Below are 461,373 nucleotides of genomic sequence, written 5' to 3'. Positions count from 1 at the left end.
TCCTAAAGTCTGACCGTGTAAGACGTCGCTTTGAGAAGAGATTGTTGTCAAATCTCTTGAGCGCTTTCAAGAAATATGGTGTGCAATGTACTAGTCCTAAAATAGAGTGGGCTAGGGTAATTGCGGCATGCAAGGAAGATAGAGACTATACTATGGCAATTTCCGCCGCAACACACACATTCGGGATTCATGGAGCGACCACCGCCTATGAAATAACGTACGAGAATCTTAGTGACTTAGCACTCAGGGTCCGTGATATCGCTGCTGATTGGGTTAAGGGGAAAAAGTTCGCGGTACGTGCCAGGCGCAGCGGAGTTGAGGGTTTCACTAGCCTTGATGTTGCCCGTGAGGTTGGTGCAGCGCTTTACAACTACTCGGCTGGAGTAGATCTAGACAATCCCGAGGTAGAAGTCTTCGTAGAGGTTCGTGGAAGAAAAGCATACGTTCATAGAGGCTTCGTGAAAGGGCCAGGTGGCTTACCAATAGGTGTAGAGGGCAGGGCCATTGCACTCTTCTCGGGTGGCTTAGACTCACCTGTCGCTGCATGGATGGCTGCTAAAAGAGGAATAGAGGTAGACCTTCTCCACTTTATACTAGCATCTACGGCGTCAGTTAGCGATGCTCTAAGGGTTGGGTCCAGACTCGCAAAAGACTGGCTTCATGGATATAGTCCAAAGCTCTATGTAGTTGATTTCAGACTTGTGACAGAAGCCATAAGGAGTAGTGTGAGAAGAGATTATGCTCAAGTTGTCCTTAGATTGGCGATGTTTGATGCATCGCAGCTCTTCGCGGAGAAACTAGGGTATCATGCAATCTATACCGGTGAGAGTGTAGGCCAAGTCTCTAGCCAAACGCTCAGAAACATCTATGCGATAGCTAAAGCCCTACCTCTTTATATGCCGCTCCTAAGGCCGCTCGCAGGCCTAGACAAAGAAGAGATAATGGATATTGGACGGCGTATAGGTATCTACGAAGAAGCAGCTAAGACAAAAGAATATTGCAGGCTAGGCGAAGGACCCGTAACCACTGCAGCTGACCCAGTTATTCTACATAACGAGTACAATAAGATAAGAGATATTGTTGCTAAGACCGTTGAAGACTACACAGAGTATAATCTGCTTGATTAGCCCCGCTTGATCCTTTCATATACTCTTACAAGTGGATGGGAAAGCTCAAGATGTGGGTTAAGGATAAGCTCGTATAGCATATCAGCTGGTTTAAATAAGACACCTTCTATGAGCCTAGGGGCACCATACTCAGCTACAAGTACCGGCACAATTAGCCTAACACTATTAACTTCTTTGACTTCTATGGATTCCTTGCCCTCGGCGATACGTCGTGCTTTTCGCGCGAGCCGTCTAGCGAGAGAGACGAGTCTATCTGGCGGCTCACGCTCAACGATCCTAATAAGGAACAATATGCCGTCACGCCTTAGAACAAGGTAGTCAACATAGCTAAGCATGCCGCTTACAGGCATAACAAGCTTAACCAAGTCTCTTCTGTTCGCAAGCTTGCTAAGAACTCTTCTCAGCCTAGGCCCAGCAACTTCTTGGCCAGCCGAGTGAGAGTCAAGAGCACCGCTATAGCATACGCGATCACCATAGACGGCTACAAGCCCCTTTTCTTCGAGTCTCCGGGCAGCCTCCTCAACCTCAGAAGGAGTAAGCCTTGCCTCGGCGGCAATCACCACTATACGCCTGCATGGTTTGCCGCGCTTCGCAGACTCCCGCAAAACTCTGAGCAGCCGGGTTTCCGCCATAACCTAGCCCCTCTACAATACCACATTCCAGTGCAATGGTCAGCAATGGGGCCTTCACGTCATCGCATTTTCTCGTCACGAAGGACGCGCTCATCATTCAAAGAGGCGCAGACCCCTTCATCCACACGCCGATAACGTCTCGGCGCTGTCAGGGGTCCGGCGGCACCCGAGAGGCCCCTACCCTTATCCATGTTTTTGAGGTAATCTACTACGGCTCTGGTGTAAATATTTTGCAAGAGGTTCTCTAATAATGTGGCCTCAGGGGCGAGAAGATTCTTCACAGATCTGTTTTCGGACTCGTCATCACCGGCTGGCTACGAGATTCTTTAACGTGTCAATTGTGCTCGGTTTATGTACTGTGCTTTAGCCTCACCAGGGGCTCTAGAAGCAACTTTATTTTTTAAAACCGTTCCCTACATTATTGAAGCCCGGGGGTTGCTACTACTATGTCATTCCCCGCACCACCTGCAATGATGGGATATGACCGTACTACTGCAATGTTTTCGCCAGACGGCAGGCTATTCCAAGTAGAATACGCGATGGAGGCCGCAAAGCGCGGCTGGACAATGGTTGGAGTAAGGGTTCCCGAAGGCGCAGTAATTGTTGCTGAGAAAAGAAAGACATCCCCGCTTATAGACTTAGAGCACTTGGAAAAAGTATACATGGTTGACGAGCACGTTGGAGCAGGATTTGTAGGCTTTGGCAGCGACGGTAGAGTGTTAATAGACTATGCTAGACAGCTCGCTGTTCAATACAAGTTCGTCTATGGCGAAAAAATACCCGTCGAGTATCTTACGCGGCAAATATGCGACCTTATGCAGATCTATACACAGCATGGCGGTGTAAGGCCTTTCGGCATTACACTCATGATAATAGGTGTTGATGAGGCTGGGCCCAAGCTATTCGTTGCTGAGCCAAGCGGCCAGTACATAAGCTACAAAGCATATGGCCTCGGCCAGGGCGGGTCACAAGCAATAGAAGTTCTTCAAAGAGAATACAGAGATGATATGAGCCTTGAAGAGGCAATGCTCCTAGGCATAAAGGCAGTTGCGTCCGCGATGGAGGGTAAGCCGAGCGTGGAGACGCTAGAAATAGGCTTAGTTGAGACATCGACCGGGAAGTTCCGGAAATTAACAAAAGAGGAGCTTCAGAAACTTCTAGAAAAACTCGGTGTCTAGCAAGTATGCCGCGCAAGAGTAAGGGTGAACATGAACCAGTTGTAGCGCGCTTAGAGATTGCTGGTAAACGTTTTGAAGTTCTCGTTAACCCCGACCTCGCTTTTGAGTATAAGAGGGGCAAAGAAGTAAACCTAGAGGACCTAGTCATAAGCGACGCGATTTATACTGATCTTCGCCGCGGCCTTCGTGCATCGCCCGAGCTTCTCCGCAAGGTCTTTGGTACTGACGACGTAGTAAAGATAGCCGCTATTATTGTAAAGCGTGGAGAGCTTCAGCTCACGGCGGAGCAGCGAAGGGCCCTTATAGAGGCTAAGAAGAAGCAGATAATCAACTATATAGCAAGGAATGCAATTGATCCGCGCACGAAGCTGCCTATACCTCCTGCGAGAATCGAGGCAGCAATGGAGCAGGCGCGAGTAGGTATAGATCTTTACAAGAGTGTTGAAGAGCAGGTGCCGCAGATAGTTCGCGCAATTAGCCGCATAATTCCGATAAAGATTGCAAGGGCTTTGTTGAAGATAACGGTTCCGCCAGAGCATGCAGGCAGGGTTTCTGCTCTTCTACCAAAGCTTGGTGAAGTAAAGCATATGGATTGGAAGACTGATGGCAGTCTTATTGCAGAGATAGAGGTTCCTGCTGGATTACAGCAAGAAGTTATAGACAAGCTGAGCAAGGCTACACAGGGTAGTGTGGAGGTAAAAGTAGTAGGCGTGGTGTAGCTAGGCCTTGGCAAAGATATATGTTAGTCCGCGATCAATAGTGGTTCCAGGAGACCTAATAGCTGAAGGCGATGACGTAGAGGCTGACTCGGTCTATATCGAGAGGAGAGGAAAGCGCTTTTATGCAACAATAACTGGGCTTGTTAGCGTAGAGCAAGTAGACGATAAGTACAAGATATCAATAATACCTCTCGAGGGAGCCTACATACCGAAAGCCGGTGACATAGTAATCGGGCTAGTGGAGGATATAGGTCTGACACACTGGGAAGTAGATATATCGTCACCGTATAAGGGAATATTGACTGTGCAAGAGGCGCTAGAGAAACCATTCAACCCGGTAACTGATAGTCTAAAACGTTATCTTGATGTAGGTGACTACATCGTAGCAAAAGTAATAGCCTTCGACCGGGCACGTGATCCTCTACTCACGATAAAGGGCAAGGGTCTTGGGCGAGTAACCGAGGGCTCAATCGTCGAGATAAAGCCAAGCAGAGTTGCAAGAGTTATTGGTAAGAAGGGCTCCATGGTAAACATGTTGATGCAAGAAACAGGGTGCAATATACTCGTCGGGCAAAACGGGAGAATACTGATAAATTGCCCGAATAAAGATATTGAGGAGATACTTGTCTTGTCGATTAAGAAAATAGAAGCAGAAGCACATACAACAGGCCTAACAGAGAGAGTAAGGGAGTTTATCCGCAAAGAGAGGGAGAAGAGAGGGGTCTAAAATGGGCGGTACGGGAGGCGAGAAGCCAGTACTCATAAGATGGGAAGAAAAAGATGGGCAAAAGCTGCCAATAAGGATTGATGGACGACTACCAGAGCAGCTTAGGCCTATAAGGATAGAGGTAGGCGTCCTCGGCAACGCTGATGGATCAGCTCTTGTAGAGTATGGTGCGACAAGAGTGCTGGCAGCGGTATATGGGCCTCGCGAGGCTCATCCAAGGCATATGGCGCTTCCTGATAGGGCCATAATACGGTGTCGCTACCACATGGCCCCGTTCTCGACCGAGGAGAGAAAGACACCTGCCCCAACTAGGAGAGAGGTAGAGCTTTCCAAGGTTATTCGGGAGGCTCTTGAATCAGTAGTTATTACGGAGATGTATCCGCGTACCTCGATAGACGTGTATATGGAGGTTCTTCAGTCAGATGGAGGGACGAGAACAGCGGCTATAACTGCTGCAAGCCTCGCATTAGCTGATGCAGGTATTGCTATGCGTGACTTAGTAGCCGGTGTAGCCGTTGGCAAAGTTGACGGCGTACTCGTACTAGACATAAACGAGATTGAGGACAACTATGCGGAGGCAGACATGCCGGTGGCTATGGCTCCGAGCCTCGACAAGGTACTCTTGCTCCAGCTTAACGGCGTCTTGAGCCACGAGGAGTTTATTAAAGCACTTGAGCTAGCACGTAAGGGAATACTCGAAATTTATAGGCTTCAGAAGGAAGCTCTTCGCAAAAAGTATGTAGAAGTTCAGTCCTCGGGTTGATGAGCCATGAGTGTTACTCCGTCATTTCAGCCCGTTATGCCTAAGCTTAAGAGGTATACACTTGAAACGCTGTTATCACGAGGGGTAAGACTAGACGGTAGGAGACTCGACGAGATAAGAAAGATAGAGATAGTCCCTGGCTACGTCGAGAAGGCTGAGGGCTCGGCGCTTGTCCGGCTAGGCCAGACAGTAGTACTTGCAGGAGTCAAGACCGATATCGTTGCACCTTTCCCGGATACGCCAAACGAGGGAGTCCTCGTAGTACATGCTGAGTTCGTCCCTCTAGCTTCGCCTACGTTTGAGCCGGGGCCGCCAGATGAGAACGCTATAGAGCTTGCAAGAGTTATTGATAGAAGTCTCCGAGAAATACGGGCAGTAGCTCTCGATAAGCTTGTTATCGAGCCCGGAAAACACGTATGGCGAATATATGTTGACATATATGTACTAAACCACGACGGGAACTTGTTTGACGCATCAATGTTGGCAACAATGGCCGCTCTCATGGCTACGAGGCTCCCAGCGCCCGTTAAGGTCGAAGACGGGTACCGAGTTGACCGCACAAAGTACACAATGCTCCTACCCATAAACCACAAGGTAGTTTCAGTTACCTTGGCGAAGATTTCTGGTAAACTACTAGTTGACCCGACTTACGAGGAAGAACAAGTCGCCGATACGAGGCTAGTAGTAGCCGTCTCCGATGATGGAAGGATAGCTGGTATGCAGAAGACAGGAATGGGTGACCTCACCTACAAGGAGGTCCTAACAGCAGTCTCGATAGCCCTTAACCGTGCGAATGTGTACCTAGAGGAGCTTAGCAGAGTTATGGAGCCGTATAGGGAGAAACTCGCAAAGGAGCTTGAGGAGGTAAAGGAAGAGAGTGCCGAGGCGAAAGAGCAACAAATTGTTGCGGAACCAGCTCCTCGAAAAGAACGTCTTGAGGAAGAAGTAATAGAGCAGGGAGAACTTGCAGAGGAGGAATCCGGTACAAGCACCGAGGAAGCCGAGAGAGAATAAATAGGTTTTGAAAGATAGTCAGCTTAAATAATTGCCTCTGCCTAGGAGTGCGGCGGGGGAAGGATATGGCTAGGCGAACAAAGGCTGTAGGCATAGCGGGGCGCTTCGGGCCGAGATATGGTGCTACGCTTAGAAAGCGATGGAAAGAGGTAATGGAGCGCAGATACGCTGACCACGAATGCCCATTCTGTGGTACAAAGGGCCGCGTGAAGAGAATAAGCACCGGTGTATGGATGTGTACGAAGTGCGGCGCAGTATGGGCTGGAGGAGCATATGTTCCTCGAACCGGGCTTAACAAGCACTTTCCGAGAATAATTGTTAGACGCGAATAATTTTCGCTTAGGTTCCTCTTTTAGCCAATATAGCTATTCTTTACCCTAGTCACGTTGCCGGTTTGTATCTGTTTTTATATTAGGCTTTAACCATAGTAGTCTTACCCATGCAGCATAACTTGGAGGAAGAAGCAGGTCATGGCTCAAAAAGCGGACATAGTGGTTACAACATCGCATCGGCCTTCTCAGCGCGTGAGAAGTTTCGTAAAGGACTTGGTTGCTGTTCTCCCCAATGCAGTGAAGATTTCGAGAGGTAAAGCCACAATACAAGAACTATACTATGAGGTTGTTGCTCGAGGCGCGAAACGCCTCGTCATAGTTACTACTTGGAAGGGGAACCCTGGTTCTTTGAAAATATATGAGCCGCTAGAGCCCCCGGAGGCGCGTCTTGAGCTAATAGTTAACATGGTGCTTGGGGGAGTACGCTTATCGAGAGAAACACCTGGAGCCCAGAGAAGCTTCGGCTCAAAGAGCCTAGGTGTTTATATTGAGCAAGGTGTTTCTAAGACGTTCTTTAGTCTCTCCGACACGCTTGCAAGGGCCTTCTTGGCGAGAATCGTGTTCTCAAGAGAAGACACCAGTGTTGATACTATAGCAGTTATTAGGCCGCATCAAGAGAGTATCGCAGAGATAGTCTTCATATGCCCGGCTAGCGGGAGAATATGTGGGCCCACATTGAGGCTCCTAGGTGTAAGAGACTATGTATCCGGTTTCAGCGCGCATAAGGCTAGAAGGCTTGAAGCCGCTAGAAGCAGAAGCACTGACTAGGGCACTAAAAACAGAGGCAGCTAATCCTCCAGACCCGCATAGGGGCAGCGTGGACGTTGAGAGGAGCGATGGCGTTATAGAGATTAAGATTGTTGCAAGGGACCTGGCTGCAGCAAGGACTCTGATAAACGCTTATCTTGGCCTAGCAGCTACAACCCTTGAAGCGGTTAGAGCAGTAGGTGGCGACAGTCATGGCTCAAAGACTCCCCCCAGAAATAGAGAATAAGCTTACACGCTTCCAGAGCCTGCAAGCCCAATACACTAGGCTCGTTCAAGAGCGCTCAGCTGTTGAGGCCGAAATAGCTGAGGTTCAGCGCGTACTGAAGCTCCTTGAAGAGGCCGGCGACGATGCACCGGTTTACAGGATGCAGGCAGGCATACTTGTCCGCGTTGATAAGTCAAAGCTGGTACAAGAGCTAAAGGATAGGCTTGAGATACTTGAGATAAGGCTCCAGAAGCTCAAGAAGCAGGAGGAGGAAGTAAAGAAACAGCTTGACCAGATTGCAAAGGAGATAAAGGAATTCCAGGCAAAAACAACGCTGGGTAAGCAGGGCGCAGGAAGCTAGGGGATTGGCTAAGGATTTCTTATCGCGCAGGCTCCCCTTTTTACGCTAAGTGTATTAGTCCAAAGGGCTTGCTTGTGTAAAATGTGCCGTGCGCTGGCTTCGCAAAGTATAGTGATAACCTACGTAATCGGCCCAATCATTATTTTCGCGGCGCAGTATGATGCCCGGATCTCGTAGGAGGCATGGGCTAAGCAATGCCGAAGACCATTAGTGTTGGTTTAGAGGAGAATCCTATCAATGAGGACGAGCTTGAAGAGATACTCGTAGAGCTCGAGAAAAGAATTAGGAGTGTGCTTGAGGATAAGCTTCGTAGGCGACTCGATGAACTAGAAATAATAATATCTGGGGAGCTTAGGAGGGGAGGACGTGAGCTTGACATAGTTGTTGACGTGAAGGCAACGGGGCGCGTTGTTGCACCGTTTTCTTACGACGAGGTAATAGCGGAGGCTATAGATGGAGCGGTGAAGTGGCTTGAAGAAAGGCTTAGAATGCGAGGAGCTAGAGGAGGATCTGAAGGCGTTTCTCAGCATACTCAGTGATATTGGTACACCTGTCGTAGTCACAGCGCATAGGAATGCCGACCCCGATGCAGTTGGCTCAGCCTATGTCATACGCAATGTTCTTAGAAGACGGGGTATTGATGCCCGCCTATTATTCCCTGAAGGCGTGAGCCAAGTATCTAAGAGAGTTATTAAGGAAGTTATCGGTGTTGAGCCGAGCGAGATAGAGGACGAAGCGCCCAAGGAATCGGCCGCCGTAGTTATACTTGACACTGCCTCTTACGAGCAGCTTGGAGGCTTAGCAGACTTCGCTAGGCAGGTCATAAAGATAGTTATAGACCATCACTCGGCCAGCAAGCTCGCTGAAGAAGCAGACATAGCGTTTTATGATCCAAATGCGCGTGCAACGTCTGAGATAGTCTACCTTCTTGTCCGCGATTGTATGGAGGAAAGCCTTGAAACAGCCGAGCTAGAGGCGCTGCTCGCAGGCATAGTATACGATACCAGGCACTTCATACTATCAACTCCGAGAGTGCTTAGAGTTGCTGCAAGAATACTGGAAGAGGGTGCAAGCCTTGAACGAGTACTAAGATCTCTCCAGTCTCCTCCCCCCGACATCTCGCAGCGAATAGCCCGCATCAAGGCCGCTAAGCGCATGCACGCTATCCGGGCAGGCGAGCTAATAGTCGTAGTCACCCATGTTGGCGCATACGAGTCAAGTGTTGCTAGAGCACTACTAGACCTAGGAGCCGACATAGCCCTCGTTGTCTCGGAGCACGGGGCCGAGACCAGGATAGTTGCACGCTCTCGCAGAGACGTTGAGGAGAAGTACGGTATACACCTCGGCCGCGACATCATGGAGCAGCTTGCAAAGCGGCTCGGCGGCGGAGGCGGGGGACACGCACAAGCAGCTGCGATGACTACCAGGGCCTCGCTCGAGAAGGCACTAAGCGAAGTGATAAAAATTGTTGAAGAGCTCCTACGAAGTAGAGGATTAGAGCCCCAAGTACTCGTATAACGACATATACGGGGTGTCGGAGGCAGTGGTGAGCAGCCTATCTGACCTAGAGTCGATGATACGAGCACTAGGCTTAACCTATAGGCGTGTTGAGGGAAGCCTAGTAGCAGAGTACGAGGACAAGCGATTCGGCCGACTAGGATTAGTATTCTCCTTTGACCACGACACGAGAACCGTGAGAATCGCCGTACCCCTAGACGTAGAGCCCTACGAGAAGGCCCTTGGCCAGCTTCTCCGAGAGAACTTTACGAGCACAACCTACAAGTATGCACTAGACTATGACGGCTTCATAACCGTCGTCTACGACGTGCCAGCAAACTGCGTAGATAATGCGCTGCAGCTCAGAGAACTCGTGCTCTACGTCCTAGACGGTGCGAGAAGAATACTTGAGCGCACAGAAGAGGAACAAAAGTAGCCAAAAACCGGCAAGACCGAGCAGTAGCACTACTACCTTATAGAAATTGAGAATAGGAGGCTAGCCTCTCTTCATGCCTATGAATGCCTTCTTCGGGCGAAGGTTCTTGCTCTTGCAGCGCCTACACTTCTTAGCGCCCGGAGGATTTAGCGCACCGCACTTTCTGCAAACGAGCTTATTGAGAACCCTATTATACACTATCTTCATTATCTCCGGGTCCCGCACGCCAGCCATTTGCCAACGCACCCCTAGTCAACACTACCCAGAAATCCAAGCTTAAAAATTATCAAGAGCTATGACGCTATACAGAATACGTGGGAGCATGCAAGTAAGTGAAGCGCCGTGCAGGCTGACATTTCTGGAATAGTATTATTCTTAGGCCTCCTATTCATAGCCGCTGCCTTCACATCATTCACAGCTATAGCCTCATATAATTATAGCCTAAATAACAACATATACATATATAATGATAGCATAAGCGCACTGTACGATTTTCTCAACACAACAAGTCCAGAGATAATCAAATTACGGCATTATGGATATACCCTTATAATTCTCGTATCTAGAAGCAAGATTGGTAACCCTGCTTGGGCAAACATTCTTCTCAAAGAAAATTGTTACCAAGATGTATGGCAAAACGATACTCTAGACAGAGTACTAGATGAAATCTATAGCCAGCTTGAGGATAATAATGTGAGTATGTGTTCACTCATTTATTGCCCTTTTAAGCATCTTTTATTCATAGGCATTAACTTGGCACACAATAACAATAGCATAAGCGCTATAGATGCGATCAAAAAGCTAGTAAAACTTGGCTACAAAGTAGTACTCTATCCATGTAATAGCGGTATCAAGAAGTATCGTGGGCGCGAGCTAGGAGATATTATCGTCTATATTAACAAAAAGTTGCCAGAGATAGATAAAGTGTTTCAAGAGCTATTTCCTGAAGCTAATCTTGTATATGTGAGAGAGCATGTACATATAGGGGATAGTAAAAATGAGTATATTAGAGAGGAATACATGTTCGCCATAGATAAGTTTACAGGGCATTTAATTTTATTTGTAAATACTTCGCTAGTCAGGGAAGATAGCATTGATAAAAGCACTGTTCTTGCTCTGGGGAGGAAGTTAGCAGAGGCTCTCAACAAGACTAACTTTAAATTCCATCACGTAGAGGTGGTTGTCGGGTACAGCTCGTCTATTGATGTTTGGGGAAGGCTTGACGTAAAGCAAGTGGCTATTCCAGTTAAAGTAGAAAACATCTCAACACCCTCCCTTAGCGAGAAATCATCAGCATTAAATAACACAGTACATGTGACTTCATCCTCAATGTCAGCTAGCTCTATCTCCGTCAATAAATGCAATACAAGTAAGAGTGTAGTAGTTTTTGCTACTGGTAAAGGTTATAGCAACATCAACAGCAGACTAATCCTCATTCTCGTTATCCCTTTACTAGTATTATCGCTCTCAATACTTCTGCTAAGGCATAGATAATAGCTCCTTTTTCATAGAGAAGTTACCTCTTTTTAGCACGAATATAGGGAAGTGATACAAAGTACTACCGGCCTCCTAACTTGTATCCGGGAAGCATTTCTATTCACGATTGATCGGAGAAGAGAGGCCATGGAGAGCGAGGAGGACGTTCTTAAGCGCTTCGGATTACTTGATGAAGACACTGAGATGGTTGAGTTTGCACCAGCTGTTCAAAAGATGCTGGAGAAGACTAGGAGGCTTGCGGAGCGCATAGCTGGGCGCATATTGTCGTTTAGAGACGATTTCGACAAGATAATGAGCATCCTCGATAGTCTTGAATGGGGTATCCTAGGCTATGAACGGCCTCTGCCTGGTGTGGCTGTTGATTCGACTTTTCCCATTGATGGAGGAGTTGACCTAGTAGGCGGGCATTTAGCAGCGGTTATCGCAGGTTACATCGGCTTTGGCGGCGTCTCCGGCGGCGAAGATAAGCCCGTAGAGTCGATAGTGGATATTCTCTTTGCCGATGACGAGAATATGAGAAGCCGTATACCTCTCTACGCGAAGATAGCAGAGAAAAAGATCACATTAAAAGTTCTAGAGAATAAAGAGAAGGGCCTACTAAAGCCAGTTATCATACTATTTGACGGCGAACTTGTCCCGTACAAGCTGTTGTTTAGGCCCTGGCGGAGTATTGTGAAAAGCAAGGTGCTTACCAGGCTGGACGAGGCAACAATGAGGGTATTAGAGAGGGCAAGAGAGCAAGGAGTCACGCTTATAGGAGTAGTTAAGAGGAGTTATTCGCGCCTCTTACGCGTGTTTAATAATGGTGAGAAGCTTCCGCTAAACGATAAAGCAATTATGAGTATGATTCTCCGGCCTGGGAGCTACGTTGTCCTTGGAAAGTTTTCCGACCTTGTTCCACGCTATGCAGAGATAATAGCTGAGGAGCGCAAGAAGGAAGGAAAGAACGTTAAGGGATATGTTGAAGGAGTTAAAGAGCTCCTAGAGAAGAGGCCCAGCTACGGAGAAGTAATTGTCGCCTTCTATAAGCCTCGCCAAGGACCTGGTCAAGCGGTTAGAGTGGAAATTCTCGACTATGGTAACCTGGGCTTAGAGCGCGTACTTTCAATACTGTCGGCGCTCACTAATCCTGCAACAGGGCTACCATATCCCATAGACTTGGTTGATAGCTACGTACGCTTGGAATCATATATGCTTGAACTTGTGCGTAGAAGAATCATTAAGCACTTAGTCGAGATGCTCAAAGAGGAAGGGCTGCGAGGCGAGCATGTAGTGGTTATGAGTCATACGAATCCGGAAAAGCGCTATCTATACGAGAAGAAAAAGTTTTAGCTATTCACGAGTTTTTCATATAGCTAATATCGTCTACCAGCAGGAGCATTGGTCTTCTCAACGGGTTCATCAGCCCTGCTACGTAGAATTCTCTCCTCGCGAGCATGGCGAGGTTGGCTTCACTGACCCTGCCAAGGTCGAGGTAGCCCGATAGTTCCTGTAGATCACCGCTTGCTTGTAGCCTTGAGAAGAACACCGTTCCGAGATTACTCCTTACGCCTGGCCGTATATCTCTGCTTACGCGCTGGCTCGCTACTATTATGAAGTACTTCCACTTTCTGCCCTCCCTAGCTATTGTCTCGAGAGCTTTGCCCGCCTCGCCACAGTATTCGCACGCATAGTTCTGGGCCTCATCGACAACTAAGCCTAGTCTTGCCTCGCTCCTCGTTGCCGCTATGTGGCTCCAGACGGCCGAGGCAACTGATGCAATAATGCCTCTTTTCACCTCTATGTCTTGCTCAGTGCTCATATCAATTACTACGGCTTTACCCTTTAAGGCCTTCAGTACTATGTCTTCCGGCTCCAATACCCTGTCTCTGAGCTTCTCGAAGACATAGTCTGGTATATTGAGGCGGGTCAGTAGCTTAAGCTTGACGGCTGCCGCGTCAGCTCCGCGGGTGTAGAGTAGTCTGATAGCCTTATCAAGTACTTGTATGAACTCCTCTTTCGGCGTCATGGACTGCTTTTCCTGCTTCTTTGAGTAAAGGTGATGAGACGTACTACTCTGCGCTATGAAACGGCCACACTCCTCTAAGCCGTACTTGTTGTACCGGTCATCCTTGTCACGATAAGTCTTCATAGCATAGCACAGGGCGGCGACCTCTACTACATCCCTCTGCGTACCCTGTACATCAACAAGCCTACCAACTATTGATGCAAAGATCTTTGGTTCAATCCTTATAGATGAGGCGTCAATAACTTCTGCTCCAATTTTCTCCGCGAACGGTGCATAATCAACGCCATTGTGATCAAAGACGATTAGCCCGTATCCGGTGCGCACTATCTCTGTGATCAGTCTCAGTATTAGCCTACTCTTTCCCGTGCCCGTCGCGCCGAATACTCCAATATGGTAGTTAAGCCAAGCAGAGTCAAGCGGCAGCCTCCAATCACTATACTTGTGCACACCAACGCTTATCGGCTCAGCAACTGTAAGGTATCTAGAAAGATCATCGGCCTTTACCAGTTTGTAGACCTTGCTTCCCGGTGTAGGAGGATAAACATTGCTAACGAATCCCCGGCGAGTGCACGGTTTCCCCCCGTCACATATGGCTCCGTAGATTTCGACGAAGGCGTTAGAGAAGGGCATCACTACCTCGGAGCTCAGGGCTTCCGGATGCTCTATGTAAACGTTGTGTACGCTCCTACGCAGGAAGGGTTCATAGCGTGTTATCCACCTTATCACACCAAGCATGTAGTAGCCATCGCCTAAGCCTTCATCCCGGATTATAACTAGGTCTTCTTCGCGGACATCTAGCTCCTTGTCGCGGCGAAGCGCTATGGGGGCAAGTGATGCAGTGGCGTTGCTCAGAACAATGCCAATTTCTTCACCAATCTCTTGTAGGTTAAGCGTCAACGAGGCATGCACCCTCTTATACTCCACTACAATATAGCTCACGTGATACTACATAAGTGGTCGGCACCGTTAGCTAAAGAAAAAGAACGCCTAGTAAACGATGGCGAAGAGGGCCTTAAGGTAAGCGAGGTGGGGGGCCGAGGGCCTCACAGGATGGTCAGGCGGCATACTCCTAATGTCCCCGATAGGCGTATAGTTCCTCTTAGCAGTCTGGAATGCAGCAGAGACAACATCTCTAAACCTATCCCTCGGTAAATGAGCGCTACAACTACTAAGCACTATGATGCCTTCGCTGCTCACTAGCCTAGCTGATAACGAATATAGCTTCTTGTATGCTTGTAGTCCTCGTTCATAAGCTTCGGGGTGCGGGATGAACGCCGGAGGATCCACCGACACTGAGTCAAAGGCTTCGTCTTTCTCTTGTAATCGCCGCAGCACTCTCCAAACATTATCATTAACTACTATAGCCTTGTTTGAGACCTTGTTGAGTTCGAGGTTCCTCCTTAGTATCTTAATGGCCTTCTCGTCCTCCTCTACGAAGATGGCCTTCTCAGCCCCGCCTAGTAGTGCATGTATCCCAAAGCCCCCGGTATAGCTAAACAGGTCGAGAACAACGCCGCCAGCCATTTTGCCGAATTCAATACGGTTGAGTCTCTGGTCTAGAAAGAAGCCGGTCTTTTGCCCTATCCGTGCATCAACGTAGAACCTTGCCTCGCCTTCACGTATATATGCGAAAGTATGGTTACCGTACAATAGTTTTTCATATGGTTTAAGCCCTATATCGAGTCTTGTCCTCTGTACACTCTTCTCGTAGACGTGTTTAACATCAACAATGTCTACGAGGGCCTCAACAATAATTTTCCTCAATGCGTCCCAGACTATGCTGCTAAGCTGTATTACAGCTAAGTCGCTGTATACATCAACTATGAGACCCGGCAAGTAGTCTCCATCACTGTGTACAAGGCGGTAGGCAGACTCAGCACCCACAAGTCCAAGCCGCTTACGTAAGACAAGGCTCCGCTCAATTAGCGCGTAGACCGCTTCGCGTGCATCGCTGAAACTGCACCCATTTAGTTCTATAAGTCGAAGCGCGACTGGGCCCACGTCGTCGTAGAACCCGCATCCTAGAACATCGCCTCTACTATCCTCAATGACTACGAGCTCTGCGCGTCTAACGTCTGCGGGTGCCTTAACCCATTTCCTGTAAACCATTAATGCTCCTTTCTGCGAAACAAGCCTAGCACCCTCACCAACAACCCGGGCCACTCTCAAGGGCTCAATTCTGCCCAATGAGTGTCGCCCCCAACGCGGTCAGTATAGCAATAATAAGTACCGATGCCACGCCTCCAGCTGCAAGCGCCATAGCAGTCCTAGGCCTGGGTATCCCGAGAAGAAATGCAACAACAGCCCCAGTGTATATACCGGTGACCGGCAACGGGACAGCGACAAAAACAGCTAAGCCTATGTCCCCATATTTTTCTACAAGCCGAGTAGCCTTGCGACGGGCCTCAATAACCCTCTTCTTAATGGTTAAGGCAAAGCCGTACCTTGTAGAAAGCTTCTCGAGAAGCACCCACGCCTCTTCGGAGAGATATGCCAAGAGAATTGACAAGAAGATGGCTTCCAGCACCGACGCTATGAGCGCGACTACGGGCTCTACGCTGCGCGAGAGCACGGGGTAAACATATCTAGGCTCATAGAGAGGTAGTAGTCCAAGTATGAGCACTAGCAGAAGCTTATCGTCCATTGGCGCAGCATCCCATACCTTCTCTTCTGGGATAAACATCTTTATCGAACGGGATGCTATAAATAAGACTCCGCAGAACTATTCATGGCGAAACACTATATAGTGACGGCCTTGGGGCAAAAACGCGGAGCCCTCTTTTATCGACGCTAGGGTTTGTTCACAATTAATTTCCGTTAACCATCTTTGCGGGAGTGGGCGTACCCGCCTTGGAAGCTATAAGGCTAGTTGGCCCCGTTTACGAAGCCTATCTCGAGGCAAGCAGTGATTTCGACTTCGATGCGACAGCCAGCACCTATAGCTTCGGATGGGTGTATGACGGCTTCTCGTTAAAGCTCGAACTATGTCCTGGCGCAGTGGCTGTGCTGGAGCGCCTCCGCGAAAACTGGCTAGCCATGAAGGTCTATGCAGGACCAAGTAGCTCTTGCTGGGAAGAAAGAGTAGGCTTTGTTGAAGAACTTATTGGCGCGTGGGAAGACCTCTCCGATTATATCCTACTAGGTCGCGGTGACCCCCTTGTAGGTGGAGTAATAGATGTGTTTCCTGGCCTCAGGCTCCGAGAAACAAGCCTATGGAGCGCTTTCCTTGTCGCTGTTTGTCAGCAGAATGCAAGCTTTAAGCAAGGCTGGGGTATGCTTTACCGGCTTTACCGTAATGCTTCAAGAAGGCTAATTATTCCAGGCATAGGTGTTTTCCTCGAGACTCCGCGCCCCGAGAAACTCAGCTATAGTGTCCTCCGCGGCTCTGGTTTCGGTTACCGAGCCCGCACAGTTATGGAGGCTATTCGGAAGAGGGTCTATGAGAAGAACTGTGCCGAGGTAGACGAGCTCCGCGACGTTAGGGGCGTAGGAGGCTATACCTTAGCCTTGGTGAGGCTCCTTGCGTGTAGAGACTACTCGGTTCTTCCTCTCGATAGATGGCTTAGGCGCCTCGCGAGCGAGGCATATGGCGTGGAAGAACACGCAGTTGCCTCAGAGCTTCGTAGACGCTTTGGAAGCTTTGTTGGGCTAGCTGCTTGGCACACAACGATAGCATTCGACGCAGAGCCCATAAGCAGGGCGCTGAAGAGGCTCCGGGAGGGGAAAAACAAGCCAGGCCTTGTTGAGCCCTCACCGATGAGCCTTTGGCGCCATACTCCTTCGGAATAACTCGGAACAGCCAAGGTTCTCAGCGATTACTCGAGATATACTTGCTTAGGAGCCTAGCAAGAGGAGGCAGTATTCTTGTCTGAACATACACGGTCGTAGGCCCTTCAACCTCTATAACCAGGCCCTCACCGCCAAAGAACAGCGTCTTAAGCCCACCTATCTTCCGTACATTATACCTCGTGTATGCCGGCATGGCCACGAAGTGATAATTATCAATAACAAGTCTCTCCCCCTCACCTACATTAACCTTCTCGATCGCGCCATAGCTCGATACCCAAAGCGTCCCAGAACCCTTCGCATTAAGCCAGAACAGCTCACCTTCAGCGATGAGACCCCTAAACCCAGTAAACTTAGCACCAATATCTATGTCGCCGCTATGAGCCAGATAGCTCGTATCCTGGATTATCCACTCGTCTCCTCTAAGATCTATAGCTTCTATATCGCCCGGAAGTGGCGGTACAAACCATATCTCGGCAGAGCTCTTAGCGCGGTATGTGTTTATGAAAAAGCTTTCTCCCCCGAGCAATCTCCGTGCAAGCGCTTTTGCAAGTCCACCACTACTAGTCTTTACTTCGACATCTCCTCGTAGAAGCATGAGGGCACCTGGTTCGGCATATACCTCTTCCCCGGGCTCTAGGAAAACTTTAAGCACAGTATAAGCAGGATCATGTTCTTTGACCCATCTCATAGTAAGACATCTCCGTAGAATTGATGCGACTTGTAAACCAATATGTATTAGGACGTTGTAACAATATATACCTCTCTGAACCCATAGTAGCTAAACGGTAAGCCTAGGATGCCTCATACCGACATGGTTAGTTTTGGAATCCCTCTTCTAGACAAGCTACTCCCCAAAGGCGTATGGCGTAGCAGCTTCATGCTTCTCGCCGGTGAGGGTGGAACAGGTAAATCATATATTCTCCACTTGCTCGCTGCCAGCACCCTTAAGAGAAATGAGCCCGTTGTATATATCGCTCTAGACGATGACCCTAAGGACATTGTCAGCTCGCTTGAAGCTAAGGGCGTAGATGTAGAAAACTACGTAGAGAATAAGATGTTATTGCTCGTAGACGGCTATGGAGGCAGGTATGGTTATGAAACGAATACCCACGTAGCTGAAAGACTGCGTAGCCTAGACATTCATGCAGCAGTGTCAACTATAACCCGCGTACTAGACTCGGCAAATATTAGTGGAAAAGGCATAGTGGTTATCGATAGTCTGAACCCATTCTTCCAGTGGCATGAAACTAACATGGTATACGACTTCGTCAACATGGTTAGGATATTGGTTTCTAAGAAGCGAAACATACTCGTCGCAGCGACTCTGCACACACCGACACAGCTGTACGCGGACATAGCTGCGACAATGGAGTACATGGTTGATGTCTTCATAGTGCTTCGTTACCACTCAGCAGCGACAGAAGCCGGGTACCCTGTTAAGGAAATATTGGTAAAGAAGGCAAGGGGTACGCCGGTCGCTTATGGCTGGGTTCCCTTTATGATAACAGACCAAGGCATTGAAGAAGTTAGGATAAGGTATAGATCGGCAGAAGAAGGCGAGAGGCAAGGAGCACAGCAATAGTTATGCCTATGTAGCTCTAAGCTTATTGACTTGAACTGTTTTGGACCCATTTGTACCTCGTCCTGGCTATCCAAATAGATATAACGCGAGGCTGGACTGGTAACAACAGTTAGTGGCATTGCTTCTTACACGGGTGTGTAAAGGACTATGGTTAGGAGAATAGCGGTAAGAAAGATACTAGTGGCCTCAAGGGCTGTGAGGACGACCTATGTGGTTGCAGCGGCCTCTCTAGTCTTCTCCATTATCGGCCTCATGCTCTATGCTATTACAAAATCCGATGTAGTATTGATGGAGGGTCTTGTATGGCTTGTTGAAGCCATGTCTTTCGGCGGGCTCGCAGTAGCGTTCAAAATAGCGGCTTCTCGCGCTCTAATGTATAGGTCAAGATACGAGGTCTTGAGGTTAGAATCACTAGCTGTTCTCTTAACATCTCTAGTCGCTCTTTTCGTCATAGCAATAGTAATAATACGGAACATGATGAGCCCGCACGAGCGTGTAACCCCCATAATATTCTCTATCTACTTGTTCGGAAGCGGTATTGCCAGCCTATTGCTTGAGCGCTATGCTCGCAGAGGTTTAAGGATCATAGGCCTTAGGATTGTAAGTATAAACGCCATCTCGGAGAAACTAAGCCTCGACTTCCTACTCGAAACCGGCGGCGGTGCAGCAATCGTTGCGTCAAACCTCCTTAAGGAGCCCATTATAGAGGCAGTTACATCGATAATAATGGGTCTCTATGTGGCCTACGGCGTTCTCGGTATTACTCGTGAAGCAGTATATCATCTTATCGGAATAACGCCTTACCATGTGTACCGCGAACTCAGAGCAAAGGTGCTTTCAACACTAAGACAAGCAACAAGGTATAGCAGAGTGCGGCGCCTAAAAATAGAGAGCTATGGAACATTCTACGAGGTTGAAATGTGGCTGGAGGCTCCTCCGGGCATAACACTTGGTACAGCACATCGCGAATCAATGAGAATAGCGCATAGGATAGTGCATGAGATCCCCGAGGTTCTCCGGGCACTCATAGTATTTGTACCATCAAGGGATGCGGCTCCACCGCCTCGTAGCCTCAAAAGATATACGAAGAAGAGAATAAGAGAAAAACAATCAACGGATAACGAGAAAAGACGGAAGACGGATAGCTAGGTCTTCGGTGCTAGCCGCTCATAATCTTTAGCCAAGCCGCCAGCCACTTCTCAAGATTCTCCGAAACCTTGCTCGGAGGCACTAACGTGTTGGCAAGCCTGTCAACATCTTTCTCCGTCAAGGCGTACTTGTAGAAAGCCGGTAGCGGTACATCCTGTCTCGCAGGCAGCATCCACTGGTTTTCGGGAATGAGGCTCTGAACCTCTATGCTTAGAAGCCAGTCAACAAACTTCTTGGCAGCCTCCACGTTTGCGCCCTTGATTATCGCAACGCCCTCGACCTGGACCCATCCATACTTCTTGTCGCCAAGAGCTAAGACAGTCGCATTAATACTTGGCGTCATCGGCTTACCATGCCTCATGTTCTCCCACGCACTATATGCCGGGTCCGTACCATAGCTAACGACTATGGCACGTTTGCTCCCCGTTCTCAGAAACTCGTTGAAGGCATCGCTCCACGATCCTAGTACGAGTATGTTGTTCTTCTTCATAGCGCTCCACAGCTCTTCCCAGTTCCTGCCCGCTTTCTCTGACAAAGCTATAGTATAGAGAAGGAAGTTGAGGCCCGGACTACTCTTAGTCGGATCCTCAGTAACTATCCTCGGTGCAAGCCTGACTAGTTCATCGAGGCTAACACCGTCCTTAAGCATTGTAATCTCTTCAGTGCTTAGCCTTGAAGGATCATATACCAGCGCAATGAGTCCATAATCTATGGGCGTCACACATTCATCAGGGTCAAGAGCCTTAACTAGCGCTTCATCCGCACTCGGCGATACGTAACACTCAAGCATATTGTTCTTCTTAAGCTCAACGACCAGCAAGCTATCAACGCCAATTATCACGTCGGCGGTCTTAACTCCTTTCTTGTACTCACCTATGGCGGTAGTAACCATTGTTCTAGCGTCGTCGAACTTTCTTACCTCAACCTTAATACCAGTAACGCGTTCAAAATCCTTAACAAGTTTGTCAAATAGCTTCGGATCCTCGCCCCACGCCATGAAGTCACTATAAACATATACAGTGATCTTGTGAGCTTTCCCTTGTCCCGCATTAGTAATGGTCTCCGTCTTGGTAACCGTAGTTGTTGAAACCTTGCTGCCTACGGACCCTGTTACGGTAATAGTTGTGGTTGTTGACTTGCCACTGACTCCCCCGATATAATAGCCTACAATGCCTGCAATAATTGCAACAATAACGACGACTGTAACAAAGGCCCCTCTACTCATAGCCTCACCTCTCTCCGTGTCCATAATATTTTGTACAAGGACCTCAATAAATAGGTTAGCAAAGCCAAGATAATCCGGTTATAAACAGCAGTGTTCTCTGTAACGTACTCTACTCGTAACCTAACGATGAAGCGTAAAGTAGTCATATTAGTACGCTACCTATTAAGTAAGCATAGAATCTGAGAACTAGAGAATACTGAATACTGCGAGCTAGGCACGGGTTGCTGCTACTAACATTGACTTATAGTAGTGTACCAGCTAGTGGAGAAACTCTTGTTATGCCTTCATGCCGTGTTTTCTCCGCTTCTAAACTTTGCTACTAGATTTTCAACAAGGCTTTCTTTTGCAGCCTTACATAGTATAGTTGAGATAGTTTTTGCCTTTAGTGATGCCTCTATGATTTCCTTCATGTTGCTTGGCTTATCCATTACCTCTACTAGGAGGAAGGTGTCTTTTGGCTCATTTATCTCTTCGACTATGCCGTTCTGGGGATCAATGACCATTGTGGGTATATCTATCACGTTCTCCACTGTCTCGAAAGCGCCTCCGACAGCGAGGATTGGTACCCGGTTCTCTATGCTTCTGGCGAGTAGGCTTAGCTTTACCTTGTTCACGTCTTCTCCGGGTCTAAGAGTCGCTATCATGGCTGTTGCTCCGGAGAGGAGGAGAGCGCGGGCTATCTCGGGGTAATAGATGTCGTCCTCTGCTAGTAGGCCCATCGCCCTGCCTGCGTCATTAAATACAACTATTTCCCTGCCGGGGCTGATCCCGATATCTTCGTCAACGATGTTGGGTGCGATTTTCCTATACTTTGCGAGGAGGGCGCCGTTCGGCATTATTATGAGAGTTGTGAGGAACATTTTTGGCCCTGCTCTCTCAACTATTGGGCCAGCCACAATGTATATGCCGTTCTCTATGGCCATCATGGATAAGTATTCATATGTGCTTCCCGGTATTCTCTCAGCTTGGTTCCTCGCTATTGACTGATTACGAGTACGTGGATAGTAGAGAAAGAAGGGGCCCGTGTTCACGAAGGATGGGAGCACGGCAAGATTTGCTCCTTTTAAGGCAGCATCTCTTACGAGCTTTCTTGCCTTCTCCAGATTGCTTTTCTTTGCCAGGGGTTTGAGCCTCATATGTATTAGTGCTACAGTTATGGTCACATTACCTACCTCCATGATGCGGGCTAGCCGTCATGGGTCCCGGCTATTAGAGCAAGCGGGGGTAACACTTCTGCACGATAAGTTAGTTTAGGCTCTGCGTTAAAACCTCTTGGCCGCTTGCCTCGAACCCATGTAGCAAAATGCTTAAATACTCTATAATAGGTCGGACCATGGTTCAGATCTAGCTTCAGCTCCAACCGGGATCACGTTATCAAGTACAGCCCTGATAAGCACGGCTACAACATGGCCACATACGCGGTTGCCACAGCACGAACAATAAGGTGTGCGCGAAGCAATATCGATTCTCACCTCGCAGCTCCTACCGTCATGGTAGATCACCTCACCATATATGACGCCCACCTCGTCGTTATAGCTCGCCCAAACGCTTTCCCGGACAATTAAGCGCAGTGCCTTGTCTACATCCTTGCTACCTACATCGAGCCCCGTTAGCTCCGCTAAGGCTTCTGCGAGGTCACGGTACTTCTCACCGGTGAGCGCCGATATCTTCTCTAACGCATCTTGCTTCATCTCTTCTAAAAGCTTCATATCGCTCCTAGACGCACCCCAAGCCTCCACAAGGCTTATGTCGCCCCCGCTATAGCTCAGCACGCGATCCCTTAACCTCATCATTATGGGTGCAGGCGACAACGGCCCTACTACTACCGCCTCTCCAGTGTTCAGGCCAGGAAGATTGTCGAGAAGATCTTGGCTTACCTGCTCACTCGAATCCCTTATTGCTTCCTGGTCCCGGGGATTAACTATACGAAGAATTATCTGGCCCTGGAGCTGGCTAAGCACGTCGGGGTCGATGCGGCTAGGCCTCTGAGTAATAGCCACAATGAATACACCAAACTTTCTACCCTCTGAGGCAATTGTTGCGACAATGTCGCGACTACGCGTCTGCTTCTGGGACTTCGGAGGAACGAATCGGTGGGCCTCCTCCAGCACGACGACGACCGGATATGGGTAGCTCTCCCCAGGTATCCTCCTAAGGTAGCGCAACCTAGCGGTGAAAATTCGGTAGAGAATATTGTATACAAGGTGGTCTTGGACCTCTGCCCTCAGTCCAGCCAGGTTAACAACCGTGACCGTGCCCGGTTCCAGGAGGACATCAAGCGGGATAGTCTTTACGCCGTAAACTCCTATGCGGAGGAGTTCATCAAGATACCGGATCGCGTCATAGCCCGGCGAAGTATCCCTACTGAGGCTTAGCCATAGCCTCCTAATGCCCTTACCTATCTCCTCGTCCGAAGCAATTAGTTCCTTAAGCCTCTTCTGTAACTCCTTAAGCCTCTCGTTCTCCCAGCCGGTTTTAAGGGCGAGCCTAGTCACCAAGTTCTGCGCAAAAACGTCAAGCCTCATATTGTTCTGCATTCGTGTTATCTCCATAGCGTCTATCGCAGACTGTATTATCTTTATTATCCCGCGCAGTCCCCTCCAACGAGGATCACCCGTAGCCTCCGACATCCATGCAGAGAGCCTCTTCGCGCCATAGATTACGCTCCTAATACGATTAGCCTTTGAAGGTATACCGGCTATAGTTGCAAGCTCTTCAGCAGACATGTCAGCAATGCTGACCCGATACTGTAGGTCGCCTTCCTGCTCCCGGTGCCCTTTTAGAACCCTTACGGCGTTTTCAAAGCCTTGGCCAAGACGGTACGCGGTTCTCTTCATAGCAGCGTACTCGCCATGCGGATCCAAAACAACTATTGTTGCTCCTTTCTTCAGAAGCTCCTCTATGAGAACAACACTTGCCCATGTCTTGCCCGCGCCGGTAGCAGCTATAATGGCTACGTGGCGCTTTATCCCCTCTAAGTCAAGAAATGCTGGCACACTCGGCCTAGAAATCAAGTATCCGACATGGAGCCTGCGTGGCTCCTCTACAGAGTAAAACTCCTTCAGCAGGTCATCAGGGGCTAGGTAAACCCATGAGCCTACGGGTGGTGCATGCCTTGGATAATATATGCCTCCGCGCCACTTGTACCCAAGAACCTTTGCGGAAGCGATGACTGTGTCGCTTCCGCGCGGCAGGGAAAGATTGCGGAGCACTGGCCAAGGATGCTCCGGGGAGACGCCTAGTGCGAGGCGCCGAATGCTACGAATCTGTGCGAGAACCTTGACCGTGACTGGCTCGTTTTCACCTGGTGGGACCTCTTTAGCCTCAATGTATACGTAGTCATAGAGTCGCGGAATATTGTCAGGGTCTGCTGTGAAAACAAAATAGTCCGGCCTGGCATCGCCTGTAACCATGCCTACAGGTCTCGCAACGTTTGTCTGTCTCGTCATCTCGTCATTCCTCTGTAGCGCGGCTTGTGTCTATTCCTGAAAAGAGTAGCAGGGTCTGACTCTGTGGCTGCAAACCATTATCATAATAATGATGGTATTACCTTATCTATTATCCTATCCTTAGTAGGAACAGCCCTAAGTACAATAACAAGACTATGAAGCAAGTAGTCAAAATGCCACGAGAACCCGTACCCCTGCGAGTCACCGAATAAATACACTTTGGGAATTTCACTCACAACATGGATTTTTGAGAAAAGCACGCTCTACTAGCTGTTAAGGCCGGCCAAGGGAGGCAGTAATAAATGGCATGTATTGCAGCTTGTGCCCAAGTTCAAAAAATAGGTCAAGAGACAAACGGTATACCTAAACACGTACAGCGCCTCGGAGCACTCCTAGGCAATATGGTAACAAGCTGCACCGAAGCATTTTTCAAAAAACTAATAGGCAGCGATGCTGATCGAAACGAGCACGCGAAAATTATCAGAAGTATTGAGAAAGGAGTGTATGCACTCTATATCCATATGCCGTTTTGCCATAAGCCCCTTTGCAAGTTCTGCTGCTTCGTAAAATACCCCTATGACCCAAATCGCTACACAATGTACATGTCTGCATTGAAGAAAGAAATAGCGTGGCTCGCATCGAGCGCAGAGGATGCGAAGATACGTGTAGTCTATATTGGAGGAGGAACGCCGTCTATAAACATCTATGAGCTAGCCGAAGTGGTAGATCTGCTAAGAAGCTACTTTGGCCACGGCCTCGATGTGTCTGCAGAGGCTAGTCCAATAGACATAGACGATGAGGCTGTCTCTGTACTGAGATCTGCAAAGGTTTCAAGGCTAAGTATAGGTGTCCAAGCACTTGATGATAAGCGCCTTGTAGAGCTAGGCCGCTTACACCACAAGGTAGAGCATTCCTTGAAAGCCATTGAAGCTGCGCGAGGAAAGTTCGATACAGTGAATATTGACATGATTTGGGGCGGGCGCAACGATACCGTGGAGAGAATACGAGAAGAAGCCGATAGGGCTCTCTCGCTTGGAGTGGACCAGGTAACGTTCTACCCTCTCATGCCCGCACCCGGCCTGCGCAAGCTCATGATGCTGCGCTCTGAGGGGCCCTGGCACCCGCTGGACACTGAGCTCTACGAGACAATCGTGCAGGAATCGCTCAGACATGGTTATGCACCGTCAACTGCTTGGTGCATGAATCGCGGCGCAAGGCTCATTGATGAGTACATAGTTGATTATGATAAGTTCTTCGCCCTAGGCGTGAGCGGAATAGGTAGGCTCGGTAACTATGCATATGCAAATACCTTTAGTATTGAGAAGTATGTTAAGCTTGTGGAAGAGAGGGGATTCTCGGCGACAAAGGCTCTCTACGTCTCGCCTCTAGAGGACATGCTCTACTATGCCTCTACACAGATCTTCGGCCTCCGCTTCTGCCCGTCAACGCTTCTCCAGCGCTACGGAGAACTAGGGGCAAGATTTGCCCGCCTACTTGTAACCATACTAAGAGCGCTAGGGGAGCACAGCGACGAAGAAGGCTGCTACAACATAAGGAGACTCCACACCCTCTACCTTGCACACGTAATGCAGCGCGGAATATACATGGGAGTCAACATGTTCCGGGAATGGGGGCTAAGGACCCAGGCCTAGACGCGCATATATATCCTCGGCAAGAAAGGAGCCTTGGCTCCTTTCCTCCGAAAGCTATGCAAACCTCCGCCTCCCGCCACATGCCAGCGAACCATGTTGCACATGCTGGGGTCTATATAGACTCCCCCGACAAGTGTCGCCCCTAGCTTCTTTCCGAGCAATGGATGGAAACTCGACGTGGGTCCCACGAGTACTCTTTCGCGTGCACTTAATGCGGCCTTAAGCTCCCACAGCGTCAGCTCTGGGTAGAGTAGTGCGCTCCCGCTAGCAACTACTATGGTTGCCTTCTCTAGATAATGCCTAGCCTCGTCGCGGCCTATAACGGTGAAGCCTTTGTTCTTAGCGTCTCTCGCCGCCTCTAGGTAGAGATCCTCACTGATCTCAGAGACATAGACGTCTGCACCGGACTCGAGGAACTCGTCAACAACGCCCCTCATGTATCCAAGTACGACTACCTTGTCGCCGTGCCCCGCTCCAACAATATCGGAAAGCCTTTTTTCAATAATCACCGGCGGGTCAAGGGACTCATAGATCCAAGCCATTGTCGCTGCATTAATGGCCGCCAATGCTAGTGACGCTGCACCACGCCCAAACCCCCTCTCAACAAGGCGTGCGAGAAGACGGGGAGTAGCCTCCTCTAACACGTCAACTCCTCTTCCTAGGTCGTACCCCGGGACATATGCTACTCCACACCAGCCTCCAACGAGCTCAACGTACGAGTAACGGGCCCCGAGAAACGCGTCAGCTACACGTAGCCCAGCCCACTTGCGGAGAGCCGAGTCAAGTACCTCCCTCATAGCCTTGCCTAGAATGCGCCAAGCGGTGGCAGCATTCAGTGCTTGCTCCAATGCATCACACCTATACGAGTATAGAGGAGGAATTGGTTTACGCCGCCCGAGTGGATCCCGCCATCATCCTGGATCGCGGGGGGCTGCCCCGCTGTCAGGCGGGTGAGCTGCCCGCTCATGCTTGGAGAGTAGCTGCGGGAGCCTATAACGTTACCACTTATAGGTGAAGCAGTACGCCAAGCGGTGAGGGGTCCAGAAGTGGCGGCGAAGCCTAGACGCTTAGGAGATAGGACGTGGGCTCTACCCGGGAGCCCTAACACGGTAATAGTAGGCCTTGGCAATGGCTCGGCGATGATCATTGACCCCGGTATAGGGGATGATCGCTCTTCCCTCATTTCTGCGAGTCTAGAGAAGCTAGGCTTACGGGCAACAGTGATCGCGCTAACCCATGGCCATACAGATCACTTGGCTGCTGCTCCTCCCCTGGTATCGGAATCAGTACAAGTCTTGGCTCACAAGTACTGTGTGCCTCTCGTTGAGAGCCTTGAGACACGGTTCAGCATAGTCTATGGCGGAGTTATTAGCAAGTCTCTCGCCTCAATGCCCCCCATAACGCTGAGAGTGTCCAGGGCCTATTGGTGGGGCGAGGAAATAGCATCCGGCGTGAAAACAATAGATCTTCGCGGCCATAGCCCCGGGCATAGCGGGATAGTAATTGAAGACGATAAGGTTATTGCAGCAGGTGACGCGATTCTCGGTGAGAAGGTTCTGGCCAGGTTTGGGATACCCTTTGCGCTGAATCTGCGCGAGTGGAAGGAAAGCCTGCAGGTATTAATGGAGCTAGCAGAGTCTGGGTACAAAATAGTCCCAGGCCATGGACCCATAGTAGAGGGTGGGAGAGCAAAGGCAATGATAGAGGCCAATATCGCCGCCGTAGACAAGGTAAGAAACTATGTACTAGAGACGATAAGGTCGCATCACCCGATAACTATTGACAAGCTAGCAGTAATCGCTACACGAGACCTCTCAGCGGCCGAGCCTACTCCGCGCCAAGTGCTCCTAAACCGTACAGCGCTAGTCTCTGTTGTGGCTTGGCTCGAAGAAGAAGGCCTAGTTGAGCCCGTTACAACCGATGAAGGAGTAGCATGGAAACCTAGAGGCTAGAACAGCAAAAACATGTCATTGCTCTCTTAAACCCCCTTTTGCCCCAAGCTTGTCCTCGAAGAAGTCAAGGATGATTTTTATACCCCTTTAAGCAGTGCTTGAGCTTTTTGCGTATATCGTTTTGCGGTCCTCATTTTGCAAACCCTGCAATGGGTCTGTTAGAATGATGTAAAGAATATATAACTATAGATATAAAGACTTTTATCTATATATTATATTTTTTACTTATTTCTCTAAGTTTTATAGGTATAGTGTAATACTGATTACTGTTGAAGTTACTTCAGAAAGCGTATTATTCGGGGATATTTTTGGGCAGTACATTGATAACGTAACAACTTCCTAGATAATAATGGTGAAAAAATGCCTAGCATATTAAAGTTCTTAAGAGAAGTTTCACGTAATGGTGGAAAGTTTACCCTTTACGACTTTATAGAAAAGACTAAGGTAGATGACGCATACACTATTTTAAAGCAGCTTGAGAGATGGGGGTACATAGAGAGGATAGGTGATAAAGAATATCGCATCGTGAATGAGGCGTTAAAGAATATAGCTTAAGTTATGTATTTTTGTTTATTATCTTGTTTATTCATTTGGTATCTGTTATTAGAACATCTTTGATGCAGCTTCTTGTACATTTTTCAATAACTCTTCTATTAAGGTCTTTGTAATAATATACATATAGCTGTACATGTGTTTTTTCCTCCTCGTCTTGTAGACGTCGAAGTTCAGATAATTCATCTATATGAACAATTCTTATAGAATCACCTCTATAGGTCCAAATCCTAAATTTCCCCTTAAGTTTGGGGAGTCGAAGAACAGGTGCTAGGGGCTGTATGAGTATCCCGAAAACTTCTTTACTATCGTAATTATTTTTCTTAACACAATTCTCTATGCATTGTTGAAGTTCTAAGCTCGTTTCTTTTGTATCTAGTAACTTTATTCTAAGCTTTCCATTTATATCCTTTATATTTATTTTATTATCATTATTAAATAAGCTTCTAATAAAGCTCCAGTACTCACTTCGGTGCTTCCATAATGGTCTAATTTCTTTTACATTTTCAAAAATTTCTCTAAGCATTATTTCTAACTCTTTTTCAATTTTTTCAAGTTTTTGATTTCGTATTTCTTTTGTTAGTATGTATACATATATATTTTTCAAAAATGAAAAAATCCAGGCATCATCTAGAGAAAAAAGCACAGCAATAGCTTCTCTAAATTTATGTTTGTTGCAAAAATCAAATAATCTTATTAATTTCTGAATATAGTTTTCTTTTATATAATTCCTTATATCATTATATTTATCAGGTAACGAATCATAATACTTATATAATCTTATCATTTTAGTTAATATTTCTGTTAATAATTTTTCTAATAACATTACTCTATGATGGCCTATTATATTTCGATAGAAACGAAATAAAGCTTTATGAAGTTCTTCAATTTCATGCAGCGATTTTGCGGCGGGTAAGATGTAGAGGTTAGGACTGCTAGAATCCTTTACGAGTCTGTATGTGGTGATAATTCTGTCCTCATTAAATGACATCTTTACGCCGCTATATAGTGATGCTCTTTTAACATAGTCTATTTTATCACTATCAACTTCATTATCTAAAATTTGGTGAAGCGTTTTTGAAAATATTCCTAAATCAACATTTATTTTATATTCATTGTTTTTATGTAAAAATTCAAGAATATTATTTACTGCAGTATCGCTTTTATCTCCTAAAATAATGAGCGCTGAGGATAGAGCTAACATAGCATGTACAATTGCGTCGTAAACATCTTCAAGCGGGGCTGGGCATTTTTCCTCGCTATCCATTTCTCTTAGAATTCTTTTATATTTATTACCTAGTAGTTGTAAAACAATAATAATGCTTAGCGTTTCATGAGGTTTCAGTTGCGTTGAAAATAGCTCTCGAAAATTCTTATATGATTCAAATAAATGTTTAATTTCATTTATATTATTATGCATGCTTTCTAATTCTTTATATATTTGGTCAAGTGCATATTCAAATACATGACTTAAGGGTAAATGACCCGCGTCATGTAATAAGCTTGCAATTCTAAGGCTTTGTAAGCTAAACAATAGGTAGGGTTTAAATTCATCACTTACATTTCCTGGTATAAAGTAATTGAGTACTACCTCGGGATTTAATATCCTCTTGAGGACTTCCTTCAGATCCTCTGATGTGTACTCTTTAGCACAGTAAACCTCTTGACCTGAAGGTGATATTACTTTTAAATCATCATTTATTATTCGGGCATATTCTTTGACAAACTCCCTTATCTTTTCATAAAATAAGTGAAGGGTCTGATCATCTGTATTAGCAAGAGAATAAAAGAATATTTTACTACTTATGTGCATTACACCTATTGAGTGTGAAAATCTAGAGATTCTGTCTCCAGGAAATACGCGAAAAACTAAGGAGTTTTGTAGTATATCGTGGAGTCTATTAAATATGTAATTTGAGATTATTTCATGTTCTATGCTAGTATACGGTATTGTTCCATGGATTGCATCATGTATTAGCTTTGGTTTAACAGTCTTAATAGTCACGCTACATATTCACCTGACATATTCTGCTTCTAGCGCCTAATATTATCTTTAATATGATGGACAGTTTAATATTTTATACTTGTAGACTCGTTATTTAAGGATAATCTAAAGTAATATGTTTATTATTAAAAATATTGAAACTAAATTTCTACTTTTAAGAAATTATAAAATAACGCGCTCTAGAAGGTGTTTAATTAATCTCAATAATAGACGTTCATTATGGTTAATTTATGAAATACGTATGTCTGCTCCTTAGAGCTGAGTATTTGTTTAGATTTTTATTTAAAGACAGTTTTACAGTAGGTTAACTTGTGCTTCGCCGCCAAGACGATAAGTATAGAGATTACTTCACCCTTATTCTTCCGTCAAGGCTCTACGTGACGCGAATACAATCTTTTCCTCGTCGTTGCTCCAGCGCGGCGACGAGTCGCTCTCGCTCTGTAGGACAGCCAAGGGCTTGGTGTCGCTAGCCCTATAGATCCAGATCTCTTTCAAATACTTGTTTTCCTTGAGCCGCGGCCTTATAGTTGAAACGGCGATGTACCTGCCTTTCGGCGAGACCTGGGGGTCACCAACGTGGGTTAGGAGCGAGAAGTCCTCGATGCGCAATGTTCTCTGCAAGGATGTTTACCGTGGTGAACAGTGTTGTGCTTTGACTTACTTTAACGTGTTGTTACTGCATAGTTCCATAGCGGTGGTTGCCGTAAGGAGTGGGGCGCATCACAGTAGTTAGGTAGTACGGTACTATCTGGAGAGCGCATATCAATTCTAATGATTACCTTTATATCTAGGCAAGGATGGCTATCACTATTAAACATGGGGCGTAGAGATATGGCCCTCGAAGCGGCCCGAATGGAGCTAGAAGAGGAGCTAGAGGAGCCGCTAATACCTTCGGAAGAGCTGGCTGAGGAACTGGAAGAGGAGAAGAGCGGTGTCCCCGGCGGCACAGCTGCAATAACAGTGTGGACTGCCAAGCGCGGCCGCGTATACGAGAAGAAGCAACAGCCCCCGTTCACGGTTGAAGTCCCCAAGATGCGGGCATGTGGAGAGAGAGCACGCCCCCTCATATCTAAGGCTTTTGAACTCGCAGTAGCTGAGACAGGGTATAGGATCCTCGTCTTATGGGTGCCAGAGGACCCGTTCACTGGCCAGGTCTACTACTTGGTGCCTCTCAAGATGAGGCTCCGCAAGCGCAGGACAACATGCGTTAGAGTCTTCAGAGACATAGATGACGCCATAGCTTATGCGATGAAGCCCCCGAGAGGCTCTGAGCCAGCTTAATCGCTACCTCGGCCTAGGTCCCTCAGTCAGCAGTTTTACCGCATGATTTAGTATTCTTCTCGCGACGAGCCTCTTATGCATCCTAGGTATCTCAGTCGCGCCTCCTCTCCAATCAACTATGTAGACGTGATTAGTCTCCGAGCCAAACCCAGCGCCTGGTTCACGTATATTGTTCGCCGCTACTGCGTCAAGCCTATACTTCTCGAGCTTCCTCCTCGCCTTTACGAGTAGTTCCTCCACACTGCTCGCAGCCTCCGCGGCAAAGCCTATGTGCACAGCATTAGGCTCAGCTGCAACAGCCTCCGCTATTACTTTAGGGGTCTTGACTAGCTTCAAGACAAGTTCCTTGTTGCTGCTTGAATCTATTTTTCCTTCGAGCTTCTCCGACGGCTTGTAATCACTTATGGCTGCAGCGTAGAGTCCTAGGTCTATACCTTTAGCGTGCTCGCGTACAAGTCTTAGCGCATCTTCTGCACTTACAAAATTGTATGCCTCTACATAGCTTCTCCACTGCGGTGGTAAAGCCGTGCAGAGGGGGCCGTGGAGGAGGACAACGTCTGCTCCTCGCCACCGCGCCTCGAGAGCAAGGTAGACCCCCATTTTTCCGCTCGACGGATTAGTTAGGACCCGGACTTCGTCTATATACTCCCTTGTAGGCCCAGCAGTTACTAGCACCTTCTTGCCTCGTAGGTCAACTCCGCGCATAAGGATAGACTCTATCCACCAAGCAGCTAATTCTACGGGAGGATACTTTGCTTGTTCACCCTCAATAACGGGCTCCATTACGTAGAAGCCTTGTCTCCCGAGCTCGTCTAGGAGCCTCTTAGATCTCCTCCACATACCTAGGTGCATGGCCGGAATGAGGAGTACTGGCTTCCCGAGGCCTGCTGCCTCCTGAACAGTTGCCGAGACAGGTGTTGAGGCCCGCAGCTCAGCTATCTCTGCCAACGTATCTAGGCTGGCAGGAGCAACAACGACTGCGTCGCAGAGACGCGAGAGCGTGACATGCTCTATTGCGCCCGTGAGCTTTGTTACAACAGGGTACCCGGTAGCCCACTCAAACAGTGTTGGTGAGACCAGCTCGGTGGCCGCAGGAGTCGTAACCACGCGTACCCTTGCTCCAAGCCTCATAAGCGTGCGAGCAAGGTCTATGCTACGATAAATCGCGGCACTCCCGGTTACTCCCAGCACAATACATTTGCCTCTTAGCTCGCCCTCGTGCTCGTCGATAATCGATAGGCTTGGGTGTGGTAGACTCACCCTCTACACCCTTGTAGAGAGGATTAAGGCTCATGAGCCGTGTATAGCTCTTTTGCCGCAGCACATGCGCAGATACCACTACGAATTATAGATGCTGTTATCGCTGAGCAAGTAACGGGATACTAGCATGAGTGATGAGAGCAGGAAGGTGGTACTGGAGATTCCCTTGCATGTTACCGGGTTCTGGGTTCCCGTGTGGCGTAGCGAGCCGCTGCTATCCGGTAGCCTTGGCGCAGGGCTTTTACTGGAGCCACGTGTTGTTGTAGAGGCAAGGCCATGCGATGCCTGGAACATCGAGATACGCCTAGGCGATGAGATGCTTAGAGCCCTGCCACCCGTTGTAAATGAGGTCACCAAGAACGAGGCATTGCATCCAGCATGTATCAGCATAAGCTCACCGGTGCCTCTTGGCTCGGGCTTCGCGGTCTCTGCGACGGTAGCTCTTGGCGTTTCTCTTGGCTCGGGGCTCTTAAGTGGCTTAGGCTTTGTCGAAGCAGCGGCACTAGCCCATAGAGCCGAAGTGGTTGCAGGGACAGGGCTCGGCGACGTAGTGGCAATGGTTTATGGGAGGTGGCTTGAGGCCCGCCTATCAGCTGGTGGGCCGGGGCTGGCCCGAGTTGAGAGCTATTCTGTGCCGGAGCGAGAGGTAGTGGCTGTAGTCATGGGCGAGATGAGTACTAGTGATATGCATCGATTGCTCGGCGAGAAGATTATTGATGAAGGGTCTCGCGCATTTGTGCGTTTCATTCAGTCACCGAGTCTTAGAAGCTTCTTTGAACAGTCACGGTGCTTTAGTAGACGCGTAGGAATGGCTAGTGATGAGGATGCAGAGTTCTTTGAAAGACTTAGGAGCAGGATGCTTGTCGAGAACTGGTATGTTAAGAAGAAGGTTGCAATAATCCTTCCAAGAAAGGGTAAAGAAGATGTAGTCTTCGCGGAGCTCCGTGATCACTATGAGGGTGTATACCGGTTGAGAATAACGGGCAGCGGTGTTGCGGCAAGGCTGCATGAGTAAAATATTGTGTTTATCTCGTTATCTTATACTGTCTTCGTAGAAACAAGTTTATCATCCCCAAAGCAGGAGGTGCTCCTAGTCAGCGGGGGTGGTGCACAAAGCCTTGTCATTAGGCGAGCAGCGGGCGATGCTTCTCAAGCGCCTTGAGGAGCTTCTCCGCCGCAGCGAGTATACGAGAAAAGTCGTTGAAAAGATACACCAATTGGCCCCAAAAGCTGTTGCCCGGGTAGGCCAGTCGCCGATCAAGATAATGGACTTCTGCGGCACACACGAGTACACAATAACTCATTTCGGACTACGGAGCCTCATGCCTCCGGATGTCGAGCTTATAGCTGGTCCTGGATGCCCTGTATGCATAACACCCGCTTACTACGTCGACGTGGCTATAAAGCTCAGCCTTGAAGGAATACGCGTCTTCACCTATGGTGACGCCTACAAACTCCCTGGCTCTGGAAGGCGTGGCAAGGACATACGCAGCCTCGAGGAGGCTAGAGCAGCTGGAGGAAACGTGGTAGTAGTCTATAGCACGTTAGACGCAATACGTATGGCCAAGAAGGACGGGAAGGAGAGCGTGTTCTTCGCAGTAGGGTTCGAGACCACGGCTCCCTCAACGGCAGCTCCCGTTGTGAAGGGCCACGTACCTAGCAATATGACGATCATCAATGTTCATCGCTTGACTCCGCCCATAATGAGGTATACGTTCGAAACCCACAAGGATAATCCGATACGAGGAGTCATAGCACCCGGCCACGTGTCAACAATCGTAGGCGCCAAGGCATGGAGATTCGTGGTGGATGAGTTCGGCATACCAACAGTGGTTGCAGGCTTTGAACCACTTGACGTACTACTAGCCGTCCTAGAGATATTACGGCAACACGTGGAAGGCAAGCCCAGGCTCGTCAACGAGTATACGAGAGTCGTAACATGGGAGGGCAATACAACCGCGCAGAAACAGATCAACGAATGCTGCGAGGTAGTTGACGCCGCATGGAGGGGAATAGGATTTGTGCCGAAAAGCGGGCTGGCCTTTAGGGAAAAATATCGCCATGTGGACGCGCTCCACCAGTACGGCATAAAGGACCTCTCACCCGATGAGTGGAGATACGACTTGCCACCGGGGTGTCGCTGCGCAGAAGTAACCCTAGGCCTTGCGAAGCCAACTGATTGCCCGCACTTCATGAAAACGTGTACGCCGGGAACACCCTATGGGCCATGCATGGTGAGCAGTGAAGGAACATGTGCCGTCTGGGCTCGCTTCGGCGGAGGAGGCCTTGCTGAAGACATAGCGAAAAGCCTAGGAATAATCTAGCCTCATTGGCAAGGTTACAGTTTTTCACCCTTGCTTCTCCAAAACTGAGTAGCGGGGTTCGGCCACTATGTGCCTAGGTATACCTGCAGAGGTAAAGGAAGTAAAAGGCGATATAGTGCTAGTTGATTTCGGTGACGGTGTTCTAAGAGAGGTATATGGCGGCACATATGAGGATCTCAGGCCAGGCGACCTCGTAGTAGTGCATGCAGGCGTTATAATTGAGAAGCTGAAGCCCGAGCGTGCGGAAGAACTCGTTAATGCTATAAATGAGTTCATAGAAGACCTCGAGTCTAAGGCACAACAGCTCTTCGAGTATCTTGAGAAAGGTGAAGAGAGTTGACATGGTATGTTAGGCTTTGGAAACTAATAACGCTTGCACACGGATCGGGAGGCAAGGAGACCGAGGACCTAATTAAGAACTTGATAGTGAATGCTGTTCCACCCGAGTACTGGAGGGTGGACAATGGGGCCGGGCTAGACGCCCTTGACGATGCTGCACTCATACCCCTTGATGGGGGCAAGTATATTGCGCTAACCATAGACTCTTACACTGTTAAGCCTATCTTCTTCCCCGGCGGCGACATAGGAGTCCTCGCAGCGAGCGGCACGATAAACGACCTACTAATGGTTGGGGCAAAACCAGTCGCAGCTCTTGACGCAGTTATTGTTGAGGAGGGCTTCGAGACGGAGAAGCTCAAGAAAATCATAGACAGCTATGTCAGTACTCTTGTTTCAAACAGTGTCGCCCTAATAGGCGGCGACTTCAAGGTTATGCCGAAAGGCCAAGTAGATGGAGTAGTGATAGCGTCTGCGGGTATAGGCATAGTAGAGGGAAAGCCCATTGATGACCGCGAGATAAAGCCCGGAGACAAGCTGATAGTAACAGGGTATGTAGGCGATCATGGAGCAGCAATTCTTGCCGCACAGCAAACCATAGGCGTAGAGTTCGACGTGAAAAGCGATGTGAAGCCACTAACAAGCCTAATGCTCCCACTCCTAGAGAAGTATCGCAACTACATTCACGGTGCTGGCGATCCTACGAGAGGAGGCATAGCAATGCTAGCCAACGACTGGGCGGAGAAAACTAGGACAGTAATAGTCATAGAGGAGGAAAAGGTGCCAATACGCCCCCAGGTAAAAGAATACGCGGAAATGCTTGGCGTAGACCCCTTAAGCCTTGCAAACGAGGGAGCAGCAGTCCTAGCAGTTGATGGGTCAAAGGCAGAGGAGATCCTAGACTTCATACACGGCCTTGGCTACAAGGAGGCAGCAATAATAGGCCAGGTCTACGAGCCGAAGGACCCGCATCATGCTGGCCGAGTGCTCCTCAAGAGCGTGACTGGCGGGGTAAGAATACTAGAGCCGCCGAGCGGCGAGATAGTGCCAAGAATATGCTAAAGATGGTTGAGCTTCTCGCCGCTTCTCGCAGTTAATTCCTTCTAGCCATATCCCCGTTTGTGTCAACACTTTATCATTGTTTTCCTCGCTTGTGGCGAGGCGTGTATAGGCATTGGATAGGAGAGCGCTGAAGATCAGAATTACGGGAATAGTTCAGGGCGTCGGCTTCCGCCCCTTCATATACAGGCTAGCAGTATCCCGCAGCCTCAAAGGCTACGTCCTAAACCTCGGTGGAAGCGAGGTAGAAGTATGGGTCGAGGGCAGCCCAGAGCAACTCAAGAGCTTCCTCATAGGCTTGTACGAGGAGAAACCCCCACCAGCAAGAATAGAGGAGCTAGAAGTAGAGCCCGTATCTCCGAAATGGTACCGAGGGTTCAGTATCAGGAAGAGTGAGCGAAGACGTAGCAAGCGGAGCATGATACCCCCGGACTTCGGCATATGCCCGCACTGTGTCGCAGAGATACATGATCCCGTGTCAAGGTACTACCGTTACCCTTGGAACAGCTGTGCTTGGTGCGGGCCCCGTTTCTCAATGATGTACGACATACCGTATGACCGCGAAAACACTGCCATGAGGGCATTCCCCCTCTGCATAGATTGTAGACGCGACTACAGCAATCCGGAGAACATCCGCAGGTTCCACGCCCAGGGAATTAGCTGTAAACAGTGCGGGCCAAGAACCATCGTGTACGATATGGAGGGCAACATTATCCCCGTAGACGATCCTGCCAAGTGGGCTGCAGAGCGGATAGAGGAGGGGCACATACTCGCAATAAAGGGTGTGGGCGGGTACCATCTCGCAGCGCTTGCGAGCGACGATAGTGTTGTTGCCGAGCTTCGTCGCAGGAAGAGAAGGCCGACGAAACCATTTGCCCTAATGGCGCGGGACTGTAGCATTGTTGAGAAAATAGCTATTCCCCCTTCCGATGCGTGTGCAGTGCTTAGGTCAGCTGAGCGCCCAATAATTTTGCTCCCAAGGCGAGAAGACTCCCCCGTCTCCGAGCTCGTCGCGCCTGGCCTAGACACTATTGGAGTTATGCTGCCATATACCGGGCTACAAGTCATGCTTCTAGAAGAGCTGAGGGATGGTTTCCTCATAATGACGAGTGGGAACGAGACCGGGTACCCCATGTGCACCTCTATAGAGTGTGTATTCACGCATCTAAGAGGAATAGCGGACTACGTTGTAACGCACGAGCGTGAGATAGTTCACAGAGTAGATGACAGCGTGTTGAGATATACCGATGGCGAGCTAGTGTTCTTGCGCCGTGCCCGCGGCTATGCACCTGCATGGATTCGTGTTAGGGCTTGGTTGCCGGAAGGCATAGCAGTCGGTGCGGAGCTGCAAGTAGCGGGAGCAGTCTCGTTCGAGGACAAGATAGTCCCGACGCAGTTCATAGGAGACCTTGATGAGCCCGGGCAGCTGGAGGACCTTGAGAAGGAGCTACGCTGGCTCATAAGAGTCTATGGACTGAGGCCTCGCTTCGTAGCACTAGACATGCATCCAGGCTACCATAATCGCGGCCTAGCTGCAAGGATGTCGGAGGAATATGGTGCAGAACTCGTAGAAGTACAACACCATCATGCTCACGCAGCCAGCGCTATGGCTGAGCACGGTGTAGAGCCTGGCGAGGAACACGTTGCTATAACTATTGATGGGACTGGCTATGGCTCCGACGGCACCATATGGGGCGGCGAAGTACTCGTAGCAAGCTACTCGAATTTCACTAGAGTCGCGAGCCTCTATCCCTTCCGCCTCCCTGGTGGAGAACGTGCAGTCGAATGGCCCGTTAGAGCACTAATAGGGCTGATGAAGGCCAGCGGGCTCGGGGAAGAAGAGGTAGTAGGGATTCTCGCTAAGAGAGGGCTCCTAGAGAGAGACAAACTTCCCTACGGGGAGACCGAGGCTAGGATAGCCTATAGGCAGGCTGGCCTGGATTCTCAACCTCTTACCACGAGCATGGGTAGAACGCTTGACGCGTTCTCTGCGTTGCTCCGCATAGGGTGGCACAGGGGCTATGAGGGTGAACCAGCTATGAGGCTTGAAGCAGCAGCGAGAAAGGGCAGAGACCTGGGCTTTACGCCGCCCCTCATTACTGCTTACGGGCGAGTAGTAGTTGATGTAAGGAAGCTGCTGAGCTGGGTTCTCGAAGCCATTGATAAGTATAGCGTTAGCGATGTCGCATTCACTATCCAGAAGGCTCTGGGGAGGGCACTTGGAGAAGCAGCTGCCCGTGCAGCCAAAGGCCTTGATGGTCCCATCTTTGTCTCCGGCGGCGCAGCTGTGAATACATACATAGTCCAGGGGGTAAGGGAGGCTTTGCGCGAGCACGGGCTAGAGGCTGTGCTTCAACACCGACTACCGCCAGGGGATGGAGGGGTCGCAGTCGGCCAAGTAATGGTTGCGGCCGCGAAGCTCGGGCTCCTGGAAAAGCCTAGAACAGTATAGAAACGTGTACTGTTCAATGCTCAGTAGCTTAGTCTAATAGTGGTCCATTGCACTTCTCGTCGAGAAAGCTCTTTACACACTCATAGTCTATGGTGAGTTCAAGTCCTAGATTGCCAAGTATCTCGGCTAGTTTCTTGATCGCCTTGATTCCTCTCTCTTTGACCTCTTTGCTCAAGGGCTTGTTGAAGTCAATTATCTCCGGCCTTATCCCTATGAGGAACCCCTTGCCGCTGAAAAGCGAAGCTCCCCTAGCCAGCACTAGTAGCTTCAAAGGATCGAGGCTATGTGGCTCGATACCCTCTATGGCTAATACTATATCCGCCTCGTCGAGAAGCGAAGGATCGAGCTCGTGCACAACTATGTCCGCGTCCTTTGGTGCCTCCGGGTCAATATAGGCGTCGAGGAATATCGCGTAATCGTACCCTTCTAGTAGCGTGGCGTGGCCAGGGTTAAGGGCCTGGATGGAGACCAGGTCTGTGCCTAACGATTTGACGCACTTCTCTAGGGCTTTTACAAGGCAATAGCCTATGCCGTCGTCGCCGTAGAAAGTATTTCCTGTGCCGAAAACCAATATCCTAGGCTTGGCCACAGTACTCTCTGAGCCACTGCTCGACGAGGTCTCTGCACTCATCTGTGTCACCTGGGTCGCACTCAGCGACATAGAATGGCTTATCGTATAGTATGCGCATGGCTGCAACATAGTCGTCTAGGCGTAGGCTGCCCGTAAGATTGCCCCAAAGCTCCTTGACAAGCTTGTTTGGACTAGAAGCCGCGCTCTTATTCGGCTCTACCCGCTCTAAGTAGATTCCACGCTGCCTATTATCGCGGTGTAGAGGACCAAGCAATACGATCTCGCTTGCACCAAGCCTCCTTGCCTCGTCTATTAGAGCTAGCGCGTCCATGTCAGCCTCTATTACTATGCAGTTGCCTATCCTCGTCTCGTCCCCCTTCTCCAGCATCATTGAGAGGAGGCTCTCTCCTCCCCTCTCCATCGTGTCCGGTACTACTGCTACCAGGCGAGCGGAGATACTCAAATACGTCTACCCCGCTATCCTCCAGCCCCATGTATCGGGCTATAAGCCTCTTAAGCTCCTCAGTGCTCTCGGGCTTCGCTGGCTTAAAGGTATACAATTTCCTAAGCAGCTGTTCCTCGGGCCCAGGTACGCCAAGGGCATCCCTAAGGCTCTTCTTCACCTCGCTATCAACTTCCTCGAAGAACCTATTGATGGTCCCAGCTACCCTTGCCACCTCTCTAAAAGCCTCGATAAGAGCCCTACGCCTAACTGGGTCACTACGCACGAAGAGACGCCTCCTACTTGTTCTCTACGCCTCTTGTTCCTTTATTGCTTGTATGTGCTGAGCAACTAGCTTTAAAGCCGCACCGGTTTGTCATACATGTTACTACGTTGCTGACATGATATTTACTCTTTTTTCTCCATGCTTTCCTTGTTGCTCGCTATCATCGATAGAGCGTTCTTGTAATTTTCCTCAAGTGTTCCTGTATCAAAGCTTTGACGAAGGAACCATAAGGCAGCAGTATATACTCTGCAAAGATCCTTCTTAGCCTCTTCCAGCGCCTCCTCGGGGCCACGTCCAAGCATCCTTGCGGCCGCGTAGAAGCTACTACCGACCTGTGCGAGGAAGAGTGCCGCCACGGCATCAGTCATTCGTCTCTCAGCGACACCGGTTAGTGCTGCAGCGAATGCTTGCATAGTCTCGTTTAGCCACTTGCTCCACTCCGGGCTCTCAAGGGCATTACTTATCTTTTCAATAATTTCTCGTGGATCACACTTCTCAAGAGAGAGGTCACTCATACCTTAATCGCCGCCCTTAGGGTTCACGGGGCAGCCTAATTTATTCCTCGGGACCGGTTCATCCATTACCGAGACATTTTAATCAAATATATTACTTTTAAAAAGATATAAATAAATTAATGTAGATATTTATTTGAAAAATAGTATACATTTTATGATATTGTTGTAGACTTTTTAGATATTTGGTGAACCCTTTACGGCGTTAAAGGTCACGATAAAACTTATTCAAAACTCTTTCTGTTCTGATAGATAACTTTTTAACTGGGGCCGAAAAGTAGAGATAATCTATACGTGAGAAGGCGTCGGAAAGGGAATACATAGACACTACTTATGTGCACCAGAACATAAAAGGAGGTGCACCTGGCATGACCTTAAAGCTCTCTAGGAGAGATTTCCTTAAGCTAGCAGGAACCACAGCGTTCTTCGCAAGCCTAGACTGGGGCAAAGTCGTCAAGGCAGCTGTCAACGCTGCCAAGCAGGGAGCAATTAACATAGTCTGGTTCGAGGCCCAGGACTGTGCTGGCAATACTACCGCGCTTATACAGGCTACAGAGCCCGACCTCATAACGATACTCGGCGGTGCCAGCCATGCCGTCGGCCCTGGCACGGTTAGACTCGTGTTTCACGAGACAGTGATGCTGAGCTGGGGCGAAAAGACACCAAGCTACGCAGAGGAGCTGGTAAAGAACCCTGAGAAAGCCAAGCAGCTCATAGACAGCCTACCAGCAAATGATCCTCTCAGAAAGACGCTCGAGACATTCGTAAAGCTGGGCTACAACCCCGGCATATTGCTAACAAGCCCGATAGATATCCTGAAGCTGGCTAGTGAGGGCAAGCTAAACCCGTTCGTCCTAGTAATAGAGGGCAGTATACCAGTTGACAAGAGGATACTACAAGAGCACGGGATAACCGATGTACCGGATGCTGTTGACTACTTCTGCTACATAGGCGAGGAGAACGGGCACCCGATAAGCTGTGCCGAGTGGATAAGGAGGCTGCTAAAGCACGCGGTCGCAGTGATAGCTGTCGGCAACTGTGCGTCCTACGGCGGTCTAATAGCAAACAAGGTACTAGAGAAGGACTTCATGAAAAAGATGGGCTACGATTTGTTCGAGAAATGGGGCTCCAAGGGCTGGAGCTATAGCCCCACCGGCGCCGTGGGCTTCTTCCCCGACAAGAGGAGAGGCTTCAAGGGCTTCGTAGACCTAGTACCCGAGGCAGAGCCGTTCCGCCGATTTGTTTATGGCCAGTGCAAGCTAGGCCCAGGAGAAATTAGGAGTGATTGCCGCCCAGCAGTAGCAGTACCAGGCTGCCCAGCCAACGGCAATGGACAGCTAAGGGTAATCGCCAACATGATCCTATGGGCTCTCGGCCAGCTACCACTACCGGAGCTAGACGAGCACTGGAGACCCAAGTACATATTCGGCAAAACAGTGCACCAGCAGTGTCCGAGAGCTGCATGGTACGCTTCAGGCGACTTTAGAAAGTTCCCGGGTGAAAACACCGCTCAGTGCCTCTACGCGGTCGGCTGCAAGGGCCCCATAAGCCACTGTCCATGGAACAAGGTCGGATGGGTAAACGGTGTAGGCGGCCCCACGAGAACTGGCGGCGTATGTATAGGATGCACGGAGCCAGGCTTCACTGACAGCTTCGAGCCATTCTACCAGAAGCTGCCCTACGTAGGCGCCAGCGTCGAGGAGCTAAAGAAGGACGTAGAAATCGGTGCAGCTACACTGATAGCAGCTGGCGTCGTGGCTGGCATCTGGGCACATCTACGCAGCAAGGCAAAAGAGTAAGGAGATTGCGACGGGGGTGAAGAGGAGACTTGGCGGCTTCTAGTCAGAAGCTCTGGACAGCCTATCTAGTAGCAGACCTAATACTCGTGGCGCTGCTGGTTGGCGGCAGCTGGGCCATAGTGTACTTCCTTGCCTGGATACCGCTACAAGAAGAGGGTGGCATAAGCCAGTTCTTCAAGCTGTTGTCCGAGATGAACCTTAAGAGTACGCTTTGGTGGAGAGACTTCCTTGCAGTAGCTTTCGACATACTAATCATATTGATAGGCATATTTGGCACTTGGTGGACCCTAGGCCACTTCGCGGCCTTTGCGCGAGAGCAAGGCAAGTGGCGCCGCTACTATAAGAGTGAAGAAGGCAAGCGCGACGTATGGGTGCTGAGATTCTCATTATGGCAGAGAATACAACACATATGGGTAATGATAACATTCATATTCTGCGCGTTCACTGGCTTCACGATGTATCTCGGCAATAATCCGTACTGGAAGATGCTCTATGTGAGCAGGGAATCCTATGTGGCAATACATGTTATATCTGGATGGCTGATGGGTGTAGTAGTGCTGCTACACTTCGGCTACTACACCACAAGGTTCCTGATTGACCTCTTCTCGAGATCCAGAAAGGAGAGCATTTTCGAGAAATGGCCGATAATGACTATATGGACGTGGACATTCTTCAAGAACATAATTAATAGGATGCTCTGGACAATATCGCCGCGCCTCGGCAAGATGCCGAAGGTGTTCAAGTATGACTGTGAGCAGCTCTTCGAGTACTGGGGCGTCTACTGGGGTATGGCTGTGCTTGGCATACCTGGCGCCATTATGAGCGTCTGGGGTCCCCAGGTGCTGAACGGTGTATTCTGGATAACTCATGTCAAAGAAGCTGTGCTAGCAGTAACATTCATACTGATGGTGCACATATCGTACGCACATCTGAACCCGACGATATTCCCGATGGATCCGACGTACATCCATGGCAAAATGCCTTTGCGCCGCATAAAGGAGGAGCATCCGCTCTGGTACGAGTACTTAGTGAAGAAGGGTATTGTGAAGGAGGAGGGGAAGGCTTGAGCGCTTTTGTTTTTTACGAACAACTCCACACGTCTATACTTAAATGCCCCCGTGTACAAGGTACCTCGCTCTTCGGGATATAGGTGATTAATAGTATAGGTGAGGGGTGAAATATCTATGGTAAAGCGCGAAATGATAATAGACCCTATAACGCGTATCGAGGGGCACTTGGGGCTTAGAGTAGTTGTTGATACGGATAAGAGGAGAGCAGACCCCGACAGTGTGCGCAGCTTCGTGACGATGTTCCGCGGCTTCGAGGTGTTCTCGCTGGGAAGGCCTCCAGAAGACCTGCCGCACATAACCAGCCGCATCTGTGGCGTCTGTGGCGCGAGCCACGCAAATGCAGACGTGATAGCAGCGGACATGGTGTATGGTGTCGCACCGACGCCGCTAGGCGTAGCGCTTAGGAATATGGCTTTCGCGATGACGGACCACATCTATGACCACACGATAATTCTGCTTATGCTAGAGGGCCCGGACTATAGCAGCCCCGTAGTAGGCCTCATGACTCCCAGCGTCTACGCTGAGGCAAGGAAGACGCTGGCGGAGCATAGAGACATCCACGGCTTCACAACTATAGCGGACATAATGGATGCACTAACCCCGATAACCGGCAAGATATGGCAGCTAGCGGTAAAGTTCCAGCGCCTAGCGAGAGAGGCGGGCGTACTCATCTACGGTAGGCACAGCCACCCATCAACACTCATACCCGGCGGCATTATGACGGACTTGACAAACCACGAATACTTGTTAATGGGCTACATGTTCCGCCTAGTAAAGCTAACAGCATGGGTAAAGTTCATGTACACTGTGCTCTGGGACCTCTTCGACTTCTACGCAAACAAGATGAACTATGCGGAGAACGGTACGAGCTACCACCCAGACCCAGCAAAGTCAACGGTTGGTGCGATTGGTAGTGGCGGCATCTTCGACGACCCAGAGGAGTATGCAAGCATAGGTGGCTGCGGCGCCTGGGACCGAGAATGCAGTGTCGAATGGGAAGAATTCTACAAGGGCATCGACAAGGCCGCTAGGAAGAGAATAGTCAAGCCAGGCGTAGTCCTAAGAGGCAAGCTCGTCACAGACAGTTACGCCGAGTACCAGGTCAGTATATTCGAGCACGTGCAGCACTCCTTCTACAAGGACTGGGCAGACAAGGTCCACGAGCTACCCTGGTACAAGGAGCTAGAGAAGACAGGGTTCAAGGACCCACTAGGCAACACGCTGAACTGGGGCAAGTGGGACAAGTATACTAGCGACATACTCGGAAAGACAGTGAACGCCCCCGTATTCCACCCATGGCTGAAAGTGACGATACCTAACCCAGAGGCAAGGGACTGGGACAAGAAGTACAGCTGGGCAACACACGTACGCCTCGTATGGAAGGACGGTACAATAGTCCCATTCGAAGTAGGTCCATACGCGAGAATGAGGGTGACGAGCCTACACTCGTTCAGCATCGGAAACGAGAAAGTAAGCTTCAAGAGCGGCAACGGAGTCCTCAAGGTAACGCTGCCACGCGCGTGCACGGATGAGCTACCAGCAGCCGTTTGCGAAGAGATGAGCTTCGAGTGGAAAGTACCGGAATACAGCTCTACAATATATCGCCTGTGGGCAAGAGCATTCAACATAATGGTTGACGTGGTTGCTGCCTGGACTAATCTGCTGAAGGCCCAGGAGTACATAGCGCAGGGCAAGACCTATGCAAGCAGGCCCTGGAAGAAACCCGACCGGATAACATTCGGAGTAGGCTTCACAGAAGCCCCCAGAGGAACAGTGAGACACTGGATGGTGCAGAAGAGCGGAAGAGTACTCAACATACAGATCCACGCACCAACAACTGGCAACGTAAGCCCATTCGATAAGTACGGCAGAAGCCCATTCGAGGAAAGCGCAGTCAACACAGTAGTGACCGAAGAAACCAAGCCTGAGGACTGGACCGGCCTCGACTACGTAAGAGCAATCAGAAGCTTCGATCCATGCCTTGCATGCGCGGCACACATAACATTCGTGAAGAACGGCAAACCCATAAAGACCGTGAAGAAGATGATAACTTCAACACACTACAGCTAGCAGCAAACCATCTTATTCAACAATAATTCACCCCTTTTCTGTCCCCAAGCAGTTTTTTAGAGCAAAGACTTACTACACATCCTTCATAGCCTCATTCTTCGACTTTCTCGCAAAGAATAAGGTAATAACCAGCACACAAAGTATGAGTCATGCCGGCATTGAGCTAGTAGCAGGGGGATGCGGCATTGGCTGGATCCGACCCAGCTGATATTGGTATGCAAGCAATTATTGAGGCGATAAAGAAGGGGCTCCCTATCACTGTGAAGAAGCTTGACAAGAGAGCGCTTCTAGTGATACGTGAGCGTAGCAAGGGAGTGCTTTATGCCTCTCTCGTGGAGTCTAGCGAGGGGGGCGATGAGTGTAGCTATGTCGTCTTAGACTCAGACTATGTCAGTGTATGGGGCGTTAAAGTAGCTCTAATATGCAGGGGAGAGATCAAGGAATATTACCCGTATATGGTTCCGATGGCTGTGAAGCAGCATCCTCATCTTCTTTCTCCTTTTGAGGCCGATATATGGTCTCGGAGAATTGCATTGTCCAGCAAGCTTAGGCCTATCGATAAGTACCCAGAGGTGCTTAGGCCTTTCCGAGTCCTAGGCGCTGATATAATGTATCTCGATGAGACAATGGACTATGCTGCTGTGAGAAATGATGGGGTCATCCTTGCATGGTATAACGAGTTTACGGGGAGGCTTGATGATGCAACAAAATATCTTGCAGCTATGGGGCTCCTGTAGGCAGCGGTAGGAGTGAGGGCTGGACTGCTAGTACGCCGTCAAGTCGTGTAAGCTCCTTATAGAGGTTCTTGACCTCTGAGCCCTCGCCTGCCACTAGTATTGCTAGCAGCGAGTATTCGCCGAGAGGAACGTGGATGCTTGCACGAATTATTTCTGAGAACCCACCTAGAAGCTCTATGACCTTTCTCTCCGTAGTGCTCGCTTCCTTCGGGTAAAGCACCATTATCGTCCCAGTAACTGAGCCCTTTGCGGACCACCACTTGTTAAAAGCAATAAATAGCTCAACAGCGTCCCTGACGGCTTTCGAGATACTTCCATACCCCATTTCCCTGGCTATGTTGCTAAGCTCCTCGTAGACCTTGTCGGGGAGAGCTATACCTGTTTTCACAACCACCTTGTATCATTCCTCCTTTACTACTCGTTCTCGGTTTCTATTTCAACGCTCTCTATTATTACCCCGCGCCCCTTCTCTATCTCTATGTCAGTCGAACCGCAGCGAGGGCACTTGAAGAACCTTGTAATTATGTCCGGGTGCAGATGCATAGCCGACTGTAGACCATATTTTTCCACAAGTCGTTGCAGCTCTTCCTCGCTTATGCTCCACGTGTGGCCACAGCGATTGCACCGAAACACTGGCGGATCTATAGTGTACTCTATCTCCGCATTCTCGGCAGGCGTTCCGCGTGAAGCAACCTTTAGGGCAAAGCTAAGGGCTTCGACATCGATTAGGCTGAGCATTCCTATCCTAAGCTTTATCTTTGAAACCCTCTTCGCGCCAGGCGTCTCGTTGAAGACCTCCTCTACCGCGGCAAGTATGCTGAGAGCAATACTTGTCTCGTGCAAGCCTCTGACCCGCTGCTACTTGTTTCTTGACACGTACTCTTTCATAACTCTGTATAGTTCTTCTATGCCTTCGCCCGTCCTAGCACTAGCAAGCACTATAGGTGCCTTAGGGTTTATCTCCCTAGCAGATCTGACCATATTCTCAATGTTTACTCCAACCGCTTTGGCGAGGTCAATCTTATTTATCACTATTATGTCGCTCACCTTAGTGCTTATAGGGTGCTTTACGAACTTGTCCTCGCCCTCCGCCACGCTCACAACCATTATCCTTGCGTGTGCGCCTAGGGGGAAATTGAACGGACATATCAGGTTGCCAACATTCTCTATAATCATTACATCGATTTCTTCAAGCGCTTTTTCTCCCCCAAGCTGCTTTATAGCAGCCTCTACATGTGGCACCTCGAGATGACACGTGCCTCCAGTATTTATCTGAATAGTTCTCACCCCGAGTCTCGCTATTCTCTCGGTATCAAGAGTTGTAGCGACGTCTCCCCCGACGTAAAGCATCCTCTCTGCGGGGTAGTCGCGCCTCATTACCGGTATCAAGCGCTCAATTATGCTTGTTTTTCCGCTCCCTGGTCCACCGAGGAACTCGTAAACAGTTACGCCGTACTTGTCGTAGAGTTCTCGCAGCTTCTGGGCTAGTCGCTCATTCTCAGCTATAACGTCTTTCCCCAGGAACACGACCTTCTTGACCATATTTGTACCACTCCTCCTGGAGAGGTGCACCTGGAGGACTCCCGATATATAGGGCTTTCCTCATAACCCTCCTTCCCGTGCGAGACTAGGCGGGTAGCAGCGATGCCGAGAGGAATATACAAGTACTTGGTCGAGCCCATGCCTTGTAGCCGGGCCGAGGTGCTCCGCTTCCTCGGAGAGGCATACCGGGAAGCAGACATAGCGGCAAGAATAACCAAGTGGACAACAATAAGCCTTGTCGTCGCCGCCTGGGTAGTGTTTGCCGGTCTGAGGGGCTACATGTTTTCGAGCAAACCCGTACTAGGCGTGGTTCTGGCAGCACTGGCATCCGTTATAGCTATATTCTTTGGTTATGGCTCGTACCGCAATTATCGCGACTTCGAAAGCTTCGTCAGCGAGCTAACCTCAATGGTAGAGGCAGGAGAAATACCGGTACAAGCTCTGTGTAAACAGCAGCTAGGCTTCATGAGTCCACAAGACCTAGACGACTTAAGGAGAATCGGCGCAGCGCTCAAGTAGCTTTGCTACCTTCGAGAGGTAGCGTGCTGTGCGTACAGCCTCCGCAGGCACTTCTACTAGCTCGTTGCCAGCGACTACGTAGTGTTTCCTCGGTATCTCGAGCCTCATTATCTTGAATATCTCCTCAACCATGAAGTGTAGTTGTACACAGTGCATACTGCCATCAGTTGTAACCACTGCGACCTCCTTGAAGGGTACACGAGCAAGTATGCCCGCAACCTTGAACCCGACGTGGTTCACGTGCTCTGCCTCAAGGCAGACGGTTATCTTCGCGTACTCGTCGCTCGGGAACCTCTCAAGAACCCAGGGCTTCTCTGCTTCAAGGCAGCGACCGACTATGAGTAGCTTGGGCTTGTCGCGGATGAGGCGTGACGCGGCATTAAGGTCTATAGCGCGTGGAAGCCTATAGACCATCCTACTTCCTCCCTCCTTCTCCGCGCTCAATGGCTAGCTCAACCATCCGCCTGGCCTCGGGGGGAAGACTCCGTATTCGATCCTCGCTCAGCTTCAGTATTCCTAGCTCTAGTTTGAGCTGACAAGCCCTACAGATAGGATGAGCTGATGGCTCCCCACATATTGCGCAGGTATAGAGCTGCTCGTTTTCACCATAGCCCTGCTTCCTTAGCAGCTCTATCGCGGTCTCAAGGCTACGGAGAAGCGAGTACTTGGCCCCAGGGCTTCTCTCCTCCAGCTGGTTGATCATCTTCCGTACAACCCACCGTATGCTTAGAGGCGCGTAAGGACACTCCTCGAACCCGTCGTAGAGCCCGTGGAGTATAGCGTAGATTGTCGTCTCCTTCTCCAGTATCTCGTAGAATGGCTTGACTTTGCGCACGAACTTGGGGTGGGTTGCTGGCCCCGAGACCGGGCCCAGGCGGACGATCTTGGCCCAATCATTCCCTATAATGTTCATGAGGTAGGTTTGCACTACGTCGTCCAAGTTGTGCCCCGTAGCAACAACAGTGCCCCCAAGCTCCCGTGCAGCCTTATTGATAAGATACCTTCTGAACACGCCGCAGTATGTGCACGGCAGGTAGGGGAGGCCGCGTTCTCTTCCAATGCGCACTATCTCGTCAAGAGTATAGCCTATCTCGTCTTTGAACCGGACTATCTTGTAATCGATATTGTTCTCCTCCACGAAGCGCAGGAAGCGCTTAATCGTGTACTCCCGATACCCCTTGATCCCCTCGTCTATGAGGAGGGCCGTCACCTTCCAGCCCGGCACACGCTTAGAGAGATTGTGGAGGAAGTGGAGAAGGGACATAGAGTCCTTGCCGCCCGATACGGCAACAACTATGTGCTCCTTCGGCCCAAACATCTTGTACTTCCGCATAGTCCTGCGAACTTTTCGGCCAAAGTACTCTATGAAGTGCTTCTCGCAGAACGCTAGCCCCGAGGCACGGGACACGTATATCGCTGGCCTACCGCACACCGAGCACTTAGCCACCCGACACCACCGGGTACAGTACTAGCTCGTCACCATCCTCCAGGACAGTGTCCTCTGCTACAACCTTTCCCCTACGCACAACAACGTACTCGTTCTCAAGCAGCCCGAGCTCTCTAAGAACATCAACAACCCTCACACCTTCACGATACTCTACTTGTTTCTCGCCATCCCCTAGTATCCTCACCTTTATAGCCATGGAGTTCTCTCCTCACCAATGCCTCACGTCTGGATAGGACTCTATAACATGCTTGCCCTCTTATATGGTTCTAAAAACGCAACAAGCACACTATTAACGCTCTTCTCCAAACCCAAATAATAAGAATATAATTGTGAATAGTCGCCACATAGTACGGGGTTAGCAGGTATTGGAAATACCCCTACTCCTCTTACTGCTCTCAGCAATACTATTCTATTCATTAACGCCCTTCTTCCTAGGCACACTCCTCAACTACAACTTGATAGCTGAATGGGTTAACGAGCTGCCTCCTCACCTAAGCTTTCCGGAGCCAGGAAAAGAGCTAGCAGTAAAAGCACAGCTTAACGGGAGCACCATGTTAGTACAACTCCGTGACAGAAGCGCGTGCAGGCTCTACGCCTACTCGTCTCCTCCCGCATGGGAAGCGCCAATATTCGGGAACGAAACCCCGACAATACTCATGGGGTTATTAGTTATAGCGGAAAACCCCCTTACAAAGGAATGCAAGGGCGCAAACCTCACCATAACGATACCGATCAAAGAGGAGCTTTTGGAGAAGTTCCAGGTACTCAAACTAATAGTCAATGGGGAAACAGCCGCCAACATAAGCCTTCCCGGCACAAAAGCCAAACCACCTACATACACATTGGGAGGGTCTTTCCCGTTCTTCGACCGAGATGTAAGGATCTCCATCAAATGGGCAAGCCTTTACAGAGGAAAACTGTTCGTCTGCTTAGCAGCTACACATGATGCCAGTGGAGACTATATATCACTGGTAGATACCCCGCCCGACGTCTACAAAATCCATACCACTAAGCCAAGCCCTGTCCACGTGTACAAGCTAGGAGAAATGACGATTGTTGAGATTCATATACTAGCACTCAGGGACATATTAGTTCAGCCAGCAGCAACTTGTACTCCTATACCATTAGCAATAGTTGTAGGTGATACTAGTGCACCAATTTACGTAAAGGTTTATGTTAACGGAGAGCTAGTTGCAACAAAACTCGTTGCAGCAGAGGAGCCACCCACTGGATGTGAATCATGTATGCCCCAGTAGTAGATCAGTAATGGAGCCCTGCTCCTGTTTAGAAGAATGCTTTTGCTGAGCGCCTAAAGCTTCTTAATTCCCATGTACTTGTTACGAGAATGCGAGAAGCAGGTCCGGCCTTCGGCCCTGCTGGGAGTGGTGGGTGATTATGGAGCTTATTGCTCTCAACATAGGGCAGCCAGTGATTAGTGTCGTAGCAACGTTGTTCGCAATACTTGTTGCTGTACTCGTTCTTCCCCTTGTTTCCAGAAAGGTTGAGGAGAATCTTGAGCCCTTCTTCCTCGTCATGGGTATTATAGCTGTAACAGCTATTTATCTCGCAGGAATATTGCCGGGAAGCGAGGTACCCAAGCTCACTAAAAGCGCCCTCTTAGCACCACTCATGATACATGGAATCCCAATAGGTATAGCTGAAGTAGTGCTTATCGCTGGGCTGGCTTTCTATTACTATTATCGCCCAATATACCGTGGCATAGGCAAGCTGCTGACAAGGCTGGGGCTACGCGGCTTCATATTCATAATAGTCCTTATCCTTGGCCTCACGAGCAGCATAATCTCGGTAATAGTTGCGGCAGTAATATACTCCGAGATAATGGCTGCCCTTCCTCTCCCTAGGTCGAAGAAGGTAGAGATCACAGTCCTAGCAGCGTTCGCGCTAGGTATGGGGGCTGCCCTTACTCCCCTCGGAGAGCCCTTGGCAACAATAGCTGTACACAAGCTCGCAGGCCCACCCTACCATGCTGGCTTCGACTTCCTCTTGAAAACCCTCGGCGACCTCATAATACCCGGCGTGGTAGTGGTATCACTCTATACGGCGATAAGGGCTGGGAAAGGGTTCTCAGAGAAGATAAGCACTGACTTATTCGATAAACTCGAGTATGGCGAGACGCTGAGAAGCGTCGTGATGAGGGCTGTAAGGGTCTACATCTTCGTAGCAGCACTCGAGCTCCTGGGAACAGGATTCACGCCTCTCGTCGAGTGGTACTTCTCGAAGATACCGGCCTACATACTATACTGGGTTAACATGATATCAGCAGTTGTTGATAACGCGACACTGACAGCAGCAGAGATAGGCCCATACCTAACAATAGACCAGATAAGAGCAGCACTAATAGGCCTCCTAATCTCAGGAGGTATGCTGATACCGGGCAATATTCCAAACATTGTTGCTGCTGCAAGGCTCCGCATAACATCAAAGGAGTGGGCTCGCATAGGTGTCCCATTTGGCTTAGCGCTCCTAATGGTATACTTCATAGCACTAGCTATCATGGGTGCCTTCTAACAGGGAGCGAATACAAACAGACAAGGTTAAAGAGAGGAAGAGACACCATCTTTTTAGAAAAGATCATCCCCACTAACTATTCTTCTAGGCTCGATAGCTATGTACGCTTGCCCCCTTTCCACGTGTATTGTTTCTGCGTGGAAGACAACCCAGTTCTCCTCGTCAACGTCTAGTGCGAAGTCGATTCCTCTGCGCTTCCTATAGATGTGTGCTCCGAGCTTGAAGAGGTATGAGGCCAAGTCGCGGAGCCCGTAACCCGTTGGAACACGGATAAGGATGAGCTCGTATTCGAGGCGGAGGATGACCTCGCCTCTACTCATGTACGCGTAGGCCTCTATGTCGTCGAATAAGAGCCTTATGGATTCGAAAACCTGCTCTATGCGAGGTATAGTCCTCCTATCTCGGGCATCCAGTACCTTGTTCACATGCGCTCACCCAAACGAATCACGCATAGGGGCTGTGACGCTTGGCCTCGTAGTAATGGTGGGAAGCCTGGCACAGATATTTCAGCTTTGTCCCTCATTTAGTACAGTTTTCCGCACTATTAGTAGCGGCTAGAAGGGGTCGCTTGCACCACTAATTCGTGGGGACGACCAGGTTCCGCATACCTGTAGCAGCCTCAAGCGCGCCTCCTAGGAGGAAAAGAATTTTCTCGCCAAGCGGTTTAGACACTAGCTGCACACCCACCGGTATGCCAGAGACGCGCGCAACAGGTGCTACGAGAGCAGGGAGCCCAGAAAGATTCGCGAGCACGTTTGCAAGGTCGAGTGCATACATTTTCTCCGGGTCGTCAACTACCTCTCCGAGCCTAGGAGGCATAGTCACGGCCGAGGGTAGGAGAAGCGCATCGACGCCTCGGAGCAATTCTAGGAGCCTATCCCTTACCAGCCTCCTCACCTTGAGCGCACGTATATAGTACTGGTCACGGTAGCCAGCGCTAAGCATCCACGAGCCAAGTATGATCCTCGTCTTTACTTCGAGGCCGAAGTACTTCGCCCTTATTCTCGAGTAGTACTCGTTCCAACTCTCCCACGGCTTCGGCTCCTCCTTGGGGCCGTACCTTATACCGTCGTATCTAGCCAAATTGCTGCTGGCCTCAGCCATTGCTATAACGTAGTAAGCGGGAAGCGCGTAATCTACAACCTCGTCTCCCAGCCTCTTCTCGGAAACCTCTACACCCATCGAGCCAAGCTTGTCCGCAGCCAGCTCCAGCAACCCTCTGATCTCCGGGTCGACTCCCGGATGCTCGAGGAAATCACTAATGAGTAATACCTGACGATCACCGGCCCCTTCCTCTAACCCCTTTTTAGCTATCTCAGCGAAGCCCCGGGCATCTGTGCGGAGACTAGTAGCGTCCAAAGGATCAAACCCAGCGATAACCTCCAGGAGGAGAGCCAGGTCAACTATATCTCGGGCCATGGGCCCAATCTGCTCAAGGCTATCAGCATAAGATACTAGCCCGTAGCGAGACACAAGCCCATAGGTCGGCTTAAGCCCGTAGAGCCCCGTCCAGGAAGCAGGCAACCGGATACTGCCACCAGTATCGCTACCAAGAGCAAGAGTAGCCATACCAGCAGCAACGGCGGCGGCAGAGCCGCTACTACTGCCCCCAGGAACCCGCTCCAACTCCCAAGGGTTACGCGTTGCACCATAAGCGCTCGTCTCACCTGTAGAACCCATCGCGAACTCATCCATATTGGTCTTCCCGATGACGACTGCCCCGCTCTCCCTCAGCCTCTTAATGACCGTAGCATCGTAGGGGGCAACGTAGTGCTCAAGCATCTTCGAGCCACAGGTAACCCTCAGCCCCTTCACATGGATATTGTCCTTGACAGCTACAAGCACGCCAGCCAGCTTGCCGCCACGGCTAACAGCCTCCCTAACCTCCTCCATGACCTCTTCGCGGCTCCTCAACGTGATGAACGCGTTGATACTGGGCTCAAGCCTCTCAATACGCTCATACACTGAGCCGACATAATCCTCCACGCTAATATTACCCTTGGCGAGCTCTTCGCGAACCAGCCACGCCGGCATCCTATAAGGCTCCAAACCCATAACCCAGATAACGACAGGCAAGAACACGGCATAAAATACCCTTTAATTTTCAACAATACTTAAATAATGCTATACCAAATACAAATATAGCGATACCTCATATAGGATTATAGCGACATAGCATTGAGGACGAGAAAGAAGTCTTTATGCTATACAACAACACAAGTTATAAATGTTATGCCGATTAATGTCTCTACTTGTGTTGTTGTATAGCATAAAGACTTGGTACCCAGCCATGGTATCTCTTCCTAAAAGGGGCTTTGTATTGAAGCTCTCAACACTCCTGCTAATAGCCATACTAATAACCAGCGTATCAGCGGCCGCACTCTACATCATACCTATTAGGCTCGGCCAGCCAGATAGGCTCACCATAACTATCAAGGATGTTGACAAGATCGTGCCGCATACCGGTAATCTCTATGGCTGGGTAGAGGTATACGGATCAGCGCCCGGCATCTTCGGCCTACACGTCTCAAAGAAAATAGCTCCAGGCGCACGTAGCGTAACTGTTGAGCTACCCTCGTCAAAGATAATAAAGATGTCAAAAACAGCCATGACGAAGATAGCTCAAAAACTCCCACCACGTATTAGCGAGTCGTCAGCCGTTACAGTAACACTATTCCTATACGACAGTAAAGGAAACCACTTCATAGCATCAGCAGTCATAGGGAGCTACGATATCGCCCTCAAAGACTTCCACGGCGACAGAATAAAGGCCTTCAATGCTGTAAAGAACGACCCTTACTACATATACACGCGTAGAAAAAGCCTTACACTAACACCCGCCATGTTCGCAGTGACGAATGCGACCCCCACATACCACTACATAGTACACAACATCTACAACATGAGCAGTGGAAAGACAAGTATCAAGACTTTCACGGCGCCCAGACAAATAAGTGTTGCAAGCTACTCGCTATCATGCTACGACGTCATAACTATTGATAACTATTGGTCCTACAACACAAACTACGGCTTCGACTTCGATGACGACGACTTCACAGCCATAAGCGAACTATATACCTCAACAGCATCGCAAGATTTCATGAACAGAGTTGTAGGAGCTAACCCGGTAACAGTCTACGACAAATTCCGCAAGGTGTTCAGCACATCAGTGTACGTCCCGACAACATGCGCATCACCGGTTGACGCAGCAATTAGCCACTGGTACCGCGTAAGCCCAGGCGTTAAGAAAATGAATGAATTCTTAACAGAACTAATGGGTTATAGCGTAGGATGGATAAGTGTTACACCAGAAAATGGTGTTGAAACATTGCATGATATGCCTATAGTAGTTCTAACAGGTAGTTGCGGGTATAACTGTATAAGTTTGCCGAAAATAGCGGCATCAATAGCCGTTGGAAAGTTTCATTACCATAAATCTGGTGTAACACTTCTTGGCATGCTTATACTTGGAAATGAGCATCAAGATTTCACTGTTGATCCGGGAAGTGCAACACTTTCTCCCGAAGATGCTTCTAATGGTTTTGTATCATATGTGGAAGCAGACATTACAAGGACATGGAAAGGCGATGGAGCAGTTGTTGACTACTATATGGAGAAAGTCTATATATACAGCTATAATGATGGAACTTATTATTCGTTCTGGCGTATAACGCCAATTATAACGTTTACGCCACTTTACGACGATGCTTTTACATCGGTAAGAAGTACTTCAACTTTTCCTCAAGACTATAAGTACAATGACTTCTATAACAAGTACTCTGAGTTAACGAGCACAATCAGTATCACGCCAGTAAAGATATATGATAAGGTTGTGACGTATTATGATAGTAGTAGTGAATTAATAGATAAGGTGGCTTCTAGCTCCTTTAACTCCGATGCAATGGCAGGTCTTGTCACGGGTGTTGCACCCATCATAAAGAAAGTAATAACCACTATAGCTCCGAAGGCTCTTAACAAGCTACTAAGTACTGCTAGTGTTGTACTGAGCTATGCATATACAAATATGAATGCCGAGGCAACAACGATTAAACTTGAAAGAACTAGCAAGACTTATCCCGGTGAACAAGTACACGTAGTTATTTACAAGTATGAGCAGTACTTAGGCTACGATAGTACTGCTGATGTTACATACTCTCATCCACCGTTTGTGATAACGTATGAAATTAAGTTTAACCCAACAAGTGGTGGGCCACCGCCTCAGCCACCATATTTGCCGACTGAGAAGGATCAGCAGGCAGGTTAGTAGAGGGGTTCTAGCGCCATCGGACTATTCCTCAACTTTTTTTTGTTTGTCTCTGTCCTGTCTCTCTATTGGGCTATGCTGCTATGTATGCTTCTGTTAGGGGTTCTCGGCGTTTTATTGCAGCGGTTATTGGTGCTGGTTTATTCTTGCTAGCTTTTCTGCTACACTTGTTGGCTTATCTTGGCCAGCACTAGGAGTATGGTGAGGGACGTTGTCGTCTCGTCTACTAAGGCTCCTACTCGTCTCTATGAAGGAGGACATGGATGTTCTTAGAGTGCTTGGCCGCCTTCTTTCAACCGTCTATGTGAACGCTGAAGTCATTCTAGCTGATGAGGTTCTGAGTCCCCCGCTGGAGGCTTATGACGCTGCTAGGGGCCAGTATAGGAGCGAGCACATTCTCTACCTTGCGGCCGGGCTGCGAGAGGCCGCCGAGGCTGATGCTGTGCTCGTTGTTGCTGGCATAGACGCCTACGCTGATGGGCTCAACTTTGTTTTCGGAGAGGCTCTTCTCGGCAGAGGTGCTGCGGTGGTCTATACTCCTCGTCTCCGCCCAGAGTTCTATGGTGCTCCACCGAGCAACGAGTTATTCATGGAGAGGTTGCTGAAGGAGAGTATGCATGAGCTCGGCCACGCCTTCGGCCTAGAGCACTGCTCTAACCCGTTATGCGTGATGAGCTTCAGTAACAGTATAGTAGAAGTTGACCGCAAGGAGGCAGCCTACTGCACTAGGTGCGCCTCAAGGCTCAGAGAGAAAGGAGTCGTTGTATCTCCGAGCCGCGTGCTGCCGGGCGATTAGGGGCGAGAGAGGGGTCTCGGCACCTTGCCCATTCTTCACGGCGCTTGAGCTAAGCCCTTGTCCCGGTGGAGATGCCTCCTCATAGACCCGGCTGTTTCTCCGAAAGATAGGAGCTTCCTAAGCGCTTTTACTATCTTTGCTCTCGTCTCCACGATGCTTGCGCCCAGTATATCGGCTACCTCGTTAAGCGGTTTCCCTTGGAGAAGGTAGGCGACGAGAGATACTAGTTCGTCAAGTCCTAGCATGGATGCTGCTCTCGGAAGCAGCGATACTAGTAAAGCATAGGCAGCATAAGCCGCGTGTTCAAGCTTCTCGGGGTCTCTGAGAACCTTCTGGAGCCTCGCCTCATCATCGCTGGTTATAGGTATTGATAGTATGGGTTCTTGTTCTTTTATCGATTCTAGTATGCTAGCTATTTTCTCGGCCGATACGTCTCGGTAGAGAATGTGTGCAGCAAGGAGAAGCTCCCTAGTAAATGCTTCAACGAGTTCTTTGACCACGTTGCTTGCTGTCCCGCTAAGCGGCTTCACCATAGCTATGTTCTTCTCGCCCGTGACCTTGTTATAGCGCGGACTAATGTAGAACACCTTGTAGCCGTTGCGAAGCCAGAAGCCGAGCACATCATGCCTACCATATATCGTTGTTACAATGGGGTATCCTCTCTCAGCGGCCCTGCTTTCTATGAATGCTAGGAGCCTTGAGCCTATTCCGCGGCGCTGAAGCACTGGGTGAACAGCTATCCTGACTATCCTCGCGGCCCGTAGGTTTTCCTCGCTCCTTGCCAGTTGCTGGTTGATGAGCTGCAGCGTTATTCTGCCCTTCTCGGGGAGCCCGGGCTCCTCGTAGGCTACATCAGCTACTGCTACCAGTTTGCCGTTGATCTTCGCGGCCACGATCTCGTGTGTCGACGACTCTAATAGTGTTAGCAAATAGTCGGGCTCGGTGCGGTAGTGTGCCTCCCATAGAAGCGATACTATGTTGCGAACAAGCACCTTGTTCTCCGAGAGCTTATTCGGGTCAACAACTTCTACGTGGATGTCAGAAGTGTTTGTGCCCCGAGGCGGCTCCGGGTACTGGGGCTTAAGCACGAAGACCTTGTTGACCCATTCCTCAAGGGGGTCTCCTGGCGCGTAGCGTACTGGGCTCTGTAGTTCTACTCGGAGAAGCGGCTTAGGGAGAATGTTCTCGGCATAGTGTGCAAGGTAACGCCCAGCTCCTTCGTAGCCGTGGAGTGTTGTGGCTGCATAGATGCGTGAAGCTGTTTTACTGTATCTTCGAAGCCTAGCAACACCTACAGCAGCTGCCTCGTCAACAAATACTATTGGTTGGCGAACACTCTCATCGGGTCTACGCAGGGCTATGGATAAGTTGCGCGTGCTGACACGTTCTACGAGCTGCTTTCTCCTCTCCGTGACAAGCCTTAGGCCTAAGGCCTTGGAGGCCGCTGTGAATCCGCGGAAGAAGCTTTGGGCGGAGTAGATGCTGGGAGCAACCAGTACAGCCTCGCCCGCAAGACCTCTATACGCCTCATAGGCGGCTATTGCTCCTAGTAGGAAGCTCTTCCCCCTACCACGGTCACCGACCACGAGCAGTGATCTAAGACTTCGCTGGGCCCCGAGGTACTGGGAGAAGGCTCTCAACTGGTCCTCTGTCAGGAGCGCGGCAAGCCTCTTAGGCACATTGCTAGTCCTGGGTGCTCCTCTTATCTGAGAACCCGTCGCCCTAGGCCTTGGCAAATGCTCTGCGACCACGCGGCACTCGTCTTCATCGCTTAGCCATAGCAGCGACTCTGCCTCGGGAAAAGAACCCAATAGGTATCTACGATAACCTCCTCTGCCCCCTCGCGGGCCTGGATTCCACTCACTGAGCACAGGAGCAACTATGGCTAGAACGCCGCTGGCCTTGACGAGGCCAGCCAGTGCGGCCGCAGTGTTCGGAGAAAGAAGCCCAGAGGTAACGATTATCGCGTTACCCGCCTCGAAGCCTAGAAGCTCCCCGACGCCGCTAAAGGGCCTAGCTATGCATCCTGCCCCTTTGAGATCCTTTACGAGAAAATGCTCAACAGCGGCCACGCAGCCGTCGCGGTGCAGGAAGCTCGCCAGGCTCTGTGCAGCGTCTTCAATGCTCCTAGTATTTAGGACGAAGAGGCCTCGTAGCCCAGTTCTCTCCAAGTGCTTCTTGAACGCCTTGAGGCGTTCCGTACAACTCCTCTTCAGCGTAGTGCCCCTCAGAGCACTTTTCGTAATAAGAGAACGGTGGCGCCCGACGGGCCCCGCCTCCTCCCACGAGGGCCGGTTTCTACGGCCCCGTCGGCGGGGTGGAGCCCCATTTGCCTGGGGGAGCCCCGTAGCTCCATTGTTATTTTCTTTTATCTGCGGGGCTGGATTAAGCCTTGCCCCGGGGCAATAGATACACGTGGTGGCACAAGCGGCCCATCGCTGTGAACGATGTGTATCTCTGTTTTTATTGAGCCTCGTGTTGATTACTATAGAATTTTAACAGGGAGGCTGGGGAGGGGCTGGCCATGGGTAAGCTGATAGTTGTTTTCGTCGGCCCGGCGGGTTCCGGTAAGTCTTCGCTTGTTGCTGCATATTCTAAGTGGCTCCGTGAGGGGGAGATTCCCGTCTATACGGTGAGCCTTGACCCCGCAGCCGAGACTCTTCCATACGAGCCTGACTTCGACGTACGCAGGATTGTCGATGCGCGCGAGGTTGCTAGAAAGTATGGCTTAGGACCTAACGGTGCCCTCGTGAAATCTATGGAGATTATGGCTGAGCGTTTGAGCGACATTGTGGGTGCGATAGCGGGCGCTGACGCCGACTACGTATTGGTCGATACGCCGGGACAGATGGAGGTCTTCTTGTTCAGGGACCTAGCGTGGCGACTCTCGGAGGCATTGCAGAAAATTAGTCCAGAGACATATGCTCTCTTCGTCCTAGACGCCTCGGTGATAAGGGATCCCGCCGATTACGCGTTCTTAGCCGTCCTTGCTACTGCGGTTCAGCTGCGCTTAGGCCTCATAACGGCTCCTGTGCTCAATAAGGCTGACTTGGCCCCTAATACCGAGCTGCTAGGCGATATTACTCGCGACTTTGGGAGGGTAGCTAGACAGCTACGTGAGGCTAGGAGCCTCTACGCAGAAATGCTTAGGGAGACGCTGAGGGTGCTCCTAAAGTATAACAGGAGCGTTGCTGTTCCAAAGGTCTCCGCAATAACCGGTGAAGGCATCGAGGATCTACATAGACTCGTATTGGAGATGGGCTGTGGGTGTGGGGATCTAAGCTGACACTCTTTGGAGAAAAGGTAAACGGTATGAGTCTAGCCGAAGACGTGGTTTGCGAAAAAGGATAGGTAGGCAAAGAAGCCTTAATGTGCGTGGGCTGCTTCTTCCTTTTTCTTTTGTCTTAGCCCTTCTATGGCTCTTTCAACATCCTCGGGCATCTCTTTTATGAGCCCGGCTCTTAGCAGGGCCTCGTACTTTTCGAGCGTGGACTTGATTATCTTCTCGGCGATCTCGAGCTCCTCCTCATATGTCCTCTTGAGCCTGGCGACGCCCTGCTCCACGGCCTTCGCGGCAGTGGCTGCAGCAACTCTTGGGAAGACGTCGAACTCCTCCATAGTTGGTAGTATGTAGTCTTCGTGGAGGCCCTTCTCTTCCGCGAATTTTGCCAGCTCTTCTGCAGCAGCAATAGCCATCTCATCGGTTATCGTCTTTGCCCTCACGTCTAGCACTCCGCGAAATATCGGTGGGAACGCTAGGCTATTGTTCACCTGGTTGGGGAAGTCGCTCCTACCCGTGCCGACTATCCTAACACCTGCCTCCTTTGCCTCCCAGGGCCATATCTCCGGCACCGGGTTGGCCTCTGCGAACAATATACCATCCTTAGCCATCTTGGCGACCCATTCCTTCTTTATGACACCAGGCCCTGGCCTCGACGCCGCGACCACTATCTCTGCACCGTCGAGCGCTTCGGGTATGCCTCCGTTAACTGGGCCCTTCCAGCCACCATTGGTCTCCACTGCTATCTGGTACTTCCATGGATGCTCTTTCTTCAGCTTCTCGATATCTGGGCGGCCTGAATGAATGATCCCCTTAGAGTCAACGACAGTTATGTTCTTGGGCGGTACTCCATAGGCTTTCAGAAGCCTATAGAGAGCGATGTTTGCTGCACCCGCGCCTATCAGCGTTATTCTCGCCTTTCTCAGATCCCTACCCGTTAGCTTGGCCGCGTTTATTAGTCCTGCAAGCGTTACTGTTGCTGTACCCTGCTGGTCATCGTGCCAAACGGCTATATTGAGGCGCTTTCTCGCCTCATCGAGTATGTAGAAGCACTTAGGGCTCTCAATGTCCTCGAGGTTTATGCCGCCAAAGCTCGGCTCAACGAGTTCGAGTAGCTCTAGGAACTTCTCGGGATCACGAGCACGGTGGACGAGTGGCACGGCATCTACGCCGCCGAGAGCCTTGAATAGGAGAGCCTTGCCCTCCATAACGGGAAGGGCTCCCTCGGGCCCAATCTTGCCAAGGCCTAGTACGCGCGTACCGTCGCTGACGACTGCTATTGCGTTCCATCTCCACGTGTTATGGAATGTTTCATCCGGGTTCTCAGCGTCGTCCTTGGCGGGTCCTGCTACTCCGGGCGTATACCAGATCGAGTAATACTCCTGCTTTCCTATGGGAACCTTGGGGAGGACTTCTATCTTGCCCTCATAGTACTTGTGTAGGCGGCGAGCAATCTCATACCAATCTAGAGTCTTGTGCTCTTCTGTCATGAATAAATAGACACCTCGGAACTCCGTGTATGAGATGTGCAAGGATTAGGTAAAACATGTTGTGCCAGGCATGTCCAGCCGCTATTTATTGCTTGTACTTGGAGGGCTGCACCTCTAGGATTTAGGGCTAGCTGTCTTTTTGCTATCCTTGTTGCTGACGCCGTTGCCGGTCTTCTCGATATCATGTTCTAGTGGGTGAAGTATTGCTGGCAGTTTCTCTTCAGGGACACCTTTTAGCTCTTCTATACCGTAATAGATGCTAAGGATTGTTGTAACGAGGTACGATATCCATGTCAGTATGTACAGGAACCAGGCATAGTATACGAGCCACTTGTCCTCGGTGTGATGAAGGTACAAGTGTATAGTAGATATGGTGTAGGCTGCAAGTGGGAATACGAATGCCCACCAGCTTTCAGCGAACTCTACTTGTCGCTTTGCTAGATAGTCAACTGTTATTACGATTATTACTGCTAGTAGTAGTCCCGCTACTCCCCAGAACGTGTAGTAGAAGAAGTCAAAGAAGCTGGTCAATAGCTTCAATACTACGGGGCTTTGTTGTACTTCCTTGCTTGTACCGATTAGTACTCTGTATATATCGGGTGTGAAGCCGAGGAGGGCCTCATAGGAGAGTGGTATGACGGCTGGTGGTGCAAGGTTAATCCATGTTGTCGCCATTAGTCTTGGAGGCGGCGGGGAGTAGAAGATCGCGCGGTAGAGCCATATCGTGAAGAGTGCTATCCACATGACTGTCCCGGTGCCTAGGTATATCCCCATAAGGCTCTTAGAGACGTGTATGCCGTGCACACTGAGGACAGCACCAACATATGGTACCAGCACGTTTCCTACTGCCGGCATATACCATCCTGGATTCATATAACGGACTTCTATCCCGGGGTGCCTTTCCAGCCTATAAGTTATGATGATGAAGAGCACTGTGTGGATTACAAGGCCGATATAGAAGAGTAGTGCCGCAACCATTATGTTATTTAAGACGAGGCTCCAGTCGAGTGAGAGCAGCATAGTAGCTATTGGTATTACTGACAAGAATGGTCCTTGGACGGGGTGTCGCAGCATTTTTGTAAACGATTCCCAGCCTATGGCTATGCGTATCGCGTAAAAAATCGATATTACAATGTATGTTGCCGTGTTGATATAGGCTAAGATCATTGCCAGGTCTTTTAGTAGCGCTATGTGCTCTAGATTAGCGAGCGCGAAGCTTGAGAGTATAATAGCTGATGTTGCTAGGTTAAATGAGAACCATGTTACACTCATATTCCTTATTCGGTTAACGAGTTCCTTCGTGTTCATAGTTACAGGACCCTAGTTTACTGGCCACTCAGTTTAGGGCGGGTGGTTTAAATAAATTAAAGCACATAAATCAAGTCAAACATGTATTGTACGTGTTTATCGGGGTTGTGAAGCACTGGTTTAGATAATGTGACGTAGAGACAGGAGCGCTTCACAATGCTTAAGTGGTGTGGCAGCAGTAGTGAACAAATATACGCTTCTTCCATGTTGTCCGGCATACCTAGGTAGACACATGTTGCTCCGCAAACCTGGGGCTAGTTGCGCCAAGTCGAGGGCATACTCTAGTAGTGCCAACCTTGGGCCCGGCTTCGACGTACTAGCAGTAGCGCATACGGCGTTCTACGACGAGGTTGTTGTCTGTTTTTCGGAGTCGCGAGACTCATCGGTAGAGGTCGTAGAGGTTGAGGGCCCATATAGTAGGGAAAGTGGAGGAGCTGAGACAGCTAAAAAGGCGATAGAAGCGCTCATGAGGAGGCTCGGTATTGGCGGACTTGTTGAGATCAGGGTTTACAAGGGTATTCCTCCTGGACGCGGACTCGGTAGTAGCGGTGCTAGCGCTGCAGCAGCTGTTGCAGCCTTCTCCGAGGTGCTAAATCAGCGTGTACACCTTGGAGAGCTCGTGGAGGCGGCTGGCGAAGGCGAAGCGGCAGCTGCTGGGTCTCCGCACTATGATAATGTCTCGGCTAGCCTCCTCGGAGGCTTCGTCATAGTGGGCCAGCTCGGCGAGAGGCTTGTGGCTAAGCGAATAGTGCCTGGCGCTGAGCCCGTGTTCGCCATACTCGTGCCCGAGGACGCTATGCCCCAGAAGCACAAGACGAAATTCATGCGATCCGTCGTCCCAAAAAGTGTTCCTACATCAAGTGCTGCAAGAAACTTTGGCGGGGGAACCGCGCTCCTCATAGCAGGGCTTATTGAGGGAGACCTAGGCCTCGTAGGAGAAGCCATGATGGGTGACAGTATAGTTGAGAAGGCCAGGGCTAGGCACGTGCCTTGCTACAGCCGTGTACGCGAAGCTGCCCTTGCATATGGAGCACTGGGAGTAGCGCTAAGTGGTGCTGGGCCAAGCATGATAGCGTTGGCAGAGAATGAGGCCAAGGCGCGCCGGATAGCGGAGGCTATGCGCCAAGCGTACTTGGGGTGTGGTAAAGCTGAAGCTGTAGTTGCATCACTTGCTCCCGGTGCTCTTGAGCTAGTTGAGGAAATTGGCGAAGGTGGTGCATAGTATTGTTTGAAGAGTGTATTCCCCGGCATTGGGATGATGTTGTACCGCCCATTCATATCTCGGTGATTTATGCCTATCGCGGCGAGAGGTGGGACCCTGTAGAGGAGATAAAGTATGGGCGTGAAAACAATCCGACAGCCAAATTGCTCGAAGAGACGCTGTCGTGCATGGAGGGGGCCGGCTATGGCCTTGTATTCAACACGGGTATGGCATCGCTTTCGGCCATTCTCCACGAGCTTCGTCGCCACGGCAAAAAGGTTGCCATGGCTCGCCTGGTTTATGGGTCTACACGCCAGCTAGCAGAGCGTCTCCTAGGCAATGCTCTCTTCCTTGCCGGGCCTCCCTGGGATGAACTCCTATCCTTAGCGGACAAGGTTGATGCAATACTAGTTGAAACCATTGCTAACCCTACTCTGCGTGTTCCCCCGCTAAGTGAGCTCGCTAAGACTTGTAGTGGCAGGGATTGCATCCTCATAGTTGACAATACGTTTGCTTCGCCTGTGATCTATCGTCCACTGGAACGAGGCGCTGATATAGTTGTTGAGAGCCTTACGAAATACATAGCAGGGCACAACGATGTCCTAGGAGGATTTATTGGGTTAAGCGACGAGAAGCTCTACAGAGAGCTCTGGGAGTGGCGCAAGCTCCTAGGCAGCATAATCCAGCCCCTTGATGCCTACCTTGTCCTAAGAGGGCTACGAACACTCGAGCTACGCGTCCGTCGATCCTCGGAGACAGCCCTAGAGATTGCCCGCCGGCTTGAGGAGAGTGGCCTCGTAGAAAGAGTATACTATCCCGGCCTAGAGAGCCACCCTGACCACGAGAACGCTAAAAGGCTCTTCGGCAGCATCTTTGGTGGCGTATTGGCATTCGACACTGGTAGCAGAGAGAAGGCGCTGAGCTTACTGAGGAAGATAAGGCTCATAGTTCCTGCGCCTAGCCTTGGAGCCGTCGACTCCATAGCCTCTTACCCTTACGAGAGCAGCCATCGCGGACTCAGCTCTGAGGAGAAGGAAAGCCTAGGGATAACGCCGGGGCTCATACGGTTGAGCGTTGGAGTTGATGATGTGGAGGCTTTATGGAGCGAGCTTGAGAGGGTGCTGAAAACGGAGGGCTAAGTAGGGGAACACTTTAATACCTTAGCAAGAGCCCTACGCCCTTTTCGGTGAAGTGCTTGGATACGAGAAACAAGTAAGCAAACCCCCCTATAGTATCGCGTTTAGCTATGCGGATGTAAAGCTGCGCTGTATACAGTGCGGCAGAACCTATGATCCCCACCCGCGCCTCCTTCTCTGCCCTATGTGTCAAGGCTTGCTCGAAGTCGAGGTAGAGCCATACGAGTATCCATCGTGGAGTAAGTGGGCTCTCCGAAGCCCCGGCGTGTGGAGATATCTTGAGCTACTGCCACTGCCTCGCGGAGTTGAGCCAGTAAGCCTTGGCGAGGGATGGACACCGTTAACGAGGATAACAAACATTGGTGACTTGCACGGTGTAAACGTCTATGCTAAAAACGAGGGAGTTAATCCCACTGGGAGCTTCAAGGACCGCGGCATGACGGTTGCTGTTACGGTGGCTAAGGCCAGTGGGGCTCATGCAGTCATAGTCGCTAGTACTGGTAATACTGCTTCGAGTGCGGCAGCGTATGCCGCAAAGGCCTCTATGAGGGCTATCATAGTTGTTCCTAGGGGTAAGATTGCTCTCGGCAAGCTGGCTCAGAGCATCCTATACGGTGCAGTAATAGTTGAGATCGAGGGCAGCTTTGACCAGGCCCTAGAGGCGGTTCTGGAAGCTGTTAGGCAAGATCCGAGGCTCTATCCTCTTAACAGCTTTAACCCGTGGAGGCTCGAAGGCCAGAAAACCATTGCTTTTGAGATCGTTGAGCAGCTTGGCGGTGTACCCGACTGGGTCGTGGTCCCAGTAGGTAATGCTGGCAACATATCTGCTATATGGAAGGGCTTCCTAGAGCTGAAGCGCTACGGGTTAATCAACAAGCTGCCTCGAATGGTGGGGGTACAGGCTAGGGGCGCCTCGCCGCTCGCATCTGCTTGGAGAAGAGGCCTTTCTGAGCCCGTGTTCTTCGACCACCCGGAGACCGTTGCCACGGCTATAAGGATTGGTAGGCCTATTAACTGGCCGAAAGCGATGAGGGCTGTGAGGGAGAGCAAGGGCCTATTCATCGATGTGGATGACGACGAGATACTCTCCGCCCAGAGGCTCTTAGCGAGGCACGAAGGCTTGGCAGTTGAGCCAGCTAGCGCTGCTAGCTTGGCTGGTTTACTAAAGCTGAGAAAAGACAGGATTATCGAGAAGGGCGAGAAGGCAGTAATAGTGCTCACCGGCCACGGCCTCAAAGACCCGGATTCGATGATGGCTGCTGGAGCTACAAGACTTATAGCTAGGAATCCGGGTGAGGCAGTCAGAATAGTGACGAGTCTGTTAACTCGATAAGTTCAGTGAGGTGGGCAATGCATTGGCCCGCTTGCTCCGAATAGGTGTAGCAGGCTTTGGTAATGTTGGGAGAACCTTTGTGAAACTAGTCCTGGAGCGAGGAGACGAGCTCGGCCTCTGGAGCCAGGCACGTATAGTCTTCGTTGCGGATAGCCGCGGAGCAGCTGTCAGCCCAGATGGCCTCAGCCGCAAGGATTTGGAGAAAATGCTGGGTCTCCCACGAGGAAAAGTTTCTTCCCTTCAGGGCATAGGCTTGCCCGGTGTAAGCATAGACGAGATTCTCGAGGAGCCAGGCGTAGATATCCTCGTAGATATTACTCCGAGCACGTATCGCGGCGATCCGCCTCAGCTCAAATGGTATCTCCGCGTACTAGGCGCTGGAGGAGCAGTAGTCACAGCCGATAAGGCACCCATAGCCCTAAGGGGCCCCGAGCTGCTCCGGAAGAATGGTTGCCGCTTATTCTACAAGGCCACCGTAATGGCTGGTACACCTCTCATAGACTTACTCCGAGTAGGCCTCGTTGCTAGGAGAATAACCCGAGTACGGGGTGCGCTTAACGGTACAAGCAACTACGTATTGAGCATGTTAGAGAAGGGGTACTCGCTCAGCGAAGCCATTAAGGACGCGCAGGAGAAGGGCTACGCAGAGCCAGACCCGTCAACGGATCTCAAGGGCTTCGACCTCGCGGCCAAGGCGGCCATAGTGGCGTGTACCATCGGGCTAGGCTATACCTTCGACGATGTAGTGATAGCTGATGAGATAAGCGCGGAGGCCGAGGACCTCGTCCGCAGGGCTTCCGAGAAGGGCAAGAAGATACGCTATGTGCTCGAAGTACAGCGGGGTCAACGACCCGTTGTCCGCCTAGCAGAGCTGGAGCCAAGCGACCCTATCGCAGCCACTAGCGGCGCGTTAAACGTGGCGCATGTCGAGACAGAGGAGGCTGAGCCCATCACAGTCTATGGGCCTGGTGCAGGCCCCTTGGCTACTGCGAGTAGTTTGCTCAGCGACCTAGTGCTCGCGATAAGGGCTCTCCGAGGTGACGCTGGGTGCGAGGAGTAGTCGTTGCTAAGTTCGGTGGCTCTCTGCTCAAGGGGAGTGAGGGCTTCCTAATAGTGGCCGATGAGGTTAAGAAGCTACTAGGATTAGGTAGGCGGGTCGTCGTCGTAGTGTCGGCGATGAAGGGTGTAACCGACTCGTTAATAAGGGTTGTGGAGGCCGAGTGGGGCTGGGAGCAGCGGCTCAAAGAAATCCTCGCAATGTACCTCTCCGCCGCCCGCGGAGCCATTAGGAACCCTGCTATACTGTCCCAGGCCCTTGGCGAGCTAACAAGGCTCTTCGACGAACTATTCAAGCTAGTCTGGGCGGTCAAGGTGATAGGCGAGGCAACGCCCCACGCCAAGGCCTCGATAATAGCTTTCGGCGAGAGGCTCTCAGCTGCCCTGGCCTCAGCCGTGCTAAGAGACCAAGGAATGGACTCAAAGTGGCTCAGCGGCGGCGAGGCCGGCCTCGTCTCTAGCGGGAACGACTACTTCGACGCAGTCATAGACTATGAGGAATCCGCCAAGAACGTTCCATCGGTTATCGGTGAGCTGCTTGAGAAAAACGTAGTCCCGGTCGTCATGGGGTTTACTGCTAGGAATAAGGAGGGTAGACTCGTTCTCCTAGGGAGGGGCGGTAGCGACTATACGGCGACGCTTCTGGCCCGCTTCCTAGGCGCGGAAGAAGCTAGGCTTTACACTGACGTGGATGGCGTCTATTCGGGGGATCCGCGTTATATCCGGGGAGCGAACCACATACCGAGGCTGAGCTATGAGGAGGCAATGGAGCTCGCCCTCCTCGGCGCAAAGAAGATGCATCCACGCACATTTGAGCCAGTCAACAATACTGGGATCAAGGTTGTGATCACTAGGCCTGGCGCGAGTAAGGCGACGATTGTTGCCGATAACCAGGAGCCTCCGCCCGTTAAGGGGGTTGCAGCTCTCGAAAACATGGCGGCTGTGAGTGTTAGTGGAGGCGGCCTTGTGGAGAAAGTCGGTATTGCGGCGCATATAGCCTCGGTTGCTGCTAAGCTTGGGGTAAACATTAAGGCGATAATGCAGCCTCCGACAGAGACCAGGATAACCCTAATAGTGCGACGAGATAAGGCTGAGGCCTTGTCTAAGGCACTTAAGGCGGAGTTGTCGAGCCTCGGTGTAAGAGTTGAGACAACAAACGTCTCAGTTATAGGGATAGTAGGCTACGGCGTAAAAGAGCCAGAGATAAGTGCATCATTTCTCTCCGAGGCCTCTAGGCTGAACGGGGTGCGTGGTGCAATATGGAGCCCTGGTAGCCCCCTCCTATCAATCCTCGTAGAACCCTCGTATACCTGGCCCATAGCTCGTAGGCTCCACGAGGAGGTGGTCCAAAAATGGTGGATAAGGTAAAAGTCGCAGTCTTCGGCGCAACCGGTCTCGTGGGTCAACGGTTTGTCTCCCTTCTCGCAAACCACCCGTGGTTCGAGGTAGTGGAGCTCGCTGCGAGCAAGCAGCGTGCAGGCCAGCGCTACGCTGATACTGTCAACTGGGTTCTTGGGAGCAGTGTACCGGAGCCAGTTGCCGATATCCGTCTCAAGCCGGTTGACCCGGACGCGGTTGAAGAGGCGGAAGTAGTGTTCATAGCGCTCCCGAAAGAGGTCGCGGCAGAGGTAGAGCCCCTGCTGGCCAAGAGGGGCAAGATAGTTGTCTCAAATGCTAGCAACTTCCGCTTAGAGCCGGATGTCCCGCTGCTCAACCCGGAGATAAACCATGACCACATATTCTTGCTGAGAGAGCAGAGGCGGAGAAGGGGGTGGAGCGGCGCGATACTCAAGGTCCCTAACTGCAGCACAGCAATACTGACACTGAGCTTGAAGCCGCTCGTAGACAGCTACGGTGTCGAGAAAGTATTCGTTACCACGATGCAGGCCATAAGCGGTGCAGGGTTCAAAGGCGTCCCAGGGTATATGATCACCGATAACATTGTGCCATATATAAGGGGCGAAGAGGAGAAAATGATTAACGAGACGAAAAAGATCCTAGGCAGGCTAGAAGACGGCAAAGTTAGGCCCCTGGACATAGAGGTTTACCCGACGACGACACGCGTACCAGTGCTCGACGGGCACCTAGAATCAGTGCACGCTGTCTTAGCAAGGGAGCCGGGAAGCGTAGAGGAGGTTGAGAAAGTGTTCTCCGAGTGGCACTCACTTCCACAGGAAGCGGGACTCCCCACAGCTCCCGAGCAACCCATAGTCGTCCGCAGGGAGCCAGATAGGCCCCAGCCACGACTCGACCGCGACAACGGCAGAGGCATGAGCATAACAGTAGGGAGGATTAAGCTCTACGATAAAGGGCTGCTGCGCTACCTAGTGCTAGGCCATAACACGGTTCGCGGAGCTGCTGGCACTGGCGTCCTCATAGCAGAGCTGTACCACTACTACGTGTCAAAAGGCTTGCTTTAGGCCCCTCCGCTACCCTGTATTATTTTAGCCTCCTCTATAGCCGTGTTTAGGAGCTGAAACGCCTTCAAAGCATCGTCCGGGGACACCACTATTATTGTATCCGTATACACTGACTCTATCTGCTCAATGTTTATCTTGTTCCTGGCAAAGAGCCCGGTTATGTAGGCGAGGAACCCAGGGGTAGTTATGACGTCCCTCGGGCTCGCTATCACTATCACGGCGCGGTCCCTGCTAACCTCTATAACGGTGTCCCCGAGCCCGCTGAGGACCTTGTCAGCGTACTCCTTGCTAACAATGATCACTATCCCCGCAACGCTCTGCATTATGAACAAGAGCCTCGCCTTCCCCAACAGCTCGCCAAGAATATTGATGAGCCTGCTGAGGGCAGCGTGGCTAGCAACTACAACTGTCACACCCATCCTCAGCTCTATGGAGCTCCTAGCAAGGATTTGCTGAGGTATAGCCGCGCCGAGGCCAGCCTGGCCGCGCAGGCGCTGAGCATAGCGGATAAGAGCAGTCTTTATAGCGTCAACCGAGGCGCTCATGCCAGCCTCTTTCTCTACGAGCGGCTTAATCCTCCTCGCGGTTTCGGAGTAATTGGCTATGCCCCTGGCAAGGCATTCCTGGAGAACCGGGTCGGTGTCAACGATCCTCCTAACAATTGTTGACAAGTTCTGCGCAGACATGGCCCCTATACCTTCTTGGCCCTTCTTCTCTGTTCTATCTGGGTCTGGAGGCACCGGATACGTCTCTGACTTAAGAGTCTTTAGTCCCAGACGGGTCGCGCGCTTTAACAATTAGAATTAGGCCGGTGCAGCCAGGGCATATAAGTTGAGAGTAGTGCTCGCCTACTCCGGCGGCCTCGATACTTCAGCTATTCTTTTACTCCTAAGGGAGCAGGGCCACGAGGTAATAACGGTCACAGTCAATGTTGGACAAGAAGACGACATGGAGGGCGTTGAGGAGAAGGCCTACAAGCTCGGCGCCTACAAACACTACACCATTAACGCGGTAAAGGAGTTCGCCGAGAACTATGTGAGCAAGGCGATTAAGGCAAACGCTCTCTACGAGGACAAGTACCCCCTCGGCACGGCGCTCGCGAGGCCCCTGATAGCCGAGAAGGTAGCCGAGATAGCTAAGAAGGAGGGCGCCGACGCCGTTGCGCATGGCTGCACGTCTAAGGGCAATGACCAGGTACGCTTCGACCTCGTCCTCAAATACTACCTCGGCGACGATTACAAGATAATCGCGCCAGTAAGAGAGCTTGGACTAACAAGGGCAAAGTCGGCCGAGATTCTGAGGAAACACGGCTTTGAACCGCCAGGAGCCCACAAGAAGTACAGTATTGACGAGAACCTTTGGAGTAGGAGCATTGAGGGCGGAGAGCTTGATGATCCTTCGGCCGAGCCCCCCGAAGACGCTTTTGCCTGGACCGTTCCCCCCGAGAAGGCCCCCGAGGAACCCTTGGTCCTAAAGGTCTCGTTTAGGAACGGCATACCTGTTGCAATAAACAATGAGAAGATGGATCTCGAGAAGATAGTGAAGCTCCTCAACCGCTTGCTGGGTCTACACGGCTACGGCAGGATAGACCACATAGAGAACCGAGTAGTAGGGCTCAAGAGCAGGGAGGTCTACGAGGCGCCAGCAGCGCTAGCCCTCATAGAGTCGCATAGGGACCTCGAGAAGCTCGTGTATACCCCTAAGGAGCTGAGATTCAAGAAGCTCCTTGACCAGTACTGGTCCGACCTAGTCTACCAAGGCCTCTGGGTAGAGCCGCTAAGGCTAGTCATAGAGAAAGCCATTGATGAGCTAAACAAGTGGGTCAGCGGCGACGTCGTGATGAAGGTGTACAAGGGCTCTCTCCGAATAATTGGCAGGAGTAGCGAGTACACCGGATACAGCGAGAAACTAATCGACTACGACACAGGGTGGTATCCTAGCGCCGAGGAGGCTGAGGGCTTCATAAAGATATGGGGGCTCCATAGCCTAGCAGCCGCCAAGGCCCGAGGCCTAAACAATCTCTAATCCATCCGGGGATCAGCGACAAGCCAATATTGTGGACGATGTGGACGCTATGCCGAAGTATAGGGCCTTAACAGGAATAGGCAGCGACAGCCTTGTATACGAATATACCTCCAGCCTCAGCCACGACAAGTTCATAGAAAAACACGTAGCCTTCGTAGTGGCGGCGCACTTCGCACACCTCTACGAAAAAGGCCTCGTGCCGCGTGAAGCAAGCTGCCGCGTAGCATCCGCCCTACTAAGACTCCTAGATTCGAAAACATCTATGCTTACAAGCGACGGGTTTGAAGACGTCTTTGAGGCCCTTGAGGACTTTCTCGAGAAGGAGACCGGAGGTGCTTCCAAGTACATCTGGCTGGGTAGGAGTAGAAATGACCACGTCTCGGCAGCTCTCCGCCTATATGCGTTGGAGAAGGGCATAGAGCTCGTAAGTCTCCTCCTCGAGGCAAGGAGGGGCTTGCTCACTATTGCGCAAAAGCAGGGACACGTACCCCTTGTTCTTCACACTCATCAGCAACCGAGCCAGATAGGCAATGTCGCGTGCCTAGTGCTTGGCTGGGAAGAAGCACTAGCCTCGGCCACGAGGCTCTTGGTTGCCAGCCTGGGCTTGGCAGCGAGGTCTCCTCTCGGAGCGAGTGCTGGGGCAGGCACGCTTGTACCAATAGACCCGGAGAGGCTCTCGGAGCTAGTAGGGCTGCAAGGCACCCTCAACAGCGTCTATGGCGCAGGGAGCAGGTTCGATATAGAAGCCGTGGCGGCAGCTGCTGCACTCTTCCTTGCAGAGGCATCCCGTATAGCTGCAGACCTTATAACCTACTCGTCCCCCTACATCAGGGTAGTGATCCTACCCTCGAGCCACGTGGCAACGAGTAGCGCAATGCCTCATAAGCGTAACCCTGTTACGCTCGAAGTCCTACGCGCACATGGTGCGCGGGCGGCCGGGTACCTAGCGGCAATGCTCTCGATAGGCCATGGGCTTCCCTACATCTATAACCTCGACTTGCAGGAAGCCAATCCACTCCTATACTCGATACTCAGCGACGCGGTAAGCGCTGCAAGGATCCTCGCGGATCTATTCAAGGGGCTTGTGTTCGACGAGGCGAGGGCAAGGGAGCTTGTGGATAGGTACGGGGCGGTTAGTGTTGAGGTTGCTGAGAAGATTACACTAGAGACTGGTAAGCCTTTTAGGGAGGCATACGCAGAGGCAGCCAAGCTTCTTAGAGAGAAGGGGCAGGTACAGCTCGCTACCGAGTTCTTTGGGGGCGATTGGGCCGAGAAGCTCCTGGAGGAGAGGAAGACTGGGTGCATGAAGAAGATGAGCCTGGGTAGGCTAGAGGCCCGGATAGCGATGGACAAGGAGGAGATCGGTAGGCTAGAGGCCGTGCTCGACTCAGCCAGGCAGAGAATTGAAAGCTTTCTCGAAGAGGTGGCGAACAGTTGCCCACCGCTCCAAAAATAATCCACAAGTACCCCTTCCTCCGATGCCCCCGAGGCCTTTGTTCCCGCCTCCTCCTCGCCAATGGTGTCGGCTTCGAAGGCTGCGGCTTCGGTTCTCCCCGCACGGTTGTCGGAGAAGCAGTATTCACGACCGCGATGACCGGATACCCTGAAAGCTTGACGGATCCGAGCTACCGGGGCCAAATACTCGTAGAGACGCATCCAATGATAGGCAACTATGGCGTCCCATCACGTAGCAGAAATGTGGCAGGCATACCGCTCGACTACGAGTCAGACAGTATCCAGGTGGAAGGCTTCGTCATAGCAGAGCTGCCCAAGCCCAGTCACTACGCCTCAGTAATGAGCCTAGACGAGTGGTTCAGGAGCGAAGACAAGCCAGGCATGTACCGCATAGACACAAGGCTCCTAGTGAGGATTCTCCGCGAACACGGAGTCGTAATGGCAGTCCTCGCCACGTTCCCCTGCGATAACCCCGTTTCCTGGGAGGAGCTAGCAGAGACCCTTAGGGAATCCAAAACGTACGACGAGAACCTCTACGCGCTAAGCGTTACACCGCAGAAGCCAATAACGCACCATCCAGGCAGGAAACCAGTCGCACGCATCGCGGTTCTCGACTGTGGAATAAAGTATGGGATTCTGCGCCAACTGCTCCTCCGCGGGATAGAGATCACACGCTATCCTTGCTGGGCACGGAGCGACGAGCTAGTTGAGAACTATGACGGCGTATTGCTGAGCAACGGGCCAGGTAATCCTGTCCTGCTAAAACAGCAAGCAGAGACTGCCGCCAGGGTCGCCACCAGCGGCAAGCCGGTACTCGCGATATGCCTTGGCATGCAGCTGCTGAGCATCGGCCTAGGCGCAGAGACGTATAAGCTCCCCTACGGCCATAGGGGCGTAAACAAGCCGGTCATAGACCTCGAGACCGGGAAGTGCTACATAACAACCCATAACCATGGCTACGCGGTGCGAGTCGAAAGCCTCGAAGGAACCGGGCTAGTCCCCTGGTTCCGCCAACCCGACGACGGGACGCTCGAGGGGGTAAAGACGAGAGACGGCCTCGTTCTCGCCACCCAGTTCCATCCAGAGGCGGGCCCCGGGCCATGGGACTCCACATGGGTCTTCGACCTCTTCTTGAAAAACGTTCTGAGAGTCAAGGAGAGGTGAACGCTTATTGCCAAGGAGAATAGATGTGAGAAAAGTCCTCGTGATAGGAAGCGGTGCGATAAAGATAGCAGAGGCGGCAGAGTTCGACTATAGCGGTAGCCAGGCGCTCCGAGCCCTGCGCGAGGAAGGCATCGAGACCGTTCTCGTAAACCCGAATATCGCAACAATACAGACCAGCTACAAGCTCGCAGACCACGTCTACTTGGGCCCCCTGCAGCCCTGGTTCCTCGAAAAAGTCATTGAGCGTGAGAGGCCGGACGGCGTCCTACTGGGCTTTGGCGGCCAAACAGCTCTCAGCCTAGGAGTAGAGCTTTACCGGCGAGGCGTCCTCCAGCGCTATGGAGTAAAAGTCCTAGGCACATCGGTCGAGGGTATCGAGAAGGCTCTTTCAAGGGCAAAGTTTAGAGCAACTATGGAGGGGGCTGGGCTCCCAATACCTCCAAGTGTTGCCGCGAAGAGCAGGGAGGAAGCGATAAGGGCTGCAAAGAAGATAGGATTTCCCGTAATAGTGCGTGTTAGCTTCAACCTTGGTGGTGGCGGCAGCTTCGTGGCCTGGAGCCTCGGGGAGCTCGAGGAGAGAATCGACCGCGCCTTCGCCTCGAGCGGGATACGGGAGGTGCTTGTTGAGCGGTATCTGCATCACTGGAAGGAGATAGAGTACGAGGTTGTGAGAGACCAGTACGGTAACTCTGTCGCAGTAGCCTGCCTCGAGAACCTCGACCCAATGGGCGTGCATACTGGCGACTCAGTCGTAATAGCTCCGTGTCAGACGCTCACGGATCAGGAGTACCAGTTGCTTCGCCAAGCCTCTCTACGCGTTGCAGAGGCAATAGGCCTTGTAGGCGAGTGTAACGTACAGCTAGCGCTTAATCCGAGAAACAGCTGGGACTACTATATAATTGAGACCAATCCGCGTATGAGCAGGAGCAGTGCACTAGCCAGCAAGGCCACGGGGTATCCACTTGCATATATCGCAGCGAAGCTCGCGCTAGGCTACAGCCTATACGAGCTCCTCAACAAGGTTACTGGTCGGACATGTGCCTGCTTCGAGCCAAGCCTAGACTACGTCGCGGTCAAGATGCCCCGCTGGGACCTAGAGAAATTCCTCGGCGCGGAGAAAAGCATTGGCAGCGAGATGAAGAGTATCGGAGAAGTAATGGCTATTGGCAGAAACGTTGCCGAGGCGTTGCAGAAAGCAGTAAGGATGCTCAATATAGGCGAGCCAGGCCTCGTCGCTGGCCCCATGTACGAGGAGGAAGAGAGTCTTGAATCAGTCCTAGACAGGCTCAAGAGGAGGGAGCCGTACTGGCCTATCCTCGTAGCCAAGGCTCTGAGGCTCGGTGCCCGGCCCGAGGAAATACACGAGGCAACTGGTGTTGATCCTTACTTCATCTACGAGATTGGGCGCGTAGTGAGACTAGCAGAGGAGCTGAGAAGACATAGGCCCGGGGAGCCGGGCATCGACGAACTCATAGCTGAGGCGAAGAGGCTTGGCTTCAGCGACGAGCAGATAGCCAGCCTAATGGGTGCCGGCGAGGACGAGGTAAGGGAGTTCAGGAAGAGGATTGTTGGCCGATCCCGGGTAAGGAAGATAGACACGTTGGCTGCAGAGTGGCCTGCTGAGACAAACTATCTCTACACGACCTACAACGCGTTTGACGACGAGGCGCTCGGCGACAAAGGAGACAAGATAATTGTCCTAGGTGCCGGTGTCTTCCGGATAGGCGTGTCCGTGGAGTTCGACTGGGCTGTCACAACCTTCTCCGAGGAGGCCCGGAAGCTGGGCTACCGAGTAGTGGTTGTCAACTATAACCCGGAGACGGTCTCTACTGATTGGGATGTGAACGATAAGCTCTACTTCGAGGAGATTAGTGCAGAGCGTGTACTAGATATCTATGAGGCTGAGAGGCCGCTGGGTGTTGTAGCGTTCCTGGGCGGGCAGCTGTCTAACAATATTGCTAAGCGGCTCGAGGAGCTAGGTGTAAGGCTCATCGGGACAAGCGGGGAGAGCGTGCACCGCGCAGAACACCGTGCATTGTTCTCGGAGCTGTTGGAGAAGCTTGGTATTAGGCAACCCGAGTGGACTAGTGCAACGAGTATCCGCGATGCTCTATTGTTTGCCGAGCAGGTGGGGTTCCCGGTACTGGTTAGGCCGAGCTATGTGCTTAGCGGCGCCGCGATGAGCATTGCCTATAACGAGGAGCAGCTAATAAGCTACCTGCGGCGCGCTGCCAAGGTGTCGCCGCGCTACCCTGTAGTAATTTCAAAGGTTATTGATGGAGCGATAGAGGCAGAGATCGATGCTGTCGGCGACGGAAAGGCGGCCGTGGGTGCCGTTATTGAGCACGTGGAGCCCGGCGGTGTCCATAGCGGCGACTCAACAATGGTGTTGCCGTGGTTTAGGCTAAGGGAGAGCCATGTTGGCGAGATGGTTAAGATAGCGGCGACGCTCAACGAGGTACTGGGGATAAGGGGGCCCTTCAACATACAGTTCCTTGTGAAGAATGGCGGCGTCTATGTTGTCGAGCTAAACCTTAGGGCCAGCAGATCGATGCCATTTACCAGTAAGGTTACCGGCTACAATCTCATGTCGGCAGCCGTTAGGGCGGCTCTAAGAGGGAGCATAGGCGTAAGGGAGGACTTCAAGCTGCTAAGGCCAAGAGGCTACTACGGTGTGAAGTCTCCACAGTTTAGCTGGAAGAGGCTCCGAGGCGCATACCCCGGCCTAGGCCCCGAGATGAGGAGTACAGGAGAGGTCGCATCGCTCGGAGACACCTTGGAAGAGGCTCTTCTCAAGAGCTGGCTGAGCGCAGAGGGAAACAAGTACCCAAAGAGGGGAGGCAAGATAATAGTCTATAATCCTACGGGGAGAAAGGAGCCTGCCCTAGAAAGGGCTGCCATGCACCTATTAGAGGCAGGGTACCAGGTCTACACCGTTGAGTCCATGAACACCGATACGTTGCCGGAAATACCCCTAGGAAAAGCCGTGGAAATGGTCAGAGAGGGTAGAGTGGAGCTAGTAGCGACGACTGGGTACGCGCCAGACCGGGACTACTGGCTCCGGAGGACGAGTATAGACTTCAACGTGCCAGTAGTTCTTGACGCGTGGCTTGCCGAGTACCTTGCGAAAGCAATAAGGCTCTATACCCCCGACAAGCTCAAAGCGCTAGAGCTGAAAGAGTATTATCAGCGAGTGGGCTAAGGCCGCTATTTTTCGCCCAACATTCCCGACAGTATAGAGGCAGTCCTCTCTACGCCGTTACAAAGGCCCGTAGGAGGCCTAGGCGGCGAGGAAATAGCCCTAAGCACTGCCCCGGCGAGTCTCTCCCCGTTGCACCGGTCTTCTCTCAACACTGGGTAGCCGAAGCGCCTCTCCATGTCGCGGGCGATTTCTTCCTGCTCAAAATGCCTCCTTATAGGTATGAGGACAGCTGGCTTGCCGAGGCAAAGGAGGTCAGCCGTAGTTGTCCTCCCAGCACGCGTCACGAACACGTCGCCAGCCGCGTAGTATGTGAGCAGTCGCGGAGCAGTCTCCTCTAGGACCTCTATGTAGCTGCTTCTCGGGCGCCACTTGGTGCGCGGCCCAGGCACGGCGACGAAGCGCACCTCTCTGCCTAGCCGCTCTCTAAGCATCTTTGCTGCGGTCTCTGCACCCTCATCTATGCAGTCTAGGAGTGGCTTACTCCTTGTAGATGTGCCTCCAACACTAATAACCACTACTAGTTCGTCGCCTGTTACGCCGAGTCTCCTCCTAGCCTCGTTCCGCGAAGGAATCTCTTCTGGTAGAAAGCTCGTCACGTACCCGGTGGGTATCGTGTTCTTCTCTATCCAGTCCGTAAGCCTCTCGCCGAACAGCCCGTACCAGCGCTTGCCCCGGAGAGTTTCCGGGTCGTTGAGGAAGAGCAGCTTTTTGAAGAGGGGGAGCGTCTTTTTGAAATAATTATTGAGTATCAAGCTCATGAAGGAGTCAACAGGGTTGAGGCTATACGGTTTGTATAGTATATCGGTCCCGAACACTATTCTCTTCTTAACCTCCAAGGGAGCAGAGTAGACGGCTTCCCAGAACTCGTCGGCGAACACTAGGTCATAGTCCTCGGCTAGGAGTTTTTCTACGACCTCATAGTTCCTCCGAAGAACCTGGAGCCTGGCCCCGAGTTCGCGGAGCCCACGTATAGCGCCGTTATACAGGTCCTCTATGGTCTTAGAGAAGCTCTCAAGCTCCAAGCACTCTTCGCGCACGCTTTCACCAAGCAGCTGGAGAAAGCTCCTCACAGGCTCAGCACTGCACCACTCTACCCGAATACTCGGCACCATGCGGCGCAGTGCAAGCGCTACGGCATAGTCGCGTGTGACGTGGCCCAGCCCTACATGGGATGGCAGGAAGAGGACGCGGGGCACCTCCTTACACCCGTGGACATGTGAGTGTTGTTCACGTATGGGGGCTGTGTGTCAGCCACACTAGGGCACATCACTGCGTAGTTGATCAGCATTGCTACCCTTCATCACTTTACACCTTGTCCGGCCTGTTTCCAGAGCCATGCTTGTCTCTCTGAATCCTTTTTAGGATAACCGAGCCACCCCCAATAATCCCTGCAAGCAGCCCTGTCACAGTGCCTATCACGTAGGATACTATTCTCTCTACAAGAGTTATCGCCAACGCCTTCTCCGGTGGTGCTCCAAGCGATATGAAGAGCGCCGTCAACGAGCCCTCAATAATCCCCACGCCTCCCGGCGTGATTGTCAGAATTGATATAACGGTATATGCTATGGTTACTAGGATGAAGCTGGCAAGGCTGCTGCTCCAGCCAACGCTTAGCGCGGTGAAATAGAGGCGTATTGCTATAACTATCCAAGTGAACAAGCTGATGAGTGTCGTAGCAGTAATGACTATTTTGTCGCTTGCTAGTATTTCGAGGGCCCTGAGCTCGCTATCCGAGACTTCTAGGTCGTGTCCCCGCTTGCGAGCATACTCAACAATATAGCTGATTACGCGGTCCCAGTACTTTATGGCGACAATTATCCCGGCAACGGTTAAGGCTATGGTGACGACAAGGTATGCTAATAGGCTCTTGGAGCCAGCTGCCTCCGGTATCATTAGCAACGCCATAGCCGCCAAGGGAGCTGCTTCAACGATCTTGTCGAAGATGATGCCCGCTACGACGCCTATGGCCCTCTCCCCTATCTTTAAGTAGATGTAGGCGGCGCGCGCAGCCTCGCCGACTATTCTGAAGCTCGTAGTTATGTTGTTAACTGCTACAGCGAACAGGTTCGCAACAAATATGTCTAGCAGCGATGCCCTAATATCAAGTCGTACAAGGATTATGTAAAGCCGTATAGCGTAGAGAAGGGAGACAAAGTAATAGAGCAAGATAGATATTGTAAGGTACACTGGGTCGGCGCTGCCCAGTACGGTAAACACTTCGCCGATGAACTCTGCTATGCTCACCAATCATCTACCAGGCATGCTAGCCAAAGAGTAGGCAGCACCAAGGGATACTTCACGGCTATATAGCCTCTATACAAGCCCGTGTTGTGTGCGGGAAAATAGCCGGGCGATACGGGCAGCTCTCCGCGGACAAGGCTATGGGTAGAGGCGGTCACGGAACCTTGGGAACGGTATAGCGTCCCTAATGTGGTCTAGGCCCGCAATCCACATTATGTACCGCTCTACTCCAAGTCCGAACCCGCTATGAGGCACACTCCCGTAGCGGCGTAGGTCTAGGTACCACTCGTAATCCCTCGGATCCAGGTTGTGCATCTTTATGTGCTGTACCAGCTTCTCGTAATCGTCTTCGCGTTCGCTCCCGCCAACTATCTCGCCGACGCCGGGCACGAGTAGGTCGAAGGCTAGCGCCTTCTCCGGGTCCTGGGGATCCTCCTTCATGTAGAACGCCTTTATGCGGAGCGGGAAGTGGGTTATGAAGAATGGTGTCTCGTAGTCCTCTCCGAGGGCGCGCTCCTCGTCAGCACCGAGGTCGTCGCCGTAGCTTATGTCGAAGCCCTTCTTCCTCAGCCTCTCAATAGCCTCCTCGTAGGTTATCCTAGGATAGGGCGTCTTCTTCGCTGGCTCCAGGCGCTCCGGCTTCTGGCGCAACTGCTCCAGCTCCTCGAGCCTCTCGTCCAGAACCCTCTTCGTAGCATAAGCTACTAGTTCCTCCACGGTCCTCATCTCGTCCTCCATGTGGGCCCACGCCTCCTCGGCTTCGAGGTGCCAGTACTCGTAGAGGTGCCTCCTCGTCCTGCTCCTCTCTGCGCGGAAGCTCGGGCTGAGCGCCCACACCCTCTCGAGGCTGAATATGAGTGCCTCAAGGTATAGCTGGGCGCTCTGGCTCAGATAGGCGACGTCGCCGAAGAAGTCGACCTTGAACAGCGTCGCCCCGCCCTCCACAGCTGCCTGGGTGAGTATCGGCGGGCTAACCTCCCAGAACCCTCGGCTCTCAAAGTACTCCCTGAACGCCCTGAGCACTGTGTGCCTTATCCTCCACACCTGTGTCAGCTTCCTACTCCTAATCCAGAGGTGCCTGTTGTCGAGAAGGTAGTCAATGCCCTCGCCACCCTTAATCGGGAAATCGCGAGACTCTCCAACAACCCTTAGCTTCTCCAAGCGGAGCTCAACGCCGCCCGGCGCACGAGGATCCCTAGCCACAACCCCCTCAGCCACAATGCTGGCCTCTATATCAGCCCTCCTAGCCTCCTCCAAGACCTCTCTCGGCGAATACTCGGCCGAGGCCACGAGCTGCAAAATACCCTCAGGGTCGCGGAGAACAATGAAAACCTTGCTACCCAGGTCACGGTAGCGATAAACCCAGCCACGAACCCTCGCCCTAGCACCGGGCTCCAGGCCGTGGACCTCCCTCGTGTAGAGATAGCCATCTCTAGGCATAAGCGCCACCCTTGACTAGACTCCTCTTCCTCGTAGAAACAAGGCAAGCATGTCCCCTAATATAGTCCAAGGAAGAAATCGTCAGACAAGCCCCCATGGCAAGGGCTCAGCGGGAATAACCGCCTCAGCACCCCCTCAAGGAACGACGACAGGGGCTAAGAGGCCTGAATACTCGTCACAGCCCTCCCGACTTGCTACGTTCTCCGCGGGCTACGCCAGTAAATCGGTTGCCCACAAACATCCCTAACATCGATTTCTCCGCTCTCTATCCCGCGGCGAAGCTCCTCAAGATACCGGATCCAGGGGGCAGCCTGCAAGTATGCGAGCACAGGTATGAGGAGAAAAACCACCAGGAACAATAGCACAGCGAAGCCAAACACGCCGGTCTCGAACAACGGGCCAACGGATGCAACCATGGCGAACGCGATGAACCCGAACAACACGACAGTAACCGTGGTGAGGAGGAGAGACCTCTTAGCAGACGCGATAGCAGCGTCAAGCGCAGCAAGAGCAGCCTCACGGTCACAGGGAAGCGTGATAACGAAGCCACCTGGATACATAAACGACAAGCCAGTCACACCCCCGGGCACGCCGGTCGCATATAGGCGTAGAATTCTTTTTGGCGCTCTGCGGTTTCGTTGCACTCATTGAGTTTATTGAGGTAATATTCGTGGTTTAGAGTACTGGTCTACGCGGGAGCTATGATAAGCGCCGCAACACATCTGTAGCTATTAGCTTAGACCGTATACATAGTTCTAGTCCTCTACCAAAAATTATGAAGCAAGCTACATGGAGCCAGCAATCCTTATACGTTAATATTCTACTATTTCTTTTCGGGGCCTTTGCTTTGGCCGAGGAAGCAGTATTGTCCAGTGTCTTGTCACAAGTTTCTAAGAAGATCTTGGAGAAGCTGGAGAAAGGCAAGAAACTCAGCACCGAGGACATACTGTTGCTATACCTAGACCTCACGTATAAGTCTATAAGAGATACTAGGCAGGAGCTTAAGGAAGAAATAAGCAACGTCAAAGAAGAACTAAGAGAAGAAATAAGCAGTACGAGGAAGGAGCTCAAAGAAGAGGTAAATAGTGTTAAACATGAGATTAAGGAAGATATTAGGAGATTAGACACAAGGATAGACGAAGCAAACAAGAGAATAGATGCGGCAAAGAACGAGCTGAGAGGTGAAATAGAGAAAACTAGTAACAGGGTAGATAATGTGAAGAACGAGCTGAAGGAAGAGATGAATAGTGTTAAGCAAGAGCTCGAGAAGAGCATCAATACAGTGAAGCAAGAGCTCAAGGAGGAAATTAGAAGGCTTGATTCAAGAATAGATGAGACCAATAAGAGGATAGACAAGCTATACGAAATAATAGCGGAGTGGAGGAAGGAAATGAAGGAATCTCTCAAATAACTAAAGCTAATGAAATATGTAGCCTAAGGCCATAATCCCTATATTATTAAGCACTCATATGCCCGGAGTACATAGCTTAGTTGCAACAAGGGTTCGTTTCCTGCTCTATGCCCCTGGTTCTTTTTGCGCACCCTCTATGTGTCCTAGCCTATATTAGTCCCACTCTTGTTCCACAGAGTGTCTGCGATAGCCTTGCGGGGGCTAAGAGTTAGGTTCTACACCACGGGTCTCCCGGTCTCCGTTACGAGGGCTCTAAGCATGGGAGCAGAGCTAGTGGACTCAGTGGCTCTTCGCCACGACGTGGCGCGTGTCGAGGTCGGGCCAAGCTGGTGGAGTAGGAGGATCTGCGCCCTCTTGGGCTACGCTGAGTGTGTCCAAGCCGTGGAAAAGTCCACAACCATGGCCGTGGTTGTTGACAGCGAGGTTCCCCGCGGTCTCCGTGCGGACCTCGTGTACCAGCTTGATTCGAGGAAAGGCTCCGTGCTCCACGTGGCAGGGGAGAAGGCTGTAGGACACTAGATAGCCCCGTCTACCCTGCCTTTATGGTGCCCTGTATCCTTGTTTCTTCATGCATTCTAGTAGCGCGTTTGTTACTTGGTCGTAGTATGCTCCGGGTGCGAGTACGTAGCGGAAGAGCTTTGCTCCTCCGCTGCGGTACGCGCTTCTAACCTTCTCTGCGAGGTCTGGCGGCGAGGGGTACTTGTTGATGCTTGCGAAGACCTCGGGGGGCTGTCTTGGCCTGGGCTGTGGTGATTCTGCGGGCTTGCCGAGCGCTAGGCCTACTAGTGGTATGACATGTTTTGGTAGGGAGAGTATCTCGGCTACGCGGCACGGGTTAGAGTACAGCGCTATGAAGACTATGCCGTAGCCCAGCGTCTCGGCGGCTAGTGCGGCCCAGCCAGAACTTATGCCAACGTCTATCGCCGCTGTGACTAGGTGTCCTAGCCCTGGCTCAGCGGCCTCTACGCCAGCGCTCCTGGAGGCCTCTAAGAGCTTGTGATAATCGGCGGCGAATACGAGGAAGACGGGAGCCTCTGCTACGTGCTCTTGCCCCCCGACAGCGTCTGCTAGTTGCTGCTTGAGCCCCTGGTCCGTCACGGCGATAATGGTTACTGGTTGGAGGTTCCAAGATGTTGGAGCGCGGCGAGCGGCCTCGAGGATTGTGCGGAGATCGTTCTCGGGTACCGGGTCGGGTTTGAACCTGCGTATGCTGACGTGCCTAGATATGGTGTCTATACATGTACTCACAGCTATCACCTTTTCTCGGTATATGCGGGAGAACCAATGCGGTGATATTATTCATTGCCGCAGACGCTACATGCGATGTGCGGAGACAGGTCTAGGGGGCCTCGGTATGGGGCTCGGCATCCCCGCTGCGCTCATAGCCCTTGGGGTGCTCTGGGCTCGCCCCTTCTAAGCCTCCTCACAGCCCTCCTATGGGGTGGAGAGGTGTTAGTCCAGGTGCGGCTTGTTCCTCTTAGCTGCCTCTATGAGGGCTCTCTGAGCATCCTCTATGAATTCCTCTAAGCCTAGCTTCCTAAGCGTATCGGGGCGTGGCACGCCGTATTCCTCGTCGTATCCGCGTATCCTGTAGAACTCGCGTATTGCTTCCCGGAGATCGTCCCAGTCGAGGGCGGCTCGTTCGCCCTTAGCTGGGCCCTCTGGTATTGGCTCCATCCACCTCTTTGGCACCGTGTCGCCTTCGGGTACTCTCCCGGCTAGCGTTGCGTGTATGCGTGCCAGGGCCTCTGTTCTCCAACCTACTAGTCTAAGCTCGCTTATCGTCTTCTTTCTACCCGTTACGGCTGCGTAGAGCTTCTCTATCTCCTCGTCGCTGTACGGGACGAAGGCGCACAGCCCTAGGCTGTCGAGGAGCGCCTTGTGGTCACGGTCCTCCACGAAGCTCTTCACCATCTCCTTTGCGGGGCCCTGGCTAGGCCTCTGGTGCGGTCTGGGCCAGCCGCGCAAGTGGCTTGCGCCGACGTCTGCTGTGGCGTAGCTTACTGCGAAGCCTCTGCGCCCGCGGGGGTCCCACGCTGCTGCTTCGAGGCCCTTGACGTGTACGGCGCGGTCTTCTCCTCTCCCGAGGATCCTAGAGGCCTTCTCTACGCCCTCGGCGAGTATGGATCCTATCCCTTTCCTAGCTGCTACTAGCTGGGCTAGCTGCTTCACCGCCTCAGGGTTGCCGAACCTGGGCTCTGCGGTGAGCCCGTCCAGTTCTTCGCGGGTGAGGAGCCCGTCCTCGTATAGCTCCATTAGCCACGAGACTGTTTCGCCGAAGCTGATACTGTCCATGCCGAGCCTATTCACGAGCCACTCTATGTATATGACCTCGTCGGGATCCAGTACCCCGGTGGCTACGCCGAGCATTGAGAGATTCTCGTACTCCGGCTTAACAATGATGTGCTCCAGCCCCTTCCTCTTAGAGGCTACGAGCTTGCTGCATTTTACCGGGCAGCCCCACCCCCAGAGAACGCCGGCATACTTCTTGTACACGTCTCTGCTAACCTGCCTCGCCAAGACCTCGTCTCCGCTGAGCTTCTTAGCCTCCTCCTCGGGCAGCCACGGCCTCCTCCAGTGCCACCCAGGGCACATGCTCAGCCTACTACACACGGAGACGCCGTCGTTGGTCCCGTAGCGCGCCCATGCCCTCGTGGGCTCGTCCTCCTCTATCCTGCGATAGGTTGAGAGATAGGCCTCCCTCCAGGCATCGTTGTCGAAGCGCCTCGGAGGCCTAATCCCCCAAGCAGCTATGGCCTTAAGCTTCTTAGCACCCATTACTGCTCCTAGGCCGCAGCGCCCAGCGGCACGGAACCCGTCAACAATTATGTTTGCGAAGCGGACCAGCCTCTCCCCCGCTGGGCCAATAGCGGCGACACTGGCCCCGAGCCTCGTCTCCTTCCGGATAGCCTCTGCCGTGTCCCACGTAGACGAGCCCCACAAGTGCTTAGCACTCCTTATCTCGACGCGGCCGTTCTCGAGATAAAGGTAGACGGGCTCCTCCGCCGCACCCGTCACCACGAGGGCGTCGAACCCGGCCATCTTCATCTTGGAGCCGAAGACTTGGCCGGCATAGGTGTCGCAAAGGATATTGGTGAGCGGGCTCTTCGCCAAGAACCCAACCTTCGAAGCCCCAGGCGCATGGGCTGCGAGCGCGCCCGGCGCAACAATCAGCACGTTCTCACGGGGGTTAAGCGGGTCAGCACTCGGCGCTATCATCTTGTAGCCAAGATAGTAGAGAAACCCCTTGCCACCGATAAACAAGTCCACGAGCCGCTCATCAAGCTGCTCTACACGCACCTCACCACTACTTAGGTCAACGAAGGCGATGCGACCAGCATAACCACTCAGCTCAGCCATGGCCGCCGCTTCCCCGAAGAAATAACTACGAGGCCGCCCTATATGCTCAGCGCAAAGGTTGTTATCAGAACATATGGTAAGAAGTAAAAGAGCCTTGATTAGCTTTCTAAAATGCTTCTGCAACCCCCGTAACAAGCCGTTATATACACCCCAACGGCGTATATACTACGGGAATGAAGAGAGTGTCCGAATACTTTGCGCATGGAGTCGCCGAGGCAGGCATCATCCTTGCGTTCTTGGTTGCGCTCTTCGTGCCAACACTGTTCAGCGCTATAGCCTTATCGGCTAGCAACCATAGCGATCCAGAAGTAGTGATTGACAACTGTACCAATGTGCTGAGGAACGAGTTCGGCATAATCTATGAATACGTTGTGAAAGTCCATGTACGCAACTATACTGTTTACGTGACGTTTCACGAAGGTGGCAACATTAGTGAAAAGGGGGCTGTACACTACTTTGTAAACGTTTTTGAAGCGCTCCACAAGCAGTGCGGCGACTTGGTTGAGATGAGGTTTCACCGCGACCTTGTCCCGTTAGACCTTCGAGGCATAATAGAGTATATCTTCATGTGTCAAGAAGGCGGCATACTGGTCATGATAATTAATGATCCCTCGAAAGTAGAGAAAGCCGAGATTTTCATCAAGGCTGTTTTGCCCCTTACAGGTAGAAATGCGGATAAAATAGCTATATGCGCTACGCCGGGAAGCGCCTCTGAGGCATTCTGGACATTAATAGAGCAAGACCGTAAGACCGGTTTGCTTACACGGCTCAACGAGACGCTTCGCGAGAAATACAGAAAACTCAACCTCAGCATTATCGGATGGGTAGGTGCTGACCCGTTTCTAGGCGCAGTCGTCATACCAGTAATGACCAGCGAGCATATCTACAACCGTGTAGCGAGCCTGGACAGAAACCTAGCAAAGGAGATAGCAGAGGCCGTGGCCGAGGCACTTGCCGAGACAGAGTTCCCTACGAGGATAGTCGAGGTAGAGATATGGCCTCCAACTTCCTTTGAACTAGTACCTCAAGAAACCCCGCTTATCTCCCTGCCTCTTGTCAAACTCCGGAAAGATAACGGGACAGCTAATCAAGCGACGCTTAATCAGAGCAACACAGCGTCTACGGAATCAATGAACGAGACAAAAACAACTACAGCCACTAGCTCAATATACAACAGCTTTACACATAGAAGTGAGCAAATAAGTAATGAAACTAAGAGCGTCAAGGAAGCCAGTACAATATATCCCTACAGTAGAGTGCCCGAGAAAAACGCTGAGCCAAATGCCTCCGCCACGACCAGCTCCGGAAGCAAAGGAGTTGGAATCGTGCTCCCAGTCTTGGTGCTGGTTCTATTAGCTATCGCCGTGTTTGCAGTATTGCTGGCGAGGCGGTGGCAAGGGGACTAGAAAGAGGCCTCTTTTTCTCTGCTGTTCTCCGCTTTACCGGTCTACCGCTTGTAGCACTTCTTTGTATGGGCTTAACGTTTGGCTCCACTGGCTCCAGTATTTCTCGCAGTACTCCTTGTCACGGGGGCTCGGCTTCGGCTCCTTGCTGGGCACGGGGTCTATGGCTGTGAGGCAGTAGATTGCTGGCGCTATTTTCTCCTGCCACTCCCAGTCGCCCTCGATGAGCCCTTTCCCGGTGAGGCGTAGCGCGGCCTCCTTGTAGCGCGGGTGTACCGGCTTGGGCCGCTCCCTGGCGAACGGCGTGCCTGGGAGAGGTATGAAGGCGTGGAGCCTCATCTTCGCCTGGATCCGTGCAAGCTCTCGCATGATCTCGACGGTCTTCTCTACGTCTTCCTCCTCCTCGCCGGGGAGCCCGAAGAGGAGGTCTACCACGGGCTGGAAGCCGTGTCTCGCCGCGAGCCTTATAGCCTCCATTGCCTCCTCAACGGTGTGGTCCCTCATGCTCCTCTCTAGTACACGGTTGCTCCCGCTCTGGAGGCCTATTGCTAGCCTCTTGTTCTCGGCGAACCGCCTCAGCACCTGGAGCACATCGGGGTTCACGTACTCTGGCCTAGTCTCGCTCGGAAATGTTCCCAGGAAGGGCTTCCCGCCGACACTCCTTACGCCCCTCAGCAGGGCCTCAATGGCCTCTACGTTGGGCTCCCCGGGCCTATGGGACATGTAGGCGAGCCCTATCGGGGCGACGAAGCGTATTAGCCTCTTACCGGCCTCCACGTAGCTCCTAGCAGCACTAACAGTCGAGTCTACGCTGCGGAACCGGACGCGGGCCTTGAAGAGCCACGGTACCTGGCAGAACTTGCACCGGTAGAAACACCCCCTCATAATCTCTATCGGCGGGTAGAGCCCATACTCCCTGCTAAACGGCTCATAGTCATCAAGCTCTACCAGCTCTATACGCGTGACGCGGAACCCATTGCCATACCTAAACGCGATATTGGGAACGTCCTCGAGCCCTCTTTCGCCGAGAAAGTGCTCCGCGATACCAATGACAGCGTTCTCCCCATCACCGACAACAGCGGCGTAAACCCCTAGGCGGAGAAGCTGCCAATAAGCCCCCTCGGCATGAGGCCCCCCAACAACCACGGGGAACTCGCGTGCAACACTAACAACCTCGTCCATGAGCTCGAGGAAGACAGGGCTACTAAGCCCATAAAGCACCACCGCCTCCCTACCGCGCTCACGCAACTCGCGCGCGACACCGAGAGGATTCTCGTCAACGAAAACCAGGCCAACACGCTTACCTAGTAACCCGCTACGACGAAGAGCAGAAGCAATAAACGCGAAAGCATTACGAGCACCATAAGCAGCACGCGCAACAAAAACGAGCTTACCTGCCGGCACGGCCTTATCCTCCCAGCTCCATTATTTTCTATGAAGTATCACGGAGCTTAGGCAGCACTGATACCTTCTTCTCGTTTGTCGCTTGAGATGTGCAGCATTACTTTTGATTTACTTTCCTAGGAGGTCTATAGCCACAAAGCTTTTTGAGTATCTTCCTTAAGTCGTCATCAAGCCAGTCATCCCATACGAGGGATAAATCATCTTTTTTCTCTCCCTCAATGATGCATGCCTTTACTAGCTCCTCTGCTAATTCATTAAGTCTTCTGGGTTCAAGTTTGTTATTTCTACGTAGTTCATATAGTGCTTCGTTATACTTCTCAGCGCATCTACTTTGTTTCGAATAGCTTATGGCCGGAAGATAATCTGTACATAATTCCTCGTGGCTTGTCTTCTCTACGCACTTCACATAGGCATCTAGTTGCAAAGCTAGGAGAGATAATCCCGGACCGTCTTTAGGATTTGTTTGGGCAGTAAGAAGCTTTGCAAAATATTGTTTCCACCTCTTTTTCAAAAAGGACTCCGCTATCAGCTCAGCTAAAAGGGCAAACCTACGCATAAACCAACGTTTATCCCTTAAATCCTCAGATGTATTGCGTAGGCATATCAGGAGTGGGCGCATACATGCGAACGCTCTTACAACTAGGCCCCCAAACTCTTCGGCCAAGTACCTGTGATCAAGAAATCCCCTATATATTAAATAACCAGTTTTATTTAGCTCTATACTAGGCCTACGGACGAGCGCTCTTGCACTTGATGTATCAGAGTTCTCGCTACCCCTAGCGTAGTACTCAAGACATTTTTGTAAAGCTTCAAATGAGTCTCTAGATTGAGAATATCGAGAATAAGAATTGCAAACCTTTTCTACACTTTCCTTAAACTCTTTTTTATCAAGAGCATCATAAGCCTTGTCAAGGGCTTCAAATCTCAATTGCTTAAGACCTATATCTATTTCCTTTATCATTATTGCGGCTGCAGCCGTTGCTGCTGCACTAATTGCTGCAAGAAACGTGTTTGCTAAGCTCTCAGATCTTATCCACGTAAGAATTCCAGCAATTATTATTGCCACGGCAATGCTGAGTGCCATTAGCTCCGGCTTGTCGCGCAACATTGAGGCAGAGCCCTCGCTTAATCCCTGGAACTAGTGCTGAGACGCTGCCAATATGTATGCATATTTGTACGAGAGTTGAAGCGTTTTCTCAGAGTATCCTAAGTAAACAAATCTATGCCATAGAGGCTCAGGACTTCCCGTGTATCTTTCTAGGTTTATCCCAAGGCTGCGCGCTGCTCTCCATAGCTGTCCTAGTCTCCCGCCCATGCTGGCCCACTCCCTGACCAGTGCTGGGATCGCATCGTCTCCTCGTGCTATTACTGCCTGGGCGTATGCGTAGCGGTAGCTGAGCGACTCTATGCTGAGCACCTTGCTTGACGCCCTCTTAAGGATCCTCACCCTTTCCTCGTACGTACTCCTGTCTATGAAGGAGTGGTACTGTAGGGGTGTCATCGGCTTCGGTATGAGCGGGTTCACTGAGACCCTTATCGCGTCTCTCAGCGGGGGGGCTTTCCTCGATAGTTCTCGGAGTTGCTCAGCATACTGCTCTACGTCCTCATCTCTCTCGCCGGGTAGGCCGAGCATCAGGTAGAGCTTGAGGTGCATCCTCCTCTTCCAGGCCCACGATGCTACCTCCTCTACCTTGTCGCCCAGTATGCATTTCCCGATAACCCTGCATAGCCGCGGGCTGAGAGTCTCAGGCGCCACCGTGACGACGCTCTGGCCTAGCCTACTAAGCACCTCTACCCGGTCCTCGGTCAACGTGTCTGCTCGCAGGCTACCAATACTCGCCTCTAAGCCCATCTCGTAGACCTTCTCGAGGAGCCTATCGGCGTCCGGGTGGTCGAAGAAGCTTAGCGCGTAGAACGCTACCCTCGAGACACCATTGGCCTCAACGCCCTTCTCTATGAGCTCGGTGAGTCTCCCTAGGCTGCGGTGACGCGTCGGTAGAAGGAAGTGCGCCTCCATGCAGAAGCGGCACATGTGGGGGCATCCGCGGCTTGCTTCAACCATGTATGCTTCCCCCCATGGCTGCCCGCTACCCGGTACACGGAACTGCATGGTACTGTGGAACGCCGAGTCAAGGTCAGCGACATAGTGCTTCCTAACGGGGCTTGTACACTCCTTTACAAGCACGCCACTAGTACACGCTAGGGCCTCGACCCCTCTACTGCCCTCCTCGTAGACCTTCTCCGCGATTTTTTCCACAAGGCCCTCGGCCTCGCCCACCAGCACAACGTCTCCTAGACCTAGGGCTGGCAGCGGATTAGTGCTCGGAACAGGGCCTCCAAGAACCAGCAGTGGTCCTTCTCCCCGTCTCTTCTCGGCCAGAGGCTCAATGCCCGCCGCCAGGAGCATACGCGCCAACGTGACGTAGTCTAGCTCGTAGCTCACCGGGACAAGCACTACGTCGAAGTCCCTCAGCGCTGAGCCCGTCTCCAAGCTCCTCGGAAGAGGCTCTTCCCCAGCCATCTTCGAGGCGACGAATCGCTCAGCATAGACGTACTCTAGGCTATTGAGCATGTAGTAGAGGTTCTGATAGGCAAGGCTAGCAACAGCAGCCTCATAGACAGCAGGGTAGAGCAAGGCGACGCGCAGGCAGCCTCTACACCGCTTGAGGACTACGCCGTGTTCTCGTAGCACAGCTCGTTCTCCCAGCCAACACGCTGCTATGGAGCATACTGTGTCCTGCTAGCCCCCTAATCAATATTGGTCTCGGCGGAAAGAGTCCCCCGCTTAACCCAAAAACTTATTTTGAGAGTGCTGGGCTGCTTCAGCGAAACCAAGTTAATAAGGAGACAAAACCCGATAAATATAGTGGAGGCTGTCCTTGTAATGTCGCACGGCTCTTCTAGCGAGCTTCTGCATCTCCGCGGGCTCCAAGAGACCACTGAGCTGCGCTTCCACGGCCGTGGCGGCCAGGGCGCAGTAACCGCCGCTACTATACTCGTACAGGCTGCCCTCTTCGAGGGGAAGTGGGGCCAGGCTATCCCGAGCTTCGGTGCTGAGCGTAGGGGCGCACACGTACTGGCTTTCGCGAGGGTTGCTCCAAGGCCAGTACCTATCCATAGTGGTGTGCGTCGCCCAGATGTTCTCGTCGTCCTTGATCCCGGCTTGATGCATGTTGAGCGAGATAGGGTACTGGCGGGCGCAAAGCCTGGCGTAAAGATTATCGCGAATCTCCCGCGCCCTATAAGTCTTAGAGGATTCCAGGCAGAACTCTACATAGTCGACGCGACTAGGATAGCTAAGGAGCTCGGCCTGGTCGTTGCTGGCTGGCCAGTAGTGAACACGGCTATGCTTGGGGCACTTGCCAGGGTAACGGGCCTGGTATCAATAGACAGCATTGTCAAGGCGATCAAGGAGTATTGGAGCGGTAGGCCCCGCGTGGCAGAGGCAAACGCTGAGTCTGCTAGAAGGGCCTACGAGGAGGTAAAGAAGGCTGTCCTTGAACCCGTGAAGGCACATGCGTGACAAGCCTCGCTTATCACGGCTCTTTTCCACGTCCTAGTTGATCGTTGAGGTGTAACTCTATGTCCGAGTCCAAGAAGGGTATTGTAGCCCGTATAGACCCGGGTGGGCACAAGCTTCCCTTATCAATGGCTGCTCCAGGCTCTATGGGTAGGACGGGCTACTGGAGAACTGAGAGACCAGTTGTTAACTACGACAAGTGTACTGGCTGCTACCTCTGTTGGCTCTACTGCCCGGAGAACGTGATAGAGATGGTTCCGAAGAAGGGGCCTAGGGGCCAGGACATCCCGGTAATAGATTATGATTACTGCAAGGGCTGCGGCATATGTGCAGCAGTTTGCCCCGTCAAGGCTATAGAAATGGTTGATGAGTCGAAGTTCATAGAGCAAGAGGAGAGTGAGGGGTGAGGCCTCGGTGCCGAAGCTCGTAGCTATGAGAGGTAATGAGGCAGTAGCATACGCGACAAAGTATGCACGAGTAGAGATTGTTGCTGCCTACCCAATCACGCCGCAGACGATAATCGTCGAGAAGATTGACGAGCTAATATCGAAGGGAGAAATGGATGCAGAGATGATACACGTTGAGAGCGAGCACAGCGCCCTAGCAGCAACGTATGGCGCGGCAAGCGGTGGCGTGAGGGCATTCACCGCTACTAGTAGCCACGGCCTCGCATACATGTACGAGATGCTCTGGTGGACGGCTGGCAGCAGGATACCCGTAGTAATGGCCGTGGTTACTAGGGCGATAGGCCCGCCGTGGAATATCCATGTAAGCCACGAAGACATATTAATGACGCGCGACACTGGCTGGCTAGTATCAATGGCTGAGAACAACCAGGAGGCCTTCGACTTAACCCTGCTGATGTTCCGCATAACGGAGGACCCAAGGGTCTACCTGCCCGGCATTGTTGGGCTTGACGGCTTCATACTGAGCCACACAGTCGAGCCAGTAGAACTGCCCGACCAGGAGACCGTTGATGAGTTCCTGCCGCCGCGCCGACAGCCATACGTGATGGAGCCCGGAGAGCCCAAGGCCATGGGTAACCTGGTGCCCGACGAGTTCTTCGAGGAGCTGAGAATGGATATGCAGCAGAGCATGGAGAACGCCGTCAAAGTGATCAAGGAGGTTGGCGCAGAATATGGCAAGTACTTCGGCAGGGACTACAGCAACATGATAGACTGCTATCGGTGCAGCGACGCAGACTACCTGATAGCAGGCATAGGGTCGTGGATGGGCGATGCAAAGATCGCTGCAGACAAGCTACGCGAGAAGGGTTACCGCGTAGGCGTGGCAAGGCTACGCTGGATAAGGCCCTTCCCCTGGCACGACCTAAGAGAAATAGCCATGGGCAAGAAGGGCGTAATAGTGATGGATAGGAGCCTTTCAACAGGCCACGCAGGACCACTATTCCTAGAGATAAGCAGCGCTCTGGAAGGAAAGCCGAGCATGGTCGGTGTACCGGCTGGCATCGGAGGCGTAGACATATCGCACGACGATGTAGCATTGTTCGCCGAGAAGGCTATACAGCTCATCGAGGAGAACGGAAGAGTCTACATACCAGTAATGTGGTACCACCTAGGCAAGATTTTCCCCACATATCCCTCGAGCGGCGTAAAACTAGACTAAGGATTATGCATGTGTGAGGTGAAACCCTCTTGGCTATAAACATCAAGCAGCTCCCCAAGAAGAAGTACGTAATGCCGGGCAACGCTGCGTGCCCCGGATGCCCAGAGTCAATGGGGTTCAAGTACCTCGGAATGGCTCTCGGCGATAAAGCAGTGGTAGTCATACCAGCAGGCTGTAGCTCCGTAATCCAGGGACTATGGCCTAAGCAGGGATTCGGGCTACCCATACTCAACATAGTCTTCGCCGCGAGCGCATCAGCTGCGAGCGGGCTAGCAAGAGCCCTGAAGAGAAGAGGCGTAGATGCACAAGTAGTAGTGTGGGCCGGCGATGGAGGCACGGCAGACATAGGCTTCCAAGCCCTAAGCGCAGCAGCTGAGAGAGGAGAAGACATCATATACATATGTGTTGACAACGAGGCCTACATGAACACCGGTATACAGAGAAGCGGCCTAACACCCTACGGCGCCTGGACAACCACCACGCACACCGGTAAGAGGCAGTTCAAGAAACCAATGCCACAGATAGTGGCTGCGCACCGCGTACCCTACGTAGCGACAGCGAGCGTTGGCTACCCCTGGGACTTCATAGCAAAGCTCAAGAAGGCTGCAAGCATAAGGGGCTTCAAGTACATACACCTCCACGCCCCCTGCCCGGTAGGCTGGAGATTCGACCCCTCCCTAACCGCCAAGATAGCCCAGCTAGCAGTCGAGACAGGGGCGTGGATACTCTACGAGTACGAGAACGGCAGGCTAAGGCTAAACCCGCCAAGCAACAGGCTCATAGACCCATCGAAGAGAAAACCAATAGAAGAGTACCTCAAGCTACAGGGAAGATTCCGCCACCTAAAACCAGAAGACATCAAGATGATACAGAAAGAGATAGAGACCAACTGGGAAGAAATCATACGCACACTCAAAGTACAGGGAGACCTTTAGGAGCAAGGAGGACTATAATCGCCCCCAGTTTTCTCTAAAAGCTTTTTATACAATCCCTACAAGCCCTCTAGCATCCTCTACAGCGTCTATCTATTCACGACTATGCTCGCTATGCTAGGAGACATGTAGCGGGTAGAACCAGTTAGCGAGGTTATTGACGTGCTGCAAGGGGGTCGAAAAAGGCATGAGATACGGGGAAGGGGTTACTCTTCGTAGCCATATTGTTTTCTAAGCTGCTTTGCCGCTATTGCTATTGAGCGCAGCTTCTGTCTAGCTATTTCTCTCGGCAGTCTTTTCAGCCCACAGTCTGGGTCTAGGTAGATTTTCTCTGGGCCTAGTATGTCTAGCTTCATGAGCCTCTCTACGGCCTCTATTATCTCCTCGGGGGTCTCTACCCGGAGGCTGTGCACGTCAACGACTCCGTAGCCTAGTTCCTTGTTGAACCCGTACTCCTTGAGGTATGGTAGTAGCTTGAACTCGGAGTTCTTGAACTCGAGGTCTATCTGGTCTACGGGGAATTCGAGGAAGTATGGTATGAGCTTCTCTATTCGGCCGAAGCATATGTGTACTATCTTCTTCGCATCGATCCCCTTGAGCATTATCTCTAGTGCTTCCTTCACTAGCTCTGCCTCCTCTTTGCGCGGCCTGGCTGGCAGGGCGGGCTCATCAACCTGTACGTACTTGGCGCCTCGCTTCACGAACTCCTCTATCTCGTTGCGGAGCACCTTCGCCATTTCGAGTACGAGTTCGCGACGATCGCCGTAGTATGTGTCGAAGCTCCAGTCAACCATAGTGTAGGGGCCGGTGATGATTGCCTTGACGGGTCTGCCCTGGGAGATACTCTGCGCGTACTCCCAGTCCATGACCGCCATGGGGCCCTTGTACTCGACCTTGGCGTAGACCACTGGTTTACGGAAGTACACGTTATCGAATATCCTTACCCAGTCGCCTATGCGGTAGCCTCCAAGCCTTTCAGCGAAATAGACGACCATATCTTCGCGGCTCTGCTCGCCATCGCTGAGAATATCGACGCCAGCCCACAAGTAGTCCTCAATAACCTTCTTTATGGCGGGCTTCACGCGCTCATGGAACTCCTCTTCGCTGATAACACCCTTTCTCCGAAGCTTGATAGCCTCCTCGGCTTCCGGCATCTTCGGGTAGCTACCGACCACTGTGACCGGGAACGCTCTCGGAACACGGTACTCCTGGGTCAAGTCTCCCTTACCCTCAGTTCTCACCACAACAACTACGAGGACTATTTAGACTATTGTCTCCGCGCTGGTTATGGTTCCTCCCCGCGCAGCAAGGGGAATTGAGCAAGGGCCGGAGGCTATGGCAGCGGGAATGTCTGTGCAATAGTATAGCCGGCTGGAAGCACCTCTACTCTATAATCCTCGTACTTGCCGTCAACATATACTACGCGCAGCTTGGCCCACACTGAGCGCATTACTTCAACCCTTATCTCTGAGCCCTTACAAGTAGCAGAGAGCTCGTCAAAACTGTGCTTATCCGTGCGCAGGGCTAAGGAGACGAGGTTCCAGTCACCTGTCTCCCCTCTAAGTATGGATTTTACGAGCCAGTCACCTTTGTCCGACCTAAGCCTTATCACTAGCTCTCTGCACTTAGGGACCGTTACCAGTGCGTAGAGATGGTCCTTCGTCCTCGGTATCTCTACGTCTACAGTGTCTTTGCCGCTCGCGTTGAGTACTTCGAAGCGAAGCACATGGGAGAGATCCATGTCTACACGGACGGCCTTGTTCTCGTAGAATATCTTCTGAGCCATTCTGCCACGAGTGTTGACGAGCCTCAATAAGGCGTTGACCCTGATTGTCTTCTCGAAAGGCCCGATCACGAGCAATATGGTGGCCTCGTCGGCACGTATACTTCCAAGACCGATAGCAGCTACGGGCTCTCCTAGATTACCAATGAATAGCTCTAGCTTGTCAATGGGCATTCGGTAGTGGAGCTTTATCCTAAAAGTACACGAGATAGCAACGTTGGAAGAACTGGCTCCTACTGAGCTTCCCGGAGGAACTGTGAGCGCTGTGCAGAAGCTCTTTGGCTCCGAGGCGGTGCTGTGGGTCTTCTCTGCAGAAATGTAGGAGGCAGCTATGAGGGCTGCGGATAGTATGGCGGCTGCGACTACTATGAGCAGTGCCTTGGCTAGCTCTGGGTCAGAGCCCATGCTAGCTGCACCGGCTGTCTAGCTAGCATAATCGAGCATATTTATAGCTGGGTGTTAGATGGCTTCTATCTCTCGTCTGCAAGAGGGCTGGAGAACGAGCTGAGCAGAGGGGAAAGGACGGCTAGAACGAGGGCTTAGTCCAGCGTCTTCTTGCCTATGATTAGTTCTTCGCGGGCCTCTTTCGCGGCTCTCAGTGCTTCTCGAAGAGTTTTCTCAGAGAGAGGAGCCGAGACAAGGATGCCGTCTACGAGCTTAGAGATTTCTGCTAGGAGCTTTGGGACGTCCTCTGGCTCGTAGACTGGCTGGTGGCCCTCCAGCATCTTGTAGAGCAGCTTCCTGTTATCCGCCTCCGCTACGACTATGTATGGTATGATCTTTTTGCCCTGGCGAAGCCTCGCCTCTTGCACCACGCCTCCTAGCTGGCTAGGCTTCCAGAGCCGGGTGGCTAGGAACACGTCTATCGGCTGGCTTAGGCGTACGGCCAGCATCTCTGGGGGCTTAGCTAGGCTGAGTATAGCCCCTATCTCGAGGTCAATGTTCTTCCCGCGGAGGAGCTTCGCGGCAGCCTCGGTCGTTAACTCGTTCACGGGCCTACCATACTTCGGCGGATCACCGCGAAGTAGTACGAGGCCGCGTAGCCCTAGGAGCTTAGCCGCACCAGCTAGGCTTAGCAATGCGTTCGCGTTGATGTCTAGGAGCCTCACGTTGGCCACTGCCTCGGCGTAGGCCTCCCGGGCAGCCAGGTATGCCACTGCTATGGCGTGAGCGCTGGGCTTCCCTAGGGGCGCCTCCGGCACGTTGACCACATCGGCGAGGCCTTGGATGCTCCTCGCAACACTCACTATCTTCGCGGGGTTCTTGCTGGGTGCTATCTCGGCCCAGACCTCTAGCACCCTGCGCTTCTCCACAGCTTGTCACCCTCGGCGGCTACGTCAAGGATTTCGAGCGCCTAGGTAATACTGTAGCCCCTTTCTCTGCTTGTGCAGAGGAGAAGCGGGAACCATATATAAAGTCTTTATCCCCTAATTGTTTCGAAATCCTCCCCGCTCCTCTCAATACCCGCGTGCAGCAAGGCAGCTGTAACAGCTACGAGGGCGAGCGCAACTAGTACCTGTATAAGCCCAGCCTCGGTGAGCAGCGCCCCGGGCGTCGAGAGCACAAGACCAATCATGAGGCCCCAGCTAGGCTCCGAGGGGTCCCCTAGCCCAAGCATGCTGAACCCCGCTTCGGAGTACACTGCTGCAGTAGCTGCTATGCTCGCGTAGCTGGCAGCAGAGGCCCAGGCATTAGGAGCTATGTGGCGGAGCACTATCCTTGCCCGCGAAGCGCCTATGGCCCTAGCGGCCTCCACGTACGGCATAGCGGCTACTTGCCTAGCCCTGGCAGCCACTGCCCTAGCGCCCTGCATCGAGACCAAGAACCCTACTAGTACACCGATGCCCCATGGAGGCAGCCTCGCGAAGAGGGCTAGTAAGAGTAGTAGGCTCATGCGCGGCAACCCCGCAACAAGGGCGGCAAGGGCATCGACTATTCCCGCGACCAGTGCATGGGCGGCGGCGAACATGGAGCCCACGAGCACCGCCACGGCGACTAGGAGTGCTGCGAGCCCGGCCTCAATGCTCGCCTCCGCGCCCTTGGCTACGAGGCAGAGGGCGTCACGCCCGACAGGGTCTGTGCCAAGGGGGTGGCTCCGGCTAGGCGGTTGAAGGGGGAGATTGCCGGCCTCGCAGCTGAGTGGAGCAAGGGCGGCGAGGGCAATGACTATTAGGGAGACGGCGATAACGATAGCTAAGGGCACTGGCTTCAAGTCCTCCTCACCATTCTCGGGTCGAGGATGTTTTCGAGGAACCTGCCGAGGAACACTATGGTGTACGATATCGCGCCTATCGTGGTAAACGCTGTTGCTGCTAGAATGGGGTCAGCAGAGACCACTGCCTCGTAGAGCAGACGACCCAGCCCAGTATACCCTATGAGCGGCTCGATGATCACGCTCCTCTCAAGAATCATTGCGAGGAGCATGAGCATGTAGGCGGTGAAGGGTGCTGCCACTGTGCGCAACAAGTGCTTGTTAACCCTGTGCTCCGACGCACCCATGGCGCGTAGGGCTGATACGTAGCCCTTCAGCTCGGCTCCAGGGTCGCTGAGAATGCCCGCGAGTGCGTGGAGGAGCCTAGGCCAGGAAGCCATGAACACTATGAGGGAGTAGGCAGACACCTTCTCGGCGTCGTGGCTTGGTAGTGGATGGGGCCAGCCAAGCCACCACGCGGAGAGGAGCAGTATTGCGGCGTAGAAGTAGCCGGGTATGAAGCTGAGAGAACGTATAGGCCTAGGCACCTTTGGGCCTATGACGATTATCCACGCGACTGTGGCGAGTAGTGCAATCACGAAGCCCGACGTTATCCCTAGGAGGGTCCAGGGGAGGTAGCCCAGCGCTATGTGTAGTGCGGGCTTACCGTAGACGAGGCTTGGCCCAGTAGAGCCCCTAGCCAGGCTCGAAAGGAAGTAGAGCAATCCCTCCAACGGGGGCTTGCCGAGCCCATATACGCGGCGGAGAACAGTCTCAGTGGCGGGGTCTAGGCCCTGGGAGGCTCCGAGGCCTGCAAAGGGGTTGCCTAGCCCTATTCTCGCGGACAGATAGGCTACTGAGGCGACCACGAGGACTCCTGCCGCGAGCTCAGCGAGCAGTCTCGGCAAGCTCTTCGCCGCTCCTTGCGCGGCGCATCACCTCCTGCGGCGAATCAAGGCCATGGCTGTACACCTTTATGTCTAGGACCGGCGTATTGTGGTACGCGTCAATACCCCTAACCACGAGGCTGCACTCCTCAACATCCTCGACGTAGACGAGGCTAAGGCCTAGGGGACAGGGTCTCGCAGGGCTACGAGTGAGGAATACCCCGGTAACCGGGAGAGCCTCGTCCATGAAAGGCCTAACAGTTATTGGTGCATCCTCGCCCCCTGGAGCACGATCAGCCACCCATATAACCCATAGGAGCATGCCCTTCCTCGCACCCCTCAAGCCCTCACAGTACTCTTTCTCCAATACTATCCTAGCCCGCCTCTTCATCAGCTCCTCTCCATAAGCTATTACGGCCTCCCTGCCGCGCGGCACCTGCTCTGGGACCGGCTCATCGCGCACAACACGCCCTATGGGTTTGCAGCATAGTTCTCCTAACCCACGTATACTAGTGCCCACTGTAGGCATGCTATCAGCTCTCTTTGGCCAAGGCCTATGCCTATTTTGTCCAAAAAGAGCCGGGTATGCAAGTCTGCGGTTGTTCCCTCCCTGCTTACTTAGTCTCTATTAGCAGGATCTTATTGTATGGTAGTGGTATGCCACCATCTATGCCTCTGGCCGTGAAGAACCAGCTAATGATTGCCTCGGGCCTCGTCACCACGAATATATTGGGGTAATAGAGTGCTATCTGTGGCAGCTGCTCAGCCACAACCCGTTGGGCCTCCCTGGCATACTCGTAAGCCTCCTCAATGCTCTTCGCCGACACGATCTTCCTCACTATCTCCCAATACGTCTGGTTGTCCCATCTAGCGCCGAAGCGTCCGCTAAAGAACCACACAAACGCTGTGGGGGTGTTCCCCGTAGCCCCGTGACCATTTATCTCTAGGTCGTATGCTCCCTGCTTTACGAGCTTGTCTAGCTGACCATACGACTTGACCGTCTTAATCTCTATGCATACTCCTATGTGCTTCAGCATCTCCTTCACAAGTATTGCTTCCTGAGTATACTGTGTAGTTGTTACTAGCAATGGGTGCCAGGATTTTCCTCCCGGCAGGTCTCGGCATCCATCACCATCCCGGTCTACTAGGCCTAGGCTGTCCAGCAGCTTCTCAGCCTTCTCGGGGCTATAGGGGTACCTTGGTATATCTGGGTTGTAGAAGCTACTATATGGCGGTATGTAGCCGGGTGAGCCCGGCACAGCTGCCTCTAGGCTACCAGTCGCCTTTATGATGAGTTCTGTGAGGTTGAGGGCATAGGCAACTGCCCTCCGGAACACTGTCTCATTGTAGGGCCACTTGTCTAGGTTGAAGCCTAGGAAGAGCACCCAGTACATGGGCCCGCTCTGCACCCTTATGTCCGGCATCCTCTGTTTGAGCATCTTTACGACGCGGTAAGCCTTGCCCATAAACACGGCTGTATCTACTTCTCCCCGTAGAAGAGCAGTGGCCTCGGCCTGTGGATTAGTAAACCCCGTTGCAACGACATCTATCTCGTCGAAGCGGGGCTCTCCTCCCCAGAAGTTCCGGTTGGCTATAAACACGTAGCCCTTGCCGGGCTCATACTCCTTAAGCATGTAGGGCCCCGTGCCTATGAACGCCTCCCTTGAGCGGAACACATAAGGGTTGTCAACGTTTCTCCAAACATGCTCTGGCAGTATGAAAATAGTCGCAGCATAGTCTTCTAGAAAGAACGCGTACGGCTTAGAGAGTTTTATCACGACTGTATAGTTATCCGGCGCGCTCACCTCCCTTATGAGCGAGGGATCTATGTTCTTCCACGCCCAATGCCTCTTAGCTAGATACTTGAACGTGAACACCACGTCCCCGGCAGTGAAGGGGGCGCCATCCTGCCAGCGCACGCCGCGGCGGAGATGGAATATCCAAGTATACGGGTCTGGGTGCTCCCAGCTCTCCGCGAGCCACGGGATCACTCCCTTCTCGTCCTTCCACACAAGGGTGTCGAAGATGAAGCTCGTTAAGACGTAGCCTGGGCCGCGGGGATAAAACAGGAACGGGCTCGGGGCACCCCAGTCGCCTAGAGCGATAACTAGGACCTGCTTGTGTCCCTTATAGCTACTTATCGCCGTACTTGTTGGAACAGATCTTGCAGTTGCAGAATTGAGGGCTCCCTGTACTGTTCTAGACTCCTTACTGGCACTCTCTGTTTTAGTGCTTGGGCTCCACGCGGAAGAGCCAACGGGCTTCTCGGGGCTCGTTTCATGCTTAGACTCTGAGGCATAATATACGGCGATGATTGCGAGAGCTATGAGGACTATTATGGCAATGACTAATCCTCTATTACCCAATACATGTGCACCTCTCTAAGTGTACTGTTGTACATCCAATAGTGCACAAGGATTGCGGGATTTTTTATTCCTACTTACCTTTCTATACCATGTAAGAACGAAACAAGCGATAATGGACTTTAAAGAAGGCCCTCGCTGAGGCAAATAAACGAGGTTTATCTAGTATAAAAGACGCTGAAGAACCGATGAACTACCCTGTCTTAACCACGGTTAAAGTTTTTCGCAATGCACTAAGCGTAACAGAACCAAGGCCCCTCTATAAGGTAAGCGGTGTAACTAGGTGGCACAGCAACCACAGCTATCTTTTCCCAGGCCACCGTTATCAAGGCTATCATTCCCTGTTGAACCCGCGAAGCCGAAAAACTATGTCGTCTTCTATGATCCTAACCGGTGCCTTGGTTGCTGGAACTGTTATCTAGCATGCGCAGTAGAGCATAGTCAGAGCAAAGACCTATTCCAAGCAATACATGAAGTGCCAAAGCCGATGCCGAGGCTACGCGTTCTCTCAATTCCGAGAGTTGGTCTCCCCTATGTAGTCCAGTGTATGCACTGCGAAGACCCTCCATGTATGAACGTGTGCCCGGTTGGCGCGATATACAAGGGCCCGGATGGGATCGTCCGCATAGACGAGGCTGCATGTATAGGGTGTAAGCAGTGTGTAAGGGTTTGCCCATTTGGAGCAATGCTGTTTGATTACGATCGCGGTGTTGCCATCAAGTGTGATATGTGCGAGGATAGGCTCCGTGAGGGCCTCCCACCGGCGTGTGTCGAGGCCTGCCCGACGGGTGCGCTAAGGTTCGGTGACCTAGGCGAAATTATTCGCGGCAAGGAGCAAGAGGTTGGCAAGAAGTTCCACGAGGCTCTACGCCAGCTTATAGAGCCGAAGCCGAAGGCAAAGAAGGCCACATACAAAGACGTTGTTCCAGCCCCAAGTTCGAGATGGTGGTAGTTTTCTTGACCCATTTCACCTCATGGTTTAGGTGAATATGTATGGGTGAAAAATCCTCCTGGATAGACGATAAGTGGCCCCCTCGTAACAAGAAGTTCCGTATGAAGGGCCCCGTGTACGAGAGACCTAGAACTATAGAAAACAAGGAGGAAGTATCTATAGACCCTACGGTTAGGCAGCTCTTAGAGAAGGCTGAGGCAGAGGGAATCGAGACTGCTTGGCACCGTCTACTCGCGCAGCAGCCCCAGTGTGGCTTCGGCCTTCTAGGAATCTGTTGCCGCAACTGCCTCATGGGCCCGTGCCGCATCGATCCCTTCGGCTATGGTCCGCAGAGAGGCGTTTGTGGTGCAACAGCTGACACAATAGTTGCAAGGAACTTCATTAGGATGATTGCTGGAGGTGCAGCAGCCCACATAGACCATGGCAGAGAGATAGCCCTCGTCCTCTACGAGGTAGCGACAGGTAAGAACAAGTACTACAAGATAGCTGACGAGAAGAAACTAATAGCGATAGCCCAGCGCCTCGGCGTGCCCACCGAAGGCAGGGATATAATGGAGATAGCAAAAGACGTTGCAGAGATAGCTCTGAGAGACTTCGGTAAACAAGACGACGAAGTACCAGCCTTTGTCAAGGCCTATGCTACCAAGCGCAGACTAGAGCTATGGAAGAAGCTAGGAGTCTTGCCGAGAGCATATGATAGGGAAGTAACAGAGGTCATGCACCGCACACACATGGGCGTAGACGCTGACCCGCTCAACTTGCTCCTCGGCGGCATCAAGCTAGCCATCGCCGATGGCTGGGGCGGCAGCATGGTCGCTACCGAGTTCAGCGACGTCCTCTTCGGCACACCGAAGCCGATAAAATCTGTCGTAAACCTAGGAGTACTCAAAGAAGACTATGTAAACATAATAGTGCACGGACACATACCGCTCCTTTCAGCCAAGGTAGTTGAGGCCGCAAGGGACCCAGAGCTCGTCAAGCTAGCCCAGGACCTAGGAGCCAAAGGCATCAATGTTGTCGGAATGTGCTGTACGGGTATAGAGGTGTTGCAGCGCCTCGGCGTGCCGATGGCAGGCAACATGTTGCAGCAGGAGCTAGCCATAGTCACCGGGGCTGTAGAGGCAACAGTTGTCGATGTACAATGCATCATGCCAGCGCTAGCTAACGTGGCGCGCTGCTACCACACCAAGCTGATCACAACCATACCGATAGCAAAGATACCGGGCTCCGTCTACATTGAGTTCACCCCTGAAAAGGCAGACGAAGTAGCCAGAGAAATAGTCAGAATAGCCGTAGAGAACTTCCCCAACCGCGCAAAAGAGAGGGTAATGATACCCAAGGAGAAGATGGAGCTATGGGCAGGTTTCAGCGTCGAGGCGCTCCTCGAGCATCTCGGAGGCACTCTCGACCCATTCCTCGAGGCCGTCAAGAGGGGCGACATAAGGGGAGTAGTGGGCATAGTTGGCTGCAACAACCCGAAGGTCAAGCACGACTATAGTCACGTGACAATAACCAAGGAGCTCATAAAGAACGATGTACTAGTTGTCGGTACCGGGTGCTGGGCTACAGCAGCTGGCAAGGCAGGACTACTCATCCCAGAGAAAGCGGCAGAAATGGCTGGGCCAGGCCTAAGAAAAGTCTACGAGGAACTCAAGCTCCCACCAGTAATACATATGGGTAGCTGTGTTGACAATAGCAGGATACTTGTACTCCTCGGGGCTGTAGCAGACGCATTAGGAGTAGATATCAACCAGCTCCCAGTAGTAGGCAGCGCCCCAGAGGCGTACAGCGAGAAAGCAGTAAGCATAGGCACCTACTTCCTCGCAGCAGGCGTGGATGTACACATCGGAGTAATTCCGCCGATATATGGAAGCGATGTTGTAACAAACATATTGACCAAAGAGGCGGAGAAATACGGGCTTGGAAGGCTAATAATAGAGACAGACCCCCACGCGGCCGCCAAGATAATGCTCGACATAATCGACGAGAAGAGGAAGAAGCTAGGAATTTAATCAATATTCTTTACCAGCGAGGTTGTAGTGGTTTGAGCCTTAACCCCCCATTTGTTTTTCTAACCTCTTTTACCATTGGCTTCGTGCTCGGACTCATATTTCTAGCTATAGGTAGGCTTGCCACTCCCCCCAGGCGGGTTGGCGATAAGACACTAGTCTATGAGTCTGGTGTTAAGCCTCTTCCCTCACGCTTACGCTACTTCGCGATGCAATACTTCCCGTTCATAGTCCTCTATGTTGCTTTCGATGTTTTCTCCGCTTATGTACTAGCCAGCCTATACTATGGGCTAGGTAACGAGGTACTCGTCGCCTTGCTTGCCTTCTCCCTCCCCATCGTCTTTGGGCTCTTTGTGGCACTATTAGCTAGGCTCGTAAGCTGATAATCAGCTCCGAGATAGGTGATGAATGCTTGGCTCAGAAGCCGCGTTACTTGCTCCCGATACCGCGTAAGAGGCTCCGCAGACCCGAAGACGAGGAGGCCTCTAGGCCCCAGGCCAACAAGGTGGTTAAGTGGGCAGTTAGCAGAAGCCTATGGGTACTCGTCTTCGGCACTGGCTGTTGCGCTCTTGAGCTAATGGAGGCCTTCACTACCCGTTTCGACCTCGAGCGCTTCGGCGCGATGATGGCTGAGTCGCCGAGGCGGGCTGATGTACTAGTAATAACTGGGCTTATCAACGCCAAGGTGGCCGAAGTTATTAGGAGAATCTATGAGCAGATGCCGGAGCCGAAATACGTCATAGCTGTTGGAGCGTGCTCAATGGGTGGCGGCCCATACCACGATTCCTATAGCTCTGTTAAGAGAGCTGACGAGATTGTCCCTGTCGACGTTTATGTGCCTGGTTGTCCTGTCCGTGCAGAAGCAGTCGTTGAAGCGATCCGGCTCCTACAGAAGAAGATCTACGGCAAAGAGGTGAAGTAGCATTGAGTGAGACGCCGAGGATTCTCGAGCAGGCGATTGTGGAACGAGGCTACGATGCCAGCGGTATACCTATGCTGCGCGTGCACCCAGACTATTATCATAAAGTGATTGAGATTCTCTCAGAGAATGGCTACATGTTCGTCTCGCTCTCAGCCATCCATTGGAGAGGATTATTCGAGGTCATTGTTTTACTCTATAGCCTCGAGCAAGGAGCATTAATGATATCTGTTATTTTTCCCGAAGACGAGGAGCTGGATAGCATTGTTGACCTCTATCCTGGAGCATACCTCTACGAGGCCGAAGCCTACGAGATGTTTGGCATAGTCTTCCGCGGCAACCCTAGGCTTCGCCGCCACTTCACACCAGAAGAACTCGGGCACCCACTCCGCAAAGAGTACGAGCTACAAGAGACACCGATTGGGGGCTGGGGGCGATGAGTGAGCCCAGGGTCACGCACGAGGCTCCACCGACACTATTCCTCTACGACGAGGAAGACGGAATCTACCTAAGCATGGGGCCCCAGCACCCCGCAATGCATGGGCCATGGGGGTTCAGAGTAAGGCTTCGGGGAGAAATCATCGTTGATGCTGAGCCTCTAACAGGGTATATTCATAGAGGCCTTGAGAAGCTCTTCGAGAAGAGAAATCCACAACAAGGCCTCATACTCGCAGAGCGTGTCTGCTTCATGGATAATGTTAACTGGCAATTATCCTATGTACTTGCTCTCGAGAACCTGCTCGGCGTCAGAGACCTTGTTCCCCGTAGAGCGGAGTGGCTTCGAGCAATAGCAGCTGAGCTAAACAGAATAGCTAGCCACTTCCTATTCCTAGCAACATACGGCCACGACCTCGGCCTAATGCTCGCACCGGTGCTAGCATTTCGTGAACGCGACCTTGCGATCAACCTCTTAGACAAACTGGCCGGGCACAGAATAACCTACAACTATGTAAGGGTTGGCGGAGTAGCAAGAGACGCAAAGCCTTCCTGGATAAACGAGGCAAAGAGAAATCTCCGCGAGCTAAGAAAGAGAATAAAGAGATACTATGACCTCTACTTGTCAAGCAGCATATTCGAGGAACGAACCAGAGGCAACGGGGTACTAGGCCCAGAAGAACTCATGAAATATGGGATAACGGGCCCAGTTCTCCGTGCAAGCGGCGTCCCCCTTGACCTCCGCGCTAGGGACCCGTATCTCGAGCCCTACGAAGCCGTGGGAGTCGATATAGCCCTTGGAAAGCACGGGGACAGCTATGACCGTGTACTTGTCCGCATAAAGGAGATCGAAGAATCGATAAGAATCGTTGAAGACCTTCTCGATACTCTCCCCTATGGGAGAATCCTTGGCATTGATCAGCCGGTGATAAGTCTGCGCCGGGGATACTCATACTCCATCGTTGAGGGCTCGAGAGGCTGGTTCCAGTTTCTCATAGTCTCTACCGGCGGCTTCAGCAAGAAAGGGAGCACTCCCTATAGGGTCAAGGTAAACAATCCGTGTATCCAAATGATATACCTAATAGCCGAGAAAATCAAAGGCATGACCATATCCGATGCGATCGCGTTCATAAACTCTATGGACATGTGCATAGGGGGGACTGAGAGATGAATATTACACCTTATCTTGAATTATCACAGCTAGGCCTAGCACTGTCAATACTCTTCATATACCTCTGTGTATACACGATGCGCAAGCTAATGGCACGCGTATCTTGGAGAATAGGCCCCAAATACGTAGGTCCATCGGGCTTCTTCCAGGTATTCGCAGACATACTCAAGTTTATGGTCAAAGAGGACATAGTTCCAGATATGGAGCCAAAATACATGAGAATACTCTATGGCATCTCACCTTTCCTGCTACTAGGGCTTAGCCTAGCAATAGTCACAGCTACCCCAATCCCGTACCTCGTTAAGGGGATCGAGGAGCTAAGCAACGCGCTCATATGGGTGCTCTTACTGCTATCACTCGACATAGTCGTACTCATAGTCTCCACGTGGTATGTTTCAAGCAAGTACGCCTTTCTGGGCTCATATAGAGCCCTTGCACAAATGCTTAGCTACGACATAGTCCTAGCCCTGAGCCTACTAGCGCCTGCAATCGCTTCACGCAGCAGCAACATCTCAGACATATCACGCGGCATACACGGCATATGGTACGCAATACTAATGCCAATAGGCTTTGTAACAGGACTCGTAGGAATACTCGCAGAGCTAGAAATAGTGCCATTCGATATCCCCGAAGCCCCTACCGAGGTAGTAGGTGGATGGGGGCTAGAGTACACCGGGCCCCGTTTCCTTGCACTATTCCTAGCCAAGCGCATGGAAGGCTTCGCACTCATGACCCTGCTTGCTAGCCTATACCTCGGCGGCGACTCGGGCTACCCCCCACTACCGCACGGGACATGGCTCTTCGTGAAGGCATTCCTCTTAGCCTTGCTCATAGTCTACATTGTCGCATCTTATCCGCGTTACAGCCTCCGAGGAGCCCTGCTCAGGGGCTGGAAACTGTGGGTTCCACTGGCTTATGCCAACTTTGTCCTAGCCCTCATCTACGCCTTGATTGGGTGATCTGCCGTGTTGAAGCCCTTGAGGAGAATGCTTAGAGACACACTTGGCCCTACGGAGACCCTACGCTACCCGGAGGAAGAGCTGCCACGGGACCATGTGGAGCAGCTGCGCGGCTTTGTCTACCTTGCTCACCCGGAGAGCTGTATAAGTTGTGGAGCATGTAGAGACATATGCCCGAACAAGGTTATAGAGCTTAGACCTTTCGAGATAAACGGCTCAGTCCGCGAGGTACCAGTATTCCATGCAAACATGTGCATGGCTTGCGGGCTCTGCGTAGAAGTCTGCCCAACCTCGGCACTGGACTTCTCCTCCATCATCGCCTTGGTCTCGGATAGCCCGGACATAGTTATCCTCCCTAACCATAGCAAGGAGTTGACTGAGAAGAAGGAGCGGGGTGAGACAAGGTGGCGGTACCAGGGGTAGCGGTCAGCATTGTCGCCGGCCTATTGTTGGCCGGCGTGCTTGGCATAGTCTATGTTAGGGAGATTGCTAAGGCTGTTCTCCTACTCGTCTACGTGCTCACGCTTGTAAGCGTGCTTCTCTACTGGGCATGGGGCTTAGGCCTAGCTGCAGCCTACTTCATGCTCTCTGTCGGAGGTCTCGCAATCCTAATACTACTGGCTGCCAGCATTGTCGAGCCAGCTGCAGAGCCAAAGGCGTCTCCTCGGGAATATCTTGCAGCCCTGCTTCCAGCAGGACTCATAGCCTGGGCCATATACTGTTCGCTTAGCGACGCCAAGCAGTTCTCCAAGCCCGTATTTTTCTCGGAAGAAGAAGCCCTTGTAGCAGGGCTCATCATGCTCGTCGCCCTACTGGCTGGACTCTATCTACTAGCACGAAGGTGGGCAGAATGATTCACGCGGTCTACGCGGTAACAGCGGGCATAATAATAGGGGTAGCAATATACGGCCTCCTCACAGTGAAGCATCTAGTCAAGCTAATAGTCTACTTCCTGTTAATGACCTCGGGGCTAATGCTTTACTCCACCCTCCTCCCTGGCGAGACAAAGTTGCCCTATATTGTGATGATTCTCTCAGCTATAGAGGAGATCATGGGCCTTGTCCTAGTCATTGTTTATCATGGTCATCGCAAGACTGGGCTAATAGCTCCAAGGAAAGGTGGTAGAAAATGAGCCCCATAGGCTTGGCGCTCGTAGGTGTACTAGCACTATACGCATCGATACCTATAGCCCTGCTAGGCAAGAGGGAGGAGCACTCATGGCTAGCACTCACGGCGTCCTCGCTCATAGCCCTCATCACTACGCTGGTTATTGCTGTGTCTAAGACACGTATCTCTGCTGACATGGGCTTGTTCGCGGTAGTAGGTGGGGAGGAGCTACGCTACTCCTTCATTGTTGACGAGTTCTCGGCTACAATGGCCTTGTTGACATCCGTGATAACGTTCCTGATAATATTGTTCTCGAAGGACTATATGAGGGGAGATAAGGGCTTTCGCAGATACTATGCAGCACTAGCCCTGTTCGAAGCAAGCATGATAGGAGTAGCGTTCTCTCACAACCTCTTCACGCTCATCTTCTTCTGGGTAGCCCTAGGATTCTCTTCGTTCATACTCATAGGCTACTGGTATGAGAAGCCGCGGGCCCGCAGAGCTGCCAGACTCGCTCTCCTCATAACCGGGGCGGGGGATCTTGGCCTAGTAGTTGCACTCGTCTATTCAATTATCCATGGGGCCCCAGCCGGTATTCCTGCCCAGAGCCTGCCAGCCATAGTGGTCGCGCTCATAGTGTTTGCAGCAGCCACTAAGTCCGCGCAGTTTCCTCTCCACATCTGGCTCCTAGAGGCAATGGAGGCTCCTACGACGGTTTCAGCGCTCCTCCACTCAGCGACAATGGTGGCTGCTGGAGCATACTTGTTGGAGAGAATCCATTCAGCCATAGTGGCGGAGGACTCGTTCCCTGAAGCACTGCTGTACCTGGGTGCTTTCACAGCCCTCTACGCCGCATTATTGGCGATAAGAGAGAGTGATTCAAAGCGAGTACTAGCGTATAGCACTATAAGCAATCTAGGCATAATGTTCTTGCTCGCAGCACTTCCTAGCCCTATCCCGAGTTTTGCGCACCTCTTCGTACACGCGTGGTTCAAGGCCGCGTTGTTCCTAGCTATAGCGCCAGCAATACACTACCTAGGGACAACGAGCCTCGAGGCTATGGGCGGGCTTCGGAGACGCATGCCACTAGCCTACGTTGTTGCCGTGATGGCTGCTCTCGCCCAGATAGGATTGCCCTACTATGGGTCGTGGCTTAGCCACACACTAGCCGTGGAAAGCGGGGCTGGCAAAGCCGTCGAGTACGTTTTGCTCGCCGATAGCCTGCTTGCAGGAATCTATATCGGTAGATGGCTTGGGCTAGCATTTCTCGGAGAGGAGAGGAGCCAGCTGGCGAAGCTTGTGAGAGAGGAGCCGTGGGAGAAAGCAGTCTATGCGGCCTTCATGGTGCTCATACCGGGCTCGGTACTCGTATACAGGTATACTATGGGCTTGGAGATCACCGGGCTCAGTAACATTGGTGTTATCGTTTCGTCAGCCCTGGGGCTACTGGGCTTCCTCTTTTCAGCACTGATATATGGTTCTAGGCCGGCCAGTGCCTCGGCAAAGGTATTGGAGGCAGCGGTTTCGCCGCTAGCTTATCTCGAGAAAGCAGCCTACTATACGTACATAAACCTGATAGCACTCCCTATCCTCGGCTCCTCATATAAGCTTAGCACGGCCGACGAGAAGCTGATACAATCTCACCTAGCTCTCTCGTCGGCCTCGCCAGTGCTTAGCAGATCCGACGAGATCCGTGAAGAAGGTATACAGTTCATGCTTCTCCTAGGTTTTAGCGTCTTCGCCCTCATAGTCATAGTCGCGTTCATGGTACCAATGGGTTAGGCATGAGAGGTGTAGGAAGATGAGCCTGGGGGCAGTCTATCTTGGAGCAGGACTAGCAATACTCCTTTCCGCCACAGCTATCGGCCTCAAACGCTACCATGAGATCGCCCTCGTACTGGGCTCTCTCTCCCTCATATCCGTTTGGCTGGCAACAATACTCTACGCCGTGCCTGTAGAGGGCTACAAGGCACTACTGCTCTACACGATACTCCTAGGCCCAACACTGGCAGCGATTCTCGGAGACCCAGCCACTACTAGTCTCGCTGGAGCAATAGCTGCTGGCGCACTTATTGCTCAGATAGGGCTAGGCCATAGCCTCGCTCTCTTTATTCTCGGGCTAGAGGCTAGCGTGGCTGCATCGTATGCTGCAATAGCGCTCGGGGAAAGCAGTAAGGGCTACGAGGCTGCACTAGAGTTCTTTGTTGCGAGCTCGGTTGCAGTGGTATTTATAGCACTTGGCCTCTTTGGAGGCAATAATCCATACTCGTACCTCCTGGTGGTTATTGGAGCGCTATTGGAGCTTGCCATAGCGCCCTTCCACCTATGGGGTGTTGATGTAGTATACAAGGCTTCGTTGCCCAGTATTCTAGCAGCTTTCACTGCGCCAAAGATACCCGTAGCATACGTGCTGGTCAGCGCAGTGCATGGCAATGGCCACTCGTATTCAGCTATATATGCCTCACTATACATTGTAGCTATTCTCGCCGCCATATGGGCTAGCCTTGTAGGCGCCTCATACCCGAGGCATCCGAGAAAGAGCCTAGCTTACGGCTCAATAGCTCACCTATCCCTACTCCTCTTCCTCGTACCACTCGCCGGGCTCGGGCCCAGTATTCTATCGTACTATTTGGCCTGCTACGTTCTAGGAGAGGCGGGCCTCATAGCCCTGATATACTCTGCCGAGGCTGCTCCAGGGAGTCAGCGACGGGGGCTTGGAGTAGACCTTGTGTTCGCAGCGCTCCTAATAGGCCTGGTGGGTATACCTCCGGCTGGCTCATTCCTGGCTAAGATCCTCGTACTTCTTGCGAGCAGCCATAGCATGCTAAGGATGATAGCAGCTCTTGGAGCCCTCCTTGTCTCTTCTCCACTGCTTTTCTACTTCTACTATGAGACCCTGCTTATGATCCGCTCGGCCGGGTATCCGTCTAGGCAGGCACTGTTCGTCTCGACAGTTGCCTCGATAATGCTCATCGCATTGTTCCCATTCGCGCCCATGGGGTGAAGAAGATGGGTGGGTACGTGTATGTGGCTCTATATGGCCTGGTCTACGCCGTGCTCTTGGCATCTGCTCTAATCAGTGCTGTTTACAGAAGGCATGCTAGAGCGGTATCAGTGATAGCGCTCTCCCTGGTAGCGCTACTCGTAGGAGTGCTCGGTGCCAAGGGGGCTGGGACCGGTATCAGTGTTTCACCCTTTATCCCGTTGCTGAGAGTTTCTTTCACCAAGCTTTCCTCAGTGTTTTCACTGGTAGCGGCGCTGGGTGCACTAGTAGCAGTATTGACGAGCAGTAGAGATGATGGGATAGACTATGCAGCATTAATGATAATCGTTGCAGGCCTAATAGGGTTCTTCTCGTCAGGGGACCTTGTATGGATGCTGATTTTCTGGGAAACCACAGTGCTCCCACTATACTACATGGCTAGGAGAAGGGGCCGTGTGGAACAAGCACTCCTATTCCTAGCCTATACGCAGGTTGCTGGCATACTCTTGGCAGCAGCCTCAATGCTCGCCCTGAGCCGCCTAGGAAGCGATGCTCTCTGCGACCTAGCACAGCTGGGGGGAGAAACGAGGCTCCTTGTACTAGCCCTTCTAGTGTTGGCTTTTATGATAAAGGGTGCGGTGTTTCCCTTCCACTCATGGGTCCCGCGACTATATGCTGAGAATCCACCGATTGTCGCAGCATCCTCGGTGATTATGACGAAGATGGGGCTTTACGGCCTGGCCTTGTTGAGCCTATACGGGCTACTAGGAGGCTCACAACTAGTCATCACTATAGCTCTTATCGGTGCACTCTACGCGCTCCTAGTAGCCCATCGCCACATAGCTGTAAACGATTTTCCCTCCGCCGTGGCATATCTAAGCGTAGCACATATGAGCCTCATCGCTGCAGCAATGTTTACCCCTACAGAGCCCTACAGGGTAGCCAACGCGGCAACACTATACGCTATTGCTCACACGTTTGCACTAATACCGGTGATAAGCACCTCTTGGGGAGCCAGCAGCCTCGATGGCAGGCTGGTAGCGTTCACCGCTATAGGGCTCCTACCCTTGCCAGGGCTAGTATTCTTCGGAGCAGAAGTGCTAGCGCTAAGCGTGCTCTTCGAGGCCGGTACGCTGAGCCTTGTACTCGCAGTGACTTCGAGCCTGCTGAATATAAGCGCAGCCTCGTGGATCCTCTACAAGGCTCTCGCGGAGCTAGGCACTAGTAGCAGGGTAGAGCTACGCGTGCTCGCCGGCATAGTAGCAGCGCTAGTCATACTAGTGGTTACAGGAGTTGCCCCGATTATGGTGGAGCCCTTCACCTAGAGCGCGAATGTGTTCCAGTGTTGACTGGGCCGCAGTCCAGCTTATTCTTTTCCACATAGTACCTTATGTCGCGGCAAAGCCTGCATAGAAGGAAAGAAGCCGCCCTCACACTATACCCCCGCTCCCTGAGCAGGTTTATCGCCTCTGCCGCCTCCTCGACCTCGCCTCGGAGCTCCGGTATGGTTAGTAGGAGGTGAAGGTAGGCTCCGCCGCGCTTACCATTAAGATAGTTCTGCGCAGCAGTCGGGGTCACGCCTAGTATCCGGGCTATTCGAGTAATACTGTAGCCATGCTTCTCTTTGAGTAGGACGGCTATGGCGGCCTTAATAGCGGGTATAATGTCGCGTACCGCCTGCTCACAGGGAGCCATAAGCTTGTCCTCGTGAAAGTCGTCTTCCCTGAAGCTCACTTCTCAAACACCTCTATACGGCATCCCCTGCTTCGACGAGTCTGCTGAATAACTATGGCCCCGGGAGGAATAGAGCTGAGCTCCTTGCGCGTCCTCACGAGGTAGACTGGGCGATTCTCTAGCAAGAACCTCGTCGAGCCAAGTATAACGCCGAGACACACCGCGCAGATAAGGGGGCGCCCCCTCTTCTCCTTCTCGAAGGGGCACCTCGAGGTACGGAAAACGATCTTGTTATTCTCCTTAGAGGCGTGGAACACTACTACAGGGTAGCCAAGTATCTCTGCCATCTTTGTATGACAGTGGTTATGTATAAGTAGCCTATCAAGGCCTTTCGCAGTGGAGTAGGGAATAGGTCTCCCATGCAACTCCTCCATTATATGGAGCAGTATTGGGAACGCCCTCTCCGTGGCACGGGCCATCATCTCGGCTATCATGTAGAATGCGGTCTCACGTGGCACTATCCTGTCAAAGAAGCTGGGAATCTCGTAATACGCTAGCGACTCGAAGAAGGCCCTAAAGGCCTCAATCATTTTCAGCGATGCATTAACCCTAGTAATACATGCAGGGTCACACCTTTCCCGAAGCTTATCGAATGGTACCAGTTTCTCGGTATCTTGCACACGACGCACCCTGGCCTAATCCTCTATAAAAACTAGGAGTATGGAGTGAAAAAGAGTGCGTACTCGTAAAGGTATCTATGCTATTGCGTTTACTTAAAGGTTCCCATACTTTTCAACGATATCGGCTAGCTCCTCGACCGCCTTAACTATAGGAGGCTTGGGGTTCATGTCGAGTAGTGGGCCCACATTAGGCTCGTACTCCAACACCGTCGGGTCATAGGGTATTAATACTACGCTTGTTGGCTCCGGTGCACCAAACTCCTTTGCAAGCTTCATTGCCTTTTCGACTTCCTTCTCGCTACGAACCTTGTTCAGAACCAGGTGTATGTAGGGTATACCCAGCTCGTGGGACAGCCTCATTGCGTGGGCAGCTACCTGCATACTGTTATGCGTCGGCTCACTTATCACTATGCTCTGCTTGAAGCCCTTTGCTATTGCTCTGCCGAAGTGCTCAAGGCCAGCCTGAGTATCCATGATAACTACTTCGCCTTTTCGGAGGACGAGGTAGTCCATAACCGCTGCTAGCAAGGCGTTCTCAGGGCAGAGGCACCCAGTGGCAGCCTGCACAACAGTACCCATGACCAGTATCGTTACGCCGTCGGGCCCCTTTACCCCAAATCGCTCAATCACATCGCTAACGTCCGGGTTAACTATTAGAAAGACACCCCACTCTTCGCCAGGCCGTGCACCAGTCTTCTCCTCTATGTAGTCCACGTTCCGGCTCAGCGGAACAATCTTGTCGGCTACCTCCTTTGGCAGGCCGAGCGCGTTGGGTAAGTTTATCTGCGGGTCCTCATCAATGGCTAAGACCTTGTAGCCTCGGCGTGCAAGAATCCGAGCAAGGAGGGCCGCAGTTGTCGTCTTTCCTGCTCCACCCTTACCGGTTACAACAACCTTGAAGCCCTCTTCGCGCAGGTACTTTCTTCTCTCCCGTGCAGCTTCTCGGAACTTGTCTGCGAGCTTGAAGAGGGCTTCTTTCTTCTTTTTCTCCTCCTTAGTTTCAGGCTTAATTATAGGCTCAGAATCAATCCTATTCAAGGAGTATGCTGCCCTCCAAGAGAATAGTAGTTGCTGGTCATTCCTATTCTCAGATATGTAGTTGAAAGTCAATAAACAGTGTTTATGGAGGCAGGCGGGAAGGGTGTAACACTGGTTATGTAGTTTAAGTTTTCAACCCATATCGCTCCAAGCAGGCCGTATGAATACTGTTGATGGGTTTTTCATGTAGCTTGCTTATTTGCTATAACTTGCTACTGTAGTGTATATGGTGCTAGTTTTGGAAGATAGAGACAAGTTGTCCATGATTCTAAGGGCATATCAGGTTTATTTTCGCAAGCTTGCCTTCGACCAGCTTCCAAGAATAGCTGAGAAGTATCTCGGAGAAGCTGGGTTCCGAGTAGTTGCAGACGCATTAGCCGAGGCTACTGTCGCTGCTCTCCCCGGCCTCATAGAGGCTACCAAGGACATAGTATCTATTCCTAAAGGCGATTTCCTAAAAGTACTCGAGGTTCACTATTCATGCCACTCGGCGGCGAGAAGCATAACGCTCGACGAGAGTATCGGATTGTTTACGCCAAAGAGGATCAGCGACAATAGGCTCGAACTCGTCAGCGAGCAATGCCCCTTCGGTGCCAAGGGGCTACAGCTTGCAGCATTTGTAGGAGTCGTTGTAGGCGTGTTGAGAGCGCTCGGCGCAAGAGCTGTAGCGACACGCGATCCAGAGTCAAGGAAGTATCTCAGCCCCGGAGACTACCTCGTCTACGCCGAAGACTACGGCGAGAAAGGCTGTAAAATAGTCGTGGAGAAAGTTGAGGCCTCCTAGCCACCGGCATAACAGAATATCAAGCCCCACGATATTTTATGGCGAGCCCGTTCCGGGTATTGGAGGCCACTGTGCTGCCGGCTTCCCTGTCTTTGCCAGCTCACACATAGCTGTAACGATGCCCAGTGCCCTCTTGGTTACTGGGTCCAGCTTGACCGCCTCCTTGTAGGGCTGCGTGTTAATCGGGACCGTTATGTCCTTGTACCCCACCTTGCCGAAGAGCATCAGCGTTATTATCGCGTAGCCCTTGACGCTCACCGTTACATTACCCTTCGAGAGCGCCTCCGCAACCGCGCATGGGAGGCGCAGAGTGTCTATAGTCACGCTCAGCCTTACCTTGTTGTGGCCAGGCTTGAGGTCGAGATAAGGCTTCAGCCCTTCCCCGACGTACTCGTTGTCGAGGTATATGCTGTACCAGACGAGCTTCGCCCGAACCTCGCTGTGCGACGGATTATAGATGTCCAAGACAAGGTTTATCCTTATGTTTGTCCCCTGCGGCTGTATCTCCGGCTTCTCTGCTAGGCTTGTGCTCCACCCGCTCCTAGTATAGTAGAGGTCCACGATGAAGAACGCTATACCCGCTATCACTACCAGGTAGAATATTGCCTTCAAAGCACTCATTGCCTTACCCATACCTTGTTCACCTACTCTATTCGAAACCCTTTCCAGTTAACAACTAGTCTTAAGACGAATCCCCAGGGCTTCTTAAACCTATGGGCGAGCCGAAGCTCCATATTCTCGCCCACGGTGCCGTGTTTTCGATAGTAAGGATAATTACGTCGCAAGCGACCCCTATTCCCTCGGAGGCTGCGCCAGCAATGAGTAAGGCCGGCAAAGAAGTGGCTAGGCCCGAAGAGCTTCTCCAGAGGCATCGGAGGCTCATTGAGGCCGTTAAGGGCGTCGAGGAGGAGGTCTGGGGGAGCAGCGGGCTCCTCGTCAACCACGCTGTCCTCGCGGCGCTCTATGCTTACCGGGTAGCCCTTGGAGAGGGCGCTGACGCTGAGGCCGTGTTTGTTGCTAGCCTGCTCAGTGACGCTGTGACTGCGCTCGAGAAGAAAGCCGGAGAGCTATGCCCCCGGCGGAGAGCCTTGCTGCTTGAGGAGGCTCTGGAGAAGTCTGGCTACCCCGAGGAGCTGGCTAAGCGCGTGCGCAGAGTACTGGAGGACGGAGAGTCGAAAAGGATACTCGGCGACGCCGACGCGCTGGCCAAGCTAATGCTCACCGGGCTCCTCGAGTCGGCTGCAACGAGGCTCAATAGGGGCAGGGACGTGTTGGCCGCGTTCCTAGAGGCTGCCTCTAGGCAGCTAACCGCTATAGCTAACCTGGACTGCCTCGTCTCGACACGTACGGCGAAGAGGATTGCAAGAACACTCTCCGAGAGACTCAGAGACACTATTCTTTCCGAGATAGGAGAGATGCGGAGACTGGGCCTCCTAGTAGACGTAGAGGAGAGGATTGAGGATGGGCACCAGCTAGTACTCGTGGTTCCGAGACGCTGCCCCATGTGCGGAGCGGTGCTCGAGGCAAAGGAGGAGAGAAACCCGGGATGCGGCGGGGTAAGGATAAGCACGGTGTGCGGGAGATGCGGCTGGACCTACAGCGTAACGGTTTGCCCCCCACCACCCTGCAGGAGTTGATAGGCAAGCTATGGGACGAGTATCGTTCTTATGCCTAGCTTCTCTGCGCCTTGCTCTTAAGTAGCCTCGTCCTCTAGCTTGATAACACTATCGCTTGGGTCTTTTTAGAAGCCCTGTACCCATAATCATGTGCTTCACCGAGTCAGATGTATTAGTGATTGTCACGGTCTTCCCTCACGAGCCGTGTTCCTAAGCCCTTTGGGCTCTCAGGGAGCTTTTCGAGCCCGTTGCTAATCTCTTCGAGCGCTTTCTGCTTCCTATACGCGCGTCTTCGCTTCCTCACGTATGCTCTTATTTCCTTAGTCAAGCCGATCCCCCATAGTTTATTCATTTCCTCTTTAAGTTCTCGGGACTCTTACTCGAGTACTAACGTTAATGTATACCTTTTGGGTACTACATAAGTAAATAGTGGTTATAGATAGCTGGTAAGGTATTACGGAACCCCTCCCGCACTCCACCGAATAATCACTGCTTCGCTCCTTGGCAGGACGTACGGAGAAGAACACAATTACGTCAAGGATTATCATACTCTTCTCATATTAGCTACCACTAGGGTGCGTTGCATAGTGTCCCTGGAGTGCAGCGTCTCCGTTATCGACGGCGTCTATTACTGTGAGGAGGCTTCTTGGCGTGCCCCGGTGTTCCGCGACCGCTGGGATGCCGGGGAGAAGCTGGCCGCGTTCCTTGAGACAGTTGATCAGTGAGAGACTTGTGCCTAGGCCTCGCATCGTCTACGCTATTCCTGCTGGAGGCGTCCCAGTCGGCATCGTGGTTGCCGAGAGGCTTGGCGCCGTGCTGGACGTGGTGCCGGTGAAGAAGGCGACCTTTCCCTGGACAACCGAGGCCGGGTTCGGCGCAGTTGCTCCCGGCGGAACAGTAGTGGTTGACAAGGCCGTGGCCGCGTTGCTCGGCGAGGAGGTTGCTGAGGAGCAGGTGGCTAGGGCGTCGGAGGCCGTGAAGAGGAGACTCGCCTTGCTGAGGGGCACGCCTAGGTACCCGAGACTAGACAATACACCGGTACTTGTCGTTGACGACGGCATTGCTGCTGGCTGGACAATGGTCGCAGCCACAAGGTTTCTCAACGGGCTGGGGGCACGGGTCTACGCCGCAGCACCCACTGGGAGCATCGACGGCTCCAAGAGGGTCGCAGAGGAGGCCAGGAGGGTGGCAGTGCTCAACCTTAGGGGTGGCCCCGTCTTCGCCGTAGCAGACGCCTATGTTGAGTGGCGCGACCTAGGCGACGACAAGGTACTAGAGATGCTAGAGGAGGCCAAGAAGAAGGGTATCTACAGGCCGGTGGAGGCAGCATAATCGGAGCCGCGCCGCTCTGTAGTGCTAAGAGGACTAGGGAGTATGAAGGATTATTGAAAAATTGCTGGACCGGGCCTTGGAGCGGTAGGCGAAAGAGTATTCCTGAAATATGTATTGAGCTACCGGTTTTATCTAAACGCCTTATTGCGGATAATAGCTCTCTACTAGAAATCCTTATGTAGTAGTAGTATACACTTCCTTACTAGGGAATTATTGTGGTTGAAGAGGTTGTTAAGGTTACTCGTCATTACCAGGTCACTATTCCTGCAGCGGTAAGGGCCAAGGCAGGGATAAAGGAGGGTGATCTCGTTAAAGTAGTTTATGATGAGGCTGAAGGTGTTATCAAAATAGTTCCGTTGCGAAAAAGGAGGTTGACGCTAAGGGCTGGTAAGAAGATAAGTGTTGAGGAAATGGAGGAAGCTGTTGAGGAGATGATGATTGAAGCTACTTCCTGACACGAATATCCTAGTATACGAGACCGTTGAGGATAGTGAGCACCACGAGGAGGCGATAGGGATTATTGATGGCGCCAAGGAAATCTATATTCCATCAATTGTTATCCACGAATATATATGGGTCATGCTCCGACTCGTGGGTGCGAGCCCGGACTTTGTTGCACAAAAACTACAAGAATACTTTGAAGACCCTAGGATAACATACGTATTAGAACCCAAAATAGTTATTCTTAACGCGCTCCATATGCTTGAAGTAGATGGGGAGAATGTAAAAGAGGTGAATGACTATATCATTCTTGCCATGGCTCTTCATCATGGCCTCGTATTGGCTACGTATGATAAAAAGCTTCGGAGAAGAGCTTCAAAGCTGGGACTAAAGGTTATTCCTTAGAAATACCGCAAGATGGTTAAGCCGTGTAGTAGGAATTTGGCTTTGCTATTTGTTTCTCGGTGTGATCCCGCTGCTACACCTCTACCGCTTTGCAAGGATCCAGCGAGCCAAGAGGATTCTCCCAATCTAGCTCCTGGGGGTGACGGATCCATGGGTAGCCCGGTCAACGAGGAGATCAAGAGGCTCCTGGAGGAGAAGGCCAAGAAGATGTGGAGAGAGTTGCGCGAGGAGAGCGGAGAAGTAGTGGAGAAGGTGGGCCCCGGAAGCAGGCACGGCATATACGTCTACGACCCCTCTACCCGGAAGTGGAGGCTGCTACGCACCGAGGGAGAGGCGTTCCGGCCGGGAGAACTAGGAGACGGCACCTACGTCGTCTACTTCGACAACACTAGATGCCCTGCTTGCAGAATCCATGACAAGTACTGGTACCCCTTCATAGAGGAGCATGGGGATAGGCAGGGCTACTTCTACGTAATAGTTCTTTGCGCCTGGTTCGAAAAGGACTGCGACTCAGAGGCAGCCGCCAAGACCTTCGAAGAATACCTGGTAAAGGCATCGCCGACGACGCTCGCAGCGCTAGCCGAAAACGGGAGGGTTATTTACAGGGAGAAGTACGAGGGAGTCCTCGACACCAATGAGCTACTACGTGAAATCGTGCTCGGGTTCCCAGAGCGCGTCGAGAAAGCCAAACGCGGGGAACCAGTAGAGCCCCCGTGCCCAGACAAGTACGTGAGCCCACGCGTAGAGGAGCTCCTACGCCAATTACTCCAAGGCAGGAAGAAGAGATAGCGTATGTAGCTCTAAGGCCGCTGCTTTGTGCTTGGGTTGGCCCTACTCGTAGCTGGCTATGTGCTTGACTATCTTCATGTCTGCTATCTTTGGGTTGGCTAATAGTTTCTCGTCGGCGGTGAAGAGTACTGCTCCGAGCTTCTTCGCCAATGCGAGGTAGGCTGCGTCATAGGGTGTTATGCCTAGCTCTAAGCTGAGGCTGAGCGCCTCGATTGCTTGCTGCGAGCCTATGTGCTCTATGACGGGTTCTGCTTTCCATATGAGTTTCATGGCTTCTCGCGCTTGTTGCTCGGACAGTATTCCGCGGAGCACGTATTTTCTCAGAGCGCTCGCGGCCTCGAAGACTACTAGGCATGGAGCGTGTGCCTCAATCTTGCCGTCAAGATGGTCGTTGAGCAGTCTCAGCGCCTGCTCAGAATACTCTTCCGGGATAACCCATTTCACTACCACGCTCGCATCCACAACGACGGGTCTAGCGCGCATCCCTATCCTCCCGGATGAACTCGGCAGCGAGATTACCCTCAACCCTGTCTACGCTTCTTCGAAACCTCTCAAGCTCCTCTCGTAGCCTGCGAGCCCTTTCCCGGCGAACAAGCTCCTCGAGAAACTTGCGGATCGCTGCAGAGTAGTTCACGCCGAGCTTCTCAAGCTCCTCCTTTAGCTTTCGGGGTATACGGACACTAATGACTACGCTCACTGTAAACACCCTCAAAACAGTATATGCTCGTAGACACGGTATAAAGTGTAGCCCCGGCTAGCAGTAAGGAACACGCATAGTCCCGTACAACTCCGTGCCAGGGTTCATCCTCCCAGAGACAACCATACCGTATGACGGGCAGGGCTAGCAGCTACTAATGATATACGTGCTCAGCTGTACAGCCCCTTCCCCGCAGGATAACTACTAGGCCCCGGAGAGGAACGTGGCGAACCGCTTCGTCGTAGAGAGTGGAGGGTGGTAGGGTTTTTGTATTGGCTTGTTTGTGGTGGTTGTCTTAGGACTCTGTGCTGTAGCAGCTCTTGGTGTGGGTGGTGGCTTGATGGTTGAGGCGTTTGTGCTAGGAGGGTTCCCCCGTAGTGATAACGCTAGGCACGCTATGAGGGACCTGGATAACGGCGCGGTGGGGTTCCTGGAGGCTTACCGAACAGTGTTCTTCGAGGAGCTATTGGTGGTCGGCGCGCAGGTGGGGCTCGGGTACCGCTTGGTTGCTGACCCTGTGCTGTCTTGGCACGACATGTTCCGGCCCTTCGCCGAGGCGTGGCGGAACGTCGCCGTGGACGGTTTGCAGAGGTTCTTCGACAACAACTTCTTCTACCGCGTCCCCGTGTTCCGCGACAAGCCTGACCCCGCGCGCTGGGTGCTTCCCTCCAGGGCCAAGCTGCTAGCACCCCGGCTGCCCAAGGGCCACGGGCTACGCGTATTGGTGCCGGGCCCGGTGACGTTTGCCAAGCTCTCCAAGAACGAGGCCGGGATCGGCGCAGAGGGGCTCGCGGAGGAGATAGCAAGGATACTAGCCGAGGAGGCAAGAAAAGCCCTAGAAGCAGGCGCAGCTGGCTTCGAGGTAGCCGAGCCCTGGCTAGGAGACCCCGACGCAACCAAGGAGGACGCCAAGCTCGTCGCAGAGCTCTTCAACAAATACTTCGCGCCACTAGCGGGCACAAAGATCCTCTCAGTCTACTACCACCCCCCAAGCCCCGAAGCCATGCAAGAACTAGCAGAGGCCAAGGCAGACTACGTGGCAATAAGCTACGCAGACGCACCCAGCAAAGCCCTAAAGGCACTAGCCAAGGCCTGCCCCCAGGGCCTAGCACTAGGAGTAATCAACGCCCGCAGCATCTACCCAGACCCCCTAGAGAAAACAAGGCAAGCAATACAAGAAGTGGAGAAGACCTGCAAGCCCGAGAAACTCGTACTGACCACGACGGCGCCACTAGATCTCATACCATTCACCGAGGCTCTAGAAAAGCTAAAAATACTAGCAAAACACAGTGATACATTACAATAGCCGCTAAGCCAGAGATGTAGGAAGCCTCACCTTGGTTCCAATATGGATAATTTCTGAATACAAAAATAATCTTTTAATGTACTTAAGTGTTTTAAATATCATAATGGAGTTATGCAAGAAACAGTAAGAGTGCATGCCAAGAACAATATAGCAATATGGATATAAGCCAGACGTATCAGAGGCTCTTTTCTCTGGAGGGTCAGCCTCTTGAACATAAACAATATCGTCGCAGCCATCCTTGCCGGAGGCGAGGGTTCAAGATTCCGCCCCTACACAGAGATAGTGCCTAAGCCCATGATTCCACTAGGCCCCGATGAGAGGCCGCTTCTAGAGTACATCATCCGGTGGCTCGCAAAACACGGCATAAAAGAGATCGTGCTCCTCGTAGGCTACAAATGGAAACAGATACGAAACTACTTCAACAACGGCGAGAGATGGGGAGTAAGAATACACTACAGCCTCGACACCGAGGAGTACCGTGACACTGGCGGCGCAGTCCTCAACGCCTACAAGCAAGGCCTCCTAAACTCAAACCCGATCCTAATATGGTACGGAGACATACTCGCCCCCCTAAACGTAAAAGAACTGCTAGAGTACCACGTCCGGGAAAAAGCTGACGCAGTACTAGCACTCGCAGACAGGTATCGAGTACCAGTAGGCGTAGCCAAGCTCGAGGGCAACAACATAGTAGAGTTACGAGAAAAACCCTGGCTAGAAATAAAAGCAACAATAGCCATACTCACCCTAAACCCAAACGTACTGCCACAAGCCGAGAAAGAACTCGGCAAAAGCTTCGACATAATGGGAGACCTAATCCCCTGGATGATAAGGAGCGAAATGCGCGTAAAAGCCTATATCTATAAAGGCCCCTGGTACGACGTAGGAAGCCTCGAAAGATATAAGAAACTTAATCACGAAGAAATAAAAGAATTCTTAGATGTCAATAATGAGAACTAGGAAGTATTGAAGTATTCAAGTTCTACGGCACAGCTTGCAGCAGAGTGCTAGGTAACTCTTATGAACCATTAATTTATCTTGACTTTATATTATAGTTGAAATTTACATTATATCATCCATATGGCTCTAATGATTATGTTTTAATTATTCTTGTTACTCTTTAAAAGATTTTGTCGAATAGCTTCTTAATCCATAACGAAAGAAGCATGTTTCGGTTAGACACTTGGCGTGAAGCACATATTATAGTGATATCTTCGCCTTCTCGGTTGATAGGCTTATATCCCCCTATAGGACAGTATGTTTTCTTTTTCGGACATTCGGTCTGCGGGGCCCTGGGGCCTTGACGTTATTAACAAGACTATCAATACTAGCTATGCAAAAATACGCTAAGGCTAGGGAAGCTGCTTGGAGGCTTACTGTTGAACTCCTTGCCCCAGGGCCCTACCCGGTTCCACGCGTTGCAGTGCAGCGGCTCCTTAGAAGAGCACTCCGCAATGGAGCATGGAGAACCTTAGCAAGCGAGCAACGAGCACTCCTCGTAGCAGCTGCACGGGCCCCTGTTACCGTTTACCAATCAGCTTTCTTAGTTGAGATATTGCGAAATATTTGGGTAATGGTCGAAATGGCTACTGTTCGAGGGAGGGCAGTCTACGCAGCTATCCTTCACTTGCTAGTCAGTGAGACGAAGAGGTTATTCACACAGCTACTGGAGAAGGGTTTGGACGTACTCCTCGCTATAGGTATACAGCTCTTAGACAATCCATGGCTAAGAACTTGGCCATAATTCTTGCGGAACCAGGAGAGATTTCAGACATGATCTAAACAAGAAATAAAGTCTATTAGGGCAACAAACGTTGAGAATTATAACTGATAACAAATCAGCTATAAATCAAATAAATCTAATTCATAATTTGTCTTGGGACCACCTTATCGTACTGGACGCTTGTCGTTATGATTATTTTGCTAAATTATGGAAATTAACACAATATACAGTATACAAAGCAAAAAGCCCTGCATCTTGGACTTTAGAATGGCTTTCATCTGTTTTTACGAAAAAGTTTCCCAATACAGTCGTTTTTTCTGCTAATCCCTATATAAATAATTCTAATAAAGAAACATGTGTTTCGGGTATATGTTGGAAGGCCAAAGATAAATTTGAGAGAGTTATTGAAGTATGGAAAATAGCTTGGAGCGACAAATTAATGACTGTACCGCCGTGGAGACTCTATAGGATAGTAAGAGTTAACACTGAAGTATGGAAAAGAACTCAAAAAATGAAAAGGTCAATAATATGGTTTATACAACCACATTATCCTTATTTAAGTGAAGAGTTCGTTAATATGCTTAAAAAAATTACTTATAAAAGTAGCGGTGAAGACTTCCTTAAGGGATCTCTTGACCATATGATAAGAAATACACTAAACAAAATAATATCTCATAATTGGAAATTATTAGCCCGTATGTATGAGGATAATGTCAAAATTGTACTTAATTATGTATATAAGCTTATAAAAAATCTTGACGGAACTATAGTAGTCACTTCTGACCACGGAGAGCTACTAGGGGAAAATCTGATTAAAGTAATCATATCATCATTAGTAAATATTATCCATGAATCATTATTAAATGATTTTAATATATTTACTAGAAAAAGTCTCATTTTAAAGGAAACTTTCCATAAACTACTTACAAAAAAAAGTACTGCAAGAGGTTATTTCTATGGTATAAGAGTATTTTTTCATCCGCCACTTTTGTATAGCAGTGAGCTAAGATACGTCCCTTTGGTGGTTATTGATTAACATTCGGTTTGATGCAAATTTTAAGCGAATTTTAGTTCTATGGTGACATTTATTTGAAGAGAGAGATTAGTGTTGCAATAGTAGCAGCAGATAAGAGAAAGGTTCTACCATATCTTTTAAGAACCTTAATGCTCAATCAAAATAGAAAATACATTAGAGAAATAATTATTAATAATCTAAATAATGACAATCCTCGATTAAAGAGCATTATAACTAATTTATCAAACAAATATAATATCGAGTTTAAAATTGTTCATGTATGTGGCTGGTCTGATCCTCTAGAAGCATGCAGACGGAGGCTAGCAAGAATAGCTTCTGGCAAGATAGTATCTTTTCTAGATGATGATGTTATTGTAAGTCCTAAATGGGGTTATGAGGTACATAAAGCCTTCCATAAATATCGATGTGATGTTGTAGCTGGTATTCTGTTGCCTCCTAGACCCTATAAAAATATTGTTAAAAAAAGCTTTTCAAGATATATTGCAAGGGGCCTGACGGTTTATAATACATGGTTTCTTTGCCGATGTGGCCTAAGGATTAAATCAGATGACATAATAGTGATAGAGCCTCCATCTTATTGCTACACATCATGCTCATCAGGACTATGGGGTGCAAATCTTTCTATTAAGAGACAATTATACTTGAATATGAAAAACGATGAGTTTCTAGGCTATATGTCTGGAAAGCCTATAGGAGGAGATGACAATAAAACTATTATATGGGCCTTTCGTAAGAAAATGCGAGTATGTTTATCATTAAACGCTGTAGCTTATCATTTCACAGAACCATATAAAGCATCTAGATTATACATATTTAAAAAATATTCCTATTTTTCAAAAATATATAATAATTTTTTGAAAACTGCGTTTGATAAGGATTTATATAGTATAAATTATGGTTACGTAAGAGAAGCCATAAATACAGTATTACAAGAACTTGCAAATGATTTTTCCATCAAGCCTATAAGTGTATTAGATACACTTACTATAATGATATTAATACTTTTAAAAAAGGTATTTAAAAATGACTCAAAATAAATATCTAAATATTCTATTTTTTAGAATAGCAAATATATTTAAAATCATAACTTTAATGTTAACTATCTATATTTCGTTAAATACGTTAATTAGTCATCTATTAATACTGACTATAGGATTAAGTCTTTATATTATAATAACTGTTATAGCGACATCATTATTTCTAGTATATCTTATATTAAGAGATTTAAAAAAGAGTATTTCCTTAAATTTTGTATATAAAGAAGTATTTCTAGCATTATCAATAGTTATGCTAATGGTTATAATTATAGGTATTAAATCCTATAAATTGTTACCTTATATATGGGATCAAAATAACATAATATCTCAAGCATTCTATATTATTGTCCAAGGAAAAATCCCCCGTTATCAGCCTGCAAGCATCGATCCCGCTTTTTATCCATTAGGATCTGCTATAATTATATCATTATATTCGACATTTTTCATTAAAACAATTCCTTTAATAAAACATTTTGATACAATAAATATTGTTGAGAATCTTCATAGCATACTTCACGTTTCTATACTAGTTAGCTCGTTTTTTATATCACTACTTATATTCGGTATATTTTTATCAATATTAGGAATAATTTTTAATATATTTTCTAATATTGATAAAATATTATATATTAAAAATAAAAGAGAGATATATGTATTAATAATTATCTTGACAATTTTAATAGTATCAGCGCTTGGCTACGTTCTTTCATATCCAATAAACAGTAATGCAATAGCAGGAGCGTTATATTTCATTACATTTATTACTGCCTATAATTTATCATTTAACAAGAAATATGTAAAAATAGCAATATTAATTCTAATTCTATATTCTTTGATAATGTTTCATTATACATTTTTAGCAACTGCCATAATCTATATAATATTATCGTTATTATTCAATATTATTAAAAAAGAATATAAAAGCAATATATATAAAAAACTAATTTTTCTTATAGTTTTTTTATTTATTTTTACATTAGCTCTAAGTAAATCAACACCCGTATTTAAAGCTTATACAGAAGGATGGGGAAAAAATGTCATTCCTACATGGAAATACTTGCAACCTAGGAAAAACATACCATATTTAGAAATAGAGCCTGGTGTACTTGGAAAGACCTTCGACCCAAGATTATATGTACGCTACAAATTTATACCATACACGAAGTTCTTAGTGAATGCCTATTTAAAGGCAACACAATATTTTGGAACTATCTTTTATATTCTTGCTATAATAGGTTTTTATCAATATATTAAAAATAATATAATAATTTATAAAAAAGTATTTATTTCAACATTGTTCTTTTCAATTGCTCTCATTACTGTTACACCATTCCTTTTATTTACAAGAATTTATATTCTAATAATGATTGTAACATCTATATTTTCATCGATTGGATTCTTATCTATTTATTTAAATAATAAAAAAACATTAAGATTAATTATTATATTAATCATAGTTATATTATTCTTTACTACAATTATACATATACTGAAAATAAATCCTCCAATTCAAAGAAAGCTAATAAATGTAGATTTAATAAGTAACTTATATTACTTAGTTAAAAATAGTAAAGGAAGAGTTCTTTTGCCAGCTACTCCAGAGGCAAATATTCTATGGGGTCTCTTCCCTCAAAAGGTTTTGGGATGTGACCCAAGGCATGTCATGATTAAGACCAGAGTATATACGTCTATCTTGTTTGATATATGTTATACCGCCGTAGGTAAGTACAATTTCTCGCAAATACCTTTTAGTATAAAGAAGTATATATTAGATAAATATGAAATAAAAATAATCTTTTCTAAGCCTAATATGATAATAACAAAAAGAACTGCTTCAGAACTCAAGCTTATCTCAATAGGCTCCATAGGAGAATATAAAGTGTGGATAAGAGTTAATGATCCATAATAAAAACTTATGAATTGTATTCGATATCTTAAGAAAGGATCCTCTATGTAAGGGGCTGATAAAGAAAAAACTATGACTACGAGTTATAATTAACTTATATGGTGTTTGGAGCAGATGCAATCGAGTGAAAAACTTTACAAGCTTAGCAGGCTTGTTACGGTTATTATACCTGTAAAGAACGAGGAGGATGCAATAGGGCTAGTTATAGATGAATTACTTAAAGTAGGAGTTCCCCGCGACAAAATAATAGTCATTGATGGACATAGTACCGACAATACTCGTGAGATCGCTTCTTCTAAGGGAGTTATGGTTGTAGAGCAAGACGGAAACGGAAAGGCAGATGCTGTCCGTAAAGGTATAAGCTTAACTAAAACCCAATATATATTAGTAATAGATGGAGACTATACCTATCCAGCTCACTATATCTGGGAAATGCTCAGGTTAGCGCTGGAAAAAGATTGCGGAGAAGTCATTGGCGCTAGACTGAGCGGTAGAAACAATATACCTTTACTTAACAGGTTTGGTAATTGGTTTTTGACAAAGACCTTCAATCTTCTATTTGGTACAAGACTCCAAGATGTATTATCAGGAATGTATCTCGTAAAAAGAGATTTGCTTGACTATGCACTGTTTGAGACAAAAGGATTTAGCATAGAAGCAGAAATTGCTGCCCATGTCGCAGGAAGTGGCGAAGAAATATGCGAGTACCCTATAACATATCGTAAAAGAATAGGAGAGAAAAAGCTAAAGGTCACACACGGGCTTCAAATATTTCTTGACATGATTCGTCTTTCTTGGAGCTATAATCCTATCTTTCTCATAGCCCTTATCGGTGCCCTCCTCCTCGTGCCAGGTATCGTACTTGGAGTATGGACTTCCTACGAATATTTTGCTAAAAGTATTAAGCATTACATAAAAGGGATAGTAGCTATTATTTTAACTGCTGTTGGCGCACAATCACTTCTTTTATCTATATTTGCTGTATATGCTAAACGAGCAGAACTACGCCTTCTTAGGGCTATTAGAAAGCTACAGCATAGGCTAGAGACTAGATAAGTTATAGTTAGCGACCTAAACGATATTAATTAATCGTAGGATACGGTGGTGCGCAAAAATAGTTAGAACCAATATACTTAATAGGAACATCATATATAATTTCTTTTCATAAGATATTTAAATCTATAATATCTTACGTATTTATACTAAAAAACAATATATTAAAATATAAACTAGCTTGGTGATAGTATTATATATGCTACTGTTTCGCTCACATGATATGTTTCAGAATCCTTTGAGGTTTCTTCTTGCATCATTAGCGTTGCTGATGCAGTTGTGAGCGACTTTATTCTCAGTATTACTGGGTCTGCACCCTTGAACGTCTCTATCGATGCTAGTACTATTGGTTTTTTCGTATAGGTGTTAGCGAAGTTTATCGTTGCTGATGGGTTGTTGCCTTCTGGCAATGCAACTGTACCTGCCTCTAGTACATCAGTAGCACCGGGTTCGACTGCTATCCATGATACCTTGGCGCTAAGGGATACCGAGTCTTTGAGGCTTTCCTGTGGTTCCAGCATGACGAAGAATCCGGTAGTGTTTACACCCTTTATTCTCACTGTTACTGTGTGTGGGGTATCGCTGGCTATGCTTGCTACTACTATTGGTGTCGCATCGAAAGACTCTGGGAATTGTACCCATCTCCAGCCGGTGGTTGATGCATTTGCATAGCCAGCTTCTATTTGTCTTCCGTCGCTTAGATGGTGTGTACCAGCTTCTACAACGATATAGCCAACGTCCTCACTAGTATGTTTCCCGTCGAGATAGTCCCATTCTTTGAGTGCTATAGTGAAGCCAGTGTTATTGATGCTAAGTATTGAGGGTATCACTGGGTCAGGGCCGTTGTAGGTTGCTGGCCCAGCTACGACTACTGGGTTTGTGTAGGTTTTCTGGAAGCTGACGAACTTTGGTACGTGCGTCACGCTGACGACGCCCCATTCCATGTTGTATGTTGGCTGTGGTGTTGGTTGTTGCACTAGTGGTACTGGGTTGAAGATTATTGATTTCTGCCGTATTACTCCGTCACTATCTGCGAGTGTGGAGATGTTGTAAACTGTTGACAGTATTCCTCCTAGGCTTATGAACGCTATTGGTGATGCTTTAAAGACCGTTGTGTTAAGACGGTCATAGCTCATTATTATTGAGCCGTTGTCTAGGGCTATTATCTCCAAATCTGTTCCTCTGCATTCAGCACCGTAGCTGCAGCCAAATTCGTGCATGATATATGCTTTCGCATTTACTCCGTCAATTGTTGTTGGTATCACTTGAAGCTTATAGGTATGTATATGCGTGTCTGGATCTGGGACTGCTACTGCTACTATTTCCGCGAATATACCATGTATATTCTCGGGGCCATAGAAGAGTGGGGGCGAACCTATCCACTGGCTCCACATTCTTCCTACTGCAAGGGAGCCAATGATTATTGATGGCTGTTTATATACTTTCCCTAGCGGCGGTATCATATCGCGTAATTCTCTACCATACTGCCACTGTGTCATTTGGGTCCAGTTGATGCCAAATATATTGGTTATCGCCTTGTATATCATTATGCTATGTACAGGGGTAAAGACTCCATTCATTATATCAAAGTAGTAAATGGGGTTCGTGTTAAGGTCTTCCCAGTTTACCCAAGTGAACTGTGTTGGTTTTGCCTCATAGGTTGCACCTATGTTCATTACCTTAAGGGTATAGGTTCTAGCATAGAGCATGTTGTCTGCGGAATCGTAGACCGCTATCGTTATGTTGCGCTCCTGCGCTAGTCCTAGTAACGACGTATTTATTGGTATGACAACGTTTCCTGTATAGACCGCATCGCCTGCCGCCTCGTCCGGGTAAGTACCGTCGTCGCGAAGAACGCCTATGACTCTGCCTGTCGCATGATCTATTACCTTGACTACCGTGTTGTCGAGGGAGCCGGTCACGGTTCCTGCAAGCACCTTGAAGGTTACATTTACTCCTGCTGGTACAAGGTCTGCTCTCATCGAGTCATCTGGATTCTGGCTGGCTCCCGGATATGGGAGAGGTGTTGGACTAATCAGTATTGCTCCTACCTTAGAGGGATTTGTTACTACTGTTTCGAGTGCTGTCGAGGCGTTTAGGTATCCTGCTTTGACCCATTTCATAGCGTTTTCATCGTGATATGATTGGTTGGCTGTGAGAAGCAATGCTAGTTTTATCGCTATGCTTAGGTTTGACGGTTTTATACCGTGATTCTTGAAGTAGCTTGCTAGCAGTGCTGCTACGCCGCTTACGTGCGGCGTTGCCATACTAGTACCGCTCATCCAGGTATAGTCCGTCCGTGTTCTGCCGCCACAACACGTATACCCGTATGTTGATAGAATCCAATCACCGGGGGCAAGCAAATCAACACTACCGTATCCGTAATTGCTGAACCAGGATAGATACCCATCAGAGTTTACCGAGCCGACACTGATAACATTAGGTAAGTTGTACTCGGCCGGAGTAATAGTCACGGCAGCATCATCAATAAATGTACCATAGTTTCCAGCGGCAACAACGAATAATATACCATGTTTCCCAAGCTCCTTTATCGCGTCGTAGAGTGGTTGCTCAAAGTACTTCAAGACAATGTCCGGTGGCAGCCCGATCCATGCTGAACCCCAGCTAGCTGATACGGCGACTATATTGACGCCGCGCTCCTTCATCGTTATCACATAGTCTATTGCAGCAAGTATTGCATCCCCGTCGAGAAACCTGCAGTAGTCGCAACTCGCCTTTAGAGCCATTACCTTGACATGGGGAGCGACGCCTGCAACCCCTATGCTATTATTGGCTTCTGCTGCAATGATGCCGGCAACATGTGTTCCATGCCCATCTGTATCCCATGGGTAGGGATCGTGATCTGCGAAGTCGTAGCCATAGAAGTCATCAACGTAGCCGTTGCCATCATCGTCTATATTGTTACCAGGGATTTCGCCCCGGTTAACCCATATATTGCCTACGAGGTCGGGGTGAAGCACTATACCCGTGTCAATGACTGCTACAACAACATCTGGCGAGCCTGTGGTATAGCTCCATGCTTTTTCGATGCCTATGAATTCGAGGTTCCATAGATCATGTGCATAGCCATCGTTTATATTGAGGCTTGCTGGCGCGGGTTGCGAGCTACTTGTTGACATTAGTGGCATAGATTCGAGATTTACTACCGTGCCGTTGAGAAACTTTATTGCGACCGCTGCTGGCTTGTACTTCACGTCAGGATATACGTTTTTGACAAAGGGTAAGTGCTTGTAGATTTCCTTGACGCGGAGGAAGTCCTTATAGCTTTTAATCTCCATGCTCTTTGGCAGCTTGACTACGTCTATTACAACTTTTCTAAACGCTTTAAGCCTAGCTAGGCTCTTGAACCCGAACTGGAAGTTAAGCTTTTCGAGCATCTGCTTATTCGCTGGTGACTCTATAGCCCTTTTATCATATACTACTATGATCTTGTCTGGTACAATGTTCTCGGCAAAAGCCTTGCGGATATTGTCGCCAATGTCGCTTGATTTTCCGGTTACACTCATTGTATGCAGCGAAGGTAGTGGAATATCCTTGAGGGTTTCTGGCCTAATAGGGCTATTTGTATAGCTTGTTGCTCCCACGATCGACACAATAGGCGATAGCATACTCATTAGAAATATTGCTAGCGTAACTGATAGAAGGACTTGTTTAAAGATTCGAGAACCCACCTTTAGCACCAATATACTGGGGATTAGCCGCGATGCCCATATAAATAAATTGTGGTTGAACAATTATATAACATAGACAGTTGAGCATGAGCTAGCTAGAATTGCTAGTGCGGTGCAGCCGGGTTTTATCGGAGCCGGCCAACTACTATTAGCTTATACCATAATTTCATGAATCTATATAATTATTAAGTATTTTATGTCTACAATGACACTAAAGAGGATAGAATTTAGAAAAACCGTGTCTACTGTGTGGCCCCCTAGGGGCTCCACTGCCCCTCCGGGGGCAGTTCCCCGGGGGGCTTTGGCGCCCCTCTTGGGGGCTGGGGTCCTCTCTCTGGCCCGCACCTCGAGACTTGCCGAGCCTTTTGGGAGAGGCTTCCCCTTTTCGCTGAGCTTTAAGTTAGTTGTTTGTTGTTGGTATTGTGTATGTGAAGTACATTGCCCAGTTTCCGTGGCAGCCGCATCCGCAGTGGCAGTGACTAAACGGTTCTCCTTTTGCCCATGCTGTTTCCTGTTTACTGCATATTGGCTTGGCTAGTGCTCCTACTGTCATATCGCCGTATCCTAGTTTGAATTCTTTTGGTAAGCCATAGTAGTATCCATAGTAGTATGGTGTATACTCTATGAATGTTGCCGCTGGCCCACCTACTGTCATTGAGAATACTTTGTTCTTTGTGTGAGAGATGTGTGCTGAGGTCATTATTGGGCCTAGTCCTCCATGCCTTATAGCCATTCCGGTCACGTAGTTCGGTCCATGTGGAGTGCCTATATACGTGGCAGTCATGGTTGCCACGTCTATTATGTACATTCCGCGTGGCTGTGCCTTACTATCATAATTGCTCCAGGCATATAATGTGCCACTTGCGGTGAACACTATGTCTGCACCTTGGAAGTTGAAGGGCTTGCCCAGGTAGGTTACTCCGCCCATGTCTTTTGCCTTCATTCTTCTCAAGTTTATTACGTAGAGGTGGTTGGTGTCTTGGCTTGCTACCCAGAGTTCGCCGCTGGGCGAGAATGCTGCTAGTACTACTCCGTTGGCTAGGTTTGTTACTTTGCCTAGGTCTTTCCACTTACCGGTTCGGGGGTCTATCTTTGCTATATGATGGCTGTAGCGATCAATCGCGTAGATATACTTACCGTCTGGAGTGGCTGCTAGGGCGTCTATCTGGTCAAAGACTGGGGCCGGCAAGTGGGTTATGAAGTCTAGGAGGACTCTCTTCGCGAAGTCGTCTACACTGTACCTGTATATGTTTGCGCCTTTACTATCATTTCCTGTTTGCCCTGTATCGCTTAGATACATTGTCTCCCTATATGGCTCTTTCCACACGGTCTTCATTACCACTGCATGTGCTGCTATGTAGACGGTGTCTCCTGGCTTAGCACCGATATCCTTTAGTGGTATTGTATAGGTTACTGCTGTTGTGGGTGGATTGTGTACTGCCTTATAGGGGAACTTGCCTGGCACTGGGTTACCTTTTTTCGTGTGTGGAATATCGTCGAGGCTCTTGGCAACTGCTAGATGGGTTTCAACCATGCTCCATTTAGGCGAAGCCGTGATAAGGTAGGTGACGTAGAGGTTCTCGCCATCACTCCAAACCCTTACCTCGCCAACCTTGGTGTGCTGGGCCGCAATGAGGTCAGTCACATAGACATTGTTGCTATTATTATCTGCAAAAACTATATGCGTGAGGGCCACAGCTCCTGCAAAGAGGAGAAGGGCCAGAGAGAGGACTCCTATACGGAAGAGACTATTTTCCACTTATACGGTCTCCTCGCACGTACTCACTTACTAGTAGAGGAATAGCAAGTATATAAGGCTTTTTATAAACTATATACATGACTAAAATAATAATAATTAGGAATTATTATTAGAAAGAAGAATTCTCTGAAAACTTACTATTATTAGATGAGCTTGAGGTTAGAATACTTTTCTAAAGTCCTCCGCGTATTTACCTGCTCTAGGAGGTGCTTATAGTTGCGAGCCATTGTTACTGGTGCCGCCGGGTTTATTGGTAGCCACCTTGTTGATCGGCTTCTAGAAGAGGGATACACAGTTATCGGTATAGATAACTTATCTGCAGGCCGTCTAGAGAACCTAGACAATGCTATAGGATCTCCTAGCTTTAGATTCATTAGAGGCGATCTACTGAGGCCAGACGAGTGGCTCGAAGCATTCAGAGATGTCGATATTGTTTTCCACTTAGCTGCGAACCCGGAGGTTCGGCACAGCGTCCGGGAGCCCCTAGACCACTACCACCAGAACGTTACCGTCACCATGCACGTATTAGAGGCCGCTCGTCAAAATAATGTAAAACTCGTTGTCTTCGCCTCTTCGAGCACCGTTTATGGTGATCCCGAGAAGATCCCAACACCCGAAACTCACCCCCTTAGACCGATAAGTATATATGGTGCTACAAAGGCTGCTGCAGAAACCATGTGTCTAACCTATGCAAGGCTCTACGGGATGAAGTGTCTTGTGCTGCGCTACGCTAATATCGTGGGGCCTCGGCTCCGCCACGGTGTAATCTACGACTTCATAATGAAGCTTAAGGAGAACCCGATGATGCTGGAGATTCTTGGCGACGGGTCGCAGAGGAAGAGCTACCTGTATGTTGATGACGCTGTGGAGGCGACGCTGAGGGCTGTGGAGCACGTGCTCGAGGCGGGGAAGCGGGAGGAGGTCTATAACGTGGGGAATACTGACTGGGTGACTGTCAGGGAGATAGCGGATATTGTTGTTGAGACTATGGGGCTCCGGTGCGTGGAGTACGTCTATAAGCCCGCGACGCCGGACGGCAGGGGCTGGCCGGGCGATGTCAAGCTCATGCTCCTAGACATAGTGAGGATAAGGAGGGACACTGGGTGGGAGCCGAGGATGAACAGCAGGGAGGCTGTGAGGAGGACTGCTGAGGCACTCCTAGGAGAGCTGGGCAGAGCACATGTTGGGGGGCATCATGGTAGACCCTCGAGGGTCCATGATAGGTTCTCTTCCTAACTACATATCTTAGCTGTAATCGATTTATGGGTTCTTGTTGGGCAGTGTTCCTCGGGCTGTGCCTGGGGGCCTGGTAAGGGTATCGGTGGTTCTGCCGGTATTTAGGCCTAGGCTGAGGTACTTTAGGATATCGATTGATAGCTTGTTGAACCAGTCTTTCGACGACTACGAGGTTATTATACTTTATGACGGTTATAGGTCGGATAGGAACTATAGGTTTGTATAGGTATCATTATTATATAATGCGATTTTACTCCATATAATCAACGCCTATTGAGACGCTAAACAAAGGGCTAATAAAACGCTATAGGTCACTCCATCTGAGTTCTAGTCTCAAAAGCATATTATGATGCCTTGTCTTAATATTGACTTTTTATGGATGCTGGTAAAAATAGAAGTTCTTGGAAGGGCTTTAACGATTACGCAGGAGAGATGCAATGAGGAACAGAATACGTATTGTAATGATTCATCTAAATCGGATTGATAAGCCGCGCACCGGAGGAGAATATGTGTACCGGGTCATTTATGAAGAGCTTGTACGCAGAGGCTATGAGGTCGTAAATATATCCAGTTCTATGATATCGAAGTGGCTGAGTAGATATGATACGCAGCTGCCCCGTTTTATTAAGGGAGCTTTAAGGATAGCTCTTGAACCATTTATTAAGGTTTTTTGCCTGGCTTCTTCTCTATACTATTTTGGCGGCTCAAGACATGTTGTTATTACTTCTGCTTCGCCTGATTTTCCGGTATTTGGTGACCTTACTTATCATCAGCCGCCAGCCGGTATAGAGTTCTGGAAGAAATCGCCTTCATCATTATATGAACATGTGTCTAATGCTATTAATGCTGTACTTAACCCGGTATGGAATCTCTCCAAGAAGATGATGATCCATATAAGCAATAGCTATTTCACTGTACAGCTCGTCAGGAAGCTATATGGAGTAAACTCTATCGTTATTTATCCGCCTGTTCCCCTTCGAAAGATACTTATATATAGGAATCGTAACAAGCCGCGAGAGAACTGTATACTTGTAAACAGACTTATCCTTGAAGGCGGCGCGTTGCTTCTTCCACTTATAGCTAAACATCTTCCAAGCAGTATGAGACTGGTAATAATAGGGCGTATGGATTATGCAGGCAAAAGAGTTCTAAAGGAACTTAAGAGGATCGGGGTAAAATTTACTCATCTCGGCTTCGTCGATGAAGAAACTAAGAACGAGCTATTGCACAGATGTATGTTCTTTCTCCATCTCGGGGTTAACGAGACTTTCGGGATAAGTGTCGTGGAGGCTATGGCGGCTGGGGCTATACCGGTGGCTCATCGAAGCGGCGCGGTGCCAGAATATCTCCCGGCTGAGCTCACGTATCTTTATCCGAGGGAGGCTGCTGACAGGATAAGGGACTTGTTGTCGCGTAGTAGGCGTGAGCTCGAGGAGCTGAGAGAACGGCTTCAGCGGAGGGCAGCCATGTTCCGGGAAGAGGTTTTCCGGGAAAAGATAGCGCGCCTCGTGGAGAAGATCGCGGAGGAGAAGACACGAGCCTAGGCATAAGAGGCGGGTTGGGTCAGGCATCGTTGTAGTTGCTAAAGGCTTTAGAGTAGATCCCTGGTGTAAATGTGTACCGTATTGGAGCCTTAGCGGTGACTAGATGGGATGCGTGAGCGTAGGGCGTGTATTGTTCATAACTCGCTGAACATTACTGGCGGCGGCGAGCGCTTAGCAATGGCCGTCCTCGAGGCGCTCAAGGAGCTCGGGTACCGGGTGCTGTTGATCACTACCGAGCCTACCAACTGGGCTAAGGTTGACCGCGTCTATGGTGGCCGGGCGCCCCGGCCCGACGAGGAGTACAGTGTCCTACCCTTCCCCGTGAGGACCTTCGGCATCTATATGAGGCTTCTCTCTGCTCTAGGGCTCCTAGTCAATAGGAAGAAGTGCAGCCTAACAATCAATACTCATGGCGATACTCTTCCTCTGTCAACAGACATAGTCTACATGCACTTCCCGACGTTCGCTATTCTCCGCGAGACGCCGAGCGCGGCGAAGTACTCTAAGTCGTTGTTCTGGAGGCTCTACTTCGCCCCCTACGAGACCATACAGGGCTATATGGCTAAGAGGATGCGGTGGCGTGTCCTGCTCACGAACTCGGAGTACTCGAGGGACGTGATTAGGCGCCATATCGGAGCGGAGGCTATAGTGGTGTATCCGCCGGTGAACATAGACGAGTTCTTGGAGGCTGGTAGGACGCCGCCGGAGGAGCGGGAGGATATTGTGGTTGCCTGTGGAAGGTTTACGCCGGAGAAGCGCCACGAGCTAGTGATCGAGGTCGCCAAGTACTTGACAGACGTGGAGTTCCATATTGTAGGTGCTACAAGCGGGAAAGTGTCACCGCCATACATTGCGAGGCTGCGGAAACTCATAGAGAAGTACAAGTTGCACAACGTGAGGCTCCACGTTGATTATCCGCGCAGAGACCAAGTCAAGCTATACTCTAGGGCAAAGGTCTACATACACGCGATGATAGGGGAGCACTTCGGCATAGCAGTTGTAGAGGCCATGGCAGCAGGCCTAGTGCCCGTGGTACACAGGAGCGGGGGGCCATGGAACGACATAACGTATCATGGAAGATACGGCCTAGGCTACAACACGGTAGAGGAAGCCGTAGAGGCAGTAGAGAAGGCCCTCAAAGACTACCCGAGGCTGAGCAAAAAGGCGCAAGCCAGGGCCATGGAGTTCTCCCACGAGAGGTTCAAGGAACGATTCAAACACATAGTACAACTCCTAGACCACGAGGCATAAACAAGGCGACGAAGAGCAAGGTAGGGCATGAGATCGCCTCCCGGATATGTCGCATTTAGGTTCAGCGCTGTTCTCGCTTCCTCACAGCCTAGCATGCCCGGCGTAAAACACGATTCTGCTAGACGTCCTTGTACCAGCAGCACGGCTTGTTTCAAAGCACTCCCTATCCTCCCTATAAGGCAGGGCTCGCACAATATAGGTAGGGATTTCTCTGGATTTGTCCCTTACAATTTCTCTTCCAAGGAGCCTTGCTGAGCACACGTTGAGCACGAGGCTAGGAAGCTGGGAGTACCAGTAACGGAGTACGTGGTTGAGGCGCTTCTGCAAGGGCTTGATCCCGAGGAGAGGGCATAGGAGTACTTGGAGGCTACTACGTGGTTCCCGGAGGAGGCGGGCCGCGGAGAAACTGTGGGGTGCTGTAGCATCGGCTGTGAAGGCTTACGCGTTGTGGAGGGAGGGTAGGAGACTGGCGAGCCACAGAGAGCTATGGGAGTACAAGGATTGCGTCGCGGAAGAGCTTGGGGCATGGGTTCGCTTCGTGTTCCAGCGTGCAGCCGGGCTCCACACCTGCTGCTTCTACGAGGAATAGGGCACGAGGAACGATGTTGAGGACGTGTACCCTGAGGTAAAGAAGCTAGTAGAAGCCATAAAGGAGAAGGTGCAAGCAAAGTGACGAAGTCGCCAGCACGCCCTATAGGTACCAGCATAAACCATTATTGCCTAGTTGCAAGGAGGCTGAAAGAGCCTCTGGTGAGAGTTTTAGGGACTATTTTAGCCCATACCTATGTGTTTAAGAATTGTGGCTAGCAATTTCTCTGTGTTCTCCTCCACGGTGTTATTTACTGTGTCTAGTTCTAGGTCCGGGTTCTCGGGTGGCTCGTAGGGGTCGCTTACCCCGGTGAAGTGCTTGATCTCTCCCCTCAAGGCCTTCTTGTACAGCCCCTTTGGGTCTCTGCGGATGCACTCCTCGAGGGGGCATTTGACGTAGACTTCTAGGAACGGTATACCCTCTTCTTCTACTATCCTCCGGACCTCTGCTCTGACTTCGCGATACGGTGAGACGAAGCTACAGAGCACTATTACGCCGTTCCTTGCCAGCAGCCTCGCTATCCACGCGACTCGGTGGAGGTGGCGCCTCCTCTCCTCCCTCGTGTAGCCCGCGTCGGGGTTGATTGTTTTCCTTACCCAGTCGCCGTCGAGAACCTCTACCCGGTACCCCATTCTGCGCAGCTTCTCCGCCGCCCTGGTTGCTAGCGTGGTTTTGCCGCTCCCCGGTAACCCGGTGAGCCAGACCACTACGCCCCTCTCAAGGCACCTTGTCTCAGCCATTCTTGGGGAACCCGGGGGTACGTGTGGGGATTGAGGTATCTTATAGGCTCCTGTACCTCAGGTGCTCATCTAGCACGGTGGGCGCTACAATACCCAGCTTAGCCGTAAATCTATTCCAGCATGGCGATAAGTGCCTTAGCCGCTATAGACGTTGTTCTTATATACATGGGGCCCGGATACTGGTAATTGGTGCATGGTGCTTGTCTACGGCGGTGTTGTCTGTAAGGGTTAGTCGTAGGCTTAAGGAGGAGGCTGAGAGGCTCGGCATAGATATCCGGCGTGTCGTGGAGAAGGCATTGGAGGAAGAGGTTCGGCGAGCCAAGATGGAGAGGTTTAGGAGGCTTATGAAAGAGGCTCTTGAATCCATGGATGTCTCTGAGGAGGAGTGGGTGAAGACTATTAGGGGGATACGTGAGGAGAGGTAATCCTCCTTGGCAAAGTACTTGTTAGACGCTTCAGCTATTTACCCCCTCGTTCTCAAGCTCAGGGAGAAACTACTTCTCTACACTAGCTCCTTTGCTGTTCTCGACTTAACGTTCTACGAGGTTGGCAACGCTATTTGGAAAGAGTATCGCAGGGGAAGGATAAAGAACCCTTTAAAGACCGCAATACTCTTCAAAGAGGTTCTTGGAGCCGTACAAGTAGTCAGCATCGAGGGAGCTATTGACAAGGTTGCTGAGCTAGCGATAAACGAGAACCTAACGTTTTATGATGCATCTTACCTATACGTTGCCCGTAGTCGCGGGTACCGCCTTGTAACTGAAGACAAGGAGCTAAAGAAGTACCCGGAGTCTATAAGCACGGAGCAACTTCTCGCAGAACTATCCTAGCCACGGAGAACTTTGAACTACTAATTTACCCTCTCCTCAGGCGTGACAGCGCGGCTCGTATCAATGGGTCTGCGAAGACGTAGTGGTCCCCGGTCTTTCTCTATGAAGCCGTAGTCTCTTAGCTCTCTGAGATATCTCGTGAACTGGCTATTGTTTAGCCTCCGTCCTATCCTTGTCTCCAGGCATGTCTTGAGCTGGCTCCACGTGTGAGCGGCGACTTCCCTACCCTGCAAATACCCTTGACAACTATCATCTTGTCATCTCGTCCCTCAAGCCCTTTACGAAGAGGCGGAGCACGTCCTCGTAGTCATAGAACTCGCTGGGATTCTCCCTGATCCCTAGCCTGAATAAAGCAAGTTACGCCCCTGTAACCAGGTTACACCCCCTGTAACTTATCTAGCCTCTGCAAACCACGAACCGATACACAGCTACAGCAACCAGCACTGCTACTAGTGCTCGCTTTGCAGCCTCGGGGCTTGTATTGTGCAGCGCCTTTGCAGCGAGGGGTGTTGAGGCCAGGGCGCCTAGCGATAACATGGTGGTGAGGCTCCAGTCTATGTGGCCGCTGGCCGCGTATGTCGCGGCTACTGCTAGGAAGCTTGGGAGCTTCGTGACCGGGGTCAGGGCGATGGCGGCGCGGGTTCCTAGGCCTAGCTTCTTCTTCGCGAGAACCATGAACGCGCTATAGCCGCCACCTATCACTGCCTTGTAGGCTCCTGCGGCGAAGCCGTAGAGAAGCGGCACGAGGCCGGGCTTCTCAGTGCCTCTGCCCTCCTCTTCGTCGCGGGTCGCTGCTAGGAGGGCTGCTAGGCCCAGGAGCCCGACCGGGTAGATGAGGAGAGCTGCTTCACGCCGAAGCTGTGAGAACAGTGAGCCTGCCACGACGGCGCCTAGGAGGGAGGAAAATGAGAGCCCAAGGATAATTCTCTGGGTCCCGGGATTGCGCCTAGCTTCCTCGGTGTTGCCGTGGCGCTGATGAGCACGGAGCGCCGGGGCAGCTGTCACGACCTGGGCTAGGGCTGCTGCTCCGGACACGGCTCTAGGATCCATGGCTAGGAGGCCTACGAGCACTAGGCTGGCGACAAGGCCAAAGCCTGCCGCGAACCCGTAGTCGAGTAGGCCTGCGAGGAACCCGGTCGCGGCATAGAGCACTAGTTGCCCTAGGGACGGCAAGAAGCTTCACGGCCTCCCCCGGCATTAATTAGATCTAATTACGACTCGCTACAGCACTCATTAATAAAATTTAATTAATGGAGCTATGACAAGACCCTCCCGGGAAACAGAGCCTTGGATGAACGGGCTGCTTCTAGGAGGACGAGGTACACGACGGTCTCTATCCCGGTCACGCTTTACGAGAGGATAAAGAAGCTCATAGAGGGGACGGGGTTCACTAGTGTCTCACAGTTCGTCACCTATGTCTTGAGAGAGGTCGTTGCTGAGATGGAGGAGGAGAAGCTGAGGAGCGAGGTCGTCTCCGAGGAGGAGAAGCAGGCTATTATTGAGAGGCTTCGGAGGCTGGGCTACATCTAGCCCCCCATGCTCTAGAACATGGTTGCTCGAGGTGATTGGTTGGATGGTTTCGCGCCCTCATGGAGGTAGGCTGGTTGACCGCACTGTTGCTGATAGGCGTAGGCAGCGCCTCCTAGAGGAGGCGAGGGAGCTTCCCCGGGTAGTGCTCGGGGCCGGCCTGGCGGCGGACGTAGCTAACATTGCCCACGGCGTCTATAGCCCCTTGGAAGGCTTCCTCGTGCAAGAGGACTATCTGAGCGTCCTCGACGATATGAGGCTGAGCAACGACATCCCCTGGACGATACCCATTGTGCTGGACGTATCTCCGGACGAGATAGCAGGGGTGAGGGAGGGGGACGACATCGCGCTGTATCATCAGGGGGAGCCGCTCGCCCTTATGAGGGTTGAGGAGATCTATGGCTGGGACAAGAAGGAATACGCCGCCAAAGTGTTCAAGACCACCGACGCCGAGCATCCCGGCGTACGGAAGACCATGGGGAGGAAGGAGCTCCTAGTCGGCGGCCCGGTAGACTTACTGCGAGACCTGCCGGAGCCATTTGAGAAGTATAGGCTGTGGCCCAAGGAGACGCGTGTACTCTTCGAGGCGAGGGGCTGGAAGACCATAGCTGCTTTCCAGACGCGTAACGTGCCCCACCTCGGCCACGAGTATGTCCAGAAAGCAGCGCTCACTTTCACCGACGGGCTCTTCATAAACCCGCTTGTGGGGTGGAAGAAGCCCGGCGACTACAGGGACGAGGTCATAGTAGCGGCGTACGAGGCGCTCATAAAGCACTATTATCCGAGAGAAAGCGTAGTGTTCAGCGTGCTGAGGATGGAGATGCGCTACGCCGGGCCCAGGGAAGCGATACACCACGCCATCGTGAGGAAGAACTTCGGGGCAACCCACTTCGTAGTAGGCAGGGACCACGCCGGCGTAGGAAACTACTACGGCCCGTACGAGGCGTGGGACTTGTTCAGAGAGTTCCCGGACCTGGGCATAACCCCGCTGTTCGTAAGGGAGGCGTTCTACTGCAAGAAGTGCGGCCAAATGGTTAACGAGAAGATATGCCCCCACGGTGAAGAGTACCGGGTACGGATAAGCGGCACAAAGCTACGAGAAATGATAAAGCGTGGAGAAAAGCCGCCAGAGTACATGATGCGCCCCGAGGTAGCAGAGGTGATCCTAAGCCACCCTAACCCATTCATAACCGAGGACGAGGCACAGCAATAACTTCCCTTCCTAATTGTTTTCCAATACCGTGTTTCCGAAAGGTGCGATTGTTTTTGAGCGACGAGCTAGTAGCAAAGCTTAAGCGCAGAGCCAAGGGCTTCCTCCGCGAAGCAATCTAGAGACCCATGTGGTTGAACACGAAGAGGCAGCTAGGTTCCTTGGACGGGGTAGAGCTATTCGGATAAGGTGAGCACCGTGATAATCCCGGAAAAATGTGAACAAGCAATAACTATTATCCTTGGAGCCAGGAAGGTGCTCGTTGTTCATCACTGGGATGCTGACGGCGTGGCCTCGGCAGCGCTTCTCGCGAGGAGGCTCGGAGGGAGGCTCGTCGGCACAGATGTACCAAGGATAGGCGTCTACACCGCCGAGGCAGTACCCGAGCCGCCTAGGGATGCTCTTCTAGCTGTGCTTGACTATGGGATCCCCGGGCAAGAGTACGACAAGCTCGTAGAGAGGACCAACACGCCTATAGCCGTGGTCGACCACCACGCTGTGGAGCCGCCTAGGAGGCTAAGCACTTACTGCAACCCTGTAGCGCTCAAGAAGGGCTCTGAGAGGGACTATCCGGGTAACAGCCTCCTCGTCTACAAGTTGCTAGGAGAACCCCGAGACACTGGAGACAGGTTCCTAGCAGCCCTAGGCGTTGTAGGTGATCTCGAAGCCTTCCTCAAAGCTGGGAGAGAGCACCCAGGCCTAGCCCTGGCCGAGGAGCTGCTAAAAGAGACTAATGTCTCGCTCGAGGAGGCTGGCCGTCTTGCTAGGAGTATTGATTCTTGCTACCGGCTGCTAGACTACAGTTGTCTTCGCTACGCTGTTAGAAGGCTTGCCGAGGATCCTCTTGGAGCGCTGAACGATAGGGTGCTCGGCGAGGCCCTTGCAAAGGCAGAGAAAATAGTAGAAAAGGCCCTCGGGTCTCTGGAGAAGCTCTACAAGGACGAAGCCATAGCTGTTTATTGGCTGAGCCTTGACGCTTATGTGACGAGCGCCATCGGGAGGAGGCTTGCAGCAGAGAACCCTGACAAGGTAATGGTCCTGGCACACTATATGCCGAGGGAAAAGAGAGGCTACGTCTACATTAGGAGTGTCTCCAAGGAGCTCGTTGGCCTGGCTAGGTTTCTCCGAGAAAGAGGGGTGAAGCCAGGCGGCAAGACCAACGTGGTTGTAGTAGAGTTCAGCAATAAGGACCAAGCAGAGGAAATAATCAATGCAATAACCAGTTATCTCCGAGGGGACACGAAAATAAATAGAGTAACTAGCTGATAAGCCCAATCCCATTATTTAGTCAAATGCACCAAGTATAGGAGCGTTATTGGCGTCTTTAGGCCTTTTATACCGGTGTTCAAGGATGGGGCTATGGGTTTTCCGGGTTGGCTAGAAGAGTGTTCATACTAGGCCTTGATTCTCTGCCGCCGAGGGTTTTGTACGAGGAGGGGCACAAGTGGTTCCCCTACATCAGCCAGCTCGTTGAGGACGGGCAACGATACCATATGCGTACATGTCACCCTCCGATAACCGTTCCCGCGTGGATGGTGATGTACACCGGGAAGACGCCGGGAGAGCTAGGGATCTACGGGTTCCGCCACCGCAGGCCGGGAGAGTTTAGCTACTATATTGTGAACAGCAAGTACATCCGCTACCCAACACTATGGGAGGATGCTGGCCGGAAGGGGCTGCGCGTCGGAGTATACGGTGTGCCCCCGACATATCCGCCGAAGCCAGTACACGGCTTCATGGTCACCGACTTCACTACACCGGGGCCGGATAAGCCCTACACCTTCCCGCCCTGGCTCCGCAAGGAGCTGGAGAACGCAACCGGGCCAACAGTATTCGACATTGTTTACCGGAGCCACGAGAAGAGCAAGGTGGCCAAGGAGCTCTTGCACATGCTCGACAACCACCTCCGACAAGTAGAGTACCTTGCTACGCGGAAGCAGTGGGACCTATTCGCATACGTAGAGATAAGCGTTGACAGGGCGCACCACGCCTTCTGGAAGTACTTCGACGAGACACACCCACGCTACGAGTATCACCCGGAGTACAGCAGGGTCATACCCGAGGTGTATAGGAGGATAGACGAGTGGTTCGAGAAGCTCCACGAGAAGCTGCCGAGAGACACCGTGGTAGTAGTCGTGAGCGACCACGGGATCAAGGCCATGAAGGGAGCGTTCGCTATTAATCAATGGCTGGTGGAGCAGGGCTACCTGAAGCTAAAAGCAGACCCAAGGGAGCTGAAGCCCGGAACCGATCTACGGGAAGACATGATTGACTGGGAGCACACAGTAGCATGGGCATGGGGAGGATACTATAGCCGCGTATTCATAAACCTCAAGGGAAGGGAGAAGAAGGGCGCCGTGGAGCCAAAATACTACGAGGAGACAGTCAAGCAACTGAGACAAGACATCGAGAAGATACGGGGCCCCAGCGGCGAGCAATGGAAGAACATGGCCTACAGACCCACAGAGCTCTACCCCGTGGTTAACGGCGACGCACCAGACCTAATGGTGTACCTAGACGACCTATGGTGGCGCCCAGCAGGAACCCTAGGATGGCCCACAAACTATCTCTCCGAGAATGACCGGGGTCCCGACGACGCAGTACATGACTGGATAGGAGTATATAGCGTCTATGACCCCGAGGGAACCCTTGACAAGGGCTTCAAAGGCGAGATGCAGATAATAAGCATAAGGAAGCACCTCGAGGAAATAATTTTTCAGAAAAGCTAGCGCAGAACCTAAAACGCCTACAAAAACCAGCTAGAGAAGGGAGGATCCAGGCCTTGGCGGAAAAGATACAGGTAGAGATAAGGAAAGATCTCTACGAGAAAGCACAGAAATTCATAGAGGAACAAGGCGGCTTCAACAGCGTAGAGGAACTAATAGAGTTCCTCCTAGAGGAAGCGCTTAGCACGGAGGAGCCAAGCGAGCAACTCAGCAAAGAAGATGAGGAGAAGGTCAAGGAGAGGCTAAGAGCCCTAGGTTATATCTAGAACTAGGGAACTAGTAAAGAGGCCCGGGGGCTCTCCCTCCCCTCCGGGGAACCATGTTTTAGCAAAGCACTATCAATGCAATCGATGCATTTCTATCTTCCCTAGCAAGAGCCTCAGCACCGATTATTCGGCTTATCAACGTCCACAAGATCGCTGTGCTTGCAATATCCTACGCTCCACAAGACCCCTTGATTTGATAAGCCTCGCTGAGCGGTTTCGCGGTAGCGTCTCTCTTGCAACCTCTTCATGGCCGTCAGCCGCTACTACACACATTCTCTTAGCCCATGCTCTAGCTTCGACGTCATCGCCTCCGGCAAGCTGCCGCTATCTAGCTATTTTTCGCGAGGCTTCTTCGTCGTTGCAGTCTTCATAGCCAATTGACGGCCCTCAGTACACCAGCGTGCTTCTCCTCACAGTCATCGGTACTTATTCCTTGTAATCGTTGAAGGTTCGTTGTTCTGCATACTTTCTAAGCATCGCTTGTAGATCAGTATCTGCTCGCCTATCCTCTGCCCTTACTCTCCGAATCCTTGCTCCTCCCTTTCATCGCCCTTTCTTGGCTCGGGGAGGCTTTTTGCGCCGAGGGAGACGGCAATGGCGCAGGCCGGTGACGTGGCTAGCAATGGCGTAGTTTTTGGGTAACCTATGTAATCATGAATGCTATGGCCGCTTTTGTTGCGTGAGGCAAGGTCACGTGCTACTAGAATTAGGCTATAATGTTATGTAAGTAGTTGTGCCTCATAGGTTTCGGAGAATGATGCGGACTTTGTGGCTTGTAAAAGATGACTGGTTTATGGAAAATTTATGGAATGATGTGTTTCTGATGCCTTATTCCCCGGAGGGGTTTAGGTGTCCCCGGGTTCCCACCCGTTTACTTTATAGGTCTCGGTGGCTGTATTTATGCTTAGTGGGTTTCGGGTAGGATTCATGTCGGGTTCGCTGCCTTGACTATGTAGGTGAGCTGGAGCCTCGTGCCCGCTAGGGCTGCTCTGGCTAGTCCGCTGCATAGCTGCGGGCGTAGGGGCTCAAGGATCTCTGCTAGTACTGCTTCTCTGCCCCCGGGTAGCTCCACGATGACGTCGTGTAGGGGGAGCTCTATCTCTGCCACTGCGTAGCCCGTGGGGAGGCACGGCGGCGGCTCCTTGCACGGCTCCTTTGGGAGGCAGGGGGTCTTCCTAGCGTACTGGGCTGTGTCAACCAGTAGCTGGTCGGTAAGGGTCTCGGGTGGTAGTTTTTCCAGGATGTCTCGTAGGGGGCTGGGTAGCTCGTAGTAGGCCCTTATCCTCTTGTCCTGGATGAGCCTCGTCGCGGCCCTCGCCAAGCAATAGTAGTGTTCGAGCACGCTTCCGCTCACCGCGCCGAGGAGGCATCGGTCCCGCCTCTCCGGGCACCCGGGTAGCCTCGTCTTCTCCTCTGCCCCCAGCCCTCTCAGCTCCTCCAAGACGTCCCCGTCCACCGCGTCAACTGGGAGCGAGACTGATGCCGCGTAGAGCAGGGTTGCTTCCTCGCTGTAAGGGGGAATAGTCTTCAGCAAGGCGTCTAGGAGGCTACCGAAAAGCTCTAGCGCCACGTGGTTCTCTCCGCTAGGCTCCTCGGTGGCGGGGCCGCTGCCCTCCTGTCTAGCCGCCTCGCCTTCTGCGCCGAGCCGCTTAGCTATCTCGGCGGCGTAGCCACGTATCGCACCTATTAGCTGGAGGGGCTCTGTCTCCTCCTCCACGACCCTTATGCCCCGGGTAGCCAGGGTCAAGGGGAGCCCGTCGCTCAGCCTTGCCAGGAGGAGCTTCAGGTTATCGACTCCTATCCCGAGGACCTCGTGGTAGAAGCCAGCGAGGCTACCCAGGGGGTAGCGGGGCCTCCTCCACTCCTCTGGCCGCAGCCCGCCCAGAAGCATCTCTGCGTAGTACTCGTTGCGGACGAGCTCGGAGAGGTCGCGGCCAACAAGGCTGGATACAAGGCTGCGCCTAAGCGAGAACAGCTCATCCACCGCCACGACTATCTCCGAGGCGCGCTCACGCAGGAAAGCAGTAAGCCTACCCAGGACGCGTACACCCCGAGAGACAAAGAAGTGCAACAAGGAGCCTCAATTAAGGCTACGGAGCCCCTGCGCCGCCGGGGGAAGAGGGCCTCGGTGGCGGCAGGCCCGTTCATCACCCACCAGGGGGCTCGCCGGCATGGGTCTCGTTGATCCCAGAATCTCACAGGCCCCAGTAACCAAGTAGTTTCTACACGCCCCTTATTCCCCTCCTTGTTGAGCCCCGGAGCCGAAGGGATCCCAGGCAAACACCACGCTATGTATCCAAAGCGTGGATACTTACTTAAACTGCGCATACTAAGAAATCATTCTGACACGGGGTGTTTATCCCACCATGCTCCACATAGTTGTTGAGACCCAGAGCACTAGTGGATTCCGCGTCGAGGCGAGGGCCCGGAACCACGTAATGATGCTTGACGAGCCGAGGGAGCTGGGTGGCACCGATGAGGGGCCCAGCCCGCTCGAGGCCTTGCTGGGCGCGCTCGCAGCCTGCATAACCATGGTTACGAGGCTCCACGCTACGCGCAGGGGCATAGAGGTGGGCCTCGTAGAGGCACGGGCAGAGGCTGACGTCGATCCTCGGGGCTTCGTTGGGAAGGCGAAGCCCGGGCTCCAGAACATCCGGCTAACCATACGCGTCCAGGGCAAGGCCCCGAAAGAGGTCCTTGAGAAACTGGTCCGGGAGGCGGAGAAGTGCTGCCCGGTAGCCGACACGCTTCGCTCAGAAACACCGATTAGCCTAGAGATAAGGGTCGAAGAAAGTAATCCCTAAACCCCAGAAACCGGTCCCTCAATACTTACGGTGTGTCTGAGAGAAAAACCCGCCAGGTAGGAATCACAACGCGCCCAGGCACAGAGGGCTGTGAAGAAGTGCTTTTCTGCCGACACGCCGGCCCTCCGTGGGGATCGCTTGCCGCACGGAGCCCGTGGAGAAGAGGGATTCTGCTCAGCAGTGATGACCCCACCCTTGCCCGACGCCCAGGGGCTTCGTGGGGTGGGGGTATTGTGCCGCGGTTTGCTGAGCTGCCTGCCTCCCCGCGGCTAGGGCTCTATGAATGCTCTTGACTCCTCTTCTATTTGTTTGAGCACCCGTCTCTTTATCCAGGGCGGCTCGACGGGGACTAGTGAGTCTATCTTCTCGGCTAGCTCTGGGCTAATCCTGATATCGCCTTCTACGAGCATCCTCGTGAAGGTCTTTGTGGCTAGGTAGGAGGCGTATACTCGGTCGTTGCCTGTACGGGACTGGCCTGCAGAGGCTAGCTCGTAGAGGGTCTTGTAGACGAGCTTGACGTGGCCACGGGTGTGGAGGCTGAGGTAGGCTCCCCGTGCACCCTTCCCAGCCAAGGAGTACAGAGTCTCCATTATCCTGGCAGGTATAGCTACGAACACGTTCTTCTCAAGCCGCGTCACGGCCGGCATGGCGTGCCAGGCGGCGCGGTGTATTAGCACTGCTAGGGCTCCCTGCACGCTCCCGCTCTCCTCTCCGCGCCTAGATGAAACCGGGGAGCCGCTGAGCTGTACTACTTGGAGCCCAGCGCCCTTCCTATAAGTATAGAATATTGATAGGCTGCCTATGCCGAGGAGCCGGGCAGCCTTGAGGAACCACTCTGCCACTAGGCCAGCCTCCTGGGGTTCGAGAACCCTAGTGGGGCTGAACACGGCTACTTCTCTCACGAAGAGGAACGCGGGGAGCACTATCACACCTATGATGCCCGCGACTATCGCCGCCGCCGCTACACTGATCCCCGCTGCAACGAGTACCGCGAACAGCCCAAGCGATACGAGGCCCGAACCTATATCCGGTCTTGGCGGCAGCCGCCTAGACCTGATAACTCATCACCTAGCGTATACCCGGGGGTACGAGTCCCCCAATATGTTGAGGGAACGGTTGCCTAGAATTAAGTGTTGTCATGAACAAGTGTACTAGAGGGAAACCAGTAGAACCGCTTACCCGCCGCGTATAGGGAAGGAGCTGCTTTGCTAGGGGAGACCAGCCCTAGGTGTAGCGGTGGGCGCAGCTCTTGTGGACGTATGCGTCGCCGACTCTGACGAAGTCCTCTGGGTTGCCGGGTGGGTGCTCGTAGAGGGTGCAGTCTGGTATCCCTGCTTCCAGGAATGCTTGGTGGCGGTTCCTGCAGCTCTCGCATCGGCCGCAGTGGTGGCGGTGGCTTAGGTAGCAGCTCCAGGTCTCATAGACAAGGTCTCCGACCAGCTCGTAGGTCCTGCGCAAGTTCTCCGCCTTTGTCAAGCCTTGGCGGCTCGGGCTCCAGATTTCTAGGCGGCGTGCGCCGCGGAAGTGGCAGATACGGAAAGCTGTCTGCAGCGTCTCGATGCACTCCGGGCTACAGTCGGGGTACAGTGGCTCCCAGGTGTCCTCCCTGGGCTTGATGTCGTTGTAGTGCGAGCCGTAGACAACGTATACGTGTTCGTCGGGGTGCTTGTCTAGGAGGCTGTAGGCGTAGGCGGTGGCTATTGAGAGCATTACGACGTTGCGTATGGGTACAACTACTGTTGGCTGGTACTCCTCTGTGACTTCTAGCTCGTCGCTAGTCAGCTGGCTACTGATCCACAGGCTCCTCATAAACCCTATGTCCACTACGCGGTGCTCGACTATCCTGCCCCAGCCCTTCTCCTCGGCGAGCCTATTTGCCTTCTCTATGAGCCGCTTGGCTACCTCTAGCTCCTTGCTACCCTTCTGCCCATAGTTGAAGCTAAGAGCGTGCACGGTGCAGCCTCTGGCAAGCCACTGGACCATGTAGCCGAAGCTGTCGGGGCCACCGCTGACAATCGCCACCACTCTACAAGGCTTCTCCACGCGTGGCTCGACGCCTCTCAGCTGAGCAACCTTGCTCAACCAGCCCAGCACCTCCCTACTGGGCCTCAATCCCTGCAACGCTATGGGCTCGAAGCCGCACTTATAGCTTCATCCCTTGCCCTCCTACGTGCTCTGGGCTGAGAATTGTTCCCTAATCATCCGCTTACAGAGCCCCGGGGAGGCGTCAAGAGCTACTATTCTCTTCCTCCTAGCCCTTCTCCCGTCGATTCGCTTGACTGCAGGCATTCTCGCCACACACGTCCCCATTAGGCGCCAAGGCTCCCAGGCCTCATCGCTGACGATGCGCTCCGCTAGCACCTTGAGCATTTCTCTGAGCCCTGGTGTCTGGCCCCTAGCCGAGCCTGGGAGCATGTGGTATAGGCTTGAGACGTAGTTGTTGAAGCCGACCCTCATACGGTACAATATATACGTCTCCGCGTCCCCGACACTATAGAGCTTGGCTATCCGCGCATCAGTGTAGAGCGTCTCTCCGAGAAGCCTCGACACTGTCGCAGAGACGAGGCCAGCCGACGTGCTCACGAGCTTCTCAACCCTCCCGCCATATGGCGGCTCCGAGACGAGGACAACACTCACCTCGTCGCTTATCACTAGGGCGCAGCAAGCATTGAGGAACCCTAGTAGCTCGGCAGCAGCATCCACGAGGGCGCGGTGAACACTTGGGTCGCGCGGCCACCGATATTTGCCGCGGAGCCGCCTCCCCCACCCAACGCCGTCTAGGCGGATAGCGAGGGGAGGCTCCACGACTAGGCTCTGGTATATCTCCCTCTCCTTGAACCTCTTCTCCAAGATGCCGGGGTTCAGCTCTAGGAGCTGCCCAGCCTCCCCTAGGACAAGGTCTACAAGGCTCCGCGGCGCCTGCCGGCCCTGCTGCACTCCTCCTAGACCCTTTTCCAGGGGGATAGTCCTTGCCTAGGCTAAGAAAATAGCGCTTAGAGGGAGGGGCTAGTGGCGCTACTTCTTCGACCCTGCTAGGAGTTCTTCGACGAACCCCCTGATCCGCTTCGCTCCCTCGCGTATATCGTCCCTGGAGACCGCGAAGCTTATCCGCAGGAATCCCTCGCCGGCCTTGTCTGGGAAATTGGTGCCGGGGAGAGCTACTACTGCCTTCTCTGCTGCCAGCTTCTCGGAGAACTCGTCGGTGCTTAGACCTGCCTCTTCCAGTATCTTTGCTATCCTTGGGAAGATGTAGAAGGCTCCGTGGGGCTTTGCTACCTCGAAGCCAGGTATCCTGGATAGTTCCTCGTAGACCAGGTTCCTCCTAGCACGATACTCTTCTATCATTTCTTTCACTGGTTCCCAGGGCCCGCGAAGAGCAGCTACCCCGGCTCGCTGGCTGATGCTTGGGGCACAGCTGTAGATGTTTACTGCCAGCCTGCGGAGAGCTGCTACAACCTCCTTCTTGGCGGCGAGGTAGCCTAGCCTGAACCCGGTCATCGCGAAGGTCTTGGAGTGCCCGTTAACATATATCACGTAGTCCTTCCACTCGCTGTGCTCGAGCAGGCTCTTGAACCTGCCCTCGTAGACGAAGTTATCGTATATCTCGTCGGCGAGTATAACTATTTTCTTCCTCCGCGCTATGTCGTAGAGCGCGTCCACCTCCTCCGGGGAGAACACCGTCCCCGTAGGGTTGTGAGGATTATTGAGAACCATGAGCTTCGTCCTAGGGGTTATTGCTTCCTCGACTGCCTCGACGCTTATCCGGAAGCCTTCGCTCGGCCCCCTCCACTCCAATGGGACGAAGACGGGGCGAGCCCCGGCTGCGCGCGCTGCCTCAGAGTAGGCGTAGTAGCTTGGCTCGAGAACCAGTATCTCGTCCCCGGGCTCAAGGAGCGCGAAGACGCTCATGAATATGGCTGTCTTCGCTCCCGTGGTTACGAGTATCTCGTCGGGAGATACACCTGCCCCGTACCTCTCGTTAAGGTAGTCGGCGATAGCCTCTCTCAGCTCCCTTATACCCTGGGACTCAGTGTACCCTGTGAACCCCTCGTCAAGGGCTCTCTTAGCCTCCTCTATTACGTGACGAGGAGGCTTGAAATCGGGCTGTCCGACACCGAAGTTTACAACCCTTATGCCCTTAGCTGCGAGCTCCCGGGCCTTAGCAATATAGATGAAGCCTTTTTCTCCTAGAAGCCGGGGTATAGCTGGCCGGACATAATTCTCCACAATCACTTCGTAGCACCCAGGGCGGTGGGGCACTGCACAAGTGAACATGCTAGGACTAGGAGTCTTAAAGGATTAGTTCGAAAAGGGTAAAGGATTCGGCAAGAACCGGTGAGGAGAGAACACACTTAACTCAACGAGAGCACCTAAATTAGGTCAAGGACGTGGCCGGGGCGAGCAAATATTGGAGAATCGGCGTGAGAAGCTCGTAAAGCTACTAGAGAACGCACTCAAGCCGATCATAGAGCCGCTGGGCGCCAGCATTGATAGCGTTGAGAGCTTCGAGATAGACCCCTATGGGCCACGCATAGTCGTACAGCTATCACCCGGGAACGGCGTAGTAAGCATATTCATAGATGCTAGCCCCGACGGCGTGGAAGCAGTCTACTCGCTCCGCGTTGACAAGGGCCTCGACAAGCAAGGCTTCGAGGAAGAACTCTCCACATTAATCGAGGAGTCAGAGGAGTTTAGAGGAGTAGAGGAATACGACGTCACGTACGCATCGGAAGAGGGAGAGGTAACAATAACGCTAAGAGCGCGAATGATAGCAGAGCTGCCAAGCATATCCGAGGTTAGAAAGGCCGTGGAAAGCGCATCAGCAAAGACAAGTACTCCAAGATAGAAGACAATATAACTGCCTCGTAGAGAAACCCATGCATACTACACGGAAACCCTGGGCAAAGAGGGTGGGCCGGTAGCTCAGCCTGGAAGAGCGCTCGGTTCGCACCCGAGAGGTCCCGGGTTCAAATCCCGGCCGGTCCACCACCCCCAATCTTTCCAACAAAGCAGTACTGCAAATCCTTCTATATTCTTTAATCGATTCATATATGTTCGTATGGCGAGTTTTAGTGAGATATATAATTTCAGTTGCAGAGATAGTGCATACGTGCATCAAGGTAGCAATGTTGGAACCCATTATTGCTTGAACAAGGCCGATTATTTCGCACAATAAAGCCGATAATTAAATAGGATAAGGTGTACGTAAATAATGCAATAGCGTAGTAGATTACCAAGGGTATAATAGGCTCTATGTCACTCTCATGGGCAGCAGCCAGGGCTACGGAGCTGGCAAGTATGGCCGGAAGTCCTACAAATAACGCAGCCGCGTACATATGCCAGCACTCATGGTTAAGAGTAGCGTAAGCCGCTACAAGAAGGCCATTAAGAGCAGGGTAAGTTAGGAACACTATAAGAGACTCGCCGACAAGGTGCTGTAGGGTGAGACTAATTATTGTTGCAAGCAAAAAAGCTACTAATCCTACTGCGAGGGCGTGGTAGGCGTCACAATTATGCATTGTCATAGTGGTGATCCCTTTGGCTGTAGCCGGACCCTGCTTGAGAGTCTTATGGAAGAGGAGCTAGGCTTCAGGCTCAACGACTATAACGTCATACTCTTTGAGCCTACTAATCTTGATAATTATTTTGTTGTTATTGATTCTTGTTTCAAGTTTTGTTCTCTTGTCCAGCGCTGAGTATGCCTTGATTCTTTTGTACCCGAATAAGCTTGGGTCGATTCTTATTTCGATGTCGTGTACTGGTATGATTTCTGTAACGGGGTGTATTGGAGGACCACTACTGTAGCTCGGTAGGGGTTGTTTTGCTCCTGTAAAGCCTGTTGCTAGTATTCTTTGGTTTGCTGTATAGTTGAGCAGATGTACTATGACTCTGTCCTTCTGTCTCCATGGCTCAGCGAGGACTGTTATTGGAGCACCTATATGGAGCGGTGGTTCCCCTCCTAGGGCTTCAAGTGTTCTTACTATAAGGTTTCTGTACACAGGGTTCCCCGTGGCCCAATAGTTTGCTCCGAGGCGCCAGGGGTAGTATGCAACTCTCTTCCCGAGTACTAGCGCTGGTAGCTCTGTACGCGGTCCAGGAGGAGGCGATGAGCGGCCAAGAGTGTATTCGTGGCCATATCGGTAGGCAGGAAGTCTTATCTGCAGCGGCACCTCTCTATCGTCAAGAGATGTTACTGGTACTAGGCTTGCCAAGTGTAGTGGTTTTCTCATATCTCTCGGGTTATCGCCTACGAGGAGCGGCTCCTCGATGCCAAAGAAGCCTGGTTTAGTGGGCTCGATATAAGCCCATTCTAGTGTCATGGGTTCACCGAGGAGTTCTACACCAAGTATGTTGCTTGCCAGCAACCCTCCTGCCGGCAAACATTCTCCATCATAGAGACTTGTTTGATGTGTGGCAATAATCGTCCCACCTTCTTCAAGATGACTACGTAGAGCATTTAACAACTCACTGTCCGTGCATGCAGTGTCAGCAAGTATTAACACTTTATAGTACTTACTCATGCTTGACACATCTTTGTCAAGCAAGTACTCTACTGGTATATGGCTTTGTAGCAGAGAATAGTAGAAGCCCCGTGTCTCGTCTACGTACTTACTTGGCTCTAGTCTACCATAGTGGTCCCTAACAGTGTTTGAGATAACTATCGCAGCGAATCGGAGGGGCTCAGCGCCAGCAAGGTATTCTTCCAGCTTCTCATGCTCCCTAAAAACCTGCTCGACGGGCTCGATAAAACTCTTCGTCGTAGCAAGCATGCTTGAGAATACTAGTACCCAGGGTTCACCTCCAGCAATTATTGCTTCGCGAAGACCTTGTCTTATTAGGGGAGGCGGAGCTGGCTGTGTCGGCTTCAGCGAGTGGAAAGCATTGCGGGATGCATACACTTTTACACCAGGCCCGGCCATAGCGCGGGTGAGCTTCACCATCTCCGCTATGAAGCCCGGCGGCTCGAAGTCAGCCTCACTACACTCCGCGAAGACCCCGTCAAGGATGCCCCGCGCCATTTCGACTACTCGGTTCGTGCGGCCAGCCCATCCACCTGGATGACTATTATACATAACGTGTATCTCCTTGCTCGTCTTCTTCGCTTCTTTTGCCAGTCTTTGGAGAGCCCTTACTACAACACTGTATCTCCAGTCCCAGAGGGTTCTCCACAAACGATTGTCCCAATCGGGCTTGGTTGGCATGTCATAGCCGTGTTCTTCTCTGAACTTTGCTTGGCACCATTCACAGTAGCAAGCCTTCTCAGGATCCGGCTGGTAACGAAAACTATCAAAGAATATCCCGTCAACTCCCAGGCCCACTACCTCACTCACCTCCTTGGCAGCGTGTTCTAAGAAGGGGCTATTGGGGCAGAGTAGAGGCCATTCTGGTTCCCAAGCCGTCTCCGCTGGTGCATGTTCGAGTAGCACTGGTTCTCCACGCAGGTTCTTCTGGGCCCACTCAGTATGCTTCATGTAGAGTAGCTTGTTCGTTGTATGAGCTACCATTGCTACTACTCGTATACCATGCCTATGTGCTTCTTCAAGGAGTTCGCGTAGAAAGTCACCGCGCAGACTAGGCCTCATGGGACCAATGCCTGATCCGCGGTAATACGTGTAGCCGAAGGCATCGCGAGCAAACACCACCACCATGTTGGCGTAGATTCTCTTGGCAAGCTCTGCTACATCGCGTCCCCGTATACGAGGGGTAAACAAGCCCAAGCTATCTTCAAAATTGAATTGAAGAACGCGTAAGGGCTTATTCCACCAAGCCTTCTCCTTACCCATGACGCTTCACTCATCATGCTTTTGCTAAGCCGCGGAAAAGAACTATATAGTGGAAGTGTGCTAGCTAAGCCTCGGCTTGATACGTTCTAGGAGCATGTCACGCAGCTCAATTATTGACTTCACATCCCTATCTACTCGGCGCAATGCTTCCTCATTACTAAGTTTTCTTGTCTCGTTGTAATACTTATAGAGCCTGCCTTGCCAAATGTGGAACATAGCATCAAGAATCTCTCTCACATTAGTTGTTCTTTTTATAATGCTGTAAGCGAGCAGCTCAATTAATACCTTGTTCCAAGTATCGCTGCTGAGGCCTAGCCCTCTTCTAATCTCTTCAAAAACGTTCTTCGAGAATATCGTCTCGTAGAGCTTGGCGTATTTTTGTAAGCCTTCCTTAAAGGCCTCTAAGGCTAGTTCCGGGTTTACCCTAACCTCCCACGGATACATATCAGGGACTTCGGGTTCACGTATAACCCTTGGCTCTCTAACCGAGTTAAGCTCCAGCCTACTCCAACTATCAAGGTAGTAACTAAGAGATATGAAGGTGCTCCCCGTTACCTCAATGAACATGCTTTTAAGATGCCTAGCCGGATCCTTGCTCTCATGTATCTTCGCTTTCAGAAGAGCCTCGCACACATCAAATCCTTCCGCGAGCGCTGTTATAGTCAAGAAGATGTCTATGCCGAAGTATAGTGCCCACGGATTCTTATTCCAGAGCGGGCTAGAGTTTAACACATCTACTAAGCGTCTTGAGAGACCAAAATCACCTCCAATAGGCTGTTTTATGTTTAACCCAAACGTTAGAGCCACTAATGGCCTTGCAACAAAATTTGTTATTGTTGCATCATATTTGTGCCTATGGTAGTTTGGCGCCCCGAAGCCACACATAGCAGCTTTCTGTAGAAGCGGTATCCACTCGGGAGTAATGCTTCGGAGATCGCTGTCGATCAAGAGGAGCGTTTTCGCGCTTGAGTATTCAGATACGAGTTCTATTATGCGTTTTATTGCGCCTCCCTTACCTTTAGACACGTTATTGGGTATAATGTATATAGGAATATCGGTGCTCTTCCGATAAGCCTTAACAATATCAACTGTAGGGTCATTAGAATAACCATCACATACTATTATTGATGCCGATGTGCCAGCCAAGTACTTCTTCAAGCCCTCAACAGTATTGTGCAACACATAGGCTATCGTGTGAGCAACGTTACGGGAAGGTATTCCAACAACTATCTCGCTCTCTCCTATAGACCTAAGCACCCTATCTATCGAGTCATATGCGCTACTAGTGCCCTGCACTTTTCAACACACCTTGATGATGAATGAATTAAGCACGTGAAAGGGCATTGCATGGCCGAGCTATTCAGAATACTGTCTCCCCGCTTTGGCGAAAGATATGCGTTTTCAGTATGTCTATGCATATCCTTATTCGTTGACCTAGCTTGAAACTACGGCTCCCGCTGAGCCTCACTACTAATATTTTACCGCCAACGTCTACGTGAAGTATTGTATCTGAGCCAAGCATTTCAACAAAGTCTACTATGCCTTCGAGCGGAAACGTTCCTTCACGACACCTTTCCTCGACATAGATGTGCTCCGGCCTTATACCAACAACGACCTTTTGCTCCCTTAGCGGCTTGACTAGCTCAGAGTATTCTTTAGGTATCGGTATCTTCGCGAAACCTATGTCTATTACTGGGCCTTTATCCTCTTCAACTATTTTTGCATCTATGAAATTCATTTGAGGGCTCCCAATGAATCCCGCCACGAAGAGGTTTGCAGGCTTGTTGTAAACCTCGTCGGGCGTCCCTATCTGCATTATCCTGCCCTTATTCATGACGGCTATACGATCCCCCATAGTCATTGCCTCAACCTGGTCATGCGTAACATAAATTGTCGTGACTCCTATCTTTCTTTGAAGCTTCTTGAGTTCGCTCCTCATCTTGACTCTTAGTAATGCATCAAGATTGCTTAGAGGCTCATCCATCAACAACACGTCAGGCTCAACAACTATTGCGCGAGCTACTGCAACCCTCTGTCTCTGGCCACCGCTGAGCTGGGCGGGGTAGCGGTCAAGGAGATCCTCTATTTGGAGGAGTTCAGCAGCCCATTTCACTCTCCGCCTTATCTCCTCCTCGGGGTATTTCTTTATGCGGAGCGGGAATGCTATGTTATCAAAGACCCTCATGTGCGGCCAAACAGCATAGCTCTGGAAGACCATCGAGACATTACGTTCTCTCGGAGGAAGCCTAGTTACGTCACGGTTCCCAAAGAGTATATGCCCCTCATCAGGTTTTTCGAGGCCTGCTATGAGGCGCAGTGTTGTTGTCTTACCGCAGCCGCTCGGCCCCAACAATACTATGAATTCACCGTCCTCAACATCAAGATCTATATGGTCTACTGCTACTACTTTGCCAAACCGCTTAGTTACACCAACTAAGTGTACATCCACCATAAGCTTCACCTTATCGTTATACCCCACATTGCTATAAGGTATCTCCTCGCTATGAAAACGAACACCATTGCGGGAAGAACTATGAGGAAAGATGCCGCGAACTTAATGAAGTCAGGAGCAGCCATAGCTGATACGAGTATGAATGCAGGCAGCGTTCTATTCAGAGTCGTCAGTATTGATGCTATAAATACCTCGTTCCAAGACATTATGAATGTGAATATGGCTGCAGCTGCTAGCCCGGGAAGAGCCAGAGGCAGTGTTATCCGGGCAAAGACCCCTAGCCTTGTAAGACCGAAAACAAGTCCTGCTTCCTCAAGGTCTCTAGGGACTCCGGCAAAGATGCTAGAGGTAACTAGGATTACGAAGGGGAGCGCCATAGCGGTGTGTGCCAGGGCTACACCAAGAGATGTATCGTAGATACCTATCCTTATGTAGAGCGTGGCAAGGGGTACTGCTATTACTATTACAGGGAACATCCTAAGGCCTACTATGAGCAGCTTTAGCGTGTCTTTGCCCGGGAAGAAGAACTTTGCGAAGGCATAGCCAGCGGGAAGTCCTAGTACGAAGCTTATAGCAATAGTTAAGAGTGCCACAACTATGCTATTAGTTGCTGCTCTGCTCGCACCTAATACTAGTAGTTCGTCTATGTGCTCAAGCGTGAATCTTGTTGGGATAATTTTGTGGGGATTATAGTAGTCGCCTGGAAGTGCAAAGGCATATAGTATTGATATGAGTATGGGTACAAGCACCCATGCCACAATTATTGCTACAGTAGCTGCCACCAATATGCCCTTAAGCGCATAAAGTGTTGGGCTTAGTTCACTCATAGCTTAACGCCCCGTCTCCAAGTATTTTGCACGGAAAACCTTGATGTAGAAAGCTCCAAGAGCTATAGATATAGCCGCTATGACTAGTGCATAAAGCGCTGCAACGCCCGCGTGGTGGAGTTCCACTTGTTCGTAGTAGGCCTCTCCTGCGAGGACAGGTATGTCGCGCCCAGCAAGTATCCATACATCGCCAAAAATCTGTAGAGCAAAGAGGGTTCTGATAATTAACGCTGCTTGTATGCTTGGGAGTAGCAACGGGAATACGATATAACGAAGCCTCTGGAAACTTGATGCACCAAAAACCTCAGCAGCCTCAAGGTACTCCGAGCTTATCATCTGTAGACCAGCTAGTAGGATTACGAACACTATTGCAGTACTTCTCCAAATCTCAGTAACCACTATGGCTAAGAGCTCCATGTCCCGGTGCGCGTATCCGAAGAACTGTACAGGTTGCGAAATGATTCCGAGATTAATAAGAAGCTTGTTTATAAATCCGTTACCAGTTAGCATAGAGTACCAGATAAGGCCTGCAGCTACATCGCTTATAGTTAAGGGAAGTATTGCAACATAAATGGCTGCGTTTTTTCCGCGGAAACGGAAACTGTTAAAAAAGAACGCCATCAATAGGGCTATCACGAACTCTGTCGGAACAACTATTCCAGTAATAACTATTGTATAGACGAGTGCGTCTTTAAATCTTGAAAGTGGGCTACTTAAGAGATAGTCTACATTCGCCGTAGTGAAGTGACCATGTTCATCCAAAAACGCGAGTCTGATACCCTGGAGGAGCGGGTAACCTATAAAGAAGAGCATGTAGATGAGCGCAGGCGTTACAAGCAAGTAGGGCATTATCCTATCTAGTTTTTCCGCCAACCTTGTATAACTGCTTGCTCCGTGCGTAATTGAAAAAACGTGTGAGGCAGATGCCATACGAGCCCCCTCTTGCGTCAATGAGCGTTACTATGTCGGTTATCCGCTGTCTGGCGGCGGTAGGGGCGCTCCTGCCTCTTCAAACAGCTTCAATAGTTGCGGCTTTAGTTCCTTTGTAACGCTTGCAGGGTCTTGGCCTTGTAGTACTATTCTCTGAAACGCTGTTATATAGATCTCTTTGAAGTCTCCTCCCTTAGCTCCTAGGCTAGGAATCATGGCTACTAATGCGTCCTTCGTGTTCAGGAGGCTGTTAACGCCTTTTGCGAGAACCTTTAGCGGGCCTTCAGGAACTGCTCCTGCTGCTTCTTGTACGCTTGGGAAGAAGCCTACATTCTTAAGGATCTTTACCTCTGTCTCGGGTCTCGTCAAGTAGTCGATAAGTTTCCATGCAGCATCTTCGTGTGGTGCATTCTTGGGTATGGCGAGCCCCACTATTACTAGTATGAAGCCACGTCCCTTGGGTCCTCTAGGGGTCGGTACGACAACGAAGTCTTCAGGTTTTGTCGTTATAGCATCTTTTATTCTGGCTGTGTGGTCCCAGGCGATCCAGACCTCTCCCCTTAGCAGTGGGTCAGCCATTGCATCCCATGTCGTACTTGCAGGGTTGACGTATTTCCAGAGCTCCTTTAGATAATTCCACATCTTTACTGCATCGGGGCTATCAAAGTTCTTTACTTGGGCACCGGTAAATGACGGGTATAGATATCCGTGCAAGAATCTTACGAATAGGCCGTGAGGTCCTGCCGGGAAGCCTAGAAGCTTCTTACCGGTTTTCTCGTAGAGGTTCTTTGCCCAAGCTAGCAGTGCATCATAGGTCCATTTCTCGGTGCCCATTATTACATCTTCTTTTGTTAAGCCGGGCGGGAGGTAGTCAAAGGCCTTCTTGTTCACCACCATTACATACGTTGCTGTGAGCCATGGGACATACGCTTTTATTCCGTGCAGGTGGCTATAATCCTCTAGGATCTTTGGGAATGTCCTTCCGCTAAGTGGAGGGAATTTGCTGAGATCCTCTAGCCACCCCTTGCTAGCAAAAAGGTCGAGCCCTCCATGGAGGTCAGCAATAACACTAATAGTAACCTTGCCAGCCTTCTCCTCGCTTTCTAGCTTCAATGAGAGATCACTATAGCTCATTCCGACAAACTCTACATCTATCCCCGTCTCCTGTTTAAAGGACGGCAAGAGTTCCTGCTTAACGAATGCCTGCTCTTTTGGTGGGACTAGCTGTGTTGAAGCCCATACAATCTTTACCTTACCGGTAGGAGTGCTTGTTGCCGGAGCTGCTGGAGAAGTAGCTGGCGACGAGGTAGACGAAGAGAGCGGTGGAGAAGTAGTTGGCGTTGTTTTGCCTCCACGCGAGCTATAGTACCAGGCTAGTCCACCAACTATTATGATGATTATTATTGTAGCTATTATAATAGAAGTAGTACGTGCTTGGCCACGCAAAACCAGACACCTATCTCTACATTATTATTAGCTAAAATCCTCCATATATAATTCTAACCCCTAGGCGGCAAAACTCTAGTATCATATGAGTCAAGTATCTTGATAGGACAACATTGCAAGCTTATACACGCGGCTTGCAAAGATGATTCTTAGTATACGGTCGGATCTAATGAGCATGTATAAGATTAATTACGGGAAGTCAAAGCAGATGTGGCTTATTTGTAGACAATAGCATTATTGTCGCTGTGGACGCACATATGAATAAGGTGAAATGATCCCCCGTGCTTTATGATAAAGCTCTAGTGCATCACATTCATAGAATGTCAGTGAGGCTAAGCTAACTATTTCCTCTATACATGGTTTCTTTCTAGCTCTGCCAACTACTCTTCTGTGCTCTGGGTGCTCGTCTAGGAGAAGCCTGACCATGATTTCGAATAAGCGTCTCCCGTCGCTGTTTAGGCAGTCGTTCTTGTCGAATAGGGTTGCTGCGTTGCGTAGTAGGGCTTCTAGTAGTTCGCATAGCTCGCCTCGGTAGCCCTTGCGGCAGCAGGGGTGTTGGCGCTGTTTGTGGCTTAGGCGCCGCAACCTAGCCTAACCCTACCAGGGTTCTCGTGATTATCGGCTCTCTTTCAGCATCTCGGCTATTATCTTGGCCGCGTTCTCGGCTCCGTTAGGGTGCTTCTTTGGCTTTATCTTCTCGGCCCTCTCTATTGCCTTCTCTATGTTCTTCGGCGTTACCTCGTCAACATATACTGCACCTATTTTTTCCGCGTAGAGTGGCGCATTTTTCTGCGAAGCTGATAGTATGAGGTGTCGTGATGCTACTAGGACTACGGGCTTCTGGTAGGCCAGTGCAGCGGTGGCCGAAGTCATTCCGGGGAAGTGGGTTATCACTATGCTTGCGCCCGCTATCCACTTGTCGAGGTCGGGGTCGTAGCGGAACACTATCCAGTTGGGGTGCTTCCTCCTGTAGGGCTCGGGGTCTACTCTGCCGGTCTGCAGGACTATGTTTCGTAGTCCGAGCTCCGAGACGGCGTCGAAGAGTTCTCGGTGCCCCATTGTGCCGGCTGTGACCAGTATGTATCCTTCGTCGCGGGGCTTGTAGCGGGGTGGCTCATAGATTGGGCCGACCACTCTCGCGCCTGGTAGTAGTTTTGCTTGCTCAGGCCAGTGGACCAGTGTCTCGTCGGCGAAGCGGTGGAGCAGCTTAGGGGTTCGTCCCGGCTCTACTAGCCTCACAATACTCTCAACATTTACTAGTCGCAAGCCCTTAGCCTTAGCCACTAGTGCTGGGGCGACGCTTAGGTTTGCACCACAGCTTACGAGGACCCGGTAATCCTTATCCACGATGCTGAGTGCGCGGAGAAACGCCCGGGGCCACCGGTGAAGAGTCTTGAAGAGCGGCTCGCCGGGGCGCCTAGGCATAGGCACCCTTATGGTTTGGCCTAGTCTTGAGAGCTTCTGGGGTGTCCACTCATCGTGCTCTGCCACGATGAAGACTGGTTCCACGCCGTGTTGCTCCCTAAGGTAGTGTGCTATGGCTGCTGCGTAGCCTGAGTGGCCTCCAGGCGCCGCTGTTAAGAGTACCCGGCTCCCAGCCTTGTCTCTCATTGAGATCTCTTCCCGCTTCATAGTTTCTCGAGATCGATAACCGGTTTATTTAGTGGGCGGTCCTTGTATCCCCATCTGACAACTATCTCTGCCCACTCCAGGGCCTCCGGCTCTGAGGCGAAGTCGCTGAGCCAGGGTATCTGTGGGTCGAATCTCTTTATCTCGAGGCCCGGGTCTAGGCTCCTAAGCTCCTCTATCACCCTTAGCACTGGGCTCTCAACGGGGTAAGGCGAGTTAGGCTTGAAGCCGAGCCCGTAGAAGAGTATCCTCTTCGCGCTGCTTCGGCGTATCCGTTTTAGTAGCAATGCGGCATAGTACAGAGGCTGTGACTCGTTAATGTAGCGGGCGATTCTTAGGAGCAACGAGCCCGTCTTTTCCTCGAGCATGAGCGAGTCCTTTGGCAGGCACGCGCCCCCAGCGTAGGGGCCGGGATAGAAAGGCATGTAGCCGAATGGCTTCGTTGAGGCAGCCTTTATGACTTCACGGATGTCTAGGCCTATTCTGTCGAAGAATCTTTTCAGCTCATTCACGTACGATATGTTGAGGAGGCGGAAGCTGTTCTCAAGTAGCTTCGAGGCCTCGGCCACGCGTATATCGTTGACCGGGTGCACGAGGGCCCCAAGGCAGTCGCGGTACAGCTTGAGAGCCTCCTCCAGGCTCCTAGGCCCTATGCCGCCCACGACACGGGGAATGTTCTCAGGAGTCCATTTCCTCGACCCAGCGCTGAGCCGCTCCGGCACATGGGCCACGAAGAGTTCTTCGTCAAGCCTTAGCCCGCTTAGCTCTGAGAGAGGCTTTGCTAGTAGCTCGTAGGTTCCACCAGGATAGATCGTCACCTCGGAGACGACGAGCGAGCCCGGGCCGAGGAATTGAGCAAGACTCTCCGCGACACTCCTCAGCGGAGTATAGTCTACCCTCTCCCCACGCCTCGGCGTCTGCACAGCTACTATGAAGTGTCTGGCGCCGCTGGCGTCGCTGTAGCTCGTCGAGGCGCGTATCTTGCGGTGCACAGTATCCCAGTTTTCTAGAACATATGGCTCGCGGACGTGTAGCTTGTCCTTGTCACTGCTATTGATGCGGTCAACTACGTCTTTGCTTATATCGATAACTATTACCTCCTTGACCCCAGCTTTAGCAGCATGTACGGCTGCGTGGAGGCCTACGAAGCCGCCACCTATGACGACAAGTCTTTCGGGGCACTTGTCTGCGCTCAAATCGCGCTACCACGGCGAATTATTGCTCTTTTCCACAGTATTAATGAATTAGCGCAATAATTTCTTGGCGAAAAGGTAAGATAATAATAGATTCTATACTATAATGTTTTTATCGTGAAACCGGTGTTAAGTGTTAGACAGTATAGCAGCCAATACACTTAATGAGGCCTACCATCCCCCTTTGATACTTGGAGCAAAGAGAGATTTCGTGCCCGATAGAGGCGTATAGTTTTGACAGACACACTCTACTACGACATAGTCGTTATCGGCTCGGGCATTGCTGGCCTCCGCGCCGCGTTGGAGGTAAAGAGGGTTGCCGGCGACAAGGTAAGCCTCGCACTCATAAGCAAGATCCAGCTCATGAGGAGCCACAGCGTCTCCGCAGAGGGAGGAACCGCCGCAGTCCTCTACCCCGAAGAGGGCGACAGCTTTGCCCTTCACGCATGGGACACTATCAAGGGTGCTGATTTCCTCGCAGACCAGGACGCAGTATGGATGATGGTTAAGCTTCTTCCCGAGGAGATTCGCCAGCTAGAGCGATGGGGCATGCCTTGGAGCAGGAGGCCGGACGGCAGGATAGCGCAGAGGCCCTTCGGAGGCCACAGCTTCCCGCGCGCATGCTTCGCGGCAGACAAGACTGGTTTCTACGAGATGCAGACCCTCTACAGCCGCCTAGTAGGCTATGAGAACTGGGACCGCTACGACGAGGTCTACGTCACTAGCTTCATAGTTGAGAACGGCGAGTTCAAGGGAGTAACAGCCATAGACATGAAGACCGGAGAGTTCCTCGTCTTCCGCGCAAGAGCAGGAATAATCGCCACCGGCGGCGCTGGGCGCATCTACAAGTTCACAACCTATGCGCACACTGTTACCGGCGACGGCCAGGCAATGGCTCTGAGGGCTGGGATACCGCTCAAAGACATGGAGTTCATACAGTTCCACCCGACCGGCCTAGTGCCAAGCGGCATACTGATAACCGAGGGCGCGAGAGGCGAAGGAGGCTACCTTATCAACAACAAGGGAGAACGATTCATGAAGCGATATGCTCCGCAGAAAATGGAGCTAGCACCGCGAGACGTGGTCTCGCGGGCAGAGATGACAGAGATCCTCGAGGGGCGCGGCTTCAAAGACCCAGTTAGCGGCCTCGAGTACGTCCTCCTAGACCTACGCCACCTCGGCGAAGAGAAGATCAACGAGCGCCTCCCAGCCGTCCGAGAGATCGCCATAAAGCACGCAGGCATAGACCCTGTCGAGGAACCCATACCTGTAAGACCGGTAGCCCACTACTCAATGGGAGGCATACACACGGACATATACTACCGGGTACTGAGCGTCGAGAATAAGTGGATAAAGGGGCTATGGGCTGCCGGCGAGGTATCATGTGCCAGCGTGCACGGGGCCAACAGGCTGGGCTCGAACAGCACCGCTGAGTGCCTCACAAGCGGCAGGATAGCTGGCAGACAAGCAGCACAATACGTCATGAAGATGAAGGAGCTACGAGCACCCGAGCCTAAGCCGAGCGAGGAGAGCATACAGAAGGAGGAGAAAAGGATCTTCGACATGCTCCTCAAACATGAATCAGGATCCGCAACGGTTTACGAGATTAGGGCTCAGCTGAGAGAAACAATGGACAAGTACGTCTACGTGTTCCGCGACGAGTCTGGGCTGAAGAAGGCACTCCAGACAATACTCAAGCTACGAGAAGCAATGAAGAACGTATACCCGAGCGACAAGAGCCGCATCTACAACACAGACTTCATAACCGTCCTCGAGACGCAGAACATGCTTGACGTAGCCTATAGCGTTGCCTACGGTGCGCTTCTACGAACAGAGAGCCGCGGAGCACACTTCCGAACAGACTACCCCAAGAGAGACGACGAGAACTGGCTCAAGCACACAATAACGTACATGAACGCTGACGGCAAGCTAGAGGTAACATACATACCTGTGACAATAACCACGTGGAAACCTATAGAGAGAAAGTACTAGTCCTTTTCAACGATGTTTTATAATGTGATTGAATCAAGGTTCTGGGTGAGAATCCGTGTCCGAGAAGTCGAAGAAGGAGCCCCCTAAGCTGCGCAATATGCCTGGATTCTGGGCTGCAAGCCTAAACCCTTGGCTCCTAAAAATTAAGAACAATCCTGAAAGAGTAGCCTTCGTACTTCACAGAGTCACTGGCGCAATAATAATCTTCTACCTCTTGGCGCACATCATTGTTACAAGTTATACGACGAACCCTGCTAAGTGGACAGAGATAATGAGCAGCTTTAGCACTAGCTGGGTCAACAAGATAGGCGAGTGGATTGTTGCTGGTGCAGTATTCTACCACGGGCTTAATGGCATACGGTTGCTCTGCGTAGAGTTCTGTGCCATAGGGATAGGTAGGCCGGAGAAGCCGAAGCCGCCATACATTCCGCCAAGCCTCCGGAGCGGACAGAGAACAGCCATATACGTAGTCTTCGTGCTAAGCTTCATCGCGTGGATACTCGCTGGCATACTGATTTTCACCGGAAAAATATTCTAAAAATTACATGATACATGATCGGGTGAAGGGGAAATGGGTCGTGCATCAAGTATACAGATATGGCAATACATAACGGCAATCATACTCATATTCGTATTGACCTTCCACCTAATAGAAAGAGTGCCCGGACTGAGCCCCCTAGGTGCCAAGAGCTACGAGGAAAGCGTCGAGGTGGAGCCAGTAAAGAAGGCGTACTCGAGCTATGGATGGATTCTAGGAACATTGCTCATCGTAGCACTGTTCCATGGACTTAATGGGCTACGCGGAATGCTACTCGAGCTACGCACCGGTAAAGGATGGAGAATCTTCGTTGAAACTGTCATATGGTTATTGTTCGTTATTTTTGGAGCCATAGGCTTACACACAGTACTAGCAATGACCTAGCCCGTGAATTGATTAGAGCTGACCAGGTTAGAGGTGCCCAAATATGGCTGAGGAACTAAAATCAATACCCGAGCCCCCTAAAGAGGTAATAGTTAGGGTCAAGAGATACGACCCAGACAAGAACAAGACATGGTGGCAAGAGTACAAGATACCGACCTATAGAGGCATGACCGTGCTCGACGCACTGCTATGGATCAAGGAGCACCTTGACCCCACACTATCCATGAGGTATAGCTGCCGCATGGGTGTATGCGGCAGCTGCGGCATGCTCATCAATGGTGTACCGAGGCTCGCTTGTCAGACCCAGGTAGGCGCAGTAGCAACTCCAGAGAACCCAGTGATAACTGTAGAGCCGCTGCCGAACTTCCCGGTAGTCAGAGACCTAATAACAGACTTCTCCGGGTTCTTCGAGAAGCACAAGAGCATTAAGCCGTACATTATAAGGAAGGATCCCAAGGAGGTTGATGAGGCGCCTAGAGAGTTCCTAATGAAGCCCGAGGAGCTCGAAGAGATATACCAGTATACATTGTGTATCATGTGTGGGCTCTGCTACGCCGCTTGTCCCGTCGCGGCGAGTGACCCCGAATATCTAGGCCCACAGGCGCTAACCCAGGCTTACCGCTTTATAGCAGATGTGCGCGACGAGGGCGCCGAGGAGAGAATAGTAGTAGTAGATACTGAGCATGGATGCCACCGCTGCCACTTCGCAGCAAGCTGTAGCGCAGTATGCCCCAAGGAGGTTGACCCGGCTGCTGCAATACAGCGCCTACGAAGAATAGTGTTCCTGCGAAGACTGGGGCTCTGGAAGAAAGAGAAGGGAAGCCCCGTAGCAGGGCCTCTAGAGAAGCCACTGAGAGAAGTGAAGGCAGAGTATCCTAAGCATAACCTATTGCCGGGTGTAGACCCGGAGCAACAAGCCAAGGAGCCAGTAACGATTGACTTCAGAGAAGAATGGCTAAAAGAGTAGCCAAGACGCAGCCCACTATGACCTCTTTATTTTCGCTGAACACGATTTTTCTCTAAGCCATCTTCTCTTTTAAGGTAGAAGTAGAAAGAGGTTAGGGAGATAGGGAAGAAAACTCTAGGGTTCTGCGAGTTTTATTGTAGCTTTGCGAGTATTTCTTGGGCTTTCTTCTTAGCGTTTTCTAGTATCTCGTCGTAGTAGTTTTTGCCCGTTGAGTCTATTGTTACTGTTAGTGGGCCGAAGTTCTCTACTTCGAAGAGCCATACTGCTTCTGGTATACCTAGTTCGTCTAGCCAGTAGACGTCTACGACTCTCTTTATTGCCTGGGCTGCTAGTACTGCTGCTCCTCCAGTGAACACTGCGTAGACTGCGCCGTACTTCTTACATGCCTCAGCTGTCTTCTTCCCCATTCCTCCTTTTCCTATGACCATGCGTACGCCCGTCTTGGCTATGAACTCGTGCTCGACTGGTTCAAGTCTCGCGCTCGTCGTGGGGCCAGCGGCGATTACTTCCCATTCACTGTTCTTCTTGCGCACAACGGGGCCCACGTGATAGACAGCTAAGCCTTTGGGGTCAAAGGGCAATGGTTCTCCGCGGTTAATGAGATCGAGGATCTTTCTATGCGCCGCGTCCCTGGCAGTGAAGATTATTCCCGACAAGTATACTGTGTCGCCTACTCTTAGCTGCCTTACATCTTCTTCGCTTAGGGGTGTACGTAGGTGATATATCCGGGCCATGGGTCCCACCTCTTGTCTTAACCTGTTATGTGCTTTGAGGTTATCTCCCACTTACCGCTGGAGGTTATGTAGCCTGTTGCGCGGCGTAGTGCCCAGCAGTTCGTCGCAACCGCTACAGCATAGGTCGCTGGGTGCCGGTGGGCGTACTCTACGTGGACGTCAAGGGCCGTGGTCTTGCCTCCGAAGCCGTGTGCGCCTATCCCTAGCTCGTTTATTGCTTCTAAGAGCTTGGTTTCTAGCTCTGCAATGTCTGGCTCGGGGTGTCGCTCGCCTAGTGGGCGGAGTAGGGCTGCTCTCTTAGCAAGCGCCATGGCTTGGTCACTTAGTGCTGCAACACCGACACCAACTACTACTGGTGGGCATGGCTTAGGGCCGGCCTCCACTATTGCTTCTAGTACTGTCTCCCATACGTTGCGCACACCGCGTATTGGTAGCCCCATTTTGAGCGTGGATGGCGCCTCGCTGCCGCCGCCCTTCGCCACGAAGGTGACTCGTAGCTCGTCGCCGGGGACTATCTCTACCTCGAACCATGGCACAAAGCGCCCAGTGTTGTCACCCGTATTCTTCTTGCGGAACGGGTCAACAGCGTTGGGGCGTAACGGGATTAGCTTAGTAGCTTCCCTTACAGCTTCCCTAGCAATGTCATAGAACTCGGCGCGTAGCGGGAATTCTGCCCCCATCTCAACGTAGAAGACCGGGGTGCCCGTGTCCTGGCATATCGGCTTACCTAGTTTTGCTGCAAGCTCGCTGTTCCTAAGTATTGCCTCCAGGTGCTGCTTCGCGATAGGGTTCTCCTCGGTCTCATAGGCCTTTTTGAGCGCCTCGTAAACGTCTACAGGAAGCCTCGTCTCAGCAACCTTTATCAGCTCTACGAGGAATTCTTTGAGCTGGGCTCTTAGATCGGATTGCTGCAAAACATGCACACCTTGACCGGTTGATTATCTCTAACTTACTTTATGAGCCGGGCCGTTATTCCATGTTCTTTCTGCAAGGGGGCATGTACTTAAGTGCTTGTACGTCTCCATACAGGCTAGGTTATGGGCGCTCGTAGCCGAGGTACACAAAGGGTGTAGGCGCGCCTTGAGGCTTGTCAGTAAGGTTCTCCGCCGTATCGATGGGAGAGGCTACAAGGCGTACAAGGAGCTCCTGGGCGCCGAGGAGGAGGTAAAGGGTGTTAGGATAAGAGTTGTAAAGGTCCAGGGTGACCCCTTTGCGCCGCCGAGCGTTGTTGAGGCAACGGTTAGGCTTACAAGTCTTGATTCCTGGATGCTTCGCTACCCGGTGGCGCTTGCTGACTGGCTGTTACGGAGGCTCTACACGGAGCTCCGACGCCGGAGTAGGAAGGTAGGAGAGGGGCACAGCGGCTACCTCGGCGTACCGAGGCCCGGGCCTATAATGATTAAGCGCTCCTCGCTGGTAGTGAGAAGAAACGTAGCTGTTGCAAGGCTTCACGTAGGCCTGCCTTCTAGGAGGAGGCGCGTCCTCGGCGAAGAGGCTGAGGAGCTACTGTTAAGGGATGTACCGGAAGCCGTTCGCGCGTCAATCAGTGGAGCGAGGCGCGATACTGCTAGCCTTAGAACACACCTGGACACGTGGAGGCTTCAGGAAGAGCTACGCGAGAAACTACAAGGACTCGGCTTAGTGGCCTTTGTGGGCGATGGCGCAGTACTGCCTAGGAAGTGCGGCGGCTGCGAAGAGCCTCTTCCAGGCGCCGTGCCCTTTGAGTCGCCTCCTAGCCTACGCGTAGAGATTGAGACCGATTGCTGCGGCACTGTCACGGGGATGGGGATAAGGAGGGGAGTCACGGTTATCGCTGGGAGTGCTTTCCACGGCAAAACTACGCTGCTAGAAGCAATTGCGGCAGGCGTGTGGAACCACATACCGGGCGATGGGAGAGAACGCGTAGTCACAGTACGTGAGGCTATGTATATCAGAGCAGAAGATGGCAGGTATATCAGCTGCGTAGACGTTGAGCCCTTTATCCATGACCTGCCGGGGAAGAAGCCCTCCAAGTGCTTCTCAACAAGCGATGCAAGCGGTGCAACTAGCGTTGCTGCAGCGATACAGGAAGCAGTAGAGGCTGGAGCAAAGCTACTACTACTCGACGAGGATACAGCTGCCACGAACATGCTCTACTTGGATGAGCGCGTCACGGGGATCATGGGGAGGCGTACCGTGACACCGCTTTCAGAGCTGGCTAGGAGCATGGTCGAACACGGCATCTCCATCATAGTTGTAAGTACTGGTTCTCTCCCATTACTAGGCGCCGCGGACACAGTGGTAGTTATGGAGGATTATCGACCTAGAGATGCTACTCAGAGTGCTAGAGAACTCGCCTCAAAACTACTCACATTGCGCAGCACTGCGAGGTACAAGCCTCCCCGGAAAAGGGTTATCGAGTCAGCTAAGGAGCTTCGCAAGCCCAGGGTTAGGGCGAAAATGCTTGACTCAAAGACCTTGGAGACGCCCATACCTATTATGCACAATATTCACTTGGAGGACGCCTACCAGTTCAATACCTACTCGGTGATAGCTGCTCTTTCGGCGAGAAACAGGGGGAGACCATTGCTAGAAGTCGTTAAGGAGCTTGAAGACGTGTTGCGAGACGATCCTGGCAGGCTTGCCAGGCATCCCGGTATTGGAGAGCTGAGGGCTCTTGATATCGCGTTCTTGCTGAACCGCTTGCCAAGCATAAGTATGAGGCCACTAGATACCGGGTAATCGCAGTGGTCTAACAGTACTGTGCTCTATTAGTGCTTGGAAGCATTTTTGTCCTCGCTGTGAACATGGTAAAGTGAGCGTATGTGAGACTAGGGCTTTGCGCACGGGAAGGGAAGAGGGTTGAACTCCGCCGACATCGTCTACGCTGTTACGAGCAGTATTGTAGCCTTCGCCATAGTCGTTGCTGTTGAGCCAGCCTGGATTAGGGCTGCACACGAGAGAGGCCTCGTCGGCAAAGATATGAACAAGCCTGGCGACGTAAAGGTTGCAGAAGCTGGAGGCGTCTGGGCTATCGTTGCTGCCGCTTTCGGCTTACTGGTTCTAGAGGCACTCTACACATACCTTTCCAACAGCATGTATTATCCTGCCGAGCTCTATGCCCTTGTCTCTCTGCTCTTGCTTGCAACCTTCATAGGATTTCTAGACGACATACTTGGCTGGAAGAAGGGGCTTCCGAGATGGGCCCGGATAGTCTTCATGGCTCCAGTCGCGCTGCCTCTCGTAGTCATCAAAGCCGGTAAATCGACTCTCGCGCTACCGCTCATAGGTGTCGTTGACCTAGGGCTGGCTTATCCGCTGCTAGCAGTCCCTATAGGAGTTCTTGGTGCAGCCAATGCCTTCAACATGCTTGCAGGGTATAATGGCCTCGAGGCAGGTATGGGAATTCTCCTCATGTTGTTCACGTCGATCTATGCCTATATGAAGGGCCTCGTGTTCATTGTGCAGGCGGCTCTAATAATGATGATGACTCTGTTGGGGTTCTTGCTCTATAATTGGTATCCTGCACGTGTCTTCCCAGGAAACGCTCTGACCTATGGTGTTGGGGCCTACTATGCAGCGCTCGTCGTGCTGGGCAACATGGAGAAGTTCGGGGTATCGCTGTTCACGCTCTACTTCATAGAGTTTATGCTCTTCTTGCGTGGGCTTAGGAACGGTGTATACAAGGAAAACTTCGGCATACCCCGAGAAGACGGAAGTCTCATAGAGCCGTATGACAAGGTGTATAGCCTGACTCATTTCGCAATAAGGGTTTTGAGAAGGCTACGTGGAAGAGCAAGAGAGCCCGAAGTTACTGTCATACTGCTTCTTCTCCAGACGACTATAGGAGTAATACTCATATGCTTGTCTGTGGCCGGGCTACTCTAAGACCAGTGCCTCCTTTAGGCCCTATGCGTTATAATCTTCTCCATTGCTCTACTTGAAGCATCTGAAACGGGGGCTTCTAGGACCTTGAGCGACGTGCTTGACGAGATATTTGAGCGCGTAGTAGCGTCAAGGATTTTCCGGAACCGTGACATCCTTAGCCCAGACTATATTCCGGATAGGCTTCCCCACCGGGAGGAGGAGATACGACGCGTTGGCAGCGTGTTAGCCCAGGCGCTTAAGGGGAGTAGGCCTAACAACTTGTTTATCTACGGTCTTACCGGCACCGGTAAGACCGCTGTGACTCTCTACGTTTTGCAAAGGTTGGAGGCTAAGGCGAAGCAGCTTGGAGTAAACGTTCGCTACGTCTACGTCAATACTAGGCAGCGCGACACACCGTACAAGGTCTTAGCAGACATTGCCTCCGCGATCGGGGTAAGAGTGCCATTCACGGGCCTCTCTACAGCTGAGATCTATACGAGGCTCGTACGCGCCCTCTCCAAGCAGCAAGGCGTACTCATAGTTGTCCTCGACGAGGTTGACTGGCTAGTCCGGCGACGCGGCGACGACCTCCTATACAAGCTCACAAGAATAGGATATGACCTCCCACCGGGCTCTACCAAGGTGTCCCTCGTGGGCATAACCAATGACGTCAAGTTTGTCGAGATGCTTGATGCCCGTGTCCGGAGCAGCCTAGGAGAGGAAGAAGTAGTGTTCCCGCCATACAATGCCGAGCAGCTGCGCGATATCTTGTGGGAGAGGGCTAGCCAGGCCTTCCAGCCAGGCGTAGTTGACGAGGCAGTCATATCATACTGTGCAGCACTAGCTGCAAGAGAGCACGGCGACGCCAGGCGAGCCCTTGACCTCCTCAGGGTAGCCGGCGAGATGGCTGAGCGCGAGAATAGCCCCAGAGTCACGGTCGAGCATGTGAAGAAGGCCTGGGTGCAGCTCGAGAGAGACCGGATATACGAGGTCGTCTCCACGCTTCCGCTCCACGCGAGGCTAGCCATACTGGCCGCGCTCCGGGCTCAACACATATCTGGGCGACCATACACAACAACAGGCGAGTTGTACTCACACTACCGCGAACTAACCCAGAGAGTAGGCGTTGAGGCTGTCACGCAGAGAAGGATAAGCGACATAATCAACGAGCTAGACATGCTAGGAGTCTTATCCGCTAGGGTTGTGAGTAGGGGACGCTATGGCAAGACGCGAATGATAACACTCGCAGCCGATGAAAAAACCGTGCTGTCAGCAATAGCACAGGATCCCCGGCTGAGGGAAATAATTAGGGAGCTAGAAGAGGCCGAGTAACCGAAGACCTAATTATCCCCACACATAGTGGTAGAAACTCTATCCACGGGCATGGGCCGGTAGCTCAGCCTGGAAGAGCGGCGGGCTTTTAACCCGTAGGTCCCGGGTTCAAATCCCGGCCGGCCCGCTACACGCCGCTGCGGGCCTTCCGGGTCCACCTTTTCTCCCTACTCATAACCCACGCGGATTACAAGGTACAAGTTACCAGGCCTCAATTTAGAATATTTCCTCTCTTGCTCATGTAGGGCCGTGATCAGCTATGGGAGCCGAGTTTGGCACAAGGAATGGAATATAATTTAAGATAAATGGTTGAGCAAAAACACTGTATAGGGAAAGGATTACTTCTGGGCTTTCGACCTTATGCATGCTCCTAGGTTCTTTGCGAGCAGTATGAGGAAGCCTAGTCCTGCCTGTACGTCCTTGTCTCCGAGGACTCGTAGGAGGCCAAGGGTTGACACAGGCCTTACCTCAGTCATTTTTGCCGCTGCAAGTGATTTAAAGAGGCACTCTGTCGCCTCCTCAACGTTGATCTTCATTTCTACTACTTCTTCGGGCTTTAGCTTGGCAGCCGCCGCTGTGGCTGCATCACCCAGTGCTAGGAGCCGGTGTATTGGCACCTCGGTGGAAATGTATGCGAATATATCCGTACTTTTCTCAGCTAGTATTTTGAGCATATCGAGTAGTCCGCTCTCTTTGAGGCGTACTGCTATCTCTACTAGGTCTTCGAGTACCTTGAGGCTCTCCTCGTCGAGGAGTACTTTTTCCTTCTCACTCATGGACTAACCACCCCATCTAACATGTACTCGAGCTTAGGTTATGCTACTTGAGCGAGGCTATCCATGCCTTGTAGAATGCCTCCTTCATGAGCCTTATGATCGGCGACCTCATCAATGTGTAGCACGTCAGCTTCCACTTCTCGGTGCTCTCGTCGAACACCGTCTCACATGTCCCTGCATAACCGCTGAGACCGAAGTAGCCCACACAATCCATCATCGTGTAATAGCCCATTATCGGGTAGCCGCCTAATAGTTCATTGAGCACTATTTCTGCTACGTAATCGGCTGCAAAGTGTATTGGCACACCTGCTGTTGGCAGACCTGCCGGAGGCATTGAGTGCTCGCCTATGAGGAAGACGTCATCGTAGTCGGGGTGGCGGAAGTCCCTAGCCCGGACCGGGGCCCATCTTGGGTCCTGCTTCCACTGGAAGCCTTCGCTCTCGGCTAGAGGATCTGGAAGCCTAGAGGGCGGCACCTTGATTAGTAGGTCGTAGCGCTCCTCTATGTTTCCGGCACGTATAATCTTTCTCGACGGGTCTACTTCCTGTAAGCCGTTGTGCCTAATATACTCGATGCCGAGTTCCTCGAACTTCTCTTTCCACGGCCTCGTCACGTCCTTGCCGAGAGGGAATATGTCCGGATAAGGCCCTACAAGTGTTACCTCGACTTTCCTGCCTATCTTCTTAAACGTCTCTGCGAGCTGAGTAGATACCTCAAATGGGTACATACCGCACCTGTGAGGCGATTCAGGTACCAACACTACGATTTTGCCCTCCTTGAAGGCCGCCATTGCTTTTGCCATTTCGAGTGCGCCGTCAAGTGTATAGTTATGGACGCCTGCCTCTGCTAGGCCAGGGTAGGCGTCCCATCCGTACTTGACACCTAGGCTCACTATGAGGTAGTCGTAGTTGTAGCTCCCTTTCTCACCCGTAACAGTTCGCTTAGCAGCGTCTATCTTCTTGACTGTATCTATTACGACTTTTACTCCGAACTTCTCCATGTTCTTTATGGGGGCACGCACTTCGTCTGGCACTGCTGCGCCAAGCGCTACGTCAAAGTAAAGGGGCTGGAACTCGTGCCATTCCGAGTTAGTTACCAGCGTTACCTCGATGTCAAGGTCCTTATGCTTCCTAGCCTCGAGCGCGAGTTTTCTAGCCGCAACAACGCCGCCAGAGCCACCGCCGAGGACTAGTATTTTCTTGGGCAAAACGCGCTACACCACTCACATTCTATGATTACCCAGGACTAAAAAACTATTGAGTAAGTGAAACCCAGCTAAACACAATACTGTTACGGATAACGATAACAACGATAATACGTTGCGATGATTATTGCTTGTTCTCTCCGAGGAAAATGCTAGAAAGCCTTGAGGCCATTACATGGGCTGTAAAGAGTGGTTCAGGTTGACGAGTATATATTTGCAGGCTACAGACGAGTTCCCACGCCTTATCAGTACTCAAGCCGTAGGGAGCTATTAGTAGGGAGCCCTTGCTGCACACGATCCTCGTCAGTCTCGACCATGTTTCTTCGAGGAGCTTGAGCCTTTGCTCCGCGTCGTCGAAGTGCTTGGTTATTGCTCTGCGTACTGCGTCTCGATCTGGCTCGTACCAGAAGACGGGGATAACAGGAACACTTGTTTCCTCGTTAAGCCTTCTTGCATCGAGTATGTTGAAGCCAGCAAATATGACTGTGTCAAGGAGTACTGCCTCGAGCCCGTCTAGCTCACGCAGAGCTCTCTTAACAAGGCTTATCGCCTTGTCCGTTGAATCCATACCATCGATTTCGACAAAGTCGCCAAGCACCAGGCACGGACATAGAGCATTGTTTCTCCAGCAATGCGCTGCAAGGACAAAGGTTGTTTTGCGCCAGCCGCGCTTAAAGTAGCCATCATCTATTCCGGCGACGCACCCCTTCATAGCCCCGGACCTTTTGCGGACATCTCATTGATTAGTTTCCCGCATTCATAGGTGTCGTTAAAACATGGAGTAGTTATTATAGTCTTTCGGGGATTATTGTGTGGCAGAGAGGCGGGAAGGTTGCCCCCTGGATACCTACTCCGCTGAGCATAGTCTATGCCGCGCTTGAGGCTGCATGGGCGTCGCCCTGCGACACCGTCTACGACCTGGGTGCGGGAGACGGGCGAGCCGTGATTATTGCTGCACGCGAGTTCTGTGTCCGCAGAGCTGTTGGCGTTGAGATTGACCCGGTGCTAGTTGAGGCTGCGAGGGCCAAGGCGCACATGGATGGCGTAGAGGACCGGGTAGAGATAATCGAGCAAGACTTCTTCAAGACTAGCCTACAAGGCGCCACACTGGTCTACATGTATCTTTACCGTAGCATAAACGAGGCGCTGAGATCCAAGCTTGAGGAGGAGCTAAGGCCTGGTGCACGAGTAGTTACTATTGATTTTCCTGTGCCCGGCTGGGTGCCAGTCTATACTCCTAGGCTGCGAGACGAGAACGATATACTGAGAACCATACATGTCTACGTCATCGGGCTGAGCGATACCCGTTACGCTAGGCGCGGAGAACAAATACGTGAATGGACTAGGGAGTTGCAAGCCCTTGCGGGATGCAATGAGCCCCCTCCACCGGGGTGTAGGCCCAGGGTAAGGAGAACCCAGGCTTGATAGCTTGATAAGAGGGTTCTAGGAGACACTTAGCGCTAATGGAGCAAGAGGTACCGTGCTCTGTGAGGGGAAGGCTGCTGATAGAGGAACAGATTGCTGAAGCGCTTGGCCTCAAGGTCTGGAGGCGTGCATGGGGCAGGCCCGTCTTCTACGTGGATAGGCCCTTTCCGCTCCTAGGCCACATTGCCTTCGGGGTTATAGATAGAGGCACTAACGTGCTCCAGGTGCGGCCGACGACTCTCTGCGTGCTTAGCTGCGTGTTCTGTAGCGTTGATGCGGGGCCCCGGAGCCGGTGGAGGCAGGCCGAATACATTGTTGACCCTGAGTGGCTTGCTGAGTGGGTTCACCGTGTCGCAGTAGAGAAGGGCGTGGCTGTCGAGGCCCTCATAGACGGTGTTGGAGACCCCTTTACTTATCCCTGGCTGCCTAGGCTTGTGAGGCTACTCAAGGAGACAGGCGTTGTGAGGAGCGTTGCCGCCGAGACCCACGGGGCGACACTCTCCAGGAAGATCGTGGACGCCTTGGAGGAGGCTGGACTGGATCGCATAAATCTCAGCATAGAGAGCCTTAACGAGGAGAAGGCAAGGAGGCTCACCGGCACTCCGTGGTATAGCGCCAAGAGGGTTAGAGAAGTAGCTGAGTACGTTGCCAGGGAGACTAGCATAGACCTGCACGTGACACCTGTCTGGCTTCCCGGGCTTAACGACGAAGATGTGGTCGAGATAGTTGAGTGGGCTTATCGCATCGGCGCAGGTAAGAAGTGGCCGCCCGTAACTATTCAGAAGTATATCCGCCACAGGTATGGTAGGCACCCTGAGGGCGTGAGGGAGGTTAGCTGGGAAAAGTACTGGGAGTGGCTGAGGAGGCTCGAGGAGAAGCTGGGGAAGCGGCTCTCCTGGAGCATGGAGGAGTGGGGCATGAGCTATGCTCCTAGGATTAAGCAGCCCTTCCGCCGAGGCTCCCGCGTCAAGCTCCAAGTAGCTGGGCCGGGATGGCTCCGGGGCGAGTACCTCGCAGTAACCCTTGACAAGCAGCGCGTAGTCACACTCGTAGGGTCCAGGGGCCTACGCGTAGGCAGCTTGACTGTTGCGAGGATTATTAGGGATAAGGACGGCATATTCATAGCAAAGGCTCTGTAGACGAAGCAATGCCACCTATCAATTAGGGCATCGAGGGCGCAAAGCCGGGGGAGCACGCGGCGCCCAGCTTCCTTCCGCGCCCATGATGGGCTACCCTATTAGGGGCTGCCGCGTTTTAGACTCCTTTTCCGAGGAGTGGTGACGAGTTATGGCTAGGGTTAGGGTGAAGCTGTTCGCAGAGTACTATGAGCTTGCTGGCCGCAAGCACCTCGTGGAGCTAGAGGTCCCCGATGGTACTACGGTCATAGAGCTTGCCAGGATGCTTGAGGAGAAGTTTCCGAAGCTCCAGGGGCGGCTCGTGCAAGGCGATAGTATAAACGAGGAGACAAAGGTACTGGTTAATGGCAGGCTTATTGATTGGCTTGAGGGCGAGAAGACAAGGCTTAGGGATGGCGACGCCGTAGCGTTCTTCCCGCCAGCGGCAGGCGGCTAAGACCTTGACACCTACTTGGGCAGCGCCTCTACTAGGTGCAGTATCTCTTTTATCCGTTCGCGCTTCTTTTGGCGAACTATGCGGCGTAGCTCGAACCCTTTCTGGAGGTCCTCTGGGACCTGTGGCTTCCTCCTCGGCTCGGCGGGGCGTCCGTCGGGGCCTATGGAGACGAGCACCATGTAGAGCTGTGCTACTGTGTTCTCGCGCTCCTCTATCGGGTTCTCAGCAACCACTTTTACTAGGACCTCTAGGCTGGTTCTGCCCACTCCCGTGACGCCTGCTTCTGCGCGCAAAACGTCGCCAACATAGGCGGGTGACGCGAAGACTGCTGCGTCGAAGCTAGCCGTTACCACGGGGGAGCCCGTGGCCTTCATCGCCGCGAGCGCGCCAAGGCTATCAATACTGTAGAAGAACTTCGTTGCATCTAAGACCCTTGGAAGCGAGAAAGTAGACTCCGGGTAAACTATCTCATAGCTCTCAACCCGGTAGGGAACGCTTAGCCTCGAGGTATCCCTGGCAACCTCGTGCCGCTTCTCCACTAGTTCGCGGCGCTCACGGAGCCACTCCTCGTGGATATTAAGGAGCGCTTCGCCCTCAAAACTACAAGCCCTAATACTTGCACCATGCTCACGAGACCTCACAGACTCATCAACAGCAACATATGTCTGTATGCTAAGGCTCACAAGCCTAGGCGATCCTCCTCCTGCAGAACTCGCGACACCATAGCTCAGGACGTCCACCGTGTGGCTCGTAGACCCTATGACCCAGGAATACGTCTCGAAAAGCTCCCCTACCCGTACCGGCTCAAGTATGAACAAGTAGTCAATAGCGCCGAGGACAACATATCCCCTCGTAGCCCTCATCGCAGCCATCGCTCCGGACTCTAGCAGCCACCAGGCAAGCCTACCACCATGGAGAGTGCCATAGCGGTTAGCATGCCTCGGATAAACAGGCCTAACGCTGCCCATGCGCGTAGACTCTAGACAAACACTTCTAGCCATATCACGTGGCCCGAGTACCCTTAAGCTCTAGTACAGGTAGAAAACAGCACCGAGACAAACAACGGGAATAGAAGAACACTCTTACGGGGCGCCCCCGCCGGGTACTCTCAGGCCGGAAAGCCTCATAGACTCAGCAATAATCTCGTCAACGAGGTCGGCCAACGGGTCAACGCTACCCGACCTAAGAATCTCCGGGTCTATACCTCTCTCCTCCAAGACACCAACTATCTTGTCAACACTTTGCCTCAGAACTATAGGCAAGTAAACAGGAACACCACCATACCTCCTAGCAACGCTCGTTACCCCCCTGCAAAGACCCTCCACATCAACATCGATAACCTTCTTACGCGCCTTGAATATGAGGGCAGCCTTGAACACCACGTGCCTACCTATCAACGGGTAAAGCGCGCGACAAACCAATAGCTCGTCAAGTGCAACAGGGTCACCATAAAGCCGCCTACAAGGCATCGGATCAATCACCTTAGGCTCAGCAATGTTCTTCCCCTCCATCCTATCGGTGTAAACATACACCGTTTTCATCCAGAGCAAGCTCCCAGGGAAATCCAGAGAATCAACCAACAAGTAGCGCGTATCGTGGAACAAGAAGCTCCTCTTCCGAATAGCCTCCTCAACCTCCCCGACACTCATATCTCTTCGAGCCACTGCCAACCCGCTGGCAACCGGCTCCTTGACGCCGAAGACCTCGTAAAGTATCTCGAACAACTCCCTAGGAACATAGATAGAGCCATAGGAGAGAGCCCTAGAAAACTCCAAAACCACTACCATCACCCAAATATAGCCTATTACAAGGCACCATAACTATCCCACACAGAGCCCAGCAATAATAAATAACCTAACCAGCATCAAACCAAACAAATAAACATATAAGGAAAAAGCACACCGTACCAAGAACCCGACAAATAAATACAATATACTCATATATTATAACAAAGCTAAAACCGTCATCTATACTCTAAGCGAATATTAAGCTTCAATATTGAAACTACACTATGCATTCTAACCAACGATAAAAAATAAAACTAAACAACGCTCTACAAGAAGAAACCAGTACACCGAGATACAAGCTCCACTAAGATACACGAGATACACAGACCAACAACATTCCCCTAGACTATAAAGCCGATACAGAAAACACTAAGAATTCCACAATGAACTCTCAGAAATACTTCACATGCCTTACAATACAAGCTATTCAACAAGGAAACCAAGTTAGGAATCGCATAGGATTTAGTTGTAGGAATTGGTGCCGCGGCCGGGATTTGAACCCGGGTCACGGGCTTGAAAGGCCCGCATACTTGGCCGGGCTATACTACCGCGGCAACCGCGCAGCCCCTTCCGCGGACTAGGCCGCGGCCAAGTATAGTGGTACATAGCTACTAGTGAAGCCTTATTAAGCTTAATCTCAGCTATGCGCTATCCTTATGAAATATCTATTACAATCACTTGAGCAGTTCCATCTCCTCTCACGAAATAAATCTTATCATTAATTATAGCGAGCCTGTCACCGGGAGAGAATGGATAAAAAGGTAAAGCGTAATTAAGCGAACCCCACTGTTTAGAGACCGTGTCATAGGTCATAATGCCGCCGCCGCGGATAGCAACATAGAGTTTCATGCTTGACGATCCATAGTCCATGCCTACGCTATAGAGAAGAGGAGTCTGTCCTAGATCCGTTACGGAGCCGGTTGCTAGATCTATAGCAATCAGCCGGTTGGTTTCGCCTGTATGGATATATAGTATTGATCCTACATACGCTACACTCGACCAACGAGTAATATTGCTAGGTAATGCTACTCGAGACACAAGACTATTCGTAGTAACGTCGTATATATCTATGTAGTTGTAGCCATCACCGGGGCAGTAGTATAGATGTGTTCCGTTAAACGCGATAAAGCCTCCTGGACCCAGCGGAGTTGATAGTGCTATTATTCTTTGCCATGTATTATTGGCAATTATGTACTCAGCTGCATTTTTACCTCTTGCAACCCACAAAATAGGTGAAGATCCCATGTAGGGTGAAATCGCTATATATCCTTGGCCCTGGAGCTGTGATGGAAGAGTTATTTTTGCTGTAGCATTAGTCAATGTATCGAGCTTCAAAATATAATCGGCTGTGCTGTTCGATGCTATATATATGCCTTTTTCCGTTAAAGTCGCAGGTGAGTAAGAGATAGTTAGTTTATCAAGAGAAAAAGAGATATTATTATCTGAGAACACAACTATTTCGATTTCTAACAAGCCATTTACTAATTTATTAAACTCTATCGTTTTTATGACTGGGTCCGAGGCCGCAGCTCTTTCTATATAGAGATTTATATTAGATATGCTGATCTTTATTTCATAGTGATAGCTTACACCGCTAGGAGATGCAGCCACAAGCGCTATATTTCTAAGGAAAGCATAGCCTAAATCCTTTGAGAATTTAATATCAATTATATACTTGTTGAAAGATTCTTCGGTACCGACATACGCCTGAAGTTCTTGCTGAGGTTTTTTACGAGGCCAGAACATCAAAGAGTTTGCATGATCTAAACTATTAAGATCCATCCGGTTATATGAAGCTATGGTATAATGCCTGCCATCGCCCAAAGATAAGCCTACGACAGGATTGACGAGGAAGACAGAAGGGAGAAGCGTTGTTACATCTCCATAATTAAATCGTATTAAACCATTGTCATACAATATTAACTCAAAGTTAGCTTCTCCTACCAGTATCTTTACCCTGGATATGCGTACGTATACTCCGGCATTCCATCTTATGACCGTACCATTTCCGTAGTTATCTTCATAATTATTCAGAACGTATATATCATGTGGACTTTGTGTTGTTAAGTCTGCCCAGAGAGGGGCAATTATTAAGTTTTGTTTTAGATTATTTTCGCTATATATCCAATCAAACTGAATTGTATGATTTGATACAAAACCATTACTATCAACATAAACTTGATTGATATATCTATCATAGTAAGGAAACTTAAAGGGCAAAGACAGTAGCCACGACCCATCATCGGCGTGCCAATTCATTGAATTTCCATCACCCACAAGACCATTTACCGGCATTATCCATTCCTGGTAGTAGATTGTGTACCCTGGACCATCGTTTGCAGGGAGCTCCGTCATGACTTTTGTGAGGCCTTCGTGCTCGGTGTCTGGTTGTGCTGATGGATTACCGTAAACGAGAAATACTGTCTGATTAGAATTAGCATCTATATGAGGTATTTTTACCCATATTACAGCGTGACCGTTTTGAGGGTCCCATTTCTCTATCCAGTAGTATAGGGGAGTGCAATCTGATGCAAGTATTCGTATATCGCTTCCATCGTTTTTCGCATGGCTAAACTCGAAATTTGTAGAATTGAGTTCGATTCTAATCTGGATATCGTCATAGCTATAACTGTTTGGATTACTTATAGTTATTTTTCTCATATAGTTCCAGCCACTAAGTCCTGGACATAAAGGCGCATATATGCTCCTTATATTAAGAGTTAAACCATCTACGCTTGCCAAGTTATTGAGTGAACCAGTGACTTGGCCTCCTCTTAGTACTTGATAGCTATCCGGGACTTGAGTATAATTTCCTAGAAGCTGAGTAGTAGCAGCCTTTTCGGCAACAACGTATCCACTTAGTGGTTCACTTAACAGTATTGTACTTACTAGGGGACACGTTACATTTGGATAGGTCACGTTAGCTGGGAATGCAGGCTTCTTCTTTATTGATATTACTGCTACGGCTGGGCTTGCAGAAATAGTTGCTGTTATTGATAATGGTTTAGCTGTAGCAGGGATAATTATTTCTAAAGTGTCTCCTGGAGCCAAAGCCACGGGCACTGAAGCAACTAGCGTCGTTGCTCCATTGAATGACTGAATTCTCATCTCAATGCCTTTAGCTTGAAGATTTGTGAAACGATCTATAACCAGCGATGTGTAATTATTCCATAGGACGTTTATATTGATTATATTGACGGCCCTAGGTGCACTCGAAGTTATTTCTATATAAAGCTCCGCTCCATCATAAGTATAGTAGCCGTTTATTGTTGATGCGAGGAGCTGTGTGTTTATTCTCTCCTCTGCTGCCTCGGATAGTGTTTGCTGTAGTTCTTGCTGTTGGTGTTGTAGGTAGAAGTAGAGGGCTAGGAGGGCGAGTAGGGCTATGGCTAGGAGTACTCCGCCTATTATGGTTGCTATTGCTCTAGGGCTTCTTCGCGGATGCATATGCCTCGCCTCCTTGGTAGACGAGTTTTACTTCTGCGAGGCTTGTCCCGGCTGGCAGTGTGCATTCTATGTCGGCTGCTGCGTAGTATGGGAGCCGGACATTATGCACCGGATGATACTCTGAGCCATTGTTGAGCCTCGCTGTACAGTTGTCGCTCCAGAGTGTATTGTTCACGTAGACGTCGTAGAGGAGTACTGGCGTGTTGTCTGTAACCACTACTACGTGGAGCACGTCGCTCTGATTAATGTATGCGAGTGCTATTGTTAGGTCCTGCATGGCCTCTACCTTTGCTCTGACTGATTGCTGCTCTGCTTGTTGTTGCGCCGTGTACGTGGTCTCGATTATCCTTGACACTACTAGGCCGCCGACGCCCAGGACTATTATTGCTAGGAGCGCGGCCGACACGTACTCGCTGATTCCTCGAAGCCTATAGCAATGTGTTCTCGGCATATTTTGTAGTGTCCCTCTTCGTCCTGTATGCTTCCCCGGGCTCAGATAAGGATAACGTGACTAGTCCATATATGGAGTCTGTTCTAGGAGGGCAAGTGTGTTTCGTAAGCTTCTTAACCCTCTCCTGGGCCCAGTTATTATCCTAACATGGATGCGGCGGTCGTCTAGCCTGGACTAGGACGCCGGCCTGCCAAGCCGGAGATCCCGGGTTCAAATCCCGGCCGCCGCACCAATCCTTCTCCCGGCTCCTCTCCGACATGCTGTGCACTATCTGTTTCGTTTACCATTATTGCCATAAACGCTTGTTAAATTGTTTATCAAAGTATCTATCTAATCCTTATAACCCTTGCCGAGAAGTAATATAACTATTTACTGGGAGCAGGCAAGGAGAGACCGGATAAGGATACAGGGCGGCTCTGTGGAATACTGGCCGCGATGAGCGAGCAGGGCTTTAGGTGCTTGGTGTGCGAGCGGCCGGCGGTGAATGAGTATATGCCCCGGTGACCGCTGCTAGGCGGGATGAGCCGGGGTTCGCGGGAGAAGTGCTTCCTGCATCACAGCTGTGCTGGTGATGTGCTTGTTGGTTTTGCCTTGCTGAGTATGAGTGCTGACACAAGTGCGAGGACGGATGCTGTGATACATGTTGCATCTGCTCCACCGTAGTGTACTAGGATGCTTGCAGCAGTGCTCCCGACTACTAAGCCTATGCTCATAAACGCGTTGGTTTTCCCTACGCCGGCTTCGCCTTCCAGAGTTAGAGCTATAAGTGGGAGTGACGTTGAGATTAGGGCCCATGTTGCGCCGACGAACACGTAGAGCATTGGCATGGTTATACCTGGGTCTAGTACTCTGCTGAACACGGGTATCGGTGTTGCGAAGATTATTGTCCTTAATGCGGCTGCCGAGACCAAGAGGAGATGCGCCTTTTCTAACGCCAGCTTTGATCTGCGGAGTACTTCATATACCAACGTCGAGGTTGCGAGAGAGAGCATTGATAATACATAGATCTCGGAGTCACTGAACCCGAGGTCTCTTAGATAAGCCGGCATTGGGGAGAAGAATACTGATATGGCTGTGAAGAGGAGGAGTACCCCTGCGAGAAAGCGCCAAGGAATCTGGGTTGCTCCCGCATCAGCGCCTCTGTTACGGGGTACATGTGTCGGTGGAGAGTAGCGCGCCCTGCCTGTCACGAGCGGCGTACTCGGAGCTAGCGGGGGCTTTGACCCCCCGACTACCCATGAGAGTTTCAGCGATGTCGCAGCCGATAAGAGCGCTATGAGAGCCGATAATGCGAGGAGTCCTTGTACGCCGAGAGCCTTTGCAAGGACTGCGGCAACCGTGTCGCCCGTGATTATGCCGATGCTTGACGCGATATTGATCTCTGGGACGGCTTCGCTTCCCTCCTCCAGCGCCGATGCTGCTGCGAGGACTATTGGCTGGACCAGTGCCGCTGCGGCACCATACACGGCATTAAGCAGCACTATTTCTAGTAGGCTCCTAGACAAGTACATGAGGGCCAGAGAGATGGATACAGTGACGAGCGCAACTGAGAGAAAGAGACCGCTTCGCCTGCTCTCGAGCCAAGGCACGACGACAAGACTCGAGAACGCGAACGCGGCGTTATATGCTGCAACTGCTAGGGTTAGCGAAACAGTCTTGCCACTAATATCGAGAGCGTAGAGCCCCGCAGCAATATTGGCTATAGCGGCGGACGCGCTGTAGAGAAACACGGTAGTCAGTAGAAAGGCCTTGGAGCTATCGTCCAAGAACCTCTCTACCCTGCTATGGAATTAGCTTTAAAAAGTAAATTAAATGAGTTGAGGCGAAGACAAAAGAGTCTTTGAGCTATCTGTATGCACTAAAATTTATTACTTGAGATGTCGTTATACGGGCTCTTAATCTTAAAGACCTTGACGATGAAGTATGGGTAAGTTGTCTGCATCACTATTCTATTGTTTTGACAATAGATCTTGGATCTTGTATGCTAATGACTCTTTAGTTGTTGCTTCGTTGACATAAAGGACTAAGGGTTTGCATGTTAATCCGGGATTGGATAGAAGCACTTCGCATATGTGGTGCTGTGATTCCCTGGTAATTATTATGTGCCCCGTATTTGTGTCTACACAGCTTAGCAGTATGTAGCCTAGATCATAGAGCAGCGACAGCGTATTATTTGAGTCGAGGAGCAAGTCTATCGCTATTTCCTTTCCTGATTTGGTTAAAAAGACTGCATCGTGTATATACATTGTTCCTGATTTTCCGCTTAGTGATTCATAGACCTTTGTACCACTATTGATAGATTCTAGTACCCCCGTTACTGCGGAACGAATGTTTCTGCACCATGGACAATTTTGCTCACTCGGCGTGTTCAGTTCTTTGTGGAGAAGGCGTATAATGCTTAGGTACATTAGGCCTTTCCGGGTGATAGTATAGAGCGGTGGGTGTACAGAATTCTTTGCAACATTAGTTACGAGTCTTTTCTCCAGCAACGTGGATAGGTGCTTCTCAAGGCTCTGTGGATTAAGATTTGCAAGATTCATAAGCCTGGTCTTACGAAGAGGGCCTTTATGGCTCAGAATTGACAATATGTCCCCAACTATGAGTAGCGCGTCTCGGCGCTTTGCACGCTTAGTTTGCATAAGGTATCAATCCTACACCTTATTCAATCATATACGTGTGCTACGTTATATGTAAGCTACGTACTTGTAAACCAGGTAATACTGCGAAACATGCACTATTTAAGAATTGTATACTAGAGATGCACAAAGCTTATATGAAGTCACCGAAGAGCGCTCAACTACCCCCTTAGCTCTCACCCTGCTTAACTGGCTCTCTGCCATAAGCTGCACACACTAAGTTATTATTGAGAAGAGTACAGAGTAGTTCCCCACCCCTGTCTCGTAGAAGAGGGTTGGCAGTCCTTTCGGCGAGAAGAATAATGTCGCGCGGATTGGCTACTTCTATATGGCTTTTCTCCCTAAGCCCATGGGCCTCTATAACTGGGGCACTAGTTGCTTTTAGTATTTCTTCTATGCTAGGCTCGCTTAGCCTTGAATACATTACGCCTCCTGCAAGTGACATGGCTATACCGATTGCTAGTAATGGTATGAGCAGGCCTCGTGGAACAAGTGATTCTTTCCTATTCCCGACCGGCGTGGGCAGGTTCTCCGAAAATGTTGTTGTTGAATTCTTGCTGGTTACGTGCACGCTGTATAGCTCTTTATTGTAGCCTAGGCTCATACTTATTGAGGGGCTAAGCTTAGCAACTCTTCCACCTACAGGGAGAACCGCATTCATTTCTGTTACTAGGAAGACGTCTGTAGCAATGCTAAGGCCCGTCTCATTTATAACTCGCATTGCGACACTCCTAGCCTTCGAGAGATTAATCAACATTACAGCCTCTTTGCCAACCAGGGTTTTTCCCTTAACCTCTTTGAGCTTTATTGCGAAGGGGCCTACTAGGAGTTTCTCGACAATAACGTAGTTGAAACTATTCAGAGGAACATCGCTTGTAATAGCACTTACTTTGAAACTTGCCACAAGCGTATTGTTTCTCAGTAGCTTAGACGCAATTACACCAGTATTTCTTATAATAGTTGAGCCGTTTGGATAGATCAAGCTCTTTTTCATAAATGCTTCGAGGCTCGCATCTGCCCTTAGCGCCACCGTCTTTGTTGTATTTGTATCGGTATCGGGCTTCGCTTTATGGCCAAAGATTAATCCAACAGCTGCAAAAGATGATAGTGTAACACCAAACAGAATTAGGATAAAAGATATCTTGAGCCAGTGGCCCTTTGAGCCACCGACTCCACGGCTAGTATTACTCATAGCTAAACACATACCGTATAATCAATGAATATGTAATGATCAAGAAAGACGTAAACTAGGTTATGCACAATCTGGTATTAGTGAAAATTGGTATATATTTCTTGCTCTTAAACACTGCGCTATATACCGTGTACTCTGCGCCTTGTCTATGTCAACTTCTTCCTCATCCTTACTAGGGGGGACGCCATTATAGCGACAATTATCATTAGCACTAAGAAGAGCTGAGCAGAGAAAATATTCCCTCCAAGGAGCCTTGCCAAAACAATCAGTGGCTTGCCTATCAAAGGAATCTTTACATTAACTACTCCTAGGACCTGGCTACGACTAATGGGCGGATCAGGGGCATTATTTGCATCACCCTTAGTTATTAACTTATCAATACTAATATTTATTACTCGGTGTACTACGATTCTATTGCTAGCCTTATAGGCGACTATACTGCCTATATTGATCCTGCTTACTGGTTTAACTACTACTATGTCTCCAACATCTATGCTTGGCTTCATGCTTCCACTCAATATAATGAGGGGCCAATAGCCCTTTGAAAGAACTATGAGCAGGCTAAGAGCAACAAATGTTGCCGCGACAACACTCTTGGCGTCAACTGTTAATCCTTTGGCCTCGTGGCGTGGAATCTCTATTCGGTTAAGAAGGGTCATTGACGCTACTAGTGAGGGTACGAGGCCCATAAATATAAGGAATATTGTAGGTACATTTGGAAGCAGGGGGCTCACATAGTATGGCAACATTACTGAGAGAACAAATACTGTACCATACAGTATTGTTCCGTAGCGGGCTAACAAGTATGTAGATGCGATCACACCTGTAGCGAGTATTATCTTGGAAGTGAAGACAATTGGGCTCATGGCTCCCCTTACGAGTAGAGTCAGCGAGGCATAATCCAGGGAGTCTAATAGTAATGCGAAAAACGCGCCAAGCACCAATACGGGTTGAAAACGGCGGGTTGGCACTGAGTTCTTGCCTAGGGCAAGCATAGAGATCAGTGACGAGGTGGCAAGGAGCTGTGGAAGTCTGTATACAAGGTTGACCAGGGAGTCAAACAGGGTTGGGGAAAGAGCGTTTATTGCAAAGCCATAGATAAGTGATAGAGCAGAATAGATACCTATCAATGATACAAGTGAAGAGATTAGCGCTATTTCTGCCTCGTCCTTGAAACCGCTTGTCCGCTTCCAGTAGGTTGAGCCTAGCATGCTTAAATAGAGCAGTACTCCTATGAGGAGTGAAGTTGTACGCGTAACAGCTATGTTAGTCCTCATAAACAAGATGACAACTATTACTACATATAATATCGCTAGTAATGTAGCCATTTTATCGCTAAACAACTGCTATGACACCAATACCTATAACAATGTAAATTAGCGTCTCTTTCCCACTATAAAAACTGTATTAATTTTGAAAAAATAATTAAATAATTTTATATCATTATTATCCACTTATAGAGGTATTTGTGTATTCGTTCCAGGCTATCGCGTCAAGCTTCACTATGAATGAAAGCGTACTGCCTTGCGGAGCTGTCTGGAGAACTGTGATATCGAGACTTATGTCTGCTGACTGGCAATAATGTAGTTGCGTGCCAAAGTTGTCGCCCCACCATACAGTAATGTCTGGCTGATTATCACCAGTAAGATCTAGTTCAACGCCTTGCTGTAGCTCTTGCTCATTTAGCTCATAGTATGTTTCGCTACTGTATGGCCCCTCTATTGTTACTCGCCATATTTTGAGCGGGATGTCGTCATTGTTGTGCGCCTTGAACGCTATATGTGTGTAGTACCACGGATATACATTGTGAAGCGTTATATTTAGTGCATCATAATCTCCGTCGCCGTCAGTGTCTAACAGTGTTACATTGGTGCATCCAGCATCCTTATCTAGTTGTATAGAGCCGGGTTCTGGATAGTAGGATGCGTTCCAATCGTTTCCAGCATAATTTCCATATCCAGGAACTAATCCGCATGCATCCATATATGCAAGTGATCCGCCAACAAATTCCCAGTCAAGTTCTCCGGTGTTTATAGTGCCCGTTACGCTGACTTGTTGGCTCCACATTGCGTAGGCTGCGAGCACTGATATTGCTAGTACTGCTATAGTTGAAGCTGTTAGAGCTATCGTCTTGTTCTTATACATATTCATTACCTCATAAAATTACGCAAATCACGCTTAATACGAGTATTTATTAAAAATATTTATATGCTTGTTTTTACGATTATTTAGCCCTTTTATTGCTCATTCATTACATGTGTTAGGGTGTTGAGACTTCGTTCCACTGAGCGAAGGTCAGTGTCACCTCGAAGCTGTATGAGCTGTTCTCTGCTGCGTCCTGGGGCACGCTTATTGTTAGGTAGTATGTGTGAGTATCATCTGGATGCATCTGTGTACTATCAGGTGTAGCTAGTTCAACTATTATTGGCGAGTCTACTTTCACGGAGGAGTTGTATAGTTTTACTGGGATTGTGCCAATGTTGGTTATGTTTAGTGCTATCACCGGCGTGTAGCCGGGGTATGCATTGTTTATTGTTACTCGCAAGACTATTGCATTGCCGTCGTCATCTACCTGTGTTACACTTATATCACAGTTAGCTACGTCTTTGCCTTCCTCGTTATGGAATGTAGAGTTCGGTAGCTGGGGGTCTGCCCCGGTGTCGCTGCAAGACCAGCCCGTGAATGCTACCTTGACTTCGCCCGTGTTGACTGTTCCGTTGACTGTTAGCGTTTCTGACCACATCGAGTATGCTCCTATTATTGATGCTAGCATTACTCCGATTAGGGCTAATCCAAAGACCATTCCTTTCATACTGTTTCGCCTTTTTGGTCAAGTATAGTAGGGCTTGTGTTTTGTATAAAAAGGTTGCATATTCTGAGAACCTATTCGCTCTATATATTACCGGTATATAGTCTGTGTACATAGGAGTAGTTTAGTATGCATCGCGGAGACAACAATGCAGCATGTACTACTAGCCACACTACTAGCCACTAGGCTTAATGATAATAGTCAAGTCGTTAACATTTATCCCAGTATATCCCCCGGTATCAACAACAGCTTCCACGCGGCCGAAGAACCCGTAGCTATCATTATTCTCAAGAAAGACTGCTGGGTCCAGCCCCAGGCTCCGAGCTTTCTCAGCAACACTTCTGTCTATGAGGGCGCCTGCCGCTGGGCTGTTCCCGTCAACGCCGTCTGTGCCCATGCATAGCGCTGCATAGTCTAGTTCCTCGCCTAGCGACAGCGTCGCGTCTAGCATTGCGAGGCATAGTTCCTGGTTTCTGCCACCCCTGCCTCGTCCGCGCACAGTGACAGTTGTTTCTCCTCCAAGCACCATAGTTGAGCCGGGTGAGAGGCTCTCGGCGAGGCCTGCTAAGGCTTTGCCTACCTCTCTTGCCTCTCCGCGAAGCCTGTCGGTGAGCAAGCGTACTTTGTAGCCGAGGGCTGTAAGCCTGGCTGCGGCTGCCCTGACGGCGTCAAGGTTCCTTGCAGCAATTATTGTGTCAACTTGTTTCTCTTTCGGCGGCGCCAGCCTAGCTACAAGGCTCTTGTTCACGAGTTCCTCGTATTGTTGAAGCCCATACCTTCTCAGCACCCTAATTGCCTCTTCCGCCGAGACCTTGCAGCCTGGTATTGTGGGGCCTGACGCTATGTAGCATGGGTTATCGCCTACTACGTCGCTCATCAAGATGTTTATCACTCTTCTAGGCTTAGCGTAGGAAAGCAGACCCCCCGCCTTTATGCATGAGAGGCTTGAGCGCACTGTGTTGAGCTCATAAATACTTGCACCTCTGTGCATGAGCCTTCTCGTAATATCGACTAGGGTCTCAATGTCCGCGATGCATGGCTTCTCTAAGAGGGCGCTGCCACCGCCCGAGACGAGCGAGACAAGGACTGAGTCCCTGGGCAGGCTCGACACGAACTCTATCAGGCTTTCTGCAGCCTCTATGCTGCGCCTTGATGGATAGGGATGATCTGATTCCAAGACCTTGATCCCGTTAAGCTGCCCAATCATTGTCCCCCTTGGGACAACGATTATGCCCTCATTCACGGCGACACCGGAGAGGCTTAGGAACGCGGCCGTCATCGTTCCAGCCGCTTTACCTACACCAACTACGTATACACTGTTCTCCTTGAGTACACGGAGAAGATGGGGCGGCACAACTGCTGGCAACGACTTGCAGGGATGAACTGCGGCAAGAGCTTCTTCTGCTGCATCTAGCAAAGTAGCACGGCTACTAGTAGCTGCTAGGGTATCTGTATTCCTTATGAGCCTTTGCGGCACCGTACAAGGGGCCGTGTTCAAGAGGCCAAGCAGCCTCACATGGACTCGTGTCTTCTCCGAGAAGTATGTTCACTTGTTTCTAGATATGTTATCTCTACCTCCTTGTACCTATCCGTTAAGACGACTATGGCAGTAACGGCTACAAAGAATAGAGACACAGCTCCCGCCAGAGCCGCGACTAGCGGCAAGCCAGCTAGGTTGTAGATTGCCGTGTAGGCGATTTCACAGTTGCAGGAGAAGCCGGGGACAGCTGCAGGAGGGGGTCCACTTAAAACTCGTCATATTATGGAGTACGTGTGTCTCGGTATGACAGAAGAACATGGACTCGCACACGCGTACCTTCTTTATGTAGATCGTGAAGTAGCCTCCGTGACTATGTAGTGCTAGTGCTAGGGAGTTTAGAAGTAATAGGGAGAAGAGAGCTGCTGTAATGACAATTGCAAGTCTTTCCGGCCTTCCAAGAGAATGCACGTGTAGCTCATAGGTGTCTGGCCGTAATCCGCTGTAGAGGCCCTTTGCAAGCATCTTTCTGATGTTGTTAACTCTATCCTTGTCTGCTAACAGGTAGGCTAGTGAGAGCCCTGTGAAGAATCCTCCTAGGTGGGCCCATACCGCTACATAGGGGGTGAGTAATGAGAGGAATAGTTGCAGGAGAGCCCATGAAGCAAGATAGTATGATGCCTTTATTTTGAAACAGTAGTAGCCGAATCCGACGCCGAGACATTTACACATGGCCGAGCCGGGGTAGAGAAGCACATATGCGCCGATTACACCGCTTATAGCCGCTGAGGCACCCAGCATTGGTAAGTACAAGCTGGAGGAATCTATGCTGTAGGTTATCAATGCCTGTGTATAGGCGCCGATAAGGCCGGATGAAATATAGAGGAATAGGTACCTTATCCTGCCAAGTGCTATTTCGATATTGTCTCCAACTATGTAGAGATATATCATATTGCCGATAAGGTGCAGGAACCCGGCATGCATGAACATTGAATAGAGTATCTTGGCGTCGCATCCGCCGCTCAGAATACAGGCCGATGTTGGCAAATACTTATAGATGAACACTGGGTCGGAGATATTGCGCAAAGTGAATAGGAACGTAAATATGTTTACTACTATTAGTGCTATAGTCGCCCAGAAGCTACCTTCGGGCGAGGTATCCGAGATTTCGCAAAGAAATGCCGAGATAGGATCCATAGGTTTTTCTAGATCTTCGTCTTCATCATAGTCCTGCCCATAATATAAGTATTCGATGTCGTCAGAGCTGTTTCCACTAGTACTATTGTCTTGGCCATTATCGTTGCATCTTTCCATATAGTACTGCTGCCACTCTTCCCCATCGCTGTCTCTTATCAAGGACTATCTCACAATATATCTAGATATTCAGTGGCTAAATATATTTCATACTACGGTACAAGCGACCGTGCCACGACCCGACAAAAGGCTGCTCACCTGCATCTACTATGTTGCCTCACTGCCATGCATAATTACCGCTGCACAGCTGGCTTAACAGAAGCTTTCGCTAAGAGAGTACCGTAAAAGTGCGTGTTTTAGTAATGCCTAGCATAGGAGATAATAGATCTAGGTATTAGTTATCCTCTAGTAAACGGTACCGAGGCCATGGAGTATACTGAGCTTGGCAGAACCGGAGTCAAGGTCTCAAGAATAGGGCTTGGTGCATGGCAGTTCAGCGAAGCATGGGGCCTCACCGACTATAGAGCAGCACGTGCTGTTGTAGAGCGGGCTCTGAGCCATGGAATAAACTTCTTCGACACAGCAATGGTTTATGGCCTTGGCATGAGTGAGACTTTTCTTGGCGGGGCGCTGCGCGAGGCAGGCGCTAAGCGTGACGAAATAGTCGTCTCGACAAAGATCCCCGGCGAGTTCCTTAATCCCGGTGATGTTTTCCGAGCTATAGAGAAGAGTTTGAAGAACCTCGGGTTCGATTATGTAGACGTGTTGCTTGCTCATTGGCCTCCATGCTGGCATAATTTCCCGACATGTGAGTACGCCAGGGCTATGGAGAAGCTCGTACACCTCGGCAAGGTTAACTATCTCGGGCTAAGCGACTACCCAGTTGAACTCGTCGAGAGCTTCCGCAGCTGTTTAGCGCGCGAAGACGTACAAGTTCTCCAGCTTCGTTACAATCTCGCAGAAAGATGGGCCGAGAAAGCCCACATACCATATGCCGAGAAGTACAAGATGACTGTACAAGCATGGAGCCCAATAGCAAAAGGAGCACTTACGGGAAAGTACGAGCCAGGCAAGCTCGAGTTTCAGGACGTGAGGAGTCGCGAACCAATATTTCACCCAGAAAACTATAGCAAGGTGTGGGAGCTTGTCAAGCTCCTACGCCAAGTAGGAGAAAAATACGGGAAGAAGCCGGTACAGGTTGCGCTAAACTGGCTAGTAGTCAGTAGCCCCGTGGTAATACCGATACCTGGTGCTAAGTCGCCCGAACAAGTAGATGATATTGTCGGCGCGGTTGGATGGAGACTGAGCTATAGCGACTGGAAGCTCCTAGAAGAAGCTTCACGGAGACTAGAGATAAGCTACTCCGTACTATATGTTGAAAAGGAGACAAAAATTAAGTAATATTGAGAACCGTGTCAACGATGTCTTTCTGTCTTATCTAGTATCTAGTAAGCGATTTCTACAGAGGCCTATGCTTTACTTTAACCTCAAGAAGCCCCCTTATTTTCGCCCCATAGTCCGGTGGAAGCACGTGGCCCATGTTGCGATACAATTTGAGAACGTATCCTTCATAGCTTCTGAACATGTTTAGAAGTTCCTTAAGCTCCCATGATTCGGGTGCTCTGTCCGCCATAATCATTTTCTGAACGGGGTGTTCTAATCCATAAGTTTCCGCGAAATATAGCTTGTCGATAGGGTCGAGAGCCCTTGCGAGAAAAGCTGCTTCCTCAATACCCGAGGCAAAGGAGGGGGAGCGGCCTGCATCTACAAGGGCTGCCCTATAGCATTGCCTATCTCCCCGATGATAGCCTCCAGGCGTTGCACATGATCCGTAAACTTCTATGAAGAATACTTGGCTGCCCCTGGGAGCATCTATGCCCAGGTCTCGAAACGCGTACTTCATCCAGCTGGGTGCCCGCCTGCCCGAGCCCGTGTAGAACCTGCCTTCGAACCCTATTGCTAGGTATCCGTCAAGCTTTGCCTCTAATACTAGCTCGCCTTGCACCCGGAGCCTTTTACGAGCCACTAGTTTCTCATAGACAGGAAGCGTTACAACGGGGTGCAGTCTAGCCATGAGGCGCTGCTCCCTTGGGAGGAATTGAGAACCAATATACCCCCTATTAAGGATTACATGGGTCCTCTAGAAAAGCAGAAGAACAGGGAAAGAAAAACTAAGAAAAACGTAAAGGAGTCAGTGTTTTTGCTTAGTAGTAGTACCAGATGGTCTCGTATTCCTTGGGGTCTTCGCCTTCTTCTTCTAGGCGCTTTAGATAGTCGTATATCGGTACGTCGACGTATGGCCATGGGCTTATTGGGGCTATTCCTTTCTCCCATGGGTGCCATAGGTATATTCTGTTCCCGTAGCGGGGCGTTACGGCAATGAGCTCTCTGTCCTGCCATGCGCGTAGGTGGTTCTTGCCAAGTGCTGGCACGTTGAATACTGGCTCGTCTGTACGGAAGATGCCTGGCAGGAGCCTTGCCTCTTCTTTTCTCTCCTGCACTATTCTCGCTATGGGTACAAGGTAGTCTTTTTGCTCGAACTTGCCCTTGGGGTAGAAGTTGTAGTACGGGTCTATACCTATCTGTTTGAGTGCTATCCTTGTTGCTACGTAGTAGAATCTCCTGCTGGTCTGGAACCTGTATACTTGCTGGTTGTACACATAGATGCCTTGCTTCCTCAGCTTCTTCACCGCCTCAGCCATCTCGGGTGTTACTTCCTCTACTCCCTCTACATGCGTTACGAAGGCTATGTTGCGGCGACCTGGCTCTATGTAGCTTCCAAGCATTTCGGCTGTCTCGTCGGTTATCCTCATTGGTACCGTTACCACGATTCTGCTGCCGATACGTATGTGCTTCACATGATCTATCTCTGCGAGCTTCTTTATTATTCTCTCAAGCCTCTTCTCTCCGAGTATCATCGGCTCGCCGCCGGTCAGCAATACGTCTATTATGGTGTCGTGCTCTGCTACCCATTCTATGGCCTTATCTATTCTCCATGGAAGAATTATTCCTTCGGGAAACATTGCAGACTCTATTTCCCAGTTCCTCTGACAGTAGACACATATCTGTGGACAAGTATCGGACACCTTTATGATAACAACGAGGGGGTATCTCCTCGTTATAAGGTCATGTGGAGAGGTATCAGCCTCTCTCATGAAGTCGAAGACGTAGCGTCTGTCCTGGCGGTGCTTAATCATTTGCTCAACATACCACTTTGGTGGAATTACTTGGCTACGGACGACGAAGTCGTACTTCCGGTCAGCACGCGTGAAGTCGAATAGGCTCAGATAGTAGGGGGTTATACCGAAGGGTATTCTGTTCTCAATTGCTAGCTTTATGTTATGTATATCCTCGGGGGTAAGCGGTACGAGTTCTTTTAGCATATCTACGTGCTTCATTGTTTTGAATATGTTTCGGAACTGCCAGTGATAATCATACCAATCGTCCAGCGTGGCGCCTAGGTAGTCGAGGATTTTCTGCCTATTCTTCTTGCGCTCCTCTATGACCTTAGGGTCTAGTCCGGAACGGTACCTCTTGACATAGTTTAGGACGAAGTGACCCAGCCTGTCGAGGTACTCCGAGCGGAGAAGCGCTGCCTGCCTTCCATGTGAGCGGAGGAACTTGAGTATGGGTTCTTCTCCTCCGAGCTTCTCACCAAGCCAGCCCATGGAGTACTTCGCTGTACCGTGTATGGCTTTGAATAAGTGTCTGAACTCCTCTATGAAGCCCATTCCCACCTCGTCGTAGACCGATTCATCGTTCTTAGCTAGGCGGTACAAGTACTCGAGAGTGCTAAAGGTTGCTATTTTCTCGTTCCTCTTAGACAATATATTGCGAAAGATGTTGATTGCTTGAAGGGCTAGCCATTGGTCCAGTGGGTGTAAGTCTATCTCGCCCTCGCGGACCTTGAGCTCCCACTCGGCTAGGTACTCGTAGAGTTTTTTGCGAGCTGTCTCTAGGTCGGGGGCTTCTCGGAGAATCTTATAGATCGCCGGCGCTTCAGCCCACATCTTTTCAACGTCTTCGGGAGAGACGGGGTAGTAGCGCCAGGGCACTTCTGCTAATATATCTACCTTCGCCTCATGGATGTCTTCAAGATAGTACCTAACGTGGACTGGTTGTGGATATATACCTTGTCGGATAAGTGTGTTTTGGAACTGAGAGGGGTCTTGCGAGCCCAAGGTTTAACCCCCTTTCTCCGTGATATTGGCGTGCCACCAATGATTATATTTAAGTGTTTCTAAAGATGTTCGGTCTACTATATTTAACGCTGAATAGGGGGAATACTGGGGGAAAATATCGCTTTGAGGAATTTATTTCTGATAATCAATCCGGTTAATACGATTCCTTATAAAATAGCGATAGGATAGAAAAGAGAAACACAGTATAGGAGCTTTAAAAAATCATATATATTGCATGTGCCATGTATTTATTTCTGCTGCGACTGAATCGCTTTCTGGAACTCTTCTAGTTTCTGCTTGGCCTTCTCAACTATTGGTGTCCTCAGCGGCTTCTCTGGGAGCAAGCCCTGCGGCCTATACAGTAGCACTAAGACTATTATCACGCCAAGCAACACGTATTTCATGTATGGTAGTGCTAGGGCAACATTGTCTGGCAGCGTGATTCCCATTGCTAGCAACGAGCTCGGGTTGAGGAACACCTCTATACCCGCTATTATTGCCGCACCTATGAGGGCGCCAACGTTGTTTGCTGCGCCGCCTAGGAGGGTTGCAACTATTACCATGAACGTCATGTCCGGCTTATACGTGTTAGCATTAACGTTTCCGGAGTAGAATACGAGGAGTGCTCCAGCCATTGCTGCGAGCGCCGAGCCAACGGCTAATGCCTGCATTCTCACGCGGGGCACGTTATACCCGTATACCTCTGCCGCTATCTCGTCGTCTCGCATTGCTTTGAGGGCTCTGCCCCACGGGCTATTTGTTGCTAGCTCAACGTAGATGTAGACTAGTATCAGCATTACTATTAGGAGTGCTGCATATGCATAGTCTTTTATTCTGCCAAGCCAGTCAAAGGGGCCAGGTATTCCCGATATACCGTTGAAGCTGCATGCTGGCCACTGGCTGTTATATGCCCATATTCGGACTATTTCTCCGAGAGCAAGTAGGCTTATTGCTAGGAAGTCTCCTCCTAAGCGAAGCGCTGGGTAGCTAGCCACGATGCCAGTTACCATACCTACTATTGCCGCAAGTATTAGCGATGCTATAAACAACGCTATCAGTGTTGCGGGTGATATAACACCCTTGTGGACCGCCATTGTCATGACTGTTTTTCCGGTACCCGTACAGTATGCTGGCATACCGCTTGCCTCTACCGGGATGCCGAGCCCTGCTGAGCCAGCTTTCACCACAAAGTCTGCTACCAACCAGCCAGCAGAGTAAGCGCCGAGGCTCACAAAGAGTACTTTACCGAAGTTGGGTATACCGCCGAAGCCATACTCTATGTTAAAGCTAAGGGCCAATATGGCGTAAACCGCGTAAAGGACTATATATTGCACTAATATACCCGTTATAGCCGCCATGGCTCACGCCCTCCTCACAGCAAATGCCTCCATTCTTATCACGCCTTGAGGCTTGAACAAGAGGACTAGGAAGAGCGTTATCAATGCAATTATTGGTGAGTATTGGGAAACACCACCAATAAAATAGTCTCCAATGAAACTCGTATAGTACTCAGCTAGTCCGAGTATTATGCCAGAGATCATTGTGCCAAGGAATGTAAATCCGCCCATTGTCGCTGCAGCGAAGATATAGAGGAGCATCAGCCACCCGCTCTCAGGGTTAACTACATTGTAGTATGCATAAACGAACCCTGAGAACCCTGCAAGAGCGCCAGCTATTAGCCAAGTTATTCTCCTCACCAGGAATATGTTTATGCCCGAAATTCTAGCGAGTATGGGGTTACTCGCAGTAGCTCTCATAGCCTTACCGGTCCTCGTCCTAGTGAACATTAGCCACAATAATATTGCGAAGACTATTGTTGATGCAATTGCAAGTATATGCGCCGTAGTCAGTGACGCTATTCCTCCGATTGATATGAGTGTTGTACTACGCTGAGGAGTAGCGACCTCAAGGTACTTTGTACCGAAGAACAGCACAACTATGCCGAGAAGGCCGTATCTTAGTACAAGACCTATACCGATAGAGGCTACTAGCAAGTGCAACGAGGAGGCGCCGCGCTTCCATAGAGGCTTAAATCCTAGCTCGTCGCTAACAAGTGCAATAACCGCTGCCAGAGCTATTGCAGCAAGCCCAGCAAGCATGACGCCAAGACTTCCAGTAGCAAGTGATGCTGCAAAGGCTGCAGCATATCCTCCGTAAGTTATGTACTCTGCATAGGCAAAGTTAGGTATTCGCGTAACTCTATATATCAGTGCTAATCCCAGCCCCATGAGCCCGTAGAGACTGCCAACAAGTAAACCGTTAAGAGTTGCGCCTATTGAGCCATAGAGGAACACGCCCATTTCGGACACCCCTCTCTGCCTAGTCTACTTCACTGCGACGACCACCAAGGAAGAGTTTTTGTAGATCAGGGCGGGAAAGGATCTCTTTTCCAAGGCCCTCTGCAGCTATCTTTCCATAGACAAGGACATAGCCCCTATCGGATAGCTCGAGGGCCCTGCGAGCATGCTGCTCAACAATAAGTATGGACACATTTGCTTCCTCACGTATAGTCTTAAGCGTGTTAAGTAACTCAATGGCTATCTTTGGAGCCAGGCCTGCAGTTGGCTCGTCAAGGAGCAATATTTTGGGCCTAGTCATGAGGGCGCGGCCAACAGCAACCATCCTCTGCTGGCCACCGCTAAGAGACCCTGCTAATACGTGGCGTAGCTCACGGAGTGCCGGAAATATGTTAAATATAGTCTCCATTGCATCCCTAATTTTGTTCTCATCACGTACTAGGTAAGCACCCATCTCAAGATTCTCTTCAACGGTTAAATCAGGAAAAACATTATCCGTTTGAGGAACAAAGCCCATTCCTAACATTGTTTTCTTTTCCGGGGGAAGGGCTGTCACATCCTTCGAGTCAAAGACTACTTTCCCTCCAAAAACCTTCGCTATCCCATAGATAGTCTTGAGGAGCGTACTCTTGCCTGCACCGTTGGGACCAACAAGTGCCACTATTTCACCTTTCTCGACGTATACATCAACGTCCTGCACTATAGGAACATCGGCGTATCCACCACTTAGTTTCCGTGTTTCAAGAATACGCGTGTTCATCTGACACCACCTTAAGCTTCACCTAGATAAGCATCAAGTACACGTGGATCGTTTACTACCTCGTCGGGGGTACCCTCCGTGAGAACACGGCCTTCATGCATAACAATTACCCTCTCAACATAGTCAAATAGGACTTCAAGACGATGTTCTATAACGAAAATTGTCAGACCCTCCCGGTTTAATGCCTCAAGTGTGCGGAAAATATCCCTTGAAAGCTTAGGTGCCACGCCAGCTGTAGGCTCATCAAGAAGTAAGAGCTTTGCCTCTCCTACGAGGGCGCGGGATATGTCTGTCAGCTTCATCTGGCCACCGCTAACACTGTGAGCAGGGTTGAGGAGAACACGAATAAGTGAGAGCTTTTCAAGTGTGCTGAAGACCTTTCCAGCAAGACCTCTCTCGCTCTCATCGCGTTCCCAATTAACCCATAGTCGGCGCTTGAGTACAGAAGAAACCGGGTTGGCCCCATACCTTTCGCGGGCAGCTGTCGCAGCATTCTCTGTTACCGTCATGTTCATCCAGAGGCGCGGGATCTGGAAACTCCTTACAAGGCCAAGCTTGTAGAGATCGTGAGGAGGAAGACCCGTTACATCCTTATCGTAGAAGTAAACTTTACCGCTATCGGGCTTGTAAACGCCAGAAATAACGTTGAAGAGCGTCGTCTTACCACTACCGTTGGGCCCTATTAACCCTACGAACTCGCCTTCCCGGATCTCAATACTTACACCGTCTAACGCACGTATACCTCCGAAATATTTTTTCAAATCAACTGTTCGTAGAGCAACCGTATGAGGCATACTACGATCACCTTCTAAATCTTAGTCGAGTTGATTTCTAGCACTATAGCTGAGTCATCGCAACATTATCGCCCAGAGAGGAGGCTCAAAGACTAAGCAGATAATAAACAGAGCTTGGAATGACACCTGATAGGAAGAAATACGTGGCTAATTGACAAAAAACCATATTTTCCAAAAACGTTCACCCCTTAGCCTACTTTGTTAGTTATGTTTAGCTCTTGTACCATTCAACAGCGCCAGTAGCTCCATGCAGTATACCTATGTCCTTGAACGCGTATCCTCCGTCAGTCTTTACCACAGTTGATATTGTATAGTCGGCTATCGCAGCGTCACCATTCTTATCGAGCACCTTGTGGCCAGTTGCTCCCATGAAGTGGAACGCTACTGTTGGTAGAACAGCCTTAATGGCTTCACCATCGTACTTGCCAGCCGTTAGTACGCTTAGCATCGCTATCCAAGCAGCATCGTATGCATAGTATGCATATGGTGTTGGTTTCTCGCCGTACTTTTGCTCATATAGTTTCTCGAAGTGCTCAGTTACCGGGTTACGGGCTATTGCTGGCTTTGTTATTAGTATGTGTACTTTTTCGAGGAATGCAGCTATTTCGGGTACTTGTACGAAGGTCTTTCGCGCCATTGAGTCTGGTCCGAACCACTGGACCTTTCCTAGCACATCTATCTTTGATGCTCTTTCGAGTATCTGGCGACCGTCGTTATCGAATGCTATTATGAGTACTGCTGTCTTCTTGTCGGCGCCGAATTTCGAGACCTTTGCTGCAAGCGTGTTTACCTCCTGGCTAAGGTCCTGCTTCTCGGGGTGGTAGAGTATCATTTCGGCTTTTCCGCCGAGCTTCGTAAACGTGTTCTTTACTAGCTCTGCGAGGCCACGACCATAGTCGTCGTTGCGGGCTATTATGACGAGCTTCCTGTACCCTAGGTTATAGATTAGCTTGGCGAGTGCTGGTCCCTGTGCTGTATCGGGTGGGGGCATTCTGAACACATAGTCATCGGGGAAGGCTGCTGCCTTGCCAGTGCTGCTGGGGCTTATGACGACAACGTGGGCATCATTTGCTATAGGCATTACTGCAGCCGTTTCGCTTGTTGAAAGCGGTCCAATGATCACTTGTATGCCGTTGCTTATGAACCTCTTAACTACATTAACTGCTTCCTGTGGATTGGCCTTAGTGTCTTCGTGTATTGGCTTAAAGCGGAATGGAGCGCCGGCTTGCTCAAGAAGTTTATTCATTTCCTCAATTGCTAGTAGTGCGCCCTTTAGTCGGCGAGGACCGTCTACTGCGTAGCCACCGCTGACTGCTATTGCGAGACCTATAGGAATCTCCTTAGGGAGCCCAGTTGCAGTACCAGCGATGGTTGTTGTCACTGTACCAGTAGGTGTTGAGATCGTGGTCGTGGTTTGCGGACTTGACGTAAGCGGTGTTGATGATGTAGATGGGGCTGTAGTCGGACTCGTAGCTGTTGTTGGAGTTGTTGTTGATGTCTTACCTCCACCCTTGGAATAGTATATAGCTATTCCAGCAACAAGGAGGATTACAATAACGGTTGCGACGATGAGGCCTGTTCTGCTCAAAAACACGCACCTCCAAGCCCTTCTATGAAGTCGGCAGTTTTAAAATCTTACCAATTACTTTCCCACTAAATCACGTATACGCTAGAACAACTACCATACCAAGACTCCTTTTCATCTTGTAGGCCTATTAGTTTTTTAAATATAGACTTTTACAATACTTAGCTTAATAGTCAAATAGTGTATAGAGGTCATATATAAACATTAATATGGTATCAATGCTTGAAAACATAGGTTTCCTCGATGTGGCGCGAATAAGCAAGAGTATGGATCACAGTGTCAACGTATAGGTGTTATAGTTGAGCAAGGGGCATAGCTATAGACCTACCTTGGTACATAGTGGTGCAATTGGGCTAAATAGGTGGAGCCGCCGGCGGGATTTGAACCCGCGACCACCGGCTTACAAGGCCGGCGCTCTGCCCGCTGAGCTACGGCGGCGCCTCGGGGAGGCCCGGTCTTGTTCCGTGGTTCTTCTCTATCTTTAGCGGTTCGTGTTTTAATCCGTTACGGCTTCTTGCGGCTAGGCCTAATTAGGGTCAGCCTCAGAGCGACTAGCTTAAGGGGGTTTCCTCGAATGGGTACAGATGCGCGGCTTGACGAGTATGAAGAGTATACTGCTAGGCTCATAAGACTGCGAGCCAGCGACATGTTTCGCTTTCGTTGTACACGTTGTGGTAGGTGTTGCAGCGGTGGTCCTAATGTGTCCTTAACGATATTTGATGTCGTCAGGATGGCTAGGTTTCTGGAGATCGACTGGAAGAGCTTCTTGAAGGGTTACGTAAAGGTTATAATCGCGGATCTTATGCCTCACATGCTTCTTCGCGGCGATGATAAGGGTCGATGCCTCTTCTTAGCAGAGAAGCCTTCGGGAGAAAAGCTATGCGTAATTTACCCCGCAAGGCCTATGAGGTGCCGGCTGTATCCAGTACTAGTGGAGGACTTATCTGGTAAGCATGTTTTCCTGGATCCACGTTCTCCCGGGGTAGGACAAGGACCCGAGAGGCCGCTGCCACGTAAACTAATTAGCCACTATATTTGGGAGCGAAGAGAGCATTATAAGAGGCTCTACAAACTTATCTTCGATGATGGCATGGCTCCTCTCAAGGCTCTCTACAAGTCGCTTGAGGATGCGTGGCGGGAAGCGGAGGCAGGTGCTAAATGGGCTGACCTCGATTATCTCGAGAGCCTTGGCTCTACGTAGCCGCAAACTTATTGGGTCTAGGCCCTAAAACTCCTATTCGTTGCGAGAATACTTGTTCTGGGCGCAGAGGAGTGGTTAGCTTAGAAGAAGTTGAGCCGAGCAAGAGGGTTGAGGTCTACATAGCTAATGTTGAGGCTGCTCTCGACAAGGTAAAGAATAAGGTAAGTGATCCGAGCGTAAAACATGTTGTTGAGCTAGTTGAGAGATATATAGCTGATGCAAAGTACTATCTTGAGAAAGGCGACGTGTTTACGGCGTTAGCCGATATAGCCTATGCTGAAGGGCTTCTCGATGCGCTACGCTGGCTAGGCATAGTGGAGTTTGAGTGGAAGAAGCCGTCTGAGCTACTGAGTAGGCCAAAGGTAGTCGTGGCAGGCACCTTTGACCTTATTCATCCCGGACATATAGGGCTTCTGCGCGAGGCTTGGAGACTAGGCAGGGTCTACGCGATAGTTGCGAGAGACGAATCAGTGCGTAAGATGAAGGGTAGAGAGCCCATTGTGCCGGAGGAGCAGCGCCTACAAGTCGTATCCGCTATAAGATACGTTTATAGTGCTAGGCTTGGCAGCAAAACAGACTTTCTCGAGCCCCTCCGCGAGATAAAACCAGACATAGTTCTCCTTGGGCCAGATCAGTGGGCTGACGAGGAATGGCTGCAAAAGAGGCTGGAAGCCGAGGGTATACGAGCAAAGGTTCTTAGACTTAAGGAACGGATCGAGTGCCCTCTTTGCAGCTCAACCGCAATAGCGTGTAGAGCGCTGAGGGTTATACCTAGAGAGCTCTGTAACAAGCTCGAAGTAGAAGAAGATTAAGTGCCTTCGGTATATGCTACGTAGAGTTTTTTCAGCGCCTTAACAGGATCGGCAGCCAAGTCAACGCGTAGATCAACTATCCTGTCATAGTACGGGGTGTACTCTGTTTGTCCTACAACAATAAGTGCTGCCGAGCGATCGCCTCTTCTATCTCCGCCAGCACGGTGCGCGGCATCAATTGCTGCAATTAATCTCTCAGCAAGACTTCCACGCGAAGACTCGAAGGCCTCTACTGCATCCTCGCACACGCTTGGACCCTTCACAAGGTTCGCAATACAAACAACAGGCTCGGATGGATGCACAACGTATCCATGCCACTGAGGAGTCCAATCCCCGTCGTGGATAGCTATGTCTCCTCTATAGTCTATGACTGCTACTTGTCTATGTGCTGGGCTAGGGTCACGTGCTAGGGCCTGGCGGAGTGCCTCCTCGGCTGTGTAGGACTTGGAGAGATACTCGAGCACTATGGGGCCGAGTGCTGGGTTTGTATAAGCCTGTGTAGCTACAACGCCGACCCCGTGCCTAGCCCAGGGCACTCTGGAGCCGACCGCTACGCTTCCAGATACAACTGCTATGCCTGCTTGACCGAGTAGGGGATCATATGCTAGCACACTGTATGTCAAGAAGCCCTATCCCCGTCTTATAGCTATGCATTTGCGCGCACAAAAAGTACCACGTGGGCGCGCTATAGTCCCTATCTTCGCCGCTTAAAAAGCCGGACAAAAAGACTGCTGCCCACGTACTGGAAGAGGGGCAGGGCCGAGATTTCGCGGCCTTAGATCTCGTATAGTTGTTTCCTTACCTCCTCCGGTACCTCGTCTTCGCGGAGTACGGGATACGTTGGAGGAGCGTCTTTCCTCTTAGGGCCTATAACAATGTACCTTGTCGGGTCGTTTTCAGCTCTGCTCTTCAACACCCTTACCTTAACATACCATCCATCGTTTCTCTGTACGTAGGCGTACTTGCCGTGTTTTCCACCCATACCGTACACCCGTCTGGGCCACAAGGTGGTCTGGGAACATATAAGCCTTAGAGCTGACAGAGTAGCGGGCTATACATGGCTTTGTGGATTCTACGAAATAGTTTATCCGAGGAAAAGCGTAGACTAGGGAAAAGCGTAGACTAGAACCCTCCTGAGGGGGAACCATGAGACCGATCAAGGGACTACGTGTTAATGTACCTGAGATACCGGTAGAAGAGAGCGTTGTCTTAGACGCTGATAAGACAGCCCTTATAATTGTTGATATGCAGAATGATTTCGTGAAGCCTGGTGGCAAGCTCCGTGTCCCAGCAGCCGAGGCAACTATAGAGCCGATCAAGAAGCTTCTCGAAAAAGCTAGGAAACACCAAGTAATGACAATATTCACACAGGATACCCATTACCTTGATGACCCAGAGTTCAAGATATGGGGCGAACACGTCGTTAAGGGGACGTGGGGCTGGGAGATAATAGATGAGCTTAAGCCGGTTAAGGGGGAGATAGTTGTAGAGAAGACTCGTTACGATGGCTTCTACGGCACCCCTATTGATGACTTGCTCCGCGTGCATGGAATACAGAACGTAATTGTTGTCGGGACTGTTGCGAATATCTGTGTTCTCCATACAGCTGCGAGCGCAGCACTAAGGTGGTACAAGGTATACATGCCGCTCAACGCGATCAGCGCGTTAAACGATTTTGACTACTATGTCGCGCTTCGCCAAGTATCATTCCTCTACAGGGGTGTTCTAGTCGAGAAGGCAGAAGCTATAGAGTTTAGAGGAACTGGGAAGTGGAGGCGGGCATAAGCGGCATTGCCACATGCCTTCCCTTACGATGCTCCGCGGCGTGGCCAGCTCGAAGTAGCCGAGACCATAGCCAAAGCGGTAAGAGAAGGCAGTATAGCGGCTATTAGAGCGCCCACGGGCTTCGGCAAGACAGCTGCAACGATAAAGGGGTTGCTGGATGCTGATGTGGACCGGGTACTCTATGTTGTACGCACTCGTAACGAGATACGGCCTGTCGTTAGAGAGCTGAGACACTTCGGGATAAAGGAGTACGTATTCCTCTACAGTGCTAGAAGGATGTGTCCTCTCCTTGAAGGCGAGGAACTCGGCGTTGAGGACTTCTGGAACAGCTGTAGGCTGCTAAGGCTTCGAGGAGAGTGTCCATTCTATGCCTCGCTCGCGGAAACAAGCGAGGACGAAGTCGCAAATATTGTTAACTCTAGCGATAGGCCTGGCGAGGTAGTCGCTGAGCTCGCGAAGAGAGGTCTTTGTCCCTTCTTCGCGCTGAAAATGTTACTGTCATCCTCCAAGTTCATAGTCGCAACTTATCCTTACTTGTTTCGCCAAGATATTTTTGAGACGACTTTCGAGCCGCTGAGCCTTGGAGACTTCGTAGTAGTTATTGACGAGGCTCATTCCCTCATAAATATCCAGTCCTTGCTGGAGACAAGGGCTAGTATTAGAGATATTGAGAATGCTATAAGAGAGATCGAGGAGTATGAACTACCCGAAGAGCTCGGAGAAAAACTACGAGAACTAATAGATCTACTCGCCGGAATCCGTGCTAGCAACAGGCTCAAGAGGCTGGATAAGGACAAACTGCGCGATATACTTGAGGAGCCTGTTATCTGGAGGGATGCTGCCGAAGAGGTTAGGGCAGAAAAGATTAGGGAGAGACTTGAATCGGGCGCTCCTATTTCGCTACGAGTTTATCTCTCAAGGATAGCGGAGCTGACTGCTTCGGTTTGGAAGGAGGATACAGGCGCCTATGTGACTGCATCAAACGGCCACATTATTATAAAGGTCTTGCCCGTTGATCCGTGCTCCATTGTCGGCGATATTGTGGAGAACGCAAGGGCAGCAGTACTGCTAAGCGGGACGCTACCAGATAGGGAGGCCTTGGCAGAGCTTCTCTGCATAAGGAAAAACATTCGCTATCTTGATGTGGAGCGAGAGTTTGGGCCTGTCTTCCCCCTGGAGTATCTTGGAGTTATAGTCACTGCTGAACTTACGTCAAGGTATCGGATGAGAACCATGGACATGTACCGGTTATACGCTGACTATATTGTTTCAACATTCAAGTATATTAGGAAATCGCTTCTAGCGATATACCCTAGCTACGAGTTCATGAGCAATGTGGTAGAGGCAATTAAGCCAAGGCTTGAGGATGATTCTCAAATCATTATTGAGGAGCAAGATACGCGCATAGAGCTTGTAGAGGAAAAAGTGAGGGCAAGGAAGCACGTTCTAATTAATGGTGTTGCCGGAGGCAAGCTGTCTGAAGGTGTAGAGATTCTCAGCGATAAAGGAGAGAGCTTGATCTCTACTGTGTTCATTGCTGGTGTACCATATCCTCAGCCCGATGACTATGTTGAGGATCAGATAAGGGCTCTTTCAGACAGGATAGTCATAAGGAGGGCTAAGACCCTTTTCTACGAAGTCACTGCTGCTATTAGAACTCTTCAGGCTATAGGACGGGCAAGGAGGGGGCCAGGTGATGCGGCTCTTATAGTTCTTGGCGACTACAGGTTCATGAGGCAGCCGTTGAGAAAGCACTTAGGCATCCTAGGGACACGTTACCGTGTAGCTGGTGGCCTTGAGGAGTACAAGGCACTTGTAGCAGATGCTGCCAAAGCACTTGACCTATGAGTGTAAACACTCCTTAGGCTAGGCAATGATTGTACAGAAACATTTAATGCGTCTAAACCCATGTAGCTAGAGATACGGAACCCCGGTCCCCTGCTACTTGACCCCGTGTCCCGGGGCTAGATGGGCAGGGGGCGGGTCACTCCCGGCCGTATCTCAGAAATATCCTCTCCTCTTAGCATCCCCTCCTAATGCATGAATAAGGCTTAATTATGTGTGCCTCGGGGGCGCTTATTTGGTGAACGAGTTATGGGGCTTGAGAAGCTAGATGAGCTAATTAACAAGTATATTCGCGAACTCGACGAGGAGTATAAGAACCTCGTTGCGGGAGAGCTTGAGCGTTATTCAAAGGAGCTAGTGGATAAGAGGATAAAAGCTCTAGAGCCGCTGAGGCAGAAAATAATTAAGCTATTTCAAGCCTAGGCCTGCTCTGTTGCTTCTTTAACAATTTCTTCCTCCGCTGGGTACGCATGTATGTTTCTTAAGGGTACATAGACCTCGATCGTTGAGCCGGTCTCGGGCTGTTTCTCGTCACTCGGCAGGTCGAGCAATATATCGTGCTTCAGCCCTGGAATTGAGACGCGGATCTCTATGAACGAGCCTATGTACATTGAAACAGACACTGTTCCCTTTATAACCACGTAGTCCTGTATATTGCTCGGCTTTCTAGTAGTTGCACCCTCAGCCTTGATCACCACTGCAGCGCTGTCGCCTTTCCCGAGCCCATGGTTTATGGCGTTAATCTCGGCATTACCTATAACAACCTTTGCAATGTTGTCTGCAATTTCGGCAACCTTTCCGAGTACAAGCGTTGTTCTTCCAAGGAATACTGCCGTGAACAGTCTTGAGGGGTTACTGTATAGCTGTTCGGGTGTCCCTATCTCCTCCACAATACCATTACGCATGACAGCTATGCGGTCCGCAAGGCTCATTGCCTCCTCCTGGTCATGCGTAACATAGACCATTGTTATGCCGAGTTCTCTTTGCAGCTTCCTAAGCTCTCCTCGGAGTCGGAGACGCAGCTTGGCGTCAAGGTTGCTTAATGGCTCGTCGAGTAAGAGGACTCTCGGCTCTACTACGAGCGCCCTTGCCAGCGCCACTCTTTGCTGCTGACCGCCGCTAAGCTGTCCAGGGTAACGATTCTCCATGCCTTTTAGGCCTAGGAGCTCTAGTGCCCACTTTACTCTGCGATCTATCTCTTCTTTGGAGAGCTTACGAAGCCTTAACCCGAAAGCAATGTTCTCATAAACTGTCATGTGGGGCCACAAGGCCCAATTTTGGAACACCATCACTGTACCGCGCTTATCTGGAGGAAGATTAGTCACGTCACGGCCTTCAAGAAGTACACGACCAGAATCCGGTACCTCGAACCCCGCGATAATCCTTAGAAGCGTGGTTTTTCCGCACCCGCTTGGCCCGAGTATCGCGAATAGCTCACCTTTTTCTATGGATAGGCTTACGCCTCGGAGAGCAACGGTTTTTCCAAACGTTTTAACAACGTTCTCTACATCTATGAACCCCATTTCGTGCATCACCCTTAGAGAGTTATGAGGGCTTGTCCCCTCCTGGTTAAGCGCGAGGCTATAGCAATCACCGCTATCTCTGTAATCATGAGGAGAGAGGCCATTGCCGCTGCCCTTGCCTGTGGCTGCGTACCGCCAGTAACGCTTGGCAGCGTAAATATCTCTGCTATGGCATAGGTTATTGGCGCTGCATGTGTGCTCGGATTAGCTATTGGACCTCCTTTTAAGGCACCAATAGTTACACTGACACTGACCTCGCTTAGGATATAGATGCTACTCAACAAGAGACCCGCAATTATACCGTGCCACACCAATGGTAATACTATCCGCTGAATGACCTTCGCTCGTCTAGCGCCGAGACTCCTAGCAGCTTCCTCTAATTCCTCAGGGGTCTGAATAACCGCTGTGAACACTGATCTCACAGTAAACGGCATTTTACGAATTATATAGGCTAAGACGAGCACGTGACCGGGATTAATCAAGGGATCAAAGAAGCCTCCAAGACTATATGTTGAGAAGAAGACGAAGTAGCTGAATGCCACAACAAGACCCGGCACCGCGAGGGGAAGCGAGGCTAGTATGTCCAGCAGGCCTGCACCCGGTAAACGGGCTCGTGCAATAGCGTAGCCAGTGGCAAAGCCCAGTAGCGCCACAAACACTATTGCCTCGCCGAGGTAGGATAAACTATTCGTTATGGCTCGCTGCAATCCCGGATCCGTGATAATTGCTTGATAGTTTGTAAAAAGCTTGCCAATAGGCAAGATGTCTGGCAGCGGGCCAGTCCATCGCTTACTGAGAGATAGCAGAATTACACCTATTTGCGGTGTCGCGGCAGCTATAATGATTGGAAGAAAGACAAGATACGCAACGAGGTATCCAAGGCGCCCTAACCGTATCCCTTGGAATGGCCGAGGAGCGCCTCTTGCGAGACGCGCATAATACCTTAGGCTCAGATATCTCCGGATAAACACTAGTGGAATAGCAGCTGCTGTAAGCAGGATTAGGCTCAGGGCCGCTATAGTTGCCTTATCACCGACACCTGCTGACTGGAAGAACTGATATACTTGATAAGATATCATTTTCTCATAGTTAAACACTAGGGGTGCACCAACGTCTTCCAGGCTTAGGATAAACACTAGAGTCGAGCCGGCAAGGATTCCTGGAACTATTAGAGGGAAGACGATGCGTCTGACTAATCGAAGACCGCGCGCACCAAGGTTTAGTGCCTGCTCAATAAGTGTTGCATCAACTGCTCCTAGGGCGGCCAATGTATTTATATAGACTATTGGGTAGAACATGAGTATCTGTGCCAGAGCTATGCCAGCTTGTTTATCGAAAGCAATAATTAGCTTTTTGCCTATAAGGGGCTCGAATAAGCTGTTTATTATAAATGATAGAGTGTTTCCTTGAGGGCTAAGGCTCGGCGCGAAGACTACCTTCACTATATAGGCATTAACGAAGGGCGCTATGAGGAGCGGTATATATGCTAGTGCAGCAAAGACGCGGCGCCCTCTGAACCGATATATACCTATTAGTAGCGCTAGCGTTGAGCCGAGCACTGCAGCAATTATTGTGACGATTGCTGCGTTTATTATTGAGTTCCCTATTACACCAAAATCGAAGCCATTTATGGTTATTCGGAGTTCCCCTGGAAGCCTATTTACAGTTATAAACCTGTTTACACTGTATTTATCGAACTCCAAGTAGTAGACGTTGCTAAGTATGCCTTTGTAATCAGCCTTGCCGGCCTCCGGTATAATAGTAAGAAGCGGCACTATGAATGCAAGAGTTATTACCAAAAGAGGAATATAGAGGAGTAAAAATATCTCTAGGTCTGTTTTAGCGCGTGGATAGAGCCTTTGTATAAGAGAGCGACGTTGATAAGCGCTAGCCCTTTCCAAGCGCCTTCAGAACCTCCAGGTATTTCTGGCGCGCTGCTTCTCTCCAGGCATTCATGTATGCTTCCTTAAGGTTCATATTCTTTTTAAGTTCTTCGTTTATCCTTATAGCCTCTTGTAGCGTGAACTTCGTCATCTTCCCGGTTACAGGATCCTTGAACTCTACGAGGTCGGTAAGCTTTGCCTTTAGCTTCTCGAATGTAGCCTTATCAATGCTGTGATCGATATAGTACGCCTTTAGGAGTTCAACCCAAGCCTGCTGCAGGAGGTCGTGCATATCTACCAGTGTTGCCACAAAGTATAGCTGCATCGGGTACTCGGTCATAAGGGCGAGAGTGTCGTTGAAGTTCATCGCCTTAGCGTGAAGTGCTTGCTCATAAGCTTGTTTTAGGTCGGGCCGCTTCTTGCCCTCGGGTGTCTCGAAGACCTTCGGGTTTGCAGGCAGCCTGTTAATGCTTGGGTCAAGCCATATGACTTGTCCCTGGGTTAGTACCCATGCAACGAAAGCCTCTGCAGCCTCCGGGTGCTTTGTTGAGATGGTTACTGCTATTGGGTCGCCGTTCACAATTGTTTCGCCCTGCGGCATAACATAGTAGCAGGCCGGGTTGAGCAGATGAGCAGTATAGCCGTAGAAGTCTATAGTTATACCAACCATCACTATGCCGTTTATCACGTCGTCGCGGACAATTGCACTGCCCGGTTCAACCTTGGCATTAGCAGCCATCAGTGTCAGTACTTTCCATCCCTCCTCCCAGCCATAGGCCTGCAGTATTATTTCATACATCCTAGTGTTGCTAGTGCTCTGCAACGGGTTCGCTATCGCTAGCGCTGGCTGACCTGTCTTGACGAGTATTAGGCCTAGGTCGTCACTCGCTAGGTCACGCCACGTCTTTAGCTTCGAGAGATCGAAGCCAAGCTTCTTAGCCACATCCTTGTTGACCGTGAAGCCGAAGCTGGCTATAGCTGCAGAGACCCAGTATATCTTGCCATCCTTTATCCTCTTGAGAGGCATTGTTCCTCCTATCGTGTCTGGTACTTGTGCAGCAGCGTCAAGGGCCAGCTTTGTCTGAAGTGGCCTAAGAAGACCATCCATGAACAGCGTGTCGAAGAGCGTTGGTCCACCGCTCCAGGCAACGTCAATGCTCTGCCTCTTTATCGCCTCAGGCCAGAAGCCGGCAGGCAGCGCAAGGAAGCGTACATCCTTTATGCAATACTTCTTAGCGAGATCAGATTTTAGGAACATATCCCTGGCTTTCTTCTGTATGTCGGCAGGGTGACGCGTCAGCACCTTTAGCGTTATCCAGGTTTTGCACGCCTGCTTTGTTGTGGTAGTTGTTTGTGGCGTAGTTGTTGTGGTAGTTTTAGGCGTTGTTGTTGGGCTTGAAGTCGTAGTAGCTGGTGGTGCGGCAGGGCTCGTAGTTGTTGCTGGTTGGGTTGGGGTGGGCGTAGGCGTGGACGTTGTTGCTGTTGTTGTTTGTGGCGCACCGCCGCGATGCGATGCAATCAATACACCAGCTATTATAGCTATTACTATGACCGCTATGGTTGTCCAAACTATAACACTGCGCGAGGCCATATCTTACTCACCTTATCCATATCTGGGAGTAAGGCATGACTCGAGGTATAACGTTCTTACCCCCATCGGCCCCGTTAGCTAAGCCAGCTTTCACGATACAGAATTAAGGAATTTAAGGAACTTGAAGCGAGTAGGCGCACTGAGATAGCAATTACGTATGCGTAGTGAAAAGTATCCCCGGTATGACTTCAACATAATAGTGGAGCTACTTGCGCGATTCACATAGCGTTTTTATTGCTTCCCGGCTAACTCTGTTATGCGGATTAAGGGGGCTGGAAGCTATGAGAACAAAGATACTCACTCTATCCGCTCCTCTCGTCCTATTGCTTGTCGCGCTATTTGCACCAGCAGTGCATGCCGCTAGAACAGAGTTACCAACAATCGCGATTGACCTCGCCCACGGTCAACAAGTTAATGGCGTCTGCGCAATGATGTCTGTCATGCCTGACGCCTACTGGGTAATCATAGTGCCAGATAAGGCGTCGATAGAGCAGCTAGACAATTGCATCAAGACCAGGGCCTACGCTATCCTTACTGGAGGCCTAACCGCATTAACCAAGAGCGAGATATCTATTGACGGCCTCATCATAGGCCAACCAGTCACCCCTCTGAGCGAAGACGAAAAGAAAGCAGTACTTGACTGGCTAAAAGGCGACGGCTCAATGCTATGGTGCGCAACAGACAGCGACTATCCAGCACAGGGTGGAAACCAGGAACTTGCCCAGCACATCTGTAACGATCTCCTAGACTATCTCGCAGAGAACGGTATACCAGTACATCTCCGCAGCGACTACGTGAGCGTTGAGGACCCGGTAAGCAACACTGGACGCTCCTACCGTGTAGTAGGCCTCGTAAAGCCGCCTGCAAAGTACAATGCAGACCTAATAGCACTTGGCGCAGAAAAGGTGCTAATGCATGGCCCCGGCGCGGTAATGTGGGTTGACGAGAACGGCGACTGCCACAAGATAGTTGACCCTGCCACGGGCAAAATAGCCAGCGGCACTCCCGACACAATAGTACCGATCGTTGTCACCACGAAGAATGGCAACATTGTCGAGCACCAGCCACGTAACCCGGGTGAGCCGGGCGAGTTCGGCTGTGCCCACCAGGTAGGCGAGCAAGGAGTATTCGTAATGCTTGCAGCTGAACTCGTAAAAGTAGGGAAGTCTACTAAGACGATCATAGTTAGCGGCGAATCGCCCTACTACGGATACCAGTCAATGCTGACATTCAAGTATCACGGCGTAATGCTTGATGGCCCGAGATTCTTCAGGAACCTCGTACTATGGTCCCTAGGATACCTTGGCGAGCTTAAAGCTCTAAAGCAGGTAGAAGAGGTGGCGGCAAAGCAAGCAGAACAAGCTGTAGCACAACAAGTAGGCACAATTAAGTCGGAAGTAGAGAATGTTGTAAACAACAAAGTAGCAACACTTGAGCAGAAGGTAAGCAGCCTTGAGCAGAAAGTAACGAGTGTTGATAATAATGTAAACAGCCTTGTAAAGAAGGTCAACGATATTGATAACCAGGTGAAATCCTTAGCCGAGAAAGTCAAGGAGATAGAGAATGTGAAGAGCATAGCAAATAGTGCGAACAATAAAGCCTCCTCAGCGTACTGGTATGGCATTGGTGGGCTTGTTCTCGCAATAATAGCACTAATAGCAGCCGGGCTAGCAATGTCAAAGAAGTAACAAGATTTTGTGGATGTAACATACTTCGCATAGATTTTGTTTTTGTTACCCGATTTAATTATTTTAATTATTAAGTCTCTATTCTTTTTCCCTCTTTTTATGCTTATTGCCTGTTAGTAGATTAATTGCAAGCTGCTCTCGCACAAATGCGGAGATCTACGCGCTATATTCTAGTCTTATTTTAATCCCCTCCGGCGAAACACCCTAATTGGTGTAGGATGGTGCGTGCAAAGGCACTATACTCTATTCTAATAATGGTCCTTATTGCTGCCCCGCTATTATCCGGCATTGCTATAGCGGAGAACACTAAAGGGAAGATAGTTGAGATAACTATACCTAAGCCAGAGCTTAAAGCAGAGCTAGCACACGGAAAAATACTGTATCCTAGACTTGCTACCCCGGTGTTCATTACTTCAGGGGGAAGTTTCTACTTACAGCTCGCCGAAGGCGTTGAGCCGGCAAAGGTCTTTATAGACAATGGTTATGGAGCTTTTATAGAGTGCGAGTTCAAGCAAAAAAGCCAGAACTTGTATGTGGTAAAAGTTCCAGGCAATGCCCCTAAGGGGTTATACGACCTAATAGTGGTAAGCAAAGACAACATTGCTATCGGTGAGCCTCACGCAGTTTACATAGGAAGCCCATCTGATTTCGAAAAACTAGTAATAGTACACGTGACTGACCGTCACTTCGGCGTGATAAACTCTAATGGCAGAGAGGCTGCCAACTATGATCTAGCAGCAGATCTAGTGACGCTTGGACTCGGAAATAATACCATAATAATTGATACAGGGGACACGGCTGACACAGCTAAGGTCGGAGAATATACTGAGAGCATTGAGACTGACTACCTTGTTGATAAACCGCTAATAAACATACCCGGTAACCACGACCATGTTGGTGCTTCTCGTAACTTCGTTGTCTTCAGAGGACCGTTTAACTTTACGCTCAGCATATACGGGCTTTACCGGGTAGTGGGAATCGATAGCGGTGGCGATGGGTACATAGACAAGGCACAAGCCACGTGGGCCTACAATGTGCTGACAACGAGCAATGAGCCAATAAAGATAGTCCTATTCCACCATCCACACTTTACGCACGTGTTTGACAACATACCTCATAGCTTCAAGGCAGCAACATGGCAGGACCTGGTAAACATACTACTCTCCAAGAAGCCTAACAGCAACTACCTCTACGTATACAGCAGTTGGGTTGAGGGTAACAAAGAAGCCTTTGAGCTCCTAACAAAGGCGATATTCGAGGCAAAGAGCAAGGCAACCCTCGTGCTCTCAGGCCACGTGCATCTAGACTCGTACGCGGACGTAACAAAGCCCGATGGAACCAAGATATACTACGTAGTGACAACTGCCACGGGTGGCAGCGTAAGACCCGGCGACTACCATGGCTTCCGCGTAATAGAGGTAAAAGCGGCTAATGGTGAAGTAAGAATACTTGGTGATAGTGCCCAGCCTTGGAGTAGGCATGCGAGCTTTAACCTAGAGAAAGTCGATACCGCACTAGTGAAAACAAGCAAAGCAGTAACTACCATACTGGAGATAACTGATCCCAACATAGCCGCATTGATGAAGAAAACGGTTGTCGCAGTACCAATACCGATGGAATGGGCAGGAAAGACTGCCAAGCTATATCTACAAGGCCTTGACAACTACGATATACGTTGTACGCCACTGGGCTGCGTCCTATACGCATACACCAACACTGCTCCGAAGCTTGGAGAAAAATACCAGGCAACTGTCTTCATAGCAGAAGACAAGCAGCCGCCAACAATAAAGCTGGTTAAGATGAGGCCGAAAACTCCGAGAATAGGTAGACAAGTTGTACTAGAGTTTAAGGTATCCGATGACGCGTGGGGCGTTGAAAGTATCACTGCAGAGCTAAGCTATGACGGAAAGACGCTCAAAATAACACCAGCATACTCGTACGGATATGTACGCATCGTAGTCCCGCCCCTAAAGGGAGTCAACGAGGCTAAGCTAACAATAACCGTAGCAGACGCCTCCGGAAAAGAGACAACGAAGACTATCGAGATAAAGTACCGTGCACAAGAGACTACAACAGTAACGCCGGCAACAAAAACTACGACAACCACGACAACAACAGCCCAGCAAGTATCAACTACAACACCGAAGACCACCACTACAAAGACTACAACATCAACGACCACGACTACAAAGCCAAAAACCACAGCCACAACGCCTTCAGAAACAAAGCCAGCCACAACCACGAGTACTGTAAGCCCCCGTCAGACCAAGGAAGAGGTAACTACTACAACAGGATCAAATAATGCACCAATAGTGGTTGCAACTATTATAGTTATAGCGATCGTGGCCTTCGCTATAATAGTTGCGAGAAAGCGGAGCTAACATATCTTTATAGCATAGCGCTTGTCGCGAGCCTCAAGGTGTTTTTTAATTAGGAACTCATCACTCGTATGCAGCTCAACAACATTCGGTATTTTTAATTCCCTCCTTACTTCTCCCCCTATGAGGCCTGACAAATACTTTGTAACATACTTTTCGAGAATATTCTCGATAAAGTCTATATTTATTTTCTCACCGGGGCAGTCAATCGCCATATCTATGTCCTTGTCTCCGAGCCCATCACTTGGCTCCCCGCCGTGCATTTCCAGTAAGTAGACTCTGCAATTATTTTTACAGAAACACTCGGCAATCCCTCTCGCAATGATGTATTTAGCTCTTTGCCACTCAAGACGAGACCAAGGCACTTCACTTGGAGATGAAAGTAGGCTACGCAGAAGCCTGCGTAGCTCCCCATCATGCCTCTTCATATTATTGATAACACATCCAACGAGGTCGTCGAGATTCATAAGTAATTCTCCGAGGTTTGGGAACTCAAAGGGGGCTTTTCAACTGTTTCCCTGGATAATAAAATACGAGCAATAAGGCTAGGGGTATAGCTTTATGGGGCGCACGCTTCGTGGCAACCCTTTAGATCCATATATTCCGCCTATGCTCGTATGTATTTCAAAAATGGACGGAGTATCTGTATATGGCCTTATGTCTACTCCCGCCTGCAGAGTTAGCTTCGTTAACAGTTCTTCGAGTGTTTCTTCGACTTCGCGGGCATCGAGGCTCGTGGCTTTCTCTTCATCAAGGACTATGTAGAGGTCTATGTCTCTGCCTATCCACGAGTCTGATAGCTCTATGTAATATATTTCCTTGACAATGTTTCCAAGTAATTCCTTTATGCATTCTGCTGCTTTCTCCGCTATTGCCCGCTTAAACCTAGCCCATTCTATCAAGTACATGTCGTCAACATCGTCAACAACATTCTTGGGGGCATATTTTCTGAGTGCTTTTAGTTTCTCAAGACACTTGCCTAGTTCATCGTAGTGAAGCTTCTGCATAGCATTCATGTCTCCCACCCTTGTATAGCCTGCTTACTTTTTTCTAAACCCTTTCTTTAGTCAAGGCCTCCCTATATATCTTCTCTTGTGTGAAGGTGCGAGTAGAGGAAATTCTCTTAATAAGCTGGGTGCAGAAGTTAGACCTTTCTGCGGGATCGGTTGCAGACCGGCATAGTCTAGGTAAGGAGATAGTGCCTTGGTGTTAATAGCGCTTACGTATAAAAAGCTTGTAGATAGAGATTTCAAGGTATTGGCAGTCATAGAGCGGGAAATGAGCAGATACGAGTACGTGCCAGTTGAGGTTATTGAGAGAAGGGTTAGGATGCCGTCAACCCACGTGGCAATGGTTTTACAGAAACTTAACTCGCTGAAACTAGTCCGGCGAAGGATAGGAGAATACGTAGGATACAGATTGACTTATCTCGGCCTTGACATGCTCGCTTTGCGCTCGCTTGTCGAGAGAGGCCTTCTCAGTGCTTTGGGGGATAAGCTAGGCGTTGGTAAGGAGAGCGATGTTTACTCGGGGCTCACACCTGCCGGCGAAAGGGTTATTGTCAAGTTTCATAGGGTTGGTAGGACGAGTTTTCAACGCGTCGTAAGAGTTAGGCACTACGCTGCATCAAAGCCTTACTCGTCTTGGTTCGAGCTAGCAAAGGTTGCCGGTCAGAGAGAGTTCAGAGTACTTGAGGAGCTCTACAAGGTAGGTGCACTGGTTCCAAAACCGATTGGTTATAGTAGGCATGTCGTGGTAACCGAGTACATCGAAGGAGTTGAGCTATACCTTTACGAGAACCCCGTGAACCCGGAGTCAATGCTCTACAAGATTCTTGAAACACTGAGAAAGGCTTATCTAGACGTAGGCGTCGTTCATGGAGACCTTAGCGAGTATAATGTTCTTGTAGCTATAGTTGACGAGGAAGAACTACCATACATAATTGATTGGCCACAGTATGTTGAGAGGGAACACCCTGCTGCAGAGCAGCTACTACGCCGCGATGTCGAGTACATAACTCGCTTCTTTAGGAAGAAGTATCGCGTCCAAGTCGACGCAGAGAAGGCTCTTCGCTATATAAGGGGCGAGGCAGAGGAACTGCTATAGCGTTGGCACTAAATAGGTTTTATTTCTCTGTTTCTATTAAGGCCAGGTTGCAACTAGTATTGTGGTTAAATAGGCGACTATGCATACACCTTTTTCACGTAAGAAGCGTAGCATTCAAAAATGCAGACTCTCATGTATTTAGAAAGTGGGAGACCAAATTTGTCGCTCGCACAAACGAACGAGACCAAGCAGAAAACCGAAGTAACAAGGGAAGGAATAATTGAAAAGGACGGTGTTCTTATAGTTTCAGGAGAAGAATACATATACCGTGTATGCAGTGCCCTTGCAAGCCCGACAAGGATAAAGATACTCATGGAGCTGCTGAGGAGGGAGGCCGATGTAGGAGAGATAGCTGATATGATAAAGCAGAGTAAGGCCAATGCGTCGACACAGGTTAGGAGACTAGAAGAGATAGGGCTGGTACGATCAGAGTATAGACCCGGTGTGCGAGGAGTAAGAAAAGTTGTAAAAACAGCTGTGAAGGAGATACGAATTATACTAGAGCCCCCTAAGGAGGAAAAGAAATAGTCTAAACTAGGCAGGGCTCCTCGAGGAACCAGTCTGTTTGCATGTTTTCATTTTTATGCGATCAATTACTTTTAGGAACTGTTTTGCATCCGCATCACTATAGGCTATGAATACTACCTGGCTAGGGGTATCCGACCTGCCCCAGAACTCGTCCAAGGCCTCCAGCATTGCTTTCAGACTGTCCGAGGCAGAGAGGCCGCCAACACCTGCACCCATTGCGGGAAAGGCTACACAGCTCACACCAAGGCGCTTAGCCTCTTCGAGCGCAGCCTCCGTAGCTTTTCTGACCTTGGACTCGGTCGTACGCATAGCTGGTCGCTCCATTGTAGGTGCATGGATTATGTAGCGGATACGTGGCTGGAGCCTGCCCGCAGAAGTCGATATAGCCCTTCCTACTGGTACCGGGGCACGCCGCCTAGCCTCGGCTTCAACCTCTTCGCCTGCCGCACGCCTTAACGCGCCAGCAACGCCGCCACCCATTATCATGAGGCTGTTTGCGGGATTCACCACGGCGTCGCATGAAACCCTTGTTATATCGCCTTTAGCCAAGACTATCTTCTTACCATCGCATACTATTTCGCGCAAAATCTCTACACCAAGTTCTTGCCCCGACAAGGCTAAAACACCATACCTCTACTCACATGCCAAGTACTAGGTATTGCTAAGGAGAATTAAGGATGCTTTGGGCTTAAAAAAGGGGCGCCGTAAAGCATTTACCCCTTAGCTTGTATCCCTATCTTGTAACAAACTTGGAAGAAGCTGAGCGGGCCCGTCGTCTAGCCTGGTTAGGACGCCGCCCTTACACGGCGGAGGTCCGGGGTTCAAATCCCCGCGGGCCCACCAATCTTCTCAATCATATCTGGCTAACTAACCACATAATCCTCTCCCGGCTCTACCTAAATACTAAGTCAAGTTTAAGTAATTCTGAAAAGTTTAACACATAGCATAATTTCAAGCCTACGATATTTTCAAGCGTCAGCTATCCGGCGAAATATGTCAATAGAAAAAACTTTAATAATTTTGATATCGGAAGGTCGGCCCATAAAAACTTTTTATACATAATGCACACACTCGATATATTTTTATAATCAATACGCAGCACGGAGAGCGCAACGGTGAAAAACGGTGGTTCTCTCTCTTGAAGCGATCAGTTATAATAATTGTTTTATCTTTTCTAGTCATAGGTGTTGCTGCTGCATACGCTTATTCTAGGCTAAGCACGGTTAGCTTTGATGTACAAGGTATATCAGTAACATATGAGCCTCCTAGACCCTGGATAGGGGGAGGGCAGACCATTTCAGTGAAAATTCCAGGAGCTAAGAGGGCAGTGATACAAGTCTACGGATGGATGCCGAATGGCTCGCTAAAGCTGCTTACAACAAGTCGTACGCATGGAGAAACAGTTAGCCTAAGCATTAAGCCTATTCGTAACTACATTGATAAATGGGGTAAGGTTCTTGGCATATCAAAGAATTCTCCGCGGCCTGGCGTGCTCCTCGTGGGGTTTGCAGAGGATAAGAATGGTCTACACTTAGTTCTAAGAAGTGTCCCGCTGGATATATACTTGGTAACTAAGGGTTATAGCGTTTCAATAAATCTTGGCACAAATGCACTGGATAATAAAAAACTCTTATTTGCATCGTCGCAAGAGCTCGGAAAGTATATCGAACCAAAAGAGATTTTAAAGAATAGGGCCAAGGCACAGAAAAGTGTTAGCTCAGACGACGAGTTCCCGCCGAATGAGGTAAAACTTTGCTATCAGGACCCGCTTGACGACACTCTTTACATCTGTTATGTACTTAAAAGGGAGAATACCTATGCAGTATTATTAGACAAGGGCCTACCTATAATACTCACACATGTATCGGCACATAATAGTCTAAATCACTTACATCACATTACTGAGGTTCTTAATATAGATTATAGTAGCAAATGGATCATCAACTTTGATTTCAATATGAATGCGCTAATAGAGAAAACGGGAGCTGACGCGGGCTACTCGTATTCAATACCTGGCCCTTCTTTCCAATTATCTGGCGGAAGACTATGGTTCCACCATGTGACTGAGCTAAAGAACCATGCGTATAAGAATGGCCAATATATTAATCTAGACAATACCAAGGAGGCTATACTAGCGCTCGGGATTAAGGGCGATGCAGCACTTGCAAAATATCATATAAAGAAGTGTAAATCATATCTATGGTTAAAGAACCTGAAGTGCAAAGATATTGGCGACTTTTATGTAGCCCTTGTAAGGCCACGCATAACTAATAATCAATTGGTTCCGTGGGAAGAAATTGACTTAAACCCAGCAATGGGCTCAACTACTGCTGCAAAAGCATATAATATTATTAGGAGCGTGTCAACACTGCATGGTACCAAAGTGGCATACGATATGTATGACCATTATGTATATAAGAACAAGAACGCTGAGATAAAAGCACCTGGTAGTCTGACCGCCTCACTAATTGTCTCAGACCTTCTCACATACGCTTTATCGGCAGGGCTAAGCGTCTCAGAGGCCTTACCGCTTCTGGTGCTCAGCATTGGACCCAGCATATCATTGGACAGAATCAATTCGAATATCTACATGGCCGAGTCCATTGTATCGCTTAACGACGATACAACAGCTATGGTCGGAGGCTATTATCGCGGCAATACAAAGTTTCTATTGATGAGCAAGAATACCGCATACTATGTAGACTCCATGTATATAGACGTAAATATAGAAGATAGTGCGTCACATATATATGGTTGGCCTGGCCAAGCCTCTTAGTCTGGCAATAAAAAGTAATAACAAAGTAATAACTTTACAGTTAAATTAATTTTTCATTAAGTTTTCTCTTAGTATTTTGAGTAGCGGTAGCTGAGTCCTCACCTCTTTGAGATATGCTGACTCTATGAATGCTTCGCCGTAGCGTTCTCCGCTGCCTAGATCTAGCCGTGTTGCACCATAGGGGTCAACTACTATGCTTCTACCGGTAAACTTGTTGCTCCACTGGGAAGCTATCGCTAAGTAGACCGTATTCTCCATGGCCCTGGTCTTGGCTATTGCTACTAACTGTTCTTCTTTTAGATGGCCCTGGAACCATGCTGTAGGAGCTACTACAACCTCTGCGCCTTGGAGTGCTAGCTGGCGGGCTATTTCGGGGAAGCGCAGCTCAAAGCAGACCAGGAGCCCTATCCTAGCGAAGGGCAGGTTTAGCACCGGTGGCTGTGTTTTTCCAGGGCATAGTATGTCTGATTCACGGACGCCGAGGGCGTCGAATAGTATTCTCTTACGGTACACTATCTTCGATTCGCTGGAAGGGGTCACGTAGAGCACTGAGCTGTAGGCGCACTCGCCTTCACGTTCAAGGAGCCCAGCCAGAATATAGACACCGTAGTCTTCGGCAAGCATTTCTAGGCCACGGGTGAAGTACCCGCCATGCTTCTCGGCTCTTTCAAGTACGGTATCGCGGCTGAGCCCTGTCGGATCCGCGTTAGAGTACTCGGGCAGAATTATCAAATCTGCATTTACGCTATACTGTGACAAAATTTGTTTTATTCTCTCAAGGCTGGCGACGGCGTCGTCCCGCGCACTGAACTGGAGGATGCCTAGCGTAAAGTCCTTCATAGTAGGTTTTTCCTCCATTTCTATGTAAGGGCTGAGAGGTGCTACAAATTTATAGCCCAGCCGAGTGCGTAGGTTGAATGGCATAGAATGCATACATGGTTTTTGGGGGTAGCGTGAAAATGTCCCAACGTCAACGCGCAAAAACGATAAGTCCTTTGAAGATGCTACGAGACGCTATTGGTAGAGTTGTATTCGTTAAGCTTAAGGACGGAAGCGAATACGTAGGCAAATTGCACGCAACAGATTCGACGATGAACCTAGTACTCGACGAGTGCGTTGAACTAAAGCCGGGAACTAATGAGCCTAAGGTGAAATATGGCCGCGTATTGATACGGGGAAGCCACGTAGTCTATGTCAGCGTTGACTACGAGATAGTGGCACCAAGCCTGCCGACCGCATAGCGCGGTCAAACAGTCATCTAGGTAATTCTGTTAACAAGACACGTATTACGGAAAAGGATTCTAGAAACATCAATTTTCAAGAGCGATGACGTGTTAGTATCAATAATCATTTCCTAGACTAAAGGCAATAACATGGAGCCAACTAAATAGCTAATAACACGGCTATACGGCTCATTAATATCTTAAAAGCCTCTGAGATGCACCCCCTACAGACCGGTGAACAAAAAGTGGCCAAAAACATTGTCATCGAAAGCGTAAAATGGCAGCCTATTGAAGAGCAACAAGTAGAGCTTGTTGAGAGAAAAGGACTGGGCCACCCCGACACCATAGCTGATGCTGCCGCAGAGGAGTCGAGCAGAGTCCTATCAAGGTATTATCTAGACAAGTATGGCTACATACTCCACCACAACCTCGATAAAGTACTCGTCGTAGGCGGCCAGGCTGCGCCAAGGTTTGGAGGAGGCGACATACTGCAGCCAATCTATATAATAGTATCTGGACGGGCAACTACAGAGGTAATTCTTGAGGACGGAACTCGAGAGAAAATACCGATAGGGCCTCTAGTTCTGCACGCGGTTAAGGATTGGATAAAGAGGAGCTTCCGGTTCCTTGACCCCGAGAAACACGTCATAGTTGACTACAAGATAGGTCATGGTAGCGCAGACCTCGTAGGAATATTCGAGCTTGGCAAGAGGCATGTCCCCTTGGCAAACGACACGAGTGTTGGTGTAGGCTTCGCCCCAATGACAACGCTTGAGAAACTAGTCTACGAAACAGAGAGGTTGCTAAACAGCCGTGAATTCAAGGAAAAGACGCCCGAGGTAGGCGAGGACATAAAGGTCATGGGTCTTCGTCGCGGAAAGAAAATTGAGCTAACAATAGCAGCCGCGATAATCTCGAGCCTTGTTAAGGACGTTGATCACTATCTTTCAGTAAAGGACTCCATAAGGGAGGCTGTCCTAGATCTCGCGTCAAGAATAGCACCTGACTATGATGTCAATGTCTATGTAAACACTGCCGACAAACCAGACAAGGGAATAGTCTACCTGACCGTTACTGGGACGAGCGCCGAGCACGGAGACGATGGTATGACTGGTAGAGGCAACCGTGCCTACGGGCTCATAACGCCGCTTAGGCCTATGAGCCTTGAGGCAGCTGCTGGAAAGAACCCGGTAAACCATGTAGGCAAAATATACAATATCATGGCAATGAGGGCGGCAAAGAAGATATACGAGAGCGTTGAAGGAATAAGAGAAGTCTATGTCAAACTCTTGAGCCAGATAGGTAAGCCGCTAAACGAGCCCCTTATTGCAAACGTGAAGGTACTGACTGAGAAGCCTGGCGAGCTGCTGCCAAGCAACGCGATACGCGAGATTGAAGCAATTGTTGCCGAGGAGCTGGACAGCTTCGCGAAAATAACGAAGGAGCTTGTAGAGAGCAAGATAACAGTATACTAGTGATTACTTTGTAGCCTCCTTTCTGAACAAAACCATTGCTTAGCTATTTTTGGAGAATAGCTTAGCCCTTCTTTCCCTATATTCTGCAAATAGCTTCTTCAAGTCATCTAGGCTGAGTTCCTTACGCTTATTCCTATTTTTCTTCTCGAGTATTATCTCTTGTAGCCGTGCATAGGCATCACTAATAACTAGCTCGTCAACAAATGCAAGACTATCAATTACTTCAACCCTGTATTGTTCGATTGGGAGAACCGGGATATCGTATTGCTCGATAGCGCTTCGCTTGTCAAGTTCTGAAGACGGTGCTAGCACAGCTAGAACTGCATCCTTTAAGTCGCTGCCGTAATGTGCCCAGTTTACTGGATTTATTCTATCTAGGATAATAATTGTCTTACCATAGTTGCTCACGATCTCTCTAACAGCATCTATCGAATCATTGCCGATATCGCCAAGGTATAGGCCTGGTATAAGGGCTCCCGAAGCAACACCCATTACTATGTTCTTCATCTTTTCTAACATTATTCTCATTTCTTCTTTTTCTTTTCTAACTTTCTCGAGCTCATTTCTTAGTTGTGCTAGGGCGTTAGTCAGCCGAGCTATCTCGCGATCTTTTTCAATATCGCTACGATACTCTAAGAGCGTAACACGATAGTCTTTTTCTATTAATTCAAGGCGTTCATTAAGCTCCTTGATTTTTTGCTCCAACAACTTGTTCTGTGCACGGAGAATTTCAATCTCGTGCTTGAGCTTAACTATGTTAGTGCCTTGCTTATCCTCGTAATGCTCGCTTTGCTTTCGAACTCTTTTTACAAGGTATGCTTGGGGCTCAATACCCTTTAAAACCCTATTAATAGCATTTTCTACTGCTTCAGCAATTGTTACACCCTTTATGACCTCGGCTTTGATATGGTTAAGGTCCATTTCTATACCTATCTTCGAGACATAGGACTCGACTTGCTGAAGCTTTGACTTGTAGCTGTTGAATGCTCTAAGCGCTGCTGCTAATGCATCGCGGACATGGGTATCAAGAAGCGTATTCACTTCTGGGTATTTCTTTGCAAAAGCTTCAACAATTTCACGTTTTTCCTCCACGCTCAGTGAGACAGGGGGCTCATAGAGCGGTACACCTAGGCTGGCGGCGAGTTTTTTCACGAAGTCGGGTGCAGGTCTCACATCAGTTGCGACTAGTACAGGGACTCCATGACTCTGTATCCAAGCAATAACATCTCCTCTATCAAGTCCTCTCCTGCTAAGAGCTGCTACGAAATTACCATTAATGTCTAGTGCTGCAAGACCCGTTGATATGCCGGGGTCAACGCCAACTATTATGTATGGCAAGGAGCCCTGGAGTGTCTCGTCCTGCTTAGTCTCAAAGACTACCTGGCTACTATACACTGGCTTGATTTCAATCCTTATATCACTGTCCTCGTAGGGCTTAATGATCCCATAGAGTCTATCCCTAGGTGCATACACTATGAATGTAGCGCTTTCGAGACCACCACTACTCTTACGAAAAACTAGGTCATAGTCGAACCTGTTTCTATCGAGCTTGTGCTTGATCAGCTTCACCGCTCTTAGTATGGCGGAGCGAACCTTGCGCTGAAATCTTGGATTACTCGAGCCACCATGCTTTAATCGACGAGACTTTGATACAATTATGCGAGTCTTCTCTTCGACGAACCGGACCTTTGAGCCATATCCCTTTAGAACCAGAAGTGCAGCAACATATGCCGTTCTTGAGGGAGAAAGCTTACCGCTACCAACATCTATCCCGGCTAGCTTCGCTAATGAGCGTATGTCAACGTATTCGCCGGTGGGAAGCCTTGTAACTTGTACTATCTCCGTGTTCGGCGGAAGCATGGAGACTACGCGTATGAGTTCATGCTCGTCAGATGCAAGCTCATATAGATTGTCAAGTGCTATAACGCTAGGACGGTGTTCCCACACAATCCTTATCACTCGATGCAATGGAATGGATTCGTATTTTGCAACAAGCCTATCATCTTCAAGGAGGACTAGAGAAAAGCACCTTGAACTGGAGCGGCACCCTGGCTCAATGTCGAGACCCATAACGCGCACGCTGCACGAGCCACCCCGCAATAACGTGGAACAAATAGTCATTTAATACTAGAGTAGCCCCGGTCTCCCAAGGCAAGAGAGATACTAGAGAACCCTAATAGCCTACCGTTTTATTATCTTACCCTTAACCGGGCCCCGCCGGTCTCACACCCGCTGAGACCCGGCTACGGGGCTATGAAGCGGGTCGGTCAGGCGGGGCACACCCCGACGAGCATCATTATTGGGATGAGCGTGCCCCCTCGCGCCCCCTTGCCCGCAGAGGCTTTTACACCGATGACGTGTGCCGGGCCGGATGCGACCGTGCCCGGCACCAAACTCTAATCCTCCACACATACCAATACCACTATGGTGTAAGAGGTTTGACTATTCAACGCGGTCCCTGTGGCGAGAAGATAGGCTCTGTTGAAGACATTCCTGCAAAGCAAGCAACTCTTGCAGACGGAACACCGGTGAAGGGAGTAACTATTCGCTGGCTCATAGCGAAGGATGATGGCGCCCTAACCTTCGCTATGAGAGTATTCCAGGCAGAGCCGAACTCTCATATCCCTGCCCACAAACATCCATGGGAGCACGAGATATTCGTGCTGCGTGGCTCTATGAAGGTACGCATAGGCGAGAATACCTACGAGCTCAAGGAGCGCAACTTCGTATACATACCTCCAAACATTGATCACGAATACTTTGTCGGAGACCAAGGCGTTGAGTTCCTATGCTTGATACCATTGAAGCCAAGCGTGGACGAGAACTACGATCCTTGCAAGCAAGCCTAAAATCATGTGCACTGTAAAATAGAGAGTACCGACTAGGCTGGCAAAAAGTCTTTGAATCCTTCTTTTTTAGCCTCCTCTAGGGTGTAGGGCTCCTTATGCCCCGCGTCCCTGTAAAACTAGTCAGCTGGAACGAAATTGTAGAATGGAGCAGAGGGCTAGCACGCAAGATAAAAGAATCAGGATACAAGCCCACCGTTGTAATAGCTGTTGCACGAGGCGGGTACGTACCAGCAAGACTACTATGCGACTTCCTAGGCGTTGAGAATCTGTTAAGCATTCAAAGCCAACACTGGACTGAGGCAGCGAAGGCCGCAGAACGCGCGGTGATAAAGTTCCCCTACAAGGTTGACCTAAGGGGACACCGAGCACTTCTCGTCGACGACATAGTTGATACTGGCGAGACACTGCTCCTAGCAAAGGACTATGTACTGAGTGAGTGGAAGCCAGATGACCTAAAGATAGCTGCGCTTCAATGGATTAGCACTGTTGCGAAGTTTAAGCCGGACTATTACTTCCTGGAAGTGAAGGAGTGGACCTGGTTCCAGTATCCTTGGACACGTCTAGAGGATGTTACCCAGTTCATTAAGCGAATGATTACGGAGACCTATAAGGAGACCGGGAAGGACAAGTGGACCTACAAAGAGATCATAGAGGGCTTCAAGGAATGGTATGGTGTTGAGGTCGAAGAGTTCTATTATCGTGACGCTATAGAGATGCTCATTGAGAAAGGCGTTATTAGTGTCTGCGGTGAAGACACCTACTGCCTCGCTAAGAAAGACTAAAGGCGGCAAACAGCCTGCTACAGGGAAAGGGTAATGATGTGACCAGCTATCGCTGATCGTGACGTGACGACTTTGGCCTTTGCTGAACCCCCTTTACCTCTAGCCCAGCCATTTTCGCTGCACGAATAAAATCCCTAAGGCTTAGGGGGAGCCACTCCTTAAGCTCATAGTAGAGCTCAACCGGCACTTCTCTTCGTCTCCCCCTGCTCCACCTCATAAGCTCAATGTATGCACGAAGCCTAGCATCTCTTGGACTCATAGTGCTCCGTATTGCTTGCTCGATGTCGCCACACGTTTCATAGCGCGCCCTTAGAATAATCTCGACTAGCTGGTTAAGCCGCGAAGGAACTCCGTGTATGTCGCCTCGAAGAGAAATCCTGCGCGGAATAGCTATTCCGCGCAATTTCAACCTACGTGTTGCTCCGGGCCGCGGCAAGATGTCCACAATACCGCCGAGAACAAAAGCATCCGCTGACAGAACATCATCAACGCCTAGATCCCTATCAGCGCTTGGATCAAGGAGTATAATCCTCTTGGCACCTCTTAGCTCTGCTGCTTCATCGCCTGGGAGAACACTAAAGTCCACCAAGGCACGCCCCATAAACGCGCGCAACCACTCAGCGACACCGGGCTCTATCCCGGCTATGAGTAAGTGGCGATCCCATAGGAAGCGCCTCACTACCCCCAGAGTAGCACCTATCTGGACTCGTAGGCTTCGTATTTCTCTTCCCCTATGCTCTCTAAGAAGACTCATATCAATTACTATGAGCGGTAAATAGTCTTCGATCCAGCCCAGCAAGTCTTTACGTAAACTGCAATAAGAGTTCTCGCTGAAAACCGCGTCGCAGCAGGCACGACCGCCTAGCCGGGCTGCGCAAAAGCGTCTCCCCTTATAGACCGTGCACTCCTCTATCCTTCCTTCTGACGAAGATGTTCTCTGTATGCATCCTCCCCATATAAGTGCTCTGAGGAGGATCTCACGGAACGCGCTAAGCCGCGGAAATCGGCGGCCACGAAAACATAGAGTCCCTACTCCATAACCGTAGAGGACGTCAAGAAGCGGTGAAGGGTAGGGAGCAGTACCACACTTCTCATCAGTTACCGTGAGGTTCTTCACAGCTATCACGGCTCTGCATGGGGGTGAGAGGAGGCTCATCACCTTGTTTTGCAAACGGTGTTTAGTAAGAGCCTTATTACTGCTTACCCAGATACATATATTTTAGGCTGTGAAGAGGGCTAGATATGCTGAAACGTGATGACGGTTTCTGGTGCCGAGCCTCCTCTCACTCCTCTTCAGCTTCTTCCAACTCCTCCAAGACATCCATGACGCCGGTTCTTGTATCGCTTACGACACTTAGCCCTCTCTGGCGCAGGGCCTCAACAATCCTTAGGGCAAGCGAAGAAACATCGTCAAGAACATCCTCAATGTAGTCTCGCGGGTTCTCCTCGGTATCTATTATTTCGCGCACATAGTCCTTAAGATTCTCATGACCTATCTTAACCATAATTCCACGACTGCTCTCAAACACCTCTATAAATATCGGTGCATTAGGATGTGTGATTACCACTTTTTCTCCGCGTTCCTCAACCCGGTATCCTGCCTGCTTTGCGAGCTTATTCACGATATCTTTTACAGTGCTCATAGAGCTCTGCATGAGAAGCCACACTCCCCTAGTCTCTATGGTTCTAGCTTTGTGCTAGTTAAGGACTTGTCTTCTATCCGGCGAAAGAGCCGGGGTAAGAACCGGGGTGATAGGGAGACACCAGCTGTGTTGTAATGTGGAGCCGGGGCCGGGATTTGAACCCGGGATCAACGGGTTTCCGCGATGGGCGGTCCTCAGAGCTGTCACTGCAGCCCGCCGCCTTCGACCGCTCGGCCACCCCGGCATCCTTCCACGTATACACTACCTCTTTGATGGGCAGCTTATTAACGCAACGCCTAGAATGATGAATAAGCGGGGATGATTGGCTCAGGCGGAGCTGATGGCGCTGCAGGGATGAGTTTAGCCTTGGCTGACCCCCTTAACAGCTACAACGTTGTAGTTCTCGGCGCGAGTGTCTCCGGGCTCGCAGTGGCCTCTAGGCTCAAAAATTCATCAGTTGCAGTTGTTTCGGCTTCTCATAGGCCGGGCTGGCCGCCTCACTGCACTGGACTAGTTAGCCCTTGGACTGCAAAAAGACTTGGCTGGGAAGCTGTTAGAGAGATATACGATACAGCCGTGTTCCTCAAAGATAATCTTGAAGCCTTTTGCTCAATAGAGTCCACTATGCTTGCCGTAAGGATTTCACGACCGTTGCTAGAGGAACTATTGGCGGAAAAAGTGCAAAGCCTTGGCCACAAAATACTGTTCCGTAGACGTGCTAGTAGAGTCGATGCCGAAAAAGGCTGCGTACATCTTAGCGGGGGTGCAAGGCTGTGCGCCGAGCAAGCAATTATTGTTGGGACTGGCTATGGTTCTTTCTCAAAGCTCTTTGGAGTGGAGAAGTGTGACAAGCTTGCAGGATTCGAGCTCCGGGCCAGGCTTTTGAAGAGATTGCCCGAAAACATCTTCTACACTATCCATGGTAGGCGATTCGCTCCCGACTTCTTTGCATGGATCGTGCCAATTAACTATGGCAGGGAGGCCCTCATAGGGCTCGGTTCCCTCGACGACCCGTTGCCGAGGCTCTCGGAGCTTCTAAGAGTGGCTGAGCGGCGAGGCCTTTTGGAACTAGACAGCATAATCTCTCATCGAGGTGGTACAATTGTTCGAGGACCACCTGCCAAGAGAATTCGTGCGGGCAAGGCCTGGGGGGTCGGGGATGTGCTCTGCGCATCGAAGCCTTTTACTGGGGGAGGACTCTATGCAGTAGCTGTCCTCGCTCCCGAAATAGCAAGGGCGATACATGAGCCAAGCTGGGAATCCGTTGTACAAGAGGCTTGGAGAAAGCTGAGGCACGAACTATTCTTGCAACGCTTATTAACAAGGATTTCGCTTCTCTTTAGAGAATTCTGGAGAGCAGCCTTATCCATCGCATGCATTAGTCACGGAGACCGATGCAAAATAGACTATGATAGGCATAGTTCGCTGCTCAAGTGCCTCTTCGCTTTCAAGCAGAGGCGATAAGCTATGACGAAGAAGAGGCTGCTAAGAGAAATCGCGGCCGAGGTCTACGGCGAGGAAAGAGCTAGAAAGATATGGTCGAGGATAGATATTATTGGCGATATAGCTGTTATTAAGAAGCCATTTGACATTAGCATCGAGGAGTTGAAACCGTTAGCTGAGGCTCTCCTCCAGAGACTACCCTATGTAAAGAGCGTCTGGGCTGCATCAAGCCCTATAGAGGGCGAATATCGCATAAGGAGATTTACCCATCTCGCTGGCGAGAGAAGAACTACCACGCTGTACAAGGAGCACGGTTGTGTGTTCAAAATAGATATAACCCGTGTCTACATTTCTCCGAGGCTCTCAACTGAACATAAGCGTGTAGCTGAACAAGTTAGGCCAGGCGAAGTAGTTGTTAACATGTATGCAGGAGCTGGACTATTCTCGATTATAATAGCTAGACACGCTAAGCCAAAAAGAGTCTACAGCATAGACATAAACCCATACGCGTATCAGCTTATGGTTGAAAACGTGAAGCTCAACAAGGTTGAAGAAGTCGTAATACCGATGCTGGGCGATGCTGGCAAAATAGTTGGTAAAGATATTAGGAACGAGGCCGACAGGGTATTGATGCCTCTTCCTGAGCTCGCATTACAGCACCTACCCAATGCCGTAGATGCTTTAAGGGGAGGGCGTGGAGTAGTCCATGTCTATCTGCATGTTTTTGCTGAGAAAGGGGTTGATCCTAGAAGGAAGGCTGTTCAGCTCATTGAGGAGCGACTTGCAGAGATAGGTGTTAAAAACTACGAGTTCCTTCTTGCACGAGTGGTTAGGACTGTTGGCCCTAGGAAGAGCCAAGTAGTTGTAGACCTTAAGGTAAACGAGTCTACTTAGTAGTTTAATGGTATAGGGAAGCTATTTTCTTTGCAGCAAACTCGAGTATTGCTTTAACGTCGTCAATATTGTCCTTTGTAACGCCTGTTACGAGTATTGATGTTACCTTACCATTGTCTTCCTCGAAGGAGTACTCTAGTCCCTCATAATTCTCCGATAGTCGTTCAAGACTAGTAAGAACGTATTTAATGTAGGGGTGGGACGCTGGGACGGGCTGGAGAAAGACCAGGCGAAAAGTGTCACGAGTCATCGATAGACGGGCAACTGGTTTTCCGCTCTTAGAGCGGTACTCTTTCCCGGCCGCGGATGCTGATATGTGGCCCCCAGGGCTGCGCGTACACTCAGCAATAATTTCTAGTAGTTTTTGGTAAAGCTGTATTTCTTGCTCAAGCTGCTCTATGCGTGACTCTATGAGCGCCTTGAGTTGTTCTATTTTTTCCTCTTCCGCCATTCTCTGCGCCCCTTAAAGGATAAAATACGTGTTCGCGCTCTCCTGCCAGGGCTGTATTTTGGGCAACAATACTATAATGACTTTCTCTAAACACCGGTATACGAGAGGGCTGGCCGGAATGGATAGGCGATATGCAGCGGCTTTGGCTATCTTTCTGTTATTTGTGGCGCTTGTTTCAAGCATAGCGCAGGCCTATAGTGTTAGGCTTGGCTTGCTTGCAGTGAGTGGTAGTAGGGGGGAGGTCATACCCGCCTTTGTTGAGATAAGCTACGATGGGCAGGGAGGGCTAACTATAGAACCTAAACAATATGTGCATGAAAGCGTCTTCTACTCGTTCAAGGTAGGCTACATTCTAGCTTCTCTCTTGTCCCATATACCTCCAGGCTCGGTATCGGTTCACGTTAGGATTCAAACTGATACCAGAGTTGAAGGGCCAAGTGCTAGCGGAATGATGGCGGCTATAACCTTTCTAGGAATAAGAGGCCTTTATCCGAAGAACGATACTACCATGACCGGCATGATTTCTCTTACAGGATTCATACTACCTGTTGCAGGCGTACCACAGAAGGTTAAAGCAGCTAAAGACGCCGGCTATAAGACAGTTGTCCTACCTTGCAGCGAAGCCTTAGAGGGTGTAAAAGGAATTAGAATAGATACTGCATGCAGCCTTGAAGAAGCAGCCGAGGCGCTCTCTGGGGCAAGGCTTATTGACGAAGAAATGTTCGGCTTAGCCTCCGCTGCAAAAGCCCTTAACACAACGCTAAGCACGATTAGAGACAGCGTTTCGGTATTTGATAATTATACACGTTTCTTCATAGAGACTGCGAACAAGCTACTCGATGATTACCAAGGTCCTAGGAAGAACACGTATAAGGCGTTAATTGAATTGGCGGAGACTGCTCTAGGAAGAGGAGACAGCTATAGTGCGGCGAGCATTGCATTCTATACTGTTGTAAACCTAGCAACTGAGATGGAGCGCGAAAAGGGCTTTAACTATATCGAAAACGTTACCAGCCTTAGCCTGGAACAAGCCATCAAGAAGGCCGAGTCTGTGCTTAATATGGCCGAGAAAGAAGTGGGCAATAGCTCTGTCTGCGACCTTTGGCGCATAGAGGCATTAGCTGCAGCGGCATCGCGGCTCTATCTCGCAAAGAACGCTGCAAACACCGGTGCAGACAAGGTGCTTGCCCTTTTTAGGGCGGTATCCGCTGAGTCGTGGGCGTTATTCTCGGAGCACATAAATGGTCCGAAAACAACTTGCGATTCCTTGAGAAACGCTATCCGGGACTACGTTGATTACGCGGATCTTTCATATAAGTATATACAGTCGTCAATAGAGTATCTCACCCAAAATCTATACATGCCCGACAACCGTACTATAGGTGCTTGGCTTAAAGACGCTGAGGATGCACTAGATAAGGGTGACTATGTTCTTGCGCTTGGGCTCGCAGAGGAAGTCATAGCGAGCTTCGAGAACATATTCATAGATTATGCAGATATACCGTTGAACCATGTTGTTTCGCATACATTCTATATCCTGGAAAACACCGTCTTCGGTCTATCATCATCTATTGAGACAATACTGTACCTAGACTACGCTATACACTATGCTGGCGAGGTTGGTGAAATCGTGAATATCCCTAATTTTGCCTCAACGCTTGGCTCAGAAGCCAGTGTGTGGAGTCTCTTTGGGCTCTTCTTCTGGAACACGCATCAAGAACAAGCAAGTATTGTCCCCGTAGAACATACAGCACCAGGAGCAGTTACACCGGGAGCACCAATACCGCTCTTCATAGAGGCAAGCATCTTGGCTGTATTGACCTACGCGGTGGCTTTGCTAGCGCGTAGGTCATTTCTTGAAGAAGTCTAGAAGACTCGTTTGCCTAGCTTGACTACTGCCCCTCTTCTCTCCACTGCTAGGTCTTCTTATTCTCTCGACCTCTCTTCGTATGACTTCTGCAAAGTCTTTTTCCAACGCTTCCCTAATCTGCGGCCTATATAGCGCCGCTGCAGGATGATAAGTTACAACTATGCGCAATCTCACACCAGAAATAACGCCGTCATAGACGTGGCCATGCTGCTTACTCATACTATGCCATTTGTGGCCGGCTTGTTCAAGCAGAACTCTGGCAGCGTGTCTCCCTAGCGCAATTATTAGCTTTGGCTTGATGAGTTCTATCTGCCTCAGGAGGTATGGAAGGCATGCGCTTATCTCGTCGTCCTTAGGGTCACGGTTGCCTGGAGGACGGCATTTAACAATATTTGTTATGTATACTTCTTCTCTGCGAAGCCCCGCATCAAGGAGTAACTTGTTTAAAAGCTGGCCAGCTGCGCCAACAAATGGCCTTCCTTGCAAATCCTCGTTGCGTCCAGGAGCCTCTCCAACAACCATTACATCGGTATCGAGCGGGCCCTCCCCTGGCACAGGGTTGGTGCGATATCTGTGCAGTCTACACTTGGTGCAGTTCATTATTTCTTCTACGAGTTTTTTGTAAGCATCTTCTATATCCTTGGATACAGGCAAGACGTGGATGACCTCGCAGCGGCGCGGCCTACCCGATGCCGCTTATTAATAGATGCGGCCAAAACTTAAGGTAGCAGCCCCAATGCGTTAAGAGTACCCGGTGCCGTACCCTGAGCCTAGACGAGACAAGTGCTTCTGAGCCAATACTTAGAGGGAAGATGTACCATATAATGCTCGGACCCGGCGATATACCTTCCTACGTCTTGTTACCAGGTGATCCCGGTAGGATCGACCTAATAAAGTCAACTTGGAGTAGCGCACAGGATCTAGCTTTTCACCGTGAGTATAGAAGTGCCAAAGGAGTCTACAAAGATGTTGAACTAGGAGCTGTAAGCACGGGGATAGGAGGTCCCTCAACAGCCATCGCTATTGAAGAACTAGCACGTATAGGAGTTCATACATTTCTCAGAATAGGCACCACTGGCGCAATACAGCCAGACATAGAACCTGGCACACTAATAATAGCATCCGGAGCTGTAAGATTTGACGGAGCCAGCCTGGAATACGCATTCCCCGAATACCCGGCTGCAGCCTCTCCTGACCTCACCATGGCGCTCATCGAGGCCGCTGAAAGACTTGGCTATAGTTATCGCGTAGGCATTGTAGCATCGACCGCAACATTTCATGTTGGCCAGAGCAGGCCTGGGCTCAATGGATACGAGTGGAGCCTTAGCCGCACTAGGCTCCCCGATCTCCAGAAAATGCGTGTCCTAAGCTTCGAGATGGAGGCTGCAACCATCTTCACGTTAGCTAATATCTACGGACTCCGGGCTGGATGCATATGCGCAGCGATAGCTAACAGGGTTACAGACAAGTTCGTTGCTAGTAAAGGAGTACGAGAAGCAATCATTGTTGCAAATGAGGCCCTACGGATTATATCCAAGGCCGATAAGAAGTATGGGGTAAAGATTCACAGCTTAAGCGAGCTCGGCAGTGTCATTGACTCCGGATAAGGCCTTGGTCTGTTAAAATCTTTCTTATTTTTTCCCTAACAACCGGCCCCAAGGGCTTTCCTGCAATTCTGCGTGTTAGCCTACAAAAGCTGCATTCGCTGCCTGCAGAGATTAGGCCGCAGTACTTGCACTTTCCTACTGGCTCGTCCCCGGCAATCCGTTTATAGAATTCGAGCCTTTTTTCAAGCCTCCTTATGAACGATAATTTTATACCTGGATGTTCTTCTTCAAGCTTATTCATAAACTCCTTTATTCTGTCCTCGATCGGCCGCTCTGGTCTAAAGGGACATTCCTCGATAACAACGGGTAGCTTACTTACAAGGGCGTAGAGGAGTGCTTCTTTCTCATAAACCTCGTAGAGAGGGCGGAGTCTACCTACAGCAATGCCATCTATGCTTGGTGTTGAAGGCCCGAACTTGGCGAGCGCTTCAATGTCATGGCTAAGGAAAGATTTGATAGAGTATGCTATTATGTCGTCAGCGTTGTGTCCCAGCGCTATATAATCAGCACCTATTTCAACTCCTATAGCGTTTAGCATGTAACGCTTTACAAGCCCGCAGATACTACACACGGGGCGTCTACTCCGACGCGCAAGCTCGTAGACCGTGAAGCCGATTAACTCTTTTAAATCAACCGTGATACAGCTGACGCCAAGCTCCTTGCATAGGTTAGTTACCTTGCTAAGGCTTTTCTCACTATACTCGCGAAGCCCGAGGATAATATGAACACCTACAACTGTTACGCCGTACTGCTTTGCTATTTTTGACAGCGTTGCTAGCATTGTTGCACTGTCCTTGCCTCCAGAAACGGCTGCAACAATAATGGTGCCTTTTCTTAGAGCATTCGTCTTTCTAAGAATTCTTTCGACTTTTGACTCAATAAACTCCTTGAAATGTTCTTCACAAAGCCGGAGCCTTGCATACTTAATCTCAACTATCGCCTGTCTATCACACTTGCTGCATTTCCTATTAACCGCCACTCGTTGCGACATAGACTTCTACCTCATCTCCATCATTAAAACATGTGTCCTCGAGAACCGGCTTACCCTTGTATACTAGTACGACTGATTCGCTTGAGTACCCTAAGAGCCTTATAACTTCACGTCCACAGCCGCTTTTCGTATCTATAACGACTTCCCTGTTATCAGGATATATCCGTACAATAAGCTTAACCATTCTCAAATACCCCCGTTTTCGCAGAAGCAAGGTTTTCTTTTATACGGGAACTACTAAGGTTTATTACTATACCAGACGCATTAAGGTAACTCTTAGATGGTAGTATGGCTAAGATACGGGAATTTGATAGAACCATTCCCTCGACTAGTCTAGGCATATGGTACTGTAAACCAGTGATCTGTTCACATAAAGCCTTCAACATTAAGGAGCCAGATGCGCAAACCCCGAGGTTCTCCTACGACCCCGTTGAGGTATTGCTTGGCAGTATCGCTATACGTGATTATAGCGAGAAAGCACGCATAATACTAGCACTTAGACCAGACATAAAAGAACTTGACTATCTAGATTTTCTTCTGAGAATACTGCGCGAAGTCCTGAAGACACAGTGGAAGGCACCAATCCCATTCCAGGTGATGTATGTTGCTGAGAGGCTCACCGAGTACCAGCTTGCAGCAATAAGGGGGGCGGGCATCTACGCTGTCAACATAGATTCGTTAAAAACAGGGACAAGCGACGAAGCATCCTTTATGCGTTTTGTAAAGACTCTTAGTGATAGACTGCGCGAGATTTTTGCACAAGGCCCTGGATACCTAGTACTCTACGGAAGCGCTGAATCACTTGCACTTGTTAAGAGGCTATGGGAGCCTAGAATAGTTGCACGCCACGCTGTTTTCACAAGCCTGCCTCCCTATATTGAAGTGACAATGCCTACAGCCGGAGACGCTCTAAAGAGGCTTGCAATGCTCTTTTATGGGAATCTGTATGAGCTAATCGATGCAGATACTTTGTCTCAAGTAGTATTAAAAGCCGAGGAAAACTATACAAGAGCTCTTGAAGTGCTGGCCAACGACCCGCTGCTCGCGTTTTACTCCAGACAAGCTATTGACGATGAAGAAGCCAGACCTGAAACTGCTTTCACGCACTACGCCCTTAAGCTAGCGGCGATAAAACATGTAATAGATATCGGTATTGATCCCTCAACCTTAAACGTCGAAACAATTGTTGCAAACGTGCCGATTGATATAAGAATTGAGCGAGGATGGGGAAGCAGTATAGCGATTGAGATAGAGACATTGTTTGGTAGCGGTAACCCGGTCACAAGGCTGTCCACAATAATAAGAGAGCGTCTCTCACTCGGGTACAGCGTCTGGATAATCGTGCCGCCAATGCAAGCATTCATGTATAAACCATATATAGAGCTACTCTTGAATCGCTTTGAGAGCCGTGTGGAGTTCTATACACTTAATGCATCAAGGCTTACGCTTATACCGGTAATGGAATACTATGAAGTGTTGGAGCGAGTCCTTGAAGCACTAAGAAGGCAAAGGGTTAGCGAGACCAAATAGCAGCAGGCGGCTTAACGTGCATGCGCTCATAAAGCGCGGAAATTACTGCAAGTGCTGCTATTACCACAAGGTACGGAATCGCATCAGCTATTGAACCGGGGACGCCGATAGCCTCCAATAAGGGCCTTACCGTGTGCAACACGCCCACCAGATAGGATGCAGCAACAACACCTACAGGATGCCAATAGCCAAGTATTGTTATGCCAAGGCTCATCCAGCCCCAGCCCAGCAAAGACATCGAAACCCAACGAGCACCTAGGGGCCCGTTAAAGAACAGAAAAACCCCAGCAAGGCCTACAAGAACTCCATTTACAAGAAGCGCTATCAACCGAACAAGTCTAACGGGAACGCCGAGAGCTTTTGCAGTTTTCTCGTTCTCCCCAACGCTTCTAAAAACATAGCCAATCCACATTCTGAACAACATAACATACATTGCCGCTGGTACAATGATGAGAGCCAAGACCTCAACAGTAACAGTACCTGTCCTGCCAAGGCTCGGCACAACGGATCCTCCACTTACGCCTCCTATGACATCTCCGAGCCCTATTCCCAAGAACACTATTGATAGCCCGGTTACCGCCTGGTCAATCCTAAGGCCTAGTACAAAGAAGCCATAGATTAATGCAAGAGCAATGGAAGCCGATAAGCCGGCCAAGAGACCGTAGAGGGGGGAGCCCGTATGCAGAGACACTAGAGCCGTGGCGCCTGCGCTCAAGTATATCATGCCCTCGAGGCCAAGGTTGAAAAGACCCGTCCTTTCTAGGAAGACTTCGCCAAGAGCAGCCAGTGAATATACAGTAGCGTAAGGTAGTGCCTGTATAAGCAGCGACTCTATGTTTACCATACTTTACTCCCCTCCCCGCCTCAATGCAAGCGTTGTAAACGCTAACATTGATAAGACGAGTATCGCTTCAAGGGCTAGGACGAGGCTATCACTTATCCCGTAAAGCTGTAGCATCGATCTAAGCGAGTAGAGGAGGGATATGAGTAGGCTGGCTGCAAGGGCGCCTATTGGATGAAGGCCCCCCAGCCACGCTGCAAGTATACCCATGTACCCGTATCCCCAGCCCTGCAGCCCTATGCTCCTTAGTTGTCGCAGAACAACTAGAAGCATAGCTGCTCCGCCCATACCAGCTACAAAGCCTTGAATAGCTGATACGAGCAAAATAGTTGAGGAAATACTTACTCCATAGGTTTGTGCAGCACGCCTTGCATGTTTCACCGCATCAATAGCTACACCGTACTTAGTGTAGACAATGAAGAGTTCAAGCAAGACGCCAATAAACAAGACTAGGGCAACGCCAACACCGAGGCTGAGTGACTGGGCCCGTGGAAGCATGGCTGTTCTCGTATATCCACCTTGTTGCCAGGGCCCAGCAACCAGATAGTTGACAATACCTATTGCAACGTAGTTTAACATTAAGCTTGAGAGGATCTCGTTTACCCCAATAAATATTCTCAAGGCAGCAACAACGAGGCTATAAGCCATTCCCGCAAGGCCTGCAAGCATGAGTGCAAGGGATACAGCCAAAGAGGCTCCATGGCCTTCGAACACATAGTAGAGGAGCCAGAAAGCAGAAGCTGCTCCAAGAATGACTTGACCTTCGGCACCAATAGTTATGAATGCTGCACGGTAGGCAACTGCGAGCCCTATGGCGGAGGCAGCTATAGGGATAAAGTATGGAAGTGCTGCACGCCACGAACGAGTATCAGCAAATCCCTTCACAATTGCTGTAACTAGTCCCTTGGCTCCCAGCTCTGTATATGCACCTATGATACCGGCTAGACTAAGAGAAACCAGTATACCTATTACAAGTCCCACAACACCATAGATTATTTTCTTGATCTCTGTAGTTGCCATGGCTAGCTCACCGTCATGGCTTCTGCTATCTTTTTCATATCAAACGGCCTCGAGGCTTCATACACTATTCTACCACGGTTCATGACTAGTATCTTGTCAGAGATTTCAACTAGTTCGTCAAGGTCTTCCGATATTACTAGGACTCCTGCCCCTCGCGACGCTTCTCGCATTAATAATGTACGGATAGACTCAGCTGCTTCCACGTCGAGGCCGCTTGTAGGATTAGAGGCAATTATAGTGCATGGCTCCTTGTACAGCTCTCTACCAACAATATAGCGCTGCATGTTGCCGCCGCTAAGTTCATCCACCCTGGCATTAATGCCTGGTGTCTTAACTTTCATTTCTCTAATTATTTTGCTCGTTATTCGACGAGCCATCCCCCAGTCAACTACCATGTTAAACCGAAACGGAGCCTTGCTAGTAGAGTACAGGCCAAGAACCGTGTTAAATACAAGGCTTTTTCCAGGGACAACAGCCCAGCCAAGCCTCTCTTCCGGGATAATCGCTGCACCAAGCTTGCCCCTCATGAAGGGGTTCGCAGCAGAGACCTCGTGCTTGCAAAGCATTATAACTCCTTTTTCGGGACGACGCAGCCCGATCAGTGTTTCGAAAAGTTCTCGTTGCCCGTTTCCAGCGACACCTGCAATCCCGACAATTTCTCCCTCTCTTACGCTAAAGGATACGCCACGAACTGAGTACTCGCCATGAGGGCCGCGAACCCATACATCGTTTAACTCTAGCACCTTTCTACCTATGCTTCTGCCCAGTAAGTTTCTTCGCTCCTTCATGTACTCCGCGACTTTCTTAATACGCTCGCCAAACATTAGGCTAAGTATCTTAGATGTGTCTGCTTCTTCTCGCTTCAATACTCCAACAAGCTCGCCTTGTCTCATCACAGCTATCCGGTCAGCGACCTTAAGGGCTTCGTGAATTCTATGAGTTATGAAAACTACTGCACGATCTTCCTCAGCAAGCCGCCTTACAAGCTTTATGAGGTTCTCTGCCTCGATTGGAGAGAGGTGCGTGGTAGGCTCATCGAGTAAAATTACCTTAGCATTAAGAACTAGAGCTTTGATTATTTCAACCCTTTGTCTCTCGCCAAACGAGAGCGACCAGATCCTGGCCTCAGTATTTACTTGAAGACCGTAGCTAGCCTCTATTTTTTTAACCAGCTCGCGAACATTTCTCGCCCCGACTTTCATACCTGCGAGCCTTGCAATAAGCACGAGGCTTTCCACGACACTGAAGTTTTCAATAAGCATGGGGTTCTGAGGTATCAGTACAATACCTAACCTCATAGCCGCACGCGGATCGCTGAGCCGCACTTTTTGACCATTATACATTATGTCGCCGCTTGTAGGCTGCAAAAGACCGGCTATTATACTGACAAGTGTTGTCTTACCAGCACCATTCTCGCCAAGAAGGGCCAATACCTCGCCGGGGAATATGTCTAGGCTCACGTTCTTGTTAGCAACAATACCTCCCGGATACACTTTTGTTATATTGCGCACTGATAGCAGTGGTATACGCTTTTCCGACTCCACACTTTTTCCCTCAGCGGTGCCTAGACACCACCGAGACAACAATAGGTATGATGTAACCATGAGGCCTTGGACCGTAAAACATTAATTAACTTGAGCTAAGCTGATAAGTTACTGTATTGACACAATAATTGAATAGTAAAACTCCTTCTGGCTTACTACCTCCTATAGCCTATTGCTTCAAGATATTCTCTAAGCGCTTGCACGTTCCAATCCCACTTGGTTTTGCGTCTTTTATCGACGTGTATACCGAGTCGCATTGCCTCCTTAGGGGTAAGGCCTACTTCCTTTAACTCGGCTATACTGAATCCCCTGCCTTCCCTTAAGCCGGGGTCGGTACCTCCATAGCTTAATAGCCTTGGCTTTTTCACTATAGGTCTCGGCCTCTCCACGCCCATGGATGGACCCCGCTTGCTTGCTAGATAGTGGAGGTGTTTAAGCCTTCTTCTCGCCCGGCTCTATGCAAAAAGGCAGCTAGATTCCGATAGAAAACAGGAAAGCATTAATTATCTGAAAGAATGGGTGAAGCAATGTCCTCCTTAGTAACCCTTAGTATTATACTTGTGACAGTTCTTTTGACAAAGGGAATCCGGTTTATCCTCTTAACAAAGTCGTCTAAATCGTTTACATCTCTAAATCGAGCAATAACTGCTACATCATAATCTCCCGTTATGTCATATACGGCTATAACGTTTGGCTCTGTTGCTAAGACTTTCTCAGCATCTATGATCTTTTCACCTTCAACTTGGAGCAGCATTAGCGCCGATATGGTATAGCCAAGTGAATCATAGTCCGGGATTATCGTGAATTTCTTAATTATACCTGTACTAATCAGCCTCTGTAATCTAGCATGTACTGTCGAAACAGCTAAACCAAGCTCGCGCGCAATCTCCCTTATGCTGGTCCTTGAATTTCGGGCAAGTATTTTTAGAATCCTCATATCGATATCGTCTAAGTGCCTCATCCGCGCCAATTCTGGCGCCACGGAAGTCTAGTATAGGACTAGGCTATAAGATGATTCAGCCTATCGTACGAGACCATGTATCGGTCTTAACCTAGGAGCGCTGAAGGCTCCCTGAGGTAGAGGAAATAGAAATAAAAGCCTTGTGCGTGTTTGTAGAGATTTATCTGGCAGATAAAATCTCCATAGCCGGAACTCTATGAGGTGTTAAAAGAGACCTTGAGTGGGCTTCGCCGCCTTGTTCTTGACGTTCTAAAACCCTTGAAGGAGCCCTCGATAGTGGATGTCGCACTCGAACTGAGCAGGATTAAGGGGGTTGACGCTGTAAATATAACTGTGAACGAGGTTGATGTTGAGACTCTGAGCCTTACGGTAGTAATTGAGGGTGAAGATATAGATTTTGAATCTGTAAAGAGGGTTCTGGAGGAAGTAGGTGCTGCAATACATAGTATAGATCAAGTGGTCGCTGGCAAGAAAATTATTGAGGTGCCGCCGAAACCCGCAGAGTAAAACAATACGGTGAAACAAGATGAGCAGCAACAGTTACATTTCGATAGAAGACTTTGCGAAAATAGATTTACGTGTAGGCAAAGTTATTGAGGCTGAACACATACCCGGTACACGCCTCCTAAAGCTGATAGTTGACTTAGGCAGCGAGCGCAGGCAGATAATATCCGGCATAGCGGAATACTACAAGCCCGAAGACTTGATAGGTAAGAAAGTCGTGGTCGTCGCCAACCTCAAGCCAAAGAAGATTAGAGGCTACCTGAGTGAAGGCATGATACTTGCAGCTGGGTGCGAGAAAGGCCAAAGACCCGTTCTTGTAACCGTGGGCGACGAGGCCGAGCCTGGATGGAAAATATGTTAGGGAAACCCCTAATACGGTTTAGGAAAATCAACACCATTTTTGCCTCACTAAGCTCTTTAAACGATGCCGGTGTTTCCTAGTTACGTGGGCACGTGGTTTCTTTGACGAGGATATGCCTCATAGGATTTGGTAGAGTCGGCGAGATTACAGCAGAAATCTTGCGCGAGAATAGCATGGATCCAATAATCTACGACGCCTCCGGTGAAAGAGTCCGAAATGCTGAGAGGAAAGGGTTTGAAGCACATCTTATAGACATAACGGAATTTTCTGCAGCAACAAGAATTGCTGCCACTTGTGATATAGCCGCGACAGCGCTGCCTAGCAAGGTTGCCGAGAAAGCACTAACTAATCTCATAAACGCAAAGATAGGAGCCATTGTTGACGTGTCATATATTAAGGATCCGTTGGAACTCAAGAGTATCGCGATAGAGAATAAGGTAAAGGTCTTTGTCGATGCAGGACTTGCACCAGGTTTTTCAAATATACTTGCTGCCCATAGCTGTGAACAATTCGATACATGTGAATCAGTGAACATTTATGTAGGAGGCATTGAAAAGGAGAGGACGACCCCCTTTGGACTCGTAGCTTCTTGGTCAATAAGCGACCTTTTAGAAGAGTATCTTAGAAAGGCTAGGGCAAGGCTACTTGGGAAACAAGTATTCTTAGACCCGATTGAAGACGCAACAGTAGTAACCTTGCCAGGGCTGGGCGAGTTCGATGCAATGCCGACAGACGGGCTTAGGACACTTCTAGTATCGCTCGCCGATGTCGATAACATGGTTGAATATACCATAAGGTATAGGGGGCACGTTGAGCTACTCAGACTCTTACGTCGAATAGGGCTACTTGACAACAAGCCGTATGTAGCGCATGGCTGCTCCATATCACCTCGCGACTTACTGGTACGTATATTAGAGGAAAACCTTCCGCGCAAAAACGATAGAGTAATACTATATGTGCATAGTAGCGGATTCAAGTCGGACAAGTATATGACTATTGAGTACATTCTTGACGAGAATCAAGAACGTCTTAAAATTGATAGACCAGTCTTATCCTACCTAACGGGACTAGTACATGCATGGTTTATCATGCTTGCTGCGAGAGGAGCTGGGCATATAGGGCTAAACGCGCCGGAAGAATTTAGCCAAAAGCTTAATGACTTAATACACTTCCTCGAAGAACATCGCATTAGAGTAAAGAAGAGGAGCTGCATTGTAGAATAGTAGGGTTCACAATGGATTAGGGCGAAAAATACCAAGAATAACCAAAAGCTCACTTAACGATGCAGTTAATTAGGAGATTCTTGCTTCCGCTGTACCGGGCAATGAGGACTGGTATTACCATTGAGTGGTGATAGGGCCCTTCCGCTACCGAGCCCTATGCGATGAAGAAGGATTATCGGGCTGAAGTATGACGAGTGTACCCTCTGGCTGAGCAGGTGAAGTAATGGCTCACGAAATTGTCATTCTTAAGGATGTCGTAAAGATTTATGTCACAGGCAAAGTCAGAACATATGGCCTTCGAGGACTCAGCCTAAGAATCCAGGAGGGAGACTACATAGCAATAATGGGTCCCAGCGGCTCTGGGAAATCAACACTCCTCAACATTATGGGATTGCTGGATCGGCCTACGTCCGGGAAGGTCTTAATAGCGGGACGAGATGCATCTAAGCTGAGCGATCGCGAGGCGGCAAAGCTTCGTAACCAGTTTATTGGGTTCGTATTTCAACAATTCAATCTAATCAACAGGCTGACCGTCTTTGAGAACATCGAACTACCGCTTATACCTCGAGGAATACCTAGGTCAAGAAGACGCAGCCTTGTAACAAGAGCGCTTTTAGATGCAGGTGGAGAATTAAGCTGGTTACCAAAGAAGCCTCTTGAACTGAGCGGTGGACAACAACAGAGGGCAGCAATTGCAAGAGCTATAGTTGGTAGTCCAAAATTAATCTTGGCAGACGAGCCAACAGGTGCACTGGATAGAAAGAGTTCAAGGATAGTTATTGAGACATTTACGAAACTGAACAAAGAGGGCCACACAATAGTCATTGTGACCCACGACCCAGAAGTAGCTAATTGTACAAACAAGATTTACCAGCTGCGAGACGGAACAATAGTTGGATCTGAAGAGCCCGATCGATCGAAGTGCATCTTAGAAACCATAAAGCCTTAATCAACCTCTGACGGAACATACAGTACCACCACAGAAATGCAAATCATAACATTTTAACTGGAAAGAACAGTTTTAAGAACATAGGGAATAAAGCATTGAATCGATTGCTACTTGCAGCGACCTTTGCACTGATCTTCTTCACGTACTTAGTTACAAGTTCAAGCACAGTGACAGCTTCTAAATGGTATACCGTACCCCTACCTAGTTGTAATATGACAGAAAGACCCTATGCCATGATACGGGCTTACATTTCTCCGTTCCCTTACCCAGGTGCCATTAATGATATCATGTACTTTGACATATATTCGCCAAACGTAACTGGCTCCATTACTATGAGAGTTAATATGCCTCAAGGATGGTATCCCCAGAGCTTCAACAAAACATTATTTTTAAACAGGGACGAGACCACTTTTACAATTAGAATAAATATTCCACAAAGTGCTAAGCCCGGAAAATACCTAGTTCGCATTGTTCTTGAAAAAAGATGTGACACAAAAATAATTCGCAGCAAAGGCTACGTCTGGGTGACCATTGAGCCAAAGCCTAGGCTGAGCCTTAGCGTTGAGAAAGCAGCATTCACTAGCGGCCGAGCGTATCCTGGAATAAGCAATACTGGTATCCAATTCGATATCCGGAATAACTCTACGTACAACATAGTTGCTGTTGAAATGACGGCAAAACTTCCTAGAGGAATACATGTGGCAGACACAACTTCCCCGAATTACCATGATGTTTTCACTAGGAGCATCCCCCCGGGATCTATGGTCTCAATAAAGATACCTGTTAGCATTAGCCCTTATCTGGAACCAGGCATTTACACGATGTTCCTTAACTTTAACGTGACTATAGAAAGTGAGGGTGCAAGGGTCAAAATTCCATGGGAAACACAGATTCCGCTGTCGGTGCACAATGTGCCAGTACTAAAGACAATTATATTGGGTAGGGGCCTTGTTACACCCTATGCCTACCCCGGCGAGCACTCTGCAAAACTCTTGCTCCGAATGCTCATCAACGAGGAGTTCACAATAAGAGATGTATATGCCACCATCGTCCTTCCTAGAGGCTTTACAATTAACGGATATAGTGTGTACAATGTAACCATGAGCGGCCTATCTATAACCTATGGCGGTTCACTTACTATAGAGGCTACGCTCGATGTGGATAGTAGCGTTAAGCCTGGCACATATGAGGCAAACATATCCATAACTGCTTATGGGTTTGAGAAAGATGGCTCTATAGGGTTAAGACACTTTACGACAACTATACCAATAACGGTTCTTCCAAGCGCCAGCATAGAGGTCAGAGCAGTGTCCATAGACTGGATTGACGGGGCTGCCTATCCAGGCGAGATAGGTGAGGCAATTAAGCTTGTTTTGAGAAACTATAACCCATGGCCCTTAAGGGCCGTAGCGCTTAAGGTCGATAGCGATCAGCTTAACATAAGCAATACTATCTTGCTCAGCAATAACTTCATAAACTATGGAGACGTGCTTGAAGTAAGAATACCCATAAACATACCTAAGAACATTAAACCGGGAAACTACACCTTACGATTCGAAATACAAGCACTAATAGATGAGGAAGGACAAAAAACTATAGGAATATCAAGGTTTAACGCAACACTTCCGATTAAAGACGCGCCCAGTCATGTGCTAAAAATCCTGGATAAACGTTGGTCAAATATAGTCATAGCAAATAATACTTATAGCGCATCTCCTCGACTTCTCCTCGAATATTGGGGAAAGGATAGAATTCATTCAATACTAGTCGAAATAACTAATTTGTCTAATGCACTCATCAGAGGTAACTCAGAGAACCTAACAATAGTTTTTGACGAGCCAATAGAAGCGGGAAGACCGGTTTGGATAACCTTACCCTCTATACGCGTGATTAACTCCTCGGAGCCAGTTGCACTAGGCGTTGAGATAATTACGACCCTTATAACTCCTAGTGGTGCGCTATATAAGACGCGAACGAGCGAATTAATTGTAATACCCCCCGTACTAGAAAGGGATATTTTCAAAGTGACAAATACTGTGTATTTGACCAAATACATTCTGCCAGGTGCAAGAGATGCTAGGGTATCCATTACACTTCTTAACACCGTCCCGGAAACTGTCCATATAGTAGGAGTACGTACATGGAGCAAGAGTAATTACATTAATGTAAGTATTGCGAATTCTTGCCTAGATACGCCAATACCTCCATCACATACATGCAATATTGTACTATCACTATATATAGATAAGAACATTGTACCCGGTACATATAGCGTAGGCGCCGAGGTATGGTACGGCTACGAGAATGATATAAGAATATCAGTTCAAAATATAAGTATCAAAGTGCGCATTGATGATATAAATAATCATCTTCCCAACCTAAAGATATCTGCATACTGGTCGCTAGCGCCAGGTTCGCCGCCTGTAAAAGTTGTTCCAGGAGACATTGCGCCCCTGCGCATAATCATCTTCAATGCCGGCCCAAGTACCGCGAGAGGAGTCAGAATAGACGTTGACTCAACAAGTATTGGAAAGATTGTTTCACAGCCCTCCTCATGCAACGCAATACCTCCTGGCTCACAATGCGTATTGACAACCTATATCGAGATATATGGGGACCTCAGGCCCGGGACATACATAGTGCCGATAAGGATAGAATACGTCTATACAGATTACACTGTATACGATGTTATCAAGAAGGAGGTCAAAGTAGAAATCCCGATCTATGACCCTAATGCAGCCATTATAACTGTTGATCCATACTGGCTATCGCCTCCGACTCCAGGGAGCAGAGGCACGTTGCTCGCAATACGTATAATCTATGACCCATCCATTGTCTCAAGTATACAGCATCTAGAACTGGTTATGCCTTCTGGGATATTTGATCCAGATACCGGAGAACAATTGGTACCGGCAAAGCCATATAACGAGTACATTGCCATACTTAGTCGTGGTCAATTAGCTGATGTACTCGAAAAAATAGCATTAACGCAGGGAGGGCTCGGCTCAAGCGTCTTTATCGCGAAGCTTGGCATAAGTAGGGATCTCAAGCCAGGCCTTTATAACGCAACACTACGGTTATACTTTGTAGACAAGGCTGGGTACATACATGTTGCCAAGGCGTTGGTGAAGTTGCCTCTTATCGGCGGCACACCCTATGTAGCAGTAAGTGTCCCGAAGAGCACTGTACTTCGCGGTGGATTAGCCAACCTATCTATCAGGATAACGAATGAGGGTGATCTTCCAATATACAATGTATATGCCTCTCTAATACCTTCAACATATACGGCTTTTCCGCGTAGTGCAACCAAGTATATCCCTATGATAGCACCGGGAGAAACCGTGACACTAAACTATGTACTAAACTATAATCCTGCATCATTTAGCTCAGCATCGTCTTATACATTTAACGGGATACTGGCGATTATTTATGAGACCGCAACGGGGCTTAAGGAGATCTTTAACACAACAGTCTCCACTATATTACGCACGCCGATAGTACTAGCTATTAAGGAATTAGAGGCTAAATGGGTGAACAACACGCTAATTATTGAGGGCGTTATTGCAAACATTGGCACAGAGAGTGCCAAAACCGTTTCCGTACTGGTAAGCACCCAAAATAAGAAGACTGTGTCTATAATTGGCGATATAGATTCTGGAAGCGAGGCGCCTTTCAGAATAGAGGTTCATACTCCATATACAAAGTATTGCAACTTGACAATAAAGTATCATGACAGTTATGGCGCAGAATACTCGATTACAAAAACTATCCAAATAAGTAAAACCATTATGCCGAAAAACGTGAAAACAGAGAAGGGAAAAAAGAGCAATAACCAGTTTTACAGAAATGCCTGCATTACTGTGCTAGTTTTCGCCGGGCTTGCTGTGCTAGCCTTGAAACTGCTAAGAAAAGAGCGGGTGCAAATCAGTGATGAATCTGCTAGAAGTAGTTGATTTACTCAGACTAGCTGTGCGAGTGCTTGGGGAGAAGAAGGTCCGCAGCATATTGACAATAATAGGGATAGCTATTGGACCAACCGCACTAGTAGCGATACTAGGCGTTGTAGAGGGATATTCTAATTATGTTATTAGCCAAGTGCAAGGGCTTGGACAAGACTTCATAATTATAATGCCTGGCTCAAGTTATGCACTTACATCCGATGACTTGAAATTCCTCAAAAAGCTCCCTGAAGTAAAATACGTTACACCGTTCTATAGTACGCGAGTGAAGGTGAAACAGGGAGGAAGATATATTGATGCATCACTTTATGCGGTCGACCTTGAAGTATTCTTTAAAGCACTAAAGAAGCTCCGAATAGAAGAAGGCAATATACCTCCTCCAAGTGACGTAGTTGGGGCAGTTATAGGCAAGTTCATAGCATTTGATGATAAAGGCAATAGGTACTACCATGTCGGCGATATAGTTACACTGAAATATTACAGTATAAAGGAGGGAAGAATGAAGACTAAGAACGTAAACGTTGTGGTGCGTGGTATCCTAGGTGAGTTCGGTAATGCATTCTTTGTTAATCCCGACACAACAGTATTTGTGCCATTCGAAGCGGGTAGACGGCTTTTCGGCTTTAGTAAGTGGACCGGAGTGATTGTAATAGTTCGCGATCCTGCTTACGTTGAGCCGCTTACGAGGAAGCTTAGAGAGATATATGGTGAAAGAGCTGCAATAATCTCCTTAATAGAGATATCAAGGGTTATTTCCTCAATAACGAGTGCTATGAGACTCGTAACTGTGGCAGCTGGCAGCGCTGCCTTTATAGTCGCTATTACGGGTATAGCGGCGTCAATGATCACATCCGTGATGGAACGTACAAGGGAGATTGGCGTGCTTAAGGCGATAGGTTTTACAAATATCGAGATTATAACTTCTATACTGTTTGAGTCACTTGTCATGAGCGCCCTTGGAGGGCTAATAGGTATAGGGCTCGGCTCGGTAGGAGCTTATGTACTTTCTCAGCGGGGGTTTGTTATACAAGGAGCTGAGACTGTTGTCATAAAAGCACCACCGGCAATAAGTATCTCGCTTATAGCGGAAGCGTTAGCTGTAACAATAGCCGTTGGCGTGCTTGGGGGATTGTTGCCAGCGTATCAAGCTTCACGTATCCCTCCAGCTGTAGCACTCAGATATGAATAAGTAGGTACAGGAGGAAAGTACACCGTAACGATTAATGAGAATAGATAATAGCTCTGTACTCGTTGTGTTGGTTCCAGGGTTTAGGAAGTGAGCAAAGAGTACCGCGGCAAAAGAGTTGTGTTATGGCCTGTTAACATAGATTCTTCGGCCTCTCGCGGAGAAGGCCGTAAAATACCTCTGCGTGATGCAGTTAGGAAGCCGCGCGTCGAGGAAATCGTTGAAGCAGCGAGAAGATTAGGCCTAAATCCTGTTGTGGAAGAGGCACGTTATCCAAGGAAATGGTGGGAGCAAACAAAGAGGATTATTGTTGACAAGGCTGGCTCAAAGCTTGAGACTCTTAGGAGGATAGCAGCTGAGGTAAAGCGCTTAAGAGAAGAAAAGAAGCTCCGCCATAGCGACTAGCTATTTCTTTCCACGCGTGAAAAGGACTATTAGCGCCAGTATTCATACCTAGTACCAATCGGCGCGTACGGGCTCCTGGAAACCAGGAGGTGGTTCTCATTTCGTCTCTTATTCTTAACAAGCCCAGTACTAGAGCCGAATTGCTTGAAAAAATAGGTAAGTTACTATACGTAATTGGTCAGACACCTATAAAGTGCTTTAATATTGGTTCATACAAGCTCTGCATGAAGCTAGAATACATTAATCCAACTGGGAGTCATAAAGACCGTATAGCCCTCTACATGGTTAAGAGGGCCGCAGAGGAGGGGATAGTAAAGCCAGGGGACTGTATAGCTGAGATTAGTAGTGGGAATACTGCTACTTCTGTTGCATGGGTTGCTTCAAGGCTTGGCTTGAAGGCACTACTATTTGTAGAGAAGCACGCCTCGGAAACAAAGAAGAATCTAATTAGGAGCCTTGGCGGACAACTCGTGGAAATAGGCGATGAGGGGAAGGACCGCGGTTGGGCTATGGAAGAAGCGGAGAGGAGAGGATGTTATTTACTAGACCAGATGTCTAATGATGCAAATCATTTTGCACACTACGAGACAACCGCGATGGAGATCCTGGTTCAAGTCGGTGAGTGGATTGATGCCTTTGTTATGGGTGTTGGAACAGCAGGCACAGTAACGGGTGTCGGAAGACGCCTTAAGGAGACCATAGGTTCAACGCTCGTTGTCTCGGTTTCGCCTAAAGACTCTCCAATAGTTGGAGGCAAAGGAGAAGGTGAGACTATCGAGGGACTGACTGTAAGCATTGTGCCAGAACTCTATAAGAAGTATGGCAAGTATGTTGATAAAGCAATTGGTGTTGACCCTGGTGATGCAATTATCGGCGTAAGTGTGTTAGCGTCGGTTACTGGAATACTACCCGGACCATCGACGGGTGCCGCCTTTGTAGCTGCAACGAGGCTTATAGAGCAAGGGCTCCTAGACAGGGGCTCAACTATATTAATCATTGCAGCAGATAGAATCTTAAGATATCCTTCAATTCTCAGAAAGCTGAGAGTAGGAGCTAATGGAACCGAGCTACTAAAAATCTGGCAACAATAACCGTTTCCTACCGGGCCGGATATGACCAAGTACATTTTTGTCACTGGTGGCGTCCTTAGCAGTGTCGGAAAGGGAATAACAACTGCCTCAATAGGGCTGCTACTTAAGTCCAGAGGCTACTCCGTAACAGCCATAAAGATAGACCCTTATCTCAACGTTGATGCAGGTACTATGAACCCATATATGCACGGAGAAGTTTTCGTCACGGAGGATGGTGGAGAGACAGACCTTGACCTAGGCCACTACGAGCGTTTTCTTGACATCAACCTCTCGAAGCGCAACAACATAACAGCAGGCCAAGTATACCTTGAAGTAATTCAACGTGAGCGACGGGGAGACTATCTGGGCCAAACAGTGCAAGTAATACCACATATAACTGATGAAATAAAGTCCCGTATACGAGAAGTAGCAAAGGGTTCGGGCACGGATATAGTCCTCGTTGAAATAGGTGGAACTGTAGGCGACATAGAGGGATTACCCTTCCTTGAAGCAATAAGGCAGATGCGGCTCGAAGAAGGCTACGAAAACACAATGTTCATCCACGTAGCACTTGCACCGGTGCTAAGCACTACAGGCGAGCAAAAAACGAAGCCTGTTCAACACAGTGTACAAGAGCTAAGGCGTATAGGTATACAGCCAGACGCTATTATAGCACGCAGCCCTCGTCCACTCGAGGACGAGCCTCGACGAAAAATAGCGCTCTATGCTAATCTTCCGCCGGAGGCCGTGTTTAGCAACCCCGATGTTGAGGTAATTTATGAGGTCCCTCTCGTACTTGAAAAACAAGGACTCGGGTCATATATTGCTAAGCGGCTCCGCCTTGAAGATAAAGAGCCCGACCTCTCCGCCTGGATCGATTTTATTGAGCGCGTCAAGAGAGCCGACAAGAAAGTCCGTATAGGCATGGTCGGCAAGTACACGAAGCTAAAAGATAGCTACATAAGCATTATAGAGGCCGTACGCCATGCCGCTGCAGCTTTACGTGTAAAACCCATACTTAACTGGTATGAAGCAACACAAATCGAGCAAGGTAAACTAAACCCAATAAAACCTGTAGAGGAGAACGATGCCGTAATAGTTCTCCCTGGCTTCGGTAGACGAGGAGCCGAAGGCAAAATAGAGGTAATTAAGAATGTAATAGAATACAAGAAACCATTCCTCGGGATATGCTTCGGGATGCAACTCGCTGTAGTCACTATCGCCCGGCACCTAGCAGGAATGGAAAGTGCAAACAGCACCGAAATAGATCCCAACACACCATACCCCGTGATCGACCTACTAGAGGACCAACGATTTGTTGACAGACTGGGTGGAACAATGAGGCTTGGAGCAGCACCGATCATGCTAATATCAAACACGCTAGTACATAAAGTATACAACGGCGCTGAAATAATCTATGAAAGACACAGACACAGATACGAGGTCAACCCAAAATATCTTGATAAACTAGTTGCATCCGGCATGGTAGTTTCAGGCTATAGCCTCGACAGAGGGCTTGTAGAGTTCATCGAGCTAAGAGATCATCCATTCTTCGTGGGAAGCCAGCCGCACCCAGAGTTCCATAGCCGACCCATGAAGCCAGCACCACTCTTCAAAGCCTTATTAAGAGCCGCCCAGGGAATTCCGCCAGCAGAGTAGAGCCCGAGGAGGCCACATACCTTTTATCCGAAGATACTGGCTACGGAACAACCCGGGTGTAGGCTCAGCTGAGCCTTGAAGCCTTCTATTCACGGGTGTTGCAAGTTGCAAGGAAACGCTAGTAGACGGTACTGGCTACTTGCGCGGCCCGGCATACTGAGAATACTGGCAATACTATATGAGTACGGCGCTATGCCATTACACCACATACCCAAGTATGGCATGGGGGTTGGGACAACATATAGGAGCGCACGTGAAGCCGCAATGCTTGGGCTCATTAATCTCTATCATTGCGGTAATAGTAAGTGTGCCAAACTAACTGAGGACGGGGAAAAAGTTGCAAGAAAAATAAAGGAGCTTCTTGATGTTCTTGAGGATCTAAAGCTTATTGAACCCAAGCCCTAACAATAAGTAACCACATTAACGTACAGAAGAACTGTGTAAGGACACTTATCAAGCTTATCCTCTTATCATTAATCTTTTCTAGGTATTTACTTGGATAAAGCAGAAAGTACGTTTAACCTATAACTAGGCTTCACGTACGAACATATGTAGCTAGGGCCGCTGAGGATCTGTCGCCCACGCTGACCGGTGAAGATGTCAGCCTGGCTCTGAGGCCCCGTTACTACCACATTCTGCGTAAATTATCGTATTGTAAACTTTCACACCTTTAGTTTTCTTCTCAATCTGTTCCTTGATAATCTTCACGATTTCAGGATTATCTACGTCAAATATTTTCCCGCTATCAATACAGACTATGTTAATATGATCATGCACATCATCGTAGCGCGTTTCACCTGCAACATCGAAGCTCCGTATAAGGCCTAGCTGTTCAAGCAACTGAAGGTTGTTATATATCGTGCTAGGACTTATTCCTGGCATCGTTGACCTAATTTTCTCGAGAATCTGCATAAAGCTTGGGTGTTCTTTAATATTCTCAAGTACTATCTTGGCTATTGCAAGTCTCTGAGCAGTTATTCGTAAACCTCTTCTCCTGAGCTCTGTCACAAGCTTCGTCAATTTCTCGTCAACACTTAAATCAGTATGAGCTGGCATTACAATCACCGATACTGCTTTCTACCAAGTAATTGTTGCTGTTTTTGCTAGGTATAAATCTTTCGTATCCAGGAATGAGTTGCGTCGGCTAAAGGAATTATCCTCATAGCCCTAGTCGGGGCTCTGGCTGGGGAGTACTCCTCACCCACCTTTATCGCCGCTAGCTTTCCTAACTATAAGGATACTGCCCTCTTTATCTATAACGATTATGGGGTCATCCCTATGTATATCTTCTTCTCCCTTATTTATCGCTTGCCAATACTCGCCCTCAACAATGACGAATCCCTTTCCACCAACCGGTATGTCGTCTATAGCTCTTCCTTTCTTTCCAACAACACTTGGCGTGTATACTGGTTGTAGCCGCCAAGCTCTCAACGCCTTGTACACAATTATGCCTAATAATCCTGCTAAGGGAATCACAACAGCCATCAAGGTATAGAAAGCTGCCTTCATAACATCTCCTGCTATATATACCGGCTTACTTGTAAACATCATTATAGCACCCAGAAGTAGTAGCGCAATACCGGTAAACCCTACTACCCCGAAGCCTGGTATCGCAAATAACTCGATGAACAACATTATAATTCCTGTAAAGAGTAGTGCGACAGCTAATATGCTTGTGCTAAACCCGTAGCTGAATAGCCCGAGAATTATCAATGCTATTGCTACGCTCGCAAACGCTAAATGCTGTGTCGCAAACGACAAGATTAGCAAAAGGAACCCTATGCTCGTAAGCAAAGATCCTATAAAGGGATCGGAAAGCCAATGAGCAACTTGGAGACCCATGGGCATATCAAACTCAACGATTTTGACGCGCATCGGATCTACATATATTGTAGTATTAACACCGTTTACGAAAAGCGTTGAACCATTAATTTTTCCAAGAAGATCAAAGATGTCTGAAGCCACGGCCTCAACCACGTGCAGTTTTCTAGCCTCTTCAGCATCAAGTACGAGGTTGTTGTACACGAATTCCCTGGCGACACTTGCATTCCTTCCATGCATCTTCATACATACCTCAATTTCCTTGTAGACCGGGTTTAGTATCTTGCTTTCATTAATCGGCGTATATGAGCCAGATGGACTTAGAGCAACTGGCTGAACAGCACCTATAACTGTGCCTGGCTCCATTGCAGCATAATGCGTACACATGAGAATAATAGTGCCAGCGCTCATAGCCCATCTCTCAACAACGAAGCCTGCTACTGGTACAGAGCTTTTGCGCAACAATGAAGTAATGCGTAAGGTAGCATCAAGGCTTCCCCCCGGCGTGTTAAGCTCAAGGATAACCAATTTAGCTCCTAGACTATTCGAGTAATCTAGGAGCTGTTCAACATAATCTGCAACCGCTCCATCTATAACCCCATTAACTTTACCTACTACTATATAGTCAACATTTCCTCCACCCTTTGCTGAAGCCGTATAAGCCGCAAACCCACTTATTATTAACATTAGAGAGAAAAATATTGTCAAGTATCGTACAAGACTCTGTTGCATCCACATACGCCTCGTTAGGAAGAAACAAGTGTTTAGACTATTATAGGTTAATTAGCCTATTAGAAATAGCCCCATGCTACCAATACCTCCTTCTACGATGCCTTCCATAACCATGTTTTAGCGAATTATAAATCAAGTAAAGAATTACTAGTACAACAACTATTGCAGCAATCACTAGGAGGATCTTCACGAGGATGATGACTAACATGTAGATTATTGGAAGCAATATTCCAAAAAGAAGACCATATAATACTATGTGGAAAAGGTCATCACCTTTATACAGTCCATAAAGAACGCCTATCACTACCCCGACAGCTGCAAGGAGTTCTGTACCAGTCAACAACGACACCATTAAGGCCCACTTAGTTCTGGCCACAAAACGACAATACTAAGCTAAACTAATAGTATCTTCCAGTATAGCTCTTATCTGAGTAACGTGTTTCTAGGCAATAGTATTAACCATTAGAGAATAGTGATGATACGGCATAGAACCTAGATAAATAAACGATTAACTTAGTTCATTACGGCAGTCTTTCTTGTGCTTATAGCGAAGTCTTTAGGCTTAGACCATTATTCTTCTTGGCTCCCTGCGGGGGGTTAGCTCGAATCCCGTCGGATGCTCAGGTACGCCCCATAGCTCTCGCTTGAGGAGTTCCCGCACAGCTATTCGTATTGCCTCGCTTCGGCTGCTGTATCTGCCCATTTTTACTAGCTCATCAAGCCCTTCAAGATATGTTTCCGGCATTTTGACTGTTACAAGTCTCATATCCGCGCCCACCGTTATTGTTACTTCATGATAAGAAGGGGGTTTAAGCCCGAGGATACTGTGTTACTTCTTCTACTGCATCCTTTGCTTCCACTGCAACACTGGAATAAAGCTGTACAACGCTGTGCGTCGCCGCGCATAATTTATCTTTTGTAAAAACATGCTAGCCCAGTTCGGGGAAGAAGCTAGGCTTTTCGGCAAGGTCTATAATGGGCACTGCAATCCAGCCTGGTTTTGTCCCCTTTGATACCTCTACGTGTTCACCTTGATCGTCTACCTTGACGAGTAGGTAGTTTCCATCACCTAGTTTATCCGTGTCAACATAGTAATAGAGCATTGGTAGGCCATAGAGCTTGTAATAGTCTCTTAGCACCGCTATAATGCCATATATTTTCTTTTCATTGTTGTTAAAGCGTATTATGTAGGCTGGCTGCCCAAGGCTTATTATGGTTGCAGCTATTCTTGCTAAGTCATGTATACTCGAGACCTTGACGGGTACGAGTTTCTCGCTTGTACTTGGCTCAGACAAGCCCAGGCCCCGCGTATAGCGGTAAGGGTGCGGCGATAATTAAGTGCTAGACTTCATTAATCCTTAAGAAGAGGGAATACGTTTTGCTTCATTGGTGCTGAATGTGTATTACGTAATTATTGTAGGGCCCGCTGGTAGCGGGAAATCACATCTCGTTGATGCACTGGGAGACTGGATGGAGTTTAACCAGTTAGATGCTGCACGTGTTAATTTAGATCCTGCTGCTGAGTGGCTACCCTATGAGCCCGAGGTAGATGTAAGAGACTATATTGACACTAAGACGGTGATGGAGAAGTATAAGCTAGGTCCCAATGGCGCATTGGTTGCATCAATAGATATGCTTACGCAGTACGTTGACAAGGTTAGAGACGAGATAGAAGCCACTAAGGCTAACTATGTTTTAATAGACACACCTGGACAAATGGAGCTCTTTGCATTTCGAGACACCGGGCCATATGTATTGAAAGAAATTGTTGCCGATCATAGAGCCGTTACGGTATTCATATTTGATGCCGTCTTCGCGTCTAATCCTAGAAGCCTCGCCTCAAGCATATTCCTAGCGATGTCGACTCGTCTACGCATAGGCCTTCCACAAATAAACGCTGTGAGTAAAGCCGATCTATTACAGCCGGACCGCATGGAAGAAATCAACGAGATACTGAACAGCCCTGACTCGTTATACTCAACCCTTGTAGCTGAAGGAATTGACCCATTGCTTGCAGAGGCTTCAGCAAAAGCACTTGAAGCAATAATGCCAAGCGACGTAGCTGCTCCTGCCGCGATTAGATTTGTATCTGCTGTGTCGGGCTATGGGCTTGACGACCTCTATGCAGCCATACAACAAGTCCTCGCAGGAGGCGAGGACTTCTATACCGAGGAGCCAAGCCCCAGGCTCTAGCTCATCAGCCTTTCACGCCTGCTTCAAAGTCCCCAGTCTCCTTGAGCAAGTCTAAGCACTCAAGAACTTTCTTAACTACATCTCTTACAGAGGAACCAAAGACATAGATAACTGGTTCAAGTCCGTAACCGCCATGGTCAGCTATCACATCAACTGGTCTCACCGATTTCATGACAGCGTCCTTAATGTCATTTAGTAATTTATTGGGATCACTGTGCGGCCCAACCTCGAGTACAAACATATCATTGGTTTTGAAATAGTTTATGCACTTATCGCTAAATGCAATAACGATTGCTGCACGTATGAAGCGCCACTTCTCCCTTACGGCTAACAATATTAGCGCTGTATGCTTGCTCCCGCCATAGGTAGGCTCGCCTATTGGAACGACCTTTCTATTAACACGCACTATACCGCCACTTAGACCGACCACATCATATATAGTTCTTGCATCATCTCTTGCAAGAACTATGTTTGTCCCGACGTTTGGAACGAGGAGGAAAAATAACGGATGTCTTACTAGTTCATTAACAGCCTCCTCAACTTCAGCTATGTTTGTATCCTTCAAAGCCCGAAACGCATTACGACAAAGTTCACAGTTCTGTGGAAGCCTTTTTTCAAGTCTTTTATGTAGCTCGCAGAGATCACCCCTAGAAAGGAGCAGATTAACATAGCTCGTAAACGCTTGATAGTATTCGATCACCGAGCCTTTTAACAAGAGGGATACCAAAAGCTCAACAACAGAATTGAGCTCCTCAATGTTAAGACCTATTTTTTCGAATTCTTTTACTATTTCCTCCCGCTTTCTCCTCAAATACTTACTGACCATTGGCTGTGAAATGCCAAGCAACCGTGCAACACGTTCCTGGCTTAGACCGTTTTCAACGAGCCTATGCGCTATGAGCGCCCTTATATTTGGTATTATATACTTTGAGACAAGTTCGTGTGGAAGCAATGCAGCCTAGGGCCTCGCACATTTTGAGTTACCAAAGGTGTCAAGACGCTGTGCGAATGGGGTGCCGCCGTACTCAGTGTTAAGTTGTATGCCTGAGCACCGTAATTAGCTATATTCTTAATCATTGGTAGACGTTTCTGGCTTCCTATGTCAATCGGGCTCCGAGCTATTTTCTGAGAAGTTTTTAGTCTTTTATAGAGCGCGTTGAAGACATGGGTGTACAGTTCTTGACGCGCATAATAAATAGTAACGATATTCAATATATGAAGAATTATATTATATCGTTATATAAGAAGTTTATACCAATAAAGGCTATATCTCCCGATCTTGGTGGAGACGGGGAAGCTGAAAGGGCAGACATACTTGAGAAGGAGCTTCGCAGTCTAGGACTAGTTGCTCGCCGCGTTGATGCCCCCGACAAGAGGGCTAAAAAAGGCATAAGGCCAAACATATTAGCCATGGTAAATGGCGAACGAAAGGACAAAACCTTGTGGATAGTAGCACATATTGACACGGTTCCCGAAGGGGATCCTGCACTCTGGAAGTATCCCCCTTACAGCGTTACAGTTATAGATGACTACGTTTATGGAAGGGGGGTTGAGGATGACGGTCAGGCCGTCGTTACAGCATTCGCCGTTGCAAAGTATCTTGTTGAGAAAGGTATTCGGCCTCGTATAAACCTCGGGATAGCTCTCGTCAGTGACGAAGAAACAGGGAGCCGATACGGTCTAAGATACCTTGTTGACAAAGGCGTCTTCAACGACTACGGCGGATCACATTATTTCCTTGTCCCCGACGCTGGTAGCCCCGATGGCTCAAAAGTAATAGTTGCAGAGAAGCATATACTACATATGAGGGTCGTCACTAAGGGCAAGCAGACTCATGCAAGTATGCCACATACTGGGCTTAACGCGCACCGCCTAGGAATGATGTTTAACCTTGAGCTTGATAAAGCCTTTCGAGAAAAATTCACGGAGTATGACGAGGTATATGAGCCACCAGTTTCAACGTGTGAACCAACACGCAAAGAGGAAAATATAGGAAACATAAACACGATACCAGGAACTGATGTAGTATATTGGGATTGTCGAATCCTTCCAAAGCGTGAGATAAGAGACGTAATCGAACTTGCCAAGTCACTTGCTTTTAAATTCTCGTCGGCAACAGGAGCACATGTTGATATCGATGTTTTAGGCTACGACGATGCAGGTGAGCCCACGAGGCTAGATAGCCCATTCGTAGCAGGCTTTCTAGATGCAATTAGGGAGACAAGGGGGGTTGAGCCTCGCCCAATAGGTATAGGCGGAGGTACAGTGGCGCGCTATTTGCGCAAGCACGGCTACCCAGCAATCGTGTGGATGACCTGCGATGAGACAGCGCATCAACCAAACGAGTATACTAGGCTAAGCTACATAATCTCTGACATCGATACTATTCTATACTATTTGTTAAAGAAAGCTACATAGATGATTGCATGTGGTGGAAAGGGGCGCGTACAGTAGGTGACGGAGATAATGAAGAAGCCTAGACTTTCTTTAACCAAGTACTTCACAATACCCTATACTGTTTTTGAGGCACTAATGCAGATGAGAGGTGCCATTGACCCGGATAGTGGCCAAATAGTATGCCATTTTCTCGACCTAGGTGTAACGGCACTAGACCTAGACGGTTCTTCAATACCATTAATAGTTATTGACGGGTGCCTATTCGCCACGTTCGGAAGAGAGAATGTTGAAACCATAGTTGAGCGTGGCGGAGCAGTAGAAATAAGCTCGCTCAATGTAAATAAGGGGAGAATCTTATTCGGCGACGTAGAGATAGATAATTATTGGGGCCCTATAGCACTGGCCTTTGCAGCCGAAACAGCCTCTCCAGTTAAAATGTTTAAGATATACCTGGATGTTGATGGCAAGGAGGCGCCAATCGCTGCTATTCTCGTAGAGAACACCGAGGCAGGTCCAATGCTGATGCTGATACCGAGAAGCTGTGAATATGTTGAAGAAAGTGAACAAAGGGGCTTGACACACATGTAGACGAGCACATCAAACAATTCCACTATATGCATTCTTTACAATCACAGAGCACGCCTAACGCATTAGATTCCATTGGATGAAGCCTCGGCGCAGGAACTATTAGAGTGTGTGGGGGTGGGGGGAACTCTTCCTCCAAGAGCCTAGCAGGTTTTCCTGCAATACACTTAGAGTCGCTGAGACCTGCTCTAGCTACACCAACCATCAATGCATCGCTTAGCCTCGTTTGCTTCCTCTCCATGCTTGCAAATTCTTCTTCTAGGCGAAGAAGAATGTTGACAGCTTCAGGTATCGTCATTGCTTTACCCTCATCGAGCCTAAGATCTAAAAGGATTAGGCTGTGAAGATTTCTCTCCATGTTCTGCCATATGGTCTCGACGACGCTAAACGGCTTGTAGCCTTGCTCTGGATAAACTAGGGTAATAGGTCTGCAGAATTTGTAAAACTGTAGCCCGGTTGCATCAATCACAGCTTGTATGCCCGAGACCCCGGGTATAGCCTCTGCATGTATTCCTCGTCGCAGCGCTTCCACGAGCAGCGATACATGGGTTGTTGCAAAGAGAGGGTCACCTGGCACAATCACTACTATATTCTTGTTTTTTGCCTCCTCAATAATCTTATGCGCTTCATCCTCGAGCAACCGTCTCGGAGCCTCAACTACTTCCGCCCTCGAGGATAGCTCGCTTACCGTCTGCCTCGAGAGACCTGGAGCGATACTTGTGTATGTATCGATGTAAATCTTGTCAGCTGCTTTGATTAGTTCTAGAGCCTTGAGAGTAAGGTATTGCCTTGATGGTCCTGCCCCAACGAGATATAGAGGCATCGAGACCGCCATTAAGATGGTATTGAGCAGCTTCTTTAAAAACTCCGACATGAATGCCTACTCTTCAGGGCTAGCCCGTGAAGCCACGCCTTCTAGACATTCTTGAAAAGGATGCACCAGTGCTCCAAGTAGCACTGGATTATACGCGCTTAGAAGATGCACTATACCTGGCCTCATTGCTCCGCAGAGAAATAGGCGATAAATATTGGATTGCAGAGGCCGGAACACCCTTAATAAAAGCAGCCGGGATCTCTTCAGTCAGGTACCTTAGTGAAGTAGTAAAGCCAGTACCGGTGGTTGCAGACACGAAGACAGCCGATACAGGAGACTTAGAAACAATGATAGCCAGCGATGCTGGTGCAACGGCATTGACCGTGCTAGGATGCACGCTTGACGAGACCATAGAAGCTGCCGCTAAGGAGGCACATCGAAAAGGACTTGCACTTATAGTTGATATGGTTGCAGTAAGGGATATTGAGAAACGAGCAGAAGAAGTAGAAGCCCTCGGAGCAGATATAGTAGAGCTCCACATAGGTATTGATGCGCAGAGAGCACTCGGGATGACCGCTGCTGATTTGTATGGAATCGTGAAAAGAGTCTCGGATAGGCTCAGTGTTTATGTATCCGTAGCGGGAGGCATTGACCAGAAATCCGCCCCGCTTCTCGCCGAGGCTGGCGCATCAATTATAGTTGTTGGAGGGGCCATAAGGAAGAGCAGGGACCCAGCAGCAACGGCCAAGACAATAATAGAGTCGATACGAAAGACTAGGAATCAACAATAAAGACTTAACCCCGTCTCCCGAGAGGAAAGTATTTACTACACGGGTATAACTGGGCCCGTCGTCTAGCCTGGTTAGGACGCCGCCCTGACACGGCGGAGGTCCGGGGTTCAAATCCCCGCGGGCCCACCAATCTTCTCAATACACACAAAATCAGCCTTCCAGCGTATTGCAGACGTTCTTAAAAAGGTAATTTTAGTATTGATAATGCTTATAAAATGTTCCGCCTTTGTAGCTAGTTGGGTAAGTACCTAGCCCTGCAAGGTGCTTAAGTATTGAATCGATTTATGCTACTTGAAAAAGACTATGACTATCTTTCTGTCCTGAAAAAAGCCTTAACAGATGATATGCTGGACAAGCTTCTCCGAATAAATGATCCGAGCCTTCATAGGTGGATAGCTGACATAATTACCGTTGCGCAACCGGCTTCAGTATACCTTATCACGAGTAAAGAAGACTTTGAATACGTGCGTAGAAAAGCAATACAAAATAAGGAAGAGATACCGAGCAAGCACCCTAACCATACTGTCCACTTCGATGGGCCTCACGATATTGCGAGAGACCGTAAGAACACTAGGATACTATACCCGGGCGGCAAGGAGATACCATTCATTAACACACTTGACAGAGAGAAGGGCTTAGCGGAGATTAAGGAAATAGTACCAGGCATGATGAAAGGCAGAGAAATGTTTGTCGGCTTCTACTGTTTCGGGCCAAAACGATCACCCTTCACAATGCACGCTGTCCAAGTCACCGACTCCGCCTATGTTGCACACAACGAGAATCTACTATACAGGCTCTGCTACGACGAATTCGTTGAAAAGGCTCCCAACCTGCACTATGCAAGGTTTCTCCACGCGACCGGCGAGAAGGACGAACACGGATGGGTCAAGAACATCGATAAGAGACGCATATATATCGACTTAGTGGATTACACGGTCTATAGCCTTAACACACAGTACGGCGGAAACACTATAGGGCTAAAGAAACCCATGTTTAGGCTCTGCATATACAAGGGCAGCCTTGAGGGATGGCTCTGTGAACACATGTTCATCGCGGGTGTCCGCGGCCCCGGAGATAGAATAACCTATTTCACAGGTGCCTTCCCCGCAGGCTGCGGAAAGACCTCCACAACCTTCACAGCTGACACGATTGTGGGAGACGACCTCGCAATAATAAGGCCCTTTGAGGGAGAACCACGCGCGGTTAACCCTGAAAAAGGCATGTTCGGAATAATAGATGGTGTCAACCCTAAGGATGATCCTGAACTCTACAGCGTGCTAACGAACCCCAACTACGAGATAATATTCTCGAACGTACTCCTAACAAGGGACGGTGAAGTATGGTGGAACGGTAAAGAAGGAGAGCCTCGCCCCGGCATAAACTATGCAGGTGAATGGCGGCCTGGAAAGAAGGACGAGAATGGGAACGAGATACCTCCTTCCCATCCTAACGCGAGATTCACTATACAGCTCGAGTATCTTAAGCGCCTAGATCCTCGATACAACGACCCCTACGGTGTCCCTGTAAGCGCCATGATATTTGGAGGACGAGACCCCGACACATGGGTGCCAGTAGAAGAAGCATACGACTGGGTCCACGGCATAGTGACAAAGGCAGCAGCACTTGAGTCGCAGAAAACAGCAGCAGTACTTGGCAAAGCAGGCAAGCTAGAATTCAATCCGTTCGCGATACTAGACTTCTTACCAATCTCTGTTGGCGAGTTCATTAAGCTACACCTTGAGTTTCCTAATAAGGTCGAGAAGCTTCCACGGATATTTGGAGTAAACTACTTCCTGAAAGATGAGAACGGGAACTATATAGCAGATAAGATAGATAAAAGAGTTTGGTTAAAATGGATGGAGCTAAGAGTTCATGACGAAGTGGATGCACTGCACACACCAACCGGGCTCATACCAATATATAACGACCTCGTGGAACTATTCAGAAAACATCTAGGCAAGGAGTATAGCGAGAAACGATATGAAAAAGAATTTGCAACACGTGTGCCACAACACCTCGCGAAGATCGAAAGAATAATCGAAATCTATCGATCCATACCAGACACGCCAAAAGAGGTATTCGACGTCCTAATAGAGCAGAAGAGAAGGCTAAAGGAAGCACAGTCACGATGGGGTAACATAGTATCTCCATTCAAATATGATAGGCGGTAGGCGTTCAACAATATTTCCTTTTAATCATACGTCAGTGTTGCGGAATAACTACTCCTCGGGGAGAAGATCTGCAATTTCTTTCGACTTTATAGTGTATACTATAACGAGGTAACCCTCAGGGCTAACACCTATGCGGCTATGCGTTAGGTCGGCGTCTACACCAAGTGCAGCAACGAGCCTTTCCTCAAGCTCTATTATACGCCAAGTGGATATAGTAAAGGTTGTTGACGTGTTTCTAGGTCGTAGCTCAACAGTTATGATCAATTCTCCGGGCCGTCTTTTGACCTCTATTCCTCTAACGAGGTAATTCCTATCTAGTCGCGCAATAGTATCAATAATAATTGCCTTAATAGGGTCCTCAATAACCCCTAAAGGATTACGGCGGGAAACCATGGCTCTAACCTTTTACATACGCCTTCTCTTCTATTCCAATAATTACTGTGAATGTTGAAAAGGCGTTGAGTTGCTTAAATTATAGGGATTCATACCAATTGCTTTTTTCAGCATACTTTTCTCGAAGCTTGGTTATTATCTTTTCGCCTCGTTCACTAATAATCACGACATCACCCTCTATGCGTGCAAGACCTTTACTTTCGAGTTCTCGAAGCGCCTGCATAATATACTCCTTATCCGCCCTAATGTGCTGCTCAAGTTCCACCAAAGGAACTGCTTGCTTCTCTATAAGAGAAAGCAATACGCGCGAACGTACGGCATCTATAGGTTCGCGGGGACCCGTAGACGGTGGAGGAAGCTCAGAGTCCTCAATAAGGTCAACGTGGCCTCCTTCTTCTCTTCCAGTTGCTGCCGAAACACCTCCTCCGCCACCGCCACCACGGGCCATACGAGTGGTAACCGTTGTGGCGGTAAGGCTTGGTTGAGCTATTTCTGTACTTCTACCCTTTCTTGACGATGTCATGAGATAGGCTAAGGAAGCTACTAGTATTAGGAGGACAAATAGCAGGAACAGTACAATACCGTTTATCAGCCCGTTCCCCACTACTATAGTGTTTAAAGACATTTGCTCTCCCAATTAGTTCTAAAACTTATCCTCTGCGTATAGTCCTTATGCTCCATAGGAGTGCTGCAGCCGCAACAGCGCCGATTATTGCCATTAACTGTGTTCTGCTCGGTTGTTCGGCTTGTGTGACTGTTAGCACGGCAATATTGCTCTTAGCTCCTATTTGTGGTGCAACTGCCTGTACCTCGTAGGTTCCTGGGGTACTTGGAGCATTTATTACTATGCTAGCCTTACCGTTGACTGCTAGTCCTGATGCAGCCGTCTTCCAGAGCTGTGTACCCTTCTCCCGGATGAGTATATTTACGGTAACCGGCTCCTTAGGGGGCGGTGTTATGGTTACAGTTGCCGCTATACGGCTTCCGGCAGGAGCACTCGTTGTGTTTAACGTTAATGTTATGCCATATATTATTCTGAGCGCTTGAATTGACTTGCTTGCTTCCAAGCCGTATGCTGGAACCATGACAACCACGGTGTAGTTTCCGGGTTCCTGGGGCGCATCAAGTAAAGCCTCGCCTATGCCATTAACTATGCGTGTTGTATTAGCTGAAACTATTCCACTGGCTCCTCTGAGCTCTATTCTTGCAGTAGCATTGACAACTCCTGGATATATTTCTGCCTTGACTTTGATCTTGTTTACTTCACCGATCCTTAGTGTTTCTGGGACAACGGTTACAGTTAGGCTTAGTTTGGTTACGGTAACTTGTACAATCTTTTCAATTCTATAACCATCAACGTTGGCTAGTATCTTGATCGTATATACGCCTTGTTTTTCGGGAGCTGCAAGCCTTGTCTTAAATACCGGCTTACTAGCTGTAGCATTTACCCATATATTGCTCCAGGAGGGGAGTATTGATACCTTATATGGCTTGAGGAATGGCTCTAGAGAGATAATGACCTCTAGGGTTGAATTAGGAGGCACTATGCTCGGCAAGATATTTACATTTAGTCTTGGCTCGCCGTAAACCATAACGGTAACAGTATTACTTATGATAAAGACGCCGTCGATAGATACCGTTGCGCGTATTGTAGCCCTGCCTTCACCTATATCAATGCCGGTTAGCGAGACATCACCCCTTCCATTACATAGCTGGGTTGTAGTAAGCGCCTCCCAGCTCATCGACTTTGTAGAGTATTTTTCTATTCTACAAGGTAGACACGTAGGCACTGACGGCGAAAGCATAATGTTAAGACGAAGCTGTTCGTTTCTATATATAGATGTATCTGAGGGAACAAGTGTAAGCGATGCTGTTCTTATAATACTTGTAAGCGGAAGCACGTTTACACTAACCTCGTTGCTTCTGATCACATAGTCTATTCCGTAGATCCGTAGCAGCAGGGAAGCCCTGAATCTCGCTACCTTAGGAGCTATGAGGCCAGTTGATGGTATATGCGTACAATATACGCTCTGTGAAATATTGTTTAGAAATCCTACGGGATTCCAACCATTTTCGTATTTTTCCTCGATTATTATGCTTGCATTAGCATAAGAGGGCATGTTAAGCGTGCTTATCTTAAAACATACATTGCTTCCTTCAATAACTGTTGAATTAAGTGTTGTAATTGATACGTATATCCGTGGTATAACTATGAGGATTACATTTGTTGACGAGGTTACCTTGTCAAGACCACTATATCCAGTAGCCTTAACATCGATACTATACACGCCATCCTTAAACGGTACCGGCATGTAAAGATGCTTCTCAGCACTATTACCAGGTTCGATAATACTAGCTAAATATCCAGAGGCTATAGTCATGTTTCCTAAGCTTACCTCATAGAATACGTTTCGAAGCGGGAGGGCTCCATTGTTTGATACTAGTATTTTTAATGGTATCGAAGCCGTCTCTCCGCTCACTGCTACGTAGTATGTAAGGTTATTGGCAAACAATGCTCTAAGGACCATGGCTGGTTTTTCGCGCATAACTATTATCGGTACCTTTATGAGCTTGTAGATGTGTGTTGAATTCCGATAGGCATCTATTCTTATGACAGCGTAGTAGGGCTGTAGTGTGTCCTTAATCTTCTCCGCAATAAGTGGCGGAACTATTCCTCTTAGGAGGGTACTTAGAGTAGAATTTGGCATAATGTATCCAAGACTTGAAGAGGATATGGTTATGTCATCTATTAGGAGAGATATGGTTACAAATATTGGTTTGTTAGTTGTTGAGTAGAGTAATTTTGCTGCTATACTTGTCTGAATCGTGTTCTCCGTTGAAACGAAGAGCGGGTAGACAACTTTGAGACCAACAACATAAGTATCATTATCTATCTTGAGATCTATGATATACGTGTAATCCTTGGTATCCGCATTACTCACAGTCATTATAGATACAGCCAGCGCAAAGATAATTATCGTAATTGCTAGAGGCAGCAAGCCTCGCTTGGAGCGCACTGGCATTATGCACTCCCAGAATAATACCCATGATATTACAGCTATAGCTCTTTCTCTATAATCTGAAGCAACTATCTATACTATACACAAGACTAGCCTGGCTATGAATTCAGCCGGTTATTGGGGGTAAGAGGCCAGGAATTATGAGGCTTTGCGCAAGTATTTGCATAATCTTAACAGCTATGGCTGTGACCGTAGCTAGAACAGCTGCATGCAATAGTGAGATCTCAAATATGCTTCCACGAACATAGGCTATTATTATTGAGTTTAAGAGTATTAGGCTGCCAAGGAAAATGGCTATTGTCCATGCGAGCACATTCAATGGTGGAAGAGATGGCATTATGGGCAGATACTGAGAAACTTGGGGCGAAGAGTAAACTATCTGTGATAGCTGTGAGTAAAATCTCGCAAATGCTGTAATAATGTTCACTATAGCTGCAGCTATTCCTGCGACAAGGCCTTGCATAAGGTATACAACTACTTCGAACGTTCTGCTTAGTCGCTCTCTATCCCTACGTGCATCGTTTAAACGTATAAGAGTATTTGAAAGAACCATCCCTGTTTCAGCCATATCGCCTCCTGCATCAATAGTGTCAACGATTATATTAGAACTATTCAGTACATCCATACTTGCTGTCTCGGATATAAAGTATCTAAATGCAATATGTGGATCAATGCCATTAGTTATTCGTGCATGGAGTCTCCTTAGGAAGGGAGTAAGAGGCCCATAGTCTGCTACCAGTATTGATTCAAGTGCTGCTGCATAGTTTGGTAAAACCGAGAATGTTAATCCAAAACTTCTTACAAAGACTTGGTTAAAGTTATTTATCTTTTTAACAAAATTTTCAATCCTCATTGCATAGATGCCAGGTGCCATTGCTGGCAATGCAAGAGAGGGTATGACTATAAGCGGGTCCTTTGTAATAAAATATACAATTCCGCCTACTAAGGGTGCAATGGCTAGCGATAATTGAGTTATCCTATTAAGTTTTAGTATCATTGGATTTAGGACTTCTTTGCTCCGGTATATTAATGGGTCTTCAGGAGCTATCATCTTTGCTACCAACGCAAATGTCGACAACGTTATTATAATCATCGCAAGCGAGACGATGAAAATGCTTACATCCTTTCCGACAAACAATGCCAAGAGAGTAAATGTAAGGATTACAAACGCAGAAGCACTCATAAGCGTCGCATAAAGTCCTAGAAATATACGTAAAAGGTCTATTGATCTACTATAACTACTTATATACTGTCTTAGGGCCGTGGCAAGCTCAACTCGTAGAAATCTAGTAACGTCTTCACCCGTTCGGAGAACTTCGCCCAGCCTTATCAAGAAGCCCCTAAAGTATTCATTTTTCACTTCACGAGCAGCAATCCTTATAGCCCTTACAAATCCATATCCCCATTCAACTGCTATTACCGCTATTCGTCTAAGCAGCGACTGGTACTCTCCATATCCGCCAACAAGAGTGTTTAGCTCGAAAAGACGGCGTCTTTCTGGCTTACCGGTTGACACGGTGTACATGTGGAGCAACAAGTAAAGCAGTTTCAAAGTTATTTCGCGCTCGCCTGACATCGACCTAACTAGCGGTAAGATTATCCTCCAAAACGCGATTGCCAAAGTTACTAGAGAGAATAAGAAAAGACCTGAAACTCCTCGTAGAAAGTATCCCACAACGGGCGCCGCCAGGGACGCTAAAAAGATCGGGTCTCTAAGCCCCCGAGGGGCCAAGGCTTTCTCACCTTGCTATTGTTTTATGAACTCGCCGCGCTTGATCTTGACAAGTACATCCTCCAAGGCTTCTACTATGGCATAGGGTGCTTCCTCCTTAGAGGCTCTACGCGCATACTCCATTGTTATGGAATATATGCGTGCAAGTATTCTGAATAGCTCATAGTAGTGGAAAACCTTCTTTTCTATGAGCGCCCTAATTATCTTTGCACGGAGCTCGAGCTCGTCATATATGAGGAACATGTTTCGGCGAGACAAGCCCCTCTTAAGGCCTATCTTTTCCTCTAGAAGGTAGCTAGTGCCACGCCCCCTGAAGGTGAATCTGTCACGCACGGGATCCCAAGTGAATATCGGAATGTATAGAACAGAGTCCGTACGGGGATCGTATCCTATGATTTCGTTAACGCTTAGGACACGCCTTACAAGTACTCCCTCACGGTAGATCGCGCTCTGTATTACAACGAAGTTCAAGTTATCCATCTGCGACTTCGGGACATTTATTGGAGGAGAAGTTAGCCTCTGCACTAATCGCTCAACGCTCGCGGCGTGGAAGGTTGCTAGTACTGGGTGGCCCGTCTGCATTGCCTGGAACGCAATATTTCCTTCTGCGCCACGTATCTCGCCTACAATAATGTAGTTTGGCCTTTGACGGAGTGCTGCCTTAAGTAAGTCAAACATTGTTACACTTGTCTCTGGGTTACCTGTATCGCGTGTAAGTTCACGTACCCAATTTGGATGAGGAATGGTTAACTCAGCCGTATCCTCGATCGTGACTATCTTTGCTGTTGGGTTAATGAACGCTACTATAGCGTTCAGTGTCGTCGTCTTACCGGATGCTGTTTCGCCAGACACGAAGCCGCTATTACCCTCGAGCAATAATATCCATAGATACGCTGCAACGTATTCATCAAACGTGTTCCAGTTTACAAGCTGTGTCACACTTATCGGTATCTTGGCGACACGGCGTATGGTGAAATTGCTTCCCTGTAGGCTTACATCGCGCCCAAAGACTATGTTTATACGACTCCCGTCAGGAAGCGTAGCATCAACTATGGGTCTCGCATGGCTTACGGGTTTCCCTATTCTCTCACTGAGCTCGATTATGAAATTATCAAGTTCCTCGGCTGTCTCAAACTTAAGATTGGTTTCAAGAGGGCCAAATATCTTGTGAACTATGTATATGTAGCCGACTCCCGGGCACGATATGTCCTCTATGTACGGGTCCTTAAGCAGTGGTTCAAGTATGCCGAGCCCAGCCTTGTTTCTAAGGAGGTAGTATACCATATTATCATAATGTGCTCGGTAGACGGGTATCTTTGAGAGGGAATGAACTCTTGGAATCAGTAAGCGGTAGTCTACAGGGTAGTCTACTACCTCAGTAATCAGCTTGACTTTCTCTAGGAGAACCCTCTTTCTCTCCTCTAAATCACCGACTACGTCTTTTTCAGTTATTACTGTTGCAAGCTTTTCCTCTATTAGGTAGAATAGTTCCTTGGGTGGTTGTTCTGGCTCCACAGCGACGTACTTCCGATAACCTGACTCTGTTCCCTCTGGCGGCATATATACATGTATAAATATTCCTACATCTTCATCTATAATGTACATAACATTAATTGTTGACATTTTCCTCAGTTCACGGGGAACCTCTTTGCCATAATATGCGGGCCATCCGAGTCTCGGCACTATTTGGTTTAGGTATCTAGCTAGATGCGGGAAACGCCTACTCAGTCTGCGAAGCTCTTCAACGCCTTCCGCCCGGGTTGCAAGCCTCTGCGCCAATGCTAATCCCTCCATCGGGCTAGGACTGTGCAACAACTACTGGCACGATCTTTATCCCGAAGGCTGGATCAACATCAAACGCAAGAGTACCTTCAACAGCTTCGGGTGCACCTCTCGCCTTTACAACCTGTAACACCTTAACCGTCTTGCCGCCAACATTTGCTAGGCCAAGCTTATAGTAAACATCGCTAGCAGCACGAATAGCCTTTGCATAGCGCTCATCAACGACGCCAGCATGAAGGGTCACTACTATTGAAGATCCCTTTGACACTGCTAGCCGCGAGGCTCTTACGAATGCCGAGACATCGTCTAAGCCGATATAGTTGAGAAACAGAGTTAGAGAGTCTATTACGAATAAGCCGATATCGCCACTTCTGGAAAGGATATAGCTAAGTAATCGCTTGAAAGACTCCTTTACCGCCGAAGAACTCAGATCAAAATTAACACTATAAAGCGAGTATATGACTAGATTCCCCTTTATATAATACTTGGTCAAGTCAATCGATATTTGACGTGTCTGCGATATAAACTGCTTCGCGGTAAACTCGGTACTGAAGTATACTACCTTGAGCCCTGATGCTAGTGCCCCTCGCGTTATTTGAGCAGCAAGAGTAGTCTTTGCGGTACCATTTTCTCCCTCAATAAGCATCAACGATGGATGGGGAATCCCCCCGCCTATCCTGCTATCAAGCTCCTCGTTACCAGTAGAGAAAACGGTTAGCCCTTTGCTCATTATTATCACCTTCCTATCTTAGGCTTAGAACGGTTGACCCTAGAACGCCGTCACCATTAACAAATACTATTCTTATAGATGAACATGATTTTATTGTAGAGCGGCGTAAACTTATTATGAAACTGAGGTGATCACCGGGCTCCAGTATTTTAGTACCCTTTAGTTTATGCAGCTTAACCCAGACTACCTCATTGTTTTTAACACACTTGATATATATGATTGAACTATTACCATCAATATTAATCGATGTTGATCCTACATTATATATTGTTATGTTTAGACGCGCATTGCTACCTCTTTCTATTATTGATGCGTTCAAATCTATCTTTGATTTAGATAAATAGTTTATTTTTTCCGCTATGCTTTTAAACGATACGATGTAGTTCATATAGTACGTGTTCCACATATAGACGAACAGCATCATAGACGCTAAAAGCACAGCACCACCAATCGCCAGACCTATCGCTGTAGAAGGCATAGTATTCATCACCCGTACTTCCAAGTAAAAGTATTACCTGAGGGAAGTGCCAATACTAACCTATAAGGAGGAGTTAACGAAGTAGGCGGACATGCTATAATTAGGATCGTCTCCGATACATCCCATATTTCATTAGGTTTTTCGATATCCACGTAGGACCATTCTCCCGAGAAGCTTGACGGAGTAGTATTATATCCGGCAAAGCTCAGAAGATACGAAGAGGTCTCATTACCTAGTATTATGGTTGCGTTACCTAAATCAGCTATAGGATATGTGCCTGTATTCTTTAGATAAATATAGTGGCAGCTTGTTGAAGAGTTCACGTAGGCATCAACGAATGTTATACTTGAGCCTATGTAGGCTGCTGCCCTTGTGCCGGACTTCTTTATCTCCGAGCCCATGAGTGTTACGTTGTATATAAGTGCACTAATTATTGCCATCGATGCGGTGATAACCGCTAGTAGCATCAAGGCCTCGCCAACTGGGCTACTAATACCGCGTAGTCGCAGCTTTGCTTTCATATCGTCTTCACCGTAAGCTATGCTATTCGATAAGCATTGAGCTAATTATTGTTATTATTGTGTTATTATCCAACCCTTTTTCTTTAAGTCTTGAGACGGTCTTCACTATAGCAGCTAGTTTCTCGGCTTCTTTATCAGAAAGTATGCCTACTTTTTTATACTCGTCAATTATTTCTTCTATTATACGTGGATCTGTTTTATCCACAAGTCCTATAATTGATTTTGCAAAATTAAGCACGTTTGAAGAAGCCTTAAAAGACTGTGCAGTGCCGGGTGATGCCGCTATACTACCTGGTTGTTGAGGATTGCTTGGAGCTACAAGCGGGTTACTTAGCTCGGAAATGGCTTCGCGGAACTCAACTATAATGTTCTCCATGCTGGAGACTAGGCCCTGTAGCTCCTTACGCAGCTTACCCATATTTTCCTCTATTCTATCAAGTCGTTCAACCATTACTTTCGTGTTCTCTTCGAGTACGGTACGCATACCTTCTACAACTTTACCAACAATCCCTTCAATTACCTCTTCAGAGATACTAGGAGCAGCCATCACTGGCTGAAGCTGAGGAGCACCCTCTGCCGTTACGCTAGGTGCCATCTCTGGGGATTCTTGCGGTGCGTGTTTCTCTTCTTCGCCCTCGGGGGTCAGGGGAGCCCTTCTAATCGGGCGTTCTGCTACCCGCTCCTCGCTAAGCCCGCCTCCAAGTCTACGCAATACCGGATGCACAAATATCCTGCATATTGGACAGTTGCACCGCCAACGTGCCATTATCATCCCCCCGAGGGCGCTCTAATCATATAGTTGTAAATCTCCCCTTCCATTCTAGATATATACCTTCAAACTTGAACTTAATTATTTTTCATTTAGCCATATACCCTAAACTATATGACTGAGGTAATACAAAGAGAGGCGTACACAGAGACTAATCTCGAGATCTTAAACTTGCAATACCTACAATAGTCCAGTGCAAGCCAATAAAAAGAACAAATAGCAAGATACCGACTAGTACATAAGAGCTTATTGATGCATTAGCAAAACCTCTAACAAAAAGACCATAAAGCTCAAGAAGGCTAATTAACATTAAGACGACACCTATAATCGTATATATCAGGATAGCTGTCCGTGCCTTACTCATTTAAGACTCACCATGCACAAATCTCAATTCTTTAACACCGAAGTTGTAAATAATAGGTTTTTTAGACATTTTTGTAAACAATGCTACTTCTATGCTTTTGATATCGGATAAATCAATGTAACGAAATACGACGTAGACAACATAGTTATTATTATTAGCTTCTATAGCAATAACTGGTTTTCTAAAACTTGAAGCCAATATAAATGATTTAAAGTCGTTATATAATATAATTCGTTTTATCATACACATAATTGAATTAGTAAACGTAGCACCACAAGTTTTAAAGCTTGAATATGAATCGAAATATGAATTGTTCAACATATATAGTACATGTAGAATTCTATTTGAATCCTCGTAAACAATTACACTATAGGTATTTTCATTGAATTTAAACGAGTATGAACCTAAATTCTCTAGAGATATACAAGCATAAATTGAGTCAGAGACTTGCAAAAGGCTCTTCGTATCACAATAAGCATTTATTGTACTATTTGTTGTTCTTATTCTTATTTCGATCTTATCTATAGTCGAGTTATTTATGTTAAATGATATTTTGTATATTTTATCCTTGTACATGTAGCCCTTTACATCGTGTATTCTAACTGTATAGACACTGTCTTCTTGCTTGTTATGTAGATATCCATTTATAAACGATATGAATATGGCTAAAAATGCGAGAACCGTAATCGAGAATGATATGAATACGACTATATCTTGGCTTATCTGTGCACGAAGGTTTCGTTTACAATATTTTGATTTAAAAAAATTATTGAGCTTCATTCTTATCACCTATTTAGTTTTAGTTAAAGTTACTGGCCTAGTACTAGGTCGATCCACTGACTTGTTAGTACCGGCGGTATGCTATATCTTACTACTAGTGGTGCACCTACTGGCGGCTTGACTTCTATCTGTATCCATCCATAGGCTTCAAGAGGCGCCTTTACTACGAGTAGTGCTACATCGCCCGGCTTGAGTAGAGTGCCGGTTGTATTTGTCGCGAATACCCATGTAGCATTGTTATTGTTCAACGCGCTAAGGACTACTGTTATATTCGTTTGTTGTTTATACGAATAACTTGTATTAACAGCTGCATTTGATATCATTGCAGCTTTTCCTGTACTGTTCGCTAGTATAAGTGTTACAACTGTTTTGTTAAGATCTATTGGTGCTGCTCCAGCAGTTAGCTTAATTGGAAGCACAATACCATCTACATATGCATCGCTTTTACCAGCATTTTGTACATGTGCAAGTGCGTCACCAGCTACGTCTAGTGCTCTTGTTGCTGTGTCGTAGGCCTTTGCCATTACTTCTTTGCTCTTCTGTGCCGAGAACATACCCATGTTTATTGCTACGAATGCTAGTGCGCTGGCTACTAGGACGAACGCTATTAGGACTATTGCCGCCTCGATACCTACTATACCTCTCAGGCCTGCCATATCTAAATCACCTATTTTAGGCCCTTTTCTTGGCCATGTTATCCTGACAGGATACTGTTCCTTTTATATACTGATTTTGTTGTCGCCGGCCGGGCGAATATGGGCAGTAATATTTCTTTCGTAGAGTTTTCGCTTAGCAGACGTACAGTTTGCTTTTATCTAGCAAAACCTATCTATATTACACTCTGGGAACTAAATTGATGACCGCCATACAGCAACGACAAGTAGAAATGCTGATTGAGCGCATTGACTCGATACGTGAGCTTGATTCTGTTATAGACTTGGCTCGCGGATGGCTCCAGATTCGTATACTCATACTTCTAGGTGCCGGCGAAGCTACGGTTGACTCACTTATGACGAGGCTCTCACAGCCCCGTAAAACAATACTTGATGCTTTGAGAAAAATGAGGCAAAAAGGACTAGTGGAGGATAATAAGGGCTATTATCGCTTAACTGAGAAGGGACAACGTCTTTTCAGAATCATTCTGGGCTTGAACAGTAACGGTCTGAATAGTCCCAGTACTGTGAGGTGTAGGAGCACTACTGATGGGGCCACACCCTACGACATAATTGCTAAGACCACGCGCTACTTATACCTATACGAGGCCTTAATGGCTTTAGGGTCGTCTCCCTCTATGGAGTTATCTATTGAAACCCTTTCTTCCATTCTGCGTCTTAGTCCTCGTCAGCTCGATGATTATTTGTCCGTATACGCTAATGGCGCCCTGAAAATACTTAAGAGAAGTATTAAACAGTGCGGCGTTCTTCGTAAGAGGACATGTGTCTACTATAGACTCAATAATAATGGGCTTAAAATCCTTCATAAACTCCCCGAGTACACTAGGATTAAGCGTTCTCTTTCTAATCGTATCCTGGTAAAAATAACGCGGACCCTCCATCCAAGGCTTGTACTGAAAAGAATAACCATTGCATTATCTGTTGGATCAGCTATTGCGATGCTTCTCGTACTATTTAAGCCTGAGCTTGGTGTAATCATACTTGGTTCTTGGGTCCTCTTTATAAGCTTTATATCGTTGCTGATTGCAAAGAGCTACTGAGACCGAGAGGAACAAGTAAGGCTCCGTGATGCGGGGCTCTACCCATCCCCTCCCCGTAGGCGGGAGGGTCGTAAGCCGGGTCTCCGGGGTGCCTCTTCACCGCCATTCTAGAGTAAACGTAGACTTGGCCGTTAAAAGGTTTGGAAACAGAAACTCATTAGCCGACGTGCCTTATTTCCTTAGTATGATCCTCACGTCAACCGCGAGCGCGCCTTTGCCTTTCTCATAGCTTAGTATTGGGTTCAGATCCATTTCGGAGATTTCAGGGTTTTCCTCCATTATTCTCTGCACAGCCATTATTATGTTTACGAGTGAGTCTATGTCGCGGGGGGCTATGTTTCGGTAGCCTCTTATTATTTTGTACGCTTTTACCTCTTGTATCATCTCGTACGCGTCTTGCTCCTTGAACGGCGTTACTCTGAAGCTTACATCGCGGAATACTTCAATGAATACTCCGCCGAGGCCGAACATGACTGCAGGGCCGAAGACGGGGTCCCTCACTGCGCCAACGACTACCTCTACGGCGCCTTTCGGCGCCATCTTTTGTACTAGTACCCCCTCTATTCTTGCGTCAGGGACGTGTTTCTTGACATTCTCTATTATTTGGTTAAACGCTTTCACTGTGTCCTCTACTGTCTCAACACCAACTATTACGCCGCCAACATCGCTCTTATGTACTATGTCGGGGCTCACTATTTTCAATACTACTGGGAACCCTATCTTTTCTGCAATCTTTGCTGCTTCCTCAGCTGTTTTTGCAAGACCATAGCCTGGGACAGGTACTCCATAAGCAGCTACTAGGTCTAAGGCCTCGTGCTCTAGGAGTTTAGTACGGCCCTCGTTAAGCGCTTTCTCAATTATTTGTCTAGGAGAGGTCAAGGCTTGTTCTACCCCTCAGTTCCACCGTTTAGATTTGCTTAGAGGTTGCGAGTTAACTAGGTTTAGCCGCGACGAACAATACAATGGTAGTACTTAGCCCACTGCTACCCCATTATGTATCCTAGTAGCTCAATAGTCTTCGCTAGACTGTAGAGGAATCCTAGAAAGGCTATGACCAGGAGCGCTGCAAGAGGAGCATTGACCAGGCTTGCTAGGAACACTATGAAGAGCCTTACGTCTCTACTAGCAATTCCCGGCAACCGCCCCACTAATACGGGATGTATCCCAGCGAGTTTTTCGCCAATGCAATGAATATATGTTACAAGCAGGTCTCCTGCAAGCCCTAGAGTAGACGCGAACACCACTATCCACGTACTATAGCCTTTAACTATGCTTGCTGCCGCTAGCCCGGTTATAACAGCTATGTCAGCTAGTCTGTCAAGCATCGTATCAAATAAAGCACCCCCCTTGCTCTGCTTTTTGAGTGCACGCGCTATCTCACCATCGACGCCGTCAAGTATTGAGCCTAGCTGGACAAGTAAACCGCCAAGCCACATCGGACCCGTAGCTATCAGTAGGGCTCCAAGCGCTGTAACGAGCGCAGAGACAATACTAACCGTGTCAGGACTGGGAGGATTGGGTAGCTTCACAAGAAATGCAGTTATGCGTGTTGATACCTTTCGATTAATATACCTAGAAACTATCCCGTCGGTCGACTTTGCTAATGCCCTACCCGCGGAGCCACTCGATGACATGCTTTACCACCTTTCTCCTTCGTCCTCTAAGAACCTCTTGTAGATCTTCAATAGTATCTATCTCGGTCCATGGAAGCTGTTTAAACGAAGAGACACCTAGGCAACCAATTTGCGCAAGAGAGTCTGTTATATTGTTGAGCTTTACGACTTCTCCCCGGTCTAGACCCATAGAGGCCACAAGTGCTAGGACGCTCTCCGGCGAGACAAGATGCACACCGGTATCAATCATGTTCCAGGCAGCAAGATCTTTGCCTACACGGTAGCCCCTAATATTATCTGCAAGTATTTTTGTCGCTTCATTTACATCGATGAATTCAGGATACTCATCGCCAGCTATATAGTATGGTAAAAGAGTTGCATATCCTGCCTCAGATAAGCGCATAGCTATATAAGGCGAATATATGTGATCACTCATAGAGACAAATACATAGCCATTCTCTTTAGCGAAGCATTCTTTGAGTCCTAAGAGCATGCTATACCCGTTCTCTTTTTCAGGATGACTGTTGATTATTATGCTGGCTGAGCCTGAACCAAATATTTTGTTTGCGATGTTCTTTATCTTATCTGCTACTTCTCTCCTAGTGACAATACAAGTCTCGACTACGCCTATTGATGCCAGCACAGACAAGGGATACCATATAAGTGGGTGCCCATTTATATCTATGAGCTGTTTTGGTTTTCCCAGACGGGTACTTAGCCCAGCCGCAAGTACTAGGGAGCTACGAACCATTACTACCACCCCCAAGTCTACGGTAGCAGGACCATACAGCGAATTAGTAGCAAACTTATTGACCAATGCCATTGGCGTGTTTTAAACATGTTATTAGCATTAATAAGAGTAAGTTACGCGGTCGCCATCGCTGGGCTTCAGCATCTGTGGCTAAAACTTAGTGTCGGTGGTTTCGCTCATCCCAGGTAATGAGTATATTACTTGTCTATGTGAACCAAAAATAGTGTTTTGGAAAACATTGTAAGTGTTGCTAGCGTTTTATTTTGCTTCTGGAGGTTTTGCCTTTCTTTCCTCGACTTTGACTGTTTCGCCCCTCTCTATCCTCAGCCTTGCTGTTCTTGCTAGTTCTCTTATAATGTCAGTCTTAGTTACTACACCTACAACTTTGCCTTCCTCGTCAACTACTGGTATGCCGTCAACATTGTGCTGCTTCATTAGCTCTATTGCCTTTACAACGTCGTCGCTTGTCTTAACATATACGTTGCGGAGTGGCACCATAGCGTCTAGGACTAACAGTGGTGTCACTTTTACATAGCGGCCTTTGCGGGCTGCTCCTCTGACTAGCTTTCTAACCCATATTAGTCTGCGGCTCTTTATCCCGGTGACGGCGTCTTCATATGCTACGAAGGGTAGACGGTTGGCTGAGACGACGCCGAGTATCTGTGATCCGTCATACACTGTTAGTGCGTCAAGATAGAATGTTTGCATCTTCTTTACTGCGTGGTATAGGCTGTGATGCGGGTGAACTATGCCTATGCGGCCTGGTGTCATTATGTTCTCGACGCGCGCTCTACCCCTCATGTACTGGGCATACGCTTCTACAATATCGTCTTTTGTTATGAATCCTATTGGCTGGCCTTTTTCATCTTCAACTATGGCTACTTCCGCCTTAGACTGGGCCATCATTAGTGCCACTTTCTCGATGCTATCATCGGGTTTTACTCGAGGTATTTCAGTGTCCATTATGTAGTCGATGAAGTATCTGTCGTGTACTCTGCGCTTCCATATGGGTCCCTTAAGGCCTATTGCTCTAAGCATGCTCCACTTGCTGACGACGCCGACGATTTGTCCCTTCTCATCAACAACGAGTAAGTAGTTTGTCCTATACCGTAGCATCATTCTGCGTGCATGCTCAACCGTGTCGTTTATCGTGACCGCTGGGAGTTCTGCACGAGCAATACCTGCTGCGCTCAAGCCTACAAGGCTCTCAACTGGCGGCCGTGCGACTAAAACTTGCTGCAATACTTGCTGCGTTGTGGCGTATGTCACTCTCTCTTCAGGCTTTACCTCTATTGGAAGTGCTGCCTTCTTTGCAGGCTTTACTCTTCCCGGCTTTGCTCCTTCTAGATACGCTCTCGCGACATCGAATATGGTTATCACTCCAATTATCTTTCCTGTTTCCTCGTCTATTACGGGAAGTATTGGGAAGTCGTTTTCAACCATTATCTTAGCGACATACTGTATGGGTGTCTCTGGTGTTGCTACAGGTGCGCCTCTTAGCATTATTGTCTTGACCTTTGCTATTGATTTAAGGCCCCGCTCGCTCTCGCGGTGGAAGAACCACCTCCCTGTTGCAACGAACTCTCTAAGGGAAATAATGCCGACAGGTATTGGTTCCTCCTTGCTTCTCACAACGACCTTGCCGAGCTTACCGTGATATACAATATCGCTCCATACCTTATTGACTCGTTCATCTTGATACGTTATGTACTCTTCAAGATCCTCAGTAGTCATTACTTCCGCAACTGTTTCGGCTATGGGTTCAAACCCAGCAGCCATTAATCCTCGAACAATGTCTGCGATGCTTGCAACACCTATTACTACCGGGTTGTCCGGTGAGTCAACTACCGGAACTGCATAGACTTTTTCCTCTTCCATTCGCTTGACCACAGTCTCTATGTCGTCGTCTTTGTATGCTACTGGCCAATCAAGAGCTATGTCTTTTGCTCTCAGATGAGAATAGTGGCTCGTTATCTGTATTATCTCTCTCCAAGTAACATATCCTACTAGCTTCATTTCTTTTTCATTGTTTACTATAACTGCTATTGGCTCCTCGTTGTCGCGTAGCATAGCCCTTACGGCTGTTGCTGGTATATCAGCTGTGACGACAACACGAGGCTTTCTAGCGACCTCCCATATCTTCACTCCTGGATTCACCCCAGCAAAAGAGCTAGGAAAGCCTAGAATAAAAGAACCAACGCTCTTTTTCACTCATGCGTCAAAACCACGGCTCATGTACAGTGCTTACTATCCCAATAATTTGCTTCATTATATTTCTTATCTATATGAGCTACAAGGCTTATTCTTGGACGCACACCAAGATCGACAAGAATCCTTGTCGCCGCATTTAGTCCTGCAACACCATTTATTTCGCCGCCAGGGTAACTGCTAACGCTTCCATGGTATAGGCATGGAATCGGTGTACGATATTCACCCCATCCGGGCAAGGGGCGATTGTCAAACAAGTATTCATCAACCATTGGCACGTGGTCTGGATGGCCAGTATAGTTTTTGCAACATCTTATTTGGGTTCTCCGGTCACGTTCATCGAGAAGGATGATATCATCGTCACTAGCACCTGGCAGAACCAGTTTAGCAGGATTATCAACTATTCCGCTAAACTGAACAAGGCACTTACCGCCGACGCAATCACCATAAACATATTCACCACCGATATCACCGCGCCAATATACATAGATAGGTCTGCCCTGCCACGATTTCTCTGCGGGAGGAGAGGGCTGCCTAGCTACAACAACATCTACGCGTTTTACATTGGACCTTAGCGTTATACTCTCTCGTAGCTTCTCAAGAGCTCTTATCTCGTTCTCCGGAAGCAATTCGTAACCTTCAATATCAAGAAGCGAAGTTATGGGAGCAGAGAATAAGACTACTCGAGAGTATATAGTTTTTCCACTCGATAACTTTACCCCATTTACACGCCCACCACTAATAGAGAACCCCGTAACGCTTTCACCCAATACCAGCTTCACTCCATACTGTTCCGCGAAGCCCCTAAGGCTCTTAGAGAAAGAGGCCATTGAATATACTGGCCTATACCAGATGTTGTTGTTCTGAAGATAGTATGCCAGTACAAATCCATTTGAATAAAGCATTGATGGATAAATGAAGTAGTCCCAGTACTCCCGCGGCACAAACCACGAGAGTATCTCTGCGCTCTTATGCTCCAATACGTCGACGACATCTTTGCAAGCTTTGTCTGACTCAAGTACCTCTATGCTATAGTTAAGGCTTGGCGCTGAGGGCGTAAAGTATAGCCCCTTAGACTTGTAGCATTTCCAGAACTCCGCTATAAGATCTAAAATGCTTGGCTCAATACCGCGCTCACTTAGCTCTACTCTAAGCTTATCTTTTTTACTCCACCAGCGAAACTCTATACTCTCATCGGGCGCTAAAGCAACCCAACTAGGATCAGCATATTCTGTTCTCGGAAAAGCCTCCGGGAATTCTCTCATAAGTTCTTGAGGAACAAGTCCTATAACGTATGCATAGCGCGACGAAGGCAACCCACCCACATATTTCTGCCCAGCAAGGCCACCTAGACTGTAGTTCCTCTCGACAAGAACTACGTCTAGGCCATGCATCGCTAGTATGCCTGCAGCCAAGACACCGCTATGCCCGCCACCTACTACAACTACGTCGTGCTCACTCATTGCCCGGAATCCGGCAACACAAGTATTTTCTGGGCAGGTTTTAACTTATGGTTACACGAAAGAGCCGACAATACACGAATCCAAAGTTTTGAATCCAGGGTTACTAGCCATTATTCAAGACCAGGAGTAATGATGAGGGCCTTTAGGGCCAGAGGGAAACCGATGAACTAAGTACCCTCGGCTGAACCCATATTTTGTACCATAGTCGCTAAGAAACCGGGGTGAAGCAATGCATCAGCTAAAGGACGTGCTCCTACTCTACCAGTATAGCGGCCCCCTATCAACCATCTACTATATCGAGGACATAATATATAAGACAAAGTCGAAGTACCAAGAGATAATCATAGCCAAGCTCAAGGAATTTGGCAAGTCGCTCATACTTGACGGTCTAATACAGAGCACCGAGTACGACGAATACATATACCACGAAGCACTGGTTCATCCATCAATGATACTCCATCCAAGCCCTGAACACGTACTCGTACTCGGCGGAGGAGAGGGCGCAACCTTACGAGAAGTCTTAAGGCATAACACAGTCCAGAGAGCAGTAATGGTTGACATTGATAAAGAGGTCATTGAGGTTTCCAAAAAATACTTGCCTGAATGGCATCAAGGTGCTTTTGAGGATAGGAGGTCAGAAATAGTCGTAATGGATGGCTTTAAATACGTTGAAGAAGCAGCCTCAAAAGGAGAGAAATTCGACGTAATCATAATGGATCTAACTGATCCCTACGGCTCCGAAATAGCTGCACATCTCTATAACGTGGACGCATTTAAACTGCTCAGCAAAGTCCTCAGCAATGACGGTGTGTTAGTAACACAAGCTGGCTGCTCGTCACTATTTCCAAAAGAATTTAAACAAGTATACGAATCCGCTAAGAAAGTATTCAAATACGTCTACGAATACGTTGCATGGGTTCCATCATTTGCGTACATGAATAGCTTCATAATCGCAAGCAACAGATTTGACGCACTAGGAATTAGCCCTAATACAGTTGAGAAAAGGATCAAAGATAGAGAGTTAAAAACGCGCTACTTTAACTCAAGGCGCTATTTTGCTATGTTCTGGCTCGCCTCGTAAGCCGGGCTCAGCATTAGGGTTGAAATGCTTGTCTATGTTTTCCGCGTAACAGTTTTTTCAAGCATAGCTATTTTCTCACAAATTCCTGCAATATTCTTTACAAGTTCTAGGGGTGCTTGGTAAAGGTAAGCGCGGCCACCCCTTCTCAGAGGATACGGTCTACGAATTACAAGTGAGCGTGCATATAGGCTGCGAAGAGCGCGCCTAACTACCTCCGGGTTCCTGCCAAGGTCATTCGCTATATCCTTAGCTATACCCCCACGCTCATTAGTTATGAGATAGGCTAGTACTTGGGCCTCTTCCTCGCTTAGCGAGAATATGCACTTAAGGACACAACGAAGCCTTTGCGGGTCGAATTCGTAAGGAACTTGCTTTGCCATTAAGACCTTCCTATAGAATGTGTCTGCTAATAAGCCGGGTTCCACAAAGAGGCACCTCCTCAGAAGGCTCCAGGAATATTATTGGTCTATTGATTCTTAAAATCAGTAACGGGGGATAAGTATTGATATAGAAGATGTTATCAATACTTATTTAAAAGTAAATCAATTGGTCTTATTTATGTAACCACAATACATTATGATTTACTTGATACTCTTTAAACGATCTATTACAAAGTTTTTGTCCAGCAGAGCTAACAGAGGCGCAGCTCTTGGCCCGCTCTCTTTACCGGTAAGCACTATGTAGAAGTATTTATAGAACTCTCTTCTCGTCTTATTGTCCCAGTCCCGCGTAAACTCTATAAGCTTTTCCTTTATTCTCTCCTCATCCCATTCCTCAAGCGCCTCGAGCACTTCACCTAAACGTTGTAGCTTCTCACGATAAGGCTTAGGTATCTTCTTGGCAATGTTCTCATCCAATTGCTCTAAAATCCTAACCTTCATATACTCTGGGGCATAGAGCTGAGCCCATTTCTTCGCACGAGGTAGAAGTGTTAACAGTCTCCTAATATCGAAAGATGATGGTTTCTCGGGCATATGGCCGCTGTGCTGTAGGCGCTTAATTGCCTCCTTTTCCCAGGTGTCCTCAGGCAATATTTGTGCTAGTATGGCTACATGCGTATAGGGTGGCTGAGCAGGCATGCTGTCTGGAGGCTGCTCGCGTACATAACTTAGCTCATAGCTTCTCTTCAGCAATAGTTCTTCTTCGGGACGCCCGGTGGTCTCAACCCCATAGTATATTCGTTCGGCCTTGTAGTAGAGGCTATAGTAGTTTGGTACTTCGTGTAATCCTAGGCTTATCTTCCTCATCGGCGGCGTCCTGAGCATTAGGAATCTGAGCACTTCTGGGTGAGCAACCTCGATCCATTCACGAGGAGTAAATCCTACGAAATCACTGCTACTCATGTCTGCTTCTTCGCCGTTGGGCTTGCGCAGCGCTACCCATTCATATGGAATGCCCTCTGGTGGCTCAACTTTAAAGAGCTGCGCAAGCTCGTTGGCACTATCTCGGCTTCCACCCGGTGTAGCATGATCCTTTCCATATGGTTCAAAGTCTACGCCGAGGAACCACCACACACCAACCCATTCTATTCTCCAATTCAGCTTCCCCTCTGTTATCGGCGCCCAGCCAACATTACCGCAGTGCTTGCACTGATACTTTACCTTCTCATTATCCATATCAATTTCCGTAGCTTCAGTTGTATCTATTCTTCCGCACCGCGAACATATTGGCTCAAAGGGTATCCAGCCTTCGGGGTAAGGCTTTCTCCCCCGATACTTGTTGATGACCTTGCGCACCTCGTCTCGTCTACGCAAAACCTCTTTCACGAACTCTTTTAGCTTGCCTCTATACATGTCGGTTGTTGACACGACCTCTATTTGGCCGTCAGTAAACTCGTGCAAGTAGGGGCCGAAGTCTAGCCAGAATCTCTCAACCCAACTGCTTAGCTCGCCATAGGGATCCGGGACACGTATTAGTGGCCAACCAGTATACTTCCTGGCCTCCTCTGGGTTCGGGAAAGCCCTTAGCTGACTCTCTTTTCCTTTCCATGCATCCTGCGTGTAGAGAGTCAAGTATTGTTTTACCTTGATTCCCTTAGAGGAGAGTATCCTTCTAACCGTTTCCGGAATTATAACCTCGCCGCGCAACCGACCGACATGCTGCAAGCCCGAAACAGAAAGACCTCCATTAAACACGTAGACTTCTTTACCTCTTTTCTTTAATTTTTCCTCAAGCCACTTCGCAAGTGCATCTATCCAGTGCATTAACTCTCCGTTATACTCTACCACGGGTTCTCTAAGGAACCTCTGCTTGCGCGCTTCTGCGACACTCACGTTGATACCCCTTGAATCTCCTTGTCTAAAACCATACACTTAGCTCCTAGGCTGCCGCTATTTAAAGACTAGAAGGAAGAGTTGAAAATGCTGTAAAAATAGCGCCAAAAACATATTTCGAAAAACAAATTGTTCTGTGGCTTAGCCTCTATAGGCAAAATATCTGATAAGCATTATTGGGCAGGCAGAGGTATATTGAGCTTCTGGACAAGTTCCTTGTACCTATTGCGAACGGTCACCTCGGTTACACCAGCGGCCGCTGCTATCTCCTTCTGCGTCCTCCTCTCACCTAATTCTAGCGCCGCTATGTAGATCGCAGCGGCTGCTAATCCTGCTGGATCCTTGCCAGCTGTTAGACCCATTCTGCGAGCCTGCATTAGTATCTCCGCAGCACGGCGCTCAACAGCCGGGCTGAGCCTGAGAGCCGAAACTATTCTAGATACATACCTAATAGGATCAACTATCGGCATACGCAGCTTCAACTCGCGCACAATAAGCCTATAGCACCTTGCAACCTCTTTGCGCCCACCCTTAACGAGTTCCGCTATGTCATCAATGCTGCGCGGTATACCCCTAATACGGCAAGCAGCATATACCGCTGCAGCAGCCATTGATTCTAGGCTTCGGCCCCTTACAAGGCCTTTCTCTGCAGCCTGCCTGTAAATCATCATAGCCGTGTCAATTATGCTTCTTGGAAGATTGAGTGCATCAACGAATCTCGTTATCTCGCGCACAGCTTGCTCAATATTCTTTTCAATGCTCGTAGCTGCACGTAGTTTTGCTTGGAGCCTTCTTAGCCTACTAGCTTCAAGCCTCACGCGGGCTTCAAGCTTACGCCCAGTAGCGTCACGATAACTTGAAATAGTGGTTAGCAAGCCGTAGTCAGGAAGGGTATGTGTTAGAGGACTTCCGACACGGCTTCTACGGGTCTTCTCCTCCGGCGTGTACGCACGCCACTCGGGCCCACTATCTATTACAGTTTCTTCAACGACTTCTCCGGTAAGCGTACAAATGTACTCGCCGCGCTCCTCGTCGAAGACAATATACTCAGGCGGGCACTCACTATGCCGCTGCTCCTCGTGCCCCTCCTTGTGGAGAATATCCTCGCTCAAGGTCTAGCTACCCCCTAGAAAGCGAAACCCTTAAAGTCCCAAACATCCTATTCCTAGGGCTAAGTATTATAAACTTTTCGGTTATAGAATACGCTAATAAACAAATCCATACTTAAACATACCTAGAACCACATGGAATCTAATCTAAGAAAGGGCCACGAGAAATAAGGACTGACAAACACCGAAGCAAGTACAAAACAAGGATCGTGTATCACTCTACTATTATTATGTTTTCCTCGGGAAAGCCCATCTCGATCAGTATCTGCTTAACACGGTGACGATGGTCACCTTGGAGCTCTATTCTACCGTTCTTATAGGTTCCGCCTGTGGCTAGGCGAGACTTTAGCTGCGATGCAAGCTTCTTGAGATCTATCTCTTTTTCGTCAAGACCTTCTATTATTGTAACCTCCCTCCTATGTTTTCGTCTCTCGAGCCTTATCTTGATGACTTGTTGCTCTCTTGCCAACTGTTCGCAGAGTTCGGGAGGCAAGCCGCCACATATGGAGGATAATTCTCCACTCATAGGTTATGCATCCCTTTTTCGAATCTTGCTCGTGTTTTCGTCCGGGGCCTAGGTAATCACGAGCTATTCTTATAAGGGTTTCGCGTAGCTACCACTCGGCTAGGGAGGATTATTGGAGCTTTACGAGCCCCGCGACAATGAGTATGAGCCTATCAAGGATAAAGGACTTATACGTTATCGTTGTGGCAGGTGCGGTATGGAGTTCACAGCACTTGATTTAGAGTATATGCCGAGCATTAAGTGCCCGTACTGCGGCTACAGAGTAGTCTATAAAGTGCGTCCACCCGGAAGAAAACTCGTTAAGGCAATATAATATTCTATAACATTCTGAATGTATCTCTTATATATTCTCGCTACACACCTTCTAGGTTTTTCTATATATCCCGTCTTGGCTTATCTCCGCCTACATGTTTGCTACTTATATGTAATGCTATTAGTTCAACAGCTGTTCTCGCTGCAAGGATGGAAGTGATTCCGCTGCAGTCATGAGGCGGGGATACTTCAACTATATCTGCAGCAATAATCTTCGCATTGCTCTCCTTTATTGATTTGAATAATATGTCGAAGACCTGCCAGGGTTCAAGACCTTCGGGCTCCGGGTTTCCGACACCAGGCGCGTATGCAGGGTCGAAGACATCCATGTCTATTGATACATACACCGTGCTGCACTCAGCGGTTCGAAGCCAGCGCTTTATCCTGTCTATTGCCTCCCTTAACCCAAGTAGCCTTATGCTATGAGATGTGAGATATCGTATTCCTGCACTATTTGCATATTCGATTTCCTCTCTAGTGAAAGCCCTTACGCCCACGACGAATACCTTGTCACTCCCATATTTTTCGACTATTCTTCTGAGAACGCATGCATGGCTAAAGGGGTCCTCCATGTACTGGTTTCTTAGGTCAAAATGGGCATCAAATACAAGGAAGCATGTATCACTGTATTTTCTCTTAATTGCACCGAATGTCGCTATTGTTATGGTGTGTTCCCCGCCAAGGAATACTAAGAGCTTGTCACCACTGTATTGCTCCGCGAGCTCGTATGCTACATCTTCTATTCTTCGAAGCGCGTCCCTCGGGTTAAGTGGAAGATATATGTCGCCAAGATCGCCTATCCGGTAGTCGTCTACATCTATCATTGCTCGAAGAGAATAGAATTCAATGTTTGTTGCTGCATTGCGTATTGCTTGGGGGGCAAAACGGGATCCAGGCCTAAAGCTCGAAGTAGCATCATATGGTATTCCTACTATCAGTGCAATAGAATCCTCCGGCTTAGCCTCTACACCGCCAAAGACCATACTGCCTCTAGTGAGGTACAGATCAGCTAGCCCCACCTGCTCCACCTCTTTGGAGAACGTAAATAAAGCCTTCAAAAGACCGTGTAGCACCGGGTTCGCGGGGGGCTATTATGTCCGTTGACAAACATGAAGCAGTAATGGAACTCGCTAAGAGACGGGGATTCTTCTGGCAGAGCTATGAGATTTATGGCGGTGTCGCTGGTTTCTACGATCTAGGCCCGCTCGGGATAAGGCTGAAAGAGAAGATAATTAACCTATGGCGTGAATACTTCGTCAAGAAGCATACTCATATCGTTGTAGAGATAGAAACGCCTATAATAGCGCCTTCAAGAGTTTTCGAGGCAAGCGGGCATCTTGAACACTTCACGGATCCTATAGTAGAGTGTCTTAAGTGTGGTAGAAAATTCAGAGCAGATCACCTTATTGAAGAGAAACTAGGAATAAAGGCTGAAGGTCTCTCAATAGAAGAAATGACTAAGCTCATAAGAGAACACGACATACGATGTCCTGTATGTGGTGGCCCTCTTAGTGAAGTAAGAAAGTTCAACTTGTTGTTCAAAACGACTATAGGACCATATAGCTCAAACGTTGGATACTTGAGGCCAGAAACGGCTCAAGGCATGTTTGTCGCATTTAAGCGCGTTTATGAGGTTTCAAGGAAAAAGCTGCCGCTCGGGATCGCTCAGATAGGGCGTGTAGCTAGGAACGAGATATCGCCGAGGCAAGGCATGCTTAGGCTGCGCGAGTTCACTATAGCGGAGATGGAGTTCTTCTTCGACCCCGAGGAACCATACGATGAGAACATGTTTAACGAGCTCCTGGGTACGCTTAGTAGACGAAGACTCCGCATATTAAGTGTTGAAGCAAAACAAAGAGGAGAAGAGAAACCTTTCGAAATCGATATTGAGGAAGCTATCAGAGAAAAAATAATCATAACGCCGTGGCTTGCCTACTGGATGGCTGTTGCACAAGAGTTTGTACACGCTCTTGGCGTCGATTATAACGAGATGTACTTTGACGAAAAAGCTCCCGAAGAGAGAGCACATTATTCTGCCCAAACATTTGACCAATTAGTACATGTAAGCCGCTACGGATGGATAGAGGTCTCCGGCCACTCGTATAGAACAGATTATGATCTTAGTCGTCATATGAAGTACAGCGGCCAAGATTTACGAGTATTCAAGCAATACAAGAAACCTATAGTGGTCAAAAGGAAGCAGATAATACTTGATAAGGCATGGATTGGTAGGACATACAAGGCGAGGGCTAAAGAGATCTTTGAAAAAATTTCACAGCTGGACCCGGAGGAAGTACTTAGACAAGTTGAAGCAAAGGGCTTCATTGAGATTAATGGGCTAAGGGTACCAGGGGACAAGATAAGCGTTGTCGAAAAGGAGGAAAAAATAACGGGAAGAAGATTCATACCACATGTAGCCGAGCCCTCTTTCGGCGTAGAGCGGCTCCTCTACATGGTTCTAGATCACGCATATAGCATTAAAGATGATAGGGTTGTCCTAAGGTTACCCCGGCGCATTGCCCCCATTGAGGTAGCCGTGTTTCCCCTAGTCAAGGACGCACGGCTAACAAGTATTGCATGGGGTATCTGGCGCAAACTAGTAGACAACGGATTTTACACAATATATGACGAGGAAGACAGTATTGGAAGAAGATATGCACGGGTTGACGAAGTCGGCGTTCCTGCCGCCATAACAGTTGACTATCAGACACTTGAGGACAATACCGTGACAATACGTGATAGAGATACATGGGAACAAGTAAGGGTAAAAGTTGAAAACATAGTACAAGCCATAAGAGAATTCATTAACGGTGCAAGTCTAGAAGAACTTGCAGAAAGATACGGTATAAGCTAACTACTTAAGTACTTCTACCCATCTAAGACTACTATATTGGGACTACTTGAACCCCTTGGGGGGATATGCGTGCCACCAGAAGAAAAACAGAAAGAAGAGACTAGTAACGAGGAAATACCCAAAAGAAAGATAGATGTACGTACCGCGCTATCCCTTATACCGCCAGCGACACAACTATTTGGCCAGCAGAAGAAGCCGAGGGAACGCCGAATAAGGCTTAGATTCCACAACGAACTAAAAGAAGGCGTTGCCAAGATTAACCCAGAGTTAATGAAAGAAATAGGCGAAGGCGAGTATGTTGAAATAGTCGTTGCTGGAAGGCATCGGTTTACCTACAAGGTTGAACTTGACGAAAACGTTCCTGTAAACGAAGTCTGGGTTAACGGAGCCAAGCTGCCAGAATACGGCGTATCGGACAACTCCATTGCAACAATAAGAGTTATCCAAAAATAACTCTATAATTTCAGGTCTAAAATACATTTTAAACGAATTGCGACACTATTACCCACAGCTCTATGAACATTCTTCTGGCATTATTCCTAATAAACTGCTTCCTACTTCTTTGCCTATTGACGGATAGAGAGCCTTGACAACTATTGCTGATCCATATAAGCTGCTAAGAACACTCGAGGATGTCACTGATACCCATGCGCGGACCGTAAGGAGGCTAAATAGGGTTTTAAACAAGCTTCGCAAAGATCTTGAGGATGAAGAGTTGCAGATACTCGCCCTGAATTATTTAAGGCGTTTACGCGTATTGAGGTCACGCCTCGTAAAAGCTCTCGGCGATAAGGTTGACCTAGATAATGTTGAGAAAGAGGTTAGAGACAATATAGCAACACTGAGCGAGTACATGATAATCGTTGGCACGGTTTACGAGCGGGAGTTAATACAGAAAGCTATCTATCTTGCAAGGAAAGGTGCGAGACTCTTAACCGATAACATCGCAATCATGAGGGAAGATCTTGAATCAATAGACAAGCTTGTAGAAAAGCTACAAGACATTGTTGATAGATATTACTAGTTATGTGTAGATGAATGCGAGTAATTTTGTCAACTGTCTAATGAGGCCACGAGTATAGTTCATAGCACTTAATTCTTTCTAGAATAGTTGCCTCAACTACTCTGTCACTTATTATATCGGTTATTCTTGCCTTAATCAAGCATCCAGGTCTAAGGCCTTTTCCGAGTCGTATAACAATAACAGGACCATGTGAGAGAGGGTACGCTATGTAGCCTCTAAAGCGCTTACTCTTATTGACTACTATTGCTTTCACTACTTGTCCTATTAGTCTGCGCTTCGCCTTCTTATTAATCTCTATAGATTTTAGCTTGACGGGGTGGGGTGATCTGCAGTGAATCTCGTGCCCCACTAGTTTTTCAAGATAAGAACCTGGAAGCGGCATAAATTTATAAGCAGTAATCTTTTCTGCACCAAGCCTATAGAGCCTCTCCATGTACTGCACGGTTTGCTGTATAACTTCTTCGTTCTCACCAGGCAAGCAATACATTACATATACATATGGCCGTAACCCGTACTGTTTTAGCAATTTTACTGCACGATATACGTCGTGAGTTAGGGCAGGCCTTCCAAGAAGCTTTAGAAGTTTATCGTTACCTACCTCTGCTCCAATATGTATTGGTGTCCCCCTTAGATACTTTCCAAGAATTCTTGCAACCTCATCTGTAACTAAATTGGGCTTAGCATTCTCAACCATTATAGATACTTCTCCGTTAGCTACTTCGGGGATGCTGTGAAGTCTTTTAAGCAATCCCTCTATTGCTTCAGTATTTGGCGGCGGCTTATATGGGTTAACAAGCGGCCTCGGCTCTACGAGCCAGTCTCTTCCATAGTCTAGGAAATCGGGTCCGCTTAGGACTATGCGTCTTACACCCTCATCTATTAGCGCCTTTACCTCGTCATAAACAAGGCTTATTGAGCGACTCCTTGCATATCCCCATAAATGAATTACACTACAGTACGCACATCCCGGCTTCGGCTTGCTCGGTAGCAAGTTCTTTGGCAAAATCTCCTCCATATTCGGAAAGTTATAGTTACTGCATCCTCGCACAACTTCAACATAAACCCTCGCCGCCCAGTAGAAGGGGTACGATCGTATTATGCGTGTACTAGGACGATACTGTTCCCATATGCGACGGGGCATTATGGGACATCGTGAGTTTACTCTGATATTGCCACTATGCCTATCAAAATAGGCAACACCGCACACTTTCGATAATCTTTCATAGTCAATGCCTCTGTTACTGATTATTTCTTCACTAAAAATTTGTCCAATAACGGGCTCGGATTCTCCATGTATAGCCACATCCGCACCTGTATATGTAATGGAATTCGGGTCTAAAGCTATGGGCCCTCCTACAATGACCGGCTTATATGGATAGTCTCTTTTCCATAGCTTAATTATTCTTCTTACTGTTTCTATGTCAACGCTCATAGCGCTTATCATTAGCACATCATAGTTTTTGACTATGTGCTTGTTTTTGATTACATAGTCTGACGTCACTAGATCAGCGTTTATACCGTTTTTTTCTAAAACACCTACTACGGTTCTTGGGCCAGCACCAATTACATCAATTGTCACTTGTCTCTTACCGTAACTAGACGTCCCGAGCGCATCAACCATTAGAACGTCCATAATGTTATTCCCTTCCTTCCTTACCTGTCTGTTTGCATAGTTCTATCAAACAGCCGCTAAATACCTCTATATACCTCTATCATAGGCTATTCCCAAACCGGGAGAAGACTGTTGGCTGAGTATTATGACTATGATCTTGAGCGGCGTAAGCAGCGCTCGCTTGCAGAGGAGAATCTAAATGAGCAGCTACTTGGAATGGTTAGAACCGTGCGTCAACCAGTAATGCTCGTTTATGACGCAATAAGTAGACTTAGTGAGGGAAAAACCGAGGAGCTTGGCAAACTCTATGAAGAGGTGAAGAGTCTTAAAGATAGAATTGAGAACATGAAAGAGGATATTCTATCATACCTTGCTAGATTAGGTGACCTATTAGTAACAAATAATCTGTACAGGGATATATTCCTTAACATAACGCGCGTAGCTCAAGTAATTGAAGGAATAACCTATCGCGCATATCTTCTTGCATCAAACGTAAACAAGACATTTAGCAGAGAAATACTTGATGATCTGATTAAAATGACGGACAAGATTAGACAGGAATATTTATCTCTCGAAAACGCTGTAGAAAACTTGACAACAAATCCAAAGAAGAGCTATGAAATATCTCAAAATGTCTCGAGTGTAGAGGACGAAATTGATTCACTCTATCGCAAGTTAACATATAGTATATATCGTGAACTAAGAGATGACCTTGTGACACTAATGCTCTTCAGAGATATAATAGACATGGTTGAAGATCTTGCTGATCTCTTAAGAGACTTATCCGAGGATATAAAATTCCTTGCATTGTTCCAGGCAATGAAAGCGTAACCTAGTGGAAACGGAAAACTAATTATTTTATGATATTATTAAATAGCTTGTTTGCTACTTATCTTATGTTTCAGATGTCTTGTTAATAATCCTTACCAATAATCTAGGAAAATTGCTTTATACGAATGGGGCTGCACTGGTGATAGTTCTTGGCTTCCAGCGAGGTATTAGAGAAGAAGAGGATAAAGGGCAGACTTCTAGGATTGCGTGTTATAATATTTGATGTTGAGGCGGCTCAAAGTCTCTATAAGGCGGGATTCTATGGTAAGCCTCTCGGTATACCTAAACCAAGGAGCGTGGATTTTAATGCTCCTCTCGAACTCAGTCTTGTTGAAGCCTTATATCTCCTAGAAAATAATATTATTGAAATAATCGATGAAAATAACAATAAGGTTGACAAAAATAGTCTGATTAAACGAGCCGAGTCCATGGTGCCGAGATTTAGACTGATATATAAGGTATACAAAGAGCTTAGGGATCAAGGCTATATTGTACGCTCGGGGCTCAAGTTCGGAGCAGATTTCGCCGTCTATGAAAAAGGGCCAGGCATAGAGCATGCTCCATACCTTGTACATGTACTCAATGCACTGGAATCTATAGATCCTTTAGATATAGTTAGAGCTGGAAGACTGAGCCATAGTGTACGAAAAGCATTTATAATAGCGATTGCAGGTCCCGGTGAAACCAAGACGAGGTACTTAATGTTTAGGTGGAGCAAGCTCTAATAACTTGCTCTAATCCAACTACTACTTGGCTAGCCCTAGAAGAACACTATGTTCCACGGCAGAATATGGAATCAGGGATGTACCGGCTATACTATTATCATGAATGGGGTGGCTCTCTTGTCATTTAGAAGAGGCGGTGGACCTCCTCGCAGACCGAGAGGAGGCGAAAGAAGAGAAAGAGGCGGTGGCAAGCCAAGACCTATGCCACTTCCAGATGGAAGGTGCAATCCACTATGCCCGTATTTCCGTTGTCTCAAGAACGCCCTAACGGTTGTACGTAAGCCGTCTCACGGAAAAATGCATAGAGTTGCCTATTGCAGATGGATAGGAGATGAATGCATAGGAGGGTCATGCCAGTACGCAGCGTGTGCCCTAAAGGCACTACTACCCGATGGCACGTGTTTATACGCGAAGGAGAAAGGGCAGAAAGAGACCCGCATAGAGGAGTTAGAAAGCGAAATAGCGAAAGAGGAGAACGAGATGTCGAAAGTCGAAAGGCTTATGAAGAGGCGTGGCTACTACTTTGACGAGGAAATATAACGTATAGAAGGACTAGTAACCCTATTCCCCCCATCGTTTATACAAATTATGTTCTAGGTTTAGGACGTCCAGTACCTTACCTACAATAAAGTTTATCAAGTCGTCAATGCTCTTAGGCTTAGTATAGAATCCTGGTGATGCAGGTAATATCACTGCCCCCCTAATTGCGGCTTTAAGCATATTCTCTATCTCTGCAATTCCTAGGGGTGTCTCACGGATAACGAGCACGAGCCTTCTCTTTAAGCGTAGAACGGAGTTCGCCGCACGTGTAACGAGGTTATCTTGAATCCCGTTTGCTATCTTTGCTAACGTGTTCATACTGCAAGGGGCAATTACCAATGCTCCAGGGGTATTACTGCTGCTTGCATAAGGAGCATCCCATCTATCCTCAGAGTAGACTCTACGGGTAAACTTCTTAAGCAGATTCTCTAGATCTATTCCCTCCTCATGCTTCGCTACGGCAACAGCACTACGTGTGTATATAACTCCATCGAGGAGGCCATTATTGCTTAGTATTTTGACTAGCCTAAGTCCATATACTATTCCACTAGCACCGGTAATTGCGACCACAACCTTACTTAGCTTTTCTGACTCGTGCAACGACATATCCTAGACCACCCAATACGAACTCCTTTACACCGATACTAGTTATACCCCCATCACCGTAGGTTATCAATAGTTCCTTGAGTTTCTTGGCACTAATCCATCCCCTAATGCTATTACATAGGCCTAGATAGTGCCTCCATCTCCTAGTTGCAAACACAAGTGCAAGTACGGGAACAATTAAGCATATCCACATCCTTACGAGGCCTCTATAGATAATATTATCGGGTAAGAAGATGTCACCTACTGCTATCACACCATTATCAATTACTCGTATAAACTCTTGTAGCGCCTCGTCAAGATTCTTAAAATCGCGTGCAGCGTAGAAAGAGGAGACTCCTTTAACACTCTTGTTCCTAATAGGTAGATTTTCAGCTACACCGACAACCTTATCACATAGAGCGCTTGACGGTATATTACTAAGTAGTTTAGAGGACGGGTCAACCGCTATTACATAGCCCGGCGTATCCCAACATAATTCAAATATTTTTTCAATCGAGTCTCCTGGTCCAGAGCCCACATCTATGATTATTGGTTGTCTCCTACTGGAACTATAGTAGTGCTTCTTTATACTGAAGCACATCTTCTCTATTGCTTCTCTACGAACCTTGTTGTCTAGACCTAGAGACATTATCTTGTTCATGCGCCGATAAACGTCAACTATTGATTCGATGTCACGTATTATGCAAAGCCATATATTGTCAACAAGTACGCGGCTTGAAGCCCTCCGCACTTGCATAGACTTTACCAAGTATATGCCTACTAACTGCTCTGAGACTTCAAAAACTAATAGGCTGCAAAATTAGAGAATCATTAAAAGAGTGGATGAAGTAAGAGGTGCGCTGCGATGAGATTTGCAGGAATCTTCGCAGTTCTACCGCTTGCTGAGATAGGGTCATATGACGTACCATGGGTTCCTACACGCATGAAGCTAATTGACCATATAATGAGGGTTGCGCGTGTTGGTGAAGGTGACGTTTTCTTTGACTTGGGCTGCGGTGATGGCAGAGTTGCAGTTGAGGCTGCGCGACGGGGAGCAAGAGCGGTATGTGTTGAGATTCGTAAGGATTTAATCGAGAAGGCTAAGGAAAATGCGAGAAGAGCAGGAGTTAAAGACTTAATTGAATTTATAAATGATAGCTTCTTTAACGTAGACTTATCGAAGGCAACTGTGGTCTATATGTACTTATTAACGAGGATAAACGCGGCCTTAAGGCCTAAGCTCGAGCTAGAACTGAGGCCAGGAACGCGAGTAATTACACTTGATTTCGAGATACCAGGATGGCGGCCTGTGCACATCGAAAAACACTATATAGGAGGACTCCTTAGGACAATATATCTATACGTATCAGGAATAAGTTATAAACCGTTAATCACTCGATGATTGCGGCCGTGAGTATCGGCAATAATATCGTAGCATCGCCGTATACTACCACATGGTTTGCCTCCGGCCTTATCTTGCCCCAGCTAATGGCCTCCCTGGGATGGGCTCCACTGAGGCTTCCGTCATATTCTACTGCTGTTGTAAGATATACTGCGCAATCTAAGCCTTCCCTAAACTGTGCCCACCATATTGTGTGATGCTTGCTAATCCCTCCACCTATTATTAGGGCTGTTGCCTTCTTTGAGTGAAAGAATTTCTCCGCCATTACTTCCTCGTCCTTAAACGGGTTTACATGTAAATCCTTATGTATCTGTGTATAAGTAAATAGTGCTGTGCCAAATGCGCCGTCAAGGTAACCTGGAACTATTATTGGTACACCGTGCAGATGCGCAGCCCTCAAAATACTATTCTCGTCGTTAGTTCTCTTCCCTATCTCATCTAATATCTCATATATAGCCCATTCTTTATTACGGTCAAGCTCGTCAAGCGTACTATATACAACCTTCTCGATAAGAGGCCCATAGTTTTCTACCGGTATAAACACATTGCCTAGCCTGTGTATTTCAAGATCCCTAAGCATGCGATCATCAGCTTCAAAATAGCCTTTATAATACGTTCCACCAAAGGATCTTGCAATATCGTGATCTATTGTACCGCATGTAGTAACTACTAGGTTGAATACACCTTTCTCAATAAGTTGGGTAAAGATGCCGCGCAGCCCGGTGGCCACCAGGTTTGCGGTAAATGATATTACTCTTAGATCTGAGTCTTGAAGGCATTTTCGTAGAATCTCTATTGCTCTAACGAGATGGCCAGCCATAAACCCGTGTATTTTATTATAAGCTTCTATTAGATCTGTTATGCTCATTGACTTTGTTACCTTCACATCACTTACCGGCTCCTTTAAGAATTCCTCCCTATCAGCCTTCACCAACACCCACCCCAATGATGTACACATTCTAATTAAACAGACTTTAAAGCCAACCCGCATAGAAGAGAGCTGGGTCTATGAGGCCACTTTGCCTTGTCAGGGCTTAAGGAGCTCAGTGGCAAACGTAGATGGCATGCAAGTGAACGAATCGCCTTTAGGTTACTAGAGGAAATGGGATACCGCATTATTGAGACACATAAGAGAATCGTTATTGATGATGTTGAGGTAGGCGAGGTTGATGCCATAGCTATAGGTCCAGATAACGAGTATTATGCCGTTGAGGTTAAAGCTGGACGGTTAGATGTACATGGTGTAAGGCAAGTCTATAGTAATGCAAAGCTCCTTGGAATGAAGCCTCTTGCTATTTGTAAGGGATTCGCCGACGACGCTGCAAAGATTGTTGCCGAGAAACTAGGGGTAAAAGTTATTGAGCTTAGCGATGTGTTTCTCGTAGATGCCGAGGAATTAGAAGAAATAGTTTATGGGGCTTCGTTCGAAGCCTTCTCAGAGGCGATTCGTATCTTACTTGACCCCACCATAAAGCCGAGAACAGAGTACCTAGACTATATTAAAGCAATTGCATCCACAGATTCGATCCATGAGGCTTCCCGCCTGCTCAACAAGGATGTGAAAGAGGTTGTCGGAGTAGTTGCTTGGCTTCGTTCACTTTCACCTCTTGCAAGGAGAGGAGGATACCGCTCCATACGCTTACTTGCACTCTTGCTCCTAGCTAGATATAGGCTTCAAGGCCTTATTGAAACCCTTGAAAACGATATTGAAAGACTTAATTCACTTTTATCAAAACTCGGTGTCTAAGCCATGTCCAGCAAGTCTAGAACCAGAGAGGTCAAAGACTCTATAAGAAAAAGAATATGGAGACTACTTGAAGAAAGAGGCGTTGCAAGGTTTCCGCGCCCAGTATATGGCAGAATACCAAATTTCGAAGGAGCGGAAAAGGCTGCTTATAGGCTTGCAAGCCTAGAGGAGTGGAAGAGAGCTAGGATTATCAAAGTTAATCCCGACTCGCCCCAAAAATGGGTAAGACTGCTTGCGCTCAAGCAAGGTAAGCTAGTAGTCATGGCTACACCGAGGCTGCGCGAAGGCTTTATTCTCCTCGATCCCGGGAAAATACCTCCAGCAATGTATGAAAAAGCAGCAACTATTCGAGGAGCATTCCAGCTCGGCAGAAAGATAGGAATCGAGGAGCTGAAGAGGCTTGGCGGCATAGATTTCATCGTATCGGGCTCCGTTGCTGTAGACATGCAGGGCCACAGAATCGGGAAGGGAGAAGGCTATGCAGAGATAGAGTACGCAATAATGCGGGAACTAGGACTAGTAACAGACTCAACACCCATAGCAACAACAGTTCATGATCTACAAGTGCTTAGTGAGCCTATACCTCGAGACCCGTACGACCTTACTGTAGATTATATTGTTACACCTACTAGAATCATTAAGGTTGAATCAAGAGAGGAAAGACCAAAGGGTATACTATGGGAATTGCTTAGCTGTGAAAAGTTCAGAGAAATACCGCTCCTTAGAGAGCTTGCTGAGAGAAAAGGCGTTAAGAAACCGTGCTAGAGGTCAGTCGATGCCTTATAGCAGTTCCTCTTCCGATATGCCGTACTTTTTCGCTATTTCACTATAGTCTATAAAGCACAGCGGATCGTCGCCCCACTCGTCCCCTGTAAGCGCAAGCGCTCTTCCTCTACTGCCTCCACCGCATATACGCCGGAATGGACATTTGCCGCAGCGCTGTCCTCTAAGGTATTTCTCGATATTTATGAATGGCTTAAGGTTAGGATTGCTCGGCGTTAGTATTTCGGAGAGCGGTTTCTCTCTAACATTGCCTAGGCTTACCCAGTCTATGAATTGGCACGGCTTTACCTCTCCGTCCGGGTAAATGCTTACGCTTTTTCTTCCACAGTTACCCTGTGCGTCTAGCATTCTAAGATATTGGAGAAACTCCTCTCTATTCCTGGCAAGCAACGAGGCTATGTAAATGCCTAGGAACTGTGCACGTACTATTAGAATCTCCATCTCATCTGCGTATTTTCGTGCTTCCTCTATCAGTGTTGATGCAAGCTTCCTTAACTGTTCGTGACTCGGTAGTAGGTCTTTAATGAAAGCACCCCTACCAACTGTATCGAGTATGTATAGGCTCACCCTTCTTATCCCGTTATCATGGGCCCATTTTAGTATGTCCGGCACCTCGTCTACGTTATATTTAGTTATTGTTGTTCTTATTCCGACATCGATACCGGCATCTATTGCGTTCTTTATCCCCTTAACTGCTGCCTCGAACGCACCCTTTACTCCGCGAAATTCGTCATGACGGGCAGGAATTATACTATCTATTGAAACACCTACATAGACGAATCCATACGATGCCAGTTGTTGCGCAACGTCACGCGTTATGAGTGTTCCATTAGTGCTCAGTGATAGCTTTGGCCGTTGCTTATTCGCCATGGGCTCAACTATATCCCAGAAGTCCTTTCTTACTAAGGGCTCGCCTCCAGAGAGTATGACAAGTGGTATCCCTATCTTGACCATTTCCTCTGCAACTCTTCTTGCCTCATCTGTTGATAGCTCGTATCGATCATCGTATAGGCCAGCGCTTATGTAGCAGTGGATGCAGCGCAGATTGCACTTGTAGGTGATATTCCAGAACACTATGGGGCGTAAAATGTCGCTGAATCTTGACGGCTTTCGTGGACCGTAGTGCCCCTTTATGCGCGTGGATACGGTTCCTTTGCCTGTCACCATTACGGTTACGGGTATCACTTTGTACCACCTATCTAATTACTCCAGGAAGGAGATCTCTTAGACTAATAATGGGTAAATAGTCTTTTATTAGTGGGCTTTTCTCGATTTTTTCGTAAACTGGTTTCAACAAGCTAGAATCTTTAGCGTGAATCATCATATAGCAGACATGTCTCCACTTGCCCGGCGGCCAAGGCTCCCGAAGGACAACGTGAGTTGCTTCGGGAATATTGTCTATAATCCACTTACATGTTTCGTGCTCGCTAGCACGGGGCTCCATAACTACCATTGCATTATAGGTAAAGCCTGCCTTATGTCCATCTAAGGCTGCACCGGGATCACCTAGAACTCCTTTCTCAAGAAGCATAGCAACTATTTTTACTAGTTCTTCTTCACTTATTCCATGCTTTTCTGCCAGATTTTTATATGGCCGCTTCGTTATTGGAAGCGAACGGAAGCCGCTTACAAGCTCGGTGCTTAATCCGAGCTCGCTCGGAGTTGGAGGGTTCTCTTTTATCACACTATATGGTCCAGCCCAGCTGGTGCCTCGGTACAAGTCATATTTGACACTGAGTCGGTAGACTTTCTTGCTCCACAAGATGACGAAGTCAGCTTTACCCTGCTCTGCGATCCTTGTGATTTTTTCTTTAATAATTTCACGACCCTTATCTCTTACAACGACCCATAGGTTGTAGTACGGATGGTTTCGTATGTAGCTATGTGTAGTTATGAATTCTCTAAGTATTAACTTATTAAGCTCGTCAGGATTGTCTGTTCTGAATGCTACAAGCGCAGCGACTTGTCTATACGCCTTATAGTTCACGTAGAAGCCTATTCGCTTCAATATGCCTTGCTCCTTGAGGCGTTTGAGGTGCTCTATTATTTCATCCTCGCTTATCCCTAGCCTTTCACCTACAACGCTAAATGGTCTAGGATTTAAAGGGAACTTATACTGAAGCTCCATTAACAACTTCTTAGTAAGTTCGTCCATATTGCATTCAGCCCTCCTGTCTAGGCTTAAGAGGAAGAACTAACTCTAGTCCTTGAATAATCGACTTGTATTTTTGGATATCAGCACCTAGTTTTTCTACCAGCTTGGTAAATTCTCCGGGCTCGTACGGGCATGCCGGGTCCTCGCCCAGCGGGTCAGCTTTAAGCACATATGCTCTGGCCCTGCTACCGCCACAGATATCTCTAAATTCGCAAACACCACACCTTCCTTTAAATTCTGCTGCGCGTATCTTTTTGAGAACAGGATTCTCACGGTATATCTCTACTAGGCTTTTACTCCTAACATTGCCTAGGGGGTAAGGCATGAATCCGCTAGGATAAACAGTTCCGTCATATGCCACAAATATTATGCCTTTTCCGTCACGCGTCCCAACAGTAGACACCATAGGCTTTGTGCGGGGCTCGCCTAAGAGCTCTCTTAGTCTTCTCTCAAGCTTCTCGTAGAGAGGACCAAGCTTCATTACTTTGCGATAATCAACACCCATACTTTCAAGTAGGAGCCTCGTCAGCGCTATTCTTCTAAACATTGGACCCTCGGTTGTCCTGACAACAATTCCGTATTTTGAGACATCGAATAAGAAGTTACTGACATCCTCCCATTCTTGGGGCGTTAGATCAAGTTCCTTTTGGGCACGTCCAACCGGTATTAGGTAGAATACTTCCCAAGTCTTTATTCCGATGTCGGCTAGGAGCTTTGCTATATCTGCTAGGTCCTCTACGTTATCCCGCATTACCGCTGTATTGACTTGTACACGTATACCTTTCTCAACCATCAATTTCAGAATGTTGATTGTTTTTTGAAAATGACCCTTTATTCCTCTTATATTGTCGTGTATTTCGGGCCTACTTCCGTCGAGGCTTATGCTGACACTTAGCTTCTTGTCTGCAATTATGTCAATGGATTTTCCCAGAAGCTCTGTTACAGCTGGTGCAAGAGCAACTCTAATTCCCTTGCTGAGAGCATAGTCCACTAACTCCCATATGTCTTTTCGCATTAGGGGGTCTCCGCCAGTAAAGACGAGAATTGGACTTGGTTTGCCGAATTCAGCTATATCGTCTATGAGTTTCTTCCCTTCATCTGTACTCAATTCTCCAGGCAGAGGTTTTAGTATAGCAGAGGCACGACAGTGTTTACATGCAAGCATGCATGCCTTAGTTGTTTCCCAGAATACAAGCAGCGGCTTCTCGTCAAATGGCCATGAGTCTCTGCCATGCATTCAATCTTCACCTTCCACGTAGTTAACAGATGTTGAAGTAAAGGCACCCTTATTAGCTTTGCACCAAAAATAAAGTCCATGCATGGATGATGAGGCTAGACGACGCAGACTAGTCGTGAAGAGGCGCTGGGGGCTGATATTGCGAGAGATTATGGTACTAATCTTTCAGGGTCTCTTGGCAAGAGCCTTGCTTCACGTATATTTGACAGACCTAGGTACTGCATAACTACACGTTCTAATCCTATACCGGCACCTCCATGAGGCGGAGCACCGTATCGGAACATTGCAAGGTACCACTCAAAGTTCTTCGGGTTTAGGCCTTTCTCTTCGAGTTGTTTAATTAATACCTCGTATCTGTGCTCACGCTGCCCGCCTGTCGCTATTTCTAGCCCTCTGAACAACAAGTCGAAGCTATAGGTCCATTCAGGCTCATCTTCTTTCCTCATGGTGTAGAATGGGCGTACCTTCCAGGGATACTCTGTTACAAAGACTAGGGGACTACCATATTCACGTAGCACTATCTCTCCAAGTTTTCTCTCGGCTTCACTGCTGAGATCATCGCCTTCCTCTACATGAATGCCTTCACGTTTTAGTAGCTTATAGGCCTCTCTTATGCTAATCCTTGGAATATCCTTTGGAACCTCTTGGAGGGCCGACGGGAAGTACTCATTTACCTTCTTACCGTACTTGTCGATCGCGCGCTGGATCATAGAGAGCACAGCTCTTTCCGCAACCTTCATGACATCTTCAAAGCTATCTATGAAGCCCATTTCAAAGTCGACACTGGTGTATTCTGTGAGATGCCTTGTCGTATGATGCGGTTCGGCTCTGAACGCGGGTCCTATCTCGAATACTTTCTCGAACCCTGATATTACGCCCATCTGCTTATATAGCTGTGGAGACTGTGCGAGGAAAGCTGGCTTGTCGAAATAGACTATGCTAAATACTTCTGCCCCACCCTCTGTCGCTGCTCCAACAATTTTTGATGTATATATCTCGACAAAGCCATTGCTATAAAAGAAGTCACGCGCTGCTTTCGACATTTCTGCTTCAACTAGAAATATTAGTTGATTTCTAGGATTACGTAGGTCAAGGAATCGCCAATCAAGCCTTTTTGCCAGGGTGGTCTTTGTATGATCCTTTATATCGATGGGAAGCGGCTCGGCTTTTGAATAAACAACTAGTTCTTCAACAACTATTTCCTTACCTCCTAGTGCAGCCTTACTTTCTACAAGTGTGCCTTTGGCGCCGATAACACTCTCAACGGTGAGCTTTCTTGCAAGTTCCCATGCATGTTCTGATACGTTCTTTTTAACAACTAGTTGCATCTTTCCGGTCCTATCCCTTAAGATAATGAATACTAGCTTGCCGTGGACGCGGATAGTGTCAACCCATCCTGCTACAACGTATTTCTCTCCAATCTTTCCCTCAGCCAATACCTCTGCGACATATTTTCGCTCAGAGAGCCTTAGAGCCAACACTGCCCCTGCCTTTCTAGCCCTATCAGTGCTAGGAATTAATGCTTGACGATTAATAACGAGTATAGTGCGTGTACGTACCTGCCTAAAACGGGACACAAAATTATAAGAATGCATGCTCGCAAAACACTTGTTCTATGCTCTCTGCCTCAATTTAATCTCTTTTACAAACTCGTCTATGCTTCTATATGTATCAAAGTTCTTATCAAGGTCTACTTCGTCTTCAATCATTTGCCGACTAATGCTACGCAATATGGCAATCGCTCTCGCATTTACATGAGACGCTACCTTGGCTGATTCAACTAGCTTCTTAAAGAAGACTTTTTCTCTATACGTAGAGAGGACAATTACCATTTTCTCTGAATTAATTCTCGCAACAGCATCGCTGGGGGCACGTCGAGTTTCTATAATTTCTCCCCCAAGATTCTTTATTGATTCTGTAAGTTTAGTAAGCCTTGAACTCGTCATACGCCTTATTCGCTGTTGACTTTGGCTTGTGTGCTCCTCTTCAAGAATATCTATAGGTTTAAATATCTCGTCGCTGAATATGTCCATCAATCTTAACGCTGTTTGCAGCGAAACATCAACTTCCTCTCTCTCATACATATAGACAGCTCTACGACTTACTCCAAGAAGTGATGCAACATCACCAAGCCCGTAACCACGTTTCTCTCTTTCTGCTCTCAACTTCCCGCCGTCAACACGCATATAGTAGTTACCTTGTTTTTTCACTACATATATTGTGTTGTCAAGTGTTGATTTCAACCCCCTAGGACTTACAACAAAGACACCTGACTTTTCATGGGCTACTATATCATCTATTTCATCATTATTGTCCTTGTTAGCGACAATTAGTCCTGCAGCGCCAAGTATATTACTGCAATCTCTTAGTTCGCTAATCTCACTTGCTTTTAGATTAGAAGTATCATCAGTTATTTTCAGCATCAGCGGCTTTCTCTCAACATGGGAGGCAACTATATCTATACTACGCTTATCGTGATCCTCAGGGTATGATATCTTTTCAACCGTATATCCATAGCTCACTAGTAGTCTTAATGTCTCGTCAAATATCTTTTGTAGCTCCATTGTCACGTTTCAGCAGCCTCTTCGCTACCCATTTCTAAGTTATAATTCAGTAACACTATAATAAGAGTTTTAAAAAGTGATAGTAGTTTCATCATCTGGGACTCATTTATTTCCCAAACAACTCCTCCCAAATCACCGTTTAATACATAGTTAAGAGCACGGGCAGCCCACTGATCTGGCTTAACTAGTTCAAAATATCTTAATACACTACTTTTACGATAAATGAAAACCCAAGGGAATTTAACTAAACGATGAAGATACCAAGGGATAAGAGATCGTGCATTGTTTAGGTCATTTTTATCGAACGAATGAAATAGACCCGATTGTAGGAAGACCCCCGGTTTTTCCATATTAAGCAGTTCATATAGGCTTTTGTACTCACGTGGTATGCTCTGCCGGCTCATCATTTCCTCGCGTTTAACCTTGGTATATATAACGCGCCACATACTGTCAAGGCTCATCATATTAACCCGGCAGTACGAGCTATACGTGCTACAACATTTGCATGATGGAATTAATTGCTATGAGGTACTACAAAGTAAAAATATAATGAAATCTATGATAATTGTTGCAAAAATCATTTGCCAATAAATGAATTGCTTTTCCTACTTCTGCGGCCTATATCGCGCGTATACCATTGCGTGATCCTTATCGAAGGGCTCTAAGTGAACCATATCAACTATTTCAAATCCTCTTTCCTTTAACACGTTTATCTCGTGTTTGAATACCTCACTAGGCTCTTTTGTAACATCAATGCTTCTTGCCTTTATGGCTAGTAGCAGATAGCCATTCTCCTTGAGGAAGTAATCAGCATTGTCTGCAACAATAGCTGCTTGTTCGGGCTGGGCAACATCAGCATATATACCGTCAACAAGTTCTACTATGTGTCTATACTCATAGGGCTTTCTAGCATCATTCAATAATGGGAACATGTTTGGCCTGGTCTCACAAACAGCTACAAGTTCTCTCATTACCCTAGGGGCAACATCAAGTGCATACACTTTGCCCTCAAGCCCAACTATATCCGATACATGGCTTGGTGTCGTGCCAGTCGCCGCACCTAGATAAAGTATTCGATGCCCGCGCTGAATTGGTAGCTCTTCCAAACCCTTAAGGAGGGCAGCTGCAAGTTTGCTTCTATACGGATTCCATTCTCTTAGCTCAAGTTCTCCCCACTTGAATAATCGTTCTCCATAAACTCGTTTCCCCGGTGCAAGGTTTACTGTTGCTAACCTCGTTGATCCATCCTCTAGTTCTACTATATAGACGCCCTTGTACTTTTCATGCTCTTTTACATTAACTACCTCCATTTATGACACCCCTTCCCGAGACTACATGAGAAACTAATGAAAGTTGATTAAGCTTACCTTCTTCCGCCCCTACCTTTGCGCTTGCCGCCTCTTCTTCCTCTTCTTGGCGGACGCTTTGCAGGCTTGGCTGGTTTTACCTCTTCTTTCTTCCTCTTCGGTGGCTTAGCATATATTCTCTTTATCTCCTCTATTCTCTTGCGCAGAGCTTCTTTTAGCTTATCGCCAATAAAGCGACCAGTAAAGTAATCAACCTTTGCTGCTATTGCAAGCTTCGCTGCCAGTGCGCGGGCAATCTTACCTCTCTGCCAGCGCGGGCTCCTATGGATATCTGGGTACTGGAATATTACTCCATGCTTGGGCGGCTTTCCGCCTGTACGCAGTGCTCGGAATAGTGCCTTTTCTGCCCCAAGGACTTGTATCGTGCTTGCTGGCATGAATGCTAGTTCTTCTAGTCCGCCTGCTAGGCTTATGAGTCTTGCACCTAGCAGCGGGCCAACCAAGGCTGTTATGTTTGGAGCAACTTCTTTCATCACTTGTGCAATGTAGTCTGATAGGTCGCGGCGGAGCTTATAGAGTTCAAGCGTTATTCTTGCGAGCCTCTGCATAGGCTCTATGTCGAACTCTGGGTAATCGGCACCCATGCTCTTTTTAGCTGCTTCGGCTATCTTTTTGGCTTTTTCTTCGCTAAAACCAAGCTTTACAAGGTTTTCAACAGTTATATTGTCTCTATGACCTAGTTCTGCAACAATTCTTACATAGTCTTCGTGTTCTCTAACAAGGTCATCAAGCTCTGGGAAGTGCAGACTATACCATTCTCGAAGCCTTGCAGCAAACAAGTTTGTCGTCTTATCTATATCGTCGATTGCGCGAATAGCTTGGGCGGCTAATAGGTCTCTCTTCTGAGCCGCCCTTCTAAGCTTCCTACGCGTTGTTTCTATAGTAAATTCATGAAGTAGGTTATAGAAGTCTTCTATGCTTTTCACAAATCCTGTATCTACAGCGATCTCGGCTACGTGTTCGCGGAAATACCTTGCTATCGGATTTGCAGGTTCGACCTTTGCATCGAATCCTTTAGCCGTTGCTGTCTTTGCTTCCTCATTAGTTTCGACAGCTATTTCATTTATACCCATCTCCTTTAGTTTCTCAAGAAGCCTTAGGTAGGCTGCAGTAGGCTCACCGCGCTCTATCTTTAGCGCTTCTTCAACCATATCATCGAGTCCTTTAGGACCATGCACGAATGCTACAACATCCTTATTCTCATTCAGAGCATAACTTCCAGTAAAGTGTTGCACCACATATATCTTCATGGCTATATATACCTCTTTCTAAACCCATTAACTGCTAGCATTGTAGAGGAGACTATTTTAAGTATTCGTTTACTCAATGAAAGCTGAGGGATTACAGCACATGAGGAAAGAAGGAGACGAGCCAACAAGTGTAAACCCAAATAAGAAGCTAGCAATTTTCGAAGGAGATGCACGAGTAGGCGAGATCATGCAAGGAATCCAAGCAATCCAACTGAGACCGGAGGATCTTTCAAGCCCAATAGCCCTCCAGATGGCTCTTTCACGAATGTATGAAGCAGTTATGAAGATGTTAGAATCGGGGCCAAAAAAGAGGTATATCGCTGAAGTACGATTTACAGACAGCCTAGGCAATCAAGTCTCATTTGCAGTGGACCTCGGGGAGGCGCCACCACCCTTCTCAAAGGATAAGGTAAAGGCCAGAATCATTGTCGAAATCTATGAAGAAGAGGAATAAACACACTATCTCAGAATAGAGCTATGACATTTATCTATGAACTGTTACTGATTTTTCACATCTAACGTTAAATCCAATACGGGTAAGCATATTTTTCACTTTTTCACATTCATCGGAATCAATAATTAGCGTGTTTGATTTCTCATCATACTCCGCATCGATTCCCCGACGCCTAAACCTTCCGGCAATATAGTATCCGAGAGCGCGGCTAAGCAAGTCATCTATATCCACAACAGTATACACAAATGGTTTTTCTCGCTTAAGGAATCCTTGTCTCACTAGAATTCTTGCAACACGTCTTGCTAAATTGCGGGACCCGGTTAGTACTGTCAGAACGTCAATAATTTCTCCTAAATTAGCACTATTCTTCGAGCCAAAATACTTGTAAAGCATATAGTAGGATAAGAACTCCCTACGCTTGGGCCATTTCTTCAAAAACCCCACTTCCATACATCACCATTAACACTATTATGTCCTAGCATCTATTAACCCCCTACCGGCTATTCCCGTATTAAAACGGCTCCGATGAGGAGCCATGTAAGGTATGAGCCTTTAAGCAATGATCTATAACCAGGCTGCTGAGGGCCGCACGTAATGCCGAGCTATGAGAAAGACGATATTCTGATTCCCATAGAACAGATAATGAGGCTTGATTCCGGAACATTAGAATCAATAATTGAAAGCATACTTCTTAACCCCGACGAATGCAAATGCACCATAGTTGATTATCCATCAATAGTAACTGCAAAGTATGGAAATGATATAATAGATATCGTAGCTGGACAAGGAAGTATAGTGTGCAGTAGCCGATGTAAAATCGACTCCAGCACAAAACTAGTATCAACATCATGGGTATACGGTAGGCTTGTGACCGGTTCGATTAAGTGTATGACTGTCCGCGAGAAAGGAAGACAACTACTAGAATTAATATCGAACACGCTAGTAAACAAGCTCAAAATAGCAGAGCTAGATATGTATGAACTTATCGAGACTGTTTCTCGTAGTAAGATTAGGGGGTTTGCCCCCATATGTCAGGATATTGACCCTCTTCAATTCATTGAACTAGGCCGTCTATGCGGTACGATATCGACGCCTAATCCTTTGAACTCTCTCTCTGTCTTTGGGAAGCTAGGAGTAGAGGCTTGCGTGGACAATGTAGTCAAGATTGTAGGGCCGCTGAGTCGAAGACTTTACCCGTTGCTATCTATAGATGGCGAACACTTGGTCACGCTATATAGGGGTCTGGGAGAAATATTGCTAATACACATGTGTCCACCGCTTAGACTAAATGACGTCATAAGGAAAGCACTCATACTGGGTATATTGTACACATGTTCAAGTGAAGGAGAATAATATGGATAGGGATAAAGCAAATAAATGCACTAGTATTGAATGGGCTGAGCTTAGGGATAGGCTGAAATCGAACCTAAAAAATGCTCTTAGCAAAAACGAAGTAGATCAAGACATAGTTGATATATTAATGCTCCTTAACAGCATCGATTGTATTGCGACATCAAGTTCTTGTAGTGGACGCATAGTGGTAATTGCTGCACCATCTCCAGGAGATAAGAAGAAAGGAGGCATACAGGCAAAATGGCATACTACGATAACAGTACATGATTTAATACCAGTCCTTGATAGGCTTATCCAAAGAGATAAGTATGATTTTATTTGGATATCTGCTCAGCCGATAATTTTGAGTATACATACATGCAGTTTCTCCCTGGCGAGTACTATTGTACGTCTTGTAGAGAGTATAGGGTTCAAGTACTCTGGCATAAAGCCCCATAAGAATAGTTATAATATCCTTGTCCTGGGGACTGAAAGAATAGATATCCCAATAAAAATAAGAGAAAATATATTTATAAAAGAATTAAATATAAATAATATTGCCATAATAACAAATATTTTAAACACTTATCTTTCTCTAGTTAAAAGGAAAATACAACGACTTAAAAGAGTATTAGCAGCATCTCTACATTTACTTGAGGAAAAATGTGAAGAAGCTACCCTATTCTGAATTCTGATAAGATGATGATAACCGACCTCGCGGATAATTTCTTGTTTTTACATTTATTCTCGATTCGACTCATATTATTCCTAGCAAAAATGCTAACCCACCCATTAAAAATCCAATTTTTAGTAAGCTTCTAGCCTTACGAGAAGCCTCTATGAGCTCATTTAGTGTTTTTCCCCGACCAAGTAAGAGTATCGAAACAATTATACTCAAGTCGACACCTGCGGCGAAGATAAGGTATAGTACATTATATATGCCGGCCATCCATGGCAGTGGGCTTATAAGTACCACTATCGCTAATATTATTGTTGCGATGATTGCAGCCCGATGAGGCCCTACGGTCACAGCAAGTGTGTATATATTAGCTTGTTTATCTCCCTCAACATCTTCGATTCCTTTAACAATTTCTCTTCCGAGCACAAATAGGAACGCATAGATGGTTGGAATAAGAACTATTAACGGTACATATGCGCCATGGTATACTGCTGCAAAGAATCCTCCAAATAATATAGTGGCTGCGGATTCGATAGAAACAGCTATATTACCTATGAATCCGGTCTTTTTAATCCACCGTGAATACTCGTGTACGAGTAAGCCGCTAATTAGGGCGAACAGCCCTATTAGTAGAGAGGACAGAAGTGCGACTGTAATACCAAGGATAAACAATAGGTATGCAAAATATCTTGCATGTTCCGGCTTCACGGAGCCTCGGACAATGGGTCTCCAAGGCTTAGAGATCTTATCAGTTTCAATATCATAATAATCATTTATTACATATCCAGCAGCAGCAATTAATACAACTATTGTGCTTGCAATAAGATAATCAAAGCCTACTATACTACCATCCTGAAGCTTCGATACAACACTATAACCGACAAGCGTAGTAATTGCTGATACGAATAAGTTATGAGGTCTAAGTAACTCTATATATCCTCTTATTGTCTCGCTGGATGCCATGACCTTTCCGCTGACTCCCTTCTATAAAGCAATGCTATAACTTTTATCTCTGAAGTAAGTTCTAAAACAAGCTAAGCTTTTTAACAGAATACTTTCACTTATCACCCAATCACAACTTTTCCACGAAGTACGGTACTACGGGCATTATGGGTATCAGAAGCAACATAGCAATAGAGGCTGCCAGAATAGTAAATCAACGAAAAGTACTATATTTACGTTGGATTAATGAGAATACAGTTGCTGCAGCTGTTAGAGGCTCATCTAACATATACATTGTTCACATAAACATAGACTCCGGAAAGGCTACCTGTACATGCAAGGGGTTCTACTATAAAGGATACTGTAAACATATCATAGCCGTTAGGAACATCTTACGTACATATATAGCTAGAGCTTCAAAAGTGAAGAACGAAAGTATGGCAACCTCTTAATAGACCTCTGATACATTTCCCTATCTTGAAATTGCTCCGTCGAAACCTCCTTCATCATTCTTCAGCTTGAGTCGTGGTCTTCATCGCTCTTCAATTGTAGATATACCGTTGTTACCCCTAAGCTAATAAACAAGGATAAGGCAGTTTTATACAATGTGGCATGGTAGGTAAAGTGATTGAAGTATTTGTTTACGAATTTACCAGAAACAGTGTACCAATACCGGGTTTCATAATTAACAATATAAAGAAGCTCAACAATAAACAAAAGTTTGAGATACGATTCGATCTAGGTATTATATATAAAATTATTAATAATAACAATAATATAATAATTATTCTAAATATAGGTAAAATCACAAAACAAATAAATTTGCCTAAATCACAAATAGAACTAGAAAACATAGACAATTCATCAATGTATATTATAAACAATGATAGCATTCTTACAAGAGTGGAAACATTTTCAGAACACGGATATCTCAAACTAATGATGACTGAGGATATGTTGTCCCCAACAATTGTAATAAATGGCATACATATGCACAAGATTATAAATAAGAGTCCATATAGGGATGCTTTAAACAAGGTAAAACTACTTGGCAATATTAGGAATAGGAATGTACTTGATATATGTACTGGCCTAGGATATACTGCTATTACAGCATTGATGCGAGGAGCTAAAAAGATACTAACAATTGAACTCAATGGTAGCATTTTAAGAATAGCCGAGTTTAATCCTTGGAGCTATTTTCTAGGATCAAAAAATATAACCATACTGAATAACGATGCCACAGAAATTCTTCCATTAATTGATGATAATACTTTTGATAAGATAATCCACGATCCACCAAGATTCAACATTGCTGGCGAATTATATAGTCTTGAATTTTACAAAGAACTTTTTCGCGTACTAAGGCCAGGCGGCGTACTGTTTCACTATACAGGTACACCTATGAGGAAAAGAGGAAAAGGCTCTGGACCAATAATTCGTGGCATAAAAGAAAGGCTTCAAAAAGCTGGATTCGTAGTAAAGTATTATGATTCTATAGCAGAAGGTTTTGTAGCAGTCAAACCTAGGCTTTATACCCGGTAAAACCACTATGGATTTATCCTTCCACAATTACATCTTTCTACCTATCGGTGTCAAGACGTGGAAAAAGCTGACTTTCCTCCAAAGCCTTACGAGAAGGCTGAAATAGGAATAATTGGTGGAAGCGGGCTCTATGATCCGGGTATATTAGAAGATATTAAGGAAATTAAAGTATACACGCCTTATGGCGAACCAAGTGACTACATAATATTAGGAACATTGAAAGGTAGACGAGTAGCGTTTCTCCCCCGTCACGGACGTGGACACCGTATTCCTCCCCATCGCATAAACTATAGAGCAAACATATGGGCATTAAAATCGCTTGGAGTAAAGTGGGTTATTGCTGTATCCGCTGTAGGTTCCCTCCGAGAAGACTATAAGCCGGGTGATCTTGTTGTCCCAGACCAATTCATAGATATGACAAAGAATAGAGACTACACTTTCTTCGATCAAGGAGTTGTAGCACACGTCAGTATGGCTGATCCATTCTGTGAACATCTCCGTAAGCTAATTATAGAAACAGGTAAACAGCTGGGCTATACAATTCACGAAAAAGGTACATACATATGCATAGAAGGGCCCCGCTTCTCAACAAGGGCTGAGAGCAGAATCTGGAAAGAGGTATTCAGGGCCGATATAATTGGCATGACACTTGTCCCTGAAGTAAACCTTGCATGTGAAGCACAGCTCTGCTATGCAACACTGGCTCTGGTGACGGACTATGATGTGTGGGCTGAACGTCCTGTGACAGCTGACGAAGTAGCAAGAGTTATGAAGGAGAACACGGAGAAGGCTCGCAGAATACTATATGAACTAATCCCGAAGATACCTGAGGAACCGGATTCAGAGCTTTGCAGCTGCTGCAACGCATTAAAAACGGCACTCCTATAACGCAATCCGAGCTGGCAAGCCTAGAGAAGATTATATACGAGAAAGTAGAAGAGGAGGCAAAAGATTTCCTCAGAGAGACCTTTTTCAAAACCCTTTACATAGGTTACTTTGGCTCTGGTTTTGCAAAATCTGCAGCTGGAATTCTGTACTGGCCCTTAAGACAGCTTAGCAATAAGGATGTACGGCTTACGCCAGGCGAGGAAATATTATACCATACACTTCCATATCATGATGAGGACTCCCTTGTCATACTATTTGCGGAACCCGGTACAGAGAACCTTGTAGCCAAAACATCAGATGCCGTACGGCTTACCGGGTCAAGAATGCTCGTAATAGCTCACCCGTTACCGGAGATAATATTGTCGAGAATAACCGGCCCATCAATTACTATTGATTATCAAGACCTCCCGCTAGCCTTCATTATCGCTGCTGCAAAGCTCGCTACAATGCTATCAAAATCTATAGGAGAAATAAAGATTAGAACAGAGAGGGTTATTAGCGAATACAGTGAAATTAGTACCATATATAATGATTTAATAAATAAATATAAAAACAATATAGCAGACATATCGGATACAATTGTCCGGGTCAAAAAAGTAATCATATACACTTCACCAACACTGGAACCCGCAAGTAATCTGCTTCACTGGTATCTTAACACAGTCGCTATAGAATCAAAACTAGCAACAATATCAACTCTTCTATCAGATATATCAACCTCTATTAACTACCTATTCATGGAAACGCTTTCACTAATAATATCAACTGACGTAGAGGCCGATATTCTAAGAGAGGCAAAATTCAAAGCTTCATTAGCAAATATAAGATCACATCTCAGTGAACTAGTGATACATACCGATCCATTAACCGCACCCCTGTATGCGTCTCTTATTTCGAACAAGATTTATACCACAGTAGTGGAGAAGATGATCAAAAATGCCTAGAGTAGCCATACTACACTATACACCTAGACCAACCTGGAGTTCACGTAAGCTCCTAAAAGCTCTATCAAAACAAGGTGCATCAACACTTTACATAGTATGGCCATACTTGTCTGCAGAGATAAGAGGCGACTGTGCGATAAAGTATCAAGGGAAGTGCACGAACGTAGATGCAATCATAGTGAGAGGCATGGGACAAGGTCTTTCTGCAGAGAAATACCAGTTTCGCCTAGCATTACTCAAGGCAGCTGAAGATTCCGGCATCCTAGTTGTGAACCCATCATTTTCTCTATTCCTTGCACGTGACAAATTTTCCAGTCTACGAGTACTAGAATCACATAGAATACCCGTGCCAAGGACAATCATAACTGAGAACCCATCAACGGCACTACACTTTGTCGAAAAAGTAGGTCAAGCAGTAATTAAGCCGCTCATGGGCAGCCTGGGTTTAGGATCCTTTCGCGTAGCTGATATAGACACAGCGTATCATGTAGTAAATCTCCTTCTCAGAGTTAACCAACCCATATATCTCCAAGAATATCTTGAGAAAAAGGATAGTATGGATCTAAGAGTCTTCGTTGTCGGAGAAAAAGTCGTAGGATCCATGTACCGCCAAACAATTGGTGGATGGAAAACAAATATAGCGAGAGGGGCTAAACCCATACCTGCACACCCAGAGGCCGAGGTGCTTGAAGCGGCAGTAAGGGCAACAAAACTTCTGGGCCTCTTCTACGCAGGTGTAGACATAATAGAGACGCCCAATAATGAGTTCTACGTAATAGAAGTAAATGCGTCTCCTCTTTGGCGCGGACTTCAAAGTGCAACTGGAGTTGATCCCGCCGAGGAAATAGCTAAACTCATAATAGGTCTCGTGAAAAGGTGATGAGTCAGCTGTCCTGGCCTTCTGCATTTAAAGCGATCTACGACGAGCCGGTGAGTACTCATCATCCACAAATATATGGATTCCTGGCCTGCTTTTAGTTAAGCCTCATTACTGAGAAGAATTGGTTACCAAACTTGGCTAAGTAAAATCGTTATATGGCCTTAGGAGCGAGCAAGTACGTTACATTGCCGCCCGCGGGTAATCTAAACTGAAGCCTCAGCGGCATTTCCGGAGAGAACTCGATGACTATGGTATCCGCAACCTTTGTTAATGACAAGACGTGCTTCAAGTAGTCTATACTATATGCCGACTTGCCCGGCTCCTCTACCTTAAACTCGACAACAGCTGGCGAATCACTATTAATCTTGGCCTCGGCTACAGCTGTACCTACACCCCTTATGATCAGCATTGACTCGTTCGGCGCTTCAAGTTCAACAGTGTCCCCAACTGCTTCTGCATCACGCAGAGCATTCTTGAATGGATCCACTATCATCGCTACATGAATCTTAAACTCTAGCTGGGCTTCAGGTATTTCAGGTATAGCTACTTCTAGATTATTCAACCTGTATCTTTTTATCACAGCACCAACAATCGACCACGTCACTTTATCCTCTTCAACATCTATCTCGAGCTTGTCTCCTTTCTTACCTCTTTTCACTAATTTAGCAACATTTGCTACATTAAAACCAAGCTCAACTTTTTCGCCTTCAACTTCATACTCTATAAAGCTCTCAGGCGGCAATTCAATCGTTATAAGCGCCACGTGTGCGGGGTCAATAGCTACAGCCTTTACGCCTTCGTTTGATATAGTCATGTTCACTTCGTCAACTATTTTTGAAAGAGAGTCTAATATATTGTAGAACGACTTTGCATCCGGATAAGATAAGTGCGCCTTGCCCAACACTTGTCCCCAGTTACGGTAATCTAGTGGATGGAAGGGTATAAGAGTGAGGGGGAACAACGTCTACTCTGGACACTCAATGATTTAGGCTAAGCGAAAGCTAATAAAGTTATTATGAAGTTTGTTCTAGACGACATCAATTGTAGGGATGTATATGGCGAACGAAACTATGACGGATCTGAGTATTTATACGGAGCTACTGGAGCGGTGGAAGTCAATAAAATCACTCATAGATACAGCGATAGAAAATAGACTAAGAGAGCTGCCGCAAGCTCAAGCAATAAACGTTGCACACTATATTGCTATGGGCGGTAAGAGGCTGCGAGGATTCCTTGTAATCGAACTTGCAAAAACACTTGGGGCAAGCATTAAAGATGCCCTTGACGCTGCCGTGGCAGTTGAACTTGTGCATGCCGCAAGCCTGGCACTCGATGACATAATTGACGAGGACACACGGCGCAGGGGGAAAGAAGCTGCATGGATAAAGCACGGATTAAAGAAGACAGTCATGGTATCTAATTTACTCATTCCTTTCGCGCAGGAAATTATTTACCAAAAATATGGCGCACTAGCACTATTAAGGACGGTAGCGGCTTGGCTTGATATATCTAAGGGAGAGGTTATAGATGCATTCTACACCGAGCCTTTAAGGCCAGAAACATATATTGAGATGGTTAGACTCAAGACCGGATCACTCTTTAGGCTTTCAGCCGAGCTCGGCGCCATTGCCGCAAAGGCGTATGATCTCCTAGATTCTTTATCTACAATAGGTGAGAACATTGGAATAATGTACCAAATAGCCGACGATATTAGAGACAGCATGGACCCGGAGAAGTCAACCGAGCCTGGGCTAAGATTATTTAGAGCATGGATCAACGGCAAAGGAATAGCAAAAGCCTACTTGACAATAAACAAACTGCTTGAAGAAACAAATACATTAATCAACAAAACCTTCGGAACAAAAAGTACACTTATTCACATAATCCCTTCATTTATAGTCAGTGCCATGCTAGGCGAACTGGATACAAAATCGATACTCCGAAAACTAAACTAGGACAAAACACTGGCTAAAAACAATTATCCGCTAATTCGTTTCAATCCTGTACCACGGGAAATAACTCATGAGGCACGATTTCACAGTTGTAGGTTCAGGCCCAGCAGGTGCCTCCTTTGCGTTTTACGCTTCAAACAAGGGCTACAAAGTCATAGTCTACGACATTCACGAACCTGGCTCAAAGCCATGCGGCTGGGCGGTACCTGGCTCGATAGAACATTTCATAAAAATCCCAAAGGAGTTTATATTAACAGAGATAAAAGGCTTTCGTATATATCTAAACAACCAACTCATAAAAGAACATAGTGGAGGACATTGGGGCTACATTATCAATAAACCGGGGTTCCTGAAATACTTAATTTCGTCTTCGGAGTTCATACGAAAACCTGTACGTCTTCGCGAAGATTTATCACCTATCGGTGTAGATCCTCGCGAGGAGACGATAATAGCTGTAGGCTCTATAGGTGCGTATGGATACATTCATAAAAATGGAGTTGAAGTAATAAATGCAGTACAACGCATCCTCGAGCTCAAAGAGCCTTTAGACGACGTGAATACAATAGAGTTCTGGTTTGACGAGAACCTAATCGGATACTATTGGGTGTTTCCTAGAGGTGAACGTGTCGTTGATATAGGTGTTGGGGGGCTTGAATCGTTTGATAAACTTGTTTATAGGCTTGAAGTCTTTACGAGAGAGTATCTTAGATCAGTGAAAGCAGAGAAATCCTCTGCCATTAAGGGAGCAAGGATTATTGCATCAAATGTGAATAAAGAACTCTTCATGAGAGAAAGAAGCCCCGTAGTAGGAGAAGCAGCAGGATTCGTTTATCCCTTAACAGGTGAGGGAATTAGGCCAAGCGTTGCTTCATCATATGCTTTGTTTCAGAGCATAGATAAGGGCGTGGATAGAGTCTCAGTGATATCAAACATAATAGAGTGGATATCGAGGCAAAGAAAGCTACTAGATAGAGTAAAGGCCGTGTCTCCTAAAACACGAGCAGCAGTACTAGAGTCTATACCGCTTGACGTGTTTACTGCAATAGGGTTGGGAGAACTTAACCTTAAGAAAACATTACGAATTATCACAAAGATGCCACTATCTGTCGCTAGGGTGCTAAAAGCTCTTCTCTAATGATGCAAAAGGGCTCAGAGAGAGAGCTCTTCTTCATCCCTTTTCCGAGTCTGATGGTTTGCTAATCATCACGGCTATGATGACGGTTATCGGTCAACTGAAGACATGATGTAGCTGGACCCGTCTGAGCGTTTCCAAGTATATCATTTGCCACTGCAACGATTTCTGCCTCAGAGGAGCCAGGGGACATCTCATCGCATATGCTCGTCTACGTCCGACGGGTCTTCATCGGCAAAAGACATGGATTGGACAAGCCAAGCACAGCCACATTATAATCAACGAATGCTAAGATACTTAAAGTCGTTATCTACATGAACTTGCTATGCATCTCCTCGGCAAATCGACCCTTCTTCATCCACCCCTTGGCTCCAGGGGTGTAGGTTTATGTCGGCCTCCTCATCTCAGCATGTTCTAGGACTTAGTCTCAAGTCCTAATAGCTTCTTTATGTACTCGCGCAGCGCGTCTCTGCCTTCACTATAGTATATTCGCGCATACTCAAATATCGGCAACCGTTTAAGAGCCTCATTGAATACCTTTATCGCCTTTGTCTCCGGTATCTCTATCTCTATATCCATACAGACTCTCCATATTATGTCTTGTATCTTAGCGATCATCTCAGAATCTGTCGAATCGGCCTGGTGAACTATCTGTGACTCTATCATTGTGAAAGGAACCGTGCCGTGAACCTCTGCTACGGCTCTTATCAAGCGCTCAGGGGCTCCACGTACACTAAGCTCAGCAACCATTGCAAAGTCGTGGCTAAAGTACCAATCAGAACGAGGCCTATATCCGCCAGTCAATGGATCCCTCTCGTACTGATAATACTTAAATAAGTCGTGTAGCAGAGCTGCGGCAACAACTATATTCCTATCGATTTTAGCACCATATATGTTGCTATAGACATCCATTAGCTTCTCGGCTATCTCCGTAACACCGAGAGTATGGTCTAGGAGTCCCCCGGGGTAAGCATGGTGCTTCTTGGGCGCGGCAGGGCTTTCAAAGAAGCTTATCTTTGGCTCAACCTTTGTAAACGTTATCACGGGCTCTGTTAGGAGTTCAAGCACGAGTCTCCTGATAGTATCATTGCTTATAGTCTCTGCCTTAGCCCTAAGCTTTTCATAGACTATTTTTACGCGTCTATCGAACGTGCTCAACTCGTATACACCCTAACAAGCGCGTCAATCAGCTATGCACTCATAACTTTTCCTAACATAGCTAGACGACTAGCTAGAAGCAAGCCATGGCTCAGAGCTGGTGTCCGTCATCAATTAGGCTTGTTCAGCAATACCAGCCCTCTTCATCGCCATGTTTTATACCATATCGCGAAGGACACGTAAATATCTCTATCCAGATAACGACACGCATAGTGGAAGGTGCAAGGAGAGTCTTGGAGTGTCTTCACAACGATGTCGAGAAAAAAGTACTTGAGCTAATTGTACCCCGCAGCGAGGATTATGAAATGCTTAAAAGAGTAGTTGATAAGGTGAGAAAACTAATCATTTCAATTCTAGAAGGATTGGGGATCCACGATGCATTGGTCACCGCCGAGGGAAGCTTTGCCAAGGATACTTGGCTTCGAGGAGACGTCGATATAGACTTATTTATTCTCTTACCACATGAAAACTGCCTTAGCATCATAAATCAAGGCCTAGTAGCCCGGATTGAATCAAGCCTAAGGAATATGGGCTATCGTGTCGAAAAGAGATATGCACAACACCCATATCTACGACTACTATACAGCGGCGTATGGATAGAGATTGTTCCCGGATGTAGAGTAAAAGATCCATCAAAACCAATAACAGCTGTTGACAGAACCCCCTACCATCGAGAATTCGTGCTAAAAAACACGTCCCCGGAGCAAAGAAACGAGATACGATTGCTGAAATCCTTCTTAAAGGGCATAGGAGTCTATGGGGCAGAAATAGCTGTGCAAGGATTCTCAGGATACCTAGCTGAATTGCTTATAATCAAGTATAAATGCTTTAGATCACTACTAGACAATGCATCAAAGAAATGGAAGCCCAGACTCGTTATAACGCTTAGCGAGAAAGAGAAACAACACGTGGATAGGCTATTAGAAACTTACAGCAATGCTCCTCTGATATTTCCTGACCCCGTAGACCCTAAACGAAACGTTGCCGCAGCATTATCGTACAAATCGTTCTCATTATTCATCACTGCCGCCAAAATGTATCTCAGAATTCCGAGATATGAGTTCTTCCACGTATTTACTCCACATAAGACTCCTTATCCGGGACAGATAGGCGCAAAAGCCGCCGACCGCATAGACCACACTGTACTCATAGTCCTAACACCACCAGAGAAAGAAGCCCCAGATAATCTATGGGGGATAGCCAAACGCGTGGCGAGAATAATAACCCGCATCTTAGAGAGCAATGGGTTCATCGTAGACGATTACAGCGTCTATGCCAAGGAAGACGGCACAAGAGCTTATATCTCGGTAGAGGTTGAGAACCCGGTCTTACCAAGCTACGAGCTACGAAGAGGCCCACCTGCATGGGCGGGTGAAAACGCTGAAAGGTTTCTACGGAAACACCTCAGTAGCGAGGACACTATTGGGCCCTGGATTGACGACGCTGGGCGGCTCGTAGCACTGAAGAAGAGACGATATCGCAGGCCAGAAGAACTCCTAGCAAGCACTATTAGAGACTTGCTCCCAAAAGCAGCAAAGAGCTATACTATACGTGTCGGAAAAGCTCTAGCCCTTATAGAGAACCTTGACAGGGACGAATTAGCATGGCTGGAGAAATTCGTAGAAAAGACACCGCATTGGATGAAGCCATACCGCTGGAAGTAGCCAAAGAAGCCATATGTTTTCCAAGACCTGAAACAGATTTCTGCAACAAATTAATAGATGCTCTGACCCAACATGGGATAACTCACTATGTAAATAGGGGTAATCTAAGAATAGGAAAACTGATGCTCCTAGGAAAAGGATGGGCAAGTAACGTCTTCCTAGCACTAATGGGTGAAAGAATCGTCGCGGTTAAAGCTCTACGACCTGGCTCTAGAAGAATAAGCCTGCTTCACGAAGCAGCAATGCTCATAACAGCATCAATAATTAACATATCTCCCCAAGTCTACAGCTACAACAACTTATTTATAGCAATGGAGTACATTAAAGGCAAGCACTTAGACGAAGCACTAGATTCGTGCAACAACACTGCCAAAACCACACTGATAATGCGGAGACTACTCTGGAAGGCATTCCTCTTAGACATCCTAGGCATTAGCCATAACGAACTTGCAAGACCACATCGACAAGTTATAGTCGAAAATAACACCCTTGAACCCTATATTATCGACTTCGAGTCAGCAACTGTCTCAAGAAGGCCATCTAATCTTACACAATTAGTAGGAGGAATACTGCGCTCGAAGGTCCTAAGCCGAAACATTTGCGTCAAGGATATTAGCGAGGAGATAAAGACCTTGTTAAAACAATACAAAAATGAGACGCGATTAAAACGAAGGGCAAGCATAGCCATCAACATCATAGATACGCTTACATGTATGAACAAGTAACAAGGCAAGGTAGGGAGCCGTGATAGCACTTTCAGAGAATATATGTAAAGCTGTGGAATTCCTCGACAAGAATTCGAGAAAAACAATAATTGAAATAGCGCTAAACAATGGATATGCTGTAAAAGATGTCGCAGAACTAATGAACGTGAGCCCGCCAGCCGTTTCAAGATATATCCACGACACATTATCGCCAAGCACTAGGTCAATATGCCTACTCATAGCTAGAATAGATGAAGAGACAAGGCAAAAAATACTGAAATACATAGCCGAAACACTATGGCTGACCCTATACGATCTCCTAGAAGAAACAAGAGATATAGAGATGGTAGAGAGAATAGCCGACGATGTCGCAAAGCTCCTTTCAAGCATTACGAGATGACAATGTGTTCACGAGGAATGATAGCGGAGAAAGACTATGGTGCGGGGGGTGGGATTTGAACCCACGCAGGCCTACGCCAGCGGGTCCTCAGCCCGCCCCCTTTGACCTGGCTCGGGCACCCCCGCACCTGGGGCTGCGACCCTCCAGTGATATTCGACCATAGTAATTCTGGGCTAAATATAATTTTGTCGTTACTCTCTACTTTCCTTTCTCAACATATTGAAGCAATATGTTTCCGATAATTCTTTCCAAGACCTCCGTATTGCATTCCTCTATTTGCGCTAGTTCACTAATTATGTTGCACTCTTCCTGAATTACTTGAGCCGATGTCGTTGCTGCCACGTATCTTTCAAGGTACCTCTTATTTATTTTCATAAATTCTTCTCCCCATTTGAACCTAGATAGCAGATTATCTGCTTCCTTCTCGAACCCCGCAATTATTAGCGATGCTGCTAACGCTTCTGCGCTGCTGAGCAGATATGGCTTCCCATAGTTCACTGGATTCGCGGCAAGGAGGAGTGGCAACCTTCTTCTAACGCCTCTAAAACGCTTCAATATGTTGGTAAATTTTCTCCAAGACGTGTCTATTACTGTAATGCCTCGCTGCTCGATAATTCCTTTATCCATTCTGGATACCGGTATAGGCGATAGCGGGTCGAGAAGCAGGGTACCGGGCAGCGGCTTCCTAACTAAGCTTACTATACCAGTCTTGGCTAGCTTTACAACAGTATTGTAATGTGGATTATCGTGGCGATAGTAAATAGCGTAAAGCCTTACCATCTCATCAGCCTCTCAGCTACCAGGATGCAATTAACGTCCCTGTGTCCGAGGAGTTCCTCTCTGTTTGTTTAACGGGTGTCGCCACATTTTTATTATCCTCAACAACTCTTAGCTAACATGGAGTACTATCCTGAACCCACTCTAGTAGTGCAAGGGTGCGTCTTATGCCCAAAGCGATAGTCTTAATAAATACCGAAATAGGTGCAGATGAAGAAGTATTCGAAAAACTCAAGACTATTCCCGAGATAAAGGCTGTCTACATGGTATACGGGCTCTACGACATAATAGCAATAGTAGAAAGCGATGATATGAACAAGCTGAGAAACATAATTTATAATAGTATAAGGAGTCACGGAAAGGTTAGATCCACGCTAACAATGATAGTTGTAAAAGATCATGAAAGGAAGTAAACAGCAATAACCCGGGAATGCCTTGATACTGGCCATAGGAATAGATAGTTTTGATACCGCCTTTGCTGGGTGCACCACACATTTTTCCTCAATACTAGCCTACATTATCTCAAGGAATGGTTACATCTTAGCAGATTATCCGTGGCTCGTAAGGCTCAACCCTGCTGTGCCCTGGAAAACACGTGGAAACGGAGCTATAGCACTACACATCTATGTTGACGGGCTTAACGATGCAAAGGATATTATAAGGATATTGCATGACCTTGGAAAAGCGTATAACATAAGCCCAAAGGCTTCCTATGTATCAATTCTATTTAGTATCGATGATATGAGTCAATACTTGGACGAGGTCAGGCCCAAGTGTCTTACACAGCTTTACCACAGGGCAGTCCACGAAGCATTACCACTTGACATCGCCCATGAATGCATTAGGGAGACTAGAGCGAGCAGTGACGGGAGAATATTAAGCATCACGGGAGATACTAATAGGGGGATAATAGGAGCAACAGCAGCCCTTGGAATGACGCTAGACGACTATACCTTTGAGCTAACAGTTTACAGAAAGATCGAAAACTGGTCAAAACCCCGAAGAATAGACCCCCAAAGCGTTGTGGAGTTCGATATACGAACAAAGCCTCTAACATTCATGAACTATGACTACACAATAAACAAGCCACTAATAGCACCACACGGTTATGACCCTGTTCTCTACGCGGTGCGCGGCGACGATCCACTTGTTCTCAAAAAGGCTTTAGAAATAATTGATCCAGGAGAAGATCCTTCGCACTGGATCCTACATAGAAGTAATCAAGCAACAGATGCGCACCTCAGAGAAAAAATGGTTGAAGATATACATCCGTACGATAATCCTCTTGTAACAGGAATATTAAGGAAGGCATACTGGATTAGCGGAGGTCACTTAATAGGAGAGCTATGCGACAATACAGGATGTATAAGTGTCGCATTCTATCGAGAAACAGGCTGGCTCAGACACTTTGCTTACCGTGCTGCAAGTAGATTTAAGGTAACTATCGGAGGACAAGTAAAGCCTCACGCTGGCCGAGTAACCCTTAATGCTGAGATCATGATTCTTAGAGAATGCATTGATGCATATGCATGTTCTCAACGATTTCCCGTCACCGTTAAGCCGCCGTATCATGCATTTCACCACCTAATGAGGCCTTTAGAGCGCAAACACGTAATGTACACATCCTCGTCAATTGTTTTCCCTAGAACTAATGACGATGTATTGCCGGAAAGACTTCAGTACAGCTAATTGCTTACTACATGCCTTTACTAAACTGTAACTGACCCCTCAGTTTCTCCTGGAGCCCACAATTGTGGGAAAGAATTAACTTCTGCGTTTCTGGACATGTTTACCGGAAGAAAGCCAGGGCACCCTAAGTTTTCAAGTGGAATCTATGCTTAACTTTAGTGCAAGGCAAAATAAGGAAGTATAATGAGCTAGTGCTATTGCATTAAATTAAACTCTAATAATTGTTTGTATAAACTATTATTTTCAATACCTTTAGCAACACCTTTAGAGTAATGTAGAAGACAGTATTGCTCCAAGAGAAGACAAGGGGTGTCTCTCTTAATAATACGTATACTTGTTAGAAAATCATATTAAGTATTTGCTTCTGGACCCCTAGCTTTCCTGTGGAGTGGGAGCAGCGTAGGAGTGCTTAGGAGAGGAAGGTGTTTTTAGCCGACTAGGAAGTGTTTTCTGAGCTGGGGATACTATGCCTAAGAGCAGGCGACGCACTAAGCCGTCCGGTAAGGAAGAGAAGGCGAAAGATACCTCACCTACCGTGTTTACAGCAGCCGGACTCCTAGCGTTCAGTGAGGAAGAAGCAGTCATTAAGCTTAAGCCTATACATGTGTTAATATCAACGATTGCTCTTATAGCAATAGTTTTAACGTTTTCAATAATCTGATAATATGCTGGTTTAGAAGAGCATTATTTATCGGTTCGCGGCCTCTATCATCACGTTGCCCTATATTTATCGGGGATATCAGCTGTCCGGCAGACTGCTCCTCATGACTCTCCTTCTACGCCGAGTCCAGTAAGCATATAGCCTATACCTACAGCTAAAATTGCTGATGCAATATCTCCTACGTGTAACAAGTATATACTAGAAGCAAAGAATAGTATACCTGATACAAGCAGAACCAATTTCTTCAAATCCCTCTTCATTCCCTTAATCACCTATAGCCTAGCAATACTATTACGAAAGCATATGAAACACTATAAACAATTACATCCATAAACCTTAGACGTGAAGGGATAGGGATTAGAGTTTTCACCAAGATGGCTACCAAGGTTGCGACAGCATATAATGGGTCCTTGAACACTACCGACGGCGCAAAACTAGCACCATATAGCGCCAGTTTAAAGCCGTAGCTCGGACTAATGATATGATAAATATTCTTAGTTATCCTTGGAAGTATTCGTTCCGAAGAATAATAACAACCTGTAAGATAAATCGTCAGCAGCATAAAATACAAGTATATGAGAACAAGCCCGGCGCTTGAGCTCCCAAAAACAGCGATTTCCCTGATACCGATATGGACTATTTCAGCGCTAAATAAAGATGCCAGTGCTGCTCCGATCAACACAAAAAGCACGGCTGGAACAACGTGTTTGGATTCGCGAGTATTTATAAACGGCTCGTTAAGGAAAACCAGTACAACTACGCCATAAACAAGTATGGCGAGGGAAATAAGGGAACTAGTCTCAACTAATACTATTGTAATTGATGTTAGCGATAACATGAGCGAAAACCAGCTCATGCTAAACGATGACGCGATGGCTGCGATACTAAAGGCTAATCCAAGAAGCCTCGAGGATGCCTTGATGTCTTCAGCATTGGCCGCGAGGAGTATGAGCGACGCAATTGCTAAGATAAGTGAAATCACTGTGGCAAGTCTAAGCCGCATATCTGGCAATCCTCCATGCGTATATTCGTAACGCCTCGAGCGCCTCTCCAAGCGATTTGGCGTCTATAAATAAGGCGCCTGGGATATTGGAGAACTTGTTTCGTAAACTCTTTGCCTCAGCCTCTATGGCTTCAATACTTTCTGGAGGCTTAAGATAAATTATGACTGTTGGCGCGAGGCGATTACGAGCAATTTCTGCAATGTCGTCAGAATTGATAGATATTCCTGGACCAGTAATTATTATCAAGGGCATATGCTCTGCAGCAATCGAGGCTTCTTCGAGAGCCCGTCGCAGGCTTCTTCGAGGCGTAGCAATGTAGGGATCAACCATGGAGGTCCTGTTATAGAGTTCTGTAAAGACCTCGCTAGCGTTTCCAGGATATCGGTTAAACCATACCTCGCCCGAGAAGAACGTATAGCCGAGGAGTCCTCCAGCACGCCTAGCATTATCTGCCAGTGATGATGCAAGTCTTAGTGCCTCGTCGCCTGGTGATTTGCCGGGCTCGCCGACCCACATGGGCCTAGACACGTCTACGAATACATGTATTCGGAGGCGCAGCTCTGCTAAATCTTCTCGAACCATGAGTTTTCCTGTACGAGCTACGGCTGCCCAAACGATTCTGCGTGGATCGTCGCCTGGAACGTATTCCCTTATACTGTAGAACTCTGTGCCTACACCCTTGATACGCCTCGAATAAATTTCTTGGAGTCCGAGCGATTCGCCAGAATATATTGACTGAGTTACCGAGGCGAATAACGGGTAATAGCGGATGGTCAGGATTTCCTCTCTTTCAGTAATAGCTACAAATAGGCCTAAGGGAGAATATTTCTCCAGCACCACTCTTCGCGAGACTGCAAGGCCTGGAGCACCGGTCAAGCCATAGGCATAGCTGGTGCATGATGAAGGCGGAACATCCACTATGAATCCTGTTGAGCTCGGAATCCTTTTCGTTCTTGGAGGTTTCTCCTCATCAACAATGATATCGGTTATTCCCTCGCTTGAACCATTGCATATTGTTGTAAACACTCTTACAGGTAATGTTTCCGGTGCCGACGACGGGTTAGCTATCCTCTTAACGCTAAGGCGGCGAAGAACATGTAGATACTTCTTTGCTAATAGGTATTCCGACACCGTTATTGATGCAAGGAATAGTGACAGGGAAAGAGTCACGAGGGGATAGGCGCCGAGAAAACCGGCTACAAAAAGCAAAACGGTTGCATACAGCATAGCAATTGCTTTAGAAGTTGAAGCCACGTCCACCTATGGCATCACCGTTGGGGACAGTCATGTATGTTTAAGCGCTCATGGCGGCGGGATAGTTGCTAGTACTTCCTCAATTATCTTTTCCGGCGTTATGCCGGAGAGCTTTGCTTCAGGTTTGAGAATTATACGATGCCTTAGAGCCGGCCAAGCAGCTTTCTTAACATGGTCAGCTGTTACATGGCGAACTCCATCTATATATGCAAGTCCCCTAGCCACTTGGACCATTGAAATCGCAGCTCTAGGCGATGCACCAAGACGCACATACGGGCTCTTATGCGTAGCTTCAACAATCGAGGCAACATAGTACAATATGTTCTTATCGACATAGATATTCCATATCTCTTCTCTCGCTTTTACTAGCTCGTCTCTAGTTATAACCGGCTTAACGGGCCACTCCTCGATCCGGCGCAGCCTTGCAAGAATATCAACAAGCTCATCACGTGAAGGAAGACCTATAATGATTTTTGACATAAACCTATCTACTTGTGCTTCACTTAATGGATATACTCCTTCGAATTCTACAGGGTTCATTGTAGCTATAACAATAAATACCGGTGAAAGCTTGAAGGTATTCCCCCAAACTGTTACTTGTCTCTCCTGCATGGCTTCTAGAAGCGCTGCCTGAGTCTTCGGGCTAGCACGGTTAATCTCGTCAACGAGAACTAGGTCTGCAAATATCGGGCCTTTCTCGAACTCAAATCTCCCATTACGGTAGACATAGGTACCGATTATGTCGCTCGGGAGAAGATCCGGCGTAAACTGTATACGCTTGAATTCTAGAGCCATGGCAGACGCGATCGCCTTAGCTATGGTTGTTTTTGCTACTCCCGGAACACCTTCTAGGAGAACATGGCCGCCAGCAAGAATAGTTGCGACGATGTATTCTATTTCTGAACGTTTTCCAACAATTACCTTAGACACTTCGTCAACGATCTTGGAAAAGACGCTCAACTCGTTACGTGCCCTACTTATCGCCGTGCATAGTTAGCTATTATCTCTTATCCTTGTTTCCTGCTCTATGATGACTTAGCGCTTTTGAGAGTTCTCTAGAAAGTTCATCAAGTGTTATGACGGGTTTTTCCTTATTCCTTGTCCTCGGTGGTATACCTGCAAATGCTATGGACAATATGAGCGGCAATAGGAATAGTGCTATAATTTCGGCAATAATGTTCTCCTTCGTAAAGCTGGATAGCGCGTTAGATATTGATGCAAAAGCTGCCAATGCTTTCCGTGCGCCTGCAGACAAAGATAGCACGGCATTCTTGCTATAATGCTCATCATCTACTATGACATAGTCTATGCCGTATTTGTTAATTATTTCACTTACAAGCTTGGCAACAATTTTCTTAGTTGGGATAAAGGGCTCTAAGCCATTCATCTCAAAGTTGGAAAAGATGCTTGAGTCGCTAATAACTATGGCATAGCCGCTTCCAACTCTAGTAACTGTTCCTACTGGAAACCGCTTCCCTGGACGGGGCTCTGCCCAGCAGAAAACGCTAGTATTGTGTGATAAACCAGTTATCCATGAAACCTTGGTAGATAATATAACGTTATTAAGACACAGTATTGGGACTATATAGCCGCTCGAAGTAATATTGCTCCTAAGCATCTTGCCCGATACGCGAACGCCTACAATGTTCTCCAACAAGTTATTAGAAACACCGACCTCGTCAGCTACTAGAAGCACAGCCTTACCGCTCCTAACTATCTGGGCGATAGCGTCAATTTCTTCATCGCTAAAAGGCTTCTCGGGCCCAATCACAACGTATAATATTCTGTTATGTGAGCTTGATAATGATACCAAGTCGAATGGGGAGCCAAGACTAGCTCTCAGACCCATTCTGGCCAGCATTGAGTAGAAGTCGCTAGTTCCAGTCAAGTATATGTTATCAGGGCTCGTGGAGTATACTGAACCCTGGTACGTATAGATATTAGCTGTAGCTATTGAAAGGTATAGAGCACTAAGAATTGATATCAGCAATAGAGTAGTTCTTCCAGGTATCCACAATCTGCTCAGCCTCCTCGATAACCTTGTCGTCAGGAACTATGGGCGAAAACACTGTCTCGTTATATATTGTAGCAAATTTTGATAGAAGGCCTCTCTTGTCGAAAAGCTTGGCTATCTCCGTAACTGTCAAGCCTTCGTTGTAATTTGGATTGTTCTTCACGCAGTCACGTACTGTTTCGAAAAGAGCACGCAGCCTCTTCTTGCCTGCTTCATAGAAATATATCGGCCTAGGCACGTCGGATAGAAATACCTGTGCAGCTGTTGATGGCCTTGTAAAGTTTTGTCGGAACCCATATCTCGCTACTACGAGGTATATTACAATTGCAGCAACAAGTGCAACAACAAGGATTACGATAACTGAGCCAGATATGATGTGGTGAGTACTAGTGCCTGATAGACCTACTTCCCCTGTACGAGTATTATCCTGGAAGAGTATAGACACGTTTCCTATGCGTCGAAGATATGACAAATTAATGCTGCCAGGATTCCCGCCAAGTGGTATGTAGTGCTGAGGTGTGTCTATAGCGGCCACAACAAGGCACCGCTCTGTTGGAAAGATTGGGGGTGGTGGACCGGCCGGGATTTGAACCCGGGACCTCTCGGATGCCAACCGAGCGCTCTTCCAGGCTGAGCTACCGGCCCACCCGTGTATGTTGAAGGCTCATATCGTCCTCGGGGCTATAAAGGCTTCGTCGCTAAATTACTAGTAGTATCGATGCGGTGTTCATTGCTATGCCTATTCGAAACAAGGGTTAATGCTTCGACAAGACAACCTCATTCTGCTCGTTATAGAGGCTCGGATGCGGGCCTTGCCGCCATCCCCGCTCGTTGCGGGTTGCGCGGTGCCACGGCAACCCGGGTTCTCTCGTCATAGCCACTCTATAGGCACCCGGTTTTCCGGGATCGCTAATAGTTCTAGAGAGGCTTATGAAGCTGCACCCGCTCCTCCCGATCACTAGGTCCCTAGTACATTGGTAAAGCTATATTAACTGAGAGCCATGTAAGCTACGCTATTCCCGGAGTAAGGGCCGCCTCCATCGAGCCCGGCCCCGTACCGGGCAATGAGGCGCAGTGGCCTCGTAGACGGAAAGATGAAGGATGTGAGGCCGCCGTAGCTCAGCCGGGAGAGCGCGGGGCTGTGGACCCCGAGGTCCCGGGTTCAAATCCCGGCGGCGGCCCCATTCATTCTCTTCATTTTAACCCTGCTTCCGGATGTTTCATGAATTAACTCCATATAGCCTTCGAGGTATCGACAAACAAAGATACGCATCTTGTTTAGCGTCAAACGGTTATTGTGCCTAGGTATTTGAATGCTTATAAGCCGTTATTTCAGTCAGTTAAGTAATGGCGGGCCTCAGCTGGCCGCTAACGGGCCGCTACTGGCCCGAGGAAACTCCGCCCTCCCCGCGGCGCCGGGGCACCGAAATGGTGCACGGGGAGACCCCGTGGCAACGGCACAGAAACGGCACGCCCGCCTAGGGAGGACGATGACGCGGCGAGGGCCCCCCGGCAACGGGGGGCCAGTAACCCGCAGAGGACCTGGGCGGGTGCGTTGAAACGGCCGTCCCCCGGGGAGCAAGGCGGCGCGCCGATGAGGGCCGCGCGATTGGCGCGCCGGGTCCGCTTAGTCGGATGCGGCCGAAGGTACAGAAGGCGGGTTATAGCTGGGGCCCGCCGCCAGTGCACCCTTATTTTATTCACACTATATTAGTGAGCATAGCTTGGCCTATGCATGGGTGTGCGCGAATGGGTCGACGTAGGCGAAAGTATCGTAAGACGCAGTTGCTGCGCCCACAGCCACGTATGCCAACGGTGTTTGAGTGTCCGCATTGTGGTGCTAGGGCTATAAGTGTTGAGATTAAGAAGAAGGAGCGCAATGAGAGAGGCGAGGTCAAGGCGATAATAAGGTGCGGTAATTGTGGGCTCTACGCCGAGATGTGGGTTCCAGAAATATTCCAGCCGGTCGATGTCTACTCGAAGTTTCTTGACGCTTATCTTGAGGGCAGGATCGAGGTTAAGTTCCTAAAGAAGGCTGAGGAAAGGACCATAAGCTTAGAGGAGCTTGGAGCAGAGGAGAGCGAGCTTGAAGCCGGGGAGAGTGGAGAAGGAGCTCCGGAAACGTATTGAGTCTGGGGAGAAGCTATTCTTCCTTCTCTCAGACCCAGAGTCGCCGCTTCCTCCTAGAGTAGTTGAGCGTTTTGAGCAGGGTGGCGCAGACGCGCTCCTCATAGGCGGAAGCCTTAACGTATTACCATACGATATAGATGCCTATATAGACGAGCTGCGAGGAGACGGCGTCGCTCTTCCAATAATATTGTTCCCGGGTGGGCTCAACAACATATCGTCGAAAGCAGATGCCATATTCTTCATGTCGCTAATGAATAGCCTTGATCCATACTGGATAGTTGGCGCACAGATCTCGGCTGCCCTCCTCATAAAGAGGCTAGGACTCGAGCCAATACCCACCGCATACATAATTGTGGGGCATGGTGGCGCGGCGGGCCACGTAGGCAAAGCGCAGCCAATACCGTATGAAAACCCGTACATAGTTGCATCCTACGCTGCTGCAGCAGAGATGCTGGGATACAGATTCATATACTTAGAGGCGGGCTCCGGGGCACCACGCCCAGTCCCGCAAGAAGCGGTAATATATGCGAGGAAGGTGACCGAAGACGCAGTCCTAGTAGTTGGTGGTGGAATACGTTCACCTGAAAAAGCTAAGGAGTTCATCGGGGCTGGAGCAGACGCCATAGTTGTCGGTACGCTTGCAGAGAAAGATCCTGAAAAGGCTCTCCAGGTACTACAAGCTATCAAAAAGCGTTAGGCAGAACAATGCTGGTTTCCGTCACCTAGTACAGCCTGCTGCATCTATTTCACGGCCATATTTCTTTCTAAAAGCCTCCTCCGCATCAACGCCTACAAGGTTCGCAATGCTGAGAGTCCATGCAAGGACGTCTGCGAGTTCCTCTTCAATCGACGACTTATCTCTCTTCAGTAGCGCCTCAGCAAGCTCGCCTACTTCCTCTACAAGCCAAGTAAAGGTTGCGTAGAGCCCTCTTGCAGAGTCACGTTCATAGAACGCCTTCTTCATTGCCTCTTGAAGGCAGCGCAGCTCCATTCACGAACCCTTGATTAGTATTGACGTTATCTATGTAGCTAGGTTATTAAAGCTAAGGATGCTTCCGCGAGTCTCGTTGTATTAGCACGAACAGTTTCTAGTCGAGGAAAACATTGCGTTATTGGCGTGGAGGCAACAGGAGGCAAGGGTGGATGAAGTGACTGGTATCGTTATATATGTCTCTGATAATCCTTTCCGCAGAGCACCCAGAGCTGAGTACAAGTACGGTGCTGTCTCAGACGAGGGCGTTGACCCTGTTGCACCCTTGCTCAACGAGGCATTATATGATAACATTGGGTTCATAGTTGTTCCTGACACGCACAGCGTGTGGCCAGAAGTAGGCGCCTTCCCGAAATCAACAAGTTATAGAGAGGTTATAGATAAGCTCAAAGAAGCAGCCACCAGAAGGTGCTCGATACGCCTATCTCCGCGCACATGTAGACGCGTACACTACGTAGTTGTTCCGTGGAGCAGGATCGTCGGAGGCTGGGCCTTCGACGCCTATCCTGCAGACGCCTTAGCACTAGCCCTATCAGAAATACTAGAAACTATCCTGGAGAAAAGGCCTAAGCTGAGAATAGACACAGTGTACGTAGTTATCGGGGGGACGGAGGAGCCATTTCTTAAATCACTCTCGATAAGGCTAGGCGAGCTTCTCGCAGCACTAACGCATAGCAAGCTAGTAATTCTTGGCACAGAGCAGCCACCGTATCCCACGACAAAGGAGCCAATCATAGAGGTAAGGGAAGCCGAGAAACACGAAGCTCTTCAAGTGCTACTTGCTCAACTAGAGCTCATCGATGCGGAGAAAGCGATAAGGAACAAGCTATTGGTGCCACGAACACCTCTCGGAGCACGGAGATACGGTGGCAGACCCGAGCCAAGGGAAATAGAGCTGACAGTGCTGTCAGCCCTTGCAGCGAAGAAAAGCTACTACATCCTCCTCCCATACCAGGCGTGCGGCTCACTCGACCCCTTAAGGAAAATAGCTACTATACTCGCTGAGAGCGCCTCAACATATATCGATGAAACGAGGCTCCATAAGAAACGTGTCGGGGGGACAGTGGTTCATCACCTCGGTTTCAACATTGACAAGCTAAGGTCGTTAATACTCGGTGCAGCAGTAGAGCAGCTGGTTCTCAAAACAATGGTAAGCAGTACGTGCAGCGAACTATACAGTGCGGGCATGGATACTACTATTATAAACAAGATATCTTCAATGTTTGGCAAACAAGACGCTACTCCCAAGGAGTGCATAAAGGGCGAAGAAAACAAAGTATCGCTTCAAGAGGGATGTGTAAGGAAGCTCCGAAACACGTTGCTAAAAGAGTATCATTAGCTACGAGAGAATAAACACTTAAGTACTTTTCACGTTGTTTACGCACTCTCTGCACAATCTGCTTTAATCATTGATAGTATTTCTTGAGTGCATTCCTCAATATCCTTCTCCGAGACTATCTGCGGCTTTGCACCATACCTCCAGACGTAGAGTTTTAGGTCAACTCTGTCGCCATGGATAATTCTAAACATCTTAAACACGATATCAGAAATACTGCTATTCTTGATATAGTGTTCCTTATCTATGTAGGCTGAGGCCCGTATAGTTATTACTCCAAGGCCGCGGAGAACGAGGAGCTGGTCATGGAGATACTTAAAGAATAGTTCGCTACTTCTGTGCATTCGCGCAGGTATATCAATTCTCTCGAAGAGGACCAGCTGTGGGCGTTTCCTCCTTATTGTCTCAATCTCTGTTGCATAACTCTCCTCAACGCTCATTGCTGAGGGATTGAGTGCAACAACGTCTATTAGGTCTAGTAGTTTTTGTGTACAGGGATCGTCGTCAGATAAGTGTAGTAGCGACTTTATGCCTTCAACTATTTCCTGCGGCGATCTACGATAGCTTATAATCAATGTCTTCAGCTTGTTCTTATAAATAAATCCAAACGTGAACGGAAGAAGTAGCTGCCTGACACGCGCATCAGCCGGATATTCTCCATATATTACCTCTCCTGGGTGAATTGCGCCAAGCACTCTTTTGAGAAGCTTACAGGGAAGCTCATACACTATATCGCGCCTAGGTAGGGGTATTTCCCTTATTACTGGCGGAGCGTAGACAGCTATTCCCCTTCCCTCAACTATTGAGAACGGTAACTCGGCTACAGTTATCGGAGCGCCACGCGCTTTTCTTATTTCGAGTATTCTTGTTAAGAGTCTATTAACCACTATGTGTTTAAGTATAAGTACGATATCGGTTACGAATTCTACACCGCCTATTTCGACACGTTGACGCCCGTAAGGTATTTCAGCTATTATAACGACTATGCCTTGTATCATGCGTGCCAAGGTGTAGAAGAAGTTTTGGACGAGTTCACGAGCCTTAGCTTCTTCCCGGACAATCATGCCCATGGGCGTAAAACTGTCAACCACGATGACTCTGGCGCCTATCTCCTCGCTATAACTATGTATTGTTTCGAGCATTGTCTCCAAGGCATCAACGTCGAGTATCAATGGTAATTTAACGTATCTGAATCGGCCCTTTAAACTAGGGTCCCCGAAGTCCATGCCGTAGCGCTTCATCTGGTTTATGAATCTGTCTTCTTCCTCGTAGAACGATACATAGAGGCACGGGTTTCCACGTCTCGCGTTATGATAGCAGATTGTTGCCGCGAGTGTCGTCTTGCCGGCGCCAGGATTGCCAGCAACGAGTATGCTTGTTCCAGGAATGAGGGCTTGGCCAAGCAGCTCGTCTAAAGCGTCAATGCCCCAGCTGAAGGCAGCCTTGCCCTCCTCGTCTATAGTGCTATCATCGCTCAAGTTTATACCCATGCATAATTGTTAAACAAAAAGGCACTGTATAAAAAGAATTTTTATATAACTACAAGCAATTAGTTTAGCTAAGAACCTAACATTATACTAGAACGACGCAGAGAGTTTTCATGGCCGTGTAGATGCTCTGCGCCACCAAAACGCTGGACTGTATTCACAATAATAATGTCATAATTTATAATAATAGTGTGCCCCCGGCTGGAGGCTAGCCCGCCCATCCAAGGAGCCCCGGGCTTTGCCCGGTGTCGCGGCTGCGCCGCCGCCGGGAAGCCGGGGGCCATTCCTTGTTCTGTAATCCTGCTCCGCGTATCTCTTTTACTCCTTGTCCCTACTCCCGCCATGCTTTAAGAAGTGTTTTGGAATGCTTTACGTACCCTAGTGAAGGAGTAGCGGTATTCCCGGGCGTTCAGACTCTATGGGTTCCCGTTAAGCCCTCCACAGACAAGTATAATAGACAGAAACCATAGAGTAACACTTGGCTAAACATCAGAAACATAGAGTCTGAAGAGTTAAAGCATCACCTATCCGAAATACTTAAATCCCCACTAAGAGCGGTAACCAGACATACACGGCGCCCGCGCCCGGGAACAGCCCGGGACGCGGGCCCAGCATCACGCTAACGATAGTAATGGGGGCCCAAGCAAACCCGGGGGCAGTACCCCTGGGACGCTTGGGCCCGACGGGGGCCCAGACCCCGCGCACCCACCGCCGGGGCCCGGGGAAAGACCCCGGGCACCGGATAGTGGAGCGGCACCGGGGTGGCCCTGCCACGGGCCCGCCTTGCGGCCGTGACTCCGGTTGATCCTGCCGGACCCGACCGCTATCGGGGTGGGACTAAGCCATGGGAGTCGTGCGCCCCCGGACGCGGGGGCGCGGCGGACGGCTGAGTAACACGTGGCCAACCTACCCTCGGGACGGGGATAACCCCGGGAAACTGGGGCTAATCCCCGATAGGCGAGGGGGCCTGGAACGGGTCCCTCGCCGAAAGGGCGCGCGGAGCTTCCCCGCGCGCCGCCCGAGGATGGGGCTGCGGCCCATCAGGTAGTTGGCGGGGTAACGGCCCGCCAAGCCGATAACGGGTAGGGGCCCTGGGAGGGGGAGCCCCCAGATGGGCACTGAGACAAGGGCCCAGGCCCTACGGGGCGCACCAGGCGCGAAACCTCCGCAATGCGGGCAACCGTGACGGGGTCACCCCGAGTGCCGCCGTTTGGCGGCTGTTCCCCGCTGTAGGAAGGCGGGGGAGTAAGCGGGGGGCAAGTCTGGTGTCAGCCGCCGCGGTAATACCAGCCCCGCGAGCGGTCGGGGTGCTTATTGGGCCTAAAGCGCCCGTAGCCGGCCCGGCAAGTCCTCCCCTAAAGCCCCGGGCTCAACCCGGGGAGTGGGGAGGATACTGCCGGGCTAGGGGGCGGGAGAGGCCGAGGGTACTCCCGGGGTAGGGGCGAAATCCGATAATCCCGGGAGGACCACCAGTGGCGAAGGCGCTCGGCTGGAACGCGCCCGACGGTGAGGGGCGAAAGCCGGGGGAGCAAACCGGATTAGATACCCGGGTAGTCCCGGCTGTAAACGATGCGGGCTAGGTGTTGGGCGGGCTTGGAGCCCGCCCAGTGCCGCAGGGAAGCCGTTAAGCCCGCCGCCTGGGGAGTACGGCCGCAAGGCTGAAACTTAAAGGAATTGGCGGGGGAGCACCACAAGGGGTGGAGCCTGCGGCTTAATTGGAGTCAACGCCGGGAATCTTACCGGGGGCGACAGCAGGATGACGGCCAGGCTGACGACCTTGCCCGACGCGCTGAGAGGAGGTGCATGGCCGTCGCCAGCTCGTGCCGTGAGGTGTCCGGTTAAGTCCGGCAACGAGCGAGACCCCCACCCCTAGTTGCTACCCCGGGGGCCACCCCGGGGGCACACTAGGGGGACTGCCGCCGTCCAAGGCGGAGGAAGGAGGGGGCCACGGCAGGTCAGCATGCCCCGAATCCCCCGGGCTGCACGCGGGCTACAATGGCGGGGACAGCGGGATCCGACCCCGAAAGGGGGAGGTAATCCCTTAAACCCCGCCGCAGTTGGGATCGAGGGCTGCAACTCGCCCTCGTGAACGAGGAATCCCTAGTAACCGCGCGTTAGCATCGCGCGGTGAATACGTCCCTGCTCCTTGCACACACCGCCCGTCGCTCCACCCGAGCGGGGGAGGGGTGAGGCCCTGCCTCCCGGGGGCAAACCCCGGGAGGTGGGGTCGAACCCCTCCCCCGCGAGGGGGGAGAAGTCGTAACAAGGTAGCCGTAGGGGAACCTGCGGCTGGATCACCTCCTGTGGCTGCAGGGGCCCGTCACTAGGGCCACTCACGGACCGCTTCACTATCCGGTGCCCGGGGCTCCCTAGAGGGCCTCGGCGGTGGGAGCACCCAGGGGCCGGCCAGACCGGGCCCTGGGCCCCGCCCCTGAGCGGGCCTCACGGCACGGACGCCGCCCGGTGGATGGCTCGGCTCGGGCGCCGACGAAGGGCGCGGCAAGCGGCGATATGCCCGGGGTAGGCGCATGCAGCCGTTGAACCCGGGATCCCCGAATGGGGCCTCCTGCCACGGGCGAAGAGCCCGTGGCGCTCGGGAAACCGGGGTTTTCCCCGGGAGTACCGAGCGGGAACCCCCCGAACGGAAACATCTTAGTAGGGGGAGGAAAAGAAAGCAACAGCGATCCCCTGAGTAGGGGCGACCGAAAGGGGGAGAGCCCAAACCAATTCTCCGCGGGATAACCGCGGAGAGATGAGGGGTTGCGGCCCCGCGGCTGGGGCCTCGAGCCCCAGCGGGCCGACTCCGGGTAGCCGAAGTGGGCTGGAAAGCCCCGCCGTAGAGGGTGACAGCCCCGTAGGCTAAACCCGGAGGGCCCGCGCCGCGGGGCAGAGTACCACGGCTTGGTTCTGCCGTGGGAAGCTGGGAGTCACCGACTCCCAAGGCTAAATACGTCCCGAGACCGATAGCGTACTATGTACCGTGAGGGAAAGCTGAAAAGCACCCCGGAAGGGGGGTGAAAAGAGCCTGAAACCGGGCGGCTAAGCACGGGGCGGCCCGAAAGCGAGGAGGCCCCCCGAAGGAAACCGGCGCGAGCCGGGAGTACGAGGGGGGCGGAGCAGGGTCGCCCCGTCCGTCTTGAAACACGGGCCGGGGAGTTCACGGCCGTGGCGAGCCTAAGGGGTTCACCCCCGAAGGCGTAGGGAAACCGACGAGCCCGCAGCCGGGGGCTATCCCCCGGCGAGGGGCGGGGTCCCAAAGGGCCCGGAGTCACGGCCGTGAGACCAGAAACCGGGCGATCTAGGCGGGGGCAGGGTGAAGCCGGGCGAAAGCCCGGTGGAGGCCCGAAGGGGTTCTGACGTGCAATTCGTTCCCCTGACCCCCGTCTAGGGGTGAAAGGCCAATCTAGCCCGGTGATAGCTGGTTCCCGCCGAAGTGCCTCGCAGGGCAGCCCCGCCGGAGGCCGGGCCGCGGGGTAGAGCACTGATTGGGGGTGCAGGGGGCGAAAGCCCCCGGCCCCCTATCAAACTCCGAACCCGCGGCCGCCGTAGATGGCGGGAGTGGGGCTCCCCGGGGTAAGCCCGGGGGCCGAGAGGGGAACAACCCAGACCGGGGTTAAGGCCCCCAAGGGCCGGCTAAGTGCCAACGAAAGGGCGTCCTCGGCCTCAGACAGCGGGGAGGTGGGCCTAACAGCAGCCATCCTCTAAGGAGTGCGTAACAGCTCACCCGCCGAGGCCGAGGGCCCCGAAGATATGTCGGGGCTTAAGCCGGCCGCCGAGACCCCGGGGGCGGACCGCTATGCGGTCCGCATCCGGTAGGCGGGCGCCGGGGCGGCGCAGAAGGCGGGCCGTGAGGCCCGCTGGAGCCGCTCCGGGTGCGGATCCCGGCGGTAGTAACAGCGAAGAGGGGTGAGAATCCCCTCCGCCGGAAAGGGCCAGGGTTCCTCGGCAACGGTCGTCGGCCGAGGGTGAGCCGGCCCTAACCCGGGCCGTAACACGGACCCGGGGAAAGGGAAACGGGTCAATATTCCCGTGCCGCGGGGGTAGGTGCGGCAACGCAAGCCCCGCCTCCGACGCCTCCGGGTAGGCGGACCGGGGGCGGCCGAAGGGCCGCGACCCGGCTAACCGTCCGAAGGCCGGGGAGAGCCGTAATGGCGAGAACCGGCCGAAGGCGGGAATGGGGGCCCGTTAGGGCCCTTCCGCCGATCCCGGGGGCCCTTGAAAAGGGGGCGGGGAACGATCCCCCGCGCCCGTACCGAGAACCGACACAGGTGCCCCTGGGTGAGAAGCCCCAGGCGTCTGGGGGCTAACCCGGGCCAGGGAACTCGGCAAATTGGCCCCGTAACTTCGGGAGAAGGGGTGCCCGCGGTCTGGGGGTAAACCCCTTGGACCGCGGGTCGCAGTGCCTAGGGGGGCCTGACTGTTTAATAAAAACATAGGTCCCCGCAAGCCCGAAAGGGTGTGTACGGGGGCCGAATCCTGGCCACTGGCGGTCCGTGAAACCGGGGTTCAACCCGGCGAAGCGCCGCTGAAGGCCGGGAGTAACTCTGACTCTCTTAAGGTAGCCAAATGCCTTGCCGGGTAAGTTCCGGCGCGCATGAATGGATCAACGAGGTCCCCACTGTCCTGGCCCGGGGCCCCGTGAACCCACGGAGCCGGTGCACAGGCCGGCATCCCCCCGCAGGGCGAGAAGACCCCGTGGAGCTTTACCGCAGCCTGGGGTTGCCCTCTGGGCCCGGGTACGTAGCGTAGGTGGGAGCCGATGAGCCACCCTCTCCGGGGGGTGGGGAGGCGCCAATGAAACACCACCTACCCGGGCCTGGGGGGCTTACCCCCGGCGGGAGGCCGGGGGGACAGCCCCAGGTGGGCGGTTTGGCTGGGGCGGCACGCCCGTGAAAAGGTAACACGGGCGCCCAAAGGTCGGCTCAGGCGGGTCAGAGCTCCGCCGTAGAGTGCAAGGGCAAAAGCCGGCCTGACCGGACCCCGAACAGCAACGGGTCCGGCCGGGAAACCGCGGCCTAGCGAACGCTCGTGCCCCCCTCGGTGGGGGCCGGGCATGACAGAAAAGTTACCCCGGGGATAACAGAGTCGTCGCGGGCGAGAGCTCACATCGACCCCGCGGTTTGCTACATCGATGTCGGCTCTTCCCATCCTGGGGGTGCAGCAGCCCCCAAGGGTGGGGCTGCCCGCCCATTAAAGGGGAACGTGAGCTGGGTTTAGACCGTCGTGAGACAGGTCGGACTCTACCCGCGGGGGGTGTGGGCCGCCTGAGGGGAAGGTGCCCCTAGTACGAGAGGAACGGGGCGCCGCGGCCTCTAGTGTACCGGTTGTCCGGCAGGGCAGCGCCGGGCAGCCACGCCGTAGGGGGTAACCGCTGAAAGCATCTAAGCGGGAACCCCTCCCCGAAAAGAGGCGGCCGCCGCCTCGGGGTTTCCCGGGGCGGCCCGGGCTCCCGTAGAAGACGGGGTTGATGGGGCGGGGGTGTAAGCCCCGAGGGGCCTTGTGCCCCGAGGGGTTTAGCCCGCCGCTCCCAATCGCCCGGACGCCGTGGGGGCTTCTCGCTCAGGGGCGGGCCACGCTGGGTATAGGGTCTGCGTGGCCCGCAGGGGCCCAGGGCCCGGGGCTTAGGGCTCCTGGGTGGTGTGCGCGGGGTCTGGGCCCCCGTCGTTAGCGTGTTGCCTCTCTCCTCTATGTTGCAGTATTGCTTCTTCCTGGTTCTATTCTTGGCCCTTGTGGTTTGTCCTGAGTTTCTCTTCTATGGTGCTATGTGTTGGTTTGTTGGAAGCTCGTTAGGGATAGGATTGCCGAGGAGGTTCGTGGAGAGCCCGGTGTCCGTGTTTTCCGGGTTTCCGGGGAGCAGTTTGATGCATTGCTGCGTGCCAAGATTGTTGAGGAGGCGTTGGAGCTTGCGGAGAGTGGTAGTGTTGAAGAGGCTGCTGATCTTCTTGAGGCTCTCTATGAGTGGCTGGGTTTGAGGGGTATTTCTCTACGTGTTGTTGAGGATGTTAGGGCTAGGAAGCGGGAGGAAAAAGGTGGGTTTTCCGGGGGCTATGTTGTTGTTTGGCTTGATCGAGACTGTTAGGGGTGTTCGCTCTCTGCTAGGAGGAATTGTAGTACTCTGCGGATGCTGATTACTCCGAGGAGCCTACCCCGGTCGTCGACTACTGGTATGTGTCGGATGTTGTGCTGTATCATTTTCTGGGCTATGAGCGGCAAGGGGTCGGCGGGATGTGCTACGACTAGGTCGCGTGTCATTACTTCTTCTAGCCTGGTTTCCAGGGGAGTTCCTTTTGCAATGTGTTTAACGAGGTCTCTTTCCGTGAAGATGCCTACGAGTTTCTCGTCCTTGACCACTGGTACGCTTCCGATATTGTGTTCGGCCATTATCCTTGTTGCGTCAAGTATTGTTTTATCCGGTGTAGCGTATATGGGCTTGGTGTCACGTACTAGGTCATAGGCTGTAAGAGTGGGCACAGAGACCCCCCGCGTTAAAGTAACGTATGGAGTAAAAATAGGGATTATGCAAATGCGCCTCGGCAGGGAAGGAGTTGTCCAAGTTACTGTACCTGGCTAAAAGGGATGCTCAGCAGTACACTCATATACCTAGCACTACGTCATCCTCGTTATGAGGGGTATAGGAGGGTTTTTCTTACTGGTCTTTAATAGGTGCAATGTGCTATGAGTGTGTTTCGAGTACTTGTTGTGGATGCTGCTTCACGGAATTACCGTGTCGAGGAGCAGAATATAGGTAGCGGTATTCTAGGCATTATTGACTATGGTGTAAGGCTGCATGTTGATAAGTATAAGAGCTATGAAGTTTCGGTTGATTCTCCGCGCAACGTGGTAGTAGCTGGTTGCGGGCCCTTCGCCGGCGCAAGGGTCTTCGGCGGGCACAGAATGGTCTTTGTGTTTAGGAGTCCGGAGACAATGGGGCTTCATGTAAGCACTCTTGGGGGTGCCTGTTACCAGTTTATGAGGACGGGGCTTCGTGGCCTCGTAGTCGAAGGCTGGAGCGAGGAGCCGGTGATTATAAAGGTACTTGGTAAGCGCGATGGAAGAATAGATGTTGACTTCATTGGGGTCTCTTGGGAGAAGCTCTGGAACATATGGGGCGGCTTCGAGGGTTATAGGGGCACGAGCGCTCTTGCGTTATACCTTTACCGCGAAGTAGTAGGTGGCGCGGAGTTCCCGGTCAGAGTAGCTGTTGTCGGGCCTGCGGCGGCGCGCACAATGTTTGGCGGAATATTCTCGTATATGGTTGAGGGTGAATGGCTGTCGCCTGTCGTGGACTCTGCCTCGAGGGCTGGTGGCGGCAGTGTTTTGCTGAGGGCACATGGTGTTGCTGGCATCGTGTTCGGCGGAGACTATGACTTCACACGCGAGGCCCCTACTATAAACAAGATGATCGAGGATGTTACTAGAGAGGTGTTTGGGAAGCCTTATGCGGTCGTGGCTAGAAGCGTTACCACGAAGTACCGGTTTGACGAAAAGCTTGGCACAGGCGGCACCTTTGGAGTAAACTACGTGCACTACAGGGACATGTTGCCATTCTTTGGCTACAATACTGTTTACTTGTCGAAGGCGGCTAGGCTTCGGATACTTGATATAATCTTAGAGCATCTGTGGAAACTTGTTCAGAGAGAAGTCTTCGAGGCGCCAGAGAAGCCTTGGAGGACGTGTGGTGAGCCATGTATAGCGGCTTGTAAGAAGATATGGCGCGGCGTGAAAATAGACTATGAGCCCTCCAACGCTCTTGGCGGTCTAGTAGGTGTTGTGAAGGCAGACCAAGTTGCGGACTTGATAAGGCTCGCCGACGACCTAGGTATCGACGCTATTGAGGCGGGCCACATAATATCATGGATCTTCGACGCGGTTCATCGTGGAATGTTGCTGCCGGAGGAGGTAGGGCTCGGCCAGAGACCGTTCTTCGATCCGCTGAGCTATACTGTAGACCAGAGCGACGTTAACTATGAGTTAGCCAAACAAGTACTCGAGGGCCTAGTAGAGCATCGTAGCGAGATATTGAAGCTAGTAGCCGAGAAGGGGCTTAGAAAGGCATCATTAGAGCTTAACAAGCGGTTTGAGTCAAGGACCCGTATGTACGGCCTAGGGTTCCACGACCTAATAGTATGTGCACCATACGGTGACGAGGCCTATATGACTCCAAACTTGTACTGGGCGCCCGGCCTAATAGCTCCAATACCGGTTCCAGGTAGGTATTGGAGCTATTATAGCCCGGCGATACCGCGCGATCCCCGTGAATTCGCTGAAGTAATAATCAATAGAATGGTTAATGAGTACCTCGTTGACAATGCTGGAACGTGTCGCTTCTACCGGAAGTGGACTGAGAAGGTCTTAGAGAAGCTCTACGAGGGCCTTGTAGGCGAAAAAATCGACCTCGTTAGCCACGCGCGCCGCGTACTAGGATCCATAGCAAGGTACCGGGTATTGGCGGGAGCAGTGCCCAGGCCCTGGGACTCAAAGAAGAGCATTGACATGATTGTTTCTCTTGCAGCAGAGCTTGGGGACAAAGAGCTAGCGGAGCAACTATACAGGGCCCACCGGGAGTACTGGGAAAAACTATACAAGCATATATGGAGCTGGCTAGGCGTTATCCCCGAGGAAGCAGAGGAGGCCTCTGCGCCGACAGCGTAGCTATGTTTTTCTCCCATCCAGGGCTACGCCGCTGTGCTTGGTGCACGGATAAGTGCAGGAACTAGTTATTGTGCCGCTGATTGGGTTTGTGGCCGGCTTCGTAGGCACTATGCTCGGTATAGGCGGCGGCGCCATAATGGTGCCCTTCTTAACGCTCCTAGGCTTCGACATCAAGAGGGTTGTGCCTGCTAGTCTCTTCGCAATACTTGGCACAAGTGCTGGCGGGCTCCGATACCTCCTTGGCAGGGGTCTTGTTGACTACAGGCTAGCAGTTATATTGGAATTAGCTTCAACGACGGGCGCGTTGACGGGCGTAGCTGTATTCGGGAAGCTTAGCAACAAGGAGCTAATAGCAATACTTGGCTTCGTGCTCGTACTTTCCGGCATATTGTTCCTCGTGAGGCAAAGGGTTGTCGCAAGAAGGGAGAAGGGTCCAGGAGGCTATACGCCGATTAGCTTAAGGGACAAGCTTGGCCGGCTAGCAGCTGCTCTCTCAGCGAGCTTCGCGGCCGGAATGTTTTCAGCTATGCTCGGCATAGGCGGCGGAGTGATAAAGGTTCCAATACTTGTCCTCGTTCTTGGTCTCCCGATACACGTTGCAGTATCCACGAGCAAGCTCATGGTAGGTATAACGGCCTTGGCGGGCCTGCTAGGCCATGTAGCTACAGGTAATGTTGATTGGCTTCTTGCTGTGCTTCTACTGGTAGGAACCTATACTGGGGCAACGGTCTCGTCGCGTGTACTCGTGAGACTGAAGGCCCGCTCACTATACATAATAGCAGCGCTGTACTACTTTATAATGGGAGCCTACCTGGTCATAAAGTCTAGGCTATGAGACCTTTTCTTCTTGTTCGTAGAGTGAGGGAGGAGATATGGACTCGCTCCGACTGGTGCTCGTGCAGCTAGCTGCATCGAGGTCCAAGGAGGAGTCTGCTAGAAAGATTAGCAAGTTGTTAGAGAAGGCGGCAAAGCATAAGCCTGACATCGTTGTCTTGCCTGAGTACTCTATGTTTGACCCTACGGGTCTACGTGCCGAGGATATAGTCAATGAAGCTGAGCCACTAGATGGGCCCTGGTCAAGATTCTTTGCCGAACACGCTGAGAGGAACGGCTTCTACATATTGTATACGATGTTCGAGCGGAGACCCGGCTATAGGAAAGCCTTCAACACGGCTGTACTAGTGTCTCCCAGTGGTGAACAGTTACTAGTTTACAGAAAAACCCATATGTTCGACATACTCGGGTACCGTGAGAGCGACCTCTTTGAACCGGGCAACGAGCTAAGCAGGATTATAGACGTAAATGGGTACAGGCTAGGCGTGGCGATATGCTTTGAGATACGATTCCCTGAGATCTTTCGGTCGCTGGCGCTTCGCGGTGCAGACGTAGTAGTGGTTCCTGCTGGGTGGTATCGTGGCCCAGTAAAGGAGGACCAGATTCGATTATTAGCCGCGGCGCGTGCTCATGAAAACACGTTGTTCGTTGTAGTCCCTGTGCTCTACGGCGACAACTTTACCGGTAGGAGCCTCGTGGCAGACCCTTATGGCGTGATAAGGCTTGATGCTGGCCCTGGAGAGAAAGTCATTGCGGCAGAGCTCTCCAAGGAAGAGCTAGAGGAGGCGCGCAGAATGCTCCCATTGCTGCGTCTTAGACGCCCTGAGCTATACGGCTAACATCACGAGCAATAGCTGTATTTGTTACTCGTAAAGATTTCTCGCGGCAGTGTAAAGCTCATTGGAGAACGCCTTATCTGGTTCTGGGTCGCCGGCTAGCCTCAAAGCCTCATACACAGCGCCGAGCACCGCATAAACAATATTCTCGTGTACCGATATCCCTCTGGCTTCGAGCACGTTGCGAAAAGTACTCATAAACACGTTGCTTCTAAACATGGACCCCGTCACATAGACGTTTTGCAGCCCAGTCCACTTTGCAGCCTCAAGAGCCAGCGCGGCGAGTAACCGGGCCCCTTTTTCAAAGAGGCTTCTGGCAGGAGCACAATTCTCCGCTATTTCTGCGAGATATCTCGTAACAGACGCTATTTGCTCTACGCCTTGATTGTTATAGAACCAATACATTAGTTCGTCGGTATCCCTTACACCGAGCCTTTTTGTAAGAAACGACGTCATACAGTCATGTCCTATTAGCCCATCTAGCGCCCTCCGGAGTCTCCTCAAAGCCAGCCTTGCCACCCAGAAGCCGCTTCCCTCATCTCCGAGGAGCCAGCCTCGGTCTCCCAGTATCAGTCTCCTGGCCCCATCGTATGCGAAGACAATGCTCCCTGTCCCAGCTATTACCAATATTCCTGGCCTTCCCCGAGTAGCAGCCAATAGAGAGATGTATGCATCGTGGTCTAAGACAAGTCTCTCCCCAAGTCCTGAGGCATGCTTGATTGTATCGGCCAGGGCATCTTTGACCCTACGAGAGTCTAGTCCAGCAAGCCCGGCATAAACTAGCACTATGTCATCCAGTCGCGCGCCAAGCTTCCTCACAGCCTCTAGTACTCCCTTACCAATGTTTTCTCCTGCCTTCTCCGGCCCCACGTTGACCGGGTTTGAAGGGCCCGAACGAGCTATTGAAGCCTCCATTGTGCTTGTGCTGAGGGCTAAGACCTTGGTACTAGTAGCGCCACCATCTACACCAACAACTATCACTTGGTCCACATCCCCAACTCTTGGTTCTGCTTAAACAAGCATTGAATATATTTTGGCTGGAGTTATGGCGTGCAGCTGCCCCGATCCCCGCAACTGGTAGCATGTTGTTTAAGAGTGTCTCCTAGAGTATAGCGCAGAGGGGTGTTCTTCGTTAACGGGTATCTGATGCGCATTGCTAGTAGCATTTGACTAGGTTGAGCACATAGAACTGCGATATGAGTAAGGGAAGTGATTGCTAGGACGAGGTGTACCTAGCAGAAATGTTGGAGCAAGTCGTGAGGCTCTTTGCAGCACTCTTTGTCTTCTTCCTAGGCTTCATCCTTGGGTCGACAAGGGAGGGGCGCCGGGTCTCAAACATTATTGCTAAGCTGTTGCTCTACTTGTTTATACCCGCCATAATAATCTATAAGGTAGCGTCTACGCAGCTCGGCATCATAGTACAGTACGCGGTGCTAGTCACAGCTGTGTTCTGGCTAACGCTAGGCTCGGCCGCGATACTCGTTCCTCGCATTCTTAGGGAGTATTCGGAGAAAACGATTGGAGCAGCTATCCTTGCTGCAGGAATACACAACTCTGGCTTCTTGCCGATCCCGTTAATGCTCATGCTTTACGGCGATGCCGGCCCAGCAGCCCTTTACTCGACAATAGCAAGCATCCACGCGTCAATAATAGTGCCGATAATAGTGGGACTCTATCGCGCAGAAAAGAGAAATGAAGAAGGAAGCGTTGCTAGGATTGTTCTAAGATCCATTATCGCGTACCCGCCCTTCATAGCACTGCTCGCCGGCCTAGCGTCGAGAGGATTCATGACGACGTGTCCGGATCAAGTTGTTTCAACGCTTTCAAGCCTCTATACAATAAGTGCTGAAGCCACGCTTATCAGCTTCTACCTCGTAGGTGCTGCCCTTAGGCAAAGCGGACTCGGACTAGATAAACCAGTACTCGTGATAACGCTGTGGCGGCTCATAGTAGAGCCAATTATTACGCTAATAGTTATCTTATCCGTGAACCCTGCGATAGGAGAACTGTGGATACGAGGCCTCATAATAGAGTCGTTTATGCCTCCGGCAACAATGAATATCGTCGTGGCAGTGATATATGGATTAGATTATAAAGTAGTTGCAAAGTCAATAGGCATATCAACTCCCTTCTCAATAGCCCTGGCTCTGCTACAGTTCTTTATAAACTAGTCCATGAGTACAGCTTGCTTAACCAGCTATATGGCAAGATTTATTTATGTTTTGTACACCTTATTTGTAAAAAGACGAGCACTATTGCTAAAACTATTAGAAGAAGCAGCAATGGCAGTGCTGGGCTCGAGCTTGGGACGAATACAGTTATTGTTGTCCCAGGCTCTGTAATCGTTGTGTTGCTTACTATTGTCTTGTTTATTGTTACTGTGTTAGTAATAGTGAATATGTTTGTAGTTTTCACGGTTATCGTTCTCGTTGTTTTACTTATAGTGGTCAGCGTCTTTGTATAGTACTGGATTCTCTTAGTCGTTATTGTTGTAGTCACTGTTAATGCTTTCTGTGTACATAAGGGTATTTGGCATGATGATTGTATTGCCTTAGAAAACCCTGTTTTAAATATTATATCTTCGAGAAGCGGCTCCAGAATACAATTATGGAATAAAAGCGGGCTAAGTATTGGGAGCTCGGCGTTCCACCCATGTCCTAGCGGGATTATTTGCGCATCATACTCTGCGTAATTATCGGGTTCTAGTTCTAGATTTATACTTATAGAGACTGTGTGTAATTCAGACACGTTGTCGTTATCCGTGTCGCCTTTACTAAAGGCGTCTATGAGGAGATAGTCATAAGGCGCTTTCTTTACTAGAAGAGCCAGTGCCTTGGGATGAGGAAAACCATCATCAAACACGATTACCCCTTTACAATTTTCACATAGAATGTAAGGGTCTGGGCCCAAGGGCCTCTGCATAACTTGTTGCGAGCCTATTATCGAGAAATATCTAGGCCCCTTAGCCTCGCAGCCTCCTCCTGGAGGTCCGTGAGGAGACCAAGCCATTGTGTCAAGCTGGTCAAGGAGTGCATCAACGACTTTAACACTTATAGGGTGTTGAGTAATTATCAATGTTTTCACTAATACTCCTTGGTCATTAACAAGGTACATTCTAATGATTTTTGCACTAGGCGTTTTAAATACTAACGTGATGTTTGTCGAAGAATTTCTTAGTACAAGAGGTTTCAGAGTCTGTGCAGAATTATTAATTACGAGTATCGCGGGGTCTGCACGGCTGACTGCAAGAAGTTCTCCTGAAATCCAGCTATATACTCGTACTTGGTGGTAATCCTTACTGAGTTCCAAAAAGACTTGTGGCTCTGGCTTGATGCTACACCAGGGAGTTTTGAAGCGCTGTGGCGCTGTTCTAATGGTTTCCACGAGATCAGTCAAGTTAACTATCCTTGCTCCATTGCTTTCCAGATATTTTGTCAACTCATATATACGGTTCATGTTGAAGCTCCAAGCATCAAGATAAATCACGAGCGCCAGAGGTCTCTGCTTAATTGATAGAATTTTTCCTAGTACGTCTCGGTAATCATGGTATGTAACTGGAACAGCATATATGAGTAGAGGTAAGCGTTCGCTTTGAACATAGCCCCATAACCCGTTTGCCTGGTGAACAGGGCTTATAATGCCCCTATAGAAGGCATGTAGATTAAGCACTTGCCGAGTAACCGGCGTGATAAAGACTGCATATTCGGCTTCAATCTTTTTTGAAAGCTCCTTTGCGGCAGCAGCGTGTAGTTTCAGGCTACGAAGAGACATATCGCAGCCATAGTAGTAGCCATCGCCGCTTACCCCTGGAACCAATGTATCATTCGGCGAAGCTGTTTGTAAATAGTATAGTAGTAGATGTGGCGCTAGCCTAGCAGTAAGGGGATTAATAGTCCATGTTACGGGTATGGTACCCCTTAGATTATTTCCCCAGCGCTCTTTCGAAGGCAATGTATTCATTAAATATGCTATGTTATCCCCATCGCTCACGACGAGTGCAACATAGATACCGTTATTGTCTATATTTATCGGTCTCCCCTTTGGTGCAGCCTTGCGCGGTAACTTGCCTATGTGGTCTCTAAACCATTCAGAAAAACTAAGACTAGGCGCGTCCGATGCAACTATTAAGCTAAACCCGTGTCTACTAACAAGTCTTACACCATAATACTCACCTGCTCCACCATCCGGAAAGAACCCATACACGTAAAGGCCATGTATTTTACTAAGAAATTCGTCTAGCAGCTCTCTTTCCTTAGCCTTCTGCGGAATAGGGCTCAGAGACACGATTGGGTACCTATATTTTACAGCGAAATCGATTAAGGCTGTAGCTCCCGAAGGTAGAACTACTATCGAAGAAGTGTTGAACATCTTTATATTCTTAAGCAGATATGTATGTACAGAAATTGTGTCGTTAAAAACTCCACGTAAGTCAAGAACAATAGGATATCTTGTATGTTGAAGCTCTTCTAACATGTACTGAGAAACTGGTAGGGAGTCTAGGACGCCTCCGAGACTGGCTGCGAGATATGCTTCCCCGGGAATGTTCTCATCGTAGATAATTAACCCTCTTATCTCATCTGAGAACATTCTTAATAATAGAGCCGGGTTAGGCTCAACTGGTATCGGCTTGCAGCCAAAAGTGTCTTGAAAGACTTGGAGTGCAATCATTTTGTCTAGGGGAGTGTGAGAAACGTATAGAACTGGCTTATCCCGATTAACAATACCTTGCAGGGTTTCCACGAATATTCTTTCTCCAAAACCTAGTTTCCAAGCATCTATAACGTAAAATTCACAATTGTTACGGCTTTGGTTGCTTTCAGCAATAACGAAAGAACTAAATATTAGTAAGTGGATTAGGCCAACAACCATAGCAATGCTTTTTCGTCTTTGTGCGGACTGCAACCCGCTGTTCATCCCTCAAGGGAAGACGCTTCTATTTTCTCGCTATATTGTTCTTCTACAGCGTAGTAGAATTATTACGCTGTGTAGTAATCCGCGCTCTAAGTGTCAAAAAGAATCGGGGTACTCTTTCAGCTTAAGCCGTGATTAAAGAATCGAGTATTTGCTGTAGTGATAGTACGATTAAGAAGTAAGGAGGAAGGGATGGCGCCGCGGCCGGGATTTGAACCCGGGTCACGGGCTTGACAGGCCCGCATACTAGGCCAGGCTATACTACCGCGGCACCATGTTGGTGTTCTCCTCTACCTTAGCCGGGTTAAATAGTTAACGTGGATCATTGCCTAGATGTGGGGCTAAGCTATAAATGCGGGCCGTGGCTCTTGCTAGGTAGCTTGGGGATTAGTATGAGCGTCAACTATGCGACTCTTGGAGAACTACGTGTTGGCAGCTATATCGTGATAGACGGTGAGCCTTGTAGAATAGTTGAAATGAGCAAGGCGAAAACGGGCAAACATGGTAGCGCTAAGGCACATGTTGTTGCTGTTTGCTTGTTCTCGGGCAATAAGAAGACTCTTGTGGCTCCGGTTGACACGCGCGTCGAGGTGCCGATAATCGATAAGAGGGTTGGCCAAGTAATAGCCGACCTCGGCGACATGGTTCAGATCATGGACATGGAGACGTTTGACACATTTGAGGTCGAGAAGCCCAAGGATGAGGATCTGCGCTCCAAGCTACAGCCAGGTGCTGAGGTAGAGTACTGGATAGTTATGGGTAAGTACTATATAGCAAAGGTCAGGAGCGCGCCAAAGAGCTAATCTTTTTGCCATGCTAGGGAGCCAGTCTTTTTGTATGAGCTTTCTATTGCTCTCTGGCCTTTGTATCTGTTCCTTTTCTTCTAGCTTTATTATTGCTGGATCGGTAAGAATACAATAATGGGGCTGTTTAGCAGTTGCCGGGGCTCGAGGATCTGCGTAAGGCCGTTAGCAAGTTACTTAGACGAAGCGGTCCATACGAGAGCATAATTAACGAGTACATAAGGGATCTTCAGAAGGCACTGATAGCTGCTGACGTGAATGTTAGGATAGTATTTGATCTCACAAAGCGTATTCGCGAGCAGGCTCTGAAGAGTGAGCCTCCGCCAGGCGTTAGTAGGAGAGAATGGCTTGTCAAGATAACCTATGAGGAGCTGAGCAAACTATTTGGTGGAGACTACGAACCAGAGGTGAAGCCGCCCTATACTCCATACGTCATAATGATGGTTGGCGTTCAGGGAAGCGGTAAAACGACCACTGTGGGCAAGCTCGCGAAATTTTATCGAGATATGGGTTACAAGGTCGGCGTTGTGGCTGCTGACACGTATAGGCCTGGGGCATATGACCAGCTGAGACAGCTTGCTGAGCGCGCTGGCGCAATGTTCTATGGTGAGCCGGGATCTAAGGACCCTATAGGAATTGCTAAGCGAGGAGTAGAGGAGCTGAAGAAGCGGGGTGCTGAAGTGATAATAATTGATACTGCGGGCCGCCATGGCTATGGTGAGGAAGAGTACTTGTTGAAAGAAATGAAGGATATTGCGGCGGCAGTAAAACCGGATGAAGTCATGCTCGTCATAGACGCGGCTATGGGTCAGAAGAGCTACGACCTGGCAAAGAGGTTCCATGAGGCAACACCTATTGGGAGCATAGTCATCACGAAGATGGATGGTACAGCTAAGGGCGGTGGAGCCCTCTCAGCCGTTGCGGCGACAGGTGCAAGGATAAAGTTCATCGGCACAGGCGAAGATATTAGCGAGATAGAGGTTTTCCGGCCTAAGCGTTTCGTAGCTCGATTGCTTGGAATGGGAGACCTAGAGTCTCTCTTGGAGAGAATAGAGAGGCTTGAAAGCGCAAAAGACTTCGAGAAAACCGTTGCCGAGATGCTCTCTGGCAAAATAACATTTAGAACAATATATAGGCAGATAGAGCAGGTACGCAAGCTGGGACCATTTAGAAAAGTCCTCCAAATGATTCCCGGCATCTCGTCCCTCATAGAGTCTGTCGATGATGCGGCCAAACTCAGTGAAGAGAAGACAAAGAAGTGGATAACGATAATCAATTCCATGACGTATGAGGAGCTCGATAACCCTGAACTGCTTGAACAACGCTCACGCGTCAAGCGGATCGCGATAGGTGCGGGTGTTGAAACAAGCGACGTGAGAGAACTCTATAACTACTATAAGACGGTGAAAAGGATGATGAGGACACTTAAGAAGAGGAAGGATATACTTGAAAAACTCGTCAAGTCAGGGAGACTACCAGGTTAAGGTAATTTACGTTACGCGGTGCGATGAGAAAGCATTTCTTCGCGCCGCCCTTGGACTCTCTTCAGCACTATTCCTCTCTAACTCTATTCGATACTGGGTAACATATGAAGCAATGATAAATGAGCGCATTAGGGGCAACTGTCTGAGATATGTTCTAAGCGTTGATGGCAAACGAGTTAGGTGGCTAAGACCCGGTGAGAAGAATCTCCAAGGATTCATAAACACAATTAAGAATGGCAAGCCATGGCCGGGCGTCGTTCTCCGCAAAGTCGATAACGAGATGGTTTCTCAAAAGGTGGGCTGTCTTAACATAATAAGCTACCTAAAGGGGCAGGAAACATGTCCTAACTGCATCATGCTTGACGAAGAAGAGGTTAAGGATATTGGTTTAAAGCCCTGGTGGCTCCTCTCAGCAATAATGGTTGTGAATGATGAACAGTGCAGAAAGCGATGCTAGCAAGGCCTGTGATATAGTAGAGAAAGCTGTTGCTATACTAAGGGATTATCCTCTCTGTGATAGATGCCTGGGCAGGATGTTCGCGCTTCTCGGGAGAGGGTGGAGTAACAAGGAGCGTGGTGATGCTATTAAGCGCCTGGTAGTAATGGGGCTTCATGCGCGTATAAGAGAAGGCGACAAGGAAGCGGCCAGGCTCTTCGAACAACTAGCGCCGAATATAGGGCCCCAAGCCTCAAAGCTCTACGAAGAACTCTTCGGAAAACAGCTAGAGCCTCGGAAATGCTATATCTGTGGCTCAGAGCTTGATAAATGGATACAGAGAGCCGGCGAGGAGAGTCTTAAGCAGCTCCGCCTCATAGAGACCCGGAGCTTCCTTGTAGCTGCAAAAATAGATGAAAAGATAAGAGTCCGTGAGGACACTCTTAAGCAGCGCTATGGTCTATCCCACGCCGAGTCCATAGGTTCCGAGGTAAAACGTGAAGTAAGTAAAATTATACAAGCAAAAACAGAATTAAAACCAAACTTTGTGAACCCCGATGTCGTGATAGCTGTACATATTCCGGGCGGCGATGTAGAATTACAGATAATGCCCTTGCTCCTCAAGGGAAGATACTGGAAAACTAGTAGAAGAATATCGCAGTCCTTCTGGATTACGCGAAGAGGAGAGAAACGCTATCCATTAAGCGTTGAGGAGGCTCTTAGCCCTCTCCTAGACCTCTACGACGCGGATGAACTCGTGCTTCATGCCTCGGGTAGAGAGGACGCCGACGCGAGAATGCTTGGCACAGGGAGACCATTCATAGTAGAACTCAAGAGGCCTAGAAAGAGGCTTGTCGGTCTTCATGAGGCTGCAGCTTCTGTCGAGAAAAGCACGAATGGCCTAGTAAGTGTCGAGCTTAGTGGGGAAGCCGTGCGCAAGGATGTTGTTGAGCTTAAGTCTAGCGACCAGAAGAAGGCCAAAGTGTATAAAGCACTAATAGTTGTCGAGAAAGAGATTTCCGATGAAGAGTTGCGCGGTCTCGAGGAATTCTTTAGGATGAGGGAGATACGGCAGAGAACGCCGCGTAGGGTAAGGCATCGTCGCCCAGACATTGTGCGCGAAAGGATAGTGTACAGTGTCGATGCAAGAAAACTTGCGGCAAATGTTTTCGAAGCGATTATCGTAGCCGAGGGAGGACTCTACATAAAAGAGCTTGTAAGTGGAGACGAGGGTGACACTTCTCCAAGCTTCTCCGAATATCTCGGAGCCAAGGCCTTGTGCGTAGAACTTGACGTTATTGGTGTTAAGATTTAACACCTGCTCCCGGTCAAGCATATAACGTACCGGTGCACATAGGCGGGAGCGGGGGTCAAGCGTGAAGCCGTCCAAGGGGTACCGGCATAGAACAAGGAAGGTGTTCAAAAAACACATACGTGAAAGAGGAGCAGTGCCACCGCTAAGCCTTCTAATGCATGAGTATAAGCCGGGAGACAGGGTCTACATCATCGTGAACCCGTCGATAATGAAAGGAATGCCGCATCGACGATACCACGGCAAGGTTGGTATTGTTGTTGGTAAGCGCGGAAAAGCATACATAGTACAAGTCAAGGTTGGCAGCAAAGTAAAAACACTCTTCATACGCCCCGAGCACCTTCGGCCAGTTCCGCCAGAAGCACTAACGCCGCCGAGCAGCGAAAAAGCCTAAGCACCGATTGCGAATTTTCTATCCAGGCTTTAGCCTCTATAGACATTAGCTAAGTTTTCAAGGTGGACTCAATGGTAGAAATTATATCTTCAAACTATGTGCCTAATCCAGTGGCAAAGAAGATACTCGAGAACATAAAAGAGCTTGTAAATGAAAACCCTATAGTTGCCCGAACATACGAGTATGTTGCCAAATTCTCGAAGTGTAGCCCAGAGAACGCGGAAAAGGCGCTCAAAGAGCTACAAGAAGTAGGGTTCAGCGAGTTCGCGGCTGCTATGCTTATAAACACGGTTCCGACAGAGCTCGAAGAAGCAAAGGCACTTCTTGGCGACATCGATGGCGGCTATGATGAGGAAAAAATAGAACAAGCCCTAGAAGTCCTTCGAAAATACTGTCAAGAATCTGAATAAGCTTAAAAATATTACGATTCGAGAATGTTTATTCTAACTCTAATCAATGACACGATTGTTAAGAACCAATTCTTTCTAGCCTTAGTCATCCACGATTAATGAGTTAGCTTATATTCCTTCATAATCAAAGATAAAAGGAGGGGGACTATTCTTTGGCTCAGCAGCGACAACATTTCCAGCGCTCACGACATAAACGTAAGCCGCACGAGGAGTATGCATACGTTCTTGATTATCTACCGATGGGAAACCCGTCTGATAAGCATCCCAAACACCGTACTCAGCCAGTAGTCCAACTTATAGGTGAAGACTATTTCCTCCTACTTGAGGCTTTACCGAGGCGTGGAGCCTCTCTCGAAGTAGGAGAGAGAGTCTATGTTGGACCTATAGCGGAGAAGCGCCTCAAAATATTCCGTGTCGAAGCGGAAATAGAGTACGATGACTTAACGTCTTTCGCCAAGAGCATGCTTCCTACAATAGTGGAGGAAATTGTGCGTAAAAAGGAAAAAGTCTTCGTGGAATTCTTTAACATAGCAGGCCCGATAAACATCAGGTTTCATAGTCTTGAACTCTTGCCGGGTGTGGGAAAGAAGACTGTTGAAAAGATAATTAAGGCTAGGGAGCGTGAGCCCTTTAAGAGCTATGAGGACATAAAGGAACGTGTTCACATAGACCCCGTTAAAGTCATCACTGAGAGGATAATAGAAGAGCTTAAGGGAGGACAGAAATACTACCTGTTTATACGGCCTCCGCGCCGTGAAAGAGAAGATGTTGTGCCACCCATGTTCCTAAACTATTTAGAAGTATTGTATGAGCGTGTAGGTAAGCAAAGAGAGGACGAGGAACTCTAATACTATGGAGGGAATACGGCCTAGAAAGAGGCTTGGCCAGCATTTTCTCGTATCACGTCGTGTAAGCTCGTTTTTTGCTAAGTGGGCATGCCGTTTTCGCAGGCTTCTTGAGATAGGCCCCGGAACAGGGTCTCTCACAGCCCAAATCCTAAGAACATGTAATGTAGAGTTATTAGTAGGCTTGGAGATTGATACTAGGCTGCTAGAAAATCTTTCTTCTCTAAGCCTTATCGCCGAGGCACTTCAAGCTGTGCATGGTGACGCGCTTTCCCCTCCCCTGAGGCTTAAAGGCTTTGACGCTGCGTACGGGAGCATTCCATACAATATAACGGGGCCACTTATCCGGCTTATTGTCTCAGAGTTCCAGAAGCCTGTGCTTCTTTTAATTCAAAAAGAGGTAGCTGATAGACTCGGTGCTAGACCAGGAACACCCAAGTATGGAAGAATCACAGTGCTTGTGCAACTAGTCTACGATGTCGTTAAGCATATGGTTGTTCCGCCTTCGGCTTTTAAGCCTCGCCCTAAGGTGTTTTCGCAGATTGTTGAACTAGTGCCCAAAAATGGTGTCAAAAACAGAGTAGTAAGCAAGGTTGAAGAGGTAACTAGATGCTTTTTCTCGCAGAGAAATAAGAAAGCCCTAAAGATAGCAAGACAGTGTCTAGGCGAGATTCCACAAAGTATTGTGAAGAAATATGATCTTTCTAATAAGAGGGTATATGAATTACCGCCCAACTTCTTCACAGAAATATTGGAATTGAATACATGAATTGTTGTGCAGTTGCAAAACGGGAACAATTATTATACGATTGTAGAGGTCAAAGGCTTGAAACAAATTGGATACACTTGCAGCGAGTTTAGCAAAATGTACAAGGTCTTTATAGAAAACGATTACATATATACATGTGGCAACGTGTATGAGCCGGCGGAGGATACGTTCCTAGCAATTAAGGCTATTGAGAAACTCGGCAAGGAAGACATCGGCCCAGAGCTATGTGTCGACATAGGTGCCGGCACAGGCATACTAGGGATCTATTGTCTGAGAATGTTCGAGAAATATGGCATCTCGATTGATATAAATCCTTGCGCTATAGAATGCATAAGGCTCAATATACGTGAACTAGGCCTTGACGCATACGTAGATATAGTCCAGTGCGACAACATGACTTGCCTCAGAAGCACGAGAAAACCAGCTATAATCGTCTATAACACGCCATATCTTCCGGTAAGCGATGAAGGTCTTATCGGGTTATCATGGAGCGGTGGCCTGCGCGAGGCAAAACGCGCACTCGCATTGTTTCTTGAAAAGTTCGGTAAGGGTTGCCTGGTGCTTGTATACTCGTCTCTCAGCGGTAACGATAAAGAACTTAGGGATATGTTGTGCAACGGGATTTCTCTCAGCGAGATCGTCGAGCACTTTTTCTTTGAAGATATAAAGGCGGTGATTATATGTCGGAGCACAAGATAAGGCTCGTACTTGTAGGTACTGAGGGCGAAATAAACCTAGGATTTATAGCGAGACTTTCAGCAAATTTTGCCGTAGATGAGTTCTTCCTTGTCAATCCAAAGGTAGATCCTCAAAGTCATGAAGCTCGAAGATTCGCAGCCAATGGAGCCTATATGCTTGACCAGGCAAAAGTTGTTCACAGTCTTAATGAGGCGCTTGCCGGCGTCGATGTGGCTGCTTGTACGAGTGCAAAAATAGGTCAAAAGAGTGACGTTCTGCGGCACGCTGTCGATGTACGAGAATTTGCAGAAGAAATAGCACCTCGATACAAAAGCATAGCTATCGTGTTTGGCCGCGAAAGTGTAGGTCTTACACGGGAAGAGATCCTTAAGTGCCATCTACTTATACATATACCTGCAAACCCTGAATATCCAGTACTTAACCTTAGCCATGCGGTAGCGATAGTTCTCTACGAGCTTTGGCGAGCCCTTAGAAAAGTACGGTTACATGAATCTGCTCCGTCGGAACAAATACAAAGAGTGTACTCGGTCATCGAAAACATTGTTGCAAACATAATTGATAAGGAGCGTCAACCTCACGTGTTGGCAGCAGTAAAACACCTGTTGTGGAAATCTCAGCTAACCATCGGAGAAGCGTCGATGCTTTACTATTTATTTAAGCGCATAAGACGTCTCGTTGAAAGGTGCGGTGAAGGAAATGAGTATGGTTGAGGTAATCTTTACAACAAATCCGGGCATAGAAGATATAGCTGCTGATGAAATATCTGCAAAACTTGGGGCAAGAATCATAGATATTCGTAAGGGACTTGGAAGAGTTGTTGCGACGGTTCCTAGAGACAGCATTGAACTTATCGAAACTCTTCGCTCAATCCATCGTGCAAGAATTCTTGTTTCCAGGGGAAAGGTATGCGCTGAGCAACAATGCTTGAACGGGCTGAAAAAAGTAGTTACGCATCCCGATCTAACTAAATACATAACCCCATTAACGTCCTTCGCTATAAGGGCTGAACGAAGCGGGTTACACGAGTACACTTCGCTTGATATAGCACGCGTAGCTGGGGACGCTGTTATAGAGCTTGTTAGTAAGGCCTTCTCTGAAAGACCCCCAGTAGACCTTGACTACCCATCAATAATAGTGGCTGTTGATGTGATAAATGAGGATGTCCTAGTCTCTATTGAACTTGGAGGCGACCTTTCATGGCATCGGCGTGGTTATAGAATATATGATCATCCAGCGGCGCTCAAGCCAACACTTGCCTATGCCATGTTAGTGTTGTCAGGGGCAAGAGACGGAGATGTAATACTTGACCCTATGTGTGGTGGTGGAACTGTTGCTATAGAAGCTGCGTATCTCTTTGAAGACTCGGAGATAATATGTATGGATAAGAATCCGCGTCACATAAGAGGCGCAAAACTCAATGCAAAGGCTGCGCAAGTGTATCAGCGCATACGCTTCATTGTGGGAGACGCAAGGAAGCTGAGTAGCTATATAGATGAGGCTGATGTTGTTGTTTCAAACCCTCCTTATGGTATAAGGTTAGGGAGCCCGCATGAGGTGAGGAGAGTTTATCGTGACTTCCTCCAAGAGGCAGTAAGTGTTGTTAGAAAAAGCATAGCATTGATAACAACGGAGCACATTGTAGTAAAAGAAGTTGTGTCAAAGAATAGATGGCGTATAGTAGAGGACAGAATTGTTTCTCACGGTAATCTTCATCCTCACATAATTGTTGCCTCGCCGCAGCAATAGCATCCTTCTCAACTATCTTTATTACCTCGGTACACTAATAGGAGCCTAGAGCAGGGAATTACCTAAGGAGGGCGCTGGGTTATGCCACAGAAGCCTGCACGATGCTTTACTAAGAGAAGGGCCAAGGCGTTCTCCGGCCCAGCCTATACAAGGCAGGAGTATATCCATGGTGTACCGCCGCCCAAGATCCAGAAGTTCACTATGGGTAACCCTCACGGTGATTATGATTATGTGTTAGAACTATACGTGATGGAGAGAGGGCAGATAAGGCATAACGCCCTTGAGGCAGCGCGTGTAATGGTTCACAAGTATCTCTCAACAACTATTGGCGACACGAACTACTTGTTCCGTGTACGTGTATATCCGCACCACGTTCTACGCGAGCATAAAATGATGGCGTTTGCTGGTGCAGACCGTCTGCAAGAGGGTATGAGGCAAGCATTCGGTAAACCTGTTGGAACAGCGGCCCGTGTCTATCCAGGCCAAGCAGTCCTAGAGGTAAGAGTGCGCAAGGAACACCTAGACCACGCTAAAGAAGCATTACGCAGAGGAGCGTCCAAGCTACCTCTGCCGAGTAGAATAAGGATTATACCGCTAAAGCCTGAGCTCCAGAAATCTGCGAGCCAGTAACTCTTTCTCTGACCCATATTCAATATTGGTATGTTTTTGAGCAAGCTTATAGTTAGTCATGTATGGTTCTTGTACCTTGTAGTTATAAAGCGTGCTTAGCCTTGGGTACCACTGGCTGCAAGTTCATAGTTGACTCTTATCTATTTGACCTCGATGGTGTCGTTGAAAGAATAAAGCGCGCTAATCCGCGATTAAAACATGTGTATATTGAGGCTCCTCAAGGCTTCGTTCGGCTTGCCCGAAGGCTGGCAGATTTTCTTGAAAAGTGCCTACTAAGCAATGATATTAGAGTGGAAATCGGCTTAAAGCTTGAGCCAGTATTTGGTTCGTGCTCTATTAGTATTGATGATGTAAAATATATCGGCAATGATGTGCTCATAGTGCACCTCGGCCACGGCCCATATGCATATCCTATATGTATTGGCAACAATTGTAGCTACTCTGCGAAAAACTATCTTAACAAGCTCGTTCACTTTGTTCCAGGCGAATACATAGGCGGAGATCCATCAAAGCTGGCCTCCCTGATAAAGGAGTTACTAGGAACCAATTCGAGGATAGCGGTAGGATACTCTGTCCAGCACGAGTCTCTTGCAAAGCAGCTTGCTCTCGAGCTTTCAAGGAGTGGGTACTCTGTCCGGGCCGTGGAGCCGGTTCTCGGCTGCTACTATTACAGACTAGTAAGGCTTGAAAACCTTGTAGACGCCTATGTTGTTGTCGCAGGCGGCTATTTTCACGCTCTTGGCCTCGGATTAGCACTTGGAGGAGAGGGCAGGGTTCTCCGGGCAGATCCTTATTCAAACAGCATTGAAGACATAGGAGGAAAAATTCAAGGCATTCTTGCTAAAAGATATTGGCTATTCAATATGCTGCGGAATGCTCAAAGAGTCGGGGTAATCGCTGGCCTCCTCCCAGGACAATATCGGCCGTGGATAGCTAATTTCATCGAGTCGTTGGCGAAGAAGAGAGGCATCTATGTAAGAAGAATATATGCGCGATACGTCACGAAAGAATACCTTGATAACCTTAGTCCAGACGACTATGACGCCTTTGTCGTGACCTCATGTCCGCGCTTGGCTATAGAAGATCTAGGGGATTACTGGAAACCAGTCCTCACGCCAGCCGAGGCGCGTTTATGGCTAAGTAACAGAATTGGATCAGAGCGCTACACGTTTCCGTGGTAGCGAGTTTAGGTGATCGTTTGAAGCTATCCGATATAGTTATAGTTCTTGAGAAGAATGTGCCCCGTTTTTCCAGGCCAAAGAAGCATTTGGAGCAATATAGAACGCCCCCCGAGATAGCAGTAGAAATGGCTTTATGGGCTAATAGAGTAGGATGTGATATTGTAGTTGACCTCGGTACAGGCACTGGAATGATCATTTATGCGTCTGCAATGCTCGGGCTATATGGTATCGGCATTGAGATAGATTATGATGCACTTCAGGATGCGAGGGCATCTTCTCTATATGAGTACCTCGTTGTAGACTTCGTGCAAGCCGATGTAAATGCCCTACCCTTGCGTAAACCAAGGTACAAAGGAATCTGTGTCCTTCAGAATCCACCTTTCGGGATTGTTAAGAGGAGGGCAGACACTCTTTTCTTGAAGAACGCTATGGGGCTAAACCCAATTACAATAATATCTATACATCATGGCGGGGAAAGAAATGCTAAGTACATTCAGCAATTCATGGAGAGGTATGGCTACAAGCTTGTAGCTAAAGACTATTTTAGGTTCCCAATCCCTGCTATGTATGAAGGGCATGTACGGCGTGTATATTATGTTGAGTCTGCATTATTGATGTTTAAGCGGGTGTAATTAGGATGAGCAGCATGCTGGCAGATATCGTTGGCAGGAAAGTATACCCTGGAGACATACTCTGCACAATAGAGGAATTCATTCCAGGCGAAGGAGTATATGTCGACAATGGATATATTAGGGCAGCGCAGTTCGGTGTTGTTGAAGTAGACTTCGTGTCTAGAAAGATAAGCGTAAGACCACTAGGAAAAAAGCCTAGACTTCCAAAGAAAGGTGGAGTAGTCTATGGCGTCATAACGGGGGTACCGCGGGAAGAACTCGCACTAGTAAAGATATTCGCTGATGAACGTATGATTCCCTTTAATGGATTCTTTACTGGCGTCCTACACGTGTCACAAGTTAGCGATAATCCGTCACAGAGAAGTATATACGAATTCGTCAAGCCAGGTGACTTCATACGAGCAACTGTAACTTCCCCAAGCTCTCCCTATGTGCTCTCAATAAAGCGGCCCCAAGACGGCGTAATATTAGCCTATTGCTCTGTTTGCGGTGCCCCTCTTTACAAGGTTCCGGGAAGTCCTTATCTTGTATGTAAGCGGTGCGGAAATAAGGAGAAACGTAGAATAGCTATACACTACGTATTGGAAGAAAAGAGAAAGAGGTAATGCTGAGGAAATGAGGAAGGTTATTAAAAGGAAGCTTTACGTCATATCAGTACCGCCGAAGCTTTCCATCGAAAAGATTTATGATAAGATTGCCAGCAGTATACGTGCACCCTACGCAGAAATTAGCATACGAGGAGGACGTGCATATATAGAGATAGTCGGAACAGAGGCTGAGATAAAGGATTCATGGAACAGGGTTAGAAACGCCCTACAAGATCTTTGGGAACTCTATAGGCTTGAGACCGAGAAGGAAGCACTTATAGAGTCTATAGTAAAGGAGGCTGGCAGAACATTTCCTCCAGAGTCACTAGTCTACGCCTTAAAGCTTAAAGGATATGATGCCAGACTTAGCGACGATAAACAAGTGCTATATACCAATGCGCCACCTAGTGTCGTCGTAGAACTTGCACGGAGGATCGCAGAGATAATTGATGAAATAAGGTTTCGCGTTAAAGGCACAGCTGCTAAAAGAATGGTTGCTGCAATTGCTGCGGGGCTTGATGTAGATCCAGAGAAGGTAATAGAATATGGTATTTCTACTAGAGTCCTGGAGGAGAGCGATGAGGGCATAGTTTTGAGAGAAGAATGGCGTAGGGCACTACGCAAAGTAGCAGTGATGCTTAAGGGGGCAGAGCTGGGTTTCGAATAAGCGGGGCGTGTAGGAAATGAGCAGTGTAGAGGCATTTACGGATTCAACAAGTATTCGTATATTAAAGAAGGAAAAGGACTCGATAGAAGTTGAGCTTGCTGGTGAGGACCATACAATAGCGAATCTAATAGCTAAGTATGCGATACATAAGAAAGGCGTAGTCTATTCCTCCTACATAATCTCTCATCCGCTAATAGGTAATCCTGTTATAGTGCTTACAACCGACGGTTCACGCGACCCTCTTGACGTTTTAGAAGAAGTCCTTAGCGATATTATAAAGGATGTTAATGAGTTTAGGCAGAGACTTGAAGAGGTTTTAGCAAATAATGTTAAGTGCGAAGAGAGAAGCTAGACTCCTATTCATTCATAACTGTGAGTCTTTACAGCGCAATGATAACGTTGTTGCATTAGTTTTTAGAGGTCCTTTTCGCGTAGAATATATCCTTATAGGAGGTAGCGAGGACGAGGTTATTTCAGAAATATCTAGGCAAAGTGTTTTCAAAGAGATCCGCCTAATATGGCCTCCGCGCCTTGCTTCCCGTACATGCCTCACGCCGGTAGAAATTGATGCTTATTTTTCAAAATGTAAAGAATGCATTAGTGTTTTTCTCGAATCGATCTGTACTCTCACTGATAAATTAAAGAATTATAAGGATAGCTTATAGTTTAAACAGCTTAGAGTAAACGATAAGAGGAGGAGTTTATCCGATTATGTTTACTGGCTACACTTGTAATCTAGCAGTGAAAGCCAAAAAGAGTACTAGAGGTGCAAAGCCTTGAGATTCTGTCCACGGTGTGGCTCACTAATGGTCTTGAAAACGGTGAATGGGAAACGCATGTGGGTTTGTCCAAGCTGCGGCTATACCGAGGAAGTTGACTCATCTGGAGGAGGTTCATCCCTAGTACTTAAGCAGAAGATAGAACATAGTGAGAAAGAAAGGCTCGTCGTCATACCTAAGGATATTAACTGGGAAGCAATGCCGAAGACAAGGGTTACGTGCCCGCGCTGCGGATATCATGAGGCTTACTACTGGGTTGTACAAACACGTAGAGCTGATGAGCCGCCTACGAGGTTCTTCAAATGTGTAAGATGTGGCTATGTGTGGAGAGAGTATGATTAGCGATAGAGACTTTTGTTTCGAAGTAGAGTACTTCCATAGGCTATTTAAAAAGCTCTTTGAAGACGTTGAAGAAGCGTACTTTCGTACGCCGATCCACGTATCGTCTAGACCCTATATTGAGCGAATGTATAGACTTATACAGGCTGGCTTAAGCGAATCTAGATTGCTTATGGAGGAATGCTATAAGAGCAGTAAATAGACTTGTTAGAATATAGTTTTATTGTCTTTTATGCATAGACCTTTTCTAGCCAACTAATAGAGCCATACTAGACTTGGGGAGCAGTTTGAGGCTAGTCTTCTTTGACGCAAGAGTGTGGCGCTACCTTGTATCAGCAATATCGAAGGTTATAGAGGAAGGCGTCTTCGTTGTTGACCCAGAAAAAGGTTTTAGGTTTAGGGCTATGGATCCTTCGCATGTAATATTACTTGATATGAGTTTTCCTCGTGAATCCTTTGAAGTATATGAGGTTGATAAAGAGTATCAGCTCGGAGTGAATCTCGAGGACGTTGCTAAGGTTCTACGAAGGGCACGTAAAGAAGATAAGCTCGAAATACGTGCCGATACTAACACAATATCGTTTGCATTCGTTGGCAAAGGATATAGAGAATTTACACTCCCCCTTCTTGACATAACTACCGAAGAAATACCTGAACCAGAGCTAGAATTTAAGGCTAATGTTAAGGTTATGAGCGACGTCTATAGAGATACTATAAAGGACGTTGAACTTGTAGGCGATGTCATAAAGTTTGTGGCTTCAGATAACGAGTTTAGGGTACAGTCATCGAGCGAGTTAGCTGAAGCAGAGATTATATACACTATGGAGAGTGGAAGCATATTGGAGATGACCGTTGAGGATACACAAGCCTCAATGTATACCCTAGAATATTTCAGTGACTTATCGGGAGCAGCCCGTGTAGCCGATACTATAACAATAAGATTCAGTAGCGAGATGCCAGCACTAATAGAGCACGAAATACCTCAGGGAGCAAAATTCAGTTTCCTTATCGCTCCACGCGTAGAGTAAGCTTAATTTTTATAGCATAATATAACAATATCACCTTAATGCCTTATAAGGGCTACCAAGATGCCTGAAGACGTCTTTGTCAAAACAAGACGCTTTCTTGAAAACATAACCCGGACATATTACAGAAAAATTATGCCAATAATACCAAAGGATTTTATGCTGAGAGAATTCGCCGCACAAACATGGCACGGCAAGAGCTACATACGGCACATGTCTTTCCATAGTATTGAAGAGATTAGGAAATTCCTCATAGAGAAGGCCCCTCGTCATTTCTACTTCTCTTCTGCAAGATATAATGAGCCTGAAGCACCATCTATGGATCAGAAAGGATGGCGTTCCTCTGATCTAGTATTCGATATAGATGCAGACCATTTACCGGAGTGCAAAGAAAAAGTTGTTGAAATTAACATTGATGATGAAAAAGTTAAATTAGTAGATGACGAGTGTATTGAAAAAGCAGCTTTTAGGGCAATAATACTAAAAGACATACTCGTCTATGAGCTAGGAATAGACAAGAATAGTATATCAGTAGAATTTTCTGGTAATAGAGGATTCCACGTAACTGCTTATCTAGACGATAGTCATGATCTTGCTCGCAGCTCTAGTGATGTTAGAAGAGAAATAGTGAACTATATAAAGGCCGTGGATATTGATGAGAAGACGTTAATGCCTTGGACAAAGCTTAGCACGCGATCCAAACCTATGCCAATATTGCCATCTTTTAACGAAGCTGGGATAAGGGGTAGAATAGCGCGCATCATGTATAGGCTTGCACACCAAAGAAAGTTAAAGAGTATCGCGAATAAAATATTGTTACAAAAAGACTTGTCAAAATACGATGAGGTTTTTGAGGAACTAGAGCATGAGGCACGACAATATATATCGGTGGAAATAGATGAGCAAGTCTCAATAGATGTATCAAGACTTATTCGTGCTCCTCTCAGCCTTCACGGTAAGAGTCTATTGCCTGTTAAACCATTAAGCGAGGAAGAGCTTGAAAAATTCAGGATGACGCCAAGACTATCTCCATTCATTAACGAAGAGCCGATAAGAGTAAGGATACTTGCAGATATCCCCCAGATAAGGATTCTCGGAAACCGTATACGCTTTAGAAAAAACGATAGACCACGCCTAGATGCTCCACTTGCTTTATACTTTTTGAGTAAGGGCCTAGCACTACTTGTCTAATAGGAGCCATTTGAAGAGGTGTGGTTCGATTGTCAATAAATAGTACTGGGCTTCAAATAGTACTTGAATCTATAAACGCCATGATGAGAGACGGTAAGGGTCTAAAGGAGATCGAGCCAGGTTTTCAAGAGTTTAGACAAGTATTTTCTAGGACATTGCTGGACAAGAATACTTATGGTCATGTCGGCATCCTGGGCAAATATGCAGAAATGGTTCTAGAGGCACTGAGGCTCTTGTCAGAGGCCATTTATTCTGCAACCGGGCTTGGTCGTCAAGAGTCGGAAATTGTCTCAAAATATCTTATGGGGATGATAGTCTCTTCAGATAAGTGTTTATTCATACGCTTTACCATGGATGCATCGCTAAGAGGTATTCGGAGACGGGCTGGCTCTATTGCTTGTGTTGAAAAAGAAAAGGCTGTCCATCTCATACTTGGTGGGTTTGCTGAGCCGCTTTATACCGGGTTAGAGAAGTTCATAGAGGCTAAAGGGCTCTAAATTTAAGTTGGGCTAAGCGCGGAGAGCAGAAGAGGGTACTACAGAGCAAGCCGGGGGAGAAGGCAGTGAAGGTACCAAAGGTAATAGTGACTTACTGTCCGCGTTGCCGTACACATACGCCACATACTGTTATGATATATAAACATGGGAAGCGTCGCAGCTTAGCAGAAGGTGAGCGTAGATATAGGAGAAAGCAGGAAGGTTATGGTAGCAAAAGAAAGCCAGAGCAAAAACGCTTTGCTAAGGTAACCAAAAAGGTTGTACTCAAGCTCAAGTGTCAAAAATGTGGATATATACTCCATCGTAGAGGTATTAGGCTTAAGAAGGTAGAGCTCGTCGAAGTGAGGTGAGACCTACATGGTGAAACGTCTAAAGATTCTAGTACCTCAGCCCAGAAGTAGGTTCCTCTTAGTCCGATGCCCTGTATGTGGCAATGAACAAGTAGTATTTAGTCATGCGACCTTCCCAGTGCGCTGTCTAGTGTGCGGGGCCCAACTAGTAGAACCAACCGGTGGAAAGGCAAAGATACTTGGCCAAGTAGTGCGTGTTCTTGGATAATTTTTAGAGCATCATATTTGTATCACAGCAGTAGCATAGTGATATAGAATTGGTACAAGTGAAATACTACTGTGGCTCAGTATTAGAGTAGTTGCGAAAAAGCAACATATTGCTGCATGCTTCTCACATCATTATTTTAACCTTCGCTCATAAGTCGTTAACGATACGGGAAAAGGAAGGTGATAAATCATGGTGATAAAGAAGAAAGAGTTACCTGATGTAGGCGAGCTAGTTGTAGCAACAGTAAAAGAAGTATACGATTACGGCGCCTATTTAACCCTTGACGAGTATGGTGGCATCGAGGCATACCTTCCTTGGAGCGAGGTAGCTTCTCGGTGGGTTAGAAGCATACATGATGTTGTTAAGCCGGGCCAAAAAGTGGTTGTGAAAGTAATAAGAGTTCATCGGAAAAGGAAAACAGTTGATGTTTCCCTCAAGAGAGTAACAGATAGTGAAAGAAAACGAAAGATGGCGCAGTGGAAGCGTGAACAAAAAGCCCTAAAAATATTAGAGATAATTGCTCAAAAAATGGGTAGAACACTTGAAGAAGCCTATGAAATTGTGGGCAGAAAACTAGAGGAAGCCTACGGAGACCTCATGACTGCTTTCGAGGAGGCAGTCATCCGCGGTCCCGAAGCACTGAAGGCCGCAAACATACCGGATGAATGGATAAACCCAATTCTCGAGGAAGTGAAGCGACATGTGCATGTCAAGAGAGTGAAAGTAGAAGGTATAATAACTGCGACCTCGCGGGCAGGCGATGGTGTTGAGAGAGTTAAAAAAGTCTTGTTGGCACTTAAAGACAATCTTCTAAAATATTCAAAGGATATAAGTGCTAGGCTATATACGATAGGTGCGCCGAGGTATAAACTCGAACTAGAGGCATATGATTACAAGACAATAGAAAAAGCGCTTGAAGATGCGTTAGAGAAAGCAAAAGCAGAGGCAAAAACTCTCGGAGTTGAATTTGCATTTAGCCGCGAACGCAGGTAAAAATCCGATAGTTTCAATAATCAATGAGAGGTGATGATCGTGCAGTGGCTTATGAGGAAATGTAGTGTGTGCGGCAGATACACGCTGCGCAGAGATAAGTGCCCCGTATGTGGCGGCCCCTTAGTGGTGCCGCATCCTCCTCGATTCTCTCCCGAAGATAAGTATGTTGCGTACCGGTATAAGATGAAGCTTTTATCCATGGGTAAAGAAGCTAAATGACATTGTATCCGTGTTTGTCGCGTTTTCTTGACTAATAGTTTTCTGTATTTTTGTTGGGAGCTGAATTGTTACCAAGGTACCGGTTTTAATCGGAGCTTATGTGCGGCGATATTTGTTAGTCTGTGGAGTATCAGTACTATAGGTGCCAGAGAGACAATTATCAAAGGATTTACTATTAAGCCTCTTGCATACAGCATTAGGAGAGCTCCTGAATAAAAATCAAGCTGGTCAAGGACTGGAGCGGGAGCCCCTCTTTCTAATCCGAGCCTGCGCTTAATGAATGCCCCCAGTATATCTCCGAGTAGAGCTCCGAGTGAGGATAGTATACCTCCGAATAGTATCAAGATGTTGCAAGTCACTGCTGAGAACAAGAACGCAACTATGGAGCCGTATATAAGTCCGATAAGCAGCCCCTCCCAAGTCTTCCCTGGCCCAAGAAGGGGTCTTCTATCATAAAACCTCATGTTGGCATCTATTGGTGTGCCCTTTGACTTAAGTAGAACCGGTGAGCCGTTAGCAGCTAGAGCTGGAATAAGAACAAGGATTGACTCCAAAGTGCTCAGCACTGTAGCCATCTTATACCCCTTGGCACGATCTCGAAATATGACGTAGCCTTCAAGGGTTTCTCCAAAGTGAAGCGATATATGCCAGACTTTATTTTTTCCAGGCGAGCCACGTTATGGCTCCAGAGCATAATAGGTTTTTCAGCAACGGGCCTGATATCGCCAGAATCCTTAGCGAGATGCACTTCCGCTGTCACAATAATAGGTAAACCTAGTCTATCGGACAAGTATCTCAGCACGGCAAGAGAGAACGCAACTGCATTGTAGCCAGGCCCACCTTCACGTGCAAATGTGTTAATAGGGTCTATTGCAATAATATCGTTTACATGTATGTCTTTTAGCAATACAAGTCTAATTAAATCTATGTAGTCATGAAGGGTAATTATATCAACCATGCGGTCTTTGAACCCGATTTCATAAAGTCTTTGAGGAATTAGCGCAGTATTCGTTGATGCGTACATACATTTTGATTTACAAAACTGTTTAAGAAATGTAAGCACTATGTTTGTTTTACCGGAGCCTGGAGCACCATATATCGTTAATAAGCCCGGCCACTTGACGAGCTTCATTAATTTTTTGCAGAGAGCCACATATCCTCCCCTGTGGGTGACTAAAGGTATACGGGTTTGCGGCTGACAAGGCAGCGTCAAGTAGTTGCCTGGTTACGTGATAGCGAGTTAGCCCATAAATTCCTAAGGCTAGCTAATGCTCTAGGTCTAGAAATAAAGAAACCGCGCCGACTAGACGGCTTGTGCGATGAAAACACCATTGTAATAACAGATGATGATCTCTTAAAGGAGACTGTTTCATCGCACTGTGAAATACTCTTTATTGAAACATCAAATAAGCTAAAGGCACTAATAGAGGTACTACAAGCCTTAAAAGGACCCTCATCAGAAACAGTCATAGGTATTGATCTTGGCTCAAACTCTCTCGCATATGTAGTGCTAGCCCACGGTACCGTAATTGATTATGGGATCTGTAGTGAGTGCTTAGAAAAATTTGCTTTACAAGTTTGTAGCATAAAAGGGTACAACGTCTATGTAGGAATAGGATCAACTCCTGCCGTGTATGATAAGGCAATCGAGCTATACGAACGCCTAAAAGAATGTGGTATTAAAGCAGTACTTGTTGATGAGCGGAAGTCTAACAAGGCAATACTTATTGGGTTAAAGGGTACAGAATTACTTCGCAAAACGGACCTAAGAGCGGCGGTTGCTGTTGCTCTAAGATCAAGGCTACGGGGTAATCATTGACGATAGGGCTAACGTGATAAGGGGGCTGAAGAAATGATTACCAAGCTAATACTCCAACCCGGCCAAATTGTACGGCTTAACGGCCCTTTAACAGCACGTGTAATACGTGGACAAGTTCTTGTGCTTGGTGCTATATTCAATGCCGGAGATGAGTTCCATATAGATGAGTACAGGAGCTACGCACTTAAGGCATTAACAGAGGCTACTGTGGAGCTAAACTTAATGCAAGGAGGATCAATTGAAAATCCATTGCCAGACGAAGAGGTTATAGATGAATGGGTCTCGATAGCTGACAATTTGCTGAGAAACGACTGCACAAGCATAGTTGTTATAGGTCCTACGGATGCTGGTAAGACTAGTATTGCTGCGCTAGTGGCAAATCGAGCGCTCTTAAGGGGCTACCGGGTTGCAGTAATTGATGCTGATGTTGGCCAAGCTGATATAGGGCCGCCTGTAACTGTCTCGGCCTCCTTTGTAACGTCCCCTATACTATGGCTTCGAAGTCTGAGAGCCGAGTACATGAGGTTTATAGGATCAATAACTCCGCAGCGAAATGAGAGGCGAATAGTTGCTGCAGTGGTTAGTCTCGCTGAACGGCTGAGGAAGGAAGGAGCAGATGTAATAATAGTTGATACGGATGGGTGGATACAAGGTATTAACTCGATTGAGTATAAGATGGAAATTATTAGGTTCATTAATGCTGATGGGGTTATAGTAGTTGGTGATAATGCACTCTTCGATACTGTGTCTACTATGCTTAGCGGGCTAAAATGTAAGCCCGTGTTCATGAAGAGTCCGCGTGTACGTAGAGAGCGCAGTCGTGAAGATCGCCGTGTACTTAGAAGTATGTCTTATCAGCGTTACCTTGAGCCTCTCTATGAGCGTAAATTGTTTATAGGAAAAATCTCCATCTTTGGAAGTTGCTTCTTCAGTGGTAGACGTGTCGATGTTAATGATCTCGCTAAAATATCTGAGGTGCTTAAGATAAGAGTGGTTGCTGCTAGCGAGACCATAGACACGTTATATGTCGTGACAGATGGCCAGCCCCAGCCCCAAATGATTAGTAGGCTTGCAGAGATGTATGGGAAACAAGTATACGTTTTAGACCTAAACATTGCAAGAAACGCGTTGCTGGCCCTCATAGATAAGAATGGCGAGGAGAAAGCCATAGGCATTTTAAAAGATATTGATTTTGAAAATAGCGTGATAACAGTACTAACACCTTATACAGGCGAGATAAGGGGAATAGTCCTAGGAAGCATCAGGTTAGCCGAAAACTATGAAGAAGCAGGAAGACCAGTAAGGTGTGTGATATGAATGATCTAGCCATAGATAAATGCTCTAATGGATCTATAGAGGAGTATCTCGGAAAACTTGATAAGACAAAGATAAAAATACTCCATGAAGAAATAGAACCTTCTGGAATTGTTCAGACGCTAGAGGGGCTAAAGGATATAGTAATTTTTAAGGTTAAGGGTAGAGAGGAGCGCTTTATATCAAACCTCGTGGCTAGTAGAGAGGCCCTCTACAATGCTCTTGGCGTGAGTAACGATCGCGAAGCTTATGCCAAATTCTCAAAAGCACTGAATGAGCATGGTAAGTTAGTAGAGGGTAGTTTCAAGGACTATTTTGTAGAGAAGGGGAGCAATATAGGTGTAGATGTGCTGCCAGCGCTAAGATTCTACAGAGATGATGGAGGAGACTACATAACCTCTTCGATTTTTATAGCATGCAAAGAGGGCATATGTAACGCATCCATACACAGGATAATGGTTAACAAACGCGAGGATTATGCTGCGGCAAGGATAGTGCCTCGTCACCTATATACATTGATGAAGAAAAGTGGAGGCTCGCTACCTATAGCAATAGTTATTGGCGTTCATCCCCTCGTCCTTCTAGCCGCTGCCACGAGTCCTCCTTTCGGAGTATTTGAATTTGAGATAGCTTCTTCTCTTCTAGGAGGTTGTCTAATGACATGCCGGACGCCGATTTATGGTATCCCGGTTCCATGTGGTGCGTCAATGGTTGTTGAAGCCATCATTGGTCCTGAGCGTAAAAAGGAAGGTCCGTTTGTTGACCTGCTTCAGCTGTATGACGGTGTTAGGGAGGAGCCCGTGATTAAGCCGCAGGCTGTCTATGTTAATAAACGATACGAGCCATATATACATGTAATCATTCCTGGCGGTATCGAGCACATGTTACTTATGGGGTTTCCGCGGGAAGCTTCAATATACGATGCGGTGGCAAGGGCTGTACCAAGGGTGAACAAGGTACGTCTAACCCCTGGTGGAGGTATGTGGCTCCATGCAGTCGTCTCAATAGAGAAAATACATGATGGCGATGGAAAAACAGCTGCATTTGCAGCACTCGCAGCCCATCCTAGCGTGAAGCACGTAATTGTTGTTGACGAGGACGTGGATCCCGACAATCTGCTTGAAGTAGAATGGGCCATAGCCACGCGTGTTCAAGCCGATAAAGACATCGTTATTATAAAGAATGCACGAGGCTCAACCCTTGACCCGAGTGCAAAAGAGGGGCTCACAGCCAAGATGATAATTGATGCAACAGCTCCTCTAGATAAGAAGTACTTGTACCGTAGGCCGCGGCCGCCATAATAATTCCTAAACGGTGGGCTATGCATGTATCTAACTCGCGAAGAGGAGAAGATTCTCCAAGGTGATTACGGCGAAGGTAGAAGGATCGCAATGGAGCTTGTAGTACGCGTCGGAGAAGCTCTAGGGGCAGAGCGATTAATAGAGATAAATCATGCACATGCAAGCGGGATTTCGTACGACAACATAGGTGATGCAGGCCTAGAGTTCATTAAGTCACTTTTCATTGCAGGCGCCCAGGTATCTGTTTATTCAACTTATAATCCTGTTGGGATTAGTCTTAATGTTGATCCGCCCCCGAGGCTTAATGTTGATAGAGATTTCGCTAGGAAGCAAATGGAGATAATAAGGTTGTTGAATTCCATGGGGTTTGTGCCGAGCGTTACATGTATACCTTATCATATGCGTCAACCAAGGCTCGGAGAACACCTTGCATGGGGTGAATCAAGCGCCATAGCTGTTGCAAACAGTCTGTATGGTGCGCGCACTAATAGGGAGGGTGGTCCATTAGCCCTAGCAGCCGCAATAGTTGGTAGAACCTATTATTGGGGCCTCCATATAGATGAAAACCGCAAACCAACAATCCATGTTAAAGTAAATGCAGATGTCGGTGAGGAGCCTTCCGCAGGCCTTCTCGGATACTATATTGGCCAGAATTTCAGTGATACGATACCATATGTGGACTTAAATAAGAAACTCGGTAAGCGCGAAGCCATATCAATGTGCGCGGCTGCAGCCGCTAGCGGAAATATAGCTATGTGCATCGTGAGAAACGTATCCCCTGAGGATGAAGGCCCGCCCATAGGGGTTGAAAAAGCGCATGTTGATCAAAAAGAGCTTAAATACGTAAAAGAGGATATCGAGAGCGCAAGCATAGAAGAAGCTGAGATATTCTTCACCGGGTGTCCACACCATGAACCAAGCATAGTATACAAGCTCTTTGACTATCTTAGCTCGAAGAATATAGAGCGTCTACGACGAGAAGTATGGATATCTATTCCCGGCTATGCGTCAGGAGATGAAAAGATACGTGAATTAGCCCGGCTGCTACAAAGGAAAAATATCTACATTCTCCCAGGAACATGTATTGTTGTCGCGAGGCTCCGTGGCAAAGTCGATGTAATAGCCACAGATTCGTTGAAAACAGCGTTTTATGCTCCAAAGCGCCATGGAGTTAGGGTTGCAATTACGTCTCTATGGGATTTTGTAAAAAGATTTGCAGAATAAGGATGGTGTTAGAGGTGTCTGAGAAAATTATCCTGAGGCTTAAAGGGCATGTTAGAGGAGCAGCAAGAGCCCCGTTGCTCGTTGTAAATAAGCGCATATCTTTTTACGGTGAGGTCGATAAGGATAAGGGCTTACTACTAGATGGTAGATCCGTTGCGAACAGAATACTTATTACCAAAGGAACGAGAGGAAGCACCGTTGCACCTTATATAATATATGGGTTGAAGAAAAAAGGTCTAGCGCCTGCAGCAATAGTTGTCTCAAGCATTGAGCCTATGATCGTGGCTGGCTGCGTTATGTCGTCAATTCCTCTCGCAAGCGGGTTTCCAGAGAAATATTTCGAGAAGGTAAGCGATGAGTGTATGGGGGAGCTGCGAGTAGAGCCTCCAGAAGCATTTTTGCTGATAACATGCAAGTCCTAGCTATTTCTATAGTACCTGAGTTGCTTACTTTGTCTTGCCGCTTTCTTCATCCTTCCTGGGTTTTTCTTGTTCTTTGCCACGCATTATTGACAGTATTCTCTCAGTTCTCTCTAACACGTCAAGCCACTCGCGCAAAGTGTCAAGGTCTTCCGACCGCTTCTCCATGAGACGGGCTATTTCCTCTGCAGCTATCTTTTCGAGATTCTCTAGGACGCCTTGAACTGTTACCCTAGTTACCTCGCTCTCGGTTCTAACAATGTATACGCGGCCATGAATAGGGCATATGACTTCGCCGCTTTTTAGCCTAAACAACGGTAGACCGCATATAGGGCAACGTTCTGAAAGCATAGTGGCACCAGCACGCAGTAGATCAGCCATTTTCTTTACAACATCTTGGTTTCTCGAGTACCTGGTTTCGCTCATTTTGCTTACCCCGAGTGCCAGGTCTAGGCTAGTGAGCGCTACGTATAAACTAGATTCCTGAATTAAGGGAACCGGCGGTGGAGCTAGAATAGTGCAAGGGGTGGGCAGTCTTGGCAGCCCCCGTGTACGACAACGAGGCAAAAATAAGACAGGCAATAGTAATGCTTATGAGAATAATAAATGATACTGCAGTTCCTCGAAATATAAGGCGGGCAGCAACTGAGGCAATAAAACAGCTAAAGGACACGAGTCTAAGCCCAGCGGTACGCGCAGCTAACGCTATAAGTATTCTTGACGAAATAAGCCAGGATCCAAACATGCCCATTTATGCAAGGACAATAATATGGAACGTTATCACGCTACTTGAGACGGTCAAGGACTAAAACAGGTAATGCATGAGCTAAGCAAGTCATTCTAAACCACTATCTCAATTACTTGGACACGCGGATCTATTTTTACGTTATCTTGGTGCTTTGGAACCTTTATGCCCTCTTTCCTTAAGAGAGACTCAATTGCAGCCCTTATAACCTCGCTCCGAGATAATCCCTTCCTCTTGGCATACATGTCGAGAGCTTTTAATAGACTGTCATCAATCTTAAATGTGACTATTCTCTGCACGGCTGATTCCCCTAATTAGGTGTTACTTTTCATGAACAATGTATAGAAGGAGTTATGGATGCGAGTTACAGTGGGTGAGAGAGCAGAGCGTAAGTAATACTATGCCTTCTGCGAAGCACACATCTATATAGGACATTACTATATGAACCAACTATAACAAATATCATTTGTCTAAACAATGATGTCTGAAACGTGCTGTGTATTTATAGAGAAGTATTGTTTAGGTGAAGCAAACGATATAGTTGAGTTCATTCTAGGTGTGCTTCGTAAGAGTAAGGTAAGAATAGTACCAGTATCTAGGTATGCTAGGGCTTCAGTAGCTTGCCGCCATTGCAGCCTAGAACTCGTATCGGGAAAGATAGTCGAGATTCCGCTCAGCCTGGGAGGGGGCTGACAAGTTAGCGAAACAGTATAATGGAGCTTAAACATCCAATCTATGCTGATAGAGATGAATGTAAGCCTTGTGCAAGTTCGTATGGATAAGGCTCTTGCGAGTAGTAGCTAGGAGCCTGGGCAGCAAATTGCGGACATTCTCGAGGATTATGTTACATGGTGCGGGGGGTGGGATTTGAACCCACGCAGGCCTACGCCAGCGGGTCCTGAGCCCGCCCCCTTTGACCTGGCTCGGGCACCCCCGCGCCCAAGTGGGTGGATTATGTCTGCGTGTTTGCGTTTTTATTTGTTTGAGTCCTTGGAGAAGCTTTATTTCCCATAATTTCGTTTATTATGCTTAGTGTTTTTTCGTAAAGTGTAGAAGTTATTATTCCTTTTCTGAATATTTCTTCGAGTTTGTCCGTATCTATAATCCTTGTTTCACCATTAGGCTTTTTCACTATGTCCGCTTCAAGGTCATGGTATATTATGCCTTCTTCATAAACTTCTGGTGGCGTATTAATGTTTACATAATAACCTTTGATTTCTCCATTACGAGAGTAATAGGTGTGTTTTATATACCAGTTATCAGTTATTATCTCAGTGACAATTATGTCGCCCGGCTCTTTTTCAACCTCTATACCGTCGTATACGCCGCGACCTCGAACCTCTCTTTCAACAACGATTGAAAGCGTTGTTCCTTGTTTATAGATGCTCCTAAGACGGCCTTGACCTAGCTCTATTATCTCGCCGCTTGGCTTGACGTGAAGAATCTTGATTCTTCTCAGTGAGGTGATGTGCTCAATGATCATATCGAGGAGTGCTTCTAGGAGCTTTGTTTCATCAACGTTAAGGCCTTTGAGCTTCTCTGCATAATCAATAATGGTGGATAGGCTTGGTAGATTACTCTTAACTGAGTGATGGAGGCGGATTGTTGGCACAATTGTATCCCGTATGCGATCCAGGTATATCTTGTCTGGAAGACTGAGCCGCACCACAGCAACTAGTTCGCCAGTACTATACTTCCTGCCGGCTGCTCCTTCGCTGGCCTCTTTCTTTACTTTCTGAAGCTCATCCATTAGCTCCTTAAGGTGGTTCTCGAGAGTAGTTCTATCTGCGTGCTGACTGCTGCTTCTCCAATGAACACTTAGCCCGCGAGAAGTAGCAATGGTAGCTATGGCTGCTAATTCAGCTCTTTTTGCCGCGCTCCGTACATGCTCGCTTATGGTCACTCGGGGTTCTTTGCTCTCGAAAACTATTGCGTAGTCACCGATTACTCTTGCGCCGGGAACGAGCCGGGGCATCTCTAAAGGTTTAACACCTGGGCGCACGACGGATGCAATTATCTCGGTGCCTTCAGTACAATTATCTAGAGCTATTTCTGCCTCTATATCGCCAACCCTGGCAATACATCTATCTCCAAGCCGTTTCGCGACAGTTGCCTTAACTGTGCTGTGAAGCGCTAGAGGTGAAACCCAATAGAACGCGTATCGTAAGTGACGTTGAAGCCCTGAGAGGACTCTATCAGCGCTACCCTCATAGCCGACAACAACTATTTCATTAAGGTCTCTCTCGCTTGACTTTACTGTAACATCTGCAGGGAGTTTTAAGTCAGGCAGCTTAAACCTATCTGCAATTATGCGAGAAGGCTGGACAATTTGAAACCCTTCATCCATGAGTATTTTTGTTAAAGCCGTAGCATAGATTCCGCGAACACGTACCTTGATTATTGTATGAGAACGCGCCATCGCAAACTCCTCCCCTTATCAGTACAATCTGCCACCATAATGTTCCATGCATTAATGCTCCGGAATCTGTGCTAGAAGGATAAGGAAGAATAGTGTTTCTCAAATCAATAAGCTTCTGTACTCAATAAAGTCGTTTACAACTTCCGGAAAGAGGAGCAAAGAGTAAATAGAGGACGAAAAACGTAGCCAAATCATTACGAAAAAGCTACTTAGCTAGATCGGCTCCCCGGTGCAAGGCCTCTATGTTCGGCTTAGCAGCCCTTCCAAGCACTCTCTTAATAGCTTCTTCGGCGCTAGAGAAATCTATGAAGTCTTTAAAGATGTTTGACTTTATAGCCGCCCCGAGCAATATCATATTAGCCACTCTTGAGTCACCTATACGGAGCGCTTCATGAGTTGCTGGCACTAGTACAACTCTATCTGAATAACTTCTAACAATACCTAGTAGCTCATCCCGGCTTGGCACCTCTATTTTGGGTAATGGTGGTGGAACAAGGTAGTCATTCACGACAGCTATTGAGCCCTTTCTAAGATAGTACGCATAACGCGCAGCCTCTATAAGCTCCATAGCTAGTATTGCGTCAGCAGTACCGGGAGGTATAAGTGGTGCTTCTACTTCACCGAGCCTTACATGAACTATTACAGTTCCTCCTCTCTGGCTTAATCCATGCGTCTCTGCAACTATAGCATTAACACCTCTGAGCAGTGCAGCTTCTGCAATTACTCTTGCAAGTGTTATTTGGCCTTGGCCCCCAACACCCGTTATGACCAGGTTTAGTGTATTTGAAGACATATCGTCTCACCCCTTTGAGCTAGTTTATGTTAATAAACTGGTCTGGCTGTTCTCATTATCTTGAACCATTCTGGGTTAGGTTCTTCTACTGGCTCGAATGCTTTGAATGGGCAGATCTCAGCGCACACGCCGCATCCAGTGCAGAGTGCAGGGTCTATCTCGGCCTTGCCGTCGGGACGGCGATAGATTGCTGGGCAGTTGAAGGCTGTGTAGCAGATTCCGCATCCAGTACACTTCTCTAGGTTGACACGGTATGGTACAGGGCGTATTCCGTTCTTTGCGGCGGTGCGCAAAGCTACCAGTATGCATGCACCCTTGGCTACAAGGACTGCTGGTTTCTTGTTCTCTTTTACATAGCGTAGTGCTTCTACGAGCTTTGTCTCCGAATCTTTTACGTCAAAAGGATCCGCTACCAGTACTTTTTCAACACCTACTCCTCGTGCCACGCTTTCAATACTCATAGGCTCTACTTGTTCCCCTATTGCGAGAACACCTGTTCCTGGGTGCGGTTGGTGACCTGTCATAGCTGTAGTGTGGTTATCGAGCACTATAACCAAGAGAGGAGCCTTGTTATAAACTGCGTTTATGAGTGGTGGGACACCGCTATGGAAGAACGTCGAATCTCCTATTATGGCTATAACTATGTCTCTATCACCGCGCAGTACGTGTGAGAACCCGTTCCCAGCACCTATGCTGCCTCCCATTTCTATTATCGTGTCTTGAACATAGAATGGCGGGTTCACACCTAGGCTATAGCAGCCTATATCGCCGCTATAGACTGGTTTGAGACGCAGCTTATTCACTGCACGCCGGAGCGCGTAGAAGAATCCTCTATAGGGGCAACCAGGACAGAGTACTGGCGGCCTAGGAGGCAGTTTTTGACCACTAGGTTTGGGCGGCTCTTTCGCCCAGGTAGGCGGCTCTATGCCCAGTACAGTTGAGAGCGCTGATACTACCTTCTCTAGGCCGAGTTCGCCGTATCGCGGTAAGAGAGGTTTGCCGTGCTTTCCATACACTCTGGCTCTCGAGCCAAGCTCTTGGAGAACAGTTTTTAGCTGCATCTCTACTACAGGGTCGCCCTCCTCAATGACAAGTATTGTATCATAGCTCGAGATCTTTTCTGCAAGAGCCCGCGGGAGCGGAACACTTGTCGAAACCTTAAACAGTGTGATCTTATCCTGTGCGCCTAGCATTGATATAGCTTCCTTTGCATAGCGGTAACCTATTCCTACCCCCACTACTGCGATATCGCCTGAGCCCTCGACACTATTTAGCGGAAAGTCGGCCAGTTCTTCTGACACTTTGTCCCAGAAATCAAGTAGTTCGAGTCGTTTTCTTCGAGCATATTGTGGTACAAGGGTCCACTTGGAGGGATCCTTTATGAACTCGCCTTGTGGTTCAAGTTTTTCAAGAGGTATCTCCCCTGTATCAACTGGTACACGGGTATGGGCAATACGTGTTGTAGTCCTAAGTATGAATGGGCGCTTATACTTCTCGCTATAGCTTAACGCTAGCCGGGCAGCCTCCTTAGCGTCCTGCGCACCTGTAGGCTCAATGACGGGTACATATGCGTGAAGCCCGTACCATCTATTGTCTTGCTCGTTCTGGCTGCTCCACATCCAGGGATCGTCAGCAGTTACTATAACGAGGGCGCCACTTACTCCGAGATAAGCACTGCTAAAGAACGGGTCAGCAGCGACATTGAGTCCAACATGTTTCATCGTTGCAACGGCTCTTACACCTGCTATGGCTGCGCCGAGGGCTGCCTCAACTGCAACCTTCTCGTTCGTGCTCCATTCAACATACGGTTTTCCTCCTAGGACTCTTGATGCAGTAGATAGCGCTTCAACTATCTCCGTGCTAGGTGTTCCTGGATAAGCTGCCGCGAATTGCAGCCCGGCCTCAAGGAAGCCTCGTGCTATTGCAACGTTGCCCAGCATTATTACGCGCGTCTTAGGAGGAGCTAGAACCTCTTTGTGCGAGGACACAATAATCAAGCCTCGGCGTAATGGATTAACTTAGTCCGTGTAGGAATAGGCGTGTTGCAGCGGATAAGTATCGCGATAGACCGTGGTCTTATAAGTCCTCGAAAAACACGCATCCCGAAGAAGTATTACGAGGCTGCTACGCTGTTAGCTCAGCGTTCTTGTCTCTAATGGCAACTGCGCTTGGAGCCTCGGTTGCAGGCCCCGCTATTTCTGCCTCCTTTATCTCCTCCTCCTCAACCGCCTCCTTTATCTTCTGTCTTGCGACAGCTATGGCGTGCTCAAGGTCACCGCGTGGGCCCTTGATTCGCTCCGGCAGACCTTCCAGCACGTCTTCGGGGCCATAGCATACCAGCCTATCGCCGCCTCGGATCTTGAAATCCGGCCGGGGTGCGCCGATAAAAATCTCGCCTTGGGGTGTCTGCCTATAGACTCCCAGAACTACTACTCCTTCGTCGCGAAGCTTTGCTTCGCGGAGCGACTTTCCGTCAAGCCACGAGCCCGGTTTGACACGTATAATGGATATTGTGTAGCCCTTGCTCAAACCTAATACGTGCTCGTAGTCAATTATCTTGAGGTTTGCCCACCTTGTGCTAGCCCACTCAATAAACTTGCCGAGGGCCTTATCCATAAGGTTTGATCGCGAAAACAAGTATATTAGGCCAATGCCTCCTAGGACTGCTATACCGTTGATAAGCATTTGGCTAGACGTGTTGCCGACGAATGTTAAGACTAGTGATGCGACAGCTGATGTTAGTCCTGCACTGCCAAGCTTCATGAGCCATAATGCTATCCGTCTTCTTACGGGATGATTTGTAATATACTCTGCTTCGGATGTCGTGAATCCGACGCCGGTAAATGCTGAAGTTGCCTGGAATATTGCAACATCCTTGCTTAAACCGGTTTTCTCGAAAGCCTTAGCGCCTATTCTAACAATTATCGTCGAGAATAGTACAACCAGCAGAAATGCCACTAGTGGTGCTGGTAACAATGCTTCGCAGACCCTCACTCACACACTTCATAAAATCCCTTATATAGGTTCTTTAACACGTATGTCTGTTAGCCCATAATCAATTCCAGTAGGGCTGCTAAGACGTGTGGCACCAGTATACCCGGAGTATATATTGTTCATACACTACTGTTAACTATCTTGCAGAACATTGTACATACCAGGGTAGAAACGAAAGTGTATACGCATCACACAAGCATTCTTCTCCCAATGATGCTAGCAACCACTATAGTACTAGTCTCGGCGGCATATGCCTTATGGAGCCAGCAATTAAGAATAGAAGGTGTAATCAACATCGGGAAAATTGATCCAAGAATAACCTCTTCAAAAATCGTATGTGACAAATGCGAAGCATCATTACTTATTGATAGTGATGATCCTTTGGCTGTACATCTACACGTAGAATCGCTGAAAGGGAACGAGAACACCCTATGGATCGGCCTAGTTGTTTCAAATGAGGGGAACATACCAATCAAAATAACGAGCATAAGTACTGGCGTGGCTTCAAAAGCATATTCTTATGGTCCCTTTAGGAGTGTTGGCAATAGTGGAGTATGGGGACATTTTGTTATTGATATGCTTCCGTTTCCTAATTACCACGAATTACCCAGTGCGGTTGATGACCCAAGCTACAAGCTTATACTATGGATTAAGCTAGATAATGTACAGCAAAAACATGACTATGACATCAAGCTTGTAGCCAAGCCTTTTAATAGCTAATTAACGGTTGTGCTTTAACCAATCGACTAGCAAACGGAATCCATGAATCTATGTTTATGATAATTCTTAATCTGTTGCCATTGCCTATTTATTGTTCCTCAATGCATCTAACTATTGAATCAACAACTTTGTTTACAATTCTTTGGATCGTTTTCTCAGTGTCAATGAATTTATTTAGAAGCCTTAGTGCTTTCCCGAGATTGATACTTGCCTGCCACCTTATCTTTGATCGATTGTTTCCGAGCGGTATAACATCTAGCCTTATTGTGCCAGAGAACGGTGCTCGAGCTATTTCTCCCCTAAATTCGTAGATTATTTCATTTGCTTGCTTCTTCTTGATCTCTATTACTGTCTTGCTGCGCAATCTCGATATGTATTCTACAACGCCACCTATATCGACCCGAAACACTGCTTGAAACTTGGTGTCATTGTGTTGTTTCCACTCTATTAGATCGGGTAAGCACGGAGCAATCTTCTTAGGCGAGGTAAGAAAAGCAATTACGTATTCGTTGTCCCTATTTACCGTGAACTCCCCATGTAACACGGTTTCATGCTTATTCATCACTAAGCACCTATTGCTTTTCTGCTTTCGGCAGCGATGAAGCCTTGTATGAACATGTATGCGGCCATCCTTCCTCGTTCTTCATCCATGCCGTTCTTTAATGACATAATGTTCTTAACCACTAGTTCATTAGCGCCAGTCAATACTCTGAGCTCTTCATACGGATCACCGGTTTCGAGAAGCCTTATATTATTGGTTGACGATTTCTTAGAGGTGCCCAAGTATTCAGCCACTATATTGCCGGTCTTCTCACCTACAAGTCTCCCGGTAACGAATTTTCCACCAATTATGGTGAAGAAGCCTTTCGGCCTTTCATGCGCTACTATCCTAAACGACCTAGTCGCTTCTCTACCGACGTTTCCGGAGCCCTCTCTTGAAGCGACTCTGATAAGGGGACGAATACTTACATATGCCCGCTTCACGGGGAGCCTTGCAAGCCTTGGCACCATCACGGAGCCCTCTTTTACAAGGAACTCTACATCTTCTTCACTAACCTGTAGCTCGTCTGGGTTCTCAACAATAAACGCCGTCGTGCCCATGAGGGAGACAGATCCATAAGGCACGAGAATATCTCCATCAGAAGGAGGCCTCATGCGATTTATAACACGCCTCGTAAGCCTCTGGTTATAAACTATAATTGTGCCAGCGGTGAGAAGCACATCAACGTCCTCGACGCCTGCACGTCGAGCAACCTCCCCTGCCCAGGGTCCTGCAGCATTAACGACAGCCCTAGCCCTAAACTCTAGAGTACTGTCTTTCAGCTTGTCGTGAACCCTCACGCGGAGTTCGTCCCCATCCTCTTTTATCTCCACGGCCTCCATGTACTCGAGTAAAAGCGCTCCTTCACGATACGCAGCAAGTGCAACACTGGCCATAAGATCCCTTGCATAAACAACCTTATCTGGAACCTCGACAACGCGCCTAATCTCTTTCGAAAGCTCAGGCTCCTCTTTCAGAGCCTCGGAGACGTCTACATCATGGTAAGGAATCCCCGCTTTTCTTAGCCCCTTGGTGAACTCGTCATAGTATTCCTCGTCACTCTTAGTAACAGCGACAAAATAGCCTCCTGTATCCTCAATAGCGTGTGAAGCAATACGGGACAAGACCTGGTTCTCGTGCCAACTCTCCACAGCAGCGGCGGGATCTCTTACCACGTACCTAGCACCGCTGTGAAGAAGCCCATGGAACTTGCCGCTGGTCTCGCTGGCCAAGGAACCCTTATCAATAACGGCCACGCGGAGCCCGCGAAGAGCAAGGTCAAGGGCAGACCAAACACCATTGACGCCAGCGCCTATAACGATAACATCGAAAGACCGAGCCAACCTAAATCAGCCGGTAATTTGAGAAAGAAACACCACCATTTTTTAATACAAATGCCGAAACAGTAAGCATAGAAAACGTTTAACCACATATAGATAGATACGGCTTATATTTCGACCCTATCTTTGCGAAACCGTTTTTGCAAAGCCACATGATTGGGCATTCTCGCCTTGGACTCGTAGGGCGTTATCCGGGATCGTTTTGCCACATTCTGTGCAATATAGCAAACGAGCTGAATATAGATAGCTAAAATACGTGTGCTAATTCCTTTATGGCTAGCCACATTTATTGCAACTTGCCTTCATCTATATATTGCTATATTTATCTTGATAAGCACTCACATATAACGATTTAAACGCCGAGGCCTTTATCGTGTGAACGACAAGCAGCATCTGCCGTGTTGATAGGCGAACGGTATGAGATGGCGTGAGATTCCCGTTGATGCCCGCCGCTACATATTGTACCATACCATTATATCACCGCTGTTGATAACATGGTATATGCTGCCTATGTACATGTTTATGACGGGTTATAGTGTTCTAGAAATTGGCGCAATATTTACCCTTGTGCATGTACTATCTATCCCTGCTACGTATATTGTTGGAAAAATATTTGATAAGATCGCGATCAGGCATGGCCTTGTACTCATAGATGCTCTTGAAGGAGTATCATATATACTCTATGGGCTAGCATACGGTCCTATAGCGCCCTTAATGCTCTTCCTGGGATTACTCATAGGGGATATAGCGGGTATATTCTACCCGCTCTATCAGGCTACGGAAAGAATACTCTATCCTGAAAACAAAATAGAGGAGATCTTTGCATGGCATATCAGATTGCCCGAGATAAGCCAGCTGATAGGATTCTTGGTGCTGGGATACATATTCGGCCATGTACTTAATACACCATATCACTATAGGGTAGGATTCGTGGTATTTGGCCTAGTATCAATTCTCACCGTATTCTACCTACTAAGGTTCCTGCCTCGGCTAAACGTTGAGGAAAGAATTAGCGCTGAGAAATTCGAGTTCAAAGTAGACAATGAGTTTAGGCTCATCCTGGTATTAGAAGCGCTAACCACACTTGCATGGTCCATGGCGCCAGAGATTGTATTACTCAACTACGTAGTCAACGTTCTCGGCTTGACGCTCTTTGAAGCCATGGTCGTTGAGGCGGCAATCTCTGTGGGGGCCATAGCAGCAACATACATTTCCGAGAAAATAGGCAGCAAGCATAGGTTTAAGGCCATAGCGTTAGGGTACATACTGATATCCCTATGGGCTCTAATAATGTACATGAACCCACCGTTCATATTGGTCGTTGCGGCTTATCTCATTGCTAGGTTCGGCGACATACTTGCATTCCCCTTCTACAGATCATGGATCTTTAGCAAAATACCAAAAGAGAAGGCAAGCAGCATACTGTCAGCTCTATCAAGCTATAGGAGACTAATAGCCTTAGCATCACCAGCACTGGCTGGGCTCCTTGCATCAATAAGACCTACCTTACCATACTTGGCAAGCCTAATGTTCTTCTTGGCGTCTTCACTAGTGCTTATTGAATATGGGTCTAAGCTCAAGGAGATGCAGTAGTCAATAGGTCGAGCCTATTCGCCTCCATATTCTTCTCTTGCATATCACGAGTTTCCCTAAGCAGCTTTTGCCTTCCCCAGAAACAAGAGCATCTTAACTTTTATATCTATGTATAAGCTTTCAAAGAAGGTAGTCAAGCAAGCTGTAATTGTCGTAGAAAGCCTCCAAGATATTACTATAATAATTCCTTAAGCGGATATAGGCAAGGATGTTACTAGTAGGAGTTGGTGGGGCCGCGGGGATTTGAACCCCGGACCACGGGGGCCCAAGCCCCGCATCCTGCCAAGCTAGACGACGGCCCCACCATTGGTCGGAGTAGTTCGGCCTCCATATTGTTGGGTAGAGATATCCGGTGTCGGCTTTAAGAATTTTCTTTACGTTTTTGCTGTGTTTAGTTCATTGGTTTTAGGCATGTTTTGAACGCCTTTGATCACTGTGTTAGTTGTTTCTTTACTTCTGTTAATATTGCTTGCATTGCTTTTGATGCGGGTGCTCTTATCGCTATATCTGCTATTTCGGTTATAGGCGTGTCTTGCACGTTGATCTCTATTATTGTTGCATTGTTTTGTTTAGCGAGCTGTGGAATCATGGCGGCCGGATAGACTATGCCGCTAGTCCCTATTACTATTAGTGTTTTCGCGCTTAGCGCTAGTTGAACCGCCTTTTGCCAGGCCTCTTCTGGCAATGGTTCGCCGAACCATACGACGTCGGGTCTTAGGAGGCCGCCACAGCGCGGGCACTTGGGCGGCACTTCTTTTGGCGGTTCTTTGAACTCTACGCGGTACCCGCATCGGGTGCACCGTGCCCGCCGAATGTTACCGTGGAGCTCGACCACACATTTCTGCCCAGCTGCCTGGTGTAGGCCGTCAACATTCTGAGTAATTGTGCACAGTAGTAGTCCCATTCTCTCTAGCTCAGCAAGCGCAAGGTGTGCTGGGTTCGGCTTTGCACGGAACACTATCTCCATTCTCCACCTATACCACTCCCAGACAAGCTTCGGGTTTCTCTCAAACGCCTCTGGGGTCGCTAGGTCTTCTGCCCTAAAGCGCCTCCAAAGCCCATCCTTGCCGCGAAATGTCGGTATACCGCTCTCTGCTGAAATCCCTGCGCCTGTGAAGGCAACAGTCTTTCCCTGGGCTCTGAGTATTGCTTCTGCAGCACGCGCGGCAAGCCCTTCCAAGTCTAAGTCCATACTATTACGCCTCCCAATTCTTAATTAACACGGTGTGAGGGCAGGCTATTTTCTAAGCGTATTTAGCCCCTTACTTTTAAACGCCATAGATACGAGTATCAAGCGCGTTGATGAAAGGAGACAAGGCATGGTACTTATCTTAGGCCATAAGGCTAATACAGTGAAGTGGATTAGGCGCTACTTGTCCGAAGAAGCAGACGGTGTTGAAATAGATATATATTGTACTCCTAGCGGTGTCCGTGTAGGTCATCTAGTTCCACGCAGAGAGCCTAGACTATTACGGGAAAAAATAGGAAATATATTATCAAATATTCATTTTACGCCCTCAGAGAATTTTTGCGATTTCACTAAGAAAGCAGCTAAGCTGACTAGAATAGCCATGATTGACCTTAAAGGCGTAGACTACACGCCGAGCTGTATGGATGAAATAATAGATGCTGCAAAGGTCTTTGAAAAAGTATATATCTCAACAAGGATCCATGTCCTTGCCTCCAAATTTGCCTCTAAGGGTATCACGACGCTGCTAAGCATGGATCACTACCCTGTAGACCCTATCACTGACGTTAAGAGAAGCCGTGCCCAAGGCGTATCTATTAGCTCGGATTACGTTGACCAAGCACTTTCAAACAGACTTCATGAAGAAGGACTTATATTAGCAGTGTGGACTGTTAATGACGAGCAGGAAATCGCTAGAGTTGTTAGCCTAGGAGCCGACATAATAATCACAGAGTATCCTAGGCGTGCTAGGCAAGTAATTGAGAAGCTGAGAGGAGAGGAGGGTAGCGATAGGGCTGAGCGATGGTAGCCGGGCGGGGATTCGAACCCCGGTCACGGGGGCCAGAGCCCCGCATCCTTGGCCGCTAGACGACCCGGCTACCCTCCCCGTTTCCTCCAAGACTATAGGGTATGTTGTTACTATCTAGGGGTATTTAGGCTTAGCTTAGTTCTCGGAATACTGTGGTATAAACGATATTACTATCAGGCTATGTTGTGAGGAGGTCTGTGCTTTATGCAAGATAACAAGTATGTGTGAATCAGTTTAGAACTTGGTCTGGCCGCCTTGTACGGTTACTCAAGAACCAGGCGAATGCATGCAAGGCAGCAGAGTGTTATTGAAATCAGTGCGGCAAAGAAGGTTGCCCAACGCTTGGCAGACCTGGTAGACGAAGAGACCCAAAAGGCATTTATTAGCACGCTTTTCCCCGGCATAGACAAGTCGATTCTGGGTTCACTGCTAAGAAGATCAAAGTAGGATAGATTGCTACACGGACGAAAGAATGATAACCCCCATGCATAATACAAGCCTAGACTATCTCGGGGCATACCTGCCCCGAGCAATGCCGCCGTAGCTCAGCCCGGTCAGAGCGCCGGACTCATACGGGCGCCCCGGTCCACCGGAATCGGTCTAGCCGGGGGCCCTGGGGGATCCGGTCGTCCCGGGTTCGAATCCCGGCGGCGGCACCACAAACCCCCGGGCCCCTACAATTCTTTCCCTTGTACTTCGTCTTGCGTATTAAGAGATCAGCTGTCGGCGAAGTCGCTTACTGAGTAGCCTCTCAGAGAAGAGAAGAATGAAGGATTAGGCACAATTGTAATACCATTATACTAATAAATTAAAATATTTATCCCTCTTTGTTATCAAAAGATTCTAGGATAATGGTAGGATAAAGTCCTTATATGTGTGTGAGTGGCTCCTCTTCGCTTACTGTGCTTTTCCTTTGAGCCTCTAGTACCTGGTTAATGAATTCTTTTGCCTCGTCGGGCTTTAGCCCGGCTTTTTGCAATAGTTTTTCGAGTTTTTCTCGACTCCAACCTTTTTCGAACCATTTCTTTACTAACCATATCATATTTATCAATTCTTCTTGTTTGAACTCTTCTGGTATACCTACGCTACTATACAGGTAATTGAGTAGCGCAAGCATTAGTGCTAGGGCGTCATTGAATTCTGGCTCGCTAAGGGTTTTAGTGCTTAGATCAGCGCCTACAATTATTTCATCGTCGTCTCCGAACAGGAAAGCTTTTGCCAGTGGCATCCTTGACATGTTTAATACCTTCCTATATAGCGATGTTTTAGCCTCAATTGGCAGATCAACGGTCTTTATATGGGTATTAACTGCTAGCCTAATGATAGAGGCTTCTGGCATGTATATTACTACGAGCCTTACGGGAAATACAGGGTTTACTGCGACCAGTTGTGAACCGTCTTCAGAAACTTCTGCAACCCAAGGGACTTCAGCTAGGCTCTCTGCATCAATGGAGCCGTTTTCAAGCCACTCTTTAACTTCCTGTATAATAGTTCTTTGAGTCACGTATTTCCACCCTTGCCTAGAAACCGTCTTTATGCGTACGCAATTTACGAAAAACCATAATTACTTTTGCTTTTGCAAAGCAATTAGTATTTTCCTATTGAAAGTTCGAAGGTAAGTTTAAATAGTATTATATCAGCGCCGTGGCCACTGATTATAAAAGCTAATTGCTCAACTACCCATAGTGTAACATAGTTAACAAAATACTTAGCTAATAAAAAGAGTGCCAGCAGGGCTAGTTAACGATAATCATCGAATAATAGGAGATGGCGGGCCCGCGGGGATTTGAACCCCGGACTACCGGCTTAGAAGGCCGGCGCCCTATCCTGGCTAGGCTACGGGCCCGCCTCTCTGAGCCCCGATTTTCTGATTGTCTAAGATGTACTGGGGTATTTTCTTTTTACCCCTTAGCCCCAGAATACTATTCTAGTAAGATTTAATGTAGTGAACTAAAAGCAGAGCCGGTTTATGTTCGAGTTGTTAAATAGTTTTAACTCCAAGCTTATTCTTATAGGAACATCAATTGCGAGATCTATGTCTTTTAGGAGCTGAGCTTATTGTTCATTCAGTACCTCTTGAAGACCTATAATTAAATGTGATTGAATATTGTGAATAGAAATTTTTGCTCTGGGGTCAGCGTCCGCAACATAAATTATTGGAACAGAATTATGCTTGCCAGTAACCCGGATAATTAACACGTATATTTTATCTTGAAAGATATATGTTTTAGTACCATTGCCCCTAATTGTTTTTTCATAGGATTTAGCGTTAATAGCTTCAAGAACATTCTTGAGAACTATTGAGTCATTATCTAAGAGCATTTTAATGTATGGTGTTATATTACTTGGCGCGAAGCCGGAATAGGAATAAAACGCTATGGGGCAACTATCATTCAGAACCTCTTTACCTAAACCTATTATTTTACCTAGGTACTCCTTTTCATATAGTAAATTTGATAGGCTATCTACGTTTATTACTAGTGTGCTTTGATGTTTTACGTTGGTGATATTATCTATTTGTTTTAATATGGTAATTTTAGTTATTTGTGAATTAATAAAAACAGTGCTTAGATTATAATGGATTTTTGTTTCATTTAAGTCTATTATGATTATATTATTGCATCTAGTTAACTTAGTTGAACTAATAGTATGTATTATTAATGTGTTTGTATTGTCCACATTATTATAGCTCATGTACCGACTGTATAACAATGTGGCACCTAGCAATATTAATAGCGTTACTAGGAAAAGCGTTGACCTCACAGTACCCCCAATACGATATACCAGCTCTATGTTAGCATAAATATTGTATATATTTGCTTTACTATTTTCGGTTTCTTGCAGACTAAGTAACTAATAGCCTATATTACTATGTGGCGGCACCACGTATTGTGCTCGTTTCTAAGTAGAAGTGGTATATTGTTTATTCTGGATTTCTTTCCAAGCCGTTTTTGGAGAATTTCTTCTATAGTGAAACGGGCTAGGTCGAAGATGCGTGGCGCTTTCCTCGTTATAGCTATGTCGCTTGTGGCTGCTATGCATTTTTTCCGAATCGATAGGTTTATGACCTCGTTGTCAGCGTTTCTTGATACAATTGTGTTTATATTGTATCTTCTTAGTCTTGCGGCTGTTTCGCCGCTGTGGCTCGGCTGGCTGTCAAGTACGACTATTACTTCGCTAGGTGAGAGAAGGGAGAGCGCATCCCTGAGTATAGGGGCGAGTTCGTCAACGTGCTCTATTACGTGCCGCGGACCCGCTAGTAGAGCATCCCTTAGCATTGTGTCTGTGCACAGGTAGAGTTCCTCTCCTTTTAGTGCGGCGTATATAGTGGTTAGCTGGTTGAAACCATCTACTACGAGGCAGTTGTCTCGGATATTGCTTGGGCCTAGTTTCTTTGAAGCTATTTCCTTGTTTACAGTGGGTGGGTGGATGCAGCGAGAAAGCAGGGCTACTTGGGGCTGGGACAATCCGTGCTTTGAGCGGATGAGTTCTAGGGCTGGTTGTCTCGGGTAGCCTCTGGCTAGGAGAAAATACGTGTCGTAAAAGATCTTAGGGCTTAGTTTCAAGCTTCTTTGCCACCGCCTCCTCTATGGTCCTCAGTACTTCATCGGATTTTCCTGCTCCTCCTCGGACGAATAGGTTTACGTGGTGTGGTTTTCCTCCACCTTTTACTCCTAGCTTTTGTAGTTCTTTTGCTACTTCGCGCAAGTTTATCCTCTTTGCTGCTTCCTTTCCTGCGCCAAGCTCTATTACTAGATCGTTGCCGCGTTTCTCTGCAGCTATTGTTATAGAGCTCGGGTCTTCTTCGCTAAGCTTGCGTGAAACTTCCTGCACTATTCCTTGAAGAGGAGTATCAGCGTGCATTATGTATATTCTTATACCGTTTACTTCCTTCTTTTCCTGCTTGGCTTTCTCAACGAGCATTTTGACAAAGTATTTACGTATCTCTCCCAGCTGCCTCCGGGCCTCATTAAGGTCTTTTACTAGCTTCTTCACCCTAGTCTCAGCGTCTAGTCTACTTCCTCCAACGGTCGCAGCAATTTTATCGAGTGTTTCCTCAAGTTTTCTGGCGTAGCTAGCTACCTCGGTGCCTGCAACTATCTCGAACCTTATTACGCCGTCTTGGAGCTTATCAACGTTGACTATCTTTATTGAGCCTATTTCTGCGGTGTTTGAGACGTGTGTGCCAAAGCACGCCTCTACATCCCAGTCGCCTATGCGTAGTATTCTTATCTGTGGTGAGAGTGGCACTCCTCCCTGATATATCTGGAACCCGTATAGTTCCTCGGCTTTGTTGCGATCCATTATTTTCGCTTCTACAGGTATTCTCTCAAGTATTGCCTTATTCGCCAATTCCTCTATACGGCGAATCTGGTCCGGCGTCGGCATCTCGTAGTGCGTTATGTCGAGCCTAGCTTTCTCTGGCGTCTTCTCTGCACCTGCCTGCCACACGTGTTTACCGAGTACACGCCTAGCAGCTCCTAGGAGCACGTGTACCCCGGTATGGTGCCTCATGAGCCTATATCTGCGCTCCCAGTCAATAACGCCTCTAGCCCTAGTACAGCTCGGTGCTTCTTTCTCAAGTATGTGGACTATTACGTTGCCCACCTTCTCTACTCTTTTGACTCTTATCTTCTCGCCACAGACCTCTAGGTACCCGGTATCGTGGAGCTGGCCTCCACCTGTTGGATAGAAAGCCGTCGCGTCGAGCACGAGGTATACGCCCTTAGCGCCCAAGATGTTGGCTTCGAACTCCCTCATGTAGGGGTCTTCGTGGAACAGTCTACGGGTTTCGGGAAACTTGCTGGCCCACTCAACTATGTCGCTTGGTAGGCTTGCTTCTTCTCTAGGTTTCTGCAGCACACCGCTAGCTCCATGGCGGTGCGCGACAAGTGCATAGAAGTTGTGCGGAACCTCTATCTTGGCGCCAAGCTTCTCAGCAGCCTCAGCAACCATGTCTGGCGGAATCCCGTGAGAATCGTAAAGCGTTATCAAGTCATCTATGCTGAGGCTCTTCTTCTTCCTGATCAGCTTTTCTGCTTCCTTAAAGCCTTTTTCTAGGCTCCTAAGATATCGTTTTTCCTCTAAATCAGTAACAGTCAGTATATAATCGGAGTTCTCGAGCAACTTAGGATAATAATCGTGCCCCCAGAAATCTATCTGGAGCCTGACCAGCTCTGCTAACGACGCTTCAGAGCCAAGGCGCCTCATAACTCTTATTGCGCGTCTGAGTACTAGTCTTGCAAGGTATCCCTCACCGCTATTACTTGGAACGATACCGTCACCAAGCATTAGTGCGAGTGTTTTCGTGTGGTCCAGGAGTGCATAAAGTCCCGCTTCTCTTGCTAGGGTGTTCTTAATCTCGTCTGCGCTGATTCCCGTCTCTCTGCTAACGCGTTCGTAGAATCTTTTCAAAGACTCTGGATCCTCTGGGTCTAGTCGTCCTGCTGCTCGAAGAGCCTTCCAAAGAATGGTTTCATCTACTTTATCTAGTCCAAGCCTCTTGCGAAAGTCGTCAACTAGGTGTCCATATATTGCGTGAAACGCTGTTGGAGTTTTTTGCGTGAACCAGGCTATTCGCTCGATGCCGTAACCTGTATCAACGATACGTAGGGGGATAGGCTCGTATCCCTTATCGGTTATTCGGTACTGCATGAAAACTAGTGTTGCTAGTTCGAGTCCACCAACTGTTACCTCGAACGATGGACCAGCGTTGCCCCCTCCTTCCCACCAGGACTCCTTAAACGTTATTGCGGTAGGGTCAATACCCAATTCTTTGGTGAAGAACTCGAACGCGAGTTGCACCGTCTCCTCTTTCCAATACACTTTCTTATCAGGATAGTTAAAGGCGTGATGGCCTCCCATTTCGAAGGATGTGAGATGTCTACCCAGCGTGATACCTACATTATCTATGTCCTCTAGGCGGATACTCGGTTGAACTATTACGAGAGGGTTGGCTGGTGGTGGCACTATTCCACTAGTAACGTGCGGCTGGAATACAACTATGCTAGCTATTGTTAAGTACAGGTCTTCCCTCCAGCGAGCAACAACCGGCCTTGGAGCAACAACTTCATGCCCGTTACGGTTGAAGAATTCAATGAACTTTCTTCGTGCCTCGCTAACGCTGAGAGGAGGCACTTTACGCGGCACTTCCCAGAAATAGTAGTCAACGCATGGCGCATCGTTGCAATGCTCTTGTTCAGGATTAAGCGTCCAGAAGTATTCTCCTCCAACCTTGCACTTCTTTCTAATGAACCCCTCTCTTCGAAAGAACTCTAGCGCGTATTCTTCTGGCGAGGACACCAAAACCTAACCCCTCGTATTCCCGGTACAGAATCCCCTATAGTGCTTAACTATGACGAACCTGCACGAGCAGTCAAAGGACCTGGATATTAATTTACCATTTTACTACGTTGTCTAATCAAAGGGTTAATTTTACATAAAGAGATGAGGGGTTAGGGCAATAAAAGGATAGTTTGTTTCATTAATAGGTCTAGAAGCCGAAGAGGCTCTCTAGTCCTGCTGCTAGCTGTTCCTCGCTTACTTCTTCCTTCTTTTCCTCCTCTTTCTTTTCTTCCTCCTCTTCCTTCTTCTCTTCTGCAGGTTTTGCTGGAGCCGCGGGCGCAGCTACTTGTACTTCTATTCCTAGCTCTTTTGCAGTGTCTCCTAGAGCTGCTACTACTGCTAGGGCTCTTGACACGGCTAAGCGTAGCACGTACTCTGCGTTGTCGGGCGTTATGTAGCCTGCCTCTGCCGCTACTGCTAGTGCTCTCCTCACTGCTAGGGGTATAGCTATCTCGAGTACCTGTGGCTCTGGGTAGGCTATCTCAACACCTAGCCATAGTGCGTTGAGGTGTGCCCTCATTACATCGTTCCTATAAGCTTCTAGGTCAAGTATGAGCTGATCACCAGGAATAACGACGCCAGAATCATAAGCAGCTTTTATTTTGAGCTTAACAATTATTGGCTCTATTCCCAGCTTTTGTAGAAGCGATGCGAGCTCCGGGCTTATTGTGTCACCCGGCTTGGCGACCTTAGTGTCTTTTGCTATCCAGATGGTTCCTCCCTGTACTCTTATAGGTACCTTGAGTTTGCCAAAGACGCTCATTATTGGGCCAGGCTTGAACCCTGTGTTCCCGGCTGGAAGTACTATCTCTGTTGGCGCAACGTCGCCTGGTTTTGCCGGGGCAGTTGCATATACTCTATCTATCGTCATTGCTACCTCGAAGGGATTCATATTGGTAAATATGAACATGTTGACTCCGGTCAAGTATTCTTCAAGCTTCTTTGTATCAATGCCAGCTCTTTCTAAGGCAATCTTCATGAGTGTGTTCTTGGCAACCCTCATTACCACTGCGTCGCCGAGCTTGCGCTCGATTTTGCGCCTAATTCTTTGCAGCTGTGCTGTCGGCGTCTTCATGAGGTCAACTATGAGCAGTACCTTATGCGTCTTTGCAAGCTCAGTTAGCTCTTCAACTTCTTTTATCTTCCACTCAGGTATCTTCTTGGCGCGTGTGGTTACATATGCCATTCTCGTAACACCTCATTACTCGATACGGGCAAGGTAGAATGGTACTTCTACAGGTGGACCCATCGTGGTCTTGACAATTATCCTTGCAATATTTTGGCGCGGATTTGGCAGTTTGTGCTCAATCGTTGATAGAACCTTGTATATATTCTCAACAATGTCCTTGGGGTCCATGTCTTCTGTTCCAACGCGGCAAGCAACCTGTGGCTGGTCCTTAGTCCTTAGTATAACGGCGTGTCGATACCTATTGACAAAGTCAACAATGTTGGCGTTGGGGGGCACCGGTATTGGGATCTTTCCACGGGGACCAAGGGCAGGTGCTAGAGTTCTACCGACTAGCGGCATTAGATCTGTTCTGACGAGTACCCAGTCGCAGAACTCTGCAATCTTCTTTGCAGCCTTACGGTTACCTACAAGACCCTGCAACTCCTCTCTGGTTATCACCCTATCGGCTACCTCTTTAGCCTTGACAGCCATATCGCCATCAGCCGCGACACAGACAGTAGCCTTCTTGCTTGGCGGCTTAGGCAGGAATACTACCTCCCTAAACCTCATCTGCGGATTCTTGAGGTCAATGTCCTTTAAGACTACTATGAGGTCAACTGATTGTTTGAAGTTTCTAGGAGGGCTTCCCTCTATTGCTTCCCGTACAGCTTTCTCCATTAAGTCGCGCGGCACAAATGACACAAGCGTGCACCCCGCCTAACGAGGTAGAGAAGGGGGGTCTAAGCCTTCTCCCACTCTTCCTCATACTTTGCGAGAACGGCGTCATAAACGCCGCTTTCAACCTCTTGGGTTACTTGCTTCGGATCCTTGCCGTCAACAGTTATCCCTATGCTCCTAGCCGAGCCCAGTATAGTTTTTACAGCAGCCTTCAGCGTCTTAGCTGTAAGCGACGGCTTCTTCAAGATCGCTATTTCAACTATCTTTTCGAAGGGAAGGTCACCTATCTTCTGGTGCATGGGATCGCCAGAGGGCTCCTTGGCGCCAACAGCATGAAGTAGAAGCTCAGTCGTAGTTGGTGGCTTTATCTCTATATCGTATTCTTTCGTATCCTCATCTACCAGTATCTTTACGGTAACCTCGAAGCCCTTATACTTCTGTGTAAGTGCATTCAGCTCCTCTCGGAGCTTCGATAAATCAACCCCACTCTTCTTAAGGGTGGATAATGCGTCTTCGCTTACCTGTCCACCCTTGACCTTGACAGTATACACCCTTATTCCCATTTACTGCGCACCTCGCTCCTTTGCTGGACGCACCGAGTCACCGGGCACCGTGATTTGGAGTGGATACTCAATCTCTAGCACATTTAAAACTACCTCATTCTTGCCAGGCACAACACGTACAACCTGTGCCTTCATTCCGCGGAAAGGCCCTGAAATAATTTCTACGATGTCGCCAGGCTTAAGCGTCTCTACAACAGCCTCAGGTTTCAGCAAACGCTCAACATCCTCATAGCGCAGAACACCTGGTACAACGCCTTTAGCGTATCTTATGCCTTGAATCGCGTTAGACGCGTGAAAAGCAGCAGGTGTCTCAACTATTACATAGCCCTTTATCCTAGGGGGGACTATCACCGCGTATATGGGTATGTTTTCGTCGCGCGCCCTCTGCTCAATTAGGAGAGCGACATCTAGCTCGCGCCCTGCTACAGTACGTACAGCAAAGAGCCTAGGCTCATGCATGGGCGCCTTCTTTTCTTTAGTTTCTTCGCTTTTTTCACTTGTTTCCTCCAAGCTCACGAGGAGCATCACCCAGTAAGCAGCTTAACAGCGACTAACTGTATAATGTACGCGACAGAGCCTATGAGAAGTATAGTTAGCCAAGTTATCTTAGCTGTCTGCATGTATTCGTCACGGTCTGGCTTCTTAAGCCTCTGAAGTATGAGCCTCCACTCGTGAAGAGTCATTCGTATCTTTCCAGCTATACCTGGGGCCTCTCCTGTTGACGCCATACCTTAGCCCCCAGGCTCTCCTACCAGTATGGGGAAATGTAGGTTTTGCCTCAAAAACGGGCCTAGGAAATTCCTTCAAGAAGTTTCTTAACGTATCTTTCGGGATCAAAGGGCTCTAGGTCCTCGTATCTCTGCCCAACTCCAAGATAGAGTATGGGTTTGTCAATGGTTGCTGCTATGGTGAGTGCAGTACCTCCTTTAACATCTGCATCAACCTTTGTTAGAACTACGAAATCTATGCCTACGGCTTCCTCGAAGAACCTGGCTTGGTCAACAGCGTCATTTCCGGTCAAGGCATCAACGACTAATACCTTGTAATCGGGTTTAGCTACTTTAGTTATTTTTCTAAGCTCTTCCATTAAGTCGCGATCGGTATGCATTCTACCAGCAGTATCTGCTAGGACTACACGGTATCCCCGGGCTCTAGCATACTCTATTGCATCATAAACGACGGAAGCCGGGTCAGCGCCGTAGCGACCCCCTATGAAAGGTACATTAAGCTTTTCTGCATGCATGCGCAGCTGTTCCTGCGCGCCTGCTCTATATGTATCAGCTGCGGCTATGACAGGTGTAATACTATTCTTCTTGAACATGTACGCGAATTTTGCAATAGTTGTTGTCTTGCCTACTCCGTTAACTCCAAAGAATAGTATCCTTAATGGATTACTCGGTTGCCTCGTCTTAGCCTCAACTATGAGGTCGATTGGTTTATAGTTGCGTGACACTATCTCCTTTATAGTCTCTGCTAGCGCAGAGATGACATATTCCCTTACATCCTTTAGCCTAGGCACCCTTGTGCCAACAAGCCGCTTCTTGAGCTTATTTGCTATCTCTTCTGCAACTTCTAGCGCCACGTCGCTCTCGACAAGACTTATTATGAGTTCATCAATTATAGGCTCGATATCCTCCTCCTTTACTTCTTTTGTCGCTACAGTCTCGCTTACCGTATCAACGAATTTCTTAAATGCTTTCTTAATCCTATTAAATACCATGGCGACCGCCCTGGCTCCATCATTTAAAGAAAAAGCTGAACACTTATGACACCATCTTCATGCTTATGTACATGAAAACAAAGTTGTAGAGTCACCGTTGTTTAATTGCCCTCTTTAAAGTTAGGCCTTAGCAAAACGAAGTCTGAAAGTGTGTAATATATATCGCTGTTGCTTATTATAAGGTAGTTTACTGAAGCTATTGCTGTCCTTGCTGCCTAGCCTGCTGTAGTGCTTGTTCTACCGCAGAACGTAGTGCAGCATAGTATTGTGTAAGCTGTGCTAATTCACGGTTATAGCCATCTAATAGCTTTGATGTGCTAGACTTTTCTTCCCGGATAACCTCGAGGGCTTTGTCACGGCCAACTTCGATGAACACATCTAGGCCTGCGTGAAGCAGAACTCTGTCAATAGGCATTATGGTGCCTCTAACGAATACAGTACCAGTAACATCAAGTGGTATGAAGGCATCATCTGACCCCTTTTCGAGGTTTAGCAATGCTTCCTCTACAGTAGAAAGCCTCGTTATTCTCGCAGAAAGATCAGCTACAAGCTCTTGGAGCTGTTTAATCTGGTTCTCAAGAAGCGTTAGCTGGGCTATTGCTTCTTCAAGCGTTATTGCCTGCTCTTTGCTCAAGGCTTTACCCACCCTTTTAGCTTTGAAAGTTCTACTACCTGTAGGTCCTCTACTTCTTCGGGAGGCACTTCAACAACCTTTTCGATTCTTATGTGAAATCGCTTAATCTTATGATTGCTTCCTAGCTCTGAAAGTACCTTTTCAATAGCATGCTCTGGTTTTAGAGCCCTAACATATTTCCGGAAGGGCCACCACTCCGGCATTTTATATGGCCTTATTAGCATCTTTCCTTCAACGAGGTATATCTTAACGTCGCCCATTTGTCGTCACCCTGCTATCTTGCCTCCCGGTGCTTCCCGGGTACTCTCTAAAGTCTTAAAGCTTGTTGTATTCTCATGAGTTCGGGACCTGTTGTCTCGTCTCCGACGATTGCGCCTTTGTCGTTTGCAACTAGCCCTGCTTTGACAAAGTAGAGTCCGAAGTTCACGGTTGCCGTAGCGAATTCTACTCCGAATAAATCATTCAGCATTTTTATTTCCTCATCGCTCACGCCGGGGTGGACTACACCGCCTTTGTTAGTAACAACTATCATTGAGCCGACGGTAGGCATATTGGCTAGCGGTTTCTGTATAATTTTTTCAACTCCAAGAACTTCTTGTATCTTTTTTAGTACCGACGCATCAAGGCTAGGAGATACCAATGCGCCTCTATTATTAGCAGCTATGAGGTTTCCTAGCGCTGTTTGACGAATGTTTAGAACCTCTATTCTCACCTTGTCTCCGATATGTTCGCGAAGGTAATCGTATTCTTCTGGCCTAATTATTCTGGGTAAGAGTATTCCTTTATCATTGCCGGCAACCATTACGCCGTTTATTATCATGTCTGCTACCTTTGTCTCAAGAGCCTCTACGCCCAATACGTCTTCTATTATCTTCTTATCCTTCTGTGTGATTGTTGGAGGAACGAGTGCAACGTGGTTATTGACAAATACGTAGACACCTATATTAGGGTTACCGTGAATACTGAGGTACTCTATCAACGAGCACACCTCTTCCCCTACGATAAAGCAATTATAAAGGCTTAAAATAATAGCTCTCTGGCCGTTCACAAATTATGAAAGGCCAGGGTATTCAGGCATGAGGACTATTTTATCCCTCGTAATACATTACTTGAAAATTTTGAAAAGATAACCTAAGTAATGATAAAAGCAGCTAAACGGTACTAGGATGTCTACTAGCTCATCCTAGCCCTTTGCTTTTACTTTAGCCTCCCTAAGGAGAACTACTTTTACCTTGCCGCTTTCTGGATCCTTTACTGCTTTTACGGTAACACGGCGTGGTGGCCTCTCTATACTCCTTGACCATATATATTCGTTAACGTTGTTGTGGATCACCACGTCTTTCTCATCTACACCGAAGTGGCGCGCTATGAATTTGCGTATGAAGCGTATGGCCCTAGCAGCTCTGTTAGTGCGTCTTCCCCAATACACTCTGTATACAGGTATTGTATAGATAGCCTCTTTCTTTTCCTTAGGCATATGAGGTCACCTCTTGAGGCGGGTGGTTTAGGCCTTTAGTTTTACTCTTCTCCAATGCCTCCTCTTAGGATGATCTCTAAACTTTCTCATTGTACGAATTATTACCCATAATGGTACTGATCTGTTTTGTTTAAGTGCTTTGGCAAGCCTAAGCTTCTTCCCTAACGGCTTGAAGTGCGCCACATCTGTCACCCGAAGGCTAGCGGGAGGGCTACTTTCTTTTAATCCTTATACGTGTCTCCCGGTGTGTACGCTCATATATGAGTGCTAAAAGCTTCTTTACAGTCTCCTCGTCTACAGGAGGCTTAATTTGACCAGATTGTACGAGAGCTATGATGTTGTCTTCAACAAGCCTTGCTATTTCAGGACGTACTAGCTTAACATTTGCTAGGCGCTCTCTTGCCTCTGGAGTAAGTATTGTGCGTAATAGTGCTTCTCTACGTGCTTCCTCTTCTTGTTGCTTTCTCTTCATTTCTTCTTCGAGGGCAAGGCGGCGTTGCAGCTCCATTAGTTTTCGGCGCTTAATTTCTTCAAGCTCCTCGTCATAGTATTCTGCCACCGTCTTTCACCCGAGGGACTTAGAACAAGTATTCTGCTCTTATTAAATAGTGATGGCGAGTTGGAGCTGTATAGCTTTCTATGCCACATTCATGCGAGACACATTATTCAAAAGGATCTGAAAAGTCTCTCAAGCAAAAGATATCCGGTGAGAAATTGTGCACCACGTTTAGGCTAGGTACTTCTTTAATACTGGGTTTTGTTCTGCAAGCTCTTTCATAATCTCGTAAGCGGTATTGTCTAAGAGACTTCTTCCCCTTGGGCTAAGTGTGCGACCTTTTCCTTTTATTCTGACAACTAGTCCGGCCCTCTCTAGTTGCTGGAGAATTTTCCGAATAACGGCTCCGGAGCCTTTGCGGAAATGCTCTGGAGCAGAGCCTCTATTAATTCTGCCACCGTATGCTGTGCGAAGCCTTTCTATTCCGACAGGTGTGCCTCTCTTATACAGCTTACGGAGTATCGAGGCAGCCCTATAGTACCACCATTCTGGATCCTCTGGTGGATGCTCTTTGAAAGTTCCAGTCTTTGCATAGAAAGCCCAAGCTGGTGGGCGTATCTGCGGCATTGACTTTAGCTTCTCGGCAACCCTCTTAATTAGTAGGTCTGCCGGGACCTCGAGCGCCGTAACCATGTTTCCTTCTCCCCGCTATCTCGGCTTGCACGTCTCTGCGCTTTATATCTTTGACCGGCCAGCTCTTTTTCACCTTCGTTTTTCACGCCCGTCTTCGGCCTATATAGCACAAAAGTCCTTCCTCTAACGTCAAGCAGCACAGCATTCAGTAGCTGTGCTACCTTTGCAGCTAACTGGCGTCTATCAAGCCCAGTAACCTTTATGGCGCTTTTTAAAGCCTTAACCTTTACAACCTCCTTATCATGAAGACGTCTATCTATTTCTTTTAGGACCGCATCGCTGAGCCCACGCTTACCTATGATGACGTCTGCTCGTCGCTGCTGTACCTGCTCCTTCAGCTTCTTTAAGCTCACCACGACCTTCTACCCTCCTATTCCTTAGTACGTAGCGGTGTTTATAGCCACAGATGAGACAAGTAACAATAAGCCTAGTTATTGAGCCCTCTCTCCTAAGCCTATAGGTTGCTGTAAGTCCTGGTACCAGTGGGATGCCGCAGTTTTTGCAAACATGCCGACGTAAAACAAGAGGCTTTTTGAGGCGAGCCCTCTTACGAAGCTCGTCGGCATCTCTAACTAGCTGTCTAGCTAGCTCAATTCTTCCCCCACGTAGCTGGCGAACAGCCTCCTTGAACAGTATCTTAGTACCTTGGTAGGCAATATCCTTTATAAGCTCTCTTATTTTATCCTTTTGAGCCAAATTCTCACCAGGGAGACGGTGAAAACGTTGACCACAGGCAGCCCGTCAATCAGTTTAGTCATAGCCGAGGCTGCCCTAGAGCTAGTTCCTCGAGAGCTATGGGGCCATCCAGCAGTCTATAAGTCTGCACGAAAACGAAGAAAGAGACCAGGCGAAATACTGCTTGACAGAAGCCTGCATCATCAAGCTATGCAGAAACTACCATCAGCACATCGACGGGGCCGCCCAGACATAGTCCATATCGAACTCCTCGAAGCCTTAGAGAGTCCACTAGCTCGTAGAAACCTTATCCATGTATACATCCACACAATAAACGATTATGCCATATTTATAAAAAACAATATACGGCTTCCAAGAAACTACAATCGATTCATAGGATTAATAGAACAGCTTTTTGCGGAGGGGCAAGTACCCCCTGGTTCCGAAGATCCACTCATGCTTGTAAAACCGATGAACATTAGAAATCTGGTTAACAATATTGCTCAAAATGCGAATAACTGCAAGGTGGTAGCCATTGATGAAAACGGTGTACAGCGAAAATTCCGCGACATAGCACGAGATGTTGCAACCCGAGAATGCTCAATAGTACTCGTAAAAGGGTTCACCAATGACACATTCAGCTCCGCGGTTCTCAGCATAGTAGACCATATATACACACCTATAACAGCAGTCGAACCATGGCTACACGTATCTAGACTCCTAGCCCATCTCGAAGACTTGTTAGGCGCAAGCTAAGAGATCCTGCAAGAACATTAGTTACGAAGAAAAGGTGAAGCAACGTGAACATAACAGTAGGACTTGACCCAACCCTTACACTTATCGAGTCAATAGAACTTTTCCTACTAATATTCGCGCTAGTTCTCTACGCATTCAATGCGCCAAAAACAGTAGTAAAAGCAACGCTCGTAATCATGGCTGCTTTGCACATACTATACGTCATAAGATATGCAAAAACCTATGAGCTCGAAATACACGTTAAACCATTCATAGACGTATTCTACTCAAAGAGCAGGGAAACAGTATCAGCACTTATAGACGTATCCCAACTAGTGATTCTACTCCTCCTAATAGATTATGTAATCACGATATATAATAAGCGAAAGAACACCATGATAACAGATATAACCCCCACTTCACTTGAAGAATAATCGTTCTACACGGCGAAAGCTGCGCGGTTGCCGCGGTAGTATAGCCCGGCCAAGTATGCGGGCCTCTCGAGCCCGTGACCCGGGTTCAAATCCCGGCCGCGGCACCAACTCCCCTCCTCTTCTACTAGAATGGTTTGACAGGTACATGCACTAGAAGGACTATTTCTCTCATGCCGTGTATTTTAAAATAGGCTATTCCCTCGATGAGAGCCAGGTTATTTGCTTTAAGCCATTCCCGTAAAACTATCTTATTGATATATATGTCTGCGACTATTGCCTCAGAAGTTGCTCCTATTGCTTTACAATAAGCAGTTTTATTGTTGCAAGGCTTGTAGTTGAATAATTCGGCTAAATATGTTGATAAAGGTGATGTAGGTGGCGGGAGTAGCGGGGGTAGTACTAAGAGAAGACGTATCCAGTTGCCCGTATCTCTTACAGTCTCGCAGTAGTCGAGGGCTTCGTGTACCTCTGCATTAATAACTACGTCATCGTGCTCTATTGTCACAGTTCTCTTTACGGTCGCTAGACCGCTAAAATATTTGTCTATAAGCGTTATGATGTCAGGCTCAATATAGTATAATTCTGCGTCAATGCTACCAATACAATTATTTCTTGAAAGCAATTTAACGTTATTACAATTTACTAAGCAATAACCTTGTAACACAGTTTTGCCGCCAAAAATGCTTCCTGCTAATAAGTTATGTAATTTTCCTCCATATGCGAGGTCGCCTGCAACAATATAAGGTATTTTTGGAATCATTCTTTGCCACGCGCCCAATCTTAATCGGGCTTAGTGCTGTGTTTGAAAAACAATGGCAAAATTATGTTCAGTTATTAGAGGTATTGTATGTGAAAATGCTATTTGAGACTTAGGCTTGTTGCTCTGCCTTCTCTCCGGTTTGTTGTTTTTCCTCTTGTTCCTTGGTCCCTGATTGTTCCTCTTTAGCCTCTGTTTCCTTCTTTTCCTCTCTTTCTAATCTAACTTTTTCTACGAATTCTATCTCTTTTATATCGTCTTTGAGATATTTTGCGGCTTCCAGGACTACTATTCTCTTTGCTGCCTGTAGGTCTTGTATGCCTAGTGCTTTTTCATCCATGTATACACGTGCCTTTTTCTCGTCTGGGTTATAGTCGACCTTGATATCTTCGTCCTTTATTGTAGGCGGTAGTCTTCTGAGTAAAAGATGTAGAAGCTTCTCATCTGGTGCTTTGAGAATCTTTACAACCTTTATTTTTGCCTCAATGACTCGCCCAGCCAGGGGATGATTAAAGTCTACTACTACCCTTCCGCCTGTAATGCTTCGTATTACAGCTAGTTGGCCATTTATTTCGACGATTTTGCCCGGCTCGGGTACTACGCCGCTTTTAATGAAAGTGTTTCTTGGCAGAATTTTTATCTTTGAGGGATCGCGTTTTCCGAAAGCGTCCTCTGGTTGTATTTCAAGTGTCTTTTCCGCTCCTTCGTCTAGCTCTTTGAGCGCTTTTTCTAGTCCTGGTAATAGTCGTCCCTCGCCAACGATTACTAGGCGTGGCCCGTATCTTTCCCTTGGATCGTAGATTCCTTCTTTCCTAGCCTCCTCTTCGCTTGTAGTATCTATTAGCTTTCCTGTCTCTTTTACTCGTAAACTATACTCTACTAGGACAAAGTCCCCATCTTTCAATGCCATAGTGTGTTACACCCCGCTTCTAAGATACCAACCGGCATCAATTACATTTTGAATATAAATAGTATCATGGTCTCTCCTTACTTTGCCCCAGCCAAGCGGCTCTTTATACATGTTAAGAACTATGATGTAGCCTTGGCGGCACCCCGGCTCTCTTAGCTCTATTATATTGTTGCTGAATACGTCTCTTCCGTAAAGGAATAGTTTCTCGCCTTTCTCGTTTACTATTGCATAGCCCTTCATAGGCGTTAAGCCGTATCTTCTAATTATTGATGTAAAGCCAAGGAGTGGTAGTACTTTCTTCTTGATCCGGAATGAGTGAATGCCTGCGGTTATGATTTCTACAGGATGCTTCAAAGTTTGCAAGACATCCTCAAGCGCCTTTGACGCTATGTAAACGTCTATAGTATCAACATTTTCGCCTAATCCGGAGTACTTGCATAGAACAACTATTCTCGAGAGTGCTTCTTCGGCCTTGCCCCGGACTATGCCCAGACATGAGGTGAGTAGATATCTGATGGTTCTATTCACTACTTGTTGCGGACACCTACGTATATTGACCCTTAACGTGTCTTTCTTAACCTGCATATTGTGAAACCCTCAGTACCATGCAAGTGCGGAAAGTATCTGCGACACTTGGAGAGCGAGTTGTCAACACGTATGCTGCCATACCTTGTAAATCCGTTCACGCCGCCACGTATAGGTGGATCTTCTAGTTCGAAATCACCCCGGGCTTCTAACAATGTTCCCACTACGTACTCGTTTTCTTCGAAACTCATACTACATGTAGCATATACTATTATAGAGTTCTTTTGCGCTGCGTTGAGCGCCTCATTTAGCAATTCAAGTTCTAGTTCGACACGTGAAATAATGTCTTCAGCAGTACGAGGTTTTGCTTTTTCTCTAAAAACAATAAGGCCTTCTCCGCTGCACGGAGCGTCTAACAGTATTGCGTCAAAGGTACCTAGTCTAGAGGCTTGACGCGCATCCATATTGATGGCTATAATATTGTCCGCATGTAATCGGCTAGCGTTATTTTTTAGCGCAATCAATTTCCTACGGTTTATGTCCAAAGCGATTATAGCTGCATTTGGATTATGTTGTGAAATTTGTGTCGTCTTTATTCCAGCGCCTGCACACATGTCAAGGACGTGTTTCGAGTTCTCTGGGGATAGGGCTGGCACTGCCATCATTGATGCTGGGCCTTGCAAGGTATATAATCCGAGAATGTACTCGTGGAGAGCACCGACAGGGTATGGAGAGTAATCAATTAATAGCCCATAGTTGATGAATGGATGGCTTCTAAGTTGTACTCCTTTCCTTATAAGTCTCGTGGTAAGATCTTCTCTAGTCGTAATCAATGTGTTTATGCGTATTGATTTATAAGTTATCCTAGTGCTCATTATCAATTCAAAGTCTCTTTCGGATAGTAATTCTATATAACGTGCAGCTTGGTGTACATGTATCCATGGATATTTCTCAGTTATCCTTGTAGCTTGGCCACTATGTTTCTCTATTATCGATAACAGCTCTTCGTATAGAGTATTCACACTTTTCTTGAAGAGATTTTTTAGAGTAGCATCAGCATTTGAGCCTTGGTGCCACTTAGTGCCGCTCATAGTGAAGCGCGGCCTCTTTGTTGGTCGTTTCCAACCCCCTCATCTGGGTCACATAGAGGTTATAAAATGGTGCTTCAGACATGTTGATGAGTTAGTCATCGTTATCGGATCGGCTCAAGAAAGCCACACTCTTAAGAATCCGTTTACCGCAGGAGAACGTATTGAAATGCTTAGATTGGCTCTTCGAGATGCCGGTATAAGGGCGGACAAGGTATACTTAATACCAGTACCCGATATAGCCATGAACTTTGTTTGGCCTAGATACGTTGAACTATTTGCTCCTAGATTCCAAATCGTATTTACGCGTAACCCTCTTGTTGCCCGGTTGTTCAGCGAGTATGGCTACAAAATAGTAGAACCACCAAGCTTTAGCAGAGAGGAATATAGCGCTACACATGTCCGTGAGCTAATGCTTGCTGGCAACGATAGGTGGCGGCAACTCGTTCCGCGTAGCGTTGAGAAGTATATTGATAATATTAAAGGTGTTGAGCGTTTACAACAGATAGCAATGAAGGATTAAGGGGCGGGAAGGATGATTGTAATCGATGGAAGCATGGGTGAAGGTGGTGGCCAAATTCTTCGGACAGCATTAGCTCTTGCAGCACTTCTAGGAAAAGAAATTAAAATAGTAAACATTAGGGCTAAGAGGCCGCGTCCTGGGCTACAACGACAGCATATGGTATCTGTTCGTGCTGTGGCAGAGCTGTCTAATGCCAAGGTTGAGGGGCTTCGACTCGGATCAACAGAGATAGTATTCCGTCCTGGCGGGTTGCGTGGGGGGAGTTTTCGATTTGATATAGGAACTGCAGGAAGTATTACATTGGTGCTACAAGCCATTATGCCTATAGCAGCTTTTGCCCCTTCCCCAATACGTGTCGAAATTCGCGGCGGCACCGATGTCCCTTGGAGCCCTCCAATAGATTACATTAGGTTTGTCTTTTCCCGAATACTTGAAAAGTTTGGATACAATTATAACGTGCATGTTAAGCGTAGGGGGCATTATCCTAAAGGTGGGGGTATAGTTGTTTTTGAGGTAGCTCATCCACCTAGGCGCCTTAATTCAGCAAAGCTCGACTTTAGGGGGGAAGTTAAGGCGATTGAAGGAATTTCTCATGCAGTAAAGCTTCCCCGTCATGTTGCGGAGAGACAAGCTCGTAGTGCTGAACAATTACTGCGGAGCAAGCTCGGCGATATACCCATAAAGATAAGCATTGAATGGTATGAACCTAGTCGTGATCCACATCTCGGCCCAGGTAGTGGAATAGTCTTATGGGCTTATACTGAAAGATCAATTTTGGGCGGAGATTCTCTCGGAGCGCGTGGAAAACCTGCTGAAAAAGTGGGTAGTGAGGCAGCTGAAAGGCTTTACGAGGACCTATTAACTGGTAAGGCGCTTGATAGGCATGCATCGGACATGGTTTTACCCTATGCTGCACTGGCTTGTGGTACTTCATTAATAGGCGGAGCAAGGCTGACTCTTCATGCATGGACAAACATTGAACTTATTAAGAAGCTCGTCCCGGAGGCAAAGATAAAATATATTGAAGGAGGTAATATAGGTAAGCCGTTTCTCCTAAATGTTGAAGGGATATGCTTGTCTAAATAAATATTTACAATTATTTTGCAAAAATCCATGGGGCGGTTATTCGTAGACACGCGTATATGGCCTCTTTTAAAGCATCAACTCCTGTTCCGTGGAGAGCTGAAATAGGAATTATGTTCTCAGAGCATGTTTTTTCGTACCTAAAAATTTCAGGAATACTATTTCTAATTTTTTCTATGAATGTATTTATATTAGTAGTTAAATCGATCTTATTCAGAACAAGAATTAACCCGGCTGAACGTTTGCTTACAACATTCTCAAATATATCCTTTAAGAGCTTGATTTGTTCATCAAGGTCTTGGACGCGTTCCTCCGACGGATCGAATATGTATACTATGATATTCGGAAGGGTTTTTAGGGCAGCATATGCTTTCTTCTCTACCTCGTTATGCATGTATGAAGGTCTTTCGAGTATACCGGGCGTATCAACAATATAAAACATTATGTCTCTATACTTCGCCTTGCCAACTATAATAGTTTTTGTAGTGAAGGGATAAGGAGCTATTTCGGGTTCGGCCGTTGACACGAGTTTTACAAGGGTTGACTTTCCTGAACTTGGTATACCTGCTACGATAACTACGGGCAAGCCTTCCGATATTACATGGGTTGTGAGTAGTTCGTGGTGAGCTTTTTTTAGTATCTCGAGCTCCCTCTTCAGCCTTCTAACAACAGAGAGTATACGGCCGCTACCTTCCCTTCTATACTTTGCCGCCTCTCTCGCATCCTGAGCTGATAGTATCAATAGCTTATATTCATTCCAGAACTCCTTTATGAGTTTAAGCGCTCGCCTTACCCTCATAAGGGCTTTATCATAACTATCGCCTAGGAAGGACTCTATTAATGCTTTATGGAAACTACTAAGTTCGTTGCTCATTGGTAGCTTAGCTATTCTATGCAACCTTGAGTAAACAGTACTATATACTACTTCTAATCTTTTTAGCTCAAGTTCTTTTCGTCCTGCTATTCCTCTTCGCCTTTTCTTCACCTTTCTATACCGCTCGCCAACTATTTTCACAAGCTCATCGGAACTGTATATGTATATATTCTTTAACATTCTTACGGTCTCGACTAGCCGAATAGCTTCTTTGTGTCTCTGTATCCATTCTGGTGATGCTTTTTCGGTTTGCATACCATTAACCACTATATAACGGACTCTACTGTTATTCAGTTTATAAGCTCTTTTAATTTTGTTGTTTGTTTCAAGCACTACTAGAGCTATGATTAAGTGCTTTACCTATGCTCAATGCATCTACGAACTTTTTTGAGAATTTGTGTGACTGTGTTTTTTGTAACTTTATATGCCCGAACATAGTATGATGATAACGGGTATTCACCGTCACTAAGTTGTTTTGCCATTTCAAGTGCTATTAGCTTATTGGTTCCCTGAAGCTTCCGAAGAAGCTGATTTATGCACTCATTTTTGATTATTTCAATGTCATATTTTATTATATCTAGTGCTTCGGCTATTATTTTTGGATCATTTTCTCTTAATATATTACTTATTCTTCTTGATAATTTAAGATTAATAAATAAAAAATTGATTTGTTCTCTTTCATATATTGTATATCTTTTCTCTATTTTTGTAACTGTTTTTTTACGAAATTTCTTGTCACTATAGCTTAGTGTGTAATCAAATAAAGTGTCTTCAATAACACTTCCGCATTCCTTACAAACTATTATTCCTCGTTCATAGTCGATGATTACCTTGTCGGATCCACAATAAGGGCAGCGCTGCAACCTCATTAGGTCTCGCACCCTGTCTGTTCTCTACAGAGAATTTTGGTAAGAATAATGATGAACTATTGTTACATGTATTGGGAGCGACTCTGCTGTAAGTATATGATCCACGTAGGGCTGACATTGTGTAGGTTATTCGCTTCTTTGTTGTAATGTGATTTTATGGAGTAATATTTTGCCGGGGCACAGAATCACATATAAACTATGTTGAGGATGTGATAACATCGGGGCCTAGTGTATGAGCTATCATGAGTATGGCATTGGAGCAACCGCACTTGGAGTAAGAGGCAAAGACTATGTAATACTTGCTGCTGAGCGGCGCGTAAGCTATGGAGGCTTTGTTGCAAGCAAGGCGGGCAAAAAAGTATACAAAATAACGGACTATCTCGGTCTAGCATTAGCCGGATTATTTGCCGATATACAAGCACTAACTAAGCTTCTTAAAGCCAACATTGACTACTATAACTTGGTTGTGGGCAAACGAATGAGTGTTAGAGCTGCAGCAAAGCTTCTGGCTACCATACTCTATTCTAATAAATACTTCCCATTTTTCTCGGAGACGTTGGTAGGAGGTATAGATGTTGATGGTAATACTAGGTTATATGTAATGGATCCTCTTGGATCACTAATAGAAGACGACTTTGCAGCAATAGGATCTGGTGCTCCAATAGCTATAGGTGTTTTAGAGGCACGTTTCAAGCCGGACATGTCGTTTGACGATGCAAAGAAGATAGTGATGGAGTCGATACGTGCGGCTATTGAGCGTGATGCTTTGTCCGGAGACGGTATAGACATTCTATCCATACGCCGTATTAATGAAGAAAGAATTATAGCCGAAGAAGAATCACATAGACTCTTCTAATAAGTCTTCGTAACTTGCTAAAGATAGCTTAACCTTCTATAATAATACCAACAATATTTACCATTTAAATCTTGATGTTGATTTAATTAGTAATTAGTCTGAGCCGTATTGGGTGCTTGCATTACTGAGTTATAGAAGGCGTTTACTTTATGCGGAAAAAGAATATTGATTTGAAAAAACTAGTCTCAATACAAAAAGCTATATCAGCGAAGGCTTTAGAGACTTTGGGCATATATGACAAGTGGTCTTTTACTAAAGTAATAGGGCTTGATGCAGCTTATTCTAAGAAATATGGGGGTGTAGGCGTAGCTGTCCTTGTCGATTTTAACACATGTAAGCCCATTGATTATAGTGTTGCTATAGGTGAGCCATCACTAGAATACATACCGGGCCTCTTGGCTTTTCGCGAGGCTGCACTGCTTTATACCGCGCTTCTTAGCCTGGGGGAAACTAAGTATGATCTAATAATCGTTGATGGTCATGGCATAGCGCATCCTCGTCACGCTGGCATAGCTACGCATATTGGCTTGGCTCTAGGTAAGCCGTCGATTGGCGTGGCGAAGAGGAAGCTCTATGGCACTTATAGAAAGATAAGAAGCGTGGACGAATGTACAGACTTTCCATGTGTTGTTGGCGAAGTACTCGACAAATATAGGCGGGACATGGTTCTCGCATATAGTGTTATTCCATTTAGAGGAAGTAAGTCTCCGATTTATATTGGGCCAGGGGCTTTTATCTCTCAGCAGAAGGCCCTTAGTACGGTCATCGAACTACTAAAGAGAATGAAAGCACGGTTGCCTTGCCCAACATTCTATGCCGATAAATTTTCAAAATATATTGCAAGAGGCCTCGATAGAGGTTCTTTAAGCGTAGACGCCGTGAGGAATAGCAAGATAAGGATGCTCGACTTTTATATTGCCTAATTGCAGGGAAAACAAGATGTTAAGATAGTAAGATAGTAGGCGTTCAATCGATTATACCGGTGACTCTAGCTAATCGCTCTGCAGCTTCCCAAGTTAATCCAGTTTCTCCTAGAATAGTATACCTTTCCGGCCTTATCTTGTGTGCAATAGTGAGTGCCTTTATGACGGCTTCGTCGGGTATTCCGAGGCTTCGAGCTTTTGTCGGGATTCCAAGCTTTTCAACTGTCTTTTTCACCTTTCTCCAATTGCCTCCATGCAAATACATCATCATTATTGTGCCTAGGGCAACTTGTTCTCCGTGCAGAGCTTTTCCCGGAACAATTAAATCGAGAGCGTGGCTAAACAAGTGCTCGGACCCGCTTGCAGGTCTTGTTGAACCGGCGATGCACATAGCTACGCCGCTACTGACGAGGCCCTCTACAAGTATCCTTACGGCCTCTTTAGTTCCTCTGCCTATTTCGCCTGCATATTCGATTACGTGTCGGGCGGAAAGAAGTGCAAGCTTAGCGGAATATTCGCCATAATATTCACCTTTGAGCTTATGTGCAAGCTTCCAGTCTCGGACAGCCGTGAGCTTGGCTATTAGATCTCCGGCTCCTGCGCGAATAAGCCTCTTGGGTGCATCAGCTATAATGTCTATATCTGCTACAATTGCGTAGGGTGTTTTACCTTTAACCGAGTATGGGCGTTCAAATCCCTTGAGGGATACAAAGGGTGATACAATGCCGTCATGGGACGGGCTTGTAGGGACACTTATAATCGGCTTTCCAGCTCTTAGTGCAGAGTATTTTGCCAGGTCAATTGATTTTCCTCCACCAAACCCGATAACAATGTCAGGCGAGTAATCAGTGACCTCATTTGCAAGCTTTTCGGCATACTCGACTGTGGGGGCCTTTGCCTCAAATACAGTATATTCGGCTACATGTTCTAGGACATTAAGTAGTATTGTTCCATATTTTTTCCAAACATTAGGTCCTGAAATAATAGCTAGTATTGGTTTTTCTTTCAATTGTTTTATAATTGTTGGTAGCGAGCTAATAGCGCCAGACCCGACGACCACATGGCTTGGCAGCACTATGGAATGAAGCACGGCTGAGTTCCCCTGCATGCTACTCTTCTAGGTCAGTTACATTACATTTATATTGCTTCTACAAAAGCCTCGTAAGGAATAGGCCGTGTCCACAGCTAATAATGGTTTACTCATCTTGGCCTTAATGCGTTCTAGTGCCTAAAATCTTAATGCGGCAATTGCTGCTAACTTGTTGAAGGTGATGCAAGTATAACAATACATATTTATAAACGTGGATAAGGATAGTGTGTTATTGGTCGAAGAGCATTGTTGATGTCGTTCAACTATCGCCAGCCTCAAAGCGATGCCAGTATGAAGGCTCTAAAGACGGGTACTACAACAGTTGGTCTACGTTTTAGGGACTTTGTCATACTGGCTGCCGACAGAAGAGCTACGGCAGGATACTATGTTGCGCACAAGCGTACAAGGAAAATCATAAAGATAACAAACTATATGGCTATGACAACTGCTGGGCTTGTCGCGGACGCACAAGTGCTTGCTGAATGGCTTTCCCTTGAAGCCCAGCACTATATGATGCTGAATAAGAAACGCATGAGCATATATGCTGCAGCTCAGCTACTTTCAACAATCTTGCATTCTGCCCGTTTCTACCCATACATAGTACAGCTACTGCTCGGAGGCTATGATACAGAACCACGTTTGTACAACATTGACTGGTACGGTGGCGTAACCGAGGAGAAGTACGTAGTAACAGGATCGGGCTCACCTATGGCTATAGGCGTTATAGAAGACCAGTACAGAGACGATATGAGTCTCGAGGAGGCAATAGATCTAGCAAAACGTGCTGTAGCATCTTCCATACGTAGGGACACCTTCACCGGAAACGGGGTAAATGTTGTTGCTATAGGAAAAGACTTCTACAAAGAGTATAGCTTTGAGCTTAGCGACTTGTTTAGCAATACAAAGTAACGGATAGCTTTATTAGGATAGAGTCCACAAGCCCTCTTTATACTGGTGCTTCTAGTAGCATTAATTGAATCATCGTGCACCTTCGTACATGACACGATTTGTGAGAATCCAGTTGTTTTTGGGAATGGGAAGAGGTAGAGCTTCAGAGCCACAGCTTAATAGTATATGTTGTATTAATGCCGGAGAAACGCTGTTGACAATTATGTATGCACTGTTAATCAAGGCTTGAGATAATTCTAAAGGTGTAAGGACATGTATAAGAAGAACGAGCTAAAGAAGATAATCGGAATGATTCTTGCAGAACTGACTCCTAGAAACGTTCATGTTACACGTATTGAGTTTGAGGGTCCTGAAATAGCTATATACATTCGTAATCCTGATATAATAGCAAGGCATCCAGAAGTAGCTAAGGACATTGCGAAGAAGCTTAAGAAACGAATAGTAATTAGAACTGATCCCTCGGTTAGAAAGAGTAAGAAGGAAACCGAGGAATTAATAAAACAACTAGTACCGCCAGAAGCGGGAATAAAGGGAATAGAATTTGACGATGTTCTCGGCGAAGTGATAGTCAAAGCAGAAAAAGTTGGCCTAGTCTATGGTAAAGGACGCAGTATATATAATAAAGTTCTAGCTGAAACCGGTTGGAGACTAACGGCTGTAAGGTTTCCGCCAGTAGACCCTAAGGAGCTAGATACTGTCAACAAGATACTCCACTATACACTTGAGCAGAGTAGCTATAGGCTAAACTTTCTGCGTGCAGCAGGAGAGCGCATACACAGAGGAGTTATCTTTGAAAATAGATATGTTCGTGTGACTGCCCTCGGAGGCTTTATGGAAGTAGGACGATCCGCTATCCTTGTAGAGACAAGCGAGAGTAGAGTGCTCCTAGATGTTGGAATAAACCCAGGCTTTAACGATTACAGAATGTACCCAAGGCTTGACATAGAGCAACTGCGTTTGGACGAACTGGATGCAGTGGTAATTACCCATGCTCACCTAGACCATGTAGGTCTCGCCCCATATCTCTTCAAGTATGGTTATCGCGGCCCTGTTTACGTGACTAAACCGACGCGAGATTTAATGATACTCCAACTACTTGATCTACTCGACATAGCTCATAGAAGTAATCAAAAACCGCCATATACGCAGCTAGAAGTGAAGAAAATGCTTCTTCATACAATAACTCTTGACTATGGAGAAGTAACTGACATTGCGCCCGACATAAAGCTTACCTTCTATAATGCAGGCCATATACTAGGTTCAGCTATGGCACACCTTCATATAGGCGAGGGTCTTCATAACATAGTCTACACTGGTGATTTCAAATTTGGACGTACGAGGCTACTTGACAAGGCTGATAGTGAGTTTCCTCGCGTAGAGACATTAATAATGGAGAGCACGTATGGTGACCGCGACCAGCCAAGAAGGGATCTAGCAGAGCTCGAACTAATTAGTGCTATAAGTAGGACAATTGCGCGCGGAGGAAAGGTACTGATACCAGCAATGGCCGTGGGTAGATCCCAAGAAATATTGCTCGTACTAACTGACGCATTCAATCGCAAATTGCTCCCAGATGTAAAGGTCTATATAGATGGAAGCATACCTGAAGTAACAGCTATTCATTTATCGTACCCCGAGCTATTATCGTCTAAGGTAAGGTCAAAGATACTTCAGGGCGAGAACCCATTTTACCACGAAAACATGGTTAAGGTAAAGAATAAACAGATGAGAGAAGACATTGCAAAGTCAAATGAACCAGCAGTCATCATAGCTACATCCGGTATGTTAAATGGCGGCCCATCTGTTGAATATCTACGGTTGCTTGCCTCCGACCCTAAGAACTCTCTGATATTTGTCGGCTATCAGGCGAAGGGAACGCTTGGCAGGCGAATACTAGATGGTGAGCGAGAGGTAACAATGATAGGCGAGAACGGAAAACTAGAGCTAATAAAGATAAACATGGAGGTAAAATACATTGAAGGTTTCTCGGGTCACTCTGATAGGCGTCAACTATTAGCGTTTCTAGCCAATATGAAGCCAAAGCCTAAGAACATAATACTAAACCATGGTGAACCACAAGCAATCTATAGTCTTGCAGAGAGTATAAGGAGGAAGGCTCAAAACCTAGGACTTGGACAAGAAGTAAGAGTATTTACGCCTGGCATTCTGGAATCACTATACCTCACAGGCATTGTATGAAGATTATTGGTTAAATCTGGTCAGCTAATTTCCAGTATTTATCCTTCAAGCAATGTAGTCTTCGCGTAACTTTTCCCTTACTCATTTTTTCTATTTCATTACTATCATATAATGCTTGGTGAACTGCAAGTGGAAGCAGTCTTGTAGGCTCCACTATAACGACAATATCCCCTTTTTTAAAAGGTCGTAATATCTTCCGGATTCCTGGGCGCATGAGATCAGCTCCACGTGATATAGGCATTACTGCGCCTTCGTCAACTATTACTGCAGGAAGCCATTCATATCCTTGTTTAAGCAGAAACCTAAGATGAGGAATAATTAATCCTTCTATTTTGATAAATGCAGGAATATTGTTTACAACATAAATTTCGACATCGTTTTCAACTACAATTTCAACTTTATCGTCTTTCCCTATTAGTTCAGTTCCATATTTTTCATTAATTTCTTTTATTAGCTTCTTTTTATCTTTTTTAGATACTATCCAGCGCCTCACACCTATCCCTCTGCTCCATAACAATGTGTTGTTTGTCCGCCATGCCCCTATTTAAGCGAAGATAGAATGCCCTATAAATCCCTAGGCACAGCCCAGTTGTGGCCGGGGATACCTGTATGGCTGAAACGACGCACAAGATTCTATCAGAAAGCATTGGCCACATAGTACTCGTCAAGCTTAAAGGAGCTAATGAGGTAAGGGGAAAGCTCAAGAGCTATGACCAGCATTTGAATATCGTGTTAGAAGATGCAGAGGAGATATTTGAGGACGGTAGAACAAGGAAGCTTGGAACCCTGGTAATTCGGGGAGACACTGTCCTACTGATATCGCCTGCACAAGCCTAGACATTACTAACCGAGAATAACGGATAACACAAAGGTGAGGCGTATGTCGAAGGGTACTCCATCTTTCGGCAAAATGAGCAAGAACTATACACACATACGCTGCCCGCGTTGCGGCCGCCACTCTTTCAACGTCGCAAAGGGCTATTGTGCTGCATGCGGATATGGTAGAAGTAGGCGTCTCAAGAGATATTCGTGGATGAATAAAAAAGTTAATAGAAAGAGATTACGCTAGAGCTGAATTAAAGCATATTAAGTTACTAGGAACCACGGCCAGAGTCTGTGTAAGGGGAGAGCAGAGTGGCTAAGCAAAAGAAGTTCAATATTTTGGAGCATGAGCTAGTTCCGAGACATGAGGTTGTTCCTCCAGAGGAGGCTATTCAGTTACTCCGTGAGATGAATATTAGGCCTGAACAGTTACCCTGGCTTCGCGTAACGGATCCGGTCGCGCGAGAGATCGGGGCCAAGCCAGGCGATATTGTTCGCATATATCGTAAGAGCCCTACGGCTGGCGAGATAATTGTTTATCGCTATGTTGTTGGATACTAATTGCTAAAACCTTGTTCGTAGATTATGAGGTGATATACAGGCTTGAGTACTCAGACGTTTCCCACGGTTGACGATCGCTGGCTTGTTATGAAGGCGTTTATAGACGAATATGGTCTCGTTAGACAGCACATAGATTCATTTAATCGCTTTGTGGAGAAGGAGTTAAAGCAAATAGTGAAAGAATTCGGCAGAATCTCGACACCGCGACGCTATTATGAGATAAAGATAGTTGATGTTGAGCTAGGCGAGCCCATGGTTATCGAGAGCGATGGTGGCGAGCACCCAGTAACTCCCATGGAGTGCCGGATCCGCGACCTAACATACGCTGCCCCAATAAAAGCGAAGGTTGTAGTAGTAGAGAACGGTGTTGAGCAGGAACCCGAGGAGGTAATTCTCGGTTTTCTACCCATAATGTTGCGTTCAAAAGCTGATCCTCTTGCTCGATGCTTTTATGAAGGTGGGGATCGCGAAGAGTGCGAGCGACGACTGATAGAAGCTGGCGAGGACCCGAAAGATCCAGGAGGATACTTCATTATCAATGGCTCAGAAAGAGTCATAGTAATGCAAGAAGACCAAGCACTTAACCGCATACTTGTTGGCAAGGCGCGTGCGGGCACAGCCAGTGCTCTTTATACAGCGAAGGTTATCTCATCGCATGCTGGCGTGAGGTATCAGCTCATCCTGGACTATCATAAGGATGGAACACTTCACGTGTCAATGAGCAGGGCTCTTAGCAAGATACCGTTTGTTGTGCTAATGCGTGCGCTTGGGCTTGAAAGTGACCGTGACATTGTGCTGGCTGTTTCTCCCGATCCACAGATACAGCAGATGCTCATCCCGTCGCTTGAACAAGCACGCGCGATCGGTACAACAGAGGATGCGTTAGACTATGTTGGTAGCAGGTTCCGCGAGGGTATCGGCAAGCCTAGAGAGCAGCGTATCCGCGTAGCAGAGAGGGTTCTTGACACTATACTGCTACCACACATAGGTACCTCGCCTCAAGATAGGCTTCGCAAAGCTCTCTTCTTAGGGCAGATGGCAGCCAAGCTTCTGGAATATGTTCTCGGGCGCAGGCCAGAGGACGACAAGGACCATTATGCCAATAAACGTGTATTGTTGGCTGGCGACCTAATAGCAATGGTCTTCAGAATAGCAATGAGGACATTGGCGTATGATGTTAGGCAGCAGCTTGAGAGGCTGAGAGCCCGTGGCAGGCGGATAACGGCAAGAATCCTCATACGATCAGATATAGTCACTAACAGGATACGCGAAGCTCTTGCAACAGGTAATTGGCCGGGTCAGAGAACAGGTGTAAGCCAGCTACTTGATAGGACTAACTGGCTCTCAATGCTAAGCCATCTACGCAGAGTAGTGTCTCAGCTAAGCAGAAGCCAGCCGCACTTTGAAGCAAGAGACGTACATGGCACACAATGGGGAAGAATTTGTCCCTTCGAGACCCCTGAAGGTCCAAACTGTGGTCTCGTGAAGAACCTCGCGCTGATGGCTTATGTGTCGCCTGGTGCAGACGAGACAGAAGTAGAGAAAATACTGTATAGCATGGGTGTACGAGACGCTGTAGAAATATTTAACGAGGTAAGAAAGGCGGGTTACTACCCACCGGAATTGCTATCTTGGAGTAAAGTTTTCCTCAACGGTAGGCTCATAGGCTATCATCCTAACGGCGATGAGCTTGTATCGACGCTACGTAAACTTCGCCGTCAAGGAAAGCTTTCACCATACATTAATGTGGCACATTACAAGAACCAGCATATTAACGAAGTATACATAAACACTGACCCAGGGCGCTTGCTAAGGCCCGTCTTTGTCGTCGAAGACGGCAAGCTAGTATATAGTCCGGAGCATGCCGAAAAACTGCGTCGCGGAGAATGGAAATTCAGTGATTTGTTGCGTAACGGCATAGTGGAAATGCTAGATGCCGAGGAGGAAGAGAATACCTATATAGCGCTAAATCCGCAAGATATAACTAAAGAGCACACGCACATGGAGATATGGCCTGCCGCAATAGTCGGTGTAACGGCTGCGACGATTCCGTACGCTGAGCACAATCAGTCTCCGCGAAATACGTACCAAGCAGCAATGGCTAAGCAGGCTCTAGGTCTCTACGCGGCGAACTACCAGATAAGAGTTGATACAAGAGGACACTTACTCCACTACCCTGAAAAGCCGCTTGTCCAAACACGCATGCTTGACGTAATAGGGTTTAACGAACGCCCTGCAGGACAGAACATGGTTGTAGCGGTGATGTCGTTTACTGGTTATAACATCGAGGACGCAATAATAATGAACAAGTCATCGATAGAACGCGGTCTTGCTAGATCAACATTCTTCAGACTCTATGCTACTGAGGAAAGGCGCTACTCGGGAGGACTGAGTGATAAGATAGAGGTTCCGGAGCCAAGCGTAGAGGGATCAAAGCCGCCCGAGATGTATAGAAAACTTGACGCCGACGGTATTGTAAGCCCCGAGGTAGAGGTTAAAGGCGGAGAAGTGTTGATAGGCAAGACGAGCCCGCCACGCTTCATGGAAGAATATCGTGAATTCGGAACAGTCTCCGTAAGGCGCAGAGATACCTCAGTAACTATGAGGCATGGCGAGAAAGGAGTAGTTGACACAGTAATTGTGACTGAAAATGTTGAAGGCTTTAAGCTGGTCAAAGTACGCGTACGTGATCAAAGAATACCCGAGCTAGGAGACAAGTTTGCGTCAAGGCATGGACAGAAAGGCGTTATAGGACTACTCGTACCCCAGTATGATATGCCGTTCACCGAGGACGGCATAACACCCGATCTAATAATAAACCCCCATGCATTCCCTTCGAGAATGACGCTTGGCCAACTATTTGAAACCATAGCTGGAAAATATGCAGCAATTTATGCAAGATTCGTTGACGGTACACCCTTTGCAAAAGAGCCTATAGATAACCTAAAAATAGAGTTGCTAAAGGCGGGATATGCGCCGGACGGCACAGAACTAATGTACGACGGCAGAACCGGCGAGATGCTAAGAAACCCCATATTCATAGGTGTAGTCTATTACCAGAAACTGCACCACATGGTTGCCGATAAGATGCATGCAAGAGCCCGCGGCCCCATACAGATATTGACGAGACAGCCAACTGAGGGCAGAGCCCGCGAAGGAGGTCTCAGGTTTGGCGAAATGGAGAGAGACTGTCTCGTCGGACACGGAGCAGCAATGTTACTACGTGAACGAATGCTCGAGAGCAGCGACAAGTATGTTATGTATGTCTGTGAACTATGTGGTCACATAGCGTGGTTTGATAGGAATAAGAGAAAGTATGTGTGCCCGATACACGGTGAGAACGGAAAGATATCAGCGGTAGTGGTTCCCTATGCTTTCAAGCTCCTTCTACAAGAACTCATGTCTATGTGTATAATGCCGCGATTAAGGCTGGCTCCCAAGCATGAATGGGAGCCCTAATCCTCATTGGCCGTGTTGAGGTGACGCTCATGGTTGAGGAAAAGATAATTAAGGAAATAAAGTTCGGGATTCTATCTCCAGACGAAATAAGAAAGATGTCGGTAACAGCAATCGTCACAAGTGACCTCTACGACGAAGATGGGCGACCAGTGCCTGGAGGACTAATGGATCCGCGCCTAGGTGCTATTGCTCCAGGCCAAGTCTGTATGACTTGTGGAAACGATGCAAAAACATGCCCAGGGCACTTCGGCCATATTGAGCTGGCACGCCCCGTAATACATGTAGGATTTGCGAAGCATATCTATGACGCACTAAGGGCTACTTGTCGTCGTTGTGGACGCCTTCTCCTACCCGAAGAGGAGCTCCGTAGATACCTTACATTGTTGAATAGGTTAGAAGACCGTTGGCCCCTCCTCGCTCGCCTGCTTGTAACTGTAGTAAAGAAGAAAGCATCAAAAGTGACTGAGTGTCCACACTGCGGCGAGCGCCAATACAAGATCGTATTCGAGAAACCCTACACATATTATGAAGATAGGCCTGAGGGCAGAATACAGCTTACACCTCTAGAAGTAAGAACCAGGCTAGAGCGAATACCTAATGATGATGTGCGCTTACTTGGGCTCGACCCTCAGAATGCACGCCCCGAGTGGATGGTATTAACGGTTCTACCTGTGCCACCTGTACATGTGCGTCCGTCAATAGTGCTCGAGACAGGTATCCACGCCGAGGATGACCTAACTCACAAGCTTGCAGATATCGTCAGGACTAACGAGAGGCTCCGAGAGCTTCTTGACACCGGTGCGCCTCAAACGCTCATAGATGAGCATTGGGCGCTTCTCCAGTACCATGTTGCAACATATATTGACAACGAGCTTCCAAGAATACCTGTCGCAAGACATCGCGGCGGTAGACCTCTCAAAGGCTTAGCGCAGCGACTTAAGGGCAAAGAGGGCAGATTTCGCGGGAACCTTAGCGGCAAGCGCGTAGACTACTCAGCTCGTACGGTGATTTCGCCTGACCCAAACATTAGTATAAACGAGGTAGGAGTTCCAGTAGAAATAGCCAAGGTGCTAACGGTTCGTGTTCCAGTAACACCTTGGAATATCGAAGAAATGAGGAAATATGTCCTAAATGGGCCGGACAAGTGGCCAGGCGCAAACTACGTGATAAGAAGTGACGGGCGCAAAATAGACCTAAGATATGCTGATAGGAAACGTATAGCCGAAATGCTTGAACCCGGGTGGTTTGTTGAACGACATCTACGCGATGGAGACATAGTTCTATTCAATCGACAGCCAAGCCTTCACCGAATGTCGATAATGGCTCACATAGTCAAAGTACTACCAGGCAAGACGTTCCGCCTAAACCTACTGGTGTGCCCACCATATAACGCAGACTTCGACGGCGACGAGATGAACCTGCATGTCCCACGCACAGAGGAAGCACAGGCAGAAGCAAGAGAGCTAATGCTTGTACAATACCATATACTATCACCACGCTACGGTGGCCCGATAATTGGCGGACTTCAAGACTATATAAGCGGGGCATACCTGCTAACAAGCAAGGCCACGCTCCTCTCAATAGAGGATGTTGTTGATCTACTCTCCGCGGCTGGCTATCGTGGTGAAATACCAGAGCCAGCCATACTCTCGCCGAAGAAGAGGTGGACAGGTAAACAGCTCGTCAGTCTCTTCCTGCCAAAAGAGTTTAACTTTAGAGGAAAGGCACGAGTGTCTGCCGGCATCTTCGCCTGCGATGACGAGTGGTGCTGGAACGATTCATTCATAACAATCAAGAAGGGTGAACTTCTAACGGGTGTGCTCGACAAGAAAGCCATTGGTGCCGAGCAGCCAGAGAACATGATGCACTGGCTCATAAAGGAGTATGGTACTGACTATGCGCGCTACGTATATGACCACATGTTCAAGATGTTCATACGCTTCATAGAGAAAAGAGGCTTCACTATGACAATAGACGACGTGGCGCTCCCGCCAGAGGCTAAGGAGAAGATCCGAGAGGTCTTGAAAGAAGCTGAAAGAAAGGTATACGAGCTGATAGAAATCTACAAGCAAGGCAAACTTGAACCCGTACCTGGAAGGACCCTAGAAGAGTCTCTTGAACTTAGAATCCTAGACGTCTTATCAGAGGCGCGTAAGAAGGTTGAAGATATTACCGTTAACTATCTAGACCCGTTCAACAATGTCTTCATAATGGCCCGTACAGGTGCTCGTGGAAACGAGCTAAACATAACACAGATGGCAGCACTCCTAGGCCAGCAGTCGGTCAGAGGAGAAAGAATTCACAGAGGCTACTTGGGCCGCTTCCTGCCACACTTCAAGCCAGGTGATCTGGGCCCTGCGGCACGAGGCTTTGTCTACTCTAGCTTCTATGACGGATTATCGCCCGTTGAGGTATTCTTCCACGCTGCAGGTGGCCGCGAAGGCCTTGTCGACACTGCTGTGCGTACATCACAGAGTGGCTACATGCAGCGCCGCCTCATAAATGCACTACAAGACCTTAGAGTAGAGTATGACGGAACTGTGCGCACACCTTATGGTGAGGTCGTGCAGTTCGTCTATGGCGAGGACGGAGTTGACCCCATGAGGAGCGCACATGGGAAGGCTGTTAACATTGATCGTGAAATAGAAAGAGTAATTGGGTGGAGGGTCTAGCCATGAGTGCGAAGCTTGTCTTCTCTTGGGACGAATTAAAGAAAGAAATAGAGCCAGTGCTTACTGAGGCTAAAAACAAGCTCCCCAAGCGGATCTATGACGAGCTTGAAGCAAAGCTTCAGAAAACCACTGAAGAATATGGATTATTACCCGAGGAGGCCAAGAAAATAGTTGAGTATGTGCTCTCCGAGTACGAATACAGTATGGTCGAGCCAGGCGAACCTGTAGGCACTGTTGCAGCTCAATCAATAGGTGAGCCAGGCACCCAAATGACACTGAGAACATTCCATTATGCAGGTATAAGAGAATTTAACGTAACTCTTGGATTGCCGCGCTTTATAGAGCTTGTTGATGCTAGGCGAGAGCCATCAACACCAATCATGTACATTTACCTAGATGAAGAGCATAAATACGATGAAAACAAGGCCAAAGAAGTAGCGCGAAGAATAGAGTTTACACGAGTAGCGAACGTTGCATCAGAAATTGATATAGATCTCGTTAATCTCAGACTAGTTGTTCGCTTAGACCCCGTTATGCTCGAGGACAAAGGTGTAACAGTCGAGCAGGTGAAAAAGGTTCTTGAAAAACTAAAACTCGGTAAAGTAGAGCAAGACCCCTCAGACCCCTTGACCCTCTTTATACAACTAGAGATCGGAGAAAGCTTTAGCTTAATGGATCTCCAAAAGAAGAGAGAGAAGGTTCTCAACGCTAAGATAAAGGGAATAAAGAAGATAAGAAGAGTTATTATTCAGTCAATGACCAATGAGGAAGGACGTACAGAGTACTTCCTCGTAACCGAGGGTAGTAATCTAAAAGATGTGCTCAATGTTCCTGGTGTCGATCCTCGCCGCGTCTATACCAACAATATTCACGAAATAGAGGAGGTTCTGGGGATTGAGGCGGCGAGGGCAGCACTAATACGCGAAATGAAAGACGTGCTGGACGAACAAGGTCTTGACGTTGACATTCGCCATATAATGCTAGTCGCGGATGTAATGACGCAGACGGGTCGTGTAAGACAAATTGGTAGGCACGGTGTTAGCGGCGAGAAGCCAAGCCCTCTTGCGAGAGCAGCATTCGAAATGACGACTCAAAATCTCTTTGCGGCAGCTGCACGGGGCGAAGTAGATAAATTGAAGGGCGTTACTGAGAGCGTAATAGCTGGCAGAGTTATAGGCGTCGGCACTGGCATTGTTGAGGTAAGAATGAACCCCTCACAAATAGTAAAAACTATGAAGGAAAGCGGGAAAGAGGCATAAAACCGGGGTGTAGATGATGAGCACAGTCCAGGTCGGCGACATAGAAAAAGAACTCGTTAATGCTCTGAAGACAGGAAAAGTAATACTTGGTTCGAGAAAGACTCTACGGCTCGTGAAGCTTGGAAAGGCTAAAGCCGTTATAGTCGCTGAGAATGCTCCTCCTGAAATAAGAGACGATATAGTATACTATGCAAAGCTCGGCAATATACCAGTATATATCTATCCGGGTACAAGCTTAGAGCTTGGAGCAGTCTGTGGTAAGCCGTTTACAGTGGCTAGTCTAGCTATCCTTGACCCGGGTAACTCTAGAATAATTGAGCTAATTGAGTCTGCACAGTCACAGTCGGCCTAAAGGTTTTAACCACCATGGGGGTGTGCAAAGAGGTTTGACCGATATAAAATTAACAGCTGAAGAAATGAGATATATGGCCCTATTGCAAGACCTTACCGGTGCAATCGCTCGTGACTGTATTGTTGACGATGAGAACAACCGTGTTATATTCATAGTGAGGCCTGGTGATGCAGGAAAAGCTATTGGGCGAAGGGGCTCCAATATTAACAGACTTAGAAGGCTTCTTGGGAAGGAAATCGAGATAATAGAGTATGCTGATGATCTGGAGGGGCTTGTAAAGAACATATTCGCGCCTGCAAGAGTTCTCGGTATAAGGCTTGTTAACAGAAATGGCAGAAAGGTGCTCTACGTTATAGTTGACCCTGCGGATAAGGGTAAGGCAATAGGGCGCGGAGGCAAGAAGGTCGCTATAGCGCGTCTAGTGCTCAAGAGGTACCACGATATCGATGATGTTAAGATAAGATAGCTAGGATAATAAGGGAGGAGCTAAGATAGCCCAAGAGCCGGGGTGACGAACGTGGCTGGTAAGAAGTCGCCAAATGGGTTCTTCGCTGCAAGGAAGCTTAAGCGTAAGAGACTTAAGTTCCGTTGGAGCCAGAGAGAGTTTAAGATAAGAATGCTTGGTCTTAAGAGAAAGTATGATCCTCTCGAAGGCGCGCCAATGGCCCGCGGCATTGTCCTAGAGAAAGTCGGTGTTGAGGCGCGTCAGCCAAACTCTGCTGTACGTAAGTGTGTCCGAGTACAGCTCGTCAAGAATGGGCGTGTAGTTACAGCATTCGTTCCCGGAGACGGAGGGCTACTTGTAGTAGACGAACATGATGAGGTACTAATAGAGGGTATTGGTGGGCCAAGAGGCCGGTCTATGGGTGACATACCTGGCGTACGCTACAAGGTCGTAACAGTTAATGGTGTATCACTTAAGGCTATACTTGAAGGTAAGAAGCAGAAGCCGCAGAGATAAAAATGATTTTGCTAAGGCAGAACTCCAAGTAATCTTGTAATGATATGAAGAGATCATTTATTTCCTTTCTTACACCGCGGCCCCAAATATTACAGTAATAGTTCTTTAGTGTTCCTCCTCCTCAAATGATTCTTGTTCGTCAACAAGTCGTTTTGATACGTAGATTGGTTTTTCGAATAAGCGTGCAAGAAATATTGCATGGCTTGGCACCATGCGCCTCATCATATATATTCCGCCTAGGTTGAAGCTTGCCTTGGCGGTATATAGATAAGTATTGTAATCTATCTCGTCTATTACTACGTATTCAAGTCTTTTTCCGAGCTCCTCGAAGAAGCCCTTCATATCTATTAATACATCGAATATAGTTTCTCTTAGCCCAGGCATACTTGGTTCGTCCTTTTGCCTCTCGATTTTATTCAGTGCCTCAACTATTTCGAAGGGTACGTTGTACAGCGTGAACTCTCTGCCATCTTCTAGCTCAAGAACTATTATTGGTATGTTTGGCATGCTCGGCGTTATCATGGCGCTGACGTTGCGCGCTTCAAGTAGTATGTCGGTGCCTTTAGGTGGAGGCATATAGTTCACCTGCCATTGGTTGGAAGCCCAATTAAATCTAGGTGTGCAGAAGCCCTTAATCTCTCTCCTAGGTCTTGGCTAGGAGCGAGACCTAAATTTATTCCCGACTGGGGTTGGGAGAGCCGGGAGGGTAGCTGGATATGAGCACGATGGAGGAGCAAGTGCCAGGGCTTGATCCACGTGACATAAAGTTGTTTGGCAAGTGGAGCTTTGAGGGCGTTGAAGTAAGGGATCCGAGCCTTAAGCGGTATATTTCGTTAAAGCCGGTGTGGCTGCCACATACTGGAGGCAGGCATGAGCATAGAAGGTTCGGCAAGTCTGAGGTACCAATAGTTGAGCGATTGATAAATAGGCTCATGCATCCTGGTCGCAACATGGGCAAAAAGCATCTTGCCTATAACATAGTGAAGCAAGCATTTGAGCTAATATATATAAAGACCGGGCAAAACCCGCTTCAAGTTCTCGTTAGGGCTATAGAGAATGCCGCTCCGCGAGAAGACGTTACGAGAATAATGTATGGTGGTATAACGTACTTCGTTTCAGTAGACGTTGCGCCTCAGAGAAGAGTTGATGTTGCATTAAAGCACTTAGCGGATGGCGCCCGTATGTGTGCGTTCAATAATCCAAAGCCTATTGAGGAATGCTTAGCGGATGAAATTATTGCAGCAGCTCAGGGAGACACGAGGAGTTACGCTATTCGCAGAAAAGAAGAGATAGAGAGGATAGCTCTCAGCTCAAGGTAGCGAAGCTTTTTGTACCATACCCATTGTTTACTAAACCTTTATAAGACTCGCTTTATAGAAGCAGTCTTCCGGCAAGAAAGAAAGGGGTCTGGGTGAAGGATATGAGTCAGCAGAAGCCGCACCTTAACCTCGTAGTGATAGGCCACGTTGACCACGGTAAGAGCACGCTGGTAGGTCACCTGCTATTCCGTCTAGGATTCGTTGACGAGAAGACGATAAAGATGCTAGAGGAAGAGGCCAAGAAGAAGGGTAAGGAGTCATTCAAGTATGCGTGGTTGCTCGACAAGCTAAAGGAAGAGAGGGAGCGCGGTGTAACCATTGACCTGAGCTTCGTAAAGTTCGAGACAAAGAAGTACTACTTCACAATCATCGATGCGCCAGGCCACAGAGACTTCGTAAAGAACATGATTACTGGTGCGAGCCAAGCAGACGCAGCAATTCTAGTAGTATCGGCCAGAAAGGGCGAATTCGAAGCAGGTATGAGCCCAGAGGGCCAGACAAGAGAGCACCTCATCCTAGCCAAGACAATGGGTATTGACCAGCTAATTGTAGCAGTAAACAAGATGGATGCAACCGAGCCACCTTACAGCAAGGAGAGGTATGAACAGATAGTAGCAGTGCTCAAGAAGTTCATGAAGGGCCTTGGCTACAAGGTAGACGAGATACCATTCATACCGGTATCGGCGTGGACCGGCGAGAACCTCATTGAGCGCAGCCCCAACATGCCATGGTACAATGGCCCAACCCTAGTAGAGGCCCTAGACAACTACATTAAGCCGCCAAAGAAGCCTGTAGACAAGCCTCTCAGGATACCAATACAGAACGTCTATGTCATACCGGGTGTAGGTACTGTCCCGGTAGGCCGCGTCGAGACAGGTGTACTAAGGGTAGGCGACAAGATAGTATTCATGCCACCTGGCGTAACAGGCGAAGTGAGAAGCATCGAGATGCACCACCAGCCACTGCAGCAGGCAGAGCCAGGCGACAACATAGGCTTTAACGTACGTGGTGTATCAAAGAAGGACATTAAGCGCGGCGACGTTGCAGGACACCTAGACAACCCGCCAACAGTAGCAGAGGAGTTCACAGCAAGAGTCTTCATAATATGGCACCCAAGCGCAGTGACAGTAGGCTACACTCCAGTAATACACGCGCACACAGCTAGCGTGGCAGCTAGAATAGTAGAGATACAGGCAAAGCTAGATCCAAGGACCGGCCAAGTAGTTGAGAAGAATCCACAGTTCCTAAAGATGGGTGACGCTGCAATAGTGAAGTTCAAACCGATAAAGCCAATGGTGATTGAAAAGTTCAGCGAGTTCCCGCAGCTAGGCCGCTTCGCAATGAGAGACATGGGCAAGACGATAGGTATCGGTGTAGTAATCGACGTCAAGCCAGCAAAGGTAGAGATAAGGAAGAAGTAAAGAAGCAGTACTACGTCTTTTCCCTCCAGCCAAGCTGGACCACTAATATTTCATTTTCCTCTTCTATAATTTTTACAACATTGATGTTGTCTAGATGTTTCTAATCTTGCAAAGAATCAAGCAAGGAGAATGGCAATAGGTACTCAAACCTGTTTAAGGCTTTAATAATCCCCTAAGCCCTTGCTACACGAAGGGGGAAGAGAGGACATGGTCCAGCGTGCAGAGATAAGGCTCTGGAGCACTAATGTGGATAACCTAAACATGGTTGTTGACCAAATAAAGAAGATAGCACAAAAGGCTGGAGTAAGAATGCGTGGTCCAATACCGCTTCCAACGAAAAGGTTAATTGTACCAACGCTTCGTCTGCCTCATGGTGAGGGCTCGAAAAAGTGGGATAAATGGGAGCTACGGATTCACAAGCGCCTCGTAATAGTTGATGCAGACGAACGCGTAATGAGGCAAATAATGAGAGTAAGAGTTCCCGAGGACGTATACATAGAGATAAGACTCCGCTAAGCACACTAGCAGCTGTTGCTGTTTCTTCGCATACTTTTCCCGCTTCTATTAAGCGAAAGAGTCATCCTTATTTATGCCCAGAACGTCTAAAGATAATTCATGGCCTAGGTGCCGGGGTGCCCGAGCGGTCTAAGGGGCCGGCCTGGAGAGCCGGTGGCCGCACGGCCGCGCGGGTTCAAATCCCGCCCCCGGCGCCACACTTATAAGCCTCCTATTATTCAGTTCTCTTCCTGGTTCTTGGTTCCCGGTCAATGCCCTGGGTGGGAATTATTGGGTGAATTCTCAGGGGACGATAACTGGTTCAAAGGGGTTAATGTGGGCGCACTGAGTGATTCGGCTCGGAGGGCGATACTGGAGAAAATTAGGGATAAGCTTGGCTTCAACGAGGCGGCGAAGACGCTTGGCGTGGCGAAATCCAGTCTATACAGGTATGTTAGTGGTCAGCGCAGGGTCCCGGACGAGGTTGTGGCGAGGGCTCTGAGGCACCTATCTAGGGCGGAGTTCGAGGAGATAGTGCGGGGGGAGGAGAAGCTCCGCGCGCTGGGACTGGTAACGGGGGACGGCGTACCCGATTACAGCGCTGTGCTGGAGCTACTAGCGCTCGCGACTAGAGACGAGTACATCAAGAATGCTATACTGCGTTTCACCGTTGAGAACTTCCGCGAAGACCTCAAGAAGATGCTCGGCATATCATACGCTGGGGTCAAGCTTGAGTGGAGCGAGGGCTTCGAAAACTTCCTAATGGAGCGCAAGAAGCGCACAAAGGTCAGGGACCCGGAGACAATAAAGTACTACCGGAACCTCTTCAGGAAGCACCTAGAGGGCAGGGAGCTGAGCGAGCAACTAATCGAGTGGGTGGCGAGGCACCCTAACGGCTGGTTGCGCAACATCTTCAGACACTACATACAGTACCTATACTTCAGAAGGAGGATAAGCGGCGAGACAATGGCCTGGATAATGGAGGTGGTGCCCTCGCGCAGCTACAAACTACGGGTCAAGGCGTACAGGATCGACCTAGACCAGTTCAGGAAGACCATGGATTATCTAAGGAGCAGGCACGAGCTCTACTACTTGTATTACCTATTAATGTACTATAGCGGTATACGGCTGGAGCACGTAGTCAAGCTTGTTGGGGCTTGGAGCCCGGACGAGGAAGTACACGTTGAGATGCTGGACGACTACAGCCCACGCCTCGTGTGCTTCAAGAGCTTTTGCAGATACTATATGGGGCTTAGGGAGAGCAACAAGTTGTGTGAATGGGTATACTTTCCCCGCGACCTGCTACCGCTACTAGAGAAGCACGGCGGCACTAAGAGGGATAGGAGCAAGGTGAGCGACTACGCTAGGAAGCACAACCTGTTGCGGCCAAAGTATCTCCGGAAGCTGAACTGGAGAGTACTTGAGAAAACAGTGAATAAGGAGTCAGCGGCGAAGTTCATCCAGTCAAGGCTGGGGGAGATAGGTGAGATAAGCAAGGCGGTGTACTCAGACCTCTTATCGGATGCAGACTACTGGTATCCCAGGGTAATGGAGGTTCTGAGAAGAGGACTCGAGGACATTGATTACCTAAAAACGGTACTTAAGCGAGGGGTGCCAAAACCGGCCACAGCCTAGTCAAGGATCTCTATGTAGATGTTTATCTTCCTCCTACGCTCATGCAACTCCCGCCAGAGCTCGTTCAAATCCTTGGGAAGATATATTACGTATTTTTCCTCATTAAGCCTCGCCACCTTCTTGCCTCCCAATGGTATTACCGTCCCTTTCCTCAACAGCTCCCTTTAATATCACTTGATCCCTTATTCTAAATGCCTTTATCAAGCCTTTTAAAAAGAGGTCTAGGAGGAGGACTCTACGCAACGACAATCATTGTGCTGGGTGGGGCAGGGGGCTGTGAGGAGAGGGGTGTGTGAGAGGGGTTTGCTTGTTACTAGTTGTTGCAGTTATTGTAGACCTGGTGTATCGCTAGTGCTAATATAGTGGCAATGCCCAGTATTCCTAAGCTTTTAAATACGCTGTAACTATATGGGTAGCAGCATGTCCCGGCTCGTCAGGATAGACGATTCAGTTCACCGAATACTGCTTGGCATGTCAGCAAAATACGGTATTAGTGTAAGTGGCCTCACAAGTCTATTGATAGCGCTAGGCTTGCTAGTATTGAAGAATAATGGGGTTATTGATCTGGACGAGGAGGAGGAAAAAGCAATAATGAGGATGCTCGGCTCAAGATTAATGAGGATATACCTTGAAGCACGATCAATCCAGTTAGCGAAGAAGCTTCAAGCAGCTCCTCCGTCCCGGCCCATTGATAGCAACAAGAAGCAGTAGCTCAGAGAGTAAGCACTAAAAGTAGTGCCTGCTGATGGAGGCAGGCACGTTGCCGCGTACATGCCTGCCTGATTAGACAGGGCGCAGCAATAGCATGGCTGGCGTGACTGGGAGCGGGTCATCATTACCGTCTTTTCTCTTCTTCTTTTTCTTATCCTCGTAACTATCATTAAAAAACCTTATAAGGCAAGAAAACAAGTCATCACAATACTTCTTATTCTCCATAGAACTACACCGTGCTTTAACACGGCTATACAATTATATGTATATTGGTTTACCGGAGTCATATATCCCAGTAAACTAAAGTATAAATACCGCTATTATCGCATTGGTATACAACCTTCTCATAATCAATAAGCCAATTACTAGCTCGTCAACCGTGCTTGCTTGTTTTTAAGTTCTCTGAAGGCGCCAATCAATGAACGAACAGGGGAACGAACATAACAGGAGGTGAGAGGGAATGAGGAGCAGGAAGGAGCTCAGGAAGAAACTCCTGAGAATAGCACCATACATGGCATTAGCGACGACAATGATAGAGGTACTTGAAGCAAAGAACTGGAGAGGGCCGTTTTAATAATCTAGTAGTGCTCAGCCCCTATCAGCCAGTCAGTATTTTTTCACTATTTCCTCTATTCTCTCTACTGCTGGTTCTTCTAAGCTCCATGATTCCTCTATGGGGTTGTACATCTCGAAAGGAAACGGGACAGCTGTTACAGAGACCGTTGTTGTAATTTTTTCTAGGCCGGGGAGAAATATGTCGATAAATTCCGATTGCTCAGCAAAAGACGTAGCGCCAACCGATGCTATTACTGTGTCCCCTGTGTCGGCTAGCATGGTTGAACCCATTGTTACCGCTGCCAGCCCGTAGAGTAGCTCCCTGTACTTCTTTTCCACTACGAGGACTGGGTAACTGCACACGTTCGGTCTGCCAACGAATAGTCTTCCGAGCACGTAGCGCCGGCTAAGCTCGACGTAGTGCCTCTTGACGTAGCGCATGCTTAGCTCCAGCTCCTCGCCCAGCTCCTTCTCTATGCGGGCGCGGGCCGCGTAGACCAGGCTCCGCAGCTCCCGGAGCGTGAGAAGGGGCTCCAGCTCCATCACGCTGATAAGCAGGTAGTCTAGGAACCTGTTCCTGCTCCTGTAGGGCGGCGCGGTGTTCAGCTTCTCCAGCATTGCCTTCCCGAGGCGCCAAGCGTCGCCCTCGGAGGCCTCAGGGTAGAGCTTGCCGAGGCAATTCAATACAGGGTAGACCCTCGCATCGTAGACCTCGTCGTAGAACGAGTCCAGCCGCGCCACGATCTCGTCCCTGACCTCCTTCGGAGCATAGTAGAGGGCGCCTATGGTGCCGTCGCCGAAGATGTAGAACCTGTGCACGTACCTGACAAGCGGGATGTCCCGCATCTCCCTTATCAGCAGCTTCTGCCTGCCCGCATACCTGTCCCGGTAGTACCTCCACTTCTCGCGGTCATTCAGCACGGCGTAGACGTGGCCGACGCCGAGCGGCTCAAGGAACGAGAGATGGGCCACGAACATGCCCTGGAGCCTGGGGAGGAGAATGCGAGAAATCCACGCCTTACTCTTCCCAATCTTTTCCTTCTCGGCTCGAAAATCATAACAGCTTAATTTAACGAGTACACGAGCATCCAACAAGAGACCCTAACAATCATATAATTATTGTGTAATACTTATCTCTTATCTACCACTACTTGCGCTTGCTCATTCTATGGAGCAAGAGTGTGGAGCGTATTTTGCCACTTTTTAAGTGCCTTTCAATGCTATAGAATTCTTCTGAGATGATAGGGTTGAAGAGGGTTAAGGGACTGCTTATCCCTGTACTCGAGGCGCTACGAGAATCGTGCTGCTCACGAGGTATACTAAGCTTTCCCGACTATTATGAGTTCGAGGCTTATAGTTCATGTAATTCACGGTATAATGTTGAGAGGCGTATTAGGCCAAAAACCTTCGCGCATATCGAGCCAACACGCATCGATACTATTACATATGAACTCGTGTTCCTCAACCCCTATGAGGCTCTCTCAAAGCTTGATGGGGAACTAGTTACCCAGGTATCTCCACCTGTACCGGGCAAGAGGCCGAGAATGGTATCGGTGAAAAGGTTCAGAGACTTCTGGGCGTTTAAGAGGTTCCTTGAGCAGCACTGGTGTGCGTCGAGGATAATAGCTGTAAGCAACCATATTGCTATAGCAACTATAGAAATAACGCAGACACGCATTAAACAGCCTACAAGGCTTCCCTACGCATACGGCTATGTCGACCGCATACTAGATAAGATCAGTGTCTATAAGCTGCTTCACAAGAGCAAACCAATTATAAAATTCGACAAGATGCCGAGCGATATCAGTAATGGAGAAAGAGCCCGTATACTAGCACAGAGGCTGCAAGCCTTCCCGCTTCCATGGCCATGGTCTGTTGTTGGACTTGTTATAGACAAGAGCAGGGGATTAATCACAGCCCTCAATCCCCGTGCAACTGAGGCGATACTCGTTAAAGACTTGCTTGAGCTCAGGGTGCTAGACCTCCACGCTCCTCGAGTATCTATACCTATACTCGTTGTCAGGAAGCTGACACTCATTAATCCATTATTCCCGGTCAGCGGTAATGCGGCGCTAAGCCACGCCCTCCTACTCGCCTCCATGGCTATCGACCCCCTCATGGGGTTTAATCATGACCGTATATAGTCGCGAATTATCGAGAATGATCTATTTCGAGGCCTATGGCTACAACCCGGCACGGTACGGGAAATCAGTGTACTCGGCTACTAGGGGTCTCGTGCTTTCATCACTCCGGCCTGTAGAGGTTCTTATCCCGGAGCCCATGTATCAGCAGCTTAGGAGGACTCGGGTAAAGAAATACACCGTACTAAGATCATCATCGAACCAAAGGATTGTCTTGAGGACTAGGGACATAGTTATCAACATATACGATGAATATAGGCTGAGAAGGTATACAGGTAAATCAGCAACGGTGCCTCAGCGCATAGCGATGAGGCTCAAAACCCTTAAGCGGATGAGCGACACAATGTTTACTACCAGATGGGAGGATGTAATAACATACATGGGTGAAGGCGGGGAGCTCCTACTACTAGCCCTATACTATAACTATAGGAGAGGCAGTCTCGGCATGAAGCTCTTCGTGTTCGACAACCCCTTTGTTGTTGAGGTGTTCTTCTCTAAAGTCGGTTACAGGGAAGGGGTTCTCGCTATCCACGATAACGCGGTAGTATATGTACCAATACCCTATAGCCATGTGCGTTACAACGACTTGCGGAGAGCGTTCGAATCCATAAGGACGGCGAGGATGAGGGGGCGGAGAAGAGGACTACGCACTACTATACAACCCGGACATTGAATACGCCGATATGTGGTAAGGGGTACTGAGGCTCGAACAAACAAGCTTTTCTCGCCTTTCTAAGCCCTCTACCTTCTAGGCAGCAGTTGTGTTGTGTCTTCTCCCCAATCCTACCAGCTGGTGCTGGTAATTGTTGCACCAATAATCATAGCAGACATGCTCTCCCGCATGGGGCCTGCTACAGCCTACTCTATCCCATCCCTTACCTCCCTTGTCAAGTGATTCGCCGTGTAGCCGCGCTTAATAGTACCATCTTTCCTAAAATACGTATGCAACGACTCCTAACCGTTCACTACTTCTCATAATCTCTCCTCATAATTATTGCCCAGCTACGTGTATACATGAGTACGAAGGGGTGACGGCAAGCAGATTTCTCGACAGTTGCTTAGGAATCATTCCCTTATGGCTCAAGGCAGCTATGAGGGCTGGTCTTGGTTTTTCTAGGCCAGTTATGAGTCCTCAAGTCATCGCTATACACCTACATGGGCTGTTCACGTGGCCGCCGTGGCCGCGAAGGTGGCTACGAGTCCTTGCGGCCCGGTAGAGCGGCAAGACAGCTATGAGGCATAATTCGTTTCCTTAAATGCCGCGGGCAAAACACCTGCCCATGTAGTCTCGTAACAGACTGTGCGCTGGCAACTAGTCTCATAACTGCCTTCGATCCAAGAGTATCAGACAAGGAGGCAAGCGAGAACCTTGAGAGAAGTGAAAGGGCATCCACCAACGCCCCTATAAGTTACTAGGGAACGACAACTAAGACACAACCCACATGCCGACTCATATCACCCCCGTTTAAAAGCGCCGTAGAATTGTGCAGCCAAGGACTGGTATGTCAAGCTCTACTGTCCTTGATTCTTAGAGGTAATAGTTAAGGCCTTGATGACAGTCAGGCTTAGAAGGAGGCTCCTTTTTCTCCTAGATCGTTCCTCAGCAATTCATCGCGCAAAATACCTTTGGTTTCAATGTTTTCCTAGATTCTTCGCACAAGAGTAACCTTTAGGCACTTTATAGGCCATATTTATCTATGGGACTTGCTTACCAGAGCTAGCTTCTCGGCGATCCGGAGCATGGTTTCGATGTCTCTTAGTGTGAGTGTGTAGAAGTACCTGTTGCCCCTTATGTGGAGTTCTGCGGCGGTGTTAACTGTGTCTATTAGCTCTCGTAGGCAGTTCTCGTCCCCCAGGCACTCTGTGACGAGTTCCTCGCCTCCAGCGTTGTAGAGGAGGAGGTAGGTCTCGAGGACTGCGAGCTCGTAGGCGGCGAGGACCGGGGCGGCCTCCGGGTCGACGCCGCACATGTAGCCTAGGCGGCGGCAAAGCACCCCCACTATCCCAACGCCACGCATAGAGCCAATGCACTCGCTATCATTACAACACATACAACAAACCCAAATATACAAGTAATACAGCCAACAAAATAGCACTTCCCCGCAAACACCTATACATAGACGGCTCAAGCTTTTGAGGCACCACTAGCAAGGCGCTAAGGCTCTATTCGACTTCATTAGATAAACTACTTGCAACTTAAACTTAGACAGTGCAATAATGCATTAGCTTATTGGCAGGGAGTTTAAGTAGAGAATATTATTCCTAGCTTACCTGGGGTCTTGATCCTTGAGCGCCACAAATAGTGGGGTCTACACGGTTGTATCGAGCAGGCCAGGTTTAGTAGTGCTCACGGATGGGAGCAGGCTCGTCCTCCGTGTTGTCATAGTTGGGGCTAGGTACGTCGGCTTCTCCCCCTTTGGGGGAGCAAACTTCGCGGTAAAGACTGCTGGCGGCGTCGCATCCCTCCATGTGCCCGAGGAGCTCGTGGAGGCTGTGAGGAACAAGCCGCTTGCCCCGCCAGATAAGCCTCCCCAGGAGGGCTGGGAGCTAGTGGACATAGAGAGCCAGGAGCCCGCCTGGGAGGAGATAGAGCTACCGGTCGGCGATAAGAGGTACCGGATACGCGTAAGCGGCGAAGCAGCAATGGTGTCGCGCAACACGAGCTACAGAACAGATATGGGTGAACCACTCTACCTAGTATTCTGGAGCACCAAGATCATGTGGAAACCAGTAGGGTGAGCAGGCTTGAGCATTAGTAGGCAGAAGCCCTGGAGCCCCAGCCGGGTCGCCCAGCCGCCAGTAGAGGGCCTAGAACTACTCCCAGTCCAGGGCTCCAGCGACACAACGGGGATGACAAGCATAGAGGGCGACACTACCCAGGCACAGAGCGTGGCCGGTGCCCTGGCCCTCTCCTCGAGAATCATAACCCGCCTAGCAAAGGCCCTCTGGAAGCAGGTCAGGCCAAGAGAAATAGCCTCCCTCAGGCCCGGGGAGATAAGGAGGCTGTCCAGGGACCTCATAGTCGAGAAGACCGGTGACGGTAGGATAATCATATACGAGATAGAGGAGTAAGACGTGGCAGATGAGCCAGAGGCGCCAATAAGCGCTAGGATAGAGTACAGGAGGGCCAAGAAGATAGTAGAGCTGGACGCCAAGGTATTCAAGCCCTGCAACGTGAAAGAGCTCGAGAAAGGCCTCCTGCACAAAAACACGTACCTCATACATTTCGACGGTGAGAAATGGGACATACTCAGAATAACCAGTAAAGGCGAGATAGAACGCTACATACTTCGATAAAGAACAGCTTGTTTCCTAGACGGTGACATAGACAAGGCATAGCTAGCTTAGCGCCTTATCTCTACAAAGCGCTGTATCTAGTCTGCTATCTCGGATAAGAAGCGATCACCAGCTTCGTCCCCTTGCCCTAAGGCTAGGCACTACAACCTTCTCGGCATAAACCATTTTCTTCTGCTCCCATAATCGTTGCAACACTGTTGGCTCCTTTTGGTGAAAAACGGCTGGTTATATATCTTACGCGGGAATTGTTTGTCCGAAACTTACCCAGTCTACTTATGAGACTAATACTCTTCATATATATATATATATGAAGAGGGTGTTGAAGGGTGAGACGTATGTCCCGTCCCGGCTTGGTGGCTAAGCGGGGCCTCATCCTAGCATTGTTGCCGGTCTTCCTGCTGCCAGTCGTGGCGCCGCTACTGCCTAGCAACGCTACCGTAGCCTACGCGCTTAGCCCTGGTGATAACACCCTACTCATAAAGAGGCTCGTCATAGCACAGCTTGATCAGCGCGGCCGCTTCGGCCACCTAGTTCTAAACATAACTACCCTGAACAAAGTACTAAACCTAACCAATGCCACAAGAGTGTGCAATGTAACAGCTCACTCCAGTACAGCCTTCAATATTAGTGTTGAGAAGATCTACGAGCTTAACACCTCGACGAGGAGAATGGTGTTCGCGGAGATAACAGTATACAACCAGACCTATAGCCAGAGCTTCTACCTACTAGCCTATAGGGCTGAGCACCCAGGCTTCAACGTAACAATAGTTACAAGGATCATAACGGACCCCGAGACCGGCAACTACAAGTACTTCATAACAACAGCGAATATCGAGCCCCGCCAAGAACACCCAGTAGCCGATATAGTGGTAATACCAAACGAAACCACACTGTCGCAGAGCTACAAGCTACTAGCAAAGACACTAGTGAAGATATCACGCGGAGACAACGACACAAAGACAATCTGGCCCAAAGTAGCAATGGAGCTGCGTCATCTCTCTGTGCTGGTGCAGAAGCACCTACAACCATACAACAAGAAAGCAAAAACAATAGCAATAATAACAGACGGATACTGGGACTGTCTAAAGCAGTGTGCTTCTGATGTGTGTGGAGTACCTAATGCAATACTCGGTGCTAGTTGTGCCTTAGCATGCGGGTTATGCTATTTTGAAGTAATATCATGTAGCTACTGTGCCTGGTGCTCAATTATATTGGGGGCGTCAACCATAGGCTGTTTAATTGGATGCTTTGTAGGATGTGTATGGGGATGAACAGAATGGCTCGTGACATAACCCATGCCAAACAAGTATTTTTTAATATTATCCTGCTTGTCTCAATAGCTGCCTTAGTGGCTGTTTCTGCGGCAGTGCATTTGGGTAGCCTACAGTGTGGTCGTTCATGTAATAGGGTTCTAGCCGTATCCGTCATTCTTCTGCTGGTATCAGCCGCCCTTTATGCATTTGCTGTAGGCTTTGCCGTGTTTGGTTTAGCTAGGCTCATAGTACGGTACCTCCTTTATGGTGCAGGGATTATCAACGTCGTCGCTGTGCTCGCAGGACTACTCGTGGCCAAGGATGCTGTATCGCTACTCGTTCTTCTATCATCACTCGTAATAGCTATTGCTATCATCCTAGGTCTCACTAAGTCCCCTTAGAGCATATTCTGTAAGGAGGAGTCCCGGCTTCTAGGATGCTGGCCCCTGGCTTCTGCGTAACATCTGCTGTGGAAGAAAATTAGCAAGCAGTTACCTTCAAGCTATTGGGTTTTTGTTCCACATATGTAGAGGCTATATGAATGTATACGCGTTAGCTTTTTAGCAATCATTATGAGGATTATTTAGTAGGGACACGGCATTGCCTAGTACTTCCTTCCTACTTGGTTTACTCACGTTTGTTGCTAGTATAACTCTAGCAGTGATAGCGCTTTGGGAAATGCTTACCGCAGGGAGGCGGGGCGAGAGCTATGAGAAAGAGCTACGCATTATTTCCCGGCTAGCAATGGTGCTCGGCGGATGCCTTGCAGGCTTCGTGAGCGCCGTGAGTCTCTTCGGTATACGTGTGCCAAAGATTGTTGAGGACGCGGTAGTGGCCTCGTTGTTCGCGGGGGAGGCCGCCATGATCCTGCTATACTATTTGCTGAGACATAGGCATAGCCGCCTAGTAGAGCGGAGACGTCCCGCGGCTTCCCAGCGCATGGCCTAGCCGGGGGGGCGTGTAGTCGTGGATGCCGTTTCTCTTGTCTTGTTCATTGCCTCCTCTCTCCTAGGGCTTGTTGTCGGGCTTGGTGCCTGGAGACGGGATGAGCTGCTCGTTGCCAGTGGGCTTCTTGGCGGCTTCGTCTTGGCGCTTGTACCTCTTGCTAGAGCCTCCCCCGGTGGTGCTAGGTTCCTCACGGCGCTCGCGCCAGTCCTAGTGTTTGTCGTCATCATTGTGTTGCTGCTAGGTGCTAGAAGGAGGTACAGAGTTAGCCTTGCCGCACTCATGGCGTGCCGCTACGAGGGGAAGAGAATGTTGCTGGACACGCTCGGGTTCGCAGCCGGCCTAATACTATTGGTGACCGGGGTCCTCCTAGTAGCAGTCGCCTCCACGAAAACGGCTAGAGGAGGCGAGCTGGCGAGAGCTATAGCGGCTTCAGCCATCCTCATAGCACTAGGCACACCAACACTCTACTACGCATTCAAAGACTACCTTGAGAGCTGCATGCCGGGAATGAAGAAATATGCAACAACCAGAACCGCAACAACCTAGAATGTCCCCCTTTTGCAACGGTTCTCTGAGCCCCAACACGTCGCTGGACAGGAAATATGATCTGGATAAAGGTTCCTGGTGCAATAATTATAATTCCATCAGTAATTCGCATAGTAATGCTGGGTTCCCGGATCACGGTTTCTATGGGAACTTGTAATATATATGACACGGGCCTGAAGAGCCGGTGGCTGCACGGCCGCGCGGGTTCAAATCCCGCCCCCGGCGCCACAACAGTTTCCAATTCTTATCGTTTGGATCCTCTATGGAACGCCAGGTTGCGTAAAGTATAATTCGCCGTTCGTCCAGGCTTGTATTATACCGGTTTTAATGAATGCTAAGAGCCTTGACATTGATTCTGATCGCCGGCCTCATCTAGTGAAAAGATTGCTGTCTCTTGCATGATTAAGAATATGATTATGGATAGCGTAGTGTTTTAATTATTAGCAATACGATAACCTATGTATTTGGGATTACATCTTGTTTGTACACGCACTTGTCGGGATAGACTTGTCTAAAGTTAGCGACGTCTTTGTTCGATGGCTTCCGTCGCTAAAGGTTATAGAGACTAGGCGGCTCACTCTGGTCTATGTTATCCCCTTAGAAGTAGTTGACCATGTTGCGGGATTTGATGTTGAAGGGCTTTTAAGTAGTATAAGGAGAGAAGCGTTAGAAAAGCTTGAAAAATACGCTGGGTATCTTGAAGACCAAGGATTTAGTGTTGATTTTAAGATTGTTGGCCCGTCTATCCCAGCACACCGGCTTGCAAAAGAAGCTGAAAAAGTGAAAGCTGACTACATTGTTGTTGCTTCTAGGGGTCATGGCTGGCTACGTAGCCTCTTACTTGGAAGCACTGTTGAGGAACTCTTGCATGTTAGTTCTAAGCCTGTCTTCGTTTCAAAGCCTTACAGACATAATAAAGAGGACGGAGTCGAACTCAGGCCACCAATGAACCCCTTTGTGGGTAAACCTATTCTTGCAGCCGTTGATTTCGATGAGTATCTTGACGCGGTTCTATCTTGTGGGGCTGAGATTGCTCGTAAAAGTAAAGCAGACCTTTATCTATTGCATGTAGCCGAAGCCGAGAATGAAGAAGTAAAAGCACGTGAAAGACTAGCGCGCCTTGCCAGGAGCCTTGCATCAGGTGGCGAAATAGTTGTCAACACGGTTGTGCAGCGTGGTCGTCCCCAGAAAGTTGTGCTCGATTATGCCCGGATGATTGGTTCTTCGCTAATAATTGTTGGTGGAAGTATGGGTAGTGTAGCAGAATATGTGGTTAGAAGATCGCATACTCATGTATTAGTCTGCAAATAGCTTTATCTTTCTGTTCCGTACAGTTGCACAAAGATTTATACGTCCCCAACTATATTCTAGTACTGAGTGGAGCCAGTCGAACAGACTAGGTGATGCCTATGGCGTGGAGATGGTGGGGCCGAGGCTGGGGCTGGAAAGGAGGCTGGTGGGGCCCGTGGCCAGGAAAAGGCCCATTTAGCTATCTTCCGCCATGGATGCGACCCGGCTGGGTCTTCGGCGGAAGAGGAGCTTGTTGGCGGCTCTTCGGGTTACCGGGCTGGATCTACTGGAACCGCTACTATCCCTGGTACTGGCTTTACCAGCATCCAGTGCCGGTCTATAATCCCTGGTACTGGTAAAGCGCGTACAACAGCATAGCGTTTTACCAAAATAGGGGTGCGCACAATGCCTTGGTGGTGGATATACTACATACCATATTGGCCATACTGGCGGCGTCCTGTACCAGTTCCGCCCTACCTGCCATACATGTATCCAGCGCTATTTCCAGCCCCCTATCCCGTTTGGCCCGAAGAAGAGCTACGCTACTTGGAAGAATATCGCCGTTACCTAGAATACGAGCTAGAGGCTATAAAGGAAGAAATTAAGGAAATAGATGCAAGAATACAAGAGCTTCGAAAGATCCTAGGAAAAGCCTAAGCTCGAGTCCAGATATCTTAGCTTTTTTAAATTGCTTTTATTTATCTCCTTCCCAGTGATGCTAGAAATAAGACTTATTCTTCAATAGTCCTGCAGCTAGGTGAAAGTAAGGATGGGTCATAGAGGCAAGAGGCATAGATGGGGCCACCGCTGGAAGTGCCTAAGAGAAGTCTGGGAAAGGATTGGGAGACTGGCTCCAGGCCCTCTGAATGCGAAAATCTTCATACCAGTTATTGGTTCTGAGTCTCTCTGTAATGAGCCTATAATAATCTATAGTGATGAGTTTGAAGCCTACAAGCTTGTCTACCTGGAGGGACGTACACAGGAGGAGGCAGCCGCTATAATGGGTGTTTCAAGGGGGAGTTTATGGAGGCTTCTCTACAGCGCCCGCCGTAAGATAGGTCTTGCGATTCTCGAGTCAAGGCCTTTTGTAATAGTGCCGGTATAGACATCTAAGTGCGGTGGGGCCTAGGTTTGGAAATATAAGGGTACGTGATATTAACGTGTGTTACCTGGGAGTATGCTATGCCTATAGTGCACGTTAAGCTTGTTGCGCTTTTGCGCGAGGCTGTTGGTGGAAAGGATAAAGTAGATATTGAGATTAAGAACACTAGCACCAAGTTACGAGATGTGATTGACGAGCTCTTTGTCAAATACCCTAGGCTCAAGAACCTCGTAGAGGAGCTAGGTAAGAGAGGGCTTGATGTACTATTTGTCCTAAACGGGAAGGAGACTAATCTTGACGCAGAGGTAAGGGATGGTGATGAAATAGTAATTCTTCCTCCCGCTTCCGGGGGATGACCGCCCTAGGATCCCGAAGCGAATTTGTGCACCAAGCTGATAAGATAATACGCCCTAAATCATACACGTTTACACTTGTTAAACTAGATTAGGGCTTCTACGTACATTAACGAGGTATGGCAGCGCTGCAAGGCAAAAGACCATGGAGACTACAAATAAGTGGTGAGATACAATGCGACGAGTATATATAGAAACGTATGGATGTGCACTTAACTTCGCCGATACTGCGCTAATGAAGACGTCTCTCCAGCGTGCAGGCTATGAAATAGTTAACAACGTTGACGAAGCGGATGTGGTCATTATTAACACGTGCACAGTTAGGCTTGATACCGAAGAAAAGATGTCAAAAAGAATAAGGGCGCTAAGCGACTATACGGCAAAAAGAGCAAAGCTCCTAGTTGTCGCGGGTTGTATGGCGACAGCCCAGCCCTATAAAGTTAAGAAACTTGCACCCAACTCCGTAATAGTTACTACGTACAATGTCCACCGGGTAGTAGAGGCTATTGAGAAAAGGGCTGATTTGTTAGAGGAGCCGGAAATCCCCAAGACTCTATACATGCCTGAACCGCGGCTTATGCAGCGCGGCAGAGTAGCTGAGGTACCTCTAGCTGACGGGTGTCTAGGAGACTGTACGTTTTGCATAACAAAGCTGGCCCGAAGGAAGGTCTATAGTAGGCCGTTAAGACAGGTAGTGGATCTTATCAAGCAGCTCGTGAGGCGCGGTGTTGTTGAAGTAAGGCTTACAGGACAAGATGTTGCAGTATATGGCATCGATATCGAAGGCAAGCGGCTTCTGCCGAAACTAATGGAGGCTATTACCGAGATTCCAGGAAACTTTATGGTGCGCATTGGAATGATGAGCCCAGACCAGCTAGAACCAATACTTGACGAGTTTATTGAGCTACTTAGGCATCCACGCTTCTTCAAGTTTGTTCATCTGCCAGTACAGAGCGGCGATGACAGAGTACTTAGGATAATGAAGCGAAAGTACACCGTGGACGAATATAAGTCTATAGTGAAGGAGATTCGTTCAAAGATACCTGGCGTAATGATTGCCACTGATATAATTGTAGGTCATCCGGGAGAGGACGAGGAAGCTTTTGAGAACACAGTCAAGCTTGTCGAGGAGCTGCGATTTGAGCGTGTTCATCTCGCGCAGTATACTCCAAGGCCTCGTACCGTGGCGGCGGGTCTCCCCCAAGTACCTGACCCTGTTAAGAAACAGCGGTCAAAGAAGCTTGGAGAAATAATTGCGAAAATCGGGCTAGAAGAGCACAGAAGATATGTTGGGTCAAAAGCAAGAGCACTTGTAGTATCTAGGGGTGAAAGAGGAGGTCTTGACACGAAGCTCTTCAACTATATGCCAGTCATACTCCCGGAGAATGAGGCCTTGCCTGGCCAATGGTGTAACGTTGAAATAGTGGATGCGACGTGGTATGACCTTCGGGGCAGAGTTCTTGAGTGCGAACCAAGCCAAGCTTAATGCAGCCCGTTTTGCGGCAGAACTCATAGCAGAGAGAATTGACAGTATAGAAAGGCTTGGAGTCGGCACGGGTTCAACAGTAAGGCTTGTTATTGAGTACTTGTTATCAGATCGTAAGATAGTTGAAAAAATAAAGAAGCTAAAACTATACGTTTCTAGCCTCGATACATGGTTCACGCTAAGGCGATACGGACTAGAACCCTATACTCACCTGCCCGGAGAAACAATTGACCTCTACTTTGATGGTGCAGATGAAGTTGTACTCACGGAGGAATGCCCCCTCATTAAGGGTAGGGGCGCGGCTCTTACAAGAGAGAAAATCCTTGCATTTAACAGCAAGCACACAATAATAGTTATAGACAAGTCGAAGGTCTCACCAAGGCTCGGCTATCTTAACAAGCCATTGCCCATTGAGGTTATACCAGTAGCTGCAGAACCAGTCTTATCGTACCTTAAATCGATAGGTGTGAGGGCCGAGATACGCAACGCGTGCCAGTGTAGAGATGGACCAGCATTATCAGACAACTATGGCGCGATCATTGATGCGTGGCCGTGGGAGCTAGAAAACGTAGAAAAGTTTGTTGCTGGGCTGAAAAACGTGCCAGGTGTTGTTGAGCATGGCTTATTCATAGGCCTTGTAGACGAGATAGTAGTTGGAGAAACAGACACGGCGAGGATCCATAAATGCCGAAGAACGGTGCGCAGGTAGCAAGGGATAGGCTAAGCGAACTAATATCTGAAGTGATTAGGCTAAGTGAGAACCCTCCGCCAGCAGCGCGCAGCGCTGCTGGCGAGCTAAGAGTAGTACGTCTCTCTGTTTTTCCTCTAGAACTCTGGGCAGTTATGGGCAGGGAGTCGGACTACCTAGTTATAAGGCGCATGTATTGTAATTGCCCCCATTTCTCTATACGAGTAGTAAATGAGGAGAAGACGGTGCCTTGCTACCACCTAATAGCAGTCGAGCTTGCCGAGAAGACTGGCAGATTTCACGACTTATCAGCTAGTTTAAACCAGGATGAACTCCTAGATATTGTACTAGAAATATTATCGGGTGCTAGATCGACTACGCTTCGCAAAAAACTATACATGAACACAGCCAAGGGCATAGAGGGAGAGTCGGATAAATAGTCCCTTCCACGAGTACATGTTCACGGCGCAAGCCTCTGTCAAGAGTACTCCACATCCCTCCCTTAAACCAATGGGTTGAACAACCTTGAGCACGCCTATCGAAGTAGAAGAGAAAAGCATAATCGATAAAATGACACAGCTACGTGAGGAAATAAAGCAGCTCAAGGAACAAAGGTACGCTCTCATCGAGGAGGCTAAGAGGCTTCGGCAGCAACGTAGAAAGCTAATAGAGCGTGCGAAGAGCCTGCGCGAGGAGCTAAAGAAGCTTAGGGAAGAGCGACGTAAACTCGTCGGGCAAGTTAGAAACCTACGGCAGCAACGCCGAGAGCTTCTAGGCAGGTTGCAATCAGTTGTAAACGAGCTTGAGGAACAGAAGAGAATAGTTGCAGAGCTACGACCGCTAGCGCGAAAGAGTATTAACGCAATAAGGCGCCGAATAGAGGAGCTTGAATGGCGTCAACAGACGAGCGTGCTTAGGCCCGAGGAGGAAAAAGAGATAATTGATGAAATTGTCCGTCTTGAAGCATTGCTCCAGAAAGCCATGGAGGCTAGAAAGTACCTGCAGGAGCTTACGGAAAAACGTGCAGAGCTCTACGGTCTCAGACTCCAGTTGCGCAGCCTAGGCCAAGAGATAAGATCGATAAGTGAAAAGATAAGTAAAATAGACGAGCGCATAAACAACCTCCGATCACAGCTCGAAGAATTGAGTCCACAAATAGATGAGCTTAGCAAGCAGCTCGAGGAACTCTCAACACGTATCGAGGAGCTACGTAGCCAAATAAATCAAAGGGTCCAGGAGCTTCGGGAGCTAAGCGAGAAGCTAAAGGAGCTTAGACTTGGCCAGGAAAAAGCCAAGGCTCTGCAGATATATGAGGAGAAGAGACGCCTCATAGAAGAAAAACTAAAGCGTGGAGAACCATTAACGCTCGAAGAGCTACGGCTGCTCTACTCTAGTAGCCCGGATGAGCTAGAGGAAGAGAAGGAATGAAAAAGATACTAGTAATAGTTGTTGATATAGATGATGACTTAGGGCGTGCAGGTATTTCAACTCCTATAATTGGTCGCGAGAAGGTGCTTGAAGCGGCTACTCGTTTTGCTCTTTATGATCCAGAGGACTCTGATGCTAATGCACTTTTTGCGGCAATAAAGCTGCTTGATGAAATGAGGCTTAAGGGCTATGAGGCCGAGGTGGCAGTAGTAGCGGGTAGTCAACGTGGTGGTGTAGACGCGGTTCTCGAGGCACGTAGACAGGTAGAGCAGTTAATCAATATGTATCATCCTGATGGCTTAGTGCTAGTTACTGATGGCTCAGAGGATGAGGCGCTGATACCGGCGATATCGTCGCTTGCACCAATAATAGCTGTAAAACGTGTGGTCGTGAAGCAGCATAGAGGTGTTGAAGAGACCTACATGCTTTTCGCAAAATACATACAAAAAGCCCTAACTGAGCCGCGATTTGCAAGGCTCTTCTTAGGCGTCCCTGGCGTGGTTCTTGTCGTATTCTCTGCCCTTGCTCTCCTAGGGATGCTTCGGCAAGCGATTCTTGTAGGTCTCCTTATAGCTGGCTTGGCCATGATGGTTAGGGGATTTGACCTTGAGGATCGGCTTATGCAAGCTCTCACCGAAACGCCCGTAACTATAGTGGCTTATTCGACAGCCGCAATAACAGCAATTATAGCACTTGTACTCATAGTATCCCAGATTCATTCAGAGGAACAACTAACACCACAGTTACTGGCAAGCCTGATTAGGAATGTTACGAGCCTACTGGGCTTCTCGGCGACGATAGCTATACTTGGCCACGCGGCTTCAAAGTTTGTTTCGGGAAAACTTGGGCTATATAGGGAGATAGTTGCACTAGCAATCGTGATTGTTGCCGCGGTACTCCTCGACACGGTGTCATCAGCGCTCGAGAAAATGGAGACTATGTCAGTCTCAGAATTCATAAGGGCTCTAGCAGCTAGTGGATTCAGCCTATACGCTATTGGCTCTATCATCGCTGTAGCAGTTACATGGAGAGCAGCCAAGGCGTTTGAGAGATTTATCGCCCAAACCTCCTCTCACGAGACTGATAGGAAAGAATAGCCCTGTATAGTTCCACTTCGTCAAAGTCCGGCCACAGTTTCTTCGTAAAGTAGAGCTCTGTATAGGCTACATGGTATAAGAGAAAACCGCTAAGTCGTATCTCGCCGCCGGTTCGTATAAGGAGATCAGGTTCCGGGAACTGGCCTAGCGGCATGAGCTTGCGGAAACTATCTTCCTCAAGCCACTTGGCTGTATTGTCTCCTTTAGCGAGAGAGTTAATTATGTTATTTACCGTTGCCACTATTTCCCATCTGCCTCCATAACAAGTTGCAACACTTAAGACATGGGGCCCGTTCCTCATTGTCGCCTCGTTTATGGAATAAATCTTCTCTCTAAGCCAGTTCGGAAGAAGCGAGAAATCACCGACAAAGTAAACACGCACTTCCCCGGACCTAACTCTGTCATCGGCAAATAGGTCGTCAACAGCCATAGATAAGAGCCTATATATCGCCTCCAGCTCCTCACGCGGCCTTCTTAAACAGTTCTCCCGCGACAACGCATAGAAAGTAACATAGTTTATGCCTAGATCCCATAATCTGTCTAAGACTTGCTTCGCGACTTTGTAGCCCCTATAATGGCCCATGCTGGAAGGCATGCCGCGTCTGCGCGCCCAACGCCTATTACCATCAGGAATAATAGCAACATGGCTTGGTAGTCTATCTGTGCGAATGCGTTTGCCAAGTATTCGTGCATAGAGCGTCTTCGGCCACATTATTATAGCACCGCCGCCAAGCTACCGTGAAGCCGTCATTAGCTGTAAGAGCGGCTTCCCCACAGCCGGATACCGAATTGTTAAAGCATATGAAGCGCACTTGAGTATTTCTACCCAAATTGGTTGTTTGCAAAAAGGCTTTGTGAAAACCATAGAGCTACTTAGGACGCTAAAGTGGAGGCACTGGCTGTTCGGCACCACACGCCTCGCAGACAAGCACCCATGTCTTTCCTCTCTTCTCAAGCCTTGTGTCTGGGGCACCGCATGTTGGACAGATAACATAGGTTTTAACGAAGCGCTGTAAGAGGTTGTTGAGAGTAGCTGTTGAAACCTTTACATTGATTGTTAGCATCCCATTTTCTTCATCATAGTTGCCACTAGCACCTAGCTCCCTAAGAAGATATCTCATTACAATGCGCGGGTCTCTCCTCATAACATCAGTTATCTGTTTGAAGTTCCTTATTATCGTTTTATTACCAACCCTTTCGACTATAAGCTTAGGTAACTCGAATCGAGACGCCTTTGTGCCTTTCGCTGGTAATCTCTCATAGAGCCGTTTTAGCAAGTAATCGTAGTCATAGAGAAGCTTGGCTACGTCCTTGTTCGTGCTCAATCCTGCACCCCCTTAGCGAGATAACACGACTAAGAACTAATATTTATAGATGGCAGATGACACGAACTAAACAAGTCGGAGTGGTAAATTATGCGTAATGAGGAGCCCCTAGTGTACATGAAGATACATGAGGCCCAAGGCGAAAAGATAATAGCAATATGTGATAAGGATCTCTTAGGTAAAAGATTCTCCGAGAACAACCTGGTTCTTGATGTAAACAAGTACTTTTACGGCGGCATCCTCGTACCACTCAGTGTCGCTATGGAGAAGGCGGAAGAGGCTACAATTCTTAACTTAGTGGGAATAAATACTATTAACGCAGCAATTAAGAGGAAACTAGTCCATCCTGATGCTGTGATAAAGATAGCTGGAGTGCCTCATGCTCAGGCTGTGAAAGTGCTTTATTAATCCTGCTATTGGTTTCATAGTGATCTCCATAAAGGATATTAATAGGGCACTGTCCATACCATTGACTATAAAGCATCATTCTCAGAACTCTTTCAACGAACACTGCATTTTCGTGGCCAAGGCCCAGAATGTGTTCAACATATTCATGAATAAAGCTTTCATCGATAAACCACTCAGCCTCGTCCTCTACTTGTAGCCAACGGATATTGATAAATATTTTATCGTCTTCAAACCAAGCAGCTCCATCATTTTCCCTTGACGTGATAATAACATCGACCATCCCGGGGCACCAAAGTAGAGTGGGCGTTGACACGGGGTTTAAATCGTATTTATAAACGATGAGAATCGTATTAACATATTAATAACCTATGCTATTTTAATCGATACAGATGTTGTGGGGGCTGAAAATAGCGAAAGGTTAGCCGAAACAATTTTCAGAGAAACGGCAAGGAGGCACAGTACCCCGCTCTGTTACAGAACCGAGGCGAGTGTACTGCAGGAGGTCTTGCCACAATATTTGTGGTGACGACTATCTATATGTACTGCCTTCTACAGTTAATTCATAGTATACTGGGAGACGTCGTTTGCCCAATATAGTATATGAAGAAAGTATTGATGGATTAACTCTTATGGAATATGCCGAGTTCGAGCTAAAGAAGCCAAGCTTCTTCATACTAGGATTGCCAGACACCGGACTAGTGGGGGTAATATCGTCTAACCATATAATTGAAACAATGGGGTTACAAGAAGTTGCCGGAATAGACATAGAGCCACTAATGCCCCCTGTAGCAGTGATATCTAAAGGCGAAGTACGTCCTCCATTACGCATATATGCTAAGGACAACTTGATGGCTCTTGTAGCCGAAACCCCAATACCTGCCAGCGTGATCCATATACTGTCAAGACTAATAATAGACTATGCTATAAGGAAAAGCGTTGACTACATTATTTCCATAGTTGGCATTGCCTCACCTAATAGAATAAATATTGAAAAGCCTAATGTGTACTGGATAGCTAGTAATGAAAAAGCTAGAAGTCTTGCATCAAACCTCGGAATAGAATTATTTAGTAATGGATATCTAGTGGGTCCCTATGCGCTCATACTTAAACAAGCTATACGAAAACGCGTCGCAAACATTGTGTTACTAGCAGATGCTTACGTGGAGTTCCCGGACCCAGAGGCAGCAGCAAGCGTACTAACGGTGCTTTCAAAAGCGATAGGCAAAGATATCGACGTAAAGAAGCTCTTAGAACAAGCAGAAATGATTCGTGTACGGCTACGTGGCCTAATGAAGAAGACGAGAGAAGCAATGGCAGAGATGGGCGGCCCGAGTCCCTTATTATATGCGTGATGCTTCTGTCGGGGTGTAGCACCATGAGCTTCGAGGAAATCCGTAAGAAAATAGAAAGAATCCATCGCAAGATACTTGAAGAAGTAGAACGCACGTTTGAAGAAACACTGGAAACCGCTACAAGCGCCTTCACAGCACAAACGGGCTCATTGAAACCACTCTATACACTCTACGAGACACCTGATGCCTACATAGTACTAGTGGATCTTGCTGGTGCAGACACCTCAACAATAGACGTAAAAGCGACAGAGGATAGATTAATAATCAGAGCTTCTCTCGAAAAAGAGGTACGATTCAGCGATATCTATGGAACAGTTGTTGGCGAGAACATAGTGCTACGCTCATACGAGCATGAATTACCATTACCTCCAGATGCTGATCCTAATAACATAAAGGTAAACGTTAGACCAAATAAGATCGTTGAAATAATTATACCAAAGAAGAGAAGCAGATAAAGAATACTGTATACACGCTGACATGTAACGGTAAACAATCGGGGGATAAAACCATGACAGTCTACGAGGGTGTAGTTGAAAAAGACGAAAAAGGCTACCTAATTAGGCTGCCCGATGAACTGGTTGCAAGTATTCGGTGGAAGGAAGGCGACAAAGTCAAGATAGAAATGAGCGAGTGGAGAGGAAGGCTAGTAATAGTAGTATACAAGTAGCTGGCTAAGAGTGTGTTAAAACAAAGTATTTTCTAATATCAACTTCATCGCTGCTTTTTATCGTCAGATAGATTCCAAGGTTTTCCTTCGCGCAGTATCTTTTCGGGGATTTTATCCTGGTATCTTCGCAGGAATTTCAAATCCTCTTCTTTTTTACGTAGATTATCCGGCAGCATCCTAGGTATCTCGTCTATTATCGGATACCATCGCTTACAATTCGGGCAATATATTATACCTGTAACAACCTCTACCTTCAGGCACTCAGCACACGGAGTATTGCCATCAACTTCTTCGATTTTCTTACCTATGGGTGTTTGTAGCCTATAACAATAGAGTTCACAGAGTGGCGGCTTATATTTCTCTAACAGTTTTTTAATCTGCTCTTCTCTTTCAGGATAAACCCTCTCCTCTATTACGTATAGCTCCAGAGGGAAGTGCTTACATACAGGGCATGCAGCCAAGTCCATGAAGCGATACTTCATTGCGACGCCAACCTCCTAGCCTTTTCTCTCAGCTCCTCTGCGAGCTGTTTAGCCCTTTCTGGAGTCTTTGCCTCAACCATTATTCTCAGTACCGGTTCCGTGCCGCTGGGACGCACAAGGAACCAATAATCTTCTGCATCGACCCGTATCCCGTCAACGGTCACTACCCTTACCCCCTCCTTAGCACTATATTCCTCTATAAGTGCTCTTACTACTTGAAGAGCTTTCTCTCTTCGCATAGGAACCTTAATTTTAACAGCATAATATCGTGGCAGCTGTGCAAAGAGTTCGGATGCGCTTTTCTTCTCCCTGGCCATCATTTCGAGGAAAAGTGCAAGCGTCATTCCGCCATCTCGCGCCAAGAGATGCGGCGGGTAGATGAAACCACCGTTTTCCTCGAACCCAGCTACCCCGCCCTCCTCTAAGAGCTTATAGCTTATGTTTATTGATCCGACGGGTGTCCATTTGACCTCTATACTGGCTTCACTCAAGTACTCTTCCACAAGCCTACTACTTGATACAGCAGTATAGACTCTTCTCGGGGCATCCCTTAGCTTTGTCTCAGCCACATAGCGCGAAAGGAGTGCTGCTGTACGGTCACCCCACCACACTTCTCCTTTCTCGTCTATGAATA

The 461,373-nt window shown here is 48.4% G+C and carries 473 protein-coding genes, 19 tRNA genes, 2 rRNA genes, 1 other RNA gene and 2 pseudogenes (2 of these 497 only partly in view); 267 read left to right on the top strand and 230 right to left on the bottom strand.

Annotated features, from left to right (window positions below; translation table 11 throughout):
* A protein-coding gene (locus SBG41_RS09320) for a tRNA sulfurtransferase (RefSeq protein ID WP_317895273.1) crosses the window boundary here: on the top strand, positions 1 to 1,127 show its 3' portion. The gene continues 43 nt to the left of window position 1, outside the view; only the last 1,127 of its 1,170 coding nucleotides appear in the window; its start codon lies off the left edge, out of view; its stop codon occupies positions 1,125 to 1,127.
* Here the strand turns inward: SBG41_RS09320 and SBG41_RS09315 are convergent.
* Positions 1,124 to 1,759 (bottom strand): hypothetical protein, encoded by a 636-nt coding sequence (locus tag SBG41_RS09315; RefSeq protein ID WP_317895272.1) that lies wholly within the window; start codon positions 1,757 to 1,759, stop codon positions 1,124 to 1,126. The two genes, SBG41_RS09320 and SBG41_RS09315, sit on opposite strands and share 4 nt — an antisense overlap.
* Before the next feature lie 446 nt (positions 1,760 to 2,205).
* Here SBG41_RS09315 and psmA point away from each other — a divergent pair, with 446 nt between their 5' ends.
* The 12 genes from psmA to SBG41_RS09255 all read left to right on the top strand — a co-directional run bounded on the left by psmA (position 2,206) and on the right by SBG41_RS09255 (position 9,759).
* Positions 2,206 to 2,937: an archaeal proteasome endopeptidase complex subunit alpha gene (gene psmA, locus SBG41_RS09310; RefSeq protein WP_317895271.1), complete on the top strand. Its 732-nt coding sequence runs from the start codon at positions 2,206 to 2,208 to the stop codon at positions 2,935 to 2,937.
* A gap of 5 nt (positions 2,938 to 2,942) precedes the next feature.
* Positions 2,943 to 3,656: a ribosome assembly factor SBDS gene (locus SBG41_RS09305; RefSeq protein ID WP_317895270.1), complete on the top strand. Its 714-nt coding sequence runs from the start codon at positions 2,943 to 2,945 to the stop codon at positions 3,654 to 3,656.
* Between the two features lie 7 nt (positions 3,657 to 3,663).
* Positions 3,664 to 4,383 (top strand): exosome complex RNA-binding protein Rrp4, encoded by a 720-nt coding sequence (rrp4, locus tag SBG41_RS09300; RefSeq protein WP_317895269.1) that lies wholly within the window; start codon positions 3,664 to 3,666, stop codon positions 4,381 to 4,383.
* A 1-nt stretch (position 4,384) separates the two neighbouring features.
* Positions 4,385 to 5,146 (top strand): exosome complex exonuclease Rrp41, encoded by a 762-nt coding sequence (gene rrp41 / locus SBG41_RS09295; protein WP_317895268.1) that lies wholly within the window; start codon positions 4,385 to 4,387, stop codon positions 5,144 to 5,146.
* Between the two features lie 6 nt (positions 5,147 to 5,152).
* Complete coding sequence (rrp42, locus tag SBG41_RS09290; protein ID WP_317895267.1) at positions 5,153 to 6,160, top strand: exosome complex protein Rrp42; 1,008 nt, start codon at positions 5,153 to 5,155, stop codon at positions 6,158 to 6,160.
* Between the two features lie 65 nt (positions 6,161 to 6,225).
* Entirely contained in the window at positions 6,226 to 6,492 is a 267-nt protein-coding gene (locus SBG41_RS09285) for a 50S ribosomal protein L37ae (protein WP_317895266.1), read from the top strand.
* Positions 6,493 to 6,630: 138 nt separating this feature from the next.
* Entirely contained in the window at positions 6,631 to 7,260 is a 630-nt protein-coding gene (locus SBG41_RS09280) for a Brix domain-containing protein (RefSeq protein WP_317895265.1), read from the top strand.
* Positions 7,229 to 7,486 carry a KEOPS complex subunit Pcc1 gene (locus SBG41_RS09275; RefSeq protein WP_317895264.1) on the top strand — a complete coding sequence of 86 codons (258 nt, stop codon included), beginning with the start codon at positions 7,229 to 7,231 and terminating at the stop codon, positions 7,484 to 7,486. Before SBG41_RS09280 ends, SBG41_RS09275 begins: the two co-directional genes overlap by 32 nt.
* Positions 7,452 to 7,826, top strand: coding sequence for a prefoldin subunit beta (locus tag SBG41_RS09270; RefSeq protein WP_317895263.1), 375 nt, complete (start codon positions 7,452 to 7,454; stop codon positions 7,824 to 7,826). Before SBG41_RS09275 ends, SBG41_RS09270 begins: the two co-directional genes overlap by 35 nt.
* A 194-nt stretch (positions 7,827 to 8,020) precedes the next feature.
* Entirely contained in the window at positions 8,021 to 8,365 is a 345-nt protein-coding gene (locus tag SBG41_RS09265; protein WP_317895262.1) for a hypothetical protein, read from the top strand.
* Positions 8,298 to 9,344 (top strand): DHH family phosphoesterase, encoded by a 1,047-nt coding sequence (locus SBG41_RS09260; protein WP_317895261.1) that lies wholly within the window; start codon positions 8,298 to 8,300, stop codon positions 9,342 to 9,344. The genes SBG41_RS09265 and SBG41_RS09260 overlap by 68 nt, the downstream gene beginning before the upstream one ends.
* Positions 9,345 to 9,369: 25 nt before the next feature.
* The gene (locus tag SBG41_RS09255) at positions 9,370 to 9,759 is read left to right on the top strand and encodes a hypothetical protein (protein ID WP_317895260.1); all 390 of its coding nucleotides are present in this window, start codon (positions 9,370 to 9,372) and stop codon (positions 9,757 to 9,759) included.
* A gap of 60 nt (positions 9,760 to 9,819) precedes the next feature.
* On the opposite strand, the gene SBG41_RS09250 is transcribed toward SBG41_RS09255, so the two are convergent.
* Positions 9,820 to 9,993, bottom strand: coding sequence for a 50S ribosomal protein L40e (locus tag SBG41_RS09250; RefSeq protein WP_317895259.1), 174 nt, complete (start codon positions 9,991 to 9,993; stop codon positions 9,820 to 9,822).
* Positions 9,994 to 10,101: 108 nt separating this feature from the next.
* Between SBG41_RS09250 and SBG41_RS09245 the strand changes: the two genes are divergently transcribed.
* Together SBG41_RS09245 and SBG41_RS09240 are read left to right on the top strand one after the other, a co-directional pair.
* Positions 10,102 to 11,253 (top strand): hypothetical protein, encoded by a 1,152-nt coding sequence (locus tag SBG41_RS09245; RefSeq protein ID WP_317895258.1) that lies wholly within the window; start codon positions 10,102 to 10,104, stop codon positions 11,251 to 11,253.
* A 129-nt stretch (positions 11,254 to 11,382) separates the two neighbouring features.
* Positions 11,383 to 12,588 (top strand): DNA double-strand break repair nuclease NurA, encoded by a 1,206-nt coding sequence (locus SBG41_RS09240; protein WP_317895257.1) that lies wholly within the window; start codon positions 11,383 to 11,385, stop codon positions 12,586 to 12,588.
* Positions 12,589 to 12,592: 4 nt separating this feature from the next.
* Here SBG41_RS09240 and SBG41_RS09235 read toward each other — a convergent pair whose 3' ends face one another.
* The 3 genes from SBG41_RS09235 to SBG41_RS09225 form a co-directional block, all read right to left on the bottom strand.
* Complete coding sequence (locus tag SBG41_RS09235) at positions 12,593 to 14,161, bottom strand: ATP-binding protein (RefSeq protein ID WP_317895256.1); 1,569 nt, start codon at positions 14,159 to 14,161, stop codon at positions 12,593 to 12,595.
* A 90-nt stretch (positions 14,162 to 14,251) separates the two neighbouring features.
* Entirely contained in the window at positions 14,252 to 15,451 is a 1,200-nt protein-coding gene (locus SBG41_RS09230; protein WP_317895255.1) for a class I SAM-dependent rRNA methyltransferase, read from the bottom strand.
* Positions 15,438 to 15,908 (bottom strand): small multi-drug export protein, encoded by a 471-nt coding sequence (locus SBG41_RS09225; RefSeq protein ID WP_317895254.1) that lies wholly within the window; start codon positions 15,906 to 15,908, stop codon positions 15,438 to 15,440. The genes SBG41_RS09230 and SBG41_RS09225 overlap by 14 nt, the downstream gene beginning before the upstream one ends.
* Positions 15,909 to 16,114: 206 nt before the next feature.
* Here SBG41_RS09225 and SBG41_RS09220 point away from each other — a divergent pair, with 206 nt between their 5' ends.
* A complete protein-coding gene (locus tag SBG41_RS09220; RefSeq protein WP_317895253.1) occupies positions 16,115 to 17,053 on the top strand; it encodes a DNA glycosylase family protein in 939 nt (312 codons plus the stop codon).
* Positions 17,054 to 17,072: 19 nt separating this feature from the next.
* Here the strand turns inward: SBG41_RS09220 and SBG41_RS09215 are convergent, their stop codons facing one another.
* Positions 17,073 to 17,741 carry a TIGR00266 family protein gene (locus SBG41_RS09215; RefSeq protein ID WP_317895252.1) on the bottom strand — a complete coding sequence of 223 codons (669 nt, stop codon included), beginning with the start codon at positions 17,739 to 17,741 and terminating at the stop codon, positions 17,073 to 17,075.
* A gap of 108 nt (positions 17,742 to 17,849) precedes the next feature.
* Between SBG41_RS09215 and SBG41_RS09210 the strand changes: the two genes are divergently transcribed.
* The gene (locus tag SBG41_RS09210) at positions 17,850 to 18,635 is read left to right on the top strand and encodes an RAD55 family ATPase (RefSeq protein WP_317895251.1); all 786 of its coding nucleotides are present in this window, start codon (positions 17,850 to 17,852) and stop codon (positions 18,633 to 18,635) included.
* Between the two features lie 147 nt (positions 18,636 to 18,782).
* Entirely contained in the window at positions 18,783 to 19,784 is a 1,002-nt protein-coding gene (locus SBG41_RS09205) for a cation diffusion facilitator family transporter (RefSeq protein ID WP_317895250.1), read from the top strand.
* Between the two features lie 10 nt (positions 19,785 to 19,794).
* On the opposite strand, the gene SBG41_RS09200 is transcribed toward SBG41_RS09205, so the two are convergent.
* The 3 genes from SBG41_RS09200 to SBG41_RS09190 all read right to left on the bottom strand — a co-directional run bounded on the left by SBG41_RS09200 (position 19,795) and on the right by SBG41_RS09190 (position 24,458).
* Positions 19,795 to 21,009 carry a thiamine ABC transporter substrate-binding protein gene (locus SBG41_RS09200; protein ID WP_317895249.1) on the bottom strand — a complete coding sequence of 405 codons (1,215 nt, stop codon included), beginning with the start codon at positions 21,007 to 21,009 and terminating at the stop codon, positions 19,795 to 19,797.
* 284 nt (positions 21,010 to 21,293) lie between these two features.
* The gene (locus SBG41_RS09195; RefSeq protein WP_317895248.1) at positions 21,294 to 22,172 is read right to left on the bottom strand and encodes a carbon-nitrogen hydrolase family protein; all 879 of its coding nucleotides are present in this window, start codon (positions 22,170 to 22,172) and stop codon (positions 21,294 to 21,296) included.
* A gap of 153 nt (positions 22,173 to 22,325) precedes the next feature.
* Positions 22,326 to 24,458, bottom strand: a complete 2,133-nt coding sequence (locus tag SBG41_RS09190; protein WP_317895247.1) for an ATP-binding protein — start codon at positions 24,456 to 24,458, stop codon at positions 22,326 to 22,328.
* Between the two features lie 302 nt (positions 24,459 to 24,760).
* Here SBG41_RS09190 and SBG41_RS09185 point away from each other — a divergent pair, with 302 nt between their 5' ends.
* Positions 24,761 to 26,110, top strand: a complete 1,350-nt coding sequence (locus SBG41_RS09185) for a radical SAM protein (RefSeq protein ID WP_317895246.1) — start codon at positions 24,761 to 24,763, stop codon at positions 26,108 to 26,110.
* On the opposite strand, the gene SBG41_RS09180 is transcribed toward SBG41_RS09185, so the two are convergent.
* Positions 26,107 to 26,958 (bottom strand): Rossmann-like domain-containing protein, encoded by an 852-nt coding sequence (locus SBG41_RS09180; RefSeq protein ID WP_317895245.1) that lies wholly within the window; start codon positions 26,956 to 26,958, stop codon positions 26,107 to 26,109. The genes SBG41_RS09185 and SBG41_RS09180 overlap by 4 nt on opposite strands.
* Before the next feature lie 198 nt (positions 26,959 to 27,156).
* Here SBG41_RS09180 and SBG41_RS09175 point away from each other — a divergent pair, with 198 nt between their 5' ends.
* On the top strand, positions 27,157 to 28,062 hold the full coding sequence (locus tag SBG41_RS09175) for an MBL fold metallo-hydrolase (RefSeq protein WP_317895244.1): 906 nt from the start codon (positions 27,157 to 27,159) through the stop codon (positions 28,060 to 28,062).
* Positions 28,063 to 28,422: 360 nt separating this feature from the next.
* Complete coding sequence (locus SBG41_RS09170; RefSeq protein ID WP_317895243.1) at positions 28,423 to 28,617, top strand: hypothetical protein; 195 nt, start codon at positions 28,423 to 28,425, stop codon at positions 28,615 to 28,617.
* A gap of 31 nt (positions 28,618 to 28,648) precedes the next feature.
* On the opposite strand, the gene SBG41_RS09165 is transcribed toward SBG41_RS09170, so the two are convergent.
* Together SBG41_RS09165 and SBG41_RS09160 are read right to left on the bottom strand one after the other, a co-directional pair.
* Positions 28,649 to 30,619, bottom strand: a complete 1,971-nt coding sequence (locus SBG41_RS09165; RefSeq protein ID WP_317895242.1) for an HD domain-containing protein — start codon at positions 30,617 to 30,619, stop codon at positions 28,649 to 28,651.
* A 354-nt stretch (positions 30,620 to 30,973) separates the two neighbouring features.
* Entirely contained in the window at positions 30,974 to 31,240 is a 267-nt protein-coding gene (locus SBG41_RS09160; RefSeq protein WP_317895241.1) for a hypothetical protein, read from the bottom strand.
* Between the two features lie 210 nt (positions 31,241 to 31,450).
* On the opposite strand from SBG41_RS09160, the gene SBG41_RS09155 reads away from it, so the two are divergent.
* Positions 31,451 to 31,900, top strand: a complete 450-nt coding sequence (locus SBG41_RS09155) for a hypothetical protein (protein ID WP_317895240.1) — start codon at positions 31,451 to 31,453, stop codon at positions 31,898 to 31,900.
* Positions 31,901 to 31,903: 3 nt separating this feature from the next.
* Here SBG41_RS09155 and coaBC read toward each other — a convergent pair whose 3' ends face one another.
* On the bottom strand, positions 31,904 to 33,160 hold the full coding sequence (gene coaBC / locus SBG41_RS09150; protein WP_317895239.1) for a bifunctional phosphopantothenoylcysteine decarboxylase/phosphopantothenate--cysteine ligase CoaBC: 1,257 nt from the start codon (positions 33,158 to 33,160) through the stop codon (positions 31,904 to 31,906).
* A gap of 127 nt (positions 33,161 to 33,287) precedes the next feature.
* Here coaBC and SBG41_RS09145 point away from each other — a divergent pair, with 127 nt between their 5' ends.
* The 5 genes from SBG41_RS09145 to hypF all read left to right on the top strand — a co-directional run bounded on the left by SBG41_RS09145 (position 33,288) and on the right by hypF (position 39,331).
* The gene (locus tag SBG41_RS09145; RefSeq protein ID WP_317895238.1) at positions 33,288 to 34,175 is read left to right on the top strand and encodes a pantoate kinase; all 888 of its coding nucleotides are present in this window, start codon (positions 33,288 to 33,290) and stop codon (positions 34,173 to 34,175) included.
* Positions 34,176 to 34,278: 103 nt separating this feature from the next.
* Positions 34,279 to 35,484 carry a hydrogenase formation protein HypD gene (gene hypD / locus SBG41_RS09140; protein WP_317895237.1) on the top strand — a complete coding sequence of 402 codons (1,206 nt, stop codon included), beginning with the start codon at positions 34,279 to 34,281 and terminating at the stop codon, positions 35,482 to 35,484.
* 67 nt (positions 35,485 to 35,551) lie between these two features.
* A complete protein-coding gene (locus SBG41_RS09135; RefSeq protein ID WP_317895236.1) occupies positions 35,552 to 35,824 on the top strand; it encodes a HypC/HybG/HupF family hydrogenase formation chaperone in 273 nt (90 codons plus the stop codon).
* Positions 35,821 to 36,882 (top strand): hydrogenase expression/formation protein HypE, encoded by a 1,062-nt coding sequence (gene hypE, locus SBG41_RS09130; protein WP_317895235.1) that lies wholly within the window; start codon positions 35,821 to 35,823, stop codon positions 36,880 to 36,882. The genes SBG41_RS09135 and hypE overlap by 4 nt, the downstream gene beginning before the upstream one ends.
* Before the next feature lie 112 nt (positions 36,883 to 36,994).
* Positions 36,995 to 39,331, top strand: coding sequence for a carbamoyltransferase HypF (hypF, locus tag SBG41_RS09125; protein ID WP_317895234.1), 2,337 nt, complete (start codon positions 36,995 to 36,997; stop codon positions 39,329 to 39,331).
* Positions 39,332 to 39,359: 28 nt separating this feature from the next.
* On the opposite strand, the gene SBG41_RS09120 is transcribed toward hypF, so the two are convergent.
* The 3 genes from SBG41_RS09120 to SBG41_RS09110 all read right to left on the bottom strand — a co-directional run bounded on the left by SBG41_RS09120 (position 39,360) and on the right by SBG41_RS09110 (position 41,145).
* On the bottom strand, positions 39,360 to 39,962 hold the full coding sequence (locus tag SBG41_RS09120; RefSeq protein ID WP_317895233.1) for a hydrogenase maturation protease: 603 nt from the start codon (positions 39,960 to 39,962) through the stop codon (positions 39,360 to 39,362).
* Complete coding sequence (locus SBG41_RS09115; protein ID WP_317895232.1) at positions 39,907 to 40,365, bottom strand: hypothetical protein; 459 nt, start codon at positions 40,363 to 40,365, stop codon at positions 39,907 to 39,909. The genes SBG41_RS09120 and SBG41_RS09115 overlap by 56 nt, the downstream gene beginning before the upstream one ends.
* A gap of 387 nt (positions 40,366 to 40,752) precedes the next feature.
* Entirely contained in the window at positions 40,753 to 41,145 is a 393-nt protein-coding gene (locus tag SBG41_RS09110) for a hypothetical protein (RefSeq protein ID WP_317895231.1), read from the bottom strand.
* A gap of 365 nt (positions 41,146 to 41,510) precedes the next feature.
* Here SBG41_RS09110 and SBG41_RS09105 point away from each other — a divergent pair, with 365 nt between their 5' ends.
* The 4 genes from SBG41_RS09105 to SBG41_RS09090 all read left to right on the top strand — a co-directional run bounded on the left by SBG41_RS09105 (position 41,511) and on the right by SBG41_RS09090 (position 46,818).
* Positions 41,511 to 42,941, top strand: a complete 1,431-nt coding sequence (locus SBG41_RS09105; RefSeq protein ID WP_317895230.1) for an NADH-quinone oxidoreductase subunit B family protein — start codon at positions 41,511 to 41,513, stop codon at positions 42,939 to 42,941.
* A 29-nt stretch (positions 42,942 to 42,970) separates the two neighbouring features.
* Positions 42,971 to 44,008: a DUF4405 domain-containing protein gene (locus tag SBG41_RS09100; RefSeq protein WP_317895229.1), complete on the top strand. Its 1,038-nt coding sequence runs from the start codon at positions 42,971 to 42,973 to the stop codon at positions 44,006 to 44,008.
* A 117-nt stretch (positions 44,009 to 44,125) separates the two neighbouring features.
* On the top strand, positions 44,126 to 46,081 hold the full coding sequence (locus SBG41_RS09095) for a nickel-dependent hydrogenase large subunit (protein ID WP_317895228.1): 1,956 nt from the start codon (positions 44,126 to 44,128) through the stop codon (positions 46,079 to 46,081).
* A 185-nt stretch (positions 46,082 to 46,266) separates the two neighbouring features.
* Positions 46,267 to 46,818: a hypothetical protein gene (locus SBG41_RS09090; RefSeq protein ID WP_317895227.1), complete on the top strand. Its 552-nt coding sequence runs from the start codon at positions 46,267 to 46,269 to the stop codon at positions 46,816 to 46,818.
* On the opposite strand, the gene SBG41_RS09085 is transcribed toward SBG41_RS09090, so the two are convergent.
* Genes SBG41_RS09085 through hypB form a run of 3 tightly spaced genes read right to left on the bottom strand, consistent with a single transcriptional unit; the run spans position 46,802 to position 48,360 of the window.
* Positions 46,802 to 47,212, bottom strand: a complete 411-nt coding sequence (locus SBG41_RS09085) for a CopG family ribbon-helix-helix protein (protein WP_317895226.1) — start codon at positions 47,210 to 47,212, stop codon at positions 46,802 to 46,804. The two genes, SBG41_RS09090 and SBG41_RS09085, sit on opposite strands and share 17 nt — an antisense overlap.
* A 20-nt stretch (positions 47,213 to 47,232) precedes the next feature.
* Positions 47,233 to 47,661, bottom strand: a complete 429-nt coding sequence (locus SBG41_RS09080) for a hydrogenase maturation nickel metallochaperone HypA/HybF (RefSeq protein WP_317895225.1) — start codon at positions 47,659 to 47,661, stop codon at positions 47,233 to 47,235.
* Positions 47,662 to 47,676: 15 nt separating this feature from the next.
* Positions 47,677 to 48,360, bottom strand: a complete 684-nt coding sequence (hypB, locus tag SBG41_RS09075; protein WP_317895224.1) for a hydrogenase nickel incorporation protein HypB — start codon at positions 48,358 to 48,360, stop codon at positions 47,677 to 47,679.
* A gap of 102 nt (positions 48,361 to 48,462) precedes the next feature.
* Between hypB and SBG41_RS09070 the strand changes: the two genes are divergently transcribed.
* Positions 48,463 to 48,879 (top strand): hypothetical protein, encoded by a 417-nt coding sequence (locus SBG41_RS09070; protein ID WP_317895223.1) that lies wholly within the window; start codon positions 48,463 to 48,465, stop codon positions 48,877 to 48,879.
* On the opposite strand, the gene SBG41_RS09065 is transcribed toward SBG41_RS09070, so the two are convergent.
* Genes SBG41_RS09065 through SBG41_RS09055 form a run of 3 tightly spaced genes read right to left on the bottom strand, consistent with a single transcriptional unit; the run spans position 48,850 to position 50,522 of the window.
* Positions 48,850 to 49,323 carry a 4Fe-4S ferredoxin gene (locus tag SBG41_RS09065; protein WP_317895222.1) on the bottom strand — a complete coding sequence of 158 codons (474 nt, stop codon included), beginning with the start codon at positions 49,321 to 49,323 and terminating at the stop codon, positions 48,850 to 48,852. The two genes, SBG41_RS09070 and SBG41_RS09065, sit on opposite strands and share 30 nt — an antisense overlap.
* Entirely contained in the window at positions 49,295 to 50,326 is a 1,032-nt protein-coding gene (locus SBG41_RS09060) for a TIGR00269 family protein (protein WP_317895221.1), read from the bottom strand. The genes SBG41_RS09065 and SBG41_RS09060 overlap by 29 nt, the downstream gene beginning before the upstream one ends.
* Positions 50,319 to 50,522, bottom strand: coding sequence for a MoaD/ThiS family protein (locus tag SBG41_RS09055; RefSeq protein ID WP_317895220.1), 204 nt, complete (start codon positions 50,520 to 50,522; stop codon positions 50,319 to 50,321). The genes SBG41_RS09060 and SBG41_RS09055 overlap by 8 nt, the downstream gene beginning before the upstream one ends.
* Before the next feature lie 169 nt (positions 50,523 to 50,691).
* On the opposite strand from SBG41_RS09055, the gene SBG41_RS09050 reads away from it, so the two are divergent.
* Together SBG41_RS09050 and SBG41_RS09045 are read left to right on the top strand one after the other, a co-directional pair.
* Positions 50,692 to 51,582, top strand: coding sequence for a hypothetical protein (locus SBG41_RS09050; RefSeq protein WP_317895219.1), 891 nt, complete (start codon positions 50,692 to 50,694; stop codon positions 51,580 to 51,582).
* Between the two features lie 139 nt (positions 51,583 to 51,721).
* Positions 51,722 to 52,855: a DUF1646 family protein gene (locus SBG41_RS09045; RefSeq protein ID WP_317895218.1), complete on the top strand. Its 1,134-nt coding sequence runs from the start codon at positions 51,722 to 51,724 to the stop codon at positions 52,853 to 52,855.
* Between the two features lie 53 nt (positions 52,856 to 52,908).
* Here SBG41_RS09045 and SBG41_RS09040 read toward each other — a convergent pair whose 3' ends face one another.
* A complete protein-coding gene (locus SBG41_RS09040; RefSeq protein ID WP_317895217.1) occupies positions 52,909 to 53,280 on the bottom strand; it encodes a hypothetical protein in 372 nt (123 codons plus the stop codon).
* Between the two features lie 151 nt (positions 53,281 to 53,431).
* On the bottom strand, positions 53,432 to 54,889 hold the full coding sequence (gene gatA / locus SBG41_RS09035) for an Asp-tRNA(Asn)/Glu-tRNA(Gln) amidotransferase subunit GatA (protein ID WP_397470807.1): 1,458 nt from the start codon (positions 54,887 to 54,889) through the stop codon (positions 53,432 to 53,434).
* Positions 54,890 to 55,175: 286 nt separating this feature from the next.
* Here gatA and SBG41_RS09030 point away from each other — a divergent pair, with 286 nt between their 5' ends.
* On the top strand, positions 55,176 to 57,119 hold the full coding sequence (locus SBG41_RS09030; RefSeq protein WP_317895215.1) for a hypothetical protein: 1,944 nt from the start codon (positions 55,176 to 55,178) through the stop codon (positions 57,117 to 57,119).
* Between the two features lie 211 nt (positions 57,120 to 57,330).
* Complete coding sequence (locus SBG41_RS09025) at positions 57,331 to 57,915, top strand: archaemetzincin family Zn-dependent metalloprotease (protein WP_317895214.1); 585 nt, start codon at positions 57,331 to 57,333, stop codon at positions 57,913 to 57,915.
* A 35-nt stretch (positions 57,916 to 57,950) separates the two neighbouring features.
* Here SBG41_RS09025 and SBG41_RS09020 read toward each other — a convergent pair whose 3' ends face one another.
* On the bottom strand, positions 57,951 to 60,086 hold the full coding sequence (locus SBG41_RS09020) for a GNAT family N-acetyltransferase (RefSeq protein WP_317895213.1): 2,136 nt from the start codon (positions 60,084 to 60,086) through the stop codon (positions 57,951 to 57,953).
* Between the two features lie 353 nt (positions 60,087 to 60,439).
* On the opposite strand from SBG41_RS09020, the gene SBG41_RS09015 reads away from it, so the two are divergent.
* The gene (locus tag SBG41_RS09015) at positions 60,440 to 61,201 is read left to right on the top strand and encodes an ATP/GTP-binding protein (RefSeq protein ID WP_317895212.1); all 762 of its coding nucleotides are present in this window, start codon (positions 60,440 to 60,442) and stop codon (positions 61,199 to 61,201) included.
* Positions 61,202 to 61,281: 80 nt separating this feature from the next.
* On the opposite strand, the gene SBG41_RS09010 is transcribed toward SBG41_RS09015, so the two are convergent.
* Together SBG41_RS09010 and SBG41_RS09005 are read right to left on the bottom strand one after the other, a co-directional pair.
* Complete coding sequence (locus SBG41_RS09010) at positions 61,282 to 62,685, bottom strand: NAD(P)-dependent malic enzyme (RefSeq protein ID WP_317895211.1); 1,404 nt, start codon at positions 62,683 to 62,685, stop codon at positions 61,282 to 61,284.
* A gap of 114 nt (positions 62,686 to 62,799) precedes the next feature.
* Positions 62,800 to 63,993, bottom strand: coding sequence for an SLAC1 family transporter (locus tag SBG41_RS09005; protein WP_317895210.1), 1,194 nt, complete (start codon positions 63,991 to 63,993; stop codon positions 62,800 to 62,802).
* Positions 63,994 to 64,174: 181 nt separating this feature from the next.
* Here SBG41_RS09005 and SBG41_RS09000 point away from each other — a divergent pair, with 181 nt between their 5' ends.
* The 6 genes from SBG41_RS09000 to asd all read left to right on the top strand — a co-directional run bounded on the left by SBG41_RS09000 (position 64,175) and on the right by asd (position 71,139).
* The gene (locus tag SBG41_RS09000) at positions 64,175 to 65,215 is read left to right on the top strand and encodes a homoserine kinase (protein WP_317895209.1); all 1,041 of its coding nucleotides are present in this window, start codon (positions 64,175 to 64,177) and stop codon (positions 65,213 to 65,215) included.
* A 2-nt stretch (positions 65,216 to 65,217) separates the two neighbouring features.
* On the top strand, positions 65,218 to 66,333 hold the full coding sequence (locus SBG41_RS08995) for an aminotransferase class I/II-fold pyridoxal phosphate-dependent enzyme (protein ID WP_317895208.1): 1,116 nt from the start codon (positions 65,218 to 65,220) through the stop codon (positions 66,331 to 66,333).
* Positions 66,334 to 66,454: 121 nt separating this feature from the next.
* Positions 66,455 to 67,663: a threonine synthase gene (gene thrC, locus SBG41_RS08990; protein ID WP_397470806.1), complete on the top strand. Its 1,209-nt coding sequence runs from the start codon at positions 66,455 to 66,457 to the stop codon at positions 67,661 to 67,663.
* A gap of 22 nt (positions 67,664 to 67,685) precedes the next feature.
* Positions 67,686 to 68,723, top strand: coding sequence for a homoserine dehydrogenase (locus tag SBG41_RS08985; RefSeq protein WP_317895206.1), 1,038 nt, complete (start codon positions 67,686 to 67,688; stop codon positions 68,721 to 68,723).
* On the top strand, positions 68,711 to 70,087 hold the full coding sequence (locus SBG41_RS08980; RefSeq protein ID WP_317895205.1) for an aspartate kinase: 1,377 nt from the start codon (positions 68,711 to 68,713) through the stop codon (positions 70,085 to 70,087). Before SBG41_RS08985 ends, SBG41_RS08980 begins: the two co-directional genes overlap by 13 nt.
* A complete protein-coding gene (gene asd, locus SBG41_RS08975) occupies positions 70,072 to 71,139 on the top strand; it encodes an aspartate-semialdehyde dehydrogenase (protein WP_317895204.1) in 1,068 nt (355 codons plus the stop codon). Before SBG41_RS08980 ends, asd begins: the two co-directional genes overlap by 16 nt.
* Here the strand turns inward: asd and SBG41_RS08970 are convergent.
* Complete coding sequence (locus tag SBG41_RS08970) at positions 71,136 to 71,936, bottom strand: ACT domain-containing protein (protein WP_317895203.1); 801 nt, start codon at positions 71,934 to 71,936, stop codon at positions 71,136 to 71,138. The genes asd and SBG41_RS08970 overlap by 4 nt on opposite strands.
* 34 nt (positions 71,937 to 71,970) lie before the next feature.
* Here SBG41_RS08970 and SBG41_RS08965 point away from each other — a divergent pair, with 34 nt between their 5' ends.
* From SBG41_RS08965 to carB, 4 genes are read left to right on the top strand one after another with little or no spacing between them, the layout of a single operon-like run.
* Positions 71,971 to 73,164 carry an argininosuccinate synthase gene (locus SBG41_RS08965; protein WP_397470756.1) on the top strand — a complete coding sequence of 398 codons (1,194 nt, stop codon included), beginning with the start codon at positions 71,971 to 71,973 and terminating at the stop codon, positions 73,162 to 73,164.
* Positions 73,165 to 73,213: 49 nt separating this feature from the next.
* Complete coding sequence (locus SBG41_RS08960) at positions 73,214 to 74,620, top strand: lyase family protein (protein ID WP_317895202.1); 1,407 nt, start codon at positions 73,214 to 73,216, stop codon at positions 74,618 to 74,620.
* Complete coding sequence (carA, locus tag SBG41_RS08955; RefSeq protein ID WP_397470805.1) at positions 74,620 to 75,783, top strand: glutamine-hydrolyzing carbamoyl-phosphate synthase small subunit; 1,164 nt, start codon at positions 74,620 to 74,622, stop codon at positions 75,781 to 75,783. Before SBG41_RS08960 ends, carA begins: the two co-directional genes overlap by 1 nt.
* Positions 75,784 to 75,790: 7 nt before the next feature.
* Positions 75,791 to 78,985, top strand: a complete 3,195-nt coding sequence (carB, locus tag SBG41_RS08950) for a carbamoyl-phosphate synthase (glutamine-hydrolyzing) large subunit (protein WP_317895200.1) — start codon at positions 75,791 to 75,793, stop codon at positions 78,983 to 78,985.
* Positions 78,986 to 78,990: 5 nt separating this feature from the next.
* On the opposite strand, the gene SBG41_RS08945 is transcribed toward carB, so the two are convergent.
* The 4 genes from SBG41_RS08945 to SBG41_RS08930 all read right to left on the bottom strand — a co-directional run bounded on the left by SBG41_RS08945 (position 78,991) and on the right by SBG41_RS08930 (position 83,235).
* Positions 78,991 to 80,181 carry a glycosyltransferase gene (locus SBG41_RS08945; protein ID WP_317895199.1) on the bottom strand — a complete coding sequence of 397 codons (1,191 nt, stop codon included), beginning with the start codon at positions 80,179 to 80,181 and terminating at the stop codon, positions 78,991 to 78,993.
* A gap of 109 nt (positions 80,182 to 80,290) precedes the next feature.
* Complete coding sequence (locus SBG41_RS08940) at positions 80,291 to 81,229, bottom strand: lysylphosphatidylglycerol synthase transmembrane domain-containing protein (RefSeq protein WP_317895198.1); 939 nt, start codon at positions 81,227 to 81,229, stop codon at positions 80,291 to 80,293.
* A 135-nt stretch (positions 81,230 to 81,364) separates the two neighbouring features.
* Positions 81,365 to 82,666, bottom strand: coding sequence for an asparagine--tRNA ligase (gene asnS, locus SBG41_RS08935; protein WP_317895197.1), 1,302 nt, complete (start codon positions 82,664 to 82,666; stop codon positions 81,365 to 81,367).
* 194 nt (positions 82,667 to 82,860) lie between these two features.
* The gene (locus SBG41_RS08930) at positions 82,861 to 83,235 is read right to left on the bottom strand and encodes a hypothetical protein (RefSeq protein ID WP_317895196.1); all 375 of its coding nucleotides are present in this window, start codon (positions 83,233 to 83,235) and stop codon (positions 82,861 to 82,863) included.
* A gap of 278 nt (positions 83,236 to 83,513) precedes the next feature.
* Between SBG41_RS08930 and SBG41_RS08925 the strand changes: the two genes are divergently transcribed.
* Both SBG41_RS08925 and SBG41_RS08920 read left to right on the top strand, forming a co-directional pair.
* Complete coding sequence (locus tag SBG41_RS08925; RefSeq protein WP_317895195.1) at positions 83,514 to 84,077, top strand: coiled-coil domain-containing protein; 564 nt, start codon at positions 83,514 to 83,516, stop codon at positions 84,075 to 84,077.
* 165 nt (positions 84,078 to 84,242) lie between these two features.
* Positions 84,243 to 84,596, top strand: coding sequence for a hypothetical protein (locus SBG41_RS08920; RefSeq protein WP_317895194.1), 354 nt, complete (start codon positions 84,243 to 84,245; stop codon positions 84,594 to 84,596).
* A 21-nt stretch (positions 84,597 to 84,617) separates the two neighbouring features.
* Here the strand turns inward: SBG41_RS08920 and SBG41_RS08915 are convergent, their stop codons facing one another.
* Both SBG41_RS08915 and SBG41_RS08910 read right to left on the bottom strand, forming a co-directional pair.
* A complete protein-coding gene (locus SBG41_RS08915) occupies positions 84,618 to 85,325 on the bottom strand; it encodes a nitroreductase family protein (protein WP_317895193.1) in 708 nt (235 codons plus the stop codon).
* 204 nt (positions 85,326 to 85,529) lie between these two features.
* Positions 85,530 to 87,437 (bottom strand): aldehyde ferredoxin oxidoreductase family protein, encoded by a 1,908-nt coding sequence (locus tag SBG41_RS08910; RefSeq protein WP_317895192.1) that lies wholly within the window; start codon positions 87,435 to 87,437, stop codon positions 85,530 to 85,532.
* A gap of 182 nt (positions 87,438 to 87,619) precedes the next feature.
* Between SBG41_RS08910 and SBG41_RS08905 the strand changes: the two genes are divergently transcribed.
* Positions 87,620 to 88,843 carry a hypothetical protein gene (locus SBG41_RS08905; RefSeq protein WP_317895191.1) on the top strand — a complete coding sequence of 408 codons (1,224 nt, stop codon included), beginning with the start codon at positions 87,620 to 87,622 and terminating at the stop codon, positions 88,841 to 88,843.
* A gap of 33 nt (positions 88,844 to 88,876) precedes the next feature.
* Here the strand turns inward: SBG41_RS08905 and SBG41_RS08900 are convergent, their stop codons facing one another.
* The 3 genes from SBG41_RS08900 to SBG41_RS08890 form a co-directional block, all read right to left on the bottom strand.
* Complete coding sequence (locus SBG41_RS08900; RefSeq protein ID WP_317895190.1) at positions 88,877 to 90,244, bottom strand: TIGR04013 family B12-binding domain/radical SAM domain-containing protein; 1,368 nt, start codon at positions 90,242 to 90,244, stop codon at positions 88,877 to 88,879.
* A 97-nt stretch (positions 90,245 to 90,341) separates the two neighbouring features.
* Entirely contained in the window at positions 90,342 to 91,352 is a 1,011-nt protein-coding gene (locus tag SBG41_RS08895; RefSeq protein WP_317895189.1) for a hypothetical protein, read from the bottom strand.
* A gap of 30 nt (positions 91,353 to 91,382) precedes the next feature.
* Positions 91,383 to 92,936: a B12-binding domain-containing radical SAM protein gene (locus SBG41_RS08890; protein ID WP_317895188.1), complete on the bottom strand. Its 1,554-nt coding sequence runs from the start codon at positions 92,934 to 92,936 to the stop codon at positions 91,383 to 91,385.
* Positions 92,937 to 93,128: 192 nt separating this feature from the next.
* Here SBG41_RS08890 and SBG41_RS08885 point away from each other — a divergent pair, with 192 nt between their 5' ends.
* From SBG41_RS08885 to porB, 4 genes are read left to right on the top strand one after another with little or no spacing between them, the layout of a single operon-like run.
* Positions 93,129 to 93,767 carry a 2-oxoacid:acceptor oxidoreductase family protein gene (locus SBG41_RS08885; protein ID WP_317895187.1) on the top strand — a complete coding sequence of 213 codons (639 nt, stop codon included), beginning with the start codon at positions 93,129 to 93,131 and terminating at the stop codon, positions 93,765 to 93,767.
* 59 nt (positions 93,768 to 93,826) lie between these two features.
* Positions 93,827 to 94,171, top strand: coding sequence for a 4Fe-4S binding protein (locus tag SBG41_RS08880; protein ID WP_317895186.1), 345 nt, complete (start codon positions 93,827 to 93,829; stop codon positions 94,169 to 94,171).
* Between the two features lie 7 nt (positions 94,172 to 94,178).
* The gene (locus tag SBG41_RS08875) at positions 94,179 to 95,390 is read left to right on the top strand and encodes a transketolase C-terminal domain-containing protein (RefSeq protein ID WP_317895185.1); all 1,212 of its coding nucleotides are present in this window, start codon (positions 94,179 to 94,181) and stop codon (positions 95,388 to 95,390) included.
* 29 nt (positions 95,391 to 95,419) lie between these two features.
* On the top strand, positions 95,420 to 96,325 hold the full coding sequence (gene porB, locus SBG41_RS08870; RefSeq protein ID WP_317895184.1) for a pyruvate synthase subunit PorB: 906 nt from the start codon (positions 95,420 to 95,422) through the stop codon (positions 96,323 to 96,325).
* 203 nt (positions 96,326 to 96,528) lie between these two features.
* Here porB and SBG41_RS08865 read toward each other — a convergent pair whose 3' ends face one another.
* From SBG41_RS08865 to SBG41_RS08835, 7 genes are all read right to left on the bottom strand, one after another.
* A complete protein-coding gene (locus SBG41_RS08865) occupies positions 96,529 to 97,539 on the bottom strand; it encodes a methionine synthase (protein WP_317895183.1) in 1,011 nt (336 codons plus the stop codon).
* 116 nt (positions 97,540 to 97,655) lie between these two features.
* Entirely contained in the window at positions 97,656 to 98,510 is an 855-nt protein-coding gene (locus SBG41_RS08860) for a hypothetical protein (RefSeq protein ID WP_317895182.1), read from the bottom strand.
* A 134-nt stretch (positions 98,511 to 98,644) separates the two neighbouring features.
* Positions 98,645 to 99,418, bottom strand: a complete 774-nt coding sequence (locus SBG41_RS08855) for a hypothetical protein (RefSeq protein WP_317895181.1) — start codon at positions 99,416 to 99,418, stop codon at positions 98,645 to 98,647.
* A gap of 107 nt (positions 99,419 to 99,525) precedes the next feature.
* Positions 99,526 to 100,308, bottom strand: a complete 783-nt coding sequence (locus SBG41_RS08850; protein ID WP_317896517.1) for an ABC transporter permease subunit — start codon at positions 100,306 to 100,308, stop codon at positions 99,526 to 99,528.
* Between the two features lie 5 nt (positions 100,309 to 100,313).
* On the bottom strand, positions 100,314 to 101,204 hold the full coding sequence (locus SBG41_RS08845; RefSeq protein ID WP_317895180.1) for an ABC transporter permease subunit: 891 nt from the start codon (positions 101,202 to 101,204) through the stop codon (positions 100,314 to 100,316).
* The gene (locus SBG41_RS08840; RefSeq protein ID WP_317895179.1) at positions 101,185 to 101,712 is read right to left on the bottom strand and encodes a TrmO family methyltransferase domain-containing protein; all 528 of its coding nucleotides are present in this window, start codon (positions 101,710 to 101,712) and stop codon (positions 101,185 to 101,187) included. The genes SBG41_RS08845 and SBG41_RS08840 overlap by 20 nt, the downstream gene beginning before the upstream one ends.
* 85 nt (positions 101,713 to 101,797) lie before the next feature.
* A complete protein-coding gene (locus tag SBG41_RS08835; protein WP_317895178.1) occupies positions 101,798 to 103,549 on the bottom strand; it encodes an ABC transporter substrate-binding protein in 1,752 nt (583 codons plus the stop codon).
* Positions 103,550 to 103,829: 280 nt separating this feature from the next.
* Between SBG41_RS08835 and SBG41_RS08830 the strand changes: the two genes are divergently transcribed.
* The 13 genes from SBG41_RS08830 (at position 103,830) to SBG41_RS08770 (ending at position 115,406) form a co-directional block, all read left to right on the top strand.
* Positions 103,830 to 104,498, top strand: a complete 669-nt coding sequence (locus SBG41_RS08830) for a 4Fe-4S dicluster domain-containing protein (RefSeq protein ID WP_317895177.1) — start codon at positions 103,830 to 103,832, stop codon at positions 104,496 to 104,498.
* A 101-nt stretch (positions 104,499 to 104,599) separates the two neighbouring features.
* On the top strand, positions 104,600 to 106,510 hold the full coding sequence (cooS, locus tag SBG41_RS08825; RefSeq protein WP_397470804.1) for an anaerobic carbon-monoxide dehydrogenase catalytic subunit: 1,911 nt from the start codon (positions 104,600 to 104,602) through the stop codon (positions 106,508 to 106,510).
* A gap of 32 nt (positions 106,511 to 106,542) precedes the next feature.
* Entirely contained in the window at positions 106,543 to 106,890 is a 348-nt protein-coding gene (ndhC, locus tag SBG41_RS08820; RefSeq protein ID WP_317895175.1) for an NADH-quinone oxidoreductase subunit A, read from the top strand.
* Between the two features lie 29 nt (positions 106,891 to 106,919).
* Positions 106,920 to 107,429, top strand: a complete 510-nt coding sequence (locus tag SBG41_RS08815) for an NADH-quinone oxidoreductase subunit B (RefSeq protein WP_317895174.1) — start codon at positions 106,920 to 106,922, stop codon at positions 107,427 to 107,429.
* A 2-nt stretch (positions 107,430 to 107,431) separates the two neighbouring features.
* Entirely contained in the window at positions 107,432 to 107,866 is a 435-nt protein-coding gene (locus SBG41_RS08810; protein ID WP_317895173.1) for an NADH-quinone oxidoreductase subunit C, read from the top strand.
* Complete coding sequence (locus tag SBG41_RS08805; RefSeq protein ID WP_317895172.1) at positions 107,863 to 109,032, top strand: NADH-quinone oxidoreductase subunit D; 1,170 nt, start codon at positions 107,863 to 107,865, stop codon at positions 109,030 to 109,032. The genes SBG41_RS08810 and SBG41_RS08805 overlap by 4 nt, the downstream gene beginning before the upstream one ends.
* Positions 109,029 to 109,991, top strand: coding sequence for a complex I subunit 1/NuoH family protein (locus SBG41_RS08800; RefSeq protein WP_317895171.1), 963 nt, complete (start codon positions 109,029 to 109,031; stop codon positions 109,989 to 109,991). Before SBG41_RS08805 ends, SBG41_RS08800 begins: the two co-directional genes overlap by 4 nt.
* Positions 109,992 to 109,997: 6 nt before the next feature.
* Positions 109,998 to 110,414 carry a 4Fe-4S binding protein gene (locus SBG41_RS08795; RefSeq protein WP_317895170.1) on the top strand — a complete coding sequence of 139 codons (417 nt, stop codon included), beginning with the start codon at positions 109,998 to 110,000 and terminating at the stop codon, positions 110,412 to 110,414.
* Positions 110,396 to 110,845 carry a hypothetical protein gene (locus SBG41_RS08790; protein WP_317895169.1) on the top strand — a complete coding sequence of 150 codons (450 nt, stop codon included), beginning with the start codon at positions 110,396 to 110,398 and terminating at the stop codon, positions 110,843 to 110,845. Before SBG41_RS08795 ends, SBG41_RS08790 begins: the two co-directional genes overlap by 19 nt.
* The gene (locus tag SBG41_RS08785; RefSeq protein WP_317895168.1) at positions 110,842 to 111,123 is read left to right on the top strand and encodes a hypothetical protein; all 282 of its coding nucleotides are present in this window, start codon (positions 110,842 to 110,844) and stop codon (positions 111,121 to 111,123) included. The genes SBG41_RS08790 and SBG41_RS08785 overlap by 4 nt, the downstream gene beginning before the upstream one ends.
* Positions 111,120 to 112,880, top strand: a complete 1,761-nt coding sequence (locus SBG41_RS08780; RefSeq protein WP_317895167.1) for an NADH-quinone oxidoreductase subunit 5 family protein — start codon at positions 111,120 to 111,122, stop codon at positions 112,878 to 112,880. Before SBG41_RS08785 ends, SBG41_RS08780 begins: the two co-directional genes overlap by 4 nt.
* Before the next feature lie 19 nt (positions 112,881 to 112,899).
* Complete coding sequence (locus SBG41_RS08775; protein WP_317895166.1) at positions 112,900 to 114,102, top strand: proton-conducting transporter transmembrane domain-containing protein; 1,203 nt, start codon at positions 112,900 to 112,902, stop codon at positions 114,100 to 114,102.
* A 5-nt stretch (positions 114,103 to 114,107) separates the two neighbouring features.
* Positions 114,108 to 115,406, top strand: coding sequence for a proton-conducting transporter transmembrane domain-containing protein (locus SBG41_RS08770; protein ID WP_317895165.1), 1,299 nt, complete (start codon positions 114,108 to 114,110; stop codon positions 115,404 to 115,406).
* Here SBG41_RS08770 and SBG41_RS08765 read toward each other — a convergent pair.
* The 3 genes from SBG41_RS08765 to SBG41_RS08755 form a co-directional block, all read right to left on the bottom strand.
* Positions 115,399 to 115,815, bottom strand: coding sequence for a hypothetical protein (locus SBG41_RS08765; protein ID WP_317895164.1), 417 nt, complete (start codon positions 115,813 to 115,815; stop codon positions 115,399 to 115,401). The two genes, SBG41_RS08770 and SBG41_RS08765, sit on opposite strands and share 8 nt — an antisense overlap.
* Positions 115,812 to 116,435: a methanogen output domain 1-containing protein gene (locus SBG41_RS08760; protein ID WP_317895163.1), complete on the bottom strand. Its 624-nt coding sequence runs from the start codon at positions 116,433 to 116,435 to the stop codon at positions 115,812 to 115,814. The genes SBG41_RS08765 and SBG41_RS08760 overlap by 4 nt, the downstream gene beginning before the upstream one ends.
* Before the next feature lie 93 nt (positions 116,436 to 116,528).
* Positions 116,529 to 117,473 carry an ATP-binding protein gene (locus SBG41_RS08755; RefSeq protein WP_317895162.1) on the bottom strand — a complete coding sequence of 315 codons (945 nt, stop codon included), beginning with the start codon at positions 117,471 to 117,473 and terminating at the stop codon, positions 116,529 to 116,531.
* Between the two features lie 238 nt (positions 117,474 to 117,711).
* On the opposite strand from SBG41_RS08755, the gene SBG41_RS08750 reads away from it, so the two are divergent.
* Entirely contained in the window at positions 117,712 to 118,257 is a 546-nt protein-coding gene (locus SBG41_RS08750; RefSeq protein ID WP_317895161.1) for a hypothetical protein, read from the top strand.
* A 36-nt stretch (positions 118,258 to 118,293) separates the two neighbouring features.
* Here the strand turns inward: SBG41_RS08750 and SBG41_RS08745 are convergent, their stop codons facing one another.
* A complete protein-coding gene (locus SBG41_RS08745) occupies positions 118,294 to 118,890 on the bottom strand; it encodes a hypothetical protein (protein ID WP_317895160.1) in 597 nt (198 codons plus the stop codon).
* 80 nt (positions 118,891 to 118,970) lie between these two features.
* Between SBG41_RS08745 and SBG41_RS08740 the strand changes: the two genes are divergently transcribed.
* Entirely contained in the window at positions 118,971 to 119,894 is a 924-nt protein-coding gene (locus tag SBG41_RS08740; RefSeq protein WP_317895159.1) for an HD domain-containing protein, read from the top strand.
* A 151-nt stretch (positions 119,895 to 120,045) separates the two neighbouring features.
* On the opposite strand, the pseudogene SBG41_RS08735 reads toward SBG41_RS08740, so the two are convergent.
* Positions 120,046 to 120,231 (bottom strand): annotated as a pseudogene (locus tag SBG41_RS08735) (hypothetical protein); the annotation flags it as partial.
* A gap of 217 nt (positions 120,232 to 120,448) precedes the next feature.
* On the opposite strand from SBG41_RS08735, the gene SBG41_RS08730 reads away from it, so the two are divergent.
* From SBG41_RS08730 to SBG41_RS08710, 5 genes are all read left to right on the top strand, one after another.
* Entirely contained in the window at positions 120,449 to 120,598 is a 150-nt protein-coding gene (locus tag SBG41_RS08730) for a hypothetical protein (protein WP_317895157.1), read from the top strand.
* A 7-nt stretch (positions 120,599 to 120,605) separates the two neighbouring features.
* Positions 120,606 to 121,205: a phosphoribosyltransferase gene (locus tag SBG41_RS08725; RefSeq protein WP_317895156.1), complete on the top strand. Its 600-nt coding sequence runs from the start codon at positions 120,606 to 120,608 to the stop codon at positions 121,203 to 121,205.
* Between the two features lie 215 nt (positions 121,206 to 121,420).
* Positions 121,421 to 121,660: an AbrB/MazE/SpoVT family DNA-binding domain-containing protein gene (locus SBG41_RS08720; RefSeq protein ID WP_317895155.1), complete on the top strand. Its 240-nt coding sequence runs from the start codon at positions 121,421 to 121,423 to the stop codon at positions 121,658 to 121,660.
* The gene (locus SBG41_RS08715) at positions 121,644 to 122,051 is read left to right on the top strand and encodes a PIN domain-containing protein (protein WP_317895154.1); all 408 of its coding nucleotides are present in this window, start codon (positions 121,644 to 121,646) and stop codon (positions 122,049 to 122,051) included. Before SBG41_RS08720 ends, SBG41_RS08715 begins: the two co-directional genes overlap by 17 nt.
* Positions 122,052 to 122,201: 150 nt before the next feature.
* Positions 122,202 to 122,840: a hypothetical protein gene (locus tag SBG41_RS08710; RefSeq protein WP_317895153.1), complete on the top strand. Its 639-nt coding sequence runs from the start codon at positions 122,202 to 122,204 to the stop codon at positions 122,838 to 122,840.
* A 42-nt stretch (positions 122,841 to 122,882) separates the two neighbouring features.
* Here the strand turns inward: SBG41_RS08710 and SBG41_RS08705 are convergent, their stop codons facing one another.
* A complete protein-coding gene (locus tag SBG41_RS08705) occupies positions 122,883 to 123,323 on the bottom strand; it encodes a type II toxin-antitoxin system VapC family toxin (RefSeq protein ID WP_317895152.1) in 441 nt (146 codons plus the stop codon).
* Positions 123,313 to 123,537, bottom strand: a complete 225-nt coding sequence (gene vapB, locus SBG41_RS08700; protein WP_317895151.1) for a type II toxin-antitoxin system VapB family antitoxin — start codon at positions 123,535 to 123,537, stop codon at positions 123,313 to 123,315. The genes SBG41_RS08705 and vapB overlap by 11 nt, the downstream gene beginning before the upstream one ends.
* A 340-nt stretch (positions 123,538 to 123,877) precedes the next feature.
* Between vapB and SBG41_RS08695 the strand changes: the two genes are divergently transcribed.
* The 7 genes from SBG41_RS08695 to SBG41_RS08665 all read left to right on the top strand — a co-directional run bounded on the left by SBG41_RS08695 (position 123,878) and on the right by SBG41_RS08665 (position 131,598).
* Positions 123,878 to 124,843 (top strand): hypothetical protein, encoded by a 966-nt coding sequence (locus tag SBG41_RS08695; protein WP_317895150.1) that lies wholly within the window; start codon positions 123,878 to 123,880, stop codon positions 124,841 to 124,843.
* 207 nt (positions 124,844 to 125,050) lie between these two features.
* Positions 125,051 to 125,800, top strand: a complete 750-nt coding sequence (locus tag SBG41_RS08690) for a nucleotidyltransferase family protein (protein WP_317895149.1) — start codon at positions 125,051 to 125,053, stop codon at positions 125,798 to 125,800.
* Between the two features lie 340 nt (positions 125,801 to 126,140).
* Positions 126,141 to 126,584 (top strand): hypothetical protein, encoded by a 444-nt coding sequence (locus SBG41_RS08685; protein WP_317895148.1) that lies wholly within the window; start codon positions 126,141 to 126,143, stop codon positions 126,582 to 126,584.
* Between the two features lie 70 nt (positions 126,585 to 126,654).
* Positions 126,655 to 127,599, top strand: a complete 945-nt coding sequence (locus tag SBG41_RS08680; RefSeq protein WP_317895147.1) for a hypothetical protein — start codon at positions 126,655 to 126,657, stop codon at positions 127,597 to 127,599.
* 53 nt (positions 127,600 to 127,652) lie between these two features.
* Positions 127,653 to 128,636, top strand: a complete 984-nt coding sequence (locus tag SBG41_RS08675; protein ID WP_317895146.1) for a glycosyltransferase — start codon at positions 127,653 to 127,655, stop codon at positions 128,634 to 128,636.
* A complete protein-coding gene (locus SBG41_RS08670) occupies positions 128,623 to 130,542 on the top strand; it encodes a hypothetical protein (RefSeq protein ID WP_317895145.1) in 1,920 nt (639 codons plus the stop codon). The genes SBG41_RS08675 and SBG41_RS08670 overlap by 14 nt, the downstream gene beginning before the upstream one ends.
* A gap of 114 nt (positions 130,543 to 130,656) precedes the next feature.
* Complete coding sequence (locus SBG41_RS08665; protein ID WP_317895144.1) at positions 130,657 to 131,598, top strand: glycosyltransferase family 2 protein; 942 nt, start codon at positions 130,657 to 130,659, stop codon at positions 131,596 to 131,598.
* A gap of 173 nt (positions 131,599 to 131,771) precedes the next feature.
* Here the strand turns inward: SBG41_RS08665 and SBG41_RS08660 are convergent, their stop codons facing one another.
* The gene (locus tag SBG41_RS08660; protein ID WP_317895143.1) at positions 131,772 to 135,287 is read right to left on the bottom strand and encodes a S8 family serine peptidase; all 3,516 of its coding nucleotides are present in this window, start codon (positions 135,285 to 135,287) and stop codon (positions 131,772 to 131,774) included.
* A 400-nt stretch (positions 135,288 to 135,687) separates the two neighbouring features.
* Positions 135,688 to 137,046 (bottom strand): DUF6923 family protein, encoded by a 1,359-nt coding sequence (locus SBG41_RS08655; RefSeq protein WP_317895142.1) that lies wholly within the window; start codon positions 137,044 to 137,046, stop codon positions 135,688 to 135,690.
* Positions 137,047 to 137,262: 216 nt separating this feature from the next.
* Between SBG41_RS08655 and SBG41_RS08650 the strand changes: the two genes are divergently transcribed.
* The 3 genes from SBG41_RS08650 to SBG41_RS08640 all read left to right on the top strand — a co-directional run bounded on the left by SBG41_RS08650 (position 137,263) and on the right by SBG41_RS08640 (position 141,077).
* Positions 137,263 to 138,282: an NAD-dependent epimerase/dehydratase family protein gene (locus SBG41_RS08650; RefSeq protein ID WP_317895141.1), complete on the top strand. Its 1,020-nt coding sequence runs from the start codon at positions 137,263 to 137,265 to the stop codon at positions 138,280 to 138,282.
* A 437-nt stretch (positions 138,283 to 138,719) separates the two neighbouring features.
* On the top strand, positions 138,720 to 139,826 hold the full coding sequence (locus SBG41_RS08645) for a glycosyltransferase (RefSeq protein WP_317895140.1): 1,107 nt from the start codon (positions 138,720 to 138,722) through the stop codon (positions 139,824 to 139,826).
* A gap of 108 nt (positions 139,827 to 139,934) precedes the next feature.
* A complete protein-coding gene (locus tag SBG41_RS08640) occupies positions 139,935 to 141,077 on the top strand; it encodes a glycosyltransferase (RefSeq protein WP_317895139.1) in 1,143 nt (380 codons plus the stop codon).
* Positions 141,078 to 141,158: 81 nt separating this feature from the next.
* Here the strand turns inward: SBG41_RS08640 and SBG41_RS08635 are convergent, their stop codons facing one another.
* A complete protein-coding gene (locus SBG41_RS08635) occupies positions 141,159 to 141,404 on the bottom strand; it encodes a hypothetical protein (protein ID WP_317895138.1) in 246 nt (81 codons plus the stop codon).
* On the opposite strand from SBG41_RS08635, the gene SBG41_RS08630 reads away from it, so the two are divergent.
* Positions 141,388 to 141,666, top strand: a complete 279-nt coding sequence (locus SBG41_RS08630) for a PaREP1 family protein (protein WP_317895137.1) — start codon at positions 141,388 to 141,390, stop codon at positions 141,664 to 141,666. The two genes, SBG41_RS08635 and SBG41_RS08630, sit on opposite strands and share 17 nt — an antisense overlap.
* 182 nt (positions 141,667 to 141,848) lie before the next feature.
* Here the strand turns inward: SBG41_RS08630 and cysC are convergent, their stop codons facing one another.
* Positions 141,849 to 142,406 carry an adenylyl-sulfate kinase gene (gene cysC / locus SBG41_RS08625; RefSeq protein WP_317895136.1) on the bottom strand — a complete coding sequence of 186 codons (558 nt, stop codon included), beginning with the start codon at positions 142,404 to 142,406 and terminating at the stop codon, positions 141,849 to 141,851.
* Positions 142,407 to 142,606: 200 nt separating this feature from the next.
* Here cysC and SBG41_RS08620 point away from each other — a divergent pair, with 200 nt between their 5' ends.
* Together SBG41_RS08620 and SBG41_RS08615 are read left to right on the top strand one after the other, a co-directional pair.
* Positions 142,607 to 142,831, top strand: a complete 225-nt coding sequence (locus SBG41_RS08620; RefSeq protein ID WP_317895135.1) for a type II toxin-antitoxin system CcdA family antitoxin — start codon at positions 142,607 to 142,609, stop codon at positions 142,829 to 142,831.
* Positions 142,832 to 142,837: 6 nt separating this feature from the next.
* Complete coding sequence (locus SBG41_RS08615; protein WP_317895134.1) at positions 142,838 to 143,236, top strand: type II toxin-antitoxin system VapC family toxin; 399 nt, start codon at positions 142,838 to 142,840, stop codon at positions 143,234 to 143,236.
* 20 nt (positions 143,237 to 143,256) lie between these two features.
* On the opposite strand, the gene SBG41_RS08610 is transcribed toward SBG41_RS08615, so the two are convergent.
* On the bottom strand, positions 143,257 to 143,469 hold the full coding sequence (locus SBG41_RS08610) for a hypothetical protein (RefSeq protein WP_317895133.1): 213 nt from the start codon (positions 143,467 to 143,469) through the stop codon (positions 143,257 to 143,259).
* Between the two features lie 163 nt (positions 143,470 to 143,632).
* On the bottom strand, positions 143,633 to 144,409 hold the full coding sequence (locus tag SBG41_RS08605) for a sulfite exporter TauE/SafE family protein (RefSeq protein WP_317895132.1): 777 nt from the start codon (positions 144,407 to 144,409) through the stop codon (positions 143,633 to 143,635).
* 114 nt (positions 144,410 to 144,523) lie between these two features.
* Between SBG41_RS08605 and SBG41_RS08600 the strand changes: the two genes are divergently transcribed.
* The 5 genes from SBG41_RS08600 to SBG41_RS08580 all read left to right on the top strand — a co-directional run bounded on the left by SBG41_RS08600 (position 144,524) and on the right by SBG41_RS08580 (position 148,965).
* Positions 144,524 to 144,766 carry a ribbon-helix-helix domain-containing protein gene (locus SBG41_RS08600; RefSeq protein ID WP_317895131.1) on the top strand — a complete coding sequence of 81 codons (243 nt, stop codon included), beginning with the start codon at positions 144,524 to 144,526 and terminating at the stop codon, positions 144,764 to 144,766.
* A gap of 43 nt (positions 144,767 to 144,809) precedes the next feature.
* On the top strand, positions 144,810 to 145,976 hold the full coding sequence (gene sat / locus SBG41_RS08595) for a sulfate adenylyltransferase (RefSeq protein WP_317896516.1): 1,167 nt from the start codon (positions 144,810 to 144,812) through the stop codon (positions 145,974 to 145,976).
* A gap of 195 nt (positions 145,977 to 146,171) precedes the next feature.
* Positions 146,172 to 147,239 carry a DHH family phosphoesterase gene (locus SBG41_RS08590; protein WP_317895130.1) on the top strand — a complete coding sequence of 356 codons (1,068 nt, stop codon included), beginning with the start codon at positions 146,172 to 146,174 and terminating at the stop codon, positions 147,237 to 147,239.
* Positions 147,240 to 147,346: 107 nt separating this feature from the next.
* The gene (locus SBG41_RS08585) at positions 147,347 to 148,702 is read left to right on the top strand and encodes an alkaline phosphatase family protein (protein WP_317895129.1); all 1,356 of its coding nucleotides are present in this window, start codon (positions 147,347 to 147,349) and stop codon (positions 148,700 to 148,702) included.
* 53 nt (positions 148,703 to 148,755) lie between these two features.
* Entirely contained in the window at positions 148,756 to 148,965 is a 210-nt protein-coding gene (locus SBG41_RS08580; protein ID WP_317895128.1) for a CopG family transcriptional regulator, read from the top strand.
* A 113-nt stretch (positions 148,966 to 149,078) separates the two neighbouring features.
* Here the strand turns inward: SBG41_RS08580 and SBG41_RS08575 are convergent, their stop codons facing one another.
* Both SBG41_RS08575 and SBG41_RS08570 read right to left on the bottom strand, forming a co-directional pair.
* Positions 149,079 to 149,213: a hypothetical protein gene (locus tag SBG41_RS08575; protein ID WP_317895127.1), complete on the bottom strand. Its 135-nt coding sequence runs from the start codon at positions 149,211 to 149,213 to the stop codon at positions 149,079 to 149,081.
* 677 nt (positions 149,214 to 149,890) lie between these two features.
* Complete coding sequence (locus tag SBG41_RS08570; protein WP_317895126.1) at positions 149,891 to 151,036, bottom strand: hypothetical protein; 1,146 nt, start codon at positions 151,034 to 151,036, stop codon at positions 149,891 to 149,893.
* 295 nt (positions 151,037 to 151,331) lie between these two features.
* On the opposite strand from SBG41_RS08570, the gene SBG41_RS08565 reads away from it, so the two are divergent.
* Positions 151,332 to 151,769 (top strand): OsmC family protein, encoded by a 438-nt coding sequence (locus SBG41_RS08565; protein WP_317895125.1) that lies wholly within the window; start codon positions 151,332 to 151,334, stop codon positions 151,767 to 151,769.
* A gap of 269 nt (positions 151,770 to 152,038) precedes the next feature.
* On the opposite strand, the gene SBG41_RS08560 is transcribed toward SBG41_RS08565, so the two are convergent.
* The 4 genes from SBG41_RS08560 to SBG41_RS08545 all read right to left on the bottom strand — a co-directional run bounded on the left by SBG41_RS08560 (position 152,039) and on the right by SBG41_RS08545 (position 156,002).
* Positions 152,039 to 152,698 (bottom strand): hypothetical protein, encoded by a 660-nt coding sequence (locus tag SBG41_RS08560; RefSeq protein WP_317895124.1) that lies wholly within the window; start codon positions 152,696 to 152,698, stop codon positions 152,039 to 152,041.
* A gap of 295 nt (positions 152,699 to 152,993) precedes the next feature.
* Complete coding sequence (locus SBG41_RS08555; RefSeq protein ID WP_317895123.1) at positions 152,994 to 153,851, bottom strand: 7-cyano-7-deazaguanine synthase; 858 nt, start codon at positions 153,849 to 153,851, stop codon at positions 152,994 to 152,996.
* 84 nt (positions 153,852 to 153,935) lie between these two features.
* Positions 153,936 to 154,706 (bottom strand): tRNA(His) guanylyltransferase Thg1 family protein, encoded by a 771-nt coding sequence (locus tag SBG41_RS08550; protein ID WP_317895122.1) that lies wholly within the window; start codon positions 154,704 to 154,706, stop codon positions 153,936 to 153,938.
* A 78-nt stretch (positions 154,707 to 154,784) separates the two neighbouring features.
* A complete protein-coding gene (locus SBG41_RS08545; protein ID WP_317895121.1) occupies positions 154,785 to 156,002 on the bottom strand; it encodes a pyridoxal phosphate-dependent aminotransferase in 1,218 nt (405 codons plus the stop codon).
* Positions 156,003 to 156,177: 175 nt separating this feature from the next.
* Here SBG41_RS08545 and SBG41_RS08540 point away from each other — a divergent pair, with 175 nt between their 5' ends.
* Both SBG41_RS08540 and SBG41_RS08535 read left to right on the top strand, forming a co-directional pair.
* Positions 156,178 to 156,615, top strand: a complete 438-nt coding sequence (locus SBG41_RS08540) for a hypothetical protein (RefSeq protein WP_317895120.1) — start codon at positions 156,178 to 156,180, stop codon at positions 156,613 to 156,615.
* A 66-nt stretch (positions 156,616 to 156,681) separates the two neighbouring features.
* A tRNA-Ala gene (locus SBG41_RS08535) sits at positions 156,682 to 156,758 on the top strand.
* 593 nt (positions 156,759 to 157,351) lie between these two features.
* Here the strand turns inward: SBG41_RS08535 and SBG41_RS08530 are convergent.
* The 9 genes from SBG41_RS08530 to SBG41_RS08490 all read right to left on the bottom strand — a co-directional run bounded on the left by SBG41_RS08530 (position 157,352) and on the right by SBG41_RS08490 (position 168,033).
* Entirely contained in the window at positions 157,352 to 159,553 is a 2,202-nt protein-coding gene (locus tag SBG41_RS08530; protein WP_317895119.1) for an alpha-amylase family protein, read from the bottom strand.
* Between the two features lie 60 nt (positions 159,554 to 159,613).
* Positions 159,614 to 160,849 carry a glycosyltransferase gene (locus SBG41_RS08525; protein ID WP_317895118.1) on the bottom strand — a complete coding sequence of 412 codons (1,236 nt, stop codon included), beginning with the start codon at positions 160,847 to 160,849 and terminating at the stop codon, positions 159,614 to 159,616.
* Positions 160,850 to 160,913: 64 nt separating this feature from the next.
* On the bottom strand, positions 160,914 to 162,005 hold the full coding sequence (locus SBG41_RS08520; protein WP_317895117.1) for an ABC transporter ATP-binding protein: 1,092 nt from the start codon (positions 162,003 to 162,005) through the stop codon (positions 160,914 to 160,916).
* 5 nt (positions 162,006 to 162,010) lie between these two features.
* Positions 162,011 to 162,832 carry a carbohydrate ABC transporter permease gene (locus SBG41_RS08515; RefSeq protein WP_317895116.1) on the bottom strand — a complete coding sequence of 274 codons (822 nt, stop codon included), beginning with the start codon at positions 162,830 to 162,832 and terminating at the stop codon, positions 162,011 to 162,013.
* Positions 162,833 to 162,835: 3 nt separating this feature from the next.
* Complete coding sequence (locus SBG41_RS08510; protein ID WP_397470803.1) at positions 162,836 to 163,681, bottom strand: carbohydrate ABC transporter permease; 846 nt, start codon at positions 163,679 to 163,681, stop codon at positions 162,836 to 162,838.
* A 120-nt stretch (positions 163,682 to 163,801) separates the two neighbouring features.
* On the bottom strand, positions 163,802 to 165,208 hold the full coding sequence (locus tag SBG41_RS08505) for an ABC transporter substrate-binding protein (RefSeq protein ID WP_317895114.1): 1,407 nt from the start codon (positions 165,206 to 165,208) through the stop codon (positions 163,802 to 163,804).
* Positions 165,209 to 165,442: 234 nt separating this feature from the next.
* The gene (locus tag SBG41_RS08500; protein WP_317895113.1) at positions 165,443 to 165,793 is read right to left on the bottom strand and encodes a hypothetical protein; all 351 of its coding nucleotides are present in this window, start codon (positions 165,791 to 165,793) and stop codon (positions 165,443 to 165,445) included.
* Positions 165,794 to 165,823: 30 nt separating this feature from the next.
* Positions 165,824 to 166,840 (bottom strand): UDP-N-acetylglucosamine--N-acetylmuramyl-(pentapeptide) pyrophosphoryl-undecaprenol N-acetylglucosamine transferase, encoded by a 1,017-nt coding sequence (locus SBG41_RS08495; protein WP_317895112.1) that lies wholly within the window; start codon positions 166,838 to 166,840, stop codon positions 165,824 to 165,826.
* Positions 166,837 to 168,033 carry a nucleotide sugar dehydrogenase gene (locus SBG41_RS08490; protein ID WP_317895111.1) on the bottom strand — a complete coding sequence of 399 codons (1,197 nt, stop codon included), beginning with the start codon at positions 168,031 to 168,033 and terminating at the stop codon, positions 166,837 to 166,839. The genes SBG41_RS08495 and SBG41_RS08490 overlap by 4 nt, the downstream gene beginning before the upstream one ends.
* A 231-nt stretch (positions 168,034 to 168,264) precedes the next feature.
* On the opposite strand from SBG41_RS08490, the gene SBG41_RS08485 reads away from it, so the two are divergent.
* From SBG41_RS08485 to SBG41_RS08470, 4 genes are read left to right on the top strand one after another with little or no spacing between them, the layout of a single operon-like run.
* Complete coding sequence (locus SBG41_RS08485; RefSeq protein ID WP_317895110.1) at positions 168,265 to 170,022, top strand: succinate dehydrogenase/fumarate reductase flavoprotein subunit; 1,758 nt, start codon at positions 168,265 to 168,267, stop codon at positions 170,020 to 170,022.
* A 55-nt stretch (positions 170,023 to 170,077) separates the two neighbouring features.
* Positions 170,078 to 170,560, top strand: coding sequence for a succinate dehydrogenase, cytochrome b556 subunit (gene sdhC / locus SBG41_RS08480; protein WP_317895109.1), 483 nt, complete (start codon positions 170,078 to 170,080; stop codon positions 170,558 to 170,560).
* A gap of 33 nt (positions 170,561 to 170,593) precedes the next feature.
* Complete coding sequence (locus SBG41_RS08475) at positions 170,594 to 170,944, top strand: hypothetical protein (protein WP_317895108.1); 351 nt, start codon at positions 170,594 to 170,596, stop codon at positions 170,942 to 170,944.
* A gap of 43 nt (positions 170,945 to 170,987) precedes the next feature.
* Positions 170,988 to 171,911 carry a succinate dehydrogenase/fumarate reductase iron-sulfur subunit gene (locus SBG41_RS08470; RefSeq protein ID WP_317895107.1) on the top strand — a complete coding sequence of 308 codons (924 nt, stop codon included), beginning with the start codon at positions 170,988 to 170,990 and terminating at the stop codon, positions 171,909 to 171,911.
* A gap of 131 nt (positions 171,912 to 172,042) precedes the next feature.
* Here the strand turns inward: SBG41_RS08470 and SBG41_RS08465 are convergent, their stop codons facing one another.
* Both SBG41_RS08465 and SBG41_RS08460 read right to left on the bottom strand, forming a co-directional pair.
* A complete protein-coding gene (locus tag SBG41_RS08465; RefSeq protein WP_317895106.1) occupies positions 172,043 to 172,645 on the bottom strand; it encodes a FumA C-terminus/TtdB family hydratase beta subunit in 603 nt (200 codons plus the stop codon).
* Between the two features lie 17 nt (positions 172,646 to 172,662).
* On the bottom strand, positions 172,663 to 173,559 hold the full coding sequence (locus SBG41_RS08460; protein WP_317895105.1) for a fumarate hydratase: 897 nt from the start codon (positions 173,557 to 173,559) through the stop codon (positions 172,663 to 172,665).
* Between the two features lie 166 nt (positions 173,560 to 173,725).
* Between SBG41_RS08460 and SBG41_RS08455 the strand changes: the two genes are divergently transcribed.
* From SBG41_RS08455 to SBG41_RS08440, 4 genes are all read left to right on the top strand, one after another.
* Positions 173,726 to 175,366, top strand: a complete 1,641-nt coding sequence (locus SBG41_RS08455) for an ABC-ATPase domain-containing protein (protein ID WP_317895104.1) — start codon at positions 173,726 to 173,728, stop codon at positions 175,364 to 175,366.
* Between the two features lie 120 nt (positions 175,367 to 175,486).
* On the top strand, positions 175,487 to 176,512 hold the full coding sequence (locus SBG41_RS08450; RefSeq protein ID WP_317895103.1) for an MraY family glycosyltransferase: 1,026 nt from the start codon (positions 175,487 to 175,489) through the stop codon (positions 176,510 to 176,512).
* 84 nt (positions 176,513 to 176,596) lie between these two features.
* Complete coding sequence (locus tag SBG41_RS08445; RefSeq protein ID WP_317895102.1) at positions 176,597 to 177,823, top strand: Cdc6/Cdc18 family protein; 1,227 nt, start codon at positions 176,597 to 176,599, stop codon at positions 177,821 to 177,823.
* Between the two features lie 53 nt (positions 177,824 to 177,876).
* A tRNA-Lys gene (locus SBG41_RS08440) sits at positions 177,877 to 177,950 on the top strand.
* A gap of 211 nt (positions 177,951 to 178,161) precedes the next feature.
* Here the strand turns inward: SBG41_RS08440 and SBG41_RS08435 are convergent.
* The 3 genes from SBG41_RS08435 to SBG41_RS08425 form a co-directional block, all read right to left on the bottom strand.
* Positions 178,162 to 178,599, bottom strand: coding sequence for a DUF1641 domain-containing protein (locus SBG41_RS08435; RefSeq protein WP_317895101.1), 438 nt, complete (start codon positions 178,597 to 178,599; stop codon positions 178,162 to 178,164).
* Between the two features lie 43 nt (positions 178,600 to 178,642).
* Positions 178,643 to 179,806 (bottom strand): NAD(P)/FAD-dependent oxidoreductase, encoded by a 1,164-nt coding sequence (locus SBG41_RS08430; RefSeq protein ID WP_317895100.1) that lies wholly within the window; start codon positions 179,804 to 179,806, stop codon positions 178,643 to 178,645.
* Between the two features lie 121 nt (positions 179,807 to 179,927).
* Complete coding sequence (locus SBG41_RS08425; RefSeq protein ID WP_317895099.1) at positions 179,928 to 180,515, bottom strand: endonuclease dU; 588 nt, start codon at positions 180,513 to 180,515, stop codon at positions 179,928 to 179,930.
* Between the two features lie 98 nt (positions 180,516 to 180,613).
* Between SBG41_RS08425 and SBG41_RS08420 the strand changes: the two genes are divergently transcribed.
* The 3 genes from SBG41_RS08420 (at position 180,614) to SBG41_RS08410 (ending at position 182,800) form a co-directional block, all read left to right on the top strand.
* Complete coding sequence (locus tag SBG41_RS08420) at positions 180,614 to 181,228, top strand: SAM-dependent methyltransferase (protein WP_317895098.1); 615 nt, start codon at positions 180,614 to 180,616, stop codon at positions 181,226 to 181,228.
* Between the two features lie 38 nt (positions 181,229 to 181,266).
* Entirely contained in the window at positions 181,267 to 182,367 is a 1,101-nt protein-coding gene (locus SBG41_RS08415; RefSeq protein ID WP_317895097.1) for a radical SAM protein, read from the top strand.
* Between the two features lie 148 nt (positions 182,368 to 182,515).
* Entirely contained in the window at positions 182,516 to 182,800 is a 285-nt protein-coding gene (locus tag SBG41_RS08410; protein ID WP_317895096.1) for a ubiquitin-like small modifier protein 1, read from the top strand.
* 11 nt (positions 182,801 to 182,811) lie between these two features.
* On the opposite strand, the gene SBG41_RS08405 is transcribed toward SBG41_RS08410, so the two are convergent.
* The 5 genes from SBG41_RS08405 to SBG41_RS08385 form a co-directional block, all read right to left on the bottom strand.
* Positions 182,812 to 183,801: an acyl-CoA thioesterase gene (locus tag SBG41_RS08405; RefSeq protein WP_317895095.1), complete on the bottom strand. Its 990-nt coding sequence runs from the start codon at positions 183,799 to 183,801 to the stop codon at positions 182,812 to 182,814.
* Between the two features lie 81 nt (positions 183,802 to 183,882).
* Entirely contained in the window at positions 183,883 to 184,581 is a 699-nt protein-coding gene (locus SBG41_RS08400) for a hypothetical protein (RefSeq protein WP_317895094.1), read from the bottom strand.
* 482 nt (positions 184,582 to 185,063) lie between these two features.
* Positions 185,064 to 185,141, bottom strand: a tRNA-Glu gene (locus SBG41_RS08395).
* Between the two features lie 100 nt (positions 185,142 to 185,241).
* Positions 185,242 to 188,034, bottom strand: coding sequence for a YncE family protein (locus SBG41_RS08390; RefSeq protein ID WP_317895093.1), 2,793 nt, complete (start codon positions 188,032 to 188,034; stop codon positions 185,242 to 185,244).
* Positions 188,012 to 188,485, bottom strand: coding sequence for a hypothetical protein (locus SBG41_RS08385; RefSeq protein ID WP_317895092.1), 474 nt, complete (start codon positions 188,483 to 188,485; stop codon positions 188,012 to 188,014). The genes SBG41_RS08390 and SBG41_RS08385 overlap by 23 nt, the downstream gene beginning before the upstream one ends.
* A 153-nt stretch (positions 188,486 to 188,638) precedes the next feature.
* On the opposite strand from SBG41_RS08385, the gene SBG41_RS08380 reads away from it, so the two are divergent.
* Positions 188,639 to 188,717, top strand: a tRNA-Gly gene (locus SBG41_RS08380).
* A gap of 322 nt (positions 188,718 to 189,039) precedes the next feature.
* Here SBG41_RS08380 and SBG41_RS08375 read toward each other — a convergent pair.
* The 9 genes from SBG41_RS08375 to SBG41_RS08335 form a co-directional block, all read right to left on the bottom strand.
* Positions 189,040 to 190,251, bottom strand: a complete 1,212-nt coding sequence (locus SBG41_RS08375; RefSeq protein ID WP_317895091.1) for an MFS transporter — start codon at positions 190,249 to 190,251, stop codon at positions 189,040 to 189,042.
* Between the two features lie 183 nt (positions 190,252 to 190,434).
* Positions 190,435 to 191,124 carry a winged helix-turn-helix domain-containing protein gene (locus tag SBG41_RS08370; RefSeq protein WP_317895090.1) on the bottom strand — a complete coding sequence of 230 codons (690 nt, stop codon included), beginning with the start codon at positions 191,122 to 191,124 and terminating at the stop codon, positions 190,435 to 190,437.
* A gap of 166 nt (positions 191,125 to 191,290) precedes the next feature.
* Positions 191,291 to 192,313, bottom strand: a complete 1,023-nt coding sequence (locus tag SBG41_RS08365) for a hypothetical protein (RefSeq protein WP_317895089.1) — start codon at positions 192,311 to 192,313, stop codon at positions 191,291 to 191,293.
* A gap of 146 nt (positions 192,314 to 192,459) precedes the next feature.
* Positions 192,460 to 193,656 carry a signal peptidase I gene (locus SBG41_RS08360; protein ID WP_317895088.1) on the bottom strand — a complete coding sequence of 399 codons (1,197 nt, stop codon included), beginning with the start codon at positions 193,654 to 193,656 and terminating at the stop codon, positions 192,460 to 192,462.
* Positions 193,657 to 193,759: 103 nt separating this feature from the next.
* On the bottom strand, positions 193,760 to 194,458 hold the full coding sequence (locus SBG41_RS08355; RefSeq protein WP_317895087.1) for a hypothetical protein: 699 nt from the start codon (positions 194,456 to 194,458) through the stop codon (positions 193,760 to 193,762).
* 115 nt (positions 194,459 to 194,573) lie between these two features.
* Positions 194,574 to 195,125 carry a hypothetical protein gene (locus SBG41_RS08350; protein ID WP_317895086.1) on the bottom strand — a complete coding sequence of 184 codons (552 nt, stop codon included), beginning with the start codon at positions 195,123 to 195,125 and terminating at the stop codon, positions 194,574 to 194,576.
* 172 nt (positions 195,126 to 195,297) lie between these two features.
* Positions 195,298 to 196,620, bottom strand: coding sequence for a glycerate kinase type-2 family protein (locus tag SBG41_RS08345; RefSeq protein ID WP_317895085.1), 1,323 nt, complete (start codon positions 196,618 to 196,620; stop codon positions 195,298 to 195,300).
* Between the two features lie 14 nt (positions 196,621 to 196,634).
* Entirely contained in the window at positions 196,635 to 196,757 is a 123-nt protein-coding gene (locus tag SBG41_RS08340) for a hypothetical protein (RefSeq protein WP_317895084.1), read from the bottom strand.
* 64 nt (positions 196,758 to 196,821) lie between these two features.
* Positions 196,822 to 197,955, bottom strand: coding sequence for a rhomboid family intramembrane serine protease (locus SBG41_RS08335; protein ID WP_317895083.1), 1,134 nt, complete (start codon positions 197,953 to 197,955; stop codon positions 196,822 to 196,824).
* A gap of 264 nt (positions 197,956 to 198,219) precedes the next feature.
* Between SBG41_RS08335 and SBG41_RS08330 the strand changes: the two genes are divergently transcribed.
* Positions 198,220 to 199,194, top strand: a complete 975-nt coding sequence (locus tag SBG41_RS08330; RefSeq protein ID WP_317895082.1) for an aldo/keto reductase — start codon at positions 198,220 to 198,222, stop codon at positions 199,192 to 199,194.
* A 58-nt stretch (positions 199,195 to 199,252) separates the two neighbouring features.
* Here the strand turns inward: SBG41_RS08330 and SBG41_RS08325 are convergent, their stop codons facing one another.
* The 8 genes from SBG41_RS08325 to SBG41_RS08290 all read right to left on the bottom strand — a co-directional run bounded on the left by SBG41_RS08325 (position 199,253) and on the right by SBG41_RS08290 (position 207,848).
* Positions 199,253 to 199,867: a hypothetical protein gene (locus SBG41_RS08325; protein ID WP_317895081.1), complete on the bottom strand. Its 615-nt coding sequence runs from the start codon at positions 199,865 to 199,867 to the stop codon at positions 199,253 to 199,255.
* Positions 199,868 to 199,997: 130 nt separating this feature from the next.
* On the bottom strand, positions 199,998 to 201,974 hold the full coding sequence (locus SBG41_RS08320; protein ID WP_317895080.1) for a KamA family radical SAM protein: 1,977 nt from the start codon (positions 201,972 to 201,974) through the stop codon (positions 199,998 to 200,000).
* A 248-nt stretch (positions 201,975 to 202,222) separates the two neighbouring features.
* Positions 202,223 to 203,332, bottom strand: a complete 1,110-nt coding sequence (locus tag SBG41_RS08315) for a branched-chain amino acid ABC transporter permease (protein WP_317895079.1) — start codon at positions 203,330 to 203,332, stop codon at positions 202,223 to 202,225.
* Between the two features lie 3 nt (positions 203,333 to 203,335).
* A complete protein-coding gene (locus tag SBG41_RS08310; RefSeq protein ID WP_317895078.1) occupies positions 203,336 to 204,274 on the bottom strand; it encodes a branched-chain amino acid ABC transporter permease in 939 nt (312 codons plus the stop codon).
* Positions 204,275 to 204,293: 19 nt separating this feature from the next.
* Positions 204,294 to 205,031 carry an ABC transporter ATP-binding protein gene (locus SBG41_RS08305; protein WP_317895077.1) on the bottom strand — a complete coding sequence of 246 codons (738 nt, stop codon included), beginning with the start codon at positions 205,029 to 205,031 and terminating at the stop codon, positions 204,294 to 204,296.
* A gap of 11 nt (positions 205,032 to 205,042) precedes the next feature.
* Positions 205,043 to 205,825 (bottom strand): ABC transporter ATP-binding protein, encoded by a 783-nt coding sequence (locus SBG41_RS08300; protein WP_317895076.1) that lies wholly within the window; start codon positions 205,823 to 205,825, stop codon positions 205,043 to 205,045.
* Between the two features lie 211 nt (positions 205,826 to 206,036).
* A complete protein-coding gene (locus tag SBG41_RS08295) occupies positions 206,037 to 207,413 on the bottom strand; it encodes an ABC transporter substrate-binding protein (protein ID WP_317895075.1) in 1,377 nt (458 codons plus the stop codon).
* A gap of 359 nt (positions 207,414 to 207,772) precedes the next feature.
* Positions 207,773 to 207,848: transfer RNA gene (locus SBG41_RS08290), tRNA-Thr, on the bottom strand.
* Positions 207,849 to 207,984: 136 nt separating this feature from the next.
* On the opposite strand from SBG41_RS08290, the gene SBG41_RS08285 reads away from it, so the two are divergent.
* Together SBG41_RS08285 and SBG41_RS08280 are read left to right on the top strand one after the other, a co-directional pair.
* Positions 207,985 to 208,611, top strand: coding sequence for a YkgJ family cysteine cluster protein (locus SBG41_RS08285; protein WP_317895074.1), 627 nt, complete (start codon positions 207,985 to 207,987; stop codon positions 208,609 to 208,611).
* Positions 208,612 to 208,682: 71 nt separating this feature from the next.
* Entirely contained in the window at positions 208,683 to 209,423 is a 741-nt protein-coding gene (locus tag SBG41_RS08280) for a DUF357 domain-containing protein (RefSeq protein ID WP_317895073.1), read from the top strand.
* Here SBG41_RS08280 and SBG41_RS08275 read toward each other — a convergent pair.
* Positions 209,420 to 210,046: a DUF1028 domain-containing protein gene (locus tag SBG41_RS08275; RefSeq protein ID WP_317895072.1), complete on the bottom strand. Its 627-nt coding sequence runs from the start codon at positions 210,044 to 210,046 to the stop codon at positions 209,420 to 209,422. The genes SBG41_RS08280 and SBG41_RS08275 overlap by 4 nt on opposite strands.
* Positions 210,047 to 210,198: 152 nt before the next feature.
* A complete protein-coding gene (locus SBG41_RS08270) occupies positions 210,199 to 210,405 on the bottom strand; it encodes a DUF5622 domain-containing protein (RefSeq protein ID WP_317895071.1) in 207 nt (68 codons plus the stop codon).
* 164 nt (positions 210,406 to 210,569) lie between these two features.
* On the opposite strand from SBG41_RS08270, the gene SBG41_RS08265 reads away from it, so the two are divergent.
* The 3 genes from SBG41_RS08265 to SBG41_RS08255 all read left to right on the top strand — a co-directional run bounded on the left by SBG41_RS08265 (position 210,570) and on the right by SBG41_RS08255 (position 213,476).
* On the top strand, positions 210,570 to 211,208 hold the full coding sequence (locus SBG41_RS08265; protein ID WP_317895070.1) for a cysteine hydrolase family protein: 639 nt from the start codon (positions 210,570 to 210,572) through the stop codon (positions 211,206 to 211,208).
* 6 nt (positions 211,209 to 211,214) lie between these two features.
* Entirely contained in the window at positions 211,215 to 213,056 is a 1,842-nt protein-coding gene (locus tag SBG41_RS08260) for an ATP-dependent DNA helicase (RefSeq protein ID WP_317895069.1), read from the top strand.
* A gap of 246 nt (positions 213,057 to 213,302) precedes the next feature.
* A complete protein-coding gene (locus tag SBG41_RS08255) occupies positions 213,303 to 213,476 on the top strand; it encodes a hypothetical protein (RefSeq protein ID WP_317895068.1) in 174 nt (57 codons plus the stop codon).
* Here SBG41_RS08255 and SBG41_RS08250 read toward each other — a convergent pair.
* Genes SBG41_RS08250 through SBG41_RS08240 form a run of 3 tightly spaced genes read right to left on the bottom strand, consistent with a single transcriptional unit; the run spans position 213,473 to position 218,050 of the window.
* On the bottom strand, positions 213,473 to 214,576 hold the full coding sequence (locus tag SBG41_RS08250; RefSeq protein WP_317895067.1) for an ABC transporter ATP-binding protein: 1,104 nt from the start codon (positions 214,574 to 214,576) through the stop codon (positions 213,473 to 213,475). The genes SBG41_RS08255 and SBG41_RS08250 overlap by 4 nt on opposite strands.
* Positions 214,577 to 214,590: 14 nt before the next feature.
* Positions 214,591 to 216,477: an ABC transporter permease gene (locus SBG41_RS08245; protein ID WP_317895066.1), complete on the bottom strand. Its 1,887-nt coding sequence runs from the start codon at positions 216,475 to 216,477 to the stop codon at positions 214,591 to 214,593.
* On the bottom strand, positions 216,464 to 218,050 hold the full coding sequence (locus SBG41_RS08240; protein WP_317895065.1) for an ABC transporter substrate-binding protein: 1,587 nt from the start codon (positions 218,048 to 218,050) through the stop codon (positions 216,464 to 216,466). The genes SBG41_RS08245 and SBG41_RS08240 overlap by 14 nt, the downstream gene beginning before the upstream one ends.
* 281 nt (positions 218,051 to 218,331) lie before the next feature.
* Here SBG41_RS08240 and SBG41_RS08235 point away from each other — a divergent pair, with 281 nt between their 5' ends.
* Together SBG41_RS08235 and SBG41_RS08230 are read left to right on the top strand one after the other, a co-directional pair.
* On the top strand, positions 218,332 to 219,738 hold the full coding sequence (locus SBG41_RS08235) for a tropomyosin (RefSeq protein WP_317895064.1): 1,407 nt from the start codon (positions 218,332 to 218,334) through the stop codon (positions 219,736 to 219,738).
* A gap of 221 nt (positions 219,739 to 219,959) precedes the next feature.
* Positions 219,960 to 222,119: a metallophosphoesterase family protein gene (locus tag SBG41_RS08230; RefSeq protein WP_317895063.1), complete on the top strand. Its 2,160-nt coding sequence runs from the start codon at positions 219,960 to 219,962 to the stop codon at positions 222,117 to 222,119.
* Here SBG41_RS08230 and SBG41_RS08225 read toward each other — a convergent pair.
* Both SBG41_RS08225 and SBG41_RS08220 read right to left on the bottom strand, forming a co-directional pair.
* Entirely contained in the window at positions 222,116 to 222,583 is a 468-nt protein-coding gene (locus tag SBG41_RS08225) for a hypothetical protein (RefSeq protein WP_317895062.1), read from the bottom strand. The two genes, SBG41_RS08230 and SBG41_RS08225, sit on opposite strands and share 4 nt — an antisense overlap.
* Before the next feature lie 78 nt (positions 222,584 to 222,661).
* Positions 222,662 to 223,132: a hypothetical protein gene (locus SBG41_RS08220; RefSeq protein WP_317895061.1), complete on the bottom strand. Its 471-nt coding sequence runs from the start codon at positions 223,130 to 223,132 to the stop codon at positions 222,662 to 222,664.
* A gap of 187 nt (positions 223,133 to 223,319) precedes the next feature.
* On the opposite strand from SBG41_RS08220, the gene SBG41_RS08215 reads away from it, so the two are divergent.
* Both SBG41_RS08215 and SBG41_RS08210 read left to right on the top strand, forming a co-directional pair.
* Positions 223,320 to 224,222, top strand: coding sequence for an RIO1 family regulatory kinase/ATPase domain-containing protein (locus SBG41_RS08215; RefSeq protein ID WP_317895060.1), 903 nt, complete (start codon positions 223,320 to 223,322; stop codon positions 224,220 to 224,222).
* Between the two features lie 159 nt (positions 224,223 to 224,381).
* On the top strand, positions 224,382 to 224,750 hold the full coding sequence (locus SBG41_RS08210; protein ID WP_317895059.1) for an ArsR/SmtB family transcription factor: 369 nt from the start codon (positions 224,382 to 224,384) through the stop codon (positions 224,748 to 224,750).
* Between the two features lie 6 nt (positions 224,751 to 224,756).
* On the opposite strand, the gene SBG41_RS08205 is transcribed toward SBG41_RS08210, so the two are convergent.
* A complete protein-coding gene (locus SBG41_RS08205) occupies positions 224,757 to 225,365 on the bottom strand; it encodes a macro domain-containing protein (RefSeq protein WP_317895058.1) in 609 nt (202 codons plus the stop codon).
* A 150-nt stretch (positions 225,366 to 225,515) separates the two neighbouring features.
* On the opposite strand from SBG41_RS08205, the gene SBG41_RS08200 reads away from it, so the two are divergent.
* Both SBG41_RS08200 and SBG41_RS08195 read left to right on the top strand, forming a co-directional pair.
* A tRNA-Val gene (locus SBG41_RS08200) sits at positions 225,516 to 225,593 on the top strand.
* Between the two features lie 295 nt (positions 225,594 to 225,888).
* Complete coding sequence (locus SBG41_RS08195) at positions 225,889 to 227,526, top strand: hypothetical protein (RefSeq protein WP_317895057.1); 1,638 nt, start codon at positions 225,889 to 225,891, stop codon at positions 227,524 to 227,526.
* 45 nt (positions 227,527 to 227,571) lie between these two features.
* On the opposite strand, the gene SBG41_RS08190 is transcribed toward SBG41_RS08195, so the two are convergent.
* Complete coding sequence (locus SBG41_RS08190; protein WP_317895056.1) at positions 227,572 to 228,366, bottom strand: nitrilase-related carbon-nitrogen hydrolase; 795 nt, start codon at positions 228,364 to 228,366, stop codon at positions 227,572 to 227,574.
* Positions 228,367 to 228,485: 119 nt separating this feature from the next.
* Between SBG41_RS08190 and SBG41_RS08185 the strand changes: the two genes are divergently transcribed.
* Both SBG41_RS08185 and SBG41_RS08180 read left to right on the top strand, forming a co-directional pair.
* On the top strand, positions 228,486 to 228,767 hold the full coding sequence (locus tag SBG41_RS08185; RefSeq protein WP_317895055.1) for a U6 snRNA-associated Sm-like protein LSm6: 282 nt from the start codon (positions 228,486 to 228,488) through the stop codon (positions 228,765 to 228,767).
* A 197-nt stretch (positions 228,768 to 228,964) separates the two neighbouring features.
* On the top strand, positions 228,965 to 230,224 hold the full coding sequence (locus SBG41_RS08180; RefSeq protein WP_397470755.1) for a methionine adenosyltransferase: 1,260 nt from the start codon (positions 228,965 to 228,967) through the stop codon (positions 230,222 to 230,224).
* Between the two features lie 39 nt (positions 230,225 to 230,263).
* On the opposite strand, the gene SBG41_RS08175 is transcribed toward SBG41_RS08180, so the two are convergent.
* Entirely contained in the window at positions 230,264 to 232,294 is a 2,031-nt protein-coding gene (locus SBG41_RS08175) for a DUF460 domain-containing protein (RefSeq protein ID WP_317896515.1), read from the bottom strand.
* A gap of 368 nt (positions 232,295 to 232,662) precedes the next feature.
* Here SBG41_RS08175 and SBG41_RS08170 point away from each other — a divergent pair, with 368 nt between their 5' ends.
* Entirely contained in the window at positions 232,663 to 233,073 is a 411-nt protein-coding gene (locus tag SBG41_RS08170) for a cupin domain-containing protein (protein ID WP_317895053.1), read from the top strand.
* 95 nt (positions 233,074 to 233,168) lie between these two features.
* A complete protein-coding gene (locus SBG41_RS08165) occupies positions 233,169 to 233,855 on the top strand; it encodes a phosphoribosyltransferase (RefSeq protein ID WP_317895052.1) in 687 nt (228 codons plus the stop codon).
* A gap of 46 nt (positions 233,856 to 233,901) precedes the next feature.
* Here SBG41_RS08165 and SBG41_RS08160 read toward each other — a convergent pair whose 3' ends face one another.
* From SBG41_RS08160 to SBG41_RS08150, 3 genes are all read right to left on the bottom strand, one after another.
* On the bottom strand, positions 233,902 to 235,011 hold the full coding sequence (locus tag SBG41_RS08160) for a hypothetical protein (protein ID WP_317895051.1): 1,110 nt from the start codon (positions 235,009 to 235,011) through the stop codon (positions 233,902 to 233,904).
* A gap of 127 nt (positions 235,012 to 235,138) precedes the next feature.
* A complete protein-coding gene (locus SBG41_RS08155) occupies positions 235,139 to 235,510 on the bottom strand; it encodes a hypothetical protein (RefSeq protein ID WP_317895050.1) in 372 nt (123 codons plus the stop codon).
* 125 nt (positions 235,511 to 235,635) lie between these two features.
* A tRNA-Cys gene (locus SBG41_RS08150) sits at positions 235,636 to 235,742 on the bottom strand.
* A gap of 74 nt (positions 235,743 to 235,816) precedes the next feature.
* Between SBG41_RS08150 and SBG41_RS08145 the strand changes: the two genes are divergently transcribed.
* Both SBG41_RS08145 and SBG41_RS08140 read left to right on the top strand, forming a co-directional pair.
* Positions 235,817 to 236,962 (top strand): geranylgeranyl reductase family protein, encoded by a 1,146-nt coding sequence (locus SBG41_RS08145; RefSeq protein WP_317895049.1) that lies wholly within the window; start codon positions 235,817 to 235,819, stop codon positions 236,960 to 236,962.
* Positions 236,963 to 236,965: 3 nt separating this feature from the next.
* Entirely contained in the window at positions 236,966 to 237,835 is an 870-nt protein-coding gene (locus SBG41_RS08140) for a class I SAM-dependent methyltransferase (RefSeq protein WP_317895048.1), read from the top strand.
* 4 nt (positions 237,836 to 237,839) lie between these two features.
* Here SBG41_RS08140 and SBG41_RS08135 read toward each other — a convergent pair whose 3' ends face one another.
* Positions 237,840 to 238,286 (bottom strand): hypothetical protein, encoded by a 447-nt coding sequence (locus tag SBG41_RS08135; protein WP_317895047.1) that lies wholly within the window; start codon positions 238,284 to 238,286, stop codon positions 237,840 to 237,842.
* A 118-nt stretch (positions 238,287 to 238,404) separates the two neighbouring features.
* Between SBG41_RS08135 and SBG41_RS08130 the strand changes: the two genes are divergently transcribed.
* The gene (locus SBG41_RS08130; protein WP_317895046.1) at positions 238,405 to 240,156 is read left to right on the top strand and encodes a S16 family serine protease; all 1,752 of its coding nucleotides are present in this window, start codon (positions 238,405 to 238,407) and stop codon (positions 240,154 to 240,156) included.
* Here the strand turns inward: SBG41_RS08130 and udg are convergent.
* Complete coding sequence (gene udg, locus SBG41_RS08125) at positions 240,136 to 240,756, bottom strand: type-4 uracil-DNA glycosylase (protein WP_397470802.1); 621 nt, start codon at positions 240,754 to 240,756, stop codon at positions 240,136 to 240,138. The two genes, SBG41_RS08130 and udg, sit on opposite strands and share 21 nt — an antisense overlap.
* 224 nt (positions 240,757 to 240,980) lie before the next feature.
* Between udg and SBG41_RS08120 the strand changes: the two genes are divergently transcribed.
* On the top strand, positions 240,981 to 241,763 hold the full coding sequence (locus SBG41_RS08120) for a nucleoside phosphorylase (protein ID WP_317895044.1): 783 nt from the start codon (positions 240,981 to 240,983) through the stop codon (positions 241,761 to 241,763).
* Here the strand turns inward: SBG41_RS08120 and SBG41_RS08115 are convergent.
* Both SBG41_RS08115 and SBG41_RS08110 read right to left on the bottom strand, forming a co-directional pair.
* Complete coding sequence (locus tag SBG41_RS08115) at positions 241,747 to 242,754, bottom strand: TIGR00269 family protein (protein ID WP_317895043.1); 1,008 nt, start codon at positions 242,752 to 242,754, stop codon at positions 241,747 to 241,749. The genes SBG41_RS08120 and SBG41_RS08115 overlap by 17 nt on opposite strands.
* Positions 242,732 to 242,938: a ubiquitin family protein gene (locus SBG41_RS08110; RefSeq protein ID WP_317895042.1), complete on the bottom strand. Its 207-nt coding sequence runs from the start codon at positions 242,936 to 242,938 to the stop codon at positions 242,732 to 242,734. Before SBG41_RS08110 ends, SBG41_RS08115 begins: the two co-directional genes overlap by 23 nt.
* A gap of 104 nt (positions 242,939 to 243,042) precedes the next feature.
* On the opposite strand from SBG41_RS08110, the gene SBG41_RS08105 reads away from it, so the two are divergent.
* Positions 243,043 to 244,284: a hypothetical protein gene (locus SBG41_RS08105; RefSeq protein WP_317895041.1), complete on the top strand. Its 1,242-nt coding sequence runs from the start codon at positions 243,043 to 243,045 to the stop codon at positions 244,282 to 244,284.
* Here SBG41_RS08105 and SBG41_RS08100 read toward each other — a convergent pair.
* The 5 genes and pseudogenes from SBG41_RS08100 to SBG41_RS08080 form a co-directional block, all read right to left on the bottom strand.
* Complete coding sequence (locus tag SBG41_RS08100; RefSeq protein ID WP_317895040.1) at positions 244,268 to 245,128, bottom strand: ABC transporter permease; 861 nt, start codon at positions 245,126 to 245,128, stop codon at positions 244,268 to 244,270. The genes SBG41_RS08105 and SBG41_RS08100 overlap by 17 nt on opposite strands.
* A gap of 3 nt (positions 245,129 to 245,131) precedes the next feature.
* Entirely contained in the window at positions 245,132 to 246,145 is a 1,014-nt protein-coding gene (locus SBG41_RS08095) for an ABC transporter permease (protein ID WP_317895039.1), read from the bottom strand.
* A 2-nt stretch (positions 246,146 to 246,147) separates the two neighbouring features.
* A complete protein-coding gene (locus SBG41_RS08090; RefSeq protein ID WP_317895038.1) occupies positions 246,148 to 247,689 on the bottom strand; it encodes an ABC transporter ATP-binding protein in 1,542 nt (513 codons plus the stop codon).
* A gap of 155 nt (positions 247,690 to 247,844) precedes the next feature.
* Positions 247,845 to 248,120 (bottom strand): annotated as a pseudogene (locus SBG41_RS08085) (50S ribosomal protein L13e); the annotation flags it as partial.
* A gap of 68 nt (positions 248,121 to 248,188) precedes the next feature.
* Positions 248,189 to 248,650 carry an Lrp/AsnC family transcriptional regulator gene (locus SBG41_RS08080; RefSeq protein WP_317896514.1) on the bottom strand — a complete coding sequence of 154 codons (462 nt, stop codon included), beginning with the start codon at positions 248,648 to 248,650 and terminating at the stop codon, positions 248,189 to 248,191.
* A gap of 216 nt (positions 248,651 to 248,866) precedes the next feature.
* Between SBG41_RS08080 and SBG41_RS08075 the strand changes: the two genes are divergently transcribed.
* The 10 genes from SBG41_RS08075 to SBG41_RS08030 all read left to right on the top strand — a co-directional run bounded on the left by SBG41_RS08075 (position 248,867) and on the right by SBG41_RS08030 (position 260,371).
* A complete protein-coding gene (locus SBG41_RS08075; RefSeq protein WP_317895037.1) occupies positions 248,867 to 249,157 on the top strand; it encodes a DUF211 domain-containing protein in 291 nt (96 codons plus the stop codon).
* A 19-nt stretch (positions 249,158 to 249,176) separates the two neighbouring features.
* On the top strand, positions 249,177 to 249,515 hold the full coding sequence (metG, locus tag SBG41_RS08070; RefSeq protein ID WP_317895036.1) for a methionine--tRNA ligase subunit beta: 339 nt from the start codon (positions 249,177 to 249,179) through the stop codon (positions 249,513 to 249,515).
* 101 nt (positions 249,516 to 249,616) lie between these two features.
* On the top strand, positions 249,617 to 250,738 hold the full coding sequence (locus SBG41_RS08065; protein ID WP_317895035.1) for a saccharopine dehydrogenase family protein: 1,122 nt from the start codon (positions 249,617 to 249,619) through the stop codon (positions 250,736 to 250,738).
* A 223-nt stretch (positions 250,739 to 250,961) separates the two neighbouring features.
* A complete protein-coding gene (locus tag SBG41_RS08060; protein WP_317895034.1) occupies positions 250,962 to 251,687 on the top strand; it encodes an ABC transporter ATP-binding protein in 726 nt (241 codons plus the stop codon).
* Between the two features lie 287 nt (positions 251,688 to 251,974).
* A complete protein-coding gene (locus tag SBG41_RS08055; protein ID WP_317895033.1) occupies positions 251,975 to 255,640 on the top strand; it encodes a COG1361 S-layer family protein in 3,666 nt (1,221 codons plus the stop codon).
* Complete coding sequence (locus SBG41_RS08050; protein ID WP_317896513.1) at positions 255,618 to 256,835, top strand: ABC transporter permease; 1,218 nt, start codon at positions 255,618 to 255,620, stop codon at positions 256,833 to 256,835. Before SBG41_RS08055 ends, SBG41_RS08050 begins: the two co-directional genes overlap by 23 nt.
* Positions 256,836 to 256,922: 87 nt before the next feature.
* Positions 256,923 to 257,237 (top strand): signal recognition particle protein Srp19, encoded by a 315-nt coding sequence (locus tag SBG41_RS08045; RefSeq protein WP_317895032.1) that lies wholly within the window; start codon positions 256,923 to 256,925, stop codon positions 257,235 to 257,237.
* 89 nt (positions 257,238 to 257,326) lie between these two features.
* Positions 257,327 to 258,328: a PLP-dependent cysteine synthase family protein gene (locus SBG41_RS08040; RefSeq protein WP_317895031.1), complete on the top strand. Its 1,002-nt coding sequence runs from the start codon at positions 257,327 to 257,329 to the stop codon at positions 258,326 to 258,328.
* A 21-nt stretch (positions 258,329 to 258,349) separates the two neighbouring features.
* The gene (locus SBG41_RS08035; RefSeq protein ID WP_317895030.1) at positions 258,350 to 259,966 is read left to right on the top strand and encodes a CTP synthase; all 1,617 of its coding nucleotides are present in this window, start codon (positions 258,350 to 258,352) and stop codon (positions 259,964 to 259,966) included.
* Between the two features lie 105 nt (positions 259,967 to 260,071).
* Positions 260,072 to 260,371, top strand: coding sequence for a hypothetical protein (locus SBG41_RS08030; RefSeq protein WP_317895029.1), 300 nt, complete (start codon positions 260,072 to 260,074; stop codon positions 260,369 to 260,371).
* Positions 260,372 to 260,566: 195 nt separating this feature from the next.
* Here SBG41_RS08030 and SBG41_RS08025 read toward each other — a convergent pair whose 3' ends face one another.
* From SBG41_RS08025 to SBG41_RS08005, 5 genes are all read right to left on the bottom strand, one after another.
* Positions 260,567 to 261,022 (bottom strand): Fur family transcriptional regulator, encoded by a 456-nt coding sequence (locus SBG41_RS08025; RefSeq protein ID WP_317895028.1) that lies wholly within the window; start codon positions 261,020 to 261,022, stop codon positions 260,567 to 260,569.
* A gap of 141 nt (positions 261,023 to 261,163) precedes the next feature.
* The gene (locus SBG41_RS08020; RefSeq protein ID WP_317895027.1) at positions 261,164 to 262,519 is read right to left on the bottom strand and encodes an NfeD family protein; all 1,356 of its coding nucleotides are present in this window, start codon (positions 262,517 to 262,519) and stop codon (positions 261,164 to 261,166) included.
* Positions 262,520 to 262,595: 76 nt separating this feature from the next.
* Positions 262,596 to 262,859 (bottom strand): hypothetical protein, encoded by a 264-nt coding sequence (locus SBG41_RS08015; protein WP_317895026.1) that lies wholly within the window; start codon positions 262,857 to 262,859, stop codon positions 262,596 to 262,598.
* A gap of 222 nt (positions 262,860 to 263,081) precedes the next feature.
* Positions 263,082 to 263,285, bottom strand: a complete 204-nt coding sequence (locus SBG41_RS08010; RefSeq protein WP_317895025.1) for a ribbon-helix-helix domain-containing protein — start codon at positions 263,283 to 263,285, stop codon at positions 263,082 to 263,084.
* A 163-nt stretch (positions 263,286 to 263,448) separates the two neighbouring features.
* Complete coding sequence (locus SBG41_RS08005; RefSeq protein WP_317895024.1) at positions 263,449 to 263,814, bottom strand: cren protein; 366 nt, start codon at positions 263,812 to 263,814, stop codon at positions 263,449 to 263,451.
* A 103-nt stretch (positions 263,815 to 263,917) separates the two neighbouring features.
* Here SBG41_RS08005 and SBG41_RS08000 point away from each other — a divergent pair, with 103 nt between their 5' ends.
* The gene (locus SBG41_RS08000) at positions 263,918 to 264,712 is read left to right on the top strand and encodes an ATP/GTP-binding protein (RefSeq protein WP_317895023.1); all 795 of its coding nucleotides are present in this window, start codon (positions 263,918 to 263,920) and stop codon (positions 264,710 to 264,712) included.
* A 4-nt stretch (positions 264,713 to 264,716) separates the two neighbouring features.
* On the opposite strand, the gene SBG41_RS07995 is transcribed toward SBG41_RS08000, so the two are convergent.
* Positions 264,717 to 265,664, bottom strand: a complete 948-nt coding sequence (locus tag SBG41_RS07995; protein WP_317895022.1) for a thiamine-phosphate synthase family protein — start codon at positions 265,662 to 265,664, stop codon at positions 264,717 to 264,719.
* Positions 265,665 to 265,891: 227 nt separating this feature from the next.
* Here SBG41_RS07995 and SBG41_RS07990 point away from each other — a divergent pair, with 227 nt between their 5' ends.
* Both SBG41_RS07990 and SBG41_RS07985 read left to right on the top strand, forming a co-directional pair.
* Positions 265,892 to 267,130: a M20 family metallo-hydrolase gene (locus SBG41_RS07990; protein ID WP_317895021.1), complete on the top strand. Its 1,239-nt coding sequence runs from the start codon at positions 265,892 to 265,894 to the stop codon at positions 267,128 to 267,130.
* Positions 267,131 to 267,166: 36 nt separating this feature from the next.
* Positions 267,167 to 267,697 (top strand): hypothetical protein, encoded by a 531-nt coding sequence (locus tag SBG41_RS07985; RefSeq protein ID WP_317895020.1) that lies wholly within the window; start codon positions 267,167 to 267,169, stop codon positions 267,695 to 267,697.
* Between the two features lie 22 nt (positions 267,698 to 267,719).
* On the opposite strand, the gene dph5 is transcribed toward SBG41_RS07985, so the two are convergent.
* A complete protein-coding gene (gene dph5, locus SBG41_RS07980; RefSeq protein ID WP_317895019.1) occupies positions 267,720 to 268,568 on the bottom strand; it encodes a diphthine synthase in 849 nt (282 codons plus the stop codon).
* A 26-nt stretch (positions 268,569 to 268,594) separates the two neighbouring features.
* Here dph5 and SBG41_RS07975 point away from each other — a divergent pair, with 26 nt between their 5' ends.
* From SBG41_RS07975 to SBG41_RS07965, 3 genes are all read left to right on the top strand, one after another.
* Positions 268,595 to 269,299: an orotidine 5'-phosphate decarboxylase / HUMPS family protein gene (locus SBG41_RS07975; RefSeq protein ID WP_317895018.1), complete on the top strand. Its 705-nt coding sequence runs from the start codon at positions 268,595 to 268,597 to the stop codon at positions 269,297 to 269,299.
* 51 nt (positions 269,300 to 269,350) lie between these two features.
* Positions 269,351 to 269,428, top strand: a tRNA-Val gene (locus tag SBG41_RS07970).
* A gap of 155 nt (positions 269,429 to 269,583) precedes the next feature.
* On the top strand, positions 269,584 to 271,470 hold the full coding sequence (locus tag SBG41_RS07965) for a phosphoenolpyruvate carboxykinase (GTP) (RefSeq protein WP_397470801.1): 1,887 nt from the start codon (positions 269,584 to 269,586) through the stop codon (positions 271,468 to 271,470).
* 48 nt (positions 271,471 to 271,518) lie between these two features.
* Here SBG41_RS07965 and SBG41_RS07960 read toward each other — a convergent pair whose 3' ends face one another.
* The 10 genes from SBG41_RS07960 to SBG41_RS07915 all read right to left on the bottom strand — a co-directional run bounded on the left by SBG41_RS07960 (position 271,519) and on the right by SBG41_RS07915 (position 282,695).
* Entirely contained in the window at positions 271,519 to 271,863 is a 345-nt protein-coding gene (locus tag SBG41_RS07960) for a hypothetical protein (RefSeq protein ID WP_317895016.1), read from the bottom strand.
* A gap of 79 nt (positions 271,864 to 271,942) precedes the next feature.
* Positions 271,943 to 272,488, bottom strand: coding sequence for a hypothetical protein (locus SBG41_RS07955; protein WP_317895015.1), 546 nt, complete (start codon positions 272,486 to 272,488; stop codon positions 271,943 to 271,945).
* A 25-nt stretch (positions 272,489 to 272,513) separates the two neighbouring features.
* Positions 272,514 to 274,886: a hypothetical protein gene (locus SBG41_RS07950; protein WP_317895014.1), complete on the bottom strand. Its 2,373-nt coding sequence runs from the start codon at positions 274,884 to 274,886 to the stop codon at positions 272,514 to 272,516.
* A gap of 103 nt (positions 274,887 to 274,989) precedes the next feature.
* Positions 274,990 to 276,459: a type II secretion system F family protein gene (locus SBG41_RS07945; RefSeq protein ID WP_317895013.1), complete on the bottom strand. Its 1,470-nt coding sequence runs from the start codon at positions 276,457 to 276,459 to the stop codon at positions 274,990 to 274,992.
* Positions 276,460 to 276,630: 171 nt separating this feature from the next.
* A complete protein-coding gene (locus SBG41_RS07940) occupies positions 276,631 to 278,238 on the bottom strand; it encodes a type II/IV secretion system ATPase subunit (protein ID WP_450088471.1) in 1,608 nt (535 codons plus the stop codon).
* A 175-nt stretch (positions 278,239 to 278,413) separates the two neighbouring features.
* Positions 278,414 to 279,127 (bottom strand): ATPase domain-containing protein, encoded by a 714-nt coding sequence (locus SBG41_RS07935; protein WP_317895011.1) that lies wholly within the window; start codon positions 279,125 to 279,127, stop codon positions 278,414 to 278,416.
* Between the two features lie 13 nt (positions 279,128 to 279,140).
* Positions 279,141 to 279,605: a hypothetical protein gene (locus SBG41_RS07930; protein WP_317895010.1), complete on the bottom strand. Its 465-nt coding sequence runs from the start codon at positions 279,603 to 279,605 to the stop codon at positions 279,141 to 279,143.
* Between the two features lie 8 nt (positions 279,606 to 279,613).
* Complete coding sequence (locus tag SBG41_RS07925; RefSeq protein ID WP_317895009.1) at positions 279,614 to 280,126, bottom strand: hypothetical protein; 513 nt, start codon at positions 280,124 to 280,126, stop codon at positions 279,614 to 279,616.
* Positions 280,127 to 280,148: 22 nt separating this feature from the next.
* Positions 280,149 to 280,892, bottom strand: a complete 744-nt coding sequence (locus SBG41_RS07920; RefSeq protein ID WP_317895008.1) for a BAR domain-containing protein — start codon at positions 280,890 to 280,892, stop codon at positions 280,149 to 280,151.
* A 1,176-nt stretch (positions 280,893 to 282,068) separates the two neighbouring features.
* Positions 282,069 to 282,695 carry an archaellin/type IV pilin N-terminal domain-containing protein gene (locus SBG41_RS07915; RefSeq protein WP_317895007.1) on the bottom strand — a complete coding sequence of 209 codons (627 nt, stop codon included), beginning with the start codon at positions 282,693 to 282,695 and terminating at the stop codon, positions 282,069 to 282,071.
* Positions 282,696 to 282,895: 200 nt separating this feature from the next.
* On the opposite strand from SBG41_RS07915, the gene SBG41_RS07910 reads away from it, so the two are divergent.
* Positions 282,896 to 283,753 (top strand): winged helix-turn-helix domain-containing protein, encoded by an 858-nt coding sequence (locus tag SBG41_RS07910; RefSeq protein WP_317895006.1) that lies wholly within the window; start codon positions 282,896 to 282,898, stop codon positions 283,751 to 283,753.
* Positions 283,754 to 283,924: 171 nt separating this feature from the next.
* Here SBG41_RS07910 and SBG41_RS07905 read toward each other — a convergent pair whose 3' ends face one another.
* The 5 genes from SBG41_RS07905 to SBG41_RS07885 all read right to left on the bottom strand — a co-directional run bounded on the left by SBG41_RS07905 (position 283,925) and on the right by SBG41_RS07885 (position 289,788).
* Complete coding sequence (locus SBG41_RS07905) at positions 283,925 to 284,632, bottom strand: acetate--CoA ligase family protein (protein ID WP_317895005.1); 708 nt, start codon at positions 284,630 to 284,632, stop codon at positions 283,925 to 283,927.
* A gap of 104 nt (positions 284,633 to 284,736) precedes the next feature.
* Entirely contained in the window at positions 284,737 to 285,387 is a 651-nt protein-coding gene (locus SBG41_RS07900) for a CDP-alcohol phosphatidyltransferase family protein (RefSeq protein WP_317895004.1), read from the bottom strand.
* The gene (locus tag SBG41_RS07895; RefSeq protein WP_317895003.1) at positions 285,362 to 286,117 is read right to left on the bottom strand and encodes an NTP transferase domain-containing protein; all 756 of its coding nucleotides are present in this window, start codon (positions 286,115 to 286,117) and stop codon (positions 285,362 to 285,364) included. The genes SBG41_RS07900 and SBG41_RS07895 overlap by 26 nt, the downstream gene beginning before the upstream one ends.
* A gap of 258 nt (positions 286,118 to 286,375) precedes the next feature.
* The gene (locus tag SBG41_RS07890) at positions 286,376 to 288,262 is read right to left on the bottom strand and encodes a CBS domain-containing protein (protein WP_317895002.1); all 1,887 of its coding nucleotides are present in this window, start codon (positions 288,260 to 288,262) and stop codon (positions 286,376 to 286,378) included.
* An 86-nt stretch (positions 288,263 to 288,348) separates the two neighbouring features.
* Positions 288,349 to 289,788, bottom strand: coding sequence for a phytoene desaturase family protein (locus SBG41_RS07885; protein ID WP_317895001.1), 1,440 nt, complete (start codon positions 289,786 to 289,788; stop codon positions 288,349 to 288,351).
* A 229-nt stretch (positions 289,789 to 290,017) separates the two neighbouring features.
* Here SBG41_RS07885 and speE point away from each other — a divergent pair, with 229 nt between their 5' ends.
* Complete coding sequence (gene speE / locus SBG41_RS07880; protein ID WP_317895000.1) at positions 290,018 to 290,869, top strand: polyamine aminopropyltransferase; 852 nt, start codon at positions 290,018 to 290,020, stop codon at positions 290,867 to 290,869.
* A gap of 32 nt (positions 290,870 to 290,901) precedes the next feature.
* Here speE and SBG41_RS07875 read toward each other — a convergent pair whose 3' ends face one another.
* The 4 genes from SBG41_RS07875 to yciH form a co-directional block, all read right to left on the bottom strand.
* Positions 290,902 to 291,294 (bottom strand): helix-turn-helix domain-containing protein, encoded by a 393-nt coding sequence (locus SBG41_RS07875; RefSeq protein ID WP_317894999.1) that lies wholly within the window; start codon positions 291,292 to 291,294, stop codon positions 290,902 to 290,904.
* Between the two features lie 156 nt (positions 291,295 to 291,450).
* Complete coding sequence (gene lysS / locus SBG41_RS07870) at positions 291,451 to 293,073, bottom strand: lysine--tRNA ligase (RefSeq protein ID WP_317896512.1); 1,623 nt, start codon at positions 293,071 to 293,073, stop codon at positions 291,451 to 291,453.
* 242 nt (positions 293,074 to 293,315) lie between these two features.
* Positions 293,316 to 294,242 (bottom strand): transcription initiation factor IIB family protein, encoded by a 927-nt coding sequence (locus SBG41_RS07865; protein ID WP_397470799.1) that lies wholly within the window; start codon positions 294,240 to 294,242, stop codon positions 293,316 to 293,318.
* A 223-nt stretch (positions 294,243 to 294,465) separates the two neighbouring features.
* On the bottom strand, positions 294,466 to 294,777 hold the full coding sequence (gene yciH, locus SBG41_RS07860; protein ID WP_317894997.1) for a stress response translation initiation inhibitor YciH: 312 nt from the start codon (positions 294,775 to 294,777) through the stop codon (positions 294,466 to 294,468).
* Positions 294,778 to 294,946: 169 nt separating this feature from the next.
* Between yciH and SBG41_RS07855 the strand changes: the two genes are divergently transcribed.
* Complete coding sequence (locus SBG41_RS07855; RefSeq protein WP_397470798.1) at positions 294,947 to 295,090, top strand: DNA-directed RNA polymerase subunit P; 144 nt, start codon at positions 294,947 to 294,949, stop codon at positions 295,088 to 295,090.
* A 61-nt stretch (positions 295,091 to 295,151) separates the two neighbouring features.
* On the opposite strand, the gene speB is transcribed toward SBG41_RS07855, so the two are convergent.
* Positions 295,152 to 296,108 (bottom strand): agmatinase, encoded by a 957-nt coding sequence (speB, locus tag SBG41_RS07850; protein ID WP_317894995.1) that lies wholly within the window; start codon positions 296,106 to 296,108, stop codon positions 295,152 to 295,154.
* A 74-nt stretch (positions 296,109 to 296,182) separates the two neighbouring features.
* On the opposite strand from speB, the gene glyS reads away from it, so the two are divergent.
* The 3 genes from glyS to SBG41_RS07835 all read left to right on the top strand — a co-directional run bounded on the left by glyS (position 296,183) and on the right by SBG41_RS07835 (position 298,967).
* The gene (glyS, locus tag SBG41_RS07845; RefSeq protein WP_317894994.1) at positions 296,183 to 297,943 is read left to right on the top strand and encodes a glycine--tRNA ligase; all 1,761 of its coding nucleotides are present in this window, start codon (positions 296,183 to 296,185) and stop codon (positions 297,941 to 297,943) included.
* Between the two features lie 69 nt (positions 297,944 to 298,012).
* Entirely contained in the window at positions 298,013 to 298,396 is a 384-nt protein-coding gene (locus SBG41_RS07840; RefSeq protein ID WP_317894993.1) for a hypothetical protein, read from the top strand.
* 133 nt (positions 298,397 to 298,529) lie between these two features.
* A complete protein-coding gene (locus SBG41_RS07835) occupies positions 298,530 to 298,967 on the top strand; it encodes a hypothetical protein (RefSeq protein ID WP_317894992.1) in 438 nt (145 codons plus the stop codon).
* A 37-nt stretch (positions 298,968 to 299,004) separates the two neighbouring features.
* On the opposite strand, the gene SBG41_RS07830 is transcribed toward SBG41_RS07835, so the two are convergent.
* Positions 299,005 to 300,600 (bottom strand): B12-binding domain-containing radical SAM protein, encoded by a 1,596-nt coding sequence (locus SBG41_RS07830; RefSeq protein WP_317894991.1) that lies wholly within the window; start codon positions 300,598 to 300,600, stop codon positions 299,005 to 299,007.
* Positions 300,601 to 300,711: 111 nt separating this feature from the next.
* On the opposite strand from SBG41_RS07830, the gene SBG41_RS07825 reads away from it, so the two are divergent.
* The 3 genes from SBG41_RS07825 to SBG41_RS07815 all read left to right on the top strand — a co-directional run bounded on the left by SBG41_RS07825 (position 300,712) and on the right by SBG41_RS07815 (position 302,675).
* On the top strand, positions 300,712 to 301,410 hold the full coding sequence (locus SBG41_RS07825) for a DUF47 domain-containing protein (RefSeq protein WP_317894990.1): 699 nt from the start codon (positions 300,712 to 300,714) through the stop codon (positions 301,408 to 301,410).
* A 149-nt stretch (positions 301,411 to 301,559) separates the two neighbouring features.
* On the top strand, positions 301,560 to 302,135 hold the full coding sequence (endA, locus tag SBG41_RS07820) for a tRNA-intron lyase (RefSeq protein ID WP_317894989.1): 576 nt from the start codon (positions 301,560 to 301,562) through the stop codon (positions 302,133 to 302,135).
* Positions 302,136 to 302,252: 117 nt separating this feature from the next.
* Positions 302,253 to 302,675: a hypothetical protein gene (locus tag SBG41_RS07815; protein ID WP_317894988.1), complete on the top strand. Its 423-nt coding sequence runs from the start codon at positions 302,253 to 302,255 to the stop codon at positions 302,673 to 302,675.
* A gap of 21 nt (positions 302,676 to 302,696) precedes the next feature.
* On the opposite strand, the gene SBG41_RS07810 is transcribed toward SBG41_RS07815, so the two are convergent.
* Positions 302,697 to 303,281: a UbiX family flavin prenyltransferase gene (locus SBG41_RS07810; protein ID WP_317894987.1), complete on the bottom strand. Its 585-nt coding sequence runs from the start codon at positions 303,279 to 303,281 to the stop codon at positions 302,697 to 302,699.
* Positions 303,250 to 304,017 carry a class I SAM-dependent methyltransferase gene (locus tag SBG41_RS07805; protein ID WP_317894986.1) on the bottom strand — a complete coding sequence of 256 codons (768 nt, stop codon included), beginning with the start codon at positions 304,015 to 304,017 and terminating at the stop codon, positions 303,250 to 303,252. Before SBG41_RS07805 ends, SBG41_RS07810 begins: the two co-directional genes overlap by 32 nt.
* 108 nt (positions 304,018 to 304,125) lie before the next feature.
* Between SBG41_RS07805 and SBG41_RS07800 the strand changes: the two genes are divergently transcribed.
* Positions 304,126 to 304,662: a class I SAM-dependent methyltransferase gene (locus SBG41_RS07800; protein ID WP_317894985.1), complete on the top strand. Its 537-nt coding sequence runs from the start codon at positions 304,126 to 304,128 to the stop codon at positions 304,660 to 304,662.
* Here SBG41_RS07800 and SBG41_RS07795 read toward each other — a convergent pair.
* On the bottom strand, positions 304,652 to 305,593 hold the full coding sequence (locus SBG41_RS07795) for a deoxyhypusine synthase (RefSeq protein ID WP_450088469.1): 942 nt from the start codon (positions 305,591 to 305,593) through the stop codon (positions 304,652 to 304,654). The two genes, SBG41_RS07800 and SBG41_RS07795, sit on opposite strands and share 11 nt — an antisense overlap.
* 93 nt (positions 305,594 to 305,686) lie before the next feature.
* Between SBG41_RS07795 and SBG41_RS07790 the strand changes: the two genes are divergently transcribed.
* Positions 305,687 to 306,409 carry a restriction endonuclease gene (locus SBG41_RS07790; RefSeq protein ID WP_317894983.1) on the top strand — a complete coding sequence of 241 codons (723 nt, stop codon included), beginning with the start codon at positions 305,687 to 305,689 and terminating at the stop codon, positions 306,407 to 306,409.
* Positions 306,410 to 306,412: 3 nt separating this feature from the next.
* Complete coding sequence (locus SBG41_RS07785) at positions 306,413 to 307,174, top strand: 5-formyltetrahydrofolate cyclo-ligase (protein WP_317894982.1); 762 nt, start codon at positions 306,413 to 306,415, stop codon at positions 307,172 to 307,174.
* 15 nt (positions 307,175 to 307,189) lie between these two features.
* Here the strand turns inward: SBG41_RS07785 and SBG41_RS07780 are convergent, their stop codons facing one another.
* The 8 genes from SBG41_RS07780 to SBG41_RS07745 form a co-directional block, all read right to left on the bottom strand.
* A complete protein-coding gene (locus SBG41_RS07780) occupies positions 307,190 to 308,377 on the bottom strand; it encodes a radical SAM/SPASM domain-containing protein (protein WP_317894981.1) in 1,188 nt (395 codons plus the stop codon).
* A gap of 10 nt (positions 308,378 to 308,387) precedes the next feature.
* Entirely contained in the window at positions 308,388 to 309,347 is a 960-nt protein-coding gene (locus SBG41_RS07775; protein WP_317894980.1) for an Lrp/AsnC family transcriptional regulator, read from the bottom strand.
* Between the two features lie 7 nt (positions 309,348 to 309,354).
* On the bottom strand, positions 309,355 to 310,584 hold the full coding sequence (locus SBG41_RS07770; RefSeq protein WP_317894979.1) for a TIGR04053 family radical SAM/SPASM domain-containing protein: 1,230 nt from the start codon (positions 310,582 to 310,584) through the stop codon (positions 309,355 to 309,357).
* A 149-nt stretch (positions 310,585 to 310,733) separates the two neighbouring features.
* Positions 310,734 to 312,065 (bottom strand): aspartate--tRNA(Asn) ligase, encoded by a 1,332-nt coding sequence (aspS, locus tag SBG41_RS07765; RefSeq protein WP_317896511.1) that lies wholly within the window; start codon positions 312,063 to 312,065, stop codon positions 310,734 to 310,736.
* 132 nt (positions 312,066 to 312,197) lie between these two features.
* A complete protein-coding gene (locus tag SBG41_RS07760) occupies positions 312,198 to 313,148 on the bottom strand; it encodes a helix-turn-helix domain-containing protein (RefSeq protein ID WP_317896510.1) in 951 nt (316 codons plus the stop codon).
* Positions 313,149 to 313,150: 2 nt separating this feature from the next.
* On the bottom strand, positions 313,151 to 313,609 hold the full coding sequence (locus SBG41_RS07755) for a DUF61 family protein (protein ID WP_317894978.1): 459 nt from the start codon (positions 313,607 to 313,609) through the stop codon (positions 313,151 to 313,153).
* Between the two features lie 144 nt (positions 313,610 to 313,753).
* On the bottom strand, positions 313,754 to 314,458 hold the full coding sequence (locus tag SBG41_RS07750) for a fibrillarin-like rRNA/tRNA 2'-O-methyltransferase (RefSeq protein WP_317894977.1): 705 nt from the start codon (positions 314,456 to 314,458) through the stop codon (positions 313,754 to 313,756).
* Between the two features lie 53 nt (positions 314,459 to 314,511).
* Positions 314,512 to 315,765: a C/D box methylation guide ribonucleoprotein complex aNOP56 subunit gene (locus tag SBG41_RS07745; protein ID WP_317894976.1), complete on the bottom strand. Its 1,254-nt coding sequence runs from the start codon at positions 315,763 to 315,765 to the stop codon at positions 314,512 to 314,514.
* A gap of 100 nt (positions 315,766 to 315,865) precedes the next feature.
* On the opposite strand from SBG41_RS07745, the gene SBG41_RS07740 reads away from it, so the two are divergent.
* Positions 315,866 to 316,219: a hypothetical protein gene (locus SBG41_RS07740; protein ID WP_317894975.1), complete on the top strand. Its 354-nt coding sequence runs from the start codon at positions 315,866 to 315,868 to the stop codon at positions 316,217 to 316,219.
* A gap of 30 nt (positions 316,220 to 316,249) precedes the next feature.
* On the opposite strand, the gene SBG41_RS07735 is transcribed toward SBG41_RS07740, so the two are convergent.
* Positions 316,250 to 316,654, bottom strand: a complete 405-nt coding sequence (locus SBG41_RS07735; protein ID WP_317894974.1) for a hypothetical protein — start codon at positions 316,652 to 316,654, stop codon at positions 316,250 to 316,252.
* Positions 316,655 to 316,813: 159 nt separating this feature from the next.
* Here SBG41_RS07735 and SBG41_RS07730 point away from each other — a divergent pair, with 159 nt between their 5' ends.
* Together SBG41_RS07730 and SBG41_RS07725 are read left to right on the top strand one after the other, a co-directional pair.
* Positions 316,814 to 317,572 carry a hypothetical protein gene (locus SBG41_RS07730; RefSeq protein ID WP_317894973.1) on the top strand — a complete coding sequence of 253 codons (759 nt, stop codon included), beginning with the start codon at positions 316,814 to 316,816 and terminating at the stop codon, positions 317,570 to 317,572.
* Position 317,573: 1 nt separating this feature from the next.
* Entirely contained in the window at positions 317,574 to 318,239 is a 666-nt protein-coding gene (locus tag SBG41_RS07725; protein ID WP_317894972.1) for a tRNA-wybutosine modification methyltransferase TYW3, read from the top strand.
* Between the two features lie 69 nt (positions 318,240 to 318,308).
* Here the strand turns inward: SBG41_RS07725 and SBG41_RS07720 are convergent, their stop codons facing one another.
* Entirely contained in the window at positions 318,309 to 319,193 is an 885-nt protein-coding gene (locus SBG41_RS07720; protein ID WP_317894971.1) for a geranylgeranylglycerol-phosphate geranylgeranyltransferase, read from the bottom strand.
* 146 nt (positions 319,194 to 319,339) lie between these two features.
* Here SBG41_RS07720 and SBG41_RS10510 point away from each other — a divergent pair, with 146 nt between their 5' ends.
* The 5 genes from SBG41_RS10510 to SBG41_RS07700 all read left to right on the top strand — a co-directional run bounded on the left by SBG41_RS10510 (position 319,340) and on the right by SBG41_RS07700 (position 323,429).
* Positions 319,340 to 319,624, top strand: coding sequence for an SWIM zinc finger family protein (locus SBG41_RS10510; RefSeq protein ID WP_397470754.1), 285 nt, complete (start codon positions 319,340 to 319,342; stop codon positions 319,622 to 319,624).
* Between the two features lie 172 nt (positions 319,625 to 319,796).
* Complete coding sequence (locus SBG41_RS07715; RefSeq protein ID WP_317894970.1) at positions 319,797 to 320,717, top strand: methyltransferase domain-containing protein; 921 nt, start codon at positions 319,797 to 319,799, stop codon at positions 320,715 to 320,717.
* A 57-nt stretch (positions 320,718 to 320,774) separates the two neighbouring features.
* Positions 320,775 to 321,605, top strand: a complete 831-nt coding sequence (locus tag SBG41_RS07710) for an S-methyl-5'-thioadenosine phosphorylase (protein ID WP_317894969.1) — start codon at positions 320,775 to 320,777, stop codon at positions 321,603 to 321,605.
* Complete coding sequence (locus SBG41_RS07705; protein ID WP_317894968.1) at positions 321,566 to 322,549, top strand: hypothetical protein; 984 nt, start codon at positions 321,566 to 321,568, stop codon at positions 322,547 to 322,549. Before SBG41_RS07710 ends, SBG41_RS07705 begins: the two co-directional genes overlap by 40 nt.
* Positions 322,542 to 323,429 carry an ATP-grasp domain-containing protein gene (locus SBG41_RS07700; RefSeq protein ID WP_317894967.1) on the top strand — a complete coding sequence of 296 codons (888 nt, stop codon included), beginning with the start codon at positions 322,542 to 322,544 and terminating at the stop codon, positions 323,427 to 323,429. The genes SBG41_RS07705 and SBG41_RS07700 overlap by 8 nt, the downstream gene beginning before the upstream one ends.
* A 151-nt stretch (positions 323,430 to 323,580) precedes the next feature.
* Here SBG41_RS07700 and SBG41_RS07695 read toward each other — a convergent pair whose 3' ends face one another.
* Positions 323,581 to 324,330 (bottom strand): DNA polymerase sliding clamp, encoded by a 750-nt coding sequence (locus SBG41_RS07695; RefSeq protein ID WP_317894966.1) that lies wholly within the window; start codon positions 324,328 to 324,330, stop codon positions 323,581 to 323,583.
* A gap of 154 nt (positions 324,331 to 324,484) precedes the next feature.
* On the opposite strand from SBG41_RS07695, the gene SBG41_RS07690 reads away from it, so the two are divergent.
* Entirely contained in the window at positions 324,485 to 325,384 is a 900-nt protein-coding gene (locus tag SBG41_RS07690) for a polyprenyl synthetase family protein (protein WP_317894965.1), read from the top strand.
* Positions 325,385 to 325,451: 67 nt separating this feature from the next.
* Entirely contained in the window at positions 325,452 to 326,516 is a 1,065-nt protein-coding gene (locus SBG41_RS07685) for an NAD(P)-binding protein (RefSeq protein ID WP_317894964.1), read from the top strand.
* Between the two features lie 411 nt (positions 326,517 to 326,927).
* Here SBG41_RS07685 and SBG41_RS07680 read toward each other — a convergent pair whose 3' ends face one another.
* Positions 326,928 to 327,671 carry an HD domain-containing protein gene (locus SBG41_RS07680; RefSeq protein ID WP_317894963.1) on the bottom strand — a complete coding sequence of 248 codons (744 nt, stop codon included), beginning with the start codon at positions 327,669 to 327,671 and terminating at the stop codon, positions 326,928 to 326,930.
* Between the two features lie 86 nt (positions 327,672 to 327,757).
* On the opposite strand from SBG41_RS07680, the gene cca reads away from it, so the two are divergent.
* The 3 genes from cca to SBG41_RS07665 are packed head-to-tail and all read left to right on the top strand — an operon-like array spanning position 327,758 to position 330,439.
* On the top strand, positions 327,758 to 329,335 hold the full coding sequence (gene cca / locus SBG41_RS07675; RefSeq protein ID WP_317894962.1) for a CCA tRNA nucleotidyltransferase: 1,578 nt from the start codon (positions 327,758 to 327,760) through the stop codon (positions 329,333 to 329,335).
* Positions 329,275 to 330,060 carry a hypothetical protein gene (locus tag SBG41_RS07670; RefSeq protein ID WP_317894961.1) on the top strand — a complete coding sequence of 262 codons (786 nt, stop codon included), beginning with the start codon at positions 329,275 to 329,277 and terminating at the stop codon, positions 330,058 to 330,060. The genes cca and SBG41_RS07670 overlap by 61 nt, the downstream gene beginning before the upstream one ends.
* Positions 330,061 to 330,079: 19 nt before the next feature.
* Positions 330,080 to 330,439 (top strand): hypothetical protein, encoded by a 360-nt coding sequence (locus SBG41_RS07665; protein ID WP_317894960.1) that lies wholly within the window; start codon positions 330,080 to 330,082, stop codon positions 330,437 to 330,439.
* A 37-nt stretch (positions 330,440 to 330,476) separates the two neighbouring features.
* Here SBG41_RS07665 and SBG41_RS07660 read toward each other — a convergent pair.
* Both SBG41_RS07660 and SBG41_RS07655 read right to left on the bottom strand, forming a co-directional pair.
* Positions 330,477 to 330,564: transfer RNA gene (locus SBG41_RS07660), tRNA-Leu, on the bottom strand.
* A gap of 73 nt (positions 330,565 to 330,637) precedes the next feature.
* Complete coding sequence (locus SBG41_RS07655; protein ID WP_317894959.1) at positions 330,638 to 331,219, bottom strand: DUF367 family protein; 582 nt, start codon at positions 331,217 to 331,219, stop codon at positions 330,638 to 330,640.
* A gap of 164 nt (positions 331,220 to 331,383) precedes the next feature.
* Here SBG41_RS07655 and SBG41_RS07650 point away from each other — a divergent pair, with 164 nt between their 5' ends.
* The 3 genes from SBG41_RS07650 to SBG41_RS07640 all read left to right on the top strand — a co-directional run bounded on the left by SBG41_RS07650 (position 331,384) and on the right by SBG41_RS07640 (position 333,566).
* Positions 331,384 to 331,629 carry an Lrp/AsnC ligand binding domain-containing protein gene (locus SBG41_RS07650; RefSeq protein WP_317894958.1) on the top strand — a complete coding sequence of 82 codons (246 nt, stop codon included), beginning with the start codon at positions 331,384 to 331,386 and terminating at the stop codon, positions 331,627 to 331,629.
* A gap of 22 nt (positions 331,630 to 331,651) precedes the next feature.
* Positions 331,652 to 332,905 carry a TiaS agmantine-binding domain-containing protein gene (locus SBG41_RS07645; protein ID WP_317894957.1) on the top strand — a complete coding sequence of 418 codons (1,254 nt, stop codon included), beginning with the start codon at positions 331,652 to 331,654 and terminating at the stop codon, positions 332,903 to 332,905.
* A gap of 466 nt (positions 332,906 to 333,371) precedes the next feature.
* Positions 333,372 to 333,566 carry a preprotein translocase subunit Sec61beta gene (locus SBG41_RS07640; protein ID WP_317894956.1) on the top strand — a complete coding sequence of 65 codons (195 nt, stop codon included), beginning with the start codon at positions 333,372 to 333,374 and terminating at the stop codon, positions 333,564 to 333,566.
* Positions 333,567 to 333,667: 101 nt separating this feature from the next.
* On the opposite strand, the gene SBG41_RS07635 is transcribed toward SBG41_RS07640, so the two are convergent.
* The 7 genes from SBG41_RS07635 to SBG41_RS07605 form a co-directional block, all read right to left on the bottom strand.
* Positions 333,668 to 333,826, bottom strand: a complete 159-nt coding sequence (locus SBG41_RS07635) for a hypothetical protein (protein ID WP_317894955.1) — start codon at positions 333,824 to 333,826, stop codon at positions 333,668 to 333,670.
* Between the two features lie 8 nt (positions 333,827 to 333,834).
* A complete protein-coding gene (locus tag SBG41_RS07630) occupies positions 333,835 to 334,569 on the bottom strand; it encodes a hypothetical protein (RefSeq protein WP_317894954.1) in 735 nt (244 codons plus the stop codon).
* Positions 334,559 to 335,830, bottom strand: a complete 1,272-nt coding sequence (locus tag SBG41_RS07625) for a DUF58 domain-containing protein (protein ID WP_317894953.1) — start codon at positions 335,828 to 335,830, stop codon at positions 334,559 to 334,561. Before SBG41_RS07625 ends, SBG41_RS07630 begins: the two co-directional genes overlap by 11 nt.
* A gap of 42 nt (positions 335,831 to 335,872) precedes the next feature.
* Positions 335,873 to 336,784, bottom strand: coding sequence for an AAA family ATPase (locus tag SBG41_RS07620; protein ID WP_317894952.1), 912 nt, complete (start codon positions 336,782 to 336,784; stop codon positions 335,873 to 335,875).
* 40 nt (positions 336,785 to 336,824) lie between these two features.
* Entirely contained in the window at positions 336,825 to 337,841 is a 1,017-nt protein-coding gene (locus SBG41_RS07615) for a DUF4350 domain-containing protein (RefSeq protein ID WP_317894951.1), read from the bottom strand.
* Positions 337,795 to 338,373: a hypothetical protein gene (locus tag SBG41_RS07610; RefSeq protein WP_317894950.1), complete on the bottom strand. Its 579-nt coding sequence runs from the start codon at positions 338,371 to 338,373 to the stop codon at positions 337,795 to 337,797. The genes SBG41_RS07615 and SBG41_RS07610 overlap by 47 nt, the downstream gene beginning before the upstream one ends.
* 33 nt (positions 338,374 to 338,406) lie before the next feature.
* Positions 338,407 to 338,483: transfer RNA gene (locus tag SBG41_RS07605), tRNA-Ala, on the bottom strand.
* Between the two features lie 463 nt (positions 338,484 to 338,946).
* On the opposite strand from SBG41_RS07605, the gene SBG41_RS07600 reads away from it, so the two are divergent.
* The 4 genes from SBG41_RS07600 (at position 338,947) to SBG41_RS07585 (ending at position 340,665) form a co-directional block, all read left to right on the top strand.
* Positions 338,947 to 339,022: transfer RNA gene (locus SBG41_RS07600), tRNA-His, on the top strand.
* A gap of 168 nt (positions 339,023 to 339,190) precedes the next feature.
* An RNA gene (gene rnpB, locus SBG41_RS07595) (RNase P RNA component) lies at positions 339,191 to 339,514 on the top strand.
* A 73-nt stretch (positions 339,515 to 339,587) separates the two neighbouring features.
* Positions 339,588 to 339,968: a zinc-binding protein gene (locus tag SBG41_RS07590; RefSeq protein WP_317894949.1), complete on the top strand. Its 381-nt coding sequence runs from the start codon at positions 339,588 to 339,590 to the stop codon at positions 339,966 to 339,968.
* Complete coding sequence (locus SBG41_RS07585; RefSeq protein WP_317894948.1) at positions 339,925 to 340,665, top strand: geranylgeranylglyceryl/heptaprenylglyceryl phosphate synthase; 741 nt, start codon at positions 339,925 to 339,927, stop codon at positions 340,663 to 340,665. Before SBG41_RS07590 ends, SBG41_RS07585 begins: the two co-directional genes overlap by 44 nt.
* 21 nt (positions 340,666 to 340,686) lie before the next feature.
* Here the strand turns inward: SBG41_RS07585 and SBG41_RS07580 are convergent, their stop codons facing one another.
* Positions 340,687 to 340,959, bottom strand: a complete 273-nt coding sequence (locus SBG41_RS07580) for a MazG nucleotide pyrophosphohydrolase domain-containing protein (protein WP_317894947.1) — start codon at positions 340,957 to 340,959, stop codon at positions 340,687 to 340,689.
* Positions 340,960 to 341,116: 157 nt separating this feature from the next.
* On the opposite strand from SBG41_RS07580, the gene SBG41_RS07575 reads away from it, so the two are divergent.
* Positions 341,117 to 342,298: a hypothetical protein gene (locus SBG41_RS07575; RefSeq protein ID WP_317894946.1), complete on the top strand. Its 1,182-nt coding sequence runs from the start codon at positions 341,117 to 341,119 to the stop codon at positions 342,296 to 342,298.
* 38 nt (positions 342,299 to 342,336) lie between these two features.
* On the opposite strand, the gene SBG41_RS07570 is transcribed toward SBG41_RS07575, so the two are convergent.
* Positions 342,337 to 343,773, bottom strand: coding sequence for an RAD55 family ATPase (locus tag SBG41_RS07570; protein WP_317894945.1), 1,437 nt, complete (start codon positions 343,771 to 343,773; stop codon positions 342,337 to 342,339).
* A gap of 803 nt (positions 343,774 to 344,576) precedes the next feature.
* Here SBG41_RS07570 and SBG41_RS07565 point away from each other — a divergent pair.
* From SBG41_RS07565 to SBG41_RS07555, 3 genes are all read left to right on the top strand, one after another.
* A 16S ribosomal RNA gene (locus SBG41_RS07565) occupies positions 344,577 to 346,085 on the top strand.
* Positions 346,086 to 346,221: 136 nt separating this feature from the next.
* Positions 346,222 to 349,333, top strand: a 23S ribosomal RNA gene (locus tag SBG41_RS07560).
* The 16S and 23S rRNA genes sit together here, the layout of an rRNA operon.
* Positions 349,334 to 349,549: 216 nt before the next feature.
* Positions 349,550 to 349,861 (top strand): nucleoside triphosphate pyrophosphohydrolase, encoded by a 312-nt coding sequence (locus tag SBG41_RS07555; RefSeq protein ID WP_317894944.1) that lies wholly within the window; start codon positions 349,550 to 349,552, stop codon positions 349,859 to 349,861.
* On the opposite strand, the gene SBG41_RS07550 is transcribed toward SBG41_RS07555, so the two are convergent.
* On the bottom strand, positions 349,858 to 350,253 hold the full coding sequence (locus SBG41_RS07550) for a CBS domain-containing protein (protein ID WP_317894943.1): 396 nt from the start codon (positions 350,251 to 350,253) through the stop codon (positions 349,858 to 349,860). The two genes, SBG41_RS07555 and SBG41_RS07550, sit on opposite strands and share 4 nt — an antisense overlap.
* A 204-nt stretch (positions 350,254 to 350,457) precedes the next feature.
* Between SBG41_RS07550 and SBG41_RS07545 the strand changes: the two genes are divergently transcribed.
* From SBG41_RS07545 to SBG41_RS07535, 3 genes are read left to right on the top strand one after another with little or no spacing between them, the layout of a single operon-like run.
* Positions 350,458 to 352,434, top strand: a complete 1,977-nt coding sequence (locus SBG41_RS07545) for an aldehyde ferredoxin oxidoreductase N-terminal domain-containing protein (RefSeq protein WP_317894942.1) — start codon at positions 350,458 to 350,460, stop codon at positions 352,432 to 352,434.
* Positions 352,435 to 352,486: 52 nt separating this feature from the next.
* Positions 352,487 to 353,269 carry a sulfite exporter TauE/SafE family protein gene (locus tag SBG41_RS07540; protein WP_317894941.1) on the top strand — a complete coding sequence of 261 codons (783 nt, stop codon included), beginning with the start codon at positions 352,487 to 352,489 and terminating at the stop codon, positions 353,267 to 353,269.
* A 37-nt stretch (positions 353,270 to 353,306) separates the two neighbouring features.
* Entirely contained in the window at positions 353,307 to 354,107 is an 801-nt protein-coding gene (locus tag SBG41_RS07535; protein WP_317894940.1) for a carbon-nitrogen hydrolase family protein, read from the top strand.
* 24 nt (positions 354,108 to 354,131) lie between these two features.
* Here the strand turns inward: SBG41_RS07535 and SBG41_RS07530 are convergent, their stop codons facing one another.
* The gene (locus tag SBG41_RS07530; protein ID WP_317894939.1) at positions 354,132 to 355,085 is read right to left on the bottom strand and encodes a BadF/BadG/BcrA/BcrD ATPase family protein; all 954 of its coding nucleotides are present in this window, start codon (positions 355,083 to 355,085) and stop codon (positions 354,132 to 354,134) included.
* 260 nt (positions 355,086 to 355,345) lie between these two features.
* Here SBG41_RS07530 and SBG41_RS07525 point away from each other — a divergent pair, with 260 nt between their 5' ends.
* Entirely contained in the window at positions 355,346 to 356,275 is a 930-nt protein-coding gene (locus SBG41_RS07525; protein ID WP_317894938.1) for an AEC family transporter, read from the top strand.
* 40 nt (positions 356,276 to 356,315) lie between these two features.
* On the opposite strand, the gene SBG41_RS07520 is transcribed toward SBG41_RS07525, so the two are convergent.
* Positions 356,316 to 359,006 (bottom strand): GxGYxYP domain-containing protein, encoded by a 2,691-nt coding sequence (locus SBG41_RS07520; RefSeq protein WP_317894937.1) that lies wholly within the window; start codon positions 359,004 to 359,006, stop codon positions 356,316 to 356,318.
* A 202-nt stretch (positions 359,007 to 359,208) separates the two neighbouring features.
* A tRNA-Asp gene (locus tag SBG41_RS07515) sits at positions 359,209 to 359,286 on the bottom strand.
* A gap of 121 nt (positions 359,287 to 359,407) precedes the next feature.
* On the opposite strand from SBG41_RS07515, the gene SBG41_RS07510 reads away from it, so the two are divergent.
* From SBG41_RS07510 to SBG41_RS07390, 25 genes are all read left to right on the top strand, one after another.
* Complete coding sequence (locus SBG41_RS07510; protein ID WP_317894936.1) at positions 359,408 to 359,818, top strand: translation initiation factor IF-5A; 411 nt, start codon at positions 359,408 to 359,410, stop codon at positions 359,816 to 359,818.
* Positions 359,819 to 359,952: 134 nt separating this feature from the next.
* Positions 359,953 to 361,302 carry a signal recognition particle protein Srp54 gene (locus SBG41_RS07505; RefSeq protein ID WP_317894935.1) on the top strand — a complete coding sequence of 450 codons (1,350 nt, stop codon included), beginning with the start codon at positions 359,953 to 359,955 and terminating at the stop codon, positions 361,300 to 361,302.
* Positions 361,265 to 361,759: an RNA methyltransferase gene (locus SBG41_RS07500; RefSeq protein WP_317894934.1), complete on the top strand. Its 495-nt coding sequence runs from the start codon at positions 361,265 to 361,267 to the stop codon at positions 361,757 to 361,759. Before SBG41_RS07505 ends, SBG41_RS07500 begins: the two co-directional genes overlap by 38 nt.
* Positions 361,734 to 363,053: a tRNA pseudouridine(54/55) synthase Pus10 gene (locus SBG41_RS07495; protein ID WP_317894933.1), complete on the top strand. Its 1,320-nt coding sequence runs from the start codon at positions 361,734 to 361,736 to the stop codon at positions 363,051 to 363,053. Before SBG41_RS07500 ends, SBG41_RS07495 begins: the two co-directional genes overlap by 26 nt.
* A 61-nt stretch (positions 363,054 to 363,114) precedes the next feature.
* A complete protein-coding gene (locus SBG41_RS07490; RefSeq protein ID WP_317894932.1) occupies positions 363,115 to 363,444 on the top strand; it encodes a 50S ribosomal protein L21e in 330 nt (109 codons plus the stop codon).
* Positions 363,445 to 363,515: 71 nt separating this feature from the next.
* On the top strand, positions 363,516 to 363,854 hold the full coding sequence (locus tag SBG41_RS07485) for a hypothetical protein (protein WP_317894931.1): 339 nt from the start codon (positions 363,516 to 363,518) through the stop codon (positions 363,852 to 363,854).
* Between the two features lie 152 nt (positions 363,855 to 364,006).
* Positions 364,007 to 364,702, top strand: coding sequence for a DUF655 domain-containing protein (locus SBG41_RS07480; protein ID WP_317894930.1), 696 nt, complete (start codon positions 364,007 to 364,009; stop codon positions 364,700 to 364,702).
* A 4-nt stretch (positions 364,703 to 364,706) separates the two neighbouring features.
* The gene (gene rsmA, locus SBG41_RS07475; RefSeq protein WP_317894929.1) at positions 364,707 to 365,468 is read left to right on the top strand and encodes a 16S rRNA (adenine(1518)-N(6)/adenine(1519)-N(6))-dimethyltransferase RsmA; all 762 of its coding nucleotides are present in this window, start codon (positions 364,707 to 364,709) and stop codon (positions 365,466 to 365,468) included.
* Positions 365,469 to 365,525: 57 nt separating this feature from the next.
* Complete coding sequence (locus SBG41_RS07470; protein WP_317894928.1) at positions 365,526 to 366,167, top strand: methyltransferase; 642 nt, start codon at positions 365,526 to 365,528, stop codon at positions 366,165 to 366,167.
* The gene (locus SBG41_RS07465; RefSeq protein WP_317894927.1) at positions 366,149 to 366,877 is read left to right on the top strand and encodes an RNA methyltransferase; all 729 of its coding nucleotides are present in this window, start codon (positions 366,149 to 366,151) and stop codon (positions 366,875 to 366,877) included. The genes SBG41_RS07470 and SBG41_RS07465 overlap by 19 nt, the downstream gene beginning before the upstream one ends.
* Positions 366,864 to 367,913 (top strand): methyltransferase domain-containing protein, encoded by a 1,050-nt coding sequence (locus tag SBG41_RS07460; protein WP_317894926.1) that lies wholly within the window; start codon positions 366,864 to 366,866, stop codon positions 367,911 to 367,913. Before SBG41_RS07465 ends, SBG41_RS07460 begins: the two co-directional genes overlap by 14 nt.
* An 81-nt stretch (positions 367,914 to 367,994) precedes the next feature.
* Positions 367,995 to 368,543, top strand: coding sequence for a 50S ribosomal protein L16 (locus tag SBG41_RS07455; RefSeq protein ID WP_317894925.1), 549 nt, complete (start codon positions 367,995 to 367,997; stop codon positions 368,541 to 368,543).
* A gap of 101 nt (positions 368,544 to 368,644) precedes the next feature.
* Positions 368,645 to 369,724 (top strand): 2-(3-amino-3-carboxypropyl)histidine synthase subunit 1/2, encoded by a 1,080-nt coding sequence (locus SBG41_RS07450; protein ID WP_317894924.1) that lies wholly within the window; start codon positions 368,645 to 368,647, stop codon positions 369,722 to 369,724.
* Between the two features lie 17 nt (positions 369,725 to 369,741).
* Positions 369,742 to 370,356: an METTL5 family protein gene (locus SBG41_RS07445; RefSeq protein ID WP_317894923.1), complete on the top strand. Its 615-nt coding sequence runs from the start codon at positions 369,742 to 369,744 to the stop codon at positions 370,354 to 370,356.
* A gap of 5 nt (positions 370,357 to 370,361) precedes the next feature.
* On the top strand, positions 370,362 to 370,961 hold the full coding sequence (locus SBG41_RS07440; protein ID WP_317894922.1) for an exosome complex RNA-binding protein Csl4: 600 nt from the start codon (positions 370,362 to 370,364) through the stop codon (positions 370,959 to 370,961).
* Between the two features lie 10 nt (positions 370,962 to 370,971).
* Positions 370,972 to 371,610, top strand: a complete 639-nt coding sequence (locus SBG41_RS07435) for a DUF2067 domain-containing protein (RefSeq protein ID WP_317894921.1) — start codon at positions 370,972 to 370,974, stop codon at positions 371,608 to 371,610.
* Between the two features lie 16 nt (positions 371,611 to 371,626).
* Entirely contained in the window at positions 371,627 to 371,962 is a 336-nt protein-coding gene (locus tag SBG41_RS07430; RefSeq protein ID WP_317894920.1) for a DNA-directed RNA polymerase subunit L, read from the top strand.
* 424 nt (positions 371,963 to 372,386) lie between these two features.
* The gene (locus SBG41_RS07425; RefSeq protein WP_317894919.1) at positions 372,387 to 372,731 is read left to right on the top strand and encodes a transcription factor S; all 345 of its coding nucleotides are present in this window, start codon (positions 372,387 to 372,389) and stop codon (positions 372,729 to 372,731) included.
* A 284-nt stretch (positions 372,732 to 373,015) separates the two neighbouring features.
* Positions 373,016 to 373,756 (top strand): proliferating cell nuclear antigen (pcna), encoded by a 741-nt coding sequence (pcn, locus tag SBG41_RS07420; protein WP_317894918.1) that lies wholly within the window; start codon positions 373,016 to 373,018, stop codon positions 373,754 to 373,756.
* A 60-nt stretch (positions 373,757 to 373,816) separates the two neighbouring features.
* Positions 373,817 to 374,944 carry a DNA primase small subunit domain-containing protein gene (locus SBG41_RS07415; RefSeq protein WP_317894917.1) on the top strand — a complete coding sequence of 376 codons (1,128 nt, stop codon included), beginning with the start codon at positions 373,817 to 373,819 and terminating at the stop codon, positions 374,942 to 374,944.
* A gap of 29 nt (positions 374,945 to 374,973) precedes the next feature.
* The gene (locus tag SBG41_RS07410; protein WP_317894916.1) at positions 374,974 to 375,441 is read left to right on the top strand and encodes a hypothetical protein; all 468 of its coding nucleotides are present in this window, start codon (positions 374,974 to 374,976) and stop codon (positions 375,439 to 375,441) included.
* A gap of 65 nt (positions 375,442 to 375,506) precedes the next feature.
* Positions 375,507 to 375,791, top strand: coding sequence for a 50S ribosomal protein L44e (locus tag SBG41_RS07405; RefSeq protein WP_317894915.1), 285 nt, complete (start codon positions 375,507 to 375,509; stop codon positions 375,789 to 375,791).
* Positions 375,792 to 375,798: 7 nt separating this feature from the next.
* Complete coding sequence (locus tag SBG41_RS07400; protein WP_317894914.1) at positions 375,799 to 375,999, top strand: 30S ribosomal protein S27e; 201 nt, start codon at positions 375,799 to 375,801, stop codon at positions 375,997 to 375,999.
* Positions 376,000 to 376,188: 189 nt separating this feature from the next.
* The gene (locus tag SBG41_RS07395; protein WP_317894913.1) at positions 376,189 to 376,992 is read left to right on the top strand and encodes a translation initiation factor IF-2 subunit alpha; all 804 of its coding nucleotides are present in this window, start codon (positions 376,189 to 376,191) and stop codon (positions 376,990 to 376,992) included.
* Between the two features lie 39 nt (positions 376,993 to 377,031).
* Positions 377,032 to 377,211: an RNA-protein complex protein Nop10 gene (locus tag SBG41_RS07390; protein WP_317894912.1), complete on the top strand. Its 180-nt coding sequence runs from the start codon at positions 377,032 to 377,034 to the stop codon at positions 377,209 to 377,211.
* A 68-nt stretch (positions 377,212 to 377,279) separates the two neighbouring features.
* Here the strand turns inward: SBG41_RS07390 and SBG41_RS07385 are convergent, their stop codons facing one another.
* Positions 377,280 to 377,786, bottom strand: a complete 507-nt coding sequence (locus tag SBG41_RS07385) for a CDP-2,3-bis-(O-geranylgeranyl)-sn-glycerol synthase (RefSeq protein ID WP_317894911.1) — start codon at positions 377,784 to 377,786, stop codon at positions 377,280 to 377,282.
* On the bottom strand, positions 377,771 to 378,364 hold the full coding sequence (locus SBG41_RS07380; protein ID WP_317894910.1) for a hypothetical protein: 594 nt from the start codon (positions 378,362 to 378,364) through the stop codon (positions 377,771 to 377,773). The genes SBG41_RS07385 and SBG41_RS07380 overlap by 16 nt, the downstream gene beginning before the upstream one ends.
* Positions 378,365 to 378,400: 36 nt before the next feature.
* Here SBG41_RS07380 and SBG41_RS07375 point away from each other — a divergent pair, with 36 nt between their 5' ends.
* The 5 genes from SBG41_RS07375 to SBG41_RS07355 are packed head-to-tail and all read left to right on the top strand — an operon-like array spanning position 378,401 to position 383,291.
* Positions 378,401 to 379,030: a hypothetical protein gene (locus SBG41_RS07375; RefSeq protein ID WP_317894909.1), complete on the top strand. Its 630-nt coding sequence runs from the start codon at positions 378,401 to 378,403 to the stop codon at positions 379,028 to 379,030.
* 33 nt (positions 379,031 to 379,063) lie between these two features.
* Entirely contained in the window at positions 379,064 to 380,347 is a 1,284-nt protein-coding gene (locus tag SBG41_RS07370; protein ID WP_317894908.1) for a Clp1/GlmU family protein, read from the top strand.
* Positions 380,344 to 381,645: a UbiD family decarboxylase gene (locus SBG41_RS07365; protein ID WP_317894907.1), complete on the top strand. Its 1,302-nt coding sequence runs from the start codon at positions 380,344 to 380,346 to the stop codon at positions 381,643 to 381,645. Before SBG41_RS07370 ends, SBG41_RS07365 begins: the two co-directional genes overlap by 4 nt.
* 24 nt (positions 381,646 to 381,669) lie before the next feature.
* Positions 381,670 to 382,869 carry an aconitase X catalytic domain-containing protein gene (locus SBG41_RS07360; RefSeq protein WP_317894906.1) on the top strand — a complete coding sequence of 400 codons (1,200 nt, stop codon included), beginning with the start codon at positions 381,670 to 381,672 and terminating at the stop codon, positions 382,867 to 382,869.
* A gap of 14 nt (positions 382,870 to 382,883) precedes the next feature.
* Positions 382,884 to 383,291, top strand: a complete 408-nt coding sequence (locus tag SBG41_RS07355) for an aconitase X swivel domain-containing protein (RefSeq protein ID WP_317894905.1) — start codon at positions 382,884 to 382,886, stop codon at positions 383,289 to 383,291.
* A 24-nt stretch (positions 383,292 to 383,315) separates the two neighbouring features.
* On the opposite strand, the gene SBG41_RS07350 is transcribed toward SBG41_RS07355, so the two are convergent.
* Positions 383,316 to 383,714, bottom strand: coding sequence for an Sjogren's syndrome/scleroderma autoantigen 1 family protein (locus SBG41_RS07350; protein ID WP_317894904.1), 399 nt, complete (start codon positions 383,712 to 383,714; stop codon positions 383,316 to 383,318).
* Positions 383,715 to 383,824: 110 nt separating this feature from the next.
* Between SBG41_RS07350 and SBG41_RS07345 the strand changes: the two genes are divergently transcribed.
* Entirely contained in the window at positions 383,825 to 384,097 is a 273-nt protein-coding gene (locus tag SBG41_RS07345; RefSeq protein WP_317894903.1) for a UPF0147 family protein, read from the top strand.
* Between the two features lie 31 nt (positions 384,098 to 384,128).
* Here SBG41_RS07345 and SBG41_RS07340 read toward each other — a convergent pair whose 3' ends face one another.
* Positions 384,129 to 384,332, bottom strand: a complete 204-nt coding sequence (locus tag SBG41_RS07340; protein WP_317894902.1) for a ribbon-helix-helix protein, CopG family — start codon at positions 384,330 to 384,332, stop codon at positions 384,129 to 384,131.
* A 178-nt stretch (positions 384,333 to 384,510) separates the two neighbouring features.
* Between SBG41_RS07340 and SBG41_RS07335 the strand changes: the two genes are divergently transcribed.
* Positions 384,511 to 384,726 (top strand): hypothetical protein, encoded by a 216-nt coding sequence (locus tag SBG41_RS07335; RefSeq protein WP_317894901.1) that lies wholly within the window; start codon positions 384,511 to 384,513, stop codon positions 384,724 to 384,726.
* A gap of 156 nt (positions 384,727 to 384,882) precedes the next feature.
* Here SBG41_RS07335 and SBG41_RS07330 read toward each other — a convergent pair.
* The 5 genes from SBG41_RS07330 to SBG41_RS07310 form a co-directional block, all read right to left on the bottom strand.
* Positions 384,883 to 384,970, bottom strand: a tRNA-Leu gene (locus SBG41_RS07330).
* A 15-nt stretch (positions 384,971 to 384,985) separates the two neighbouring features.
* Complete coding sequence (locus SBG41_RS07325; protein ID WP_317894900.1) at positions 384,986 to 386,452, bottom strand: DUF402 domain-containing protein; 1,467 nt, start codon at positions 386,450 to 386,452, stop codon at positions 384,986 to 384,988.
* 205 nt (positions 386,453 to 386,657) lie between these two features.
* A complete protein-coding gene (locus SBG41_RS07320) occupies positions 386,658 to 387,245 on the bottom strand; it encodes an indolepyruvate oxidoreductase subunit beta (protein WP_317894899.1) in 588 nt (195 codons plus the stop codon).
* Between the two features lie 29 nt (positions 387,246 to 387,274).
* Positions 387,275 to 389,185, bottom strand: coding sequence for an indolepyruvate ferredoxin oxidoreductase subunit alpha (iorA, locus tag SBG41_RS07315; RefSeq protein WP_397470796.1), 1,911 nt, complete (start codon positions 389,183 to 389,185; stop codon positions 387,275 to 387,277).
* 184 nt (positions 389,186 to 389,369) lie between these two features.
* On the bottom strand, positions 389,370 to 390,239 hold the full coding sequence (locus tag SBG41_RS07310) for a potassium channel family protein (protein ID WP_317894897.1): 870 nt from the start codon (positions 390,237 to 390,239) through the stop codon (positions 389,370 to 389,372).
* Positions 390,240 to 390,416: 177 nt separating this feature from the next.
* Here SBG41_RS07310 and SBG41_RS07305 point away from each other — a divergent pair, with 177 nt between their 5' ends.
* On the top strand, positions 390,417 to 390,959 hold the full coding sequence (locus SBG41_RS07305; protein ID WP_317894896.1) for a hypothetical protein: 543 nt from the start codon (positions 390,417 to 390,419) through the stop codon (positions 390,957 to 390,959).
* Between the two features lie 88 nt (positions 390,960 to 391,047).
* On the opposite strand, the gene SBG41_RS07300 is transcribed toward SBG41_RS07305, so the two are convergent.
* Both SBG41_RS07300 and SBG41_RS07295 read right to left on the bottom strand, forming a co-directional pair.
* Positions 391,048 to 391,521: a CoxG family protein gene (locus tag SBG41_RS07300; RefSeq protein WP_317894895.1), complete on the bottom strand. Its 474-nt coding sequence runs from the start codon at positions 391,519 to 391,521 to the stop codon at positions 391,048 to 391,050.
* 2 nt (positions 391,522 to 391,523) lie between these two features.
* Positions 391,524 to 392,843 (bottom strand): FAD-dependent oxidoreductase, encoded by a 1,320-nt coding sequence (locus tag SBG41_RS07295; RefSeq protein WP_317894894.1) that lies wholly within the window; start codon positions 392,841 to 392,843, stop codon positions 391,524 to 391,526.
* A 414-nt stretch (positions 392,844 to 393,257) separates the two neighbouring features.
* Here SBG41_RS07295 and SBG41_RS07290 point away from each other — a divergent pair, with 414 nt between their 5' ends.
* On the top strand, positions 393,258 to 394,433 hold the full coding sequence (locus SBG41_RS07290) for an MFS transporter (protein WP_317894893.1): 1,176 nt from the start codon (positions 393,258 to 393,260) through the stop codon (positions 394,431 to 394,433).
* 225 nt (positions 394,434 to 394,658) lie between these two features.
* Here the strand turns inward: SBG41_RS07290 and SBG41_RS07285 are convergent.
* Both SBG41_RS07285 and cobB read right to left on the bottom strand, forming a co-directional pair.
* Positions 394,659 to 394,735 (bottom strand) — tRNA-Pro (locus SBG41_RS07285).
* Positions 394,736 to 394,863: 128 nt separating this feature from the next.
* Entirely contained in the window at positions 394,864 to 395,625 is a 762-nt protein-coding gene (cobB, locus tag SBG41_RS07280; RefSeq protein ID WP_317894892.1) for an NAD-dependent protein deacetylase, read from the bottom strand.
* A 127-nt stretch (positions 395,626 to 395,752) separates the two neighbouring features.
* On the opposite strand from cobB, the gene SBG41_RS07275 reads away from it, so the two are divergent.
* Positions 395,753 to 396,430 carry a glycerophosphodiester phosphodiesterase gene (locus tag SBG41_RS07275; protein ID WP_317894891.1) on the top strand — a complete coding sequence of 226 codons (678 nt, stop codon included), beginning with the start codon at positions 395,753 to 395,755 and terminating at the stop codon, positions 396,428 to 396,430.
* On the opposite strand, the gene SBG41_RS07270 is transcribed toward SBG41_RS07275, so the two are convergent.
* Positions 396,425 to 396,500 (bottom strand) — tRNA-Gln (locus tag SBG41_RS07270). The two genes, SBG41_RS07275 and SBG41_RS07270, sit on opposite strands and share 6 nt — an antisense overlap.
* A 464-nt stretch (positions 396,501 to 396,964) precedes the next feature.
* Between SBG41_RS07270 and SBG41_RS07265 the strand changes: the two genes are divergently transcribed.
* A tRNA-Met gene (locus SBG41_RS07265) sits at positions 396,965 to 397,089 on the top strand.
* A gap of 209 nt (positions 397,090 to 397,298) precedes the next feature.
* Here the strand turns inward: SBG41_RS07265 and SBG41_RS07260 are convergent.
* The 20 genes from SBG41_RS07260 to SBG41_RS07165 all read right to left on the bottom strand — a co-directional run bounded on the left by SBG41_RS07260 (position 397,299) and on the right by SBG41_RS07165 (position 410,900).
* Positions 397,299 to 397,934: a hypothetical protein gene (locus SBG41_RS07260; RefSeq protein ID WP_317894890.1), complete on the bottom strand. Its 636-nt coding sequence runs from the start codon at positions 397,932 to 397,934 to the stop codon at positions 397,299 to 397,301.
* Positions 397,935 to 398,198: 264 nt separating this feature from the next.
* Positions 398,199 to 398,276: transfer RNA gene (locus SBG41_RS07255), tRNA-Arg, on the bottom strand.
* Positions 398,277 to 398,485: 209 nt separating this feature from the next.
* Positions 398,486 to 399,193 carry a hypothetical protein gene (locus SBG41_RS07250; RefSeq protein WP_317894889.1) on the bottom strand — a complete coding sequence of 236 codons (708 nt, stop codon included), beginning with the start codon at positions 399,191 to 399,193 and terminating at the stop codon, positions 398,486 to 398,488.
* A gap of 98 nt (positions 399,194 to 399,291) precedes the next feature.
* Positions 399,292 to 399,996, bottom strand: coding sequence for a DUF434 domain-containing protein (locus SBG41_RS07245; RefSeq protein WP_317894888.1), 705 nt, complete (start codon positions 399,994 to 399,996; stop codon positions 399,292 to 399,294).
* A complete protein-coding gene (alaS, locus tag SBG41_RS07240) occupies positions 399,980 to 402,736 on the bottom strand; it encodes an alanine--tRNA ligase (RefSeq protein ID WP_450088468.1) in 2,757 nt (918 codons plus the stop codon). The genes SBG41_RS07245 and alaS overlap by 17 nt, the downstream gene beginning before the upstream one ends.
* Positions 402,737 to 402,923: 187 nt before the next feature.
* Positions 402,924 to 403,961, bottom strand: coding sequence for a 50S ribosomal protein L10 (locus SBG41_RS07235; protein ID WP_317894886.1), 1,038 nt, complete (start codon positions 403,959 to 403,961; stop codon positions 402,924 to 402,926).
* Between the two features lie 15 nt (positions 403,962 to 403,976).
* Positions 403,977 to 404,645: a 50S ribosomal protein L1 gene (locus tag SBG41_RS07230; RefSeq protein WP_397470753.1), complete on the bottom strand. Its 669-nt coding sequence runs from the start codon at positions 404,643 to 404,645 to the stop codon at positions 403,977 to 403,979.
* A gap of 38 nt (positions 404,646 to 404,683) precedes the next feature.
* The gene (locus SBG41_RS07225) at positions 404,684 to 405,184 is read right to left on the bottom strand and encodes a 50S ribosomal protein L11 (protein ID WP_317894885.1); all 501 of its coding nucleotides are present in this window, start codon (positions 405,182 to 405,184) and stop codon (positions 404,684 to 404,686) included.
* Positions 405,185 to 405,700, bottom strand: a complete 516-nt coding sequence (locus SBG41_RS07220; protein WP_317894884.1) for a transcription elongation factor Spt5 — start codon at positions 405,698 to 405,700, stop codon at positions 405,185 to 405,187.
* An 8-nt stretch (positions 405,701 to 405,708) separates the two neighbouring features.
* Complete coding sequence (locus SBG41_RS07215; RefSeq protein WP_317894883.1) at positions 405,709 to 405,912, bottom strand: protein translocase SEC61 complex subunit gamma; 204 nt, start codon at positions 405,910 to 405,912, stop codon at positions 405,709 to 405,711.
* 62 nt (positions 405,913 to 405,974) lie between these two features.
* Entirely contained in the window at positions 405,975 to 406,904 is a 930-nt protein-coding gene (gene ftsY / locus SBG41_RS07210) for a signal recognition particle-docking protein FtsY (protein ID WP_317894882.1), read from the bottom strand.
* A gap of 196 nt (positions 406,905 to 407,100) precedes the next feature.
* Entirely contained in the window at positions 407,101 to 407,538 is a 438-nt protein-coding gene (pfdA, locus tag SBG41_RS07205; RefSeq protein WP_317894881.1) for a prefoldin subunit alpha, read from the bottom strand.
* The gene (gene rpl18a, locus SBG41_RS07200) at positions 407,535 to 407,798 is read right to left on the bottom strand and encodes a 50S ribosomal protein L18Ae (RefSeq protein WP_317894880.1); all 264 of its coding nucleotides are present in this window, start codon (positions 407,796 to 407,798) and stop codon (positions 407,535 to 407,537) included. The genes pfdA and rpl18a overlap by 4 nt, the downstream gene beginning before the upstream one ends.
* Positions 407,799 to 407,845: 47 nt before the next feature.
* Complete coding sequence (locus SBG41_RS07195) at positions 407,846 to 408,526, bottom strand: translation initiation factor IF-6 (RefSeq protein ID WP_450088467.1); 681 nt, start codon at positions 408,524 to 408,526, stop codon at positions 407,846 to 407,848.
* Positions 408,527 to 408,721: 195 nt separating this feature from the next.
* On the bottom strand, positions 408,722 to 409,015 hold the full coding sequence (locus SBG41_RS07190) for a 50S ribosomal protein L31e (protein ID WP_317894878.1): 294 nt from the start codon (positions 409,013 to 409,015) through the stop codon (positions 408,722 to 408,724).
* 27 nt (positions 409,016 to 409,042) lie between these two features.
* The gene (locus tag SBG41_RS07185) at positions 409,043 to 409,198 is read right to left on the bottom strand and encodes a 50S ribosomal protein L39e (RefSeq protein WP_317894877.1); all 156 of its coding nucleotides are present in this window, start codon (positions 409,196 to 409,198) and stop codon (positions 409,043 to 409,045) included.
* Positions 409,199 to 409,226: 28 nt separating this feature from the next.
* A complete protein-coding gene (locus SBG41_RS07180) occupies positions 409,227 to 409,574 on the bottom strand; it encodes a DNA-binding protein (protein WP_317894876.1) in 348 nt (115 codons plus the stop codon).
* Between the two features lie 168 nt (positions 409,575 to 409,742).
* On the bottom strand, positions 409,743 to 410,204 hold the full coding sequence (locus tag SBG41_RS07175) for a 30S ribosomal protein S19e (RefSeq protein WP_317894875.1): 462 nt from the start codon (positions 410,202 to 410,204) through the stop codon (positions 409,743 to 409,745).
* On the bottom strand, positions 410,168 to 410,560 hold the full coding sequence (locus SBG41_RS07170) for a YhbY family RNA-binding protein (RefSeq protein WP_317894874.1): 393 nt from the start codon (positions 410,558 to 410,560) through the stop codon (positions 410,168 to 410,170). The genes SBG41_RS07175 and SBG41_RS07170 overlap by 37 nt, the downstream gene beginning before the upstream one ends.
* Complete coding sequence (locus SBG41_RS07165) at positions 410,496 to 410,900, bottom strand: ribonuclease P protein component 4 (RefSeq protein WP_317894873.1); 405 nt, start codon at positions 410,898 to 410,900, stop codon at positions 410,496 to 410,498. The genes SBG41_RS07170 and SBG41_RS07165 overlap by 65 nt, the downstream gene beginning before the upstream one ends.
* A gap of 27 nt (positions 410,901 to 410,927) precedes the next feature.
* Between SBG41_RS07165 and SBG41_RS07160 the strand changes: the two genes are divergently transcribed.
* From SBG41_RS07160 to SBG41_RS07150, 3 genes are all read left to right on the top strand, one after another.
* Entirely contained in the window at positions 410,928 to 411,635 is a 708-nt protein-coding gene (locus SBG41_RS07160; RefSeq protein WP_317894872.1) for a 16S rRNA methyltransferase, read from the top strand.
* Between the two features lie 44 nt (positions 411,636 to 411,679).
* Positions 411,680 to 412,048, top strand: coding sequence for a hypothetical protein (locus SBG41_RS07155; RefSeq protein WP_317894871.1), 369 nt, complete (start codon positions 411,680 to 411,682; stop codon positions 412,046 to 412,048).
* 29 nt (positions 412,049 to 412,077) lie between these two features.
* Positions 412,078 to 412,155 (top strand) — tRNA-Glu (locus tag SBG41_RS07150).
* A 17-nt stretch (positions 412,156 to 412,172) separates the two neighbouring features.
* Here SBG41_RS07150 and SBG41_RS07145 read toward each other — a convergent pair.
* The 4 genes from SBG41_RS07145 to SBG41_RS07130 all read right to left on the bottom strand — a co-directional run bounded on the left by SBG41_RS07145 (position 412,173) and on the right by SBG41_RS07130 (position 415,331).
* On the bottom strand, positions 412,173 to 412,808 hold the full coding sequence (locus SBG41_RS07145; RefSeq protein WP_317894870.1) for a hypothetical protein: 636 nt from the start codon (positions 412,806 to 412,808) through the stop codon (positions 412,173 to 412,175).
* Positions 412,809 to 412,917: 109 nt separating this feature from the next.
* Positions 412,918 to 413,715, bottom strand: coding sequence for an FKBP-type peptidyl-prolyl cis-trans isomerase (locus tag SBG41_RS07140; RefSeq protein ID WP_317894869.1), 798 nt, complete (start codon positions 413,713 to 413,715; stop codon positions 412,918 to 412,920).
* 6 nt (positions 413,716 to 413,721) lie between these two features.
* Entirely contained in the window at positions 413,722 to 414,300 is a 579-nt protein-coding gene (locus tag SBG41_RS07135; protein WP_317894868.1) for a hypothetical protein, read from the bottom strand.
* On the bottom strand, positions 414,276 to 415,331 hold the full coding sequence (locus SBG41_RS07130) for an RsmB/NOP family class I SAM-dependent RNA methyltransferase (protein ID WP_317894867.1): 1,056 nt from the start codon (positions 415,329 to 415,331) through the stop codon (positions 414,276 to 414,278). Before SBG41_RS07130 ends, SBG41_RS07135 begins: the two co-directional genes overlap by 25 nt.
* Here SBG41_RS07130 and SBG41_RS07125 point away from each other — a divergent pair.
* Positions 415,330 to 415,851, top strand: coding sequence for a nicotinamide-nucleotide adenylyltransferase (locus tag SBG41_RS07125; RefSeq protein WP_397470795.1), 522 nt, complete (start codon positions 415,330 to 415,332; stop codon positions 415,849 to 415,851). The two genes, SBG41_RS07130 and SBG41_RS07125, sit on opposite strands and share 2 nt — an antisense overlap.
* Before the next feature lie 12 nt (positions 415,852 to 415,863).
* On the top strand, positions 415,864 to 416,937 hold the full coding sequence (rtcA, locus tag SBG41_RS07120) for an RNA 3'-terminal phosphate cyclase (RefSeq protein ID WP_317894865.1): 1,074 nt from the start codon (positions 415,864 to 415,866) through the stop codon (positions 416,935 to 416,937).
* A 10-nt stretch (positions 416,938 to 416,947) separates the two neighbouring features.
* Here the strand turns inward: rtcA and SBG41_RS07115 are convergent, their stop codons facing one another.
* On the bottom strand, positions 416,948 to 418,063 hold the full coding sequence (locus tag SBG41_RS07115) for an NOG1 family protein (RefSeq protein WP_317894864.1): 1,116 nt from the start codon (positions 418,061 to 418,063) through the stop codon (positions 416,948 to 416,950).
* A 101-nt stretch (positions 418,064 to 418,164) separates the two neighbouring features.
* A complete protein-coding gene (locus SBG41_RS07110; protein ID WP_317894863.1) occupies positions 418,165 to 418,677 on the bottom strand; it encodes a TFIIB-type zinc ribbon-containing protein in 513 nt (170 codons plus the stop codon).
* 232 nt (positions 418,678 to 418,909) lie between these two features.
* Between SBG41_RS07110 and psmB (SBG41_RS07105) the strand changes: the two genes are divergently transcribed.
* Both psmB (SBG41_RS07105) and SBG41_RS07100 read left to right on the top strand, forming a co-directional pair.
* Positions 418,910 to 419,533: an archaeal proteasome endopeptidase complex subunit beta gene (gene psmB / locus SBG41_RS07105; protein WP_317894862.1), complete on the top strand. Its 624-nt coding sequence runs from the start codon at positions 418,910 to 418,912 to the stop codon at positions 419,531 to 419,533.
* A 149-nt stretch (positions 419,534 to 419,682) separates the two neighbouring features.
* Positions 419,683 to 420,456, top strand: coding sequence for an endonuclease V (locus SBG41_RS07100; RefSeq protein WP_317894861.1), 774 nt, complete (start codon positions 419,683 to 419,685; stop codon positions 420,454 to 420,456).
* Between the two features lie 43 nt (positions 420,457 to 420,499).
* Here SBG41_RS07100 and SBG41_RS07095 read toward each other — a convergent pair whose 3' ends face one another.
* Positions 420,500 to 421,546 (bottom strand): NAD(P)-dependent glycerol-1-phosphate dehydrogenase, encoded by a 1,047-nt coding sequence (locus SBG41_RS07095; RefSeq protein WP_317894860.1) that lies wholly within the window; start codon positions 421,544 to 421,546, stop codon positions 420,500 to 420,502.
* Positions 421,547 to 421,798: 252 nt separating this feature from the next.
* On the opposite strand from SBG41_RS07095, the gene psmB (SBG41_RS07090) reads away from it, so the two are divergent.
* On the top strand, positions 421,799 to 422,455 hold the full coding sequence (gene psmB, locus SBG41_RS07090) for an archaeal proteasome endopeptidase complex subunit beta (protein WP_317894859.1): 657 nt from the start codon (positions 421,799 to 421,801) through the stop codon (positions 422,453 to 422,455).
* A gap of 252 nt (positions 422,456 to 422,707) precedes the next feature.
* Positions 422,708 to 424,654: a beta-CASP ribonuclease aCPSF1 gene (locus SBG41_RS07085; RefSeq protein WP_317894858.1), complete on the top strand. Its 1,947-nt coding sequence runs from the start codon at positions 422,708 to 422,710 to the stop codon at positions 424,652 to 424,654.
* Between the two features lie 10 nt (positions 424,655 to 424,664).
* On the opposite strand, the gene SBG41_RS07080 is transcribed toward SBG41_RS07085, so the two are convergent.
* A complete protein-coding gene (locus SBG41_RS07080; RefSeq protein ID WP_317894857.1) occupies positions 424,665 to 425,147 on the bottom strand; it encodes a DUF1947 domain-containing protein in 483 nt (160 codons plus the stop codon).
* A gap of 116 nt (positions 425,148 to 425,263) precedes the next feature.
* Between SBG41_RS07080 and SBG41_RS07075 the strand changes: the two genes are divergently transcribed.
* The 9 genes from SBG41_RS07075 (at position 425,264) to SBG41_RS07035 (ending at position 434,740) form a co-directional block, all read left to right on the top strand.
* Positions 425,264 to 425,491 carry an LSM domain-containing protein gene (locus tag SBG41_RS07075; protein ID WP_317894856.1) on the top strand — a complete coding sequence of 76 codons (228 nt, stop codon included), beginning with the start codon at positions 425,264 to 425,266 and terminating at the stop codon, positions 425,489 to 425,491.
* A gap of 43 nt (positions 425,492 to 425,534) precedes the next feature.
* Positions 425,535 to 425,723, top strand: coding sequence for a 50S ribosomal protein L37e (locus SBG41_RS07070; protein WP_317894855.1), 189 nt, complete (start codon positions 425,535 to 425,537; stop codon positions 425,721 to 425,723).
* Between the two features lie 65 nt (positions 425,724 to 425,788).
* The gene (locus SBG41_RS07065) at positions 425,789 to 426,037 is read left to right on the top strand and encodes a DNA-directed RNA polymerase subunit H (protein WP_317894854.1); all 249 of its coding nucleotides are present in this window, start codon (positions 425,789 to 425,791) and stop codon (positions 426,035 to 426,037) included.
* 87 nt (positions 426,038 to 426,124) lie between these two features.
* On the top strand, positions 426,125 to 429,496 hold the full coding sequence (locus SBG41_RS07060) for a DNA-directed RNA polymerase subunit B (RefSeq protein ID WP_397470794.1): 3,372 nt from the start codon (positions 426,125 to 426,127) through the stop codon (positions 429,494 to 429,496).
* A 29-nt stretch (positions 429,497 to 429,525) separates the two neighbouring features.
* Positions 429,526 to 432,168, top strand: coding sequence for a DNA-directed RNA polymerase subunit A' (rpoA1, locus tag SBG41_RS07055; RefSeq protein ID WP_317894852.1), 2,643 nt, complete (start codon positions 429,526 to 429,528; stop codon positions 432,166 to 432,168).
* Between the two features lie 2 nt (positions 432,169 to 432,170).
* On the top strand, positions 432,171 to 433,427 hold the full coding sequence (gene rpoA2 / locus SBG41_RS07050; RefSeq protein WP_317894851.1) for a DNA-directed RNA polymerase subunit A'': 1,257 nt from the start codon (positions 432,171 to 432,173) through the stop codon (positions 433,425 to 433,427).
* A gap of 16 nt (positions 433,428 to 433,443) precedes the next feature.
* Positions 433,444 to 433,779 (top strand): 50S ribosomal protein L30e, encoded by a 336-nt coding sequence (locus tag SBG41_RS07045; RefSeq protein WP_317894850.1) that lies wholly within the window; start codon positions 433,444 to 433,446, stop codon positions 433,777 to 433,779.
* Between the two features lie 34 nt (positions 433,780 to 433,813).
* Positions 433,814 to 434,245 carry a NusA-like transcription termination signal-binding factor gene (locus tag SBG41_RS07040; RefSeq protein WP_317894849.1) on the top strand — a complete coding sequence of 144 codons (432 nt, stop codon included), beginning with the start codon at positions 433,814 to 433,816 and terminating at the stop codon, positions 434,243 to 434,245.
* A gap of 51 nt (positions 434,246 to 434,296) precedes the next feature.
* Positions 434,297 to 434,740, top strand: a complete 444-nt coding sequence (locus SBG41_RS07035) for a 30S ribosomal protein S12 (protein ID WP_317894848.1) — start codon at positions 434,297 to 434,299, stop codon at positions 434,738 to 434,740.
* A gap of 105 nt (positions 434,741 to 434,845) precedes the next feature.
* Here SBG41_RS07035 and SBG41_RS07030 read toward each other — a convergent pair whose 3' ends face one another.
* A complete protein-coding gene (locus SBG41_RS07030; RefSeq protein WP_317894847.1) occupies positions 434,846 to 435,316 on the bottom strand; it encodes a bifunctional nuclease family protein in 471 nt (156 codons plus the stop codon).
* Positions 435,317 to 435,465: 149 nt separating this feature from the next.
* On the opposite strand from SBG41_RS07030, the gene SBG41_RS07025 reads away from it, so the two are divergent.
* The 5 genes from SBG41_RS07025 (at position 435,466) to SBG41_RS07005 (ending at position 439,610) form a co-directional block, all read left to right on the top strand.
* Positions 435,466 to 436,059 (top strand): 30S ribosomal protein S7, encoded by a 594-nt coding sequence (locus SBG41_RS07025; protein ID WP_397470793.1) that lies wholly within the window; start codon positions 435,466 to 435,468, stop codon positions 436,057 to 436,059.
* A gap of 101 nt (positions 436,060 to 436,160) precedes the next feature.
* Positions 436,161 to 437,480, top strand: coding sequence for a translation elongation factor EF-1 subunit alpha (tuf, locus tag SBG41_RS07020; RefSeq protein ID WP_317894845.1), 1,320 nt, complete (start codon positions 436,161 to 436,163; stop codon positions 437,478 to 437,480).
* A 207-nt stretch (positions 437,481 to 437,687) separates the two neighbouring features.
* Complete coding sequence (gene rpsJ, locus SBG41_RS07015; RefSeq protein WP_317894844.1) at positions 437,688 to 437,996, top strand: 30S ribosomal protein S10; 309 nt, start codon at positions 437,688 to 437,690, stop codon at positions 437,994 to 437,996.
* A 110-nt stretch (positions 437,997 to 438,106) separates the two neighbouring features.
* Positions 438,107 to 438,193, top strand: a tRNA-Ser gene (locus SBG41_RS07010).
* A gap of 73 nt (positions 438,194 to 438,266) precedes the next feature.
* Positions 438,267 to 439,610, top strand: a complete 1,344-nt coding sequence (locus SBG41_RS07005) for an integrase (protein ID WP_317894843.1) — start codon at positions 438,267 to 438,269, stop codon at positions 439,608 to 439,610.
* Here the strand turns inward: SBG41_RS07005 and SBG41_RS07000 are convergent.
* On the bottom strand, positions 439,607 to 439,741 hold the full coding sequence (locus tag SBG41_RS07000; RefSeq protein WP_317894842.1) for a hypothetical protein: 135 nt from the start codon (positions 439,739 to 439,741) through the stop codon (positions 439,607 to 439,609). The genes SBG41_RS07005 and SBG41_RS07000 overlap by 4 nt on opposite strands.
* A 289-nt stretch (positions 439,742 to 440,030) precedes the next feature.
* On the opposite strand from SBG41_RS07000, the gene SBG41_RS06995 reads away from it, so the two are divergent.
* On the top strand, positions 440,031 to 440,321 hold the full coding sequence (locus SBG41_RS06995) for a hypothetical protein (RefSeq protein WP_317894841.1): 291 nt from the start codon (positions 440,031 to 440,033) through the stop codon (positions 440,319 to 440,321).
* A gap of 72 nt (positions 440,322 to 440,393) precedes the next feature.
* Here SBG41_RS06995 and SBG41_RS06990 read toward each other — a convergent pair whose 3' ends face one another.
* Complete coding sequence (locus SBG41_RS06990; RefSeq protein WP_317894840.1) at positions 440,394 to 440,546, bottom strand: hypothetical protein; 153 nt, start codon at positions 440,544 to 440,546, stop codon at positions 440,394 to 440,396.
* A gap of 381 nt (positions 440,547 to 440,927) precedes the next feature.
* Entirely contained in the window at positions 440,928 to 441,968 is a 1,041-nt protein-coding gene (locus SBG41_RS06985) for a hypothetical protein (RefSeq protein ID WP_317894839.1), read from the bottom strand.
* A 155-nt stretch (positions 441,969 to 442,123) separates the two neighbouring features.
* Between SBG41_RS06985 and SBG41_RS06980 the strand changes: the two genes are divergently transcribed.
* Together SBG41_RS06980 and SBG41_RS06975 are read left to right on the top strand one after the other, a co-directional pair.
* Entirely contained in the window at positions 442,124 to 443,020 is an 897-nt protein-coding gene (locus SBG41_RS06980; protein ID WP_317894838.1) for a hypothetical protein, read from the top strand.
* The gene (locus SBG41_RS06975) at positions 443,007 to 443,690 is read left to right on the top strand and encodes a hypothetical protein (RefSeq protein ID WP_317894837.1); all 684 of its coding nucleotides are present in this window, start codon (positions 443,007 to 443,009) and stop codon (positions 443,688 to 443,690) included. The genes SBG41_RS06980 and SBG41_RS06975 overlap by 14 nt, the downstream gene beginning before the upstream one ends.
* A gap of 1,018 nt (positions 443,691 to 444,708) precedes the next feature.
* Here SBG41_RS06975 and SBG41_RS06970 read toward each other — a convergent pair.
* Positions 444,709 to 445,068: a hypothetical protein gene (locus SBG41_RS06970; protein ID WP_317894836.1), complete on the bottom strand. Its 360-nt coding sequence runs from the start codon at positions 445,066 to 445,068 to the stop codon at positions 444,709 to 444,711.
* A gap of 235 nt (positions 445,069 to 445,303) precedes the next feature.
* On the opposite strand from SBG41_RS06970, the gene SBG41_RS06965 reads away from it, so the two are divergent.
* The 17 genes from SBG41_RS06965 to SBG41_RS06885 all read left to right on the top strand — a co-directional run bounded on the left by SBG41_RS06965 (position 445,304) and on the right by SBG41_RS06885 (position 456,505).
* Positions 445,304 to 445,756, top strand: coding sequence for a hypothetical protein (locus SBG41_RS06965; RefSeq protein ID WP_317894835.1), 453 nt, complete (start codon positions 445,304 to 445,306; stop codon positions 445,754 to 445,756).
* A gap of 6 nt (positions 445,757 to 445,762) precedes the next feature.
* Positions 445,763 to 446,089 carry a hypothetical protein gene (locus SBG41_RS06960; RefSeq protein WP_317894834.1) on the top strand — a complete coding sequence of 109 codons (327 nt, stop codon included), beginning with the start codon at positions 445,763 to 445,765 and terminating at the stop codon, positions 446,087 to 446,089.
* A gap of 3 nt (positions 446,090 to 446,092) precedes the next feature.
* The gene (locus tag SBG41_RS06955; protein WP_317894833.1) at positions 446,093 to 446,314 is read left to right on the top strand and encodes a hypothetical protein; all 222 of its coding nucleotides are present in this window, start codon (positions 446,093 to 446,095) and stop codon (positions 446,312 to 446,314) included.
* 335 nt (positions 446,315 to 446,649) lie between these two features.
* Positions 446,650 to 447,585, top strand: a complete 936-nt coding sequence (locus tag SBG41_RS06950) for a hypothetical protein (RefSeq protein WP_317894832.1) — start codon at positions 446,650 to 446,652, stop codon at positions 447,583 to 447,585.
* Positions 447,586 to 447,590: 5 nt separating this feature from the next.
* A complete protein-coding gene (locus SBG41_RS06945) occupies positions 447,591 to 447,968 on the top strand; it encodes a hypothetical protein (RefSeq protein ID WP_317894831.1) in 378 nt (125 codons plus the stop codon).
* A 199-nt stretch (positions 447,969 to 448,167) separates the two neighbouring features.
* The gene (locus SBG41_RS06940; RefSeq protein WP_317894830.1) at positions 448,168 to 448,515 is read left to right on the top strand and encodes a hypothetical protein; all 348 of its coding nucleotides are present in this window, start codon (positions 448,168 to 448,170) and stop codon (positions 448,513 to 448,515) included.
* 18 nt (positions 448,516 to 448,533) lie between these two features.
* A complete protein-coding gene (locus SBG41_RS06935; RefSeq protein ID WP_317894829.1) occupies positions 448,534 to 449,061 on the top strand; it encodes a hypothetical protein in 528 nt (175 codons plus the stop codon).
* Between the two features lie 477 nt (positions 449,062 to 449,538).
* Positions 449,539 to 450,372 (top strand): universal stress protein, encoded by an 834-nt coding sequence (locus tag SBG41_RS06930; RefSeq protein WP_317894828.1) that lies wholly within the window; start codon positions 449,539 to 449,541, stop codon positions 450,370 to 450,372.
* A gap of 98 nt (positions 450,373 to 450,470) precedes the next feature.
* Positions 450,471 to 450,710: a hypothetical protein gene (locus SBG41_RS06925; protein WP_317894827.1), complete on the top strand. Its 240-nt coding sequence runs from the start codon at positions 450,471 to 450,473 to the stop codon at positions 450,708 to 450,710.
* A gap of 46 nt (positions 450,711 to 450,756) precedes the next feature.
* Complete coding sequence (locus SBG41_RS06920) at positions 450,757 to 451,008, top strand: hypothetical protein (RefSeq protein ID WP_317894826.1); 252 nt, start codon at positions 450,757 to 450,759, stop codon at positions 451,006 to 451,008.
* A 112-nt stretch (positions 451,009 to 451,120) separates the two neighbouring features.
* Complete coding sequence (locus SBG41_RS06915) at positions 451,121 to 451,456, top strand: DUF134 domain-containing protein (protein ID WP_317894825.1); 336 nt, start codon at positions 451,121 to 451,123, stop codon at positions 451,454 to 451,456.
* Positions 451,457 to 451,533: 77 nt separating this feature from the next.
* A complete protein-coding gene (locus tag SBG41_RS06910; protein ID WP_317894824.1) occupies positions 451,534 to 451,809 on the top strand; it encodes a MoaD/ThiS family protein in 276 nt (91 codons plus the stop codon).
* 172 nt (positions 451,810 to 451,981) lie between these two features.
* Positions 451,982 to 453,292, top strand: a complete 1,311-nt coding sequence (locus SBG41_RS06905) for a tRNA (N(6)-L-threonylcarbamoyladenosine(37)-C(2))-methylthiotransferase (protein ID WP_317894823.1) — start codon at positions 451,982 to 451,984, stop codon at positions 453,290 to 453,292.
* Positions 453,267 to 454,001: a ribose 5-phosphate isomerase A gene (rpiA, locus tag SBG41_RS06900; protein ID WP_317894822.1), complete on the top strand. Its 735-nt coding sequence runs from the start codon at positions 453,267 to 453,269 to the stop codon at positions 453,999 to 454,001. The genes SBG41_RS06905 and rpiA overlap by 26 nt, the downstream gene beginning before the upstream one ends.
* Positions 453,977 to 454,420, top strand: coding sequence for an SWIM zinc finger family protein (locus tag SBG41_RS06895; protein WP_317894821.1), 444 nt, complete (start codon positions 453,977 to 453,979; stop codon positions 454,418 to 454,420). Before rpiA ends, SBG41_RS06895 begins: the two co-directional genes overlap by 25 nt.
* Positions 454,421 to 454,505: 85 nt before the next feature.
* Complete coding sequence (locus SBG41_RS06890; protein WP_317894820.1) at positions 454,506 to 455,408, top strand: coiled-coil protein; 903 nt, start codon at positions 454,506 to 454,508, stop codon at positions 455,406 to 455,408.
* Positions 455,405 to 456,505: a DUF373 family protein gene (locus tag SBG41_RS06885; protein WP_317894819.1), complete on the top strand. Its 1,101-nt coding sequence runs from the start codon at positions 455,405 to 455,407 to the stop codon at positions 456,503 to 456,505. Before SBG41_RS06890 ends, SBG41_RS06885 begins: the two co-directional genes overlap by 4 nt.
* Here SBG41_RS06885 and uppS read toward each other — a convergent pair.
* On the bottom strand, positions 456,462 to 457,217 hold the full coding sequence (uppS, locus tag SBG41_RS06880) for a polyprenyl diphosphate synthase (protein WP_317894818.1): 756 nt from the start codon (positions 457,215 to 457,217) through the stop codon (positions 456,462 to 456,464). The two genes, SBG41_RS06885 and uppS, sit on opposite strands and share 44 nt — an antisense overlap.
* Positions 457,218 to 457,386: 169 nt before the next feature.
* On the bottom strand, positions 457,387 to 457,830 hold the full coding sequence (locus SBG41_RS06875; protein ID WP_317894817.1) for a translation initiation factor IF-2 subunit beta: 444 nt from the start codon (positions 457,828 to 457,830) through the stop codon (positions 457,387 to 457,389).
* A gap of 90 nt (positions 457,831 to 457,920) precedes the next feature.
* Between SBG41_RS06875 and SBG41_RS06870 the strand changes: the two genes are divergently transcribed.
* The 4 genes from SBG41_RS06870 to SBG41_RS06855 all read left to right on the top strand — a co-directional run bounded on the left by SBG41_RS06870 (position 457,921) and on the right by SBG41_RS06855 (position 460,257).
* Positions 457,921 to 458,238 carry a DUF424 domain-containing protein gene (locus tag SBG41_RS06870; RefSeq protein ID WP_317894816.1) on the top strand — a complete coding sequence of 106 codons (318 nt, stop codon included), beginning with the start codon at positions 457,921 to 457,923 and terminating at the stop codon, positions 458,236 to 458,238.
* A 584-nt stretch (positions 458,239 to 458,822) separates the two neighbouring features.
* Complete coding sequence (locus tag SBG41_RS06865) at positions 458,823 to 459,590, top strand: proteasome assembly chaperone family protein (RefSeq protein ID WP_317894815.1); 768 nt, start codon at positions 458,823 to 458,825, stop codon at positions 459,588 to 459,590.
* Between the two features lie 23 nt (positions 459,591 to 459,613).
* Positions 459,614 to 460,045: an Hsp20/alpha crystallin family protein gene (locus tag SBG41_RS06860; protein ID WP_317894814.1), complete on the top strand. Its 432-nt coding sequence runs from the start codon at positions 459,614 to 459,616 to the stop codon at positions 460,043 to 460,045.
* Between the two features lie 53 nt (positions 460,046 to 460,098).
* Positions 460,099 to 460,257 (top strand): hypothetical protein, encoded by a 159-nt coding sequence (locus SBG41_RS06855; RefSeq protein ID WP_317894813.1) that lies wholly within the window; start codon positions 460,099 to 460,101, stop codon positions 460,255 to 460,257.
* A gap of 44 nt (positions 460,258 to 460,301) precedes the next feature.
* Here SBG41_RS06855 and SBG41_RS06850 read toward each other — a convergent pair whose 3' ends face one another.
* Positions 460,302 to 460,739: a Trm112 family protein gene (locus tag SBG41_RS06850; protein WP_317894812.1), complete on the bottom strand. Its 438-nt coding sequence runs from the start codon at positions 460,737 to 460,739 to the stop codon at positions 460,302 to 460,304.
* Positions 460,736 to 461,373 carry the end of a phosphoglucosamine mutase gene (gene glmM / locus SBG41_RS06845; protein WP_317894811.1) on the bottom strand. It continues 748 nt past the right edge of the window, so only the last 638 of its 1,386 coding nucleotides appear in the window; the start codon falls outside the window, past its right edge; it ends in the stop codon at positions 460,736 to 460,738. Before glmM ends, SBG41_RS06850 begins: the two co-directional genes overlap by 4 nt.

The organism is Pyrofollis japonicus (assembly GCF_033097485.1).
Taxonomy (GTDB): domain Archaea; phylum Thermoproteota; class Thermoprotei_A; order Sulfolobales; family Pyrodictiaceae; genus Pyrofollis; species Pyrofollis japonicus.
Note: the sequence above shows the minus strand (reverse complement) of the source record. Positions and strands in the feature narration are given on the sequence as shown.

Bases quoted from the DNA above. Each gene is read 5' to 3' on its own strand.
- SBG41_RS09315 (WP_317895272.1), bottom strand. From the start codon at position 1,759: ATGGCGGAAACCCGGCTGCTCAGAGTTTTGCGGGAGTCTGCGAAGCGC.
- psmA (WP_317895271.1), top strand. From the start codon at position 2,206: ATGTCATTCCCCGCACCACCTGCAATGATGGGATATGACCGTACTACT.
- SBG41_RS09305 (WP_317895270.1), top strand. From the start codon at position 2,943: ATGCCGCGCAAGAGTAAGGGTGAACATGAACCAGTTGTAGCGCGCTTA.
- rrp41 (WP_317895268.1), top strand. From the start codon at position 4,385: ATGGGCGGTACGGGAGGCGAGAAGCCAGTACTCATAAGATGGGAAGAA.
- rrp42 (WP_317895267.1), top strand. From the start codon at position 5,153: ATGAGTGTTACTCCGTCATTTCAGCCCGTTATGCCTAAGCTTAAGAGG.
- SBG41_RS09285 (WP_317895266.1), top strand. From the start codon at position 6,226: ATGGCTAGGCGAACAAAGGCTGTAGGCATAGCGGGGCGCTTCGGGCCG.
- SBG41_RS09280 (WP_317895265.1), top strand. From the start codon at position 6,631: ATGGCTCAAAAAGCGGACATAGTGGTTACAACATCGCATCGGCCTTCT.
- SBG41_RS09270 (WP_317895263.1), top strand. From the start codon at position 7,452: ATGGCTCAAAGACTCCCCCCAGAAATAGAGAATAAGCTTACACGCTTC.
- SBG41_RS09265 (WP_317895262.1), top strand. From the start codon at position 8,021: ATGCCGAAGACCATTAGTGTTGGTTTAGAGGAGAATCCTATCAATGAG.
- SBG41_RS09250 (WP_317895259.1), bottom strand. From the start codon at position 9,993: ATGGCTGGCGTGCGGGACCCGGAGATAATGAAGATAGTGTATAATAGG.
- SBG41_RS09240 (WP_317895257.1), top strand. From the start codon at position 11,383: ATGGAGAGCGAGGAGGACGTTCTTAAGCGCTTCGGATTACTTGATGAA.
- SBG41_RS09225 (WP_317895254.1), bottom strand. From the start codon at position 15,908: ATGGACGATAAGCTTCTGCTAGTGCTCATACTTGGACTACTACCTCTC.
- SBG41_RS09215 (WP_317895252.1), bottom strand. From the start codon at position 17,741: ATGAGATGGGTCAAAGAACATGATCCTGCTTATACTGTGCTTAAAGTT.
- SBG41_RS09210 (WP_317895251.1), top strand. From the start codon at position 17,850: ATGCCTCATACCGACATGGTTAGTTTTGGAATCCCTCTTCTAGACAAG.
- SBG41_RS09205 (WP_317895250.1), top strand. From the start codon at position 18,783: ATGGTTAGGAGAATAGCGGTAAGAAAGATACTAGTGGCCTCAAGGGCT.
- SBG41_RS09200 (WP_317895249.1), bottom strand. From the start codon at position 21,009: ATGAGTAGAGGGGCCTTTGTTACAGTCGTCGTTATTGTTGCAATTATT.
- SBG41_RS09190 (WP_317895247.1), bottom strand. From the start codon at position 24,458: ATGACGAGACAGACAAACGTTGCGAGACCTGTAGGCATGGTTACAGGC.
- SBG41_RS09185 (WP_317895246.1), top strand. From the start codon at position 24,761: ATGGCATGTATTGCAGCTTGTGCCCAAGTTCAAAAAATAGGTCAAGAG.
- SBG41_RS09170 (WP_317895243.1), top strand. From the start codon at position 28,423: ATGCCTAGCATATTAAAGTTCTTAAGAGAAGTTTCACGTAATGGTGGA.
- SBG41_RS09155 (WP_317895240.1), top strand. From the start codon at position 31,451: ATGGCCCTCGAAGCGGCCCGAATGGAGCTAGAAGAGGAGCTAGAGGAG.
- SBG41_RS09145 (WP_317895238.1), top strand. From the start codon at position 33,288: ATGAGTGATGAGAGCAGGAAGGTGGTACTGGAGATTCCCTTGCATGTT.
- SBG41_RS09135 (WP_317895236.1), top strand. From the start codon at position 35,552: ATGTGCCTAGGTATACCTGCAGAGGTAAAGGAAGTAAAAGGCGATATA.
- SBG41_RS09120 (WP_317895233.1), bottom strand. From the start codon at position 39,962: ATGAGTGCAGAGACCTCGTCGAGCAGTGGCTCAGAGAGTACTGTGGCC.
- SBG41_RS09110 (WP_317895231.1), bottom strand. From the start codon at position 41,145: ATGAGTGACCTCTCTCTTGAGAAGTGTGATCCACGAGAAATTATTGAA.
- SBG41_RS09105 (WP_317895230.1), top strand. From the start codon at position 41,511: ATGACCTTAAAGCTCTCTAGGAGAGATTTCCTTAAGCTAGCAGGAACC.
- SBG41_RS09095 (WP_317895228.1), top strand. From the start codon at position 44,126: ATGGTAAAGCGCGAAATGATAATAGACCCTATAACGCGTATCGAGGGG.
- hypB (WP_317895224.1), bottom strand. From the start codon at position 48,360: ATGGTCAAGAAGGTCGTGTTCCTGGGGAAAGACGTTATAGCTGAGAAT.
- SBG41_RS09070 (WP_317895223.1), top strand. From the start codon at position 48,463: ATGCCGAGAGGAATATACAAGTACTTGGTCGAGCCCATGCCTTGTAGC.
- SBG41_RS09055 (WP_317895220.1), bottom strand. From the start codon at position 50,522: ATGGCTATAAAGGTGAGGATACTAGGGGATGGCGAGAAACAAGTAGAG.
- SBG41_RS09045 (WP_317895218.1), top strand. From the start codon at position 51,722: ATGGAGCTTATTGCTCTCAACATAGGGCAGCCAGTGATTAGTGTCGTA.
- gatA (WP_397470807.1), bottom strand. From the start codon at position 54,889: ATGCCGGCGTGGCTGGTTCGCGAAGAGCTCGCCAAGGGTAATATTAGC.
- SBG41_RS09015 (WP_317895212.1), top strand. From the start codon at position 60,440: ATGGGTAAGCTGATAGTTGTTTTCGTCGGCCCGGCGGGTTCCGGTAAG.
- SBG41_RS09010 (WP_317895211.1), bottom strand. From the start codon at position 62,685: ATGACAGAAGAGCACAAGACTCTAGATTGGTATGAGATTGCTCGCCGC.
- SBG41_RS09005 (WP_317895210.1), bottom strand. From the start codon at position 63,993: ATGAACACGAAGGAACTCGTTAACCGAATAAGGAATATGAGTGTAACA.
- asd (WP_317895204.1), top strand. From the start codon at position 70,072: ATGGTGGATAAGGTAAAAGTCGCAGTCTTCGGCGCAACCGGTCTCGTG.
- SBG41_RS08960 (WP_317895202.1), top strand. From the start codon at position 73,214: ATGCCGAAGTATAGGGCCTTAACAGGAATAGGCAGCGACAGCCTTGTA.
- asnS (WP_317895197.1), bottom strand. From the start codon at position 82,666: ATGCCTAGAGATGGCTATCTCTACACGAGGGAGGTCCACGGCCTGGAG.
- SBG41_RS08910 (WP_317895192.1), bottom strand. From the start codon at position 87,437: ATGGCTGAGCTGAGTGGTTATGCTGGTCGCATCGCCTTCGTTGACCTA.
- SBG41_RS08895 (WP_317895189.1), bottom strand. From the start codon at position 91,352: ATGTTGCGCGACAAGCCGGAGCTAATGGCACTCAGCATTGCCGTGGCA.
- SBG41_RS08885 (WP_317895187.1), top strand. From the start codon at position 93,129: ATGTCGCACGGCTCTTCTAGCGAGCTTCTGCATCTCCGCGGGCTCCAA.
- SBG41_RS08880 (WP_317895186.1), top strand. From the start codon at position 93,827: ATGTCCGAGTCCAAGAAGGGTATTGTAGCCCGTATAGACCCGGGTGGG.
- SBG41_RS08860 (WP_317895182.1), bottom strand. From the start codon at position 98,510: ATGGGCTCTGACCCAGAGCTAGCCAAGGCACTGCTCATAGTAGTCGCA.
- SBG41_RS08840 (WP_317895179.1), bottom strand. From the start codon at position 101,712: ATGCCTACAGTGGGCACTAGTATACGTGGGTTAGGAGAACTATGCTGC.
- cooS (WP_397470804.1), top strand. From the start codon at position 104,600: ATGAAGGGCCCCGTGTACGAGAGACCTAGAACTATAGAAAACAAGGAG.
- SBG41_RS08805 (WP_317895172.1), top strand. From the start codon at position 107,863: ATGAGTGAGCCCAGGGTCACGCACGAGGCTCCACCGACACTATTCCTC.
- SBG41_RS08800 (WP_317895171.1), top strand. From the start codon at position 109,029: ATGAATATTACACCTTATCTTGAATTATCACAGCTAGGCCTAGCACTG.
- SBG41_RS08785 (WP_317895168.1), top strand. From the start codon at position 110,842: ATGATTCACGCGGTCTACGCGGTAACAGCGGGCATAATAATAGGGGTA.
- SBG41_RS08780 (WP_317895167.1), top strand. From the start codon at position 111,120: ATGAGCCCCATAGGCTTGGCGCTCGTAGGTGTACTAGCACTATACGCA.
- SBG41_RS08775 (WP_317895166.1), top strand. From the start codon at position 112,900: ATGAGCCTGGGGGCAGTCTATCTTGGAGCAGGACTAGCAATACTCCTT.
- SBG41_RS08770 (WP_317895165.1), top strand. From the start codon at position 114,108: ATGGGTGGGTACGTGTATGTGGCTCTATATGGCCTGGTCTACGCCGTG.
- SBG41_RS08745 (WP_317895160.1), bottom strand. From the start codon at position 118,890: ATGGGTAAGGCAATGAGTGCTTTGAAGGCAATATTCTACCTGGTAGTG.
- SBG41_RS08740 (WP_317895159.1), top strand. From the start codon at position 118,971: ATGGGCGAGCCGAAGCTCCATATTCTCGCCCACGGTGCCGTGTTTTCG.
- SBG41_RS08710 (WP_317895153.1), top strand. From the start codon at position 122,202: ATGGGTAGCCCGGTCAACGAGGAGATCAAGAGGCTCCTGGAGGAGAAG.
- SBG41_RS08705 (WP_317895152.1), bottom strand. From the start codon at position 123,323: ATGCGCGCTAGACCCGTCGTTGTGGATGCGAGCGTGGTAGTGAAATGG.
- SBG41_RS08695 (WP_317895150.1), top strand. From the start codon at position 123,878: ATGGTTGAGGCGTTTGTGCTAGGAGGGTTCCCCCGTAGTGATAACGCT.
- SBG41_RS08670 (WP_317895145.1), top strand. From the start codon at position 128,623: ATGACTCAAAATAAATATCTAAATATTCTATTTTTTAGAATAGCAAAT.
- SBG41_RS08665 (WP_317895144.1), top strand. From the start codon at position 130,657: ATGCAATCGAGTGAAAAACTTTACAAGCTTAGCAGGCTTGTTACGGTT.
- SBG41_RS08645 (WP_317895140.1), top strand. From the start codon at position 138,720: ATGAGGAACAGAATACGTATTGTAATGATTCATCTAAATCGGATTGAT.
- SBG41_RS08640 (WP_317895139.1), top strand. From the start codon at position 139,935: ATGCGTGAGCGTAGGGCGTGTATTGTTCATAACTCGCTGAACATTACT.
- cysC (WP_317895136.1), bottom strand. From the start codon at position 142,406: ATGGCTGAGACAAGGTGCCTTGAGAGGGGCGTAGTGGTCTGGCTCACC.
- sat (WP_317896516.1), top strand. From the start codon at position 144,810: ATGGTTTCGCGCCCTCATGGAGGTAGGCTGGTTGACCGCACTGTTGCT.
- SBG41_RS08575 (WP_317895127.1), bottom strand. From the start codon at position 149,213: ATGAAGAGGTTGCAAGAGAGACGCTACCGCGAAACCGCTCAGCGAGGC.
- SBG41_RS08565 (WP_317895125.1), top strand. From the start codon at position 151,332: ATGCTCCACATAGTTGTTGAGACCCAGAGCACTAGTGGATTCCGCGTC.
- SBG41_RS08530 (WP_317895119.1), bottom strand. From the start codon at position 159,553: ATGGGTAAGGAGAAGGCTTGGTGGAATAAGCCCTTACGCGTTCTTCAA.
- SBG41_RS08520 (WP_317895117.1), bottom strand. From the start codon at position 162,005: ATGGTGGATGTACACTTAGTTGGTGTAACTAAGCGGTTTGGCAAAGTA.
- SBG41_RS08515 (WP_317895116.1), bottom strand. From the start codon at position 162,832: ATGAGTGAACTAAGCCCAACACTTTATGCGCTTAAGGGCATATTGGTG.
- SBG41_RS08510 (WP_397470803.1), bottom strand. From the start codon at position 163,681: ATGCCCTACTTGCTTGTAACGCCTGCGCTCATCTACATGCTCTTCTTT.
- SBG41_RS08495 (WP_317895112.1), bottom strand. From the start codon at position 166,840: ATGAAGCGGGAAGAGATCTCAATGAGAGACAAGGCTGGGAGCCGGGTA.
- SBG41_RS08475 (WP_317895108.1), top strand. From the start codon at position 170,594: ATGGGTCGTGCATCAAGTATACAGATATGGCAATACATAACGGCAATC.
- SBG41_RS08470 (WP_317895107.1), top strand. From the start codon at position 170,988: ATGGCTGAGGAACTAAAATCAATACCCGAGCCCCCTAAAGAGGTAATA.
- SBG41_RS08465 (WP_317895106.1), bottom strand. From the start codon at position 172,645: ATGGCCCGGATATATCACCTACGTACACCCCTAAGCGAAGAAGATGTA.
- SBG41_RS08435 (WP_317895101.1), bottom strand. From the start codon at position 178,599: ATGAGTGAGAAGGAAAAAGTACTCCTCGACGAGGAGAGCCTCAAGGTA.
- SBG41_RS08425 (WP_317895099.1), bottom strand. From the start codon at position 180,515: ATGAAGGGGTGCGTCGCCGGAATAGATGATGGCTACTTTAAGCGCGGC.
- SBG41_RS08415 (WP_317895097.1), top strand. From the start codon at position 181,267: ATGGAGCAAGAGGTACCGTGCTCTGTGAGGGGAAGGCTGCTGATAGAG.
- SBG41_RS08410 (WP_317895096.1), top strand. From the start codon at position 182,516: ATGGCTAGGGTTAGGGTGAAGCTGTTCGCAGAGTACTATGAGCTTGCT.
- SBG41_RS08405 (WP_317895095.1), bottom strand. From the start codon at position 183,801: ATGGCTAGAAGTGTTTGTCTAGAGTCTACGCGCATGGGCAGCGTTAGG.
- SBG41_RS08390 (WP_317895093.1), bottom strand. From the start codon at position 188,034: ATGCATCCGCGAAGAAGCCCTAGAGCAATAGCAACCATAATAGGCGGA.
- SBG41_RS08385 (WP_317895092.1), bottom strand. From the start codon at position 188,485: ATGCCGAGAACACATTGCTATAGGCTTCGAGGAATCAGCGAGTACGTG.
- SBG41_RS08370 (WP_317895090.1), bottom strand. From the start codon at position 191,124: ATGCAAACTAAGCGTGCAAAGCGCCGAGACGCGCTACTCATAGTTGGG.
- SBG41_RS08365 (WP_317895089.1), bottom strand. From the start codon at position 192,313: ATGAGTAATACTAGCCGTGGAGTCGGTGGCTCAAAGGGCCACTGGCTC.
- SBG41_RS08355 (WP_317895087.1), bottom strand. From the start codon at position 194,458: ATGTATAAGAACAAGACGATAGCTCTAACAGCTTCAACTATAGCAGTA.
- SBG41_RS08350 (WP_317895086.1), bottom strand. From the start codon at position 195,125: ATGAAAGGAATGGTCTTTGGATTAGCCCTAATCGGAGTAATGCTAGCA.
- SBG41_RS08330 (WP_317895082.1), top strand. From the start codon at position 198,220: ATGGAGTATACTGAGCTTGGCAGAACCGGAGTCAAGGTCTCAAGAATA.
- SBG41_RS08325 (WP_317895081.1), bottom strand. From the start codon at position 199,867: ATGGCTAGACTGCACCCCGTTGTAACGCTTCCTGTCTATGAGAAACTA.
- SBG41_RS08315 (WP_317895079.1), bottom strand. From the start codon at position 203,332: ATGGCGGCTATAACGGGTATATTAGTGCAATATATAGTCCTTTACGCG.
- SBG41_RS08310 (WP_317895078.1), bottom strand. From the start codon at position 204,274: ATGGGCGTGTTCCTCTATGGCTCAATAGGCGCAACTCTTAACGGTTTA.
- SBG41_RS08305 (WP_317895077.1), bottom strand. From the start codon at position 205,031: ATGAACACGCGTATTCTTGAAACACGGAAACTAAGTGGTGGATACGCC.
- SBG41_RS08300 (WP_317895076.1), bottom strand. From the start codon at position 205,825: ATGCCTCATACGGTTGCTCTACGAACAGTTGATTTGAAAAAATATTTC.
- SBG41_RS08285 (WP_317895074.1), top strand. From the start codon at position 207,985: ATGGGTACAGATGCGCGGCTTGACGAGTATGAAGAGTATACTGCTAGG.
- SBG41_RS08270 (WP_317895071.1), bottom strand. From the start codon at position 210,405: ATGGGTGGAAAACACGGCAAGTACGCCTACGTACAGAGAAACGATGGA.
- SBG41_RS08265 (WP_317895070.1), top strand. From the start codon at position 210,570: ATGAGACCGATCAAGGGACTACGTGTTAATGTACCTGAGATACCGGTA.
- SBG41_RS08255 (WP_317895068.1), top strand. From the start codon at position 213,303: ATGGGGCTTGAGAAGCTAGATGAGCTAATTAACAAGTATATTCGCGAA.
- SBG41_RS08250 (WP_317895067.1), bottom strand. From the start codon at position 214,576: ATGGGGTTCATAGATGTAGAGAACGTTGTTAAAACGTTTGGAAAAACC.
- SBG41_RS08240 (WP_317895065.1), bottom strand. From the start codon at position 218,050: ATGGCCTCGCGCAGTGTTATAGTTTGGACAACCATAGCGGTCATAGTA.
- SBG41_RS08235 (WP_317895064.1), top strand. From the start codon at position 218,332: ATGAGAACAAAGATACTCACTCTATCCGCTCCTCTCGTCCTATTGCTT.
- SBG41_RS08225 (WP_317895062.1), bottom strand. From the start codon at position 222,583: ATGAATCTCGACGACCTCGTTGGATGTGTTATCAATAATATGAAGAGG.
- SBG41_RS08220 (WP_317895061.1), bottom strand. From the start codon at position 223,132: ATGAATGCTATGCAGAAGCTTCACTACGATGAACTAGGCAAGTGTCTT.
- SBG41_RS08190 (WP_317895056.1), bottom strand. From the start codon at position 228,366: ATGAAGGACTTTACGCTAGGCATCCTCCAGTTCAGTGCGCGGGACGAC.
- SBG41_RS08185 (WP_317895055.1), top strand. From the start codon at position 228,486: ATGTCCCAACGTCAACGCGCAAAAACGATAAGTCCTTTGAAGATGCTA.
- SBG41_RS08180 (WP_397470755.1), top strand. From the start codon at position 228,965: ATGCACCCCCTACAGACCGGTGAACAAAAAGTGGCCAAAAACATTGTC.
- SBG41_RS08175 (WP_317896515.1), bottom strand. From the start codon at position 232,294: ATGGGTCTCGACATTGAGCCAGGGTGCCGCTCCAGTTCAAGGTGCTTT.
- SBG41_RS08165 (WP_317895052.1), top strand. From the start codon at position 233,169: ATGCCCCGCGTCCCTGTAAAACTAGTCAGCTGGAACGAAATTGTAGAA.
- SBG41_RS08160 (WP_317895051.1), bottom strand. From the start codon at position 235,011: ATGAGCCTCCTCTCACCCCCATGCAGAGCCGTGATAGCTGTGAAGAAC.
- SBG41_RS08155 (WP_317895050.1), bottom strand. From the start codon at position 235,510: ATGCAGAGCTCTATGAGCACTGTAAAAGATATCGTGAATAAGCTCGCA.
- SBG41_RS08145 (WP_317895049.1), top strand. From the start codon at position 235,817: ATGATTGGCTCAGGCGGAGCTGATGGCGCTGCAGGGATGAGTTTAGCC.
- SBG41_RS08140 (WP_317895048.1), top strand. From the start codon at position 236,966: ATGACGAAGAAGAGGCTGCTAAGAGAAATCGCGGCCGAGGTCTACGGC.
- SBG41_RS08135 (WP_317895047.1), bottom strand. From the start codon at position 238,286: ATGGCGGAAGAGGAAAAAATAGAACAACTCAAGGCGCTCATAGAGTCA.
- SBG41_RS08130 (WP_317895046.1), top strand. From the start codon at position 238,405: ATGGATAGGCGATATGCAGCGGCTTTGGCTATCTTTCTGTTATTTGTG.
- udg (WP_397470802.1), bottom strand. From the start codon at position 240,756: ATGAACTGCACCAAGTGTAGACTGCACAGATATCGCACCAACCCTGTG.
- SBG41_RS08120 (WP_317895044.1), top strand. From the start codon at position 240,981: ATGCTCGGACCCGGCGATATACCTTCCTACGTCTTGTTACCAGGTGAT.
- SBG41_RS08115 (WP_317895043.1), bottom strand. From the start codon at position 242,754: ATGTCGCAACGAGTGGCGGTTAATAGGAAATGCAGCAAGTGTGATAGA.
- SBG41_RS08110 (WP_317895042.1), bottom strand. From the start codon at position 242,938: ATGGTTAAGCTTATTGTACGGATATATCCTGATAACAGGGAAGTCGTT.
- SBG41_RS08105 (WP_317895041.1), top strand. From the start codon at position 243,043: ATGGCTAAGATACGGGAATTTGATAGAACCATTCCCTCGACTAGTCTA.
- SBG41_RS08100 (WP_317895040.1), bottom strand. From the start codon at position 245,128: ATGGTAAACATAGAGTCGCTGCTTATACAGGCACTACCTTACGCTACT.
- SBG41_RS08095 (WP_317895039.1), bottom strand. From the start codon at position 246,145: ATGGCAACTACAGAGATCAAGAAAATAATCTATGGTGTTGTGGGACTT.
- SBG41_RS08080 (WP_317896514.1), bottom strand. From the start codon at position 248,650: ATGAGGCACTTAGACGATATCGATATGAGGATTCTAAAAATACTTGCC.
- metG (WP_317895036.1), top strand. From the start codon at position 249,177: ATGAGCAGCAACAGTTACATTTCGATAGAAGACTTTGCGAAAATAGAT.
- SBG41_RS08060 (WP_317895034.1), top strand. From the start codon at position 250,962: ATGGCTCACGAAATTGTCATTCTTAAGGATGTCGTAAAGATTTATGTC.
- SBG41_RS08055 (WP_317895033.1), top strand. From the start codon at position 251,975: ATGTACTTTGACATATATTCGCCAAACGTAACTGGCTCCATTACTATG.
- SBG41_RS08050 (WP_317896513.1), top strand. From the start codon at position 255,618: ATGAATCTGCTAGAAGTAGTTGATTTACTCAGACTAGCTGTGCGAGTG.
- SBG41_RS08035 (WP_317895030.1), top strand. From the start codon at position 258,350: ATGACCAAGTACATTTTTGTCACTGGTGGCGTCCTTAGCAGTGTCGGA.
- SBG41_RS08025 (WP_317895028.1), bottom strand. From the start codon at position 261,022: ATGCCAGCTCATACTGATTTAAGTGTTGACGAGAAATTGACGAAGCTT.
- SBG41_RS08020 (WP_317895027.1), bottom strand. From the start codon at position 262,519: ATGCAACAGAGTCTTGTACGATACTTGACAATATTTTTCTCTCTAATG.
- SBG41_RS08010 (WP_317895025.1), bottom strand. From the start codon at position 263,285: ATGAGACTTGTAACAGTCAAAATGCCGGAAACATATCTTGAAGGGCTT.
- dph5 (WP_317895019.1), bottom strand. From the start codon at position 268,568: ATGTCGGAGTTTTTAAAGAAGCTGCTCAATACCATCTTAATGGCGGTC.
- SBG41_RS07965 (WP_397470801.1), top strand. From the start codon at position 269,584: ATGCTACTTGAAAAAGACTATGACTATCTTTCTGTCCTGAAAAAAGCC.
- SBG41_RS07960 (WP_317895016.1), bottom strand. From the start codon at position 271,863: ATGGTTTCCCGCCGTAATCCTTTAGGGGTTATTGAGGACCCTATTAAG.
- SBG41_RS07955 (WP_317895015.1), bottom strand. From the start codon at position 272,488: ATGTCTTTAAACACTATAGTAGTGGGGAACGGGCTGATAAACGGTATT.
- SBG41_RS07950 (WP_317895014.1), bottom strand. From the start codon at position 274,886: ATGCCAGTGCGCTCCAAGCGAGGCTTGCTGCCTCTAGCAATTACGATA.
- SBG41_RS07945 (WP_317895013.1), bottom strand. From the start codon at position 276,459: ATGTCAGGCGAGCGCGAAATAACTTTGAAACTGCTTTACTTGTTGCTC.
- SBG41_RS07940 (WP_450088471.1), bottom strand. From the start codon at position 278,238: ATGTCAACAATTAATGTTATGTACATTATAGATGAAGATGTAGGAATA.
- SBG41_RS07935 (WP_317895011.1), bottom strand. From the start codon at position 279,127: ATGAGCAAAGGGCTAACCGTTTTCTCTACTGGTAACGAGGAGCTTGAT.
- SBG41_RS07930 (WP_317895010.1), bottom strand. From the start codon at position 279,605: ATGCCTTCTACAGCGATAGGTCTGGCGATTGGTGGTGCTGTGCTTTTA.
- SBG41_RS07925 (WP_317895009.1), bottom strand. From the start codon at position 280,126: ATGAAAGCAAAGCTGCGACTACGCGGTATTAGTAGCCCAGTTGGCGAG.
- SBG41_RS07920 (WP_317895008.1), bottom strand. From the start codon at position 280,892: ATGGCACGTTGGCGGTGCAACTGTCCAATATGCAGGATATTTGTGCAT.
- SBG41_RS07915 (WP_317895007.1), bottom strand. From the start codon at position 282,695: ATGGCAGGCCTGAGAGGTATAGTAGGTATCGAGGCGGCAATAGTCCTA.
- SBG41_RS07910 (WP_317895006.1), top strand. From the start codon at position 282,896: ATGACCGCCATACAGCAACGACAAGTAGAAATGCTGATTGAGCGCATT.
- SBG41_RS07900 (WP_317895004.1), bottom strand. From the start codon at position 285,387: ATGTCATCGAGTGGCTCCGCGGGTAGGGCATTAGCAAAGTCGACCGAC.
- SBG41_RS07895 (WP_317895003.1), bottom strand. From the start codon at position 286,117: ATGGTTCGTAGCTCCCTAGTACTTGCGGCTGGGCTAAGTACCCGTCTG.
- SBG41_RS07885 (WP_317895001.1), bottom strand. From the start codon at position 289,788: ATGAGTGAGCACGACGTAGTTGTAGTAGGTGGCGGGCATAGCGGTGTC.
- speE (WP_317895000.1), top strand. From the start codon at position 290,018: ATGCATCAGCTAAAGGACGTGCTCCTACTCTACCAGTATAGCGGCCCC.
- lysS (WP_317896512.1), bottom strand. From the start codon at position 293,073: ATGCACTGGATAGATGCACTTGCGAAGTGGCTTGAGGAAAAATTAAAG.
- yciH (WP_317894997.1), bottom strand. From the start codon at position 294,777: ATGAGTGGAGAATTATCCTCCATATGTGGCGGCTTGCCTCCCGAACTC.
- glyS (WP_317894994.1), top strand. From the start codon at position 296,183: ATGTCCGTTGACAAACATGAAGCAGTAATGGAACTCGCTAAGAGACGG.
- SBG41_RS07830 (WP_317894991.1), bottom strand. From the start codon at position 300,600: ATGGACGTTCTAATGGTTGATGCGCTCGGGACGTCTAGTTACGGTAAG.
- SBG41_RS07810 (WP_317894987.1), bottom strand. From the start codon at position 303,281: ATGTCGTTGCACGAGTCAGAAAAGCTAAGTAAGGTTGTGGTCGCAATT.
- SBG41_RS07805 (WP_317894986.1), bottom strand. From the start codon at position 304,017: ATGCAAGTGCGGAGGGCTTCAAGCCGCGTACTTGTTGACAATATATGG.
- SBG41_RS07800 (WP_317894985.1), top strand. From the start codon at position 304,126: ATGAGATTTGCAGGAATCTTCGCAGTTCTACCGCTTGCTGAGATAGGG.
- SBG41_RS07785 (WP_317894982.1), top strand. From the start codon at position 306,413: ATGTCCAGCAAGTCTAGAACCAGAGAGGTCAAAGACTCTATAAGAAAA.
- SBG41_RS07775 (WP_317894980.1), bottom strand. From the start codon at position 309,347: ATGGACGAACTTACTAAGAAGTTGTTAATGGAGCTTCAGTATAAGTTC.
- SBG41_RS07770 (WP_317894979.1), bottom strand. From the start codon at position 310,584: ATGCATGGCAGAGACTCATGGCCATTTGACGAGAAGCCGCTGCTTGTA.
- SBG41_RS07760 (WP_317896510.1), bottom strand. From the start codon at position 313,148: ATGGAGCTACAAAAGATATTTGACGAGACATTAAGACTACTAGTGAGC.
- SBG41_RS07755 (WP_317894978.1), bottom strand. From the start codon at position 313,609: ATGAGCCTTGACAGTATGTGGCGCGTTATATATACCAAGGTTAAACGC.
- SBG41_RS07750 (WP_317894977.1), bottom strand. From the start codon at position 314,458: ATGGAGGTAGTTAATGTAAAAGAGCATGAAAAGTACAAGGGCGTCTAT.
- SBG41_RS07745 (WP_317894976.1), bottom strand. From the start codon at position 315,765: ATGAAGATATATGTGGTGCAACACTTTACTGGAAGTTATGCTCTGAAT.
- SBG41_RS07740 (WP_317894975.1), top strand. From the start codon at position 315,866: ATGAGGAAAGAAGGAGACGAGCCAACAAGTGTAAACCCAAATAAGAAG.
- SBG41_RS07730 (WP_317894973.1), top strand. From the start codon at position 316,814: ATGCCGAGCTATGAGAAAGACGATATTCTGATTCCCATAGAACAGATA.
- SBG41_RS07725 (WP_317894972.1), top strand. From the start codon at position 317,574: ATGGATAGGGATAAAGCAAATAAATGCACTAGTATTGAATGGGCTGAG.
- SBG41_RS07720 (WP_317894971.1), bottom strand. From the start codon at position 319,193: ATGGCATCCAGCGAGACAATAAGAGGATATATAGAGTTACTTAGACCT.
- SBG41_RS10510 (WP_397470754.1), top strand. From the start codon at position 319,340: ATGGGTATCAGAAGCAACATAGCAATAGAGGCTGCCAGAATAGTAAAT.
- SBG41_RS07700 (WP_317894967.1), top strand. From the start codon at position 322,542: ATGCCTAGAGTAGCCATACTACACTATACACCTAGACCAACCTGGAGT.
- SBG41_RS07690 (WP_317894965.1), top strand. From the start codon at position 324,485: ATGGCGAACGAAACTATGACGGATCTGAGTATTTATACGGAGCTACTG.
- SBG41_RS07685 (WP_317894964.1), top strand. From the start codon at position 325,452: ATGAGGCACGATTTCACAGTTGTAGGTTCAGGCCCAGCAGGTGCCTCC.
- cca (WP_317894962.1), top strand. From the start codon at position 327,758: ATGGCTCAGAGCTGGTGTCCGTCATCAATTAGGCTTGTTCAGCAATAC.
- SBG41_RS07670 (WP_317894961.1), top strand. From the start codon at position 329,275: ATGGCTGGAGAAATTCGTAGAAAAGACACCGCATTGGATGAAGCCATA.
- SBG41_RS07655 (WP_317894959.1), bottom strand. From the start codon at position 331,219: ATGGTAAGGCTTTACGCTATTTACTATCGCCACGATAATCCACATTAC.
- SBG41_RS07650 (WP_317894958.1), top strand. From the start codon at position 331,384: ATGCCCAAAGCGATAGTCTTAATAAATACCGAAATAGGTGCAGATGAA.
- SBG41_RS07640 (WP_317894956.1), top strand. From the start codon at position 333,372: ATGCCTAAGAGCAGGCGACGCACTAAGCCGTCCGGTAAGGAAGAGAAG.
- SBG41_RS07635 (WP_317894955.1), bottom strand. From the start codon at position 333,826: ATGAAGAGGGATTTGAAGAAATTGGTTCTGCTTGTATCAGGTATACTA.
- SBG41_RS07630 (WP_317894954.1), bottom strand. From the start codon at position 334,569: ATGCGGCTTAGACTTGCCACAGTGATTTCACTTATCTTAGCAATTGCG.
- SBG41_RS07590 (WP_317894949.1), top strand. From the start codon at position 339,588: ATGGGTCGACGTAGGCGAAAGTATCGTAAGACGCAGTTGCTGCGCCCA.
- SBG41_RS07580 (WP_317894947.1), bottom strand. From the start codon at position 340,959: ATGGAGCTGCGCTGCCTTCAAGAGGCAATGAAGAAGGCGTTCTATGAA.
- SBG41_RS07545 (WP_317894942.1), top strand. From the start codon at position 350,458: ATGAGTGTGTTTCGAGTACTTGTTGTGGATGCTGCTTCACGGAATTAC.
- SBG41_RS07535 (WP_317894940.1), top strand. From the start codon at position 353,307: ATGGACTCGCTCCGACTGGTGCTCGTGCAGCTAGCTGCATCGAGGTCC.
- SBG41_RS07525 (WP_317894938.1), top strand. From the start codon at position 355,346: ATGTTGGAGCAAGTCGTGAGGCTCTTTGCAGCACTCTTTGTCTTCTTC.
- SBG41_RS07510 (WP_317894936.1), top strand. From the start codon at position 359,408: ATGAGCGTCAACTATGCGACTCTTGGAGAACTACGTGTTGGCAGCTAT.
- SBG41_RS07495 (WP_317894933.1), top strand. From the start codon at position 361,734: ATGAACAGTGCAGAAAGCGATGCTAGCAAGGCCTGTGATATAGTAGAG.
- SBG41_RS07485 (WP_317894931.1), top strand. From the start codon at position 363,516: ATGGTAGAAATTATATCTTCAAACTATGTGCCTAATCCAGTGGCAAAG.
- rsmA (WP_317894929.1), top strand. From the start codon at position 364,707: ATGGAGGGAATACGGCCTAGAAAGAGGCTTGGCCAGCATTTTCTCGTA.
- SBG41_RS07465 (WP_317894927.1), top strand. From the start codon at position 366,149: ATGTCGGAGCACAAGATAAGGCTCGTACTTGTAGGTACTGAGGGCGAA.
- SBG41_RS07460 (WP_317894926.1), top strand. From the start codon at position 366,864: ATGAGTATGGTTGAGGTAATCTTTACAACAAATCCGGGCATAGAAGAT.
- SBG41_RS07455 (WP_317894925.1), top strand. From the start codon at position 367,995: ATGCCACAGAAGCCTGCACGATGCTTTACTAAGAGAAGGGCCAAGGCG.
- SBG41_RS07440 (WP_317894922.1), top strand. From the start codon at position 370,362: ATGAGCAGCATGCTGGCAGATATCGTTGGCAGGAAAGTATACCCTGGA.
- SBG41_RS07435 (WP_317894921.1), top strand. From the start codon at position 370,972: ATGAGGAAGGTTATTAAAAGGAAGCTTTACGTCATATCAGTACCGCCG.
- SBG41_RS07430 (WP_317894920.1), top strand. From the start codon at position 371,627: ATGAGCAGTGTAGAGGCATTTACGGATTCAACAAGTATTCGTATATTA.
- SBG41_RS07415 (WP_317894917.1), top strand. From the start codon at position 373,817: ATGCCTGAAGACGTCTTTGTCAAAACAAGACGCTTTCTTGAAAACATA.
- SBG41_RS07400 (WP_317894914.1), top strand. From the start codon at position 375,799: ATGGTGAAACGTCTAAAGATTCTAGTACCTCAGCCCAGAAGTAGGTTC.
- SBG41_RS07395 (WP_317894913.1), top strand. From the start codon at position 376,189: ATGGTGATAAAGAAGAAAGAGTTACCTGATGTAGGCGAGCTAGTTGTA.
- SBG41_RS07385 (WP_317894911.1), bottom strand. From the start codon at position 377,786: ATGGCTACAGTGCTGAGCACTTTGGAGTCAATCCTTGTTCTTATTCCA.
- SBG41_RS07370 (WP_317894908.1), top strand. From the start codon at position 379,064: ATGATTACCAAGCTAATACTCCAACCCGGCCAAATTGTACGGCTTAAC.
- SBG41_RS07365 (WP_317894907.1), top strand. From the start codon at position 380,344: ATGAATGATCTAGCCATAGATAAATGCTCTAATGGATCTATAGAGGAG.
- SBG41_RS07360 (WP_317894906.1), top strand. From the start codon at position 381,670: ATGTATCTAACTCGCGAAGAGGAGAAGATTCTCCAAGGTGATTACGGC.
- SBG41_RS07350 (WP_317894904.1), bottom strand. From the start codon at position 383,714: ATGAGCGAAACCAGGTACTCGAGAAACCAAGATGTTGTAAAGAAAATG.
- SBG41_RS07335 (WP_317894901.1), top strand. From the start codon at position 384,511: ATGATGTCTGAAACGTGCTGTGTATTTATAGAGAAGTATTGTTTAGGT.
- SBG41_RS07325 (WP_317894900.1), bottom strand. From the start codon at position 386,452: ATGGCGCGTTCTCATACAATAATCAAGGTACGTGTTCGCGGAATCTAT.
- SBG41_RS07320 (WP_317894899.1), bottom strand. From the start codon at position 387,245: ATGTCTTCAAATACACTAAACCTGGTCATAACGGGTGTTGGGGGCCAA.
- iorA (WP_397470796.1), bottom strand. From the start codon at position 389,185: ATGCTGGGCAACGTTGCAATAGCACGAGGCTTCCTTGAGGCCGGGCTG.
- SBG41_RS07300 (WP_317894895.1), bottom strand. From the start codon at position 391,521: ATGAATAAGCATGAAACCGTGTTACATGGGGAGTTCACGGTAAATAGG.
- SBG41_RS07290 (WP_317894893.1), top strand. From the start codon at position 393,258: ATGAGATGGCGTGAGATTCCCGTTGATGCCCGCCGCTACATATTGTAC.
- cobB (WP_317894892.1), bottom strand. From the start codon at position 395,625: ATGGACTTAGACTTGGAAGGGCTTGCCGCGCGTGCTGCAGAAGCAATA.
- SBG41_RS07275 (WP_317894891.1), top strand. From the start codon at position 395,753: ATGGTACTTATCTTAGGCCATAAGGCTAATACAGTGAAGTGGATTAGG.
- SBG41_RS07235 (WP_317894886.1), bottom strand. From the start codon at position 403,961: ATGGCATATGTAACCACACGCGCCAAGAAGATACCTGAGTGGAAGATA.
- SBG41_RS07225 (WP_317894885.1), bottom strand. From the start codon at position 405,184: ATGGGAATAAGGGTGTATACTGTCAAGGTCAAGGGTGGACAGGTAAGC.
- SBG41_RS07215 (WP_317894883.1), bottom strand. From the start codon at position 405,912: ATGGCGTCAACAGGAGAGGCCCCAGGTATAGCTGGAAAGATACGAATG.
- ftsY (WP_317894882.1), bottom strand. From the start codon at position 406,904: ATGGTATTTAATAGGATTAAGAAAGCATTTAAGAAATTCGTTGATACG.
- rpl18a (WP_317894880.1), bottom strand. From the start codon at position 407,798: ATGGGCGACGTTAAGATATACCTCGTTGAAGGAAAGATGCTAATAAGG.
- SBG41_RS07190 (WP_317894878.1), bottom strand. From the start codon at position 409,015: ATGCCTAAGGAAAAGAAAGAGGCTATCTATACAATACCTGTATACAGA.
- SBG41_RS07175 (WP_317894875.1), bottom strand. From the start codon at position 410,204: ATGGTTACGGCGCTCGAGGTCCCGGCAGACCTACTAATTAAGAGGGTT.
- SBG41_RS07145 (WP_317894870.1), bottom strand. From the start codon at position 412,808: ATGATTCCAAAAATACCTTATATTGTTGCAGGCGACCTCGCATATGGA.
- SBG41_RS07140 (WP_317894869.1), bottom strand. From the start codon at position 413,715: ATGGCATTGAAAGATGGGGACTTTGTCCTAGTAGAGTATAGTTTACGA.
- SBG41_RS07135 (WP_317894868.1), bottom strand. From the start codon at position 414,300: ATGCAGGTTAAGAAAGACACGTTAAGGGTCAATATACGTAGGTGTCCG.
- SBG41_RS07130 (WP_317894867.1), bottom strand. From the start codon at position 415,331: ATGAGCGGCACTAAGTGGCACCAAGGCTCAAATGCTGATGCTACTCTA.
- rtcA (WP_317894865.1), top strand. From the start codon at position 415,864: ATGATTGTAATCGATGGAAGCATGGGTGAAGGTGGTGGCCAAATTCTT.
- SBG41_RS07115 (WP_317894864.1), bottom strand. From the start codon at position 418,063: ATGCAAACCGAAAAAGCATCACCAGAATGGATACAGAGACACAAAGAA.
- SBG41_RS07110 (WP_317894863.1), bottom strand. From the start codon at position 418,677: ATGAGGTTGCAGCGCTGCCCTTATTGTGGATCCGACAAGGTAATCATC.
- psmB (WP_317894862.1), top strand. From the start codon at position 418,910: ATGAGCTATCATGAGTATGGCATTGGAGCAACCGCACTTGGAGTAAGA.
- SBG41_RS07100 (WP_317894861.1), top strand. From the start codon at position 419,683: ATGCGGAAAAAGAATATTGATTTGAAAAAACTAGTCTCAATACAAAAA.
- psmB (WP_317894859.1), top strand. From the start codon at position 421,799: ATGTCGTTCAACTATCGCCAGCCTCAAAGCGATGCCAGTATGAAGGCT.
- SBG41_RS07085 (WP_317894858.1), top strand. From the start codon at position 422,708: ATGTATAAGAAGAACGAGCTAAAGAAGATAATCGGAATGATTCTTGCA.
- SBG41_RS07075 (WP_317894856.1), top strand. From the start codon at position 425,264: ATGGCTGAAACGACGCACAAGATTCTATCAGAAAGCATTGGCCACATA.
- SBG41_RS07070 (WP_317894855.1), top strand. From the start codon at position 425,535: ATGTCGAAGGGTACTCCATCTTTCGGCAAAATGAGCAAGAACTATACA.
- SBG41_RS07060 (WP_397470794.1), top strand. From the start codon at position 426,125: ATGAAGGCGTTTATAGACGAATATGGTCTCGTTAGACAGCACATAGAT.
- rpoA1 (WP_317894852.1), top strand. From the start codon at position 429,526: ATGGTTGAGGAAAAGATAATTAAGGAAATAAAGTTCGGGATTCTATCT.
- rpoA2 (WP_317894851.1), top strand. From the start codon at position 432,171: ATGAGTGCGAAGCTTGTCTTCTCTTGGGACGAATTAAAGAAAGAAATA.
- SBG41_RS07045 (WP_317894850.1), top strand. From the start codon at position 433,444: ATGAGCACAGTCCAGGTCGGCGACATAGAAAAAGAACTCGTTAATGCT.
- SBG41_RS07030 (WP_317894847.1), bottom strand. From the start codon at position 435,316: ATGCCTCCACCTAAAGGCACCGACATACTACTTGAAGCGCGCAACGTC.
- SBG41_RS07025 (WP_397470793.1), top strand. From the start codon at position 435,466: ATGGAGGAGCAAGTGCCAGGGCTTGATCCACGTGACATAAAGTTGTTT.
- tuf (WP_317894845.1), top strand. From the start codon at position 436,161: ATGAGTCAGCAGAAGCCGCACCTTAACCTCGTAGTGATAGGCCACGTT.
- rpsJ (WP_317894844.1), top strand. From the start codon at position 437,688: ATGGTCCAGCGTGCAGAGATAAGGCTCTGGAGCACTAATGTGGATAAC.
- SBG41_RS06995 (WP_317894841.1), top strand. From the start codon at position 440,031: ATGTCCCGGCTCGTCAGGATAGACGATTCAGTTCACCGAATACTGCTT.
- SBG41_RS06990 (WP_317894840.1), bottom strand. From the start codon at position 440,546: ATGGAGAATAAGAAGTATTGTGATGACTTGTTTTCTTGCCTTATAAGG.
- SBG41_RS06975 (WP_317894837.1), top strand. From the start codon at position 443,007: ATGACCGTATATAGTCGCGAATTATCGAGAATGATCTATTTCGAGGCC.
- SBG41_RS06970 (WP_317894836.1), bottom strand. From the start codon at position 445,068: ATGTGTTGTAATGATAGCGAGTGCATTGGCTCTATGCGTGGCGTTGGG.
- SBG41_RS06950 (WP_317894832.1), top strand. From the start codon at position 446,650: ATGTCCCGTCCCGGCTTGGTGGCTAAGCGGGGCCTCATCCTAGCATTG.
- SBG41_RS06945 (WP_317894831.1), top strand. From the start codon at position 447,591: ATGGCTCGTGACATAACCCATGCCAAACAAGTATTTTTTAATATTATC.
- SBG41_RS06925 (WP_317894827.1), top strand. From the start codon at position 450,471: ATGGCGTGGAGATGGTGGGGCCGAGGCTGGGGCTGGAAAGGAGGCTGG.
- SBG41_RS06920 (WP_317894826.1), top strand. From the start codon at position 450,757: ATGCCTTGGTGGTGGATATACTACATACCATATTGGCCATACTGGCGG.
- SBG41_RS06915 (WP_317894825.1), top strand. From the start codon at position 451,121: ATGGGTCATAGAGGCAAGAGGCATAGATGGGGCCACCGCTGGAAGTGC.
- SBG41_RS06910 (WP_317894824.1), top strand. From the start codon at position 451,534: ATGCCTATAGTGCACGTTAAGCTTGTTGCGCTTTTGCGCGAGGCTGTT.
- SBG41_RS06905 (WP_317894823.1), top strand. From the start codon at position 451,982: ATGCGACGAGTATATATAGAAACGTATGGATGTGCACTTAACTTCGCC.
- SBG41_RS06895 (WP_317894821.1), top strand. From the start codon at position 453,977: ATGCCGAAGAACGGTGCGCAGGTAGCAAGGGATAGGCTAAGCGAACTA.
- SBG41_RS06885 (WP_317894819.1), top strand. From the start codon at position 455,405: ATGAAAAAGATACTAGTAATAGTTGTTGATATAGATGATGACTTAGGG.
- uppS (WP_317894818.1), bottom strand. From the start codon at position 457,217: ATGTGGCCGAAGACGCTCTATGCACGAATACTTGGCAAACGCATTCGC.
- SBG41_RS06870 (WP_317894816.1), top strand. From the start codon at position 457,921: ATGCGTAATGAGGAGCCCCTAGTGTACATGAAGATACATGAGGCCCAA.
- SBG41_RS06860 (WP_317894814.1), top strand. From the start codon at position 459,614: ATGAGCTTCGAGGAAATCCGTAAGAAAATAGAAAGAATCCATCGCAAG.
- SBG41_RS06855 (WP_317894813.1), top strand. From the start codon at position 460,099: ATGACAGTCTACGAGGGTGTAGTTGAAAAAGACGAAAAAGGCTACCTA.
- SBG41_RS06850 (WP_317894812.1), bottom strand. From the start codon at position 460,739: ATGAAGTATCGCTTCATGGACTTGGCTGCATGCCCTGTATGTAAGCAC.